This window comes from Candidatus Tisiphia endosymbiont of Nemotelus uliginosus (genome assembly GCF_964264755.1).
Lineage (GTDB): Bacteria > Pseudomonadota > Alphaproteobacteria > Rickettsiales > Rickettsiaceae > Tisiphia.
The window spans coordinates 634,048-1,095,420 of record NZ_OZ183481.1; the positions used below are offsets into that span (position 1 = coordinate 634,048).

Annotated in this window: 434 protein-coding genes, 7 tRNA genes, 1 rRNA gene, 1 other RNA gene, 14 pseudogenes and 1 riboswitch (2 of these 458 cut by a window edge); of the genes and pseudogenes, 196 read left to right on the forward strand and 261 right to left on the reverse strand. The window is 32.7% G+C overall.

Annotation, left to right across the window (positions count from 1 at the left end; genetic code table 11):
* The 5 genes from ACFELW_RS03280 to ACFELW_RS03300 form a co-directional block, all read left to right on the forward strand.
* Positions 1-240, forward strand: partial view of a hypothetical protein gene (locus ACFELW_RS03280; protein WP_375330420.1) — the 3' end only. The gene continues 1,140 nt to the left of window position 1, outside the view; 240 of the gene's 1,380 nt are visible here — the last part of the coding sequence; its start codon lies beyond the left edge, outside the window; it ends in the stop codon at positions 238-240.
* A 52-nt stretch (positions 241-292) separates the two neighbouring features.
* Positions 293-907 (forward strand): hypothetical protein, encoded by a 615-nt coding sequence (locus tag ACFELW_RS03285; RefSeq protein WP_375330421.1) that lies wholly within the window; start codon positions 293-295, stop codon positions 905-907.
* A gap of 55 nt (positions 908-962) precedes the next feature.
* Positions 963-1,607 carry a hypothetical protein gene (locus tag ACFELW_RS03290; RefSeq protein ID WP_375330422.1) on the forward strand — a complete coding sequence of 215 codons (645 nt, stop codon included), beginning with the start codon at positions 963-965 and terminating at the stop codon, positions 1,605-1,607.
* Positions 1,608-1,827: 220 nt separating this feature from the next.
* Complete coding sequence (locus tag ACFELW_RS03295) at positions 1,828-3,219, forward strand: MFS transporter (protein ID WP_375330423.1); 1,392 nt, start codon at positions 1,828-1,830, stop codon at positions 3,217-3,219.
* Positions 3,216-4,553, forward strand: a complete 1,338-nt coding sequence (locus tag ACFELW_RS03300) for an MFS transporter (protein WP_375330424.1) — start codon at positions 3,216-3,218, stop codon at positions 4,551-4,553. The genes ACFELW_RS03295 and ACFELW_RS03300 overlap by 4 nt, the downstream gene beginning before the upstream one ends.
* Before the next feature lie 31 nt (positions 4,554-4,584).
* Here ACFELW_RS03300 and ACFELW_RS03305 read toward each other — a convergent pair whose 3' ends face one another.
* Positions 4,585-5,220 (reverse strand): HD domain-containing protein, encoded by a 636-nt coding sequence (locus tag ACFELW_RS03305; RefSeq protein ID WP_375330425.1) that lies wholly within the window; start codon positions 5,218-5,220, stop codon positions 4,585-4,587.
* Between the two features lie 342 nt (positions 5,221-5,562).
* Between ACFELW_RS03305 and ACFELW_RS03310 the strand changes: the two genes are divergently transcribed.
* Entirely contained in the window at positions 5,563-6,957 is a 1,395-nt protein-coding gene (locus tag ACFELW_RS03310; protein WP_375330426.1) for an MFS transporter, read from the forward strand.
* Positions 6,954-8,342, forward strand: a complete 1,389-nt coding sequence (locus ACFELW_RS03315) for an MFS transporter (RefSeq protein WP_375330427.1) — start codon at positions 6,954-6,956, stop codon at positions 8,340-8,342. Before ACFELW_RS03310 ends, ACFELW_RS03315 begins: the two co-directional genes overlap by 4 nt.
* Here ACFELW_RS03315 and ACFELW_RS03320 read toward each other — a convergent pair.
* The 6 genes from ACFELW_RS03320 to ACFELW_RS03345 form a co-directional block, all read right to left on the reverse strand.
* Positions 8,290-9,021, reverse strand: coding sequence for an HD domain-containing protein (locus ACFELW_RS03320; RefSeq protein ID WP_375330428.1), 732 nt, complete (start codon positions 9,019-9,021; stop codon positions 8,290-8,292). The two genes, ACFELW_RS03315 and ACFELW_RS03320, sit on opposite strands and share 53 nt — an antisense overlap.
* A 561-nt stretch (positions 9,022-9,582) precedes the next feature.
* The gene (locus tag ACFELW_RS03325) at positions 9,583-10,593 is read right to left on the reverse strand and encodes a transposase (RefSeq protein WP_375330429.1); all 1,011 of its coding nucleotides are present in this window, start codon (positions 10,591-10,593) and stop codon (positions 9,583-9,585) included.
* A gap of 273 nt (positions 10,594-10,866) precedes the next feature.
* Positions 10,867-11,658, reverse strand: a complete 792-nt coding sequence (locus ACFELW_RS03330) for a hypothetical protein (RefSeq protein ID WP_375330430.1) — start codon at positions 11,656-11,658, stop codon at positions 10,867-10,869.
* A 3-nt stretch (positions 11,659-11,661) separates the two neighbouring features.
* Entirely contained in the window at positions 11,662-12,621 is a 960-nt protein-coding gene (locus ACFELW_RS03335; protein ID WP_375330431.1) for an Rpn family recombination-promoting nuclease/putative transposase, read from the reverse strand.
* Between the two features lie 23 nt (positions 12,622-12,644).
* Entirely contained in the window at positions 12,645-12,938 is a 294-nt protein-coding gene (locus tag ACFELW_RS03340; protein ID WP_375330401.1) for a hypothetical protein, read from the reverse strand.
* Between the two features lie 4 nt (positions 12,939-12,942).
* A complete protein-coding gene (locus ACFELW_RS03345) occupies positions 12,943-13,263 on the reverse strand; it encodes a portal protein (RefSeq protein ID WP_375330432.1) in 321 nt (106 codons plus the stop codon).
* Positions 13,264-13,368: 105 nt separating this feature from the next.
* Between ACFELW_RS03345 and ACFELW_RS03350 the strand changes: the two genes are divergently transcribed.
* Together ACFELW_RS03350 and ACFELW_RS03355 are read left to right on the forward strand one after the other, a co-directional pair.
* On the forward strand, positions 13,369-13,854 hold the full coding sequence (locus tag ACFELW_RS03350; RefSeq protein ID WP_375329868.1) for a helix-turn-helix domain-containing protein: 486 nt from the start codon (positions 13,369-13,371) through the stop codon (positions 13,852-13,854).
* A gap of 20 nt (positions 13,855-13,874) precedes the next feature.
* Positions 13,875-14,372, forward strand: coding sequence for an IS630 family transposase (locus tag ACFELW_RS03355; RefSeq protein WP_375329867.1), 498 nt, complete (start codon positions 13,875-13,877; stop codon positions 14,370-14,372).
* On the opposite strand, the gene ACFELW_RS03360 is transcribed toward ACFELW_RS03355, so the two are convergent.
* The 5 genes from ACFELW_RS03360 to ACFELW_RS03380 all read right to left on the reverse strand — a co-directional run bounded on the left by ACFELW_RS03360 (position 14,369) and on the right by ACFELW_RS03380 (position 16,540).
* Positions 14,369-14,569, reverse strand: coding sequence for a portal protein (locus tag ACFELW_RS03360; RefSeq protein WP_375330504.1), 201 nt, complete (start codon positions 14,567-14,569; stop codon positions 14,369-14,371). The genes ACFELW_RS03355 and ACFELW_RS03360 overlap by 4 nt on opposite strands.
* The gene (locus tag ACFELW_RS03365; protein WP_375329846.1) at positions 14,565-15,062 is read right to left on the reverse strand and encodes an IS630 family transposase; all 498 of its coding nucleotides are present in this window, start codon (positions 15,060-15,062) and stop codon (positions 14,565-14,567) included. The genes ACFELW_RS03360 and ACFELW_RS03365 overlap by 5 nt, the downstream gene beginning before the upstream one ends.
* Positions 15,063-15,082: 20 nt before the next feature.
* Positions 15,083-15,568: a helix-turn-helix domain-containing protein gene (locus ACFELW_RS03370; RefSeq protein ID WP_375329845.1), complete on the reverse strand. Its 486-nt coding sequence runs from the start codon at positions 15,566-15,568 to the stop codon at positions 15,083-15,085.
* An 80-nt stretch (positions 15,569-15,648) separates the two neighbouring features.
* Positions 15,649-16,326: a hypothetical protein gene (locus ACFELW_RS03375; protein WP_375330433.1), complete on the reverse strand. Its 678-nt coding sequence runs from the start codon at positions 16,324-16,326 to the stop codon at positions 15,649-15,651.
* A 138-nt stretch (positions 16,327-16,464) separates the two neighbouring features.
* Positions 16,465-16,540 (reverse strand) — tRNA-Val (locus ACFELW_RS03380).
* A gap of 307 nt (positions 16,541-16,847) precedes the next feature.
* Here ACFELW_RS03380 and ACFELW_RS03385 point away from each other — a divergent pair.
* Positions 16,848-17,618, forward strand: coding sequence for an IS110 family transposase (locus tag ACFELW_RS03385; RefSeq protein ID WP_375330434.1), 771 nt, complete (start codon positions 16,848-16,850; stop codon positions 17,616-17,618).
* A gap of 76 nt (positions 17,619-17,694) precedes the next feature.
* Here ACFELW_RS03385 and ACFELW_RS03390 read toward each other — a convergent pair whose 3' ends face one another.
* Positions 17,695-18,192: an IS630 family transposase gene (locus ACFELW_RS03390; RefSeq protein WP_375329725.1), complete on the reverse strand. Its 498-nt coding sequence runs from the start codon at positions 18,190-18,192 to the stop codon at positions 17,695-17,697.
* The gene (locus tag ACFELW_RS03395) at positions 18,179-18,697 is read right to left on the reverse strand and encodes a helix-turn-helix domain-containing protein (RefSeq protein ID WP_375330435.1); all 519 of its coding nucleotides are present in this window, start codon (positions 18,695-18,697) and stop codon (positions 18,179-18,181) included. Before ACFELW_RS03395 ends, ACFELW_RS03390 begins: the two co-directional genes overlap by 14 nt.
* 67 nt (positions 18,698-18,764) lie before the next feature.
* Between ACFELW_RS03395 and ACFELW_RS03400 the strand changes: the two genes are divergently transcribed.
* Positions 18,765-18,890 carry a hypothetical protein gene (locus ACFELW_RS03400; protein WP_375330436.1) on the forward strand — a complete coding sequence of 42 codons (126 nt, stop codon included), beginning with the start codon at positions 18,765-18,767 and terminating at the stop codon, positions 18,888-18,890.
* 401 nt (positions 18,891-19,291) lie between these two features.
* Here ACFELW_RS03400 and ACFELW_RS03405 read toward each other — a convergent pair.
* A protein-coding gene (locus ACFELW_RS03405; protein ID WP_375329687.1) for an IS5 family transposase occupies positions 19,292-20,055 on the reverse strand; the annotation gives its coding sequence in 2 pieces (ribosomal slippage) (positions 19,292-19,698 and positions 19,698-20,055; 765 coding nt in all).
* 72 nt (positions 20,056-20,127) lie between these two features.
* On the opposite strand from ACFELW_RS03405, the gene ACFELW_RS03410 reads away from it, so the two are divergent.
* From ACFELW_RS03410 to ACFELW_RS03420, 3 genes are read left to right on the forward strand one after another with little or no spacing between them, the layout of a single operon-like run.
* Positions 20,128-20,337 carry a hypothetical protein gene (locus ACFELW_RS03410; protein WP_375330437.1) on the forward strand — a complete coding sequence of 70 codons (210 nt, stop codon included), beginning with the start codon at positions 20,128-20,130 and terminating at the stop codon, positions 20,335-20,337.
* Entirely contained in the window at positions 20,328-20,852 is a 525-nt protein-coding gene (locus ACFELW_RS03415; protein WP_375330438.1) for a transposase, read from the forward strand. The genes ACFELW_RS03410 and ACFELW_RS03415 overlap by 10 nt, the downstream gene beginning before the upstream one ends.
* Positions 20,853-20,890: 38 nt before the next feature.
* Positions 20,891-21,220: a hypothetical protein gene (locus tag ACFELW_RS03420; protein WP_375330439.1), complete on the forward strand. Its 330-nt coding sequence runs from the start codon at positions 20,891-20,893 to the stop codon at positions 21,218-21,220.
* Positions 21,221-21,649: 429 nt separating this feature from the next.
* Here ACFELW_RS03420 and polA read toward each other — a convergent pair whose 3' ends face one another.
* Positions 21,650-24,286, reverse strand: coding sequence for a DNA polymerase I (gene polA / locus ACFELW_RS03425; RefSeq protein ID WP_375330440.1), 2,637 nt, complete (start codon positions 24,284-24,286; stop codon positions 21,650-21,652).
* Positions 24,287-24,614: 328 nt separating this feature from the next.
* On the opposite strand from polA, the gene ACFELW_RS03430 reads away from it, so the two are divergent.
* The 4 genes from ACFELW_RS03430 (at position 24,615) to ACFELW_RS03445 (ending at position 26,264) form a co-directional block, all read left to right on the forward strand.
* Entirely contained in the window at positions 24,615-24,893 is a 279-nt protein-coding gene (locus tag ACFELW_RS03430; RefSeq protein ID WP_341749151.1) for a CopG family ribbon-helix-helix protein, read from the forward strand.
* Entirely contained in the window at positions 24,893-25,183 is a 291-nt protein-coding gene (locus ACFELW_RS03435) for a type II toxin-antitoxin system RelE/ParE family toxin (protein ID WP_341752935.1), read from the forward strand. The genes ACFELW_RS03430 and ACFELW_RS03435 overlap by 1 nt, the downstream gene beginning before the upstream one ends.
* A gap of 421 nt (positions 25,184-25,604) precedes the next feature.
* Positions 25,605-25,949 (forward strand): type II toxin-antitoxin system RelE/ParE family toxin, encoded by a 345-nt coding sequence (locus ACFELW_RS03440; protein WP_239832796.1) that lies wholly within the window; start codon positions 25,605-25,607, stop codon positions 25,947-25,949.
* Positions 25,950-25,958: 9 nt separating this feature from the next.
* Complete coding sequence (locus ACFELW_RS03445) at positions 25,959-26,264, forward strand: helix-turn-helix domain-containing protein (RefSeq protein ID WP_239832795.1); 306 nt, start codon at positions 25,959-25,961, stop codon at positions 26,262-26,264.
* A 62-nt stretch (positions 26,265-26,326) separates the two neighbouring features.
* On the opposite strand, the gene ACFELW_RS03450 is transcribed toward ACFELW_RS03445, so the two are convergent.
* Entirely contained in the window at positions 26,327-27,604 is a 1,278-nt protein-coding gene (locus ACFELW_RS03450) for an MFS transporter (protein ID WP_375330441.1), read from the reverse strand.
* A 129-nt stretch (positions 27,605-27,733) separates the two neighbouring features.
* Here ACFELW_RS03450 and ACFELW_RS03455 point away from each other — a divergent pair, with 129 nt between their 5' ends.
* The 3 genes from ACFELW_RS03455 to ACFELW_RS03465 all read left to right on the forward strand — a co-directional run bounded on the left by ACFELW_RS03455 (position 27,734) and on the right by ACFELW_RS03465 (position 32,260).
* Entirely contained in the window at positions 27,734-28,702 is a 969-nt protein-coding gene (locus ACFELW_RS03455; protein ID WP_375330442.1) for an Rpn family recombination-promoting nuclease/putative transposase, read from the forward strand.
* 205 nt (positions 28,703-28,907) lie between these two features.
* Positions 28,908-29,333 (forward strand): DedA family protein, encoded by a 426-nt coding sequence (locus ACFELW_RS03460; protein ID WP_341759262.1) that lies wholly within the window; start codon positions 28,908-28,910, stop codon positions 29,331-29,333.
* Between the two features lie 14 nt (positions 29,334-29,347).
* Entirely contained in the window at positions 29,348-32,260 is a 2,913-nt protein-coding gene (locus ACFELW_RS03465) for a PD-(D/E)XK nuclease family protein (RefSeq protein WP_375330443.1), read from the forward strand.
* 78 nt (positions 32,261-32,338) lie between these two features.
* Here the strand turns inward: ACFELW_RS03465 and ACFELW_RS03470 are convergent, their stop codons facing one another.
* From ACFELW_RS03470 to ACFELW_RS03490, 5 genes are read right to left on the reverse strand one after another with little or no spacing between them, the layout of a single operon-like run.
* Complete coding sequence (locus tag ACFELW_RS03470) at positions 32,339-33,808, reverse strand: proton-conducting transporter membrane subunit (RefSeq protein WP_375330444.1); 1,470 nt, start codon at positions 33,806-33,808, stop codon at positions 32,339-32,341.
* Entirely contained in the window at positions 33,808-35,229 is a 1,422-nt protein-coding gene (locus ACFELW_RS03475) for a proton-conducting transporter membrane subunit (RefSeq protein ID WP_375330445.1), read from the reverse strand. Before ACFELW_RS03475 ends, ACFELW_RS03470 begins: the two co-directional genes overlap by 1 nt.
* 5 nt (positions 35,230-35,234) lie before the next feature.
* Positions 35,235-35,594: a Na+/H+ antiporter subunit C gene (locus ACFELW_RS03480; protein WP_094649174.1), complete on the reverse strand. Its 360-nt coding sequence runs from the start codon at positions 35,592-35,594 to the stop codon at positions 35,235-35,237.
* Positions 35,595-35,630: 36 nt separating this feature from the next.
* Positions 35,631-36,377, reverse strand: a complete 747-nt coding sequence (virB9, locus tag ACFELW_RS03485; RefSeq protein WP_341759259.1) for a P-type conjugative transfer protein VirB9 — start codon at positions 36,375-36,377, stop codon at positions 35,631-35,633.
* A 1-nt stretch (position 36,378) separates the two neighbouring features.
* Positions 36,379-37,074 carry a VirB8/TrbF family protein gene (locus ACFELW_RS03490; RefSeq protein ID WP_375330446.1) on the reverse strand — a complete coding sequence of 232 codons (696 nt, stop codon included), beginning with the start codon at positions 37,072-37,074 and terminating at the stop codon, positions 36,379-36,381.
* A gap of 462 nt (positions 37,075-37,536) precedes the next feature.
* Here ACFELW_RS03490 and ACFELW_RS03495 point away from each other — a divergent pair, with 462 nt between their 5' ends.
* Positions 37,537-38,778 carry an MFS transporter gene (locus tag ACFELW_RS03495; protein WP_375330447.1) on the forward strand — a complete coding sequence of 414 codons (1,242 nt, stop codon included), beginning with the start codon at positions 37,537-37,539 and terminating at the stop codon, positions 38,776-38,778.
* On the opposite strand, the gene fdxA is transcribed toward ACFELW_RS03495, so the two are convergent.
* The 14 genes from fdxA to ACFELW_RS03565 form a co-directional block, all read right to left on the reverse strand.
* Positions 38,775-39,095, reverse strand: coding sequence for a ferredoxin FdxA (gene fdxA, locus ACFELW_RS03500; protein WP_375330448.1), 321 nt, complete (start codon positions 39,093-39,095; stop codon positions 38,775-38,777). The genes ACFELW_RS03495 and fdxA overlap by 4 nt on opposite strands.
* Complete coding sequence (locus ACFELW_RS03505) at positions 39,092-39,793, reverse strand: heme ABC transporter permease (RefSeq protein WP_375330449.1); 702 nt, start codon at positions 39,791-39,793, stop codon at positions 39,092-39,094. The genes fdxA and ACFELW_RS03505 overlap by 4 nt, the downstream gene beginning before the upstream one ends.
* Positions 39,778-40,626 (reverse strand): metal ABC transporter substrate-binding protein, encoded by an 849-nt coding sequence (locus ACFELW_RS03510; RefSeq protein ID WP_375330450.1) that lies wholly within the window; start codon positions 40,624-40,626, stop codon positions 39,778-39,780. Before ACFELW_RS03510 ends, ACFELW_RS03505 begins: the two co-directional genes overlap by 16 nt.
* Positions 40,627-40,687: 61 nt before the next feature.
* Complete coding sequence (locus tag ACFELW_RS03515) at positions 40,688-41,128, reverse strand: nucleotidyltransferase domain-containing protein (protein WP_375330451.1); 441 nt, start codon at positions 41,126-41,128, stop codon at positions 40,688-40,690.
* A gap of 2 nt (positions 41,129-41,130) precedes the next feature.
* Positions 41,131-41,283 carry a nucleotidyltransferase substrate binding protein gene (locus tag ACFELW_RS03520; protein ID WP_375330452.1) on the reverse strand — a complete coding sequence of 51 codons (153 nt, stop codon included), beginning with the start codon at positions 41,281-41,283 and terminating at the stop codon, positions 41,131-41,133.
* A gap of 47 nt (positions 41,284-41,330) precedes the next feature.
* A complete protein-coding gene (locus ACFELW_RS03525) occupies positions 41,331-41,570 on the reverse strand; it encodes a nucleotidyltransferase substrate binding protein (protein WP_375330453.1) in 240 nt (79 codons plus the stop codon).
* A 348-nt stretch (positions 41,571-41,918) separates the two neighbouring features.
* Positions 41,919-43,124 (reverse strand): CCA tRNA nucleotidyltransferase, encoded by a 1,206-nt coding sequence (locus tag ACFELW_RS03530; RefSeq protein ID WP_375330454.1) that lies wholly within the window; start codon positions 43,122-43,124, stop codon positions 41,919-41,921.
* Between the two features lie 128 nt (positions 43,125-43,252).
* Positions 43,253-44,164 carry a signal recognition particle-docking protein FtsY gene (gene ftsY / locus ACFELW_RS03535; protein ID WP_375330455.1) on the reverse strand — a complete coding sequence of 304 codons (912 nt, stop codon included), beginning with the start codon at positions 44,162-44,164 and terminating at the stop codon, positions 43,253-43,255.
* On the reverse strand, positions 44,161-45,147 hold the full coding sequence (locus ACFELW_RS03540) for an L-threonylcarbamoyladenylate synthase (protein ID WP_341748782.1): 987 nt from the start codon (positions 45,145-45,147) through the stop codon (positions 44,161-44,163). Before ACFELW_RS03540 ends, ftsY begins: the two co-directional genes overlap by 4 nt.
* A 189-nt stretch (positions 45,148-45,336) precedes the next feature.
* Entirely contained in the window at positions 45,337-47,475 is a 2,139-nt protein-coding gene (gene glyS / locus ACFELW_RS03545; protein ID WP_375330456.1) for a glycine--tRNA ligase subunit beta, read from the reverse strand.
* Positions 47,472-48,353 carry a glycine--tRNA ligase subunit alpha gene (locus tag ACFELW_RS03550; RefSeq protein ID WP_375330457.1) on the reverse strand — a complete coding sequence of 294 codons (882 nt, stop codon included), beginning with the start codon at positions 48,351-48,353 and terminating at the stop codon, positions 47,472-47,474. The genes glyS and ACFELW_RS03550 overlap by 4 nt, the downstream gene beginning before the upstream one ends.
* A 56-nt stretch (positions 48,354-48,409) precedes the next feature.
* On the reverse strand, positions 48,410-48,868 hold the full coding sequence (locus ACFELW_RS03555; RefSeq protein ID WP_341759249.1) for a DNA polymerase III subunit chi: 459 nt from the start codon (positions 48,866-48,868) through the stop codon (positions 48,410-48,412).
* 33 nt (positions 48,869-48,901) lie between these two features.
* Positions 48,902-49,786, reverse strand: a complete 885-nt coding sequence (gene prmC, locus ACFELW_RS03560; RefSeq protein ID WP_375330458.1) for a peptide chain release factor N(5)-glutamine methyltransferase — start codon at positions 49,784-49,786, stop codon at positions 48,902-48,904.
* The gene (locus tag ACFELW_RS03565; RefSeq protein ID WP_375330459.1) at positions 49,783-50,721 is read right to left on the reverse strand and encodes an RluA family pseudouridine synthase; all 939 of its coding nucleotides are present in this window, start codon (positions 50,719-50,721) and stop codon (positions 49,783-49,785) included. The genes prmC and ACFELW_RS03565 overlap by 4 nt, the downstream gene beginning before the upstream one ends.
* A gap of 26 nt (positions 50,722-50,747) precedes the next feature.
* Here ACFELW_RS03565 and ACFELW_RS03570 point away from each other — a divergent pair, with 26 nt between their 5' ends.
* From ACFELW_RS03570 to ACFELW_RS03590, 5 genes are all read left to right on the forward strand, one after another.
* Complete coding sequence (locus ACFELW_RS03570; RefSeq protein ID WP_375330460.1) at positions 50,748-51,641, forward strand: uracil-DNA glycosylase family protein; 894 nt, start codon at positions 50,748-50,750, stop codon at positions 51,639-51,641.
* A gap of 121 nt (positions 51,642-51,762) precedes the next feature.
* Positions 51,763-52,593 carry a YihY/virulence factor BrkB family protein gene (locus tag ACFELW_RS03575; RefSeq protein ID WP_341759245.1) on the forward strand — a complete coding sequence of 277 codons (831 nt, stop codon included), beginning with the start codon at positions 51,763-51,765 and terminating at the stop codon, positions 52,591-52,593.
* Between the two features lie 216 nt (positions 52,594-52,809).
* Positions 52,810-53,043, forward strand: coding sequence for a hypothetical protein (locus tag ACFELW_RS03580; RefSeq protein ID WP_375330461.1), 234 nt, complete (start codon positions 52,810-52,812; stop codon positions 53,041-53,043).
* Positions 53,044-53,102: 59 nt separating this feature from the next.
* Positions 53,103-53,231, forward strand: coding sequence for a hypothetical protein (locus ACFELW_RS03585; protein WP_375330462.1), 129 nt, complete (start codon positions 53,103-53,105; stop codon positions 53,229-53,231).
* Between the two features lie 234 nt (positions 53,232-53,465).
* Positions 53,466-54,122: a queuosine precursor transporter gene (locus ACFELW_RS03590; RefSeq protein ID WP_375330463.1), complete on the forward strand. Its 657-nt coding sequence runs from the start codon at positions 53,466-53,468 to the stop codon at positions 54,120-54,122.
* On the opposite strand, the gene dnaJ is transcribed toward ACFELW_RS03590, so the two are convergent.
* The 8 genes from dnaJ to ACFELW_RS03640 form a co-directional block, all read right to left on the reverse strand.
* A complete protein-coding gene (gene dnaJ / locus ACFELW_RS03595; protein ID WP_375330464.1) occupies positions 54,117-55,253 on the reverse strand; it encodes a molecular chaperone DnaJ in 1,137 nt (378 codons plus the stop codon). The two genes, ACFELW_RS03590 and dnaJ, sit on opposite strands and share 6 nt — an antisense overlap.
* Before the next feature lie 269 nt (positions 55,254-55,522).
* Positions 55,523-57,412 (reverse strand): molecular chaperone DnaK, encoded by a 1,890-nt coding sequence (gene dnaK / locus ACFELW_RS03600; RefSeq protein ID WP_094649212.1) that lies wholly within the window; start codon positions 57,410-57,412, stop codon positions 55,523-55,525.
* A 67-nt stretch (positions 57,413-57,479) separates the two neighbouring features.
* Positions 57,480-58,139: a hypothetical protein gene (locus ACFELW_RS03605; protein WP_375330465.1), complete on the reverse strand. Its 660-nt coding sequence runs from the start codon at positions 58,137-58,139 to the stop codon at positions 57,480-57,482.
* Between the two features lie 608 nt (positions 58,140-58,747).
* Positions 58,748-58,823, reverse strand: a tRNA-Ala gene (locus ACFELW_RS03610).
* A gap of 228 nt (positions 58,824-59,051) precedes the next feature.
* Positions 59,052-59,777: an isopentenyl-diphosphate Delta-isomerase gene (gene idi, locus ACFELW_RS03620; protein WP_375330466.1), complete on the reverse strand. Its 726-nt coding sequence runs from the start codon at positions 59,775-59,777 to the stop codon at positions 59,052-59,054.
* Positions 59,778-59,896: 119 nt separating this feature from the next.
* A complete protein-coding gene (waaA, locus tag ACFELW_RS03630) occupies positions 59,897-61,282 on the reverse strand; it encodes a lipid IV(A) 3-deoxy-D-manno-octulosonic acid transferase (protein WP_375330467.1) in 1,386 nt (461 codons plus the stop codon).
* The gene (locus tag ACFELW_RS03635) at positions 61,279-61,956 is read right to left on the reverse strand and encodes a lysophospholipid acyltransferase family protein (RefSeq protein ID WP_375330468.1); all 678 of its coding nucleotides are present in this window, start codon (positions 61,954-61,956) and stop codon (positions 61,279-61,281) included. The genes waaA and ACFELW_RS03635 overlap by 4 nt, the downstream gene beginning before the upstream one ends.
* Positions 61,917-63,119 carry a pyridoxal phosphate-dependent aminotransferase gene (locus tag ACFELW_RS03640; RefSeq protein WP_094649592.1) on the reverse strand — a complete coding sequence of 401 codons (1,203 nt, stop codon included), beginning with the start codon at positions 63,117-63,119 and terminating at the stop codon, positions 61,917-61,919. The genes ACFELW_RS03635 and ACFELW_RS03640 overlap by 40 nt, the downstream gene beginning before the upstream one ends.
* 480 nt (positions 63,120-63,599) lie before the next feature.
* On the opposite strand from ACFELW_RS03640, the pseudogene ACFELW_RS03645 reads away from it, so the two are divergent.
* From ACFELW_RS03645 to ACFELW_RS03670, 6 genes and pseudogenes are all read left to right on the forward strand, one after another.
* Positions 63,600-64,607 (forward strand): annotated as a pseudogene (locus ACFELW_RS03645) (palindromic element RPE2 domain-containing protein); the annotation flags it as partial.
* 182 nt (positions 64,608-64,789) lie between these two features.
* Positions 64,790-65,551 carry a VacJ family lipoprotein gene (locus ACFELW_RS03650; protein ID WP_375330470.1) on the forward strand — a complete coding sequence of 254 codons (762 nt, stop codon included), beginning with the start codon at positions 64,790-64,792 and terminating at the stop codon, positions 65,549-65,551.
* Between the two features lie 13 nt (positions 65,552-65,564).
* Complete coding sequence (locus ACFELW_RS03655; RefSeq protein ID WP_375330471.1) at positions 65,565-66,146, forward strand: phospholipid-binding protein MlaC; 582 nt, start codon at positions 65,565-65,567, stop codon at positions 66,144-66,146.
* Positions 66,147-66,418: 272 nt separating this feature from the next.
* Positions 66,419-66,598 (forward strand): palindromic element RPE2 domain-containing protein, encoded by a 180-nt coding sequence (locus ACFELW_RS03660; protein ID WP_341759212.1) that lies wholly within the window; start codon positions 66,419-66,421, stop codon positions 66,596-66,598.
* Positions 66,599-66,609: 11 nt separating this feature from the next.
* Positions 66,610-66,714: riboswitch (TPP riboswitch) on the forward strand.
* The gene (locus ACFELW_RS03665; RefSeq protein ID WP_094649175.1) at positions 66,701-66,964 is read left to right on the forward strand and encodes a SemiSWEET family sugar transporter; all 264 of its coding nucleotides are present in this window, start codon (positions 66,701-66,703) and stop codon (positions 66,962-66,964) included. (Overlaps the previous riboswitch by 14 nt.)
* Positions 66,954-67,727 (forward strand): thiamine diphosphokinase, encoded by a 774-nt coding sequence (locus tag ACFELW_RS03670; RefSeq protein ID WP_341759211.1) that lies wholly within the window; start codon positions 66,954-66,956, stop codon positions 67,725-67,727. Before ACFELW_RS03665 ends, ACFELW_RS03670 begins: the two co-directional genes overlap by 11 nt.
* Positions 67,728-67,960: 233 nt before the next feature.
* Here the strand turns inward: ACFELW_RS03670 and bamA are convergent, their stop codons facing one another.
* Both bamA and rseP read right to left on the reverse strand, forming a co-directional pair.
* On the reverse strand, positions 67,961-70,270 hold the full coding sequence (bamA, locus tag ACFELW_RS03675; RefSeq protein WP_375330505.1) for an outer membrane protein assembly factor BamA: 2,310 nt from the start codon (positions 70,268-70,270) through the stop codon (positions 67,961-67,963).
* 63 nt (positions 70,271-70,333) lie between these two features.
* Complete coding sequence (gene rseP, locus ACFELW_RS03680) at positions 70,334-71,428, reverse strand: RIP metalloprotease RseP (RefSeq protein ID WP_375330472.1); 1,095 nt, start codon at positions 71,426-71,428, stop codon at positions 70,334-70,336.
* Between the two features lie 92 nt (positions 71,429-71,520).
* Between rseP and nusB the strand changes: the two genes are divergently transcribed.
* Together nusB and ACFELW_RS03690 are read left to right on the forward strand one after the other, a co-directional pair.
* Entirely contained in the window at positions 71,521-72,006 is a 486-nt protein-coding gene (gene nusB, locus ACFELW_RS03685; protein ID WP_341759209.1) for a transcription antitermination factor NusB, read from the forward strand.
* On the forward strand, positions 71,996-72,688 hold the full coding sequence (locus ACFELW_RS03690) for an RlmE family RNA methyltransferase (protein WP_375330473.1): 693 nt from the start codon (positions 71,996-71,998) through the stop codon (positions 72,686-72,688). The genes nusB and ACFELW_RS03690 overlap by 11 nt, the downstream gene beginning before the upstream one ends.
* Here ACFELW_RS03690 and ACFELW_RS03695 read toward each other — a convergent pair.
* Complete coding sequence (locus ACFELW_RS03695) at positions 72,668-73,825, reverse strand: hypothetical protein (protein ID WP_375330474.1); 1,158 nt, start codon at positions 73,823-73,825, stop codon at positions 72,668-72,670. The two genes, ACFELW_RS03690 and ACFELW_RS03695, sit on opposite strands and share 21 nt — an antisense overlap.
* 330 nt (positions 73,826-74,155) lie before the next feature.
* Here ACFELW_RS03695 and ACFELW_RS03700 point away from each other — a divergent pair, with 330 nt between their 5' ends.
* The 8 genes and pseudogenes from ACFELW_RS03700 to ACFELW_RS03735 all read left to right on the forward strand — a co-directional run.
* On the forward strand, positions 74,156-76,315 hold the full coding sequence (locus ACFELW_RS03700) for a ribonuclease E/G (protein ID WP_375330475.1): 2,160 nt from the start codon (positions 74,156-74,158) through the stop codon (positions 76,313-76,315).
* 11 nt (positions 76,316-76,326) lie between these two features.
* A complete protein-coding gene (locus ACFELW_RS03705; protein WP_375330476.1) occupies positions 76,327-76,827 on the forward strand; it encodes a hypothetical protein in 501 nt (166 codons plus the stop codon).
* An 8-nt stretch (positions 76,828-76,835) separates the two neighbouring features.
* On the forward strand, positions 76,836-77,843 hold the full coding sequence (gene holA / locus ACFELW_RS03710; protein WP_375329670.1) for a DNA polymerase III subunit delta: 1,008 nt from the start codon (positions 76,836-76,838) through the stop codon (positions 77,841-77,843).
* On the forward strand, positions 77,840-78,592 hold the full coding sequence (locus ACFELW_RS03715; protein WP_375329671.1) for a tetratricopeptide repeat protein: 753 nt from the start codon (positions 77,840-77,842) through the stop codon (positions 78,590-78,592). The genes holA and ACFELW_RS03715 overlap by 4 nt, the downstream gene beginning before the upstream one ends.
* Positions 78,593-79,176: 584 nt before the next feature.
* A complete protein-coding gene (hemB, locus tag ACFELW_RS03720) occupies positions 79,177-80,178 on the forward strand; it encodes a porphobilinogen synthase (protein ID WP_375329672.1) in 1,002 nt (333 codons plus the stop codon).
* A 10-nt stretch (positions 80,179-80,188) separates the two neighbouring features.
* Complete coding sequence (locus tag ACFELW_RS03725; protein ID WP_094649564.1) at positions 80,189-80,827, forward strand: SCO family protein; 639 nt, start codon at positions 80,189-80,191, stop codon at positions 80,825-80,827.
* 104 nt (positions 80,828-80,931) lie between these two features.
* Complete coding sequence (gene ccmE, locus ACFELW_RS03730; RefSeq protein ID WP_375329673.1) at positions 80,932-81,351, forward strand: cytochrome c maturation protein CcmE; 420 nt, start codon at positions 80,932-80,934, stop codon at positions 81,349-81,351.
* 25 nt (positions 81,352-81,376) lie between these two features.
* Positions 81,377-81,574, forward strand: a pseudogene (locus ACFELW_RS03735) (IS5/IS1182 family transposase); the annotation flags it as partial.
* Between the two features lie 315 nt (positions 81,575-81,889).
* Here the strand turns inward: ACFELW_RS03735 and ACFELW_RS03740 are convergent.
* The 4 genes from ACFELW_RS03740 to ACFELW_RS03755 all read right to left on the reverse strand — a co-directional run bounded on the left by ACFELW_RS03740 (position 81,890) and on the right by ACFELW_RS03755 (position 85,782).
* Positions 81,890-83,581, reverse strand: coding sequence for an IS1634 family transposase (locus tag ACFELW_RS03740; RefSeq protein WP_375329674.1), 1,692 nt, complete (start codon positions 83,579-83,581; stop codon positions 81,890-81,892).
* Between the two features lie 340 nt (positions 83,582-83,921).
* Positions 83,922-84,350 carry a helix-turn-helix domain-containing protein gene (locus ACFELW_RS03745; RefSeq protein ID WP_341759201.1) on the reverse strand — a complete coding sequence of 143 codons (429 nt, stop codon included), beginning with the start codon at positions 84,348-84,350 and terminating at the stop codon, positions 83,922-83,924.
* Between the two features lie 146 nt (positions 84,351-84,496).
* On the reverse strand, positions 84,497-85,243 hold the full coding sequence (locus tag ACFELW_RS03750; RefSeq protein WP_375329675.1) for a BPL-N domain-containing protein: 747 nt from the start codon (positions 85,241-85,243) through the stop codon (positions 84,497-84,499).
* Positions 85,243-85,782 carry a demethoxyubiquinone hydroxylase family protein gene (locus ACFELW_RS03755; protein ID WP_341759199.1) on the reverse strand — a complete coding sequence of 180 codons (540 nt, stop codon included), beginning with the start codon at positions 85,780-85,782 and terminating at the stop codon, positions 85,243-85,245. The genes ACFELW_RS03750 and ACFELW_RS03755 overlap by 1 nt, the downstream gene beginning before the upstream one ends.
* A gap of 159 nt (positions 85,783-85,941) precedes the next feature.
* On the opposite strand from ACFELW_RS03755, the gene rpmH reads away from it, so the two are divergent.
* Positions 85,942-86,076, forward strand: a complete 135-nt coding sequence (gene rpmH / locus ACFELW_RS03760) for a 50S ribosomal protein L34 (protein ID WP_094648876.1) — start codon at positions 85,942-85,944, stop codon at positions 86,074-86,076.
* 3 nt (positions 86,077-86,079) lie between these two features.
* On the forward strand, positions 86,080-86,466 hold the full coding sequence (rnpA, locus tag ACFELW_RS03765; protein WP_341759198.1) for a ribonuclease P protein component: 387 nt from the start codon (positions 86,080-86,082) through the stop codon (positions 86,464-86,466).
* A 201-nt stretch (positions 86,467-86,667) separates the two neighbouring features.
* On the opposite strand, the gene lpxC is transcribed toward rnpA, so the two are convergent.
* The 3 genes from lpxC to ACFELW_RS03780 form a co-directional block, all read right to left on the reverse strand.
* Positions 86,668-87,528, reverse strand: a complete 861-nt coding sequence (gene lpxC, locus ACFELW_RS03770; RefSeq protein WP_341759197.1) for a UDP-3-O-acyl-N-acetylglucosamine deacetylase — start codon at positions 87,526-87,528, stop codon at positions 86,668-86,670.
* A 243-nt stretch (positions 87,529-87,771) separates the two neighbouring features.
* Entirely contained in the window at positions 87,772-88,404 is a 633-nt protein-coding gene (gmk, locus tag ACFELW_RS03775; RefSeq protein WP_341759196.1) for a guanylate kinase, read from the reverse strand.
* Between the two features lie 150 nt (positions 88,405-88,554).
* Positions 88,555-88,731 (reverse strand): DUF465 domain-containing protein, encoded by a 177-nt coding sequence (locus ACFELW_RS03780; RefSeq protein ID WP_341759195.1) that lies wholly within the window; start codon positions 88,729-88,731, stop codon positions 88,555-88,557.
* A 110-nt stretch (positions 88,732-88,841) separates the two neighbouring features.
* Here ACFELW_RS03780 and ACFELW_RS03785 point away from each other — a divergent pair, with 110 nt between their 5' ends.
* Both ACFELW_RS03785 and ACFELW_RS03790 read left to right on the forward strand, forming a co-directional pair.
* Entirely contained in the window at positions 88,842-89,420 is a 579-nt protein-coding gene (locus ACFELW_RS03785; RefSeq protein WP_094648801.1) for a UbiX family flavin prenyltransferase, read from the forward strand.
* Positions 89,421-89,520: 100 nt separating this feature from the next.
* On the forward strand, positions 89,521-90,126 hold the full coding sequence (locus ACFELW_RS03790) for a carbonic anhydrase (protein ID WP_375329676.1): 606 nt from the start codon (positions 89,521-89,523) through the stop codon (positions 90,124-90,126).
* Positions 90,127-90,212: 86 nt separating this feature from the next.
* Here ACFELW_RS03790 and trpS read toward each other — a convergent pair whose 3' ends face one another.
* Positions 90,213-91,202 (reverse strand): tryptophan--tRNA ligase, encoded by a 990-nt coding sequence (gene trpS, locus ACFELW_RS03795; protein WP_341759193.1) that lies wholly within the window; start codon positions 91,200-91,202, stop codon positions 90,213-90,215.
* 220 nt (positions 91,203-91,422) lie between these two features.
* Here trpS and ACFELW_RS03805 point away from each other — a divergent pair, with 220 nt between their 5' ends.
* On the forward strand, positions 91,423-92,199 hold the full coding sequence (locus ACFELW_RS03805; protein ID WP_410521653.1) for a lysophospholipid acyltransferase family protein: 777 nt from the start codon (positions 91,423-91,425) through the stop codon (positions 92,197-92,199).
* A 108-nt stretch (positions 92,200-92,307) separates the two neighbouring features.
* Here ACFELW_RS03805 and ACFELW_RS03810 read toward each other — a convergent pair whose 3' ends face one another.
* The 4 genes from ACFELW_RS03810 to ACFELW_RS03830 all read right to left on the reverse strand — a co-directional run bounded on the left by ACFELW_RS03810 (position 92,308) and on the right by ACFELW_RS03830 (position 94,856).
* A complete protein-coding gene (locus ACFELW_RS03810; protein WP_375329677.1) occupies positions 92,308-92,934 on the reverse strand; it encodes a superoxide dismutase in 627 nt (208 codons plus the stop codon).
* A gap of 576 nt (positions 92,935-93,510) precedes the next feature.
* Entirely contained in the window at positions 93,511-93,711 is a 201-nt protein-coding gene (locus ACFELW_RS03820) for a hypothetical protein (RefSeq protein WP_341759190.1), read from the reverse strand.
* Between the two features lie 19 nt (positions 93,712-93,730).
* Entirely contained in the window at positions 93,731-94,549 is an 819-nt protein-coding gene (locus tag ACFELW_RS03825) for an IS3 family transposase (protein WP_375329678.1), read from the reverse strand.
* Positions 94,550-94,556: 7 nt separating this feature from the next.
* On the reverse strand, positions 94,557-94,856 hold the full coding sequence (locus ACFELW_RS03830) for a transposase (RefSeq protein ID WP_094649795.1): 300 nt from the start codon (positions 94,854-94,856) through the stop codon (positions 94,557-94,559).
* 74 nt (positions 94,857-94,930) lie between these two features.
* On the opposite strand from ACFELW_RS03830, the gene ACFELW_RS03835 reads away from it, so the two are divergent.
* Entirely contained in the window at positions 94,931-95,344 is a 414-nt protein-coding gene (locus ACFELW_RS03835) for an IS5 family transposase (RefSeq protein WP_375330509.1), read from the forward strand.
* Here ACFELW_RS03835 and ACFELW_RS03840 read toward each other — a convergent pair.
* Positions 95,337-95,639 (reverse strand): hypothetical protein, encoded by a 303-nt coding sequence (locus ACFELW_RS03840; protein ID WP_375329679.1) that lies wholly within the window; start codon positions 95,637-95,639, stop codon positions 95,337-95,339. The two genes, ACFELW_RS03835 and ACFELW_RS03840, sit on opposite strands and share 8 nt — an antisense overlap.
* 379 nt (positions 95,640-96,018) lie before the next feature.
* A tRNA-Ser gene (locus tag ACFELW_RS03845) sits at positions 96,019-96,108 on the reverse strand.
* A gap of 247 nt (positions 96,109-96,355) precedes the next feature.
* Here ACFELW_RS03845 and lpxD point away from each other — a divergent pair.
* From lpxD to ACFELW_RS03880, 7 genes are all read left to right on the forward strand, one after another.
* The gene (lpxD, locus tag ACFELW_RS03850) at positions 96,356-97,372 is read left to right on the forward strand and encodes a UDP-3-O-(3-hydroxymyristoyl)glucosamine N-acyltransferase (protein WP_375329680.1); all 1,017 of its coding nucleotides are present in this window, start codon (positions 96,356-96,358) and stop codon (positions 97,370-97,372) included.
* On the forward strand, positions 97,373-97,810 hold the full coding sequence (gene fabZ, locus ACFELW_RS03855) for a 3-hydroxyacyl-ACP dehydratase FabZ (protein WP_341758977.1): 438 nt from the start codon (positions 97,373-97,375) through the stop codon (positions 97,808-97,810).
* Positions 97,811-97,812: 2 nt separating this feature from the next.
* Positions 97,813-98,631: an acyl-ACP--UDP-N-acetylglucosamine O-acyltransferase gene (gene lpxA / locus ACFELW_RS03860; RefSeq protein WP_341759871.1), complete on the forward strand. Its 819-nt coding sequence runs from the start codon at positions 97,813-97,815 to the stop codon at positions 98,629-98,631.
* Position 98,632: 1 nt separating this feature from the next.
* Positions 98,633-99,628 carry an LpxI family protein gene (locus ACFELW_RS03865; RefSeq protein WP_375329681.1) on the forward strand — a complete coding sequence of 332 codons (996 nt, stop codon included), beginning with the start codon at positions 98,633-98,635 and terminating at the stop codon, positions 99,626-99,628.
* 13 nt (positions 99,629-99,641) lie between these two features.
* Positions 99,642-100,217 carry a dephospho-CoA kinase gene (gene coaE / locus ACFELW_RS03870; RefSeq protein ID WP_341758979.1) on the forward strand — a complete coding sequence of 192 codons (576 nt, stop codon included), beginning with the start codon at positions 99,642-99,644 and terminating at the stop codon, positions 100,215-100,217.
* Positions 100,205-100,900 (forward strand): DNA polymerase III subunit epsilon, encoded by a 696-nt coding sequence (gene dnaQ, locus ACFELW_RS03875; protein WP_375329682.1) that lies wholly within the window; start codon positions 100,205-100,207, stop codon positions 100,898-100,900. The genes coaE and dnaQ overlap by 13 nt, the downstream gene beginning before the upstream one ends.
* Positions 100,901-101,010: 110 nt before the next feature.
* Entirely contained in the window at positions 101,011-102,336 is a 1,326-nt protein-coding gene (locus tag ACFELW_RS03880; protein WP_375329683.1) for an MFS transporter, read from the forward strand.
* 138 nt (positions 102,337-102,474) lie between these two features.
* Here the strand turns inward: ACFELW_RS03880 and ACFELW_RS03885 are convergent, their stop codons facing one another.
* Positions 102,475-103,080: a hypothetical protein gene (locus ACFELW_RS03885; protein WP_375329684.1), complete on the reverse strand. Its 606-nt coding sequence runs from the start codon at positions 103,078-103,080 to the stop codon at positions 102,475-102,477.
* Between the two features lie 145 nt (positions 103,081-103,225).
* On the opposite strand from ACFELW_RS03885, the gene ACFELW_RS03890 reads away from it, so the two are divergent.
* Positions 103,226-103,989 (forward strand): IS5 family transposase gene (locus ACFELW_RS03890; protein WP_375329685.1). Its coding sequence is split into 2 segments (ribosomal slippage): positions 103,226-103,583 and positions 103,583-103,989, totalling 765 coding nucleotides; the frame shifts between segments, so codons are not numbered across the junction.
* Between the two features lie 13 nt (positions 103,990-104,002).
* On the opposite strand, the pseudogene ACFELW_RS03895 reads toward ACFELW_RS03890, so the two are convergent.
* Both ACFELW_RS03895 and ACFELW_RS03900 read right to left on the reverse strand, forming a co-directional pair.
* Positions 104,003-104,683 (reverse strand): annotated as a pseudogene (locus ACFELW_RS03895) (hypothetical protein); the annotation flags it as partial.
* A gap of 788 nt (positions 104,684-105,471) precedes the next feature.
* Positions 105,472-106,194, reverse strand: a complete 723-nt coding sequence (locus tag ACFELW_RS03900) for an alpha/beta hydrolase (RefSeq protein ID WP_341758983.1) — start codon at positions 106,192-106,194, stop codon at positions 105,472-105,474.
* A 188-nt stretch (positions 106,195-106,382) separates the two neighbouring features.
* Here ACFELW_RS03900 and ACFELW_RS03905 point away from each other — a divergent pair, with 188 nt between their 5' ends.
* The 5 genes from ACFELW_RS03905 (at position 106,383) to ACFELW_RS03925 (ending at position 110,795) form a co-directional block, all read left to right on the forward strand.
* Positions 106,383-107,312 (forward strand): hypothetical protein, encoded by a 930-nt coding sequence (locus ACFELW_RS03905; protein ID WP_375329686.1) that lies wholly within the window; start codon positions 106,383-106,385, stop codon positions 107,310-107,312.
* Positions 107,313-107,430: 118 nt separating this feature from the next.
* Positions 107,431-108,194, forward strand: a protein-coding gene (locus ACFELW_RS03910) for an IS5 family transposase (protein ID WP_375329687.1) whose coding sequence is annotated in 2 segments (ribosomal slippage) — positions 107,431-107,788 and positions 107,788-108,194 — 765 coding nt in all. Because the reading frame shifts where the segments join, the coding sequence is not laid out codon by codon here.
* 120 nt (positions 108,195-108,314) lie between these two features.
* Positions 108,315-108,677, forward strand: a complete 363-nt coding sequence (locus ACFELW_RS03915) for a hypothetical protein (RefSeq protein ID WP_375329688.1) — start codon at positions 108,315-108,317, stop codon at positions 108,675-108,677.
* 56 nt (positions 108,678-108,733) lie between these two features.
* Positions 108,734-109,497 (forward strand): IS5 family transposase gene (locus ACFELW_RS03920; RefSeq protein WP_375329689.1). Its coding sequence is split into 2 segments (ribosomal slippage): positions 108,734-109,066 and positions 109,069-109,497, totalling 762 coding nucleotides; the frame shifts between segments, so codons are not numbered across the junction.
* Positions 109,497-110,795 carry a glycosyltransferase family 2 protein gene (locus ACFELW_RS03925; RefSeq protein ID WP_375329690.1) on the forward strand — a complete coding sequence of 433 codons (1,299 nt, stop codon included), beginning with the start codon at positions 109,497-109,499 and terminating at the stop codon, positions 110,793-110,795. Before ACFELW_RS03920 ends, ACFELW_RS03925 begins: the two co-directional genes overlap by 1 nt.
* 223 nt (positions 110,796-111,018) lie before the next feature.
* On the opposite strand, the gene ACFELW_RS03930 is transcribed toward ACFELW_RS03925, so the two are convergent.
* From ACFELW_RS03930 to ACFELW_RS03945, 4 genes are all read right to left on the reverse strand, one after another.
* Complete coding sequence (locus ACFELW_RS03930; RefSeq protein ID WP_341758987.1) at positions 111,019-111,564, reverse strand: hypothetical protein; 546 nt, start codon at positions 111,562-111,564, stop codon at positions 111,019-111,021.
* A 10-nt stretch (positions 111,565-111,574) separates the two neighbouring features.
* Positions 111,575-112,042, reverse strand: a complete 468-nt coding sequence (locus ACFELW_RS03935) for an NfeD family protein (RefSeq protein WP_375329691.1) — start codon at positions 112,040-112,042, stop codon at positions 111,575-111,577.
* A 229-nt stretch (positions 112,043-112,271) separates the two neighbouring features.
* The gene (locus tag ACFELW_RS03940) at positions 112,272-112,799 is read right to left on the reverse strand and encodes a cytochrome c family protein (protein ID WP_341753146.1); all 528 of its coding nucleotides are present in this window, start codon (positions 112,797-112,799) and stop codon (positions 112,272-112,274) included.
* Between the two features lie 56 nt (positions 112,800-112,855).
* Positions 112,856-112,930: transfer RNA gene (locus ACFELW_RS03945), tRNA-Gly, on the reverse strand.
* 281 nt (positions 112,931-113,211) lie between these two features.
* Between ACFELW_RS03945 and ACFELW_RS03950 the strand changes: the two genes are divergently transcribed.
* The 3 genes from ACFELW_RS03950 to murJ are packed head-to-tail and all read left to right on the forward strand — an operon-like array spanning position 113,212 to position 116,950.
* Positions 113,212-114,834 carry a methyltransferase regulatory domain-containing protein gene (locus ACFELW_RS03950; RefSeq protein ID WP_375329692.1) on the forward strand — a complete coding sequence of 541 codons (1,623 nt, stop codon included), beginning with the start codon at positions 113,212-113,214 and terminating at the stop codon, positions 114,832-114,834.
* A 4-nt stretch (positions 114,835-114,838) separates the two neighbouring features.
* On the forward strand, positions 114,839-115,366 hold the full coding sequence (gene ppa / locus ACFELW_RS03955) for an inorganic diphosphatase (protein WP_375329693.1): 528 nt from the start codon (positions 114,839-114,841) through the stop codon (positions 115,364-115,366).
* Between the two features lie 39 nt (positions 115,367-115,405).
* Positions 115,406-116,950 carry a murein biosynthesis integral membrane protein MurJ gene (murJ, locus tag ACFELW_RS03960; RefSeq protein ID WP_375329694.1) on the forward strand — a complete coding sequence of 515 codons (1,545 nt, stop codon included), beginning with the start codon at positions 115,406-115,408 and terminating at the stop codon, positions 116,948-116,950.
* Between the two features lie 234 nt (positions 116,951-117,184).
* On the opposite strand, the gene ACFELW_RS03965 is transcribed toward murJ, so the two are convergent.
* From ACFELW_RS03965 to ACFELW_RS04000, 8 genes and pseudogenes are all read right to left on the reverse strand, one after another.
* Positions 117,185-120,229 (reverse strand): Tn3 family transposase, encoded by a 3,045-nt coding sequence (locus ACFELW_RS03965; protein WP_375329695.1) that lies wholly within the window; start codon positions 120,227-120,229, stop codon positions 117,185-117,187.
* Positions 120,229-121,104: a tyrosine-type recombinase/integrase gene (locus ACFELW_RS03970; RefSeq protein WP_375329696.1), complete on the reverse strand. Its 876-nt coding sequence runs from the start codon at positions 121,102-121,104 to the stop codon at positions 120,229-120,231. Before ACFELW_RS03970 ends, ACFELW_RS03965 begins: the two co-directional genes overlap by 1 nt.
* 185 nt (positions 121,105-121,289) lie before the next feature.
* Positions 121,290-122,786, reverse strand: a complete 1,497-nt coding sequence (locus ACFELW_RS03975; protein WP_375329697.1) for an ankyrin repeat domain-containing protein — start codon at positions 122,784-122,786, stop codon at positions 121,290-121,292.
* A gap of 283 nt (positions 122,787-123,069) precedes the next feature.
* A complete protein-coding gene (rsmD, locus tag ACFELW_RS03980; protein WP_375329698.1) occupies positions 123,070-123,627 on the reverse strand; it encodes a 16S rRNA (guanine(966)-N(2))-methyltransferase RsmD in 558 nt (185 codons plus the stop codon).
* A 4-nt stretch (positions 123,628-123,631) separates the two neighbouring features.
* Positions 123,632-124,342 (reverse strand): annotated as a pseudogene (locus ACFELW_RS03985) (pseudouridine synthase).
* A gap of 18 nt (positions 124,343-124,360) precedes the next feature.
* A complete protein-coding gene (locus ACFELW_RS03990; protein WP_375329699.1) occupies positions 124,361-124,690 on the reverse strand; it encodes a type II toxin-antitoxin system PemK/MazF family toxin in 330 nt (109 codons plus the stop codon).
* Positions 124,684-124,959: an AbrB/MazE/SpoVT family DNA-binding domain-containing protein gene (locus ACFELW_RS03995; protein WP_341759076.1), complete on the reverse strand. Its 276-nt coding sequence runs from the start codon at positions 124,957-124,959 to the stop codon at positions 124,684-124,686. The genes ACFELW_RS03990 and ACFELW_RS03995 overlap by 7 nt, the downstream gene beginning before the upstream one ends.
* Before the next feature lie 142 nt (positions 124,960-125,101).
* Positions 125,102-125,962: a DUF1189 family protein gene (locus ACFELW_RS04000; protein WP_341759075.1), complete on the reverse strand. Its 861-nt coding sequence runs from the start codon at positions 125,960-125,962 to the stop codon at positions 125,102-125,104.
* Positions 125,963-126,193: 231 nt separating this feature from the next.
* Between ACFELW_RS04000 and ACFELW_RS04005 the strand changes: the two genes are divergently transcribed.
* Entirely contained in the window at positions 126,194-128,335 is a 2,142-nt protein-coding gene (locus ACFELW_RS04005) for a transketolase family protein (protein ID WP_375329700.1), read from the forward strand.
* A gap of 67 nt (positions 128,336-128,402) precedes the next feature.
* Positions 128,403-128,576 (forward strand): palindromic element RPE2 domain-containing protein, encoded by a 174-nt coding sequence (locus tag ACFELW_RS04010; protein ID WP_375329701.1) that lies wholly within the window; start codon positions 128,403-128,405, stop codon positions 128,574-128,576.
* Between the two features lie 56 nt (positions 128,577-128,632).
* Here the strand turns inward: ACFELW_RS04010 and ACFELW_RS04015 are convergent, their stop codons facing one another.
* The 3 genes from ACFELW_RS04015 to ACFELW_RS04025 all read right to left on the reverse strand — a co-directional run bounded on the left by ACFELW_RS04015 (position 128,633) and on the right by ACFELW_RS04025 (position 130,918).
* The gene (locus ACFELW_RS04015; protein WP_375329702.1) at positions 128,633-129,121 is read right to left on the reverse strand and encodes a hypothetical protein; all 489 of its coding nucleotides are present in this window, start codon (positions 129,119-129,121) and stop codon (positions 128,633-128,635) included.
* A gap of 213 nt (positions 129,122-129,334) precedes the next feature.
* The gene (locus ACFELW_RS04020) at positions 129,335-130,426 is read right to left on the reverse strand and encodes a hypothetical protein (RefSeq protein WP_375329703.1); all 1,092 of its coding nucleotides are present in this window, start codon (positions 130,424-130,426) and stop codon (positions 129,335-129,337) included.
* Between the two features lie 312 nt (positions 130,427-130,738).
* On the reverse strand, positions 130,739-130,918 hold the full coding sequence (locus ACFELW_RS04025) for a hypothetical protein (protein WP_375329704.1): 180 nt from the start codon (positions 130,916-130,918) through the stop codon (positions 130,739-130,741).
* Between the two features lie 10 nt (positions 130,919-130,928).
* Here ACFELW_RS04025 and ACFELW_RS04030 point away from each other — a divergent pair, with 10 nt between their 5' ends.
* Positions 130,929-131,504: a hypothetical protein gene (locus tag ACFELW_RS04030; protein ID WP_375329705.1), complete on the forward strand. Its 576-nt coding sequence runs from the start codon at positions 130,929-130,931 to the stop codon at positions 131,502-131,504.
* Positions 131,505-131,529: 25 nt separating this feature from the next.
* On the opposite strand, the gene glyA is transcribed toward ACFELW_RS04030, so the two are convergent.
* From glyA to ACFELW_RS04050, 4 genes are read right to left on the reverse strand one after another with little or no spacing between them, the layout of a single operon-like run.
* The gene (glyA, locus tag ACFELW_RS04035; RefSeq protein WP_375329706.1) at positions 131,530-132,801 is read right to left on the reverse strand and encodes a serine hydroxymethyltransferase; all 1,272 of its coding nucleotides are present in this window, start codon (positions 132,799-132,801) and stop codon (positions 131,530-131,532) included.
* 12 nt (positions 132,802-132,813) lie between these two features.
* Complete coding sequence (locus tag ACFELW_RS04040) at positions 132,814-133,464, reverse strand: dienelactone hydrolase family protein (RefSeq protein ID WP_341759069.1); 651 nt, start codon at positions 133,462-133,464, stop codon at positions 132,814-132,816.
* Between the two features lie 3 nt (positions 133,465-133,467).
* Entirely contained in the window at positions 133,468-134,208 is a 741-nt protein-coding gene (locus tag ACFELW_RS04045; protein WP_375329707.1) for a sugar phosphate nucleotidyltransferase, read from the reverse strand.
* Between the two features lies 1 nt (position 134,209).
* Positions 134,210-134,962 (reverse strand): YebC/PmpR family DNA-binding transcriptional regulator, encoded by a 753-nt coding sequence (locus ACFELW_RS04050; protein WP_375329708.1) that lies wholly within the window; start codon positions 134,960-134,962, stop codon positions 134,210-134,212.
* Positions 134,963-135,136: 174 nt separating this feature from the next.
* Between ACFELW_RS04050 and coxB the strand changes: the two genes are divergently transcribed.
* The 4 genes from coxB to ACFELW_RS04075 all read left to right on the forward strand — a co-directional run bounded on the left by coxB (position 135,137) and on the right by ACFELW_RS04075 (position 139,050).
* Positions 135,137-136,084 (forward strand): cytochrome c oxidase subunit II, encoded by a 948-nt coding sequence (gene coxB / locus ACFELW_RS04055; protein WP_375329709.1) that lies wholly within the window; start codon positions 135,137-135,139, stop codon positions 136,082-136,084.
* A 117-nt stretch (positions 136,085-136,201) separates the two neighbouring features.
* Complete coding sequence (locus ACFELW_RS04060) at positions 136,202-136,819, forward strand: CatB-related O-acetyltransferase (protein WP_375329710.1); 618 nt, start codon at positions 136,202-136,204, stop codon at positions 136,817-136,819.
* 188 nt (positions 136,820-137,007) lie between these two features.
* Positions 137,008-138,585 (forward strand): cytochrome c oxidase subunit I, encoded by a 1,578-nt coding sequence (gene ctaD / locus ACFELW_RS04070; protein WP_375329711.1) that lies wholly within the window; start codon positions 137,008-137,010, stop codon positions 138,583-138,585.
* Positions 138,586-138,597: 12 nt separating this feature from the next.
* A complete protein-coding gene (locus ACFELW_RS04075) occupies positions 138,598-139,050 on the forward strand; it encodes an RDD family protein (protein ID WP_375329712.1) in 453 nt (150 codons plus the stop codon).
* Between the two features lie 104 nt (positions 139,051-139,154).
* Here ACFELW_RS04075 and terL read toward each other — a convergent pair whose 3' ends face one another.
* The 3 genes from terL to ACFELW_RS04090 are packed head-to-tail and all read right to left on the reverse strand — an operon-like array spanning position 139,155 to position 141,981.
* On the reverse strand, positions 139,155-140,558 hold the full coding sequence (terL, locus tag ACFELW_RS04080; protein WP_341759064.1) for a phage terminase large subunit: 1,404 nt from the start codon (positions 140,556-140,558) through the stop codon (positions 139,155-139,157).
* Positions 140,555-140,818: a hypothetical protein gene (locus ACFELW_RS04085; RefSeq protein WP_341749493.1), complete on the reverse strand. Its 264-nt coding sequence runs from the start codon at positions 140,816-140,818 to the stop codon at positions 140,555-140,557. The genes terL and ACFELW_RS04085 overlap by 4 nt, the downstream gene beginning before the upstream one ends.
* Positions 140,815-141,981, reverse strand: a complete 1,167-nt coding sequence (locus ACFELW_RS04090; protein WP_341748938.1) for a phage portal protein — start codon at positions 141,979-141,981, stop codon at positions 140,815-140,817. Before ACFELW_RS04090 ends, ACFELW_RS04085 begins: the two co-directional genes overlap by 4 nt.
* 182 nt (positions 141,982-142,163) lie before the next feature.
* Between ACFELW_RS04090 and ACFELW_RS04095 the strand changes: the two genes are divergently transcribed.
* The 3 genes from ACFELW_RS04095 (at position 142,164) to ACFELW_RS04105 (ending at position 145,281) form a co-directional block, all read left to right on the forward strand.
* Entirely contained in the window at positions 142,164-143,063 is a 900-nt protein-coding gene (locus ACFELW_RS04095; RefSeq protein ID WP_375329713.1) for an Rpn family recombination-promoting nuclease/putative transposase, read from the forward strand.
* Between the two features lie 107 nt (positions 143,064-143,170).
* Positions 143,171-144,082, forward strand: coding sequence for an Rpn family recombination-promoting nuclease/putative transposase (locus tag ACFELW_RS04100; RefSeq protein ID WP_341759060.1), 912 nt, complete (start codon positions 143,171-143,173; stop codon positions 144,080-144,082).
* A gap of 512 nt (positions 144,083-144,594) precedes the next feature.
* Positions 144,595-145,281 (forward strand): TIM44-like domain-containing protein, encoded by a 687-nt coding sequence (locus tag ACFELW_RS04105; protein ID WP_341759059.1) that lies wholly within the window; start codon positions 144,595-144,597, stop codon positions 145,279-145,281.
* On the opposite strand, the gene ACFELW_RS04110 is transcribed toward ACFELW_RS04105, so the two are convergent.
* Positions 145,238-145,552 carry a hypothetical protein gene (locus ACFELW_RS04110; RefSeq protein WP_341759058.1) on the reverse strand — a complete coding sequence of 105 codons (315 nt, stop codon included), beginning with the start codon at positions 145,550-145,552 and terminating at the stop codon, positions 145,238-145,240. The genes ACFELW_RS04105 and ACFELW_RS04110 overlap by 44 nt on opposite strands.
* Positions 145,553-145,854: 302 nt before the next feature.
* Between ACFELW_RS04110 and ACFELW_RS04115 the strand changes: the two genes are divergently transcribed.
* A protein-coding gene (locus ACFELW_RS04115; protein WP_375329714.1) for an IS5 family transposase occupies positions 145,855-146,618 on the forward strand; the annotation gives its coding sequence in 2 pieces (ribosomal slippage) (positions 145,855-146,187 and positions 146,190-146,618; 762 coding nt in all).
* Between the two features lie 7 nt (positions 146,619-146,625).
* On the opposite strand, the pseudogene ACFELW_RS04120 reads toward ACFELW_RS04115, so the two are convergent.
* Positions 146,626-147,141, reverse strand: a pseudogene (locus tag ACFELW_RS04120) (MFS transporter); the annotation flags it as partial.
* 647 nt (positions 147,142-147,788) lie between these two features.
* On the reverse strand, positions 147,789-147,944 hold the full coding sequence (locus ACFELW_RS04125; RefSeq protein WP_341759056.1) for a hypothetical protein: 156 nt from the start codon (positions 147,942-147,944) through the stop codon (positions 147,789-147,791).
* Between the two features lie 87 nt (positions 147,945-148,031).
* Between ACFELW_RS04125 and ACFELW_RS04130 the strand changes: the two genes are divergently transcribed.
* Complete coding sequence (locus tag ACFELW_RS04130; RefSeq protein ID WP_341756233.1) at positions 148,032-148,184, forward strand: Sec-independent protein translocase subunit TatA; 153 nt, start codon at positions 148,032-148,034, stop codon at positions 148,182-148,184.
* 44 nt (positions 148,185-148,228) lie between these two features.
* On the opposite strand, the gene clpP is transcribed toward ACFELW_RS04130, so the two are convergent.
* Complete coding sequence (gene clpP, locus ACFELW_RS04135; RefSeq protein ID WP_341759055.1) at positions 148,229-148,831, reverse strand: ATP-dependent Clp endopeptidase proteolytic subunit ClpP; 603 nt, start codon at positions 148,829-148,831, stop codon at positions 148,229-148,231.
* Between the two features lie 38 nt (positions 148,832-148,869).
* Positions 148,870-150,399 (reverse strand): NTP/NDP exchange transporter, encoded by a 1,530-nt coding sequence (locus ACFELW_RS04140; protein WP_341759054.1) that lies wholly within the window; start codon positions 150,397-150,399, stop codon positions 148,870-148,872.
* A 212-nt stretch (positions 150,400-150,611) separates the two neighbouring features.
* On the opposite strand from ACFELW_RS04140, the gene ACFELW_RS04145 reads away from it, so the two are divergent.
* From ACFELW_RS04145 to ACFELW_RS04180, 8 genes are all read left to right on the forward strand, one after another.
* Positions 150,612-151,133: a hypothetical protein gene (locus ACFELW_RS04145; RefSeq protein ID WP_375329715.1), complete on the forward strand. Its 522-nt coding sequence runs from the start codon at positions 150,612-150,614 to the stop codon at positions 151,131-151,133.
* Positions 151,134-151,358: 225 nt separating this feature from the next.
* Entirely contained in the window at positions 151,359-152,330 is a 972-nt protein-coding gene (locus tag ACFELW_RS04150) for an Rpn family recombination-promoting nuclease/putative transposase (RefSeq protein ID WP_375329716.1), read from the forward strand.
* A gap of 55 nt (positions 152,331-152,385) precedes the next feature.
* A complete protein-coding gene (locus ACFELW_RS04155) occupies positions 152,386-152,547 on the forward strand; it encodes a hypothetical protein (protein WP_341759051.1) in 162 nt (53 codons plus the stop codon).
* A 16-nt stretch (positions 152,548-152,563) separates the two neighbouring features.
* A complete protein-coding gene (locus ACFELW_RS04160) occupies positions 152,564-152,935 on the forward strand; it encodes a helix-turn-helix domain-containing protein (protein WP_341759050.1) in 372 nt (123 codons plus the stop codon).
* A gap of 431 nt (positions 152,936-153,366) precedes the next feature.
* Positions 153,367-154,077 (forward strand): hypothetical protein, encoded by a 711-nt coding sequence (locus ACFELW_RS04165; protein WP_375329717.1) that lies wholly within the window; start codon positions 153,367-153,369, stop codon positions 154,075-154,077.
* Positions 154,078-154,096: 19 nt separating this feature from the next.
* Positions 154,097-155,005 (forward strand): IS1634 family transposase, encoded by a 909-nt coding sequence (locus ACFELW_RS04170; protein ID WP_375329718.1) that lies wholly within the window; start codon positions 154,097-154,099, stop codon positions 155,003-155,005.
* A 56-nt stretch (positions 155,006-155,061) separates the two neighbouring features.
* The gene (locus ACFELW_RS04175) at positions 155,062-155,547 is read left to right on the forward strand and encodes a helix-turn-helix domain-containing protein (RefSeq protein ID WP_341758975.1); all 486 of its coding nucleotides are present in this window, start codon (positions 155,062-155,064) and stop codon (positions 155,545-155,547) included.
* Positions 155,548-155,567: 20 nt separating this feature from the next.
* Positions 155,568-156,065 (forward strand): IS630 family transposase, encoded by a 498-nt coding sequence (locus ACFELW_RS04180; RefSeq protein WP_375329719.1) that lies wholly within the window; start codon positions 155,568-155,570, stop codon positions 156,063-156,065.
* A gap of 151 nt (positions 156,066-156,216) precedes the next feature.
* Here the strand turns inward: ACFELW_RS04180 and ACFELW_RS04185 are convergent, their stop codons facing one another.
* The 11 genes and pseudogenes from ACFELW_RS04185 to ACFELW_RS04235 all read right to left on the reverse strand — a co-directional run bounded on the left by ACFELW_RS04185 (position 156,217) and on the right by ACFELW_RS04235 (position 170,666).
* On the reverse strand, positions 156,217-156,429 hold the full coding sequence (locus ACFELW_RS04185) for a hypothetical protein (protein WP_375329720.1): 213 nt from the start codon (positions 156,427-156,429) through the stop codon (positions 156,217-156,219).
* Positions 156,430-156,510: 81 nt separating this feature from the next.
* Positions 156,511-156,735, reverse strand: coding sequence for a hypothetical protein (locus ACFELW_RS04190; protein WP_375329721.1), 225 nt, complete (start codon positions 156,733-156,735; stop codon positions 156,511-156,513).
* Entirely contained in the window at positions 156,726-157,604 is an 879-nt protein-coding gene (locus ACFELW_RS04195) for a hypothetical protein (RefSeq protein WP_375329722.1), read from the reverse strand. Before ACFELW_RS04195 ends, ACFELW_RS04190 begins: the two co-directional genes overlap by 10 nt.
* Positions 157,605-157,619: 15 nt before the next feature.
* Positions 157,620-159,494, reverse strand: a complete 1,875-nt coding sequence (locus ACFELW_RS04200) for a hypothetical protein (protein WP_375329723.1) — start codon at positions 159,492-159,494, stop codon at positions 157,620-157,622.
* A pseudogene (locus tag ACFELW_RS04205) lies at positions 159,491-160,254 on the reverse strand (IS5 family transposase). The gene ACFELW_RS04200 and the pseudogene ACFELW_RS04205 overlap by 4 nt, the downstream one beginning before the upstream one ends.
* A 54-nt stretch (positions 160,255-160,308) precedes the next feature.
* On the reverse strand, positions 160,309-164,115 hold the full coding sequence (locus tag ACFELW_RS04210) for a hemagglutinin repeat-containing protein (protein WP_375329724.1): 3,807 nt from the start codon (positions 164,113-164,115) through the stop codon (positions 160,309-160,311).
* Between the two features lie 34 nt (positions 164,116-164,149).
* The gene (locus tag ACFELW_RS04215) at positions 164,150-164,647 is read right to left on the reverse strand and encodes an IS630 family transposase (RefSeq protein ID WP_375329725.1); all 498 of its coding nucleotides are present in this window, start codon (positions 164,645-164,647) and stop codon (positions 164,150-164,152) included.
* Positions 164,634-165,152 (reverse strand): helix-turn-helix domain-containing protein, encoded by a 519-nt coding sequence (locus ACFELW_RS04220; protein ID WP_375329726.1) that lies wholly within the window; start codon positions 165,150-165,152, stop codon positions 164,634-164,636. Before ACFELW_RS04220 ends, ACFELW_RS04215 begins: the two co-directional genes overlap by 14 nt.
* Before the next feature lie 61 nt (positions 165,153-165,213).
* A complete protein-coding gene (locus ACFELW_RS04225; RefSeq protein WP_375329727.1) occupies positions 165,214-167,925 on the reverse strand; it encodes a hypothetical protein in 2,712 nt (903 codons plus the stop codon).
* A 214-nt stretch (positions 167,926-168,139) separates the two neighbouring features.
* On the reverse strand, positions 168,140-170,182 hold the full coding sequence (locus tag ACFELW_RS04230) for an ankyrin repeat domain-containing protein (RefSeq protein ID WP_375329728.1): 2,043 nt from the start codon (positions 170,180-170,182) through the stop codon (positions 168,140-168,142).
* 4 nt (positions 170,183-170,186) lie between these two features.
* A complete protein-coding gene (locus tag ACFELW_RS04235; protein WP_375329729.1) occupies positions 170,187-170,666 on the reverse strand; it encodes a hypothetical protein in 480 nt (159 codons plus the stop codon).
* A gap of 565 nt (positions 170,667-171,231) precedes the next feature.
* On the opposite strand from ACFELW_RS04235, the pseudogene ACFELW_RS04240 reads away from it, so the two are divergent.
* Positions 171,232-171,441: pseudogene (locus ACFELW_RS04240) on the forward strand (transposase); the annotation flags it as partial.
* Positions 171,442-171,515: 74 nt separating this feature from the next.
* Here the strand turns inward: ACFELW_RS04240 and ACFELW_RS04245 are convergent.
* The 5 genes and pseudogenes from ACFELW_RS04245 to ACFELW_RS04265 all read right to left on the reverse strand — a co-directional run bounded on the left by ACFELW_RS04245 (position 171,516) and on the right by ACFELW_RS04265 (position 175,684).
* The gene (locus ACFELW_RS04245) at positions 171,516-172,241 is read right to left on the reverse strand and encodes an IS3 family transposase (RefSeq protein ID WP_375330511.1); all 726 of its coding nucleotides are present in this window, start codon (positions 172,239-172,241) and stop codon (positions 171,516-171,518) included.
* On the reverse strand, positions 172,208-172,333 hold the full coding sequence (locus ACFELW_RS04250) for a hypothetical protein (RefSeq protein WP_375329730.1): 126 nt from the start codon (positions 172,331-172,333) through the stop codon (positions 172,208-172,210). Before ACFELW_RS04250 ends, ACFELW_RS04245 begins: the two co-directional genes overlap by 34 nt.
* Before the next feature lie 7 nt (positions 172,334-172,340).
* Entirely contained in the window at positions 172,341-172,640 is a 300-nt protein-coding gene (locus tag ACFELW_RS04255) for a transposase (RefSeq protein ID WP_094649795.1), read from the reverse strand.
* A gap of 75 nt (positions 172,641-172,715) precedes the next feature.
* A pseudogene (locus ACFELW_RS04260) lies at positions 172,716-173,141 on the reverse strand (IS110 family transposase); the annotation flags it as partial.
* 197 nt (positions 173,142-173,338) lie between these two features.
* Positions 173,339-175,684, reverse strand: coding sequence for a WH2 domain-containing protein (locus ACFELW_RS04265; protein WP_375329731.1), 2,346 nt, complete (start codon positions 175,682-175,684; stop codon positions 173,339-173,341).
* 137 nt (positions 175,685-175,821) lie between these two features.
* Between ACFELW_RS04265 and ACFELW_RS04270 the strand changes: the two genes are divergently transcribed.
* The 6 genes from ACFELW_RS04270 (at position 175,822) to ACFELW_RS04295 (ending at position 180,512) form a co-directional block, all read left to right on the forward strand.
* A complete protein-coding gene (locus ACFELW_RS04270) occupies positions 175,822-176,433 on the forward strand; it encodes a 50S ribosomal protein L25/general stress protein Ctc (protein ID WP_341759031.1) in 612 nt (203 codons plus the stop codon).
* Between the two features lie 294 nt (positions 176,434-176,727).
* Entirely contained in the window at positions 176,728-177,372 is a 645-nt protein-coding gene (pth, locus tag ACFELW_RS04275) for an aminoacyl-tRNA hydrolase (RefSeq protein WP_375329732.1), read from the forward strand.
* A 3-nt stretch (positions 177,373-177,375) separates the two neighbouring features.
* On the forward strand, positions 177,376-177,810 hold the full coding sequence (locus tag ACFELW_RS04280; protein WP_094648828.1) for a GNAT family N-acetyltransferase: 435 nt from the start codon (positions 177,376-177,378) through the stop codon (positions 177,808-177,810).
* A gap of 258 nt (positions 177,811-178,068) precedes the next feature.
* Positions 178,069-179,166, forward strand: coding sequence for a redox-regulated ATPase YchF (ychF, locus tag ACFELW_RS04285; protein ID WP_341748866.1), 1,098 nt, complete (start codon positions 178,069-178,071; stop codon positions 179,164-179,166).
* Positions 179,167-179,181: 15 nt separating this feature from the next.
* Positions 179,182-179,850, forward strand: a complete 669-nt coding sequence (locus tag ACFELW_RS04290; RefSeq protein WP_341748867.1) for a glutathione S-transferase family protein — start codon at positions 179,182-179,184, stop codon at positions 179,848-179,850.
* An 83-nt stretch (positions 179,851-179,933) separates the two neighbouring features.
* Entirely contained in the window at positions 179,934-180,512 is a 579-nt protein-coding gene (locus ACFELW_RS04295; RefSeq protein ID WP_375329733.1) for a hypothetical protein, read from the forward strand.
* Between the two features lie 201 nt (positions 180,513-180,713).
* Here ACFELW_RS04295 and ACFELW_RS04300 read toward each other — a convergent pair whose 3' ends face one another.
* Positions 180,714-183,167: a glycosyltransferase gene (locus ACFELW_RS04300; RefSeq protein WP_341759026.1), complete on the reverse strand. Its 2,454-nt coding sequence runs from the start codon at positions 183,165-183,167 to the stop codon at positions 180,714-180,716.
* Positions 183,164-184,078, reverse strand: coding sequence for an NAD-dependent epimerase/dehydratase family protein (locus ACFELW_RS04305; protein ID WP_341749134.1), 915 nt, complete (start codon positions 184,076-184,078; stop codon positions 183,164-183,166). Before ACFELW_RS04305 ends, ACFELW_RS04300 begins: the two co-directional genes overlap by 4 nt.
* Positions 184,079-184,239: 161 nt before the next feature.
* Here ACFELW_RS04305 and ACFELW_RS04310 point away from each other — a divergent pair, with 161 nt between their 5' ends.
* Positions 184,240-185,352, forward strand: a complete 1,113-nt coding sequence (locus ACFELW_RS04310; protein ID WP_375329734.1) for a glycosyltransferase family 4 protein — start codon at positions 184,240-184,242, stop codon at positions 185,350-185,352.
* A gap of 374 nt (positions 185,353-185,726) precedes the next feature.
* On the opposite strand, the gene ACFELW_RS04315 is transcribed toward ACFELW_RS04310, so the two are convergent.
* The 14 genes from ACFELW_RS04315 to ACFELW_RS04385 all read right to left on the reverse strand — a co-directional run bounded on the left by ACFELW_RS04315 (position 185,727) and on the right by ACFELW_RS04385 (position 194,907).
* Positions 185,727-186,284, reverse strand: coding sequence for a MepB family protein (locus ACFELW_RS04315; protein ID WP_375329735.1), 558 nt, complete (start codon positions 186,282-186,284; stop codon positions 185,727-185,729).
* A 95-nt stretch (positions 186,285-186,379) separates the two neighbouring features.
* Positions 186,380-188,257, reverse strand: coding sequence for a patatin-like phospholipase family protein (locus ACFELW_RS04320; protein ID WP_375329736.1), 1,878 nt, complete (start codon positions 188,255-188,257; stop codon positions 186,380-186,382).
* A gap of 235 nt (positions 188,258-188,492) precedes the next feature.
* Positions 188,493-188,939 (reverse strand): DUF2335 domain-containing protein, encoded by a 447-nt coding sequence (locus ACFELW_RS04325; protein ID WP_094649503.1) that lies wholly within the window; start codon positions 188,937-188,939, stop codon positions 188,493-188,495.
* Complete coding sequence (locus ACFELW_RS04330; protein ID WP_250310584.1) at positions 188,926-189,099, reverse strand: hypothetical protein; 174 nt, start codon at positions 189,097-189,099, stop codon at positions 188,926-188,928. The genes ACFELW_RS04325 and ACFELW_RS04330 overlap by 14 nt, the downstream gene beginning before the upstream one ends.
* Before the next feature lie 141 nt (positions 189,100-189,240).
* On the reverse strand, positions 189,241-190,014 hold the full coding sequence (locus tag ACFELW_RS04335; protein ID WP_341759022.1) for a DUF2163 domain-containing protein: 774 nt from the start codon (positions 190,012-190,014) through the stop codon (positions 189,241-189,243).
* Positions 190,011-190,601, reverse strand: a complete 591-nt coding sequence (locus tag ACFELW_RS04340) for a TIGR02217 family protein (protein ID WP_341759021.1) — start codon at positions 190,599-190,601, stop codon at positions 190,011-190,013. The genes ACFELW_RS04335 and ACFELW_RS04340 overlap by 4 nt, the downstream gene beginning before the upstream one ends.
* Positions 190,598-190,750 (reverse strand): hypothetical protein, encoded by a 153-nt coding sequence (locus ACFELW_RS04345; RefSeq protein ID WP_375329737.1) that lies wholly within the window; start codon positions 190,748-190,750, stop codon positions 190,598-190,600. The genes ACFELW_RS04340 and ACFELW_RS04345 overlap by 4 nt, the downstream gene beginning before the upstream one ends.
* A 167-nt stretch (positions 190,751-190,917) precedes the next feature.
* Entirely contained in the window at positions 190,918-191,094 is a 177-nt protein-coding gene (locus ACFELW_RS04350; RefSeq protein WP_239832752.1) for a nucleotidyltransferase domain-containing protein, read from the reverse strand.
* Positions 191,095-191,220: 126 nt separating this feature from the next.
* Entirely contained in the window at positions 191,221-191,466 is a 246-nt protein-coding gene (locus ACFELW_RS04355; RefSeq protein WP_341759019.1) for a Txe/YoeB family addiction module toxin, read from the reverse strand.
* A gap of 5 nt (positions 191,467-191,471) precedes the next feature.
* Positions 191,472-191,768: a type II toxin-antitoxin system Phd/YefM family antitoxin gene (locus tag ACFELW_RS04360; RefSeq protein ID WP_341748838.1), complete on the reverse strand. Its 297-nt coding sequence runs from the start codon at positions 191,766-191,768 to the stop codon at positions 191,472-191,474.
* A gap of 152 nt (positions 191,769-191,920) precedes the next feature.
* Positions 191,921-192,355 (reverse strand): hypothetical protein, encoded by a 435-nt coding sequence (locus tag ACFELW_RS04370; RefSeq protein WP_239832760.1) that lies wholly within the window; start codon positions 192,353-192,355, stop codon positions 191,921-191,923.
* The gene (locus ACFELW_RS04375) at positions 192,345-192,683 is read right to left on the reverse strand and encodes a phage head closure protein (protein WP_094649739.1); all 339 of its coding nucleotides are present in this window, start codon (positions 192,681-192,683) and stop codon (positions 192,345-192,347) included. Before ACFELW_RS04375 ends, ACFELW_RS04370 begins: the two co-directional genes overlap by 11 nt.
* Positions 192,684-192,702: 19 nt before the next feature.
* Entirely contained in the window at positions 192,703-193,344 is a 642-nt protein-coding gene (locus ACFELW_RS04380; RefSeq protein ID WP_375329738.1) for a head-tail connector protein, read from the reverse strand.
* 18 nt (positions 193,345-193,362) lie between these two features.
* Positions 193,363-194,907: a phage major capsid protein gene (locus tag ACFELW_RS04385; RefSeq protein ID WP_375329739.1), complete on the reverse strand. Its 1,545-nt coding sequence runs from the start codon at positions 194,905-194,907 to the stop codon at positions 193,363-193,365.
* A 283-nt stretch (positions 194,908-195,190) separates the two neighbouring features.
* Here ACFELW_RS04385 and nuoF point away from each other — a divergent pair, with 283 nt between their 5' ends.
* Together nuoF and ACFELW_RS04395 are read left to right on the forward strand one after the other, a co-directional pair.
* A complete protein-coding gene (gene nuoF, locus ACFELW_RS04390) occupies positions 195,191-196,456 on the forward strand; it encodes an NADH-quinone oxidoreductase subunit NuoF (protein ID WP_375329740.1) in 1,266 nt (421 codons plus the stop codon).
* A gap of 511 nt (positions 196,457-196,967) precedes the next feature.
* Positions 196,968-200,744 carry a coiled-coil domain-containing protein gene (locus ACFELW_RS04395; protein WP_375329741.1) on the forward strand — a complete coding sequence of 1,259 codons (3,777 nt, stop codon included), beginning with the start codon at positions 196,968-196,970 and terminating at the stop codon, positions 200,742-200,744.
* 231 nt (positions 200,745-200,975) lie between these two features.
* Here ACFELW_RS04395 and ACFELW_RS04405 read toward each other — a convergent pair whose 3' ends face one another.
* The 5 genes from ACFELW_RS04405 to ACFELW_RS04425 form a co-directional block, all read right to left on the reverse strand.
* Positions 200,976-202,451 carry a sensor histidine kinase gene (locus ACFELW_RS04405; protein ID WP_375329742.1) on the reverse strand — a complete coding sequence of 492 codons (1,476 nt, stop codon included), beginning with the start codon at positions 202,449-202,451 and terminating at the stop codon, positions 200,976-200,978.
* Between the two features lie 35 nt (positions 202,452-202,486).
* Positions 202,487-203,473, reverse strand: a complete 987-nt coding sequence (locus tag ACFELW_RS04410; RefSeq protein ID WP_375329743.1) for an SPFH domain-containing protein — start codon at positions 203,471-203,473, stop codon at positions 202,487-202,489.
* Positions 203,474-203,965: 492 nt separating this feature from the next.
* On the reverse strand, positions 203,966-204,964 hold the full coding sequence (locus tag ACFELW_RS04415; RefSeq protein WP_375329744.1) for an efflux RND transporter periplasmic adaptor subunit: 999 nt from the start codon (positions 204,962-204,964) through the stop codon (positions 203,966-203,968).
* A 13-nt stretch (positions 204,965-204,977) separates the two neighbouring features.
* Positions 204,978-205,739, reverse strand: coding sequence for a DUF2608 domain-containing protein (locus tag ACFELW_RS04420; protein WP_375329745.1), 762 nt, complete (start codon positions 205,737-205,739; stop codon positions 204,978-204,980).
* Entirely contained in the window at positions 205,739-206,497 is a 759-nt protein-coding gene (locus ACFELW_RS04425) for an alpha/beta hydrolase (RefSeq protein WP_375329746.1), read from the reverse strand. Before ACFELW_RS04425 ends, ACFELW_RS04420 begins: the two co-directional genes overlap by 1 nt.
* Positions 206,498-206,513: 16 nt before the next feature.
* On the opposite strand from ACFELW_RS04425, the gene ACFELW_RS04430 reads away from it, so the two are divergent.
* A complete protein-coding gene (locus tag ACFELW_RS04430; RefSeq protein WP_341759009.1) occupies positions 206,514-207,680 on the forward strand; it encodes a glycosyltransferase family 4 protein in 1,167 nt (388 codons plus the stop codon).
* Here ACFELW_RS04430 and ACFELW_RS04435 read toward each other — a convergent pair.
* Positions 207,651-209,984 carry a tetratricopeptide repeat protein gene (locus ACFELW_RS04435; protein WP_375329747.1) on the reverse strand — a complete coding sequence of 778 codons (2,334 nt, stop codon included), beginning with the start codon at positions 209,982-209,984 and terminating at the stop codon, positions 207,651-207,653. The genes ACFELW_RS04430 and ACFELW_RS04435 overlap by 30 nt on opposite strands.
* Before the next feature lie 197 nt (positions 209,985-210,181).
* On the reverse strand, positions 210,182-211,534 hold the full coding sequence (ffh, locus tag ACFELW_RS04440) for a signal recognition particle protein (RefSeq protein WP_375329748.1): 1,353 nt from the start codon (positions 211,532-211,534) through the stop codon (positions 210,182-210,184).
* A gap of 715 nt (positions 211,535-212,249) precedes the next feature.
* Here ffh and ACFELW_RS04445 point away from each other — a divergent pair.
* On the forward strand, positions 212,250-213,764 hold the full coding sequence (locus tag ACFELW_RS04445; protein WP_375329749.1) for a peptide MFS transporter: 1,515 nt from the start codon (positions 212,250-212,252) through the stop codon (positions 213,762-213,764).
* A gap of 198 nt (positions 213,765-213,962) precedes the next feature.
* Here the strand turns inward: ACFELW_RS04445 and ACFELW_RS04450 are convergent, their stop codons facing one another.
* Complete coding sequence (locus ACFELW_RS04450) at positions 213,963-214,640, reverse strand: hypothetical protein (protein WP_375329750.1); 678 nt, start codon at positions 214,638-214,640, stop codon at positions 213,963-213,965.
* A gap of 180 nt (positions 214,641-214,820) precedes the next feature.
* Here ACFELW_RS04450 and ACFELW_RS04455 point away from each other — a divergent pair, with 180 nt between their 5' ends.
* Positions 214,821-215,654 carry a hypothetical protein gene (locus tag ACFELW_RS04455; RefSeq protein ID WP_375329751.1) on the forward strand — a complete coding sequence of 278 codons (834 nt, stop codon included), beginning with the start codon at positions 214,821-214,823 and terminating at the stop codon, positions 215,652-215,654.
* A 62-nt stretch (positions 215,655-215,716) separates the two neighbouring features.
* On the opposite strand, the gene murG is transcribed toward ACFELW_RS04455, so the two are convergent.
* Genes murG through ACFELW_RS04485 form a run of 6 tightly spaced genes read right to left on the reverse strand, consistent with a single transcriptional unit; the run spans position 215,717 to position 222,654 of the window.
* The gene (murG, locus tag ACFELW_RS04460) at positions 215,717-216,793 is read right to left on the reverse strand and encodes an undecaprenyldiphospho-muramoylpentapeptide beta-N-acetylglucosaminyltransferase (protein WP_375329752.1); all 1,077 of its coding nucleotides are present in this window, start codon (positions 216,791-216,793) and stop codon (positions 215,717-215,719) included.
* Entirely contained in the window at positions 216,790-217,938 is a 1,149-nt protein-coding gene (gene ftsW / locus ACFELW_RS04465) for a putative lipid II flippase FtsW (RefSeq protein WP_094648599.1), read from the reverse strand. Before ftsW ends, murG begins: the two co-directional genes overlap by 4 nt.
* The gene (gene murD, locus ACFELW_RS04470) at positions 217,931-219,322 is read right to left on the reverse strand and encodes a UDP-N-acetylmuramoyl-L-alanine--D-glutamate ligase (RefSeq protein ID WP_375329753.1); all 1,392 of its coding nucleotides are present in this window, start codon (positions 219,320-219,322) and stop codon (positions 217,931-217,933) included. The genes ftsW and murD overlap by 8 nt, the downstream gene beginning before the upstream one ends.
* A gap of 25 nt (positions 219,323-219,347) precedes the next feature.
* Positions 219,348-220,280 (reverse strand): Rpn family recombination-promoting nuclease/putative transposase, encoded by a 933-nt coding sequence (locus ACFELW_RS04475; protein ID WP_375329754.1) that lies wholly within the window; start codon positions 220,278-220,280, stop codon positions 219,348-219,350.
* 41 nt (positions 220,281-220,321) lie between these two features.
* Positions 220,322-221,254: an Rpn family recombination-promoting nuclease/putative transposase gene (locus ACFELW_RS04480; RefSeq protein WP_375329755.1), complete on the reverse strand. Its 933-nt coding sequence runs from the start codon at positions 221,252-221,254 to the stop codon at positions 220,322-220,324.
* A 35-nt stretch (positions 221,255-221,289) separates the two neighbouring features.
* Entirely contained in the window at positions 221,290-222,654 is a 1,365-nt protein-coding gene (locus tag ACFELW_RS04485) for a M23 family metallopeptidase (protein WP_375329756.1), read from the reverse strand.
* A 292-nt stretch (positions 222,655-222,946) separates the two neighbouring features.
* On the opposite strand from ACFELW_RS04485, the gene ACFELW_RS04490 reads away from it, so the two are divergent.
* The 11 genes from ACFELW_RS04490 (at position 222,947) to nuoE (ending at position 230,970) form a co-directional block, all read left to right on the forward strand.
* The gene (locus ACFELW_RS04490; protein ID WP_375329757.1) at positions 222,947-223,486 is read left to right on the forward strand and encodes a DUF2155 domain-containing protein; all 540 of its coding nucleotides are present in this window, start codon (positions 222,947-222,949) and stop codon (positions 223,484-223,486) included.
* Between the two features lie 12 nt (positions 223,487-223,498).
* Positions 223,499-224,791, forward strand: a complete 1,293-nt coding sequence (locus ACFELW_RS04495) for an O-antigen ligase family protein (RefSeq protein ID WP_375329758.1) — start codon at positions 223,499-223,501, stop codon at positions 224,789-224,791.
* Positions 224,792-224,810: 19 nt separating this feature from the next.
* Entirely contained in the window at positions 224,811-225,185 is a 375-nt protein-coding gene (locus ACFELW_RS04500; protein WP_250310787.1) for an NADH-quinone oxidoreductase subunit A, read from the forward strand.
* A 4-nt stretch (positions 225,186-225,189) separates the two neighbouring features.
* Positions 225,190-225,717: a NuoB/complex I 20 kDa subunit family protein gene (locus tag ACFELW_RS04505; RefSeq protein WP_341758998.1), complete on the forward strand. Its 528-nt coding sequence runs from the start codon at positions 225,190-225,192 to the stop codon at positions 225,715-225,717.
* A 1-nt stretch (position 225,718) separates the two neighbouring features.
* On the forward strand, positions 225,719-226,333 hold the full coding sequence (locus tag ACFELW_RS04510; RefSeq protein ID WP_375329759.1) for an NADH-quinone oxidoreductase subunit C: 615 nt from the start codon (positions 225,719-225,721) through the stop codon (positions 226,331-226,333).
* 12 nt (positions 226,334-226,345) lie between these two features.
* Positions 226,346-227,251: an Rpn family recombination-promoting nuclease/putative transposase gene (locus ACFELW_RS04515; RefSeq protein WP_375329760.1), complete on the forward strand. Its 906-nt coding sequence runs from the start codon at positions 226,346-226,348 to the stop codon at positions 227,249-227,251.
* A gap of 203 nt (positions 227,252-227,454) precedes the next feature.
* Complete coding sequence (locus ACFELW_RS04520) at positions 227,455-228,186, forward strand: peptide deformylase (protein ID WP_375329761.1); 732 nt, start codon at positions 227,455-227,457, stop codon at positions 228,184-228,186.
* Between the two features lie 14 nt (positions 228,187-228,200).
* Entirely contained in the window at positions 228,201-228,800 is a 600-nt protein-coding gene (gene lspA / locus ACFELW_RS04525) for a signal peptidase II (protein WP_375330514.1), read from the forward strand.
* A complete protein-coding gene (locus ACFELW_RS04530; protein WP_341758995.1) occupies positions 228,801-229,052 on the forward strand; it encodes a DUF3035 domain-containing protein in 252 nt (83 codons plus the stop codon).
* 224 nt (positions 229,053-229,276) lie between these two features.
* A complete protein-coding gene (gene nuoD / locus ACFELW_RS04535) occupies positions 229,277-230,476 on the forward strand; it encodes an NADH dehydrogenase (quinone) subunit D (protein WP_410521654.1) in 1,200 nt (399 codons plus the stop codon).
* Entirely contained in the window at positions 230,473-230,970 is a 498-nt protein-coding gene (gene nuoE, locus ACFELW_RS04540) for an NADH-quinone oxidoreductase subunit NuoE (RefSeq protein ID WP_375329763.1), read from the forward strand. Before nuoD ends, nuoE begins: the two co-directional genes overlap by 4 nt.
* Before the next feature lie 300 nt (positions 230,971-231,270).
* Here the strand turns inward: nuoE and ACFELW_RS04545 are convergent, their stop codons facing one another.
* Entirely contained in the window at positions 231,271-231,897 is a 627-nt protein-coding gene (locus ACFELW_RS04545) for a hypothetical protein (RefSeq protein WP_375329764.1), read from the reverse strand.
* A gap of 226 nt (positions 231,898-232,123) precedes the next feature.
* Between ACFELW_RS04545 and ACFELW_RS04550 the strand changes: the two genes are divergently transcribed.
* The 5 genes from ACFELW_RS04550 to ACFELW_RS04570 all read left to right on the forward strand — a co-directional run bounded on the left by ACFELW_RS04550 (position 232,124) and on the right by ACFELW_RS04570 (position 238,551).
* Positions 232,124-232,999, forward strand: coding sequence for a tyrosine-type recombinase/integrase (locus tag ACFELW_RS04550; RefSeq protein WP_375329696.1), 876 nt, complete (start codon positions 232,124-232,126; stop codon positions 232,997-232,999).
* Entirely contained in the window at positions 232,999-236,043 is a 3,045-nt protein-coding gene (locus ACFELW_RS04555; protein WP_375329695.1) for a Tn3 family transposase, read from the forward strand. The genes ACFELW_RS04550 and ACFELW_RS04555 overlap by 1 nt, the downstream gene beginning before the upstream one ends.
* 481 nt (positions 236,044-236,524) lie before the next feature.
* Entirely contained in the window at positions 236,525-237,484 is a 960-nt protein-coding gene (locus ACFELW_RS04560) for a hypothetical protein (protein ID WP_375329765.1), read from the forward strand.
* Between the two features lie 120 nt (positions 237,485-237,604).
* The gene (locus ACFELW_RS04565) at positions 237,605-238,249 is read left to right on the forward strand and encodes a hypothetical protein (RefSeq protein ID WP_375329766.1); all 645 of its coding nucleotides are present in this window, start codon (positions 237,605-237,607) and stop codon (positions 238,247-238,249) included.
* Between the two features lie 38 nt (positions 238,250-238,287).
* Entirely contained in the window at positions 238,288-238,551 is a 264-nt protein-coding gene (locus ACFELW_RS04570; RefSeq protein WP_375329767.1) for a hypothetical protein, read from the forward strand.
* A 464-nt stretch (positions 238,552-239,015) separates the two neighbouring features.
* Here ACFELW_RS04570 and queA read toward each other — a convergent pair whose 3' ends face one another.
* Together queA and gyrA are read right to left on the reverse strand one after the other, a co-directional pair.
* Positions 239,016-240,107: a tRNA preQ1(34) S-adenosylmethionine ribosyltransferase-isomerase QueA gene (gene queA / locus ACFELW_RS04575; protein WP_375329768.1), complete on the reverse strand. Its 1,092-nt coding sequence runs from the start codon at positions 240,105-240,107 to the stop codon at positions 239,016-239,018.
* A complete protein-coding gene (gyrA, locus tag ACFELW_RS04580; protein ID WP_375329769.1) occupies positions 240,104-242,821 on the reverse strand; it encodes a DNA topoisomerase (ATP-hydrolyzing) subunit A in 2,718 nt (905 codons plus the stop codon). Before gyrA ends, queA begins: the two co-directional genes overlap by 4 nt.
* Before the next feature lie 183 nt (positions 242,822-243,004).
* Here gyrA and ACFELW_RS04585 point away from each other — a divergent pair, with 183 nt between their 5' ends.
* Positions 243,005-243,181 (forward strand): hypothetical protein, encoded by a 177-nt coding sequence (locus ACFELW_RS04585; protein ID WP_375329770.1) that lies wholly within the window; start codon positions 243,005-243,007, stop codon positions 243,179-243,181.
* 266 nt (positions 243,182-243,447) lie between these two features.
* On the opposite strand, the gene ACFELW_RS04595 is transcribed toward ACFELW_RS04585, so the two are convergent.
* The 9 genes and pseudogenes from ACFELW_RS04595 to gatB form a co-directional block, all read right to left on the reverse strand.
* Entirely contained in the window at positions 243,448-244,791 is a 1,344-nt protein-coding gene (locus ACFELW_RS04595) for a hypothetical protein (RefSeq protein WP_375329771.1), read from the reverse strand.
* 118 nt (positions 244,792-244,909) lie between these two features.
* Positions 244,910-246,352, reverse strand: a complete 1,443-nt coding sequence (locus ACFELW_RS04600; protein WP_375329772.1) for a palindromic element RPE2 domain-containing protein — start codon at positions 246,350-246,352, stop codon at positions 244,910-244,912.
* Between the two features lie 327 nt (positions 246,353-246,679).
* Positions 246,680-247,083: RNase P RNA component class A (rnpB, locus tag ACFELW_RS04605), an RNA gene on the reverse strand.
* Positions 247,084-247,132: 49 nt separating this feature from the next.
* On the reverse strand, positions 247,133-248,113 hold the full coding sequence (locus ACFELW_RS04610) for a pyruvate dehydrogenase complex E1 component subunit beta (RefSeq protein ID WP_341759084.1): 981 nt from the start codon (positions 248,111-248,113) through the stop codon (positions 247,133-247,135).
* A 4-nt stretch (positions 248,114-248,117) separates the two neighbouring features.
* Complete coding sequence (gene pdhA, locus ACFELW_RS04615; RefSeq protein WP_341759085.1) at positions 248,118-249,104, reverse strand: pyruvate dehydrogenase (acetyl-transferring) E1 component subunit alpha; 987 nt, start codon at positions 249,102-249,104, stop codon at positions 248,118-248,120.
* A 505-nt stretch (positions 249,105-249,609) separates the two neighbouring features.
* Positions 249,610-250,230, reverse strand: a pseudogene (locus ACFELW_RS04620) (septal ring lytic transglycosylase RlpA family protein); the annotation flags it as partial.
* Positions 250,231-250,234: 4 nt separating this feature from the next.
* Positions 250,235-250,861, reverse strand: a complete 627-nt coding sequence (locus ACFELW_RS04625) for a BON domain-containing protein (protein WP_375329773.1) — start codon at positions 250,859-250,861, stop codon at positions 250,235-250,237.
* A gap of 323 nt (positions 250,862-251,184) precedes the next feature.
* The gene (gene tsaD / locus ACFELW_RS04630) at positions 251,185-252,225 is read right to left on the reverse strand and encodes a tRNA (adenosine(37)-N6)-threonylcarbamoyltransferase complex transferase subunit TsaD (protein WP_375330516.1); all 1,041 of its coding nucleotides are present in this window, start codon (positions 252,223-252,225) and stop codon (positions 251,185-251,187) included.
* Complete coding sequence (gene gatB / locus ACFELW_RS04635; RefSeq protein ID WP_375329774.1) at positions 252,222-253,670, reverse strand: Asp-tRNA(Asn)/Glu-tRNA(Gln) amidotransferase subunit GatB; 1,449 nt, start codon at positions 253,668-253,670, stop codon at positions 252,222-252,224. Before gatB ends, tsaD begins: the two co-directional genes overlap by 4 nt.
* A gap of 871 nt (positions 253,671-254,541) precedes the next feature.
* Between gatB and ACFELW_RS04645 the strand changes: the two genes are divergently transcribed.
* Together ACFELW_RS04645 and ACFELW_RS04650 are read left to right on the forward strand one after the other, a co-directional pair.
* A complete protein-coding gene (locus tag ACFELW_RS04645) occupies positions 254,542-257,736 on the forward strand; it encodes a hypothetical protein (RefSeq protein ID WP_375329775.1) in 3,195 nt (1,064 codons plus the stop codon).
* A 291-nt stretch (positions 257,737-258,027) separates the two neighbouring features.
* Positions 258,028-260,280 (forward strand): tetratricopeptide repeat protein, encoded by a 2,253-nt coding sequence (locus ACFELW_RS04650; protein WP_375329776.1) that lies wholly within the window; start codon positions 258,028-258,030, stop codon positions 260,278-260,280.
* An 86-nt stretch (positions 260,281-260,366) separates the two neighbouring features.
* On the opposite strand, the gene ACFELW_RS04655 is transcribed toward ACFELW_RS04650, so the two are convergent.
* The 12 genes from ACFELW_RS04655 to ACFELW_RS04710 form a co-directional block, all read right to left on the reverse strand.
* Positions 260,367-261,857: a replicative DNA helicase gene (locus tag ACFELW_RS04655; RefSeq protein ID WP_375329777.1), complete on the reverse strand. Its 1,491-nt coding sequence runs from the start codon at positions 261,855-261,857 to the stop codon at positions 260,367-260,369.
* Between the two features lie 4 nt (positions 261,858-261,861).
* Positions 261,862-262,794, reverse strand: a complete 933-nt coding sequence (trxB, locus tag ACFELW_RS04660; RefSeq protein ID WP_375329778.1) for a thioredoxin-disulfide reductase — start codon at positions 262,792-262,794, stop codon at positions 261,862-261,864.
* 34 nt (positions 262,795-262,828) lie between these two features.
* Positions 262,829-263,707 (reverse strand): alpha/beta fold hydrolase, encoded by an 879-nt coding sequence (locus ACFELW_RS04665; protein ID WP_375329779.1) that lies wholly within the window; start codon positions 263,705-263,707, stop codon positions 262,829-262,831.
* Between the two features lie 9 nt (positions 263,708-263,716).
* Positions 263,717-264,646, reverse strand: a complete 930-nt coding sequence (locus ACFELW_RS04670; RefSeq protein ID WP_341749552.1) for an AEC family transporter — start codon at positions 264,644-264,646, stop codon at positions 263,717-263,719.
* Between the two features lie 91 nt (positions 264,647-264,737).
* On the reverse strand, positions 264,738-265,598 hold the full coding sequence (locus ACFELW_RS04675; protein WP_375329780.1) for a ribonuclease D: 861 nt from the start codon (positions 265,596-265,598) through the stop codon (positions 264,738-264,740).
* 98 nt (positions 265,599-265,696) lie between these two features.
* Positions 265,697-266,206 carry an HI0074 family nucleotidyltransferase substrate-binding subunit gene (locus ACFELW_RS04680; protein ID WP_375329781.1) on the reverse strand — a complete coding sequence of 170 codons (510 nt, stop codon included), beginning with the start codon at positions 266,204-266,206 and terminating at the stop codon, positions 265,697-265,699.
* Entirely contained in the window at positions 266,193-266,480 is a 288-nt protein-coding gene (locus ACFELW_RS04685) for a nucleotidyltransferase domain-containing protein (RefSeq protein ID WP_239832523.1), read from the reverse strand. Before ACFELW_RS04685 ends, ACFELW_RS04680 begins: the two co-directional genes overlap by 14 nt.
* Before the next feature lie 30 nt (positions 266,481-266,510).
* Positions 266,511-266,789 carry a Txe/YoeB family addiction module toxin gene (locus ACFELW_RS04690; RefSeq protein ID WP_341759096.1) on the reverse strand — a complete coding sequence of 93 codons (279 nt, stop codon included), beginning with the start codon at positions 266,787-266,789 and terminating at the stop codon, positions 266,511-266,513.
* Positions 266,783-267,031 carry a type II toxin-antitoxin system Phd/YefM family antitoxin gene (locus ACFELW_RS04695; RefSeq protein WP_341759097.1) on the reverse strand — a complete coding sequence of 83 codons (249 nt, stop codon included), beginning with the start codon at positions 267,029-267,031 and terminating at the stop codon, positions 266,783-266,785. The genes ACFELW_RS04690 and ACFELW_RS04695 overlap by 7 nt, the downstream gene beginning before the upstream one ends.
* A 229-nt stretch (positions 267,032-267,260) precedes the next feature.
* Positions 267,261-269,099, reverse strand: a complete 1,839-nt coding sequence (locus tag ACFELW_RS04700) for a sensor histidine kinase NtrY-like (protein WP_375329782.1) — start codon at positions 269,097-269,099, stop codon at positions 267,261-267,263.
* Positions 269,100-269,106: 7 nt separating this feature from the next.
* Positions 269,107-271,104: an acetyl-CoA carboxylase biotin carboxylase subunit gene (locus ACFELW_RS04705; protein ID WP_375329783.1), complete on the reverse strand. Its 1,998-nt coding sequence runs from the start codon at positions 271,102-271,104 to the stop codon at positions 269,107-269,109.
* A 148-nt stretch (positions 271,105-271,252) separates the two neighbouring features.
* Positions 271,253-272,797, reverse strand: a complete 1,545-nt coding sequence (locus tag ACFELW_RS04710; RefSeq protein ID WP_375329784.1) for an acyl-CoA carboxylase subunit beta — start codon at positions 272,795-272,797, stop codon at positions 271,253-271,255.
* Between the two features lie 136 nt (positions 272,798-272,933).
* Between ACFELW_RS04710 and rpe the strand changes: the two genes are divergently transcribed.
* The gene (rpe, locus tag ACFELW_RS04715; RefSeq protein WP_341759101.1) at positions 272,934-273,584 is read left to right on the forward strand and encodes a ribulose-phosphate 3-epimerase; all 651 of its coding nucleotides are present in this window, start codon (positions 272,934-272,936) and stop codon (positions 273,582-273,584) included.
* Positions 273,585-273,595: 11 nt separating this feature from the next.
* Here rpe and ACFELW_RS04720 read toward each other — a convergent pair whose 3' ends face one another.
* The 5 genes from ACFELW_RS04720 to ACFELW_RS04740 all read right to left on the reverse strand — a co-directional run bounded on the left by ACFELW_RS04720 (position 273,596) and on the right by ACFELW_RS04740 (position 279,339).
* On the reverse strand, positions 273,596-274,303 hold the full coding sequence (locus tag ACFELW_RS04720; RefSeq protein WP_375329785.1) for a M48 family metallopeptidase: 708 nt from the start codon (positions 274,301-274,303) through the stop codon (positions 273,596-273,598).
* Positions 274,304-274,468: 165 nt separating this feature from the next.
* Complete coding sequence (locus ACFELW_RS04725) at positions 274,469-274,882, reverse strand: helix-turn-helix domain-containing protein (protein ID WP_375329786.1); 414 nt, start codon at positions 274,880-274,882, stop codon at positions 274,469-274,471.
* A 133-nt stretch (positions 274,883-275,015) separates the two neighbouring features.
* Positions 275,016-276,932, reverse strand: coding sequence for an RNA polymerase sigma factor RpoD (rpoD, locus tag ACFELW_RS04730; RefSeq protein WP_375329787.1), 1,917 nt, complete (start codon positions 276,930-276,932; stop codon positions 275,016-275,018).
* A gap of 17 nt (positions 276,933-276,949) precedes the next feature.
* Positions 276,950-278,722, reverse strand: a complete 1,773-nt coding sequence (gene dnaG / locus ACFELW_RS04735; RefSeq protein WP_375329788.1) for a DNA primase — start codon at positions 278,720-278,722, stop codon at positions 276,950-276,952.
* A complete protein-coding gene (locus ACFELW_RS04740; protein WP_375329789.1) occupies positions 278,719-279,339 on the reverse strand; it encodes a diacylglycerol/polyprenol kinase family protein in 621 nt (206 codons plus the stop codon). Before ACFELW_RS04740 ends, dnaG begins: the two co-directional genes overlap by 4 nt.
* Positions 279,340-279,415: 76 nt before the next feature.
* On the opposite strand from ACFELW_RS04740, the gene greA reads away from it, so the two are divergent.
* Positions 279,416-279,907, forward strand: a complete 492-nt coding sequence (greA, locus tag ACFELW_RS04745; protein WP_375330518.1) for a transcription elongation factor GreA — start codon at positions 279,416-279,418, stop codon at positions 279,905-279,907.
* A gap of 230 nt (positions 279,908-280,137) precedes the next feature.
* Here the strand turns inward: greA and ACFELW_RS04750 are convergent, their stop codons facing one another.
* The 6 genes from ACFELW_RS04750 to efp all read right to left on the reverse strand — a co-directional run bounded on the left by ACFELW_RS04750 (position 280,138) and on the right by efp (position 284,794).
* Entirely contained in the window at positions 280,138-281,184 is a 1,047-nt protein-coding gene (locus ACFELW_RS04750; RefSeq protein WP_375329790.1) for an HlyD family secretion protein, read from the reverse strand.
* Positions 281,185-281,187: 3 nt separating this feature from the next.
* Complete coding sequence (locus ACFELW_RS04755) at positions 281,188-281,949, reverse strand: CDP-alcohol phosphatidyltransferase family protein (protein WP_341749569.1); 762 nt, start codon at positions 281,947-281,949, stop codon at positions 281,188-281,190.
* A 37-nt stretch (positions 281,950-281,986) separates the two neighbouring features.
* The gene (locus tag ACFELW_RS04760) at positions 281,987-282,682 is read right to left on the reverse strand and encodes a phosphatidylserine decarboxylase (RefSeq protein ID WP_375329791.1); all 696 of its coding nucleotides are present in this window, start codon (positions 282,680-282,682) and stop codon (positions 281,987-281,989) included.
* 265 nt (positions 282,683-282,947) lie between these two features.
* A complete protein-coding gene (locus ACFELW_RS04765; protein WP_341759108.1) occupies positions 282,948-283,259 on the reverse strand; it encodes a DUF2610 domain-containing protein in 312 nt (103 codons plus the stop codon).
* 212 nt (positions 283,260-283,471) lie between these two features.
* Positions 283,472-284,221: an inositol monophosphatase family protein gene (locus ACFELW_RS04770; RefSeq protein ID WP_375329792.1), complete on the reverse strand. Its 750-nt coding sequence runs from the start codon at positions 284,219-284,221 to the stop codon at positions 283,472-283,474.
* A 6-nt stretch (positions 284,222-284,227) separates the two neighbouring features.
* Entirely contained in the window at positions 284,228-284,794 is a 567-nt protein-coding gene (gene efp, locus ACFELW_RS04775) for an elongation factor P (protein WP_250311335.1), read from the reverse strand.
* A gap of 619 nt (positions 284,795-285,413) precedes the next feature.
* Here efp and ACFELW_RS04780 point away from each other — a divergent pair.
* From ACFELW_RS04780 to ACFELW_RS04795, 4 genes are all read left to right on the forward strand, one after another.
* On the forward strand, positions 285,414-286,772 hold the full coding sequence (locus tag ACFELW_RS04780; protein WP_094649165.1) for a PleD family two-component system response regulator: 1,359 nt from the start codon (positions 285,414-285,416) through the stop codon (positions 286,770-286,772).
* A 97-nt stretch (positions 286,773-286,869) separates the two neighbouring features.
* Positions 286,870-287,382, forward strand: coding sequence for an RNA pyrophosphohydrolase (locus tag ACFELW_RS04785; RefSeq protein ID WP_341759111.1), 513 nt, complete (start codon positions 286,870-286,872; stop codon positions 287,380-287,382).
* Positions 287,383-287,407: 25 nt separating this feature from the next.
* The gene (locus tag ACFELW_RS04790) at positions 287,408-287,554 is read left to right on the forward strand and encodes a hypothetical protein (RefSeq protein WP_375329793.1); all 147 of its coding nucleotides are present in this window, start codon (positions 287,408-287,410) and stop codon (positions 287,552-287,554) included.
* 222 nt (positions 287,555-287,776) lie between these two features.
* Complete coding sequence (locus tag ACFELW_RS04795) at positions 287,777-289,219, forward strand: IS4 family transposase (RefSeq protein WP_341761641.1); 1,443 nt, start codon at positions 287,777-287,779, stop codon at positions 289,217-289,219.
* Here ACFELW_RS04795 and ACFELW_RS04800 read toward each other — a convergent pair.
* Together ACFELW_RS04800 and ACFELW_RS04805 are read right to left on the reverse strand one after the other, a co-directional pair.
* A complete protein-coding gene (locus ACFELW_RS04800) occupies positions 289,156-289,566 on the reverse strand; it encodes an IS630 family transposase (protein ID WP_375329794.1) in 411 nt (136 codons plus the stop codon). The genes ACFELW_RS04795 and ACFELW_RS04800 overlap by 64 nt on opposite strands.
* A complete protein-coding gene (locus ACFELW_RS04805; RefSeq protein ID WP_375329726.1) occupies positions 289,553-290,071 on the reverse strand; it encodes a helix-turn-helix domain-containing protein in 519 nt (172 codons plus the stop codon). The genes ACFELW_RS04800 and ACFELW_RS04805 overlap by 14 nt, the downstream gene beginning before the upstream one ends.
* A gap of 67 nt (positions 290,072-290,138) precedes the next feature.
* On the opposite strand from ACFELW_RS04805, the gene ACFELW_RS04810 reads away from it, so the two are divergent.
* Positions 290,139-290,807, forward strand: coding sequence for a class I SAM-dependent methyltransferase (locus ACFELW_RS04810; protein WP_375329795.1), 669 nt, complete (start codon positions 290,139-290,141; stop codon positions 290,805-290,807).
* A gap of 2 nt (positions 290,808-290,809) precedes the next feature.
* Here ACFELW_RS04810 and ACFELW_RS04815 read toward each other — a convergent pair whose 3' ends face one another.
* Both ACFELW_RS04815 and ACFELW_RS04820 read right to left on the reverse strand, forming a co-directional pair.
* On the reverse strand, positions 290,810-291,325 hold the full coding sequence (locus ACFELW_RS04815; RefSeq protein WP_375329796.1) for a nucleoside deaminase: 516 nt from the start codon (positions 291,323-291,325) through the stop codon (positions 290,810-290,812).
* A pseudogene (locus ACFELW_RS04820) lies at positions 291,282-291,509 on the reverse strand (cation transporter dimerization domain-containing protein); the annotation flags it as partial. The pseudogene ACFELW_RS04820 and the gene ACFELW_RS04815, both read right to left, overlap by 44 nt.
* 104 nt (positions 291,510-291,613) lie before the next feature.
* On the opposite strand from ACFELW_RS04820, the gene pdxY reads away from it, so the two are divergent.
* On the forward strand, positions 291,614-292,495 hold the full coding sequence (gene pdxY / locus ACFELW_RS04825; RefSeq protein WP_375329797.1) for a pyridoxal kinase: 882 nt from the start codon (positions 291,614-291,616) through the stop codon (positions 292,493-292,495).
* A gap of 31 nt (positions 292,496-292,526) precedes the next feature.
* On the opposite strand, the gene ACFELW_RS04830 is transcribed toward pdxY, so the two are convergent.
* Together ACFELW_RS04830 and ACFELW_RS04835 are read right to left on the reverse strand one after the other, a co-directional pair.
* On the reverse strand, positions 292,527-293,033 hold the full coding sequence (locus ACFELW_RS04830) for a nucleoside deaminase (RefSeq protein ID WP_341748768.1): 507 nt from the start codon (positions 293,031-293,033) through the stop codon (positions 292,527-292,529).
* The gene (locus ACFELW_RS04835; RefSeq protein ID WP_341748767.1) at positions 292,990-293,898 is read right to left on the reverse strand and encodes a cation diffusion facilitator family transporter; all 909 of its coding nucleotides are present in this window, start codon (positions 293,896-293,898) and stop codon (positions 292,990-292,992) included. Before ACFELW_RS04835 ends, ACFELW_RS04830 begins: the two co-directional genes overlap by 44 nt.
* Before the next feature lie 135 nt (positions 293,899-294,033).
* On the opposite strand from ACFELW_RS04835, the gene ACFELW_RS04840 reads away from it, so the two are divergent.
* Together ACFELW_RS04840 and ACFELW_RS04845 are read left to right on the forward strand one after the other, a co-directional pair.
* Positions 294,034-294,504, forward strand: coding sequence for an RT0821/Lpp0805 family surface protein (locus ACFELW_RS04840; protein ID WP_375329798.1), 471 nt, complete (start codon positions 294,034-294,036; stop codon positions 294,502-294,504).
* Between the two features lie 93 nt (positions 294,505-294,597).
* On the forward strand, positions 294,598-295,317 hold the full coding sequence (locus ACFELW_RS04845) for a metal ABC transporter ATP-binding protein (RefSeq protein ID WP_094649157.1): 720 nt from the start codon (positions 294,598-294,600) through the stop codon (positions 295,315-295,317).
* 106 nt (positions 295,318-295,423) lie between these two features.
* Here the strand turns inward: ACFELW_RS04845 and radA are convergent, their stop codons facing one another.
* Genes radA through ACFELW_RS04860 form a run of 3 tightly spaced genes read right to left on the reverse strand, consistent with a single transcriptional unit; the run spans position 295,424 to position 300,429 of the window.
* Positions 295,424-296,758: a DNA repair protein RadA gene (radA, locus tag ACFELW_RS04850; RefSeq protein WP_094648959.1), complete on the reverse strand. Its 1,335-nt coding sequence runs from the start codon at positions 296,756-296,758 to the stop codon at positions 295,424-295,426.
* Positions 296,755-300,147 carry a transcription-repair coupling factor gene (gene mfd / locus ACFELW_RS04855; RefSeq protein ID WP_375329799.1) on the reverse strand — a complete coding sequence of 1,131 codons (3,393 nt, stop codon included), beginning with the start codon at positions 300,145-300,147 and terminating at the stop codon, positions 296,755-296,757. The genes radA and mfd overlap by 4 nt, the downstream gene beginning before the upstream one ends.
* 6 nt (positions 300,148-300,153) lie before the next feature.
* A complete protein-coding gene (locus tag ACFELW_RS04860) occupies positions 300,154-300,429 on the reverse strand; it encodes a succinate dehydrogenase assembly factor 2 (protein WP_094648961.1) in 276 nt (91 codons plus the stop codon).
* 161 nt (positions 300,430-300,590) lie between these two features.
* On the opposite strand from ACFELW_RS04860, the gene ACFELW_RS04865 reads away from it, so the two are divergent.
* From ACFELW_RS04865 to clpX, 3 genes are all read left to right on the forward strand, one after another.
* Complete coding sequence (locus ACFELW_RS04865) at positions 300,591-300,974, forward strand: rhodanese-like domain-containing protein (protein WP_341759117.1); 384 nt, start codon at positions 300,591-300,593, stop codon at positions 300,972-300,974.
* On the forward strand, positions 300,959-302,368 hold the full coding sequence (gene dnaA / locus ACFELW_RS04870) for a chromosomal replication initiator protein DnaA (RefSeq protein WP_341748734.1): 1,410 nt from the start codon (positions 300,959-300,961) through the stop codon (positions 302,366-302,368). Before ACFELW_RS04865 ends, dnaA begins: the two co-directional genes overlap by 16 nt.
* A 208-nt stretch (positions 302,369-302,576) precedes the next feature.
* Positions 302,577-303,842, forward strand: a complete 1,266-nt coding sequence (gene clpX / locus ACFELW_RS04875) for an ATP-dependent Clp protease ATP-binding subunit ClpX (RefSeq protein ID WP_375329800.1) — start codon at positions 302,577-302,579, stop codon at positions 303,840-303,842.
* A gap of 194 nt (positions 303,843-304,036) precedes the next feature.
* Here the strand turns inward: clpX and ACFELW_RS04880 are convergent, their stop codons facing one another.
* The 12 genes from ACFELW_RS04880 to ACFELW_RS04935 all read right to left on the reverse strand — a co-directional run bounded on the left by ACFELW_RS04880 (position 304,037) and on the right by ACFELW_RS04935 (position 319,264).
* Positions 304,037-305,386: a class I SAM-dependent methyltransferase gene (locus tag ACFELW_RS04880; RefSeq protein WP_375329801.1), complete on the reverse strand. Its 1,350-nt coding sequence runs from the start codon at positions 305,384-305,386 to the stop codon at positions 304,037-304,039.
* A gap of 111 nt (positions 305,387-305,497) precedes the next feature.
* Positions 305,498-307,291 carry a single-stranded-DNA-specific exonuclease RecJ gene (gene recJ / locus ACFELW_RS04885; protein ID WP_375329802.1) on the reverse strand — a complete coding sequence of 598 codons (1,794 nt, stop codon included), beginning with the start codon at positions 307,289-307,291 and terminating at the stop codon, positions 305,498-305,500.
* A gap of 597 nt (positions 307,292-307,888) precedes the next feature.
* Positions 307,889-308,983, reverse strand: a complete 1,095-nt coding sequence (locus tag ACFELW_RS04890) for a hypothetical protein (RefSeq protein ID WP_375329803.1) — start codon at positions 308,981-308,983, stop codon at positions 307,889-307,891.
* A 120-nt stretch (positions 308,984-309,103) separates the two neighbouring features.
* Positions 309,104-309,867, reverse strand: a protein-coding gene (locus ACFELW_RS04895) for an IS5 family transposase (protein ID WP_375329714.1) whose coding sequence is annotated in 2 segments (ribosomal slippage) — positions 309,104-309,532 and positions 309,535-309,867 — 762 coding nt in all. Because the reading frame shifts where the segments join, the coding sequence is not laid out codon by codon here.
* 61 nt (positions 309,868-309,928) lie between these two features.
* Positions 309,929-311,305 (reverse strand): hypothetical protein, encoded by a 1,377-nt coding sequence (locus ACFELW_RS04900; RefSeq protein WP_375329804.1) that lies wholly within the window; start codon positions 311,303-311,305, stop codon positions 309,929-309,931.
* A 367-nt stretch (positions 311,306-311,672) separates the two neighbouring features.
* Positions 311,673-314,339 carry a DNA mismatch repair protein MutS gene (gene mutS, locus ACFELW_RS04905; protein WP_375329805.1) on the reverse strand — a complete coding sequence of 889 codons (2,667 nt, stop codon included), beginning with the start codon at positions 314,337-314,339 and terminating at the stop codon, positions 311,673-311,675.
* Positions 314,340-314,528: 189 nt separating this feature from the next.
* Positions 314,529-315,458, reverse strand: coding sequence for an Rpn family recombination-promoting nuclease/putative transposase (locus tag ACFELW_RS04910; protein ID WP_375329806.1), 930 nt, complete (start codon positions 315,456-315,458; stop codon positions 314,529-314,531).
* Positions 315,459-315,577: 119 nt separating this feature from the next.
* Positions 315,578-315,820: an HU family DNA-binding protein gene (locus ACFELW_RS04915; RefSeq protein WP_094649538.1), complete on the reverse strand. Its 243-nt coding sequence runs from the start codon at positions 315,818-315,820 to the stop codon at positions 315,578-315,580.
* 3 nt (positions 315,821-315,823) lie between these two features.
* A complete protein-coding gene (gene sppA, locus ACFELW_RS04920; RefSeq protein ID WP_375329807.1) occupies positions 315,824-316,738 on the reverse strand; it encodes a signal peptide peptidase SppA in 915 nt (304 codons plus the stop codon).
* 57 nt (positions 316,739-316,795) lie between these two features.
* Entirely contained in the window at positions 316,796-317,257 is a 462-nt protein-coding gene (gene smpB, locus ACFELW_RS04925) for an SsrA-binding protein SmpB (RefSeq protein WP_250311469.1), read from the reverse strand.
* Positions 317,244-318,122 carry a 4-hydroxy-tetrahydrodipicolinate synthase gene (dapA, locus tag ACFELW_RS04930; RefSeq protein WP_375329808.1) on the reverse strand — a complete coding sequence of 293 codons (879 nt, stop codon included), beginning with the start codon at positions 318,120-318,122 and terminating at the stop codon, positions 317,244-317,246. Before dapA ends, smpB begins: the two co-directional genes overlap by 14 nt.
* 239 nt (positions 318,123-318,361) lie before the next feature.
* A complete protein-coding gene (locus tag ACFELW_RS04935) occupies positions 318,362-319,264 on the reverse strand; it encodes a branched-chain amino acid transaminase (protein WP_341748915.1) in 903 nt (300 codons plus the stop codon).
* A gap of 53 nt (positions 319,265-319,317) precedes the next feature.
* Between ACFELW_RS04935 and ACFELW_RS04940 the strand changes: the two genes are divergently transcribed.
* The 7 genes from ACFELW_RS04940 (at position 319,318) to ACFELW_RS04970 (ending at position 326,305) form a co-directional block, all read left to right on the forward strand.
* Positions 319,318-319,998 (forward strand): response regulator transcription factor, encoded by a 681-nt coding sequence (locus ACFELW_RS04940; RefSeq protein WP_094649533.1) that lies wholly within the window; start codon positions 319,318-319,320, stop codon positions 319,996-319,998.
* On the forward strand, positions 319,982-321,292 hold the full coding sequence (locus ACFELW_RS04945) for a sensor histidine kinase (RefSeq protein ID WP_375329809.1): 1,311 nt from the start codon (positions 319,982-319,984) through the stop codon (positions 321,290-321,292). The genes ACFELW_RS04940 and ACFELW_RS04945 overlap by 17 nt, the downstream gene beginning before the upstream one ends.
* A 403-nt stretch (positions 321,293-321,695) precedes the next feature.
* Entirely contained in the window at positions 321,696-322,385 is a 690-nt protein-coding gene (uppS, locus tag ACFELW_RS04950; RefSeq protein ID WP_192866928.1) for a polyprenyl diphosphate synthase, read from the forward strand.
* Positions 322,345-323,070, forward strand: coding sequence for a phosphatidate cytidylyltransferase (locus ACFELW_RS04955; protein ID WP_094649263.1), 726 nt, complete (start codon positions 322,345-322,347; stop codon positions 323,068-323,070). The genes uppS and ACFELW_RS04955 overlap by 41 nt, the downstream gene beginning before the upstream one ends.
* The gene (locus ACFELW_RS04960; RefSeq protein ID WP_094649264.1) at positions 323,048-323,389 is read left to right on the forward strand and encodes an FtsB family cell division protein; all 342 of its coding nucleotides are present in this window, start codon (positions 323,048-323,050) and stop codon (positions 323,387-323,389) included. Before ACFELW_RS04955 ends, ACFELW_RS04960 begins: the two co-directional genes overlap by 23 nt.
* A 9-nt stretch (positions 323,390-323,398) precedes the next feature.
* Positions 323,399-324,010, forward strand: coding sequence for a ribonuclease D (locus ACFELW_RS04965; protein ID WP_341759876.1), 612 nt, complete (start codon positions 323,399-323,401; stop codon positions 324,008-324,010).
* A gap of 81 nt (positions 324,011-324,091) precedes the next feature.
* The gene (locus tag ACFELW_RS04970; protein ID WP_375329810.1) at positions 324,092-326,305 is read left to right on the forward strand and encodes an ATP-dependent DNA helicase RecG; all 2,214 of its coding nucleotides are present in this window, start codon (positions 324,092-324,094) and stop codon (positions 326,303-326,305) included.
* A gap of 17 nt (positions 326,306-326,322) precedes the next feature.
* On the opposite strand, the gene recO is transcribed toward ACFELW_RS04970, so the two are convergent.
* From recO to ACFELW_RS05055, 16 genes are all read right to left on the reverse strand, one after another.
* Positions 326,323-327,033 carry a DNA repair protein RecO gene (gene recO, locus ACFELW_RS04975; RefSeq protein ID WP_375329811.1) on the reverse strand — a complete coding sequence of 237 codons (711 nt, stop codon included), beginning with the start codon at positions 327,031-327,033 and terminating at the stop codon, positions 326,323-326,325.
* A gap of 2 nt (positions 327,034-327,035) precedes the next feature.
* The gene (gene era, locus ACFELW_RS04980) at positions 327,036-327,929 is read right to left on the reverse strand and encodes a GTPase Era (protein ID WP_375329812.1); all 894 of its coding nucleotides are present in this window, start codon (positions 327,927-327,929) and stop codon (positions 327,036-327,038) included.
* A 249-nt stretch (positions 327,930-328,178) separates the two neighbouring features.
* Positions 328,179-328,889 (reverse strand): ribonuclease III, encoded by a 711-nt coding sequence (rnc, locus tag ACFELW_RS04985; RefSeq protein ID WP_375329813.1) that lies wholly within the window; start codon positions 328,887-328,889, stop codon positions 328,179-328,181.
* Positions 328,876-329,679, reverse strand: coding sequence for a signal peptidase I (lepB, locus tag ACFELW_RS04990; protein ID WP_375329814.1), 804 nt, complete (start codon positions 329,677-329,679; stop codon positions 328,876-328,878). Before lepB ends, rnc begins: the two co-directional genes overlap by 14 nt.
* Before the next feature lie 88 nt (positions 329,680-329,767).
* Entirely contained in the window at positions 329,768-331,864 is a 2,097-nt protein-coding gene (gene ligA, locus ACFELW_RS04995; protein WP_375329815.1) for an NAD-dependent DNA ligase LigA, read from the reverse strand.
* 29 nt (positions 331,865-331,893) lie between these two features.
* A complete protein-coding gene (locus tag ACFELW_RS05000; protein WP_375329816.1) occupies positions 331,894-332,877 on the reverse strand; it encodes a polyprenyl synthetase family protein in 984 nt (327 codons plus the stop codon).
* A 197-nt stretch (positions 332,878-333,074) separates the two neighbouring features.
* Positions 333,075-334,103 carry a glycosyltransferase family 4 protein gene (locus tag ACFELW_RS05010; protein WP_375329817.1) on the reverse strand — a complete coding sequence of 343 codons (1,029 nt, stop codon included), beginning with the start codon at positions 334,101-334,103 and terminating at the stop codon, positions 333,075-333,077.
* A gap of 55 nt (positions 334,104-334,158) precedes the next feature.
* The gene (locus tag ACFELW_RS05015; RefSeq protein ID WP_375329818.1) at positions 334,159-335,826 is read right to left on the reverse strand and encodes a hypothetical protein; all 1,668 of its coding nucleotides are present in this window, start codon (positions 335,824-335,826) and stop codon (positions 334,159-334,161) included.
* Between the two features lie 135 nt (positions 335,827-335,961).
* On the reverse strand, positions 335,962-337,464 hold the full coding sequence (locus ACFELW_RS05020) for an Npt1/Npt2 family nucleotide transporter (RefSeq protein ID WP_375329819.1): 1,503 nt from the start codon (positions 337,462-337,464) through the stop codon (positions 335,962-335,964).
* 144 nt (positions 337,465-337,608) lie between these two features.
* A complete protein-coding gene (gene tmk / locus ACFELW_RS05025; protein WP_375329820.1) occupies positions 337,609-338,235 on the reverse strand; it encodes a dTMP kinase in 627 nt (208 codons plus the stop codon).
* On the reverse strand, positions 338,225-339,256 hold the full coding sequence (gene zapE, locus ACFELW_RS05030) for a cell division protein ZapE (RefSeq protein WP_375329821.1): 1,032 nt from the start codon (positions 339,254-339,256) through the stop codon (positions 338,225-338,227). Before zapE ends, tmk begins: the two co-directional genes overlap by 11 nt.
* 231 nt (positions 339,257-339,487) lie before the next feature.
* Positions 339,488-339,898, reverse strand: a complete 411-nt coding sequence (locus tag ACFELW_RS05035; protein ID WP_375329822.1) for a response regulator — start codon at positions 339,896-339,898, stop codon at positions 339,488-339,490.
* Positions 339,882-340,676, reverse strand: a complete 795-nt coding sequence (locus ACFELW_RS05040; RefSeq protein ID WP_341759140.1) for a sensor histidine kinase — start codon at positions 340,674-340,676, stop codon at positions 339,882-339,884. The genes ACFELW_RS05035 and ACFELW_RS05040 overlap by 17 nt, the downstream gene beginning before the upstream one ends.
* Before the next feature lie 408 nt (positions 340,677-341,084).
* Positions 341,085-341,684, reverse strand: a complete 600-nt coding sequence (gene recR / locus ACFELW_RS05045) for a recombination mediator RecR (protein ID WP_375329823.1) — start codon at positions 341,682-341,684, stop codon at positions 341,085-341,087.
* 258 nt (positions 341,685-341,942) lie between these two features.
* Positions 341,943-342,428 (reverse strand): RDD family protein, encoded by a 486-nt coding sequence (locus ACFELW_RS05050; RefSeq protein ID WP_341759142.1) that lies wholly within the window; start codon positions 342,426-342,428, stop codon positions 341,943-341,945.
* 97 nt (positions 342,429-342,525) lie between these two features.
* On the reverse strand, positions 342,526-343,176 hold the full coding sequence (locus tag ACFELW_RS05055) for an MJ0042-type zinc finger domain-containing protein (RefSeq protein ID WP_341759143.1): 651 nt from the start codon (positions 343,174-343,176) through the stop codon (positions 342,526-342,528).
* Positions 343,177-343,276: 100 nt separating this feature from the next.
* Here ACFELW_RS05055 and dapD point away from each other — a divergent pair, with 100 nt between their 5' ends.
* From dapD to ACFELW_RS05070, 3 genes are all read left to right on the forward strand, one after another.
* Complete coding sequence (gene dapD, locus ACFELW_RS05060) at positions 343,277-344,104, forward strand: 2,3,4,5-tetrahydropyridine-2,6-dicarboxylate N-succinyltransferase (RefSeq protein WP_375329824.1); 828 nt, start codon at positions 343,277-343,279, stop codon at positions 344,102-344,104.
* Positions 344,105-344,108: 4 nt separating this feature from the next.
* Positions 344,109-345,272 carry a DNA polymerase III subunit beta gene (dnaN, locus tag ACFELW_RS05065; protein WP_341759145.1) on the forward strand — a complete coding sequence of 388 codons (1,164 nt, stop codon included), beginning with the start codon at positions 344,109-344,111 and terminating at the stop codon, positions 345,270-345,272.
* Between the two features lie 514 nt (positions 345,273-345,786).
* Positions 345,787-346,254 carry a GNAT family N-acetyltransferase gene (locus ACFELW_RS05070; protein WP_341759147.1) on the forward strand — a complete coding sequence of 156 codons (468 nt, stop codon included), beginning with the start codon at positions 345,787-345,789 and terminating at the stop codon, positions 346,252-346,254.
* 221 nt (positions 346,255-346,475) lie between these two features.
* Here the strand turns inward: ACFELW_RS05070 and ACFELW_RS05075 are convergent.
* From ACFELW_RS05075 to ACFELW_RS05095, 5 genes and pseudogenes are all read right to left on the reverse strand, one after another.
* Positions 346,476-346,565 (reverse strand): annotated as a pseudogene (locus ACFELW_RS05075) (IS5/IS1182 family transposase); the annotation flags it as partial.
* Between the two features lie 279 nt (positions 346,566-346,844).
* On the reverse strand, positions 346,845-347,960 hold the full coding sequence (locus ACFELW_RS05080; RefSeq protein ID WP_375329825.1) for a hypothetical protein: 1,116 nt from the start codon (positions 347,958-347,960) through the stop codon (positions 346,845-346,847).
* Positions 347,961-347,975: 15 nt separating this feature from the next.
* Positions 347,976-348,950 carry a DNA cytosine methyltransferase gene (locus ACFELW_RS05085; protein ID WP_375329826.1) on the reverse strand — a complete coding sequence of 325 codons (975 nt, stop codon included), beginning with the start codon at positions 348,948-348,950 and terminating at the stop codon, positions 347,976-347,978.
* 97 nt (positions 348,951-349,047) lie between these two features.
* The gene (locus ACFELW_RS05090) at positions 349,048-350,820 is read right to left on the reverse strand and encodes an ABC transporter ATP-binding protein (protein ID WP_375329827.1); all 1,773 of its coding nucleotides are present in this window, start codon (positions 350,818-350,820) and stop codon (positions 349,048-349,050) included.
* Positions 350,804-352,087, reverse strand: coding sequence for an MFS transporter (locus ACFELW_RS05095; protein ID WP_375330520.1), 1,284 nt, complete (start codon positions 352,085-352,087; stop codon positions 350,804-350,806). The genes ACFELW_RS05090 and ACFELW_RS05095 overlap by 17 nt, the downstream gene beginning before the upstream one ends.
* Positions 352,088-352,176: 89 nt before the next feature.
* Here ACFELW_RS05095 and miaA point away from each other — a divergent pair, with 89 nt between their 5' ends.
* The 4 genes from miaA (at position 352,177) to ACFELW_RS05115 (ending at position 357,596) form a co-directional block, all read left to right on the forward strand.
* Complete coding sequence (gene miaA / locus ACFELW_RS05100) at positions 352,177-353,094, forward strand: tRNA (adenosine(37)-N6)-dimethylallyltransferase MiaA (RefSeq protein WP_375329828.1); 918 nt, start codon at positions 352,177-352,179, stop codon at positions 353,092-353,094.
* Between the two features lie 271 nt (positions 353,095-353,365).
* The gene (locus ACFELW_RS05105) at positions 353,366-353,680 is read left to right on the forward strand and encodes a YciI family protein (protein ID WP_375329829.1); all 315 of its coding nucleotides are present in this window, start codon (positions 353,366-353,368) and stop codon (positions 353,678-353,680) included.
* A gap of 186 nt (positions 353,681-353,866) precedes the next feature.
* Positions 353,867-355,528 (forward strand): proton-conducting transporter membrane subunit, encoded by a 1,662-nt coding sequence (locus ACFELW_RS05110; RefSeq protein WP_375329830.1) that lies wholly within the window; start codon positions 353,867-353,869, stop codon positions 355,526-355,528.
* 7 nt (positions 355,529-355,535) lie between these two features.
* Positions 355,536-357,596, forward strand: coding sequence for a S9 family peptidase (locus ACFELW_RS05115; RefSeq protein WP_375329831.1), 2,061 nt, complete (start codon positions 355,536-355,538; stop codon positions 357,594-357,596).
* A 212-nt stretch (positions 357,597-357,808) separates the two neighbouring features.
* Here ACFELW_RS05115 and kdsA read toward each other — a convergent pair whose 3' ends face one another.
* From kdsA to ACFELW_RS05130, 3 genes are read right to left on the reverse strand one after another with little or no spacing between them, the layout of a single operon-like run.
* On the reverse strand, positions 357,809-358,636 hold the full coding sequence (gene kdsA, locus ACFELW_RS05120; RefSeq protein WP_375329832.1) for a 3-deoxy-8-phosphooctulonate synthase: 828 nt from the start codon (positions 358,634-358,636) through the stop codon (positions 357,809-357,811).
* Positions 358,637-358,658: 22 nt separating this feature from the next.
* Entirely contained in the window at positions 358,659-358,937 is a 279-nt protein-coding gene (secG, locus tag ACFELW_RS05125) for a preprotein translocase subunit SecG (protein ID WP_375329833.1), read from the reverse strand.
* Positions 358,934-359,668 carry a triose-phosphate isomerase gene (locus tag ACFELW_RS05130; RefSeq protein ID WP_375329834.1) on the reverse strand — a complete coding sequence of 245 codons (735 nt, stop codon included), beginning with the start codon at positions 359,666-359,668 and terminating at the stop codon, positions 358,934-358,936. The genes secG and ACFELW_RS05130 overlap by 4 nt, the downstream gene beginning before the upstream one ends.
* A gap of 77 nt (positions 359,669-359,745) precedes the next feature.
* Between ACFELW_RS05130 and ACFELW_RS05135 the strand changes: the two genes are divergently transcribed.
* Complete coding sequence (locus tag ACFELW_RS05135; RefSeq protein WP_375329835.1) at positions 359,746-361,311, forward strand: peptidylprolyl isomerase; 1,566 nt, start codon at positions 359,746-359,748, stop codon at positions 361,309-361,311.
* A gap of 250 nt (positions 361,312-361,561) precedes the next feature.
* On the opposite strand, the gene ACFELW_RS05140 is transcribed toward ACFELW_RS05135, so the two are convergent.
* Genes ACFELW_RS05140 through ACFELW_RS05150 form a run of 3 tightly spaced genes read right to left on the reverse strand, consistent with a single transcriptional unit; the run spans position 361,562 to position 363,224 of the window.
* Entirely contained in the window at positions 361,562-362,281 is a 720-nt protein-coding gene (locus ACFELW_RS05140; RefSeq protein WP_375329836.1) for a phosphoribosylaminoimidazolesuccinocarboxamide synthase, read from the reverse strand.
* Positions 362,282-362,294: 13 nt separating this feature from the next.
* Complete coding sequence (locus tag ACFELW_RS05145; protein ID WP_375329837.1) at positions 362,295-362,936, reverse strand: exopolysaccharide biosynthesis protein; 642 nt, start codon at positions 362,934-362,936, stop codon at positions 362,295-362,297.
* Between the two features lie 54 nt (positions 362,937-362,990).
* Entirely contained in the window at positions 362,991-363,224 is a 234-nt protein-coding gene (locus ACFELW_RS05150) for a hypothetical protein (RefSeq protein ID WP_341759159.1), read from the reverse strand.
* Between the two features lie 58 nt (positions 363,225-363,282).
* Between ACFELW_RS05150 and def the strand changes: the two genes are divergently transcribed.
* Positions 363,283-363,810, forward strand: a complete 528-nt coding sequence (gene def, locus ACFELW_RS05155) for a peptide deformylase (RefSeq protein ID WP_341759160.1) — start codon at positions 363,283-363,285, stop codon at positions 363,808-363,810.
* Positions 363,807-364,733 carry a methionyl-tRNA formyltransferase gene (gene fmt / locus ACFELW_RS05160; protein WP_375329838.1) on the forward strand — a complete coding sequence of 309 codons (927 nt, stop codon included), beginning with the start codon at positions 363,807-363,809 and terminating at the stop codon, positions 364,731-364,733. The genes def and fmt overlap by 4 nt, the downstream gene beginning before the upstream one ends.
* Positions 364,734-364,821: 88 nt before the next feature.
* On the opposite strand, the gene ACFELW_RS05165 is transcribed toward fmt, so the two are convergent.
* The 6 genes from ACFELW_RS05165 to ACFELW_RS05190 form a co-directional block, all read right to left on the reverse strand.
* Positions 364,822-365,958, reverse strand: a complete 1,137-nt coding sequence (locus ACFELW_RS05165) for an autotransporter outer membrane beta-barrel domain-containing protein (RefSeq protein WP_375329839.1) — start codon at positions 365,956-365,958, stop codon at positions 364,822-364,824.
* A gap of 123 nt (positions 365,959-366,081) precedes the next feature.
* Positions 366,082-366,845 (reverse strand): IS5 family transposase gene (locus ACFELW_RS05170; RefSeq protein WP_375329687.1). Its coding sequence is split into 2 segments (ribosomal slippage): positions 366,082-366,488 and positions 366,488-366,845, totalling 765 coding nucleotides; the frame shifts between segments, so codons are not numbered across the junction.
* Between the two features lie 62 nt (positions 366,846-366,907).
* Entirely contained in the window at positions 366,908-367,747 is an 840-nt protein-coding gene (locus tag ACFELW_RS05175) for a hypothetical protein (RefSeq protein WP_375329840.1), read from the reverse strand.
* A gap of 141 nt (positions 367,748-367,888) precedes the next feature.
* Complete coding sequence (locus ACFELW_RS05180) at positions 367,889-370,258, reverse strand: penicillin-binding protein 1A (protein WP_375329841.1); 2,370 nt, start codon at positions 370,256-370,258, stop codon at positions 367,889-367,891.
* A gap of 2 nt (positions 370,259-370,260) precedes the next feature.
* Positions 370,261-370,659, reverse strand: coding sequence for a hypothetical protein (locus ACFELW_RS05185; RefSeq protein ID WP_375329842.1), 399 nt, complete (start codon positions 370,657-370,659; stop codon positions 370,261-370,263).
* 188 nt (positions 370,660-370,847) lie between these two features.
* Positions 370,848-372,455 carry a hypothetical protein gene (locus ACFELW_RS05190; protein ID WP_375329843.1) on the reverse strand — a complete coding sequence of 536 codons (1,608 nt, stop codon included), beginning with the start codon at positions 372,453-372,455 and terminating at the stop codon, positions 370,848-370,850.
* A gap of 186 nt (positions 372,456-372,641) precedes the next feature.
* Here ACFELW_RS05190 and ACFELW_RS05195 point away from each other — a divergent pair, with 186 nt between their 5' ends.
* The 6 genes from ACFELW_RS05195 to ACFELW_RS05220 all read left to right on the forward strand — a co-directional run bounded on the left by ACFELW_RS05195 (position 372,642) and on the right by ACFELW_RS05220 (position 375,535).
* Entirely contained in the window at positions 372,642-373,148 is a 507-nt protein-coding gene (locus ACFELW_RS05195; RefSeq protein ID WP_375329844.1) for a hypothetical protein, read from the forward strand.
* Between the two features lie 51 nt (positions 373,149-373,199).
* Positions 373,200-373,685 (forward strand): helix-turn-helix domain-containing protein, encoded by a 486-nt coding sequence (locus tag ACFELW_RS05200; RefSeq protein WP_375329845.1) that lies wholly within the window; start codon positions 373,200-373,202, stop codon positions 373,683-373,685.
* Positions 373,686-373,705: 20 nt separating this feature from the next.
* Positions 373,706-374,203 (forward strand): IS630 family transposase, encoded by a 498-nt coding sequence (locus tag ACFELW_RS05205; RefSeq protein WP_375329846.1) that lies wholly within the window; start codon positions 373,706-373,708, stop codon positions 374,201-374,203.
* Positions 374,179-374,679 carry a hypothetical protein gene (locus ACFELW_RS05210; protein ID WP_375329847.1) on the forward strand — a complete coding sequence of 167 codons (501 nt, stop codon included), beginning with the start codon at positions 374,179-374,181 and terminating at the stop codon, positions 374,677-374,679. Before ACFELW_RS05205 ends, ACFELW_RS05210 begins: the two co-directional genes overlap by 25 nt.
* 39 nt (positions 374,680-374,718) lie before the next feature.
* On the forward strand, positions 374,719-375,162 hold the full coding sequence (locus tag ACFELW_RS05215; RefSeq protein WP_375329848.1) for a lysozyme: 444 nt from the start codon (positions 374,719-374,721) through the stop codon (positions 375,160-375,162).
* A 169-nt stretch (positions 375,163-375,331) separates the two neighbouring features.
* On the forward strand, positions 375,332-375,535 hold the full coding sequence (locus ACFELW_RS05220; RefSeq protein WP_341759169.1) for a hypothetical protein: 204 nt from the start codon (positions 375,332-375,334) through the stop codon (positions 375,533-375,535).
* Here the strand turns inward: ACFELW_RS05220 and ACFELW_RS05225 are convergent.
* From ACFELW_RS05225 to ACFELW_RS05240, 4 genes are all read right to left on the reverse strand, one after another.
* Positions 375,502-375,963: an HD domain-containing protein gene (locus ACFELW_RS05225; protein WP_375329849.1), complete on the reverse strand. Its 462-nt coding sequence runs from the start codon at positions 375,961-375,963 to the stop codon at positions 375,502-375,504. The two genes, ACFELW_RS05220 and ACFELW_RS05225, sit on opposite strands and share 34 nt — an antisense overlap.
* Before the next feature lie 70 nt (positions 375,964-376,033).
* Positions 376,034-376,630: a bifunctional (p)ppGpp synthetase/guanosine-3',5'-bis(diphosphate) 3'-pyrophosphohydrolase gene (locus tag ACFELW_RS05230; RefSeq protein WP_341759170.1), complete on the reverse strand. Its 597-nt coding sequence runs from the start codon at positions 376,628-376,630 to the stop codon at positions 376,034-376,036.
* Positions 376,631-376,839: 209 nt separating this feature from the next.
* A complete protein-coding gene (locus ACFELW_RS05235) occupies positions 376,840-377,139 on the reverse strand; it encodes a hypothetical protein (RefSeq protein ID WP_375329850.1) in 300 nt (99 codons plus the stop codon).
* Positions 377,140-377,289: 150 nt separating this feature from the next.
* A tRNA-Arg gene (locus ACFELW_RS05240) sits at positions 377,290-377,366 on the reverse strand.
* Positions 377,367-378,488: 1,122 nt separating this feature from the next.
* Here ACFELW_RS05240 and ACFELW_RS05245 point away from each other — a divergent pair.
* A complete protein-coding gene (locus tag ACFELW_RS05245) occupies positions 378,489-379,286 on the forward strand; it encodes a DUF4131 domain-containing protein (protein WP_375329851.1) in 798 nt (265 codons plus the stop codon).
* On the opposite strand, the gene ACFELW_RS05250 is transcribed toward ACFELW_RS05245, so the two are convergent.
* A protein-coding gene (locus tag ACFELW_RS05250) for an IS5 family transposase (protein WP_375329687.1) occupies positions 379,216-379,979 on the reverse strand; the annotation gives its coding sequence in 2 pieces (ribosomal slippage) (positions 379,216-379,622 and positions 379,622-379,979; 765 coding nt in all). The genes ACFELW_RS05245 and ACFELW_RS05250 overlap by 71 nt on opposite strands.
* A gap of 94 nt (positions 379,980-380,073) precedes the next feature.
* On the opposite strand from ACFELW_RS05250, the pseudogene ACFELW_RS07140 reads away from it, so the two are divergent.
* A pseudogene (locus ACFELW_RS07140) lies at positions 380,074-381,498 on the forward strand (ComEC/Rec2 family competence protein); the annotation flags it as partial.
* Between the two features lie 184 nt (positions 381,499-381,682).
* Here the strand turns inward: ACFELW_RS07140 and ACFELW_RS05265 are convergent.
* The gene (locus tag ACFELW_RS05265) at positions 381,683-381,811 is read right to left on the reverse strand and encodes a palindromic element RPE2 domain-containing protein (RefSeq protein ID WP_341749001.1); all 129 of its coding nucleotides are present in this window, start codon (positions 381,809-381,811) and stop codon (positions 381,683-381,685) included.
* A gap of 17 nt (positions 381,812-381,828) precedes the next feature.
* Between ACFELW_RS05265 and ACFELW_RS05270 the strand changes: the two genes are divergently transcribed.
* The 6 genes from ACFELW_RS05270 to ACFELW_RS05295 all read left to right on the forward strand — a co-directional run bounded on the left by ACFELW_RS05270 (position 381,829) and on the right by ACFELW_RS05295 (position 389,715).
* Positions 381,829-382,686: a hypothetical protein gene (locus tag ACFELW_RS05270; protein WP_375329852.1), complete on the forward strand. Its 858-nt coding sequence runs from the start codon at positions 381,829-381,831 to the stop codon at positions 382,684-382,686.
* Positions 382,687-383,027: 341 nt separating this feature from the next.
* On the forward strand, positions 383,028-384,302 hold the full coding sequence (murA, locus tag ACFELW_RS05275; RefSeq protein WP_375329853.1) for a UDP-N-acetylglucosamine 1-carboxyvinyltransferase: 1,275 nt from the start codon (positions 383,028-383,030) through the stop codon (positions 384,300-384,302).
* Positions 384,303-384,578: 276 nt separating this feature from the next.
* A complete protein-coding gene (locus ACFELW_RS05280; protein ID WP_375329854.1) occupies positions 384,579-386,090 on the forward strand; it encodes a leucyl aminopeptidase in 1,512 nt (503 codons plus the stop codon).
* Positions 386,080-386,886: a division plane positioning ATPase MipZ gene (locus ACFELW_RS05285; protein ID WP_341759176.1), complete on the forward strand. Its 807-nt coding sequence runs from the start codon at positions 386,080-386,082 to the stop codon at positions 386,884-386,886. Before ACFELW_RS05280 ends, ACFELW_RS05285 begins: the two co-directional genes overlap by 11 nt.
* Before the next feature lie 256 nt (positions 386,887-387,142).
* A complete protein-coding gene (locus ACFELW_RS05290) occupies positions 387,143-389,410 on the forward strand; it encodes a Sca4 family protein (protein ID WP_375329855.1) in 2,268 nt (755 codons plus the stop codon).
* 167 nt (positions 389,411-389,577) lie between these two features.
* On the forward strand, positions 389,578-389,715 hold the full coding sequence (locus ACFELW_RS05295) for a hypothetical protein (RefSeq protein ID WP_341759178.1): 138 nt from the start codon (positions 389,578-389,580) through the stop codon (positions 389,713-389,715).
* Between the two features lie 125 nt (positions 389,716-389,840).
* Here ACFELW_RS05295 and ACFELW_RS05300 read toward each other — a convergent pair whose 3' ends face one another.
* Entirely contained in the window at positions 389,841-390,533 is a 693-nt protein-coding gene (locus tag ACFELW_RS05300; protein WP_375329856.1) for an SDR family NAD(P)-dependent oxidoreductase, read from the reverse strand.
* Positions 390,534-390,605: 72 nt separating this feature from the next.
* Here ACFELW_RS05300 and ACFELW_RS05305 point away from each other — a divergent pair.
* Both ACFELW_RS05305 and ACFELW_RS05310 read left to right on the forward strand, forming a co-directional pair.
* Positions 390,606-391,369 (forward strand): IS5 family transposase gene (locus ACFELW_RS05305; RefSeq protein ID WP_375329687.1). Its coding sequence is split into 2 segments (ribosomal slippage): positions 390,606-390,963 and positions 390,963-391,369, totalling 765 coding nucleotides; the frame shifts between segments, so codons are not numbered across the junction.
* A 355-nt stretch (positions 391,370-391,724) separates the two neighbouring features.
* Positions 391,725-392,111, forward strand: a complete 387-nt coding sequence (locus ACFELW_RS05310; RefSeq protein ID WP_341759180.1) for a TfoX/Sxy family protein — start codon at positions 391,725-391,727, stop codon at positions 392,109-392,111.
* 365 nt (positions 392,112-392,476) lie between these two features.
* Here the strand turns inward: ACFELW_RS05310 and ACFELW_RS05315 are convergent.
* Positions 392,477-392,566: transfer RNA gene (locus ACFELW_RS05315), tRNA-Ser, on the reverse strand.
* Positions 392,567-392,795: 229 nt separating this feature from the next.
* Between ACFELW_RS05315 and ACFELW_RS05320 the strand changes: the two genes are divergently transcribed.
* From ACFELW_RS05320 to ACFELW_RS05330, 3 genes and pseudogenes are all read left to right on the forward strand, one after another.
* Complete coding sequence (locus tag ACFELW_RS05320; RefSeq protein ID WP_375329857.1) at positions 392,796-394,328, forward strand: N-acetylmuramoyl-L-alanine amidase; 1,533 nt, start codon at positions 392,796-392,798, stop codon at positions 394,326-394,328.
* 96 nt (positions 394,329-394,424) lie between these two features.
* Positions 394,425-395,138 carry an SH3 domain-containing protein gene (locus tag ACFELW_RS05325; RefSeq protein ID WP_375329858.1) on the forward strand — a complete coding sequence of 238 codons (714 nt, stop codon included), beginning with the start codon at positions 394,425-394,427 and terminating at the stop codon, positions 395,136-395,138.
* A gap of 12 nt (positions 395,139-395,150) precedes the next feature.
* Positions 395,151-395,879: pseudogene (locus ACFELW_RS05330) on the forward strand (NlpC-P60 family protein); the annotation flags it as partial.
* 215 nt (positions 395,880-396,094) lie between these two features.
* Here the strand turns inward: ACFELW_RS05330 and ACFELW_RS05335 are convergent.
* Positions 396,095-396,709, reverse strand: a complete 615-nt coding sequence (locus ACFELW_RS05335) for a zinc-binding dehydrogenase (protein ID WP_375329859.1) — start codon at positions 396,707-396,709, stop codon at positions 396,095-396,097.
* Between the two features lie 94 nt (positions 396,710-396,803).
* Here ACFELW_RS05335 and ACFELW_RS05340 point away from each other — a divergent pair, with 94 nt between their 5' ends.
* Both ACFELW_RS05340 and ACFELW_RS05345 read left to right on the forward strand, forming a co-directional pair.
* Positions 396,804-397,289, forward strand: coding sequence for a helix-turn-helix domain-containing protein (locus tag ACFELW_RS05340; RefSeq protein ID WP_375329860.1), 486 nt, complete (start codon positions 396,804-396,806; stop codon positions 397,287-397,289).
* A 20-nt stretch (positions 397,290-397,309) separates the two neighbouring features.
* Entirely contained in the window at positions 397,310-397,807 is a 498-nt protein-coding gene (locus ACFELW_RS05345) for an IS630 family transposase (RefSeq protein WP_375329846.1), read from the forward strand.
* Here ACFELW_RS05345 and ACFELW_RS05350 read toward each other — a convergent pair.
* A complete protein-coding gene (locus ACFELW_RS05350) occupies positions 397,776-398,228 on the reverse strand; it encodes an alcohol dehydrogenase catalytic domain-containing protein (RefSeq protein ID WP_375329861.1) in 453 nt (150 codons plus the stop codon). The genes ACFELW_RS05345 and ACFELW_RS05350 overlap by 32 nt on opposite strands.
* 180 nt (positions 398,229-398,408) lie before the next feature.
* Between ACFELW_RS05350 and ACFELW_RS05355 the strand changes: the two are divergent.
* A pseudogene (locus tag ACFELW_RS05355) lies at positions 398,409-399,171 on the forward strand (IS5 family transposase).
* On the opposite strand, the gene ACFELW_RS05360 reads toward ACFELW_RS05355, so the two are convergent.
* From ACFELW_RS05360 to ACFELW_RS05370, 3 genes are all read right to left on the reverse strand, one after another.
* Entirely contained in the window at positions 399,159-399,389 is a 231-nt protein-coding gene (locus tag ACFELW_RS05360; protein WP_375329862.1) for an AMP-binding enzyme, read from the reverse strand. The pseudogene ACFELW_RS05355 and the gene ACFELW_RS05360 sit on opposite strands and share 13 nt — an antisense overlap.
* A gap of 376 nt (positions 399,390-399,765) precedes the next feature.
* The gene (locus ACFELW_RS05365) at positions 399,766-401,226 is read right to left on the reverse strand and encodes an IS1634 family transposase (protein ID WP_375329863.1); all 1,461 of its coding nucleotides are present in this window, start codon (positions 401,224-401,226) and stop codon (positions 399,766-399,768) included.
* Positions 401,227-401,835: 609 nt separating this feature from the next.
* Positions 401,836-402,801 carry an IS630 family transposase gene (locus ACFELW_RS05370; RefSeq protein ID WP_375330522.1) on the reverse strand — a complete coding sequence of 322 codons (966 nt, stop codon included), beginning with the start codon at positions 402,799-402,801 and terminating at the stop codon, positions 401,836-401,838.
* 451 nt (positions 402,802-403,252) lie between these two features.
* On the opposite strand from ACFELW_RS05370, the gene ACFELW_RS05375 reads away from it, so the two are divergent.
* Positions 403,253-403,329, forward strand: a tRNA-Asp gene (locus ACFELW_RS05375).
* On the opposite strand, the gene ACFELW_RS05380 is transcribed toward ACFELW_RS05375, so the two are convergent.
* Positions 403,318-403,848: a hypothetical protein gene (locus ACFELW_RS05380; RefSeq protein WP_375329864.1), complete on the reverse strand. Its 531-nt coding sequence runs from the start codon at positions 403,846-403,848 to the stop codon at positions 403,318-403,320. The two genes, ACFELW_RS05375 and ACFELW_RS05380, sit on opposite strands and share 12 nt — an antisense overlap.
* A protein-coding gene (locus tag ACFELW_RS05385) for an IS5 family transposase (protein WP_375329865.1) occupies positions 403,845-404,607 on the reverse strand; the annotation gives its coding sequence in 2 pieces (ribosomal slippage) (positions 403,845-404,241 and positions 404,240-404,607; 765 coding nt in all). Before ACFELW_RS05385 ends, ACFELW_RS05380 begins: the two co-directional genes overlap by 4 nt.
* A gap of 72 nt (positions 404,608-404,679) precedes the next feature.
* Here ACFELW_RS05385 and ACFELW_RS05390 point away from each other — a divergent pair.
* Entirely contained in the window at positions 404,680-405,162 is a 483-nt protein-coding gene (locus tag ACFELW_RS05390; protein WP_375329866.1) for a hypothetical protein, read from the forward strand.
* 39 nt (positions 405,163-405,201) lie between these two features.
* Here ACFELW_RS05390 and ACFELW_RS05395 read toward each other — a convergent pair.
* The 3 genes from ACFELW_RS05395 to ACFELW_RS05405 form a co-directional block, all read right to left on the reverse strand.
* Positions 405,202-405,965, reverse strand: a protein-coding gene (locus ACFELW_RS05395) for an IS5 family transposase (RefSeq protein ID WP_375329714.1) whose coding sequence is annotated in 2 segments (ribosomal slippage) — positions 405,202-405,630 and positions 405,633-405,965 — 762 coding nt in all. Because the reading frame shifts where the segments join, the coding sequence is not laid out codon by codon here.
* 127 nt (positions 405,966-406,092) lie between these two features.
* The gene (locus ACFELW_RS05400; protein WP_375329867.1) at positions 406,093-406,590 is read right to left on the reverse strand and encodes an IS630 family transposase; all 498 of its coding nucleotides are present in this window, start codon (positions 406,588-406,590) and stop codon (positions 406,093-406,095) included.
* Positions 406,591-406,610: 20 nt separating this feature from the next.
* The gene (locus ACFELW_RS05405; protein WP_375329868.1) at positions 406,611-407,096 is read right to left on the reverse strand and encodes a helix-turn-helix domain-containing protein; all 486 of its coding nucleotides are present in this window, start codon (positions 407,094-407,096) and stop codon (positions 406,611-406,613) included.
* Between the two features lie 82 nt (positions 407,097-407,178).
* On the opposite strand from ACFELW_RS05405, the gene ACFELW_RS05410 reads away from it, so the two are divergent.
* A protein-coding gene (locus tag ACFELW_RS05410) for an IS5 family transposase (protein WP_375329869.1) occupies positions 407,179-407,942 on the forward strand; the annotation gives its coding sequence in 2 pieces (ribosomal slippage) (positions 407,179-407,511 and positions 407,514-407,942; 762 coding nt in all).
* Here the strand turns inward: ACFELW_RS05410 and ACFELW_RS05415 are convergent.
* Positions 407,935-408,072 carry a hypothetical protein gene (locus ACFELW_RS05415; RefSeq protein ID WP_375329870.1) on the reverse strand — a complete coding sequence of 46 codons (138 nt, stop codon included), beginning with the start codon at positions 408,070-408,072 and terminating at the stop codon, positions 407,935-407,937. The two genes, ACFELW_RS05410 and ACFELW_RS05415, sit on opposite strands and share 8 nt — an antisense overlap.
* A gap of 49 nt (positions 408,073-408,121) precedes the next feature.
* On the opposite strand from ACFELW_RS05415, the gene ACFELW_RS05420 reads away from it, so the two are divergent.
* Entirely contained in the window at positions 408,122-408,766 is a 645-nt protein-coding gene (locus tag ACFELW_RS05420; protein ID WP_375329871.1) for a hypothetical protein, read from the forward strand.
* Here the strand turns inward: ACFELW_RS05420 and ACFELW_RS05425 are convergent.
* Complete coding sequence (locus ACFELW_RS05425; protein WP_375329872.1) at positions 408,763-410,571, reverse strand: AAA family ATPase; 1,809 nt, start codon at positions 410,569-410,571, stop codon at positions 408,763-408,765. The two genes, ACFELW_RS05420 and ACFELW_RS05425, sit on opposite strands and share 4 nt — an antisense overlap.
* A 791-nt stretch (positions 410,572-411,362) precedes the next feature.
* Here ACFELW_RS05425 and ACFELW_RS05430 point away from each other — a divergent pair.
* Together ACFELW_RS05430 and ACFELW_RS05435 are read left to right on the forward strand one after the other, a co-directional pair.
* Positions 411,363-412,190 (forward strand): hypothetical protein, encoded by an 828-nt coding sequence (locus ACFELW_RS05430; RefSeq protein WP_375329873.1) that lies wholly within the window; start codon positions 411,363-411,365, stop codon positions 412,188-412,190.
* Positions 412,187-414,694, forward strand: a complete 2,508-nt coding sequence (locus tag ACFELW_RS05435; protein ID WP_375329874.1) for a LysM peptidoglycan-binding domain-containing protein — start codon at positions 412,187-412,189, stop codon at positions 414,692-414,694. Before ACFELW_RS05430 ends, ACFELW_RS05435 begins: the two co-directional genes overlap by 4 nt.
* A 127-nt stretch (positions 414,695-414,821) precedes the next feature.
* Here the strand turns inward: ACFELW_RS05435 and ACFELW_RS05440 are convergent, their stop codons facing one another.
* Both ACFELW_RS05440 and ACFELW_RS05445 read right to left on the reverse strand, forming a co-directional pair.
* A complete protein-coding gene (locus ACFELW_RS05440) occupies positions 414,822-415,103 on the reverse strand; it encodes a hypothetical protein (protein WP_375329875.1) in 282 nt (93 codons plus the stop codon).
* Positions 415,104-415,123: 20 nt separating this feature from the next.
* Entirely contained in the window at positions 415,124-415,414 is a 291-nt protein-coding gene (locus ACFELW_RS05445; protein WP_375329876.1) for a hypothetical protein, read from the reverse strand.
* A gap of 129 nt (positions 415,415-415,543) precedes the next feature.
* Here ACFELW_RS05445 and ACFELW_RS05450 point away from each other — a divergent pair, with 129 nt between their 5' ends.
* A complete protein-coding gene (locus tag ACFELW_RS05450; RefSeq protein WP_375329877.1) occupies positions 415,544-415,750 on the forward strand; it encodes a hypothetical protein in 207 nt (68 codons plus the stop codon).
* Here the strand turns inward: ACFELW_RS05450 and ACFELW_RS05455 are convergent.
* Together ACFELW_RS05455 and ACFELW_RS05460 are read right to left on the reverse strand one after the other, a co-directional pair.
* Positions 415,719-416,216, reverse strand: a complete 498-nt coding sequence (locus tag ACFELW_RS05455) for an IS630 family transposase (RefSeq protein ID WP_375329846.1) — start codon at positions 416,214-416,216, stop codon at positions 415,719-415,721. The genes ACFELW_RS05450 and ACFELW_RS05455 overlap by 32 nt on opposite strands.
* Positions 416,217-416,236: 20 nt before the next feature.
* A complete protein-coding gene (locus ACFELW_RS05460) occupies positions 416,237-416,722 on the reverse strand; it encodes a helix-turn-helix domain-containing protein (protein ID WP_375329860.1) in 486 nt (161 codons plus the stop codon).
* Positions 416,723-416,851: 129 nt separating this feature from the next.
* On the opposite strand from ACFELW_RS05460, the gene ACFELW_RS05465 reads away from it, so the two are divergent.
* Both ACFELW_RS05465 and ACFELW_RS05470 read left to right on the forward strand, forming a co-directional pair.
* Complete coding sequence (locus ACFELW_RS05465) at positions 416,852-417,220, forward strand: hypothetical protein (protein ID WP_375329878.1); 369 nt, start codon at positions 416,852-416,854, stop codon at positions 417,218-417,220.
* A 524-nt stretch (positions 417,221-417,744) separates the two neighbouring features.
* On the forward strand, positions 417,745-417,966 hold the full coding sequence (locus ACFELW_RS05470) for a hypothetical protein (protein ID WP_341759298.1): 222 nt from the start codon (positions 417,745-417,747) through the stop codon (positions 417,964-417,966).
* 61 nt (positions 417,967-418,027) lie between these two features.
* On the opposite strand, the gene ACFELW_RS05475 is transcribed toward ACFELW_RS05470, so the two are convergent.
* From ACFELW_RS05475 to ACFELW_RS05490, 4 genes are all read right to left on the reverse strand, one after another.
* Entirely contained in the window at positions 418,028-418,735 is a 708-nt protein-coding gene (locus ACFELW_RS05475) for a hemerythrin domain-containing protein (protein ID WP_375329879.1), read from the reverse strand.
* Positions 418,732-419,640: a hypothetical protein gene (locus ACFELW_RS05480; protein WP_375329880.1), complete on the reverse strand. Its 909-nt coding sequence runs from the start codon at positions 419,638-419,640 to the stop codon at positions 418,732-418,734. Before ACFELW_RS05480 ends, ACFELW_RS05475 begins: the two co-directional genes overlap by 4 nt.
* Positions 419,641-420,315: 675 nt before the next feature.
* Positions 420,316-421,818 (reverse strand): 16S ribosomal RNA (locus ACFELW_RS05485).
* Between the two features lie 229 nt (positions 421,819-422,047).
* Positions 422,048-422,503 (reverse strand): hypothetical protein, encoded by a 456-nt coding sequence (locus tag ACFELW_RS05490; RefSeq protein WP_375329881.1) that lies wholly within the window; start codon positions 422,501-422,503, stop codon positions 422,048-422,050.
* Positions 422,504-422,929: 426 nt separating this feature from the next.
* Between ACFELW_RS05490 and ACFELW_RS05495 the strand changes: the two genes are divergently transcribed.
* Genes ACFELW_RS05495 through ACFELW_RS05505 form a run of 3 tightly spaced genes read left to right on the forward strand, consistent with a single transcriptional unit; the run spans position 422,930 to position 424,735 of the window.
* Positions 422,930-423,538, forward strand: coding sequence for an S-adenosyl-l-methionine hydroxide adenosyltransferase family protein (locus tag ACFELW_RS05495; protein ID WP_375329882.1), 609 nt, complete (start codon positions 422,930-422,932; stop codon positions 423,536-423,538).
* A gap of 40 nt (positions 423,539-423,578) precedes the next feature.
* The gene (locus ACFELW_RS05500; RefSeq protein ID WP_375330523.1) at positions 423,579-423,773 is read left to right on the forward strand and encodes an SAM hydroxide adenosyltransferase; all 195 of its coding nucleotides are present in this window, start codon (positions 423,579-423,581) and stop codon (positions 423,771-423,773) included.
* A 56-nt stretch (positions 423,774-423,829) separates the two neighbouring features.
* Positions 423,830-424,735 (forward strand): DMT family transporter, encoded by a 906-nt coding sequence (locus tag ACFELW_RS05505; protein WP_375329883.1) that lies wholly within the window; start codon positions 423,830-423,832, stop codon positions 424,733-424,735.
* Here ACFELW_RS05505 and ACFELW_RS05510 read toward each other — a convergent pair.
* The 3 genes from ACFELW_RS05510 to ACFELW_RS05520 all read right to left on the reverse strand — a co-directional run bounded on the left by ACFELW_RS05510 (position 424,722) and on the right by ACFELW_RS05520 (position 427,301).
* Positions 424,722-425,987 carry an FAD-dependent monooxygenase gene (locus tag ACFELW_RS05510; protein WP_375329884.1) on the reverse strand — a complete coding sequence of 422 codons (1,266 nt, stop codon included), beginning with the start codon at positions 425,985-425,987 and terminating at the stop codon, positions 424,722-424,724. The genes ACFELW_RS05505 and ACFELW_RS05510 overlap by 14 nt on opposite strands.
* The gene (locus ACFELW_RS05515) at positions 425,987-426,247 is read right to left on the reverse strand and encodes a monovalent cation/H+ antiporter complex subunit F (RefSeq protein WP_375329885.1); all 261 of its coding nucleotides are present in this window, start codon (positions 426,245-426,247) and stop codon (positions 425,987-425,989) included. The genes ACFELW_RS05510 and ACFELW_RS05515 overlap by 1 nt, the downstream gene beginning before the upstream one ends.
* Before the next feature lie 307 nt (positions 426,248-426,554).
* Positions 426,555-427,301 (reverse strand): hypothetical protein, encoded by a 747-nt coding sequence (locus ACFELW_RS05520; RefSeq protein ID WP_341759304.1) that lies wholly within the window; start codon positions 427,299-427,301, stop codon positions 426,555-426,557.
* 166 nt (positions 427,302-427,467) lie between these two features.
* On the opposite strand from ACFELW_RS05520, the gene ACFELW_RS05525 reads away from it, so the two are divergent.
* Positions 427,468-428,469 (forward strand): NAD(P)/FAD-dependent oxidoreductase, encoded by a 1,002-nt coding sequence (locus ACFELW_RS05525; RefSeq protein WP_375329886.1) that lies wholly within the window; start codon positions 427,468-427,470, stop codon positions 428,467-428,469.
* On the forward strand, positions 428,469-429,344 hold the full coding sequence (locus tag ACFELW_RS05530; RefSeq protein ID WP_341759306.1) for a bifunctional 5,10-methylenetetrahydrofolate dehydrogenase/5,10-methenyltetrahydrofolate cyclohydrolase: 876 nt from the start codon (positions 428,469-428,471) through the stop codon (positions 429,342-429,344). Before ACFELW_RS05525 ends, ACFELW_RS05530 begins: the two co-directional genes overlap by 1 nt.
* 27 nt (positions 429,345-429,371) lie before the next feature.
* On the opposite strand, the gene ACFELW_RS05535 is transcribed toward ACFELW_RS05530, so the two are convergent.
* On the reverse strand, positions 429,372-429,902 hold the full coding sequence (locus ACFELW_RS05535; protein WP_341759307.1) for an acyloxyacyl hydrolase: 531 nt from the start codon (positions 429,900-429,902) through the stop codon (positions 429,372-429,374).
* A 762-nt stretch (positions 429,903-430,664) separates the two neighbouring features.
* Between ACFELW_RS05535 and ACFELW_RS05540 the strand changes: the two genes are divergently transcribed.
* Complete coding sequence (locus tag ACFELW_RS05540; protein ID WP_375329887.1) at positions 430,665-432,914, forward strand: tetratricopeptide repeat protein; 2,250 nt, start codon at positions 430,665-430,667, stop codon at positions 432,912-432,914.
* Between the two features lie 76 nt (positions 432,915-432,990).
* On the opposite strand, the gene ACFELW_RS05545 is transcribed toward ACFELW_RS05540, so the two are convergent.
* From ACFELW_RS05545 to clpB, 3 genes are read right to left on the reverse strand one after another with little or no spacing between them, the layout of a single operon-like run.
* Entirely contained in the window at positions 432,991-433,761 is a 771-nt protein-coding gene (locus tag ACFELW_RS05545; protein WP_375330524.1) for a TatD family hydrolase, read from the reverse strand.
* 53 nt (positions 433,762-433,814) lie between these two features.
* Positions 433,815-434,822, reverse strand: coding sequence for a mitochondrial fission ELM1 family protein (locus ACFELW_RS05550; RefSeq protein ID WP_375329888.1), 1,008 nt, complete (start codon positions 434,820-434,822; stop codon positions 433,815-433,817).
* Positions 434,823-434,837: 15 nt separating this feature from the next.
* Entirely contained in the window at positions 434,838-437,417 is a 2,580-nt protein-coding gene (gene clpB, locus ACFELW_RS05555) for an ATP-dependent chaperone ClpB (RefSeq protein WP_375329889.1), read from the reverse strand.
* 397 nt (positions 437,418-437,814) lie between these two features.
* Between clpB and yidC the strand changes: the two genes are divergently transcribed.
* The 12 genes from yidC to ACFELW_RS05615 form a co-directional block, all read left to right on the forward strand.
* Entirely contained in the window at positions 437,815-439,506 is a 1,692-nt protein-coding gene (yidC, locus tag ACFELW_RS05560) for a membrane protein insertase YidC (protein WP_375329890.1), read from the forward strand.
* Positions 439,496-440,104, forward strand: coding sequence for a ribosome biogenesis GTP-binding protein YihA/YsxC (yihA, locus tag ACFELW_RS05565; RefSeq protein ID WP_341748854.1), 609 nt, complete (start codon positions 439,496-439,498; stop codon positions 440,102-440,104). Before yidC ends, yihA begins: the two co-directional genes overlap by 11 nt.
* The gene (locus ACFELW_RS05570) at positions 440,058-440,984 is read left to right on the forward strand and encodes an acetylglutamate kinase (protein WP_341759312.1); all 927 of its coding nucleotides are present in this window, start codon (positions 440,058-440,060) and stop codon (positions 440,982-440,984) included. The genes yihA and ACFELW_RS05570 overlap by 47 nt, the downstream gene beginning before the upstream one ends.
* Before the next feature lie 119 nt (positions 440,985-441,103).
* Positions 441,104-441,391, forward strand: coding sequence for a VirB3 family type IV secretion system protein (locus ACFELW_RS05575; protein ID WP_375329891.1), 288 nt, complete (start codon positions 441,104-441,106; stop codon positions 441,389-441,391).
* A gap of 26 nt (positions 441,392-441,417) precedes the next feature.
* Positions 441,418-443,832 carry a VirB4 family type IV secretion/conjugal transfer ATPase gene (locus tag ACFELW_RS05580; RefSeq protein WP_375330525.1) on the forward strand — a complete coding sequence of 805 codons (2,415 nt, stop codon included), beginning with the start codon at positions 441,418-441,420 and terminating at the stop codon, positions 443,830-443,832.
* A 7-nt stretch (positions 443,833-443,839) separates the two neighbouring features.
* Complete coding sequence (locus ACFELW_RS05585) at positions 443,840-446,878, forward strand: type IV secretion system protein (RefSeq protein ID WP_375329892.1); 3,039 nt, start codon at positions 443,840-443,842, stop codon at positions 446,876-446,878.
* On the forward strand, positions 446,865-448,919 hold the full coding sequence (locus ACFELW_RS05590; RefSeq protein ID WP_375329893.1) for a type IV secretion system protein: 2,055 nt from the start codon (positions 446,865-446,867) through the stop codon (positions 448,917-448,919). The genes ACFELW_RS05585 and ACFELW_RS05590 overlap by 14 nt, the downstream gene beginning before the upstream one ends.
* A 22-nt stretch (positions 448,920-448,941) precedes the next feature.
* The gene (locus ACFELW_RS05595; protein WP_375329894.1) at positions 448,942-451,803 is read left to right on the forward strand and encodes a type IV secretion system protein; all 2,862 of its coding nucleotides are present in this window, start codon (positions 448,942-448,944) and stop codon (positions 451,801-451,803) included.
* A gap of 44 nt (positions 451,804-451,847) precedes the next feature.
* The gene (locus ACFELW_RS05600) at positions 451,848-454,553 is read left to right on the forward strand and encodes a type IV secretion system protein (protein ID WP_375329895.1); all 2,706 of its coding nucleotides are present in this window, start codon (positions 451,848-451,850) and stop codon (positions 454,551-454,553) included.
* A 196-nt stretch (positions 454,554-454,749) separates the two neighbouring features.
* Complete coding sequence (locus tag ACFELW_RS05605; RefSeq protein ID WP_375329896.1) at positions 454,750-457,998, forward strand: type IV secretion system protein; 3,249 nt, start codon at positions 454,750-454,752, stop codon at positions 457,996-457,998.
* A gap of 780 nt (positions 457,999-458,778) precedes the next feature.
* Positions 458,779-459,864, forward strand: a complete 1,086-nt coding sequence (locus ACFELW_RS05610; protein WP_375329897.1) for an efflux RND transporter periplasmic adaptor subunit — start codon at positions 458,779-458,781, stop codon at positions 459,862-459,864.
* 129 nt (positions 459,865-459,993) lie between these two features.
* Positions 459,994-461,373: the beginning of a hypothetical protein gene (locus ACFELW_RS05615; protein WP_375329898.1), read on the forward strand. Its footprint extends 3,864 nt past the window's final position; 1,380 of the gene's 5,244 nt are visible here — the first part of the coding sequence; the start codon lies at positions 459,994-459,996; the stop codon falls past the right edge of the window.

The following is a 461,373-nucleotide window of genomic DNA, read 5'->3' on the forward strand; positions in this document are numbered from 1 at the left end:
AAAAATGTTAAAGAACAAGCTTCTGTTGTTCAAATTTCTCCTAATGATACCACAGTTATTTCTCAAAATTTAGAACAAGATAGATTGCAGAAAGAAGCTAAAGATATTGGTGATATAGCAAATAAAAAATTCCTCTCTATAAAAGGAACTCTTGATAAACAGAAAGAAAGAGATACTAATATCACTTATCGAAATAATACGAATAATGTAAAAAAAGATACTAAAAGTCATGGTAGATAACTAATATACGTAACTAGTTGTATATTTAGTACTAATAAAAAATAGGTGATATATGGCAAAACAAATTAAGGATAGTTATAGTTATATAGATTTAGATAAAACTTTACTGAGAACAGCTAATAATTTGTATGAGAATGCTTTAACTCAAATTGCCAGAGCAGAGACTATACAAAAGGAATGCGGATTGCCAAAAGTTAAAAAACTTTACCAGATGGTAAGTAATGATTTACGAAAGGCTTTATTATTTGGCAAGGCAGAATCTGCTGCTGCTCTTGCTTATCTTCATCGTGAAGGGCTAGGAGTGGAAAAGAATGAATATAAAGATAAGTTACTTGTAGCTGTCGGAGCCAAGCTAGGTGATCCTACTTGTTTAAACATATTGCAAAAAGATACTACACGGATATACAAAGATGTTTTTCTAGAGGCAGAACAATGGGTTAAGGCTATTAACGTAATCACCACAAAATATACTAACAAAGATGCAGAAATTGCTGTGTCTGCTGCAGTTTGGGCTGATGGACAATTAGAATCGCATTGTAAACAATTCCAGTCAGAGATAAAAAAATTTGCAAAATTAGCCAAAGAAAACAGGACTAATTCCACTTATCAAAATAATACAACTAATGTAAAGAATATAAAGAAAAGTCCTAAAAGTTATAGTAGGTAACTCCCAATATGCAACCCGTTGTATAATTTAATGATAAATAAAAAATAGGTAAAATATGGCAAAACAAATTAAAGAGAGTCATCGTTATATAGATTCAGAAAAGACTTTATTGAGAACAGCTAATAATTTGTATGAAAATGCTTTAACTCAAATGAGCAGAGCAGAGACTATACAAAAGGAATGCGGATTGCCAAAAGTCGAAAAACTTTACCAGATGGTAAATAATGATTTACGAAATGCTTTATTATTTGGCAAGGCAGAATCTGCTGCTGCTCTTGCTTATCTTCATCGTGAAGGACTAGGAGTGGAAAAGAATGAATATAAAGATAAGTTATTTGTAGCTGTCGGAGCCAAGCTAGGTGATACTACCTGTTTAAACATATTTAAGAAGGATGCTACACGAACTTATAACGATGTTTTGTCAGAGGCAGAACAATGGGTTAATGCTATTAAGGTAATCAGCGAAAAATATCCTAATAAGGATGCAGAAATTTCTGCGGCAAACGCAGTTTGGGCTCAAGGACAATTAGAGTATCATTGTAAAGAATCGCAGTCATTATATCCAACACTTCCTTATGATGAAATAGGCGGAGCATCTACTTCTCGTTTTGATGATTGTCTGAATCCGCTTGAACAAGTAGATGAAACGGCAATGACTGGTAGAGATGCTGAGGGTTCTAGCTGTTGTGTAATTATGTAGGGTTTAGAAAATGTCATTGCGAGGAGGCGTAAGCCGACGCAGCAATCCACTAACACTGTGTGGATTGCCACGCTCACGTGTGTTCGCTCGCAATGACGGAGTAATATTGCTTCGTCGACCTACGGTCTTCCTCGCAATGACAGAATAAAAATTATGTTTAACAAAATAACCATTGGGGAAATATGAACTATAGGAAGTCAACAATAACATTGAGTCAACTATGAGTGAAATTGTTCAAGAAAATACCAGAATTATTCCTAATCGCCAGACCAGCCTTACAAGAGAACAAAAAGAATCTTTAGGGTTACTATCAATTGGTACATTCCTCGAATATTTTGACTTATATTTATATGTTCATATGGCAGGGATGCTTAATGAGTTATTTTTTGAACCGTCTGATCCTAAAACAACCTCTTTAATGATGTCATTTGCTTTTTGTACTTCTTTTGTTTTCAGACCTGTTGGGGCAGTAATATTTGGTTGGTTGGGTGATAATATAGGGCGTAAATCAACAGTAATCATCACAACCTTTATGATGGCTGTGACATGTCTGGTGATGGCTAATCTACCTACTTATGCTCAGATAGGTGTTACCGCTACCTGGGTAATAACCATCTGCCGGGTTGTGCAAGGTATATCTTCTATGGGAGAGATGACGGGGTCACAACTTTATTTAACGGAAACGATAAAACCGCCAGCCCAATATGCAACTGTAGGATTAATGTGGGCTTGTTGTGATCTAGGAGGATTAGGAGCTTTAGGGGTTGCCTCACTTGTTACTTCGCATGGATTTAATTGGCGTTTGGCATTTTGGATTGGTGCAGCAATTGCATTGGTTGGTTCTGTTGCTAGAACAACCTTGCGGGAAACGCCAGAATTTGCTGATGCCAATCGTCAAATCAAAAAAGTTTTTGAAAAAGCCAATATTGATACAACTAGCTTAACAAACCATCCAGTATTGCAAGAAAAAGTTAATAAAAAAACTATCATAGCTTTCTTTTTATTAAAAAATGCTTCACCGGTATGTTTTTATTTTAACTATGTATATTGTGGTAATATTTTAAGCACTAACTTTGGTTATACAATGGCTGAAGTTATTCAACATAATTTTATTGTCTGTATAATGGATTTCTTAATCATATCAACATTATGTTATTTAAGTTTAAAAATATATCCATTACTAACTGTAAAGATTATGCTGAGCATATCTTCTATTGTTATCATATTTTGTCCATATTTATTAAATAATATTAATGCTCCTTATCAATTATTTTTGATTCAATTCGTTATAAGTTTATTAGGGGAATCCTTAGGTCCCGCTAGCCCAATTCTTTATAAAAGCTTTCCGGTCTTTAAACGTTTTACCTATGTTAGTATTATATTCGCTATATCTCGAGCTTTGATGTATGTAATCACTGCTTTTGCTTTTACCTATCTTTATGACAATTTTGGTCATTGGGGATTATGGGTTATTATGATTCCGATAATTATCAGTTTTGCCTACGGGCTATTTTATTTTGAAAAGTTGGCAAAAGAGTATGGCGATTTACCTATTGCTCATAGAGACGTGGCTACTTATTCCGAAAAAAACAATTATTCGAGTCAATTATGAGTGAATTAGTTCAAGAAAACACTAGAATTATCCCTGTTCAAGTTAGTCTTACGAGAGAACAAAAAGAAGCTGTTGGTTTACTATCCATAGGCACCTTTTTGGAGTATTTTGATCTGATGTTATATGTCCATATGGCAGTATTATTGAATGAGTTGTTTTTTGAGCCTTCTAATCCTTTCACCTCCTCTTTATACACAGCATTTGCTTTTTGCTCTACATACGTTTTAAGACCCGTAGGAGCTTTAATTTTTGGTTATATTGGTGATAAGTTTGGACGTAAATCGACTGTTGTTATAACAACTTTTTTGATGGGATTATCTTGTTTTACAATGGCTAATTTACCAACTTATGCTCAAGTTGGTATTGCCGCTTCTGTCTCTATAACAATATGTCGTATTATCCAAGGTATGTCATCTATGGGAGAAATAACTGGAGCACAACTTTATCTAACAGAGACTATAGATATACCTGCACGGTATCCAGCTGTAGCTACTATCAATTTATTTGTGGCTATAGGAACAATGAGTTCCTTAGGTATTGCATCATTAGTTACCACATATGGATTTAATTGGCGAATGGCTTTCTGGTTTGGTGCAGGCGTTGCTATACTTGGTGCAGTTGCAAGAACACGTTTACGAGAAACCCCTGATTTTGCAGATGCAAAACGTCGAATACAGATTGATTTTGAGAAATTCAATCAAGATACTAAAAGCATAGAAAGGCATCCTATTCTACGGGAAAAGGTTAGTATCAAAACCTCAATAGCATTATTAGCATTAGATTGCATGTGGCCGTTATGTTTTTATTTTGCTTATGTACATTGTGCTAACATTCTTAAATACTCTTTTAAATACACACCAGAGCAAATTATTCATAACAATTTAATAGTTTCAATAGTGCAAGTGTTAAGTTATTTTATACTAATACCTTTATTGCACTATGTTTACCCATTAATAATTCTAAGGATTAAATTAATTATATCTTCTATTATTTTAATTACTAGTCCATATTGGATAAACATTGCGGAAAATGCATATGGAATACTTTTAATTCAGATATTGGTAATATTCTTTGCTTGTGACGCATCTCCAGTTAATTCAATTTTTTTAAAACACTTTCCAGTTTTTAAACGCTTTACTTATAGTAGTGTTATATATGCTATATCTAGAGCATTAGTATATGTTATTACTTCTTTTAGTTTCGTATATTTAGTAGAATATTTTGGTAATTGGGGCATATTATTTGTAATAATTCCGATAATAATAGGATTTATTTTTGGCTTATCATGCTTTGAAAAGTTAGAAAAAGAGGAGGGAAATTACCCTAATATATAAAAAGTGTAGTATCCCCGCTCTTTATCAAAGATCACTCCGTATAAATAGCTTTAGAACAATTTTTAACTAAACTTTGCTCAAGCTCTATTCTTCCAGAATATATTGCATAAATTAAAAAATCTTTAATAGTTTCATCAACTATCTTCTTAATTTTTTCAGGAGACTTCACTCCTACAGTTTGTAGGTTATGATAACGGTCAAATAATTTTATTATTAAAATATCATCTTTCTTTTGCATATATAATAAATCTAATGTCTCTGCCGCACTGATCTTCCCATAGGATTTAACCCTAGTCAAGCCTTCTACTTGATTAGCAATTCGCTTGTCAAAGAGCCGAGTAATCATCTCTTCAGTAAGAGTTGTATCTTCAATAGTATCATGCAATAAGCTGGTAATGATCATATCAGTTCTGTAATATTTTGGCATCTTTAGTGCGGTATATTCGGCAACCATGTACGCTACCTCTATTGGATGGGAGTAATATGGATCGCCGGATTGTCGCATCTGCGAACCATGATATTTTTTTGCGTAATATATACCTTTTCTAATCTCATAAATATTGACTGGTATAGTTACTTGTTGGTTCAGCTCGGATAATTTATTGACTAACCTCTCAGAATAGTTACAATTTACATACTTTGCTTCCCAATTATTAATATCTTCCATATAACTCCTGTTACATTATTTTAATAATAAAGTATATTAAACTAAAAATTAAAATACTAGCAAATAATTTATTATATGCTTCTTAAAATAATAAGTATTTTGTTATATTTAAGTTACATCCTCTATTTTTGTCTTCTCAAGTTGCGGTAAAACTCTCATGGTTATATTAAGATTGTGATATTGTTACAACCCAAAATTTATTATTTCAACTTTTCTATATTATTTTTCCTTGCTATCATTAGTCAAATCATCAACTGTTATATAATAAGTATATTAAACAGCAAATAAAAGTAACATGGGAAATATGAACTATACGAAGTCAACAACAACATTGAGTCAATTATGAGTACAATAGTTCAAGAAAATACCAGAATTATCCCTAATCGCCAGACCAACCTTACAAAAGAACAAAAAAAAGCTGTAGGGTTACTCTCAATAGGGACTTTCTTAGAATATTTTGATCTGCTGCTATATGTTCATATGGCAGGGATTCTTAATGCGTTGTTTTTTGAGCCGACTGATCCTCAGACAACCTCTTTAATGATGGCATTTGCTTTTTGTACTACCTTTGTTTTCCGGCCTGTTGGGGCAGTAATATTTGGTTGGTTGGGCGATAATATAGGGCGTAAATTTACAGTGATCATCACAACTTTTATGATGGCTGCCTCATGTCTGGTGATGGCTAATCTGCCTACTTATGCCCAGATAGGGGTTGTTACAGCTACCTGGATAGTGACCATCTGCCGTGCTGCTCAAGGTATATCTTCTATGGGAGAGATGACAGGGGCACAACTTTATTTAACGGAAATGCTTAAGCCACCAGTGCAATATGCTAGTGTCGGATTAATGTCGGTTTGTGGTGTCCTAGGAGGGGTAGGGGCTTTAGGAATTGCCTCACTTGTTACTTCGCATGGTTTTAATTGGCGTCTGGCATTTTGGTTTGGTGCAGCGGTGGCATTGGTTGGTTCTGTTGCCAGAACAACCTTGCGAGAAACCCCAGAATTTGCTGATGCCAAACGTCAAATTAAAAAAGTTTTTGAAAAAGCTAATATCGATACAGCTAACTTAACAAACCACCCTATATTACAAGAAAAAGTTAATAAAAAAACAGTAATAGCACTACTTTTATTAGAATGTGCTTCACCAGTAAGTTTTTATTTTATTTATATATATTGTGCTGGTATTTTAAAAACTAACTTTGGTTATACTATGGCTGAAGTTATTCATCATAATTTTATTGCTTGTATAATACAATTATTAATTGTGCTAATAGTAATTTATTTAAGTTACAAGGTATATCCACTATTAATCATGAAAGTTACACTCATAATATTTTCTATTTTTATGTTATTTTGTCCATATTGGTTTAATAATCTTCATTCACCACTTGAGTTACTTTTGATTCAGTCCTTTATTCTTTTATTTTGGCAATGTGATGCACCTGCTACTCCCATTTTTTATAAAAGCTTTCCAGTATTTAAACGTTTTACCTATGTTAGTATTATATTCGCTATATCTCGAGCTTTGATGTATGTAATCACTGCTTTTGCTTTTACCTATCTTTATGACCATTTTGGTCATTGGGGATTATGGGTTGTTATGATTCCAATAATTATCAGTTTTGCTTACGGACTATTTTATTTTGACAAATTGGCAAAAGAGTGTGGCGATTTACCTATTGCTCATAGAGACGTGGCTATTTATTCCGAAAAAAACAATTATTCGAGTCAACTATGAGTGAAATTGTTCAAGGAAACACTAGAATTATCCCTAATCAGCAAACTAGCCTTACAAAAGAACAAAAGAAAGCTGTAGGGTTACTATCAATAGGGACTTTCTTAGAATATTTTGATCTGCTGCTATATGTTCATATGGCAGGGATTCTTAATGAGTTATTTTTTGAACCATCTGATCCTCAGACAACTTCTTTAATGGTGTCTTTTGCTTTTTGTTCTTCCTTTGTTTTTCGACCTATTGGAGCAGTAATATTTGGTTGGCTGGGCGATACTATAGGACGAAAAGCAACAGTGATCATCACAACTTTTATGATGGCTGCCTCATGTTTGGTGATGGCTAATCTGCCTACTTATGCTCAGATAGGGGTAACAGCTACCTGGATAGTGACCATCTGTCGTGCTGCTCAAGGTATATCTTCTATGGGAGAGATGACAGGGGCAGAGCTTTATTTAATGGAAACTATTAAGCCGCCAGCCCAATATGCAACTGTCGGATCAATGTCAGCTTTTGCTGCCTTAGGGGGTACAGGGGCTTTAGGAGTTGCCTCACTCATTACTTCGTATGATTTTGACTGGCGTCTGGCATTTTGGCTTGGTGCAGCAGTGGCATTGATTGGATCTGTCGCTAGAACAACCTTGCGGGAAACCCCAGAATTTGCTGATGCCAAACGTCAAATTAAGAAAGTTTTTGAAAAAGCTAATATTGATACAGCTAACTTAACAAATCACCCAGTATTGCAAGAAAAAGTTAATAAAAAAACAGTAATATCTTTGTTTTTATTACAATGTATTGGACCGGTAACTTTTTATTTTCTTTATATATATTGTGCTAATATTTTAAAAACCAGCTTTGGTTATACAACTTCTGAGGTTATCCATCATAATTTTATTGTCTGTCTAATGGAGTTTATAACTAGGTCAATATTATGTTATTTAAGTTTAAAAGTGCATCCATTATTAACAATGAAAATTATACTGTTCATATCTTCTATTTTTATCATATTTTGTCCGTATTTATTGAATAATATTAATGCTCCTTATCAGTTATTTTTGATTCAATTCGTTATACTTTTACTTGAATGCTTCTCTCCTATTCTTCCCATTTGTTATAAATGCTTTCCGGTATTTAAACGTTTTACCTGTGTTAGTATTGCATTTGCTGCATCTAGGGCTTTAATATATGTCATTACCTCTTTTGGTTTTATTTACATTACTGACTATTTTGCTCATTGGAGTTTATTGATTATTATGATTCCGATAATTATCGGTTTTACTTACGGACTATGTCATTTTGAAAAGTTGGCAAAAGAGTGTGACGATTTACCTATTGCTTTTAGAGACGTGGATATTTATTCCGAAGAAAACCTTGGAAAATTGGGAAAATAGACGGGAAATTATCGAAAAGACTGTGCAAATCCAATGTCGAACAGTGTGTGGTTGAAAAATGTTGAAAGCACATTTTTATAAAATTCAATTTTATTTCTGGTATCTCTAAATATATAGCGAGGATTACAAACCCTTGTAAAGTTTCCTCTATAATCTTCTTAATTTTCTCAGGGGATTTAGCACCAATAGTTTGCATGTTATGAAGTCGATCAAAGAGTTTTATTATTAAAATATCTTTTTTATTTTGAGAATATAATATATTCAATGTCTCTGCCGCACTAATCTTTCCATAAGATTTAACCCTGGTCAAATCTACCACTTGATTAGCAATTAGCTTGTCAAAGAGACGAGTAATCATCTCTTCAGTAAGGGTTGTATCTTCAATAGTATAATGCAGTAAGCTGGTAATGATCATATCAGTTCTGAAATATTTTGGCATATTTAGTGCGGTATATTCGGCAACCATATACGCTACCTCTATCGGATGGGAGTAATATGGATCGCCGGATTGTCGCATCTGCGAACCATGATATTTTTTTGCGTAATATATACCTTTTCTAATCTCATAAATATTGACTGGTATAGTTACTTGTTGGTTCAGTTCGGATAATTTATTGACTAACCTCTCAGAATAGTTACAATTTACATACTTTGCTTCCCAATTATTAATATCTTCCATATAACTCCTATTACATTATTTTAATAATAAAGTATATTAAACTAAAAATTAAAATACTAGCAAATAATTTATTATATGCTTCTTAAAATAATAAGTATTCTGTTATATTTAAGTTGCATTCTATAATTGTTTCTATTGTTCTAACTTTAATATAAAAATATTATCTGTTTTAATTCAGTATAATCAATACGTCGGTCTAAATGAACAAAATTTTTATGGATACCGATAGTCCAATCTAGTTGCCAAGCAGTGGCAATTAAATCGCCTTTAATGGTTTTATCTAGGGTTAGAACGTCAACGGCACAGCAACCGCCCCCACTATGGTGCGGGTAGTCGTAGATATGAAAGGAGTTTCCTGACTTCGGAAAATAGTTAAAGATAAGTGTATAGAAAAAGCAGGAGAAAAAAGGTTTTGTTAATTAGAGGACGTTTGTTGTGCCTCTATATTTTTTATTATTGACATACAATATTTTAGTAGATATACTAACCAACAATTAGTTTTAAATATGCTACCGATCACACTACTGGACAAAAATGCTAAGTTGATTGCAAATCATATAATTAAAGCAATTTTATAATAACTGAATCAAGAGAATATTTAAAACAACTATAAGATTGTTTAATTAATTTTATTCCTAATTGAAGTACGGAATAAGCCCTGCACCCTAATGTTTTCTTCATTTTAACTGGTTGTTTTAGTTCTTCAATTGACCCTATTTTTATAGCTATCGCATAAGATATAAATATGCATTTAATAAAACTTTCAAATCTCACTTTGTCCTTTATATGGCTATCCTCCATTCGAAACCCATTACTCTTGCATCCTTTAAATGCCGTCTCGATATCCCATCTTCGTCGATATATTTTAGCCCCGTTGCTCATATTTCTACTATATACTACCGATAAATATTCTCCGCTCTCTAATTTGATATGATCTAATTTTATTGGTATAGAATAAAACTGTGTTTCTAGATTTAGTATTTTGCTCTTTTGAAGATTAACAACTTTAATCCATTCTCCTTCCTTATTCATTATTCTATTTGTTTTTCTAATCCTTAAAGCATAATTAATAGATTTACTGTTTAAATAAGTTATTAATTTTTCATTATCAAACTCTCTATCTCCAGTAATTACATCTATTCTAGCTACCCCGAATTTTTCGATAAATTTTTCGACTACTTCAACTTGATCATCAGCCGTACATGTATCTCTGTAAGGAATTATTTTATAGATTAACGACATAGCAATTTTATCATAGGATAATACTAATATATTTCTAATCTCTTTTCCTAACTCCCAAGTAGTCCTATCTAATGATAATATAACTTTACCTTCAGGAAGAAGAGGGGTCATAAATTTGTAATAATCATCAATATTAATAAAATCTTTTTCTAAAAATCTATATACAGATTTTATTTTTGAATCTAACAAAGTATTTCCTTCTATTTCCTCTGCCATATTTTTATATTTACTACCTTGACATAAAATTAACGATTTTATTATGCCTTTAAATGTATTAGATATTGAATTTATCATCTTAAAATGATTAAATAATAACTTGGCTAGCAACATAGAATACCTAAGATTTTTTGTGTATCATATCTAAAATATTCTATTTGCTAGCCTTTTCAACCCTTCCTACATTTTTGTCCAGTAGTGTGGCATTTAGTACGTGAGTACACGAATTCCCCGAAGTTTTACGGAGCCAATTCTTCAAAGCAGAAGAGTATTATGCTATTAGTGGCTCTTTTATAATAGGTTATTGCGAAGTTGCAGCCTTAAAATGAGTTGTCACCTACTTCATGACTTTAATGATTGGTTGGTTACGTTAATTTATGTTATTTTTCATTGTTCTTTATCATAAGCGATTTTATATAATTGTTGCATACGTTTAACAGCTTGCTCATGTCCCGTATGGTCTTTAGTCTTTAATTTTACCACAAACTCGGGGTCAGAATCAAGTTTATCTATCTCTGACAATGCCGCCTCTCGGCTGTTAATGCCAGGTAGCTCTTTACCAGTTACTAACGAGTCAGATTTTAAAGTTTCACCGACTCGTACTAATAAATCTACTAAAGCTGGTGCATAATGCGAATCTTCAATTAATCCAGCCAATTCCTTAGTACCAAACTTAGATAAGGCTGCCTGCATCACTGTCATTTTATTATCAAAGGCATTACCATAAGTATTTTTTAGCCAATCAATGTGAGAGTTACGTGTTTGCTCGATAGCACTTTGTTGCTGTTTCTGCAAATCCTGCGAAAAACCATACAAAGAATTAAGTAGCTTTTCACCTTGCCTTTTAGATAATCCGCTTTGGTAAAACATGTCCTCATAACGAGTTAAATACTCCTCATCTTCCTTGGATCGTTTATCAGTATATTTCTTATCTTCAGGCAATCCAAGCCGACAATAGAATTTATGCCATTCTTCATCAGAGCTGTCATCTTTTGGCACAGCGACTCGCTGATTTAAGCTCTTCTCTGCCTCTAAATAGCTCTGAGCTAAAGATGAGACATCCTTGAATTTACCCAATGACTCAGCTTTACGTATTTCCTCCGGCATATTAGCTAACCAGTCATTACCAGAGGAAGTATTGTTAGCTTCATAGTTATTAGCAATTACTTCTTTGCTCATAGGTTATTCTTCTTTTGACTGTTCTATTTCTTCTTTTAACTTCTCTACTTCTTCAATGGTTAGTTTTGTATATTTAACTATTTTTTCTATTGGTTCATTATCAATTAACATTTCTTTTGCCGTGGCTATTTTTTCTTCAGTTTTCCCTTCAGCCTTGCCTTCAGCCTTGCCCTCAGCCTTGCCTTCAGCTTTACCTCTAGCTTCAGCATCTTCAATTTTTTGCTGCTCTACCGCTAAATTATCAAGACGGGCTTTAGTTATTTCCTCATAAGTGTTAAGTTCTGCTTCTGACCAGCTAGCTTGGTCTACAGCCTCAAAAGCTCTCCTAATAATTTCATCCTTACCTATTAAATGCTCTATATCTGTTAAGGTTAATGTACTATCCCCTGCATGCTTAAAAAAGTACATCCACTTCTCTTCAATAGTTTCCAGCTCATTAATAGTTTTATTAAATTTCTCAAGTTCTAAAAAAACAAAATGAAAATCTTTTAAATCATTGGCATAGGTCTTTGTATCTAAAATACAATGTTTTGATTTCCAATGTTTTTTATCGTCAAACATCACAAAATCTGCTATTGCTAAAAATATTACTCCTTTTAATTTAGCGTATACTGCCAACTTTTTATGGTTTTCATCTTCTTTGAGTATTTGCTTAGAATATGCTTTAGCAGCATAATATTGGGCTCTTTTCTCAAATCCTTTATGTTCACTTACCTGCATCTCTACTATGAATTGATTACCATGTTGATCTTTGCATAGTACGTCAACAATAGACTTTCTGTACTTAATAATATCAGGGTCTTGGATAGTTGGCAAAAATTCCACATTAGTTATTTGCTCATTACCTTCAAACTTTAGGACATCATTTAAAAAATGAACAAGTATATCTTTATTCTTTTCAGTACCAAAAATTTGGCGAAAACAAAAATCATTTTTAGGGTCAAGAAATTTTGATAAAAACATATAATATAACCTCTTAATTATTACTAAATGTTGCCTTTATTTATCTGGTTCATTTTAGCACCATCAATATTATTAACTCCATTATCTTCTGAAGCCTGTGAGCATATATATAGGAACAATGCTCGATGCCCTTCAAGAAAGGCAGTGTAATCACTTTCTTGCCGAACGAAATTGCTACGATATATGCCGCTCATCTGAGCTAAATCCTCTAATATTATTTTACCATCTTCTCCACTAAAAAGCTTCAAATAAATTGATTTTAATTGCTCTTTTGTTAGTAAATTTGGTGGGGATGATGAGTTAATTGATAGTTTCATTTGATCATTGCCCTTGTATCTGTTGTTGCTGTTGTAACTGTTGCATTTGCATCATCTTACGTTGTTGTCTTATTTGTAATACTTCTTGCTCATTCTTGAGGATTGAGTTTGGGGAGCCTCGCAGCTCAAAAAATAGTTTAAAACATTCATCCCAGTTGATATTATCATAAATCTCAGGAAAAAAGTTACTGATTCCACTTCTTTGGAAGAAACCTAATACTTGCTCAACGCTTGATATTGCTGATGTTTTCTGGACCCTGGATAATGGTGAAACATATTCAATCTCTATCTCGGGCGGGCTATTTGCTCCTTCTAAGATCGGCACTCTATTATATTTGATCAGCGTTTGATACCAATTCCCAAATTTAATTTAGTATAAAGATGAGAAAAATAGGTTATAATGTAAAAGATAGATAAAATTAGGAATGTAATGGGTACTCATCAAAAATTAATAACAGAAGATTTATACAAACAGGCTATAGCTCAACTTGCAAGTACGAACAAAGAGAATAGGATCGCTATTAGGTTAAGAGCTATAGTAGCTGCAAAAGAACATGGTATTGGTATGGTGTCTAAAATATTTGATATCACAACTAATACGCTAAGAAACTGGATAAAAAGCTTTGCCCAAGGCGATGATAAAAATCTTGAATATAAAAAAGGTAGGGGAAGGAAAAGCGATTTAACGGAAAGCTGCTATGAAGCAATAAACAAATGGATACAAGAAGATTGTAACATAACAATAAAAAGTATCGTCATAAAACTTAAAGAAAATTTGGGAATTAATGTAAGTAAATCGGCTGTACACAGGGCATTGCACAAGCTTAAGTTTGCGTACATTACTCCAAGAGCAGTGCATTACAAACAGAATAAAGAAACTCATGAACAGTTTAAAAAAAAATTCAAGAAAAAATAACAAGCAATCCAAGAAGTTTTTTGTATTTCTTTGATGAATCGCGTTTTGGAACTCATTCTAAATTAGGTCATGGTTGGTTTCGCAAAGGTATCAGAACTCAAGTTAAAATCAAAATAGGTTTTCAGAATTTTTATGTTTACAGTGCTGTTAACCCAATAACAGGAGATGATTTTAGCTTAATGATGCCAAATGTTAATACTATGTCTTTGAACATGTTTCTTGCGGAAATGTCTAAACATATAGGCGTTCAAAAAGCCATTGTTGTTATGGATTGTGCTGGATGGCATAAGTCTAAGGACTTAGTGGTTCCTGCTAATATAGAAATTCTTTATTTGCCACCATATTCTCCTGAATTAAATCCTGCGGAGCGATTATGGGAGCATTTAAAGTCTGAGACTATAAAGAATAAAGTATACAATACAATTGAACAATTAGAAATAGTAGTATCTTCCTCTATTAAAAATTTAAATACCTTGCTAATTCAATCTATTTGTTGCATGAATCATTTACTAAATTAAATTCGGGAATTGGTATGATATATCGCCATAATTAACGGATTTAACAACTCACTCTCGATTCTACCAACCATTGGAGACATTAAACGATATTGTTCCTCCGTTCTAATTTGTACCTCGGTGGCAGTCATTTCTTTATTTTCCTTTTGCATCCTGAATATATCGATATAGAACGCCTTATACCAATTCCCGAATTTAATTTAGTAAATGATTCATGCAACAAATAGATTGAATTAGCAAGGTATTTAAATTTTTAATAGAGGAAGATACTACTATTTCTAATTGTTCAATTGTATTGTATACTTTATTCTTTATAGTCTCAGACTTTAAATGCTCCCATAATCGCTCCGCAGGATTTAATTCAGGAGAATATGGTGGCAAATAAAGAATTTCTATATTAGCAGGAACCACTAAGTCCTTAGCCTTATGCCATCCAGCACAATCCATAACAACAATGGCTTTTTGAACGCCTATATGTTTAGACATTTCCGCAAGAAACATGTTCAAAGACATAGTATTAACATTTGGCATCATTAAGCTAAAATCATCTCCTGTTATTGGGTTAACAGCACTGTAAACATAAAAATTCTGAAAACCTATTTTGATTTTAACTTGAGTTCTGATACCTTTGCGAAACCAACCATGACCTAATTTAGAATGAGTTCCAAAACGCGATTCATCAAAGAAATACAAAAAACTTCTTGGATTGCTTGTTATTTTTTCTTGAATTTTTTTTTAAACTGTTCATGAGTTTCTTTATTCTGTTTGTAATGCACTAGTCTTGGAGTAATGTACGCAAACTTAAGATTGTGCAATGCCCTGTGTACAGCCGATTTACTTACATTAATTCCCAAATTTTCTTTAAGTTTTATGACGATACTTTTTATTGTTATGTTACAATCTTCTTGTATCCATTTGTTTATTGCTTCATAGCAGCTTTCCGTTAAATCGCTTTTCCTTCCCCTACCTTTTTTATATTCAAGATTTTTATCATCGCCTTGGGCAAAGCTTTTTATCCAGTTTCTTAGCGTATTAGTTGTGATATCAAATATTTTAGACACCATACCAATACCATGTTCTTTTGCAGCTACTATAGCTCTTAACCTAATAGCGATCCTATTCTCTTTGTTCGTACTTGCAAGTTGAGCTATAGCCTGTTTGTATAAATCTTCTGTTATTAATTTTTGATGAGTACCCATTACATTCCTAATTTTATCTATCTTTTACATTATAACCTATTTTTCTCATCTTTATACTAAATTAAATTTGGGAATTGGTATTACTTAAGCTCTGGTAAATTTTGTTCACCTCTTTTTACCTTTACCTCCTGCGGCAAATTAAAGCTTTGCTCCTTAGTTGATTCAAGCTCTGGCAAACTTTGTCCACAATTTTGTCCACAAAAACAATCCTTTTTACCGCATCTAGATATTATAGATATATATATAGATGTATTTTTTTTTGATTTTTTTACAGTTGAGTGGTAATTTTTTTCCGGTTGAAGTGAAATATTTTTATGGCTAGATTGAATATTTATACAATCAGAGTGATAAGAATTATCATTAGCTTTACGAAAACTTATAAATTTTTTAAGAATTCTGATACATAGAATATAGCGGCATTTTAGGTTATGTTTGATCGTAGTAATTAAAGAGTGATCAATGAACCCACTTGTTTGTAATTCTGTTAGACATTGTTTAACCCGTTTTTGACAAACTCCTAGCTCTTTTTCGAAAAAATGATAGCCTTCTTGTAATTCTTCCGATAGTTTATCTTTTTGATAAATCTGTAGGCGAGAAACTATCAAAGACAGAAGTTGACGAGAAGTTTTACTTAATTGCTTACCACAATTATTAGTAAGGTTTCGCCATTCAGGTGGGATGAAATTACCAACGAAATTATAAAAGATAACATCAGGATTTGCAACTGAAGCGTTAGGAGAAATTAATGATTTTGTCATATTTTCTCCCCTTGTAATAGGGTTAAAAATAGATTTTTTTGTAGGTCAAATTTCAGGATTTTTGTCTGAGAAGTGACATATGAGTTACATATGAAATGGTTATTAAGATTATAAAAAAACTGAAAGCCTAGAGGTATATGGTGGGCGATGAGAGACTTGAACTCCCGACATTCTCGGTGTAAACGAGATGCTCTACCAACTGAGCTAATCGCCCGCTTCTTTAGCTTAAGGCAGATATTGCCCCATTTCCTCAGAAAAATCAAGTTATTTCTAAAATTATTTAATTTTTAGATATAAATTGTGTGATTGTATCTTGAAATAAGTCTTTAAAGAACTAGAGTAAAAGCAAGGAGTGATACCGATCGTGTGATAGGTTAAGAGAGACCGAGTGAATCTAAGGTACCTCCTTGTAGGTGAACTTAAGTAAAATACGGACGGTAGCGTGATAGGAAAAGATCGAATTTACAATCAAGTAAAAAATACTTAAGGTAAAGGTAATTATATTAGAAAAGAGAATAAAAATGAATAACAAAGAAATATTTATAGGAATAGACGTCTCTAAGGAAACCCTTGATATCTCAATTGCAGGTAAACACTATAAAATAGCTAACAGTAAGGAAGCCCTATCAACCTTTTATAATAAGTATATCATGGGTTGCAAAGCTGTGCTATGTGTATTGGAATCTACAGGAGGTTATGAAAGTAGCACCATGCGTATTCTACAAGAATATAGCGTACCTGTACACAGAGTTCACCCAAATAAAGTACATGTTCTTGCAAAAGTTAAAGGTCATTTTGCAAAAACTGATAAACTAGATGCTATCTTACTAGAAAATTATGCTAAGTTTGTTGCTGAAGAAGAAAAAGGTGATGAATTCATATCTGAGCAAGAGCAACATTTGAAAGAGCTACGTTCCATGGAACATAATCTAGAAAATTATTTAAATACTAATAAATGCAGACTTGATCATACTAAAGATAAAGCAAAAGCTTATCTTCAAAACCAAATTGATTTTACTAAAAAACAACTTGTTGGAGTTAGAAAAGATATTGAACAAATAATAAATGATGATCCAGTTTTAAAATCCAAGAGTAATTTATTAACCAGCTATAAGGGTGTTGGTCAAAAGATAGCTAGTGTATTGTTGATAGAATTACCAGAGCTTGGAAAATTTAATCACAAGCAAATTGCAAATTTGGTTGGGGTAGCTCCTAGGACTTTTCAAAGTGGTAAAATGACAGGGAAGGCACACATTAATGGGGGCAGATTCTTTGTCAGAAAGGCACTGTAAATGGTGGCTTTAGTTGCAGTTAGATATAACGAAAAAATAAAATTAGTTTATAATCGTCTTATACCAATTCCCGAATTTAATTTAGTAAATGATTCATGCAACAAATAGATTGAATTAGCAAGGTATTTAAATTTTTAATAGAGGAAGATACTACTATTTCTAATTGTTCAATTGTATTGTATACTTTATTCTTTATAGTCTCAGACTTTAAATGTTCCCATAATCGCTCCGCAGGATTTAATTCAGGAGAATATGGTGGCAAATAAAGAATTTCTATATTAGCAGGAACCACTAAGTCCTTAGCCTTATGCCATCCAGCACAATCCATAACAACAATGGCTTTTTGATCGCCTATATGTTTAGACATTTCCGCAAGAAACATGTTCAAAGACATAGTATTAACATTTGGCATCATTAAGCTAAAATCATCTCCTGTTATTGGGTTAACAGCACTGTAAACATAAAAATTCTGAAAACCTATTTTGATTTTAACTTGAGTTCTGATACCTTTGCGAAACCAACCATGACCTAATTTAGAATGAGTTCCAAAACGCGATTCATCAAAGAAATACAAAAAACTTCTTGGATTGCTTGTTATTTTTTCTTGAATTTTTTTTAAACTGTTCATGAGTTTCTTTATTCTGTTTGTAATGCACTGGTCTTGGAGTAATGTACGCAAACTTAAGCTTGTGCAATGCCCTGTGTACAGCCGATTTACTTACATTAATTCCCAAATTTTCTTTAAGTTTTATGACGATACTTTTTATTGTTATGTTACAATCTTCTTGTATCCATTTGTTTATTGCTTCATAGCAGCTTTCCGTTAAATCGCTTTTCCTTCCCCTACCTTTTTTATATTCAAGATTTTTATCATCGCCTTGGGCAAAGCTTTTTATCCAGTTTCTTAGCGTATTAGTTGTGATATCAAATATTTTAGACACCATACCAATACCATGTTCTTTTGCAGCTACTATAGCTCTTAACCTAATAGTGATCCTATTCTCTTTGTTCGTACTTGCAAGTTGAGCTATAGCCTGTTTGTATAAATCTTCTGTTATTAATTTTTGATGAGTACCCATTACATTCCTAATTTTATCTATCTTTTACATTATAACCTATTTTTCTCATCTTTATACTAAATTAAATTTGGGAATTGGTATTATTGCTGCTGGTAAGTCTGCAAAAATTGCTTTAGTGGCGGTAATGAGAAAAATTATTATTTGTTTAAATGCTATGTTAAAAAATAATAAAGAATTTACTCTTGACTTTTAAGACGGTAGATTCATAGACCTTGTTACAAGGTAATTGTCAGATGAAATTACGACTTGTATTTTTGTATACTTCCTGCATAAGTCAATCTAGTTGGTGATTTTGTCGTCGAAATTTGCCTCTGCTCCGTAACAATCGTCTATGTACGCGACTTATCTTCGAGATAGAAAAGTGCTAAGAATGTTAATGTAAAGAGGTTTGTAAGGATTTTGTTATAGGATTTGTAGTCATGTAAATGATATTTTTTGTTTCATATTATCAGGTTCCAGAGATATAATCTCTTTCATGTATATTACAATCGTTCCAAACAGAAATTCTCGCCCTGCAATATTGCTTCGCACTTCCTATCGTGAAGGTGGAAAAATATTAAATAAAACTCTAGCTAATTTGACTAGGATATGTCGTCACGAGATTTGAGCCCACATTAGTAAAGCCCTTAAACAAAGACCCGCCATGTATGATTTTGTATTTTTAGCATATCTTGTTGCTATACCACGCCATTCTTTAAATTTTTGAAATGTATTTTCAATAATGTGCCTTAGCTTATATAGATATTTATCTATCTCTCTTTGAATCTTCCTGTTTCTTTTTGATGGTATTACAGGAATTATGTTTGCATTCACAGCCGATTCTATTATGGCGTTTGTATCGTAAGCTTTATCAGCCATAAGATGTTGTGCCTCCATATTCTGGATTAACTCACAAGCTTGAGTACAATCATTTCTGGAACCTTCTGTAACAATAATTCTGACCGGCATACCATACGCATCCACGGCCATATGTACCTTTGTATTGAGCCCCCTTTTGTGCGACTAACCGTTTGATTCCCGCCTTTCGCTCCAAGTCCTGCTTTGTGAGTTTTTACAAATGTAGAATCTATCATTAACCATTCAAAATCAGGAGCATTTATAAAAATATTTAGCAAATTCTCCCATATCCCATTATCACGCCATCTACAGAATCTTCTGTGTACATTCTTCCAATTGCCATAATCAGGAGGCAAATCTCTCCATGGAGCTCCCGTTCTAAATATCCACATCACTGCATTTATAAAAGTTCTATTGTCTCTTGCAATACCTCCCCAACAACCTTTCTGACCAGGTAAATTACTTTCTATCTTATTCCAAAGCTCATCGCTTATATCATGTCTTCTATGTGCTAAACTCATTGCTTCTTATCGCCTATTTTTATTACTACAATTATAATAACAAATCACATAAAATTATGCAATCACAATCTCGTGACGACATACCCTAGTTGGGATAACTTGCGTATTGAAGCTTTTAAAAAAATGCTTAAAGGTGAATTTGATGGTTTAGAGGGGGTACTGGAAATTGGTGAAAGTTTTGGAACTATTTTTTTGCTAAAAAGAATTGCTGATGAAATTGGTATTACCAAGGCTCTTGGTACTAAAAATAGGCTGGCTCTTCTAAGTTTGTTTTGGTTTTAGCACGTTTTGCTTATCAAGGTTCTAGGCTTTCCAGCGTAAAATGGGCAAAAGGTCATGCTATACCCAATATTTTATCCGTTGATTCATTTGATGAAAACCATCTATATCAGGCTCTGGAATGGCTAGAAGAGAATCAGGAAAAGATAGAAATGAAATTATTTAAAACTTATCAAAAGCAAAATAACACTCCTCCTGTTATGCTTTTATATGATATCACTTCAAGCTATTTCGAAGGAACAGAGAATGAGCTTGAAGAATATGGCTACAACCGAGACAAAAAGAAAGGCAAAAAGCAAATCGTTATTGGTCTGCTGACTGATGATCATGGTGAACCTTTGGCTGTTAGAGTATTTAAGGGTAATAGTGCCGATCCTTCTACTATTTATGTTCAGATTGAACTAGTAAAATCTAATTTCGGCATTAAGAATATCGTCTTTGTTGGTGACAAAGGAATGATTAGGGGGCATGTAAAGAGGCTATTACCAAAGAGGGATGGGATTACATTACCAACTTAAGTAAGGTTGAAATTGAAGGATTAGAGAAAAGAGGGGTTTTGCAGTATGATTTTTTTGAAGATCAACTATGCGAAGTAATCAGTAATGGTAAAAGATATATTTTAAGAAAAAATGGTTCTATAGCCAGAAAACTTGAATTTGATAGGAATAACAGAATTGAAAAACTGATTACAAAGGTAGGAGAGCGTCATATATCTGTATCAACCCATAAGCGAGCAAAACCAGAAATTGGTTTAAATAATATTCAAAAAATTGCTAAAGAATGGCGAATAGATAAATTTATCAACCTAAAATTAGACAGTAACCAAATAGTGGTTGAAATTGACCAGGATAAGAAGAAAGAATTGTTTGTCTTTGACATGAAGTAGAAGCAAATTTTAGCAGTATGAAGACAAGATTACTAGAAGTACAACCGATATTTCTAAGGAAAGGCAGCAGAACGAAAGGGCTTTTTTATATTACAATATAAAAGGTTGCGTCGTTGCAAGATTACCAAAATTAACACAATCTCAGCAAGATTTATTTAATTTATTTGATCTCAAAATGCCCCAAATGACAAAATCTGCAAATGATAACATGTAGTCAGTAAAGAAAATTTAATTTTTTAGACATTGTGCCGTATACTAATCCCGTCTCGTAGCATAATTTTTGCTCCTCTCTATCTGGAAGATAAGTCGCGAGTAGGCGTAGTCGACGAAGCAATTTAAAAAATGCTCAGGAATGGATTGCCGCGTCGTCACTAAAATGGCTCACTCGCAAGGACAACATGATGGGTGCTTATTCGGTACTAATTCAGATTAATTGACTATAGTATGCATATTTATCCAATTATCTCCTACCTTGGTTTCGACAATGAGCGGAACCATTAATTTAGATGAATTTTCCATAGTAGTTTTAATTAGTTGTGTCGCTAATTCTACTTCATCAATGGGCGATTCAAAAAGTAATTCGTCGTGGATTTGTAAGATTAGCTTGGTTTTCAATTTTAGTTGTTGCATTTTACGGTCAAGATCAATCATCGCTATTTTGATTATGTCGGCACTAGTCCCTTGGATTGGAGCGTTGATTGCTGCCCTTTCGGCAAATTGCTGTAAGGAATGTTTTTTATCATAGATTAAGGGAATAAAGCACTTTCGTCCGAAGAGATTCAGGACATAACCATGCTCTCTGGCGTAGTTTTTTGTATATTCCATATATTTTTGAATTTCTGGATATTCTTCAAAATATTTCTTTATATATTCAGCTGCTTGTGTAGAGCTAATATGTAACTGCTTTGCTAGTCCAAAAGCACTAATACCATAGATAATGCCAAAATTTATAGCTTTTGCTTTATGCCGATGTTCGGAAGTTAACTGCTCTTTAGTAATTTTAAATATATTACAAGCGGTTTTACTATGAATATCCTCACCATTAACAAAAGCTTGTTTTAAAGAAGGTATATCTGCCATGCTACTTAATATTCGCAGTTCAATCTGTGAATAGTCCGCTGAAATTAATTTATGCTTATCTTCTGCAATAAAAGCTGCTCTGATTTTATTACCTTCTTTCGAGCGAATTGGTACATTTTGTAAATTGGGTTCTTGAGAACTAAGCCTACCAGTACTAGTTGAAGTTTGTAAAAATGTTGTATGCACCCTATGAGTTATCGGATTTACTTGCATAGGTAAACTATCCGTATAGGTATTTTTTAATTTAGTAAAGTGACGCCATTTTAGCAATAAATCAGCAATAGCAAAGCCACTTTCGCTAATTTTTTCAAGAATTTCTGCACTAGTAGAATAAGATTTTGCTTTTGATGACAATTTACCAAAGGGTAATTGCATTTTTTCAAATAAAATTTCCCCCAGTTGCTTTGGTGAAGCGATGTTAAACTTTGTTCCGGTAATAGCAAAAATATTATGTTCTAATTGAGTAATTTCACTGCCAAATTCATCCGATAATTGTTTAAGATATGGTGAATTGACCTTAACCCCAATTTTTTCCATTTTATCTATTATATAACATAAAGGTAAATCAATATCTCGATATAGTGTTAAGGCATGGTTATCTTTTAGTTCTAGCAACAGTTTTTGGTAATTATCACTAAAGCCGGTAACTACTCTCGCTAAATTGTCTAAACTATCCTGCTGTATTCCATCAAATGGATTCTTCTGAGGCTTGCCAGCAGAAATCAGATATTGCATTAGTTCAAGATCTTCACATGAATATACTTCATTATCGATAAAGAATTTTAATAATGATTTAAGCTTATAGATGATTTTCTTAATAGATTTATTTTTTAGCAATTGAAGAATATCAGCCATAAACCATTGTTCTAGGTAATTTTGACGAAAATCGTAAGCAAGTAAATCAGACATATTGCCAGAAATTTTAGCAATAAACTTAATATTGTAGCATTTACCATCAATTGATAAAATTATAGAAGGAGTTTGCCCAGGGTAATCGGATAAATAAATATTGACAATCCCATATTCTTCTGCCTTAGTTAGCATAGCATCAAGTTGTTGTTGCGAAGCAACTTCTTGAATTATAATTTGCTTAGTAGGTAAAGATTCGTTGGTAATTTGTATTTGGAATAAGTTCTCCACTCTTTTATTTAGAGATTTAAAACCATATTCTACCAGAAAATCAGATATTTGTTTGCTATCAGGTTGGGTATACTGCAATAAACTAAAATCTAAATCGATATCAACATTATAATCTAGACTAAATAATTGCCAGGAAATTAAGGCTAAATCTTTTGAGGAGCTGATGATTGCTCTCTGGCGATCGTTAGTGATTTGATCGAGTGAATTTAATAGCTCTGCTAATGAACCAAATTGTTTAATAAGTGTTGCTGCAGTTTTAGGACCAATGCTTGGCACGCCTGGTATATTATCGGACTTATCGCCGATCAACGCCATTACTTCCCTGATTTTACTTGGTTCTACACCAAATTTCTCTATCACGTCATCTTCGGAAATATATTTTGCTTTTATTGGGTCATACATTTTAGTATGCGAATTAATTAATTGCATTAAATCTTTATCAGAAGAAATAATGATAGTATTTTGTTGTAATGCAGAAGCTTTATGGGCTAAAGTGGCAATTATATCATCTGCTTCATAACCAGCTTTCTCAATCATTGGAAAATTTAGGCTATTTGCTGCAAGGCGAATAAGTGGTAATTGACTCTTTAAATCCTCTGGTATAGGGGGTCTATTTGCTTTATATTGCTGATAAATTTGATGACGAAAATTCTTACCACCAGAATCAAAAACTACAATAGCATGTTCTGGCTTAAAATCATTCAATAGCTTTAACAACATTGAAGTAAAACCATAAAGTGCTCCAACAGCTAAGCCACTCGGAGAAGTTAATGGTGGCTGAACATGGTAGGCTCTAAAGATAAATCCGTAGCCATCAATTATTAATAAAGTATTTTTATTAGTCATTTTGTTATTAGGTCAAATTGTTATATTTATGTATACTCTTCTGCTTTGAAGAATTGGCTCCGTAAAACTTCGGGGTATTCGCGTACTCACGTACTTCATGTACGCTCCGCTCGCTCACCCCTTGTTTTACGTTCCAATTCTCCAAATCATTTGAGTATAGTATACAACAATTATAATCTGCACTAAGCTTTATTAGTAATAATTTTATAAATAATGAGAAGTTGGTAACGTTGTCTCTCATCGATTGACTATAACATGGATTGCAAACACAAAACAAGTAATGTATAGTATTACCTATAAATACTTAATACTATAAAGGAGAATTCGTATGAAAAGAGCTGATGAGAATATTGTAGTAAGCGTTAAAATTGCCCCGCAAATTAAGAAGAGGTTGCAAGTACTTGGTAAAATTAAGCAACGTTCAACACACTGGCTGATGAAGGAGGCAATTACTAATTATCTTAAATTAGAGGAACATGAGGAACAATTAAAACAAGAGACTATACAGCGTTGGCAAGAAATGCAAGAAGGTAAATTTTTAGGAAATGACAAAATAACTGAGTGGCTTGATAGATGGGGAAGCGATAAAGAAGAGGAAAGACCTTAATGGAAAGATTAGTATGGTTGGAATCGGCAATTACAGATTTGGTACGGCTAAGAAAATTCATTGATAAAAATAATCCTAATGCTGCAAAGAGAGTGGCAGAAGTAATAAAGAAAGCAGTTATCAAACTTATAGAATTTCCTTTAATAGGTAAACCTGTGACTAATCTAATAGATTATAGGGATTTATATATTCGATTTGGCTTATCAGGTTACATACTACGATATCGAATATATGATGATACTATTTATGTAGTTCATATCAGACATGCTAAGGAAATAGAATTTAAATAATAAAAAAGAAATACCAATGTTCGACAGTTGTGCCATTCTAGGAAGCTACCTACGATTTATAGTCAATTGATGAGAAGTTGGTGACGTCGTCACTCTAATGCTCGCCTATTACTTATAGGCGTCAGCAAGAAAATAAAGTAGAAAAGTCGTCTATTAGCGAGCCACCGTAGGTGGCGTGGCAATCGATTTCTAATCACTTTTCTTGATTGCTTCGTGACCTTATGGTCTCCTCGCAATGACGGTTTCTCAATTATTGTTTTCTTAATTGCTGACGCTTATGCGTGTTCGTACAGATTACGCCGATGAGGCTATACCCACATAGATATTAAAATACAGCCTTGTGCGAAATCTTTGCAGAAATATTTACAGTTCCCTTACTTAGCTCTTGACATAAGTATGCCAATGGCATATCGTGTATTTTATGGATACAAAACTTATTTCAATTGTTGAACTTCCAGAATTTCAAAAATTTGCTAAGGATTACTTGAGTGAAAAAGAATGTATGGAAATTATTAACTATATAGCAGCGAATCCTAATCAGGGAAATATAATAAGAGGTACTGGTGGTATTAGAAAATTAAGATTTGCTCTAACTAACAATAAAGGTAAAAGTGGAGGAATGAGAATAATTTATTTTTATCATAATGAAAATATGCCGGTCTTTTTAATAACTGGTTTTATAAAAAGCAAAATGGAGAATATTAGTCAGGATACTTGTAACGAATTAAAAAACCTGAGTAAGACTTTAATAAAATTATATAATTAGGAAAAAAATATGAGTACAAAAGAATTTAATCGAACTGAAAAAAGTATTCTAGCTGGAATGCAAGAAGCGATCCTATATTCTAAAGGTCGGCTAAAAGCAAAAAAACACAATATTTCATTACCAAATATTGATGTATATGAGGCAAGAGATCACCTCAAACTAACTCAGAAACAATTTGCTGCAGCATTTGGAATTAGCATTGCAACACTACGTAATTGGGAACAAGGGCGTAGATCACCAACTGGGGCAGCAAAGGTACTTCTTAAGATTATTCAAAAGGAACCTGAAATTGTAAAACAAGTTTTAAGAGGTTAAATTATTTGTACTAATTTCCTGGATCAACTTCGTCGTCTTGTGCCTCTTCGCAATGACGTTTGTTAGGCTGAAACAGGTTTTTCCACAAATCCCTTGATTGATATTTTATTTGACTTTTTAGACAAACAGCAAAAGCCGATAATTCCGATAAGACAACAAATGGGAACTATAGAAATTGCCACAATAAAATCATAGTGACTATAAATAGGAGTGCCAGATTCACTTAGTAAGCCGTCCCAATTATAAGAGATTAAATAACTCATAATTTTGTGAAAGAAATGCCCAAAAGACATGTTGATACAATTGACTATCGCAACGGCAAGTCCAATAGATTTCTCCGTAACAAGGTTACTGACAATGGTAAAGATTAGAACCTGATAACAACAAAAAATTCCTAATAAAAACATTAAAGAACTACTAGTAAAGAAATTTAATGAAGGACAATATAATAGAATGATAAAAATTACTATTGTCAGCAATCCAGTGATAGTTATTATAGCATCAGATGATTTTACTAAATTAGCAATAAGAGCAAGTATTGGACCGCCAAGACACATCCCTATATAAACAAATGAGGTAGCTAAGTTACTATCCATATCATTCATTTGATAAATTTGTTTGAAAAATGGAATAGCCCATACATCAGCAAAACCTTCCAATGCTCCTACCATTAAACCACCAAAAATTCCGATTAACAGAATAGTAGGGTTTAATAAGAGTTTCAATATCGATAATTCGGAATCTAGAGTAGTAGTAGAATTGCTACTTACATCATCATTTTTTATCAATAAAATCATTAGTCCAATAATAAATCCGATGGCAGCTAAACTATTAAAAGTTACGTCATAACCAAAATGGGTGAATAATAGTTTCATTGGAGTAATAGCAAATACTGCTCCAATTAAGCCAAAAGTAAAAGAAAGCCCTAGCATTACGGAGTGGTATTTAGCTGGAAAACAGCTTCTAGTAATTTTAGCTACTGATAAAAACCCAACAGCAGAACCAGCTCCAATCATAAATCTACCAATGAGTAAATAATTGAAATTTTCGCTGGCAACAAAAGTTAAAGTACCAAGAGAAGTAACCAAGATAGATATGAATGTAACAATTCTAAAGTTAAATTTATCGAGCATTATGCCAATTGGTATTTGCATCCCTGCATAACCTAAATAATAATATCCAGCGACTGTACCAAATGCTATGGTATCAATGGCAAATTTTTGCATAATTTCTTCTCTAAGAATTCCAGTCGAAAGTCTTAATATAAATTGAAAGGCAAAAAACATGCTGGCAAGAGACCATAATAAAAATGGTTTTTTCAAGGATAGAGCTTTATTCATAAAAAATTTAAATTATAATAACGTTATATTTTAAGGTTTTAAATTATAGTATTGAATAGTATTTTGTCAAACCTTTATAGACAGGAGGTTGTAGGAAATAACTAAAGTAATTAATAGGGAAATGGTATTATGACTCTAGACAAGCCAAAACATGACGAAATCTTTCGCAAATCTATGGAGAATCCTATAGTTGCTAAAGAGTTTTTGGTAACTCATTTGCCTAAAGACGTGCTGGCTTTAATCGATAGTACATCTTTAAAATTAGAAAAAGATAGTTTTATTGAGTCAGACCTTTCTGAAACTATTTCTGATGTATTATTTTCTGTTAAGTTTAATGATCAGGATGGCTATATTTTTTTGCTATTGGAACATCAAAGTACTGTTGATAAAATGATGGCGTTTAGGTTATTTAAATATATGATTAATATTTGTGATCGATATTTAACTAATCATCCTAAAGCTAAAAGCCTTCCAGTAATTTATCCCCTAATACTTTATAATGGCAAGAAGAAATATAATGCATCGCTCAATATATGGAATTTATTTAGCCATCCAGATTTAGCCAGAGGCTTTTGGACAAATGATTGTCAGCTTATTAACGTACATGATATTCCTGATGAAGAACTCAAGAAAAAAGTATGGTCTGGGATTTTTTTATTTTTCCTCAAACACATCCACGAACGTCAATTACTGAAAAGATGGCAAGAAATCTCTTATCTCTTGCCTAAATTGAGTAAAATAACAATAGGTCATGACCACATAAGAAATCTATTGAGCTATACTTTGACCTTTATTGAGCAAAATGATAAAATAGAGTTAGAAAAAATACTAAAAAATAATTTAACTAAAGAAAAAGGAGAAGAACTTATGCCTAGTATAGCTCAAGTATGGAAAGAAGAAGGGATAGAGATAGGGCTACAGGATGGTATTAAAATCGGAGAGGCTAAAGGTAGAGCCGAGGGGAGAGCCGAGGGTAGAGCCGAGGGTGAAGCTAAATTAATAAAAATGATGATAAATAATGGTAGCTCTATTGAAGAAGTAGCGAGAATGACTAGATTATCTGTTACAAGAATCAATGAACTATTGAAAGTACAGTAAACTGGCACTTATTAGCAAGGTGTTACTTTAGTAGCGACTGAAGCCAAAGGTAGAGTCGAGGGTAAAACTGAAGCAATGAAAGCTATAGCAAAAACTATGCTACTTAAACATAAGGCAGAGCAAATCGAGAGAGTAAAATGACTGACCCTCGAATTGTTAGGCTCTGTCATTTTTGAATTTATAATTGCTGAGACTAGTTTGAATTATGGAGCAGTTTGAAGCATATTCGCTATTATTTACTGATAGTTTAGTAGGTAATTTAGTTATAAGTTTAGATAGTGAACTAATTGTTTATTCTATGAAGATGTTTGGTGTTTATAATAATTTAATAATACTTATTGTAGCAACTATTGCTTCATTAGTTGCTACTAGTATAAATTATTTTTTTGGTATAATGTTATTAAGAGTTTTTTATCTTGCTAAAAATGCACAGATTTATACTAATCAGCAATTATTATCTCAATTTTTTTTTAAATATAACATATTTATATTATGGTTTATGCTAATACCATCGTGGGGAAATTTTATTCCTTTAATTGCCGGTTTTACTAAAACAAATTTTATAAGGGTTTTAGCTATTAGTGGTGTTATTAAATTATGCTATTATACCTATAGCATTTATATAATCTAACTAATAAGGGATTAATGAACCTCTATAGAATTAACCCATCATTATCGTTTTTAGATATATTAGCTGATTTTATTTTAGATAATTTCAGTGAGAAGAATTCTATTAGCAATCTTAAGGTTATATTGCCTAGTGGTTTCGATTGTTGGAATTTACAAAATATTTTGATTAACAAACAGCATATTGCGATTTTGCCAAATATTATTCCTTGGTCTAATATTATGGCTGAAGGTGAAGAAATTTTTGCTATCGCATCAGAAAATTTACAGCCAATAACGTTTTTGCAAGAAAAAATTATCCTGGCAGAAATCATTCATAATTATCATGATTTACAATTCAGTATAACCCAATCTTTACAATTTTGTTCAACAATATCTGAGTTATTTTACCAGCTAGCTGGTAATAATTTATCGATAGATTCGGTAAATGAAATAGAAAAAATCAATCCATCGCAACATTGGAGTGTTATTTATCAATTTCTTAAATACGTCCATTCTGAATGGCAAGATAAGATAAAATTGTTAGGAAAGCAAGATCGGCTAAATTATCAGGTCACTATGATGGATGCAGAGATAGCAAGGCTGAAAAGAGTTGATACTAGTTTGATAATAGCCGGTATAGTAGGGCATAATCCCATATCATGGAATTTTTTAAAGAATGTTGCTAATTCACCGGATGGTTTTATAATTTTACCGCCTATTAGTATGTGTCATTCCCGCGTAGGCGGGAATCTAGATATAGTCAATTTAGGAGAACTTGACTATAGCTATAATCCTGAAGAAGATTGCTTATATAACTTTAAAAAATTACTGACAATTCTCAATAAAAATTTATCAGATTCCCAGCTTTTGGGTAATCAGCAGTCAGATCATTTGCTTTTCGATCGGATAATTTGTAACAATATATACTCGGATGATCTGGAGAATTGGAACGTAAAACAAGGGGTGAGCGAGCGGAGCGTAGATGAACTACGTGAGCACGCGAATGCCCCGAAGTTTTGCGGAGCCAATTCTTCAAAGCATTCGAGTATACCTGATGAGCCTAAACGATTAGCCGTAGATCATATAAAATATTATGAGCTTGAAGATATTTTTCAAGAGGCAAAGCAAATAAGTCTGATTTGTCAACAATTTTGCCAACAATCTAGTGATAAGAAAATAGCTATTATTGTCAATAATCAAACAACCAAGAATTTTTATTGTAATTTTTTGACCAAATATTCCCTAGAATTCCAAGATTTGCTAGGTAATAATTTATCAGAAACGTTAATTAGCTCTCTAATAATTGCCATTAGTGAAATATTATGTAATGATTTTGATATAAAAAAGTTATTTTTACTATTAAAGCATCCTTTGATTAATCATAAATTAGTTCAAAGATTAGAGATTTTAACGAGTGGTAAAAACCGCTTTATCCGGCAATCTAGCCAAATGCTGTTTTTAGTAGAAAAAATCAATGATAATGAATTAATAGAATGGTCTAAGAAGCTAATAAACTTACTTTATAGCAATAGTGGCAATAATTTTGCTAAAATATTAAAATCCTCGATTAGCATTGCTGAAAAACTTTACCGAGATATTTGGCATGAGCAGTCAGCTGCTGAATTATCAAATTTTTTATCGGAGTTAATAAATACTAATTGTAATTTAACCTTAGATAATAAAAAAGATTTTCCAAAGTTACTGAAGGGTTTAATGTCTAATTGTAAGTATTTTGCTCATAATAATTATTCTAAAAATATAATTATTGGTAAAGCAGAAGATTTAATATTACTTAAATTTGATTTAGTAATTTTAACTGACTTTAATCAAGGATGCTGGTCATCATCCTCATCTATCAGCCAATGGATTAATGAGCAAACGTTAAAAAAATTACATATGATTGTTGGAACTTCTATCGATCAATATTATTTTTATTTATTTCTGCATAATGCCCAAGTAATAATTACTAGATCAAAAAGACAGGATGGTAAATCTGGTTTGTTACCATCGAATTTGTTACTAAAATTGCAACTTATTGCACAACAAAGTTTGATTTCAGAAAATTATTTAACATATTTATCAGAAAGTGACTTAGTGGATGTACAAAATAATGTTAATATTAATATGGTTGAGTCAATTAATCGTAGTAATCATGTGTATAGTCCAATTTTTCCTGATACAATATCAGTTACTGATATAGAAATGTTAATACGGAATCCTTATAGTTTTTACGCTAAGAAGATTTTGAATGTCAGGAGTAGAGATAGGGTAGGGCAGGAGCCTAAAATATCTGAATTTGGTAGTTTTGTTCATAAGGTTTTAGAGCAATATTCGAAAAATTATAACAAGTTAGAGAATAACAAAATTGGCTTAATATTGGATATTAGTAATAATCTGTTACAAGATGTTATCTTACCAACCTATACGCAAAAAATTTGGCAAATAAAATTTATGCCTATTGCTGAGTCTTTTGTTGAATTTGATGAACAACGTAGAAATGGTTGTAAATATATTTATTCTGAAACTAGAGGAGCAATTTCATTAAATATTGCTGGGCAAGAATTAACAATAATTGGAGTGGCTGATAGAATTGAGATAGATGAGTTTGGGGCAGCGATCATTATCGATTATAAAACCGGTAGCTTACCGAGTAGAAAAGATATAGAAACTGGGTTATCCCCGCAGTTGATAATTGAGGCGTTAATGTTACAAGAAGGTGGTTTTGGTATGCAAATCCATAACGTTAAACAGGTTGTTTACGTAAAAATTTCTAGCTCAAAGCCAATAATCCAAACTTTAGAGATAGAACTCACTAAAGAAGAGTTGGCTAGGCATAAACAAGGTATGATACGACTACTAGAATATTATATAACGAATAAAAGCTTTTCGTATGATATTGATTTACTAAAACACGATGACTATGCCTACTTGGCTAGGAGAGACGGGTGATAGTATATCAAGTAATGCTAGAACTATTGACTATATAACTTAGTTAATTCATATGTAAACGCTTATGATAAAACATACTTACCATATAAATATAAAAAACTTCTTAATAAAAATCTGTATAAAATAAAATAATACGATGCAACATGTACATATAATTAGGCTAACCATCATGGCAGTAGGCAATTTATTTTCTGAAACCATTTTAGAACTATTAGCTATAGTTGGCTTATAAATAAATATCACAAGCTTTGCTAAATAAAGTGCAGAGAATAAAGTACTTAAAGCTAGCACACCCATAACTAATATTTGATTTTGTTCAGCAGCGGCAAGCATAATATAAAACTTACTAATAAAACCACCAAAGGGGGGAATGCCAATTAACGATAAACTGGCAATACATACCATAAAGCTAGTTTTTGGCATTTCTTTACCAGCGTTGATTAGGTCAGATATCTGGTTAGTCTTCTTTAAGCTATAAATACTTCCCATTCCATAAAATAAACAGATTTTAGTAAATGAATGTGAAGATAAATGTAGGATAGCTGCTCCTATAGATTTTGAGGTAAACATCAAGCTACTAAGTAAAGCTATCCCTAATTGGTTAATCGTAGAGTAGGCTAGAATCTTCTTAATATTATCACTAGTTAATGCCTTAAAGGAACTATAAAATATGGTGATAATAGGTAAGAAAATGATCCAATTAAATTCGGCAAAAATAGAGTGTAAATATTTAAGACCAAAAATATATATCAGAATTTTATAAATACAAAAAAGTCCAGTTTTAACAACTACCACTGCATGTAGCAAAGCACTTACAGGGTAATGTGCTACCATTGCCGCTGGTAACCATTGGTGCAAAGGATATAAGGCTGCCTTCGATGTGCCAAAAATAAACATTAATAACAAAATTATGGTTTGATTTTTGGAAAAATAATGCTCGATAAAACCTTGGGAGGTAAAGTCACCATGCCCTGCTTTAGCATAAATAATTATTATAGCTGGCAAGAATAGTAATATCCCTGAGATCATCAATATTTTTAAATATTTATAGACTCCTGCCATAACTTTATCTCCACCACTATGACCAATTAATGGAGCAGTTGATAATGTTAATATTTCATAAAAAATAAACATCGTAAAGAGATTTGAAGATAATGCTACCATCCCCCCAGATAATACGCTTAGATTAATGAAGAATAGAAAACGACTAGAATTATCAATATTATTAATTGCCAAATATTTAGTGGTGTAAATTAATGCACAAATCCATAAGAAACTTAGTAAGGTTAAGAAAATAAGACTGAGAGCTTCTAAATGCAATCCAATAGCAAAATTACTAAAGATGGTTATTGATAGATTGGCTCTTACGCCCTTCAGAAATAACCAATCAATAATTAAAATATTGACAAAAAAGAAGCTACTAATGGTAATTAATAAAGAGTTATGTGTATTATTATCACTATTACTGATAAAAGGTGTAACTAAATTTAACATAGCTAAAAGTAAAGTTGATATAATCAAAAAACTAGGGGTGACAGAAGGGTACATTAATGCCCTCCTAATAGTTGCAATTGGTTTAAAAATATTGGTAGGAGAAGTTGTATTACACTAACAAAAATTAGCCCATAATATTTATACTTAGTGTTAGACTGTAATAGTGTATAATTAGAGTGATGCCAACATAGTTTTTTGGCAATCTTATAATGATAAAGTAATGACATAGCAGAACTGATAACAACAATCACCAACTCGAGCCACAGATTTTCAACAATCAACAACTCAAAAATAGAAAGCTTAATGAAAAACATACTACTTATTGGCAAACCACAGCTACAAATTAGACTAAATACTACCAAGACACGCCATAACATACTGGTACTGGGTACGCTATGAGTATCAAAATAAGCAATGATTAGAAATAGAGCAATCTTATTAAGGCTATCAGCTAACAAAAATGGAGTTAGGATTAATTCGCCTCTAGGAACAACTAATAGCAAAAATATATAACCAATTTGTACTGCCGAAGAATATATTACAATATTTCTGACTTTTTCTTTGCTTCGGCAAGCAAAATATGTACATAAAATAATAGTTACCAAAGCGATCGGTTTGATAAAAATTGCTAAATCATTAATGATTATACTGTAATCAATGGTAAAATGAATGAACCTCAATATTATATAAAGACCCATTATACTAGAGATACTGGCAAGATACGTCAAAATGACCGGAGCAACCGAAGAATAGCTTCGAATCATCCAAAAATGCATCGGGAAAAAAGCCGTTTTTAATATAGCTCCAATTAGAAAAAAACTAATAGCTAGCTTGACTATTTTGCAGTCATAATTTGTTTGAAGTAACATTGAAACATCTGACATATTGAGACTACCAGTACTACTCAATAAAAATCCAATGGCTATTAATATCAGAGTTGCCCCGACTGTACCGAGCATAAGATAATCGAAAGCACCGATAACAGCCTTGGGGTTATTACCCTGTGCCATTAGGGCATAAGCACTTAATGAAGATATTTCAATAAATACATAAAGGTTAAAAAGGTCATTAGTACTCAATATACCGAGATATCCGCTATGGGCAAATAATAAAAGTGCGTAAAATAACGATTGCCTTTTTTGATCAATAAATTTAAGTACGGTAGTTGCCAGCAATTTGTTACAGAAAATTAGAAAAAATAATAATACGCCATTAATGTAGGTAATTATAGGTTGATTCAGGTAGTCTAGTCTATATTCAATACCTATGGGGGCATGCCAATTACCAAAATCATATGATATGGTACCTTTATTAATTACCGATAATCCATAAATACTTAAAAATAAACTTAGTGCAATCGAAATAACTGCTATAATTCGAGTGACACGCACATAACGAAAAGTTAGTATTGAAAATAACGCCCCAAAAAATGGTAGCAATACTTGTAAAGCTGGAAAATGTTTAATTAATATCATTTATTTCAATCATTCGGAGTCGCTTCGCTAAAATTAATTTCATGCTCCGATATAGTATTAAATTGCTTAGAAATACGATAAATCAAGCTAAGCCCTAATGACAATGTAGCAAAACCAACAACAATAGCCGTGAGCATTAGCACCTGAGGTAATGGGCTTACATAAAGCTGAGAATTCTGCAGTAAACTACGCTCAATTGGCACAATACCCCCATTTACCTTACCAAGCATCAGGTAAAAAATTAGCACAGAGCTTTGCATAACACTAAGCCCTATGATTTTACGAACATAATTATCACTGATTAACATTATAAACAAACCACTAGTTAATACGAGCAGTGTTAAAAAATATAAAATTTTTGAGATATATATAGCTTCTAAAAACATTGTTACTTAACTTAATTAATACGGTTTAAATGCTTCATTAAACACGCATACTATTTTCTTACCATGACGTATTGACAGTTTGCGAAATACCTGTTCGATAATTACCATATTAGCATTATCTTGGGCAAGTCGATAATTTACCATCGATTCTCTAAGAGCTTCATCAACTGCAAAAATAGCTGGTAACTCAGCATTTTTATCTCTAAATTGTAAGTAAGTATACACTCCATCATCAAAAATTTTAATTGGGGCAATCGATTCATTACCACTTATCGAATAATTAAAATTATATTTCTCAGGATGAGATAAATCTAGGTTAGCTGAGGATGTAACATAAGTTTGCAAATAATCCCCTGAATTTTCATCATCAGGATAGATAAATCTTAAATTAAAAACCATTTCTGGATCTCTCATATCCGAAGCTTCTGCAGCATATAGTTCAAAAAAGTAAGTTCGCTTGTTAGTAATAATCGTCATATTAGTTGTAGCATCTTGTTCCATTGGCTTAATGAAAATTCGATGACCAGCTGGTACTATTTGCCAAGAAGTAGTATCCCCCATGGAAATACTAACTATTTCTTCCTCTTTTGCTAGCTCTATACTAGCCTGATAACCGTAGTATCCGGTGAACTTAAATACATCATCGGGACTATACACCATTACCCTAATTCTGCTATCGATCGGCAATGGTCTAGATTCTCTAACAGCTAAAGCAGTATTTACAGAAAATACTACCACAAACAATATTATTAATCGCTTCATCTTATTTCTTACTTTTATCTTCTATTAACTTAAGTCTGTAACCAGTAACCACAAAATTAAAATTTGAGTTAGGAGGTAAATGGATGTTAATGGCATCTATTTCAAAATTTATTGTTGCTTGCCACACCATATTTTCCAAAATATCATTAGCGGAGTTTTTTGCTATCGATGTAAATATGACCTCAGCCTTATTATTTTTATGATAAACCACTGATAATATATTAACAGAACGCCTTAAGGATCTTTGGTAACGCATAACTGGTGACAATGAGTTGTCAATATTCATAAAATTGGCAAATTGTCTAAATATTATACGTGTAGAACTATTCTGAATAAATATAAACTGGGGGCGAAGAAAATCATAATCATAAGATTCTCTGTGTATCACGTAATTTCTAATCATAATATCTGCAATAGAATTGATAGCATCATTTTTTATATGATTAGCATTAGTTATCGTCGCACTTTTAAGAGATTCAGCACTAATTGCGTATCTTACCTGTCGAACTGCTGGTAATAAAGTCTGAAAATTAACCACCACAGCTAGAAATAATACAAAGAAAACTACAGTAAATATCAACAAAAATGATCTTTGTACAAGCGGATATAGGTATTCAAAATTATACCATCTTCTAGCATCAACAAAATATTCACCAGACTTAATATATTCTTGAACAGAACTTAATACCTTATCCATTAGCCTAAAATAATTGATTACCTTAATTAAGCTCTGTGTACAGAACCTAATGTCGGATTCTAGCACATATTAGCAAAGAAGTTATTATTTTTTTATAAAAATTATTCTTTTATACCTAAGTTTTGGATTAGAATTTAAAAATTCTAATCCAAAAACTGTTAAAGCAATAAGGAAAAATGCATTCTTGAAGCGGTTCTACGAATGCATTTTAACTTAATTTTTAGCTAATAATCTTATTTTTCAGATTAAAAATAAGATTATTAGCCATTTTTATATAGCTAACCCGACTAACATATATGCTAAATTCACAGATGTCTATTAGTGAAGGGCTACTTTAATAGCAACGAAGCAATCCAGGGAAATGATTAGACTTTCCTTATCCTAAAATCGCATTTATATTGAAATGAGAAGGGAATTGTGGTATTTAATCTTCCAAGACTAAAAGGTGGATATAACTCCTGAATGTTAACTAATCGCATAAGTTCTTATTTTATTTGTTTCTTCTTGCTAGGTATAGTGGCGGGAGGAAATTTTTCATTGGTCACATTTACTATTCATTACCAATTATCACAAGCAGGATATTCAACTGATATTATTGGCTTAATGTTTCTAACCTCTATGCCATATTGTCTAAAACCAATATTAGCGCCATTTATTGATAAATATTCTGTACCTATTATATGTAAAAAATTTGGTCAACGTCGAGGATGGGCAATAGCTGTACAAGGATGTTTATTAGTTACTACTAGTGGATTTTTAATTATAGCTCCCCCTGTTAACATCGTTATTACTGCCATTTTAAATTTTACTATTTCTTGTTGTGCGGCAACTCAAGATATTATTTTAGATGCCTATCGTATAGAACGCTCTGTAACAAAGGAAGAGCTTTCAGTTGCTACAACTTTCAGTGGCACTGGTTTTCGCATAGGAATGCTGATTAATAGTACAGGAGCATTATATGTCTCTTGCTTCTTTAATTGGTACTGCGTATATCTATGTACCTTTTTTATAACAATGGCTGCCCCACTAATAATCTTATGCATGCAAGAGCCTGCTACAAAAAAAACTGAACATATTTTTACTAATTTAATTTCATTTAGCCAATATTCTAAAATCATTGGTGATAGCTTACTATTATTAAAACGACACCATCCAAATTGGATATTCATTATGCTGTTTGTCTTTCTATATAAAGCAAGCGATTCAATTACTATGGCAATGAGCTCTCCCTTATTTATTGACTTGTCCTTTACCTCTCAAGAAATTGCCTCTATTTCAAAAACCTATGGATTCATGCTAATGACCTTAGGGGGAATTATTAGCGGTATTCTAACTACAAAAGTAGGGATATCTCGAGGTTTACTAATATGCGGTATTCTACAATTACTATCCCCCTTAATGCTAATGTTTTTATCTATAGTAGGTCATGATCTAGTTATATTTACTATAACAATTACTGTACAGAATTTCTGTTGCGGACTTGGTAATACCACTCTTGTTATTTATCTTTCTAGTTTATGTAATGGCGAATTGATCGCCACGCAATACTCAATTATTTCTTCTTTTAGCTCCTTTGTACGTATTATTTTATCCTGTTTATCCGGTATTTGTGCAAACTATATGGATTGGTCCAATCTTTTTTTATTCACTACCTTATTTAGCATGCTATTTGTATTAGCCTTTTTAAAGATACGTAAAAGTTAAGCTCTCTCCATATATTTTTCGAATTTATTTTTCTCGTTTTGATATTTATCTGCATCCGGTAGGGCTGGTTTCTTAACCGTAATATTTGACCATTTACTGGAAAAAAACTTAGCTCTCTCTATCCAGTCAATCAGCTGTTCTGATTCTGGCTTAATAGCTTTAACCGGACACTCACTCTCACATACTCCACAATCAATACATTCGTCGGGATTAATTACCAACATTAACTCCCCTTCATAAAAGCAATCGACAGGGCATACTTCTACGCAATCAGTATATTTACATTTTACGCACTCATCGCTAACAACATAAGTCATAAATTGTCATACTCCTTGAATTTAGCAATTAACATGCAAGATCTCAAACCCAATACTAATAGAAAATATAGTATAGCACTTATAAACATTAGCACTAAGGGTAATAACATAGAATTATCGATAGTCGGACTACCTAGCCTTAAAACGCTTGCTGGCTGATGTAAACTATACCAAATATTTACCGAAAATTTTACTATGGGAACATTGATAAAGCCAATTAAAGCAATCACCGAGGCTGGTTTTTCAGTACGGCTTATCCTATCACCACTATTCACCACCACGATATAGCTTAAATATAGTAAGAATAATACGAACATTGAGGTAAGTCTAGCATCCCAAACCCACCAAGTTCCCCAAATAGGCTTTCCCCATAATGCCCCTGTTACTATACTAATCATACAAAAAACTGCCCCAATAGGAGTACTTGCTACTGCCATTAAGAAGGACATTTTAGTTTTCCACACTAGGTTAGACAAACTACAAATAGCTATAAATGTATAAATACCTAGTGCCATCCAAGAAGCTGGTACATGAACATACATAATCCTAACCATATCACCTTGTTGGTAATCTGGTGGCGATACTATCAAAGCTTGGTATAACCCCAACCCCATTACTACTAACATTGCAACTAGCAATAATGGTAACATGGTTCGTACTAGCTTACTAAAAAAATAAGGATTTAATAATTTAAGCATTTAGACACTTGATTAATTATTTTTAAATATTGATTATAAAATAAATCACTATTGATGTTAGTCGTTTGCCAATTCTCACTTTCAACCTCCACTACTTCTACTTTAAAATTTTTATAAAGAGCAACATCTTGCTCTGTACTTAGTAATAAACATTTACTATTGGACATGCTTAATAAATGCTCAAGATTACTGATATATCTCAGGCTTTTTTGATCAGAGCTATATAATCTTGCAACATTTTTTTGGCTATTATTAAAAAAATATTCTAGACTGTCACTAAGTAAGATAACGTCTGTTAAAGACGTTAATCTTTGATGTTTGATTTTCGTAAGCTCCTCTATTTGTTTTTTTGCTTCTTCAAGATTTTGGTAAATAGCTGAACTAATCTCAGGAAATCGTTGAGATAATACCTGAAATAATTGTTCTAATAATAGTTTTACATTGTCTAAATCAAGCCAAATATGCCAATTATCATAAGAATTATTACTAATAACTCTTAACCCATTAAAATTACTAATTTTAATGACATTTTTACTATGACCATTCATTAATTTGCCAGCAAATCCATCAAATTGCTCATCTATATAAAATACAATATCTGCATTTTTAACTTTTTTAAGATCACTAGGTCTTAAATTATAATGATGCGGACAATCATTGTTATTGGCAATAGCAACAATTTCTGCCTGGTCTTTCACTAACATCGCTATAATGCTTGCTAGTGGGGTGATACTAGTAACAATTTTCACCTTACTTCTACTGGCAAAAGCTCCATAATTAAATAATATGATAATTATAGCAATAAAAATGCTAGCACTAATATTAATTTTCATTTTTTTTTAATTTTTTTATGATGAATAAATAATTTGTTCACTAACAGACGTTAGTTTACTACTATAAACATTGATTTTTATCTGTATAGTCAATTGATGAGAAGTTGGGGACGTTGTCGCTCAATGCTCGCCTATTACTTATAGGCGTCGCTCCATCGTTCCTAGCCCCAAATTCTCCTGAATTGACTATAAAATGATCATGTGTAAATAACAACAACATATTATTATCAATATGATCCTTAAGAGGAGAACAGGTGATCAAATCATAAACTTGTAAGTCTATTTTGATTGGTAAATTACTGTCATTAAGTAGCGTAAATATACGATCCATAGTCTTCTCATCAAGTGAGCCATAAATTACTAAGTCAATATCGGAGTTAGGACGGTAAAGACCAGTAGCACGTGAACCAAATAAACCAACACGATCGATTTTCTCTGAGAAGGGCAACAAAATACTACGCAGTGTATTTAATTGTTTTGCACTTAATCCATGGTTAGACATCTTTACCTTCTATATTCTGCTGCAAGTTCCAACATTTTTAGATTCATGCTCTCTAATTCAGGATAATAATTTTTTTCAATATCTATAATAATCTTCTCAAATTTTTTGAAGTCATAAGTATGTGACATTTTATTACGAGAATCTAGAGCATCCATCCATATTTCACCATTGTTGATTAAGTTAGCAGCTATTGATGCTTTAATTACATCAGCTGGGTAACGGTTTCCAGTACAACACCTTTATATTCCAGATAATCTTTAAGCACTTTCCATGTCAATTCCCATGTATATTCGAAACGTTGAATAATTCCTTCTTGTTCTAACTGGCTTACCTTACGTTCTCGCATTATATATATAGCCTCACGTAATAAAGCAAAAGCACGTTTAAAATTATCAAAACGATATAACCAACGAGGTTTTTCTAAGTTACTAAGTATAGTCATATTAACTCTGTATCTAATATAGTCAATTGAGGAGAAGTTGGAGATGTTGTCGCTCAATGCTCGCCTATTACTTATAAGCGTTGCTCCACATAGGCGTCAGTTTAAAAAATAAAGTAGAAAAGTCGTCTATTAGCGAGCCACCGTAGGTGGCGTGGCAATCCATTTCTAATCACTTTTCTGGATTGCTTCGTGACCTTACGGTCTCCTCGCAATGACGGTTTTTCAATTATTGTTTTCTTAAACTGACACTTATGTGTTGCTCCATCGCTCCTAGCCCCAAATTTTCTTGAATTGACTATAGCATTTTCCTAATTTAGTGCCTTAAGAATTTATTGTATGATAATTATTCTAATTCTTCAAATCATTTGAGTATAATTCAAGTAATTGATGCTTATTAAGCGTAAAATCACTTTCTATCCAGGATTTTTTTAATTTACCTATCACTGTGCCAATATCTTTACCATGAATATTTATTTTCTGTAAATCATGCCCATTTACTGGAAATATTGGTCGTGGTTTGGATTTATATGTATCTAGAAATTTATTTGCTGTAGCTCTGTTTAATTTGCCTAATGATAGCAAGATATTTATACATTGTAGATAATTAGCAGGATAATCTGCAGTTTCCCACCAAATTTCTCGTAATGTAAATTCGTTGATTTCTTGATTTATAAACCTATATATAGTAATGATTTTGCTTGCTTGTTGCCGAGAAAATTTTAAATTTAATAAATCACTTAGTGATAAGTTCTTTATGTGGTAGAATAAAAGTGAATATCTAGCGTAAGGCTCTAAGGAACCGCAATTAATTGCTTCCATCAAAGGTTTTTTATCAAACTTACTAACTGGTAATATTATTTGCAATATGCCATTATCAAACATTTGCTGCAAAATATTAGGACTATTATCTGAGATAATCAATTTGTCCATCTCCCATTTTACCCGTTCTTTTGATAATAATTTGAGATTTTCTTGCAATTTAATACAAGCATCTAACCCATTAAGGTCTAATTGTCTTGCATAATAGCAGGAAAAACGAAAAAAACGTAAGATACGTAAAAAATCTTCCTGAATTCGTGCAAATGCCTCTCCGATAAATATTACTTTTGATTGTTGTAAATCGTCTATTCCACCAAAATAATCATAAATTTTATGCTCAAATGGACAATAACTTAGTGCATTAATAGTAAAATCTCTTCTAGCAGCATCCTCCATAAAATCGTCAGTAAAAACAACTTCCGTGTGCCGACCATCACATTTCATGTCTTTTCTAAGTGTAGTAATCTCAAATGTTTCATTATTTAATAAAGCCGTAACTGTACCGTATTTTATGCCAGTTGGGATAACCTTAATGTTGGCTGCTGATAAAATATCTGTTACTTGCTGCGGTAATAAATTGGTTGCTATATCAATATCATAATTGACAACATTAAGGATAGCATCACGAACAGCTCCCCCGACAACCCTTGCCACTCCACCACCTAGTCTAATTATTGACAAAATTTCTTTGTAATAATTGGATTGAATAGATAATTCTCTTGTTATAATATTCATTATAGTTCCACTATTGTCATTCTCGCTTCGGTGTGGAATCTAGCCCCCTGCCTTCGCAGGGGTGACATCTGGATTTTTGTTATGGATTGCTTCATTGTTCTAAAGTAGCTCCCCGCAATGATGCCAATTTAATTCCCTACTAAACTACTAGCAAATGCAGCCGGATCAAACGGCTTTAAATCATCTACCTTCTCTCCTATCCCTAAAAAACATACTGGTAAGGCGAATTTTTGCACCACACCAACCACTACACCAGCTTTTGCCGTACCATCTAATTTAGTAACTATCAGACTTGTTATATTAGCAATAGCGGTAAATTGCTCGACTTGGTTATAGATATTTTGTCCAGTAGTTGCATCAATTACTAATATACTATGGTGGGGAGCTTTATCATCAATTTTCTTAATAACCCTAACAATTTTGGCAAGTTCTTCCATCAAATTCTTCTTGTTATGTAACCTACCAGCTGTATCAATAAATAATATATCCACATCATTTTTTATGGAAGACTGCATAGCAAGATAAGCAACACTAGCAGGTTCAGCTGATTCTTCGCCGGTGATAAACATTGAACCACTTTTATCAGCCCAGCTAGATAATTGATTAACAGCGGCGGCTCTAAATGTATCACAAGCGGCAATTGCTACTTTCTTACCTTGTTTACGATAAATACTAGCCAGCTTACCTATGGTGGTAGTTTTTCCTGAACCATTAACGCCACAGACTAATATGACATTAAGCTTTTTATCGTGTAATTCAAAATTTTTACTAGCCTTGATCAATAATTGCTCGATAATGTTGGCAAGCTGCTCTTTGATTACCAAGCTACTTACTTCTTTATCAAATTTGATAGTTCTTAGTTTATTGACCAGTTCTATTGCCACAGAAGCAGTTATATCTGCCGATATTAACAACTCCTCTAATTCACTTAAAGTTTGCTCATCTAGTTTTTTTTTATAAAATATTTGGTCAATGCCCGAAGATATTTTATTGGAACTATTGACTAATACCTGTTTTAATTTAGTAAATATAGAGGTCATTTTATTGCCGCTCTTTTAAGTCTGTCATTAATTGCAACACCGATACCAATTTGTGGGATAGAGGCAACGGCAATTGCTAATCCATTTAATTCTGCATAATTATCCAATATTCTAAGACTGGCAAATAAGTTGCTAGCAGCGATAATTAAGTCTCCAGTTAAACTTAAATTAAGCGAGAAATTGCCATCCAGCTTACTATTAGCAAAATTAAGACCTACCTCATTAGCTTCCAAACTCTCTGCATTCAGTCTCATTTTCACTTTTGGTGAGTAATGTTTATTGATCATCCCTGGGGCTTTAATTTGTATCAAGGAAGGAGCTTTGTCTATTTTCTTACCAAGAACCTTCTCTAACGCTTCCAACGTAATAAAACCGTCTCGCAAAATAGTTAAGTTATTAGTAGTACTATCTACTATGGTTGATTCTATACCATATTGACACTTATAATCACTCGAATTATCTTCTAAAATAAAAACATCTTTCTCACCTGAAAAATGCTCTTTTACATGATCTAGAGTAGTAGCACTAATGTAACCTGATGGGTTAGCACTAGGTGCCGCTATCGGTGTGTCAGATTTTCTTATTAGCTCCAAAGCAATATTATGCGATGGTATACGGAGTGCAACCGTTGTTAGTCCGGCTAATACTGATTTAGAGATATTGGCTTCACTTTTTAATGGCACAACAATCGATAAAGGTCCAGGCCAAAATACTTCACTTAATTTAAGAGCATCTGCATTAAATTCCCCGATAGTTTTAGCTTGGCTCATGGTTGCCACGTGAACAATCAGAGGGTTTATGCTTGGACGCTTTTTTACCTTAAAAATTTTCTGACAAGCTTGCTCATTACTAGCATCTGCTCCAAGTCCGTATACTGTTTCTGTGGGAAAGGCCACTATATTACCAGATTTAATAAATTTGGCAGCCTGATCTAATAGACTTGCTACATAACTCAATTTAGTGGGTAATTTTGTCGTCAACATTTATCTCCTTTCCCTAATTGCCTAACTTAAAGGTCATTGCGAGCGAACGTACGTGAGCGTGGCAATCCATGAAGCTTATCATATGGATTGCTTCGTCGCCACCAAAGTGGCTTCTCGCAATGACGATTGAACCAAAAAACGACTCCTCACAATGGCGTTTAAGACACCAATCTAATTCATTTGTACTAATCATAAAACACTAAATTTTGCTAATTTATTAAATAATTGTCTAACCATTTTTAATAACAATAAACGATTATTAGCAATTGTACGATCTTCATCTTTAACCATCAAATTATCAAAAAAATCATTGATAGGTTTCAACATTTCCAGTAGTCCTCTCAATGCTTTAGTAAAATCCTTTTCAGCAATGGATATGTCTATTTGCTTAGAAACGTTTCCCAACGATAAAAATAATTGTTGCTCATATGGTGAAATAAAAGCCTCTTGATTAACATCTCCTGCTATATTATTACCTTCTAATATATTATTTGCTCTTTTGTAAATAGTTAATAAATTCTTACCCTCAGATCCAGCTAGAAACTTTTGTAAAGCACTAAGCTTTATTTCGCTAATCATTAAATCTCCTTCAATATCAAAATCAAGCACGGCATTAATTAACGATAGATCATAATGATTTTTGAAATAATACTTGGCTCGCTCTTCTAAAAACTCTAAAATTATCTGACTACTTTTATTATATGTTATGTTCTCTTCAGAGTATAGCTGAATTACATACGCCACTAATTGCTTAATATTAATAGTTAGTTTATTAGCTAAAATTGTCCTAATAATACCTAATGCTTGTCGTCTAAGTGAGTAAGGATCTCTTGAGCCACTTGGTTCTTCTCCTATTAATATCAAACCTACTAAACTATCCAATTTATCGGCAATAGCCAATATTGCAGTATCCCCCATTGGTAAAATATCCGATGGACCTTGTGGTTTATAATGGTCTCTTATTGCCAAGGCAATCTGATCATTTAACCCTTCAGATTTGGCGTAATAATATCCCATAATACCTTGCAATTCGGGGAATTCTCCCACCATTTCCGTTGTTAGGTCGCTTTTACAAATTCTAGCTGCTATTTGCAAATCCTGACTTCCTGACATTATATAATTACAAATATTAGCGATTCTCTCCGTTTTTTGTCTTATATTACCAATCTTTGCGTGGAAAGTTATCTGCTCAAGTTTTAATAATCTAGATTCTAAGCTGTTAGACAAATCCTGCTGATAAAAGTATAAAGCATCAGATAATCTAGCAGCCAATACCTTTTCGTTACCACTTACTATAATATTTTGATCATGTCGCATATTACTAACAAAAAGAAAATAAGGAGCGAAATTACCAGCCTGGTCAAAAGTACTAAAATATTTCTGATGGGTACGCATTGAGCTAATCAGTACTTCACTAGGTAACGTTAAAAATATCTCAGGTATTTTACCGACCATAACTACTGGCAATTCTACTAGCCCTGTTACTTCTTCTAATAATCTCTCATCATCTTTTATTACTAAATTAAGTGGTTTGGTTATTTCTGATAGCTGATTTTTTATTATCTCCTTGCGTTCTTGTTGATCAATAATGACATTACTTTCCCGTAGCTTGTTCTGGTATTCAGAAAAACTGCCTATAACAATCGGTTCGGAACTAAGAAACCTATGCCCAAAAGTAATATTATTTGCCGTCAAATGCCCATATTTAATTGCTAGTATTTCACCATCAAATATACATAAAATATTCCTAAGCGGTCTAATCCAACTTATATCATAATTCCCCCAATACATAGATTTTGACCAAATATACTTACTAATTGCTTTAGGAATTATCTCTTGCAATAATATTCGTATATCGGTTTCTGCGGTACTCTTTACTATTATATAATATAATTGCCCTTGCACTAATACACTCTTCTGCTTTGAAGAATTTGCTCCGCAAAATTTCGGGGTATTCGCGTGTTCACGTACTAGTTGTACACTCCGCTCGCTCACCCCTTGTTTTACGTTCCAATTCTCCAAATCATTTGAGTATGCCGTAGACAATTTATTTTGCTCAATATTATTTGCTCGACAAAATCCTTCTATAGCTTGTTGTGCTGCCGAAACTTTTGGTCCTCTTATGATAATTTCTTTTGCTGGTATAAATTTCGGTAAATTTGTAATATATATAGCAATACGCCTAGGTCCAATAAATACCTGAACATCAGCAACAATCTCACTTTCCTGTAAGATTGTTGTAAATATAGTTTTATAAGCTTCGGCTGCATTTTTTTGCATCAAAGCTGGCATCTCTTCGCTAAAAAGCTCTAATAATAACTCACTCATATTAATTCTTCTTTATCTTCTAGTTCTAACCATTTATGACAGCATATTTTTGCCAAATTACGTATCCTGAGTATGTAAGAGGCTCTCTCTGTTACGCTAATTACTCCCCGAGCATTTAACAGGTTAAAAAGATGGCTAGCTTGAATACAATAATCATAGGCTGGTAACGGTAAATCTGCGGCAATTAATTCATTACATTGTTTTTCACTATCAATAAAATGCTGAGATAATATTGCTGTGTCAGCTAATTCTAGATTAAACTTAGAAAATTGCTTTTCAGCAGCAAAATCTACTTCATCATAGGTTAAAGCTTTTTCTCCAACCTGACCATTCCAGTCAATATTTTTAACTTCATTGATACCTTGTATATAAAGTGCCAGACGCTCTAAACCATAGGTAATCTCACCAGCCACTGGGCGACAATCAATACCACCAATTTGTTGCATATAAGTAAATTGCGATACTTCCATACCATCACACCATACTTCCCAACCAAGTCCGGCAGCTCCAAGACTAGGAGACTCCCAATCATCTTCAACAAACCTAATATCATGTTTTTGCAAATCTATACCAAGACATTCAAGGCTTTTTAAATATAGTTGTTGTATATCGTCAGGAGATGGTTTTAGTATAACCTGAAATTGATAATAATGCTGCATTCTATTAGGATGCATGGCATATCTACTATCATGAGGACGCCGAGAAGGCTGAACAAAAGCTACAAACCAAGGTTTTTTACCAAGAGTTCGTAATACAGTGGCAGGGTGAAAAGTGCCAGCTCCAACGTGAGCATCATATGGTTGTAAAATTGCACAGCCATAATCCTGCCAATAATTTTGCAAGGTCATGATAATTTGTTGAAATGATAATTTTTGCATATTGGTAAATTTATTTGTTCCTTCAAAAAAATAATATAGCTAACCTGATTAGTATATTAAATCTTACTCCACGTTCCCATTGGACTCTGTTTATAACAATCAATTATCGGTGTTGCAATAGTTAGTTCATTTATTGTTTTAATTATTAAACTTAAATTATCTAAAGCCTCGTATATTATAATTACTCTCTGAAAATGTGCAAAATTTTTGTTATTAAGAATTTCTTGTATATCAAATGGGGCAATAATTATTAGGATGGTAGCCTGATTAGGATTCTCTAACTGATGAGTAATATAGACTGGTTGCTTTTCTGGTAATGGATCAAGTTTACTACCATGCGGAATAAACTGTTTTCTAGAATAAGTCCATATCATCTTATTTAGTGATTCTTGTACTTCAATATCTGGAACTAAAACCACAATTCTCAAATTGCTATGGTAAGATTTTTCTACTAAAAGACAGCTTGTCTTATATACTAATCCTTCAGTAGTGTGATAAAAACTAAATTGTTGCATGATTTTTCTCTTTTCTAAATCTTAAGTAATTTATCAATTATATTGATAGTTGCTATCAACTATCAATAGCCCTCTATCTAGACCTTCTAGATCCTTATACACTTGCAGAACCGTATAGCCATGACTTACAAAAATTTCTGTAACAGATGCCGCTTGATTAAAGCCAATCTCTAAAAATAATTTACCATTTTGTTTTAAAAAACCCTTAGCTTCTTTAGCAATTATGTAATATGACGCTAAACCATTATTTTCAGCAAATAAAGCTAAGTGTGGTTCATATTTTAGGGTCTCAGGAGACATATAAACAGTATCATCAAAGGAAATATAAGGTGGATTACTTACAATAATATCAAATTTTTGCTTTTTTAAATTCTCAAACCAGTTACTATTAACTATTTTAAATCTATCAAAAACCTTATATTTTATAGCATTTTGACGAGCAATAGCAATAGCTTCATTACTTATATCAGTAGCAGTTACATTAACATTGGTATTAGCATTTAGCATTTCTAGTAATAAGCTTATAGCAATACAGCCGCTACCAGTGCCAAGTTCTAATATTGTTAACTCTGTTTTGAATGAACAATTTTTTTTAACATCCTTTAAAATCACATCTACAATAGTCTCGGTATCTTGCCGAGGAATAAGTACTTTATCATTTATAATAAATTGGTAACTATAAAATTCCTTATATCCTACAATATAGGCTATTGGCTCTAGTAACCTACGTCTATTAACCAAATTCTCAAAAATAGTTTGTTGTTGCTGAGGCAATTCTTCTTCTGACCTTGCTAATAGATATTCAATAGACTTATTAGTCGCATGTTGCATCAATATGCGTGATTCTAAGTGGGCTGATTTAATACCTACTGCTTGCAATTTGCTAGTAGCATAAATTAAGGATTCTTTTATATTCATGCGATTATCCCCGTAATATCCGGTGGTAAGGGAGATTCAAATTCTAATAATTTACCACTTACCGGGTGGGAAAAACTTATATACCAAGAATGTAATGCTTGCCTCTTGAAATCCATTAATTTTTGTGGTACTATGCTAAAATTACAGTTAAATTTTTTGCTATTTTTGCCATAAGTTTGGTCTCCTACTACAGAATGCTTTAAATGGCTTAACTGTACTCTAATTTGATGAGTTCGCCCGGTAGCAAGTCTACATTCCACCATGCTTATAATACCATTAAAAAATATTTTCTCCGTTTTATAATGAGTAATTGCCTCTTTACCTCCAAATTTTAAAACAGTCATTTTCTGTCGTATGATACGGTCTCTACCAATATTATTTCTTATGACTCCTTCTTGTGGATTGATAATACCCCAAACTAAAGCTTTATATTTCCGCACCAAATTACGGCTTTCTATCTGACTTGCAAGATGTACATGGGCAAAATTATTTTTTGCTACCACCATAAGTCCTGATGTATCTTTATCCAAACGATGAACAATACCAGGTCTTTCCAGCCCGCCTATGCTAGATAAAGATTTTGCATGGTGTAACAAGGCATTTACCAAGGTATCCTGGTGGTTTCCGCTGCCAGGGTGAACAGTCATACCAGCTGCTTTATTGATAACTATTAAATCTTCATCTTCATAAAAAATATCAAGTTTAATATCAGCTTCTTGCATCTTTAAAGGGTCAGGGTCTTTAAAAAATACTGAAATAATGTCATTCTCCTTGACCTTAAAGTTAGAATCAGAAATAATCATACTGTTAACTTGTACTTGGGAGTCACATATCATCTTCTGAACTTGGCTTCTAGATGTTTTACTAATAAGACTTACCAAAGCCTTATCAAGTCTAAATCCATCTAGATTTTTGGGTATATTATATTCTTCCATTACTTGAAATATTTTAAAATAATAAAATGACTCATTTAACAAAAAAAATCAACCAACTAAAATGGCTGCAAGCAATTGGTATAGATTATTATTTATCAGAATCAACTATTAATCAGCAAAAAATACAGATAAATTCTAATATTAAGAAAAAAAAGCCAATGACAGCTCCTATATATTCAAATGATTTGAAGAATGGCAACAACAAACAAGAGAATAGTGTGGTAAACTTAAGTAAAATGAAGCAGGTGAGCATCCCTACCACTATTTGCGACAACAATTCTTCAAACCATTCGAATATACAACTTGCTAGATATTTGGCTGACTCAGCTAGCAGTTTAGAAGAATTACAAACACTATTAATGGGTTTTAACGGTTGTGATTTAAAGAAATTAGCTAATAAAACAGTATTTGCTGATGGTAATCCACAAAGTTCCATAATGTTTATTGGAGAAGCACCAGGTAGTAACGAAGATGTAGAGGGAATACCATTTTGCGGTGAAAGTGGTAAATTACTCGATAATGTTTTAGCCTCTATCAATATTTCAAGAAAACATAATGCTTATATTACTAATACGGTATTTTGGCGACCACCAGCCAATCGCCAACCAACACAAGAAGAAATAGATATTTGCCGACCTTTTGTGGAAAAACATATCGCTTTAATAAATCCAAAATTAATTATTTTAGTGGGAAACGTTGCAGCAACTAGCTTACTTGGCAAGAATGCTGGTATAAGTAAAATCAGACAAGAATATTATTTATATACCAATCAGTATCTTAGCAAGCCAATTCAAACCACTTCTATCTTCCATCCTGCTTACCTGCTTAGACAGCCAATGCAGAAAAAAACTACCTGGTATGATTTAATAAAAATCCATGATTATATCAATACCAACGTCATTGCGAGCGAACGTATGTGAGCGTGGCAATTCATGAACGTATCATATGGATTGCTTCGACCATTATATGGTCTCGCAATGACGGAGAGGCTATCTAGAGCCTTAAATAGTTAACTAATATAAAACAAAATAAAGTCATTTGATGAAAAGAATTATAAGATGCCTATATCAGGCAATTTTAAAAACAATTGAACATGATGGTGTTGAACATTCAGGGTATATGTCATTTATGATACTCATGGCATTTTTTCCTTTTTTAGTTTTTTTATTAGCACTAACAAGCTTTATTGGTGCCTCAGAACTTGGAAAGAATTTTATAACTATCTTTCTTGAGAGTATGCCAGAATTGGCTACTGACTCAATAAAAACTAGGATGAATGAACTTGGTAAAACTCCACCTCAAAGTCTAATGACCGTAGCGATAGTAGGAAGTATATTGACCGCATCATCTTTTGTTGAATGTTTAAGAACAATTTTAAATAGGGTATATGAAATAAAATCACCACCTCCATACATAAGACGAAGATTACTTAGCATAGTACAGTTCTTAGTAATTAGCATATTCGTTACTTTTGCTATGTTCATTCTAATTATAGTGCCAATAATATTGACAAAACTACCGATGATTTTACAAATAATGGAAGAACATATGCTAACTCTAACTATTTTACGATATGTTATAATTTTTTGTTCATTATTTATTACCTCATCATCATTATATTATATCGTTCCTAATATAACATTAAATTTTACAGAAGTAGTTCCTGGAGCTTTATTAACAGTAATTTTATGGGTGATAAGTGGATATTTATTATCTACTTGGATAAGAAGTTATAACCAATTAAGCATAATATATGGTTCACTTGGTGGTATAATAGTAACTCTAATGTTCTTTTATATTATTAACATGATTTTTATATATGGTGCAGAATTTAATTACCTACTAAAAAAGCACCCCCCAGTTATTAAATGAAAGTAAATCTTTGTTTACTTTTGTGAAATTTTTGTTGCGTCCTAGCTAAAATAGTAGTACAAGCCGTTTTGTTAGGATATGTGAAGGACATGGTTGTAATCCTTATAGCTAACCCGAATAGGTTGTTGATATTGTTATAAATTCCTACCATTATCGTCAGGTCTATTCAAACTTCCTGCACATAGCCTGGTTATTTTAACTAAAAAGATTATTATTATGTCTAAACAACAAGATACTATATCATTTAAAATTGATGAGATACACATACCATTTAAAATTGACGAGAGATACATCGTTGAGATACAAAATTCTAAGATAATACTTGAAGCTGTAGGAAATTTGCATATTCCAAATCCAAATATTCTAGGGATACTTAGTATATTTGATGGACTTAATATACCTGTATATGATGATTTTAAATATAATTGTACTGAGAAAACGCTCTATTAAAATTAGAAACAGCATATGTTCGCCAGAATATACTAGATAAGATAGCTCCCTATTCATCCTTGGTACAACAAAAATTTCAATCTATACTGGGGTCTGTAGATAAACATGTTTTAGAGCTGTATGATTATAGTAGTGGTTATAGTAGTGATGCATCTAATCTTACGGGAGAACTTCCTTCAGGTGACTGATAACAAGATGTTATCTCTGTGAAAGTAGATATCTAAAAAAGTCATGAGATATTATAGATTTCCACCCATGCTGGAATGATATTACTCTTGGTTTCATAACTGGATTGCTTCGTCGTCGTAAAACGACTCCTCGCTAATGGAAGGTTGTAAAGCTTGTAATATCCCTCAAACGTTATTGTGATACCACGCAAGTAGGTCGTGGCAATCCATTGTTAATCACTTTTTAGTATATATATGCAGTTAGAAGAAAAATTTTATGTTTCCTTATGTGCTTTATTTGTTGTGTTAATAGTAGTTAGCAACCTAGTATATCAGAAATTTGTTTATTTACCTATTTTCTCTATTTATACATTTGAGCTATCTGTTGGTGCGATTTTTTATCCGGTCACTTTTCTAATAACTAACTTAATATCAGAGTTTTATGGAAAAGAAAAAGCACAATTTTGCGTTAGATTGGCAACTAGCATAAATATTTTAGTATTATGTATTATCAGTTTTATGGGTTATCTACAAGCTACTGACTGGTCAAGAATTGATAATAATACTTTTAATTTGGTATTTGGGGCATATAGCATTTCACTGTTTGGTTCAATGATAGCTAGCTATACAGCTCAGATGATAGATATAAGACTTTATTTACTGATTCGCAAACTTACTAATAATAAATACCTTTTTCTAAGAAATTTGAGTAGTGCAATATCGTTATTTGTTGATACATCAATCGTAATTATCTTTGTTACGATTATTGGGGTGGTGCCTTACGAACAAATGATATCTTTAATATTTAATAGTTATTTATTTAAACTATTTTTTACCATAGTAACCACCCCGATATTTTACTATGTGGTGTATTATATCAGAACTTTATCTGATCCAAAAAATATGTTATGACCATAAGTTTTTCATTTTATTGAAAAAACTAGCATCATCTTCATCTTTGTCGCTTGTCAATTCTGTATCTAGCATCTCTAGTAATTCTTTTTGTTTTTTAGTAAGATTTTTTGGTATCTCAATATGGATGTGGGCAAACATATCCCCTCTAATGGTTGATCTAACCTTAGACATACCTTTACCTTTTAGTCTTAGTTGTTCGCCACTTTGTGTGCCAGCTGGTATTTTTAACTTTACCTTACCACCTTCTATGTCTGGTACTTCTACTTCTCCACCTAAAATAGCTTTAATGAAACTAATAGGTAGTCGACAATGCAAATTAATTCCATCAACTTTATACAGGTCATGTGGCTTAATAGTAACAAAAATATACAAATCTCCATTACTGCCTCCTCGCATTCCTGCATCTCCTTCACCAGTAAGTCTTATTCTTGTGCCTTCCTCAATACCAGCTGGAATATTTACCAATAAATTCCTATGTTGTGAATGACGCCCTTGACCATGACATTTTTTACATGGATTTTTAATTATTTGCCCTGCACCTTGGCATTTTGCACAAGTTTGTTCTAAGGTAAAGAAACCCTGTTGTATCCTTGTAGCCCCGCGTCCTCCACAAGTATCACATTTGGTCATGCCAGTATCATTATTTTCTGAACCACTACCGTTACATGGTGAACACTTTACTTCACTAGTAAAGCTAATATTTTTCTCGATACCACGAAATGCTTCTGACAAAGTAACTGTGATTTCATATTTTAAATCTGAACCTCTAACGCTAGTGGATTGGTGCGACCTTCTTGCCCCGCCGCCCATAAAATCATTAAAAAACTCACCAAATATATCATTCAAATCATGATTCCCCCCTCTAGAAGCCTGCCTTCCAGCTGACGATGCTGCTCCTGAATTATGAAAAGCCTCATGTCCAAAACGATCATATGCTGCTCTTTTTTGTTCATCTTTTAGTATATCATAAGCACTACTTATTTCCTTAAACTTTTTTTCTGCTTGTTGATCCTGTGAATTACGGTCAGGATGATATTGCATAGCTAATTTATGATAAGCCTTTTTTATTTCTGCTTGGCTAGCAGTTTTATTAACTCCAAGTACTTGGTAATAATCTTTTGTAGACATAATAAGGATATTTTATTTTAAATTTTATTTTTAGCCAAAACGTCATTACGAGCGAACGTATATGAGCGTGGTAATCCATTTTTTCTGGATTGCTTCGGAGGCTTACGCCTCCTCGCAATGACGCTTGAGATGCATACATGTAATTGCACATAGGCTTAAGAAAATAATAATTGAGAAACTGTCATTGCGAGGAGACCGTAAGGTCGACGAAGCAATCCAGAAAAAATGGATTACCACGCCACCTACGATAGCTCGCAATGTCATAATAATTACTTATTACTTACATCCTCGTAATTAGCATCAACTACTTTATCGTCATCACTTGCCTTAGCTTCTGTATTACTATCATCTTCTGATGGAGATTTATACATAGCTTCTCCAATTTTCATGCTTGCTGCCATAAGAGTGTCAGTTTTCGCTTTAATTTCTTCAAGATTATCTGACTCTAAAGCTGCCTTTAACTCTGTTATAGCATTTTCTACTTGTTGTTTATCACTAACTGATATTTTACCATCATATTCTTTTAGAGTCTTTTCAGTTGAATAAATCAAGCTATCAGCATTATTTTTAGCTTCAATTAATTCACGACGCTTTTTATCCTCATCAGCATTTTTTTCTGCATCTTTGACCATTTGTTCAATTTCTGCATCACTAAGCCCTCCGGAAGCCTGGATAGTTACTTTCTGTTCTTTACCACTAGCTTTATCTTTGGCAGAAACGTGAACTATACCATTAACATCGATATCAAAGGTTACTTCAATTTGTGGTGCTCCTCGTGGGGCAGGAGGAATACCATCCAGATTAAATTGCCCAAGTAGCTTATTAGCAGCTGCCATTTCCCGTTCACCTTGGAATACTCTAATCGTTACCGCATGTTGGTTATCATCTGCTGTAGAGAATGTTTGACTTTTCTTGGTAGGAATAGTTGTATTACGATCAATCAGCCTAGTAAATACCCCCCCAAGAGTTTCAATACCTAAAGATAAAGGGGTAACATCTAGTAATAATATATCAGTAACTTCTTTGTTTAATACCCCACCTTGAATAGCAGCCCCTAGAGCTACGACTTCATCAGGATTTACTCCTCTATGTGGTTCGCGACCAAAAAATTCTTTTACCTTGTCAATAACTTTTGGCATTCTAGTCATACCGCCAACTAGCACTACTTCCTGAATATCTGAGGCTTTTAGCCCAGCATCTTTTAAAGCTTTCTTACATGGTTCGATTGTATCATCAATTAGCGTTGCCACTAAGGATTCTAACTTTGCTCTAGTAAATTTTATATTTAAATGTTTAGGACCTGAACTATCAGCTGTAATATATGGTAAATTAACATCGGTTTGCGGTACAGATGATAATTCTTTTTTAGCTTTTTCGGCAGCTTCTTTCAAACGCTGTAAAGCTAAAGGATCTTTGCGTAAATCCATACCACTTTCTTTCTTAAATTCATCGATTAAATAATCTAGAATTCTCGAATCAAAATCTTCCCCTCCAAGGAAAGTATTACCGTTGGTAGATTTAACCTCAAATACTCCGTTACCTATTTCTAAAATTGATACGTCAAACGTACCGCCACCAAGATCATAAACTGCAATTATTTTGCTTTCAGCTTTATCAAAACCATATGCTAAAGCTGCGGCTGTTGGTTCGTTGATTATCCGTAATACGTCCAAACCAGCAATTTTTCCAGCATCTTTGGTTGCTTGACGTTGTGCATCGTTAAAATATGCTGGTACAGTAATAACTGCTTGCGTTACCTTTTCACCAAGATAATTTTCAGCTGTTTCCTTCATTTTTTGCAGAATATAAGCACTAATTTGACTAGGTGAATATTTTTCTCCGTTAACTTCAACCCAAGCATCATTATTAGCAGCTTTTACGATTTGGTACGGTACAAGGTCTTGATCTTTTTTAACCATAGGATCAGAAAAACTTCTACCTATCAATCTTTTAATGCCATATAAAGTATTATTTGGATTGGTCACAGCTTGACGCTTTGCTGGTTCGCCAATTAACTTTTCACCACCGCTAGCAAATCCTACCATTGAGGGAGTCGTTCTAACTCCTTCGGCATTTGCTATAACTTTCGGTTCTTTCCCTTCCATTACTGCAACGCAGGAATTTGTTGTTCCTAAATCTATACCTATAATTTTTGCCATATACACTCCTAATTCCGATTAAACAATTCAACTTAACAAGTTCTGATATAGTAATTTATAATCTATTTTACAAGAGGTGGTGATGAAAAAAATCATGAGAATACCCACTATATGGGAGTAGGGTAGGGCATTTGGACGAATCACCTATTTCACTTTGCACATTTCTACGATTTTGAATTCCCCTAATCTTTTCTTTATTAGAACCTTCTCTTACTTCGATTAATCCTTGCTCTAGATATTTTAACTTAGAGCTTTCAGCATAAAGAACCATATGCTGAAAAAACTTTGTGAACTTACCCACTAACTTATTACCACCATTCCAATAAAGATCCTCAATCATCAGCATCTCGTTAGGTTTTAGCTTATCCCAAGACTTACCATAAATATTTTTTAGTTCGATTCGATTAGTAGCACTCTTATAGTCGTATATCATTCGAGATTGCTCAGTTGTAATAGTTTGCTGACCATTATAAACTTTATCAAATGATATCAACCCCTGAAATATTGCCTGCCAAACAATTCTTGCTTCGGGATTATCCATATTAAAACCTATCCCTATAGTCTTATTTCCTTTAATATCTTTATATATTTGTAATATTTCATTTTCATTGCCTTTAATAAAAGCAAGTGCCATTTCTTGATAAAATTGTAAATGTTCTGGCTTAAAAAGATTTAAACCATGTAATTTATCCCGTAACTCAGCGGCAAATTTTATACTTACTACCATAAATTTATAACCATTATTATCTTGAAAAAATCAATAATAACAGATTTTTAGCTAGCACTAAGAGTGTCAGCACAATTTTTTATTAGAACGATAATTTTAATGATCCCTGATGACTGGAATAGTTATTATTAGAAACTAAATAAATTATATGTTGTCATAGTTTCTGTTGATCCACGTTTTATAGTAATAGTTCCGCCAATAATCATTATTTTTAGTCCATAAAACCAGCTTTTTGTAGCTTTATAATCAAATATTTAAAACTGGCTTGAATTCCATTAAGAAGAAAATAATAATTAGACTTATAAAAGCTGGTCAGCCAAGATAAAACCATAATTTAAATAGTTTATAATACGAATCCGGTAGTTGCTGGTTATTTTTTATGCATTAACCGCCATATCTCGTAATTTAATTTGAATCCAAACTACCAGACACTGTTAACAAATATCTATGAATATAGAAGAAATATGATATATTTAAGATATATTAAGAAAAAAGGAATAGATATATAATGGATTTGCGATTATTTCCTGTAAAACAAGGATTTTTTGAAAAAGAAATAGAAGCAATCATAGAGAAGAATTATAAAATTGCTGAAAAGCTTTTATATCTGGTGGAGCCAGGGGGAATCGAACCCCCGACCTTTTGAATGCCATTCAAACGCTCTACCAACTGAGCTATGACCCCTAAAATATCCCATATATAGTCAACTGATGAGAAGTTGGGAACGTTGTCACTCGTCGCTCGCCTATTACTTATAGGCGTTGCTCCATCGTTCCTAGCCCCAAATTCTCCTAAATTAACTATAGTCATTGATGAGAAGTTGTTAACGGTATGCTACCCGCTCCTCCTGAATTGACATATATACTCACATTATTTGCAGAATATACTTATTAGTCCAGTTTTATACTATAATTATAAAGCTGAATCCATAAATTTTTTGAATATTTCGCTATTTTCTAATATTTTAAGCTCTTCTTTACACCAAGGAGAAAAATCTTCTGAGTATTCCTCTGTGTATAACTTAAAATCTTGCCATTTAAGTAATTTTACTTCTGCTATTTCTTGTTCATTTATTCTGATAACATCATCTGATAAAGCTAAATATATCGGACATATCTCATTTTCTACAATATTATTTATAGCAAATTTATAACGATAATTAGCAATAAAATATACTTTCTGCAAGCTGACCAAGCCTAATTCAAATTTTGCATGCCTATAAACAGCCTGCTCGTAAGTTTCGTTAATTTGTGGATGTCCACAAAAACTATTAGACCAAAATCCACCCCAGGTTTTTTTGAGTAAGCTTCTTCTTTGTATCAAGATGTCCTTTTGACTATTGAAAAGAAACACAGAAATCCCTCTATGCAATGGTGTATTAGAATTATGAACCGTCAATTTATCCTCTGTTCCAAGAATATTATCTTGTTCATCAACTAATACCACATGTATACTCGAATGCTTTGAAGAATTGGTTCTGCAAAACTTCGGGGCATTCGCGTGTTCATGTACTAAATGTACACTCCGCTCGCTCACCCCTTGTTTTACATTCCAATTCTCCAGATTATTCGAGTATATACTCTGTTCGTTTACCCTTTGTTTGTTATTCCCATTCTTCCGCTCATTTGAGTATGACATTAATGATTTACTCCTACTATAGTCAATTGATGAGAAGTTAGGGACGTCGTCCCTCGTCGCTCGCCTATTACTTATAGGCGTCGCTCCATCGCTCCTAGCCCCAAATTCTTCTGAATTGACTATAACAAATATTTTTCTATAATAGCTAAATAATTACCTAAAATCTGTTGGTTTTTATTAACAAATTCTAAGGCATTAGTCTGATAAAATTTAGCTTCCTCGATACCAGTTTCAGATAGCAAATATTCCATTTTATTCAATAAATCACTTTCGTTTTGAATTTGCGTAGCAGCTTTATTTGCAAGCATTTCATTAGCAATATTAGCAAAATTACTCATATCTGGTCCAAATATAATATAATTAGCAAAATATGCTGGTTCAAGTACGTTATGTCCACCTTGTTTAAATGAACCGCCAACAAATGAAATATAAGATATGCTAAAAAATAATCCTAGTTCTCCAAATTTATCAACAATGTAAAGATCATCAGTCAGAATAGGTATATTTTGTTCAGACTTGATACTATAGGTTAAATTTAGTTGGGTACACGCTTTCCCTATATCATTTTTACGTTCAGGATGGCGTGGAATTAGAATAAAATAGCAATTTGGATATCGTTGTTTTATTGGTTTTATAATATTCAGTAATACTGTTTCATCTTCCAGATGAGTGCTGGCAAATACAATAATTCTTTTAGCACTCATATATTGTGCTAAAATTGTTAATTCTTGTTCATTTACCGGTAATTTTTTGTTGGCAAATTTGATATTGCCTAAATTATTTATATTGCTCATACCAAGTTGCATAAATTTTTCATAATCGATGTTACTTTGAACAATAATTTCACTAAAATTAGAGGTGATTGCCCTAAAAAATGAGCTTATTTTTTTCCATGATGCAAATGATTTATCAGAGATACGAGCATTCAGTAATAATAATTTACAATGTTTCTTCCCTTCACTAATCAGACATGGCCATAATTCTGATTCAACAAAGATTCCTAGAGTTGGTTGCCAATTTCTAAAAAATTTCTTAACAAAAATAATATTGTCTATAGGAATTAGTTGATGAACAGCATTTACAGGTAACTTTTGTCGTAATATTTTTGCAGAAGATTTGGTTCCTGAAGTAACCAAAAACTTTAAGGTGGTTTTTGGCATCGTTCTTTTTAGCCAAAGATCATTAATATTTTCGACTAAGGTAAGAGCTATCATAGATTCCCCTACACTGGCGGCATGTATCCAAACTAAAGTTTCATTTCGTTTATAGTCAATTGATGAGAAGTTGGGGACGTCGTCACTCGTCGCTCGCCTATTACTTATAGGCGTCGCTCCATCGTTCCTGCTACCCAATCCTCCTGAATTGATTATAGTATGTGTATGCCCAATAGCAAAACGTTCCCCTATACGCTTTATATCTTCTTTGCCAACAATAACTCTCAATACCAATAAAAGAACATATAGTGGAAGAAATAGGAAACTTAAGATATGATATAAATAGATCATGAATTTATTTCACTGATGTTTAATGCTTGGGCTAAATTAATATCATCTTGATTTTCATTGCCCATAAAAATTAGTGGCAAACCTATAAAAGCCGTTATTTTACCAAAAGGTAGCGGCATAATCAGTTTATCCCAACTTTTAAGTAAAAAATATCTAGAAGCCTTACAAGAAACCGGTATTAATTTTATATTATATTTTTGAGCCACTTTGTTAATATTACTATTTATTTTGTAAATAGGTCCACGCGGACCATCTGGGGTAATTACTATATTACTACCATTATGTAATTTTTTGATAATGGCTTTTAAAGCTACCACAGAATTTTTATTAGTAGAGCCATTTATTACCCCAAAGCCGAATTTATTGACAATATCACTAATTATTTTACCATCAGAATGAGGAGAAACAAGAGCATGGATGTCTTTATGACCGGTAAATATTCCTGGACCCAAAGCGAGCCTGTTATGCCAAAAAGCAAAAATCGCCCCTTTTTGTGCTAAAAATTGCTGTTCATTGTAACCATCTGGAAAAACAAACTGCCAACGACAGGTAAAATAAACCACTCTCAAATAACTATACAATAATTTAGTGACTACACTAAGTGCAAAATTATTCTTTTTAAGAAGTTTCTTGATCATTTTAATTGATGACAAGCATTTTTTATACGCAAGCATGCTTGCTCCAAATTTTTTATCGAAGTTGCGTAAGAAATTCTGAAATAATTTTCTAAACCGAATGCAATACCAGGAACAACTGCCACACTACATTCTTCAAGCAAATATTCTCCAAAATCATTACTATCTTTGATAATTTTATTAGAGGGGGTTTTAAGCCCAAATAATTCATTACATTTAGGAAATAAATAGAATGCTCCTGCCGGCTTATAACAACTAATACCCTTGATATCATTTAGGATTGATAAGGTTAAGTCACGTTTTTCTTGAAAGTTTTTTGCATTAGACTTAATAAAATCTTGAGGGCCAGTTAAAGCTTCAATGGCTGCCATTTGGCTTATAGAGCAAGGATTAGAAGTACTTTGTGACTGAATAATAGCCATTGCCTTAATTAATGATTTAGTACCAGCTCCGTATCCTATACGCCATCCTGTCATAGAATAAGCTTTTGATACACCATTAACCGTAAATATTCGATCTTTTAAATCCGGTGCCACTTGAGCAAAAGTATAAAACTTAAAATCATCAAAAATAATATGCTCATAAATATCATCAGACATAATATTTATGTTGGGATATTTGCGTAATAATTCAGCAATATCAGCTAATTCTTGATAAGAATATGCCCCCCCTGTTGGATTACTCGGCGAATTAATAATTAACCATTTAGTTTTTTTGCTAATTACTCGCTCTAGAACATTAACAGTAAGTTTAAAATTATTTTCCATGTTACAATTAACAAATACCGGAATACCGTCAGCTAATATTACCATATCTGGGTATGAAACCCAGTATGGACTAGGAATAATTACTTCATCACCGGGGTTAAGGGATGCCATAAACAAATTATAGATTACTTGTTTTCCTCCACTGGATACGATTATCTCGTCTAAATCATAATCTAAATTATTTTCATACTTGAATTTGTTCTGTACCGCTTGTTTAAGCTCCAATACACCATCAACATTAGTATATTTTGTTAAACCATCTCGCACAGCCTTAATTGCAGCTTCCTTGATATTATTTGGCGTATCAAAGTCAGGCTCACCAGCCCCAAGGGAGATTATGTCTCTGCCTAGTTTTTTTAGTTCAGATGTTTTTTTGACTAAGGCTAAAGTAGGGGATGGCTTTATTAAATCTAATCGTTTAGCAATAAGTGACATAGTAGAACCTATATAATTTTATCAAGTATACTCAAATCATTAGAGTATATACTATATTTGTTTTCAAAAAACAATTCTTGAGCGAGTTAAATTATTATATTATTATTTTATATATAAATTGATATGAAATAACAATATGACAAGTGTATCTATTACTTTACCATTATAGCTAACCTAATTAGCATTTAGCCATTTGTCTCAACTAAAAGGGTGTCATTCCCGCGTAGGCGGGAATCTATAATATCTCAGGGGTTTTATGCAATATTTTAGATTCCCGCCTACGCGGGAATGACAAACATTATTAAATTCAGAATTACCACAAGAAGAGAAAAAATGGTGGAGCAAAGAGGGATATTAGATTTATTTTATGTATAGTCAATTCAGGAGAATTTGGGGCTAGGAACGACGAGTAACGACGTCCCCAATTTCCCATCAATTGACTATAATTATAGACAAAGTCATTAGTGCTAGTTAATATATATGCTATTATATATATTAACAAAATCAAATTTCATAGACTTTATGTTTGGCAGCAAAATTATTTATAACAGTTACGGTTTAATAAAGGATAAGATGAAATCATGCTATCATTTTTGCAAAAATTTTCCATCTTGGTATATGGAGAAAATTTTTACGTTGATCAATTATTTTACCGATGTAAAATACAAGGTAACACACTTAAAAGAAACTAATTTAAAGCTTGGTATAGAACATTTATATAAGAATAACTTAAATGACGCTATATTAAGGTTTAAATTGGTTGATAAATTTTTTTCTAATTCAGACCAAGCTTTAGTCAATTCAGGAGAATTTGGGGCTAGGAGCGATGGAGCGACGCCTATAAGTAATAGGCGAGCAACGAGGGATGACGTCACCAACTTCTCCTCAATTGACTATAATTCTTGCCAAGTTAATTACTGGCTTGGTTGGACATATTTCTTAAAAAATAATTATCAAAAGGCTTTGTATCATCTACAAAAAGCTTCTGAATCTGATCCAGTCAAGTTAGGAACTTTTTTACAAAATTATAATAATTCGTCAGATATTCCTCAGCAAATTTGGCATCAATATAGAAATCTTACGGCTGAATATTATAACAACAAATTTTGTAGTAATAAGCAACTATACCTACCTCATAATTTTGTCAGTAGGATTATGAGTGGCATAACAGATTTGCCTGATAATTACCGCATTTTAGAGCTAGGTAGTAATACAGGTTTAGTGGGGGCTGAGGTTAAAAAGCGTTTTCCTGATAGTTTTACTTTTACTGGTGTAGAAAGTTCAGAAGCCATGAATGTTTTTGCCCTAAATATGAATATCTATGATAATATACTAGAAGTTTCTATACCAGACTTTATTAAGCAACATTCTAATAAATATGATGTGATATTAAGTTTTAACGCTCTTTCTTTTACTAAGAATCTGTCAACTTACTTTAATGATATTTATTCAATAGTCAATAAATTAGGATATTTTGCATTTTGTTTGCCAATAAATAACGTTACAAATCTTTCATTAAAAAGAAAAGAATTTATTTTTGCTATAACAGATATCAAGGAAGCTTTAAGTCAAACTAAATTCACTGTATTAAGTAGTGAGGAATTAGTTATAGAAAAAAATGATAAATACTATATGGTGGTTTGTAAGAAAAATCATTGATGAAACCTATAATGAAGAGATTTATATTACTAGCATTAGTTATACTTAACTTTTTTAACCTAACCGCAATAGCGGATGTTCAAAATACTCAAGATAATGATGATTTTCAGTATGTTTATAGTGCCAAGAATGGTTGCATGCAAGTCTATGATCCTTATGAGAAACTGAATCGTAAAATCTTTGTCTTTAACTCCATTTTAGATTATCTGTTTTTGCGACCTATTACTATAGGCTATAAACAATTTACTAATGATTATACCAAAGCTAGAGTGAGTAGTTTTCTAGATAACATTACTATACCTTTGACTGCTGTCAATTATGGCTTACAGATGAATTATGATCAAACTATGAAGAGTATATGGAGATTTCTTATCAATAGTACATTTGGTATAGGCGGATTATTTGACGTAGCAAGTAAAATTGGCTTAAAAGTTACCAAACAAACTTTGGGGAATACTTTAGCTCATTATGGAGTAGGGCCTGGACCATACTTAGTCCTACCATTTATTGGTGCTACTAATGCAAGAGACTTCACAGATCCGGTATTTACAAATAGTTATTTAAATCCTATAATGTATAGGGTACATAGGAATTTTGAAATGGTAGTATCTAGTGTACAAATTATAGATACTAGGTTAGGATTATTACCATTTACTGACTATATAACACGTAGTTCTACCGATCCTTACATAGCTGTAAGATCAGCTATGCATCAAAATCGGGAATCTGTAATTGCCTATCCTAAACAATTTAAATGCCCTAAACCTAACTAAATTATAGAAAATTATGAAAAAATTTATTGTTTGCTTAATTTTAAATTTCCTGTCTTTGTCAGCCTATTCAACTGCTAATGATAATAATGCGGGGGTTGATAGCTATGTTAATCAGCTAATAAAAAATGGTCTAGAGGTATTTAATGATCAAAATTTAACTCAAGATGGCAAAATTGCTAAAAGTAAGATGCTAATTTTAGCTAACCTGGATTTAGATTGGATGGCTAAATTTACCCTTGGGGTCTACAGAAGAACTTTAACCCCTGAACAAATTAAACAATTTACAGAATTTTATGGTAATTATGTCAGTACAGTCTATGCTGATTTGGTGAAAAATTATCATGGTCAACAACCTAAAGTTGAACAAGTGCGTATTCTTGATAAAGGTGAGTTTATGGTAGAAATGTTGATAGGAACAGCTAAAGTAAACTACTTGGTACGTCAAAAAGATGCAAGCGATAATTCTAGTTTTAAAGTTTCAGATGTTATTACGGAAGGTGTTAGTATGATCAGTTCCCAACAGTCAGAGTTCATGAATATTCTCAGTAATAGTGGTTTTGATACATTGATCGATGAATTGGTAAAGAAGTCATAAGCTTTTTCGTCATTACCAGTGAACATGAAGATTATTATGTGGATTGCTTCGTCGCTACTAAAGTAGCTCCTCGCAATGACGTTTGGGTAAGTGCTTCCGTCATTGCGAGCGAATGTATGTGAGCGTGGCAATCCATAAAGTTTATTCTGTGGATTGCTTAGTCGCTACTAAAGTAGCTCCTCACAATGACGTTATCTGTCATTGCGAGACCATGTAATGGTCGTGGCAATCCACACTTATTGGATTGCTTCGGAGGCTTACGCCCCCTCGCAATGACATTTTTGAAAGATATAGTCAATTCAGGGAAATTTGGGGCTAGGAACGATGGAGCGACGCCTATAAGTAATAGGCGAGCGACGAGTGACGACTTCCCCAACTTCTCATCAATTGACTATAGCCCTCAAATCTCAAATGATACTGTTGTAAACATCTTGACAACTAATCTACTTTAAATATATAATTTTGCTCACATTAGGGGTGCCATAGGAGACTAAGGCTGAGAGTTAATAAACAACCCTTTGAACCTGATATTGTTAATACAAACGGAGGGAAATGTGTACAGTATTGAAGAATTTTTTGGCTATATTGCCTTAATTACATCTCTGATAGGTCTATTGCCGCAGGTCTATAAAGCATATATAACAAAATCCACACATGATATATCTATGCTAATGCTAGTAAATTACCTTACTTGCTCAGTTGCATGGATTGTTCATGGCTATTGCCAAGGTTCAATATTTGTTGTTCTTAGCAATGTTGCCGGACTCATAATCAGTATAATATCTATTATTCAAAAATGTTACTACGATGCAAGATAGATACAGAGCTTTTTATGAACATATAGATATCGGTCTATACCATTCTATATTGGCTTTAAATGGTGACTTGCCTGATAAGTCATTTTTTGACATTGGCTTGCCTATTATAGCTGCTGATGGAGCAATAAATTCTTTGTACAAGATGGGTATAATACCAAAAGTTGTGATTGGTGATTTAGATTCTGCAAAAGTCGATTTACTGTATACTATAGGCAATTCAGGAGAATTTGGGGCTAGGAACGATGGAGCGACGCCTATAAGTAATAGGCGAGCGACGAGTGACGACGTCCCCAACTTCTCATCAATTGACTATACTGAAGTAATTCGTGTACCAGATCAGAACAGCTGTGATTTTGAAAAATCTCTACAATATCTTGAGAATAAAAATCTGTTACCAGCTATAATTGTAGGAATGAGTGGAGGATATATTGATCATATATTAAATAATATTAGTATTTTTCTTAAAAATGGTAGCATTTTTTATGCACCGTCTATTGTAGGGTACGTAATTAAGGCTGGAGAGACTAGGGTTTTTACATTGTCTGTAGATACCAAAATCTCATTACTTGGATTTTCATCAGCACAAATTTCTACTAAAGGCTTAAAATGGGAATTAGAGCATTATCAGATGTCATTTCCGGGTACTAATTCTTCTTTTAATAGAACTATTTGTGAAACTGTTTCTATAGAGGTACATAGTGGTCTATCATTGGTAATGATTTATTTAGAAAAAATGAAAGATTACGGAAGTGATATTATATAGTCAATTAACCTGAATTAGTGCCGACAAGAAAAACGATTAAAATAGATTGCTTCGGAGGCTTACGCCCTCTCGCAATGACGTTTTTACCCTGTCATTCCCGCTTCGGTGCGGAATCTAGACCCCTGCTTTCGCAGGGGTGACACAAAAATGGATTGCTTCAGAGGCTTACGCCCCCTCGCAATGACGGTAGTTTGCATCGATAAATACTAATCGCGTCTATAGCTTTTTCCATATTAAAAATGCGTAGAAAACTTTATATGGAAAGTTTGCTTATCATCATAAGGTTTCTTCTTAATTGGCCAAGCCCAGTCCATCCTGATAGGGGCAAAGCGAGTGACCCAGATAAAGCCAACTCCAACAGAAGCCCGAAGCGATCTATCATTATAAAAACTATCAGCAGTATAAGCACTTTTAGAATTTAATCCTATCCCCCACAGACTACCAGCATCTATAAAAACAGCACCAGTCAAATTAAAGTCTTCTGGTAAACCAGTCGGAAAGTTAAGTTCTGTTGAAACTGTATAATATTTTTCTCCACCAAGACCTTCATTTGTTGTTTTTTCTCTAGGACCTATTCCACTGGCAGCAAATCCTCTAAGACTATAATCACCCAAATTAAAGCGATCAGAAATTCTGACAGCTTTACCTCCTACACCCATGACATTACCAACACTACTAGCAATTTTCAAAGTAAATTTATTATTGATAAAAGATTTAAAATACTTACCGTCTAGTTCATGTTTTAGATATTTATTATTACCTCCAACACCAGCAAATTCTTGGGTACCGCTGATAATGTAACCATTTTTAGGAACAATCCTACTATCAAGTTGATCATAAGTGATAGTATGCCCAATGGCAGATGTTACGAATTTTCCCATTTGTTCATTTAAGAATATAGAACTCGGGTTGCCTGGAGAGCTTAATGTTTCTCTTTTAATAGTATGGTCAATTTCATGACTTAAATCTTCTGCAATATCATAACCAAGAGAGGTTTTGAGTCCTATAGATTTTAACGTATAATTTTGATCTCCTTGTGAAAGGAATGAAGTACCACGACCGCTATAATTATTGAAAACATTGAAACCTAGCGATAAGTCTTTGTCAAGAAAATGAGGCTCGGTTATGCCACCATAGTAACTAATACTTTTTTTCCCTACTTGCACTCCAGCATTTAACAATTTTCCGGTACCAATTAAATTGCGTTCTAAGAATGATATACGTCCAAATGGTCCGCCTGCTGTATTATAGCCAGCATCAAAACTAATTGATGACGTTGATTTTTCCTCAACATCAATATTAATATCATATTTATCTTTTCTTTCTGTGGGCGTGATGCTAATAAGTACTTTTTCAAAATAATCTAAATTACGTAAATTTCGATCACCTTTCTCAATATAAGAACGATTAAATATATCTCCTTCAGAAATTTTAAATTCTCGCCTAATAACTTTATCTTCAGTTTTTAGATTATTAGTAATATTAATTTGATTAATATATACTTTATCTGCCTTATCTATCACAAATTTAACATCGACAGTATGATCTGGATTTTTACCACTTATATCAGGATAAACACTAATTCCTGGATAACCTTGACTGGCAAAATATGCAGTAAGTTTATCGGTTATTCTATTTAAACGATTAATATTGAATGTCTCACCGGAAGTAACATTAACATATTTGTTAATTTCATTTAGATCAATATTAGGCAATTTATTGTCAATAGTAATGTTGCCAAATTTATATTTTGCTCCTTCCTCAATAGAATAAGTGATGGTAAAATATTCCTTGGTTGGATTTAGCTCTGCTGTAGCAGAAATAACGCGGAAATCGGCAAATCCTACTGATTGATAAAAGCCCTTTAGCAATACTTCATCATACTCCAAACGCTCTGGATCATAGGTATCATTAGTTGCTAAAAAATTAAACCATTTCGATTTTTTGGTTAGGATAACAGATTGCAGTTCATTAGTACGATAATTATTATTTCCTTGGAAATAAATTTGTTTAACTTTTGTTTTAGGTCCTTCTGCAATATCAAAAGTAACTCTTACTCGATCATTCTCAAGCTTTTCGATTTGTGGGGTGACAGTTGTCGAATAACGACCGGCACGTTTGTACATCTCCTTAATCTTCTCGACATCCAGTTGGATTTTAGCCCGACTCATTGATTCACCGGCCATAGTAAGCATTTCCTTCGATAATACAGAGGTTTTGATTTTAGAATTACCTTTGAATATTACCTTAGCAATAAAAGGAGTTTCTGAGACAGTAACTATCAAATTACCACCACTTACTAGTCTAATAGTTATATTCTCAAATAAAGATGTTGCGTAAAGATTTTTGATTGCTTCATCTGCTCTTGACGAACTATACTCTTCTCCAACTTGAAGCTTTAAATAATTTTCAATAGTTGAGGTTTCAATCCTTTTGTTACCTTGAATAGTTATTTCTTTAACATATTCAGCTGATAAAGCGGAGATATTATATAAAATAGTTGTTGCCAAAATAGCTATTTTAATAGTTGATTTGACTTTTATTTTCACAAGAACCTTCTTTTCTTTAATATTTTAATTTTATACTAACGGGTATGGTTAACTTAATTATTTAAAAACTAAGTTTTTTATATCATTTGACAGGGAAATTACAATAAGAAAAATAATTATCCCCATACCTAATCTTAGTATAACATTTTTTATTGCCCCACTAAGTGTTTTACCAAAAATTATTTGATATATTATAAATGCTAAATGTCCGCCATCTAGAACTGGGATCGGTAGCAAATTAAGTAAACCTAGATTAATTGATATCATAGCAATAAATAATGCAAAATTTTCTACCCCTTGTTCTAAAGATTTTCCTGATTCCTTGGCAATGGTAATTGGTCCACCAATTTCATTTAACGATCTTGTCCCCATTAACATTTGTCCAAAATGTCCTAAAATTAAATTTGAGATATAAATAACGTCTACAGATCCTTGATAGATACTTTGAAAAATATTCATTTTAATGTAAATAGGCTCATTTTTAGCAATAATTCCTATATAAGGTCTTTTTAGATTAGGATGATTATCTAGTTTTTTCTCTACCGGAATTATAGAAATGTCTATAACCTCACCATTTCTGTCAACTAAAAGATGGAGAGGCTTGATTCCATTGGTTAATAGGTTGTTTTGTAAATCGACGATACTGTTAATTTTATTATTATTCACTATAATAATTTTATCGTCTTTTGTAAGTCCAGCTAGTTCTGCAGGGGAATTAGCTACCACTTCACCAATTATTGGTGGTATCTCTATTTGACCGTGAGAAAAATAAATAGTTGTGAATATTAGAATGGCTAACAAGTAATTAGCTATAGGTCCAGCAGCTATAATTAAGAATTGGGCATAGAGAGGCTTACTAAGAAAGGCGTAATGTGCCAAACTCGAATGCTCTAAAGAATCAACTTCCCAAGATTTGGGTTTTTCAAATGTTGCAGGGTCAAATCCATAAATTTTAACGTAACCACCGAAGAGTATAGCACAAATTTTCCATTTTACGCCATCTTTGTCTATTTTAGAGAATAGTTCCTTGCCAAAACCTATCGAGAACTCCTCAACCTTTACCCCAAACATTTTAGCTACGTAATAATGACCAAACTCATGAACAAATACTAATAGACTGATGGTCAGAATAAATCCGAATATTGATAACATACAACTCATTATTTTTTTAAGAGGTTTACTAAGTTATACTTTTTTGCTATAGGTAATAGATTAAATATGTTACAATACTGTTGAAAAATTTTATGACCTCACCCAAGATTAACACCAAAACAATAGCACGTATTGCTGCGGTACAAGCAATCTATCAGTATAAACCGGAAAGTTCTGATAAAAACATAGATCGAATCATACAGCAAACTATTCAATTCTATCAAGATGAGCGAGCAGCTAATAATTTAAACAAATCAATAAAAGTAAAATTAAGTATAAGCTATTTTGAGTTGTTAGTAAAGTCTGTAGTTGTAAAATTACCCCAAATTGATAAGATGATATCAAGGTATTTGACAGCTGAATGGCAGATTACCAGCTTACCTGTTCTACTTCTTGCTCTTTTGCGTGTGGCAATTTGTGAATTACAATTTTTTCCAAATGTGCCAAGCAAAGTGGTAATTAATGAGTTCACCGATATTACAAGTGATATGTTGAGTGAGAATGAGGTTGGTTTTGTTAATTCTATATTAGATAGAATTGCTAAAGAACCTAGTGAGGTTATGTCCCATGACATCTAACATATCAGGTTTTAGAGGTAAGTTTGTTGCCGTTAAAACTGCAAAAAGGCAGAAAAATTCATCAAAACAGTGGCTTGCACGCCAATTAAATGATCCTTATGTTGCTAAAGCTAAGCTTGATGGTTATAGATCCAGATCAGCTTATAAGTTACTAGAAATTCATGAAAAATTTAATTTGTTAAAACCAGGGATGAAATTAGTTGATTTAGGGGCTGCCCCAGGGGGGTGGAGCCAGGTTGCTGTCAAAATTATTAAATCTGATGAATCTGCTAGTAATAATAGTATGATAATTGCCGTTGATTTGCTTGAGATTGAGCCAATCATTGGTGTAAATTGTCTGCAAAAAGATTTTTATGCTGAAGGTACAGAAGAGGCTATTATAAAAATGCTAGATGGTAGTGCTGATATTGTAATGAGTGATATGGCTGCGAACACGACTGGTCATGCGAAAACTGATCATATTCGGACTCTTGACTTATGTGAGCATGCGATTGACTTTGCTTTAAAAATCTTAAAGCCGGGAGGGCATTTTATTGCTAAAATTTTTCGGGGTGGTACAGAAAATAGTACACTGAACAAAATTAAGCTTAATTTTCACAAGGTTAAGCATTTTAAGCCATCTTCTAGTCGTAAAGAGTCAGTAGAGATTTATTTAATTGCTTTAAGCAGGAAATCTGTATAATTTTCGTTTTAAAAAATACCAAGAATAATAAAGTACAAAAGTTCCAACAACGGTATATGTAGAAAATAGAAAACCTTGCCCATCATATAGCCCATGAGATATATAAGAAGATAAAGCCCCAGAATACATTCCAATAACAGACATAGTGAAATATATTGCCAGTGCGGTTCTCAAATCCTGTGCTTCAAATTTACCGGATAATATTAATATATTACAAATAAAAATAGCACATAAACATACACCAATTGTAGAGAGGAGATAGATGTTTCCTATTAAAGTGACCCCATAGTGGGGTAAAAGAATAAAGCTGGCTAAGAGGATAATCATCAGTATTAAGTTAGCAAGATATTTATTGATTATTTTTAATGATAAAATAACAGGTGATATCAAGAAAAATATACTCATAAGAGTATAATGGGAAATAGTGTCTATCTTTGATACAGGAAAGTGTTTTTCTAAAGCAAATTCCTCATAATACCACAATATATCGAAAGTAATGTAAGATACCATAAAGCCTGTTAGAACCTGTAATTCTATGTTCTCAATTAAAAATGAAAATCTAGAAACTAAAATTGTATTTTTGTTAATATTATCTCTTTGTAAGCAAGTTATAATAATAAAACTATAAAGTGATACGCATAATAATAACCCATTTGTCGCTGATTCTAGAAATTCGGTTAATAAATCAACGGTAAATTGTCCAGCTATCCATAGCAAAGAAAAGATAATAAGAGCAAAATATTTATAGTATTTATAGTTATTGGTTAACTCCACTATTTTGATGATAGTAGTGGTTATGTAAGTGTAGTAGGCGGATGCCATTATAATAAAATTGATTTTAAGGATGGTGTAATCCTTAATCATAAATAGGTTTAATATACCTATTATCAGTAAGATTAAACTAATAATGGTAGTTTTGTTGTCACTAATTTTGTTAATTAATGGGGTTAAGAATAAACCAGCTATTATATAACCTAACATTTCGATTGATTCGATATGATCTAGCTGCTCTCCAGATAGGCCTTTACTTGTTAAAAAATCTGGTATTACTAGTGTATTGATGTAAGTAATACATGCGAAAAGAAATACACTAATAAACAATAGCAAAGCTGTTTTAAAATGATTATCTTGGGTCATAAATAATTGTTTGCTAAACTAGATTACATCGTATATAAATTTCTTAATAGAGAGGCGTTTAAGAAGTTTGTGTAATCAAAAGTACATTAGCTTATTCATTAAAATTTGTCTAATTAATTTTATTATGACCATGAATAAATTTTAGGTTTATAGAGCAGCGAATTTGCGTAAGATGGTTAAGAAATTTCTAATGGTAGTTATTTATTAGGTTAGTGTACTTAAAAAGATATGAATGTTTTTTAAATTTGTCATAATAAATAGATATTGTTTAATGTTGCTAGGTTTGCAAAATATTAGAGATGTACCTAGAAATTTACGAGTAAAAAATTAATGAGTAAGAAAATTATAGTTGATGCTAACTTTCCTAATGAAACAAGGGTAGTATTACTAAATCATAATAATAATATTGAAGATATTGAATATGAAACTGCGATAAAACAGCAAAACAAGGGCAATATATATCTTGCAAAAGTTATAAGAGTTGAACCAGCCTTGCAGGCTGCCTTTATAGATTATGGTCCTGACAAGAGTGGATTCTTACCTTTTACTGAAATTAGCCCATATTATTATAATATACCAGCATCCGATCTTAAATCTTTGCCTTCTATAAACAAATTACAAGAAATCTCTCTTTCAGATATTACCCAAGATGATCTTGTGGAGTCTGAAACAAAGAGAAATTATAATCTGATAATAGATAGTGAAGAAATTGATTTAAATGCTATAGAAAGATTAGTGGACGAAAAAATTCAGGTAGAATTTAATTTAGATGTTCTAGATAATGACATTGAAACAATAAATGTTGAGAGAAGTGATAAAGATGAAGAGAATAAACAAAAGCAATACAAAATTCAAGAAGTAATAAAAAAGGGGCAGATTCTGCTTGTGCAAGTTACCAAAGAAGAAAGAGGTAATAAAGGAGCGTCGTTTACCACCTTTATGTCTCTTGCTGGGAAATATTGTGTTTTAATGCCTAATACGCCCTCCCAGAATGGTGTATCACGTAAGATATCCAATGCTGATGAACGAAAAAGGCTTAAGAATATTGTTAGTAAAATAACTTCAGGTAATAGTAGTAATGCGTCAAGCATCATAATTCGCACTGCTGGTGCTGGCTGTACTACTTTAGAGGTAAAAAGAGATTATGATTATTTAGTAAGATTATGGAATAAAATTAGAGAGAGTACCCTTAAATCTATAGCCCCGTGTTTTATACATGAAGAAGATGGGCTGATTCAAAAGGTCATTCGGGATATGTGTGATCATACTGTTAAAGAGTTGATAATACAAGGTAGTGATGCCTATCAAAATGCTGTAAAATTCATGAAGGATATATTACCTACCGATATTGGTAAGCTTAAAGAATACAAAAATAAAGTACCAATTTTTACAAAATTTGTTGTTGAAGAGCAGCTATCTAAGTTATATCAACCTGTTTTTGCTTTACCTTCTGGTGGGTATATAGTAATAAATCCAACAGAAGCCCTTATTTCGATTGATGTTAACTCAGGCAGAGCAACTGCTGAGAAAAATATTGAAGAAACGGCGTTAAAGACCAACTTGGAAGCTGCCAGAGAAATTGCTCGGCAAATTAAATTAAGAGATTTATCAGGCTTAGTAGTTATTGATTTTATCGATATGTATGATGCTAGAAATCGTAGAATTATTGAGAGATCTTTTAAGGAATTTCTAAGTCGAGATCGGGCAAGAATTCAAACTGCTAATATTAGCCAATTTGGTTTGCTTGAGATGTCTCGGCAAAGATTAAGACCATCATTTTTGGAATCGAATTCATCGATTTGTTCATATTGTAATGGCAAAGGGCTTGTTAGAGCAGATGAGTCAAATGCTATGTTAATTTTACGTACGATAGAGAATGAAATTTTTAATGAAAATATCGATCTAGTAAATGTTTTTGCTAATATTCATTCAGTCATCTATTTACTGAATAATAAGCGTTCAGAAATATCTCTAATTGAAGAAAAATATAATTTAAAGTTAAGATTCCACGTTGATCCATCTGCCACTTCTGATAATTATTCAATTGAAAAAATAAAATTGCCAAAAAAATCTAGCCATGCTGGGGCTACTAGTAAACCATTAATTCAAAATCAGTCTTCTAATTATCAAGAAGAAAAGATTAATAAAGAGCCACCTACTAGTTCAAATCCTAATAGAAAGAAGCAAAAATGGAAAACTCCTGATAAGTTAGAAGCTAGTAGTGAGTTAAATAAAAATGTAGAAATAGCAATTGATAACGAAAAAACTGATAAAGAGGTTGTTGAGTCTAGTCAAGAAACTGATAAGGCATTAGTGGTAACTGAGTTGGACAATGAAAATGTTGTTGATACCATTAAGTCAAATCGTAAATATCTTGATAAGAAATCAAGTTATACTCGTCCCCCTAGAAGGCGTAACTATAATAAAAACAAAGTGGCTGATAATGGGCAATCTCAGGAATTAGCTAAACAGGAGGGGGCTAATAGTTGATAAAGAGTAGCTTGAGTTTATTAGTAATCGTCACTTACTTGTTTTTATGTACCTCTTGTAGTTTAAGACCTGTATATAGTAATAAATATAGTTTACAAGAATTAAGCCAATTAAGTGCTATTGAAGTTGAGCCAATAGACTCTATTGCTGGGGCAGAATTTTGTTACTATTTGTCTAGTATTCTACCAAAATCTACAACATCAACAACAAAGTATTTATTAAAGGTAAAATTTACCAACAAAATTTTACCGCTTATTATTAAAAAAAATTCTGATGTGTTAAGAGAAACAGTAAGTCAAACTATTCAATATAGGTTAGTTGATGTTGTGACTAATCAACAGGTTACCTCAGGAACATTCCGTCATGTGACCTCTTATAGTACAGCTTCTTCACCTTATCATAGTTATTTAGATAATGATAAGGCATTGGAAGACCTTACAAAACAAGGGGCGAATGAGATACTGGAAAGATTAATTTTATATTTTAAACAAAATATCATTAAAGCAAAATAGCATTAAAGATGAAATTCTATCTATCACAAACTATGCAGCTACTTGATAAGGTAGAAAATGGACAAATTAAGGCTCTGTTACTTTATGGTCCAGATAAAGGGTATATAGATAAAGTTTGTAAAGCCTTAGTAAAGAAATTTGATTTACTAAAAACCTCTATAGAATATTCAGAGATTAAATCTCGGTCGCTTGAAACTTTAGTTAATACCCAAAATTTCTTTATGCAAAAACAATTGATTACTGTAAGATCAGTTGGAGAATCTATAGATAAATCTTTAAAACTTGCTCTTAGTAAAGATTCAGTGCATTTCTTAGTGTTTATTGCTGATGAATTATCAACTGCTTCTAGCATACGTAAATTCTTTGAAACGGAAACTTATTTGGCTTCTTTAGCTTGTTATCATGACGATGAACAAAAAATTGCTAAGATAATTTTACATAAATGTAATAGTGTAGGGAAGGTTATAAAAGAAGATGCTGTTAACTATTTAACAACTCGCCTAAAAGGTGACCATCAAATGCTAGTTAGTGAAATCGATAAATTAACATATTTTACATTTGATAAAGAGCAAATTACTTTAGATGATGCACGGCAGGTAGTTAGTGATGATTTTATGGGAAATGGGGATAATTTATGTGCTTATTTTTCCTCAAAAGATGCTGATAATTTTTTACAAGAATTCAATAAATTAAAACAACAAAATATTAATGAAGTGCTAATTATCAGAGCATTAATCAGATATTATCTAAATTTATACATTGTATTGAGTAAATTAGAAGCTGGTGTTGATATAGATATGGCTATAAAATCATTATCTCCACCAATTTTCTATAAATATGTGGTAAGTTTTAAAAAAGCTGTAAATAAGCTTAAATTAGAGGATTGCATTAAGACACTGAAACATTTGCAGCAAGCAGAAATTGATTACAAGCTAAATCCAGTTGGCTTTGATATATATCAACAAATTTATATTAAAATACATTTTAATATAAGCAAACAAGAGGAAATATTATGAAAATGATTAATATAAAACAACTAATAATTTTTATTGGTTTAGTGTTAATAACACTTAGTGGGTGTGCTAACCGTAATAAAATAGTTACCAATAGTCTTGATGGCTGTGTGCATTCTGAAAAAGGATATAATTTAGCAGAGGAAGGTAAGTTGGAAGAGGCAATTAAGGAGTATGATTTGGCAATTAAATATCAACCTGAGAATCCTGTTAATTATTATAATAAAGCTATCGCTTTGGCAGGCTTAAACAAATGGCAAGAGGCAATTAAAGAGTATGATTTAGCAATTAAATATCAACCTAACAACGCTGATGCTTACAATAACAAAGGTATTGTTTTGGAGAAATTAGGTAAATGGCAGGATGCGATTATAAACTATGATTTAGCAATAAAACATCAACCTGAAATAGTTTCTCACTCTAATAAAGCTCGAGTTTTAATACGTTTAGGTAAATGGCAGGAAGCAATTAAGGAATGTGATTTAGCAATTAAATATAATCCTGATAATGCTAAACTTAATGCTATACTTTACTGTGCTAAAGGTTCAATTTTGTTGCTGTCACATAAATTACTAGAGGCAATTACAGAATTTGATAAGGCAATTAAATATGACCCTAATTATGCTTCATCTTATAAGTTGAAAGATATTGCTTTGACAGAATTAGACAGGCAAAAAGCAAAAATCAAAGAGGCCTTTGACAAATCAGAGCTTTTAAGAGTAGGAGAGTCTTTAAAGACTAAAAATAACTGAATTATCAGTATTAAGTGAAGTATCTAACTCTTTATTAGAAATTTTAAAATTTTTAGGTACTAATTTAGACCAAAGAGTAATATTACTATTTCTTTTGAGCTAATATTCTCTCTTCATGTCATCTGAGATTAGGCACATTAACTTTCATAATTTTCCATAATAATTTTTATTATGGAACATATTTATTGATATTTTATAGTATAAGTCAAGTGGATTTGTATCAAAAAGAATAATTTTTATTAATCTTATGTAAATATTGGATTTTTATGCAATTAAAATATTTTTTTACTTAGTGGCAGAAATTTTTGTGATATATTTCTTAAAAAGAGTATAAACCCTAAGAAACTTTTGTTATTGCAGGAAGTACGTAACCCGGCGAAGTATGTAAGCTGTCATTCCCTCGGGTTCTTGTCATTCTTAGCAACGGCGGGAATCTAGATACCTCCTTACGCAGGTATGACACTAAGTCGAGCAGGGACGGTGATAAAAACAGTATTGCTTTGTCGTGTGCTTTGCTAATAGACTTATAGTAATGCTAATCAGGATAGCTGTATTTGTATTAAACTTAAAATTTTGAGAAATGGATGTATCCAACAGTAAGATTAAGAAGAAATAGAAAAACTCGGTGGTTACGAGAATTAGTAGCGGAGAATAGGCTTAGCGTTAATGATTTAGTGCTAGCATTATTTGTTGTTGAAGGGGAAAACCAGCGTCAGGAGATTAGCACCATGCCTGGTATATATAGGTTGTCTATTGATCAAGTAGTATTGACGGCTAGGCAGGCTTATCAGAATGGCATAAATGCCATAATACTTTTTCCCTGTATAGAGGCAAAGTTAAAAAGTGACAATGCGGATGAAGCGTATAATCTAGATAATTTAATGTGTAGGACTATTCGAAGTATCAAAAAGGCTAACATTGATATTGGTGTAATATGTGATGTTGCACTGGATCCTTATACTACGCATGGTCATGATGGTATTTTACATAATGGTGATGTAGATAATGATAAGACGGTTGAAGCTTTGTGTAAACAAGCTTTAGTTTTAGCAAAGGCTGGGGTAGGCATCGTAGCCCCATCTGATATGATGGATGGTAGGATTATGGAAATACGTCAAATGCTAGATTCAGAAGGTTTTATTAATGTTAATATACTATCTTATGCCGCAAAATATGCTTCAAATTTTTATTCGCCATTCAGAGATGCGGTGAGCAGTAATAAGGCAGTTTATCTAGATAAAGCGACCTATCAGATGGATGTACGCAATAGCAGAGAGGCTATGTTAGAGATAGAACATGATCTGGCTGAAGGGGCGGATATGATTATGATTAAACCTGGTATGATGTTTTTGGATATCATAGCCCAAGCGGCAAATAGCTTTAATACTAATATATTTGCCTATCAGGTCAGCGGCGAATATGCTATGTTGAGACTTGCTGCGGAGGTCAATGCCTTAAATTGGCAGGCGGCTTTGATAGAATCGTTATTATGTTTTAAGCGAGCTGGGGCTAGTAACATTGTTACTTATGCCGCGTTGGAAGTAGCTCAGATATTGAATAAACAAGCAATTAATATTGTAGAATAAATAGGATATAATGCAAGAGAAACGTCAGGCTAATGTAATAATAGGAATTATTATAACATTAGGTTTATTAATAACTATTACGTCATTTTATCTGTGGTTATCCTTTGAGACACCGCAGAAGCCTCTTGCTGGTAGAGGAGGGGGGTATAATGATGATGTGCAAATTGGTGGAAAATTTGAGCTAACTGATCAAGATGACAAGATTTTTAATAGTGATAATTTGAAAGGAAAATTGAGTTTAATTTATTTTGGCTTCACTTATTGCCCTGATATTTGTCCTACTTCTTTGCAAAAGATAATGGAGGTCATTAATACTCTTGATAAATATAAAATTGATGTTGAATTTGTTTTTATTACTATCGATCCCAAACGTGATAGTTCTGATGTTCTTAAGGAATATTTAAAGCATTTTAATTCTAAGTTTATTGGTTTAACAGGTAGCGAACAACAGATTAAAGAAGTGGCTGATAAGTTTAAGGTGTATTATGCTAAAATAGATACTAATAGTGAAGATTATATGTTAGATCACTCTTCTTTCGTTTATTTGATGGATAGACAAGGAAAATATGTAAAGCATTTTTACTTAAATAGTTCAGCTCAAGAGATTATAGAATTTATTAGAGTAATGGAACAGCAGAAAAAATATTAAGATGAATTATTTACTAGTTTCATACCTGTTTGCCTTCTTGGCTCTTGGCTTATTGTTGGCAGCAAGTTGGATAGGTTATAATAAGGTTAAGGTTAGGTTAGTTAATGCAAAAAAGGGTAAAAAATAGATTAAAAATTATATTATTTTACCTATTATGCAGTGCCGGAGGGGTATATATGATATTATATAACCTTGAAGATAATATAGTATTTTTTTATCCTCCATCAAAGGTTAATGAGTTAAAACTTGGCAAAGAATTTAGGGTAGGGGGGTTAGTTAAAGTAGGTTCAATTAAAAAAATTACGGCTGATAAGGTGCATTTTGTCATTACCGATGACATTAAAGACCTAGAAATATCTTACCAAGGGGTTTTGCCCGCTTTATTTCGTGAGAGGCAAGGGGTAATAGCTGTCGGTAAGCTATTAGACAACATATTCATAGCTCGTGAATTGTTGACTAAACATGATGAGAATTATTCCCCAGCCCAGTATAGTGAACGTTCACGGAAAAAAGTTAAAGTATAAAACGTCATTGCGAGAAGGCATAGCCGACGAAGCAATTGTAAGAGTACATGCTTGCTCATCTGGATATATCAAAGGTAATCAAGAGGAAGCAGCTTTAGGTAAAAGCAAAGGTGGTTTTAGTACTAAAATTCATGCCCTCGTTGATGCACTGGGTAACCCACTGAAGTTTATACTAACTGCTGGGCAAAGAAATGATATCACTCAGCTGAAAATCTTACTAAAGATAATGGTATGGACCTACCCTATATACAGAAAGAGAAGCAGATGCTAATCTTCTAGGTCCTGTGAACAAAAAATTTAGCGTAGCCATATAAGAGTCCCAACAAAATTTAGGAACCCCATAAAAACCTTAGCGGAATAGTGTAGTTATTTCAAGAAAATCATGTTTATTCCCCCGACTTCAGTGTTGTTGTGCCAAAAAGTGGCTGACAGCTCAGGAAATGATAAAATTTCCATGCACAACAAATTATTTGTTCGAATATAAAAATTTCAAAATAATCCTATAATAATTATTAGCTTTACTACTTGATTATTTCTTTTACTCTCCTGATGATATTAAATAAGGAATAGTGCTAATCGGTAAATTCATTGCTTTATAAATAATCTTTGCCTCATCTGATACCGGGGATGGAATGCCAAATACTCTTTTATCTTTAATGTGTACTACACTGGTAATTTCCACCCCAATTAGTGCTTTACGTAATCGTTCCGGTGATAGTTTAATTGACTGTAAATTTACCCGATATTCTAAATGCCTGATACATACTAACGCCATAAAACATAAAGCAATATGTGCCTTGATTCTGCTAGGACTCCAATGATAAATTGGTCTAATCTTAATATCGTGTTTACTAACTCTAAATGTTTCTTCAATTTGCCACAATCCTTTATAACGAGACAATATATACGCTACATCAACATTTTCTAGGTTACTAATAACTCCATGCAAACCGTCCCATTTGCTATCTTCCTCTATCTTTTGCTCGTTTACTGCAAACTTATCATTATTATTAATTATTAAATATTTTTTATAACCACTAGCAGAAATTAACGACTTAACTCCTTTACTTCTGTTCATTTTTTTCATTAATTTCTTCAATGCTTGCTCTCTATCTTGAGCATCTTTATAAGCCCTTTTGCTACTATAGCTCATAATCAGTTTGCGACCCTTTTCAGCTAGTTCAATTATTTTTCCCTTATATTCTTCTGCATCAACGGTTAATGGCTGATAATCATCATTATTTAAGATTTTAGCTGTAATATCCTTAGTCATATTCTTAATTTTAGCACCTACTATATATTGATAGCCAGCCTGTTCTAATAGAGCTAAATTTTCATTATTCAACATACCGCTGTCTGCTACAAACACTACTTTATCAATAGCAAACCTGCCTTTCAAGCTATCTAAAGCTTTCAATAAAGTATGACCTTCATAGGTTGCACCAGGAAATATCTCATAACCGATTGGAATACCATTATTAGTAACAAAAATGCTCAGCATTACCTGTACTTCATTGAATTTATGATCTTTACTAAACCCCTTACTCTTCAACTCATCTTCAGTAAATGATTCAAAATAAAGAGTAGTTGCATCATAAAATAGTACATCGATTTTTTCTTTAAACAACTTTTGACTGCTAAGTAAAGCACACTGCTCGATTTTCTCAACCACCTTATCATCTATTTTATCCATAGTTTTGTATACCGAATCAAGCTTTAAATCTACTCCATAATTATTGACCAATAAATTGACTGTTTCACGCTTACTAGTTGGGTTAGCAATACGAGCTAAAACAACATTGCGTATTATGTTTATGCTCGACACTTCCCTGGCAGGGTTGGGTAAGATTTTATTAAAACCAAGTTGGTCATAAATTTTTCCATACACCTCATGAATGCCGATGATAGTGCTTCCTTGACTACGTAAATTGCTGATATCATCAATAGGTTGTGGTTGTATTTGTTCTTTCTCGCACCGCTGTCTAGATGACATCGCCATCGATACTATATCCTTGTCTGGGATAAGATTAGGTTGAGTGCTACTAGCGATTTCAACCTTAATGAATTCAGCAAGCTCTATTAGTTTAGTTATTTCTTCTTGGTCTGATGCACTGCCAATATGTCGAACAACCCGTTGTTTTACTTTATTAGTTATGGGATCGCGTATCCCTTCTACTAGTTGAACAGCGTTAACATTACGGGTAGCAGATTTTTTGACTCTAACGAACATATCAGTAGCATATTTAAAACTAATTGTTGGTTAGTATATCTACTAAAATATTGTATGTCAATAATAAAAATATATGGAGGCACAACAAACGTCCTCTAATTAACAAAACCTTTTTCTCCTGCTTTTTCTATACACTTATCTTTAACTATTTTCCGAAGTCAGTGAAAGCTGTAGAAGTCAAGATTTGATCTTACAGACACCATAAATTAACTTATTAGATTGTCAGATAAATTTTGACTGTCAGATAAGTGTTCAAGATACAAGATATTATTATTTCAGTTGCCTTAAATCAATTTGCCATACTTTGTGGTACTGATGACCAAAAATGGGAGAATGTCGATCAAAGATGGACTAATTCTGATATTATACTTACACAATCTTTCTGATATACCCCATTTAATATCATATGTTCAAATAACATATTATGTAATTCCTTTCCTGTTATATACCCACCTGTCTTACTTTCACTCAACATATTTATTTTATCAGACAGAAAAGATTCTTGTAAGCTATTGAATTTTCTAAACGCACCACTCCTATTTGATTCAAATAATCCATCAAAGCTAGAGTTTCTAAGTCTTCTAAGCCAAGATTGTACCGTTTTCCAGTGCAATCCAACTATCATAGATACAGTTTTCAATGACTTGCCTGATTGCAGGTGATGCATTGCTAATAAGCGTATGCGATTTCTTCCGTGTAACTCGTTTTTCATTAGGCATATGAAATCATGTTCATGAAAACCTTTTGGTAATATTAATGTTCTTGCCATTTTAGTACCGCACAAATTTATACTCCCATATTATAATATACCTCCTTAACTATTTCAATTGGTATAATAGACACTTGGCGATCAGATTTTTTATTTATCATAAGAAAATAGCAAAAAAACTGTGAACGCTGACCATTAGAACGCACTTATTCTGTTTTAATAAACAACATATTTAAAATATGTTTAACTAACATAATTCTTGACTTATTATGTTTAATTAATGAACCTATAATAGGATTGAGTAATTTAGAATGTCGTATTAGATAAGGATCGTACTCAAAATGCACCCCACTTAAAATAGCCCTGCCACTAACGAGTTTACACATTATAATAGCTGCCTTACAATCTTCATAATTAGCAATAATTTTTGTATTAGCTACATTTTGGGCATCTAAAAAATAGCCCCCTCCATTATAAAAAACCATAGAATCTTCAGGAAGATTAGGAGTATTTAAGATTATCCTAGCGGCTCTTGCTCCTTTATTTGAATTATAGTAATACTTACACAAGGCTGGACCTATAACACCCCCCTGGTATATGGCAAGTTCTCGAGTTCCTATTACTTCTATTGGTGAAGATTTAGCAAATTCTAGGTGGGTACCGCTATAATATGCTCCTGCACATATTCCAAGAAAACTACCACCTTGCATTAAATATTTCTGTATTTGCTTATTGCCTTTACCGTTAAGATATTGTGTATAATACCTATCCGCCCCTCCTGGAATAATAAGTAAACTAGTATTATCAATCCAATCGCCTCTTATAATTTCTTCTGCAGAAATATAACTTATATGATATTTTGTTGAAGCATAATGAACAAAACTATTAAAGGTATGATACAAGCTTTCCTTCGATGTACCTAGCCCATTATAGATTCTGATTGATGATATCATTAAATTTTTTTACTCAAACTAATAGCTATATTACACATTAACTTGATAATTTTATTAATTAGGGGGGCAAATACTACTTCATTACTACCTTGCACTAGAGCTATATCTTTATGCTCCGTTTCATCAGACTGAAATTGCTTTATACTATCTAACAATTCTTTTTCTAAATTATATTCTTCGAGATAGTCTATTTGCTTCTGATAATGTTGTTCAATCACTTCTTCTACACTTTGGGTTAGCAGCATGGCAGTTTTTGTTCCTATTAATATTGATCCACTACCAAGTACATAACCAATAATATGCCAAAATGGCATTAAGATCGTTGGTCTAACATTACCTTGTAATAACAAGTTAGTAAAGTAGCTTAAATGCACTTCTTCTTGCTGCATCATATGTTTTATTGTAGGATAGGTTTGATGGTTTCTGCAATAATTTAATTGTCCCTCATAAATTCGTTTTGCACCGTATTCTCCGGCATGATTCACTCTAATAATTTCTTTGATGATATTTCTTGAATTGGTAAAGTTGGGTCTTGCCATACGCCCTAGTTCATTTAAATAATGTTATTAAAATTTATTCTATCAAGAAATATAATACAGCAATCTATCAGTTTCTTAAAAGATAAATTTATATTTTATTGACAGTTTAGTGTCATTATTGTATAAGTAAATCTGTTCCTTTGTATTGGATATGAATTTATGAAACGCACATTTCAACCTAGCAATTTAGTAAGAAAAAGAAGGCATGGGTTTAAGGCAAGAATGGCAACTGTTGGTGGTAGAGAGATTTTAAGGAAGCGTCGAGCAAAAGGCAGAAAAAAGTTATCAGCATAGTCAGTGCTTATTTTATCTCTAAAAAATCAGAAGGAATTTGACCTAGTTAATAAGTTAGGTAAAAAGTTCCATAGCCCTTATTTTATCACAGTAATAGCAAAAGATTTTACTAAGCTTCATCAAATACAGCTATGTAAAAAATCTAGAGAGATTTTAGATGATTCATCGAATATAATACTTTTTGGTATAAAAGCCGGAAGGAAATTAGGAAACGCTGTTATTCGTAATAAAATCAAAAGACGTATTAGGCATCTAGTTAGGCTTGTAAGTAAAGAGTCACAATTAAAATCCAATAGTTGGGCAGTAATAGTCATCCCCAAGAAAGGCTTTGAACAAATTGAGTTTGCAACTTTACTAAGCGAATTATACAGGATATTTTTAAAGACCTAATAGACTCGTGAGCGTTCACGAAAAAAAGTTAAAATACAAGACATCATTGCAAAGAGCTATTTTAGTAGCATTGAAGCAATTCAAAATAATGGATTGCTTCAACCACTATGTGGTCTCGCAATGACTCTTGGTGATCAGATTTTTTATTGATCATAAAAAAATAGTAAAAAACATAGATATGAAGCCTGAGCTACTACGAACCTAAATTTCTCTATTACTAACCCATTGATAGGCAGTAGGATCACTAAATACTTGTCGTAAAAATTGATTGTTCAGAGCATGGCTGGTTTTATAACCAGTGATGTTAGCTATTAGATGCCCTCCTGTAGTATATAAATCTCCGAATAGATCAAGAAGTTTATGCCGCACGAATTCATCAGTATATCTAAGTCCATCATGATTTATTATAATATCTTGATCTATACCTATAGCGTTATCGAGAGATGCCCCACGTGCCAGCCCTTTACTTTTTAAATATTCAAGTTCATGGATAAATCCAAAAGTTCTAGCATCAGCAATATTATTTTTAAAAGATTCATTTTCTGAGAAGAGTAAATTTTGCTTGCCAATAGCTTTACTAGCAAAATCTATTGTCATATCAACTGTCATGCTATGAGCAGGGCTACACACTAACTCGCAATCTTTGTGAATTGCCCTAATTTCTTTTAAGATTTTTAGGTATTTTTTTGGAGCATTTTGTAATTGTCGCCCAGCACATTCTATCATAAAAACAAAAGCTTTACTGCTACCATCCATTATTGGCACTTCAGAACCATCGATTTCAATTATTAAATTATCAATTCCACATCCCCAAAGAGCTGCCATTAAATGCTCTATAGTTGAAATAGAAATATTATGTTCATTTTTTATGGTAGTAGAGAAAGAAGTCTCCGAGACATTCAAACAACTAGCTTGAATAAAATTTATTTCTTGCCGCACATCAGTCCTGACAAAAACAATGCCAGTATTTTCTGCAGCTGGTCTTAAAGTCAACTGAGTAATGTTACCGGAATGAACGCCTACCCCATAACAACTTACAGGGTTTAGTATTGATACTTGCATTGGTCAATTTTACTAATTTTAAAAATTAAATTGATTTTAGTATTTTAACCGCTTATATGCAAGTGACATTATGTTACAAAATATTACATTAATATATACTGATTTGATCTTAGAAATTGGCTATTATAGCAAAATAGCTTATATTAGCGAGAAAACCGCAGGTCGACGAAACAATCCATTTTTAATCACTTTTGTGGATTACTTCGTTAGCTATGCCTCCTCGCAATGACACTTGGGTTGCAATTATAATAACGCATGTTGCCAATTACTATAAAACTTATCTAAATTAAGCCTTATTCTTTTCACGCGTTCAGCGATAATTATCGAATATATTGTTTTAAGAGTGATCTCAAAATCATCATTAATAACCACGTAATCATAATATTTAGCATATTGTACCTCTTTGGTTGCCAATTTCATACGCAACTCTATCGCTTCTTTACTATCTTGCCCTCTATTTTGAATTCGTTGTTGCAAAATACTAGGAGTTGGTGGCAGAACAAAAATTGTAATCACATTTGATAAGATTTTTTTTATGGATTTTGTACCTTGCCAATCTATATCAAATAAAACATCTAGCCCTTGATTTAGTAGCTCTTCTACAACTTTTTTAGGTGTTCCATAATAATTATTATAAATATTTGCATATTCAAGGAATGCATCTTGTTCAATTAATTTATTAAATTCCTCTTTGGTCTTGAAATAGTAACTTACTCCATCAATCTCACCTGTCCTAGGTGTTCTGGTGGTTGCAGAGATGGATAATCTAAGATTACTGTCTATTTTTAAAGCTGCTCTTGCTAAGCTGGATTTACCAGCAGCCGAGGGGGAAGATAAAATAACAGTTAATCCTTTACTTTTCAGAGATAGCACCATATTTATTATTCTTTTATAACAGTGACTCTGAATATACTCGAATAATCTTTTGATTGAAACGAAAAAGTAAACAGATTACCCTTAATAAAAAATTGTTTGTACACAAATCTTTTTAATTACAGCCTTCTGCTTTATAAAGAATCAATAAATTTAATTGCTGGTGATGTTCTTATATAACAACAAAATTTTATCTTTTAACATTAATTTTTGTTTCTTCAACTGTTTGATTTTAGTATCATCATGCAAATGTGAAAATGCAGCATTTATTAGTCTTTGTAAATCATCATGTTTTTTTTGTAAGCTTTGTATATGATTATTGATATTCATTTTTAAACTCCATAATCAGTTAAAAACTAGGATTTCTATAAGGTCAACTTTATAAAACCAAATACTATTTTAATACAATATAATATGCTTTAAAAGGAAAAAATATAACTATGACTGCTAATAATAAAAAAAAATTGCTTGTGGCAATCTCTGGAGCTTCTGGAGCCATATATGGTATAAGGTTACTTGAGATTTTACGGCAGTTAAACATTGAAAGTCATTTAATTATCTCAAAATCTGCCCATTTGACTATACTACATGAAACAGATTACTCTATACAACAAGTACAAGAGCTAGCAGATTATTATTATAATCTTTCTGATATTGGTTGTAGGATTGCTTGTGGTTCTTTTAGGACATTTGGTATGATCATAGCTCCATGTAGCATGAAAACTCTCGCCTCAGTTGCTTGCAGCATTGAGGATAATTTAATTAGTAGAGCAGCAGGTGTTATACTGAAAGAACAAAGAAAATTAGTCTTAATGATTAGAGAAACTCCTTTACATAGGGGGCATTTAGAGAATATGTTGAAAGTAACGAGTTATGGCGGGATAATTGCTCCTCCAGTGCCGGCTTTTTATAACTTACCAGAAACCTTGGATGATATAATAAATCACTCAATTACTCGAGTGCTTGATATTTTTGACATTGATGCTGGTTTAATAAAACGTTGGGATGGGTTAAAATAACCTATTAGTGTTTGAGAAATATATGCTATAATTTAAGGTTCTGTGAAGTTTTCTAAATTAGAAACCTTCACAGAACCTAGTGACGTTTTGAGGGTTAACAATGCAACAAAGTTTTAAAAAACTATTACAAGGCTATCAAGTCTTTAGAAAAAAATATGCTGATGGTAATAAATCTATCATGCATAGTCTATCTCGTGATGGTCAACAACCAAAGATTATGGTAGTTGCTTGTTGTGATTCTCGAGTAGATCCAGCGTTAATATTGCAATGTGATCCAGGAGATTTATTTGTTGTCCGTAATTTAGCAAATATTGTTCCACCTTATGAAAAAGATGCCTCTCATCACGGTACGAGTGCTGCCTTAGAATTTGGAGTTTGTTTTTTGAGAGTTAAACACTTAATTATATTGGGGCATAGCCAATGTGGAGGAATTCAGACATTATTAAATAGTGATGATTCACAGCAAAATGATTTTATAACTAACTGGGTTTCTCTAATAAAAACCCCTAATTTTAGACAATATAATGCTGATGATTATACAAAATTAGCACTTAAACAATCATATCAAAATTGTATGATGTTTCCATGGATCAATGAACAAGTGAACAGAAAAGAACTGGTTATTCATTTATGGTTTTTTGACATAAAAACAGGGCAAATTTTTACTTATGCTGATAAACAAAGCTCATATATACCCCTTGCATAAGGTATAAGGTTCACAGTTTTTCTGCTATTTTCTTATGATGAATAAAAAATCCGCTTGCCAAGCGTCTATTAGCTATAAATCGTAATTTATATAACAAAGCCCATTAATTTCTTGAGTTCAATCAGAGTTTTAGCAGCGGTCATTCTAGCTTTATCCGCTCCGTTATATAATGTAGTTATCAAATAATCTTGGTTTTTCATTAACTCTGTATATTTAGCATGAATGGGAGTTAGAGTCGTGATGATAATATCAGCTAGCTCCTCCTTAAATTTGGCAAAACCGGCATTTTGGTACTGATCAACTATTTTGTCAACATTAGTACCAGATAAACTGCAATAAATGTCAATTAAATTGCTAATTTCTGGTCTATTTTGAGGATCATAACTGATTTCCGCTAAATGATCTGTTTTAGCTTTTTTAATTTTTTGGTAAATTTGATCTGGGCTATCATTTAAATTAATACGAGATAAATCAGATGGATCAGATTTACTCATTTTTTTACGACCGTCTTTTAAGCTCATTATTCTTGATGAGCCTTGAATTAATGGTTCAGGTAATTTTAGGACATCCTGATTGAATTTCCTATTGATAATAGCCGCAATATCTCTGGTAAGTTCCAAATGCTGTTTTTGATCATCGCCAACAGGTACTATGTCAGCATTATATAATAATATATCAGCTGCCATCAATACTGGATAAGACAATAATCCTAAGCCAGCATTTTCCTGGTCTTTTCCAGCTTTGTCTTTAAACTGAGTCATACGTTTAAGCCAACCAAGTGGGGTAACGCAATTTAATATCCAAGCAAGTTCCGTATGTTCCTTCACCATACTTTGTGCAAATATGGTAGTTTTCTCTGGCACAAGCCCTGTTGCTATATATATGGCAACAGTTTGCAATATAGAAGAGTTTAGTTCTATGGGTGAGCGATCTATAGTAATAGCATGTAAATCGGCTAAAAAGAACAAGCAATTATACTCATCCTGAATCTTAGACCAATTAACAATTGCTCCGAGATAGTTCCCTAAATGTAGATCCCCAGTCACTTGACATCCGGATAGAGCTGTTTTTTTCATTGAATTTCTCCGAATAGTTACTAATTATAGCTATATATAGTCAATTCAGGAGAAGTTGGTGCTAGGAGCGATGGAGCGACGCCTATAAGTAATAGGCGAGCGACGAGCGACAACGTCACCAACTCCTCATCAATTGACTATAAAAGTAATCTTATACTATATATTTATTATATACTCTGTTATATAATCTATTCATTATTAACAAATGAGTTAACCAACTATGTTTTGGCGTCTAAGAGTATTAACATTTTATGCACTACTTGCTATATTTACCATTACATTCTTCCTTATATGTTACATACCCGTAACATTTTTCAATGTCAACTATTATATACGATACAGGATAGGGTTTATTTTTTCTCATGTATTTATTTGGCTGGTTAAAATCTTTTGTGGTTTAAAATACCAAGTTGTTGGTCTAGACAAATTACCTTCATCTCCTTCCATAGTATTGTCTAATCACCAATCATGCTGGGAACAAATATTTGTACAATTAATTATACCTGAACATTCTTGGGTATTAAAAAAAGAGTTATTTAATATCCCGTTATTCGGCTGGGGGTTGAAAATGGTTAAGCCAATTGCTGTAGACCGTAACGCTAATATCTCGGTTGGTCAAATTTTAAGAGAAGGACAGGAAAAGATAAAAAGTGGTTTATGGTTGGTTATCTTTCCTGAATCTACCAGATTTAAACCAGAACAAAACGCTAAATTTAAACCTAGTGCAGTAAAATTAGCTTCATTGGCAAAAGTACCGATAGTGATGATGGCACACAATGCAGGGGTATATTGGCCAAGGGGCTTTTGGGTTAAGAAACCAGGGATAATTCAAGTAAAGATAATTGATGTTATCTCGGTAGAGGAAATAGAACAATCTGATGTTAGAGACCTTACTGAAAAGATAGAACAGGTGATTAATACCGAAAAGCAAATATTATTTGAACAAACTCATAAAAATAAACATGACCGTTCACAAATTTTTAAGAAAGTTGATTAATTAATTTCTGGCAAGGTAAACGTTCACGAAAAAGAGTTAAATACAAGACGTTATTGCTAGGCTCTTATATCACATTTTCAAGATATAAGAGCCTAGTTAACGGTAGTTTCAAAGATTATTTTCAGCAAATTGCCAATTAATCATATGCTCTATATAAACTGAAATATAGTCCGGACGCTTATTACGATAATCTATATAGTAGGCATGTTCCCAAACATCACAATTAAGCAAAGGTTTCATAGACTTAGTAATAGGCGTTTCAGCATTACTAGTCTTTACTATCTGTAATTTACCATTATTAGAGACTAACCATGCCCAACCGCTAGCAAACTGGCTTATTGCCGCTTGCTTAAATTCAGTAGCAAAATTCTCATAACTACCAAAATCTTTATTTATCTGCTCTAACATCATACCAGTAGGTTTCCCACCACCTGAAGGCTTAATAGAATGCCAAAAGAAACTATGGTTCCATATTTGTGCAGCATTATTAAATATGGCTGCTTCATCTGGCTTGGTACTTGCGTAAATTATTAACTCCTCCAAACTCTTCTTTTGTAATTCCTGATTATTTTGCAACAAATTATTCAAGTTAGTTACATATGCTTGATGGTGTTTCCCATGATGGTAATCAAACGTTTCAGGGGAAAAATGTGGCACAAAATCACCTTTACCATAAGGCAATTCCGGCAAAACAAAAGGATAGGATTTTTGGTTAGATTGGTTGCAATATATCATAATTTCCTCACGTTTAGTATATAGTCAATTGATGAGAAGTTGGGGACGTTGTCACTCGTCGCTCGCCTATTACTTATAGGCGTCGCTCCATCGCTCCTAGCCCCAAATTCTCTTGAATTGACTATAAAAGGCTTACATTTTCAGTATAGCCTGTTTTAAAATCAATGTTCTTTATAATTTTTAGTATAGCACAAAATTTTCCAGTACTAAGAGATAGATTTAAAAAAATTAAAATTTTTTTCAAATCAATAGATTTAGGTATAGTCAATTAACCTGAATTAGTGCCGAATAAGCACCCATCGTGCTGTCATTGTGAGGAGGCATAGCTAACCAAGCAATTGTAAGTTATAAGTATGGAAATATGTAAATTGTAATGAACTATTGACCCCTTTAAAGGAAAAATTGTAATGAAAATTGCCCCCTAGGTTTGTTGACAAAATTTTTAACGTAACCATATTAAAGCTCCAATGAAATTTAGAAAGGCTAAAAAGGCTCTGTCCAAAAAACTGTGTAAATTTCCAAAAAAATATAATAATTTAGAGAAAATTATTATTAATCATCGAGGAATCAAATCAATCATTCATCTTCTGTATCGGTATGTCTTGCTATTAGCTCTTCTGTTGATTTACGGCAAAAACCACGCTCCTCTGCTTCTTTTTTATACCATTCCAGATATTCCCGGGTATTAATATCCATTTGTTCAATTACCCTTTTAGCTAAAGTAAGGTGGTCCCCTTTGTCTAGACAAAAATTTAGATAAATAGAGATATAATTCACAAAAATTAAATTGTTGTTTTTATACAATATTTTTTTCAAAATATACACATTCTGGAGTTTTATAATCCAAATCTTGATGCATCCTTTGTCTATTATAAAAGTCCATATATTCGTTAATTGCTGTCTTTGCCTCCTTTACTGTTGTTAAAATAATCCGATAAATTTTTTCCTGTTTTAATGATCGCCAAAAACGTTCAATAAAAATATTATCTAAGGCTCGTCCCTTACCATCCATACTAATCAATATATTATGTAGCTTTAGCATACTAATAAAATTCTCCGAGGTAAATTGTACTCCTTGAGCAGTATTAAATATTTTTGGCATACCATATTTTTCTATAGCGTCTTCAAGGGCTGTTACACAAAATTCACTTTCCAAACTAATGGAGATTCGCCAACTTAGAATATAACGACTATACCAGTCAATAATAGCTACTAAATATACGAACCCTTGGCTCAGTCTTATATACGTTATATCTGCACTACAAACCTGGTTTGGCAATACTATTTCTAATCCTTTTAGTAAATAAGGATATATTTTATGTGCCTGATTCCTCTTGCTTAAATTTATTTTAGGATAAACAGCTTCAAGACCCATTATCTTGTAGTAACGTCTAACAGCTTTACGACCTACCGAAAAACCTTGGGCTTGTAAATATTTAGCCATCCGCCGCATACCATAATATGGATGCATAGTATAGGTCTCATCAATTATTGCCATAATCTTGATATCTTGTTCACTAATACCAGTAGGTTGATAGTAATAGGTTGACCTGCTAATATCCAATAACTTACACTGTTGTACAATTGTTAACTTATTATGATTAGGCTCTATCATATTACACCTAACCTTTAATTCCAAACAATGCAGATTTTTTTTTGAGCCAGTCACACTCAACGCTTAACTGACCAATTTGCTCATATAGATTCTTGATTAACCCCTGCTGATTTGGGTCAGCACTCTGTGTTTTATTCTTAAAACCTTGTACTAACAACTCAAGACCTTGTTTTTTCCAGTTACTTATCTGTGTTGCATGAACACCATACTTACTGGTTATCTGGGCTATTGTTAGCTCTCCCTTAATTGCTTCTATGACAATTTTGGCTTTCTCCTCAGCACTATATTGCCTTACTTGTTTTTTCATCTCTAGCTCTCCTTGTTTGCTAAAGAATTCTATCTCATTTTTCTTATTTTTCTGTCCAAAATATTGGAACCATTATAGGTCGTAGTAAAGGTGGTTTATCAACTAAAATTCATGCAACTGTTGATGCTTTAGGAAATCCGACAGCTTTTTATTTAACCCCTGGTCAGTCGCATGATTTACAAGGTTCTGATGCTTTAATGGAAACTTTGACAAAAGCGGATACCGTAATTGCAGATAAGGCTTATGATGCTGAGGCAAGAATGAGGAATAAGATAAAAGATAAGAATTGCACTCCTGTAATTCCATCCAAGAAGAATCGTAAATTTCCTGTAGAATATGATGTAGAGCTTTATAAGTATCGTCATTTAATTGAAAATTTCTTTGCAAAACTTAAACAATCTCGAGGCATTGCTACGCGTTATGATAAACTAGCTCAGAATTTTCTGGGAGCAATTTATTTGGCTTCTTCTGTAATATTACTTAATTGATGACACGCCCTAGTAAATATGGCATATTTCTACCTATTAATTTGGTAAAATGTTGGTAACTAACAAGCTTAAAATCTTCTTGATGGTCATGCATAATTGCCTCTTGGTAATAATGTTTAAAACAGTCGTAGCAAGAATCATAGTAACCAAGTAATATTGTTAGCACTTCACTTGTGGATAAATAATTACTTATACCTGGTTTAGCTATGCTACTATTAATTGCAGGAAAGTTATTTGACAAACTTTTTATAAAATCATCGACAAAACAATAAATTGTAGTAAAATCTTTTTTCATAGGTTATTTTTTATTATTGGAAATCATAAAATAACCTATACTCCTCTTAAAGTCTACCTTCTACACTTACATTAATTGGCAACTCGCGTTAACTAGAGAAGAATTTTTTTCTAAGAAAGCTCAATTAAAGGAAAGACAATATGAATTAATTGAATTAATTAAGAGTTATGACAAAGTAGATGATAAGCTTTCTAAAAAGCTTGCAGACCTTATAAGTATCAGCAAAAACGCCTATGAAACTTTTAAAGGTTCGACAATTGCTGAAAAAAGGGAATTATTAAATTTTATATTTTCGAACCTAACACTCGAGGGTTGTAAGTTGCATTACGTTCTGGCTTTTCCATTCACAGAAATGCAAAAAGTAGCAAGTTGTGCCGATTGGCGGATAGGGTGGGATTCGAACCCACGGTACGGTTGCCCGTACGCTAGTTTTCAAGACTAGATCCTTAAACCACTCGGACACCTATCCAAGGTAATACATATCAGATAAACTGAATAAGTTCAAGTATAAATATTTATATAATATAATTTGAGATAAGTTAAATTAGACTTCCTGCAAAGAAATATCAACATTCTAATTTAATCAGTTAACGATTTTGCTATTAGACAATATAAATTATTGTAAGAAAACTTGAATATTTTTTAACTGACGTTTATACTGTCCCCATCATGCATTTATTAATACTATTCCCATCATTTTATAAAAATAACTAACTATGATAAATTCACGCTTTTATAAGAAATCTGCCTCTTATAAATTATCAGAAATTATAAAGTTAATAGATGCTGAGATATCATGTTTCACTGACTTGTTAATCCATGATGTTAAGTCTTTAGAAGAGGCTGATGTTGGTGATATAACTTTTTTAAGTAATAGCAAATATATTACCCAATTTCAAAACACTAAAGCTTCATGCTGCATAGTTCCAGAGAATTTTTTACAAGAATCTAACAATGGAACAATATTATTAAAAGTAAAGAATCCGTATTTCTTTTATGCAAAATTAGTGGATTTGTTCTATAGTAAAGCAAAGACTTATCCTAACAAAATTATGCAATCTGCCTATATTTCGGATTCTGCCACTATAGGAAATAATTGTTATATAGGACATAATGTTGTTATTGAAGATCATGTTGTAATAGGTGATAATTGCGTTATAGAATCTGGGACGAGTATAGATTATGGAGTAGTAATAGGTAATAGAGCATTAATATACTCAAATGTTTCAATAAGTTACAGCATAATAGGTGATGATGTGGTAATATTACCTGGAGCAAGAATTGGACAAGATGGTTTCGGTTTTGCAACAGATAAAGGGGTTCACAAGAAAATTTTCCATACAGGTATAGTTAAAATAGGTAATAATGTTGAAATAGGTAGTAATACTACTATTGATAGGGGATCAATAAATGATACTGTGATAGGAGATTTATGTAGAATAGATAACTTAGTGCAGATAGGACATAATGCTATAATAGGAAGGGGGTCGATTATTGTCGCACAAGTAGGTATATCAGGTAGTACTACAATAGGGGCATATTGTGCTCTTGGAGGGCAAGCAGGACTAGCCGGACATATAGTACTGGGTGATAAAGTACAAGTAGCAGCAAAAGCCGGTGTTATAAAAGATGTTGAATCAGGAGTAACAGTTGGTGGATACCCTGCCGTATCGATTAGAGATTGGCATAAACAATCAGTAATTATGAAACAGCTTATAAAAAACGGAATATAGATGAAGATTAATATTATAGAAATAATGGAAATGCTACCTCATCGCTATCCATTTTTATTAATAGATAGGGTGCTAGAATTTAAGCTTAATGAATCAATTGTTGGTATTAAAAATGTTACTGTTAATGAACCACAATTTACTGGTCATTTTCCAACAAGACCAGTAATGCCCGGTGTGTTGATTGTTGAGGCTATGGCTCAGCTTTCTGCTATTTTAGTAGCAAAATCAATGGATTTTACAAAAGATAAGGATATATTCTTTATGTCTATTGAAGAGACAAAATTTCGTAAAATTGTTGAGCCAGGTGATACGTTACATATTTATGCTAAAATAGAGCAAAATAGAGGTTCTGTTTGGAAATTCTCAAGTAATGCTAAAGTTGATGAGCAGATAGTTGCAGAAAGCAAATTTACGGCAATGTTTAAAAATAGGAATTAATGATGGGCTTACTAGCTATACACGCAACTGCCATAGTAGATACAAGAGCTTCAATTGGTAAAAATGTCAGTATAGGTCCCTTTTGTACTATTGGATCAGAGGTGGTTTTGGCAGATAATGTTGAGCTAAAATCACATGTAGTTATAGAGGGGAAAACAAAAATTGGTGCTAATACAGTTATATATCCATTTGCTTCTATTGGTCAACCCCCTCAAATAGTTAAGTATGAGGGAGAAAAGTCAGAGGTTATCATAGGTAGTAATAATACTATTAGAGAATATGTAACTATTCAAGCTGGTAGTAAAGGTGGTGGGATGGTTACCACTGTAGGTAATAATGGTTTATTTATGGTTGGAGTACATATAGCCCATGATTGTATTGTAGGAAATAATGTAATTTTTGCAAATTATGCTAGCCTAGGTGGTCACGTTAAAGTTGGTGATTATGCTATTATAGGAGGACTTGCTGCTGTTCTGCAGTTCGTACGTATAGGACAGCATGCGATGGTAGGTGGTGGGTCTGCAGTGGTGAGAGATTTGATTCCATTTGGGTTAGCTACAAGTGAAAGGGCATTTCTTGAAGGTATAAACTTAGTTGGGATGAAAAGACGTGGCTTTGATAGTCAGGAAACGCTTGATACTATAAAAGCTGTAGATGAGCTTTTTATTAGCGAAGGTATTTTTACTGATAGGATTGAGAAAGTTTTAAAACGATATAAAGGCAATTCTATTGTAGAACAAATTATTTCCTTTGTAAAACAGGATAGTACCAGAGTGTTTTGTCAGCCAAGACAAGTCGATCAAGATAGGGCAAACAGCTAAAATGTTGCAAATATATTCTTCTGTTTTCAAGAATTGGCTTCACAAAATTTGGTGGTATTTACGTACTCACATACAAAGAGTACGATGTACTCGTTTTCCCCTTGCTTTTCGTTCTCATCCTACAAATCCTCTAACTATAAAAAATGTACTTGACCAAAATTTGCCCCTAGCTTTACATTCTAATTTTTCTAACCCTTTGAGTATAGTTGGAATTATAGCAGGAAATGGTTCATTGCCAATTTCACTAGCTGAGAGTTTCATTAAACAAGGAGGACAATGTTATATTGCAGCCTTAGAAGGAGAAGCAGATCCGATATTATATAAGAATCTTACCCACCAATTTTTTAAAATCGGTATGGTTAGACCAATAATTGAATATTTTCGTAAGTATGATATAAAAAATATAATTCTTGCTGGTGGTGTGAAGCGTCCTAATTTGAGATCAATTAAAGTAGATTTAATGGGATCAAGGCTACTTGCTCGCATATTGAAACAAAAATTTTTAGGAGATGATAAACTTCTTAGTATAGTAACAGATTTTCTAGAAGAGAAGGGATTTCAAGTAATTTCTAGTTATGAAATATTGAGTGCAAAGAAGGGTATTATGACCATAATTGTTCCATCAGCAACAGATAATACAGATATTGAGTTAGGAATGAAGCTATTGGATAGTATAGGACATCTTGATGTAGGACAATCAGTAATTGTTGATAATGGATATATTATAGGTATTGAAGCAGCGGAGGGTACAGATAATTTAATAAAAAGATGTTCATATTTACGTAAGAATTCTACAGGTGGGGTACTTATTAAAATGATGAAGAAGGGACAAGATACTAGAATTGATATACCTACAATAGGACCAGAAACAATAAAGAATTTAGCTAATTATGGTTATAAAGGGGTAGCAATACAGAAAGAAAAAGTGATTGTTATTGAGCTAGAAAGAGCTATCGAGCTAGCTAATAAATTTAGGCTTTTTATTATAGAAAAATAAAATATTTATTAGAATGATCTGTGTGGGAATTACTGGTAGTTATGCTTCAGGAAAAACTTTTGTCTTAAATTATTTAGATGATTTAGGATTTATGACTTTTTCTGCTGACGAGTATATTAAGGAACTCTACAAAGAGCTGTCAATACAAAATATAATTCTTAACTTACTGCCTGATCTAAAAATTTTTGATAAAAGAAAAATTGCAGAGCTAATCTATGTTAATGATTTATCAAGAAGCAAATTGCAAAATTTTATTCATCCATTTGTAGTGGAAGGTTTATCTCTTTTTAAGTGGCAAAATAATGATTCAGAAATTACATTTGCTGAGATTCCATTACTTTTTGAAGCCGGATTCGATAAATATTTTGATTTTTATGTTACAACATTCTGCTCAGAAGAATCTAGGTTAAAACGTGCAATGTCTAGAGAAGGGTTTAGCTTAACAACTTACAATAAGATTGCACAAATTCAATTGTCACAACAAATTAAAATAGCAAAAGCAGATTTTGTTATTAATACTGATGTTAATATAGTAGATTTAGATAAACAAATAACTCAACTAATACAAAAATTAAAATGCCGCAATTAAGAGAAGTAATTTTAGATACTGAGACAACTGGCTTAGATCCCAAAAGTGGTCATAGGATCGTTGAGATTGGGGCTATTGAAATGGTTAATAAAGTTTTAACCGGTAAACAATTTCATTTTTATATCAATCCACAACGAGATATGCCAACAGAAGCTTATCGAATACATGGTATATCAGGAGAGTTCTTAAAAGATAAACCACTCTTTGCAGAAATTGCCGAGGAGTTTTTAGCATTTATTAGTAACAGCCAGCTTGTTATACATAATGCAACATTTGATATTAAGTTTATTAATTATGAGTTGTCTCTGCTCAAAAGACCTAATACAGATTTTTTAGAACTTGCTAGTACTATTGATACTCTTGCTTTGGCTCGCAAGATGTTCCCTGGAATGAAGGCTAATCTTGACTCATTATGTAAAAGATATAAAATTGACAATTCTTCGCGTAAGTTGCATGGAGCCCTTAAAGATGCGGCATTACTGGCAGAAGTTTATGTTGAGCTTACTGGAGGTAGGCAGATAAGTTTTAACATTAATAGTAAAAAGGTACAAAATACAGATGAGCTGTTGGTTAGAACTACTATGGCAAATAAAAATAATACTATAGTTATCAAACCAACTAAGGAAGAATTACAAAAACATAAAGAATTTTTGTCAAAAATTCTTTCCCCTATGTGGTTGTAGAATTATATAACATCAACTAATTACTTGCAGGGGGTTAACTCCTTAAAAATCCATCTGCAAGTTGTAGCAGAAAATAGTATGAGGTAATTTAAATATAATAAGGTGAATAGGTGATGGGATATCAATATGAACAAAGAAGCCTAACTAAAGAACAGAAAGAAGCAATAGGAATACTCTCAGTTGGTACATTCCTAGAATATTTTGACTTAATGTTATATGTTCATATGGTGGAGTTTTTTAATGAGTTATTTTTTAAACCTACCGATTCTCATACAGCCTCTTTAATAAAGGCTTTTGTCTTTTGTTCTACATATATTCTTCGACCTGTTGGTGCCTTAATATTCGGTTGGTTAGGTGATAATATAGGTCGTAAGTCAACAGTAATCATTACAACTTTTTTAATGTCTACATCATGTTTTGTTATGGCTAATCTGCCTACTTATACTCAGATAGGAAGCATGGCAGCTTGGATAGCGATAATTTGCCGTGCTGTTCAAGCTATCTCTTCTATAGGAGAGGTGACAGGGGCACAACTTTATTTAACTGAGATGATTAATCCACCAGTTCAATATACAGCTATAGGATTAATATGGGTCTCCTGTATCATAGGGTCGTTATGTGCTTTAGGGATTGCATCACTTGTTACTTCTCATGGTTTTAACTGGCGTCTGGCATTTTGGATTGGTGCAGTAATTGCATTGGTTGGTTCTGTTGCAAGAAACAAACTTAGAGAAGTACCAGAATTTGCTGATGCCAAATGTCGAATAAAAAGAGTTTTTGAAAGAATTAATACAGATACAACTGTATTAAAAGACAATCCCCTTTGGCAAGCAAAAGTTAATAAGAAAACATTAATATCTTTCTTTTTATTACAATGTGCTGCACCGGTATGTTTTTATTTTACGTATATACATTGTGGTAATATTTTGAAAACTAGCTTTGGTTATACAACGTCTGAGGTTATTCATCATAATTTTATTGTCTGTATAATAGAGCTGTTAGTCATGTTAATATTAACTTATTTAAGTTTAAAAGTACATCCGTTATTAACTGTGCGAATTATACTTATAATATTTTCTATTTTTATCATCTTTTGTCCATATTTATTGAATAATGTTAATTCTCCTTACCAATTATTCTTGATTCAATTCTTTATGGTCTTACTGCGTGAATGCTTAGGTCCTGCTGTTCCCATTTGTTATAAAAGCTTTCCTATATTTAAACGTTTTACTTGTGCTACTATGACATTCGCTTTATCTCGGGCTTTAATGTTTGTTATTACCTCTTTTAGTTTTGTCTATCTTATTGAATATTTTGGCAATTGGGGATTATGGTTTATTACGATTCCTACAATCATCGGTTTTACCTATGGGCTATTGCATTTTGAACAATTGGCAAAAGAATCTGGGAATTATCAACACAAAGGAGTCGCATAGCTATTGGGTAGCTATATATTAAATAATCCATTCCTGGTCATTTCTGGGATTGCTGCGTTGCCGTAAAGCACTTTTTCACAATGACGCCTGAGACATCTAAAACTTCTTAAGGTTTATAATGCAAAGAACTCCTACTAATTAACTCCTACCCAATTTTGTTTTTTTTGCTTGGGGTATAAGATTTTTTGTTTGGATTACTTCTTTACTTACTCTAGGTTTTAGCAATGTTTCTTTAAATTTGATGCTCTCAGTTAAAACATTTTCTATCTTCTTGATATTAGATAAATTTTCAGGAGTAATCTTATTCATAAGATGGTTAGATAAACTAGAAAGCCCTATTTTTTTACAAAAATTTGCTGCCTTATAACACATCTTATCTATATTAGTTAAATTAGGTGTTGTTATTTCTATTAATTTAGTTGTATTTTGAATATTTATATTATACTCTGTATCTGCCTTTATTTTTTCAACATCCTTATTAGTGAGATATTGTTCTTTGTTAAGATGAGTTAATAATTTGTCATAAAACCGTTCTATTTGTTCTTCAGTGATTTCTTTACTTTTTACTGTCTTTTGTACGAAGTCGTCAATTTTATCTCCAAGAGATTTTAGACGTTTTTCTACATCTGTAACATATTGTGCTGGATCCAAACTTGTTACACTTTTTTGATTTTTAGGTACTGAGACTTTTTGCTCTTGCCATGTTCCATCCTCACTTCTTTTCCATTGTACTTCCTGAACCATTTCTGTAACAGAATGAACAGGAACTTTAATTTGATAATTATTTTCACTAGCCCATTCTAGGGTATGTCGTCACGAGATTGTGATTGCATAATTTTATGTGATTTGTTATTATAATTGTAGTAATAAAAATAGGCGATAAGAAGCAATGAGTTTAGCACATAGAAGACATGATATAAGCGATGAGCTTTGGAATAAGATAGAAAGTAATTTACCTGGTCAGAAAGGTTGTTGGGGAGGTATTGCAAGAGACAATAGAACTTTTATAAATGCAGTGATGTGGATATTTAGAACGGGAGCTCCATGGAGAGATTTGCCTCCTGATTATGGCAATTGGAAGAATGTACACAGAAGATTCTGTAGATGGCGTGATAATGGGATATGGGAGAATTTGCTAAATATTTTTATAAATGCTCCTGATTTTGAATGGTTAATGATAGATTCTACATTTGTAAAAACTCACAAAGCAGGACTTGGAGCGAAAGGCGGGAATCAAACGGTTAGTCGCACAAAAGGGGGCTCAATACAAAGGTACATATGGCCGTGGATGCGTATGGTATGCCGGTCAGAATTATTGTTACAGAAGGTTCCAGAAATGATTGTACTCAAGCTTGTGAGTTAATCCAGAATATGGAGGCACAACATCTTATGGCTGATAAAGCTTACGATACAAACGCCATAATAGAATCGGCTGTGAATGCAAACATAATTCCTGTAATACCATCAAAAAGAAACAGGAAGATTCAAAGAGAGATAGATAAATATCTATATAAGCTAAGGCACATTATTGAAAATACATTTCAAAAATTTAAAGAATGGCGTGGTATAGCAACAAGATATGCTAAAAATACAAAATCATACATGGTGGGTCTTTGTTTAAGGGCTTTACTAATGTGGGCTCAAATCTCGTGACGACACACCCTAGAGCAGTTTTCCCTTCAATTTGAATATTATGGTGAGCTGCGTATGCTATTGGATCTTTAATAGGTGAGCGAGCAAAAGCTTCTAACCACTGACCTTTTTTAAATTCAGGAGAGACGTCACTAAATTTGCTCACTATATCTGCTGATTTTGCAATTTCTTTCATGTTATTAAGATTTTCCTTTATATTTTCTTTATAAAATATTCTTAATTCATCAAAGTTATTAATAGATATGTTTTCAAAGTTATTATCCTGGAGTCTTGCACTAACAGTTAGACCTTTTGGATCAAATCCAACTTTTTTCAATTCATCAACTTTTTGATCAACCATAGCCTCTATTTGCTGCTCATCTAACTGATGTATCATTTGCTCTAATGATTTACTATATTTTTCAATGCTAAATGATAAGTTACCTTGCCTAATAGCTTCAGTATATCCAACTCCATCATGGGAAAACATTTTATATGTTTCTTCGATCATAGAACCAAAATCTTGATGAAAAGTCATAAAAGATTTACCGTGATCTATTTTCACTACAGTTTTGCCGTCTTGTACCATCAAATTACCGGCATGGTAATCCCCTTCTCCTAACATATGACAAGCAGCAATGACTTTTTCAAACCCTTCCAATTTTTGTAAGTTTAAATCATTACCTCTAACTCTGGTCCGACCTAATAAACCAGAGAATTCTGAAAGTTGTACCACATTGTCAAAGAATTTGGAGCGGACGTAAAGTGAGTTTTTGTTGGCTTTATTAGGTACTACTAATTCCTCTTTAGGGGCACGATCATACAATAAAAACTGATACATAGAAGAACCTATTAACTCCTGTACACCGTCAGTTCTGTCTGATAAAGCTTGGTTATCCCACTTTTGTTTATCTGGAGTTAAACAATCCTTATAGCTTTTATAGAAATGTTTTAAAATAAAAGTATTACCTGTCTTATTTTCTTGAGCAATATATCCGGCAGATACACCAGCTTGCTTATTGCCCTTTCGTGAGAAACCACTCTGCTTTATAATTGCTCTATCACGTAACATAGATTCAAGTTTGTTTGTTCTAGGTGCTGGTACTGGTTTATTTTTTTTTATTCTAGGTACTTTACTTTCTTTAACTAATGCATCCATAAGAGGGATATCTATTATCTCCCTTATGTCTTGATTTTGCTCTCCAGGAAACATCTCTTTTATTATCTTTAATGTTTTACCTAAAATGTGTCCAGAATATGGAAAATTCTTCAATTCCTTTTTATACAAATTAATATTAGATTCTGATGGTTCTTGAGAAAGTGCTATTACACTATCGGCAATTTTTTCACATTTTTTAAGTAGTCTTTTATCTGGGTTTTTACCATCTACAATTACCATTTCTTTTAAAGCTTCAAATAGCTGATTGCGTAAGAGTATTTTAACTTCTTCATGATTTGCCATAGAGACCTATTTTTTTTTTATTTGTAACTAATGGTTCATTATTAATCTAAGAAAACTTTTTGAAGAGATTTTTTTGCTAAATTTCCTTCAGTAAGAAAGTCCTTATTTAAATGAGTAATCTCATTATTCAATAATCTCGATTGTAAGTAATCACTAATTGCCTGGGTAAATTCACCAATTTTATTCCGAAAGAAATGATCGGCTCCTTGGATAAGCTTATAGTCAACAGTTATATGTTTCTGCTTAGACAATTTACCTACTAGTTCAAGCACTGATTCTTCTGACACTATACTATCTTTGTCACCTTGTATTACAAAGCCGGAAATAGGGCATTGAGATAAGAAGGAAAAATCATATTTATTTACTGGTGGAGATACCATAATAAAATTATTAATCTCTGGTCTTCTCATGATAAGTTGCATGGTTATCCATGCTCCAAAAGAAAAGCCTGCTATCAAATTTATACTACCACTAGGATTGTTAAGCTGTAACCAATCAAGTGCTGTTGCAGCATCGGTCATTTCACCAACACCATTATCAAACTCTCCTTGGGAACGTCCAACTCCCCGGAAATTAATTCTGAGTACTGTAAATCCATTAGACACTAATGTTTTATACACATAATAAACCACTTTGTTATTCATAGTGCCACCGTAAAGTGGATGTGGATGTAATACTAAAGCAAGTGGAGCTTTAGAATCACTAGATTTAGTATATAGTCCTTCAATCCGACCGGCAGGACCATTAAAAAAAACTTCAGCCATAATTATACACTATCATATATTACTTTATATCGATCACTAAGACAAATTAGTAAAAATTATAGCATGCTACTTGATATATTTCAAGCTAACTAAATACATTAATATGTTAATCGGGTTGGTTATATTTAATTTTACTAAATTTATAATAAGTTGTATTTTAGTAATTTAAACTATTAGTTGCTGTTTAAGTGAAAATAACAATCATTTTTATATTATTATTTATAATTTCTATAGCAAATAAGGTTTATGGATCAGCTTGGTTAATCGACTCAGGTAGGTATAGATATCTGGCTACTACTGCTACTATCGATAAAAATTCTGAAAATATTAAGCAAATAAGAGCCGATTTCTTTTTACAAATTCAGCGTAAACTATCCCATTTAAGAGAACGTATCAAGTTGGTTAACAATTCATCAGCTCTGTATAATAAGTTATTTTGCCAAATTCAATCTTTAGAACGTAGCTCAAGAGAAATATCTTCATACCAAGATCAATTAATGAGAATTTTTACTATCGAATATGGCATTAATAATAACCAAAATTTAGCTATTCAATTGCTTTATAAAGAAAATAAATTTCAGGGAAGTAATGATATGAACTACCTATCTAACAATAAAGAAATTGGTATATTTTATAAAATGAAGCTCTTTCAGAATGTTCATCGAGTAGTCTCAGTTCAGCCAAGAATATACATAACTCAAGATGGGTGTGAGCAGCAATTTTCTTATGAATTATTATTGTTATCAGCAATATCCAAAAAAATGCGGACAATTTTAGGTGAAACTTCAGTATTTGCTCAAGGTATTTTGAGTTTTGGGCAGAACCTAAATAATCCATATGGCAAAAGAAGCCATTATAGTTTTTCCATGTCTAAGGGAGTTGAATTTCAAAATGGCATTATGTTAGTGAGCTTTACCAAATATTATAATAGAAGAAATTATGGTAATATTTATAATAAAACTTTATATAAGCAATTTTCAATTGCAAAAAAGATTAAGTTTGGTAATCTAAAGAAAAATAGTATAACAACACAAATAGGGTATTTTTCGGATAAAAGCCTGATTAAACAGCGTTATAAAATATCGGGAGTAATATTTTCAATATGGATGGATATATAAGGAGCCTGAATATAGAATTTTTAGATATTCTAGGGTATGTCGTCACGAGATTGTGATTGCATAATTTTATGTGATTTGTTATTATAATTGTAGTAATAAAAATAGGCGATAAGAAGCAATGAGTTTAGCACATAGAAGACATGATATAAGCGATGAGCTTTGGAATAAGATAGAAAGTAATTTACCTGGTCAGAAAGGTTGTTGGGGAGGTATTGCAAGAGACAATAGAACTTTTATAAATGCAGTGATGTGGATATTTAGAACGGGAGCTCCATGGAGAGATTTGCCTCCTGATTATGGCAATTGGAAGAATGTACACAGAAGATTCTGTAGATGGCGTGATAATGGGATATGGGAGAATTTGCTAAATATTTTTATAAATGCTCCTGATTTTGAATGGTTAATGATAGATTCTACATTTGTAAAAACTCACAAAGCAGGACTTGGAGCGAAAGGCGGGAATCAAACGGTTAGTCGCACAAAAGGGGGCTCAATACAAAGGTACATATGGCCGTGGATGCGTATGGTATGCCGGTCAGAATTATTGTTACAGAAGGTTCCAGAAATGATTGTACTCAAGCTTGTGAGTTAATCCAGAATATGGAGGCACAACATCTTATGGCTGATAAAGCTTACGATACAAACGCCATAATAGAATCGGCTGTGAATGCAAACATAATTCCTGTAATACCATCAAAAAGAAACAGGAAGATTCAAAGAGAGATAGATAAATATCTATATAAGCTAAGGCACATTATTGAAAATACATTTCAAAAATTTAAAGAATGGCGTGGTATAGCAACAAGATATGCTAAAAATACAAAATCATACATGGCGGGTCTTTGTTTAAGGGCTTTACTAATGTGGGCTCAAATCTCGTGACGACATACCCTAGCAAAAGAACAGCTAGTTACTGATTTACAAATATCTCATATTAAGCTCAAATTAGCTGAGAATGATTTTTTTAACACGATAATCGAAGAAGGGATTATTAATAATGAGATGATTATAGAAATTTTATATAAGTATAAACTATTACCACTATTAAGTGTCCAGGAATCTCAGGTTAAGATTTATGATTACTCAAAAATTGATCAATATGTCAGAAATGGTTATTTCATTTATGAAAATGATGAAAGTAATGAGGTGCTTGCTATAAATGACCTAGCCTATTTAGGAAAGTTATCAGCCATACATTATAACGTGCAAATTAAGTTGGTTAGAAAGAATGATTTTTATCAATTACTTGAACGAAATTTCAGTCATTTAAATATCATAAAATCCAAATATTTTCTTGAATTTCTCTCATTATACATGATAGCAAAAAACATCAATTACACTAGGGCGTGTCATCAATTAAGTTGACATAAATATTAGGATGAGGCAAATTAGATATTGGTAAAAAAATAAGAAGGTGACCAATGCGCAGATATGCTTTAAGAGATGATCAATGGGAAAGGATAAAGGATATTTTACCTGGAAAAGAAGGAGACGTAGGAGCAAGTGCCAAAGATAATAGATTATTCGTAGAAGCTGTATTATATAGATATCGTGCTGGTATACCGTGGAGAGACTTACCAGAAAGATTTGGAGATTTTAGAGTAATTCATACAAGACATACACGTTGGAGCCAAAAAGATGTATGGAAGAAGGTTTTTGAACTACTTGCACAAGATGCAGATAATGAATATAGTATGATTGATTCAACGATTGTTAGAGTACATCAACATAGTGCCGGAGCTAAAAAAAAGTCATAGTAGATGACCAAGCAATAGGTCGTAGTAAAGGTGGTTTATCAACTAAAATTCATGCAACTGTTGATGCTTTAGGAAATCCGACAGCTTTTTATTTAACCCCTGGTCAGTCGCATGATTTACAAGGTTCTGATGCTTTAATGGAAACTTTGACAAAAGCGGATACCGTAATTGCAGATAAGGCTTATGATGCTAAGGCAAGAATGAGGAATAAGATAAAAGATAAGAATTGCACTCCTGTAATTCCATCCAAGAAGAATCGTAAATTTCCTGTAGAATATGATGTAGAGCTTTATAAGTATCGTCATTTAATTGAAAATTTCTTTGCAAAACTTAAACAATCTCGAGGCATTGCTACGCGTTATGATAAACTAGCTCAGAATTTTCTGGGAGCAATTTATTTGGCTTCTTCTGTAATATTACTTAATTGATGACACGCCCTAAGTCAATTATCATATTTTTTTTGATATATTTTGCCATATTACTTAATTTTAAACATCTTTTTCATATAATTAATACTATCTGCTATTTTTCACAAAATATTTTAAAAATTATACTATTTAACCAAGCAGCAATTACGCCAGATACCATATTTAAAATTAGTGATCTATATTCCAATGATTCCCTACCTATTTATACTATCTTACTCCCACTATATCAAGAATCAGGCAAATTAAAGTCAATAATTAGTTGTATTGCTAATATTAATTATCCTAAACATAAATTAGATGTCAAAATCATTGTTGAAGCAGATGATTATTTGATGATCAAGGAAAGCATTCTATATGAATTACCCTCTTATATACATTTGATTAAAGTGCCATTTACTCTACCTAGAACTAAACCGAAAGCTCTTAACTATGCTATGCAATATTGTAAAGGAAAATATGTAGTAATATATGATGCGGAAGATAGACCTGATACTGATCAACTTCTTAAAGCAGTAATAGCCTTTGATAGTTTACCAAAAGAATATGTCTGTTTGCAAGCTAAACTTAATTTTTATAATGAGAATGAAAATTTACTCACTAAGCTTTTTAGTATAGAATATTGTTTATGGTTTAAATATCTTCTGAAAGGCTTAAGTTTAATGAACTTACCGGTGACTCTTGGAGGAACTAGCAATCATTTTAAGGTTGATGCTTTACAAAAAATAGGTTTCTGGGATGCTTATAATGTTACTGAGGATGCTGATTTAGGGATTAGGCTATATTCATTTGGCTATAAAGTTCATATGATCGATTCTTATACTTTAGAGGAATCGCCTATAGATATTATCAATTGGATAAATCAAAGGTCTCGTTGGATAAAAGGATTTATCCAAACATTTTTGGTATTCCTTGCCCAAAAAGACAAATATAAAAGGTTTAAATTCTATCAAATAATTACTATTTTCATTTTTATTGGTTTTTCTTCTTATGGTTTTTGTTGTGTACCATTTCTAATAATAACTATTAAAATTAATAAATTGGCTGTAGTTAATTATTTGTGGATAGTTAATAGTTTTTTTGCTTTTTCGTACCTTTATGGTAGTGCTTTTTTTATTTTACTGAGCAAAAAAGGCAAAATAACTAATTTTCGAGTATTAGATGTTGCTGCCTTGTTAGTATGGCCTTTGTATTTTTTGCTACACACGATAGCAAGTTACAGGGCTATTTGGCAGATTGTTTTTATGCCCTTCAAATGGGATAAAACTCAGCATGGGATTAGCACCCTAGACCTTGAATAGAGCTATATAGCTAACCCGAATAGATTTTTGATATTATTAAGTTCCTAAATGTCATTGCGAGAAGGCGTAGCCTACGAAGCAATCCAGAAAAGTAATTAGAAATGGATTGCCACGCCACCTACGGTGGCTCGCAATGACGCTTGGTGAGTAGATTGCTTCGTTGCCACTAAAGTGGTTATTCACAGAGCCTAATAGACGTTTGTAAACTTTGAGTACTCCTGTTTTAGCTATAGAACTTAACATGCTGTAATATATTCCTTGCAGCCTCACTAGCAGAGAGATTTGTAACATCAAACTCAAATAAATTAGGATGAGAAATTTGAATTAATGGATATTCTGGATAAACATCTTGTACACCGATTGATTTATAACGAAGCAGCCTATCTAGATGTTGAATTCTCTTAATATTTTCTTCTTCTGAAATTAGTAATTTTACTGGAATAAACACAGAACTACGATTTATTGCTAGCTGTTGTACTTGGTTAAAAAGTTTACGATCACCATCAACTTCATACAGACAATTGGTAAGAACATAATTATTACTAATTTCTTGGCTTAAAAAATTAAAAATACCATCTCGTATAAGTCTAATTGCATCCCAAGCAAATTCTGGAATAGGAGTTAATCCATTATAATTTAGTAGTGAAAAAATAGGATTATTGATATGTTGGTTATCACATATACTATAACCAGCCCTTGCTATTTCTTTTGCTATAGTATACTTTCCGGTTCCTGGTTTTCCTATTAGGTAGATAATAATAGTAGCCACTTTGTTGATCTCACTTCTTCAAATTTTCTGCAGTACATATAAGAACATTACCATCAATTTGTATTATGCGAAGCGTGTCTCCTTTATACGCTGATTTTACAGAATCTTTGCTGAGTTTGGCATTCATAATCGTTCCTGACCACAATACCTGTCCCTTTTCTCCTACTAAGAGTTCATTACTATATACTTGTACTTCCTGACCGAACATATCAGAATACTCGTATTTACCATATTTCTTGCCAACATAGAATTTTAATGGATACCATAAAATAATTAACCATATAAAAGAAGCAAAACCAAAAATTATATACTGGTATTTTAAAAGATTCGGATAATTACTCAATATTATTGCATTGGATATTCCACCTAAACCCAAAAATAAAAAACCAACATTTGGAATATTAGCGAATTCTATAATTATACAAATAATGCCAGCGATCAGCCACCATTCTACTATTGAAACTTCAAAGATGCTCATATGATACCTTCAATTAATCTTCGATTCTGAGGTTATTAATTAAGACAATTCCTACTATAACTCCTGGTTAAACAATTGTAAACAACCATATCCTATCTCATCAAAAACAGGAATATTATAATTATTAAAAAATAAAGAAATACACAAAATGACTAGAATAATAACGAATGGAATGATAATAAGCTAAGTTTACTTTGAAATAATTTTAGTTGGTTCAAGCAATTATCATTTAGTCATGAACAAATGTCTTTAAAAACATTATAACATTAGCTATATCTTGAGGCTTATTTAAACCAGCAAAAGACATCTTTGTTCCAGGTATATATTGGCTAGGTTTATGCAAAAAATGAAATAGACTTTCTTCATCCCATATTCCTCCTTTGCTAGATAGAGCAGTTGAATATTTATAATTCTCTGCTTTAGCTTTTTCCGTCCCAACGATATTCCATAGATGTGGTCCAACCTTATTAGCTTTACTATTGTCAAAGGAATGGCACATTAAGCATTTTTTTGCTATTTCCCTTCCCGCCTCAGCATTAGCAGTTTTCATCAATTCCTCTATATTCACTGGTGCTTCCGCAATCGCGTTCGCATCAGATCCATTAGGCGAATCTTCTGTTACTTCTACTTTGTAGCCTCGAGATTCAGGATGTAAAACTGGCTTATACAGAATATCTGTTATAAACCCTACCATCATTGCAATTAAACTTGCTAATAAAATAGAAGCAGCAATTTTATTTAACTCTATTCCAGACATATTTTTAGTGTCGTCTCCGTAGAGAGAATATGTATTACCATAAGATAGTTTTGTACTGGAGCGGGTGAAGGGATTCGAACCCTCGACTTCGACCTTGGCAAGGTAGCGCTCTACCCCTGAGCTACACCCGCTTTTAAAACACTGCAAATGGAAAAATAATTATTTTTATTCCAAATTGAGGTAAAAAGGCTCACTTGTACGAAAACAAATCATAAATATAGGATATACTATAAAAAGATCAAGAAGAAATAACATCAAAAAAAATTTAAATGTTATTCATGATCCTGCACCGAAACAGGGATGACATTAAAACCATAGATATTTATCTTAAAATAATATAAAAATATCTTGCTTAAAAACACTAAATCAACTAAAAATCATTACTTTAATATTAATTAATTTGGAACAAATTATGGGTCAAAAAAACAATCCTAATGATGGTTTGTCAGAGAATCAAACAAATGATATTAACTATGATGATTTTCCTTATGAAAGTTTTCCTTTTGCTTATACAAGACCAGAGCATTTAAGAACTATAGGTCTAGTATTTGGCATGCAACCTCCTATGGTAGAAAATGCTAGGATACTTGATATTGGTTGCGGTGAAGGCGGTAATATGATTGATTTTGCCGAAAGTTATCCAGAATCTTATTCTTTAGGGATTGACTTGTCAAAAGTACAAATTAATAACGGATTGGAAGTAGTAAATAGTTTAGGTCTAAAGAATATTGAGCTAAAATGTTTATCGATATTGGATATTGATGAATCATTTGGTAAATTTGATTATATAATTTGTCATGGGGTAATTTCTTGGGTGCCGGATGTGGTTCGTAACAAGATTTTTGAAATATCTAGTAAATTATTAAGTCCTAATGGTATTGCCTTTATCAGCTATAATACTCTGCCAGGTTGGAATATGCAGAAAACTATTAGAGATATGATGATGTTTCATAGTGCTATCTTTACTGATAACCATGATAAACTACAACAAGCTAAATTATTATTAGATTTTGTTAGTGATTCTCTAGAAAAATCAGAGAGTCCTTATTCTAAGTTCTTACAGCACGAAACTAACTTTCTTAAGAAGTTAGGCAATTCATATTTGTTACACGAATATCTCGGAGAAGAGAATACAGCTTTTTACTTCCAGGAATTTGTAAGTAACGCTAGAAAACATAATCTGAATTATCTTGGAGATTCCTCACTTTCTGCCATGTTTGTCGGTAATTTGCCGGAAAAGACGGCAGAAAAATTACAATCGATAAATGATATTGTAAGAACTGAACAATATATGGACTTTATTACTAATCGTAAATTTAGAACTACTTTGTTATGTCACAATAATGTCATGATCAATAGGACAATTGAACCAAGTAAATTATCTGACTTCTATACTACTTTTAATATCAGACCAGTTAGGCTTGAAAGTGAGGTGGATTTAAACAATGCAGTAGAAAATTTGGAATTTTATTATAATAATTCAGAATCCCCTGGTATTTCAACGTCTTCTTCTATAATGAAAGCTGTCTTCTATGTTTATGCCGATAATACTGGTAATCCTTTGACTTTAGATCAAGTCTCTAAACTGGCTATGAAAAAGTTAGAGAAATTCCAACTTAAAGATTTTAAGGAAGAATTAGATTCTGTAATTATAAAACTGGTGTTACAAGGGTATGTGCAAATATTTGCAACAAAACCTATTTCAATATATAACATTTCGTCAAAACCAAAAGTAAGTGAGTTAGTAAGATATCAGGCTCAAAAGTTAGGACAAACTAATTTGGTTGTGACAAATCGAATTAATGCTTTGGTTCCATTGCAATTGCATGAAAAATATATTATTGAACTATTAGATGGTACAAATTCTATCCAGCAGATTGAAGAAAAAATGTTTGAAAAATTTGCTTCTGGACTATTAGTGGCGTCTAATAAAGATGGTATAGTAAGTGATGAAAAACTTTTAAAACCATATATTACACATTGTGTAGGTGTTTGCTTACAAAAATTCAAAATGAATTATTTATTAATTGGATAAAATAATGTTAGTTGAAAAAATTACTACCCTAGCTAATAATTCTGAAGAGATAAATGTAATTATCGAGATTCCGATGCAAAGTAATCCGGTAAAATACGAGATGGATAAAAAATCAGGGACACTATTTGTTGATAGATTCATGCAAACTGCCATGTTTTACCCTGGTAATTATGGGTTTATCCCACATACTCTGTCAGAAGATGGTGACCCAGTAGATGTATTGGTCATAGCACATTATCCTGTTGTACCTGGTTGCGTAATTAGATCACGCCCCATTGGGGTTTTAATGATGGAAGATGAATCTGGATTGGATGAAAAAATTATTGCTGTGCCTAGCTCTAAGCTAGATATTACTTTTGATTCAATAAAAGATTTAGATGATCTTTGCCCAATGTTAAGACAACGAATAGTACATTTCTTTGAACATTATAAAGATATAGAAAAAGGTAAATGGGTAAAGGTAATTGGCTGGGAAAATGCTCAAAAAGCCAAAGAGTTAATTGATGAAGGTATATCAAGGGCAAAGAGTTAGCTTTGATATAGTGGCATATACTCAAAATTGGAATAATAAATGAAAGGCGAGGGATATACATTATTTCGTTCTGGAATTATAATAGCTTTATTTACCTTAATTTCTCGTATATCTGGTCTTGCTAGAGAATTATTTGTCGCTTCATTATTTGGAGCTGGTAGTGTTGCTGATAGCGTTAATGTTGCTTTTAAATTACCCAATCTATTTAGGCGTATTTTTGGCGAGGGGGCTTTATCAGTCGTTTTTATACCTATTTTTAATACAAAAATCATAGAATCTCGTGAGGCGGCACACCATTTCACCGGCGTTATATTTACTATTTTACTAATTACTTTAGTAATGGTAGTAGTACTAATGCAACTTATGATGCCTTCCTTAATGTTTATTATTGCTCCTGGTTTTCATGAAGATCCAGAGAAATTTAATTTAACAATTGCTCTGTGCCGTATCACTATGCCATATTTGGTTTTTATTTCGATAGCGGCGATGCTTGGGGGTATTCTAAATTCAGTAAAGAGGTTCGCAGCTTTTGCTTTTTCTCCGATTATTTTAAATATTCTTGTGATTATTACAACGGTAGCATTACAAGAACGTATATCTGCTCCTATATCGATTAGTTTATCTCTGGTGATTGCTGGCTTATTACAAATCATTTTTATGTTTTATTGTGTCATTAGAGTTGGTTTATCGTTTCCACTAGTTTTTGATCCATATAATAGAGATGTCAAAAAGTTTTTGTCCAATATGGGACCGGCGGTTGTTAGCTCAGGATTTCAGCAGCTTAGCTTATTTATCTCGCAATCAATAGCTAGCTTCATCGAAGGGGCGATTTCAATATTATCTTATGCAGATAGAATATACCAATTTCCTTTATCAATAATAGGGGTAACTTTTGGTACTATATTATTACCAGAATTATCGAAAACCTATCAAATGAATGATTTAAAGAAAGCGGCAAATATCCAGAATAATGCTATTAAAATTGGGCTTTTATTATCTTTACCAGCTGCCTTTGGTATTATTGTGCTATCAGAACCAATCATTCATATAATATATCAACGGGGAGCTTTTACCTATGTTGATACCATTAAAACTGCTGAGGCTATTTCGGCTTTTGCTCTTGGTTTGCCAGCTTTTATACTTGCCAAAATTTTGACCCCGATTTTTTATGCTAATCATGATACAAAAACTCCTTTAAAAATAACCTTATATTCCCTTACAGTGAATACTATATTAAATATTGTTATGATGAGGCAATTTGGTCATCTTGGTATAGCTCTTGCCTGTTCTATTACCGCTTGGTATAATGTTTGGTTGTTATACGTACACACAAAGAAATATGGTCTTTCTTTTATTGATGCAAAATTATACACATTTTGTGGCAAGATTTTATTAAGCTGCATAATAATGACACTAGTAATTTGGGTAATTAAACATTATTATGCCCAATATTATTATGCTGAATTCTTATTAGTAAAAGCTTTTATGCTAGCAGCAACAATTATAGTTGGAGTAGCAACGTTTTTTCTAATGGTTTTTTGTTTTAAGCTTTATCCAAAGAAATGTATTAATGATGAAAACTGAGTCTAATTATCAAGATTTTTTGAAGACTATAGCCATGATAACTATGGTAATAGATCATTGGGTTAAATTACAGAAACGGGGCAAAAGCGAACTGAAAGCATAAATTTTGCTCAAAACATCTTCTTTCTATAAAAATATCGCATCATAAACCATAACAAGTCATCTGTGCATTCCCTAAGAGATATTATACCTTAGCAGCAAATAAGGCTAAGAAATCTGATCGTATAATAAGCATTATGCCGCTTTAAAATTAACCACCTCATTAAAAGAATAATCTTGATCATTTGTTGCTAATAAATTGCTAAAATCGTAAATTCCATGCAGGTTGACGTGTCTCCAGCTTAATATTGAAGCATTGGGAATATTCTCTAATAAGATTTGTCTAGTGGTGCTATCTGATCGCATAATTATTTTTGTAAGCGCTATATAATTCCATAAAATAATTATATTCTGAATAATAGTTTTACACATAGCCGATATTTCCTGATCTTCTCGATAGGCTGCAGTGATTTCTTCGCCTGCAAATGAAACAGCAGTAGCAAATTTGTTAGCTAACTCGCCTTTGTTTAGTTGTTTCTCAATGGTTTGTCGCCAAGTAATATCATCGATATATTTTAGTACAAAGATAGATTTAATAATTCTACCAAATTCTTTTAGTGCTTCTTGGAGAGGATGTTGGTTAGCATAGTTACTTAATCTTTTTAATATTACTGACGCTCGGTGTTTTCTAAGCATAATGGTTGCAACCAGTCGTAATATATCGTCCCAGTTTCTTATTATTTTATCTTCCTTGACATAATATGCAGGTCTAACAGGATAATTGTCATTAGCCAATTTAGATTTAATCTTATCAAAACTTACTAAATTTAGTGAAGTAACATCTTTTATGCGAGGTGCAAATGTTACACTGATTAGATGTGATACGGCAAAAATCATCTCGGTATAGCCGTGAGTATCTGTCGAGTGTAGGTCACTCTTAATGATTTCATTGTGCAGCAAACCGTCAATCACATAAGCCGCATCTCTTTCAGAACTGCTAAATACATCGGTGTAAAACAGGATTCCCCGTTCATCAATAAATCGATAGACATTAACACCTTTGCTATTACCGTGATATTTATATGAGTAATTGGCATTCAATGATTCTACTGATACGCATTGTTTTTGACCGTCGCTTGATGTATGTAATAGACTTTTCTCACGTTTAAATTTGCTTGGTAACCACAATTTTGTCATTATGTCTATTAAGGTTTGGTTTACCATATATAAATTTTCCAATGAGAAATACCAATTAACGGCATTGGACAAAGTGTTGTAATTAACTCCTATTGCAGTGCTTGCAAGCTTATGTAAGCCTATGTTACTACCTAAAGCAAATATTCCGGCAAAAAATATTTCATTGTTTGGTTTTGCTTTTGCCCCCTTTATTTTATGGTGTTTAAAATTGGCGGTAAAATTAGACAAGTCATTCATTTCAGCCATCATTTGTAAAATGGGTATATATTTTTCTTTACCGATAATCGTTGAAATGGAGTCATAGTCCAGTTTGTCGATAGCCGGTGTGTGTATAGAGTATGTTCCGTCCTTTTTAACAGAGACATGTTTATTTTCTTTATTGATAATTCGTTGATTAACATCGATATATTGTTTATCTAAAGAGCCACGAAGTGTTGTTAGTAAACGATCAATATTCTCGGGTAAATCAAGATTTGGTATAATAGTATGTTTATTTTTTGTCCAATAATTTTCATCAATTAAATATTCATCGATTGATAAATAGCGATAAGAGTACAAAAGACTAATTTGACCTGCCTTGATTGCGTTGGCTACCTTACAAAAAAGAATAGCTTTATATAGCGACACATTAAATTCACCATTTCTGTAAACTGCTTTATACTCATGATCTTCTAGGAATTTATCAGGAGCAGCGGTGGTAATATTCTTCTCCGACTGATAATAAATTAAGGCTGAATAAAGCACATTATTATCCTTACAAACTTCAAACTGCAGATGTTTTATAATATCAGCAACACGATTTTGTAACTTTCTAGAAAGAGTAGACAAAATATCCAATTTATCACTTTGTGCCTTCTCATTATTAAGCTGGTCCTCTAGTTTCTTAGCATCTGATATAGCATGTTTTAAGTCTGTATTAGTATTCTCCAAAGGCACAACTTGACATAGTTTCTCGACTTTTTGATCATTAGTAAGAGCATTATCGTGTAGTATTTTTCTTACCAAATCAACCGTTGATTTGGTATTATCAAAGCCTAACAAAACAGAGTAGGTCAATTTATTTTTATCGGGAATTTTTTCTTTTACTACATTGTTTAGTTTCCTGTCGGCATTATTTAACTGCTGTTGCACATTTCTTAGTAACATATCAACAAGCGTATCTTGCCAAATTTTGTAATAATGGTCAATAAATGCAACAAGATACAAATACCTCTTATTTGGCTCTACAATATCGGTGATTTGTGTTACTTTTGCTTTAACTATCCACCCAGCATAATATTTGGTCGCATCTACTGATAAATCTAGTTTTTTTATCACTGACTGCAATTCCTGAAATAATTTCTTAATTATAAGAAAATTGTGTATCCCATGTCTAATTTGCCCAGGTCTTAATGACTGATTAATGCTTTTGAGTCGAGTAAGTAATGGTCGTTGATAATATTCTCCTGTAGTACAAACAAGTTGAACAAGTGCTTCACGCTGTGTTGGTGTGATTATATCTATTATTGCTTGCAAAACTGATTTTTCAAAAACACCAAATTTTTCTGTGACAATTCTGGTAACCTTATCGTAACTTGGTATTTCAATTCGTTTGTTACGCAATTCTTCTATCAGCAAGTAGAATAATTTGCGTGGATGCATTTGTTGTGCAACTAAATTTTCTACCCTTTGTGAAAATAACGTTTCAGCACCGGTAAATTCTATATAACCACAAGTTTCAAGAATTAATAATCTGTGTTTTTGACGTGTTCTATCGATGTATCGTTTACTAAAATCTTTGGTGACACTAACACCGATAACTTTCTCAACAAATTTAATATCACCGGATTTAAATAGGCTTTGCGTGTAAAATTTACCGCTAGCTTTAAAATATCCATACTGCAATAACAAGCCAACTTTGTTATGATTTTCCTTAATGCCTTTTAACAAGCTCATTACCGTCTCATCTACTTTGAAATAGTATTTCTGATCGTCTATTGATAATATTGGTGGATTATCAAATAATCTAATCTCGTAAGACGGCAGTATCTCTATCAAACGCATCAGTCAAATTCCCCTATTCGTTCCACAGCATCACTAAGATCCGTAAAAGATGGATGACAATATAACTTGGTGCTATCTAATCGTTCGTGTCCTGCAAGTACTGCAACCTTTTCCAAATTAACTCCTGCATCCACCAAATTCTTACAAAAAGTGTGTCTGAGTTGATGCGGTGATATTATCGCAAGTTCACCTGGAAGATTCAAGCTTTTTAACATAAGCTGAATGCCGCGAGGAGACAAAGTTCCACGTTGACCAATAAATATGAAAGAATCATTACCAGCATAATCTTTATATCCCAGATCAAAAAAAGACTGCCTTGCATCTTTATTTAATGGGACTTCACGATATTTAGAACCTTTTCCGGCATTTACCAATAACTTGCCCTTACGATCACTCATTACAACATGTATCCATTTGAGATTACATAATTCACTAACTCGCAATCCTGTGTTCATTAAAACCCTCACGATAGCAATATCCCTAACTTTACCGCAACGCTCTACACAACGTAATAGCTGATTTTGCTCAATTCTACTCAACCACTTGGGTATCGGCTGTGATTGCTTAACAGTCGGTGGTAATGGAAAACGATATTTGATCTTTTTACTATCCCACCCCCATTCTAAAAAATATTTTAATGACAATAATCGACGATTTATCGTTTGCGGTCTAAAATTGGAATCAATCAAATATTGTTTATACTGACGAACATCAGTTGGAGTAATATGAAGCAAATCCATATCCGTATTATTAGCCTTTTCAAACCAAGCAGCAAACTGAATCAGATCGCTATGATAACTTACCAATGTTGCAGGTGATTTATCTGTCGATTTTTGATAAGCAATATATTGCTTAATTTGAGTAATTTTAGTCATAAATAATTATGCGATTAGATTTTGATAGGATAACCTATTACAAATAATGCTATTATACGATTAGATTTCTTAGCCTTATTTGCTGCTAAGGTATAATATCTCTTAAGGAATGTACAGATGACTTGTTATGGTTTATGATACGATATTTTTATAAAAAGAAGTTATTTCGGGCAAATTTCATGCTGCTAGTTCGCTTTTGCCCCGTTTCTGTAATTTAACCCATTATTCTGAAAAAACGTATCTAATAATTCTGCAAGGGAAGTATCTTGCTTAGATGCAAATTGCAGCATTATTGTAGATAAATTTTGCAGTGCTGAATCTGTTAACGTCTTTGCATGGTTTTCTAATGCTGTGAAAATAGAAAAATTTGGTGCAGACGTAACAATATTAAGCATTATTTGATACAACTCTCTAATAGCACTATCTTTAATTTTTGCTATTTGCTTTGCAGCATCGTTAGTATAACCATTATTAATATAATTGTTTAATTGTTCTATTATTGTTTCTTGATCATCTGGCATTAATTTTTCCGCCTGAGCAAAATATTCTAAAGACTTTGCTATATCAAAATGTTTCCACGCTAATCCTAGATTAAATAAGATCTCATATAACGATTTCTTATAGGTTTCATCTGGTAGTTTATTGGAACTCTTAATTAGATAATCACGGGCATGTTCAGCATATTTAATGGCATTATTGTAATCTGCTACTTCTAAGTACTCTACACACATTATATTATATAATACTGTCAGAATAGTAGATAACTCCAAGGGTATAGCTTTATCTATTAGATATTTTTGCAATTCAGCACTACCTTGATATTGATAGTGCTTATATAATCTAATTAACGTTTCTAAGCTGTTAATGACATATGGCATTTCCTCAGAAGGTTTTGCTAATTGATCAAGGAAGCTTTTTATACCATCGATCGCACCTACAAAATATTCTTCGTTATTTTTTTCTGATAAAATAGCTTTATAAAAATCTGCCATTCTTTTGTAAAAGCCTAGGATTTTATCTTCCTCTGGTTGCGGTTCTACAAGTTTAGCTGTTACTTTTCCCTTGTTCTTCAATACCTCTTTGGCGAATGCTACATAATTATAGAATTTACCACTTGGAGCAATTAGCTCTGCTCCGGCTGCTTTTAATTTATTGACTATTGGAGTATATTCAAGTAAACGTGCGAAATAAAGAGACGCAAATTTTTGATTATCTTGAACATTTAAATCTGCTTTAGCTTTAATGAGTGTAATAACAGTTGGCAAACTATTAGCAATTATTGCTCTATGTACTGAAGTTTGTCCTTGAAAATCTTGATTATTAGGATTAAATCCTTTGCTAAGTAGAAAACTGACAATTTTTTCAGATCCATAGATAGCAGCTTGATCAAGTAAAGTTGCTTTAGCTGCTGAATCTTTTTGTTCTCTGAGATCAACCTTGAACTCATTAATTATTAGTTCTATTATATTTACATTGTTATCATCTTTGACTAATGGAACTAATTCATAAAATAATTCCTTGGAGCTTATTTTTAAACAAGATTTTAAGTTAGTTGACTTAAATAATAATTCAAGTGCCGTAAAGTCCCGAGCTCTAATAGAGTTTATAAAAGCTTGCTTTAGAAAGGCTTTATCTGATTTGTAAAAATCTAATTCTTCTTTTGTTACTGTAATTTTTCCCATAAGAACCACTATTTATATTATTCATTTCCACCCACTATTGTCATTTCCGCGAGTTCCTGATAAAAACATCATTGCGATGAGGCATAAGCCGACGAAGCAATCCATGCAGTCAGCTTTTTTACTCACCGAAGCAGGGATGACACTAAAGATAATATACCATAAAATTTAGTGCCACTAATAACAAAGATATTATTTTTTAAAAATTTTTAATAATATTAATCATATATTAACCTTATTTTCCATAATAATTATTATAGAACTATTGTATACAAGTAAGTTTAAGCTAGGAACGTAAAATAAGCAATTTACTATCACCATATATTTTCTCTTTAACCATTTCTAAAGAATCGTCTGTAAGATGCTCATTTTTAGCAAATTCAACGACAATAATTGTTCCATCTTTTAACCATTGACTTTTTTTCAAAGCATTTACTGCCTTTGATACAAGATTTTGATAGTATGGTGGATCAATAAAAATTAGATCAAAGCTGTTTTTACATTTTGGCAAAGCTGTAGCATTGATATTTAGGAAAGTCATTTTATCCATTTCACCTATTTTACTAGCAAATGCTTTTGCTGCCCGCAAATAATCAGCATTTATATCAATTACTGTAATATCCCCTGCCCCTCTAGAACAACTTTCAAAAGCTAGGCTACCAGTGCCGGCAAATAAATCGAGAACCTTAGACTCCTTGGTAAATAACCTACCATCACTAAATTCTCCTGAAGTTAATATACTAAAAATCGCTTCTCGAATTTTGCCGGTGGAAGGACGATAATTAGAGTTTTTTAAGGTGGGTATTATCCGATTTTTATGTTTGCCGGCGATAATTCGTATCATAAAATCATAAAAATTTCTTAAATTTCTCAAGAGGCAGTTCTTTATACTGATTTGGTTGCAAATCACCTAATATAAACCCCCCATAACTAATTCTAATTAATCGGTTAACACTTAGACCAAAATATTCAAATATCTTCCTAATTTCACGATTTTTTCCTTCAGTTAAAATTACTTCAAACCAACAATTAGTTTTTCCTGATTTTATTAATTTAATTAATTTAGGATCATAACGTATTTGATCAATCTCTATATTCTTATAATTTTTAAGCAATGAGCTTGGGTTACCGTGTGCTCTGACTCTATATATACGTTCAAGTTTACTTGATGGTAACTCAAACTTCCTTGCTAAGTCACCATTATTGGTAAGTAATAATAATCCTTCACTATTGAGGTCTAATCGCCCGATTGAAATTACCCTAGGCATATTCTGTAATGCCAAATTTTCAAAGACAGTTTCTCTACCATAATTATCTTTATGCGAGGTAATTAAGCCGACAGGTTTATAATATACCTATAAACGTGGAGTTTGTTGTTCTATTACTTTTCCTGATACTTCAATAAGGCTAGTATTATCAACCAGGGTGGCAGGTGAATCGATAATCACGCCATTTACCTTTACTTCACTATTTTTGATAAGCAGCTCTGCAGCACGCCTTGAACATATCCCTGCATTACTAATCGCCTTTGCCAACCTTTGTGTACTATCCTGTTTCAAAAATCCACTTCCAAATAACTACAACAATAGTCTTAATTTTGATAATATAACATTTATGAGTATTTTGTCTAATGTAAGAATCTTAGTTGCTATACGGATTCTCCAATCCATAGATCGTGCTTGATCGCATAATACCGCTCCCTTTATTTGTTCAAAGTTTATCATTACTTCAAAGGGATAGCCCTTAATTTGACTAGTGATAGGTACAAATAGAGCAAGACCAATCTTAAGGTTATATTTGTAAGGACTAAGAACTACAGCTGGTCGTGTTTTTTGAATCTCTCTACCTTTTTGAGGTTCAAAATTAATCCAAACTACATCACCTCTTTCAGGTATGAATGTTACCACAATTCATTACCTACAACAATGTCATCATTTAATATTTCATGATGACAGTTAAAATCTGTAATATTATCCAATAATATATCTAATTCTGATATTTTTGTAGTGATAATCAAATGGTTATCAGCTATTTCTAAATTAACAAATGCACCTTGTTGGAAATGTAACTTATCAGCTAGATTTTTAGGAATTCTAATCCCCAAGCTATTTCCCCATTTTTGAATTTGAGTTTGCATAATATCATTAACATTTTTATTGTATAAACAAGTATACACAATAAACCTACATCCTGCAAGTTAAAAATTCTTTAATGTCATTGCGAGGAAGCGTAGCCAACGATTCCCAGACGTCATTGCAAGACCATGTAATGGTTTCGAAGCAATCCTTTCTAATCACTTTCCTGGCACCCCCCCTTCCCTATTTGTTTCGTATCCTCAACATTGCTAAAAGCAGTAACAAACTAGTAAACATCTGTATACAAAATATAATACTACTCAGTTCTGGTAAGAATATAACAATCATAGGTTGTAATAAAATTGCTATGCCACTTGAAAACAAGGTTATTCTAATACAGGTTTGCCAAGAGGACTTAGGACCAAAATAGTTAGTTAACAAATATACTAAGATAATAATAAAGCTTTTTTCAAATAAAATTGTTATAAAACGAAAAGCTATTATTATAGGCATTAAAATGTAAATAAATATCTTCGGTGCTTGTGTTAGGGTTTTGGCAAAGTGCTTTTTAATAACTTCTTCAGTGAGAATCTTTTGATCAGGAGTAAATAATTTAGCATATCCAATATTAAACACACTCTTTTTTTTATCGGTTATTTCTACTGTAGTAAGGGTTATATTGTTACTACTAAATAGGACGGGAACTTTAAGTTTTTCCCCATAAGATAATTGATTTTTTGAGTCTATAGCCGCAAGCTTATTGCCATTCTCATCGAGTAAATATATAGGTTCATCCTGATCAACTGAAATTTTACTACCATCATAATAGATTTCCGGTAATTGTTTAAATATATATTCGATAGTTATTGTGCCTTTTGTTAAACGATTCTCAGTAAAGTAATCGGTGAGGACTAACAAGTAATTAAATATAACAATACAATAGATCAATGATGATATAAAAGACACAGCAAATATATACTTAATCCCGTATCCTTTATATGATTTATAAACATCTTGGTAAAAATTTACTGAACTAATTGATAACCACAATTGATTCAATAACGTGCTAAACCATGAAAAAACGGATAATAGTTTTGTTGTCATAATATCTATTTTGATGTAGATTCATAAAAAATTTTTATAATTAACCCCTAACGTCATTGCGAGACCATGTAATAGTCGAAGCAATCCATTTCTAACCATTTTCTTGGATTGCTTCATCGGCTATGCCTCCTCGCAATGACTTTATCTGTCATTGCGAGACCACATAGTGGTCGCGGCAATCCACACTTATTGGATGTTTCGTCGGCTCACGCCTCGTCGCAATGACGCGTAATGTTAATCTGGTTATCTATATCAATATCTTTTAACACAAAATTAATATTTATTATAATGAAGTTTAATAAAATCCCCAAATATTCAGAAAAATATTCTAAATTAAGTAACTGTATTAGAGTTTTAGCAAGTGATAGTATAGAATATGCTCAATCAGGGCATCCAGGTATGGTTCTTGGTATGGCAGATGTCATGACCATGTTAGTATTTAATTTTCTAAAATTCAATCCTAATGATCCAACTTGGTTTGACCGTGATCGCCTGGTTCTATCAGCTGGACACGGTTCTATGTTGCTGTATAGTTTTTATTATTTAACAAATTATAAAAATTTTCATCTAGAAGATTTAAAACAATTTCGAAAATTACATTCAAAAACTCCTGGACATCCAGAATATGGGGCATATGAAGCTATTGAGGCTACTACAGGACCTTTAGGGCAGGGGTTTGGTACTTCAGTTGGGATGGCGATTGCCCAAAAAAAATATCAACAAAAATTGGGCAAAGAGCTTAGTGTACACAAAATTTATTGTATAATTGGAGATGGATGCCTAATGGAAGGTATAAGCTATGAAGCTGCTTCTTTAGCTGGGCATTTATGCCTAAATAACTTAATAGTTTTATTTGATGATAATAAAATTTCCATCGATGGCTCTACCGACCTTACTGTATCTGAAAACCATCTGCTGAAATTTGCCGCCATGGGCTGGAATACCGAATCTATTGATGGGCATGATTTTGAGCAAATTAATGCCAGCCTAATTAAGGCACAAAATTCTGATAAACCATACTTGATTGCCTGCCGTACTTTAATTGGCAAAGGCTCTATTAACAAGGTGAATTCAAATGCCGCCCATGGCTGCCCGCTTGGTAAAGATGAGGTTAAACTTCTTAAAGAAAATTTAGGTTTTAATGATCAGGCGTTTACTATACCAAAGGAATTACAAGAGATATGGGGTACAGCTTGGTTAAGAAATCAAGCGAGTTATACTAATTGGCAAGAGAAGTTTGCTGATATAACTCCAGAGCAAAAAGCCTATTGCAATAAAGCTGATATAGATTGCTCTTTTCTTGATAATATCCCTATTCCAGAAAAAGCTGAAGCAACCCGTTGTTCATCTGGTAGAGTTATAGAATATCTAACCAAACTATCAGATAAAATTATTTTTGGCTCAGCTGATTTATCATTATCCAACAATATCAAAAATACTGCTAGTAACATAATTAATAAAGATGATTTTACTGGCAATTACATCCATTATGGGGTTCGTGAAAATGTTATGGGGGCTATCATGAACGGACTCGCATTATCAGGCTTCTTACCCGTAGGGGCTACTTTTCTAGTATTTTCTGATTATATGAAACCAACTATGCGGCTTTCTTCTATTATGCAGCAGCAAGTGATCTACATCATGACCCATGATTCAATTGGGGTAGGAGAAGATGGCCCTACTCACCAACCAATAGAGCATCTAGCATCCTTTCGAAGCTTACCAAATATGATGGTATTACGCCCGGCAGACTATCTTGAAACAGTTGAATCTTGGCGAATTGCTTTAGCTAATAAAGATGGCCCTTCTGTTCTTGCTTTAACCAGACAGTCAGTATCTCAAATAGTTATAGTTAATTCAGGAGGATTTGGTGCTAGGAGCGATGGAGCTACGCCTATAAGTAATAGGCGAGCGACGAGTGACGACGTCACCAACTTCTCCTCAATTGACTATAGCCGAAATATTTCGCAAAATTTATGTTCTAAAGGTGGGTATATACTGTCAGGGAATAATCAAGAAACATTAGATGTTGCTATCTTCGCCACCGGTTCTGAATTGTCAATAGCATTAGAGGTAAAAGATATACTAAGCAAAAATGGCTTTAGTACCAATGTGATTTCAATGTTATGTTTTGAGTTATTTTTTAAACAGCAGCCTAGCTATATCCAAAATATCCTATCCAATGCCAAATTAAAAGTTGCTATAGAAGCTGCAAGTAGCTTTGGCTGGCATCGAATCATCGGAGAGAACGGGATGTTCTTCGGAATGGAACAATTTGGACTCTCTGCTCCCTCTAATGATTTATACTCATATTTCGGTCTTACTCCATCAAATATTTCCGAAAAGATTATGGCAAGAATCCAAAAAAATTAGAATTGGATTGCTTCGTCGGCTAACGCCTTCTCGCAATGACGTTATCTGTCATTGCGAGCCACCATAGGTGGCGTGGCAATCTATCTCTATAGTCAATTCAGGGGAATTGGGTAGCAGGAACGATGGAGCGACGCCTATAAGTAATAGGCGAGTGACGAGTGACGACGTCACCAACTTCCCATCAATTGACTATAATCACTTCTCTGGATTGCTTCGTGACCTTACGGTCTCCTCGCAATGACGGTTTCTCAATTATTGTTTTCTTAAACTAACGCTTATGAAATACTAATGGGTTAGCTATATCATAGTACTTTCAGCTCCTGTTAAATTAACAGTGTCGCTGACATCAAGATTAACTGTATTGGGGTAAGAATTAACTTCATCATGGTTAGCAGAATAACCATGATTAACAGAAGAATAACCATCATTATGATTAGTTTGGGTAAGAGTATAGAAGAAGTCATGCACTTTTGTGTACCATTTGATTGGTTTTGCTTGTACTACTGGTACTGCTACAATTTCTTCATCCGTTTCTTCTTCATATGTTTCTTCTTCATATGTTTCTTTTACATAGTTAATTGTAGTTACAAGTGGGTTGAAAGATACTGATTTTTTACTTGGAGGGTCTTGCGACTCAATGTAATGTTGGTTCTTATTGAGAGCTTGTATATTAGAGTTAGATTTACTCTTAAATATCTTCCGCTTCATAAACTTTACCTGTTTTAAAACTATTGTAACGGATTGTAAATTGTCATTCCCGCGTAGGCGGGAATCTATATCCCGCATTGAAGCATAAGCGTCAGTTTAAGAAAATAAAGTAGAAAATCGTCATTGCGAGCCACCGTAGGTGGCGTGGCAATCTATTTCTAATAGCTTTTCTGGATTGCTTCGTCGACTTTACGGTCTCCTCGCAATGACGGTTTCCCAATTATTGTTTTCTTAAACTGACGCTTATGAAATACTAACGGGTTTAGCTATACATTACTACTTACTTAAATTTTAGTCGTTATCAATATCATTCACACACCCTAAAGCATCAGTATCTTCTTGGAACATATCATCTTTTGTAACATAGAACTTTGAAGAATCGTAGTCCTTAGTAGTATTATGATTAAATAATGAAGTCAATGTATCCTTCATAGTTGTAAAAGCATTATATATCTTTGCGAAGAACGATGTTGGTTTTATTTTTACACTTTTTATATCATTAGGTAAAATAGTAGCAAGATTTTCTTGGTAACTTGTATTGAAATTTTCTGGTACTACATCTACAGAACCATCTACAGAATCATCTACAGAACCATCTGATAGCACTACCGATTTAGTAGATTCTAGCTCTACTAACTCCTCTTTTGCTTCTTCCGCTTTATCTACTAGCTCTACCACTGGAGCTGCTTTTACTAGCTCTTTTACCACTGGAACTACTTGTACTACATTGTCTTCCATTGGAACTACTTGTACTACATTGTCTTCCATTGGAACTTCTTCTACTACATTGTCTTCCATTGGAGCTGCTTTTACTAGCTTGTCTTCCATTGGAGCTGCTTTTACTAGCTTGTCTTCCATTAGAACTTCTTCTACTACATTGTCTTCCATTGGAGCTGCTTTTACTAGCTTGTCTTCCATTGGAACTTCTTCTACTACATTGTCTTCCATTGGAGCTGCTTTTACTAGCTTGTCTTCTTCTAAAGCTAGTGATGTTGTAGATTTAGATGAATCAGTTAAATCACTTGCTGACTTATCATTTTGCACATTAATAGGTAAGAAATCATCAAGTTTATCGACTTCTTGTCCTAACCTTTTGCTCTCCTCAATATACCTAAATGCTTCATTCCACGGCCCATTATTAGCCTCGACAACAAGCAGCTCTTTTCTAAGAGCAATCTTTTCTGCAAAATACTTAAGCCCCTTATCAGTAATATTACCATTTTTGCGTGGTAATTGAAGGGACCAAACTGTATAGTTATTCTGAATAACTTTTGCTAAAGCTTCAACTTCCTCATCTCCTATATTCTCCTCCCGTAAGTTAATAATACCCTCAGATGTATTAGATTCTATTCTTGCTAGCAAATAATTATTAAAAACTGTCATAAATTCTCCTTTAATTAAATCGTTACGAACGGACAATAGCAACTTCCTATAACCTGTCAAGAAGATTTTAAAAAATTATTAAAAATATAAAAAATTACGTCATTACCTATGGGTGTCAACTTAAGAAAATAGTAGTCGAAAAGGCGTCTATTAGCGAGCCACCGTAGGTGGCGTGGCAATACATTTCTAATTTTGGATTGCCACATCACCACAAAGCCGCTCCTCGCTAATAGATGTTGGGCAAGCAGATTTTTTATTCATCATAAAAAATAGCAAAAAAACCGTGAACGCTCACAATTCAGTTAATTTCACCTACGATTGCACTTCAGCTCCTGCTAAACTAATAGCGTCCTGGTGATCAATATAACCAGGATTAACTACACCAGGGGAAGAAAAAGCTCCATCAAGATTAATAAAAAAATCACTAGAATCAACAAAACAATCATCACTAGGATTGGGAATATCATGAGTAAAAATACGCTTTAAAAACATAAATATTCCTGTGCAGCATCCGATTGCTTCTACTAATGCTGCTGAGCCTTCTTCTAATGCTGCTGAGTCTTCTTCTAATGTTATATCTTTAGGTGTTTTTTCTATAGATTCAGCTAGTTTAGCTATTTTAGTTGAACTTGGTTCTTCAAGAGAGGTTGAACTTGGTTCTTCAAGAGAGGTTGAACTTGGTTCTTCAAGAGAGGTTGAACTTGGTTCTTCAAGAGAGGTTGAACTTGGTTCTTCAAGAGAGGTTGAACTTGGTTCTTCAAGAGAGGTTGAACTTGGTTCTTCAAGAGAGGTTGAACTTGGTTCTTCAAGAGAGGTTGAACTTGGTTCTTCAAGAGAGGTTGAACTTGGTTCTTCAAGAGAGGTTGAACTTGGTTCTTCAAGAGAAAATGCTCTTTTAGTTAGCTTAATTTTAGTTGAACTTGGTTCTTTAAGAGAAAATGCTCTTTTAGTTGGCTCAACTGCATTATTATTTATACTCGAAATGGCTTGCAACTCTATAGAACGTGAGTTATTATTGGGAGCTTGTATATCAGATAACTTCATAAACTTTACCTTTTTAAAACGTTATAACGGATAGCAATAATTTCTTATAGCCTGTTAACTTATGGTTTATAAACGTAAACTAGGAAATTATCTACTAATTTTTTAACTTGTTGGAAAGTTTTTGTCTCACAATCACTATTGTCTTGCATAGTTTTTAAGCCATCTAATACATCGCTAATCATATTACCAACTTCTATAAACTCTTGTTCTTTGAATCCTCTAGTGGTGCATGCTGGAGTGCCGAGCCTAATACCAGAAGTAATAAATGGTGAAGTGGCATCAAACGGTATCGCATTTTTATTGCAAGTTATACCGGCTCTTTCAAGCGAATCTGCTGCCACCTTACCAGTTATACCATATTTTCTTAAGTCCACTAATACTATATGATTATCAGTACCATTAGTTAAAATATCATAGCCTCTTGCCATCAAACTATTAGCAAGAGCCTTGGCGTTGTTGATAACCTGTTTTATATAAAGGTGATATTCTGGCTGTAAACATTCCAAAAATGCTACTGCTTTTGCTGCAACAATATGCATTAATGGACCACCCTGTAACCCAGGGAATAAAGCAAGATTTATCTTCTTACCCAATTCCTCATCATTTGACAGAATAAGACCACCACGTGGACCACGCAGAGTTTTATGAGTAGTAGAAGTCACAACGTGAGCATAAGGCAAAGGACTTGGATGTTCACCTACCGCAACCAGTCCAGCAATATGGGCAATGTCTGCTACTAAATACGCCCCTACTCTATCAGCAATTTCCCTAAATTTAGCAAAATCTAATTGACGCGAATAGGCAGAATAACCAGCTATAATCAATTTTGGCTTATGCTGAACTGCCAATTGCTCTATTTGGGCATAATCAATTAGATAACTCTCCTTATTTACAGAATAGAACACTGAGTTAAACCATTTGCCAGATAAGTTAGGCGGAGCACCATGCGTCAAATGCCCACCTGTATCTAGCGACATACCAAGTATGGTGTCATGTGGTTTTAATAGAGTTAAAAATACTGCCTGATTAGCCTGAGATCCGGAATGAGGCTGAACGTTAGCATATTTACAATTAAATAGTGTTTTTACCCGCTCTATAGCCAAAAGCTCAGCCTTATCAACCTCATTACAACCGTTATAATAACGTTTTCCCGGATATCCTTCAGCATATTTATTGGTCAGAATTGAACCTTGTGCCTCTAATACCGCCGGGCTTACAAAATTCTCAGAAGCAATCAATTCAATAAAATCATGCTGACGTTTTTTTTCACCATCGATAATTTGATATATTGCATTATCTGTTTCAGATAATTTATTGGTAAACATATTCATTGATTGGACCTACTATTTAATGAGGTGTGTTTTTATAAACTTGACAGCAAACTGTATCCCCCTATCATCAATAGAATGTGTAAGATTTGGTATTTTGTATTTACTATAAGGAATATCATATTTCTCTAGATATTCTACTGTTTCATCCATACTACTTACATCAACCACATCGTCTAATTCGCCATGTATCACGCAAACTGGTGTAGTTTTATTGATACATTCTTGTGGGGCAATTAATCTGCCAGAAAACCCTACCATAGAATCAAAAGGTTCTTTTTGTATAAAATTCAAATATAACCCCATCATGGTACCTTGCGAAAAGCCAATTAGGATAGTATCTTTATTAGTTAAATTTAATTCTGCTTGTTTCTTTTGGATTATGTCAGTAACTAAGCCAGTATTTTTAGCAACTAATTCCCTAACATAATCAGGGTTACGGTTATTTAAACTAAACCATTGTCGACCATAAGGTGCACTATCAAATTTTTCAACGCCATGTGGGGCAATAAAGTGACAATCGGGTAATTCTTTAGACATAAAAGGAACTAATCCTATTAAATCATCGCCATCTGAACCAAGCCCATGTAATAATACTACAAGTTTTTTACATTCACTGCTCAAACTTTTTACTTCTGGGTAAGATAATATTTCATTTTTAGTCATTTTTTAAGTTCCTATAGTTAACTTAGCAATAGTTCTATTAGCTTCTTCTAGCTCTTGTTTAGTATTTACTCCGACCACTATGTCGTGGTTGGCGGATAGCAAATACGATACTTTTTCGCCATTATCCTTAACGATTTTTACCAGTTCCGTTAAATACAACTCTTTTGATTTATCAGGATTCTTAAAAAAAATAGTAGGTAAATATTTTTTTAACACACCATTGGCAAAAGCCATAATACCAGAATTACAAGTTGTTATAGCTAGTTCTTCACTCGTCGCTTGTTTAAATTCAACAATTTTCAAAAAATTTCCTAGTTTATCAGTAACTATTCGCCCATATTGCCCAGGATTATCTCGCTCAAAGCACAAGGTTGTTATGGCAGAATTTGTCGAAACTAGATGTTTTAGTAAATCATTAATAATCTCTGGCGTAATTAAAGGATTATCTCCATAAAGTACGGCTACAATTTTATTGTCATCAATTAAGTCCAAAGCACTATATACCGCATGAGCAGTACCAAGGGGTTCTGGTTGTAAAACAAATTTACAACTATCTTTATAACAAGCAATATGTTTTTCTAATTGCCAGGAGTGGACTAAGATAACTTCATTGCTAACTTGTTGGGCATTGGTTATTACCCTATCAAGCATCGATTTACCACCAACTTTATGCATTACTTTTGGTAAGGTAGATTCCATTCTTCTACCATTACCTGCAGCTAGAACAATAACTTGGCAATCCATATTAAACGTCCTTCATAGTTTCATAAATTGCATCAGATAATTCATAATTACCAAAAACTTTTTGCACATCATCACTTTCTTCTAAAATATCCACTAATTTTAACAACTTCTCAGCTTTATCATTCTCTTCTATAATTATGGTATTTTTAGGCACCCAACCTATGTAAGATTCTTCAGGATGTCCATATTTACTGGTCAGAAATTCAAGAGCTTGCACAAAGTTCTCAATATCTGTATAGATTAAATATGTATCTTCTTCAGAAATCATATCTTTTGCTCCAGCCTCTAGGCTACTTTCAAACATAGCTTCTGCTGTGGCTAAATTTGCCGGATATTGTACTACTCCGAGATGATCAAACATATAGCTGACACTGCCCGTTTCACCTAAATTGCCACCAAATTTGCTAAAAGCCGCCCTAATTTCTGCAGCCGTACGATTTTTATTATCAGTTAAAGCCTCTATTATTATTGCAATTCCACCGGGAGCAAAGCCCTCATATCTAATTTCGGTATAATTTTCGTTGTTATTCGAATCACTTGCCGCACTTATTGCCTTATCTATTCGATCTTTTGGTAAATTTTGACTCCGAGCGGCAGCTATGCTACTCCGCAACCGTGGATTATTACTTATATCAGACCCTAATTTAGCAGCAGTAATAATTTCTCTAACTAACTTAGTAAAAATTTTTGCCCTTTTTTTATCTTGTGCACCTTTTCGATGCTGGATATTTTTAAATTTTGAATGACCTGCCATGTTGTAATCTTAAATCATTATTGAGTAAGCCGAATGTATCAGAAGGCAATTTAAAGTCAATAGTAAATTCCTCAAGTTTTTTCACCATACTTTATTTTTTACTTTAATAAAACTGTATATCGTCTTATATTGTCTAACTATAACATATAGAATTGAGTCCACTAAGTACTATTTATGAAAAAATTTATAATAGACTTGCTGCATAAGTCAAAAATAGTTGAAGGATTTTTAGGAGAAACGAAGCCGAGTACCGCAGTGTACATAAACGTACATGAGGAGCGAAGGCGAGTTTCGACGACAAAATCATCAACTAGATTGACTTATGTAGCAAGTCTAATTTTATATCTCTTATTTGCTCACGAATGCCTAGCATCAGAACCTCAGGCATGGCAAATGCTGTTACAGACTCCAGCCACTCATCTTATGGAAGAGCTTCAGGAGTTTCATAATTTCCTACTGCTCATATCAGGAGGAATAGTTGCTTTTATCATTATTTTATTAATTTATGTTTGCATCAGATTTAATGCCAAAGCCAATCCTATTCCAGCAAAATTTTCTGATAATATATTGGTTGAAATTATTTGGACGATAATTCCTATAGTTATTTTAATTATTATTGCTGTACCATCATTTCGTGTTGCACGTATTGCAGAAGATATTCCTGAAATAGACATGACGGTTAAAGTTGTAGGATATCAGTGGTATTGGCACTATATCTACCCTGATCATAATAATCTTGAATTTGATAGTTGTTTAATTACTGATGAAAACTTAAAACCTGGTCAAAAAAGATTATTAGAAGTTGATAATCGTATTATTATACCAGAAAATACTACCGTAAAATTTTTAATTACTGCAGGGGATGTTATACATAGTTTTGCAGTACCAGCATTAGGTATAAAGCTCGATGCTGTGCCTGGCAGAGTTAACGAAACCTGGACTAAAATTAGTAAAAAAGGTGTGTATTATGGTCAGTGTTCAGAGCTTTGTGGTGTTAATCACGGCTTTATGCCTATTGCCATTGAAGTAGTAAGCAAAGAAGAATTTCAAGATTGGTTGATTGCGGCAAAAACAAAATTTTCTATGAAAGTAAAGACAAACGTTATTGCGATGAAACCATGAGGACGACGAAGCAATAAATTGTCATTTTCGTTTCGGTGCGGAATCTAAGACCCCTGCTTACGCAGGGGTGACACTAAGTCGAGCAAGGATAACATTAACTAAATGAACAAGAGCCATATGGTACACTCCAACAATCACTATCCACATATTTACCCAAAACATGTTAAAGAAATTATATTTTTAAAACATTTTATTCATAATCCTAACATAATGGTAGGTGATTATACTTATTATCATGATCACCGATATCCAGAACATTTTGAATGTAATAACGTTGTAGGATATTATCAGTGTAAATTAATTATTGGTAAGTTTTGTACTATTGCTAGAGGAACTACTTTTATTGCGGATGATGTCAATCACCCAATGGATGGTTTTTCTACTTATCCATTTTTTATTTTCGAAGGTTGGAATAATTATACGCCAACTCTTAATAAAGGAAGGAGTACAATAGTTGGTAATGATGTGTGGTTTGGTACTAATGCAGTCATTATGCCGGGAGTCACAATAGGAGACGGAGCAATTATTGGAGCATATGCAGTGGTTACTAAGGATGTACCACCTTACTCTATCGTTGCAGGTAATCCTAGTAGAATTATTAAAAAAAGATTCTCCGATGATATAATTAATGAGTTAGTACAAATAAAATGGTGGAATTGGGATTATGATAAAGTTACTAGAAATATCAAGCTCATAGTAGGAGCAGATATTGAGCAACTTAAAAAGTGTGAATAGGTATAGTCAATTGATGAGAAGTTGGGGACGTTGTCGCTCGTCGCTCGCCTATTACTTATAGGCGTCACTCCATCGCTCCTAGCCCCAAATTCTCCTGAATTGACTATAAAACGTAGACGCCTATGCGAAATATGCTACTCTTTATGACTTTTCTGCTATAATAATCTCAAGATATAAAAGGATAATTTATGAATCAAACAACAGATCATCACCAAACTCCTAAAGGTATAAAAAGATGGATTTTCTCTACCAATCACAAAGATATTGGCATTATGTATATTATATTTGCCATATTTGCTGGGATCATTGGTGGGTTATTTTCTGTTATTTTTAGACTAGAATTAGCAATGCCTGGTGGGCATATATTAGGGGCAAATTACCAACTATATAATGTATTAATTACTGCTCATGCGATAATTATGGTATTTTTCATGATTATGCCAGCTTTATTTGGTGGGTTTGGTAATTATTTTGTACCAATTTTAATAGGTGCACCGGATATGGCTTTTCCAAGGCTAAATAATATAAGTTTTTGGCTGCTTGTTCCTGCTTTTATGTTATTAATGCTTTCGGCTTTTGTTGATGGTGGTGCAGGTACTGGCTGGACGCTTTACCCCCCTCTAAGTACTCTAGTGGGACATCCTGGGGCGGCAGTCGATATGGCTATTTTAAGTTTACATATTACAGGGCTTTCTTCTATTCTTGGTTCAATCAATATGATTGTTACTATCTTTAATATGAGAACCGATGGTATGGGGTTATTTGAAATGCCTCTATTTATTTGGTCAATTTTGGTTACTGCCTTCTTGTTGATACTAGCAATTCCAGTATTAGGTGGTGCAATAACCATGTTATTAACTGATCGAAACTTTGGTACTACTTTCTTTAAACCTGAAGGGGGCGGAGATCCAGTATTATTTCAGCATTTATTTTGGTTTTTTGGTCATCCAGAAGTATATATCGTAATATTGCCAGGGTTTGGGATAGTTAGTCAGGTTCTTTCTACTTTCTCTCGTAAGCCGATATTTGGTTATTTAGGTATGGTGATAGCTATGGTAATTATAGGGTTTGTCGGTTTTATAGTTTGGGCTCATCATATGTTTACTGTTGGTCTTTCATACAATACATTAATCTATTTTACCGCTGGTACAATGATTATCGCGGTGCCTACTGGTATTAAAATATTTAGCTGGATTGCCACAATGTGGGGAGGATCAATTACTTTTGAAACCCCTATGTTGTTTTCCATAGGGTTTATCTTGTTATTTACTATTGGTGGAGTTACCGGCATAATATTATCAAATTCGGCAATCGATAGAATTTTACATGATACATACTATGTGGTAGCACATTTTCACTACACTATGTCGCTTGGGGCTTTATTTACTGCATTTGCTGGATTCTATTATTGGTTTGGTAAAATGTCAGGAAGACAATATCCTGAAATGATGGGCAAAATTCATTTTTGGATTACGTTTATCGGCGTTAATTTGACATTTTTCCCTCAGCATTTTCTGGGATTAGCTGGGATGCCAAGAAGAATACCGGACTATCCGGACGCTTTTGCCGGCTGGAATATGGTATCATCTATCGGAGCAGTTATTTCCTTTATTGCGGCTCTTTACTTTGTATTCATTGTTATTTACACTCTGAAATATGGCAAAAAATGCCCAAATAATCCTTGGGGCGATGGGGCTAATACTCTCGAATGGACAGTATCTTCTCCTCCACCATTCCATACTTTTGACGTACTACCTAAAATTTAATAGAGGAATAATTTGATAGGTGAATATATATATTGTGGTTTTTGGCGAAGAATAGCAGCTGGATTGTTTGATTACATTATTATGACATTAATATGTACAGTTATAGGTCTTGTATGTATAATTGTGGGTGTTGTTTGGCTTTTTTTAACAAATATTTCTTTTTTTTTAGCGGAAATATTTATGGATTGGACTTTTCCAACCACATTACTACTATTCTTATATATTCCAATATTCGAGTCATCTTCAATGCAAGCAACTCCTGGCCGTTATATCTTGGACATGAAAATTATAAACAAAAATGGTACTCGAATAAGCTTTTTTAAATCTTTGTTTAGATTTATTACATTAGTATTGATAAATAGTACTGGGATATTGATAATCCCAAATATTGCTTGCATTATATGTACCAATGAAAAAGTGTTTCTACATGACATATTGTTTGGCACCAGAATGATAAGGCGATAAAGTTTAGTATTAGCTAACCCGATTAGTATTTAGCCATAGTAAACTAACGTCTATTAGTGATGAAGCGTAATGTTAGTCGGGTTAGCAATTCCTCACTTCGCCAATTAAAACCCCCGTATCCTTGCTATTGATTTGTTAGATCGCTCTTTGATAAAATTCAAAAATTGGCTAACTGAATCAACTATGTCATCATTTTTGCAATGTGGGAAATTTAACAATTCATTGAGTAATATAGTATTAAAAGCCGACTGTTTTGGCAAAACTACGGCTGTAGATTGAAATAAAGCTAAAACTGAGGAGAATCTAGTAATTTTATCAAGCCGGGGCTTTATGGCAACTATATTAACAATCCCATCTAATCTTAGGTCTTGTATAACTTGCTGACCACTGGCTTTATCCTCAATTAATATATATCTAGGACAATATTTCTTGGCTAGTTTTTCTACTTGCCCCTTTAACTCTGGATAAGTAACTTTTTGCCTGAACATTGATACAAGATAATATTTCTTATCTAAAATACCCCAAGAGGTACAAACGCTATAATCAGCATTTTCTGAAATTTTAATGGCGGTATCCCAACTTTGCACAAAATAATCAAATTTTTTTGGTATGGTTTCATAAAAACTAATATCCTCAATATTTAACAATATACAATTATTAGATATTGGCTCTTGCAAATATTGAGCAGCATAATTATGCACACCAATTTCTTGTTCTAATTTTATCAGATAATCAGGATTATCGCGAAAACTATGCAAAATATCACCTGTAACATATTGATATTTATACTTATTGATTGAAAATATTTGTTCTCGTTTTGCCATAGCTGGAATTTTTAAATGATGCCAACAATTGGAATTTGCCAATAAATGTCCGCTTAAATCTTCTTCATGTAATCTTTGCATAACTAATACTATTGCTCCGGTATTTTTGTTGTTAAGTCTGGTGACAAAAGTTTGTTCAAACCATTCAATCACCCGTTTACGCATTTTGGGTGAATTGATTTGAGTAGGGTTATGTGGGTCATCAATAATGAGTATATCACCCCCCTCACCTGTTGCCGAACCACCAACTGACGTAGCAAACCTAAAACCATTATTATTTGTCAGAAATTTACTTTTTTGATTATGTTTCTTACTTAAAATAGTCTTCGGAAAAATTTGCTGATACCAATCGGAAGTAAGTACCAAACGACAATCTAAAGAATGTTTTACACTTAATACTTGAGAATAGCTGGCGGACATAATCCTTTTTGTTGGATCATGTCCTAATATCCAGGCTGGCCATGCTACTCCAATACATACAGATTTTAGAGACCTAGGCGGCATATTAATGATTAGCCTCTTAATATCTCCATTCTGTACTGCTTGCAAATATTCAGCAATTAGCTCAATATGCCAATTGGCTTGATATTCTACTCCAGGATTAATGGTATTAAATACTTTATTGATGAAACTATTAAAATCTTGCCTCAATATTGCATATAATAACTTCTTCGGATAAGTCATTGATATTTACTCAAAAATTCAGCTATAATTTCTTTGTCCTCTTCTTTCATTATGGTGTTTTCATTTAAATACTCATCTTTGCTAAGTTTATTTAGCTGAATAATTAAATTGACTAATTTATTCAGCGTTTCAGTAATATTCTTTTTAACTACTATCTCCCCCTTGGATTTTTTTGATTCTAGCTCATCTATTTCATCTTCAAGCAGAGAAACTATCTTAGCAATAAAACCATATAATGTAGTAATTGTATCGTTTGTCATAATCTATCTCCACCATCTATTGGTTTAAGACCGACAAGAGATCTTTTCTCGTTCAAAGTCATAAAACTAGCATTGGAGATTTTAGCCCATAAATTCTCTCGTTTTTCGGTCAATGCTGAAATACTATCCCGATCAAAATCAATAATAATCTCCTCTTGATACCAGTGAGACAACCAGTTACCTAAGGCGTCTGATAATTTATCAAGCAACGGAATTAACGTCTCTTCCCACAGAGCTAATCTAGCTTCTTGCATATTACTATAAGTATTATCACCATTGATACCTAACAATTGAGGGGGAATACCAAAAGCTAAAGCTATTTCCCTAGCTGCAGAGTTTTTTGCCTCGATAAAATCCATATCCTTGGGATTAATACTCATTTCTTGCCAGTCAAGTCCACCTTCTAAAAGAAGAGGCTTACCAGAATTATTGCTACTGGTAAATTTTTCGGTAAGTTGCTCGTGTAACCTATCAAACTGCTCATCACTAAGATAACCATTAGTTTCTTTGACTATCAATGCTCCACTTGGACGAGCTCCATTCCTCAGTAAAGAACTATTCCAGCTAGTAGCTTGCAAATGCAGATCGATTGACAAGGAAGCCGCATCAAGGCAAGATAGTCCATAATAACAGTTGGTAGGATGATAGTTTTTCAAATGTAGCACCTTGCTCATTCGATCAATTGATGAAATAGGATAAATTCTTTCTCCACTGCTATTTATATATCTATATGCTACTGGAGAATTCCTCTCTAATACTAATTCAGTCGAATTGGCAGGTAATAAGTAAATTTCTCGGGGACGATTATTTATTAATGTTACTAAAATATAAGCATTACCATATAACAGCTTACTTGCTATCACTTCACCAAAAAAATCTGCTCCAGCTTTTTCTGGATTAGGTTTTTTCAATAAATTATAAACAGGATGATTTGGCATTTTTTCAAAAGCCCCTCGGTTGTTTTTACTAACTATCCAAGGGACATGACTTGCTGACTGGGCTATTAAATTCACACATCGATAAACTATAACATTTTTACGATATGCCTCTATCCCAATTTTTACATCCCTAAATTCTGAATTCCCTAAACTATTAAAATCAATAAATGTATGAGATTTACAATTTTTGGCTTTAAAGACCTTTCTAAGATATTCTGTTATCATACTTACCTAAAATAAATTTCTTGTAATTACTTATAACATTATTTTATTGCTGCACTAAGTGTTGACGCATAAATATTTGTCAAATATTTAAATTTTTTTATTGCATTACATACCTCCCTTGATTACAAATAAATCAACTAACCAATAAACACGGAAAAATAATATGTCTAAGGATAATTAAGATGACGAAAAGACCAAAACATGACCAGTTATTTAAGAAGATAATGGGCAATGAAATAGCAGCCCAAGAATTCTTAGAATATTATTTACCGAATAATTTTAAAGAAAAGATAGACTTATCCAAGATCAAAATAGAGCAAGAAAGTTATATTGAAGAGAGTTTGAGACGAAAATATAGTGACATAATTTATTCGGTAAGAACTAAAAATGATGAGAGTGCATTCATCTATGTTTTGCTTGATCATCAATCGACATCTGATTATTGGATGGCACTAAGACTTTGGAGGTACACGTTATTATTATGTGAAAGGCATAAAAAGAATGAGGATAAGCTACCATTAATTTGTCCGATTATCATGTATAATGGTGTAGATAAATATCATGCTCCAAGGAATTTATGGAATTTATTTACGGATTCTGAGCAAGCTAAAAAACTGATGACGGAAGATTACCAATTGGTAGATTTACAGAGTATGTCTGATGATGAGATAGTGCAGAAGAAACATTTAGGGATGATGGAATATGTGATGAAGCATATACATCAGCGAGATATGATAAAATTATGGGAGCAGTTTTTAGAAAGGTTTAAGTTAGAAATATTAGTGGATAAAGAGAATGGTTATATTTACTTAAGATCGTTTTTATGGTATACTGATGCCAAGTTGCTTGAAGAAAGGCAATCGGAATTAGAACAACTGCTAGCTAAGTATTTATCTGAAGAAGAAAAAGGGAACATTATGAGAACCGTTGCACAAAAATATATCGATGAAGGAGAAGCCAGAGGGGAAGAGAAAAAAGCTATGGCTGTAGCTAAAAATTTACTTAAAGTTGGTGTGTCAATTGATATCATCTCTACATCTACTGGATTGTCTAAAAAAGCAATAGAAGAGTTGATGGTATAATAGAAAAAGCTTTAGCTAAGAAAATGGTTATAAGTCTGGCATCTGTATACCAAATACCAAAATAACACCAAAAGGCTTAAGCAAAATATGGATATACCAATAATAAGATGACGAAAAGACCAAAACATGACCAGTTATTTAAGAAAATAATGGGAAATGAAATAGCAGCCCAAGAATTCTTAGAATATTATTTACCGAATAATTTTAAAGAAAAGATAGACTTATCCAAGATCAAAATAGAGCAAGAAAGTTATATTGAAGAGAGTTTGAGACGAAAATATAGTGACATAATTTATTCGGTAAGAACTAAAAATGATGAGAGTGCATTCATCTATGTTTTGCTTGATCATCAATCGACATCTGATTATTGGATGGCACTAAGACTTTGGAGGTACACGTTATTATTATGTGAAAGGCATAAAAAGAATGAGGATAAGCTACCATTAATTTGTCCGATTATCATGTATAATGGTGTAGATAAATATCATGCTCCAAGGAATTTATGGAATTTATTTACGGATTCTGAGCAAGCTAAAAAACTAATGACGGAAGATTACCAATTGGTAGATTTACAGAGTATGTCTGATGATGAGATAGTGCAGAAAAAACATTTAGGAATGATGGAATATGTGATGAAGCATATACATCAGCGAGATATGATAAGATTATGGGAGCAGTTTTTAGAAAGGTTTAAGTTAGAAATATTAGTGGATAAAGAGAATGGTTATATTTACTTAAGATCGTTTTTATGGTATACTGATGCCAAGTTGCCTGAAGAAAGGCAATCGGAATTAGAACAGCTATTAGCTAAGTATTTATCTGAAGAAGAAAAAGGAAACATTATGAGAACCGTTGCACAAAAATATATCGATGAAGGAGAAGCTAGAGGGGAAGCTAGAGGAGAAGAGAAAAAAGCTATGGCTGTAGCTAAAAATTTACTTAAAGTTGGCGTGTCAATTGATATCATCTCTACATCTACTGGATTGTCTAAAAAAGCAATAGAAGAGTTGATGGTATAATTATTACAAAAAGAAATCATAATCAACAGGTTTGTTTCAGCAATTATAAATTCAAAAATATTAGTTTTAAAACAAAATAACATTACAATTTTAGAGCTAACTATAACGTTAATTACTAATTATTTAGAGACTTAATTACTCTAAATTTACACCTATAAGCTACAATTATAGCTATATTACGGCAATTTATATTTTGAATTTATAATTGCTAGTAAAATTACTTGTCATTTTGTTTCCATTCTATTAAAGTATTAGTATGTACTAGCCTAATAAGTTATGGACACGGAGGTAGTGGTTGGACATTAGGACCAGGATCAGCCCACTATTTTACGGTATAAAATAATGGTAAAGCTAATCCAATTAGTATTTTAGCCATATAGTAAACTGGCATCATTGCGAGACATAATAGATTGCTTCGTCGCCACTAAAACGGCTTATCGCAATGACAGGTGGTGTAAACTTTAATGCAAGGTACATTGAATGTTAAAGAATTTAAACAATGAGTTATATTAATGTCTGCTCAAATAATAGAGTTATTAATTTTTGCTGGGGTTGCTTTTTTTATTATAAATAGGCTAATTGCTACGCTTGGCTCTACGTCAGATGAGGATCCAGCTAAACGTAAATCTTCCTTTTTCGGTGAAACAGGAATCAGAGACGTTACTTGCACAGCAAAAGCTGATACTAGTGTTTTTTTTAAGAAAAATTTACCTCAAACTATGGTAAAACCAGCCCCTATCAATCCTATGGAGTTTGATGGGTTAATAGTTGACGAAAATTCTGTGGCTATAATAGCTGGGATTGCAGCTATATCTGCTAAACTTCCATCATTTCAAGCAAGGAAATTTTTATATAGTGCAAAAGCAGCCTTTGAGCTGATCATTGAAGCTTCTAATGATGACGATATTGAAGATTTACTGACATTGGTGGATAAAAGATATATACAGGAATTTCATATTTTTTCTGAAACCTATGGAGAATTTGTCCATGGTAGCGTATTAGATACTAAAATTTCTGAAGCTTATACATTTGCTAATAATATTTTTATAAAAGTATTATTCACTGGCGAAAATATAACTAGTAAGATAAAAAACATGCAAGAAGAATGGACTTTCTCGAGAAGCCTTGTTTCTAAAAGTACAGATTGGTTTTTAACTAATGTTGCTCGTCTAGAAAATGAAGAGCAACTAACTTCTTAGCCTCTGATGATTCACCAGTATAAGTTATATTTTGGTAATTAAGTTTGATAGCAGTAAACAAAGCTGGGTGATCGTTCTCTACATTAACAATAATTTTTACGATTTGGGGAAATTCTTTGTTTAGTGTTTTAAAAATATAGTCAAGTACCAGCATACCGTAATATCTTGTACTACCACTTTTATTAGTTAAAATAACAGGATCGTGAAATTCAGATAAAAACTCTCGTGCATCACTTAAGTTTCCTATTGTATAAGTTGTTGGGTTTGGCATTTTATAAACCTATCTAAAATTATGCTATATATTAAATTACCATAAAGAGTCAGTTTAGTATACTCTTCTGCTTTGAAGAATTGGTTCCATAAAACTTCGGGGTATTCGCGTACTCATATACTAGCTGTACACTCCGCTCGCTTACCCCTTGTTTTACGTTTCAATTCTTCAAATCATTTGAGTATATATGCTTTTATGGTATATAGTAAAATGTATTAAATTAGGGTGGGTCATCAATTAAGTTGACATAAATATTAGGATGAGGCAAATTAGATATTGGTAAAAAAATAAGAAGGTGACCAATGCGCAGATATGCTTTAAGAGATGATCAATGGGAAAGGATAAAGGATATTTTACCTGGAAAAGAAGGAGACGTAGGAGCAAGTGCCAAAGATAATAGATTATTCGTAGAAGCTGTATTATATAGATATCGTGCTGGTATACCGTGGAGAGACTTACCAGAAAGATTTGGAGATTTTAGAGTAATTCATACAAGACATACACGTTGGAGCCAAAAAGATGTATGGAAGAAGGTTTTTGAACTACTTGCACAAGATGCAGATAATGAATATAGTATGATTGATTCAACGATTGTTAGAGCACATCAACATAGTGCCGGAGCTAAAAAAAAGTCATAGTAGATGACCAAGCAATAGGTCGTAGTAAAGGTGGTTTATCAACTAAAATTCATGCAACTGTTGATGCTTTAGGAAATCCGACAGCTTTTTATTTAACCCCTGGTCAGTCGCATGATTTACAAGGTTCTGATGCTTTAATGGAAACTTTGACAAAAGCGGATACCGTAATTGCAGATAAGGCTTATGATGCTAAGGCAAGAATGAGGAATAAGATAAAAGATAAGAATTGCACTCCTGTAATTCCATCCAAGAAGAATCGTAAATTTCCTGTAGAATATGATGTAGAGCTTTATAAGTATCGTCATTTAATTGAAAATTTCTTTGCAAAACTTAAACAATCTCGAGGCATTGCTACGCGTTATGATAAACTAGCTCAGAATTTTCTGGGAGCAATTTATTTGGCTTCTTCTGTAATATTACTTAATTGATGACACGCCCTAGATTAGCAGATATAGTAATAAAACCAACAATAGGATATTGTATTGGTGGCTTGGTCATTTCCGTTAAATATAATTCTGCCCCTATGGCTTCTCCTAAGGATGACATACCTTGCATTATTCGACAAATAGTGATTAATACCGAAGCAGTAATACCAATTTGGGCATAAGTCGGCAAAATAAACATCACCACACAAGAACATGCCATCATGAAAGTTGTAACAACTAGTGTAGTTTTACGACCTACTTTATCGCCTATCCAACCAAATAGCAAAGCCCCAATTAGTCGAAAAACAAAAGTAGCACAGAAAGCAAAAGCCGACAACAGAGTAGCAGTGTGCGAATCACTCTGTGGAAAAAATAACTCATTCAACAATACTGCCATATGAACGTAGAGCATTAAGTCAAAATATTCAAGCAATGTTCCTATTGACAGCAACCCAACAGCTTCTTTTTGTTCTCTAGTTAAACTAGTATGGGTAATTCTGGTATTTTCTTGAACAAGTTCACTCATAGTGGACTCAATGTTATTGTTAACTTCGTATAGTTCATATTTCCCCGATGGTTATTTTGTTAAACATAATTTTTATTCTGTCATTGCAAGGAAAATCATAGGTCGACGAAGCAATCCAAGTTTGATCACCTAATTTAGCTCCAATTCTGCTAATATCTTAGGCGGAATATCACTACCCAACAAACTGCTTATGTAAGCATGAAGTCTTACCAACTCAGCTGGGTTGGTGGAGCGAATTTGTGATTTGACAACATTAATAGCATTTTCAAATTGAGCAAAACCTACATTGTCTTTTTTATTCCCTTTGTTATCTTTACCTCATCAGAAATCATCAGCCATATATCGTGTTTTCACCATGTTTAAGTTTTGTTCAAAGTAGCTATAATTATGATTAAATATAACCTACATTAAATAGTCAACTAATTTTTTATTAAAATATATTTATTTTTTGTTAATAAAAACAATATTCAATACTCTACTCACATGGGATATGGTTTTGATGGTTAATACCCCCTTAATTTCGTATGATATTTTAGCAATATCTCTTTTTATTACTTATCTGCCTTCGTAAAACTTCGGGGTATTCGCATGCTCACGTAGGTTTACTACGCTCCGCTCGCTCATCCCTTGTTTTTCGTTCCAATTCTTTAAATCATTTGAGTATAACTCAAATTTTCAACTGGCTTTAAGTCAGACAAGCCATACTTTTCAGCCAATTCATCGACAATTCTTGGTAAGTCATCTAACCAAACTTTACCTTGATCACCATAGATATTAATGATATTAGTTTTGAATGTTTTCATATTTATATATCTGCATTCTTTCATACTAAATAAAATTAACAATATTTGCTATAGTAACTTTAACTTAAAACTTACAAAATTGATATTATGGGAATGAGCTTCAGTCACTTATTAGTGATCTTATTAATTATCTTAGTATTGTTTGGTGCTGGTAAATTGCCTCAAGTAATGTCAGATATTGCTAAAGGTCTTAAAGCTTTTAAGGAAGGAATGAAAGATGATAAGAAAAAAGATGAATAACAAGAACATTCGTACCTTCACCTTCTTCCCGTACCATTACAATTTTATTTTTTTACTAAAATTTTTGCTCTATCGGTGATAATTTCATCAACAAGCCCAAATGATTTGGCTACTTCAGGATCCATGAAATTATCGCGTTCCATGCTTTTTTCAATAGTCTCTAGTTCTTGCCCTGTATGCTTGACATATAAGAGATTAAGCATTCTTTTTAGTTTCATGGTTTCTTTGGCATGAATTTCGATATCTGTAGCCTGCCCTTGGTAACCACCTGACGGCTGATGGATCATTATACGACTATGCGGTAGGGAGTAACGCATACCTTTCTCCCCAGCAGTAAGCAACATAGAACCAGCAGAGCAAGCTTGACCTATACAAAGAGTAGAAATCTTAGGCTTAATATATTGCATAGTATCATAAATTGCCAAACCAGAAGTTACAACGCCACCAGGAGAATTAATATACATAGAAATATCTTTTTCTGGATTTTCTGCCTCAAGGAATAGTAATTGTGCAACCACTACATTTGCCATATAATCTTCAATTTGACCACAAACAAAAACTATACGTTCTTTTAATAACCTAGAATATATATCATAGGCTCTTTCCCCTCTAGGGGTTTGTTCGATTACCATTGGTACGTATGTCATTAAATTTTCTCTAAATTTATTAGACTTCCTATAAAACTTTACTTCTGCTGTGCTAACAAGTTTTTATAATATCGATTTAAGACTTTTACTGCTAAAATCCAAATTATACAAACAATAAAAGAAACAGCCATCAAAAGACCAGCAAGATCACTATGTACAACGTTTGGGAAAATGCTGAAAGATAGAAATTGAATAGCTGATCCCGAAGATTTTCCTATTTTATACCCAAGTACATCTACCGCTGCCTTGCCTTTAGTCTTCATTTCGTTATCAAGAGGCATGTAGGACATTTCTTTAGTACAGTCAAACAATGAATATTTTACCCCTTTTCCTAAAACATGCCACAACCCTCCTATAATAACAATCATCATTAACGGAGAAATACAACTAAACCCAGTCATAATTACTAATAAAGGTTTTTCTAGTAAAACAAAAGTAAAAAACACCATACCTGTTAATAACATCGCAATTGGGGTAAGTATTGCTCCCCAAAACCAACCACAAATCCTAATTAAACTACTACCAAGAAAAGCACAAATTAATGCAGCTATTCCAGTCCAAAAGAATACTGTACCGTGGTAAGAAATAAATTCTTGAGTAGAAGGGTATAATTGTTTGGCTTTTGACATCCATAACCCTTCAGTTAGGTTAATTGTCATAGAATATGAAATCATTAATATGCAAATAATTCCTAAATATTTGGAGGAAAAAATTATCTTAGCACTCTCAACTAATCCTAGTTTCAGTATATCGGTTCTTTTATTTTTATATCTAATATTTTTAGTAGTTTCTATAATTTTCAATTCGACGAATCTATGTAAAATTAAACAAATCACCCCAGAAATTAGAATAATTATCGTAAACAATTTGAGTAAAATTTCTGTTTGGTCGTTAATATGAGAAAATAAAGGTAATAAGAAGTGGTCACCTTTGGCAAAATAGACAATTATACTACCAGATATTAATAAATTAGTTTGACCAAATAAAGAAAAGAATGAATAAAACCTTGGGGCTTCTTCAATAGTGGTAATCTTATTAGCAAGTTGCCAGAATAATAAGGTAAATACAATTACTGGCCATAATTCTCCCATTACATAAAATAACGCTATACTCCATTTTCCCCAAATGAGGATAAACCACTTTAAGTGTGGTAACATGGTAACATAATGGGTTACTGTTTTAGGATCTGGATGAAAATATTCTTGATATGGAAATAAAACAAAGGCAAATAATGTAAAAAACCCTAAAAGAAAGCACATTATTATTCTAAATGCTTGTTCAGTTGTCATAACATTACAAAGTTTGCAGTAAAGAATGACGAATAAAAAGCCTAGAGGCATCTCACCCCAAAGTTTTAGAAAGCTTATAACTTCCGAACTAATTAATGTTATCACCAGACTATCTTTCATACTACGTACTAGATTCTGGTTAAGGAGAATAAAGAATATTAGTAAAGCCATAGGTATAAACTTTACCAACTCGTTAGATCTAATAGGCCAAACAATGTGTCTAAATTTACTATTTCTAGCTCTATTCCACATAGTGAAAGAAGACTCTACTGCATTCATATAATACTCATGCTCATTTTCAAGCAACCTAAACTATTATAAAACCCCTGTCAAGTGGTTTTATAATTTAACAAAATTATAAATTCAAAAATATTAGTTTTAAAATAAGATAGAATTACAATTATCAGGTAGACTAGACTATATTTAAATCTTCTTCATAATATAGACTCCATTGTGAGTTATTATATACAAATACCCTTATTTGTAAAGATTTGCCATATATTAAACGGGAGGTACAAGATATCTTAGCAGTTTTTAATGATTCTACCAAACAATGTAATAATAATATCAATATTCAGTTAGAAGCTTTTAAAAAGAATCTTTGCAAGCTTAGTGAAGAGTATTACATTTTAAACAAAATACCAGAAAAGTTAAATAAAAGCATAATAACTATTGCTCCTGAAGTGGCTGGGGCAATTCAAGATAATAACCAACTGAAAATAGAAGAAATGACTACAGCAATTAATGGCTGCATTCAAACTTTAAAAAATATTAAAGCTGATATTGAATTTTTCAGGATTGATCGTAGTAAAAATTTCTTTTTTATGGTAGCAATTAGTCTTATCTCATCAATTATTACCTCAACCACAGTCCTTTATTTTGTATTACAATGGTTTCCACCACAGCAAAAATATGTGGTTGAAAAAGCTCACGATATTCACACAGAAGGAGTGGTACAAATATTTGATATGCAAGGTAAATTTTGTAATAAAGCACAAATAATCAAGGATTAAATGCAATCATACCTGACATCTATTTCAAAAAAACCATGTTTATTCGCAGTCAAAAAGAACTCAAAATATAATTAATTATTGCAGGCAGCCTCCTAGCATATGGACTTAAGATCATTAAAAATGACAATATATATAATAGATTTTGTAGCAAATCATATATATAATATTGTCTATTAAAAGTTTTTATGTCAAAACATATGGGAGTTCTTAAAATAGCTAGGTAAAATGACAGAACGTTTAAAGCATGACAAAATTTTTCGCAAAGCAATGGAGAATCCGCTAGTAGCCCATGAATTTCTGCATGCTCATTTACCTAAACATATTAAGGATATAGTAAATTTCCCTAGTTTGACAATTGAAAATACCAGTTTTATAGAGCTAGATTTAAGAGATTCTATTTCGGATGTGTTATTTTCGGCAAAATTTGATAATAATAGGGATGGGTATCTGTATTTGATGGTCGAACATCAAAGTTCGCCTGACCACTTCATGGCATTCAGGATGTTCAAATATTTCATTAATATTTGTGATCGATATTTGACTTTAAATCCTGAGACCAAGATGTTACCATTAGTCTATCCGTTAATATTTTTTAATGGTACAGAAAAATATAATGTTCCAAGGAACTTATGGGATTTATTTGAAGACAGTAAGCTAGCAAGAAGTGCTTGGATCAATGACTACCAACTAGTTAATGTTCATGATATTCCTGATGAGCAGTTGAAACAAAGGACGTGGTCAGGGATACTTGAGTTTTTTATGAAGCATATCAAGAAACGCGATCTACTAAAAAAATGGCAGGAAGTAGCTTATATGTTACCTGAAATAACCAAGGTAACTATTGGGTACAATTACTTAGAGCTGCTATTATGTTACACATTGACAAGAATAAACCAATCGGATAGAGTAAAATTAGAAAAGTTATTAATAAGTAAGTTAAATCAGGAAACAGGTACAAAGCTTATGGGTAGTTTGGCACAACATTGGAAAGAAGAAGGCGTCATAGAAGGTTTACAAATTGGTGAGGCTAAAGGAATCCAAATTGGTAAAGAGAAGGGAATCCAGATTGGTAAAGCTGAAGGTAAAGCTGAAGCGATGAAAGCGGTAGCAAAAACTATGTTAATTAAAAATAAACCGTTAGATGAAATTATTGAATTTACTGGCTTAACTAAAATACAAATTAATAAATTGAAATAGTATATCGGAAATAGCAAAAAGCTATGAGTATCTGAAAGAGAAATATTAGGTGCCATTGAACAAATTTAAGAAAGCTGGATTCATGAAAAAAATTTTAAAAAAGAATGTTCCATCCCTTTACAGGTTATCTTATCCTGATGAATCTTTAGACAATGAGTTAGATATAACCTATCAGTCGTTTCTAATAGATGTAATTAATCTACCTAGCACATATTAATCTAGGGAAGTTAATTATGGCAAGAAGCAATGACTATATAAACAAAATCGATAAATTGATAGGACAAAAGATATATTCTCTAAGGCTTGCTAAAGGTTTGTCACGTCACCAACTTGCAACGGCAATAGAGGTAACACTTCAACAATTACAAAAATATGAGACTGGTTTCAATAGAATATCAATAGGTAGGCTGATTCTTATTGCTAAAGCATTAGAAAAAAATATTGGTTATTTTTATGAAGATTTAGAAGACATTAAAAATATTGAGCCTATTCAAACTCAGCATCAGCGTTTGTGTATAGAGGTGTCGAGGAATTTTATGAAAATACGTAACCCAGCGTATCAACAAGCTGTTAATGCATTGATACACTCACTGATTAAAGAGTAGTAGAGTAAAGGGAAAGTGCCGATACAGTTATATTGGTATCTAGGAGGCTGCCTACAATAACTAAAGTAATTCTATATTTGGCTCTTTTTGGCTGTGAATAAACATGATTTTCTTGAAATAATTACACTATTCCGTTAAGGTTTTTATGGGGTTCCTAAATTTTGTTGGGACTCTTATATGGCTACGCTAAATTTTTTGTTCACAGGACCTAGAAGATTAGCATCTGCTTCTCTTTCTGTATATAGGGTAGGTCCATACCATTATCTTCCTGACTTCGAAAAATAGTTAAAGATAAGTGTATAGAAAAAGCAGGAGAAAAAAGGTTTTGTTAATTAGAGGGCGTTTGTTGTGCCTCCATATATTTTTATTATTGACATACAATATTTTAGTAGATATACTAACCAACAATTAGTTTTAAATATGCTACTGATATGTTCGTTAGAGTCAAAAAATCTGCTACCCGTAATGTTAACGCTGTTCAACTAGTAGAAGGGATACGCGATCCCATAACTAATAAAGTAAAACAACGGGTTGTTCGACATATTGGCAGTGCATCAGACCAAGAAGAAATAACTAAACTAATAGAGCTTGCTGAATTCATTAAGGTTGAAATCGCTAGTAGCACTCAACCTAATCTTATCCCAGACAAGGATATAGTATCGATGGCAATGTCATCTAGACAGCGGTGCGAGAAAGAGCAAATACAACCACAACCTATTGATGATATCAGCAATTTACGTAGTCAAGGAAGCACTATCATTGGCATTCATGAGGTGTATGGAAAAATTTATGACCAACTTGGTTTTAATAAAATCTTACCCAACCCTGCCAGGGAAGTGTCGAGCATAAACATAATACGCAATGTTGTTTTAGCTCGTATTGCTAACCCAACTAGTAAGCGTGAAACAGTCAATTTATTGGTCAATAATTATGGAGTAGATTTAAAGCTTGATTCGGTATACAAAACTATGGATAAAATAGATGATAAGGTGGTTGAGAAAATCGAGCAGTGTGCTTTACTTAGCAGTCAAAAGTTGTTTAAAGAAAAAATCGATGTACTATTTTATGATGCAACTACTCTTTATTTTGAATCATTTACTGAAGATGAGTTGAAGAGTAAGGGGTTTAGTAAAGAATCATAAATTCAATGAAGTACAGGTAATGCTGAGCATTTTTGTTACTAATAATGGTATTCCAATCGGTTATGAGATATTTCCTGGAGCGACCTATGAAGGTCATACTTTATTGAAAGCTTTAGATAGCTTGAAAGGCAGGTTTGCTATTGATAAAGTAGTGTTTGTAGCAGACAGCGGTATGTTGAATAATGAAAATTTAGCTCTATTAGAACAGGCTGGCTATCAATATATAGTAGGTGCTAAAATTAAGAATATGACTAAGGATATTACAGCTAAAATCTTAAATAGTGATGATTATCAGCCATTAACCGTTGATGCAGAAGAATATAAGGGAAAAATAATTGAACTAGCTGAAAAGGGTCGCAAACTGATTATGAGCTATAGTAGCAAAAGGGCTTATAAAGATGCTCAAGATAGAGAGCAAGCATTGAAGAAATTAATGAAAAAAATGAACAGAAGTAAAGGAGTTAAGTCGTTAATTTCTGCTAGTGGTTATAAAAAATATTTAATAATTAATAATAATGATAAGTTTGCAGTAAACGAGCAAAAGATAGAGGAAGATAGCAAATGGGACGGTTTGCATGGAGTTATTAGTAACCTAGAAAATGTTGATGTAGCGTATATATTGTCTCGTTATAAAGGATTGTGGCAAATTGAAGAAACATTTAGAGTTAGTAAACACGATATTAAGATTAGACCAATTTATCATTGGAGTCCTAGTAGAATCAAGGCACATATTGCTTTATGTTTTATGGCGTTAGTATGTATCAGGCATTTAGAATATCGGGTAAATTTACAGTCAATTAAACTATCACCGGAACGATTACGTAAAGCACTAATTGGGGTGGAAATTACCAGTGTAGTACACATTAAAGATAAAAGAGTATTTGGCATTCCATCGCCGGTATCATACCAATTCCCAAATTTAATTTAGTATAAAGATGAGAAAAATAGGTTATAATGTAAAAGATAGATAAAATTAGGAATGTAATGGGTACTCATCAAAAATTAATAACAGAAGATTTATACAAACAGGCTATAGCTCAACTTGCAAGTACGAACAAAGAGAATAGGATCGCTATTAGGTTAAGAGCTATAGTAGCTGCAAAAGAACATGGTATTGGTATGGTGTCTAAAATATTTGATATCACAACTAATACGCTAAGAAACTGGATAAAAAGCTTTGCCCAAGGCGATGATAAAAATCTTGAATATAAAAAAGGTAGGGGAAGGAAAAGCGATTTAACGGAAAGCTGCTATGAAGCAATAAACAAATGGATACAAGAAGATTGTAACATAACAATAAAAAGTATCGTCATAAAACTTAAAGAAAATTTGGGAATTAATGTAAGTAAATCGGCTGTACACAGGGCATTGCACAAGCTTAAGTTTGCGTACATTACTCCAAGACCAGTGCATTACAAACAGAATAAAGAAACTCATGAACAGTTTAAAAAAAAATTCAAGAAAAAATAACAAGCAATCCAAGAAGTTTTTTGTATTTCTTTGATGAATCGCGTTTTGGAACTCATTCTAAATTAGGTCATGGTTGGTTTCGCAAAGGTATCAGAACTCAAGTTAAAATCAAAATAGGTTTTCAGAATTTTTATGTTTACAGTGCTGTTAACCCAATAACAGGAGATGATTTTAGCTTAATGATGCCAAATGTTAATACTATGTCTTTGAACATGTTTCTTGCGGAAATGTCTAAACATATAGGCGATCAAAAAGCCATTGTTGTTATGGATTGTGCTGGATGGCATAAGGCTAAGGACTTAGTGGTTCCTGCTAATATAGAAATTCTTTATTTGCCACCATATTCTCCTGAATTAAATCCTGCGGAGCGATTATGGGAGCATTTAAAGTCTGAGGCTATAAAGAATAAAGTATACAATACAATTGAACAATTAGAAATAGTAGTATCTTCATCTATTAAAAATTTAAATACCTTGCTAATTCAATCTATTTGTTGCATGAATCATTTACTAAATTAAATTCGGGAATTGGTATCAGATGAGGCAAAGATTATTTATAAAGCAATGAATTTACCGATTAGTACTATTCCTTATTTAATATCATCAGGAGAGTAAAACTCGATAATCAAGTAGTAAAGCTAATAATTATTATAGGATTATTTTGAAATTTTTATATTCGAACAAATAATTTGTTGTGCCTAGAAATTTTATCATTTCCTGTTCTATCAGCCATTTTTTGGCACAACAACACTGAAGTCGGGATATATAATCCACTAATACTAGGGTAAACATCTCCTTGACTATTCATTAGTGTAGGAATTATTTCTTCTACAGTCTGTATCCTTGTAGATACAATACTTACCTTGTTTAATGATAATACCATAAATCCTCCATATATTATTCGTAATTAATAATTGATCTTGTAACCAATCATCATTTGTTGTAATCTACACTTAGCACCTTGTCAATTCTTACCTGCTACCCCCCTTAGTCTGTTCAATTTTGTCTCCCCACTTATTATAGCATATTTTTGTTCGACCACTAATTGGGTTTTTAGTAAAATTTTAACTATATTATCCTGGACTTTGCCAGCAAAGATTGAATCGTTGTAGATATGTTGGTTTAGATGTCCAACAAATTCTCCAAAATCTTTTATTGTATGGCTTTGTTCTGATACAATTATACACAAATAATTATATTGGAAGGGATGAGAGCTTGGCGGATTGGAGTAATAAGATGTTCTTCAACATACCATGACCAAAAGCCTGGAGAAATTTCAGTAAGCTTGCCATGATTGGGACTAGATTTAATCCATTCTTCTAGATTCTGATTACCACTAATTTGCCATTCTAGATGCTCTTTAGATAAGAAATTTAACCGGTAAACATCCCGAATATTACCTGTACGATAAGAACCATTGTTGTAGTTATACTGTTTATCCCATAAACGGCAAGCATCTTTATCTGCCTTGTTAATATAAGGGTCACAACTGCCGCTTGGATACATATCTGGACTATTTCTTAAATGTCTATAATAATAATAACCATATTTAGCATTAGTAAATTTGTGTAATTTACTGGTCATTTTCTCAAATGATTCTTGATTAAACATTTCTAACTTCTCATCAAAACACATAGTTAATGTGGAGTTTTTTGGTTTTTGCCAATTTGGATATAAAAAAACTTTTATAATAAAATTAGTTGTGTAATCCTCTTTACTAGGCATAGCCATGAATCCTAAACACTCTATACCCTTAAAATCATATTTTTGTAATTTCCTTAATCCCCCCTTAAAAGTTAAACTTTTGGCTGAGTTACCATAATAAGTGCCGTTTACTGCAAGCCTGGTAGGTGCAAGTTGATGTTTGCTAAATATCGACAAGGCAAAATCAAACCATTCCTGCCATTTAACATTATCCCCAGAAAAGTCATGTAGGGCTAGACAGTTACACCACCGATCATCCTTATTACTATCAACCTTATAAAGCATATCATATTCTAGATCAGTAACACTTTCCATAGAAGAGTCCTGCTCTTGCTTTACATATATTTCTGCCATTATTTCCTCTCTTGATTATTTTTCCAAGACTTCTTTTATATCTTTTACTAGTTTTTCACCCTGCACTGCATCCGGTAATCTTTTCATGGTTGAACCTATTCTGTTTTTCAGCACATCCATTGTATCAGTTTTACTCATAATTTCAATAAAGTCAATTGTTCCATCTTTATAGACTATAGTAATATCAGGACGTATATTAGTAGGAAACTTTGAGCTAGCTATTTTATTAATTCCTTGATTCATAAATACTAATTCTACTTCTGGTTTCTTAGCATATTGATTAGCTAATTTTACACAAGCATCAGCATGACCGGGCGTACCAGTATGTTGTGCTTTGCCCACTATGTTTATCATGTGTTTGTTAGTTAAAATATCATCCAAACTTTGATATTTTAGAAATTCTTTTTGTGTCGCTTTGCTAAAGTGTTTAATTTGCTCAGTATCTAATTTTAAAATATCATTCTCTACTAATCTTTCAATATGTGCTTTCACCATAGCATAGTGTTCTGATTTAAGAGCTGATGTAGCTGCTGATACAGAGGCATCTTTTAAAGCTACTTCCGTTGTAGTTTTAGCTATATTCTTACCTGAAATAATACTAGTAATTTTTCCTATAGGCAAGAAAGTTAATGTATCCAAGACTACTTCCCTATAACCTTCTTCTAGGTTCTTATAACTCCAATTTACTACTTTAACTAGTTGTTGTTTTATTCCTTCTTTTACAGCAGTAGAATTATCTTTACCTAATGTGGTATCCATTCCCCAATTAATGAGTTTTTTTACATTATCTGTTGCCACTCCTACGGTACCTAGAATCGCGGATTTTACTCCAGGGAAATGTTTTGTAGTTTCTTCTCCAATTAGCTCTTTCAAATGCTTAATATGCATTCCTAAGCTATCAATAGTTGCATGAAGATTAATAATTGTTCCATCTTCAACGTTGTCTTCTCCTAATAATTGGATATATGTCTGGGTATTTTCCAAATGACGTTTATTCAACTCGTTCATTTTTTCTCCATAACTTCTATGGGGCATTTCTAACGCTTCAATCATTTGATGACAACTAGCAATCCTTGATTTATACCAATGTTTTTCAACACCAGTTGCTTGTTGCTTAACAGTTTCCAACTCTGTAATTAACGTTTTAATTGTTTTTATTGTTTCAACGATTTCAGAATTGAGCTGTTGAGACGATTCTGTAGATAATGGTTGCTCTTTCTTGCTGCTTGTATCTTGCGTATCCTGTAGATTTTCCTTTATCTCTGAGGTTGTTGCAACCTGTTGCCCTTTTCTCCCATGATTATCCTTACCTTCAACCCCCTTAGTCTGTTCAATTTTGTCTCCCCCACCTATTATAGCATATTTTTGATCGACCACTAATTGGGTTTTTAGTAAAATTTTAACTATATTATCGTGGACTTTGCCAGCAAAGATTGAATCGTTGTAGATATGTTGGTTTAGATGTCCAACAAATTCTCCAAAATCTTTTATTGGTCTGCCTTCTTTGATGGCGTCACTTTGTTCTTTTTTGTAAAGTACTTGCGAAATATGTAACATTGCTTGCAAATCAGCTTTACTACCACCATTTGCCTCAGCCTGGGTTACTTCGTCTTCTAAATTTTGGAAGAAAATGAAATATTTCTGTTTATTTTTAGTAACCTGCTCATCTTCTCCATCTTGTGCCAGCTCTTCCAATCCTTCCAGATTTTGGTAGTTTGCTGCAAATTGCTTCTCAAACTCTTGAATCTCAGCTGGACTGAGATTTGAGCCAAAATGCCAGTCATTACCTCTATCAAGGTTTTTTCCTAACTGTTTGGTATTTATTTCAGCACCAAAGATATTTGCCGTTTTCGCCCCTTTGATGATCACATCCTTAGGGTATGTCGTCACGAGATTTGAGCCCACATTAGTAAAGCCCTTAAACAAAGACCCGCCATGTATGATTTTGTATTTTTAGCATATCTTGTTGCTATACCACGCCATTCTTTAAATTTTTGAAATGTATTTTCAATAATGTGCCTTAGCTTATATAGATATTTATCTATCTCTCTTTGAATCTTCCTGTTTCTTTTTGATGGTATTACAGGAATTATGTTTGCATTCACAGCCGATTCTATTATGGCGTTTGTATCGTAAGCTTTATCAGCCATAAGATGTTGTGCCTCCATATTCTGGATTAACTCACAAGCTTGAGTACAATCATTTCTGGAACCTTCTGTAACAATAATTCTGACCGGCATACCATACGCATCCACGGCCATATGTACCTTTGTATTGAGCCCCCTTTTGTGCGACTAACCGTTTGATTCCCGCCTTTCGCTCCAAGTCCTGCTTTGTGAGTTTTTACAAATGTAGAATCTATCATTAACCATTCAAAATCAAGAGCATTTATAAAAATATTTAGCAAATTCTCCCATATCCCATTATCACGCCATCTACAGAATCTTCTGTGTACATTCTTCCAATTGCCATAATCAGGAGGCAAATCTCTCCATGGAACTCCCGTTCTAAATATCCACATCACTGCATTTATAAAAGTTCTATTGTCTCTTGCAATACCTCCCTAACAACCTTTCTGACCAGGTAAATTACTTTCTATCTTATTCCAAAGCTCATCGCTTATATCATGTCTTCTATGTGCTAAACTCATTGCTTCTTATCGCCTATTTTTATTACTACAATTATAATAACAAATCACATAAAATTATGCAATCACAATCTCGTGACGACATACCCTAGCTGCTTGTTTTATATTATCAAATATACCAGAAAAATAATGCCCTATCATTTTCGGCAGAGTCTTGCTTAATTCATCTTTAGGAATTTTTGTAATATCTGGTGGTCTCTTTACTTCTTCCTTGGTACCAAGCACAGTTTTCAACATATCACCATGCACTGTGCTATCGAAACTGGCTTGCTCTTCTTTGGTAATTTGTTTATGTTGAGATATATCCCGGTTTAACTGATCACCGCTGATAGAGCCACTAGTAACTTGTCCCTTACCTATGGTGCTGCTGACAATTTGCTGATGATCTTTAAACTGAACTTTTACCGGTGCATGATGAAAAGAAACATCTCTTTTACCTTTACCAGTTTGTTCCTCAGTGTGCTTTACTTGAAAATTTGCCCCAATGCCCAGGGTCAATCCTTGATCATAATCATGGATAGTTTTAACCACCATCCTGCCACAATTGACACTTAAATTACCTTTATCAGTCAGCTTACCATTTTTATCTTCTTCACCATTAGCAATCAAACCACCAGCAATTTCTAATGTTTCTTTTACTATGATATTTACTAGTTGTGAGCCGATGATACGTGCTACTTGGCTAGTCCAAGCTTTTTCCTTAAACCCGCTTTCTACTCCACCGCCAAATCCTGTAAAGTTATATTCTTTGTTAAAACCGATATTTAGGTTAGCTCCCATTAGTCTCTCAGATACTATATCTTGCACTGATTCAACAACTAGATTATTAGCTTTGATATCAACGTTCATCCCTTCTAAGGTGACACCTTTGAATTTGCCATCACCTGACAGGGTGATTTTTAAATTACCACTGACTTTGATGTAATTAGGGTGGTGGATAGTACTAGTTGATTCGACATTTTGAGTAGATGCCGATAAACTGCTATTTACCCCAGTATCTAAATCAATCTCAATATCGATAGCCCTAAAATCATATTGATAGTTATATTTATCACTACTAGTTTCAAAGGTAAAATTAGTAGCAGCAAAATCGACATCTTTCGCTGTCATCTTCACGCCTTGAAAACGAATATCATCTTTAACATGGGCAATGATCGTTTCACCATTAATAATATTATCTACGGCTACGGTAGAACAGGTCATTTCTTCACTCTGACTGGCAGATAAATATGCATACAACCCAACATTTACTGCATTAGTTGGTAACATGGCTAATGATTTATATGCATCGTAGGCTTTAAAAACTCGATCAAGATTATCAACAACATGGCTACCTTTCTTGGTAACCAACATTTTAACTTTATCTATAACGTTGGTGACATTTTGCTTAACAGCAAGCTTTATTCCTAATTCAGCATGCTGCTCAATATGTTTGGTGATAGTCTCAGTATCATAGGTTTTTGCTTGCCAGTTACGTGCTTCTACTTGAATAATTTTAGCAGATATATCCGAAGAAATTTGCTCAAATGTTCCGTCTTTTGCCATAATAGTTAGGGCATTAGAGGCTACTAATTCAGAAGAATTTAAATGCTGATCCCATAATTTTTGCTGATCACTATCTACAGTTGCCGCTGCTCTAAACCCACCTTCATTCTTACCTTTGTGGTAAAAACCAATCTTAAAACCAGATTCACTACAGAAAATTAGTGATTTATCAGTATATTTTGAGGCTTCTAGCTTTAAACCATTGGGTACTACTAGATGAATATCCTGCCCAATAATCTTGCTGCCTAGAATATGCATTTGCCCACCAACTATTCCATAGAAAGTACCACCAGCACAGATAATAGTTGGTACGCTATCATGCCCTTCATTAAACTCTCTGACATTTTTGGTACTATTAAATGTCATCGAATTACCATCAGATGACCATAGACTATAGGATTTCTTGTGATAGTCATGGATATGCAGATTATAGCCATCTTTGACAGTTAGGTTACCGCCAACTTGCATTAATATATCCTGTTCAGCAAAAATCTGGGCAGTTTCTATAGTAGCATCCTGATCAATAACAATTCTTTGATTACCAGCATTGATCACTGTTGGCAGAACTGTTTCAGTGTGATCGTGACTACTCCAGTGAGTTCTACCTCCAAAAAATTTCTTTTTACCTTTAAATTCCACCTGCTTATCAAATATATCTTTCACATGACCAATTTTTAGATCCTTAGCATGCAGATTAATCTCTTCCGCTTCAATTAAGGTGCTAATAAACTCCACAGCCCTACCTGCGTCTATATTTAATATGCCGGCATTAATTTCCGATACTACATGCTTTATAGCGACCTCACTGGTAGTAGTTTTACCAGCATGATGACAATAGCTGGTCATTAAGGCAATAGGTAGTACCTTGATATTATTCTGACTGACTATTTGCAAATGATCTTTTATAGTGATTAAGCTACCGATAACTTCAATATTATTTGCCATCATATAAGCATTTTCTGCTCTCAGAACTGATTGTTTGATGACTGGTTCTTTAAAGTTAAAGGTGAACTCTTTCCCAAAGAAAGATTTCACCTTGATAGTTTTATTGACCTCTATCTTGTCAGCTGATAGCTTAATATCACCATCACTGCTTTTTAGTCCTAACTCACCACTTGCCTGAATTGTACCATGTACTTCAATGTCACCTGATGCCCCGAAAAATAAATTTTGTCCAGTAACATGCACATGATCAGTAACATGGCGTTCATACATTTTAGTCTTACTGCCAAACCACCAAAGTTTTCTAATAAAATACTGCTCTACCTTAGGAATACCAAAAAATATCTTCCCTGAATCTACATGCACAGCCATTACTTCATAAGGAAAATCTACGTCACGATCTATGGTTACATCACCTTCTCTCTGCCTTAAATCTACTCGCTTGCTGCTATAAGGATAGAATAAATCAATCTTACCCTTACCAAGATCAATTTTAGTGATTTCTGAAAATTCTAACCTAGTAGGAACTATTTGGTCATTTACAATCATATCATATAATTCTGGTACCCTAAGCCATGGTTTTAATGCTTGTAAACTAGCATGTCGAGCAGCTGATTCCTTAATAAACGATTGATCCATTATGTAATCTGCTTTTAAGCTACCTGAATTAGCTCTTAATAATGCCCCTACACTTTTGAGATAACTCCCAGCATCAATATCTATTGCTCCAGCTTCAATTTTGCTAATGACGGATTTGATACCAAGATCATTAAATCCACCACTAAACATCGTAGCATTGTATAATGATAATGGCAGTAATTCTAAACCATCTTTCGTCTTAATAATTACCTGATGATCTTTAGCACTTAATCTGCTACCAATTATTGCCCCAGTATGGGCATCAATAATAATGCTTTGAGGGTTTTGCTCAGCTATTGCCTGAAAAATGCTAAGATCAATTTTACTACTATTAATTAAATGGTACTGAAACTCATTAGAAGAAGGGCTACTGTAACCTCTAGCATCTACTAAACCAAGTGCTTCTATTTCTTTAAATGGGAAGCCACATCTTACTAGCAAGTTGCCATTACTATCTCTAGCACTAGAATTATATAAGAATAAATTAGTCGGAAACTGGCTTAATGATATATCACTATTAATTGCTAAATAATTAGCTATGCTTCTAAAAAATAAATTATTATCAGATAAAATTTTACTACCATCAATAGTAATATTTTTCTGAGCATCGGTAAACATTTGAGAGGCAAAAACTTGAGAGTTGCTGAACGTTACATTACCCTCAGCATAATTGACTAATAATCTACTAATGATAGATGAATCACTAACCGAAATATCTCTACCCGCTACATTTTCCATTTGACGACTGGCAATATTATACCAATTCCCGAATTTAATTTAGTAAATGATTCATGCAACAAATAGATTGAATTAGCAAGGTATTTAAATTTTTAATAGAGGAAGATACTACTATTTCTAATTGTTCAATTGTATTGTATACTTTATTCTTTATAGTCTCAGACTTTAAATGTTCCCATAATCGCTCCGCAGGATTTAATTCAGGAGAATATGGTGGCAAATAAAGAATTTCTATATTAGCAGGAACCACTAAGTCCTTAGCCTTATGCCATCCAGCACAATCCATAACAACAATGGCTTTTTGATCGCCTATATGTTTAGACATTTCCGCAAGAAACATGTTCAAAGACATAGTATTAACATTTGGCATCATTAAGCTAAAATCATCTCCTGTTATTGGGTTAACAGCACTGTAAACATAAAAATTCTGAAAACCTATTTTGATTTTAACTTGAGTTCTGATACCTTTGCGAAACCAACCATGACCTAATTTAGAATGAGTTCCAAAACGCGATTCATCAAAGAAATACAAAAAACTTCTTGGATTGCTTGTTATTTTTTCTTGAATTTTTTTTAAACTGTTCATGAGTTTCTTTATTCTGTTTGTAATGCACTGGTCTTGGAGTAATGTACGCAAACTTAAGCTTGTGCAATGCCCTGTGTACAGCCGATTTACTTACATTAATTCCCAAATTTTCTTTAAGTTTTATGACGATACTTTTTATTGTTATGTTACAATCTTCTTGTATCCATTTGTTTATTGCTTCATAGCAGCTTTCCGTTAAATCGCTTTTCCTTCCCCTACCTTTTTTATATTCAAGATTTTTATCATCGCCTTGGGCAAAGCTTTTTATCCAGTTTCTTAGCGTATTAGTTGTGATATCAAATATTTTAGACACCATACCAATACCATGTTCTTTTGCAGCTACTATAGCTCTTAACCTAATAGCGATCCTATTCTCTTTGTTCGTACTTGCAAGTTGAGCTATAGCCTGTTTGTATAAATCTTCTGTTATTAATTTTTGATGAGTACCCATTACATTCCTAATTTTATCTATCTTTTACATTATAACCTATTTTTCTCATCTTTATACTAAATTAAATTTGGGAATTGGTATTAGACTCCACTATTCTTAAATCTTGACCAGCTTGATTAGTAACTTGCTGTTCAATAATATTAGATCTAACAATACCAATATCTTTCTGAGATTCGAAACTACTAGTATGTCCAGAAATATTACTATCGGTTACATAAATATTATCACTTCTATAGCTTTGGTCAGTTACTTGGATATTAGAGCTATCTACTCCAATATCTCTACCCGCCACATTTGCCATTTGATTACTGGTAACATTAGACTCCACTATTCTTAAATTTTGACCAGCTTGATTAGTAGCTTGCTGCCTACTACTAATATTGGATCTAACAATACCAATATCTTGGTAAGATCGGAAACTACTAGTCTGTCCAGAAATATTACTATCCATTATATAAGTATTATCACTTCTATAGCTTTGGTCAGTTGCTTGGATATTAGATGTATCTACTCTAGTATCTCTATCACTGACAACCTTTAACAGGCGGCTACTTACCTGTGAATCACTAACCGCAATATCTCTACCCGCTACATTTGCCATTTGACGACTGGTAACATTAGACTCCACTACCATTAAGTCTTGACCAGTTTGATTAGTAACTTGTTGAACAATAATATTAGTTCTAATAATACCAATATCTTTCTGAGATTGGATACTACTAGTCTGTCCAGAAATATTACTATCCATTATATAAGTATTATCACTTCTATACCTTTGATCAGTTGCTTGGATATTAGATTTATCTACTCCAATATCCTTACCACTGGTCATTTCTAATAGAGCGGATTGCATCGATGAAGCTCTCAGCATAATATCACCATTCTCACTGACAATCACAGTCTTATTGGTGGTAACATTACTACCAATTTGGATATAATGCCCTACTGTATGAGCTAAAAATTGAATAGCATTGATGATAGTATCTCGTATATAAGAGTCTGTCTTAGAATAAGTAACTAAACTATGGGTATCAAGATGAGCACTAATGTCAAGACTTCCTCCAATAGCTAAAAGTTTGATTTGTTTAGCTGTGAGTGAGCCTCTTGCTGATAATACGCCAAAGAGGCTATATAACTCAATATTACCATCGATAACTTTAATATTGCCATGAAAGCTTAAACCTTGACCAGCCCTGATAGTTAAAAAATCTTGCATTGCACAATTAATACCAGCAATAATTTGGCTAGTAGATAAAGCTCTATCCATTGATTGAACTAAGCTAATTTTTCCAGTAGCTTTTTCAATAACTATATTATGATCAAATCCAGCAAAAAAACCATCAATGCTAATGTGAGATAGATACTGAACATTAATTTGAATTAAATTATATTTACTATCAATAGGCTGGCAAATAATCTGCCCGAGTTTCACACTACCACTAATATTGAAACTATTTAACTTGGCTAAAATTGCATCTATTTCAACTTTCTTATTACCAGCATTCTGGATGTGCAAACCAAAATAACCATCCCTATCAGAACTAATATTATCTCGTCTGGCATCAAGATTAAGATTTAGTTTGATAAATTTTCCTTTATAATCGCTGAAGATAACTATATGACTCCTTCCTTCACTATCTAGATCAAATAGTTCAGTGGGTCCTTGGAAATTAGCTGTGATATTACCTATTAACCACAAACTATCAATTGTTGTGGTTTTAGCAGAATGTTTACCAAAAAATACTTTTCCTTGAGCCGCTTGATATTTTAAATGTCCTATTCTTGATTCGTTGAGATTTAATTGTAGGCAATTAATGATTTCCATCTGCTCAGCTATTAAAATACCTGGAATATCGATGACGCTGGCTCCTTTAATATTGATCTTGTCAAATTTAACGATACCATAGGGCATTTCGATCTTTTTCTCGATTGCTCGACTCACATCAATATTTAGGTCTAGCCCTTGAAACCTACCATCACCATCAGCCCTAAATTCAATGAATGAATAAACATCAATATAGACCTTGCCTATCGGTGAGATAAATGATCCAATATTAGCTATTTCTGACTTAACAATAAACTCAGTACTGAGATTTTGAAAATTAGATAATTCTTCTATTTCTTCAGCTATTAATTTACAAACTCCACTACCAGACTTAACATTCTTAAGCGATAGGATTTTTACATTTTCGCAAGAAAAATTAGTTATAATAGCAACATTTTCTAAACAAACTCTTAGTGGCTTAATATTTTCTGGTATAATTAGAGTGCCGATGACCGCTCTTGTCTCATCATTACCTTTTATTGTTAGCTCACTATTTAAACCATGTAATTCAACAGATAAATTATTTTTTACCCTACCACCTATCCAGGTAAGTTTATTACAGAAAAAATCAGCATTCAAAGCCTGACAATTTCTAAAAGTAACAGAATTGTTATTATGTTCGTCTTGTTGAATTACCAAAAACCTATCACCATCCCGATAAAACTTATTATCACTAACTGTAATACTACGAAACTGCCTGAAATCTGCATCTTCAACAGACAAACTACTACGGTTGAGGTTTTGGGTAAGAATTACTAAATCGGCGGGAGGACCTGTAAGTGTAGTAGTACTATGCCAATATAATGGCTTATTATCTCGTGAGAAAGGTAAGATACAATAAATAGTATCAGTAGGGTCTATTAAATTATTATAAATCCTTATATAATCAATATCTTCATTATGTAACTCTAAAACTGCTTTGTCGCTACTTACATAGAAATCAAACATCTCGCTACTACCCAACTATCTCAAAAGTTATAAAACTACTTATTGAGATATGAATAAATTATAAATTAGACTTCCCTGCATAAGTCAAAGATAGTTGAGGGGTTTTTAGGAGAAACGAAGCCGAGTACCGCAGCGTACATAAACGTACGTGAGGAGCGGAGGCGAGTTTCGACGACAAAATCACCAACTAGATTGACTTATGTAGGAAGTTTATTTAATTAAGGTCTGTATGAGCACTATCCCCCATCAAATTTTGCTGATAGAACATAGCTAGTATCCCTGCATAATGTTCTACAGCTAAATCGATTGGTGTATGACCGCTAGTATCTGATACATGAATATCAGGATGGTGTTTTAAAAGAACCTCCGCTAACTGGGATTTTTCTGCAAAATCTGCTGAATTCTCTAACAATATATGAAAAACTGTTTTACCTTCACTATTCTGTTTATTAACATCAATATGATTTTTTTCTAAAATCTCTGTGGCTAATTGATGGTTATTATTTTTACAAGCAAGATGTAGTAAATTATTACCATTATTGTCTGCTAAAGATTCTACAAGCGATATAAACCCAGAATCCTCAAGCAACTTCTCGATTACCTTACTATTCTCTATTTGAGCTAAATTGGCTAATAAACTAGGTTCCAACTTAATTAGTTTTATGGCAATATTGGCTTGTGCCTTATCTGCTGACAATCTTACCACTGACATTAAATTACTGGTCTTTAACAGCAATTTAGCAATCTCTGTTGTATCTTGTTCTAATGCAAGATACAAAGCAGGTTTATTGTCACTTATTACTAGTTCTGCACTATCGGCATTTAAAGCAACTAAATCCTTAACCATCTGTAAATTATTTTCTGCCAAAGCCTTTTGCATAACTATTTTACTATCAGCTCCCTTATTCAACAAAGACTCTGCTATTGCCAGCTTATTTTGTAACAAAGCATGGTATAAAGGACTATTACCTTGGGCTTCTAATTTATTTAGCAATTCCGGGTTAGTTTCTAATATCTTAGTAACGTTCTTTCCATAATTTTTGCTAATAGCATTTTTTAACTCAAGCTCAAAATTTGCTCCAAACTTTTTCAACAACTCTATCCCTGGCTTATCATCCGTTAGCACAGCTAGTTGCAACGCAGACATTCCCTTGGTTGTTAGTTGATTGATCGCCTGAGGATTAGATCGTAATATTTGTTCTGCTGATTTATAGCAACCATGCTTTAATGCCAATTGTAATAGACTGTAACCTGAATAGCTAACCTGGCTTAATTCTGCTTTATGACTAAATATTTTGTCAAGCATCACCGCATCATCTTTTAGTACCACATCTAACAGCGATTTAGTAAAATCTTGCCCCGTGGCAAACATTTTACTAATGAAATTACTATTACCTGAATCCAACACTAACTTGAAGATAGTTAGATTGGCATTGCTAATATTGAAATCAATTTTATTAGCTATTAACAAATCAAATAAAGCAGTATCGTTCTTACTTAAAGCCAGTTGGGTCAGAGATTGACCATTTTTATGAACATAATGCGGATCAAAACCATATTGTTTGATAGCATTAATTACTGAAACAGAATCTGCATCACCATTGCCCCAAAGTTTCTGTAGAATATGAGCTTTTTGTTTAGCATTTAATGCCTTAATATTATCACCAATTTGGAAACTATTTATCTGACTCTGTAAACTATTCTCCTGTGACTGCAACCCTGCTATTTTTTGCTGTACTTCGGTAATCTCCCGATTCTTCTGAGCGATTTCTTGGTTCTTTTGAGAAACTTCCCACTTCTTTTGAGCAACCTCTTGGCTCTTTTGAGCAACCTCTTGGCTCTTTTGAGAAACTTCCTGATTCTTCTCAGCAAGCTCCTGATTCTTCTGAGCAAGCTCATGACTCTTTTCGGAATTTTGTGTTGCATAACTACTATTATTACTTTGGTATGAAGTAATTTGCGGAATTATGTCGAGTATTGGGGCTATTGAGTTTAAGGAGTCAGTTGGGTCTACCGGTATATTTTGCGTATGATAAAGATGTGTTGGAACCGTAACGGATCTACTTGGATGATTAATTTGTGTGCCAGTCCCATCAAACGATCTCACTATGTGCATATCACTGTTCCCACTATAATCAAAATATACTTTAACCACAGTTTGGTTATCAGAATTTTGTTTGATAACCACACATGACTCATATTTTAAAATATCCTCAGCTTCTTGTATTTTCCCTTTTATAAAATCTCGTATTCTCATAAATTTACTCCAAATTTAATTGTGCTAGTTCACCAACCAACTTGGCAGCTAGTTGATCATTTTCCACTATTCCTGTAGTAGATGCAGGATTATCCTGAAAATCGTTTAAATATTCGTGTATTTTTCTTACTAAAGCCTGTTGTTCGTTAAGTTTGCTTTGTAATGTTGCAAGATTATTTTGCTTACTAGTGAGATTACATTGAATATTACTAAGACTATATTGAGTACTATTAAGAGTACTTTGTTTACTAGCAAGATCGTTTTGAGCATTACGAAGATTACTTTGTTCATTAGCAAGATCGTTTTGAGCTTGTGATAATTGTGACGATAAACTACTATTTTGCGATATATAGCTATTATTATTAGATTTTTCACTACTCAGCTTACTCTGCAAACTACTCAAATTCCCATCAATATCCATCAGTGGATTATTGCTTAAACTATTAAATTTACTTTTTAGTGTTTCTAATCTTTCTTTTGACATAAAACCTCTTTAATTTTTTTACTTCAATAATATCCAAAACTCCTTATATAGCTGCCTGTTAAAGTTCTAGATAGCTTTTCCGTCATTGCGAGCAGTATCGAAGCACAACGAAGCAATCCTCTCTTTTATGGATTGCTTCGTCGGCTCATGTCTCCTCGCAATGACATTTAGGAACTTGTAACAATATCAAGAACCTAATTTGTATTGACAATAAATTCCTTTATTCCTAAAAATCCATATATTTTAATAAGGTATAAAATATATTTTGGTATGTAAAGTATATTTTATAAAAAATTAGTGAAATATTTAGTTTAGTGGCAATTATGCAATGATTATATAATTTTAGTTGTAGGTAGAATTTAATTTATACACATTATTTTCTTACGACTCCTTAGGCAAAAAAATCCCTAAAATACTTTATTACGCGAATTTTGGATAAGAAGTTAAAAAATTTATAATTTTTTACTGATAAATAGTTAGGGTATGTCGTCACGAGATTGTGATTGCATAATTTTATGTGATTTGTTATTATAATTGTAGTAATAAAAATAGGCGATAAGAAGCAATGAGTTTAGCACATAGAAGACATGATATAAGCGATGAGCTTTGGAATAAGATAGAAAGTAATTTACCTGGTCAGAAAGGTTGTTGGGGAGGTATTGCAAGAGACAATAGAACTTTTATAAATGCAGTGATGTGGATATTTAGAACGGGAGCTCCATGGAGAGATTTGCCTCCTGATTATGGCAATTGGAAGAATGTACACAGAAGATTCTAAGGTGGTCCCCTTTGTCTAGACAAAAATTTAGATAAATAGAGATATAATTCACAAAAATTAAATTGTTGTTTTTATACAATATTTTTTTCAAAATATACACATTCTGGAGTTTTATAATCCAAAGTTTGATGCATCCTTTGTCTATTATAAAAGTCCATATATTCGTTAATTGCTGTTTTTGCCTCCTTTACTGTTGTTAAAATAATCCGATAAATTTTTTCCTGTTTTAATGATCGCCAAAAACGTTCAATAAAAATATTATCTAAGGCTCGTCCCTTACCATCCATACTAATCAAGATATTATGTAGCTTTAGCATACTAATAAAATTCTCCGAGGTAAATTGTACTCCTTGATCAGTATTAAATATTTTTGGCATACCATATTTTTCTATAGCGTCTTCAAGGGCTGTTACACAAAATGCACTTTCCAAACTAATGGAGATTCGCCAACTTAGAATATAACGACTATACCAGTCAATAATAGCTACTAAATATACGAACCCTTGGCTCAGTCTTATATACGTTATATCTGCACTACAAACCTGGTTTGGCAATACTATTTCTAATCCTTTTAGTAAATAAGGATATATTTTATGTGCCTGATTCCTCTTGCTTAAATTTATTTTAGGATAAACAGCTTCAAGACCCATTATCTTGTAGTAACGTCTAACAGCTTTACGACCTACCGAAAAACCTTGGGCTTGTAAATATTTAGCCATCCGCCGCATACCATAATATGGATGCATAGTATAGGTCTCATCAATTATTGCCATAATCTTGATATCTTGTTCACTAATACCAGTAGGTTGATAGTAATAGGTTGACCTGCAATATCCAATAACTTACACTGTTGTACAATTGTTAACTTATTATGATTAGGCTCTATCATATTACACCTAACCTTTAATTCCAAACAATGCAGATTTTTTTTTGAGCCAGTCACACTCAACGCTTAACTGACCAATTTGCTCATATAGATTCTTGATTAACCCCTGCTGATTTGGGTCAGCACTCTGTGTTTTATTCTTAAAACCTTGTACTAACAACTCAAGACCTTGTTTTTTCCAGTTACTTATCTGTGTTGCATGAACACCATACTTACTGGTTATCTGGGCTATTGTTAGCTCTCCCTTAATTGCTTCTATGACAATTTTGGCTTTCTCCTCAGCACTATATTGCCTTACTTGTTTTTTCATCTCTAGCTCTCCTTGTTTGCTAAAGAATTCTATCTCATTTTTCTTATTTTTCTGTCCAAAATATTGGAACCATTATAACCCCCTGATCTCATTAGCAAGAGCTGTACGGTTTTTTACCAATCGTTGCCTTACCCTATGAATAAATAAAATATCTTGTTGCTCTGCAGTTTTGATAGGCACAAATCTCATATTAGGTCTCGCTACTGCCTCACATATTGCTTCGCTATCTGCTTGATCATTTTTATTAGTTTTAACATAAGGCTTAACAAATTGCAGGGCTATTAATTTTACAGTATGCCCTAGTTTTGTTAATTCTCTTGCCCAATAGCTAGAACCACCGCAAACTTCTATGCCTACTAAGCATTTTGGTAAGTTAGCCATAAAAGTTAGAACCTGCTCTCTCATTAATTTTTTCTTTAATATTGTCTTACCATTTTTATCTACACCGTGAATTTGAAAAAATTTTTTTGCAATATCTATACCAATTGTGGTAACTTCCATACGGACCTCCTTATTGTTGTTTAGGATTCATTTCCTATCCTAGAAGATTAGCATTTGCTTCTCATTCTGTATATAGGGTAGGTCCATACCATTATTTCTAATTACTTCCCTGGATTGCTTTGTTGCCACTAAGTGGCTTCTTGCAATGACGTCGTTTTGATACACCTACTTAACCCCAACACTAGTGTACACTGCCCTTATACACGACCACCTACAGGTCGAATTTTAGGGGGAAGAGGTGGTGGAGGGGGCTTATTGGCTCCTGTAACATTCCCGGGTTTAGGGATAGTGGCGGCAATAGCTTTTACTTCTGCCTGAAGCTCTTTAGGGAGATTTTCCTTTGTTGCTACCGCTTCAACAACAGGCTTAGCTGATAAGTCAAGAGTATTGTTCTCATATTTCTCTTTAAGTTCCTTTAGTTTTTTAACGATATCTGTTTGTTTCTTTTCCTGATCAACTTCTTCCCATCCCTCAAAATCTTGCTCCCTGAAATCTTTCCCAATAAATTCAATTAGCTCTTCTTTGGTCTCAATATTTTTAGTCTCCGAAAGTTCAGCATGAAGTGTCTTAATAAGAGCAGATTGATCGATATCTTTATTTTCAATAAACTCCACAAGCGCAGCATGTGGGTGTTCATCATCGTCATCATCTTGGAACGCAGGTCTTCTAGCAAGTATTGCGTCTCTCAGAGATGTAACAATAGAAGGTTCCTCTCCTGCTTTAGTTTTATCTACAGCATCTTTGTGTTGTTTATCTATATCATCTACCTTTTTAAGTTTTACTCCAGCTCTAATTGCAGCTAATAGAGTACCTCTTTCATCTTTCTCCTCAGGCACTGCTACTGCCGGCTGTTTCTCCTTAGGCACTACTACTGATTTAAGTTGTATTCCCTTATTAATTTCATCTAATAGCTGTCCATGAGCATTCTCCTGCCCTTCTATTGGGTTTGCTGCTGCCGGGTTGTTAATTTGACCAGGCGGCGGTGGTGGTGGCGGCGGTGGAGGAGGTGGTAGCGGTTGATCAAACCCTCCATCTGGTAGAGGCGGCGGAGCTGGTTGGGCTGCTGTAGGTGGCAATGGTGGTGGCGGTGGTATTATTTGGGGTTCTTGATGAGCCCCTTGTTGTAAGCCTGGTACATGTAGTGGTGGTGATGGCGGCGGTGCTGGAGGTGGAGGTATTTCCGTTGCAATATTTGGTTGTGGGTCAGCTAGATTCTGCAACGACGCAGTACGTACAGGTGGAGGTGGAGCATGCCGTTTTGTTGACGATGGCATAGATGCTCGTCTAGCATGTTCTTCTGGTTGTGGAGCATTTATATCCGGCAACGAAGTAGTATGTGTAGAAGGTGGAGCTGGAGCTGGACGTGTTGGTCGTGGTATAGAGCCGGCTGCTTGCTGAGAACCTATACCAGTAGGAGGTAAAGGCGGTGCTGGCGGTATTGTAACATTTGGTTGCTGAACAACTTGGTTTGGTAATGAAGCGTTAGCTAAAGGAGGTGGTGGCGGGGCTTGACGTAGTGGCACCGTCTGTAGATTAGGCATTGATGAGTGCAAGGTTTGCGACTGAGTCTGCTCTTGACCAATCGTAGTTAGTAATGGTTCTGAAATAGAAACTGTTCTGGAAAAAGCTAAATCAATTTTACTACTTAAAACTTTCACTGCATCGGACTGCTCGTTTGATAACTTTCTTTCTGTCAACTTCTCTAATTCTTTATGCAACTTATCTTTTCTAGCTAGTTTTGAACTCTCTATGTTCTTACCAGTGAATTTTAAAGCATTATCAATATGACGTAACGTTTCATTGTTTTTGATTACGGTGTTTTCCAGAATTTTTTCTGGAGTACTTACAAAAATATGCTTGATTTTTGTTACAACTTGTTTAAGACCATCTAACCAAGTTGAGGGTAAGTCTTGTTGCAATTTTGCTAATTGTTGTTTTATAGCAAGCAGCCCTTGCACTTTATCATTAGCCTCTACCAATTTGGTGATGTCTTTTTGTATTTGTGTTAGCTGTGTTCTTTCGTGCATTAATGCTACAGCCTCTTTAGCATTATAAAACTTTGGTACAATTTCCCTAAATTTTTCTGGGGATACATCCAATTTGATCAGCTGTTCTTGTAATTCTGCTGCTATTTTTTTTTGTTCATCCGATAACTCTTTTTGCAAAATCTTATCCAACCCTTTCTGTAATTCTTTATCGATGATTACTTGTAACGATGAAGATTTTTTTCCTATTTTTTTTAATGTATCGTCAACATCTGTAAGTATCTCTCTGTTGATTTCTCTCCTTTCTGCGGCAATCTGCTCGTCATTTTTTATAAAAAGATATTTCACTTGAGGAATAATTTGTACGAATCTTTTAAACCAAGGTAAAGATGGTGCTTCTTTCTTTAGCTGTTCCACTTCCTGTTTTAGCTCTATGCTACCTTTTAATTGTTGATTAGCATCTAGGAGTTTACCTATAGCATTTTGCATCTTTGTTAATGAATTTGCTTCACTTGATAATACAGCGTCTATGCTTTTTTGTTCTTGAACTTTCGACATATGATAACCTCTTAATAACTTTAGTATGAGCATCTATAGTAAACAATAGTCAAACGTCTTGTCAAATTAATACTTGAATTTTTTAGCATTTAGTACTATCATCACCTCATATTATTAAAATCTCTTGGGAGAAAAAGATGAGTGAACTATTAGAACTTGCAGCGGAAATGCGGGAGAAATTTGGGACAGGAGCTGCAAGAGACCTACGCAGAAGAGGTATGGTTCCTGCTGTGGTTTATGGAGCAAATAAACAGCCACTTGCTGTTTCTATTGAAGAAAAAGAAATAACTAAGCACTATAGAAAGCCTGGTTTTATATCATCCATTGTTCAAATTAAAGTGGGGAACAAAACCCATAAAGTATTACCAAAAGCTGTAGAATTGCATCCGATTACTGACATAGTTAGGCATGTTGATTTTGTCCATTTAGAAGAAAAAACCCAAACAATGGAAGTTCCAGTGGTTTACGAAGGTAAAGAAAGAGCTTTGGGAGTTAAAAGGGGTGGATTCTTTAATATTATAAAAAGAACTATAACTCTTTTATGCGATGTCAATAATATACCTAAAAATATTAATATTGATGTTAGCAATATGCTAATAGGTCAGTCTTTAAAAGCTAAAAACATTAAATTACCTGAAGGAACTCAGCTAGCTAGTAAAAGTGATTTTATTATTGCTACTATCATTGGGCGTAAGGGTAGTAAGGCAGAAACTGAAGAAACTGCAACTGAAGAAGTAAAAGCAAAATAATTATATAATCGTCATTGCGAGAAGTGTGTAAGCTTTAGCCGTCATTGCGAGGAAGACCGTAGGTCGACGAAGCAATCCATATGACAATTTATGGATTGCCACGCTCACATATGTTCGCTCGCAATGACGTGTATGCATCTCAAACGTCATTGCGAGGAGTCGTTTTATGACGACGAAGCAATCCGTTTTTGTGTTATATCTGCCCTTAGTGTCACCCCTGCTTCAGTGCGGGGTCTAGATTCCCGCCTACGCGAGAATGACAATAGTGGGTGGAAATGACAAAAGGTCGTAATAATGACATTATCAAAAACGCATGAATATCCCTCAATTATTGGCAAAGCCAATTCTTCAAAGCCTTCAAATATATATTCAAATCAGAAGAGTGTACTTGTTGTAGGTTTGGGAAATATAGGCAAGGAGTATCAAAATACTCGTCATAACGTTGGCTTCATAGCTGTCGATTATTTATCAGAATACTATAAAATTTCTTGGAATACAAAATCCAAACTTCATGCAGAACTGGCACAAGGGATAGTGGACGGACAGAAATTACTATTGGCAAAACCTGTAACTTATATGAATCTGTCCGGTAAAGCAGTACAAGCCATATGTTCTTACTATAATATCAACCCACCAAATATTTTCGTTTTACATGATGATATAGATTTAGAAATTGGTCGAATAAAATATAAATTAGCTGGTGGTAGTGGTGGGCATAATGGTTTAAAATCATTGGATCAGTGTATAGGGAATGATTATCACCGTATCAGAATTGGGGTAGGAAGACCATCGGCGTATGATGATGTATCGGATTACGTCTTAGCTCCTTTCTCTAAAGAAGAATATAAAATTATTATCAGTTCCATTGATGTAATAACCAATAATTTCCATTTATTGCTTTCAGGCAAAGTGGAAGAATTTAACAGGAGTGTAGTTTAAATTATGGAGAGACAATCACATTTAGAGATAGTCTATGCAGATAATAGCATAGATGCACAATATATGAAGGTAATGGAGAATGGTTTAAATGAGCAGGCTAAAGTCAAGAAGGGGCTTGATGTTATAAAATCATTTTCCTTTGCCTGTTTTGATAATGATAAAAACTTTGTTGCTGGTGTAGATGGCAAGAGTTTCTATGGTTGTTTATATGTTGACACGTTATGGGTTTCAGAAAATTTTCGTGGTCAAAATTATGGTACTTTACTAATGGCAAAGGTGGAAGAGGTAGCACGAGAGCGTAATTGTAAATTTATGACTTTATTCACTACCGATTGGCAAGCCAGACCATTTTATGAAAAATTAGGCTTTAAATTAGAGTTTGTAAGAAGTGGCTATGCTAAAGATTCGGAAGTATATTATTTAAGGAAAGATTTATAGCTTCCTAGCATTACTTAGTCATTGCGAGAAGCCACTTTGGTGGCGACGAAGCAATCCAAGAAAATGGTTAGAAATGGATTGCTTCGTCGGCTTACGCCTTCTCGCAATGACGTTTAAATATAGGAGCATATATATCGCTAATAGACGTATATATACCCCCAGCGTCATTATGAGAAGCCACTTTGGTGGCAACGAAGCAATCCATGGTAAATACCAATTGGGTTAACTATATGAATAGAAATTTATGATATTAGATTTATGACATTAAGATGTGGTATTGTTGGTTTGCCAAATGTAGGAAAATCAACTTTGTTTAATGCTTTAACTTCCAGTGTTGCAGCAGAAGCGGCTAATTATCCTTTCTGCACTATAGAGCCAAATTCGGCTATAGTATCAGTACCGGATATTAGGCTAAATGAGTTGGCAGTTGTTGCTAATTCTACTAAAATTATTCCTACTTATATAGAAGTCGTCGATATTGCTGGCTTGGTACAAGGGGCTAGTAAAGGTGAAGGGCTTGGTAATAAGTTTTTATCTCATATACGAGAGGTCGATGCTATTTTGCACGTATTACGTTGTTTTGAGGATATAGATATTACTCATGTGCATAATAAAATTGATCCAATATATGATGCTGAAATAATAGAAACAGAATTAATTTTAGCCGATCTTGAATCGGTAGAAAAACGTTTAACGAATGCTGAGAAACGTTTAAAAACAGGCGATAAAGCTTTAAAAGATCAAGTAGAGTTATTAAAAGAAATTCAAGCAACTCTAGCGATAGGTAAGCCAGTACGCAGCATCAGCAAGGCTTATAGCAAAGAAATGTTAGATCAATTGCAATTATTGACTTCTAAGCCAGTTTTATATGCTTGTAATGTCTTGGAAAATGAGGCGATTACTGGTAATAAATTTACCGAGCTTGTAGCAAAAAAAGCTGAAGAAGAAGGGGCAAAACATGTCCTCATTTCATCGAAAATTGAAGCGGATATTGCAGTTTTGGAAAGTAAAGAGGAAAAAATTGAGTTCTTAAATAGTATAGGGCTTGCGGAAACAGGTCTGAGTAAAATTATAAGAGAAATGTATAATTTATTAGATCTAAAAAGCTTTTTTACTGTTGGACCGAAAGAAACCCATGCCTGGACTTTTAGTAATGGTACACTGGCTCCTAAAGCAGCTGGTATTATTCATACTGATTTCGAGAAAGGTTTTATTCGGGCTGAAGTCATTAGCTATCAGGATTATATAAAGTTTAATGGGGAAGTAAAAGCCAAAGAAATGGGTAAAATGCGTTTAGAAGGCAAAGAGTATAAAATGCAAGATGGAGATGTAGTGCATTTTAGGTTTAATGTTTAAATCAAGGGTAGTTAATTGAGAAAATTATACCATTATCCTATTTGTCCATTATCACGTCAGGTTCGGGTGTTGCTAAAAGAACTAGATGCTCAATTTACTATGGTTAAAGAGGATTATTGGCAGAGGAATCAGGAATTTTTGTCTTTAAATCAGGCGGGTACTTTACCGGTCTTACAAGAGGCATCCAATTTAATTATAGCAGGAATTTATCCGATCACTGAGTATTTCCATGAAAAATATCCAAATTTTAATTTTATGGACGAAGATTTTGATATTAGATGCGAAATCCGTCGATTACTCAGTTGGTTTAATGAAAAATTTTACCGCGAAGTAACAAAAATTATTATCGATGAAAAAATAGTAAGACCATCCTGCCAATTAGGAGGACCTAGAACCGATTTTCTTAGAGCAGCAAAGACTAATTTGTCACATCACTTAAACTATATGTCCAATTTATTGGAGTTACGTAGCTTTATTGCATCAAATTCCTTAAGCTGTGCAGATATAGCTGCCGCCTGTCATATCTCCGTTCTAGATTATTTCGGTGAAGTTAACTGGGATAAATGGTCATCTATTCGTCATTGGTATGCAATAGTCAAATCCAGACCTAGCTTTCGCTCCCTACTACAAGACAAAATCCCAGGTTTTACTCCACCCACATGCTACGCCGATTTAGATTTTTAATGATTGAGATAAGGGGAATTTTCTGCTACAATTTCTAGTGAAGTCCATGGATAAAAAATTTAATTAAATAATCAGAGGAAATTATGGGTAAAAAAGTAGATGAAGTTCAAGATAGTTTGTCTGCAGAAGAGCTAAAGAGTAATATAGGAGAAATGCCTGGTACTTTTCTAGCCTTGCGACAACTAGAAGAAGTAAAAAAGAATCTGGAGGAAGCACGTAAATGTTTTTCTGGTACTGCTAGTAAGGCTTTTTCTGGGGTAAAGAAATTAGAATTTGAGAAAGCAGGAAAGGTGTTTGAGGAATTTATGAGTTCATTTGAAAAACTCAAGGAATTCGCTGATAGTGTAGATCATAAAAAACCTCTAGATAAATTAAGCTCTTCACTAACTCTTACAGGTCGCTTAAAAGATTTTGCTACAGAACAATTAAAAAAAGTTGAAAAAATATTTGAGGCACCCATTAATGCCGTCAAAGATAATAAGATTTTAAATGCGGTGGTGAATGTAATAAAATGTTCATGTAAGGCAGTTAGTACTATAGTTAAAAGTAGTTTAAACAATGCTATAGCCATGGGAGACGTTGCCAAGAGTGTTGTTAATCTAGGTTCGGCAATAAAAGAGGCTGCTATGGGTAAAGGGACACAAGCATCAATGAGTAAGTAACTACAGCTAACCCAGATTAGCTTAGCATTTAATCAATGTAAACTAACGTCATTGCGAGGAGCCACTTTACGGCGACACGGCAATCCAAAAATGGATTGCTTAGTCGGCTTACGCCTCCTCACAATGACAAGCGAGTTATATGCCTACGTCATTGCGAGCAAACGCACGTGAGCGTGGCAATCCATAAGCCTATCACTCCCCTCACCTATTATGATCATTATTTATGACTGTTAGCAAATAGTTTTTTAAAGCAAGAGCATTTTTATTATATTTTCTAATAAACTCCGGTAGTTTGGAACGTATCATATCAATATTTTGTTGAACCTTTTCTATTGCTTTAAATATGGTCAGCGGACAATCAACGCGATTAACAGTTAACATATCACGTAAAAATTGATCATCATAAATATCTGCTGTAGGACCAACTAAGCAAGGCACTCCTAAACTTAGACTCTCTAAAACTATCATAGGTGAACATTCTGAATTAGTAATGTATAAAGTTAAATTAGTATTGGCAATAAGTTTTATTAGTTCTTGATGTGGTAATTGCTCGGGAAAAACTTTAAGCTCTACATCCTGCATCATCCAACAAGCATGTTTATTGTCATTAAAATGGCAATTAGTGTAACAAGAAACCTTATCTTTCAACATACTTATTGCAGCAAATTGAGGATAGAGATTTTTTATCCATATGCTAGAAGCACTCCATATACCAATTGTAAATTTACTATTCTCTATAGCTATCACCTTTTTTTCAGGCATTGATGGTATGAAGTTTTGTAATAAATAAGATTGAATACCATTAGCTATCAAAAATTGTTCTAGACCTTTCTTCAGGGTGATAATAGCCTTAATCTTATTTTGTTTATATAAATTTAACCATTTATAAAAATCTTGGCAATGATGAGAATCTACCCATTGGGCAGGAGAACCATGCCATAAAAAGTAAATATCTAAATAATTATCAGCCTTAAGCTGATGCAACTTTTCTACTAATTGAGCATGAACATCAAGCCCACCCGATATAACTAATTTTTTAATGCCTGTTTTGATAATTAACTGAGCTATTTTAGTGATAATTTTGTTGGGTAAATATGCATTAATATAATTTAGCAAAATATTTGCTTTGCCTATAGGAAAAGGAATTATTTGGTCAAATAATTCTTTAGTAGAGTTAGCGACTCCAGGAAAAGTACTAGAATATATTACGTAGATATCGTCAATAGACCTCTTGTAAAACTCTACTTCTGCTGGTAATTTGGACAATGATGCGGTACTCGAATCCTCACATACACTAGAGTACGCTGCGGTTCTGCGTTCCGTGTCTCCTACAAATTCCTCAGCATAAGCGAGTTTTGTAAGAGGTCTAATATCCTTTTGCTGTCCTTGGTATTTGATTATAAAATTTTTAAAATTATCATAATCATTTTCTGAAGAACAAGAATAAAGCATTGTAATTATTCGTCTAGCAAGCAATCTAACCCAATAATATCTTAGAAGAGGTTGTGCTATCTTTTTTAACAAACGAATAGAACGGATTTTATCAATTATCGATGGAGCTTCGCCCTTATTAACAAGGTTGATATCTCTTAAAATTTGTTGCTTTATTTGTAAATTTTGTTTTTTGTTATGATTTTTTACTGAAATATCTATAAACGAAAGCCATAAATTTTGCAAATGGGCTTTATCGGCAAAGATTTTTTGATAAGCAAGGAAATTTTGCTGTTTAATTTTTGCTAGTAAATCTCGGTCAACATCTAATTTTTTTATTGCCTCCGTAAGATACGGATGATTTCTATTGATTATAAACTGATGTTGTATATCAGGTAGCACCTCCCGGACAATCCCCACGTCAGTAGTAATAATTGCACAACCAAATGCCATCGCTTCAATAAGCGTCAAAGGTGTTCCTTCTTGCACTGAGGCTATTAGCAAAATGTCTGTTTCTTTTAGAGTATCCCAAACTTCTTGTTTTGAGTGTAGTCGCTTATTTTTATCTATTATACATTTTTTGATATGAATTTTCTCATGCTCAAGCTGTTCTAGGGCTGGCATAATTACTGTTTTTAGACCTTTGTAATCGTCAATAGTACTATACCAACTTTCCCAAGCACTATTACCAATCCATGTGATAACTAGCTGACTAGAGGCTAAACCAATTTTAGGATCAGGAGCAATTTGTGAATCTGGAATTAATACATTATCATAAATTACTTGCCACGGTTTTGGATATTCTGGGATATTTGCATAAATATCATACAATCTTTTAGAGCTAGTGTAGTAGTTGTCAATAAATCGGAAAGTTGGTAGATTTTTTAGTATGTCAGATTCATTTTCAATAAATAAATGATCAGGTATGCTAATGGTAATGGCAATATTTAATAATTTTTCAATATTACTATTAGTGTTAATACCATTATCTGCTATAATTTGCAGTAAGTGCGTTAAATACCCACGATGAAAAAAATGTATTAATTTAATAGAATTATATTGGTTTAAATTAATTAAAAACTCCTCCGATGTTTTATAATCACAACTATAAATTATATGACAATCATATTGATCATTTAACAAAGATTGAACAAACGAAGCAACGTTATCAAAAGCCCACCCCCTAATATCCGCTACTAAAATCAGGGTTTCTTTGGAATTCATAAATTTACGCTAAATAACTCTAATAATCCAGTTGCTAACTCATATGTTGCTTTATAATTTAACATCTGCTGAGCCAATTCTGGGCTGCCAACAGAAGTATTTATACTACCAACTTGAGGTGGTAGATATTTTATTCCTTTGATAACAGCGATTTTATCAATTAATTGAATAAGTTCATTTATAGAATAGGCACGTCCTGTGCAAACATTTAGTACTGGTGCCGATGATGCCGCCATAGATAAGGCTCTAACACACATATTTGTTACATCTGAAACATGTATAAAGTCCCGACTTTGATTTCCATCACCAAAAATCACCAACTCTTTACCATCTTTCACTTGTTCTCTAAATATTGATATTACACCAGAATAATCAGAATTTTTAGGTTGTCCTGTACCATAAACATTAAAAAAGCGTAAACCACAACTTTTAAGAGATTTAACCTCGCCAAAAGCCTTAGCTTGTAGCTCGCAGGCATATTTATCCGCCGCATAAGGAGAAAGTGGACTCACTTTGCCATTTTCTTGTAGAGGAAAATCACTGATCTTGCCGTAAACAGCAGCAGATGACGCATATACCACAGGAATATTTTGTTTACTTGCCTGAAGGAAGATATTAATGGTTCCTGTTAAATTTACTTGATGGCTATAGTGCCAATTATTAATTGATTCCTGCACACTTGCCACTGCTGCAAGATGAAAACAACCCTCGATATTTCTAAATACTTTCTTCACAATATCTTGATCTAAAATATTTCCTTGAATAAACTCAATATTTTTATCAAGTGAACTATTAAAGGTACCAGTTGAAAGATCATCCAATATGACAACTTGGTGTCCTTCTTTGGTTAATAATTTAACAAGGTGCGAACCAATGAAACCAGCTCCACCAGTGACTAAATATCTTGACATATACTATATAATAAGTTTAATTCAATTATACTAAAATGATTTGAAGAGTTTGCTCCGCAAGACTGTAGGTAATTCGCGTACTCACCCTTTGGTTATTGTCCCCATTTCCCAAATCATTTGAGTATGATTTTATGTTATAGAGTTATTATAAAGAAAAATAAATGAAAAAAATCATTATTTTTACAAATACAGATTGGCACTTTTATAACCATCTTCTGCCAATTGCTTTGACTGCTAAAATTAAAGGATATGAAGTTAAAGTACTAACAGATATTAGTGAATTTAAAGATAAAATAGAACAGCATAATTTACCAGTAATTCCAATTTCAATAAAGCGTGGAAGTATTAACCTTTTTACTGATTTACTATTATTAATCAAGCTAATCAGAATATTAAATAAGGAAAAACCTGATATATTACATAATTTCACTATAAAACCAATTTTTTATGGAAGTATCAGTGCTTTTCTGTGCAATACACCACAAATCATTAACACTTTTGTTGGTATGGGTTTATTGTTTATCAGCAATAAATTTTTACTAAAATGCCTTAGGAAGATCATAGTTAAAATATTATCCCTAATAAGCTATTATAAAAGTATGTTATTTGTTGTACAAAATGATGATGATTTAGCTTTAGTGGTGAAATTAGGTATTGCTCCCCCAAATTTAGTCATTAAACAATGTAGTGTCGGTATAGAAACCAAGAAATTCCCTCTCCTACCAGAACCGTTAGGTAATAAAATAGTAGTTGCCTTAGTAGCTAGAATGCTTATTGATAAAGGTGTATATGAATTTATATATGCCGCAAAAATATTAAAACAGAAAAATATCGATGCTGAATTCTGGTTAGTTGGTCAGCCTGAACAAAATAATAAACAATCAATAGCACAATCCATATTGGAAGACTACCAAAATCTAGGATATATCAAATATCTTGGATATCAGAAAGATATAGAAGAAATATGGAAAAAAGCCCACATCGCCGTATTACCCTCCTATCGTGAAGGACTAAGCCGCTCCCTTTTAGAGGCTGGGGCATATGGTAGAGCGATTATTACTACTAACGCTCCAGGTGGCAGAGAATTAATACAAGACAAAATAAATGGGTTATTAGTCAAACCTCAAAATATAGAAGATTTAGCAATAGCTATGGAGCTGCTAATCACTATGCCTTCGTTACGAAAACATCTTGGTGTGCAAGTTCGACAAGATATTTTAGGAAAATATGACAACCAATTAATCTCTGAGAAGATGGTTAATTTTTATGGCTAACCTAGTACTACAGTTGTAGATTGAATGTGAGTGTTCACGGAAAAAAGGTTACAAGTATAAGATGTCATTGCGAGGAGGTTGCCAGACCGACGAAGCAATCCAGGAAAGTGATTAGAAATGGATTGCTTCGTTGACCTTACGGTCTCCTCGCAATGACGCTTGGTGATAAGGTTTTTTATTCATCACAAAAAAATAGCAAAAAAATTGTGAATGCCCACATCTAAACTACAACTGTAGTACTAGGCTCTTATATCTTGAAAATGTGATATAAGAGCCTAGAATGTGAGCGGTCACAGAAAAAAGTTAAAGCACAAAGGCGTCTATTAGCAAGGAGGCACTTTAGTGGTATTGATGCAATCCAAAATTAGTAATAACTATTTAACTTGATTATAAAGCATTTGTACTCTCTCGTAGTTAATTGGTTTATTTCCTGGAATCTCTAAAAAATATTCTAATTGCCATGCTTGAGTTTTTTTAGCCTGCTTGTTTATAACAATATCCCAAGGTGGGTATACCCTTATCGCTCTCTTACCACCTTGGTTATTGTGCGAAACTATATCATATTTATACAAAACAGATTGTGGAAATATAAATTGACCAAAATTATCTCCTTTACGTGTTGTCACAATAAAAAGATCAATTGAATCTGCAGTATCATATGGCTGAATTGGTCCATTCCCCATTCTCTTCCATAGTGTTACAAATTGACCAATTTTTGTAGGAGTAATCTTAGCAACACGAAATCTAACATTCATAGAATTTAGTTTGAATATGTAGGCTCCATATTCAGCACTTTCCTTTTCTATTACTGGTTCAGAGCATCTAAACTGACATGGATTATATATTAAATCTCTCGATACAATAAGTTCCGAGTGAATTAAATCATTAGTACTCCAAGAATTGTTGGTACGGTTACAAATAAGATTATTCACAAATACCCCACAGATTTGTTATAGTCAATTCAGGAGAATTGGGTAGTAGGAGCAATAGAACAGTGCCTATATATAAAGTAATTCTATATTCAGCGTTATCCACCTTTAGTCCGCCCTACTCCTTTCCCTTGACTACTAATACGAAAAGCTTCACTTTTATTTTTGCTTAAAAAACCACTAAAATCTTCTTTCGTAAATTTAAACTCCGCAATATTCTTTGCTGGACTTTTTTCTGTATTCAATCTTTTATCTTGTTTTTTATCAATAGATAGTAATTGTATAAAATCTTCTTTAATTTTACTTGATGTTGTTGGAGAGTTTAAAGTGTTAATCAGCGATTCTAATGCCTTGGTATCATTTCTAACTTCTTTATTGCGGTTAGTTGCTGCAAGTATAACATAATCTTTTAAGGGACTCTTATTATCTTTTCCTTCCCAACGTTCTGAAGTACAAAAAGATAAAAGTGCCTCAGCTTTTGCTTGATGACTTAGAGTAGCATCACGATCTTGCCAACTTTTCTCAGTTGGCTTTGCCGGAATTATATGGTCTAACATTTTATGAGCAAATGTTTTATTCAAATTGTCATTATCATAAACCTCATAGACGCTTAGAAGGAATTTTTGCTGTTCAAAGTTTTTATCTACCCCCTTACCTAACTCGTAATTATCTAAATATTCCAACGTCTGAAAACGTCCTTTAATATGCAAGTAACCTGCATATTTCTGAGCATCATCAAAATCAAGAGTGGATATACCTTGAGTATCTAATGTCACCGTGTTTAATGCATTCTCACGTAAATTAGTAAGAGTAGCTTTATCAGTTTCCGTATATTTAAAATGTCCACCAACTTGAGCCAGAGTTTTATATACTACATCCATTAAAAATTTTATTAGAGCACTTGGACTGTCAAAAGGCTTGGCACTATATATTGCCACATTTGTTGAAGCATCCATACCACTACCAAAAGCAAGAGCCAGTACCCTACCCTGTTTTTTTGCTAGAGCAACATTATCAAAACCATCTAATTCTTCGGCAGAATCCTCTAATTCTTCAGAAGAATCCACTTTACTCTCATTTTCAGGAAAATATCCAATAGGTACATTGTCCCTATATCCCCCATCAACATATTCAACCCCATCAATTGTTGCCGGTTGGAAAACTATAGGAATTGAAGCAGAGGCACGGCAAGCTAAAGCAATTTCAACATCAGGGCTATTTTCCGCACTAAAAATTTGCAACGTACCATTATCTCGCCTTACTGCAGTAATTAATAAATCTTTAAATTGCTCTGAGTCAACAAGTCTTAAAAGAGCTAAATCCTTAAAAAGGATTTTCCCACCAGCTTGGCATTTTTCCATTAATTCACTGAACTCTTTACCATTAGAGTCTATGATAGTTTGAATTTTATCAAATTGCTTATTTAGCTGTTGTTTTTGAAAATCCAATCCTTGAATATTCTCATTTATATCACTAATCTGTTGACTATTATCACCATGTTGTTGTTTTAATTGTTCAATCGAGTTTAAAAGCTCTTGCTTTTTTTGCTCTAACTCTTCTTGCTGTTGTACAATCCTATCACGACCTGACTGACAAAGCTCCCCAAAGTTCTTGCCCTTCAAAAAATTAAATACCCCTGTTCTGATTGTTTTATCTAAAAGACCATATAATGGGGTACCATCCTTGCCAATCTGCACCGGACCAGCTGAAAATCCTTGTGTACCAAGTAAACCTTTAAGATTAGTCTCTTTTGAAATTTTCTCAAATTCTTCATGGGGGATACCACAGGCAACCATCGCCGCACTTATCGCCCCAGCAGATGAGCCTGCAACCGCCTTAACCATTCCAACTGCTCCAGATTCTGCCAAGGCTGAATAAACACCGGAATATATTGCCCCCTTGGCTCCTCCACCACTAAATACCAAATACTCAAAAGGAGTTTTTTGCCTTTCCAGCATTTCTTCTATATTACCCATAAATTTTACTCAATATTTAATTTTACCACCTTACTCATGACATTTACAGATCATGTATATCTCGTCATTGTGCATAAGCATCATTGCGAGGAAGCCCTTAGATCGACGAAACAATCCAAGAAAGTAATTAGCAATGAATTGCCACGCTCACATACGTTCGCTCGCAATGATGAGTTATAGGCTTATACGTCATTGCGAGGAGTACGGAAACCACAATTTTTCAGGGTAGCTATTGTCATCTTCTATGATAATCTTTCTGCCTGGTAAATTTAGTAGAAGATATGAATAATCCAGCTCCTATAACTAAAAATACTGAAACAGTAAAAATACTAGCTATCATAAAATGCCCGAACATTGCTAAAATTAGCGTAGTAATACAGACCATTATCATAAATATAACCGCACTAACTCTCCCTTTTTTTGTTATGTTTTCATAAACCTCAATACTTTTAATATCCATTTGCTGTCTATGCGTTTGTTCTTTTTCTGCCATAACAATTAATTTTGCCAAGGTGCCTGGATGAAGATTTTCATATTCTTCCATTAAATCTATAGGCGGCATAACATGCTCAAACTTCTTACGATAGAAGCTATTATCTTTTTCTCTAGGATTATTGTTAATTTTTGAATATCCTTTATTCAATCTATTATTACTAGCAAAGAAGCTTTTACTCTCTTTCATATTCTTTTTTTATTTCTTGAAATGTTGAATTAATATATTTTTCTATTTTAACAAAATACTCAGACAAATCTGTCTCTGGCTTCTTTCTTATTGTTGTTTTAGATATTTTAAATATACTAAAAAAACCAGTTAGGAAATGCCTTACAAAATCTTTACTCATTTGGTTTTATTCATTTAATTTTCATATTTATTACGTCATTCCCGCCATTGCGAGACCATGTAATGGTCGTGACAATCCACACTCATTAGATTGCCGCGTCGCTACTAAAGTAGCTCCTCGCTAATAGACGATTAAATTCCTCTAAATCACTTTTATAAAATTATCATCAGGAATCAATGGCTCTCCTCTGAAATTTACTGCATTGTTGAATTTATTGCAACAAGTTATAAAGTTTTTATCACAACCTATAGTAAGATCAACAGTTTTATTACACTTCATACTATCAGGAATTAATTGATCCAATATAATTACATTTCCAGAATGACTAATTATCTTACTATAAAATTGACCATTAGCTAAAATAGCATCCCCATAATTAAAATAACCACTTTCTTTATCAATATCTGAAATGACTATAGTTCTGCCAAATATTTCCTGAATATTATATATCTGACTATAAACTGTTTTATCTATTTTGCATTTTAAATCTCCAAAATTAGCACGACATTTTTTACTAAAAGATTGCAGTAACGACTGATTATATCCCATATTTGGCTCTAAACGTAAAGTAAAATCTAAATCCCTTTTAGTATAAAGGCTACAGCAATAAGTAACAAAATGCTTATAAGAATCAGCACAACTAGTATAAATTCTGACCATAGCCTGGGTCAAATCATAATGTTGCTCTACTCCATTATTCTCAAAAACTCCTTCTAAGATAATGTAATTCTGTGCGGAATCATTAAAAACCCCTTCCTTTAAAGTTATTCCAGAATTTGGCATAAATCTTATCCCATCAATTGACAAAGATTTATCAGATTCAGTAAGATACAACTCCAAACCGTCTTGTAGCGTGATATGGAAACAATAAGTAAAATTATGTACCGCTATGGAATTATCAATATATTCTGTCATATAACCTCCATTAACTCTATTTGCGATAATTCTATTGACCCATCAGAAGAATACGAATATTCAAAACTATCATTAGCAAATCGTACAGCTACATCAAAAGTAAAACTACCTGTCAAAATTTGCTCCCTATCTAATGGGTTTGGTAAAGTTATTAATCCAGTATTATAATCAAGCTGAACATCCAAATTTACACCATTAACATAAAATTCTTCGCTACCAGCTACCGGTTTATTAATTGTTCTAGCATAGGGTAAAATTGGGTCATCATATAATTTAATCAGTTGATATTGGGTTAATTTTCCATCGCCTTCAGCAATGAATTGCCTTGATACTTGATGATCAACATTATCTCTGAAGCGAAAAGAAAAACTCCCTCCCCTTCTTGCTCTGAAGAAAGAGCTAAATTGCTCAAATTCAAAACTACTCAGACGACAATTTTTAATCAAATATCTTTGTCTAGCATATTCTCTATCTAAATTTCTTACTTCTCTACCTGATAATGTCATAGCACAAGAAATAGCAAATTCCGGTTTACCAACAGCAAAAGTTTCAATAAATTCCGGCATACGTATATCATGAAAATTCATAATTCAATATCCCTTGCTTTACCCTGAACTCTTTCAAATAATTTCTCCTCATCATTATAGTCAATTAATAAGAAGTTGGTGACGTCGTTGCTCCTGCTAGCCAATTCTTCTGAATTAAATACAGCTTCTTGTAATTGCCATTTTTTCATAATCTACCTTTGATTTTATTAATTAATTAGCGTAGGCAGTCTCCTAACCTATATCATTCTAATAGCATAAGATCATTTTTTATTAGCGACCTAAAATCCTTATCCATATCAACAAGCCATCTTTTTATATCCACTTTAATAGTTAAATCAGATTCCTCCAATTCTTCTTACAACTTACACAATTGTTGATCACTTACTGCTTCCATAATACAAAGGTCAAGATCAGAAAATTTTCTATGACGACCTTTAACACGTGAACCGTATGCCTTAAATGTATAAGGATATTTTTTAAGATAGATTGCAATATAGTCAATTGATGAGCAGTTGGGGACGTTGTTGCTCAATGCTCACCCATTATTTATAGGCGTCACTCCATCGTTCCTGCTACCCAATTCTCCTGAATTGAATTGACTATAGTTTCTATATCCTCATTCTTGGCAATAGAAGTTTTTCAAACTTATAGTTCTTAATTATCTCCATAATGACTCCACATGCGTAGTATCTTTATCTACCTCATAAAATAATCTATGTTGCAAATTAACCCTTCTCGAATAAGCTCCCAAATACATACCCCTTAACTTTTTAAAAGGTGGGGGATTTTGAAATGGATCATTGCTTATAATTTCTAGTAATTTGTATATTTGTTTCTGCAAAGGTGATTTCTTAATCTTTTTAAAATCTTTACAAGCATCGCTAGTAAAATACAAACTATACATTTAAGCTAATCCACCAATTTTGTCTTACAATCTTTAAAATCAGTAGTAAGACCTTTGATTATTGATTGACTTAATTCTTTATTTTTTGCTACCAATAATGTTTCTTGAATATCTTCCCAGTCTTGTTTTGAAATTAAAACTGCTGTATTTCTTTTGCCTTTTATTATTGTTGGCTCATGCTCCTCTGCTACCATATCTATTAATTTATATAAGTTCTTCCTAGCCTCACTAGCTACCAAATATGCCATAATTATTCCTATAAAATGTTGATTAACAGTACTATATATGGCACTGTTAATCAATAGACCTCTTGCCTAACTCTACTTCTGCTGGCAATTTGTACGTGATAGCGGTACTCTGCTCCTCACGTACACTAGAGTACGCTGCGGTTCGAGGTGAAGCGTCTCCTTCAAATTCCTCAGCATAAGCGAGTTTTGCAAGAGGTCTAATATCTTTACCCCCCTTTATTGCAATTTTTGCTAATTCTGTTCTCCTTTAACAAGGCTTTGTAATCTATAGTAAGCTTAGTAGTAATAAGGTCAGAACTACGCTGAAAATTTATATTACAGGCTTTCATACCAGCAACAATGTAATCTTGAAGAATACACGAATTAGCTGTTAATTTATTAGTAATTTTCTCCGCCAGTAAAGTTAAAAGCCCCTGATTTTTATCCCTAGCAAAAGCACTTATCTCAAATTCCACTTGGTAAATATCCTGCCCTAATCTTGAAATATTTTCAACTTTCAAAATATTTACTAGTAAGAACGGATATTTTGCATCTTGGACTACCGATATGTAAATCCGGTCAACACTAAGCCTAATATCCGGCTCCCCAGATAATAAGTTATATATGCTCATGTGAAAATCATGAATAAAATTAACAGACATATATTTCTAACCCTATAATATTCAAGAATTTACTTCTTTCTTCAACATTAATAATCCGCTTAATTTCAAATTGCCTATCTCTAAACGATATACGCATTTTGGTGGTAATGCCGGTGATAAATCTCATTTTAAACACATAAAACCCTTCAGTCATAATATGACCAAAATTCAAATGTTCTATCGAGGTAAATCGATTATCAGAAATAGGTTTTATTTCAGCATAAGTAGAAAGTTTCTCTTGCCATTTTTCTTGCTCTATCTCACTTACAGAAAAATTCTCTAGAATTTTCACCTGATGTTGTAAAGTACGTGCTATTGATTTTTTCATTCTTACCTTTCCAAAAGCCTTATATTCTTAATTGTCTATACGCTAGATATAGATTCTTAATTTCTGTTGATAAAGAAGTAGCATTTTGCCTTTCCCTATCATACATTTCTGCTATATGCATTAATATGCCATGCTTTATTGAAGCTGGAATATTAATTTTATCATAACCCACAATATATTCAATCATTAATTGATAATTTTCTAATTTTTTATTCAAACATAATAATGATCGATCGTGATCTAGGTAATATTGATCAGATTGCAGCTTCATAGATTGACTGTTATTTGTTAGAGTATAGTCAATTGATGAGAAGTTGGGGACGTCGTCACTCGTCGCTCGCCTATTACTTATAGGCGTCACTCCGTCGCTCCTAGCCCCAAATTCTCCTGAACTGACTATAATCTTCACTAATTCCTTTATCGGCTGGTATTTTAACTGAAAATTTTGTTGATTTTTAATATTACAAACAAACTCTACCCGCCTTGTTATTATTGTAAGTTTAGTAAAATTCTCAGCAGCCATAATTGCAGCATCTATCAAGCTGCTAATTAAATCATCATCATAATCGCCTTCTATTCTCATATAGTTCTTAACTTCCACTAGGCTCCAAATAGCCTGAGGAATTAGTTCAATAATCCTAAAAGTATTTTTTTTATACATATAGCTACTTCACATAGGTTAACTAAACATAGCCAGCTTAATAGCACTATGATTCACTACGTCGCCCCCTACCCTTTTAACTGCGTAAAATTTGACAAATGGCTTATCAGTATAAGGATCTCTCATTATACTAATACCACCACGATCTATGATTTTATAGGCTGATTTAAAATCACCTATAGCAATTGCCATATTACCTTCCTTGATAGGCGGCATCTCAGAGCAGCAAAGCACTGATATACCAAATATTGTTTGCTTTAAAGAATCATACAGTGACTGTTGCCAAATAAACCGACCATTATTATCTTGAAGTTTTTGGATTTCTGATAAAGTAGTACGATTCATCAAAAAAGTAGCATTTGCCAAATATTCTTCATCAAGTAAATTAATGAAATCTAATAATTTTTCGGCAGTAACTTGTCCCCCCATCTCAAATAGCTCTATTTTATCACGAGCTCTTGATAAGATACCTCTTGGCTTTTTCTTACCATCACCATTAATAAACGCCTCATTTTCTGCTTTAACAAAACTATCTCTTAAACGCTCTATCAGCCAATTCTCTATCCGAATAGCTGAGTCATCTATCAAAGTTTGACTGGCTTTTGGCTGAGCATAAAGCTCATGCACAAAGATTCTCTGTTGCTTTAGCCGAGAGGCAGTTGTTTCTTCTCTTGCTTGCAAATCACCAACCCAACCACTAGCAAAACTCCCCTCTTCAATTACTATATCAAGGGCATTACTAGAAATTGTTTCGATTGATGATAATTGTCGCATAGGTGATCTAGCGTTAATCTCAGTAATGATACTATTATATAAAGCCGGTACTAACAATACTCCACCTTCCTCAGGTCCGCTATTTAAAGATTTTTCGATTAATTCACTTTGGCTACCTTTGCGAATATAATTATTAAAAGCAGTTTTATACTCAATATCTTGCATCCCCCCTATTTCTGGACGAGATAGAAAATTTTCTAAATTACAAACTTTTTCTTGTAACTCATTGATTTTTATTTCATTATCATTTTGTTTTGTCATTAATTCTGTGTTCATATTATTCTCCATGTTTTTTTGATTTAAAGAAGAGCTATTATAAATTTGTTTGGTGATATGCGAAATCTTGGCATGATAATTGGCTGGGAAAGTTACGATACTAACCTCAATTAATTCAGCCTCAGTGATAATTCTTTGATTTAAATTGTTATATTTTGCTAGTTTTATATTAAAACCAACGGAAAGACTATCCACCGCCCCTTGGCGAACAAGTTCTATAGCCTCTTTACCTTTTTCGATTTTATTATTAATTATAGCTTCAACTTTTAAGCCGTAATCATCCTCTGTCAAAGACTTAATCACCCCTATTGGCTGTTGCCAATCATGTTGCCAAAGAAATTTGATGCACGAATGATCTGCTGAGGCAAAAGCCCCTTTAGCAATCAGGTCATTATGCTGATCAGAAATATTATAAACACTAGCATAACCTGAAATGACTACGCTATTATCTGTAACAGATTTTATGATTAAATTTTGAATCGCTTTATTTTGCTGTAAGTTTTCAATATACATATTACCCCATAATTGCAATAACTATAGGTAATATATACTAAAAATCTCTAGCACTAAGTATTTTAGAAAAAAAATATTGATTTTTATCAAATATTTTTAGGTTCTGTGAATAAAATTTTAATTTCCTAGATTTTGAGTGTTTTTAAGTATACCATATATAGTATATTATCACTTTCTAGATATGACTTTTAAACCATTATGATAAACAAATCTCCTAAATTTATTCTTCACAATTATTTACCTTCATCTATACTCTCATTTGTAGATATTCTAAGAGTAAATTATGTTACAAACTAGCAATAAAATTTTTTCTAATCTTAGTGGACAGAAAAAATATGATATAATAAGTAGCAAGCAACGTGGAGATTGGGATAATACAAAAGATTTTATTATTAGAGGTAGAGAATGGATAATTGATGAAATAAAAAAATCAGGTTTGCGAGGACGGAGCGGCGCTGGATTTCCAACTGGTCTCAAATGGTCGTTTATGCCTAAAGAACACCCGAAACCTAGCTATTTAGTAGTTAATGCTGATGAATCAGAGCCTGGTACATGCAAGGATCGTGATATTTTAAGACATGAGCCGCACAAATTGCTTGAAGGCTGTTTGCTTGCCAGTTTTGCTATTAACGCACATACTTGCTATATATATATTCGTGGTGAATTTTATAACGAAGCATCCAATGTGCAACGGGCTATAGATGAAGCTTATGATGCTGGTTTTATAGGTGATAATGCTTGTGGTACTGGGTATAAACTTGACATTCATTTGCATAGAGGGGCTGGGGCATATATTTGCGGCGAGGAAACAGCTCTACTCGAGAGTTTAGAGGGTAACAAGGGATTTCCTAGACTGAAACCACCATTTCCAGCTAATTTCGGCTTATATGGTTGTCCAACAACTATTAATAATGTTGAGTCAATTGCCGTTGTACCTACTATACTTAGACGTGGGGGGGATTGGTTTGCTTCAATCGGAAAGCCTAACAGTACCGGCACGAAAATTTTCTGTATTTCTGGTCACGTAAATAGACCATGTAATGTTGAAGAAGCTATGGGCATACCTTTAAAGGAATTGATAGAAAAATATGCTGGAGGTGTACGTGGTGGTTGGGATAATCTGAAAGCTATTATTCCAGGTGGTTCGTCAGTACCATTGTTACCAAAGTCACTATGTGAAGATTTGGCAATGGATTTTGATAGTTTGAAATTAGCTGGCTCGGCTCTTGGGACTGGTGGAATTATTGTTATGGATAATTCTACGGATATTATTTATGCTATTGCCAGGCTTAGTAAATTCTACATGCATGAATCTTGTGGTCAGTGTAGCCCATGCAGAGAAGGCACAGGGTGGATGTGGCGAATTATGATGAGATTAGTACGAGGTCAGGCAAAAACAGAAGAAATAGATCAATTGTTAGACGTTACTAAAATGATCGAGGGGCGTACTATTTGCGGTCTTGGAGATGCCTCTGCTTGGCCTATTCAAGGTTTAATTCGTCATTTTCGTCACGAGATTGAAGAGAGGATTTATTCAAAAAAAATGTAAAAGTTTTTTAATTTAGATGGGTTATATTCTAAAAAAATAACTCACCTTACGCATGGCATTAAAAGTCATATAGAAAATAGCTTGGTGTCATTGCGAGAAGCTACTTTAGTAGCGACGAAGCAATCTAAAATGTGGATTGCCACGACCACTACGTGGTCTCGCAATGACGTCTTGTACTTATTCTAGAATTTTTAATATTGTCATGGGGTTTATGCGTAAGGTGAGAAAATAAGCAATACCGCAAAAATAATGAACACAGCTATTAGTGAAACAAAAAAATCTGTTATATTTATAGATATAACTGAATTTGGAGTAACTTGTTATATCGAATTCAAGTTAAATTAAAAAAATATAAATAGAAGATAAAATATTCACAACAAAACGAATAATTACCTTGTTACAAAAAAACGGTCATTTTAAAATGTTATTACACTATTTTAAATTTATAATTGCTGCTAATATAGTATATTAGTAGATAAGCAAAACAATTCGAAAGAAGGGTAAAAAGGTTATGAGTAAGGATAAAGAACAATCTCGGCTTAGCAAATTACGAGCAAAACTTCAAAAGGTAGTAAAGCCGGACGGTCCTACTTTGGAAGAACTGCAAAAAGATATTTATAAGAAAGAGAAAGATATATTAAAATTACAACAAAAAGCAACTACCTTAGAAAACAAAAATCAAATTGCAGAAAAAAGAAAAGAGATAGCACAATATCAAAATCTATTAAATAATAGGTTAGAAAAATTATTGAAAGAAAATCAAGATTATTCTGAGCTTATTAACCAAGGAAATCAGAAAAATAAAGACAAAGCTGCTAAAAAGCAATTAGACTCATGGAACCAAGAGTTACAGAAAATTAAGAATGAATTAAGTAATCATGAAAAGTTGGTTGATAGATATAAGAAAAAAGAACAGAAACAAATTGAGAAATTAACGATTGAAGAGAAGAAAGTTGAAGAAAAAACGGAAAGTTCATATCAAGAAGAAAAGGATAAAGCTTTTAGAATAGCTAAGGATATCTTAAAGGATAGAGATGGTATGGAGAAAATCCTGACTCCTTTACTATCGTCAAAAAAGCAGGAGGACACTATTAGTGCAGGTCAAAAGCTTCAAGCTGCTATGAAAGGTATTGGGTTTGCAGCAAGTCATATATCTCAGGGTATTGCCATTGCTACCTCGGTATCATTTTACGCAGAAGAAGTAGCCAAAATACAGAAAATATTCAATGGTGAAACGCCATATGATCCATCTCATCATCCTTTCTTCATAAGATTATTAAAAGATCCTGACACTTCTCAATTTCTTACTGACAATACTGTAATTCTTAACGATTTAGTTCAGCATCTTGCCCCAATGCTAATTACTGTAATGCTAAAAGAGTTAGGAGAAATAAATAATATAAAAAAAGAATTTGATGAACACAAAAAGGATATAGATAGTCTGCCGACATTGGAAAAAGAATTACAGATTCTAAAAGACAAGAAAGATGTATCTAAAATACCCAAATTAGAAGAGAAGGTTAATTATCTAAAATCTCTACAAAAAAATTATGATCGAGCAATTTTATTCAACAACTTAAAAGAAGCTGGTCTTGATAAAGATTACATCAATAGTAAGTTACTGCCCATTGTCCAGGACATTACTATTTCGATGTTAGAAAAACCAGAAGATTTATTAAAAATAATTAACCTATCTGTAGATATGTTAATTATTAAAGATCCTGAAACCAAAAAAGACTATCAGAGTAAAATATTAGATACAATAGATGTTAGTTCATTATTAAAAAGTGGTAAACTATCTAAATTTCTAATTGAGGAGAAAAAATATGTAGAAGCCGCAGCAGAAGTAATTATTTCATCAAATATGGCATTAGATAAAAGACTAGAAGATTTTGGTGTAGGGAAAGAATTATTGCGTGATGTAGTACCTATAGTTTCAGAATTTGCTGGTATAGCTTTGCAAGACCCTAAAAAGGTGGATGCTTTATATGAAACATTAAAATCTGTTATATTAGATGATACTGATAGTAAAATACGAGAAGCTAACAATTTGCAGGAAGTCGCAGCTTTAGATAAAGCAGGAGGCATTAAAAAACTTGCCGTAGTACAACAACTACCAGAGATTCTACTACAAAATGAAATGCTAGAATTACTACACGATCAATTACCGGCAACTCTGACAAAACATAAAGGGGAAATTGCAAAAATTGCTGCTACAACTATACCAAAATTGCTAGAAATGCTAGATAATAATGCCCGCACTTTAGCAAAAGAATGTAATAAGACTTTCCAAGAAGAAGATGTACACAAAATAGTAGTATCTCCAATTGTACCAATGCTTAACGGAGTGGATCACAAATTTTATGAGTCAATTATACCTATATCTATTGATTTACTAAAAAATACTATGACTGTTTTAAATGTGGAGGATATAAAAGAGATATATAGTGATATGCAAACCTTAGCTAAAACCGAGGATGTAGAACAGAAAGACCAAGCGACAGAGCGATTAAACAAGCATGTTATCACATTACTTAAAAACAAAGATTTACAGCAAAATATTGCTGTAAATCTACCTCAAATCATTAAGGATAATGAAGCGGTAGTAGCAGTAATAGCAAATAATATAGTCAGTAATAACCAGGATTTTAAGAAATATGATTTATCAGCAGAGTTAATAAATGCTACAACATCATTAGCAATTAAAGTAGTTGATACTGGTCTAAGTAAGATGCCAACGCTTATGAAAATTAATGATAATTGGCAAGAATACCAAAGAGCCGATATAGACACTGATGCAAAAGAAAAGGTTTTGACTAAAATAATCGATGATGTTGGAGAAATAGTCCAGAGCCTTTCTCCTATATTAGAACACTCTGTGCCAGAATATCTGCAAACAAATAAGGATAGTCTTTTAGCCTTGACAGAAAATATGATTAAGCAGGAAGAACTTAAGAGGCAATTAGATAGTGCAGGAGTTTCCTCTGATCTAGCTTTCAGAATGGTCGATACTGCTATCAATATCACCCCACATCTCCTACCTATAATTACCAAATTTGCTAATGCATCTTTAACGGATAAAGATGGAGTTGTTGCTATTGCAAGCAAATTTCAGGGACTTCTCAATTCATCCGAGCAAGAAAAAGACTCTAAAGGTAAAGAACTGGCAGATTCTGTTGTACAATTTATAGAAAGAAATGCAGCAGTAAAAGACGTTATCATAAAAGATATTCCAAAACTCCTTAACGAAAATTCTGCAATCCTGGGACCTATAGTAGATGAATTCCTGAATAGCACTTTCATAGGGAGAAATTTGAAAATCAAAGGTCAAGAAATTATTGAAAAAATTAGCGAAAAAGTACCTGCATTAACAGAGATAGCGATGGAATATAATAAGGGTAATTATCTATCCGTAATTACTGGTACATTTAAGTTATTATCATCTGATCCAGTAGCAAGAGGAATGGTAACAAAATTATTAGTTGAGGGAGTTAAATATAAGGTACAAACAAGCTTTACCTCTTACAAGAAACGTAGACAAAGGTGGCATGAATATGCAGGTGAAATTATAGATAAAGTGCGTAAGCACATTCCTACCATCAATGGGCAGAAAGCAGATTTAGGGGAGTTACTACAACAACAAGCCGATAACATGCATGTTGCTAATAGGTCAAAAACATTGGAATATTCTTTAATTAGCAGGGATTTTAGCGGTCTTATCTTTAACAATGAAACGAACATGCCTCTTGAGAATGTCAAAATTAATGGTTTTAATTTCAATGATGCGACGTTTATGCACAATTCTTTTCAAAATAGTGAAATTAGTAATTGTTCATTTAAGGGGACAGATTTCAAAGAGAAAATAAGTTTTACTGGAGCTACTATTGATGCAAAATCCTTAGAAACTCTTTTACCAGCAATTAAGCAATATAATAAAAACCATAAAAAAGATCCTATTACTTTAGATAATGTACAATTCACCGGTGATATAAGTAAATTATCTTTCAAAGGTGTATCAGTGAACAATAGAGCAGATATAACAGTAGCTAAGTTGGCAATGGAAAGTAAGCTAAACCATACGGATCATGCAAAAAAAATAGGTAAAGATATAGCACATCATATGTCAAGAAGTGTGCAAGATGATAAAAATACTCCTCCAAACGTAGCAGCAATAAAAGAGAGTATATCGAAGCATATTAGCACAGACGTAGTTGGACAAACGAAGAATCAGATGAAAAAAACAGACCCACACAACCCGAATTCTGGATTAACAAAGATAAGCAGGTAGGGGTATAAGGACTAATGGAATGTATCTACCCTATATACAAAATGAGGAGCAGATACTAATCTTCTATAGGAAATGAATCCTAAACAACAATAAGGAGATTCATTCTATTACTCCATTATAATACTATAGTCAATTCAGGAGAATTTGGGGCTAGGAACGATGGAGCGACGCCTATAAGTAATAGGCGAGCGATGAGTGACAACGTCCCCAACTTCTCATCAATTGACTATACTAATCAGAAGAAAAAGTTAATGTTACAGTAGTGCCTATGCCTATTTTACTTTGTAAATCAAATTTACCTTTCATTAATTCAACCAACTTGCGAGTAAGTGGTAAACCAAGACCGGTTCCTTGGTATTTTCTGCCAACGGTACTATCAATCTGCCCAAAGGTTGATAGTACTTTGGGAATATCTCTCTCATCAATTCCTATACCAGTATCTATAACCTGTATATAAACTAGCCCTTTAGGCTCATCTTTCTCAGCATAAATTGTTATAGTACCTGATGCTTTGGTAAATTTTATAGAATTAGATAAAAGGTTAAAAAATACTTGTTTAAGTCTTTTGGGATCTGCTTTTATCACGATATGATCTTTTGGTAATTTTTCAATTAATTGCACTGATGCCTGATCAGCTCTTGGGTTCATTATCCTTACAGTAGAAGTAATTAATTTATTGAGATCTAACTCGATAAATTCAACTAATAGCTTGTCAGCCGATGCTTTTGATAAGTCTAATATATCAGTTATTATACTAAGTAAATGCTTACCTGCACTGTTAATATCTTTTATATAATTATCATGCTCTTTATTGTAAGGTGTAGACATCATAATTTCTGAAAAACCTATAATAGCATTTAGAGGGGTACGTAGTTCATGACTAACATTGGCAAAAAATTTAGTATGAGCAGAACTTTCATTTCTAACCTTAATTACCGCTTCCTCTAAAGCTTTATTAGCCTCAAATTGTTGATCTATAATCTTCTGTGCATAATTTGTGTTGCTAATTACGATAATTAAGAATATTAGCATAATGATAAAAAATGTTAGTAATACTTTTTTCTCCAGCTCTATAATACTTGACCATAAACTAGTAATATTAGTATTAATCTCTAACACACCATCAACAGGATACCTAGATAAGTCGCGGTTTATTATTGGAATATAACTTGTTATACAGGATGCTTTCTCTACTTTCCCTGACATATGGAATAGGGCTCTAGGAATTAATATATGACTTGTCATTCCTTTAAAAGCTTTGTTAAAGGCTTGCTCTACAACCAGCTCTTTTAAAAAATATTTGTCAAATTGGCTAATAATTCTTTGATACAAAGTATCTTCAGGAAAATTCACCTGACTTGTTATTTGAATTGGAGAGCTGGTTATAATTTTATGACCTTGTAGATCATATAAAGAAATATAGGCATTGAGATTAACAAAAATATCAACTGAAGTAGTTGCAAATTTAATAAAATCGGCATCTTGCAATAAATTTATATAACCAAATTCATGTAATTTATTTACAGCCGTTTTATTCCTATTCCAGACATTTTTTGTATAAACACCAGCTATTTTAATATTTGCTTCTCCAACTTGCTTTAAAATCATTTCTTCAATAATGAAGTAACGATAGTAAATCATGTTGACAATGATATTTATAAATAACCCAAAGAATGCCAGTCTAACAATATACTTATTTTGAATCATTAGATTTGCACATATTCATTTAGGTTATACCACGGTTATTCACTAGCACTAAGTTTTTTCTTTGTAGATGATTCCTTTATATTTGATTCCTTAGGCAATTTCTTATCACTCGCTGATTTCAGCTGATCAAAAATACTCAAAGCTTGAGTTATAAAGCTTCCTGGCTCAGAAAGATTTGCCGGCAAAATTACTGTATTACTATCCTTAGCTAACTCACCAAAAGCAGATATATATTGTTCAGCAATTTTTAAAGATACTGCATCGTTTCCTCCAGATTTCTGAATAGAGGCTGCTATAAGTTCAATACTTTTAGCAGTAGCCATGGCTACTAATCCTATTGCTTCAGCCTCACCCTTAGCCCTATTTACTTGATCAATATAGGAAGCTTCAGAATTTAATACAACTTGAGCCTTCTCGCCTTCCGCATGGTTTATTTTTGCTTGTCTATTGCCTTCTGAGTCTAAAATTTGGGCTCGTTTTTGACGTTCTGCCGCAACTTGTAACTCCATCGCTTTAAGTATTGTTTGTGGTGGCTGAATGTCTTTAATTTCATAACGCATACATTGTATTCCCCAATTGACTGCCGCTTGGTTAATAGCAGAAACAATAGCGATATTCAAGGTTTCTCGTTCTTCAAAAGTTCTGTCTAATGGTAACTTACCTATTTCTGAACGCATAGTGGTCTGTGCAAGCTGAGTGATAGCATAATATGGACTATTAACCCCATAAGATGCAGCAACTGGATCGACAATTTTTACATATAACACACCATCTATTAGTAACGTAACATTATCATTGGAAATGGCTGTTTGAGCAGTCACATCAATCGCTTCTTCCTTTAAAGTGTGTTTGTAGGCTACTTTCTGAATCACTGGTATCAAAATACTCAAGCCAGGCTGCAAGATTCTATCAAATTTCCCAAATTTTTCAACAATCCATGCTTGTTGTTGTGGCACAACCTTAACCATCTGTATAATAATAAGGATCGCCACGATACTACAAACTAATAATATATATTCCATATTTTCTCCTTTTTAAATCTATAACTAACCCGATTAGTATTTACCCATACAAACCGTCATTGTGAGGAAGCCCGTAGGTCAACGAAGCAATCCAGGAAAGTGAATAGAAATGGATTGCTTCGACTACTACGTAGTCTCGCAATGACGTTTAAGATGCATACACGTCATTGCGAACGAACGTATGTGAGTGTGGCAATCCATTTTTATTCACTTTTGGATTGTTTCGACTACTACGTAGTCTCGCAATGACGTTTGAGATGCATACACGTCATTGCGAACGAACATATGTGAGTGTGGCAATCCATTTTTATTCACTTTTGGATTGTTTCGACTACTACGTAGTCTCGCAATGACGTTTGAGATGCATACACGTCATTGCGAACGAACATATGTGAGTGTGGCAATCCATTTTTATTACTTTTATGGATTGTTTCGTCGCCTTCGGCTCCTCACGTGACGTCAGTTCACATGGCTAAAACCTTTTTTGGGTAGCTATAATAATTTCACTATGCTACCGTCATTAATCTTAGTAATTCCCTCCACTATTACCATATCTCCTTCTTTGATTTCGTCTGAAATAATCTCTGTTAGACCATTTAGACTAGTACCTAGCTTAACATAAAGTTGTTGCACTTTGTTATCATTAAGTTTATATACAAAATACTGACCTTTACTATTACTCTGCACTGATTGACTAGCTACTGCTAAATTCCGATGTTTGTTAATAATTAAATCTATAGGCACATAGCTTCTATGTAGCATATTACTATTAGAATCAACAATAACTTTAGCACTTATAGTACCATTATCTGAAACATATTGTGATATCTCAGCAATTTTTCCATTAATCTTATCACCATTATTATCGGTTATCACTAAATCAGTAGATACTGACACCTGATTATAAAGCTCCTCAGGTAACTCCATTAAAATACTCTTAGTGGTAGAATTTTGAGCAATAATGCTAAAAAGATAATTTTTTTGTTCTACCTTATCCCCTTTTTTTAGCTTTATTATACCAATATTTCCATCAAATGGTGCTACGATAACCATATCGTTGTAACTATTCATTGCTTTGGAAAAAGCAAGCTTAGCTGTTTCTAAATCACTATTTGATTTTTCTAGTACATCACTACTAATATATTTTTTGGCAAATAATGCCTTATCACGTTCATAAGCAGTCATCGCCGTTTTTAAAGAGATTTCTGCTTGTGACTTAGTTGACGTAGCTAAATCTTTGTCAATAATAAGCAAAATATCTCCTTTATTAACCTTACCTTGAGAATCAGATACTACATCAACCGTACCAGAAATATTAGCATAATAATCCCGGCTTGCATCATTTTTACATTGTCCGACAACGCTGAAAACATTATGCAAATCAGCCATTTGCACTTTACTGGCTTTTACCGGAATGCCCTCTTGTTTTTCAGCGATAGCACAGCAAGAAATAATGCATATACTTACAAAAACAATTAATTTATTCAACATTTCAAATACCATATTAAAGTTTTAAATCTGTTAGCCAACGATGTTCATTCTCTAAAATTTCAAAACGAATTTTTTCACTTTTTTTATCAAGCTCTGCTTCCGGTACTAAAGAAGCTCCGCTAAATTCAAAACCATAAAAATTAATCTGTAATTTAGTACATATTTTTTCCACCGACTCAATATTTTCTAAAACATCATCAACGAATATTATGGTTTTAGGGTAATAATTTTTCTTGTGTAAAATATTCTCTAATACTACACCTTTATCAATATCGGCAGTAAGAATCACCCCTTCTTCCATCATCGGCATACCATTCTCACTATGTAATTCATCAATTAATATTTCCTCTTTTATTGGAGTAGATTTCATAAAATCTATATTTATTCCTTTAAGCTCTTTTAAACGCCAATTGGTAAAATCTTCAATAACCCCGAATCTACCTGTATATAGCTTGGTTAAAGCAGCAGTTGGAATTTGCCTCTCCCATAATTTACTCAATATATCATTTATATTGGGGTTCACTAAGCGAATAGTACGATTTTTTAGAATAATACTAAAAAAAAGTTGCCTTTCTTTTCTAGTAAAGCGTTTTTTGCTTTCAACACACCATTCGCGTCTATAAGGATGAGTTAAGCGATATTCATCTTGAGCCATGATCAGTACGTCATCCACATCAAAAAGTACCAAACTATCTTGATCTAGCTTATCTATTACTTCTGCAACTTTTAAAAAATCTGATACTTTAGCTGTTTTAGCAAATTTATGGTTATTCATTAGTTTTTATATTTTATTATTTCTTCCAAAGAATTAGCAATTATAGCCAAATCTGATTCTCTTGAGAGATTGTGATGCCCATCTTTTATTAATTTCATTACTACTATATCACTAGTAATTTTTTCTACTAACTTATTTGAAATATTATAAGGTACATCAATATCTAACATCCCGTGAATTAAATGAACAGGTTTCTTAAGATTAATACTATTTGAGTTTAGTAACAAGTGATTTTTGGCTTCAAGTATTAATTGATAGCTTATTGGGTATGTATTATTGCAATTACGCCCACTAACATCAAGCCATTTTTGCTGTTGCATTTGTTTTTTTTGACTTTCAGTTAAATTTTCCCAAATGTTTTCTGTAAAATCTATTGCTGGAGCAAGACCAATAACGCTACAAATTTTACTAGGAAATTTTATAGCAGCCAACATAGCAAGCCAGGCACCCATACTGGAACCAATTATAATAGTTGGCTGCAGGACAAGTTTATTTAATACCATTTTAACTCCCATAAGCCAAGAGCCAATAGTTTCATCAAGAAAATCACCTGACGATCTTCCATGACCAAAATTATCAAATGTGATAAAATTATAATCTTGTTTTTTACAGTAATTTTCAAGGAATACAGCCTTGGTACCATTCATATGTGACATCAAGCCATGTAAAAACATTACGGAAGGCATATTTTTTTTACTACTTTTATAATGATTATAAGTGATAAATTTTTTATTTTCTGTATTATATATTTTTTCCATTTAAATTAGTTAATTAATGATTTCATCAGATTCACCAAAACGATACCATAAACCAACCATTTTGCAAGTAGTTCCAGCTTTATTCTCTGGTGGAGTAGAGAGAGGGACAATTGAAGTGGCAAAAATGTTAAAAAAAGCTGATTATAATGTTATTGTAGTCTCATCTGGTGGTTCGTTAGTTGAAGAGTTAGCAGTTGCAGATATACCACATATTTCTATGAATAGTGCTACTAAGAATCCCTTTTCAATATGGAAAAATGCAAGGATTTTATCAGAAATAATTAAGGAATATGGTGTAGATATAGTACATGCAAGATCGAGAGCTCCAGCTTGGAGCTGTTATATGGCAGCAAAGGCTACTAATACTAAATTCTTAACAACATTTCATGGCATTTACAACATCTCGAATTTGTTCAAACATTTCTATAATAGTGTGATGATTAAAGGCGAGAGAGTCATAGCTGTATCTAATTTTGTAAAGCAACATATATTAGCTAATTATAAAATTCTAGAAAATCAAATTACTGTAATACGTCGAGGAGTAGATTATCGTTATTTTGATCCCAAAAATGTTACAGAAGAAAAGTTATTAAAATATAAAAAGAAATATAGTATATCTAACAGTACTCCTATAATATTGTTACCATCAAGATTTTCCAGTTGGAAGGGACACCTTACCCTTGTTGAAGCACTTGGCAAATTAAAGCATCTAGATTTCTACTGTCTCATGGTTGGGGATTTATCTAAACACCCAAATTTTACAGATCGAGTAAAATCTCTTATAAACGTATTGAAACTACAAAGTAAAATTCAAATTTTTGGTAATGAGATTGATATGCTCAGTCTTTATGGTGTTTCAGATATAGTATTATCTACTTCGATTGAACCAGAAGCATTTGGTAGGACTATAACTGAAGGACAATCAATGGAAAAGCTAGTAATTGCTACAAATATTGGTGGGGCTATTGAAACAATATCAAATACAAAAACTGGATTTCACGTCAACCCAAACGATCCTATCGATTTGGCAGAAAAAATTGAACATTGCTTATCTATACTTAAAACCAATGAAGGCAAAAAAATACAACAAGCAGCAAGAAAATCAGTAATCGATAATTCCTCCCTTGACTTAATGCTCAGTAAAACCTTAAATTTATATAAGGAAATGCTCAAAAAAACATAATATTTTCACAGAACCTAGATTCTTATATCTTGAAAATCTAATATAAAAGCCTAATCTATTTTTTTCCCATAAATTCATATTATGTTGTTTGCAATACTCAAACATAGATACAGTATTAGTGTGATTTACTCCGAACTCTTTTACTTGCTGTTTACCAAAAAACTTATAACTATATAAGTCTCTTGCTTTACAGGCAGCTTTAGCTCCTTGACTATACAACTCACTAACTTGTGCCACATTTTTACGATTATCTCTATATAAGTAATAATATATGGTATAAGCTTTATTATAGGATTTTATTGCTTCTTTTATTTTATCTTGAGCAAACAAAACATCACCTTGTACTACATAACTCACTGCTAAGTTTATATCTTCGGAATAATCTGCACCTTTAGGATTCCTATGCTCATCGGCTAAAAATATGGTGATAGCCCTATTAACATGCTCTAAGGCATGGTCTAACTTACCAAGCCCTAACTCACTTCTTGCCATTTGGATAAAAATGCGACCAAATATTTCATGTTCTTCTTTTTTAGAGGATTTATGCATATCATATAATTGCTCGACTACAACATGTGCTTCTTGGTATTTTTTAAGATAATTTAATATTTCTGCTTTAAGCATATAAAGGCTTGTAAGAAAAAAATCATCCGGTTTTAATCCCTGTTTTATACTTTCTGTTATGTCTTGATTAATTTGATCCAATGCCTTAGGATATTTTCCTTGTATAAGAAATAACTGTGATTTAACACAATGTAGAAACCCTATATCACTCTTATCTACCAAGTTACTAGTAAACATTTGCTTCATAATTTGTATATTTTTTTTTGCTTCTTGAATTTGACCTAATGCAATATTAGATGTTGCCAACGCATAAAATACGTTACACTTAAAAGTTTCGTAATCTTTTACTTTGTCAAAAACTTCTTTTGCTCTAATGTAATATTCAATTGCCACTTGATTGTTAGAACAGTTCTTATAATACCTTCCTATAAACTTTATATATCTTGCATATATATGTTTTTCATCATTATTCATTAACCATAATTTAAACTTCCCTTCTTGATCATTTTTATTAAACCAATCAACTAATTTCTTTGCATTATAGTTATCCCAAGAATTAAGATATTGTAGTATTAAATATAACTTTAATCCCAGAATTTTATATATATTAACTTTGTATTTTTCCGAATTTTTTAAAATTATTTCAAAATTTTCAGATATAGTCTTAGCAGTTCTAAAAATACGACCTTTTATTCCACTTTTTGGGGTAGCATCAATTAATTTAACAACAATATCCTCTAAGTAAGGTTTATTAATTTTTACTCCATTCATTTCTATTATTTTCTGAACAATAACATCATGCATTTCAAAGACAGGGTTAGTGTCATGTGAGTCAATGTTAGATATTAAAGCAAATTTAGATAATTGATATAGATCATCATCAAGAGTATTTTGATTATCCGTAATAATTTTTAAAAGTTCTTTCGAGAAACCTTGATTATTTATTAAGGCTATTTTATTTAAAAGTTTCTTAGCACTTGGCTTTAACTCATTGATAACTAATGTAATGTTTAATTGAATTTTATCTGTTGATTGCTGGATTTTATCCTTATATTCTTTTCTATCTAAATCTTTTACATTATTTAATAATTGTGCCCCTTGTACTATCAGGATAGGATAACCAGCAAACTTTTCGCTCAAGAATTCTGCTAATTTAGCGTCATTATTTTCTATAATATTATTAGCCAGAGTAATCGCATTACTTTTTTCAAAGGCAGTCATTTTGACTATATTAGGCAATATTTCGCTATCTTGGGAACAAAATATAACGTGTCCATTATGTTCCCAATCAACGAACTCTTGAACTTTTTTATTTTCACTTATCTTCAGATTATCGAATATCAACAACCATTTATCTTGATTCGATAAATGACTCATTAGTTCTTTTCGTACCAATCTCATATCTTCTGATATTAGATTAGATTTAGCGGTGCTATTAATAGCTTTTGCTAGCTTTAGCAACTCTTGATTAATATCTAAATTACAATCAACAAACCAAATAAGTTTATAATTATTTTGATTCTCATAACAATACATTCTAGCAAGCTGTGTTTTCCCCATGCCACTAGTGCCTACTATGCTTGTTTGTCTGTATTTAGTTAAGTTATTCTTGAGTAGATTTAGTTGCTTTACATGATTGACAAAATAAGTAACTGGTGTAACAAAATTAGATATTTGTTGTTGAGCAAATGAATTATGCGGCATTATCAATAATATTATTAATGTTAAATATTTATCCATTTTTTGCTCCTAACAAACGATTTCAGGAAAGTTACATTACTCTTTCTGTTTAATTCTATTTTTATCTACTAATACGAATTTAAGACATTTTTTTAGCAGTTAGTACATTATTCTCTTTTATTAAAATATCAATTTGCTAAGCTATAGATTCTATTTATTCAAATATGACTTTTGATAATTATCTTTAAAGCGAAAATTTATGGTTTGAATAAATTGCCTAGACCGCTACGCATTAGGCTTTTGGGATTCATATTGCTTGCCTTCTTCATGAGATCGCTTATTTGCTTAAATTGTTTCAATAGATTATTGACTTTCTGGACTGATGTTCCTGAGCCTTCAGCAATACGTTTTCGACGTGAGGCATTTAGCAAATCTGGTTTTCTTCGTTCTTTTTTGGTCATTGACAAAATTATTGCTTCTTGGTGGTCTATTAATTTGCTACTTAATTTCGATTGATCGACCTTATCGATAATTTTATTAATGCCAGGTAACATATTTATCATACTGCTCAATCCACCTAGTTTTTTTATACTCCTCATTTGCGTTAGGTAATCTTCCAAGTCAAATTTACCTTTTTTTAGTCTAGCAGCTGCTTTTTCCGCCTCTTCCTGATCTATTAGGCTACTTGCTTTTTCAACAAAGGAAATAATATCTCCCATATCTAATATTCTCGAGGCGATACGTTCTGGATCAAATAACTCTAAATCTGCCAATTTTTCACCAGTACTTAGGAACTTAATAGGCTTATTGGTAACATGCTTAATACTCAAAGCCGCTCCACCTTTAGCATCACCATCAATACGAGATAAAATCACCCCGGTAATTCCTAGTTGTTGGTCAAAATTGCTAGCTATAAGTACTGAATCTTGCCCTGTCATTGCATCAACCACCAGAATTATTTCATTTGGCTTTACTAAATTTTTTATATTTACCGCTTCTTGCATCATTTGATCATCGATTTGCAACCTACCTGCCGTATCATAAATAACGACATCATAGGCGGCTAATTTTGATTCGTGCAAGGCTCTTTTAGTAATATCGATAGGATTATGGTTGGGGATAATAGTTAAACTATCTACCTCTATCGATTTACCAAGGATGGTTAGCTGCTCCTGAGCAGCAGGACGATAAGTATCAAGAGAAACTAACAACACCTTTTTATTCTGATTTTTTAGCCTAAGTGCTAATTTAGCACTGGCAGTAGTCTTCCCACTTCCTTGCAGCCCAACCATCAAAATATTTACCGGAGGGGCAGATTTAAGTTGTAATACACTATCCTCTGGAGAAGAGGATAATATATTAATTAACTCATTATGGATAATTTTTACTATCATCTGCCCTGGAGAGACTGATTTTATCACCTCCTGCCCCATAGCTTTTAACTTTACTTCAGCAATAAAGTCCTTAACTACCGGTAGTGCCACATCTGCTTCAAGAAGGGCAATCCTAATATCACGCATAGTATCGTTTATTTGGGCTTCAGATAAAGTGCCGCTTCTTTTGATACGATCAAAGATTTTTGTTAGATTTTGAGTTAATGTTTGGAACATAAAAATGCAAATTTAATAAGTTACTTTAATTTTATTATTCTAGCATATTTGCTAATAAGCACTAAGCATATTATTAAAAAAAATAACTAATTAATTTACCTTATGATAAATTTATGCTATAATTTAAAGTGCAGTATAATTATTATGCTGTTAACACTCAAAATTATAAAGGAGTTATTATGTTAAAAAACTTAAGATTATCGTTAGAACGACAATTACTAGCAATTTCCAAAAATTTAAATTTTTCTTATCCAACATCCTCATTTTATCATACCACCATGTTTTGGTGTCTTAGCCATTAATCCATATTTTTCTACTTTTTAAAATTTTTATTACTATTTGCTTTTAGCAAGCATTTGTTTGTTTTTTTTAATTGTTTTACCCTCTCGTCATTGCGGAAGTTTAACCATCCAACGTCATTGCGAGGAGTACACAAACCTCAAACGTCATTGCGAGGAGCTACTTAGTGACGAAGCAATCCATATAACAAGCTTCATGGATTGCCACGCTCACGTATGTTCGCTCGCAATGACGCCAGAAGGTATTGTCACAACCTACTTGAGTGGTCTTGCTAATAGACACTTGAGGGGTGTTGTAATCCTCATTTAAAAATAATAAATCTTAAATGTTCTACTAAGAGTGACTTTTTTAAACTTAATATATCAGATTAAATCATTAACAATTGGTTTGATATAAAAATGAATTGAGGTTCACGATGAGTAATTGTGTTGATTTACTAGATATAGATAATCTAGATATCGATAATATTAAAGAAACTAAAATATTTCCTAAACACCTAAAACTTCTATTTTTCGTTGAAATGTGGGAGCGTTTTAGCTATTATGGAATGAGAGCTTTGCTGGTGCTATTTCTTACATCACATTTAGGATTTAGTGATGCTAATGCTTATGCCACCTATTCTTTATTTGCTGCTATTGGCTATGCCGGTCCGGTACTCGGAGGCTTTTTAGCTGATAAATTAATGGGATTTCGTAATATGGTACTAATTGGCGGTATAATTATAACAATTGGTCATATTTGTATGACTTTAGTAGGATCAGACCCAAATTTTGTATATTTAGGCTTATCACTATTAGCATTAGGAACAGGTTTATTTAAGGGTAATATTACAAATTTGTTAAGTTGCTGCTATAAAGAGAGTGATCCGGATAGAGAAAGAGGTTTTACCTTATTCTATGTTGGAGTAAATTTAGGATCATTCTTAGCTTCTATTTCCTGTGGTTATGTGGCAAGTACTATTGGTTGGGACTACGGATTTGGTTTAGCTGGTCTAGGTATGTTAATTGGTCTTATTATATTTGTTAAATTTCAGAATTTACTAGGTAATAATGGTTTATCACCTTATCCACACCTCATGAAAAAAAGATTTTTCTTAAGGTTGAATCCTTTTACTATAATAATAGTAAGCACTCTATTTCTAGCATTTCTTGTTTCTGAAATGTTAATATTTGCTGAATTTTTTGCTAATATGCTTAGCATTATAGGTTTAGGGGTATTTGGGATATTTGGCTATATTATATTTAAGTCTCCAACAATTCAAAGACAAAATCTAATTGCCTTATCGATGATGATTTTTTTATTAATGTGCTTTTTTGCGTTAGAAATGCAACTTGGGTCTCTTATTAACTTATTTACTGAAAGGAATGTGGTCAAAGAAGTATTTGGCATCATGATTCCTGCTTCAGTATCACAAGCAATAAATCCTTTCTCTATAATAATATTTGGTTCTTTGTTAGGCACTTACATGAAGTTTGATAAGAAATATGCAACTTTAATGTTAATTTTAGGTCTTTTGACCTTAGTTGTGTGTTTCTTTATTCTTTATATCGGTTGCGTAAATGCTGATAGTAATGGCAAAGTAGGATATTTATATTTAGTAATTGCTATTTCTTTTATGAGTTTAGGAGAGCTTTGCATAGGACCATTAGTACAGTCCAAAACAACTTTACTTGCTCCAAAACACTTACGTGGATTTATAATGGGTATATTAATGCTATCACTGGCATTTTCAAATTTACTAGGCACTGTAATAGCAAAATTTATGTCGGTACCGTCTATCGGAGGAGAAGTAGATTTTATGGAGTCACTATCTATATATAAAGAAGGTTTTTTATATATATCCTTCTTTAATTTAGGCATAGTTGTTATATTCACCATATTTTGCTCTATTTTCTTACATAGAGTTTTAACTAGACAAAGTTATAGCTAACCCGCCGTCATTGCGGGGAATTACTTTACTAGTAACGCGGCAATCTATAAGAATATGGATTGCCACGACCACACAGTGGTCTCGCAATGACGTGTTTTAAATTTACCTACAGTATCATTGCAAGAAGGCATAGCCGACGAAGCAATGCATTTTTTCTGCAATTTTTAAATTGCCACGAGGCTTATTCATAAAGACGAATTAATTAGTACCAGTTGCCTTTATATCATCATCTTCACTGAGAAATTTTTTCTGCATCTCTGATTTACCGACTGCCTTGTTAGTTTCTACCCTTTTAATTTTTTTATGACTATTTGCTTTAGGTTTACTTGGTAAAACTTTATTTGGTAAAACTTTATCAACAGTTTGTTGGTTAGTAGTTTGTCGTGCAGGACATTTATATTTTTCTAAATCTTTTTTAGTTTCACGTAACATAGCTTTAATTTGCTCTAGCTCTTTGTGCAAATTATTGTTTGCTTGATCATTCTTATCATTATTTTGTTTCTTCAGCTTATCATTTGCCGAATTCAATGAAGGATATTCTTTTTCTTGATTTTGCTTGCGTTTTTCATTACGTTCCGCATCTTGTTTCACCATCTTAAGATACATTTGACGATTTCTTAAAGTTGGATTTATTGTTTCGGTATCATACTCACTAAGCAAATCGCCCTCATCATCATCAAAATTTTCTTCCATAACATTTCTTTTTGCCATCGCTATATATTTCTTATTATAAAGCGGTGGACGTTTGCCACCGGCAAAACCTTTGCTATCTATAATTTTATTATTAGCAGATTTTTTGAAATATCCTCTAAACCCATCAGTACAACCTGAAAGTAGGGATAATCCCAAAACTATAATAATAACTTTTTTTAACATAAATTAGTCCGATAATTTTATAGTAACATAATTAATGACACAAAATCACCCAAGTTGCAAGAATCAATTAACCAGGAAGTAGTTATAGGGAAAAAACAAGCTGATTGACCCAAATTTATCTTGTACTTTTTAATAAATATTATATAAAGCCTATTCATAAGTAAATAAAGGACTTTATATATGCCAAAATCTACTAAAGCTCACTTAGTTATTACCGCAAACAGAACCTTTTTTTGCAATAAAATGCCATATATTAGCAGACCTGAACATTATTACTTCGAAGTACTCAAAGATATAACGCTAACTGTAAAATATCCAATTGATATAGTAGTTGCCTTAAATCCCACAGGTGCAGTTAAGTTACCTTTAGCAGGTGCAGTTAAGTTACCTTTAGAGAAAGATTATTGTACTTTTCAAAATCAAAGCTCCTTAGATTCTCTTTGTGATCATGTCTCTATATTAAATAAAGATTCTATTACCTCACTTCTACTCCCTATAGGTACTAAAGTCAGCTTTACTAAAAACAATATTACCTATCATTTAGAAAACACAACTTCAGAAGAATTAGTCATAGAGAATCTAAATTTAGTTATCAATATTTATGAATACCTAACTGGCGAATTACCAGACACTCTTTTCATTTTTAAAATTAACAAAATAACTAAAATGGCACTTGAGTCTCATGATATAAGGTATCTAACATTTTATAAGATGAATCAAGAATTAATAGCTTTATTTGCTAAACAAAATAATGGGAATTTAGATTGCCAAAAAATAGATGCATTTATACAAAAGCATTTTTCAGAATTACCTGATATTATTCTTAAAATATTACAGGATTATCTTGGTTTAGAAAATCCCTATTACTTAAGTTCTCTCCCTCCAAAAATATTAAATGAAGATTTTTTGCACTTAAAGCCCTCCGATGTAAACTTTAGTAAGCATGTTGATATTGATGATAATCACACCATCACCCCTCTAGGAACCTTAGAGATTCATGAAGAAACACAATAAAATCCCGCTAAAAGGCAACTTCCTAGACGTCTTCTCCTCCCGCTAATAACAACCCAAAGAAATCAGTTTACTATTTCTTCTACTGTATCAGCTAAAATATTACTACCGTCATTTTTCCGCTTTAATAATTCACAAGATGCCCGCTCCAGTATATCACGATTTTTTATTAGCACTAAGAGTTTATCGGCTAATTTTTCTGCAGTAATTTTATTTTGTTCAAAACACCACCCTGCCCCACTATCTTCCAGTGCCTTGGCATTATAGAATTGATGGTTTTCAGTAGCAAAAGGTAGCGGAATAAAAATTGCCGGCAAGCCAATATAGCTAAGCTCAGAAATAGTTGATGCCCCAGCCCTTGATATTACTAGTTCTTGATTGGCATATTGCTGATCCATATCATAAAAGAAATCGGCTACTTTATGTGGGATGTTTAATTCACTATAAATTTTAGCAATATTGTCTAAATCTTCTGGAGGAGCTTGTTGGGTAATATGTAGTTTAATATCAGGATTTGATTGCACTAATATCTTAATCGCTTCCGGTATTAAAGTAGAAAAAACCTTTGCTCCCTGACTTCCACCAAAAATCAATATTCGAAAAATATCATTACTAAAATTATCCTTAACTTTCAGCTTTTTAACATTATCCCGTACTATATTTCCTATAACTAATTTCTTATTATAGTCAACAATATTATAATTTTTAGTTTCCTCATAGGTAAGCGCAACTCTTCTGGCCCATTTTAAGAATAATCTATTGACCTTACCAATAAAGCAGTTTTGTTCATAAATTACGATAGGAATACGTAACAATACAGCTGCTATCAGAGGAGGAGCAGAGGGATAGCCACCAAACCCAATTATAACACAAGGTTTGACCTGCACTAATAGCAATAACATCTTAAAAATCATAAATAATAAACAAATTAATAATTTAAACTTATTAAACAACCCTTTCGGTGGCAATCTAAAATTTATTATATGTGGAATGAGCGGTAAATCTTCAGTTAAATATTTTTGGCATCTAACGTCAGTAATAAGATGTAATTTATACCCGCGTTTCACCAATTCTTCAGCCAAAGCAATAGCGGGAAATAGATGACCTGCCGTACCACCACCAACAACAATTATACTCTTCATATGTCAATATCTTGAATTTTATAGTTAGTAAGGGAAGTTTTATGTTTGGTAAAACCAAGCAGCATCCCTGTAGCAATAGCTATGGCAAAAGTTGAAGAACCACCATAGCTAATAAATGGTAATGTCATCCCTTTGGTTGGTAATAAATTCAAGGTAACACCTATATTAATTAAGGCTTGTAAACCTATCTGTGCAACAATACCACTTGCTGCCAATTGAACAAATTTATCTTCTTCGTTAATGAGTTTCAGTAAACTACGAATCACTATAAAAGCAAATATTCCTATAATTATCAAGCAGATAATCGCCCCAAATTCCTCACCAGCAACAGCAAAAATAAAATCAGCATGAGAATCCGGCAATACTTGTTTTACCGCTCCTTCACCAGGACCACAACCATATAAACCACCATGCTCAAATGCTCTGATTGACTTACTAACTTGATAATTACTAATACTCTCTGGATCAAAAAAACTATTAATCCTTTTCGCTACATGAGGCAGCCAAAAATAAGCTGCTGTAACACCAAATAACAACATAAAAGCAGCAAGCATAATCCAAAATATTGGCATACCAGCAACAAAAAGCTGAATACCAAAAACTGCAGTAACCATCACTAACATACCAAAATCTGGCTGGATAATTAATAATAAAGCAATGATACCATACAGAACTATACAAATAGAAAAACTTGGAAATTCCCCCTCAAATTTCAATGATAATATCCAACCTGCAACTACCGCAAAAAATGGTTTTATAAATTCTGAAGGCTGCATCGAAAAACCTAAAATATTAATCCAGCGAATAGCCCCCTTAACTTCATAACCATAGAATTTAACTAAAATTAATAACAATATGCTGACAATAAATCCTAAAATTGACAATCTCTTTAACCATTTTTTGGAAAAAAGGGAAAAAAGAATGATCAATAGCGATGCACTAGCAAGATAAAATAATTGTCTAGAGGCAAAATAATGCTCATTGAGTCCTATTCTATTTGCTATTACTGGTCCAGCTGTAGTAACCAACATCATACTAAAAACAAACAGGATTACTAAAGCAATAATCATTTGCTGGTCGATACTACGCCACCACCATTTTAGGTAATTGTTAGATAATTCATTATTATGATTATCTTTAATCATGGTTAGCAATAATATTATATAATTCTATAAATAGATTTCCGCGTTCTTCAAAATTTTTAAATTGATCGTAAGAGGCACAAGCTGGAGCTAACAAAATATTTTTTATGCTCCCTATATCTTGCATTGCATCTCTAACTGCAACATTAAAAGCCTCCTGCAAATCTTGACAAATTTGAAAATTTACTCTACCCTTAAGTGACGATGCAAAAAGTTCTTTATCTTGACCAAAAAGATAAGCCTTATGAATTTTATCAAACCATGGAGCTAAATTTGTTATTCCTCCTTCTTTTGCCACTCCTCCAGCTAGCCAATATATATTATCAAGTGCAGCAAGGGATTTAGAAGCAGCAATGCTATTGGTAGCTTTGCTATCGTTATAAAATTTTATCATACTCGAATGATCTGAGTATATTGTACCAACATATTGCATCCTGTGCGGCAACCCCTTAAACAACTCGATAGCAGCAATTATTTGTTCTGGTCTTAGCCCTATAATCCGACAAGCCGTATAACTGGCAACAATATTTTCCTGATTATGGATGCCTTGTAGATAGCTATTATTTGGCAAATTAATAGTAATTGGTTCAAAAATATTGTCATAAACAACATTATTACAAATTGATACTCCTTTATCAAGGATTTTACCAACAGAGATTGGTATTAAATTTGTGGTATTCTCCTTTTGTAACTCTAAGAAAATATTTTTGGTAATTTCATTATCAACACTAATTATGGCAAATGAATCTTTATCCATTCGATCAAAGATTTTCTTTTTAGCAACAATATAGCCTTGCATATTATTATGCCGATCTAAATGATCCTCGGTAATATTAAGTAGCACAGCAATTTTAGCTTTAAAACTGCTTAATAAGTCTAACTGAAAGGAAGATAGCTCTAATACATACCCTTGACAATCTAATCCCATACTTAAGGCAGGAACACCAATATTCCCGCCAACTGGATAATCAAAACCACAAAACTGTAAAATATGACCAGTTAGAGCAGTGGTAGTACTCTTACCATTAGTACCAGTTATACCGATAAAATTAGCTTTCTTCTCCCCTCTAAACTTAACTTCCTCAAATAATAAATCTATATCTGAGGTTATTGATATATTACGGACATTCGCCATGGTAACAATGTCATGCGATAAGGGAACACCTGGACTCAACAATATCTTATCAATATCCTGCCACCGCTGATCAGAAAAGCTAACCAAATTATCGTTTCCATAAATTTTACTGAAAGCATCCCTACTACTACCTAGTTGATCATAACAAATTATCCTAGCTACTTTATTTAGCGATTGATAAGCAGCCATACCAGTCTTACCTAGACCAACTATCCCTATAGTCTTGTTTTTTTGTGAAAGAAATAATGACATAATTTTTAGTTTAATAATCCATTATTTACTGTACTTTCAGTAATTCATTGATTTTAGTAATAGATAGTCCAGTAATTTTCGCTACTTCTTCAATAGAGCTACCATTATTTATCATCATTTTTATTAATTTAGCTTCTCCTTTAGCTTCTCCCCTAGCTTCTCCCCTAGCTTCTCCGATTTGAATCCCTTCTTCTTTCCATACTTGAGCTATACTAGGCATAAGTTTTTCTCCTTTTTCTTTAGTTAAACTATTTTTTAATATTTTTTCTAACTCTATTTTATCATTTTGCTCAATAAAGGTCAAAGTATAGCTCAATAGATTTCTTATGTGGTCATGGCCTATTGTTATTTTACTCAATTTAGGCAAGAGATGAGAAATTTCCTGCCATCTTTTCAGTAATTGACGTTCGTGGATGTGTTTGAGGAAAAATAACAAAATCCCAGACCATATTTTTTTCTTGAGTTCTTCATCGGGGATGTCATGTACGTTAATAAGCTGACAATCATTTGTCCAGAAGCCTCTGGCTAAATCTGGATGGCTAAATAAATTCCATATATTAAGAGGTGCGTTATATTTCTTCTTGCCATTATAAATTATTAGGGGATAAATTACTGGAAGGCATTTAGCTTTAGGATTAGTAGTTAAATATCGATCACAAATATTAATCATATATTTAAATAACCTAAATGCCATCATTTTATCAACAGTACTTTGATGTTCCAATAGCAAAAAAATATAGCCATCCTGATCATTAAACTTAACAGAAAATAATACATCAGAAATAGTTTCAGAAAGGTCTGGCTCAATAAAACTATCTTTTTCTAATTTTAAAGATGTACTATCGATTAAAGCCAACACATCCTTCGGCAAATGAGTTGCCAAAAATTCTTTAGCAACTATTGGATTCTCCATAGATTTGCGAAAGATTTCGTCATGTTTTGGCTTGTCTGAAGTCATAATAAAACTTACTTATATAGCTAATCTAATAATTCATTAACTTACTGTACTTTCAGTAATTCATTGATTTTAGTAATAGATAGTCCAGTAATTCTCGCTACTTCTTCAATAGAGCTACCATTATTTATCATCATTTTTATTAATTTAGCTTCTCCCCTAGCTTCTCCGATTCTAATACCATCCTGTACTCCGATTTGAATCCCTTCTTCTTTCCATACTTGAGCTATACTAGGCATAAGTTCTTCTCCTTTTTCTTTAGTTAAACTATTTTTTAATATTTTTTCTAACTCTATTTTATCATTTTGCTCAATAAAGGTCAAAGTATAGCTCAATAGATTTCTTATGTGGTCATGACCTATTGTTATTTTACTCAATTTAGGCAAGAGATAAGAGATTTCTTGCCATCTTTTCAGTAATTGACGTTCGTGGATGTGTTTGAGGAAAAATAACAAAATCCCAGACCATACTTTTTCCTTAAGTTCTTCATCAGGAATATCATGTACATTAATAAGCTGACAATCATTTGTCCAAAAGCCTCTGGCTAAATCTGGATGGCTAAATAAATTCCATATATTAAGAGGTGCGTTATATTTCTTCTTGCCATTATAAATTATTAGGGGATAAATTAATGGAAGGCTTTTAGCTTTAGGATTAGTAGTTAAATATAGATCACAAATATTAATCATATATTTAAATAACCTAAATGCCATCATTTTATCAACAGTACTTTGATGTTCCAATAGCAAAAAAATATAGCCATCCTGATCATTAAACTTAACAGAAAATAATACATCTGAAATAGTTTTAGAAAGGTCTGGCTCAATAAAACTATCTTTTTCTAATTTTAAAGATGTACTATCGATTAAAGCCAGCACATCTTTAGGCAAATGAGTTGCCAAAAACTCTTTAGCAACTATAGGATTCTCCATAGATTTGCGAAAGATTTCGTCATGTTTTGGCTTGTCTGAAGTCATAATAACTTAAATTATATAGCTTCTTTGATAAAATTTTAAAGAAATTTCGTTGCTGAATTTTCAGTAATTTCTGATTTACTATCAAGTTCACTACTTAAAGACCTTATACTATTTTTAAATTGCTTAAATTGTGCCAATTGCTTGCCGCTAAGTTCTATACCAGGGGTAGATTTAACATGCATAGGGTTTACGTTTTTACCACTTATTTTAACTTCATAATGTAAATGTGCTCCAGTAGTCCTACCAGTACTACCGACATATGCAATTACTTGCCCTTGTTTCACTATACTTCCTGGTTTAAGGTTTTTAGCAAAATTAGAAGCGTGGGCATAAGCAGTTGATAAATTCTGACTATGTTTAATTTGTATGAATTTTCCGTAACCAGATTTCCAGCCTATCTCAGTTATCACCCCATTACCTGCCGCATAAATTGGCGTACCAGTTGGAGCTGCAAAATCAACTCCTTTATGCATTTTGGTATAACCTAAAGTAGGATGATGTCTATTACCATAATGTGAGGAAACTCTAACTAATTTGATAGGGGTTCTAAGCAAACTTCTTTTAACACTTTTACCATCTTCGGAAAAGAAATCATGATTATTTGCTGTATTATTTGGAGAATATCGAAAAATATTATACTCCTTACCGGATAAATTAAGTGATACATATAGAACCTTACCATGATGTGAAAATTTACCATCTTTGGTAACAAATTTCTCAGTGATAACAGTTACCGTGTCACCATTTTTAATTTGACGTTGAAAATCAATTTGATAACTATACGAATTAATCATTTCACTTATACTATTACTTGATAACCCTAAAGATTTTAAAGCTGACATAAAGTTTGAATTAATAACTACCGACGATTTGGTTAGGAGCTTATTGAAAACTTTGGTTACGTCTTTCGCAAGAAGGTCTTCACCTTCTCTAATAATTTCTAGAGATTTGATTTTATCATACGCTATAGTTAGTTTTTTCAATGTACGTGACTCGGAAGCAAGGTCTTGATCATCTTGTTCGATAAGTTTTGTTTCATAATCAAAAACCAGTTGTTGCCCTATCTTTAAAGATGATTCAATATTTTTGTCTCTTGCTATTTTTATAATTTGGGTTATTTCTTTACTTGGAATTTGTTGATGCAAAAGTATTGCTTTTAATGTATCACCTTTTTTGACTGTAACAATTTGGGATATTTCATCCGATAGTTCTTTTAAGGGGTCAACTATTTCTGGTTCCGCTATGGTAATTGACATAGTATCATTAACGAATTTATTGATCGATGAAGATACAAAAGTAGCAAAGCCCATAAAAATAAATATAGACAAGTACGAAAAACCAGTCCTAAATTTAGATTTAATTTGTGGATTGGTTAATATAAGTTGGATAATAGCTTGCATTAAGTCTTACTCAAATGTATTAGGTTCTTAGGTGATTCAGGAAAAATTTATCCATAATCTGGTTTGGGATGGATAGTTTCCTTCAAATTCCTCAACATAAGTGACTTCTAAAAGAAGTCTTGATATAGCCAACTTCTCATCAATTGACTCTAATTATATATTAGTTACTCTACCAATATGGAGTATAGAAAAATAAATTACAATAAAAAAATGTAAATTTTTACATATACAATTTTATTACAAGGTAGTATAACTACCACTCCAATATAACTCAAAGAATTATTATTTCCGAATGCTACAAAAATTGATGAAACGTCTTATATTTACTAGTATAATCGGTTTTTTATGTGTTCTCTCTCCTTATGGACAAGCCGAAGACGTCGTTCAAGATGTAGAATTCTTCGATACTACCGATGAAGATAGTAACGAGTTAGAAATTAAAGCCTTAGAAATTAAAGCCTTAGAAATTAAAGACCGTCAAGTTAACGACAATAATTTATCCAATATACCAAATAATGCTGAAAATTCAGAATTAAAAATTTGCCAGCAGGGCAAAATTATTGCTTTAAATAAAATTACCGCAACATCAAAGGAAATGTTATTAAAGCTTAATGAACCACAATATTTTGGTAACATTCAAATTAAATTGCATAAATGTATAAAAAATCTTGATCCTTACAATGGAGATAATTACATGCTATTAACCATTACAGAACATAAGATTGATGAAGACCCTATGTTAATTTTTCAAGGATGGCTTATCTCATCAAGCATTTCAGTTTCCACCTTTGAGCATCCAATTTATGAAATTTTTGCTAAAGATTGTTTATAAGGATATTTAAGAATGATACAATCCATGATTTACGTGTTAGTAATGTTATTTCCAGCAGTTGGATTAATTTCCGGTTTCTCTGCAGCAGTAATAGTTCCTATTTGGTTATTAACTATATTAACCACTTTAAGAGGTAAAATTTTTGTTAATTTGCAATATGCTGCTGTTAAAAAAACTTTGCTATCCAATTGGAAATTGGAGTTACTATTTTGTCTTTGGTGTCTTGTAACAAATTTTTATTCACATAACTATCCTGCCTCTTTAGTTAATTATCTACAAGTTTCTTTAGTTGTTCTAATAGGGTTTATCGTAAATAGCAATATTGACAAATTACCGATCAATGCAACCAAAATAAAAATATATTTTATTATAGGAATAGTGGCAGCAATTGCTCTATTCTTTATAGAATATCTATCTCATGGTATTATAACAAGAACCTTTCGTACTATTTTTCAGCCAAATTCTTCCGGTCAGTTCTTTTTATTCCTTCTTGATCGGGGCTGTTCTTTATTGTCAGTTCTTTCCTGGTTACTCATTGCTATACTGATACTATATCATAAATATCTATTGGCACTAATATATTATCTGTTAATTTTTTATTTATTATTTATCTCAGATAGTTTGGCAAGCTTTTTAGCATTTACCGTAGGTGGGTTAGTATTTTTAACAAATAGGCTGTTAGCAACCAAAGCATTGCAATCTATTTTTTTGAAATTATTTACCTTGGCTATGCTCACCGGTTCGATAATGATGCCGATAATTAGCTATAAAATACAACCATATTATGCATTAGAGAACTATGCTAAATTTCTACCTGATACTGCTAAGCATCGGGTGTTTATTTGGCACTTTGTTGCCAAGCAAATTATCAAGAAACCAATTTTGGGCTATGGATTTGCTTCGTCAAGAAATTTTAAAGTTGATAAAGAACAAATGGTTAGCTATCATCAATGGACTTGGTCACCATTACCTCTACACCCACATAATAATATAATGCAAATTTTATTTGAAACGGGCTTAATAGGTTTGATACTATTTTTATCTTTAATTTATAAATATATTCAAAAAATTAGTAATATAAGCTTAGTGCAGTCCTCTAAATATGATAAGATGAATCTAGCAAGTAAGGAAATAGATATAGATACGTTAAATTACAAGTCTGTTGCCTATGCTTGCTTTATAAATTATTATATAATAGGTATGATCTCATTTAATATTTGGCAAGTATGGTGGGTTTGCAGTGCCTTTGGGGCGATTATTTTGCTTAAATTACTATTACGTCGATCAGTGACTATTTCTAACTAATTTTTTAAGGTAATTACTAATGTTGGAAACATCGCACATATTACAAGAATATTTGCCTATAGTGGTATTTTTTGCTATAGCATCAGTTTTGTCGTTGATAATAGTCACATTACCGAGGCTTTTGAGTCCTCGGAAATATAATAAGGCTAAGCTGGATAGTTATGAATGCGGATTTGATCCTTTCGGTGATGCTAGGAGCAAATTTGATGTACGTTTTTATCTAGTAGCTATTTTATTTATTATTTTTGATTTAGAAGTAACTTTTTTGATGCCGTGGGCTATTACGCTTGGGAAAATTGGTAAATTTGGTTTTTTTTCAATGATGTTTTTCTTATTTGTACTTACTGTTGGTTTTATATATGAATGGAAAAAAGGAGCATTAGATTGGGAGTAATTACATGAAAGCAGAAATAGATTTATATGATCAAGACAAGATACTTGCAGAAGAAATCTCAAATCGAGGATTCTTGATAACTAAACTTGATGATTTGCTAGGCTGGGCTAGAGCTAATTCACTTTGGCCTATGAGCTTTGGTCTTGCCTGCTGTGCAGTAGAAATGATGCAAGCTGCTTCCAGCCGTTATGATATGGATCGTTTTGGTATGTTGTTTAGACCAAGCCCCCGTCAATCTGATTTAATGATAGTTGCAGGAACCTTAACCAATAAGATGGCTCCGGCTCTTAGAAAAGTTTATGACCAGATGACTGAACCTAAATGGGTTCTATCAATGGGAAGCTGTGCCAATGGTGGTGGCTATTATCATTATTCCTACTCAGTAGTGCGTGGCTGTGATCAAATAGTACCAGTAGACGTATATGTACCAGGTTGTCCCCCGACGGCTGAGGCTTTGATTTATGGCTTAATGCAGTTACAAAAGAAAATTAAAAGAACTACTAGATTTAAGATTAAGAGTGCTAGTGTATAATATGGAAGAGATTATTGATAAATTGATAAAAAATCAAGAGCTTGAAATAGCTGTGTTACCTGTACAGTCAAATGGTTCAAATATACATTTTGCTGCTTATAAATCTACTATAGAAAGCTTGTTGCCATTTTTATCGTCAATTAAGCAATCTGAGAATTTACGTTTTACCGTGTTGACAGATTTATTTGCTGCTGATTTTTTAGACCGTTTGAAACGGTTTGAAGTAGTGTATAATTTACTAAGTCTTAAATTAAATAAACGTATACTAGTCAAAGTTGAGGTTGGAGAAAATGACATAATTCCTTCAATTACCAAAATCTTTAGTGCTGCCTGCTGGTATGAGCGTGAAGTATATGATATGTTTGGGGTAAATTTTGCTGGGAGCCATGATATTCGCCGTATTCTAACAGACTATGATTTTGTTGGTCATCCTCTTAGAAAAGATTTCCCATTAACTGGTTATGTACAAGTTAAATATGATGAAACTCTAGCAAAAGTAGTATACGAGCCAGTTAAGCTCGATCAGCCATATAGAGAATTTGATTTTTCATCAAGTTGGAAAGGAGCTAGTTATATATTACCTGGAGATGAGAAAGCAAATAAACATACTATATAAGTAAATTTTATTATGACTTCAGACAAGCCAAAACATGACGAAATCTTTCGCAAATCTATGGAGAATCCAATAGTTGCCAAAGAATTTTTGTCAACTCATTTGCCTAAAGATGTGTTGGCTTTAATCGATAGCACATCTTTAAAATTAGAAAAAGATAGTTTTATTGAGCCAGACCTTTCTAAAACTATTTCAGATGTATTATTTTCTGTTAAGTTTAATGATCAGAATGGCTATATTTTTTTGCTATTGGAGCATCAAAGTACTGTTGATAAAATGATGGCATTTAGGTTATTTAAATATATGATTAATATTTGTGATCTATATTTAACTACTAATCCTAAAGCTAAAAGCCTTCCAGTAATTTATCCCCTAATAATTTATAATGGCAAGAAGAAATATAACGCATCGCTCAATATATGGAATTTATTTAGCCATCCAGATTTAGCCAGAGGCTTTTGGACAAATGATTGTCAGCTTATTAACGTATATGACATCCCCGATGAAGAACTCAAGAAAAAAATATGGTCTGGAATTTTGTTATTTTTCCTCAAGCACATCCACGAACGTCAATTACTGAAAAGATGGCAAGAAATCTCTTATCTCTTGCCTAAATTGAGTAAAATAACAATAGGCTATGACCATATAAGAAATCTATTGAGCTATACTTTGACCTTTATTGAGCAAAATGATAAAATAGAGTTAGAAAAAATATTAAAAAATAGTTTAACTAAAGAAAAAGGAGAAGAACTTATGCCTAGTATAGCTCAAGTATGGAAAGAAGAAGGGATTCAAATCGGAGAAGCTAGAGGTGAAGCTAAATTAATCAAAATGATGATAAAAAATGGCAACTCTATTGAGGAAGTAGCGAGAATGACTAGATTATCTATTGCAAGAATCAATGAACTACTGAAAGTATAATAAACTGGTGTTTATTAGCGAGGAGCCACTTTGGTGGTGACGAAGCAATCTAATGAATGTGGGTTGCCACGACCACTACGCGGTCTTGCTAATAGGCGTCTTGTACTTTTCTACAATTTTTTAATTGTCACGGTGTTTAATACTAATCAAGTTAGCTATAATTTATAAAAGACTACAAACAAAAAATAGGAGAATCTAACATTATGGTCAAGAAACTGACTAAATTATTAATCATGATAGCCTTATGGGGTAATACAGCAATAATATATGCAGAAAAATCAACTAAAGTTAATAGAAGAGACGATATGCCTAACAAATTTAACGGAACAGTATTACTAGAAGATTCATTGCCAAATTATGTAACTGCAGATATTTCTAATCTAGAAGCATCGTCAAAAACATCAATAAGAATACCTGCAAGTTCTGTTAAATTCCCTTTATCTAAGGAAGACAAAAAGGATATAGAAATACTTATAAGAAAATTTGATAATGAGGAAAATTGTGCTGGTTTAGCAGCTCCACAAATAGGAATTTCTAAAAGAGTAATTGTTTTTGCAGTACCTGATGATCCTTCTTTAAAGAAATGGCGACCAGATTTAACTCAAACTATGCCTAAAACTCTGTGGATTAACCCATCTTATAAACCGATTGGCACTGAAATGCATGAAGATTATGAGGGATGCTTTTCTGTAAAAGATGTAACTGGTTCAGTAAAACGTTATGAGAAAATAAATTACAGAGCATTTGACCAAGAGGGCAAAATAATAGAAGGACAAGCAGAGGGGTTTACAGCTAGGGTCATTCAACATGAAATAGATCATCTTGATGGTAAATTATTTATAGACCTTGTTCCAAAAGACAAGACTATGAGTATAGAAGAATATAGAAAAAAACGAGCAGAGGCACTTAAGGAAAAAGATAAAATCGAGAATTAAATTTTAATATGCATATACTATTAACATTAAAAAGAATATTACTAATTATTCGTCAGAATAGTCGTATAGTTATTAAATTGGTAATTATAGATCAATTAGTAAAATGGTGGTTTATAAATTATCTAAGGGGCAAAATTGGTCTAACCATGAAGGTAACAAGCTTTTTAGATATAGTTTATAGCTGGAATCATGGTATTAGTTTTGGAATGTTCCGAAATTATTATCAGTATAGCAATATGTTGTTTATAGTTATTAACTCTGTTGTTATAATATATTTATGGTATATCTTATTAAAATGTAAGACAATGACAGGCTTTGTTGGTTATAGTTTTGTCATTGGTGGGGCTATCGGTAATTTGATCGATCGTTTTGTTAATGGGGCAGTATTTGATTTTATTTATTTTCATTATCAAGATTTTGGTTTTCCAATATTTAATCTAGCTGATAGCTTTATTTCATTAGGTGTAATGTTCTTATTGCATGATTATTATAAGACCAAGAAAATTGTTGAACAACAACAAGATGTTCAATATAATCACACTGTGATACAGGCTGAAGCAGATAGGATTCGTGAGCTTGATTTTAAGAAAAATATAAATTTAAGAGGAGATTGAGTGCGTATAATTTTTTGGTTATTTGCTACTGTAATAATGCTGTCTGCGTGCAGTAAAAAAGTAAAAGAAACAATAGGGATAGTTACCCCTGGTCCCAATGAGTACAGGGTTGAGCGTAATAAAACTTTAGAAATGCCTCCTCACTATGACTTACCTGCTATTGAAGGAAAGGATAAAGAAAGCCATAAAGCCTCTTCTCCAAAAACTCTTAACGATGGTGAACAAGCCCTCATAGAGGAGATAGAGAGGTAAGACTAATTATATAATTTTTTTACTTTTTCACTTAGTGGACAAAAATTTTGGTATATACTCAAAGGTACAGAGAAACAATAATTGCCGGAGTTTAAAATAAGGTGAGTGATAATAATAAAAATAGACCTCTTGCAAAACTCGCTTATGCTGAGGAATTTGAAGGAGACGCTTCACCTCGAACCGCAGCGTACTCTAGTGTACGTGAGGATTCGAGTACCGCATCATTGTCCAAATTACCAGCAGAAGTAGAGTTAGGCAAGAGGTCTAATGTTGTACTGAATTTTGGACCACAACATCCAGCTACCCATGGAGTTTTAAGATTAATCTTAGAAATGGATGGTGAGGTGATCAATAAAGCAGATCCGCATATTGGCTTATTGCATCGTGGTACTGAAAAATTAATTGAGTATAAAACATATCTACAAGCTATACCATACTTTGATCGATTAGATTACGTATCGCCAATGTGCCAAGAACACGCCTTTGCCTTAACAGTTGAAGAATTGCTTGGCTGCGAAGTTCCAAGACGAGCTCAATTTATTCGAGTGATGTTTTCTGAACTTACCCGTATCCTTAACCACATCCTTAATATCACAACCCAAGCTCTAGATGTTGGGGCTACTACCCCTCTATTATGGTTATTTGAGGAACGTGAAAAAATTATGGAATTTTACGAGCGTGTATCTGGTTCTAGAATGCATGCAAATTATTTTAGACCTGGTGGCGTTGCCCAAGACTTACCAGATGATATATTAGAAGATATTCATATTTTTATTCAACAATTTCCTAAAAAATTACAAGATGTTGAAACCTTGTTAAATGACAATAGGATTTGGAAACAACGCCTAGTAGATATCGGAGTAGTAAGCCAAAAAGAAGCTATGGATTGGGGGTTTTCTGGTCCAATACTACGAGGCTCAGGTATCGCATGGGATCTTAGAAAAACCAATCCGTACGATGTATATGGTGAACTAGATTTTGACATACCAATTGGCAAAAATGGTGATTGTTATGATAGGTATTTAGTTCGCATTGAAGAAATGTACCAATCACTTAAAATTATACAACAATGTCTTGAAAAAATACCGAAAGGTAGTATTAAAACTGATGACCCTAAAATTGCCCCACCATCAAGAAAGCAAATGAAAGAATCGATGGAAGCAATGATTAATCATTTTAAACTTTATACTGAAGGATATAACGTACCACAAGGCGAGATATATCGATTTGTTGAAGCCCCAAAAGGCGAGTTTGGGGTATATTTATACTCTGATGGAAGCAACAAACCCTATAGATGCCGTATTAAAGCCCCTGGATTTGCTCATCTGCAAGGTTTAGACTTTATGTCGAGAGGCCATTTGATGGCAGATGTGGTAACTATTATTGCCAGTCTTGACATTGTTTTTGGAGAAATTGATCGATGAATGATGAACCAGTAAATTTCAGTTTTAATGATGAAAATTTAAAAAAAACTCAAGATATTATTAAGAAATATCCTGAAAATAGACAGAAAAGTGCGATCCTACCGTTACTTGACCTTGCCCAACGGCAAATGAATGGTTGGTTACCTAAAGCATCGATAGAGTATGTGGCAAATTTTCTAAATATACCTTTCATCAGAGCTTATGAAGTTGCAACATTCTATACCATGTTTAATCTACAACCAGTAGGACGATACCACATACAAATTTGTGGTACTACCCCCTGTTGGCTAAGGGGTAGCGATAAAATTGCTACTATCTGTAAGAATAAGCTTGCTATTAATTTCGGTGAGCTAACCAGCGATAAAAAGTTTAGCCTTACAGAAGTTGAATGTTTGGGTGCTTGTGTTAATGCACCAGTTGTCCAAATCAACGATGATTTTTTTGAAGATTTAGATGAAGAAGGCATGGCTAAGTTAATTGATAGCCTTGCTTAATATTTATTTTATATCTAACCCATTCATCATTGGCGAGGAGACCGTAAGGTCGACGAAGCAATCCAAAAAATGAACCAGGAATGGATTGCTTCATCACAGCAAAGCTACTGCTAGAAGGCTGTTGGAAATAACTAGCCTTCCTGCATAAGTCAATCTAGTCGGTGATTTTGTCGTCGAAACTCGCCTCCTCTCCGTAACAATCGTCTATGTACACGAAGGTAGCAGGCTTCGTTTCTCCTAAAAATCCCGAGGGCTTCTTTGACTTATACAGGAAGTCTACTAAAGTAATTATATTTTGAGCTATAAGTAGAGTTTAAAAAATAAAAATTGTAAAATTGCTAGATGTATAGCGTAGATATATAAAGCATTATGACTGATAATCCGTAAATTTACAGCAAGTTTCTGCTCAAAATTTCTTGCAACCATAAATATATATCCTAGAACCCCGAATATAATGACTATAAATACGTAAATATACGAAAACTGAAAAATAGATATAGTATGCATTATGGACAAAATTATAGATATTGCAATGGTAAGCCTGAGATTACCTAGATCATGCTTAGCAATATAGCCAAGTAGCATGATAGCCATAGATAAGGTTCCGTAATCAATAAGGAACCAACTACAGAACCAAAGAGAGCCAAGGAAAACAACATGACAATAGCCTTTATAGAAAAAATTATTTAAGCTATTACGAAAATAATAAAGATAGCATTGTCCTAAAAAAATAGGGATAAGTATATTAGTTACAGTAAATTCCCTAAATAATATGGTAGTAAAAATATATAGCAGAACTCCAACTACCAAAATTCTAATTTTTGGTTTTGTATGAAAATTATAGCCAGCAAAAAAACAAAAAATCGGCATAGTAGTACGACCAATAACTCGCATTATTTCGTACTCAGGAAAAAAATATAACCCCAAATGATGGGTTAAATTACAGAAACGGGGCAAAAGCGAACTAGCAGCATGAAATTTGCCCGAAATAACTTCTTTTTATAAAAATATCGTATCATAAACCATAACAAGTCATCTGTACATTCCTTAAGAGATATTATACCTTAGCAGCAAATAAGGCTAAGAAATCTAATCGTATAATAGCATTATTTGTAATAGGTTATCCTATCAAAATCTAATCGCATAATTATTTATGACTAAAATTACTCAAATTAAGCAATATATTGCTTATCAAAAATCGACAGATAAATCACCTGCAACATTGGTAAGTTATCATAGCGATCTGATTCAGTTTGCTGCTTGGTTTGAAAAGGCTAATAATACGGATATGGATTTGCTTCATATTACTCCAACTGATGTTCGTCAGTATAAACAATATTTGATTGATTCCAATTTTAGACCGCAAACGATAAATCGTCGATTATTGTCATTAAAATATTTTTTAGAATGGGGGTGGGATAGTAAAAAGATCAAATATCGTTTTCCATTACCACCGACTGTTAAGCAATCACAGCCGATACCCAAGTGGTTGAGTAGAATTGAGCAAAATCAGCTATTACGTTGTGTAGAGCGTTGCGGTAAAGTTAGGGATATTGCTATCGTGAGGGTTTTAATGAACACAGGATTGCGAGTTAGTGAATTATGTAATCTCAAATGGATACATGTTGTAATGAGTGATCGTAAGGGCAAGTTATTGGTAAATGCCGGAAAAGGTTCTAAATATCGTGAAGTCCCATTAAATAAAGATGCAAGGCAGTCTTTTTTTGATCTGGGATATAAAGATTATGCTGGTAATGATTCTTTCATATTTATTGGTCAACGTGGAACTTTGTCTCCTCGCGGCATTCAGCTTATGTTAAAAAGCTTGAATCTTCCAGGTGAACTTGCGATAATATCACCGCATCAACTCAGACACACTTTTTGTAAGAATTTGGTGGATGCAGGAGTTAATTTGGAAAAGGTTGCAGTACTTGCAGGACACGAACGATTAGATAGCACCAAGTTATATTGTCATCCATCTTTTACGGATCTTAGTGATGCTGTGGAACGAATAGGGGAATTTGACTGATGCGTTTGATAGAGATACTGCCGTCTTACGAGATTAGATTATTTGATAATCCACCAATATTATCAATAGACGATCAGAAATACTATTTCAAAGTAGATGAGACGGTAATGAGCTTGTTAAAAGGCATTAAGGAAAATCATAACAAAGTTGGCTTGTTATTGCAGTATGGATATTTTAAAGCTAGCGGTAAATTTTACACGCAAAGCCTATTTAAATCCGGTGATATTAAATTTGTTGAGAAAGTTATCGGTGTTAGTGTCACCAAAGATTTTAGTAAACGATACATCGATAGAACACGTCAAAAACACAGATTATTAATTCTTGAAACTTGTGGTTATATAGAATTTACCGGTGCTGAAACGTTATTTTCACAAAGGGTAGAAAATTTAGTTGCACAACAAATGCATCCACGCAAATTATTCTACTTGCTGATAGAAGAATTGCGTAACAAACGAATTGAAATACCAAGTTACGATAAGGTTACCAGAATTGTCACAGAAAAATTTGGTGTTTTTGAAAAATCAGTTTTGCAAGCAATAATAGATATAATCACACCAACACAGCGTGAAGCACTTGTTCAACTTGTTTGTACTACAGGAGAATATTATCAACGACCATTACTTACTCGACTCAAAAGCATTAATCAGTCATTAAGACCTGGGCAAATTAGACATGGGATACACAATTTTCTTATAATTAAGAAATTATTTCAGGAATTGCAGTCAGTGATAAAAAAACTAGATTTATCAGTAGATGCGACCAAATATTATGCTGGGTGGATAGTTAAAGCAAAAGTAACACAAATCACCGATATTGTAGAGCCAAATAAGAGGTATTTGTATCTTGTTGCATTTATTGACCATTATTACAAAATTTGGCAAGATACGCTTGTTGATATGTTACTAAGAAATGTGCAACAGCAGTTAAATAATGCCGACAGGAAACTAAACAATGTAGTAAAAGAAAAAATTCCCGATAAAAATAAATTGACCTACTCTGTTTTGTTAGGCTTTGATAATACCAAATCAACGGTTGATTTGGTAAGAAAAATACTACACGATAATGCTCTTACTAATGATCAAAAAGTCGAGAAACTATGTCAAGTTGTGCCTTTGGAGAATACTAATACAGACTTAAAACATGCTATATCAGATGCTAAGAAACTAGAGGACCAGCTTAATAATGAGAAGGCACAAAGTGATAAATTGGATATTTTGTCTACTCTTTCTAGAAAGTTACAAAATCGTGTTGCTGATATTATAAAACATCTGCAGTTTGAAGTTTGTAAGGATAATAATGTGCTTTATTCAGCCTTAATTTATTATCAGTCGGAGAAGAATATTACCACCGCTGCTCCTGATAAATTCCTAGAAGATCATGAGTATAAAGCAGTTTACAGAAATGGTGAATTTAATGTGTCGCTATATAAAGCTATTCTTTTTTGTAAGGTAGCCAACGCAATCAAGGCAGGTCAAATTAGTCTTTTGTACTCTTATCGCTATTTATCAATCGATGAATATTTAATTGATGAAAATTATTGGACAAAAAATAAACATACTATTATACCAAATCTTGATTTACCCGAGAATATTGATCGTTTACTAACAACACTTCGTGGCTCTTTAGATAAACAATATATCGATGTTAATCAACGAATTATCAATAAAGAAAATAAACATGTCTCTGTTAAAAAGGACGGAACATACTCTATACACACACCGGCTATCGACAAACTGGACTATGACTCCATTTCAACGATTATCGGTAAAGAAAAATATATACCCATTTTACAAATGATGGCTGAAATGAATGACTTGTCTAATTTTACCGCCAATTTTAAACACCATAAAATAAAGGGGGCAAAAGCAAAACCAAACAATGAAATATTTTTTGCCGGAATATTTGCTTTAGGTAGTAACATAGGCTTACATAAGCTTGCAAGCACTGCAATAGGAGTTAATTACAACACTTTGTCCAATGCCGTTAATTGGTATTTCTCATTGGAAAATTTATATATGGTAAACCAAACCTTAATAGACATAATGACAAAATTGTGGTTACCAAGCAAATTTAAACGTGAGAAAAGTCTATTACATACATCAAGCGACGGTCAAAAACAATGCGTATCAGTAGAATCATTGAATGCCAATTACTCATATAAATATCACGGTAATAGCAAAGGTGTTAATGTCTATCGATTTATTGATGAACGGGGAATCCTGTTTTACACCGATGTATTTAGCAGTTCTGAAAGAGATGCGGCTTATGTGATTGACGGTTTGCTGCACAATGAAATCATTAAGAGTGACCTACACTCGACAGATACTCACGGCTATACCGAGATGATTTTTGCCGTATCACATCTAATCAGTGTAACATTTGCACCTCGCATAAAAGATGTTACTTCACTAAATTTAGTAAGTTTTGATAAGATTAAATCTAAATTGGCTAATGACAATTATCCTGTTAGACCTGCATATTATGTCAAGGAAGATAAAATAATAAGAAACTGGGACGATATATTACGACTGGTTGCAACCATTATGCTTAGAAAACACCGAGCGTCAGTAATATTAAAAAGATTAAGTAACTATGCTAACCAACATCCTCTCCAAGAAGCACTAAAAGAATTTGGTAGAATTATTAAATCTATCTTTGTACTAAAATATATCGATGATATTACTTGGCGACAAACCATTGAGAAACAACTAAACAAAGGCGAGTTAGCTAACAAATTTGCTACTGCTGTTTCATTTGCAGGCGAAGAAATCACTGCAGCCTATCGAGAAGATCAGGAAATATCGGCTATGTGTAAAACTATTATTCAGAATATAATTATTTTATGGAATTATATAGCGCTTACAAAAATAATTATGCGATCAGATAGCACCACTAGACAAATCTTATTAGAGAATATTCCCAATGCTTCAATATTAAGCTGGAGACACGTCAACCTGCATGGAATTTACGATTTTAGCAATTTATTAGCAACAAATGATCAAGATTATTCTTTTAATGAGGTGGTTAATTTTAAAGCGGCATAATGCTTATTATACGATCAGATTTCTTAGCCTTATTTGCTGCTAAGGTATAATATCTCTTAGGGAATGCACAGATGACTTGTTATGGTTTATGATGCGATATTTTTATAGAAAGAAGATGTTTTGAGCAAAATTTATGCTTTCAGTTCGCTTTTGCCCCGTTTCTGTAATTTAACCCAATAATACACTTAAAGACCAAAGAGCTTATTTAACGATTTATAAAGAAATATGGGTAAAATTCTTTTTACAACATAAGAAATTTAACAAAGCCATTGAGTGTTGCAATGAAATCACTATTTGTACAAAAGAGTTTACTATACCAATCAAATTATTTAAAATATTAAAAATTTGTAAAGAAGCTGAGTTATGGCAAAAAGGGTTAGAATTTATTAACCAGCAGTACGGACAATATCCTGAAATTTTAGGACATCATACTTTCCCTCTTCTTAAATATCTAGAATTTATATTTTATAAACAGAATGGTTTGGAAGAAAAATCTGAACCCTGCTTACAGTTTCTAAGAGATAATGCTAGTTTAGGCGATAGCTCTGCTCTGTTACTATCCTCTGCTCAAGATTTTGCTTTTTATATAGCTGTAGAAGAAAATGCTTTTGATAAAGCACTTTGTTATTTAAAGAACTCAACTAGTTTAGATTCATCAACTATAGCTAAAATAAAGCTACTTAGTTCATTACTAGCAAAACTTCAAAAAGAGCAGGAACAAGCCCCCCTAGCCCAGCCTGCTATCATAGAGACTGCAGAAGAGAATAATATTGTTTCAATCGACTTGATCAAGGATCCTGGCAAGTTAAATGAGTTTATTAGTAATCTTACTCCGAGGTCAATACATGCTTATTTTCAATACCAGAAAAAAGCTTTACTTCAAAAGTCATTAGACACTGCTACTAAAGAACAGCCAGCTACTTGGAATACTGGTAAAGATATTTACGTTTCTAATCAACAAGATGTTCATCCTGTAGAAGGTAAACCAAATTTCTATGCGATGATTGATCAAAAGTTGGAAGAGAAAATGGATAGTCAACTATTTAAAAAATTTAATGATGCCTTATTAAAAGGATTAATTGATAAAGACCATAAGAGTAATGGGATAAAAATTATACCCAACATACTGATAGAGCTGAAAATTACTGATGATGAGCGATTATATACATATGAGATTTATAAAAATCCTCAAGGCAAATACTTAATTTATTTTAACAAGCAAGGTAATCATAATGATGTAAAGAATGCGGTAAAACTAAGCAAAGGTTTAAAAATTATTGAAACAGATGAAATATCTTATTTCTCTTCTCTTCCAAAAGAGCCTGAGTATAGCACTGATACACAAAAGTTAGATTTGGAGAAGATGCAAGCATTAGCACTGCACTTACAAAAAGAGGAGATGAAAGCATTAGGGGTTTCTGATAATGATGATGCGATTTAAGTTTTGGCAAGCTATAACATAATATTATAATTCTATTCCCAAATTTTGATTGACATGCTACAAAAAATCGCTTATTTTCCGTTCGAAACGATTTTTAATAACAATTAAAAGAGGATATAAATGTCTAAAAAAAATGAACCCGATTCAGCGGTTCAGGTTTTTTTAAAAAACCCTAATTCTTATGAAAAGCTTTATATTGTTCCCCATAACGCAGAGGTGATTGGAAAGGAAGAAATAGAAAAGATGGCTAAAGTGTTAGAAACAAATGAAACAGTTACTATACTATCGTATTACGGTAGATATTCTACGAAAGATGAGGGGTCAGAAGCATTTGGCAAAACGCTAGAAAGTAACAAAGTAATTAGACAGTTTGAGTTCTTCTCTAATATAAATAATGTGAATTTTCAAAAATTAGCAGATGGCATAGGAAAAAATACAAGCATTGAAAGCCTAATTTTATCCTGTCCTAATATAGGAGATGATGGTATGGAAGCTATTGCCATGGCGTTAAACCATAATAAAACTATTAGTAGTGTTTGGTTTGTTTGGTCGGATGCTCCAGAATTTACCGATCGTCAACTTTTAACCATTACGGAGTGTCTAAAGAATCATGAGAAAATTAATAATTTTTCTATATCTTGCAAGATAACAATGGCTGGTCTCCAGCATATTTATAATATGCTGGATAATAATCCTAGGATTATTGGTGGAGAATTGGATTTTGCTTTGATGTTGCATCTAACCCAAAACATCCATCTGCTTTAAAATTTTATCAACAATCTAACAAAGATTTGTTATCTAAGATGTTAAAACTAGTCACCCCAGATGTAAACCCAGAAAAGGTTTTGATGCAACTTAATTCGTATATAAACTATAATTTGTTTTCTTTAACTGGGGTATTTAAAACTCCCCAACCTGAAAATAATTCTTATAGCAAAGGTTTATTCAGTCTAGATAACTACTTAATATCGATAATTGGAGACAATTTAAAGTTAGTGGATATAGGGGGTATGTCCCAAGAAAATACTGATGCTTTAGGGTGTGTGAATGATATTGATAACGACTAAAATTTAAGTAAGTAGTAATGTATAGCTAACCCGTTAGTATTTCATAAGCGTCAGTTTAAGAAAACAATAATTGGGAAACCGTCATTGCGAGGAGACCGTAAGGTCGACGAAGCAATAACGTTATCTGTCATTGCGAGACCACGCAAGTAGGTCGTGGCAATCCACGCTTATTGGATTGCTTCGTCGTGCGGTTTCCGCACTCCTCGCAATGACATCTTTACCATTAATTTGTCATTCCGAGTACTCTTGTCATTCCCGCGTAGGCGGGAATCTAGTATAAACCCCTGCCTACTACAGTTGTAGTTTAGATGTGAGCATTCACGATTTTTTTGTGATGAATAAAAAAACCTGATCACCAAGCGTCATTGCGAGGAGACCGTAAGGTCAACGAAGCAATCCATTTCTAATCACTTTCCTGGATTGCTTCGTCGGTCTGGCAACCTCCTCGCAATGACGGTTGAGGCTCAAGGCTCCTCACAATGACAGTGCTGATAAAGAAGCGTTGCATCACCATAACTAAAAAATCGCAGTTTTTGATCTATAGCATATTTGTAGATATTAGTTATTTCCTGATAGCCAGCAAATGCACAAACTAACATGAATAATGTAGATTTTGGCAAATGAAAATTGGTAACTAACATATCGACAATTTGAAATTTAAATCCTGGTCTAATAAAAATGGCTGTTTCAAATCCACCATTTGTTATTTGCCCATTATTTGCTATGGCGTTACTTTCTAATGCTCGTAAGGTGGTAGTGCCGACGGCTATTATTCGTCTATTTTCTTTTTTTGCCTTATTAATCATATCTTCAGTTTTTTTATCTATATGATAATACTCTGAATGCATTTGATGTTGATCAATATCTTCAGTTTTAACTGGTAGGAACGTCCCTGCCCCAACATGCAAGGTAATAAAGGCAGTTTCAATATTTTTTGCTTTAACTAATGCCAACAATTGTTCGGAGAAATGTAGCCCTGCAGTTGGGGAGGCTACTGCTCCATGGTTCTTGCTATAAACTGTTTGATATCTATTATAGTCAAATTCTTCTGAATTGCCTATATCATCCTCTAAATTAGCGTCCTTTGGTAAACTTTCTCCCCTTTTGATATAAGGAGGTAGCGGGATTTCACCATATTTCTCTAAAAACTCAAAAATTGAGATATTATCTAGAGCAAAAGCCACCTCAACTTGTCCCATTCCAAGCTTTTTACTTATAATAATCTTATTACCAGCAAACTCAAACTGATCTTCAATGGCAAGTCTTTTTGATGGCTTGGCAAAACCATGCCAATAATTATCACTTATTGCCTTGTTTAGGTATAATTCGATCTTTTTACCAGATTTATTCAGTAGCAATTTAGCGTTAATAACTTTTGTGTCATTAAATACCATTAAATCACCAGGGCATAGATAGTCGATTATATCATGAAACTTGGTCTGCACTAAGTGATTATTTGGGGCAGCTACCAATAAATTAGACTCATCTCGTTTTTTTGCTGGGTTCTGGGCTATTAATTCACTCGGTAAAGTAAAATCAAAATCAGATAATTTCATTCAGGCAATACTTCTCCATCATCACTACCATCTTGCATATTTTCTTCTTCTGTTTCAGGGCTTTCAGCAATCAACGCAACAGAAACTACTTTTTCTTCTTGCTCAGTTTTAAATAATATTACCCCGCTAGTATTACGTCCAGTGATACGTACCGATTCAAGTTTACACCTAATTAGTTTGCCGTTATTAGTAATTAGCATCAACTCATCAGATATATTAACCGGCATTACGCCAACAACCAAGCCTGTTTTATTAGACACATCCATATTAACAACACCTCTCCCACCACGATTAGTAATCCTATACTCATATGCCGAACTTCTCTTGCCAAAACCATTTTCCGTAACAGTGAGGATAAATTCCTCAGACAGTGCCATTTCCAAAATTTGTTCTTTAGTTAAATTTACCCCATATTCTTCCGGAGTAAATTCTTTACCATCAGCTATTAACAATCTTTCCTCTAGAGGAATTGATCGGTAAGTTTCTCTTTCATCCATAGTGCAGGAGATGCCTTTTAATATGGTCATAGAGATAACATAATCGCCTGAAGCAAGTCTCATCCCTCTTACTCCATCAGAAGTGCGGCTTTTAAATACCCTAACTGAACTAGCAGGGAATCTTATAGCTTTACCAGATTTTGTTGCCAGTAACACATGATCTTCATCTTTACAAACTTTAACATCTATTAAAAGGTCATTATCATCAAGCCTAATAGCAATTTTACCATTTGATTGAATACGTTTAAAGTCTGATAAATCATTTCTCCTGATATTACCTTGGCTTGTAGCAAAAATAATATTCAAACTATCCCACTCATCCTGATTCTCAGGTAATGGCATAATATTATTGATATGCTCTCCTTCTTTTAAAGGTAAAATATTGACTATTGGTCTGCCCTTACTCTGAGGATTACCGAGCGGTAATTTGTATAATTTTAAGCTATATACTTGACCAATATTTGAGAAAAATAACATTGGTGTGTGAGTACTACCAACAAATATTTGAGTAGTAATATCCTCGTCTCTCATTGACAGCCCTGACCTGCCCTTCCCTCCCCGGTTCTGTGCTCTATAGGTAGCAAGAGGTACGCGTTTAATATAACCGCCTAATGTTACGGTCACAACCATTTCTTCTCTTTGGATAAGATCCTCTATATCCTGATCGAAATCACCAAATTCAATGCTAGTAAGACGTGGTGTAGCGAATTCATCTTTAATTCTAATTAACTCGTTTTTTAAAATCTCTAAAAGCTTTTCACGGGATGATAAAATAGCAGTATAGCCTGTAATTTCCTCAGCAATTTCTCCTAGATCACTTTCTAATTTATTCTTCTCCATAGCAGTTAAACGTTGTAACCGCATTTCAAGAATAGCTTTTGTCTGTGTTTCAGTAAAATAACAGTTACCATCATCGGCTATCACCGCTCTATCATCAACAAGTTTTACTAAATTTATGATAGTTGATGCATCCCAAGTCCTTTGCATTAATTGCTCTTTAGCACTTGCCGGATCGCTTGAAGATTTAATAATTCTAATAACTTCATCAATGTTACTAACGGCAATAATTAGTCCCAATAAAATATGAGCTTTATCCCGAACCTTATTTAATAAATATATCGTTCTCCGAGTGATTACTATTTCTCTAAAATTAACAAAAGCCGCTATTACTTCTTTTAAGTTCATAACTTCTGGTAGCCCGTCTTTTAGAGCTAACATAATCACCCCAAAACTGGTTTGTAACTGAGTATAAGAATATATTTGGTTTAGCACTACTTCGGTTACCACGTCTTTCTTTATTTCAATTACTACTCTAATACCATCTTTATTTGATTCATCTCTAAGATCGCTGATACCCTCTATCCGTTTTTCTTTGACTAATTCAGCAATTTTCTCAACTAATTTAGCTTTATTAACCATATATGGTATTTCTGTAATAATAATAGCCTGTCTATTATTAGCAATCTCTTCAATTTCTGCGCGCCCTCTAGTTAGAATACTCCCCCTGCCCATTAAGTAAGCCGACCTAATGCCGTTTATACCAAGCACAATACCAGCCGTTGGAAAATCAGGACCTTTAACCACTGACATAAGTTCTAATATTTCTATATCATTATTATCAACATATAGGCAGCAAGCATCAATAATCTCTCCAAGATTATGAGGCGGAATATTGGTGGCCATACCAACAGCAATACCATTAGTACCATTTATCAAGAGATTTGGAAACATTGATGGCAATACTGTAGGCTCTTTCTCAGAACCATCATAATTTGGAGCAAAATCAACGGTTTCTTTGTCAATATCTTCAAGTAATGTATGAGTAACTTTAGCCAGTCTTGACTCTGTATACCTCATAGCAGCAGGTGCATCACCATCTCTCGAACCAAAATTACCCTGTCCATTAATTAGTGGTAATCTTAAAGAAAAATCCTGTGCCATTCTTACTAATGAGTCATAAATTGCCGCATCACCATGTGGATGATATTTACCCATTACATCACCAATAATTCTCGCTGACTTACGATGAGGTTTGTTAAAGTAGTTAGAAGCTTCATACATTGCATAAAGGATTCTGCGATGTACTGGCTTTAGACCATCGCGTACATCTGGAATAGCCCTACTGACAATTACACTCATTGCATAATCTAAGTATGAGCCTTTCATCTCATCTTCAATGTTAACAGATATTAAGTTTTGATGATCTATAATAGCCACAGTTAGAACCCACATTTATTAAAGTAATATTCGAATGGTTTAAGTATAGTACATATTCGGAAAGAAATCTATCGTTGAATGAGCATAGGCTAGCTAGGAAAGATATTTTTTTCAAGATGATTGAGATTATATATTTAATGATATATAATAATTATTTGAGGTAAGTATATTTAGGAAATATTTATGGACGATAAAAGCCAAAATAAAAAACTGACATGGATGGAAATTTTTGAGAAATTGTCACTAATACCAACAGGGAATTCTTTTGATAAAGAAGGTAGAGCAGATTCACCAATTGAAGAAAAAGGAGAATCAAACAAAAGATATAGTGATACATATCCCTACTTCAATGATTTTTGATAAGGTACAAGCCTGAAAGACCGCTTGTATAGCTAACTAAAATTCCGATATTGCTAAGCCCTTAAATGTCATTGTGAACGAAAGTATGTGAGCATGACAATCCATTTTTGAGTATTTTTTCGCCGAAAAATACTCAAAATATAATTAATTAGTTATAGTCAATTCAGGAGAATTTAGAGCTAGGAGCGACGCCTATAAGTAATAGGCGAGCGACAAGTAACGACGTCACCAACTTCTCATCAATTGACTATATCGCAGGCAGTCTCCTAGCTAGCTATACATGACATTTCTCTTTTGCAATATCTAAATTTCAGATAAATTGGCAGGCTAAATAATGTTAACACTCTTATGACATAGTAGTAACGGTAATCACATGCCATAGTAGCAAAAAGTAATACTACCGAAAAGACAAGACCTATAGCAACAATATAAGTTAAAATAGCCTTCTCAGGATTATTAGATTGTTTATTTGTTAAAATAGCTGCTAAATACACAAATATTAGTATAAAACTAATAAAGTTCTTAGTTATTAGCCTTGGAAATGCTTTTAAGTAGACTATCACTAGGTCTTTTACATGATTTTTTTTAAGATAAATGCCATATTTTTCAGCTTCATTAGGATCAATAAATAAATCGTCACTATAATACTCTGCACTCTTCATTAATAAGATGAAATTCTTTATACGATGTTTAAGAAAAGCTAGTGGATAATGGGTTACAGCTTTTACATAACTAGATTCCAGCTCTTGTAGCTTTATAGGGTCTGATGTTGAATTATAAATTCGATCATCACCAAAAACTAAAGCATTAACTAAAGTCGGTGTATAGAGGGATTTAAGCTTTTCAAAACTATATAAATTTTTATCTTCTTTGACATAATCTGGTAGTAAATCATCATTATCTATTGCAACAATCACCCCTGCTATGTCAAATAGTTGGCGTAATTGTTTTGCATGACTATCAGTAGAAAAATGCTTAGCAAGATAATTATTCCCCTCTATTATTACTAAAGAAAGAATAATAGTTACTATTATCCTAATAAACCAGTTAGCTTTAAGAGAAACTGATAATACAAACAAAATTAAAATTGGGGCAATAAATTGTGCTTGAAATTTAACACCAACAACATAAAAAATAACTAATAACAATCCAATAGCTGCCAAATAAGATGGTCGTTTTTGATGATAGCTATAAAAAATACAACTAGCTATTACAAAAAAACTACCTAAGCCAAACCCTATATCTTTCCAAATTACCCCGGATTGAGCTAATATATTTGGAAGAAATGGTATTACAAAATAAAGATATCTATATTTATTTTGTCGATCAGCATAAAAAAGCAATAATACCCCACCCCACAACAATACTAAATGCCATAATAGCATTATCTGTGGTCCTTGATAGATATGATTGAGTAACGACCATATCATTGACATTAAAGGTGGATGATGAGAAAAATAATTTCCACTAATACTTTGTTCATATTGAGAAAAGCTATCAACCGTCATTCCACCAGGATAGGCTGATAAAAAATGAAAAAACATTAAAGCAAAACATAAAATTATGGGATAATATTTACGCCAAAATTTTGTATAAAAAATATTTTTCATAATTTAAAAATCCTTGAGATATTATAAATTCCCGCCTACACGCATAGGCATCGGTTTAAGAAAACAATAATTGAAAAACCGTCATTGCGAGGAGACCTTAGGTCGACGAACTACGTGCCTACACGGAAATGAAATTTGTTACTTTGCAATGTCTGAACTTCAGATAAATTGGCAAGCTAAATAATGTTAACACTCTTATTACATAGTAGTAACGGTAATCAGATGCCATAGTAGCAAAAAGTAATACTACCGAAAAAACAAGACCTATCGCAACAATATAAGTTAAAATAACCTTCTCAGGATTATAGTCAATTGATGAGAAGTTGGGGACGTCGTCGCTCAATGCTCGCCTATTACTTATAGGAGTCGCTCCATCGTTCCTAGCCCCAAATTCTCCTGAATTGACTATATCAGATTGTTTATTTGTTAAAATAGCTGTTAAATAAACAAATATTAGTATAAAACTAATAAGGTTGGTTGTTAAAATCCATGGATATTTTTTTAAATATTTTGTTATCGCCTTTTGTAAGTGATTATTCTTAATATCTATATTATGTTTTTGAGCTTCGGTAGAATCAATAAAGCCATAGCGATAGAATCGCGTTTTGGTCATTAAAAAAGCAAAATTGATCATTCGATGTTTTAAAAAAATTAGAGGATGGTACATTATAGCTTTTATATAAGCAGACTGCATCTCTTGCAATTTTATAGGGTCTGATGTTGAATTATAAATCCTAGTATCACCAAAGATTAATGTATCAACCCACCTTGCAGTATATTGTGCCTTGAGCTTTTCAAAACTATATAAATTTTTGTCTTCTTTAACATAGTCTGGTAATAAATCATCATTATTTATGGCAACACTCACTCCAGCAACATCAAAAAATTGAGGTAATTGCTCTGAATGACCCTCTGTAGAAAAATATTTAGCAAGTGTAATATTACCATATATGATTATTACGGAAATAATACTAGTAGCTGTTATTCTTATCAAAATATTAGTTTTAAGATAAACTGACAATATAAACAAAATCAAAATTGGTGCAATAAATTTAGCTTGAAATTTAACCCCAACAATATAAAAGCAAATCAATAATAATCCAACAATCACCCATAAAGGTGCTGTTTTTTGTCGATAAGTAAAAAAAATACAAGTAGCTATGCAGAAGAAAGTACCTAAGGCAAAAACTACATCTTTCCAAATTGTTGCAGATTGAGACAATATATTAGGCGAAAGAGCAATTACCAAATATAAATATCTATATTTATTTTGTTGATCTGCATACAGAAGTAGTAGTATTCCACCCCATAAAAATGCTAAATCTACCAATAGCATCAATTGTGGACCTTGATGGATATGATTAATTAACGACCATACTATTGACATTAAAGATGGGTGATGAGAATTATAATTTCCACTAATACTCTGCTGATATTGATCAAAACTATCAGATGACATACCACCAGGATAGGCTGATAAAAAATGAAAAACCAGTAAGATGAAACATAAAATGACAGGATAATATTTATGCCAAAATTCTGCATAAAAAATATTTTTCACAATCTTAAAAATCCTTGAGATAATCTATTATTATGGAATGGATTGCTTCAACCATTACATAGTTTCGCAATGACGTATATGCATCTCAAGCGTCATTGCGAGAAGGCTTAAGCCTCCGAAGCAATCCATTTAATCGTTTTTTCTGGATTGCTTCGTGACCTTACGGTCTCCTCGCAATGACGACTTTTTTACTTTATTTTCTTAAACTAACGCCTAAGCGTCATTGCGAGACCACGCAAGTAGGTAGTGGCAATCCATAAAGCTTGTCATATTGCTTCGTCATCACTAAAACATTTCCTCGCAATAACCTTTGGGTAAAAGTCTTATAAAAAATGATGGTCTGTAAGCCGGATTTTGTATAGATAATATTTCTATTATCTATTGCAGTTATTTATCTAGGATAAATGTTACCATTTACCTCAAGCGATCTACCCGCACTACTTCTAGTCAGAGATACCTAGGAACACGTAAGTTCTGTAGTGCCTATTTGATCTTGCTCTTGGTGGGGTTTACCATGCGTAGCTTGTTACCAACCTACCGGTGTGCTCTTACCACACCATTTCACCCTTACCAAACTATGTTAAATTATAATTTGGCGGTATATTTTCTGCGGCACTTTCCCTAAAAGATTACTCTCCCGCTGGACGTTAACCAGCACCATACCTCTGTAGAGTCCGGACTTTCCTCGTAAATTCTAGTATAGATTTTTACGCAACTGCACGACCATCTAGTTAATTATGTTTTAATATAGTTGCCTCGTCAATGATTATTTTACAAATATCATTGAACATAACACACTTTCTTCACAGCACTAATAACATCTTCGATAGTTGGTAAGGCTAATTTCTCTAAATTAACAGCATATGGTAGGGGAACATCCTTACCCGAGATAATTTCTATAGGAGCATCTAGATAATCAAATGCTTGACTCATCACCATGCTAGCTATAGTTGCCCCAACCCCGGCAAAAAACCAGCCTTCTTCTATAATAACCAATCGATTAGTCTTTTTGACTGACTGTAATATAGTTTCTATATCCAAAGGCTTGATCGTTCTAAGGTCAATCACCTCACAGTTAATGCCATTATCCTGCAAACTATTTGCCGCATCTAAAGCCAACTTAACTTGTAAGGAAAATGTTACTATGGTAACATCATCACCTTCAATAAGTTTCTTAGCTTGCCCAAAAGGAATAGGCTCGATTATTTCTGGAACTTCAAAACTATGCCCATAGAGAATTTCATTCTCTAGAAAAATTACTGGGTTATCATCACGAATAGCCGTCATTAACAACCCTTTGTGATCTTCTGCACTATAGGGAGCTACTACTTTTAACCCCGGAATATGACTATAACAAGCTGTATAATTTTGACTATGTTGTGCAGCAACTCGACTTGCTGATCCATTTGGTCCACGAAATACTATTGGACATTTAATAATTCCACCAGACATATAATGAGTCTTAGCTGCAGAATTAATTATTTGATCCATTGCTTGCATAGCAAAATTAAATGTCATAAATTCAACAATTGGACGCAACCCCGAAAAAGCTGCACCAATAGCCACCCCAGCAAAGCCATGTTCTGTTATTGGTGTATCAATTACTCTTTTTGCCCCGAATTGCTCTAGCAATCCTTGGGTTACCTTATATGCTCCTTGATACTCGGCAACTTCCTCTCCCATAATAAAGATGCTATCATCCTTCAACATTTCTTCCTGCATTGCCTGACGCAAAGCTTCCCGTACTGTTATTTGTAACATCTTCCTACTCATTCACAACATAAATATTAGTATATAGTTCTTTCTCATCCGGTAAGGCTGAGCTTTCTGAAAACTCAACTGCTTCTGCAATAATATCTTTGACCTCTTTGTCAATTTCTTTCAACTGCTGCTCACTAGCATATTTGTTATCCAGGATTATATCCTTCACTCGCGATAAGGGGTCTTGTTCTTTATAGATATCAACTTCTTCCTTACTACGATATTTAGCTGGATCAGACATTGAGTGTCCTCGATAACGATAACAATCCATTTCTAATATTATTGGTCCGCCACCATTTCTTGTAAACTCTGCAGCTTGCCGAGCATAATCATAAACCGATTCTAATGACATAGCATTTACTTTAAAGCCGGTAATACCACACGACTCCCCTTTCTTGTAAAGGTCAGTCATAAAGGTCGAACGGGCTACTGAGGTACCCATTGCATATTGATTATTTTCAATAATATAAATTATCGGTAAATGCCATAATGCCGCTATATTAAAAGCTTCATATACTTGCCCCTGGTTAACTGCCCCATCTCCTAAAAAGGTAAAACACACATTATCAGTATTTCGATATTTTTCAGCAAAAGCCAGACCAGTACCTATCGGCACCTGGGCTCCTACAATGCCATGTCCACCGTAAAATTTGTTTTGTACGTCAAACATATGCATTGAACCACCCTTGCCTTTCGAGCAACCAGTTTCCTTACCCATTAGCTCTGCTAACACATATTTTGCTTCAGTCCCGGCTGAAATAATATGAGCATGATCCCTATAACTGGTAATAGTATTATCACCAGCCTGTTTTACTAAATCTATACCAGTAATTATCGCTTCTTGTCCAATATATAAGTGACAAAACCCACCTATTAGACCCATACCGTATAATTGTCCACATTTTTCTTCAAATCTTCTAAGCAACAATATCTTTCTATAAGACTCGAGATATTGAGTACTATTTAGTTTATATTTCCCAGGAACAATCATCTATGACTCCTCTATATTCTCAATTATATATAATATAACAGATTTTTTTGATCCACTAATAGCTGTTTTCATTATTTTTGTGATATTGCTTATTTTTTCTAGGAGTTTGTCGGAGATAACTAATTAATTATATTTTGAGCTATTTTTTGGCGAGAATATATATGATTTTTGCAGGAATAGTGTACCTATTTCAAAAAAATCATGTTTATTCGCAGCCAAAAAGAGCCAAATATAGAATTACTTTAGTTATTTCCGACAAACTCCTAGATTGCCACGCTCACATATACTCTTCTGCTTTGAAGAATTGGAACGTAAAACAAGGGGTGAGCGAACGCAGCGTAGATGAGCTACGTGAGTACGCGAATACCCCGAAGTTTTACGGAACCAATTCTTCAAAGCAGAAGAGTATACGTTCGCTCGCAATGACGGAAGTGCTTTACCCAAATGTCATTGCGAGTGAGCCAGTTTACTGGCAACGAAGCAATCCACTACTATCCTAAAATTATCAAGGATTAACTGTCAATTTATGTTTTAGATTTACTAATTTTATATGACAATTAACGCTACATTTAGGATTGGCTACTTTTCTTTGGGCAATACAATTTTCCTTAGGTCTTAAAGCAATATTATTCAAAAATTCTTTAGTATCTTTAGGCATATATTGCACTCTAACCTTTGTTATACCACGTCTTTTAAATCCTAAAATCTCAGCAGATTTTTCTGAAACATCTATAATACGGTTCTTTTTAAAAGGTCCACGATCATTAACCATCACAATCAGGGACTTATTATTACTTAAGTTAGTAACTTTGACTAAACTAGGCAGCGGTAAACTACGATGAGCTGCACTTAGCATATGTTTATTATAGATATCACCATTGGCTGTTTTTTTCCCATGGGTATTATCCTTGAAACCATACCAAGATGCCATACCTACTTCATTGCAATTAACATCTTCCTTAGGCTTATAAGTCTTACCTTTAATAGTATATTTTTTGCCTATCTTATAATGTCCCTTATAATGAATATTTTTAGGATCTTCCTTCGATAATTTGTTATATAGGCTAGTCTTTGGTAAAGTAGAACAAGAGCTAAGTCCTATACAATAAACTAGCAACAAAAGAATAGGTCTAAATTTCACTTTCATTTACATCATGTTTATTATCAATCTTTTCAGCTTCCTTTATTTTAACGTGACAAACGACTCTTTCTACACCATTGATTTGAGAAGCAATAGAAGTGACCATTTCTAACTCCTCCTCAGACCTTGCTAAACCAAATATATATACTATATTGTTAACTGTAACAATAGTGTAATTTACCCATTTTATATCTCGCTTAATAAAAGTCCTAGCTTTAATCTGACTAGTAATTATAGCATCCTTAGTATATTGCACTAAGTCAAAATGATCACTTTTTTTATCTATTATCAGTTCATTAATAACTTCACGAACTCCTGTTATATCCCAAACAAGTTCTACAGCTTTTAATGCCTCTTCTTTTTTGTCTATGATTCCAGTAAGTAGCACCCTCCCCTGTTCTACCTCAACCTTAATCTTAGTGTATAATTCCCTGAAATTATTTTTTATAAAAGAAGCTTTGATCTTCGTTGATATTTTTATGTCATCAATTGTTTCGGAAATTGATTGATCTTTTGCCGCTGCGATAGTAGAACTAGTTGCTGCAGTAAAAATTGTTGGAAAACATCCTGTGAGTATGAAAGATAAGATTATAATAATAAAGTTAATTCTATACATAACCCTCCTTACGTCTACGTAATATCCGCCCTTAAGATAAAGCTAACCCGTTAATGTTCTAGATAACATCTTCGTCATTGCAAGAAAACGTATGTACTTACAATCGTCATTGCGAGACCACGCAAGTAGGTCGTGGCAATCCATTTCTAATCAATGTTTTGATTGTTTCGTCGGCTCACGCCTCCTCGCAATGACGCCTGGGATATCTAAAACTTATTCTGATTAGCTACAAAGCTTTCTAAATGAATTTATTATAGTAAGTTTTATAGTAAGCACAACTAATTTCTGCCAAGAAATTCTAATATAACAACGTATATACTTGGTTAGCTATATAAATCCTCTAAGCTCCATTTTGCTCTAGGGCAGAAATCGAGTGAGTTAGTAAGATTATTTTGCAGCCGTTCTAGCCCAGCATAAGCAATCATAGCCGCATTATCGGTGCATAAATGTGCTGGTGGTACTAAAAGTACATATCCTTGTTTTTCTGCTTGATACTTAAGTATAGTTTTCAAATAACCATTAGCGGCAACTCCACCAGCAAGTACGCAGGTTTTTTGTGGTAATGCCGACTTACTGATAAATTCCTCATACATTTTAAAGCTATTAAGCATTTTTACTGACAAGATTTCTCCAACTACATATTGAAAACTGGCGGCTATATCATTAATTTCTTGTTCACCTATAGGCTGTAATTTAGATATTAATATGCGTACTGCCGTCTTTAAACCTGAAAACGACATGTCACAGCCAGCTTGATGAATAATGGGTTTTGGTAAAACATACTTAGATGGATTGCCAAATTTTGCTCTTTTCTCAATTTCTACGCCTCCGGGAAAAGGCAAATTTAGCATTTTAGCTACTTTATCAAAGCACTCCCCTACCGAATCATCGATAGTCCGTCCTAAAATTTTATATTTACCCAATGCTTGGACTGCAACAAATTGGCAATGCCCACCTGAAACTAATAGAAATAAATATGGGTATTCCGCCTTATTGGTTAATCTAGCAGTAAGTAAATGCCCCTCTAAATGGTTAACTGCAATAAACGGCTTTTTTAAGACGCTAGCAACTATTCTGCCAAACATTGAGCCAACTATTACTCCACCTATTAAGCCAGGACCGGAAGTAGCGGCGATTCCATCTATATTAGATAGTTCAAGATGAGTTTCATCTAAAACATACCTAACTGCTTTTTCTAAATTTTGCAAATGTGACCTAGCAGCGATTTCCGGCACCACCCCTTGAAAAGCCTTATGCTCTTGGTGTTGGGAAATAACAATATTTGATAAAATCTCTTTATCTGAGGTAACTATTGCTACGCCAGTATCATCACAACTTGATTCAATACCTAATATTTTAATTATTGTAATTTCTCCTTTAATAAATCATTCACTAGGTTAGGGTTTGCTTTTCCTTCAGTTTTTTTCATTACCTGTCCAACGAAAAAACCAAATAATTTATCTTTACCACTTCTATAAGAATCAACAGAGTCAGGGTTTTCCAATAATATTCCGTCAATTATAGCAGATAGTATACCACTATCTGACATTTGCACTAAGTCTTTTTCTTCAATAATTTTTTTCGGTTCTTGTCCAGTTTCAAACATAGTTTCAAAAACTACTTTGGCAATTTTGCCGGAAATCACCCCATCTTCTATTAGCTTCACCATTTGAGCAAGCATTTTTGGGGTAATTTTACAGTCACTTAAGCTAATGGAATTTTTATTAAGCTGACCAAATAACTCACTAATAATCCAATTAGCAAGTATCTTTGGATTACATAAGCTAACTGCTGCTTCAAAATAACCTGCCACCTGTTCATCAATTACCAAAACTTCAGCATCATAAGCATTTAAACTATACTCTGTCATATATCTTTGAATTTTTGCATCCGGTAATTCTGGTAGCTCTTGAGCTAATTGTTCTATTAGCTCCTCAGATATAACTATTGGCAATAAATCTGGGTCAGGGAAATATCGATAATCATGAGCTTCTTCTTTTAGACGCATCGTTCTAGTCTCCCCAGTATCTCCATCAAATAATCTAGTTTCCTGTATTATTGTCTGCCCATCTTCAATTAAATTTACTTGCCTATTTGCTTCAAACTCTATTGCTCGCATGATATTACGAATCGAATTGATATTCTTGATCTCACACCTTGTGCCAAGTGGAGCCCCAGGAAGCCTAACCGAAATATTAGCATCACAACGTAATGAGCCTTTTTCCATATCACCATCACAACTTCCTATATATCTCAACAAAGTCCTGAGTTTACGAACAAATTCTGCTGCATCTTCCGGCGAATCAAGGTCTGGCTCAGTAACAATCTCCATTAATCCTACACCAGAACGGTTTAAATCAATGAAGCTATAATGAGCTGATTGATCATGAATGGACTTACCAGCATCTTGTTCTAAATGCAAACGATTAATTCTAATTCTTTTGGTTGTTCTCTGTTCAGTTACTATATCCAAATAGCCATCTTGGACAATTGGATGATAAAATTGGGAAATTTGATAACCCTGCGGTAGATCAGGATAAAAGTAATTTTTACGATCAAATCTTGAATTAAGATTAATTTTCGCATTAAGTCCAAGACCAGTTTTAATTGCTTGATGAACACAATATTCATTTAACATTGGTAACATTCCAGGCATTGCTGCATCAATCAAAGATACTTGTGAATTAGGAGGAGCGGCAAATTCGTTAGAACTACCAGAGAAAAGTTTGGATTTTGAAGAAATTTGGGCATGTATCTCAACGCCTATCACATATTGCCATTTACCTGTATTACCAATAATATAAGCCATTTAAAATCTCTTTAAGTTTACTAAATATATAACTTTTACCTAACATCATTAGCCGTCATTGCGAGCGAACATATGTGAGCGTGGCAATCCATGCAACTTGTCATGTGGATTGCTTTGTCAGCTACGCTTCCTCGCAATGACGTATGTACATGTACACCTATAATTGTCATTGCGAGGAGCTACTTTAACAGCATTGATGCAATCCATATAACAAGCTACATGGATTGCCACGCTCACGTATGTTTGCTCGCAATGGCGTATGTAAATTTGGTACAATGCTAATCGGGTTAGCTACATTTAAGTCTTTATCATATTTTCAATAAAAATTGTAGTTTTTTATAATTTTTTATTTTCTAAAGAACAATTAAGCAATTCACAAAAATATTGAAATTTAATTACTTTTTCGCTTAGTGGAAGAAAATTTTGATATACACTATAGAAATATTAAGAAATTTTATAGTCAATTGATAAGAAGTTGGTGACGTTGTCGCTTAATGCTTGCCTATTACTTATAGGCGTTACTCCATAGCTCCTAACCCCAAATCTTCCTGAATTGACTATAGTTGAAGAATTCTAGAGCTTGTAAAAATATCATAAATTACAGAAAGGTTACTAATTATTGTCTATATCTTAAGAAAAAGTGTTTAATATTACTTGATTATTAAGTATAAATCTGTCTTAATTTAAATTATAGGTTCTTTAGTATAGCTTTATTGAAAGAGAAATTTGGAAAGAAAAATTAAGCAAAGAACTTCCACTAATAAAATATTTAGTACGATTTTTTGCTTAATTTTGACAATTACTTTATAATTAAATAAGTTATGCAAGAGTCTGTTACTAAATTAATTAAATGAACATATAAGAGGATATTATGTCTAAGACGCACAATGAAACCAACCCTCAAAATGATAGCGTAGACTCAGGCTCTATAACACTCAAAATAGGAGGCTTGATTAACAGGCTTAAGCTTTTCAAAGAGGTTGGTGATATAACTATAGTTAACACACCTCTAAACAAATCGGACTATTCAACAGCCTTGAAGGAATATGACAACTTAAATACAACTGCAAAAAAAACCACCCAATTTCCATCCTCTGCTGACAAAGCCGAATTTTTGTTTGATTTAAACAAGTGTCAAGCTGTTATTGCTGTCCGAGCAGGTCAAGACGCAAGTACATATTTAAAGGCATGGCAGAGTGCTAATTCAAATGACTTTATGACAGGGCTACAAACAATCCTTGAAGAACGCATTAAATTTCTTCAAGAAACTGGTGATATAACAAAAATTAATAAGCCTCTTGATTCATCGGAATATAAATCAAGTAAGAGCATATATGATGCTTTAGTTAAGATTATGAAAAAGTATCCGCTTTCAGATGATATCAGAGCAAAATTATCTTTTGACTTAAACAAGTGTCAAGCTATTAGTGCTGTCCGAGCAGGTAAACCAGCAGATCAAGACGCAAGTACATATTTAGAGGCGTGGGAGAAAAGTGCTAATGCAGATGACTTTATGACAGGGCTACAAACAATCCTTGAAGAACGCATTAAATTTCTTCAAGAAACTGGTGATATAACAAAAATTAATAACCCTCTTGATTCATCGGAATATCAATCAAGTAAGAGCATATATGATAGTTTAGTTAAAACTATCAAGGACTATTCGCTTTCAGATGAGATCAAAACAAAACTATCTTTTGACTTAAACAAGTGTCAAGCTATTAGTGCTGTCCGAGCAGGTAAACCAGCAGATCAAGACGCAAGTACATATTTAAAGGCGTGTGGTAGTATTAGTGCTAATAGAAATGACTTTATAATAGAACTATACAAAATAATAAACCTGCAAAAAAAAGTAGCAAACAATGTACAAAATCCAGAACTAAAAATTACTACACAACTATATAAACCATTGTTAGAACAAGCTTTTGAGGTAGTGGGTTCATTCCTTAATTCAAACAATTATGAGGCAGCTCTTGATGAGATAACGCCTTTGATAAAATATGCCAACACTGTTCTAACACTGGAGAAGTATGTTGAGATTTGTATAAAAGAAGCTGCCCCTCAGAAACTTGAGGAATGTTGGAACCAATGTCTTATGACAACAAGCTCTACAATAGAAAAAAGTAAGACTCTTGCTGGAATCTTTCAAAAATTACATGATACTTTTGAATCTCTTGCAAGTGTTGATCCTAAGACTAAGGCTAAGTACGAAGATATTGCTAAGCAAGCTAATGAGCGTGCTATACAATACACCCCTCAAAAGGAAGAGGTACAGGTATCTCAGGAAAAACCAACTGTTTCTGTAAGTAAGAAAGAAGAAAAAGCACTAAAAGAACTTAAAGCATTGGAAAAGGCACAAGTGACACTTGGTACGAAACTTATTAATACTAAAGCTAAGGTTGAAGTAATCAGGGTAGAAACCCTATTTGACGCTGAAGCCGAAGCCGAAAAAGCTAAACTTAGGGATAAACTCAAAGCCGAAGAAGCTGAACTTATGGCTAGACTCGAAGCTAAAAAAAATAAACAAAAACTTGACATTGAAGTTGAAAAAAGCACTCAATTATCGGAAATACGCGGACAAGGTTCATCTACAAAAGATACTTTAGTTACACCCACTGCCCCTCCAAAGGAAGTTGAAGCCAGTGACTCTTCAAATGTAGCTGAAACCAGTGACTCTTCAAATAAGTCTGTTTCCAAGGGCATATATCCGAGTATTAGTGCTTTTAAAGCTGAACTCGCTGATGATAATGTCGCTGCTGCTAAAGCCAGCTCTTCAATTAATGTATATAATAATAGTCCATACTCTTATACAGCTGGAACTCATCAAACTGCCCCTATAAAAGCTGTTATGCCTACTTCTAGAAGTGCTGACCCTACTGATGCTGCTGAGATTGCTGCCGATAAAGAAGCTGCTGAGATTGCCGCCGCTAAAGAAGCTGCTGAGATTGCTGCCGCTAAAGAAGCTGCTGAGATTGCCGCCGCTAAAGAAGCTGCTGAGATTGCTGCCGCTAAAGAAGCTGCTGAGATTGCTGCCGCTAAAGAAGCTGCTGAGATTGCTGCCGCTAAAGAAGCTGCTGAGATTGCTGCCGCTAAAGAAGCTGCTGAGATTGCTGCCGCTAAAGAAGCTGCTGAGGTCCTTAAAACAACTCTACTAAAAAATGTAAAGGAATTTATTACTTCAAGCAAAACAGATACTATGAAGCAAATTATAGTAGATTGTGATAATGCTATTAAGAAAGGCATTAATGTATATGAAACCGTTAATGATGTAAAAACTTTGGAGGTCTTAGCTTCTGGATTTTTATCTTTAAACAACCAAGAAAAAGCTGAAGAAATTTGTGGTAAAATTGCTGGAATATCTCAAGATGCATATAAGTTCATTGGGAATAATAAAATTTTGAGTTTATTAGCTAAGAAATATAGTGAAATAGAGCTTTATAAGAGTTGTATTGAATCTTGTAAAAAATTATACCAAACTTCTGAAGAGAATTATCAGTTATTAAAAGCAATAGTAGAAAAAACAACAGATACAGATATACAGCTTGATGCTCTTACTGTCGCTAAAAGTCAAACGGACAACCGGAAACAGCAAGCTGAACTCTTTCTATCTAAAGGTAAGATTCTCTTGTCTTTAGGAAAGAAGGAGCAAGCTTCACACGAGTTTGGGGAGGCTGGTGTTTATGATCATGATATATATAAAAATATTGATAAGGAAACTTTAAAGTCCCTATATGAATCAGGTAATCCTGAAGTAGGGTATTGGTACTTATCTAAGACACACAATTTTAACCATAAGGATCCAAGCCTTGCTAAAAAATTAGTAGAATTTTCCAGCTATCTGAACTCAGTCCACGGTATTTCAGGAGAGGCAGCATGTCTTATAAAAGCTTACCTTTGTGCACCCAATGCAGATACATTAGTACAAGTTGAAAATGATTTATCTATAATGAAAAGCAAACCTTACGCAGCTGACTATTACAAAAATTGTTGTGCAATTAATAATAACCCAGCCCAGATGGAGACGTATCTCCAAGGTATTGTTCAGGTGATTGATGAGCATATGTAGAAAAACAGCTATGTGTTATCCCACTAGGCGGGAATGATGCTTAGTCGGCTATACCTCCTCGCAATGACGATTTCAGCTTCCAACGTCATTGCGAGACTACATAGTAGTGAAAGCGAGCCATAAAAGCAACCAAAAATGGATTGATTCGTTGGCTCATGTCTCCCCGTAATGACCCGGTTATTTTTCCGTAACTTTTAAACTGCCATGATGCCATCTAAAACCCGTTCTACCTTCTAACTTTTAACAGTTGTGGGTATGCGTAAGGTAAATAAATGCAAAAAAAATAATAAAATGAATAAATATTTAACATTAATAATATTATTAATAATGCCGCATAATTCATTTGCTCAAGAAAAGATATCTAGTTTTGTTATGCCAGTTAGTTATTTTGTTAATCACGTCAAACAACTAAATCTGCTCAAAAATAATTTAATTAAATATCGGCAAGCAAGTGTTATAGGCACTAGTGGCATGGGGAAAACACAGCTTGCTAGAATGTATTGTTATGAGAATCAAGATGATTATACACTTATTTGGTTTATTGACTGTAATTTAGATATTAATGAAGAATTGCTAAAGCTAGCAAAAGCTATTAATAGCACCGCTAAATCTAATATAATATCAGAAGATATGAGATTAGTGAGAAAAGAACTAATGAGCTATTTGTCGAATCAAGATAAATGGTTGCTGGTATTCGATAATCTAAAGGTAGGTAAAAATAAGAAAGTTCAGGAGTTCGTTGATTGGGAAAATAATGGGCATGTTATATTTTGTTCCCAAGATAGTGAAATATTACCGAATATAGTCAAGATGACTGCCTTTAAAAAAAGTGATGCGATTACTCTGGCTAATAATATTCTAGGAAGTGATAACACCAAATTAGCAGAATTTTTAAGTAAAGAATTTGCTGGTTACCCTATCATGATAGTACAAGGTGTACAATTATTAAACAATGTACAAGGTTTAAATAGAGAAGGGTATACAAAAAAAATTCAACAATCAACAGATAAAATTGAATTAAACATTACATTAGTTATCAATGAGTTAAAGCCAAGTACTAAGAAACTTTTAAATAAAATAGCCTTAATAAATAACCAAGGTTTCTCGAAAGAACTTTTAAAAATTATTACGGATAATCAAAATACTCTTGATGATGATCTCTATCAATTATCTAAATTTGCTTTAATATCTAACATTGACTCACATGACACTAACCCTATCTTTGAAATGCACGATGTTATTGCTCAGAAAATAGCTGAGATCAATGGAAATAGTAATAATACAACTGATTTAGATAATATTATTACCAAGTTAACAAATTACATACCAAAGAGCTTAATAAAAGCTCGTCTTTTTAGAACCAGTAAAACTATATCTGAGAATTTTGAAATAATTTTAAAAAATTCAGAAAAATATAGCTTAAATATATATAACATTATGAAACTTAACCTCCAATTAATGGTTCAGTATTATAATACTCATAATTATGGTAAACTAGGAAAAAAAATTCAGTGGTTTAATACAATTGAACAACAAAACAATTTTAAATTATGGTTAATGAATGATGATGAAAAATATATATATGCACGATATATGAATGCAATATGTTTGTATCATCGGAGCTATGCTAACTATAGGATAGCAATAAATTATTGTATAAAAGCACAAGAAATATTAAATAATGTAAAAGGTTATGAAGATTGCAAATGGAGTTTATCTTATAATTTAGTACAGCATAATGTTAAATTAGGACAAGTTAAAGAAGCAGAAAGCAACATTCAAATTATGCAACAAATGTTTAATAAAGGTTTAATGGATAAAAGTGACATAGCTTATATACATAGTGCTAAGTCAATTTTATCATTTGTACAAGGTAAATATAGTGAATCATTAGAGCAAAATAATAAATCTATAGAAGCAGTTATTAAAAAGGGAATAAGTCCTAATGATTTATTTCTTATGTATCCTTATCTAGATAAAACAGAAATATTGCTTTATCTTAAAAAATACCAAAAAGCATATGCTCAACTTAAACAATTATATAATTTGTATAAATCTCATAAAAAAGAGTTCCCTGAGATACTTAGTCGTATTTATCTCCAGATGGCAAGAAGTGAGTTAGGGTTTGGTAAACTAGAGCAAGCCTCAGATCATATTAATAAAGCTATTTTCATATTTTTAACCGATGAGCGTAGAACTCCCAAAGATGCAGATTATTCGGAAGACCCAGATTTAGCTGCTAGTTATGTAGTGCAAGGTAATATTCTATTTGCTGAAGATAAGATAAAAGAGGCTATAAATTCCTATAATAAAGCTTATAACATATATTATTATTTATATAGAGATAATCGTAAAAATGTGGCACAAGTTAGTGATTTGTATAGTCAAGGAGCTAAAGCATCATGTAAAGCAAAAGAGTTATCTAATTATAAATTTTTTGGTAAGCAGCAAGTAAAAGAATTTGGGATAAATCACCCTAATACTGTATCTATGTTCAAGTATTGTAAAAAATATAATATGGATTTATGGGCAGAAGAACAGTAAAAGCGGCTCCTCGCAATGACATTTTATACTTTAAATTTTGTTCACAGAGCCTAGTCCCAGTACTAACATCAAAGATTTTTAGCCCTTTATTTCCCAAGTAGTTTTTTTTGTAAATTACCAAATTTTGAATGCTGGCTATCATAGTGAAGCTGAACATTGCCAACAGGACCATTACGATGTTTTGCTATTATAATATCGGCAACATTATATACCTGATTTAACTTACTTAACCACTCTGCGTGTTTTGCATCACCCGCCGAAGGTTCTTTACGGGTTAAGTAATATTCTTCCCGATAAATAAACATTACTATATCAGAATCTTGTTCAATAGATCCAGATTCCCGTAAGTCCGACAACATCGGCTTTTTATCTTCTCTAAGTTCAACAGCTCTAGATAATTGTGATAAAGCAATTACAGGAATATTTAATTCTTTGGCTATCGCTTTTAACCCTTGAGTAATTTCTGAAATTTCATTTACCCTATTCTCTGATTTGTTTATTCCTCTAATTAACTGCAGATAATCTATAAATAATATACCAAGATTATGCTTACGCTTCATTTTTCTAGCCCTAGTACGAATGGCAGCAATAGATAAAGCCGGTGTATCATCAATAAAAAATGGTAAGTCAGAAAGAGTTGTAACTTCTCTGCGTAATCGATTATAATTCTCTTCCATCACATGACCTGACCGAAGGGCAGATGAATTAATTTCAGTATGCATTGACAGAAGACGAGTAGTAAGCTGCTCAGATGACATTTCAAGAGAGAAGAATCCTACTGATTGACTTTCTGTTTCTTGTTCATTATTTTTTTGCTGTAGAACTTTACAACTATTTACTGCAAGATTTATAGCAAAAGCTGTTTTCCCCATTGATGGACGTCCAGCAATGATAACTAAGTCTGAGTTCTGAAAACCTGATAATTTATGATCCAAATCAATTAAGCCGGTAGAAATACCTATTACATGACTAGAATTCTTCATGGCTCTGTTAATACTAGCTAGAGACTCTGAGAGAGATAGCCCAATTTTAACAAAGCTCTTATCATTCACTCCTTCACTAGCAAGGTTATAAAGCTTACCTTCTGCATGTTCTATTTGCTGACTTGAATCATATTCTAAAGAAGAATCATAAGCATTATTAACTACCTCTTCCCCTATCTGAATTAAATTACGCCTTATTGCCAAATCATAGATTATTTTTCCGTAATCTAGTGGATTAATTACCATCATTGACAGAGTGACTAATTTATTTAAATAGTCGCTACCACCTAATTGCTGAAATAATTCATCTTTTTCTAACATGCTTCTAAGCGTTATTGGATTAGCGATTAAGCCTTTTTCTGTAATAACTTCAATAGAATTATAGATTTTTTGATGTAGTGGCTGAAAAAAATGATTTGGTCTTAGGAATTCTGAAACAATATTGTAGTAATCATGGTTAACTAAAATCGCTCCTATTAACATTTGCTCAGCTTGAACGTTTTCCGGTAAAGTTCGAGCAATAGGCATGACTATACCTGACTCATTCGAGCCGCTTAACTTATCTGCTTTATCAATCGCTTTACTACGAGCCATAAATTTAATGGTTTAAAAACTTTTCTGCTTCTAAAGCTGCCATACATCCAGTACCAGCAGCAGTAACTGCTTGTCTAAAAATTTTATCTTGTACATCTCCAGCGGCAAAAACACCTCTAATACTGGTTTCCGTTGAATTTGGTTTAGTAATAATATAATTATCACTATCTATATCTAGTTGCCCTTTGAACAAACTAGTATTTGGCATATGCCCAATCGCTATGAATATACCAGTACAGTCAATTGAGCTAATCTCACCTGTTTGGGTATTTTCTAGCCTAGCTGAGCTAACTGATTTAGGATTATCAGTACCGATAACTTCAACCAGCTTATGATTCCAAACGACAGATATTTTAGGATTTTTAAATAATCTGTCTTGTAAAATTTTCTCGGCTCTAAAACTATCCCCGCGATGCACAATAGTCACCTGACATGCATGATTGGTTAAATATAATGCCTCTTCAACAGCACTATTACCTCCACCAATAACTAATACGTGCTGATTTTTGAAAAAGAAACCATCGCAAGTGGCACAAGCTGAGACCCCATATCCTTTGAATTGTCCTTCGGAAGGAATATTAAGCCATTTTGCTTCCGCCCCGGTACATATTATAAGACTATCCGCCCAGTAAATTATACCAGATCCAGTGGTCACCACTAAGGGTTTTTTTGATAAATCTACCTTTTCTACATAATCGTAGATAATTTCTGCCCCAACATTTTTTGCCTGCTGAGTCATTTGCTCCATTAACCAAGGACCTTGCACCGGATCAGCAAAACCTGGATAATTTTCAACATCTGTCGTAATGGTTAGCTGCCCGCCTGGCTGCATACCATGTAGTAATATCGGATTTAGTGCTGCCCTAGCTGTATAGATTGCCGCACTTAAGCCAGCAGGACCTGAACCTATAATAAGTACTTTAGTAGAAATAGTCATAATTAATATCCTTGTCAAAAATCATTTAGCCAGGTCATTTAGCCAAGCCATCTAACCAGAATTTTATATAGTTAATTTGATCACTAGTCATTAACGAAGGTACATGACCAGCATAATCAACAACAAAAAGTTCCAGCTCTTTATTTTTTTTCATTTGTTCAATAGTAGATTGTTGTAAAATATCAGACTTAGCTCCATGGATAACCAATAATTTACAAATAATTTTATTCCATATAGCCCACATATCAACATTTTTTTGCTTATTCGCATTAGCACTCATACCATGTACTATGTTAGGATCATAATTCATTTTATATTTTCCATCTTGAGTCTTTATAAAACTATATTTGGTAAGATAATCCCAATCTTCCTCACTACTAATACCAAATTGGCTATATATTAGCTTTAAATGTTGCTTGGCACTAGCTAAATCAACAAATAAGGGTACTTGACCTGCATATAGACCAATTTTAACTAAAGGGGATGACGGAATAAAAGGGCCTATATCATTGATAATCATGGCTTTGATAAGTTTGTTATATCGACTAGCTAGAACCATACCAATTATTCCGCCCATGGAACTACCAAGCCAAATACAGTTCTTAATAGCTAACTTCCTTAGAAAAAGTACTGTATCTTTTATATATACTGGATAGTTATAATGCTCTTTCTTTTTAAAAACATCACTATTTCCACGCCCTGGATAATCTATAACAATTACTCGAAATTTATCACTTAATGCCATAGCAATTTTATCAAAATCATGAGCATTTCTAGTCAAGCCATGGGCACAGACTATGACATTTTTATTATTAGGGTTGCCAAATTCAAGATAAGCCAGCTTATGAGATGGGATATATTGTGAGCCAAACCAATTAATATACGGTCCAACTTGGATGAATTTTTGTATCATCTATTCTAATTAATTCAAATCGCTTAAAAATATACTTACCATAAATGGTATATATATTACACTAAAAATTAGGGAAAGGAATACTGTAGTAGCAACTTTTTCTGGATGAAATTTTTGTAGACTTGCTATAACAATCAGATTGGCTGCCATAGGGGCAGTGGCAAGAAGCCTAAAAGCATTGTAATAATTCTCATCATACCATCCTAAAACAAATTTATCTAAAAGGATAAATAAGTTAATTCCTATTGGATAAAATAGAAATTTTGCCATAAAAGTGGCAACAGTAAACTTTATGTCTATTTCAAATTTTTGCAAAGTTGAAAGAGCTAAACCAACCATAACCATACCAAGTATAGAAAATGACCCTCGCATATTATATATAAAATCATCTAAAAAATCAGGTAAAGTAAAGCCAGCGAAACTAAATAAACAACCAAGTAAAAAACCATTTAAAATTGGTAGCTTTACAACTTTCAAGATACTTTCACTACTATTGGCAAAACTTCTGGCACAAATATAAAATCCCACCGAGCATTCAAAAATATTTACACCTATAACTGCCATCATATAGATACTTAAAACATAATCATCAAAGAGAGCAGCAGCTATTGGTAACATAAAATAACCACCATTAGCGGTACCGGCAGATAATGCTATAATGTTTCGTGTATGATCAAACCAATATCGTCCAAAAAAATAGTAGGAAAATATTGATAAGGAAGTAGCAATAAAAAAAATAACTACAGTAACGCTTAATGATGATAAAGTTAAAGTAGTACTGGCAGGAATAGCAAAAAAAACAATAGGAGATATAAAATAGAATAACAACGAAGCTATACTATCTCTTTCAACTTTAGAATATCTTCCTGCTAGGAAACCAATTACTACACTCAGTAAAACAGAAATGGTTTTAAAAAAAACTATACTAAACATTGCCATGCAATAAAGCCAGAATATATAAGATTCCTGTTTTAGTCAACCTTTGAGAAAATAGCAAATTTATTTTACAATTAATATAAATAAAGTGTCTTTATTCACCTAATTCTTGTATTGCAAGACACATATCTGCTAATTGAGTTCTATATTTTTGCTTACTAAGGTAGCGACCATTTAGTTTAAGATTTTCAAAATCTTTGTTACTGGTAGGTAAATGTTGACAAATCTTTACTAATTCCTCATCACTAATAAAATGTCTCCTTGGTAAATCTATGGTACTTGCTTGTTCTTCCCGATAAGCTGCCATAATTTTCATTTTATTAATAAAAAACTCTGAATGATTATGGAATCTGACTTTTTGCCAAGCCTTTTGTGTATCAACAATATAATTTTCAATATTAAGCAAAGATTTTATTTGCTCGTCATATTCATTTTGCAGATTATTATCTTGGATTATTGATTGTAATATTTTGTAAATTGGTTCTAAATATTCAACATCTTTAATAGCATAATCTAGCAGATTAGCACTAATGGGACGTTTTAACCAATCAGATCTTTGATAAGTTTTATCAATATGAACGAAGCAAATTTTACTGCATATATCCGAATAACTTAAATGTTTACCAAAATCACAAATACCAGCAGCAATTTGTATGTCAAAAACATTTCTTGGCAATTTCTTAAATAAATGATAAAATATCTCAAAATCCTCTCTAGGAGCGTGAAATATTTTAAGAATTTTCTCGTTCAAAAATATTTCGTTAAGAGGCGAAAGATCCAAATCACATAAAGTGTCAATTATCACTTTGTGACTACTAGTCATGATTTGTATTATGCTAAGCTGAGCAAAATAAGTATTCTTACGCAAAAATTCAGTATCAACACTTATAGTCTTACAATCCAATAACTGCCGACAAAATTCGTTTAATATTTTTTGATTATCAATAATCAGCATTTTTGAAGTATTAGTAATTAAATTGCTCTTGATCTAAAGGATTTAGCCATACGCTCATGGTTATAGTAAAAATAGCTTAACAGTTTTACAGCACTTTGTCAAATGATGGAATCCTTAAGAAAGTTCAGACTATCAAATGTACTTCTTAATATGGGAATATAAGATCTAATATTATTATAAATTTTATCTGCTAGCTGCTGATCATAAGTGTGCGAAGTATAGTCAATTGATGAGAAGTTGGGGACGTTGTCACTCGTCGCTCGCCTATTACTTATAGGCGTCGCTCCATCGCTCCTAGCCCCAAATTCTCCTGAATTGACTATGATATTTCTATCTAGAAGCATTTTTAGCCATTCTTGTTCATGATCAATCAGATGTCCTTTAAAAGCCTCTCTTAAAACATCTTTAGAATATTGTACTTCTACTCCTTTGCTCTCAAGAATCGCCCTTAATAATTTCCAAAATAATTCTATTGTAAATTCAAATCTTTGAATGCTAGCGTCTATGTTACTTCGATCTTCTTGCTGAGGTTTAGATGCAATATCCTCTAAAGAGGTTAAAGCTCTACTTAATTTTGAGAACCCTAACTCTATTTTAGGATTTTTCATATAATTTCACTCCTTCTCGTATTATAGATAATTTTAAGTCTGATGAATCATCCAATTCATCAAATCTTACACAATCTATTTTTAAAAGTGTATCAGCATTATCAATAATTTCTTGCAACTTTAACCAATCCTTAATGGTAGCATTAGGGCATATTATAGCTAAATCAATATCTGCTCTATCCTGATTATCGTTCCTTGCTCTAGAACCAAATAGCCAAATTTCTTCAACCACATTCTGTGATATTAAATCATTATAAAATTTATAGTCTTGCACTTTCACTTATTTATCCATTCGAGATACATTTTAATTTTCGTAATGACTCCACATTCTGAGTACTTTTACTATTTGCATATTCTCATCTATCTCATAAACTAACCGATGTTGTAAATTAATTCTTCTCGAATATTTATTTACTAGATCCCCCAACAATTTTTTATAAGGCGGGGATATTTGCAAAGGATTAACACTTAGTATTTCGCATAATTTCCTTGCTTTATCTTCTAAATTAGCCGCTTTTAATTTTGCAATATCTTTTTGGGCAGCTTTAGATAACACTACCTTATATTGTACTAAATCTACCATTCTACTTCAGTATAATCTTTGAATTCTTCTATAGGCTCTCTACTAGCTTGTAAAATAGACTCTCTCATATTAGGAATTGATAACAAATATAAAGTTTCTTGCATAGAAGCATAATCTTCTTCCGATAATATCACAGCATTATTACGTTTTCCTTTTATATATATGGGTTCATGCGTTTTGTGAATTTCATCAATTAGTTTAAATAATTTTGATCTTGCAATAGTTGCTGAATAAATAAACATAGTAGATACCTCATAGAATATAAATACTAGAAAGTACCACTTTACGTACACACTGTAAAGGCAATTTTTTAGTGAGCGTTCACGGAAAAAAGCTGAAGTACAAAACGTCATTGCGAGACCATGTAATGGTCGAAGTAATCCATTATTCTTGGATTGCATCAATGCTACTAAAGTAGCTCCTCGCTAACAGACGTCTTGTACTTTAACTTTTTTCTGTAAACGTTCACTATTATAAAATATTCTGCTTCAAATTATTAGTCTTTAATTTTAATTCATCAAGGTTGAACGTTATATTGATAATGGCACCACCTTCTAACCTATTTGCTAACTCTAGTGTTGCACAATGATCTTGTGCTATTTTTTTGATAATAGCCAATCCCAAACCTGTTCCCTTAGATCTAGTTGTTATATAAGGTTCTGTAGCTCTATCAATTAAATTTTCTTGAAAACCTACCCCATTATCATCTACTGTAATAATAATCTGATGGTCAGATTTAGCTATAGAAACAATAATAACCCCTTGTTGTAACTTAGTAATCCCTATAGATTCTTCGGCATTCTTTAATAAATTAACCATAATTTGATTAATTTGAGTTGTGTCACAAATAAAATCTATATGCTGATCAGTTGTGATAAATTTATATAATATTTTATCATTAATTAATTTTCGGGATTCAACCATATTTTTTATCAGAATTACTAGATCACAATCCGTAAATACTGGAGCTGGTAATCTTGCAAAATTAACAAATTCAGAGACAATCTTCTTAATATCATCAGTATGACGTACAATCATCTGTATGTATTTATTAAACTCTGCTTTATCCTCAACTTGATTGCCGAATTTTCTAAACAATCTTTCGGAGGCAAGGTGAATGGGAGTCAAAGGGTTCTTGATCTCATGAGCTACTTTCCTTGCAACATCAGACCAAGCAAGTGCACGCTGAGCTATAACTAAATCTCTTTGTTGAAGATCAATCTGTTTAACCATCCTATTAAAAACTGAAGATAAAACGCTTATTTCATCTTTATTAATAACATCTTCTGGCACTTGGATAGTTAAGTCACCGTCTTTAACTTTTTCAGCAGCAATTACTAATTTCCGAATAGGAGTTACTATTTTTATAGCAAAGATCATTCCCCAACTTATTGCAGCTAATAGTAATAATAAAGCAATAAAAATAAATACTATAGAGAACTTGATTTGCATACTGGATATATGTTCTTTAAGACGATAATACTCTTCAGCTGCTCCATTAGTTTTATTAATATGATCGGTAATTTTAGCATCAATCAATCTACCTACCAACAAATATACATCATTCTGCTCCTTAAGTTTTATAAGCATGCGAATCTTTGCTGGATCCGATTTTATCTCAACAATTTCTCCTATCTCAGCTCTTTTCATTAAATGAGCTGGAATAGTAGCAAATGAAGTTGCAAAGCTTAAAAAGGTGTTAGCAATAACAGTATTAGTAGGCTTATGTAAAACTATAACTTCGTCAAGAGAACGCATCTCAGCTTCAGAATTTAATGTCTCATTAAATAAAATGGGGTTATGTATTAAGTCATAATACATTTCACTTAAATCATAAGCAACAGATAACGCTGTTTCTCGCAATTGCAGTTTATGCTCATTGATATAAGATTCTGCTACTATTATCGATTGATCAAGTACAGCAGAAATCTTTTTATCGAACCAAGACTGAATACCAAAATTAAAAAAATATGCTGAAAATACTGAAACAATAATCGTTGGAATTGTAGCAACCAAACTAAAAGCAATGATGATACGATTTTGTAACTTTGAAGAGCCATCGCTCTTTCCTTTATCAACAAAATCTCGTAAAAATTTACGAGCTAATAAAATGCCTAAAAGTAAGAATATAGTAAGATCTACCAATATCAGCCCTATAACTCTACTTGGGTCTGGACCAAGAGACTTTGGCTCAATCGAAATCACGTAATAAGTTGAGCAAGCCAATATGACGGCTATAATTATTAGGATAAATACTAATTTACCGCTATCACAATATTTTTTAAGATTTCGGTAAAAGTGATTCAACATTTTTAACCTAAACGAACTCTAGTAATACTTGACCACTAACCACCTGCTCCTTTTCATTAACTAGGATTTTAGCAATTTTTCCACTACGCTCAGCAATAAGTATATTTTCCATTTTCATAGCAGTTAAAACCATAATCTCTTGACCAACAATTACCTCACTACCTTCCTGCACTTTAATTGCAATAATTTGTCCTGCAAGCGGAGCTTGCATCTCTGTTTGCTCTTCTTGGATATTTTTGGTAATCATCAACGCTTCTAGTTCAGACATCCTTGGAGAACGAACATAAGCTTTAACAGTAATGCCTGAATGCGATAACATATAACCTGTTACGATATTTTGAATTTTTATATTGGCTTTTCTACCATTTACAATACAGGAAAAAAGTCTACTACCTAAGTTCCAATTACTACGTATGTATATTCTATCATTTTCTTGTCTTATATTATAACCATAATCTACTGGTGTAATTAAAACTGGAAATAGTTTATCATCAATTGATACAACCCATCTAGTGCCAATTTTATGAGTTTGATCGATTATTTGACCAGAAATTAATGAGGCACGTTTTTGCTCGGTAATATAAACAAAAATGGCTGTAGCAAGGAATATTTTAGTAATTTCAGAAGTTAAACTTGCTCCAGAAAAACCATCTGGATATTCTTCTTCGATAAACGCGGTATTTATATCACCTGCTATAAAGCGAGGATGCGATATTACCGCTTCCAAAAAACTAATATTATGGGAAATGCCTTGTATTATGTAAGAACTTAAAGCAGAACGCATAACTTCAATAGCTTGCTTTCTAGTTTCTCCATAAGTACAAAGTTTGGCAATCATTGGATCATAAAACATACTGACTTCTCCTCCAAGCCCTAAACCAGTATCCACACGAATATTAGCATTTTTTGGCGGTTCTGAATATTCAGTAATTCTACCACTAGATGGCAAAAATCCACGCATTGGGTTTTCTGCACAAATTCTCGATTCAAATGCATGCCCCTTTAATTTTATATCTTCTTGAGAAAATGATAATTTTTCACCAGCCGCTATTTTTATCATCTCTTCTACTATATCAATACCAGTTATCAGCTCAGTTACTGGATGCTCAACTTGTAGTCTAGTATTCATTTCAAGAAAATAAAAATTCTTATCTAAATCAACTATAAATTCAACTGTACCGGCAGAGTAATAACCAACTTTACTAGATAAAGCTATGGTTTCTTTATACATTTTTTGTCGTATTTCCTTAGTAATAAAAGAACTTGGAGCTTCTTCAATCACTTTTTGATGATAACGCTGAATTGAACATTCTCGCTCACCGAGACAAACACTATTACCATATTGATCAGCTAATAATTGAACTTCAATATGCCTTGGAGACTTAATTAATTTCTCAATGAATAATCTACCATCACTAAAATTATTTACTGCTTCAAGCTTAGCTGATTCAAAAGCATTAGCCATTTCTTCAGAGTTTTTTACCACTCTCATGCCACGACCGCCACCGCCAGCTGTTGCCTTAACTATAATAGGGAAACCTATTTCCTCTGCAATTTCTATTGCCTGGTTTACATTGCTGATAGTACCCATATAGCCAGGAACTGTACTCACTCCTGCTTCCAAAGCGATTTTTTTTGCTTCAATTTTATCACCCATTTTCTTAATGGCAGAAGCGTTTGGACCTATTAAGGTAACTCCTTCCCTTTTTAAAATATTTGCAAAATTTGAATTTTCCGATAGAAACCCATATCCTGGATGCACCGCCGAAGCTCCACTTGTTCTAATAGCATTTATAATATTTTTAATCGACAAATAACTTTCAGTAGCAGGGGAATTGCCAATATAATAAGCTTCATCAGCATATTGTACATGCATTGAGTGTGTATCGGCTTCAGAATATACAGCAACTGATGTAATACCCATCTTTTTTAGTGTTCGCATTATTCTCAAAGCTATTTCACCACGATTGGCGATTAAAATTTTATCAAATAATGGTTTAGTCATAAAATCTCGTGCTTAATTAAATATAATATTAGACATTATACCAGATGTCCTGCTCCTCACTAATAGATAATTAGAGATAATTTCACTAATTTTTATATAGCTAACCCGATTAGCATTCTTGGTTAATTTTTTAAAATAGAAGAATATGCTAAAGCGGTAAGTTATCATGTTTCTTCCATGGTAACTGTACTTTCTTGTGTTGAAGAAAGTTTAGGGCTTTACATATACGCCATCTAGTGTTTTGAGGCTTAATAATATCGTCTAGGTACCCTCTAGATGCTGCAACGAAAGGAGAAGTAACTGTATCTTTATACTCCTGAATCTTTTGTTTTTTCGATTCTGGGTCTTTACATTCTGCTTTAAATATTATTTCAGCAGCCCCTTCAGCTCCAAGTACTGAAATTTCCGAGTTGAACCACGCATAATTGACATCACCACGAAGATGTTTTGAGTTCATTACGATATAAGCCCCACCATAAGCTTTTCTAGTAATTATGGTAATTTTCGGTACAGTTGCTTCAGCGTATGCATATAATAATTTCGCACCATGTTTAATAATACCGTTATGCTCCTGAGCAATACCAGGTAAAAAGCCTGGGACATCAACTAAAGTCACTATCGGAATATTAAATGCATCACAAAAACGTACAAATCTTGCTGCCTTTCTTGATGCATTAATATCCAAACAGCCAGCTAAATGTAATGGTTGATTCGCAACAAATCCTATAGACCTTCCTTCCATATAACCAAAGCCGGTTATAATGTTTTTAGCAAAATCTGGTTGTAACTCAAAAAAGTCTCCTTCATCCACAATACGCTCAATTAATTCTTTCATATCGTAAGCTTTGTTTGGAATATTTGGGACTAAGGTGTTTAGAGACATATCAACTCGATCGGCTGGATCTTCAGTACGACGACATGGTAGTGGACTACGATTTGATAGAGGTAAAAAATTAAAGAATCTTCTAGTTTCTAGAAGTAGTTCTATATCATTTTTAAAAGCAAAGTCAGCAACACCACTCTTGGTAGTATGCATCTTTGCACCACCAAGTTGTTCTTGACTTACTTCTTCACCTGTAACAGTCTTAATTACCTCCGGTCCGGTTACAAACATATAAGAAGTATTTTTAACCATGAAGATAAAGTCTGTTAAGGCAGGAGAATAAACAGCTCCTCCAGCACAAGGTCCCATAATTAAGGTGATTTGTGGAATAATACCAGAAGCAATTACATTGCGTTGGAATAATTCACCATAACCACCAAGACCATCAACTCCTTCCTGGATTCTTGCTCCTCCCGAATCATTTATCCCAATAACTGGTGCTCCTACTGCCAAAGCAGAATCGAGTATAGAGCATATTTTTTTAGCATGATACTCACCAAGAGAGCCACCTAATACCGTGAAATCTTGGCTATACACAAAAACTAACCTACCATTTATGGTGCCATGTCCAGTTATTATACCGTCCCCTAGGAATTTTTTTTCTTCCATTCCAAAATTACTACATCTATGTTCAACGAACATTCCTGTTTCTTCAAAACTCTCAGGGTCTAGCAACACTTCTATTCTTTCTCTAGCAGTGAGCTTACCTTTCTTATGTTGTAAGGTAATTCTTTCTTCTCCTCCCCCTTGACGGGCATTATTACGCTTTTCATCAAGTGAATCAGAAGAATTTGCAATATGTTGACTCATATATGGCTATTATAGTTCATTATAATCATAACTCGTAGTATAATAACAAAATGACGAAAAGATAGTAGAAATTTATCTGAATTAGTTTTATAGAATGTAATGTGCTTACTTAAAAATTTTATATTAAAGGATAAAAGTGAAAATAATTAAGATTGCTCCTTCTTTACTATCAGCAGATTTTGCTAATTTACAAAAAGAAATTAGTTCTTTGGAAAAAGCTGGTGCTGATATGATTCATATAGACGTTATGGATGGACATTTTGTACCTAATTTAACATTTGGATATCCTATAATAAAATCCTTGAGAACTCATACTACATTACCATTTGATGTACATTTAATGATTAATAACCCAGAATATTCAATTAAAGATTATGCGAATAGTGGAGCAGATATTATCACTATACACCCTGAAACAACTATTCATCTTGACAGAACTTTAGACATTATTCAAAATTTAGGAGTAAAAGTGGGAGTGGCACTACTTCCTTCCACTAATCCAAATTATATAGATTATATTATTGATAAATTGGATTTGATACTAGTAATGACTGTAAACCCTGGATTTTCTGGTCAAAAATTTATAGAAAATCAGTTAGAAAAAATAAAAATTATTTCAGAAAAGATTAAAAATTCCGGCAAAAATATATTGCTTTCTGTCGATGGAGGAATAAATGATATTACCGGTAAAAATTGTATCAAAGCAGGAGCTGATCTTTTAGTATCAGGTAACTTTATTTTTCAATCAAAAAATTATCAAAAACAAATAGATTTACTAAAATATTAGTTTGGTTAAATCTATTGTAGATATTGATGCAATTTATTGCCATTTTCCTTAAGCCATAATCTAGCCAACTTATAATCCGGATAGAGTCTTGCCACTAAATGCCAGAAATGTTTACTGTGATTCATTTCCATTATATGACATATTTCATGTACCACTAAGTATTTTAATATTTTTTTTGGAGCAAAAATAAGTCGCCAATTAAAAGCAAGTACAGCATTACTGGAACAACTCCCCCATTTGTTCTTATTATTCGTAATTTTTATTTTACTAAAATTTATATTATGTTTTTTGCCTAGAAAAGTCACCAGGTTTACTGCTTCTAGTAACAATTTATCTTGCAAGAACCTTGTTAAAGTACTTTTGTGTTGAGAAGGTAAAGAATATATCTGAATAATATCCTCTCCTATTTGTACTTTATTATAATCTGCATCAATATGTAGTAATGAGTACATTTTATCAAAGACTGTTATAGTATTATTATCTATAGGGTCTTGTTTTGAATAGTCTGGTAAATTCCGTCTTATCCAAGATTCTTTGTCTAATAAAAATTTATATCCTGCATAAAAATTTTTATTAGGCAGAACTAATTCAGCTCCTTTGTGGTTTATTTTAATGGCAATGTGTTTGGCTTTATTACTACACCTTATTGGAATGTCAATACCATAACCAAGCTTATCTAAAGTAATAAAATTTGGTATTAATTGCAGCTGATTATTCATACCTAATATTATCTATGTTATCTAATGTTATTTATAGCAAATGATAGTATCATATGATACTATTAAAGTTGATAAAATAACACATATTAGACCCCTTGCAAAACTCGCTTATGCTGAGGAATTTGAAGGAGAAGTTTCACCTCCGTGAACGCTCACAAAGAAAGATTAAGGTTTATGATATTTATCAATCATCCAATCTATAAATGTATTATCAACAGACTGCTTTTTTAGAGCATATTCATATACTTCTTTTATTAGGGCTGTAAGATTGCCAAATGAAAAGTTTAAATTTTTCTCAGTTAATATATTAATAGTTAAACTAGTGGCTTTGCTAAAGATTTTCATCTGATCAACAGTCATCACCTCAAGGTTTACTGCGTTATCAACAACAAGAGCTTCCAAATTAACATCTAATGCCTTAGCAATTAATTGTAAATTAGTAGCACTAGGGTTTTTTGAACTACCGTACAAAATACTATAAACAGTATTTCTACTTATTCCAGTTTTCTTCTCTATCTCTACCGCATTGATATTTTTTTGAATCATTAATGAGTTAAGTTTGGTTTGTAAGTTTACCATAAATAAAGCTTTGTTTATAAAAATTAATGTTTGTAAATATTAAGGTATCTCTATTAGAAAGTAAACAAATAATAATTAATTGATTTGGATTCAATTATATTTGGACACAAATCATTAAACAATCTTATGTAAATTAGCCACCAAAAGCAGATTCTGAAGAATTGTTGTGCTTTCTAGAACCACTCCGGAAGCTACTAAGTTTTTTAGATCTAGTCGGATGTTTTAATTTACGCAGTGCTTTGGATTCTATTTGCCTAATACGTTCCCTAGTAACATTGAATTGCTGCCCTACTTCTTCCAAAGTGTGATCAGTATTCATCCCTATACCAAATCTCATCCTTAGAACCCTTTCTTCACGAGGAGTAAGAGTTGCTAATACTCTAGTGGTAACCTCTCGTAAGTTCGATTGAATTGCTGCATCAAGTGGTAATATAGCATTTGGGTCTTCAATAAAGTCTCCCAAATAACTACCATCATCATCTCCTACTGGATTTTGCAAGCTAATTGGCTCTTTAGCTATCTTCATCACTTTACGTACTTTATCAACTGGCATAGAAAGGCGAGCAGCAATTTCTGCTGGAGTTGGTTCATAACCTAGTTCGTTCAGCATCTGCCTAGAAGTACGGATAATTTTGTTGATCGTTTCAATCATATGTACAGGAATACGTATGGTTCTAGCTTGATCAGCAATGGCTCTAGTAATAGCTTGCCTAATCCACCAAGTAGCATAAGTAGAAAATTTATACCCCCGACGATACTCAAATTTATCAACTGCCTTCATTAACCCAATATTTCCTTCCTGAATTAAATCTAAAAACTGCAATCCACGATTTGCATATTTTTTAGCAATCGAGATAACTAGACGAAGATTAGCTTCTATCATAGCCTTTTTTGCCCGAAGAACCTGTCTTTCACCTTTTTGTATGGTATGCACTAATTTTTTAAATTCAATAATTGGCAAACCGCTAATCACTTCCATGCTTCTTAATTCGCTAATCATTTGATCCGTGACATCAGATTCTTTAGCAAGGAAGTTCCTCCAATTAGCATTTTTATTTTTTTGCATTTGCCTTTTCCAATTCTCATCAATTACTGCTCCCATATATTCACTTAGGAAAGATTGACGAGTTACGCCATATTTTTCAGCTAATTTAAGAAAATTTCCTTCTTTATGCACTAATTCTTTATTCAGACTATATATTCTATTAAGAATTTCCTCCGTTCTTTTAGAGTGAAAATGGATAGCAGAAATTTCAACAATTATTAATTGTAAATTCTTGGCATATTTTTTGTTATCTTGCAACCCCTTAGGTTGAGGATAACGTGCATAATGTTTTTTTGCTTCAACTAACAACTCTTCAGAAAGTTTAGCAATTTTTTCCATACGCTTGACAACAGCAGGTAATAACTGTAATTCAATAGTAGCTATTGATAAATTACTAGCTTCTTCATGCTCTTCATGGTCTGATTCCAGATCGTTATTATGATTTTCTTCAGAATTACCACAATATTCGTGAACCATATTAGCTTCTAAATCAATCAAATCTCGAAGTAAGATTTTTTCATTAGCTAAATCCTCATGCCATTTAATAAAGAATTTCATCGATATTGGATTTTCACAAAGTGACTTAACCATTATCTCTTTACCTTCCTCAATATCTTGAGCTACTTCTATTTCAGCCTCACGAGAAAAGAGTCCTACTCCGCCCATATCTCGTAAATATAATCTTACTGGATCATCGGTTGAGCCTATATTTTCTTCTTCACTGTCATCTTCAGTCTCACTATCAACATTATTAGATAGTTTAAATTCTTCATCTACATTAATATCAAGTTTAATCTCATCTTCATCACCTTCTATAATATCAACTCCAGCCTCAGAAAACTTTGATATTACCTTTTCTAGATCATTTACTGATATATTATTAGTGATTGGAATAACTTTATTTATATCATAATAAGTAACTGCCTTACCTTTTGCTTTGGCTGATTTAACTAAGTTATCAACTGCTTCGCCTTTTTCATCTATATTCTTTTTCACTTCTGTCATAATTTATAAACCTTAAGTCAATTAGTAAAAGATTCGTTTAGATTATAAAGTTCTTTAGAGACCTTCATAATTTCTTCTCGGTATAGCATAGCTTTTTTCAATTCTTCATCCGTTCCATTTTGAATAATGGAACTATATTCTTGTTTTAATAGTACTAGGTGATGTTTCTTATGCAACCATTGCCAAAGCAACTCAGAATCTATATCATTCTTATTAAATGATATATCTAGGAATAGATTATTAGGTTTTGACAATAGCGAAAAAGTCTCATAAAATCCAGCTTTTTCTGCCAAATCAATAATATTCTCCTGATCTAACATATCATTGCTAATAATCTCTGCAAAATACCAATCACGAAAATCTTCAAGCATTTTATTTTGAAAATGTAACGTTAATAAAAAACCCTTTATTTCTTGCTTTTTAACTATCTCTGGAAATTTTACTAACATCATACAAAAAACTTGTTCTAACATCTCAATTTCTGAATAGTCTGGAGCTGAAAATATTACATTTGAATTTTTTGCAATCCCTTTACTTTGGCGTTTAATTAAATTTTGCCATATTTGCTCTTTAAAATATCTATAGTAATTATGGCTAAGAGTCCTATCTTTTATTTGCTTACAATAATCTTCAAGATTCTTTTCCAAAATAGCTTTATCTTCCGGGGTTGCAAAAATCTTACCTTCATATTCGGAACGCCAAATCATTTCGGATAGATTAATCCTTTTATCAAAAATTTTGGTAAAGCCCCCTGCCCCATCTTTATTGATAATATCATTAGGATCACTGCCGCCAGGTAACATCACAAAGGAAATTTTCTTATTACCATTTATCAATGGCAATACTAGGTTAATTACTCGCTGAGTAGCTTTTATCCCCGCCATATCACCATCTAAACAAAGTGCTATTTCATCTCCGGCACGCCATAATTTCTGCAAATGATTCTCTGTAACCGCAGTACCAAGACTTGCTACTGTCTCTTTAAAACCAGCTTGATGCAAGGCAATAACATCTAAGTACCCCTCAACCAAAATTGAATGGTTTTTCTTATAAGCAACACTAATCGCATTATTCTCTCCATATAATGTTTCATTTTTCTGAAATAATATGGTTTCCGGAGAATTTAAATATTTAGGCAATCCATTACCAATTACTCGTCCCCCGAACCCAATTACCTTGTTATAAATATTCCTAATCGGAAAAATTATCCGGTTATAAAATATCTCATACATTGTACCATCATTTCCCTTGCCCACTAAGCCTGCTTTTTGAAGTTTTTTCAAAGATATTGATTTTTTTTCAAAAAATTTCTGCAATTCCTTAGCCGGAGGAGCAAAACCAATGGAAAATTCTTTAATTGACTCTTTACTAATACCGCGGTCACGTAAATAATTACATACTTCTTGTGACAATTGTGAGGTAAAAAACCTTGCTGCCATCTCTAAGATATCAAGTAGTTCATCCGATTCTTCATGCAATTTTTGTTGCTCTACGGTTAATTTAGGCAATTCAATGCCATAATCATTGGCAAGTTTAATAGCCGCCTCTTTGTAAGATAAACCGCTAAGACTAGCAACAAATTTTATAACATCTCCGTGAACAGTGCAGCCAAAACAATAATAAAATCTCTTGGCATCATTTACAGTGAATGATGGAGATTTTTCAACATGAAAAGGACACAGCCCTAGGTAATTTCCAGATTTTTTAGTTAAAACTACTTTCTGCCGAACAATATCTGATAAATTAATCCGGGTTCTAAGAAGTTCATAAAATTCTAATGGAATTCTCATAAACCTAAAATAAAGGTGAATATAATCGTAGAAAAGCAGTAAGTAAGAGGTATTAATAAATTATCGTTGATCAATAAATCTTTTGCATAAAATTCACCAATAGTAGTAACTACAGAACTAATTATGATAACAGTAAAACTAGTATGATAGCCAATGAAAAAATACACTAACATACTAATAAAAATTGCAGAAGTTAGAAAGGCAATAGAACCTTCCAATGATTTACCATTTTCTAAAGGCTTACCTATTTTGGTACCAACTAACGCAGCAAGACAATCAGCTATTATCAATATCAACCAAGATGAAATCGCTAAACCTTTTGAAAATAAAAGAGCTGTCAAAAAAAATCCAATTGCCATAAAACTGCCACCACTTAGTCTGAATGAACCACTCCGTTCCTCGGGTCTCATAAACTTTCTAAGAAATCTATCTGTAAATTTCTTAACATATAAATTGTAGTTCCTGGCAATATCTATATATAATACACAGGCGGTAAGTAAAAATAATAGTGTAGTAACAACTAATTTAGATGAAAATAAATAAAAAAGCGGTATAATTAAGCTATATAAATGGAAAGTTTTACGTTGTATCTCAAATTTAAATATTTTAGTTTGCATGATAATCTAAAAGGGCTGTTTGACAAAGTTTAACACAACAAATATACTAGAAAACTTAACTTAGACAAGACATATTATTATGACAAAATTTCCTATTACACATAAAGGGTTCGATAGTCTAGAGAAAGAAATCAAGCACCTTAAACATGTAGAAAGACCAAAAATAATTGAGGCTATAGCAACAGCTAGAGATTTTGGAGATTTATCTGAGAATGCAGAATATCATGCAGCAAGGGAAAAACAAAGTTTTATTGAAGGTCGTATTTTAGATCTTGAAGATAAAATGGCAAGGGCGGAAATTATTGATACCTCAAAGCTCTCAGGTGACAGCATAAAATTTGGTGCCACAGTTAAGTTGATCGATGACGAAACAGAAGAAGTAGTTGTGTACCATATTGTTGGAGAATATGAAGCAGATATAACTAAAAAAAGAGTATCGATAGTATCGCCAATTGCTAAGGCTCTCATCGGTAAAGGAGTTGGAGATGTAGTAGAAGTGACAATTCCTAAAGGTTCAAAATCTTATGAGGTTTTGGAAGTAACCTATCAAGAACTAGTAGATATTTGACAGTAATTATAAAGTGAATGTTTACGGAAAAAAGTTAAAGTACAAGACGTCTATTAGCAAGGAGTAAAAAGCCTCAAACGTCATTGCGAGGAGAACGTAGGTCGGTGAAGCAATCCAATCTAATAAATGTGTGGCTTGCCACGCTCAAATACGTTCGCTCGCAATGACGTTAAAAGATATTGCAAGCCTCGCTAATAGACATTTGTATTTTAACTTTTTTTCGTGAATACTTACGTCTCATCAGTCCTAACCGAAACTATCACAGACATTCCTGGCATCAAATTACTAGTACCATTTTTAGGAACCTCAAAATCTATTAATACAGGAACCCGTTGAACAATCTTAGTAAAATTCCCAGTTGCATTATCACTGGGAATTAGACTAAATTTCGAGCCGGTAGCTGGTGATACGTTACGTATTATACCATATATAACTTTTTTGGGTAAAGAATCAAACTGTAATTTAACTTTTTGCCCTGACTGAAATTTAGCAATTTGTGTTTCTTTAAAATTAGCTTTTACATATATTCGTTCATCCTGTACAACAAAAAATAATACCCTACCCGGGCTAATGAAATTTCCTACCTGCAAACTACTATTTGCTATTATTCCATTAACCGGAGCTGTAATTTTGGTATTTACTACACTCCTGGCTATTATATTTTTATCTTGCAATAACCCTTTCAATTTTTCTTCTTCAGCAGTTTTTTGCAAAGCTAAAAGTAGTAATTTTTGCTGGGCTATTTGCAAGTTTAACTTTGCTTGATTATAATCAGTTTTTGCTTTAGTAAAAGACATTCTAGATTCATCTAATGTCTTCTTACTAGAAAAATTCCCTTTGTTAAGTTCTTGAACTCTTGTATACTCAGTTGAATTAATTTCCAAATTAGTATTAGCAAAATCAACAGCCTCTTTACTTTGTTGTAAATTAAATTGTGTGATTAAAGTTTTTTGTTCTATGATTTCTATATTTTTAATAGATGCATTAATAGAAGATTCAAGCGACGCAAGGCGTGACTTATAATCCTGATCATCGATTTCAGCAATAAGGTCACCTTTTTTTACTCTCATATTATCTGAAATCAATACATTCTTAATCACTCCACTAATCTCAGAACTAACGCTAGATATGTCTGCCTCAATATATGCATTATCAGTCGACTCTGTATGACTCCAAATATAAATATTATAAGCTAGATATACAACTATTACACTGAACAAAACTAGAAAATATTTAAAAAATGGATGAGACTTATATTTTTCAAAAGCTTCTAACATAATTTAAATTTTCTTACTAATAAAACAGCAAATTGGTATAGACAAAATATATATAGAGGCAATGAATGGTAATAAATACCATGGATATATAATAAGACTTATGATGATAACAGCAAACACCATCATGGCTAATGATAAATATTCGTGTTTTATCTTAATATTTTTTGTTGAAAATGTTGGCAACCTACTAGCCAGTAAAAAAGCAATTACCACAATATATAGACCTATTATAATGGTATGGGTACGAATATTGATACCTAAAATGCCACTCACTTCAAAATCTAGAATCATGGGAATTAGAGCAAGTAAAGCTCCACAAGGAGCAGGTACACCAGTAAAAAAATATTCTAGTTTCTTATTATTTGCCTCATGAAAAATAGCAGTATTAAATCTTGCAAGCCTTAATGCCATACATACGATAAATAGCAATATAGTTCCCCATGAAAATACTTTATATTCATATTGTTGAAAAGACCATAAATATACAAGACAAGCCGGCACTACTCCAAAATTAGCAAAATCACATAATGAGTCCAGTTCAGCACCAAAAGGACTAGTAGCATTTAGCATCCGTGCTATCCTACCATCAATTCCATCTATTATAGCAGCAACTAAGGTACAATATACAGCCCTTTCCCATATACCATCCAATCCAAATTTAATGGCACTAATACCAATCACAAGCCCCAATAGAGTGATAAAATTAGGAAGCAATTTTATAAACGGAATTGGTTTTGTTATTCTAACTTTGCGTATTCTAATCAATTTATACCTATATACTTACATTAAAGTAGCAATAGCCTCACCTTCTTTCAAATTTAAGTTCAGATGTTTTTTTGTTCTTAAAATCAGCAATAATAGTTTCTCCACCAACTGCAGTTTGCCCTTCAGTAACACAAAGGGCAGTTTTAAGTGGCAAATAAACGTCCGCTCTACTACCAAAACGGATAATACCATATCTATCACCAATTCTAACCTCAGTATCTTCTTCTAAGTCACATAATATCCTTCTGGCTATTAATCCTGCTATTTGGACAAAAGCAATTTTATGCCCACTTTTTGTTTCCATTAAAACAGATTGACGTTCATTATAGATACTGGCTTTATCAAGAGAAGCATTAAAAAACTTTCCTGGATTATAATGTAGAGATAAAATCTTACCGTTAGCTGGAATACGATTTACATGAATATTAAAAATATTCAAAAAAATACTAACTCTAATCATCTCCTGATCACCAAGACCAAGTTCTATCGGCGGAACTGCTTCAGTTATTTTTTGTACTATTCCGTCTGCTGGGCTAACCACCAAATCGTCACTAATCGGGGTAAATCGATCCGGATTTCTAAAAAAATATACACACCAAATTGTCATAACCAATACTATATACCCACAGGTATTATTGACAGTAAAGAGTAAAAAAGTTATCACAGCAAAGCTTACAATAAATATGTAGCCTTCTCGATGAATAATCTTCGACAAATCATTATATTGCTTCATTCTCACTCTCTAATTTGTATTATTTACTTTTGGCAATATTGTTATTATACATTATATTATTAATGACACTAATAGGTAATTGCATTTTATTTTTATTTTTTTTTATTACTATAGCTAATCCGATTACATGATGTAATTCTTGCTTTCTCGAGAATCTAGACCCCTGCTTACGCAGGGGTGACATCCGTCTTCTTTGTCATTCTCGCGTAGGCGAGAATCTAAGATCCCTGATTTCGCAGGGGTGACATCTAACTTTTTCGTCCTGTCACTTTATATCATCGCTAATATCATTATTACTTTCTGATTCTTCATTTTTTTCAGCTCTATCGTCCTCTTCTTGGGCTGAACCAAGAGCATACACACATAATTCTTCAAGTAATACATTATTCTTATTAGCCAGTTCTTGTAGTTTAGTGATTGCATCCATTACCTCTGTGGGTATTTTTCCACCACGTTGCTTTGATAACCAGTCATCCTGAAAATGTAAGGGATGATGTCCCGGCTCAGGTTGCCCTACATATATGGTAAACGGTGCCATTTGCCCACCGAAATCACAATTAACAGTAAATTTTTTCATAACATAATATCAAACTATTAAAAATCCCACTATGTGGTCTCGCAATGACGTATACGTCTATAACTCGTCATTGAGAGGAGGCGTGAGCCGACGAAGCAATCCAAGAAAATGGTTAGAAATGGATTGCTTTGACCTACTTGCGTGGTCTCGCAATGACTTTGGGGTTACCTTAATGTACATGATATAACAAAAAAATAAAAATAAAATATTTTTTAAATAGATGTTTTTTCTGCTAATAAATGTTCAAATTTTTTAGAAAGTTCACAATTAGTAGCAACAAACATTTCATCCTTATTTATTATTGCTCCACCTGCTTCTCGGATGATTAGATCAAAAGCGGCTTTTAAAGTATAATTTAATGACGAAAAATAAACAGCATCGATCTTACCAGCGGCTAGTAGTAACATTCCATAGCAGTGACAACCAAAAACCCTAGCATTTTTCAAAAAAACTGGGTTGATATTAAGATCATCGGTAGCGATTAGAAAATTATCAACACTACTACAACCAGAAACCCTTAATCTACTATTGTTACTAGTATTATTTTCTGACCATACCCCTCTTCCTTTTTCAACATAATAAATCTCATCAAAAGCTGGAAAATTTATCACCGTACATATCGTAGTTAAAATTTGATTAATCTTCTTTAAACACGTTATAGATACAGCAAAAAATGGTAGGCTCTTTTCTAAATTACTAAAACCATCCAGCGGATTTATTAGTAAAACCATCTCTTCACTATTATCTAGTTTAAACTTATCCTCTGGAAAGAATAACGCACTTGTATATTTTTGCAACTCATTACGTAATAAATCTTGTGCTTTAACATAAGCTTTATTACAAAAATCATAATTTCCTTTACTAGACCTTTGAAGCATTCCTAGCTCCAAAAAATCTCTATGAAAAAATTTAACAGCTTTACGTGAAGCAGCAATAAGTAAACTGGTTATCGGTTGTTGCATAAAACGTTACTTAGCTCTTTCAACAAAGCTAATATCTTCAATTTTTACCACTATTTTTTCACCTACCACTAAGTAAGGTGGTACCATTACCTTTACTCCATTAGTTAAAATTGCTGGTTTGTAAGAAGATGTGACCATAGCCCCTTTAATTACGGGATCAGTTTGCATAATTTCAGCAATAACGGTTTGTGGTAATTCAGCACTTAAAGCTTTTTCCTCATAAAACTGTACCTTTAATACCATATTATCTTCAAGGAATGGCAAACTTTCACCAAGAATTGACTTATTAATTAAAATTTGCTCAAAGGTCTCATTATCCATTAACACTAGATTATCTTCCTCAAAATAGAGGAATTGTAAATCTTTGGTATCAAGTTGTGCTTTTTCAACATAATCAGATGAATTAAACCGCTCGTTAAGCTTTGTACCAGTTTTAAAATTTTTCATCTCTACTTGTACATAAGCCCCACCTTTACCGGGTTTAGTATGTTCAGGCGTTTTATGCACAACCCATAGCTCATTATTATATACTATAATGTTGCCAGCTCTAATAGCATTTGCTGAAATTTTCATATTATTATTACTTTATTATTATCACTTATCTAAAATCTAGTCCCAAATTAACTATTAAGGACATGAATTTATTAGGAAGAATATACAATAACTGCTATAAAAACAAGTATATTTAAGTAATATAATTTCAGAGTAGTTTAGAAATCGTAGGAAAAAACAACCGACGTCATTGCGACGAAGCAATCCATTTTTGTGTCACCCCTGCTTTGGGGCAGGGTCTAGATTCCCGCCTACGCGGGAATGACAGGGTAAAAACGTCATTGCGAGGAGGCGTAAGCCAACGAAGCAATCCATTTTTGGTTACTTCTTATGGATTACTTCAATGCTACTTAAGCTCCTTGCAATGACGTTTTGTACTTTCCTGCAAATTTTAAATTATCCTGATAATAATTTAGTAAAATTACTTAGTGCTATAAAAAATTATGATACAATCACAATAGACCTATTGCATAACCTAATCTAATTGGTAATTTTGTTGTCAAAACTCGTCTCCGTTCCTCACGTACATCTTAGTACGCTGCGGTACTCGACTTCGTTTTTCCTAAAAATTCCTCAATTATCTTTAGGTTATGCAAGAGGTCTAATATTATAAAAAACATAAAGAGAATATATTTATTTTATGACTGCCAATGTACTAGTAGTTGATGATATAGAAGCAAATATTAAATTACTGGAAGCTAAACTTTTAGGGGAATATTACACTGTCTTTACTGCCAATAACGCCAAAGACGCTCTAAATGTTCTTGCCATTAATAGAATTGATATTGTATTGCTTGATGCCATGATGCCTGATATGGACGGATTTGAAACCTGTAGAAGAATTAAGTCTAATATTTCTACCATGCATATACCAGTTATTATGGTTACAGCCCTTTCTGATACTGAAGATCGCATCAAAGGTCTGGAAGCTGGAGCTGATGAGTTCTTAACAAAACCTATTGATGATACTGCTCTTTTTGCCAGGGTACGATCTCTTGCTAGAATGAAGGCGGTTATTGATGAACTCAAACTAAGAAACACTACTAATGCTGAATTAGGTGGCTCTGTCATAGAAATACAAGATAATTTTTCAGATAGTAAAATACTGTTAATTAACGATGATATAGTACAGGCAAGAAATATCAATAAAATGCTTCTAACTCTTACCCCCAATATCAAAATAATATCTGATATCAATGAATTGGAGAAAGATAGTGAAGATACTCTAGATTTAGTAATTATTAGCTGCCAATTAGAACAAGGAGACCCTTTGAGAATAAGCGTGATGTTACGCTCTAATACTAAATTTCATGATATAGTGCTGATATTACAAGCTGAAGAAGAAAATAGAGCAACAGTTATCAAAGGTTTAGAACTGGGTATTAATGATTATTTTATGTATCCAGTAGATAAGAATGAGCTGTTAGCTAGAATTAGAACTCAACTGAGAAGAAAACACTATCAAGATAAATTACGCAATGATTTAGAATTAAGCGTAAACTTATCTATTAAAGATGGTTTGACTGGTATATTTAACCGTCATTATTTTGATACGCATATAAAGCAAATGGTAAAAAAAGCTGATGATAGCAAAAGACCTTTATGCTTACTAATGTGTGATATTGATTATTTTAAACAAGTTAATGATAATTATGGTCATCAAGCGGGAGACGTAGTGCTAAAAACCGTTGCTAATGTTCTGAAGAATATTTTTAGGGTTACAGACTTAATTGCTAGATATGGAGGTGAGGAATTTGCTGTCCTGTTAAACGATATAACAATTGACGAGGCTATGTATGTAGCGGAGCGGGTAAGAACAAGAGTGGAATCTATTGAGTTTAAAGTTAAAACTCAAGAAAATCCTATTAAAAAAACTATCTCAATAGGAGTAACTGAATATAAAACTGGAGAAACTATTAGTGATTTTATAGAGCGTGCCGACAAAGCTCTTTATCAAGGAAAGGAACAAGGGAGAAATAGAGTGATTAAAATAACTTAAGATTAATAATTTAGGTACACAAATGAAGAGCAATCAGGTATAATAGGTTGAGAGATGGGCGTTTTGCAAATCTGCCTTTCATACAAAACTTAAGAATATGAAAAATAAAACTCTTCGTAAATGTTACCATGAATTACCATACAGACCAAGTGTAGGTATGATGATAATTGATGGTACTAATAGAGTGTTTGTTGGTAAAAGAATCGACACTAAAATATCGGCTTGGCAAATGCCCCAAGGCGGTATAGATTTGGGAGAAACACCCAGTGTTGCAGCTCTTAGGGAAATGCTAGAAGAAATAGGTTGTAATAAAGGTGATATTCTTGCAGAAAGCAAATATTGGTATAGTTATGACGTACCTAAAATTTTAATACCTAAATTATGGAATGGTAATTTCCGAGGGCAAAAACAAAAGTGGTTTTTAATTAGGTTTACAGGCACTAATGAAGATATTAATATTAACACTAGTAACCCAGAATTTGAGGAATGGCGTTGGGTTAAATTTGACGAATTATTGTCAATTATAATTCCCTTTAAACGAAAACTTTATAAAGCTGTAGTTAAAGAATTTTCTCCGATCATTAATGATACACTATGTTCTGTAAAGTAAGAAATTAGAAATTACATTTGGTATTATGACTAATAAAAAACAGTTGGCTTTTGGTGTAGATTCTCGTAGATGCGAGAAATATAGTTTGCGTCAAAGTAGATATTACGTTATTTCAAAAGATGTTATACCAATTCCCGAATTTAATTTAGTAAATGATTCATGCAACAAATAGATTGAATTAGCAAGGTATTTAAATTTTTAATAGAGGAAGATACTACTATTTCTAATTGTTCAATTGTATTGTATACTTTATTCTTTATAGTCTCAGACTTTAAATGTTCCCATAATCGCTCCGCAGGATTTAATTCTTACTTTTACCCACAAATATAAAATTAAGTATAAACTAATATTGAATTATATACTTAAAATATAAGAAGGGGAAAGAATGAGGAATATGCAAGCGTTATCTAATGCTTACAACTTAGGTAATAAGTGGTTAGAAAGGGAATTTAGGCATGTTAACTTTGGAGATCAAAGGCTTATAAAAAGACTTATTAAAACTAGCTCACTTATAGAAAGCAAAGCTTCTGGTTCAATAAATCAAAGTTGCAGAAGTTGGAAAGAGGCTAAAGGAGCGTATAGATTATTTAGCAATAAAAAATTTGATCCAGCGGGAATTTATTATTCACATTATAAAGAAACACAAGAAAGGATTAAAGGTAATGAGTTTGTATTTTCAGTTCAGGATACAACATACCTAGATTTTGATTCTCATATTAAAACTAAAGGGCTCGGTAGCGTCTCAAAGTCTTATACAAAACATAAAATGGGGCTGATTGTGCATAGTGCCTTGATGTTTACAATGGAAGGATTACCTTTAGGATTATCTTCTCAACAATGTTGGGCTCGTGTTATACGTGAAGAAACTGCACAAGAAAAATCAAGAAGAAAATATATCTCTTCTACTGAAGATAAAGAAAGTTATAAGTGGATAGCAGCACTTAAGGACACTATGCATATTATACCTAAAGACACTAAAGTTATAACTATTGGTGACAGAGAAGCAGATATCTTTGAACTATTATGGTCGTGTCAAGAAATGGGTAGTTTGTTTATTGTTCGTAATAGACAAAATAGAAAATTTATTTCTACAGAGGGAGGAAAAACAAATTTGCAAACCCATATAAATCAGATATCAGCAAAGAAAGAAATAGTAATTCAAGTTCCAAAAAAGAACAATGAAGCAGCAAGAATGGCAAATATTGAAATAAAATATATGTCTGGTTTAATACCAATTAGAACCCCTTCATTATATGGTTCAAAAAATACTGAACACAAAATCAGTGATAAAGTAGTGCTCTATGTTGTAAGAGCTAAAGAACAAGTCCCCCCTAAAGGAGTGGAAGCAATTGATTGGCTCTTGCTAACTAATGTTCCTGTCAGTAATTTTGAAGATGCGATTGAAAGGATAAATTGGTATAAGTTAAGATGGAGAATTGAAGAATATTTTAGAGTTCTAAAATCTGGATGTAAAATAGAAAATTCTCGTTTAGCTACAAAAGAAAGGCTAGAAAAATTAATTGCCATAAAAAGCATCATTGCATTTAAAATTTTATATTTATCAAAAGTAGCAATATCTCATCCGCAAGAAGTGTGTACTAAGATTTTAACTTCACAAGAATGGCAAACTCTTTATATTCGAGAGCATAAAACTATTTCCATACCTGAAGAACCTCCAACTATGAAACAAGCTATTATCTGGCTTGGTAAATTAGGAGGATTTATGAATAGAAAAAATGATAAATTACCAGGAACTATGACACTATGGAGGGGCTACGAAAATCTTACAGAAAGTATCGAAATATTATCTATATTTCTCTCCCAAAATTGTGGGTAAAAGTAAGTATTTAATTCAGGAGAATATGGTGGCAAATAAAGAATTTCTATATTAGCAGGAACCACTAAGTCCTTAGCCTTATGCCATCCAGCACAATCCATAACAACAATGGCTTTTTGATCGCCTATATGTTTAGACATTTCCGCAAGAAACATGTTCAAAGACATAGTATTAACATTTGGCATCATTAAGCTAAAATCATCTCCTGTTATTGGGTTAACAGCACTGTAAACATAAAAATTCTGAAAACCTATTTTGATTTTAACTTGAGTTCTGATACCTTTGCGAAACCAACCATGACCTAATTTAGAATGAGTTCCAAAACGCGATTCATCAAAGAAATACAAAAAACTTCTTGGATTGCTTGTTATTTTTTCTTGAATTTTTTTTAAACTGTTCATGAGTTTCTTTATTCTGTTTGTAATGCACTGGTCTTGGAGTAATGTACGCAAACTTAAGCTTGTGCAATGCCCTGTGTACAGCCGATTTACTTACATTAATTCCCAAATTTTCTTTAAGTTTTATGACGATACTTTTTATTGTTATGTTACAATCTTCTTGTATCCATTTGTTTATTGCTTCATAGCAGCTTTCCGTTAAATCGCTTTTCCTTCCCCTACCTTTTTTATATTCAAGATTTTTATCATCGCCTTGGGCAAAGCTTTTTATCCAGTTTCTTAGCGTATTAGTTGTGATATCAAATATTTTAGACACCATACCAATACCATGTTCTTTTGCAGCTACTATAGCTCTTAACCTAATAGCGATCCTATTCTCTTTGTTCGTACTTGCAAGTTGAGCTATAGCCTGTTTGTATAAATCTTCTGTTATTAATTTTTGATGAGTACCCATTACATTCCTAATTTTATCTATCTTTTACATTATAACCTATTTTTCTCATCTTTATACTAAATTAAATTTGGGAATTGGTATTAGTCGTATTGTAAGTGAAATTAAATCTAAAAACCAAAGAGTAAAGTTATTAGATATTGGTGTTGCTTCTGGTGTGTCTCGGTGTTATATCGAAAATCAACCAAATAATGAAGTAATAGATTATTATGGAGCAGATATTGAAATAAGAGATGATATATATAAGAAGGAATCTTATAGTTGTTTATACCAAGCTGATTTAATGCAAGGAATGTTAAATGTTCCGAGCAACAGTTTTGACATTGTAATTTGTGAACAAGTTTTAGAGCATTTAGATGAATTAGAACTTGCTTTTAAATCGATAGAAAGAGTATTAAAGCCTGGCGGGACGTTATTTCTGGGGGTTCCAATTTTCCCTCATGGAATACATTTAGTACGTCGATATTTAGTGCCTTTAATTGATAAAATATGTCGAATAAAAAAAGTTAGAGGTCATGTTCAAGCATTTTCATTAATTACATTTACAAAATTACTTCATAAATATACTGAATTGGAAATTTTAGAACATAGAGGATTTCGAGTTATTTCAGGAGGTATTCTTCGACCACTTGAAAATCATAAATGGTGGTTAGATTTTAACCTTAAATTAGGTAAACTAATTCCTAGCCTATGCATCGAAATTCAGATTGTTGCTAAGAAGTCAGATAAGGCAATATAGATTTATAGTAAACGGGGATTACATTTTTGATATCTTACCTTGTAAAAAAACTCCTTGATTAGATTTTCAGAAATTTTTGCCGAAAAGCCACTATATATTTCAGGGCGGTAAAAACAAGATTTGCTATTAAAAAAACGTCCACCATTTTCAATCGCCCCTTGTTTTGGATCATTTGCCGCATAAAATAATCTAGCTATTCTAGCGAAAGATATTGTTCCAGAACACATAACGCATGGCTCTAAAGTAACATACATATCACAATCTGATAAATTTTTACTAGATAGAATCTGACAAGATTGATTTATCGCTACAATCTCAGCATGCAATACCGGGTTTTTGGTTTGCTCAACAATATTATGAGCCTTTGCAATAACTTTGTTAGTTATTCTATTGACTATAATAGCCCCTACTGGAATTTCATTTTTATCTAAAGCAAATTGTGCTTGCTTTAGAGCTTCCTCCATAAAAAAATTGTTAAATTCTGTTGATCTTTTCACGGTAATTAACTTTTTCTTCATAACCATATGGATCTAGATGAATAATTATTTCTGCCCCTGGAAACTCTAATAGCAATGCACTACAAATTTGATCACTATGATAATGAGAATTATATAATGACATATCTGCATCCATTTCTATGTGACATTGTATAAACGGCTTACTTGCAGCATATCTAGTTTTCATTTCATGGATGCCTTTTACTTCTTTAAAGCTAATAATTCTTCAAATAATTTGCATATATCTATTAGTGTAGTTGATTTTTATGATATATTGTCATACAGGAAGGATGAATTTTTAGAGGTATTATGCCAATAATTAATAATTATAATCTCAAACAACAATCTGGTATTGTATCTATACAATCACATGTTGCTTATGGGTATGTGGGTAACAAGGCTGCAGTATATCCATTGCAATCTATGGGATATGACGTATGGCCTGTAAATACAGTACAATTTTCTAATCATACCGGGTATGGACAATGGCAAGGAGAAATATTTAGCAGGGAGCATATTAGAAATATATTACAAGGAATAGAACATCTAGGGGTTTTAAATCAATGTTGTGCTATATTGTCAGGTTATATGGGAAGTGCTGATATATGCTATGAAGTATTTGATATTGTTAATAGATTAAAACATCAAAACAGTCAATTGCTATATCTTTGTGATCCAGTCATAGGTAATACACATTGTTACGTAAAACCTGAAGTTTTAAATTTTTTTAAAACCAAGCTTATAGCTGATATTATTACTCCTAATCAATTTGAAGCTGAGATATTATCAGGTATTAAGATTACTAATACAAAAAACCTTAAATTAACTTTAAGGTTTTTTCATGATTTAGGAATACAAATTGTAGTAATTACTGGAGTAAAATTATTTGATATATCATCTACAGATATACACCTTGTTGCTTCTGAGGGAAAAGATACTTATATAATCAAGACAAAAGAATATAATTTTCCTAAAGTAATAAGTGGAGCTGGAGATTTATTATCTGCTATATATCTGGGTAGCTATATAGCCACCAAAAGTATAATTCAAAGTTTACAAATCTCAGCCTATTATATGGATAAAGTAATGGGTTATACTTTACAATCAGGAGCAAAAGAATTACAAGTAACAAAAATAAGCTATGATACAGTATTATATACTAATGATTTGCCAAGAGTTATAACAATTTAGGATTCTATCACATCTGTTTACTGGGAGAAACCTAGGAATGGCATTTTTGATATCTTACCTTGTAAAAAAACTCCTTGATTAGATTTTCAGAAATTTTTGCCGAAAAGCCACTATATATTTCAGGACGGTAAAAACAAGATTTGCTATTAAAAAAACGTCCACCATTTTCAATCGCCCCCTGTTTTGGATCATTTGCTGCATAAAATAATCTACCTATTCTAGCGAAAGATATTGCACCAGAACACATAACGCATGGCTCTAAAGTAACATACATATCACAATCTGATAAATTTTTACTAGATAGAATCTGACAAGATTGATTTATCGCTACAATTTCAGCATGCAATACCGGATTTTTGGTTTGCTCAACAATATTATGAGCCTTTGCAATAACTTTGTTAGTTATTCTATTGACTATAATAGCCCCTACTGGAATTTCATTTTTATCTAAAGCAAATTGTGCTTGCTTTAGAGCTTCCTCCATAAAAAAATTGTTAAATTCTGTTGATCTTTTCACGGTAATTAACTTTTTCTTCATAACCATATGGATCTAGATGAATAATTATTTCTGCCCCTGGAAACTCTAATAGCAATGCACTACAAATTTGATCACTATGATAATGAGAATTATATAATGACATATCTGCATCCATTTCTATGTGACATTGTATAAACGGCTTACTTGCAGCGTATCTAGTTTTCATTTCATGGATGCCTTTTACTTCTTTAAAGCTACTAATTATTGATATAATTTTTCTTCTATCTTTTTCTGGTAACTCTTCATCAATAAGATTTTTTAAAGCTTTTCTGAACAAAGCATAAGAAGCATATATTATGTACAATGAAATAGCTATACCAAATAATGAATCTATAAACCAAAAACGAGTAGTTAAGTTTATAGAAAAGATTACCGCAATATTTGTTAATAAGTCTGTAAAATAATGTAATTTATCTACTTTTATTATTTCTGAACTAGTCTTTTTTATCACATAAGTTTGATAAGCTACCAAAATAAAAGTTAGTATAATACACAAATACATTACATTGATACCAGACTCTATATTGCTTGGAACAGATTTATCAATAAGAGATTTTATCGAAGAGAAACAAATAAATAAACCAGAAACACAAAAGAATACTGATTGTGAAAAAATTGCTAAATCTTGGATTTTTTCATGCCCAAATCTATGGTGATAATCAGGGGGTTGCAGTGCAAAACGAATAGCAATCAAATTAATAAAAGACGATGAAATATCAAGTATAGCATCAATTAAAGATGCTAAAATAGACTGAGAATCAGTCACAATCCATCCATAAGATTTAATAAATAAGATGAATGCAGCTAAAATAAAAGATACATAAGATGCCGATTTAATTAAATTTTGATGCTCTGAAGTCGTCATATAAAATTTCAATTGTTTTATAATATAAAATACATTATTATCCAGATAGTGTACTATAGTCAAGAGGTGTATCAAATTTAACGATACTTAATAAGATTTTTTGTATATCTTTAATTTAAAATTATATGGTTTTTTATGAATTTAAAATTCAAAATTACGGCAATCATTTTGGCAACAACAATGTTGCACGGCTGTTCTGGCATGAATAAACAAGGTGGTGGAACATTAATTGGCGGTGTAGCTGGTGGGCTTTTAGGATCTCAATTTGGCAAAGGCACAGGACAACTTGTAGCAACTGGTGCAGGTGTTCTAATTGGGGCACTTGTTGGCGGTCATATTGGTCAAACTATGGATGAGAATGACAGAAAATTGGCACAATTAAGCTCTCAAAAAGCATTGGAGACTGGCTCTAGTGGTCAAAGTGTAGAGTGGCGTAATCCGGATAGTGGTAATTACGGATATGTAACACCAGAAAGAGCTTTTAAAAACGATCAAGGGCAATATTGTCGTGAGTATACTCAAACCGTCGTTGTCGGTGGTAAGCAGGAGAAAGCTTATGGCCAAGCTTGTCGTAAACCAGATGGGCAGTGGGAAATTGTTAAATAGACTATCATAAATTTAGCAACACATCGTCATTGCTTCGTCGATCTACGATCTTCCTTGCAATGACGCCATTTGTAAAGTTTCGCAAGGATTCTAATGCCTATTTCTAAATCAGAAGATACTATATTAATAAAGTTCAGTAATGTATCTAAGCAATTTGGCAAAAAAATTCCCCTTACCAATATTAATTTTACTATCAAAAAAGGCGAAGTAACGACTTTAATTGGTCCAAATGGTGCTGGCAAAACAACAATAGCTAGGTTAATCTTAGGTTTAGATCGCCCTTCCTCTGGTAACATAATAATTCACCCTAATCTAAAAATTGGCTATGTCCCTCAAAGATTAGATTTTGCTTCAGATTTACCAATTACAGCTGAAAATTTTTTGTATTTATTAGCTTCAAATAGTACTAACAAGGATTGGCAAGAATTGAGCAATTTTATTGATTTTGATAATTATAAGCATCACGATATTTCTGAGCTTTCTGGTGGTCAATTTCAGAAGTTAATGCTAACTGCTAGCTTACTGAACAATCCTGATCTAATTATTTTAGATGAACCAACTCAATCATTAGATGTTACTAGCCAACAAGAATTTTACCGAATCATTAATCAAATAAAAAAACGTCTAAATATTACAATTTTTATGATCTCACATGATTTATTTACGGTAATGAAAAATTCCGACCAAGTAATATGTTTAAATGGTCATATCTGCTGTAGTGGCAAACCAAATGATTTAGCAGAAAACCAAGAATTCCTAAACACCTTGTCAGCAATTGGTTTTTATGTCCATCATCATGACCATAAACATTAGGAGTTGTAAGAAAATAGGGTTCACTTCTTTATAAATAAAATATGCCAATCATTTATAAGTTGATTTACACTTGTAAATTATAACATAATGCTATCATATACAATTATTATATTAACTCTTTTAATTCCTTTAGATTACCAATTGGACAAATTAGGTTACTACTCAGTTTTTCAAGTTTGGAGCAAATTAATTTATTGAATCCTAATTTTGTCGCTTCTTTTATTCTGACTTCTGCCGCAGTTACTTTCCTTATTTCACCAGATAAACCAATTTCTCCAAAGAAAATACTATGTTCTGGCACAGCTTTATTTTTTGCAGCAGAAATTAAAGCAGCTGCAACAGCTAAGTCTGAAGCTGGGTCTGAAATTTTAAGCCCACCAGCAACGCTCAAATATACCTCATGAGAAGATAAATTAAGACCAAATCGTACATTTAATACAGCTATTATCATTGCTAGCCTATTCAAATCCCAGCCTACAACTGAGCGTCTTGGCATTGGTATATTTGACGGAGCAATTAATGCTTGAATTTCGATTAATAAAGGTCTTGATCCTTCGATTCCAGCAAATACTGTTGTACCGCTAACGTTTTTGTCTCTTTTCATCAGAAATAGTTCAGAAGGGCTAGAGACTTCAATAAGACCGCTAGCAGTCATTTCAAAAACACCAATTTCTCCTACTCCACCAAACCTATTTTTAATAGACCGTAAAATCCGAAAATGACTATTATGATCACCCTCAAAATATAGTACGGTATCAACGAGATGCTCAAGTAACTTAGGACCAGCTAATTGCCCATCTTTTGTCACATGACAACTAAGCAAAATAATAATATTATTATGTTTAGCATAGTTAACTAATTCATTAGCACAGGCACGAATCTGGGAAATAGTACCAGGGGGCGATGATAATGTACGAGTTACCATCGTTTGAATTGAATCAATCACTACCAAATCAATATTGTTCTTATCGGCATCAATAGTTGAGATAATATCTTCAATGCTAGTGGCGGCTAAGATGGAGGTTGTTTTATTAGTAAGTCCTAGTCTTAAAGCTCGGAGTTTTATTTGGTCAATAGATTCCTCTCCAGTTACATACAGACAGCACTTCATTGTAACACAAGAGGAGGTTGCCACTAAGTGTAATAATAAAGTTGATTTCCCAATTCCAGGGTCACCGCCAATTAAAATTGCAGAAGAGCATACCAACCCGCCTCCCAACACCCTATTTAATTCCTTTATAGGCGTAGGGATACGTAACGAATCCACTACCACCCCATCCAGCTTTTGTATTTCTTGTTTATTACCTAACTTAACTTGCGTTTGACTAATTATCTCTTCTTCAATCCCTCCCCATAAGCCACAATCAAAACATTGCCCTGTCCATTTTGACGTACTATTACCACAATTTGTACATATATATTGCTTTTTAATTTTGCTCACGCTGCTAATAATTGTTCTAACAAACTATTTGTTTCTTCTATAATATCCTTTCCTACCAATATTTTGCTAAATATTAATTTAGTATCCGGTTTTATTTTGGTTTGCTGAGGATGTTTTATAACAAAATTCATAACCTTACCAGCTATATCCGCTTCTTTGTAAAATTTTAAAACAAATCCTCGTTCACCAGAGTCTAAATTTTCAATATTAAGTTTACTGCATTTATGTTTTATTTTCACTATATCAAGTAGATTATTAAACTCTAATGGAATAGGGCCAAAACGATCAACCATTTCATCCTTAAAATTTTCAATATCTGTATCGTCAGTTAAATTGCCAATTCGTCTATACAAACTTAGTTTAAGAGAAGAATCTGCAATATAATTATCGGGAATGAAAACAGGTAACCCCAAATTAATTGTCGGAACAAAAGATTTTGGATTTTCAGTAACTTCACCCTTAAAAATTGCTATTTGTTCATCTAACATTTCCTGATAAAGCTCTACCCCTACTTCTTTAATCTGGCCTGATTGTTCCTCCCCTACTAAATTACCAAAACCACGTAAATCCATATCATGGCTAGCAATAGTAAACCCGGAACCAAGAGTGCAGCTACTCTGCATTATTTCTAGACGTTTTATTGAATGGGCAGTCATCTTTTTATAATTTGCTAAGGTTAGATAGGCATAACCTCTGAATTTACTTCGCCCTATCCTCCCCCTGAGCTGATATAACTGACTTAGACCAAGAGTATCAGATTTATGAATAATCATCGTATTAGCTTCGGCAATATCTATACCGGATTCAATTATTGTAGTAGAAACTAGTATATCAAACTTACCATCACAAAATTCACCCATAATCTCATCTATTTTGCCAGCTGGCATCTGACCATGAGCAACTTTATACTTTAATTCTGGCACAATTATTTGTAAATATCTTTCTATATCTGGAATATCCTTAATTCTAGGTACCACATAGAAGCTTCTACCACCACGGAAACGTTCTCTAAGTAAAGCATCTCTGATAATTACTTGGTCAAATGGCATCACTGTTGTTCGAACTTCTAACCTATCCATTGGCGGGGTGGCAATGATGCTAAGATCTTTAAGACCAACCATTGACATTTGCATTGTACGAGGAATTGGTGTTGCTGAAAGAGATAGAACATGCATTGTAGCTCTGAGACTCTTTAAATATTCTTTTTGAGCAACACCAAAATGTTGTTCTTCATCAATTATTAATAATCGGAGATTATTAAATTCTATATTTTTACTTAATAAAGCATGCGTGCCAATTATTATATTAGCTGTACCATTTTTGATTTGTTCTTTAATAATTTTAGCATCTTTATTGCTAACCAGACTGGATAATTGTACTATATTTAAACCAAAATCTTTAAATCTTTTAACAAACCTTAAATAATGCTGCTTACCTAGAATAGTAGTTGGTACGATGATCGCTACTTGAGAAGTCATCGTAATTGATTTTGCTACCATAAAGGTTGCTCGTATAGCTACTTCGGTTTTCCCAAAACCAACATCTCCGCAAATTAATCTATCCATTAAAATACCAGAGTCAAAATCTTTTTTAATGTCGTTTATGGCATTTAATTGATCTTCAGTTTCAGTATATTTAAATCTATGACAAAATTGCTCATACTCTGTATGATCAAATTCTATTGGATTTGCTACAGTTAACTTTCTCTTCGCAGCTATTTTTAATAATTGTTCAGCAATTTCTGTAATACGGTTTTTAAGCTTGGCTTTACTTCTTTGCCATGCACTACTACCCAATTTGGCAAGCTGTGCTTCACCACTGCCATATTTTTTAATTAGTTCTATATTTTCAACAGGAATATATAATTTATCATTATTCTCATATAGAATTTTTAGGAAATCATGAGCTTTGCCTTTAACATCTAGTGTTTCAACGTTAAGAAACTGACCAATACCATGATCCTTATGAACAATTAGCTCTCCTTCAGTTAAATTATCTAATTCCATTAAAATGTTTTTGAGCTTACGTTTAGCACCTTGCTGACGAAAATTCACCGCACTTTTTCCTAGAATATCATGAGCGGCAATAAACAAATATTTATCACTATAAAACCCTTGGCTAAGTTGAACATAGGCAAGATTTATAACTGCAATTTTTGCTTGTTGTAAATTGTCTATCTCGATATATTTTCGTGAGTAACTATCTATTAGGCTTTTAAATCTTTCTAAATTACTTTTAGAATGACAAAAAATAATCGGTATTTTATTTTTATTATTTTCTATAATTTCGAATAGCTTATTAAAAACTGTCTTATCCTCCATAAAACTAGTTACCGTAATTTTTTCTAATGAATGGGCATAAGACGAATCTTCTGGTGTAATTAAAATATTATTATCCTGTTCCAAGAACTTTTGTATTTCCTGGCTGGTAAAATAAACTTGTTCGGGAGGCAATGCAGGATAAAAGGTATTTAATTTTATTTTGTTAGACTCAATCCGCGATCTATAAAGATCCGTATAATTATTTTCCTGCTCAATAATTGATTGCAACGATAAATTATCGTAAATAATAACAGGATCATCCAAGTAATTAATTAGGCTACTGAAAGAATTATAAAATAAAGGAGATAAATGTTCATATCCTTGGAATTTTTTCCCCTCAATCACTGATTCATATAAAGGGGTATTGACATAATTAACTCCAAAAACTTTTAAATAATTATCTCTAAAATTCTTTATTGTTTCTGGATTTAATATCACCTCACTAGCAGAATTAAGTATTAGCTCTGTGCAATTATTAGTAGAAATCTGACTATCAATATCAAATTCTTTTATTGACTCTATGTGATCCCAACTAAAATTAATACGATAAGCTTTAGAACCAGGCAAGACTATATCTACTATCTCTCCTCTTACCGAAAATTCACCACTATCAATACTACTGCTACTCCTAGTAAAACTATTATGTACCAAGAATTCCGCTAATTTATCGGCTGAGAGCTGCATTTTATTATGTAATCTCAAAAAAGACTTAACCAATAACTCTGGAGGAGGTAATTTTGTCAGTAAATTTATAGCACTAGTCACTACCAATTTTGTATCGTTATTACTTGCCAAGTAACTCAATATATTCGCTCTTTCTGATAAAATATTTTGATTTGGCGAAATACGATCATATGGTATAGTATCAAGACTAGGAAAATATAATATGTTGCTAGTTTTAATATTTTGTGCCATAAATAATAATTGTTTATGGCTATTGATTGCATCATCTTCATTGGCAAAGATAAGTAAAATATTCTTGGTACGTTTATTTGATAAATGTTTATTTGATAAATACTCACTAGCAAAAAAACTTTTTGCACTGAGCGGAAGTGGTTGTTGTATCATTATTTACTAAGCTTCTATGTTGTTAATATCAAAACTAAGTATTTGTAACATTACTTTTGAGTTTAAGTGAGAAGGAGGAGCAGTTTTACTGGTAATCCAATCATAAATATCTATGTCATTTTGGTTAAGTATTAAAGCAAAATCTGCTAAATTAGCTGCATCCATGTTAGCAAGAAATTTTTCAGCAAATTTACCCAATATTAAGCCAATTTCTTTGCAACCACGATTTTTGCTTTGATATAACAATTTTTTGGTTAAAGATGTTTTGTTAAAATAATCCATATTTACAATATTACAAAAAAACATCATAATATAATTCAGATAGTTTGACAATTACCAAATATAAAATAAAATGTAAACTGTATAAAATGGTGCTAGAACTTAATTGCTCCAAATCTTCTTTATCCAATAATATTTAATATATCAAAGAAACGCTAAACTTTATGAGCATTAAAAATATATCTTCCTTAAAAGCTTATAAGTTGCTAGAAATAGATAATAACAACATGATAATTGATGTTAGGACTGGTGAAGAATGGCAACAAGTAGGCATTCCAAAGCTTGATAAAGATAAAATAATTTTTATTAGTTGGCGTTTATTGCCTAATATGTCACTAAATAACGAATTTAAGAACCAGTTGATGTCGAAAATCAGTAATAAACATACACTATTATTCCTTTGTCGCTCCGGGGGTAGATCCCATGAAGCTGCACAATTTGCTAGTACTCTAGGTTATAAAGAGTGCTATAATATAATTGATGGTTTTGAAGGAGGAACTAATGGAGCTGGTTGGAAACAAAATAATTTACCATGGCAAATTCTGTGAATACTAACCATAATCAATTGACTATAGCAAAGGAAGTGACTTATCATAGAGATATTTGGCAACAAGTTTGCTCTGACCTTAATAAACATTACGGCGATGCCTTATATAAAAGCTGGTTCAGTAAGATTAACTTTTTAGAAGCTGCTACTAATACTGTTATACTTTCTACACCAACAAATTTTATTCGAGATTGGGTGGAATCTAGGTATGCACGGGCTATATTGCAATCTTGGCAGTCCTATGATAAAGATATCAAATCAATTGAGATCATTACTAAAGAATTATCAGAACAAAACCAAAATATACCTGAATATTTAGCAAAAGTTCCATCAATAAAAGAAGGAATGGATACCAATTCCGAAGGCATTTTTTCAGCCTTAGACTTACGATTTACTTTTGAAAATTTTGTGGTGGGTGGACCAAATGAATTAGCCTATGCAGCATCTAGAGCAGTTGCTGAGTCGGAAGGAGCCGTAGCTGAATCTAACCCTTTATTTTTATATGGAGGAGTCGGTCTTGGCAAAACACACTTAATGCATGCCATTGCTTGGTATATAAAACATAATAATCCGACTCGTAAGGTAATTTACATGTCGGCAGAAAAGTTTATGTATCAATTCATCAAGGCACTACGTAATAAAGATGTTATGTCTTTTAAAGAAGAATTTCGTTCAGTTGACGTACTAATGATCGATGATATTCAATTTATATCAGGTAAAGATAGCACCCAAGAAGAGTTTTTTCATACTTTCAATGCTTTGATTGATAATAATCGTCAAATGGTTATATCGTGTGACCGTTCCCCGTCAGATTTAGATAATATCGAAGATCGAATTAAATCCAGACTTGGCTGGGGATTGGTTGCCGATGTCCACAGTACTACTTATGAACTAAGATTAGGAATCTTAGAATCTAAACTTGAACAAATGAATATCCATATACCTAAAAATGTTGTGGAATTTTTAGCAGCTAAAATAACATCAAATGTCAGAGAGTTAGAGGGAGCTCTTAATAAAGTTATCGCTCATTCTACCTTAGTTGGTAGGGAAATAACTTTAGAAAACACCCAAAATATCTTGCGTGATTTGCTACGTTCCAATGAGAAAATTATCACCATTGAGGATATTCAAAGAAAAGTAGCTGATCGTTATAATATTAAATTTTCTGATATGTCTTCTCCTAGGCGTATTCGCTCAATAGCTAGACCAAGACAAGTAGCTATGTATTTGAGTAAAACATTAACGCCAAAAAGCCTGACTGATATCGGTAAGAAATTTGGCAAAAAAGATCATACTACAATAATGCATGCTATCAAAAAGGTAGAAGAATTATGTGAGATTGATATAGAATTCCGAGAAGAACTTAGTCTATTAATGAAGATATTGCAAAATTAAACTTTTTACAACAATGTCATTGAGGTGCTTATAGGCGTTGCTTATCGCTCCTGCTACCCAATTCTCCTGAGTTGACTATAACCTAAAGAAAATCCTTTTTTATAATATATAGGTAATTTTGAAAATATATTAGACTTAGCTAAATAACTTATCTATATTTATACTTACATAAGATAATATTAAAATCACAAATTAAAGAAGCAGAATTATGACAAGTGGTGAAGTCGAAAGAAAAGAATTAAACTGTTCTTTTTGTGGTAAAAATCAATATGAAGTAATAAAATTAATTGCTGGACCAACAGTATTCATTTGTAATGAATGTATTGAACTTTGTCTTGATATTATAAAAGAAGAAACTAAAGTAGCACTTAAGAAAATTTCATCTTCAATCCCAACACCACAAAAGATTTTTTCTACTCTTAATGATTACGTAATTGGTCAGGATCAAGCAAAAAAAGTCTTATCAGTCGCGGTATATAATCACTATAAACGATTAGAATATATCGAATCAGGTAATAATGATGTCGAATTAAATAAATCAAATATCCTGGTTATTGGCTCTACTGGCTCAGGAAAAACTCTTTTGGCACAAACCTTAGCAAAAATTCTTGATGTACCTTTTACTATGGCAGACGCCACTTCTTTAACCGAAGCTGGTTATGTTGGTGAAGACGTTGAAAATATCTTGCTAAGATTATTACAAGCAGCTGATTTTAATATAGCTAAAGCCCAACGAGGCATTGTTTATATAGATGAAGTAGATAAAATCGCTAGAAAATCCGAAAACCCTTCTATAACAAGAGACGTCTCAGGAGAAGGAGTTCAACAAGCGTTACTTAAAATCATGGAAGGAACTGTTGCATCTGTACCACCACAAGGCGGTAGAAAACACCCACAACAAGATTTTGTGCAAGTAGATACTTCCAATATTTTATTTATATGTGGCGGGGCTTTCATGGGAATAGATACTATCATTAATGCTCGTACCGCTCAAAGTTCAATTGGTTTTGCAGCAAATGTCCAGTCAAAACAAGAAAGAAACCACAGTGAAACACTAAAATCATTAGAAATTGAAGATTTAGTAAAATTTGGATTAATTCCCGAATTTATTGGTAGGCTTCCAGTAGTAGCAACTTTAGATGACTTAGATAAAGCATCCTTAGTGGCAATTCTAACCCAACCAAAGAATGCTGTTATCAAACAATATCATAAATTATTTGAGTTAGACGATGTCGAACTATCAATTGATAATGATGCTTTAGAAGCAATAGCCGAAAAAGCACTAACACGAAAAACCGGTGCTAGGGGACTCCGTTCTATAATCGAAACACTTCTACTTGACAGTATGTATAATGTTACCAATTTGAAAAAAATGCACGTACATATTTCAAAAGATGTGATAGATGGCAAAGCTCAGCCGATAGTCACTCCAAAAAATTATGTAAAAGCTACTAAAAAACGTATGGCGGTTTAGAGTAATTTCTATAGATTTATTGCTAATTTCTGATATTAACGAAAAGTTGTATAATATTTTTTGATAAATATTATATAATCTCTCTTTCCAATTAATAGGATATCTATATACGAGAGCTAATACTAATATACAACCCCACCACTTCAAAAGCTGTTTTCCAGCTTTTGAAGTTAGTTACAAATGTTAAGTATATTTTAAAAAAGTTTTACTGATTTGTCATGAAGCAACATAATCCCTGTAGTAAAAAATGGAGCGAATATAGTCTTTACTTCAGACAACAATGCTTCGTTACTAATTTCTTGTTGCAATTCTTCTCTAATTAAATCAAATATCTCCTGCAAGCTTTTACCACCATCTATCATTTGTTTAAAAACATATTTAGTATAGTTAGAAACTGGTATAGCAATATTGATATTTTTTAACCACGAAGTATTTAACGTAAAATTAATGACATTGCCAGCTATCAAAGTACTAGATTCCATATGATCATAAATTTGTTTAGCAATACCCGCAATACCATAAAAATATGGTACATTATCCAAATTATCAAGAGTAGCAATGGTATCTTTTGCATTAGAAGCAAAAAAACTATGTTTAATGATATTGCCAACAATTAATTCACAAATTGCTTGTTGAGTTATTATATCCATCCTTTTAATTTTCTGCAGAAGAGAGAAATCACTAATATAATTCTCAATTCTTAGAGCTAATTTTTCGCTAACATCAGAAAATTCGACAAAATTTAAACCTGCATTATGGATAAATTCGTATAACTCAGGAATGGAATAAGCCCTATCTTGTTTATGCAAGAACAGATCATATAAACCTATATCGCCAAAAAAAATATGGTCTCTTAATAGTTCTTGCCCACGTATATACCAATTAGTTGCAGGGAAGCCAGCCATAACAGCTTTGGCATTCATTACTTCCTCTACCCTATTACTAACCCCCTGATTTACCATTTTCATAATATCTTGTACTTGATATAGTCCAGTACGACCATATTTAGCATAGACCATTACTCCAACTGCTCCGTTGGCAGTTAAAGATTCCTGTAAAATCTTTAAACCATCGGGAGGGCTTTTTAAATGGTGCAATACTCCTGTACAATTAATATAATCAAACTTGCCTAAATTAAGCTTTGGGATATTTAAGATAGAATCATATACCCATTTAATATTGGTAAGACCGCGTTTCTCGGCACGTTTTTGTGCGATCTCCATGCTTGGCTTACTAAAATCTAAATATACTACTTCGGCATTTTTATTTTTTAGCTGCTCTGCCATATATATAGTAGAATCACCAGTACCACCGCCAGCAATTAATACTCGAAAACCTGAGTTAAAATCTTTTTTACCTCGATATAAATAATGATTTAATTCCCCCAAAAATTCACCACTAACTGCCAGTAACCTTTTTGTTTCCTCTTCAGGATCTCTATAAGGATAAGGATAATCTTGATAATGCTCTTGAACTGTAGCAAGATCGTTTGTTGTTTCAACAGAAACAGTGGTCTGTGATTTTACTTGTTTAGATTTTGACATAAAAAACTTACATATATATTGATTGTTCTAATCGCTTTCTTGGATTGCTTCGACCATTACATGGTCTCGCAATGACGCCTGGGTTGCATATTTTGAATATAATTAAAAAAATCATATTATCAAGTCCTTTATTTGTAATTGTATAGTATGACGTTCTTGCCAGCTATTGACTTTTAATGACCCAATCACGGAAATATTATAAGACTTAACATTAAGCAATATATTCTCTATTGGACTAGACACGGCATTAAAAGCGATAGCAGCAAGGGCTTTAGAGCCAAACGCTTCCTTAGAAGGGGCTAGCAAACATTTTATATGTTTACCACCAACTATGTCAGCTTTCAAAACAAAAAGGTTAGAGAATTTAAATATTGGTTCAGGATTTCCCTGACCAAATGGCTCAAGTTTATTTAGCTCATCCATTAATAGCAAATTTACACTACTAGTAGTGAGCTCAGCATCATATTCTTCGCCTGTAAGGTCATTCTGATTATTCATATCACTCTTAAAGGCGTGATTTAAGAATTCTTGCAACTCTAGTAATTTTTCTTCTAATACTGTAAATCCAGCAGCCATTGAATGCCCCCCGCCAACCACAATTAACTCTTTAGTCTTGGCGTTGATAATTTTACTACCAAAATCAACATTTTTGATAGAACGGCAAGAAGCCTTACCTATTCCATCATTTAAAGCTATAACTGACACCGGTTTATTAAATTTTTCCTTTAATCTTCCAGCGACAATACCGATTACACCTGGATGCCATCCTTTACCAATTATAAATAATGAGCTATCATTTTCCTGAGTTAAAGCTATTTGAGTAGCTTCTTCTATCATTATCAGTTCTATTACTTTCCGCTCATTATTATGTTTCTCCAACTCCTGTGCTAATCTATTTGCTTCTATTGGACATTCGGTAGATAAAAGATTAGCCCCTAATGATGATTTACCAACTCTTCCACCAGCATTAATCCTAGGTCCCAAGACAAATCCCAAATGATAACAGTTTGGTTTTTCATTTAAGCCAGCAATATCGCATAAGGTTGTCATACCTAAATTTTTTCTTTGCTGAAGGATTTTTAATCCTTGAGTAACAAAAGCACGATTTAAGTGAACAAGCTTCATTACATCGCATACCGTACCAAGAGCAACTAAATCTAAATACTGCATTAAGTTAGGTATAGTAATATCATCCCTACCACTAATGTCATGGTGATTGGCAAAGAAATTTTGTTTTTTTAAATCAGATAATAAGGCAGTAGCAAATAAAAATGATACTCCTACAGCAGCCAGATACTTATAATCGCTGGTTTCATCAATACGATTCGGATTAACAACGGCAACAGCCTCAGGTAATATATCACTACTAATGTGATGATCGATCACTATCACATCAAGCCCTACTAGTGCTGCATGTTTCAGAGCCTCATGTGCCATTGCTCCGCAATCTACAGTAATAAGCAGCTTAGTTCCATTATCCTTAATTTTTTGCATAGCAGCTGGGGTTGGTCCATATCCTTCAGCAATTCGGTCTGGAACATAAATATCAACATTTTGCCCCAAATCTCTAAATAGATTCTTAAGCAATGATGAAGAAGTAGCCCCATCAACATCATAATCAGCAAATATGCAGATTTTTTGTTTATTTATAATGGCTTCTATAGCTCTATCTACTGCCTTTTGCATATCAAGTAAATGAAAAGGATTGGGCAGTAAATTCTTAATCCTAGGTGATAAAAAGTCAGCCGCTTGTGCTAAGTTCTCCAGGCGAGGAGATAGAACCCTAGCTAGAAAATCACTAATTCCTACAGAACGACAAAGCTCTAGAACAGCATCCTCGTTGACTAATCGCTGCTGCCAAATTTTGCCATTTACTGAACATTTAGATTCTAGTGCTATTGACATGTAGGGTAACCTTATTAAAAAGTGTAAAATCTAGTTATATAGTCAATTAACCTGAATTAGTGCCGAATAAGCACCGCTGTCATTGCGAGAAGGCGTAAGCCGACGAAGCAATCCATTTTAATCGTTTTTTGGATTACTTCGTCACCACTAAAGTGGCTCTGAGCCATGACGCTAAGGCTAAATACTAATCGGATTTATAACATTGCCAATTCAAGTTAATTGACTATATCTATAATATAACAGATTTTTATGCTCCACTAATAGCTGTTTTCATTATTTTTATATTTTCTACCATGTATACTCAAATGATTTGAGTATACACCTCATCCCTTATCGCTATTCTTAAAACAAGCACTATTAACAGCTCTTCTTCTATGCTATAGTCAATTCAGGAGAATTTGGTATTAGGGTGAGTGTTCACGGAAAAAAGTTAAAGTACAAAACGTCATTGCAAGAAGGCGTAGCTCGACGAAGCAATCCTTTCTAATGAATATGGATTGCTACACCTCATAGCAATGACATCTTTACCCTTAATTTGTCATTCTTAGCAATGGCGGGAATCTAAGATACCTGCTTTCGCAGGGGTGACAATTATTATTAGTATCCTTCATCCCCAATTATTTTAACAACATCTTGGTCATCCAATGGTTGTGAAGGCTCCTCGACTAATGAATGGGCAGATATATAATCTTCTAGTTGTAATGCGGATTCTTGCAATTTATAGTGGTCTGTTGCAAACTTTTCTATAAGAGGATGTTTTGCTAACATTTTGATTATAAGATCATATTCATCAGATGTTGGTATTTTTCTATTATAATTAGGTAAGTATTTTTTGATTTCTGCAAATGCTGTATTAATCTGTGCTAAAAACTCTTGCTGTTCTATGCTAATATATTGTGGTTTTGTCATATCTATCGTGGCAAACTCAAGGTCTGCAAGGCGTTCTTGTAGTGCTGGTTTGTCTTCATCAACAAAATTTATTAACTTCTTAGCTAATACGCCAATAAATTCCTGAATATTGTTTTCTGTGATAGAAGTTCTTGCTCTCTCTTCTTCTAAATTTTGTTCTTGCAATTTAATAAATTCATTATAAAAATCTTTATTTATTTCAGTTACACTATTAACAATATCTTCCAATACTCCTTGGAGACAAGCAGTTTTATCTTTACCATATGCGGTTGCGGCAATGTAGATGTTTTCTGCTACAGTAAATGCTTTTTGCTCTCTCCAGGTTTGGTCTATATCTAAATCACTAATACTATTAAACAAATCACCTATTATCTGAGGAGTCTTTTTTATAACAGGATTGCTTGCTAAGAATTTATGACATGTTGTAGAATCTACTAATATTTTTGATGGAACATTTATGTTTAATTTATCTTGTATTATTTTTAGTTTACTTTCAACTAATTCTGGATTTTGTCTCATTAATGTTACCAACAGCTCCAGTTTTTCAGCAACTGGAATCTCCATAGTATCTATTAATGATTTAACAAGTCCCAAAGATTGGGGAATAGTTATTTTATGACCATCACCATATTCCATTTCATGGGTAGGATATCCTGGATTATATTGACCATTTGTTTTGCCTAGGTATATTGTTGTTAGTGCTATCTTAGCTTTCTCGATTACGGTAGCAACATAGTCTTGATCACTTGGTGTAGGTTGATTTGCCACTAACGTCTTTTTCATGGTGTCACGCTTAGCACCATCAGACAAGCTAAGTAATTTTAATTTTATTGAATTTTGATAAACTTGATCCAATTTAGTTAATCCTGCCTGATATTCTTCTGCTTTTACTAGGGCGTGTCATCAATTAAGTAATATTACAGAAGAAGCCAAATAAATTGCTCCCAGAAAATTCTGAGCTAGTTTATCATAACGCGTAGCAATGCCTCGAGATTGTTTAAGTTTTGCAAAGAAATTTTCAATTAAATGACGATACTTATAAAGCTCTACATCATATTCTACAGGAAATTTACGATTCTTCTTGGATGGAATTACAGGAGTGCAATTCTTATCTTTTATCTTATTCCTCATTCTTGCCTTAGCATCATAAGCCTTATCTGCAATTACGGTATCCGCTTTTGTCAAAGTTTCCATTAAAGCATCAGAACCTTGTAAATCATGCGACTGACCAGGGGTTAAATAAAAAGCTGTCGGATTTCCTAAAGCATCAACAGTTGCATGAATTTTAGTTGATAAACCACCTTTACTACGACCTATTGCTTGGTCATCTACTATGACTTTTTTTTAGCTCCGGCACTATGTTGATGTGCTCTAACAATCGTTGAATCAATCATACTATATTCATTATCTGCATCTTGTGCAAGTAGTTCAAAAACCTTCTTCCATACATCTTTTTGGCTCCAACGTGTATGTCTTGTATGAATTACTCTAAAATCTCCAAATCTTTCTGGTAAGTCTCTCCACGGTATACCAGCACGATATCTATATAATACAGCTTCTACGAATAATCTATTATCTTTGGCACTTGCTCCTACGTCTCCTTCTTTTCCAGGTAAAATATCCTTTATCCTTTCCCATTGATCATCTCTTAAAGCATATCTGCGCATTGGTCACCTTCTTATTTTTTTACCAATATCTAATTTGCCTCATCCTAATATTTATGTCAACTTAATTGATGACACGCCCTAGCAACTGTTGTTTATTTTCTATATTCCCATAAGCTTTAAATAAATTATCAGTAATAAAATTCACTAATTTTACTGCTTCTGTTGTATGAACGGACTGTGTATCTCGTGCTAATGTATTAAGCCTATTATCTTGCTCTTGCTCTTGCTCTTGCTCTTGCTCTTGCTCTTGCTCTTGCTCTTGCTCTTGCTCTTGCTCTTGCTCTTGCTCTTGATCTGGTACTGCACCGTGCTGAAAAAGAAACTGTTGCATCTTATGGCTGTGATTATAAAAATCTAATAGTGAGTGTACGACATTGTCTCGTGAGTTTATAGCAAAGGGGTATTTTTCTGGAGAATTTATTATATGTTGTATGCTCTTACCTGCGCGATCTTGTGTAGCTAGTTTGAACACTATATCTTTAACATTTTCAGGCGTGAGATTGCCATCTGGAGTGGTTCTCTTTATCGCTTGAATTACATTAGTATATGTTTTTATTGCTATATCCCCACCAAAGTTTATAGCACAATTTTTCAAATTAGATAGTAGTACGTCCGCATCTACAAAATCTGCATTATTACATCCTATATTAAGCGTAGTAAGGTTAGCTAGCTTAGCTATTTCCCCTAAGCCTATCCTTCCCATACCATTAAAAATCGTCTTAAGACTAGTAAAATCAGTGAGTTTACTAAGCCCATCAACTATTGCACCCACCCCTTCATCACCTATTCCATTATAGGATACATTAAACTCAGTGAGTTTAGTAAGATTGGGAAGGGAAGCAGCTATTGCCTTTGCCCCTTTATCACCTATTTTATTCGAGGATATATTAAAATTAGTAAGGTTAGTAAGCTTTGAGAGGAAAGCGGCTATTGTCTGAGCCCCTTCCTTACCTAGTTTATTATAGAACATATTTAAATAGGTGAGATCAGTAAGCTTGGAAAGAGAATCAGCTATAGCCTTCACCCCTTCATCCCCTAGTTCATTACCAGCTATATCGAGCTTACTAAGCTTAGGATCAGTAAGGTTAGAGAGTTTATTAGCTATTTCAGCTGCACCCACAGCACCTAATTTGTTGCATGATATATTAAGGATAGTAAGGTTAGAGAGTTCATTAGCTATTTCAGCTGCACCCACAGCACCTAATTTGTTGCATGATATATCAAGATTACTAATATTGCTCTCCTTTATCGGGGCTATCAACCGTTTAATATTAGAACTATCAATATCACAATTCTCTAGGCTAAGTTTCGTGATACCAGGGTTATTTCGTAAAAATGAACCTAATTCTTCTAAATTATCATGCTCTAATATTTCTTTATTGCTTCTAAGATTTAAAAAATTATCCTCTTTTACATAGTCTTTAAAATCTATTTCCATTGCTATTACTTAATTAAAGTTAATTGTTCTAATGACATACAAATTCATATGCCGTATTGAACGGATTTTTATTTTATGATTTGCATTATATAGAATATAATTAATAGGGCAAGTATTATTTTTATAATCTTAAAGTGAATTAGCTTGAATTGGCAACGTTTTAAGAAAATAAAGTAGAAAAGTTGTCATTGCGAGACCACGAAAGTAGGTCGTATCAATCCATTTTTAATCATTTCTGGATTGCTTCGACCATTACATGGTCTCGCAATGACGTATATGCCCCCCAAACGTCATTGCGAGGAGTGCGGAAACCGCACAACGAAGCAATCCATATAGTCTTGGTGTATCTATACGTCATTATAGGCGTTTACTCAACAATCAATCCTTTTAACTTATAAACTAACTCTAAGGCTTGCTTAGGGGAGAGTTGATCAGGATCGATTTCATTAATTTCTTTTTCTAACTTATTGAATTTCATTTCTTTTTTACTTTCTACTGGCAAATTAAATAGACTTAAATTGTTTGATTCGGTATTTAATATATGCTTATTTTTGTACGTTGCACTTTTTTCTAATTTTGCTAAAATGTCATTCGCCCTAATTATAACAGATTTTGGTAGCCCCGCTAAGTAGGCTACATGAATTCCATAAGATTTATCAGCCGCCCCTTCGATAATATTATGCAAAAATAATATTTCTTTTCCTAATTCCTCAATAGCAACTGTATAATTTTTTAGGCTTGGCAAAAAATTACTCATACTGGTTAATTCATGATAATGCGTAGCAAATAAACATCGGCATTTGAGATTATCATGAATATATTCAAGCACTGACCAAGCAATTGATACGCCATCATATGTCGAAGTTCCACGCCCAACCTCATCTAGTATTACTAAGGAATTTTTAGTAGATTGTGCTAAAATAGCTGATGTCTCTAGCATTTCTACCATAAAAGTCGACTGTCCTGCCTGTAAATCGTCCCCTGCCCCTATTCTACTGAATATCTTGTCTACCACTCCTATCTTGGCACTTGTCGCTGGTACAAAACTACCAATTTGTGCTAATATGGCTATTAGGGCATTCTGCCGCAAAAAAGTACTTTTACCAGCCATATTAGGTCCAGTAATTAACCAAATTCTATTAGCTTCGGATAAAGTGCAATTATTGTCAATAAAGCTCTTTTTATCGGTTAATAGGCTTTGTTCAACAACTGGATGACGTCCCTTGATAACTTCAAAAGTTAAATCGTTCGTTAAAACTGGTCTAACATAATTATATTCATCGGCAATATAAGCAAAATTACAGAATACATCAAGCTGACTCAAAGAACAGCTAAGTAATCGCAGAAATACGGTATTATCAATAACTTGCTGGCATATTTTATTATATAATTCCAGTTCAAGACTAATTGCTAAACTTTTGCTATTAACCATATCGCTTTCTAATTTTTGTAATTCAATAGTAGTATATCGACTAGCATTAGAAGTTGTTTGACGATGAATAAATTTTGTGTCTACCATCTTATCACTATGTCTTAGGGTAATTTCAATAAACAACCCAAGCACATTATTATGTGATATTTTGAGAGTTTCAATGCCAGTATCAAGACGATATAGATTCTTTAGCTTCTCTATATGTGATTTGCCATTATTAATTAGATCATATAATTCTTGTAGTTTAGGGTGATAATGATGATTTATTATACCGCCTTCATTGATATTATTTGGTGCATCCTCTCTAATTGCCTGGTCTATTAAGGAATATAATTGTTCATTGCCAGATAATGGTTTGATTAAGTTCTCTATATAATCTGGCAGATTTAGCCCGTAATGAGCAATAAATTCACCCTTTATTTCCAGTGCAGCATTTAACGTATATTTAATATTTAGCAAATCTCGTCCTGAGCCGCGATTCATCATAATTCTAGATAAACAACGTTCTAAATCTCCAGTTTTCTTGAGTAATTTTTTAATATTTCCTACTATGGCAATATTTTTATAAAAAAACTCTGTTATATTTTGTCGAGAATTTATTTGATCAATATCTATTAGTGGTGTAGATAAAAAGTGATATAATAGACGGCTGGCAGCTTTAGTAACGGTATGATCAATAGTAGCAAGGACACTGCCTTTGGTTTTTCCTAATAAATTACTGGTAATTTCCAAATTCCGCCGAGTTGCCGAATCAATTATCATAAAATTATGATAATTAACCAACCGAGGTAAAGGTAGAGAAGGTATATTTTGCTTTTGGGTCAAAGATAAATATTCTAAAACACTACCAATACTACTTATTTGACATTCAGATACTTCACCTATAGCTTTTAGATCATTAATTTTATAAAAATCTAAGATAATTTTATGACATTTCTTACTAGCAAAAAAACTATCAACTTGATATGAGATACGAAAATGCAATTGGTTATTAATATTACTAGCTAATTGATGCCCCCTCAAATTTTCACTAAGTAAAATCTCTTTTGGCTTAAGACGCGATAGTTCATTGATAATCTCATTTTGCGGAATCTCAATAACTGAAATTTCCACAGTAGAAATATCTACGTAACAAATTGACGCTTTGTTTTTTAACAAAACTAAACTTGCCAAATAATTAGGCTCACAAACATCAATTAAAGATTCCTCAGTAATAGTACCTGGGGTGATGATACGCGTTACATCCCTATGTACTACAGCCTTATAACCATCACGTTTTTTTGCCTCTTCGGGTGTCTCTAATTGATCGCAAATAGCAACTTTGTAATTCTCTTCAATTAATTTATTCAAATAGGTCTCAAGAGCATGATGAGGGACACCACACATAGCAATCTCACAATCACCATTAGAACCTCTTTTAGTCAAAGCAATACCTAAAACTTGACTGGCAAGAATTGCATCCTCAAAAAACATTTCATAAAAATCACCCATCCTAAACAATAGAAGACAATCAAGATTAGCAAATTTGATGTCTAAATATTGTTGCATCATCTTGGTTGATTGAGCATAATTATATTTTTGGTGAAATTCTTCTAAAGTCATAACTACACATAATTATAAAAAATAAACAATAAAGACGATAGGATGTCTTGCAAATAGAACGAGAGGAGAAGTTGGGGACATATCACTCATCGCTCCTAGCTCCAAATTCTCCTGAATTGACTATAGTTATCACAGGAAGATTCCTAACTAATAGAGACAAAGAAACTATCGAAAACATTAACGGGTTAGCTATAACTTCTCTATTTCTTCAATGGTTAGTTCGGTTAATTTACTTATAACTTCTATGGGATAGCTTTCTTTCAGCATTTTTTTTGCCATTGCTATAGTACTTTCTTTAATACCTTCAGCTTTTCCTCTAGCTTCCCCTCTAGCTTCCCCTCTAGCTTCCCCTTTAGCTTCAGCATCTTCAATTTGTTGCTGTTCTACCGCTAAATTATCAAAATAGGCTTTTGTTCTTTCCTCATAGGTGTTAAGCTCTGCTTCTGACCAGCTTGCTTGATCTACTGCCTCAAAGGCTCTTCTAATAATTTTATCCTTACCTATTAACTGCTCTATTTCGGCTAATGTTAATGTACTATCTCCTGCATGTTTGAAAAAATACATCCACTTTTCCTCTGTAGTCTCTATATTAGAGATAATTTTATTAAATTTCTTGAGTTCTAAAAAAACAAAGTAAAAATCTTTTAAATCATTGGCGTAGCTTTCTGTATCTAAAAGACGATGCTCTGATTTCCAATGTTTTTTATCGTCAAACATCACAAAATCTGCTATTGCTAAAAATATCACTCCTTTTAATTTAGCGTATACTGCCAACTTTTTATGGTTTTCATCCTCTTTGAGTATTTGCCTAGAATATGCTTTAGCTGCATAATACTGGGCTCTTTTCTCAAATCCTGGATGCTTACTTATCTGCATCTCTACGATGAATTGATTACCATGTTGATCTTTACATAACACATCAACTATAGACTTTCTGTAAATAGCAATATCAGGGTCTTGGATAGTTGGTAAAAACGTCACCTCAATTATTTTTTCATTTCCTTTACATTTGAGAATATCATTTAAAAAATGAACAAGTATATCCTTGTTCTTTTCAGTGCCAAAAATTTGGCGAAAACAAAAATCATTTTTAGGGTCAAGAAATTTTGATAAAAACATATAATACAACCTCTTAATTCTATATTGATAACTAATGCTATTTTATCATCTTCTCCACTAAAAATCTTGCAATAAATTGATTTTAATAAAAGATGGGGATGAAGAGTAAATTTAAGACCCTATATGTTACCATAATTTTTAGGCATACGATAATAGACGGTTTTATATGATTGCTCACTATTTGAAAATTTCCGCTGCCTAACTGAGAAACTGCCAAAACCTCTAATTTCAATACGGTTTTGCTCAGCTAAGCTAGATTGTAAATAATCCAAAACCAAATCTACCGAATCTTTTATATCCTCCTTAGCAAGATAATTAAGTTCCTCCGATATTTTATTTACTAAGTCAGATTTTTTTGCCATAAATCAAAAGATTGCCCCCAATCCTTGAAATTTATTTTTGAAAAAACTTGGTAAAATACTATCAAAATCTTCCATTATAATCTCAAGGAATTTTGGTTTAGGTTTTATTTTAAATTCTTTTACTTTCAAATCCTTATCGATTTTTTTAACTTCCTGTAACCATTTAATCGCATCATCCTGTGACCCCACAGCATCAACAAGCTTTAGCTTTAAAGCTTGGCGACCAGAATATATCCGCCCATCAGCTAGTTCTCTAACTTGATCAATTGGTATATTCCTTCTTAAAGCCACTAGTTCAATGAAATAATCATAAGTATCTAGTACATTCGACATTATTGCCTGACGAACAGCTTCTGTGACTTTTTCAGTAGGATTAGGAACCGCCTTTAATTCTCCGGATTTAAAATTATTAAAGGTAATACCTAAAGTTTTTGCTAAATCTGTGACTTCTAGAGTTTGAAGAATTACACCAATTGAGCCGGTAATTGTCCCATTATGACTAATTATGTAATCACCTCCTAAGGATATCAAATATCCGCCGCTGGCTGCCAATGTACCCATAACAACCACTACCGGCTTTTCTGCAGATATTTTCCTGAGTATATTATAAATTTTCTCTGAACCAACAACAGTTCCACCAGGAGAATTGACATTAACCACTAAAGCACTAATCTGATCATCATCAATGATTTTTTCCAATCTTGTATCACGTTTTGCATCTTCAAAAATGATATCTTCTATTGAAATAGCAGCTATATATTTACTATTAGTAGTTATATATTCAGATTTTGTCAAATCAAATTGCTTAATCATCACCACAATTAAAACTATAAACATAAAAATTGTTGCTAGCTTCCAAAGCATTAATTTCATCTTATTTTGCTTTCTTTCAATTAGGTATTCAGCAGTTATTGTCATTAATTTACCATTCGTTAATTTTTTCTTAGACGAAGCAATCTAATCCATTTATGATGGTTAGCACTTCACCCGCATAATTCGCCCTTGATCCCTTTTCCAATCTTGTTCTTTAATTGTCTGTCTTTTATCATGTAACTTTTTACCTTTTGCAATCCCTAACTCAACTTTTACTTTATTTTTCTTATTGAAATATAAAGAAAGAGCTACGAGAGTATAACCCTTTAAACGAATCTTACCAATTATTTTTTTTATCTCACTCGAATTAAGGAGCAACTTACGTGTCCTTCTAGTCGAGTGATTAAACCTATTAGCTTTTTCATATTCCGCAATATGACAATTATACAAAAACACTTCATTTGCTGAATTTTCTGCATGACTATCTTCTATACTGGCTTTTCCTTGACGCAATGATTTAACTTCACTACCAGTCAATATTATGCCAGCTTCAATTTTTTCTTCAATAAAGTAATTGAAATATGCCTTCTTATTTTGCGCTATTACTTTTTTATATTCCGACATATTCCATAGCTTTATTTATTTTTTCCTCGGTGGCTACACTAGCTGAAGTTAAAGGAAGCCTTAATTCATTGGCACATAACCCCAATCTTGCCGCAGCATATTTTACCGGTATCGGATTGGATTCTGCAAATAATGCTTTATATATAGGTAATAATTGTTGCTGAATTTGCAGAGCTTCCTGATAATTACCATCACGACAATTATCCTGTAATTTCTTGCACAAACTAGGCGTGATATTAGATGCAACAGAAACACACCCTACCCCCGAATGAGCATTGTAAGATAAAGCTAATTCATCATTACCACATAATAAGCTAAAATCTTTAACCATAGACCTAATTCGTAATGGGCGTTCTAAATCGTTACCAGCATCTTTAAGGGCTACAATACGCGGTAGTTTACTGAGCTTAATTATCGTATCATCTGAAAAGTCTGCCAAAGTTCTACTAGGTACTGAATATAGCATTATTGGTAAATTACTGGCATTATGGATAGCCTCAAAATGCCAATATATTCCCTCTTGAGTTGGCTTTACATAAGAAGGAATACTACACATAAATCCATCAACGGCAATTTTTGTACATATTTGTACCATATCTACGGCGGTGCTAGTAGTCATGGCTGAACAACCAGCTATTACTGGTATACGTTTGTTAGTAATTTCGATAACCGCTTGTAATAAAGACTGATATTCCTGCAAAGTTAAACTAGGTCCCTCACCAGTAGAACCAGCAACCACTATCCCATCAACTTTATTAGCAATTTGATAATTCACTATCTTTTCCACAGAAGCAAAATCTAATTTATTTTCCTTAAAAGGAGTTATAATAGCTGTAATGACTCCTTTGAATATATTATTTTCCATAAACACCTGTTAAATTCATATTATTTTTATTCGCCCCTAATCGTCTATTAGCGAGGAGCTACCTTACAACATTCCGTCATTGCAAGGAGCTACTTTAGTAACGACGAAGCAATCCATTTAATCTTTAATCATTTTTGTGGATTGCTTTACTCACATACGTTCGCTCGCAATGACGGTATTGCCAAGCTACTCTTCGCTAATAGACGAAAGTACTTTACATAACCTCAGTATATCACTATTTATTTGTACACTAAGTCATTATATTCTTTTTTTAGCAAATTAGTAATTTTACTATCTTCAAAGATGACATTTCGCTCACCAAGGTTAATCGATTTAATCCCCTTAACTTCTACAGCTGTACCAGTCATAAAACATTCATTAAACTCCCCTACCCTATCTGGAGTTATATACTCTTCTATAACCTTGATATTTAAATCATTAGCAAGTTTTATAATTGTTTGACGCGTTATACCATTTAAAAAACTATCAGCTATCGGAGTGAATAATTGATCATCTTTAACAAAGAAGATATTTGCCGTACTACATTCAGCAACATATCCCCGCCAATCTAATAAAATTGCATCATCGTACCCCAGAGACTTAGCTTCTTTCTGGCATACTATCATCATATTATAATGTCCTGATGATTTACATTGTGGGGGCAATGAGTTTGGATGACATTTTCGCCAACGAGCAATATGCAGACTTAAGGCCCCAGAAGGTCTAAGAGTTGATGGAACAGCAGCGATTAATAGATTAACCGATAAGTTTACATTAGTCAGATTAAGAGATTCACTACCAAACCAAATTAATGGGCGAATATACGCATCTTTAATATTATTTTTTGTTATAAGTAGCTGGTGAGCTTCTATAATCTTTTCAAAACTATATGGCACCTCTATGCTTAGACTTTTTGCTGACTCTATCAAACGTTGTGTATGTTCTTCTAATTTAAAAATTTTACCATTATAGGCTTTTTCTCCTTCAAAAACTCCACCAGAATAATGCAAACTATGAGTAAGAGCATGTATCTTGGCTTCCTGCCAAGCAATAAATCTACCATTAATCCAAATATAACCTGATAATTGATTAAGATTTTTAAACGGCTTTTCAGTTAGTATATTTTCTTGTATTATTGTCATTGTTAATATTCTACTATTAAACTATAGTAATTTTTATTACCTAAAATTTATTTATGCAAAGCTCAAAACCCCACATTCTTGTAGTTGATGATGATACTAGAATACAGAAACTTTTAAAACAGTTTTTGTATAAAAACGGCTTTTTAGTATCAACAACACATTCTGTCGAAGGAGCTGAGGAATTATTAAAATCTTCTATTTATGACTTAATTATTTTGGACGTCATGTTACCAAATGTTACAGGACTTGATTTTGCTAAAACTATAAGAGCTACCAAAGACCTTGTACCAATTGTTATGCTAACTGCATTGTCAGAACCAAATGATCGTATCAAGGGCTTAGAAGCCGGGGCATCAGATTATTTAACTAAACCTTTTGAACCGAAAGAATTATTATTAAGAATCAACAATCTATTAAATAGCTATAATAATTATAAAAAACAAGATAAAATCAAACGGTTAGGCAATAATTATTATAATTTCGAATCAAAGGAATTTATAAAAAATAATCAACTGGTACCATTAAGCTCTACAGAGACAAAACTACTAGAAGTACTATTAACCCACATCGGACAAGAAATGAAACGTGATGAGTTATCAAAAATAATGGGAGGACTCAGCCCTCGTTCTATCGACGTACAAATTGTCAGAATAAGGAGTAAGATAGAAGACGATCCTAAAGAACCAAAATATTTAAAAACCATTCGGAATAGTGGATATGCTATCTATACATAAAATTATTCCACAAACATTACTGGCTAGATTTGTACTCATTATCATTGTTCCGACATTAATAGGACAAATTCTAGCAGTGTTTTTGTTCTATGATCGTCACTGGTATAATGTTTCTTACTATACTAGTAATATTATTGCTAATGAGATTATTTCCTTGCTTGAAAAAGACGATAATAATTTATTAGAAAAAAATACCATAGCGACAAATTATTTAAATTTGTCATATCAGTTTTATCCAAAATTAACCTTGCCATCCACGCAACCTAGAATTAGTGAAGAATTAGAGATTTTTAAAAATATTATTAACGTAAAAATTAATAAAAATAATATAGTAAAGCTTAATGATTCAGGAAGAATTGAAGTACTACTTCAATTAACCGATGGTTTAATACAAATAACTTTCCCAGCAAAATTGTTGATGAATCCAACTGCCTATATTTTTGTCTTGTGGTTAATCTTCTTAACCATTTTACTACTTTCTGTTTCCTTAATCTTCTCTAAAAACCAAATTAAATCCATTTTAATTCTGGCAGATGCGGCTGATCAATTTGGGCAAGGAATCACCAAATTACAAACATTTAAACCTTCTGGGGCAAAAGAGATAAGAAAGGCTGGTATTGCTTTTCTTAAAATGAAAGAACGCATTGAAAAGCAAATTAGCAAAAGAACTAGAATGCTTGCTATGATTTCACATGATTTATGTACTCCGTTAACTAGAATGAAGTTACAATTAGAGCTAATGAACAAATCTGAGGAAACAGAAGGTCTTAGGGAAGATATAGTTGCTATGGAGCAAATGATAAAATCATATCTTGATTTTGCTAGAGGAGAAAATGGAGAAGAAACTCAAATAATCGAATTATCTTCTTGGATGTTAAATGTTACAAATAAATGGTCTGCCAATATTGAGTTAATTACGATAGGGCAACCAGTATACACACAAATTAAGCCTAGCAACTTTGAACGTGCAATATCTAATGTAATAAATAATGCGATAAAATATTCTACAAAAATAAAAATTACTATATGCTCTACCTCTACTAATGTAATAATAAAGATTGAAGATAATGGAATTGGCATAAAGGACGAAGAGAAATTATTAGTATTTAAAGCATTTTACCGTTCAGATAAGTCCCGTTCACTTAATAATTCAGGGAATGTTGGACTTGGTCTTGCTATTACTAAAGAAATAATTATTGATCATAGTGGGACAATATCATTACAGGATAGTAAAGCTTTAGGCGGGTTATTGGTTGAAATTTCACTACCTATAGCTAACCCGAGAAAGTTTTAGCCATCAATTGACTATATGTCGTCCCTGTTTCGGTGCGATATCTATAGATTCCGCACCGAAGCGGGAATGAAACAAGGGCAGCTGTCACCCCTGCAAAGGTAGGGGTCTAGAGCATAACTATTGAAAGTTAGAAGAAGCAGCGGTTTTAGACCTGGTAGTTTAAAAGTCGTATATGGGGTAACGTCATTGCGAGGAAGACCGCAGGTCGACGAAGCAATCCATAAAAGTAACCAAAGATGGATTGCCACGACCTACTTGCGTGGTCTCGCAATGACAGAAAAGATATCTAAAACCCACATCTTCTTCTAACTTTCGGCAATTGCGAGATATAGAGATTCCTGCACCAAAATAGGGATAACATTTAAAAACTTACCAAGATTAGCTATATAATACAAAAGTAAATATGAGTACAATCAACAAAGTAAATCATTTAGCTATCATCATGGATGGTAATGCTAGGTGGACATTAGGGAAAGACCTACCTAAATTTGAAGGACATAGAGTAGGTGCTGATAAAGTAAAAAAATTATTAGCAAATTTTATAGAACTTAATATACCTTACGTTACACTTTATACTTTTTCATTAGAGAATTGGCGTAGATCAAAGACTGAGGTCACATTTTTATTGAAATTATTACGTTATTATCTAAAAAATGAGACTGAGGCACTGCACAAGAATGGGGTTAAAATAAAAATTATCGGTAAATTGGATTTGTTGGATTCTGTGTTACAAAAACAAATTCATGATGCTATGGAATTAACAAAACATAATAATAAAATAACTCTTTGTCTTGCTTTTAGCTATGGCGGGCGAGCAGAAATTGTTGATGCCTGTCAGAAAATTATCGATTCTGGTAAAACAAATATTGGTGAACATGAGTTTATTAATTATCTGTATGATCCAGAAATGCCAGATGTAGATTTATTAATTCGCACTGGTGGGGTATATAGAATCAGCAATTTATTATTATGGCAAATCGCATATGCTGAACTATATTTTTCACCTAAATACTGGCCTGACTTTGACAAACAAGATTTATTAGAAGCGTTAGATGATTACTCAAAAAGGAAGAGGACTTTTGGTGGCAGGTAAGAAAAAGTCTAATATATTCATGAGAGTATTATCAGCCTTAGTAATAGGACCGGTATTTATTATATCGATAATATCTATCAAGTCGTTATTTTATATATTGATGTTATTAATTGCCGTAGGTATGTTATATGAATGGTATCAGATGACCAAACCATCAATAACCAAATCGTCCTTTCTTTATGGATTATTTGGGTTGATTATTATTCCCATTCCTATTATATCTTTAGTAATAATTGCTACTGAAGATAAAAATCGGTGGCTATTATTACTCTATTTTACTATAATATGGTCAGTTGATATATTTGCTATGATTGGCGGGAAAAATATAGGCGGTATTAAACTTGCTCCCAAGATTAGTCCTAACAAAACTTGGAGTGGATTAATCACAGGAGTATTAGCTAGCGGGGTTGCGGCATTTTTATTGAGTTTGCTGCCAGGGTTTGATTTGCCAACTTACTATTTGTTAAACAAACGGCACTTAATTATAGCAGCTTTTTGTTTAGCACTAATAGCACAAATGAGCGATTTATTTATTTCATATTTCAAACGCAAATTTGCTATTAAAGATAGTGGCACTATAATACCAGGTCATGGAGGCGTTTTAGACCGATTCGACAGCATAATTCTCACCGCCCCAATATTATTTTTATTATTAAAATATTATGAATTATCAATATCTTATTGATTTAGTTAAAAGATCCAAAATTATAATATTTAATGTTTTGCTTTCTTTACTATTAGCTTATTTTATTTTCCATTCTATTTATGGTAATAGGGGAATTATTGCTTATTTTACATTAAATCAACGACTGGAAAAAGCCTATAGTGAGCTAGAAACTTTAAGGGCAGAACGTGTTGAACTTGAACATAAAGTAAAACTACTTAGACCAGAATCTCTAGACAAGGATATGCTTGACCAAGAAGCTAGAAGAGTTTTAGGAGTGGCGTCTCCAACAGAACAGGTATTTACCGTAAAATATGTGGTAAGCAATATAAAAGATTAGGAGGTTATTATTAGCACTATAGTTTTTTACAATGATATTCCAGAAAATTTTAATATTGCTGGAGACTTAGCAATCGATACAGAAACGATGGGATTAAAAGTGCATAGGGATAGATTATGTCTTTTGCAAATGAGTAATGGTGATGGTGATGCTTATCTAGTAAACTTTATTGACAAGAACTATGCAGCACCTAATTTAAAAAAATTATTACTTGATAAAAATCGGTGTAAAATATTTCACTATGCTCGATTTGATTTAGCCGCAATAAAGAAATATCTTGAAATTGATTTAGAGAATATCTTCTGTACCAAAATATCTTCTAAATTGGTTAGAACCTACACTGATTCCCATGGCTTAAAAGATTTATGTCGCGAATTGCTTTCAGTGCAAATTTCTAAACAACAACAATCTTCCTATTGGGGAAGAAATGAGCTTACGGAAGAACAAAAAGAATATGCTGCCAAAGATGTCCTTTATTTACATCAGCTACGTTCTATCTTACAAGATAGATTATTAGCCGAAAATAGGCTAGACCTTGCAAAACAAATTTTTAAATTCTTACCTATTAGAGCTAATTTGGATCTGATAGGCTGGAACGATATCGATATTTTTATGCACTAAGATTCCGCACCGAAGCGGGAATCTGGATACCTGCTTTCCCAGGTATGACATTAAAAAGACAAAACTATATAGTAATAAAACATGTTAACTATCAGTAAGTTTTTTTTCCTACCAATTAAATCACATATTAACGTTAGTGATAATATAATTGATGGACTTAAAAGATTGGGGATCATCAATTTAAGAGATTTGCTATTTTACCGCCCTACTTCTTATCAACTTAAAACAATTTCGCCCAATTTATCTTTACTGAAAAATGGACAGTTAATTCAAGCGGAAGTAACAATTGAAGAAATTCTTGTTCCTAAAAGCAGAAAGCAGCCTTTAAAAATCTTAGTATCTAATGAGACTGGTTCTATTCTACTGATATTTTTTAATAGACCACCTTATTTTTTGCTAAATAAACTTACGATAGGTAGTAAGCAAATAATTGAAGGCAAGGTACAAATATTCTCTAGCTTAGCTCAAATATCTCACCCAATATTTATTTTTGATAAAAAACTTACCAACTCTATACAATCAATTTATCCTTTAACTTATGGAATAATTAATAAGCAACTTTATTCCTATATAATAAAGGCTATTGATTTGCTTGAAAAAGAGTGTAACAGTATCCCTGAAAATTTTCAAGAAATAAAGGATTATATTGAATCTTTATTAAATGATTTAAAAATCATGCATTTATACCAAGTTCATGATACTAAATTACAAACTCAATCCTTAAGACGATTAGCAGCAAGAGAACTATTTGCTAACCAGCTATCATTACAACATCTCCGTCAACAAACAAAATTAAAACAAGGTAATTCATTTACTAAATCCGTTCAGCTACAACAATCAATACTTAAAATATTAGGATTTGAACTAACATATGACCAAAAAAAAGTCATTGAAGAAATTGAAAAAGATCAATTATCTCCTACAGAAATGATGCGTTTACTGCAAGGTGATGTAGGGTCTGGCAAGACCCTGGTAGCTTTATTAACAATAGTCAATGTAGTATATCATAAATTTCAAGCTGCACTAATGGCTCCTACTGATTTATTAGCAAATCAACATCACCAATTCTTTGTTAAAGCCTTAAGTGAAAGCGGAATAAAGATTGGTTTACTTACTGGGAAAATATCTAGCAAAGAACGCAATAAGCTATTATCAGAGCTAGAAAACGGAGATATTGATATATTAATTGGCACTCATGCATTATTTCAAGAAAAAGTAATTTTTAAAAATCTAGGTTATATTGTCATTGATGAGCAACATAAATTTGGTGTACAACAACGGCTCGATTTAATTAATAAAGCTTCATATCCCGATGTTTTAGTAATGACAGCCACCCCTATTCCTAGAAGCCTTACTTTGACTATGTTTGGAGATATGGATATTTCTAAATTAACCAGTAAGCCAAAAAATCGACTACCAATTATTACTAGCATCTTACCCAAAACAAAACTAAATAATGTAATTTCCGTTTTGGATAAAAAACTAACATCTGGAGAAAAAATTTACTGGATATGCCCCCTTATCGATCAAACTGATGAAGAGTTAGTAACCCAGGAAAAAAACACTAGACCTCTTGCAAAACTCGCTTATGCTGAGGAATTTGAAGGAGACGCGGAACGCAGAACCGCAGCGTACTCTAATGTACGTGAGGATTCGAGTACCGCATCATTGTCCAAATTACCAGCAGAAGTAGAGTTTTGCAAGAGGTCTACTGGGCTGACTGACGTTAATACCAGATTCATTACCATTGAAACCGCCTACCCTAACATTACAACTACTATACACGGCAAAATGAAAAATGAACAAAAAGATGCGATTATGCAACAATTTAAGAATGGTAATATTAAAATTCTTATTGCAACAACTGTAATTGAAGTGGGTATTGATGTCCCAGATGCCACCTTAATCGTCATAGAGAATGCCGAGCAGTTTGGTTTAGCTCAATTACATCAGATAAGAGGTAGAGTTGGACGTGGAATGTTACAATCTCATTGTATTCTTCTATATGATCCTCAAAAATTAACTATACTTGCAAAATCTAGATTTGAAGTGATGAGAAATAGTAATGATGGCTTTTATATAGCTGAGCAGGATTTACTGTTAAGAGGTAGCGGAGAAATATTAGGAACAAAGCAAAGTGGTGAGATAAGATTCTTTTTTGCTGATCTAGCTAGAGACTTAGACCTTTTAACTAAAGCTAATAAATTGGCAGAAGAAAGTTCAAATAATCATTCAGAATTATTGACACTTCAAACAAAATTATTTGCTAAAGTAGAATTTAATGAATTAAACTAGGTTGTGAACACTCACAATTAATCATATAGTACACATTGTATAAAATTATCTCGAGCATGTAGTTTTTGGTTGTTGTGAAAGAAATATCGGTTAAAAAAATATGTAGTTAAATTAAAAGCTTGTTTTTTATCATTATTAGTAATTTCATACTTAGTGGAGGTTAAGAATTGTGGTAAGATTAAAAGCCTGTCTTGATACGCTAGCCCTTCTGATAAACAGACAGCTTTTCCAGATTTTGGTGAGACATATTTCAGATTCTCCTGGCTACCTGTTACTGTACATTTATCCAACTCAAGACCATATCCCGATTCTTGGAGTATGGCTAATTCAAACCTAATATACTCTTCAAAAATAAAATTATTTGCTAGGTTGTTTAAATATTTTACAAAGATTGGGAAAAAATTATTGTGATTTTCTCTTTCATGAAATGCTATTTTAATCAAGCTAATAATTGAATTAAAGGCATATAGCTTAATTTTATTAGTTATTAAAAGACCAGTATAAGATTTTATTAATTCACATTTAGCCATTCCTATATGTTCATGTAATCTAGCTTGCCAAAAAAAATCAACAATATTACCTTGCTGATTTATAGTGCCAGACTTTCTAGATGTTTCTCGTATTACCCCAGAATATAAGCCATGATTTTTAGTAAAAACTGTAATAATAGCCGAATTTTCTTTTAATGGTTTTTTGCCAATTATTATTCCTATATCTTTAAAATTCATATTCAAGTCTGTTGTAATCGCATATGGCTATATGAGTTTGGGTCATCTTGCCAAAGTTCACGTACTTTTACAAAAAGAAAAAGATGAATTTTACAATCAAAAGATATCTGCATTTCCATTCTTGCCTTAGAACCTATTTCTTTAATTTTACAACCATTTTTTCCTAAAATAATAGTCTTATAAGAGTCTCTTGAAACAACTATTACTTGATGAATTTTGATAGATTTATCGTTATTTTCCTGCCACATTTCAGTTTGGACGGTTAAATTGTAAGGTAATTCTTGGTGGAGATTCAAAAATAATTGTTCCCTAGTTATCTCAGCTGCTAAAAATCGCATAGGCAGATTAGTAACATCATCCTCTTCATATAGCCAAGGCGATTCTTTAGCTTGGCTTTGGATATAATTGAGTAATTTATTGACATTTTTGCCGGATAAAACGGATAGCTTTAATATATAACTATCTACGAACTGAGAATTTAGAGTATTTTCTATTTCTTCTAGATATTCAGAAGGAATATCAATTTTGTTTAATAAGAATATTAAATTTATTTTAAGAGTTTGCAATTTTTTGAGTATTTGCAAAGTAAATTGATCAATAGGTTTCGTACTATCTATGATCAATAATACTAAATCTACACCATGTAAACTTGACCATGCACACCGTACCATTGCTTTTTCCAGCTGTTTCTTTGGTTCAAATATACCCGGTGTATCTAGTATTATCAGCTGTGTATCTTTTATGGTAACTATTCCGGTTATAATAGAGCGGGTAGTTTGAACTTTAGGAGTAACTATCGATATTTTTTGTCCAATGAGCTTGTTTAATAATGATGACTTACCAGCATTTGGTTTACCGATTATAGATAGAGATATTGTCTTTTGAAATATTTCCACAGATTAAACCTTACAGTGAGCGTTCACGAAAAAAAGTTAAAGTATAAGACGTCTATTAGCGAGAAAACGTAAGACGACTAAGCAATCTAACCTCACAACCGTTATTGCGAGGAGCTACTTTAGTAGCATTGATGCAATCCAAAAATAATGGATTGCCACGACCTACTTGCGTGGTCTCGCAATGACATTTGGCGAGCGGATTTTTTATTCATCATAAGAAAATAGTAAAAAACCGTAAACGCTCACAACTTACAAATTGTTAAGGTAGTTCATTAATTTACGAGCAGCAACTTTTTCTGCCTCCTTAACTGAGTGACCAGTACCAGTTTGTTGATATTCATCCATCTGTACTAATACAGTGAAGATGGATGAATGTGGAGAACCTTCTCTTTTAATCACTTGATATACAGGCTTTTTAGTCCCTTTTTTCTGAGCTAATTCCTGAAGAGTACTTTTAGGGTCATAATCAGCTAAATCAATAATATCTATAAACTCATACCACAAATCATTTACTATTTTTTTTACTGCGTCAATATTGCTATCAAGATAAATGGCAGCAATTAATGCCTCCATAGTATTTTCGATATTATTAGGATTTTGCCTTCCCCCTAATAGTTCTTCGCCGTAAGTCATAATAATATAGTCTGACAAATTGATCTTGGCAGCTACCTTACAAAGTAATTCTTTACAGACTAGATAAGCTCTAATTTTTGCTAATTTCCCCTCATCATAAGTAGAGAAATTTTTAAATAGAATTTCAGTAATAACAAAATTAATTATTGTATCACCAAGTAATTCTAAACGTTCGTAATTCTTTTGGACTCCATGCTTTACGGTATGCTGTTTTAGAGAAGGGTGGCTTAATGCTTCCAGTAAGAAATCTTTATTATTAAAATTATATCCTATATCTTGCTCAAGTTTTTCCGGAGTAGAGAGTGCTGATTCTTTATTTGTGATCATTTTGTATTTTATCTGTATAAAGAGAAGTAAATAGTCTGTTAAATCTAATAGACGCCAACCAAGTACCAACACGGAATATTTGATTAATTATCCCAATATCACTTTGCCATAATTTTTCTTTTGTCGAAAAATAAATAAATTGTCCTTTGGCAATAAAGTTTTTGAATGGAACAAATCCTAGTTCTATCCTACTATCATTTGATTCATCTCTGTTATCACCAAGAAAGAAATATTTTCCTTCTGGTACATAAAAGATTTCTGTATTACCATATTGATTTGCTAACAAACGATCATTTTGTTTTAATTTATAAGAAAAATAATTTACGCCGTTAGGTAATATTTCCTTATATTTTATGTAACTTCTTCCTTCTTCACTTGTATATGTCCCAACTTCAGTACGATCTATAGCTTTATCATTTATATATACTACATCATTGATTAATTGTATTTTATCTCCAGGTAGCCCAATTAATCTTTTTATATATCGAATATCCATATTATTTGGTGGACGAAAAACTACTATATCCCCTCTTTGTGGTTGTGATGCTAATATTCTATCGTTAAAAATATTAGGGCTGAAAGGAAGAGAATAATTACTATATCCGTAAGAATATTTTGTTGAGAAAATATAATCATTTTCCAGCACTGTCGCTTTCATTGAACCTGTTGGCACAAAGAAATTTTCCATCACAAAAAATCTTATCATCAGTGCCAAAAATATTACAAAGATAAAAGAGGCAAATTCTTGAATTGGTGTTTTTTTGTTAGTAGCCTTACCTGTTATTTGCATATGTAATAATTATTTAATAATAAGTTAAATATGAACAATGATAATCCATTAATATGTTTAAATCCAGCAATATTTTGAATTGTTTTCTTCAAAATATTTGAGTGTGACTTAAGAGTACTAACTCTTGCCACTCATCTTCATCAATAATTTTAATCCCCAGCTCTTTAGCTTTCTTGAGTTTACTACCAGCATCGCTACCTGCCACTACTAAATCAGTGGTAGACGAAACGCTACTGGCTACTTTAGCTCCTAATTTTTCTGCCTGAGATTTGGCTTCTGCTCTTGAGAGAGTTAGTAAGGAACCAGTAAATACCACAATTTTGCCAGATAATGCAGTTTTAGTTGTTTGTTGATTATGGTCTTGAATATTTAGAATTTTACTCAGTTGCTGAATAGTTTGTAAATTTTCTTTAATATCAAAAAAGTCGATAATATCTAGCAAAATCTTATCGCCTATTCCTTCCAGATCATTTAACCTTTGGTAAATTGGCTGTTCACCTTTTAACAAAGATTCCATAGCTGTTATGAAATTATTATAATTCTGAAATTCTCGAGCAAGTAATTTGGCGGTTTGTTCACCAATATGTCTGATTCCTAGGGAATAAATGAATCTATTTAGGGAAACGGTTTTGGCTTTGTCAATATTGGCAAATAGGTTTTCTACAGATTTTCGCCCCCATCCTACCATATTTTCAAGCTTGACTAAGTTTTTTTCATTATTATTTTGTAAATAAAAAATATCCACAGGATTTTCTATTAAAGATTTTTCCAGCAAAAATTCTATTTGCTTTTTCCCCAAACCATCTATATCTAAAGCATTTTTAGATGTAAAATGGCAAATTCGTTCATAATTCTGAGCCGGACAATTTAAACCATTATCGCAACGAATAATTATAGTTTCTTGATTATAATGTAACTGAGAGCCACAAGATGGGCAAAGCTTCGGCATATCGATTTTTAGCGATTCACTAGAGCGTTTGGTAAAATCTACAGCAGTAATTTGTGGTATGACATCACCAGCTCTCTGCAAAAATACATAATCATTGATCCGTATGTCTTTTCTGATAATTTCTTGATAATTATGTAAGGTAGCTCGTGATACCCTAACTCCACCAATAGAAAGCGGCTCTAACTCAGCAACTGGAGTTAATACACCGGTTCTACCTACTTGTAGAGTAATGTTAATTAGTTTAGTTTGACCAATAATCGCCGGAAATTTATGAGCAATAGCAAATCTTGGACTCCTTGCAATAAAGCCCATTCTTTGCTGCAAAGCAAAATCATTTAGCTTATATACAACACCATCAATTTCATAAGGTAATTCTTCTCTAGATGAATTCAAATATTCATAGAAAGATTTCATCTCATCTTCAGAACAAGCTAATTTCCCTATATTATTGACGATGAATCCTAACTCTTTTAACTTATCTAATAAAATATCTTGAGAATCAGCTATTTTGCTACTAACGTTACCCACAGCATAAACAAAATATCCTAGAGGTCTAATAGCTGTAACGTTTGGGTCTAACTGTCTTAATGACCCAGCAGCCGCGTTACGCGGGTTAGCAAATTTATCTTTTTTGGATAATTCTTGAGCTTGATTTAATAATAGAAAATCCTGCTTATTAATATAAACTTCGCCTCTTACTTCCAAAATTCCTGATGTTGCAACTATTGCATGAGGAAAATTCTTGATAGTCTTGATATTTTCCGTTATATCTTCTCCAATAAAACCATCACCTCTTGTCGCAGCTTTGGTAAGTATTCCATCCTCATAGGTAGCAGAAAAAGACAAACCATCTATTTTAGGTTCGCAAAAAATAGCCGGAAAATTATCAAGTCGTAGAAAATTCTTTATTCTATTGATAAATTCTGATACATCTTCACTATCAAAAGCATTACTAAGCGAAAACATCGGATGGATATGTGTTACTTTCGAAAATTTCTCTGCTACAGAACTACCAATTTGTTTAGTCGGACTATTTGCCAGTACCAGATGAGGAAATTTTTTTTCAAGTTCAAGATTTAAATTAAATAATTGATCATACTCAGCATCAGAAATTAGAGGAGCATCTTCTTGGTAATAGGCGTTATTATATTCTCTTATCTTATTTGCCAGGTGTTTTAGTAAATTTTTTACCTCTAATTCAGAAAGATGTTCAATATCAGTTGGAATATTTTGCATATATATGACGCTTGGGGCTGTATTTATTATTAATAAGACCTATTTAAAGTAAATTCTAGTAAGGAAGCTAAGTGATCTTTATAAATATTTTGTATGGGGATTTGCTTTAATAAATTACTAGCTTCATTGTTAATAGCTGCTAAATAGTCGATAATTTGCTGCTTAATACAATGTTCTATCATCAAATCTCGTATTAGTTTAAACTCACTTTCAGTTCTATTATCTGCCTTAATCATTTCTTGAATTTTTAACTGCCACTTATCATCAAGCTTCTTATATAGGAAAATTAGTGGTAGAGTTATTTTCCCTTCTAAAAAATCATCACCTATATTCTTGCCAATATCACGACTATCCCCCAAATAGTCAAATAAATCATCAATGATTTGAAAAATATTGCCTAAATATCTACCAAATTTTTGTAAGATTTCACAAGTTTCATTAGATTGATTAGAAATAATTGCTCCTGCTTCACAAGATACACCAAATAATTCTGCAGTTTTAGCCATAATTATTTCATTATATTCTGTTTCGTCAATAATTCTCCGCTGATTCAATTTTACCAGTTGCGAAACCTCTCCTTCTGATATAATTGCTGAAGCTCTTGATAAAGATTTCATTGCTTTAATAGATTTTGTATCAACCATTAGATGAAATGATTGGCTAAATAAGAAGTCTCCTACTAAAATACTAGCCTTGCTATTCCAGATAACGTTAGCAGTAGGTTTGGATCTTCTCATGGTACTTTCATCTACTACATCGTCATGCAGTAAAGTTGCTGCATGAATAAACTCTACAGCCGCAGCAAGCTTTATGTTATCCTCTCCTACATAACCAAACATTTTACTAGTTAAAATTGTTAGTAACGGTCTGATTCTCTTTCCACCAAATTCCAGCAAATATTTACCTATTACACTAACTAGCTCCTCTTTAGTAGCTAGGTGGGTTAAAATAAGCTTATTTAACGCAGAAAGTTCTTTGCTTAAGTCTTTATGTATTATTTTTATAGTGTCCAATTTATACTCACTTATTAATTAAGTTTTCGTTACTATAACACCGTTAAGGTTCTAGGTAACTCCTTTGTCTAGTTAGCTATACTATAGTCAATTGATGGGAAGTTGGTGACGTCGTCACTCGTCTCTCGCCTATTACTTATAGGCGTCGCTCCATCGTTCCTAGCACCAAATTCCCCTGAATTGACTATAACAAAATTTTAGCTAACGGGAAATGTTGTAATATCGGTAAGAATTTTATATAGTTTTTTTCCTACTATTGCTGGTGTATACAAATTTTGAACTTTTTTATATGCACCTTCTATATATTTTTTAACAATCTCAGGATTATTAATAAGAAAAATTATAGATTCCGCTAATTTTTCTGCATCGTTAATTGGTACAATTACACTATCGTTTTCATGTGACAAAATTTCCCTAGCTCCGCAACTATCAGTAGATACTATAGGTTTCAAATTAGCCATTGCTTCCAAAAGTACAATACCAAAAGATTCTTTTATACTAGGAAGACAAAAAATATCAATCTCAGAAAAAAATTTAGTTTTATCGTTAATCCACCCTAACCATTTAATTTGTTTTTCAATTGATAACTGGTAAGCTAGTTTTTGTAAATTTTCTTTCTCTTCACCATCTCCACCGATAAGCAACTGAACCATTATACCTTGTGATTTGAGTATTTTAACAGCTTGTAGTAAAGTATTTATTCCTTTATCAAGGTGCAAACGTCCTAAGATACCTATAACAGGAATCTTATTCATAGAATACTGAAAATCAATAGTAAGATTATTTGCAATATAAGTAATATTGGGTAATACAAATATTGGCTTCAATATTTTTTTTTGTAATTCATTTTTCATATGTTCGGTAACGCAAATTATCGAATCTGTATATTTAATACCTTTGATACTATAACCATGTGATACGCCGATACTAGGAACTAGTTTTTTTGCAGCCCAACCAGCAATAAATCCGGCATGGTTTGAGTGGGCTATAATAATATCAGCCTTAAAACTTTGTATTAATTTACGTATCTTTAGTATGGCAATAGGGTCTCGTGATCCTATGCGAGAAATTTTATGAAATTCTATATCTTTAATATAAGGTAAAAGATTTGCTTCACTCTCTGCCTTATTAGCAAAAATACACATTACCTCACATTGATGTTCCAATAACATGGAAACATAATCAATTGCAGCTTGCTCAACCCCGCCAAGCCCTTTATTTAACATTACATTAACTACTCGCATATAATTTTACAGAATTAGAAATCTTTCACATACAAGTCTATTGTATAATTTCCTTCTTATGATCATTATCAATCTCCAAAAAAGGTTGAATCATTAATTGTTTTAATAATTTTTGATGTTCATTAAAATCAGGCACTAGCTCTTGTATCCTTTTTGTTATACTATCACCAACCCGTATTTTTTCCGAGGCTTTTTTGTATAATGCTAGATAATATAATGGTAAAAACTTATCAAAATCAACTGTGCCTATTTTTCCTTTTTTTATATTATTGGAATCTAATTTATACTCAAAACTTATGTCCCCTGAGTTAGAGTCAGGATGATCTGATACGGTTTTTAGAAAATAATTAATCCCCTCTTTGTATACAATACGACTATCTTCAGAAAATGTTTTGAACCTACCTAAATTTAACAAGTAATTAGTTATAATATCAGTTACCTTTAAATAATTATTGACGACAACAAGTCCATTAATATCAAATTTCCCAAATGAATTTAGCTTGCACTCACTTGACAAGCGAAATCCAGTATTATTAGAAAATAAACTAAGGTTATGTATTTGAGCTCTCATTACATCGTTTGTTCTAGCAAAAAAATTTACATCTAAATCAAAAATATATTGATGATTTTCTAATTCAGTTAAATTGAATTTATCTTTATTATTGTTAACATACTCTAACTCTTCCATTAACGATAAATTGTTAGGCAATGCTGATATATACGGCAATAAATACTGGATAGAATTTAATATATTATCGGAAAATCCTGATTTCAAATCAATTGTTGATTCAACCTTAAGGTGGCTAGCACGATTACCTTCTTCCTCTTTATTTTGATATAAGAAGCTAGTCAAAGAGTCTTGGACATTGCTTGAAAATTTGCTGGATATCATTTTTATTTCTAAATCGTTAGCAAATTCACTATATATAGATTTATTTGTTTTTATATAAAACTTACCTTCAAAATTAAAAGGCATTGGCCAAGCAAATCTATATAATAAAAGACCGGCTGGTATCCTTCTGTTGATAAGATTACTTTCTAAGATATTGGTTGAATAACTAATATTTAATTTTTGCGGTATATTATTTTTAAAATCTTCTAGATCAGTATAATATTTTTTCTTGTCTAGTGAAAATGAAATAGCTGTATGATCTTCATCATATAGTTTCTGTTGGTCAACCAAATCAAAGATTTTGCTTTTGTCAGATCTTAATTCCAACTTCTCAACAAAATTTATAATTTCAAACGGATCTTTTTTTTGTGTAAAAATCTTAAATAACTTCAAACTTAAAGGAACTTTTGCTATAAAAGAATAATTATCACTTTCGAATTTTGCCCCAAATCCTGATTGAATAGGTTTATAACGACCCGTTGCGTTACCAGAATAGGTGATAAAGCAAGATTGTTTTAGTAAGTCATACCCTATATAAATCGGGGTATGAAATTCAAGTACACTAGTCTCTCCCTCTTCATGCCAGCCAATTATTTGAAAGGCAATTTTAAATGGAAAGCCATAGCTGGCAATTTTATTAAATTTAACAAAATATTTTTGTTCACTATCTACCGTATTAGCAGCAATGTAACGGTTACTATATTGTTGATTAATCTTACTAGCGATAGAACTAATAATTACGAACCATGAGATAGTATAAATCAAAAGAGTTACAGCAATTATCACTGATATAGATATTAATATTTTTCGCATGCTAATTAATCTGAATTCGATATGACAAGTTATTCCAAAATCTGTTATATCTACAAATATAACAGATTTTTATGCTCCACTAATAGCTATTTTCATTATTTTTATGGTATACTCAAATGATTTAAAGAATTGAGGCTAATTACATAATTTTACATATTCACGGTTTAACTGCACTATATCCCAAAACCATAAAATAACTATCATAATAAACATTATTAGTAAATAAACTACTATTGAATCACATGTGGCAGTAGGCACTATTATGAATATAAAAGACTGAATAAAAGCTCCTAGAGACTTACCAAATTTGGTACTAATAACCTCAGCAGCAGCTTTACCTTTTGTTCGAAGTTCTAATGACAAAGGAATATATGCCATTTCCTTTGTTGAATCAAATAACGAATATTTAGTTGATTTACTTAAAATATTTTGTATCCCTCCAATAATTACAGCAGCATAAATTGGATTAAAGTCTTTAATACCACAACCTATATCTTCTGAGAAAATAACAAAAATGAAAAACATTAAACCAGTTATCGAAAACATCAAAGGTGTTAATAATGCTGAAACTAACCAAGTAAATTTCCTAATCACATTACTGCCAACTACCATAAAAGTCACGCAGGAAATTCCCATCCAAATATTAAACCTGCCCATAAAGTTTATATAATCTAACGTATTGGGATTAAGCTCTCTTACTTTAGCTTTCCACGGACCTTCCACTATATTAGTTAGTACTCCATAACAAATTATCAATAAAGCAATGCGTCCAACATATTTTGAGCTAATAATTAGCCTGATACTATCCAGAAGTGGTAAAGAGGTTTTTGCCTGTATTTGAGTTACTTTAAAATCAGCCATTAATCCCTTATCATGCAAAATCAGATAATTAATTAACCTAAATAACAACATTGAAATTATACCGGCAAATACTATTATAGACATAATTGGTTGTAACATTAGTTCTGAATTATATTGTAAATCTTCATCTATTATCATTTGGGTATCGGATATCTCTTGTACATTTGAGAAAGCTACTAATACATTACCAGCTACAATTAAACCAACATTACCTACCATTCCTAAAATTGGATAAAAACGTTTTGCATTATTTGTATCAAAAATATTATTAGCAAATTGCCAGAACATTAGGTTAATAATTACGGCACTCCATAATTCTGCACAAACATACATTATAGCGTAACTCCACTTACCCATTATCTTGATAAACCACCGAAAATTAGGATACAAAGATACTAGATGTTCTATCTGCTCAGTATTTGGATGATAAAACTCCTGATTAGGATAAATGACATAGGCAAATATCAGAAAAAACAACAAAAAGCTTGAAATTATTATATAAAAAATATATTCAAAACGGATGTGATTACTGAGCTTTACATATAATATAGCGAATAATATAGAAGATGGCAAAACAAGCCAGAGTTTTAGAAAACTGATAACCTCCGCTCCCATTGATGGCACAACTAATCCGTCTTTAACAGACCTCAGAGCCCCAAAATTAAAAAGAACACAGAGCATCATTAATGCCATAGGTAGAAAAAGTTTCAACTCCTCCCTCTCTATTGGCCAAATGATTTCCTGTATTTTAGAAAAAATATTTTTGAATGGTAACATTATTATTACACAAAGAATTACCTAAAGATAGAGGCTATATTTCATATATGGTCAAGCTGCACTAGCACTTTTAAAGCTCTATGATAATAAAGTCAATGAAAATTAGCATATTTCTCTATTAACAAAATTAGTTACGTGACAAAATTATATAGTTTTTTCAAGCTTTCGTGTGAGCATCACTACAATTATATCATGAATTTCGTTTGCACTAAGATCTGCAGCGTTTATTTTTACTATTCTATCTGGAAATTTATCTGATATATATTGAAATTTATCATAGACTTTTTGATGAAATTCAATATTCTTACTTTCAAATTTATTATTATTACCCCTTGCCCACGCCCTTGCTAAAGCAATATTTGGCTCTATATCAATAAAAAAGGTAATATCAGGCATTACAGGTGATATTAGAGATTTATGAAGTTCATACACTAAATCAGTACCTACCTCTTGCCCTTGATAACAAGCCGTAGAATCCACAAACCTATCACAAATAACTGAGACCCCAGAATTGAGTTTAGGAATAATCCTTTTATGAACATGTTCGTAACGTGCCGCCATAACTTGCAGCAATTCTGACATAGGTAATAAATCTTGATAAACTAAAATGTCACGCATTTTCTCAGCCGCAATAGTTCCGCCCACTTCATGTGTTAAATCTGCCCGGATATTTTGTGATAATAAATACTGGTGTAGCATATCACTCTGGGTAGATTTACCACACCCTTCCCCACCTTCAAACGTAATAAAATTGCCGTTTTTAATTGACATAACTACCACTATTCATTTCATGTAACCTTGAAATAGTTCTCTTAAATTCATTACTACGCAAACCATTCTGATATATTTTTATGGGTTCATCTTGTAAAGTCATAAATAGTACCACCTTATAAAAATAAGCATTATCAACAAAATTTATAAACCTAACAGCTAAATCTGTATTATCAGAACTTATTATACGAATATTTTCTACTATTATAATAGAAAATTTTTGACAAATATCTACATAATCAACATAACCTAATTCTCTTACAAATAGCTCTTCAAAATCTGTTACTAATATTTTTTCGCTAGCCATTTTAAAAGATATTTTCCGTCCGAAAACAGCAATATCCTTAGGAACTAGCTGGTTATTATTATTTAACTTGCCAATAAGTTGCTGTATCTCGAATTTATTATGTTCATTAATTGGATATATTATGCGTCTGCTAGCCGTTTGCATAATTTTATCTAATCGATAATCATGATCACTATCTAAGTACATGACTTCAAACCTTTGACAAATCTCTTTAATTATTGGCAGAAAAGAATTTCTTTGTAAACCATCTTTATACAAATCTTCTGGTTTAGTATTACTGGTAATGAAGATAAATACCTTACATTTTATCAGTTCAAGGAGTAGCGGTCCTATTATCATAGCATCAGCTATATCTTTAATTTCAAACTCGTCGATACATATTACTGCTGCTTGTTTTGCATAATTTGTCGCAATGCTTTTTATAATATTATTTTTAGACTTTGATTTGTCTTGTAACTGATAAATATCTTTATGTACCGATTGCATCAAGTTCTGGTAATGGATCATTAATTTCTTAATTTGCAATATTTGAAAAAAATGTTGCATTAATGCAGTCTTGCCATTACCTACATTACCATATAAATAGATACCTTGTTTTGCTAATAAACTGCTATTAAAGAACCTCAAAAATGACTTATCTTCAATTTGTTTAGCAAAATTATTGATTCTACTAAGCAGAAATAGCTGCTTTTCATCAAATTTTAATTCAGACAATCGATTATATTCTCGTTAAGGTTATTATTATGAGCCATCCTGAACTTGTTTTAGGATCAATAGCTAATCAAACTTGAGCATTCACGGTTTTTCAATTTCACCATAAATTCTTAATTTTTAAATGTAATTTTTATTATAGCCCCTATATTTTTTATTCTGTCGTGAAAATGTAGGGTGCTATAATTATCAACCCTAAAAACACCTAGGATTATTAAACCCTATTTCATTAACTTAAGCGTATGCTTTATGGAACTTCCTTATAGTTTCAAGCAGTTCTTCGTTTTTATAAGGTTTATGGATTATATATGTCGCTTGTTCTTGTAAGAACCCTTGTATTTCCTTATGATTGCTAGACAAACCACTTTGAAAAATTATAGGAATATGGGCAAGATTTTTGTTACTTCTGATCTGTTTATGTACTTCATAACCTGTCATATCAGGAAGAGAAATATCAAGAAATATTATATCTATTTTATTAGCATATATTTTAAATAAATCAACTGCTTCTTGTCCAGTACAAGCATTGATAATTTTATATTTTTGTTCATGACGTAGCACTAAATTTATTGCGTCATGGCAAATTGGTTCATCATCAACAAAAAGTATAGTAAATATTTTTATAATATTATACTTTGTCATCATTTTGCACCTCTTTTTCATCGTATACAGGAATCATAAATTCTACCTTTGTTCCTTTTCTGCGGTTATTTTCAACAGAAATATGCCCCTTATGAGCTAGTATAATTTCCTGGCAAATAGATAAACCAATGCCAGTACCAATAAAATTATCATTAGTTCGTGAGCTACAAGTAAATATTTCAAAAACAGTTTCAAGCTCTGAGTCTGGAATTCCTATACCTGTATCGATTAAGCTAAAACACCAATAAGGATTATTTTCATAATTCTTTAAATTAATTATTGCCACAATTAATCCTTCTTTAGTGTATTTAAGGGCATTATTAAATAAATTATTTAATAATTGGTTAATTCTAATTGCATCTCCATTAATCATTGCTTTCGTAATACTATGGTTAATAAGAATAATATTTACTTGATCATTAAATACATTTAATTCTGTAAGTTGTTGCACAATATTTTTTATAGAATCTAATAGATCCATAGCAGCAAAATTAAACTTCATCCTCCCGGTACTAAACTTAGATAGGTCTAGTAAGTCATTAATTAACTTTATAATATGCTGACTATTCTTAGCTATTATACCAACATACTTTACATGCTCTTGCTCATCCATTTTATCCCAATTCTCATATAAAAATTGTGCTATACTACTTCCTCCATGTATTGAAGTCCTAATTTCGTGAGTCACGTGATTTAAAATATTATCTTGTTCTGATAATTTTTGTTCTAATTCTAATATTTTAGTTTTTGAATTACTCTTTAAACTGAACCATGAAAACATCCTATACCTACAAATATAAAAAAATACAGGAATCAAAAATATAACTAAAATAGCCCAAATAAGTTGGAACATATGCTTATTTTATTTAAAATAATTATATATTACTTTGTTTTCAAGAATTACTTTTTCATTTTATCATGAATTTGCATACTCACATATCTTATAGTGGTTAGTATGGACTCACCATCTCAAACGAAATTCAATTCTTAAGACCAAAGCAGTATATGTAAGGTGAAATATAAAATAACTAAGAAAAGATTAAACTGCTTAAATAAGCACTTTACAGCATATATAAACAATTTAATGTAGTAACCTTTGACAATTCATTAATAGAAATTATCAAACTATACAACTAATACTTTATGTATAATATCAAGTATTTTGATAAAATAAATAACTTTTAGTAAATTAGTCAAAAGGCTGTCTTAATGTTATTGCAGCAGATAGAGTTCCTTCATCCAAATAGTCCAGTTCTCCGCCTATTGGAATGCCACTAGCTAGTCTTGATATTTTGATGGTGGAATTTTTGAAATATTCAGTAATGAAACAAGCGGTAGTTTGACCTTCTAAAGTAGAATTAGTTGCAATAATTATTTCATTAATGTTCTTATCCTGGCATCTAGCTAATAATTCCGGTAGTCTTAGTGCTTTGGGGTTGTGACCATTAGAAGTTGATAAATTATGCCCTAGTACATGATAATGCCCTTTAAAAATACCACTACGCTCTATTGCCCATAATTCTGTCACTGTCTCAACAATTGCTATGATAGATTCGTTGCGATCATCAGATGAACATACTCTGCAAATATGATGAGAATCTATGTTACCACAAATATTACATTTGACAACATTACTATCTACACAACAAAGAACTGAAATTAGACTTTTTAGCCTAACATCTTTTTCTTGTAAAAGATGTAAGACTATACGCCTTGCTGATCTTTGACCAAGACCAGGTAGTTTAGAGAGAAGATAAACCAACTGATCTATTTCATTTAATTTATTCATAAACATACCTTCACTACTTTAAAAGTTGTTAAAACAACTTATTAACTTACCTTACACATAAACCCCATGACAATTTAAAAATTCCGGAAAAGTACAAAACGTCATTGCGAGACCATGTAATGGGCGAAGCAATCCATTTTTGATCACTTTCTGGATTACTTCGTTGACCTTTACGATCTCCTCGTAATGACGCCAGACTATTTTCCCTATGGCTTTTAAATGCCATGCGTAAGGTGAGTAATTAATTATAGTATTTTTTTAATTCTTAATAACTACAGTTCCAGCAATTTTGTCATGTAAAGCTTGGCGTTGTTTAGAAAATAGTATAAACCAAATACCAACTAGCACTAATACATATCCACAAAATCTTTTAACTAATTGGCATTTACTAGGTTTTTCAAGAGTTATTGCATCTACTATTTTCATATGCATAATAAGTTTTCCAGGTGTGGCTCCGCAATAAATCCAAAAACCAATAAAATATGTTGATACTAGAGCAAAGTTAATGATAAGCATTAAAATAAATAATGTAAAAATACCACTAGCAGTTATGTTTTGGAGTAATTCCGGTTTTCTGCTACCCATTATTAGTATGTCAGCCATATTAGCTTTAAAAAATAATAAAGATAGTCTAGATAAAATAAAGGAAGTGATTGGCGTTGTAAAAATTGACAACAAAAATGAATCTAGACAAGAAGCAAAAAGCCTAGGAACTAGTTTGGGGTATATAATTTGTTTATTCATTTTTTTTCTAGCTTATATTGTATAATTATTTCCGACAGACTCCTAGCCCTAAATTCTCCTGAATTGACTATATTATAAATTTTCTTTCGAAAGAAGTCTAATGTAATATAAGATCCAAACCATTACCAAGCATAATATTTAATAACTCACTGGAACGAGGCACTACATCAAGATTCGTAGCGATATCAATATGTTGTTTAGGTAGGAGTTTGATATTTTTGTGATGCATTATATAAGATTTTACCGTTACATATTTTTTATCTAACAGTCTAACTCTAATTAATGGTATGGTCACATCATGGTCGGAGTTATTGGTTATCTGGTAGGAAACTTTAATTTGTCCTATTTCTTTATTTTGTTCAACATGGATGTTTCCTATAGTTAGGATATTATCATTTTCTTTATACAGAGCTGGTATGTTAAGTTTTTCTTGAAATAACAATAATAATAAAAGAATAATTACGCTAAACAATAAGATAGGTAAAATATTTGAATGTTGGGGAATTTTTGGTGGTAATAAAGCTGGCAAATTAGTACCTTGGGTTAAAAATATTTTATTATTTTCATTAGTGCTAGCACTTTTTGCTGTATGATGATCTGATATAATTGGTGGTTGTTGCTTTTCATGCTCTGATTTTTGATACCAGATATGGTTGCATTGTGAACATTTGACCTTCCTACCGGTCATACCTATTTGTTCTTTTGACACTATAAAGTTAGTGTTACAACTTGGGCAGGAAATACTCATTTACGTACTCTAATTTATGTACTCAAACTATTTAAGTATATTAGGTTGACTTAAAAATAAAGTAAATTATGATTTTTTTTTACCTTTTAGCAAGAACCTTATGCAAAAACATATTAATACTATAGAAGAATTTTGGCAAATACGCGATAAATTAACCAAAGATTCAGAAAAAACTAATTACGCCAAACAAATATTGCAGGATATTATTAATGGTTTGAATCAAGGGGTAATCAGGGTTTGTAAGAAAGAAGGAGCTGATTGGCAAGTTAATCATTGGGTAAAAAAAGCTATTTTATTACATATGATGGTAACTGATCCACAAATTTACTCTGGAGATTGCATGAGGTGGTATGATAAAATTGCCCCCAAATTTTCTACAGATTATAGTACAGAATTATTTCAAACAAATGGCTGTCGTATAGTTCCCGGAGCAATTATCCGAACGGGGGTATATTTAGCTAAAAACGTTGTTGTTATGCCTTCTTTTATTAATATAGGGGCATATATAGGAGAGGGAACAATGGTTGATACCTGGGCTACTATAGGCTCATGTGCCCAAATAGGTAAGAATTGTCATATTTCCGGTGGAACAGGTATTGGTGGTGTGTTAGAACCAATCCAAAATAATCCGGTAATAATCGAAGATAATTGTTTTATAGGTGCAAGATCAGAAATAGCAGAAGGAGTTTTAGTAGAAGAGGGAAGCGTAATTAGTATGGGAGTATTTATTGGTGCTTCTACGAAGATAGTAGATAGAGAAAGTGGCAAAATAATTTATGGTAAAGTTCCAGCCTATTCAGTTGTAGTACCTGGCAGCTTGCCTGCTGATTCAGGAAAACCAAGTTTATATTGTGCCGTAATCGTTAAGCAGGTAGATGCCGGAACTAGGAGTAAGGTATCGATAAATGATCTGTTAAGAGGAAATTAAATATATGAATAATAACAAATTAAAGATTATAGTTGAGACAAAAACCCTAACTCATGCTTTGAGCTTTGCTAATTCAGTAGTAGAAAAACGTAATGTAGTTGCCGAACTTAGTCATATTAAATTATCATCGAAGGATGGGAAACTAGAGTTAATAACTACTAATATGGAAATATATTTAAGCCAGAAAATAGCAGCTCAAGTAATAAGAGAGGGAGAAATAACGGTATCTACTAAAACATTAAATGACATAGTAAAAAAGATAGCTGATAATGATATAGTACTCAGTGTATCCAATGAAACCGATCAGCTTGAAATTTTAGGAAAGAATTGTGCTTTTAATCTGCTAACTTTACCTGCGGATCAATTCCCTGCATTAGATGATATTAATGTTGAAGCTATTTTTAAAATAGCTTGTCGTGATTTTGTTAAGATGATCGATGGCACCCTGTTTTCGGTGTCCCTTGATGAAACTCGCTATAATCTTAATGGCGTTTATTTTTACGTAAAAGATGAAGAATGTTGTATGGCTAGCACCGATGGACATAGATTATCAGTGTCAGTAGTAGAAATAGTCGATAAGGTTAGCAAGTTTGGTGTTATTTTATCTAAAAAAACTCTCGAGGAAATCGTCAAAATATTAAAAGACCCCAAAAATATTCAGTTAGAGGTAGAAATTTTTCTAAGTGTGAATAGAATTAAATTTGTTTGCAATGATATTATGATGGTATCAAAACTGATTGATGGAACTTTCCCGGATTACCAAGGATTTATCCCAGTAGATAATAACTATAAACTTACTATTAATACCAAATTGCTAGCTGATGTTATAGATAGAGTAGCAACAATAACTATAGATAAATTTCAAGCAATAAAATTAACTTTATCAAGAGATATGCTTGAAATCACAGCTTCAGGAGAAGCAAGGGGAGCAGCTAAAGAAACTATACCACATTCACTAGATGAAAATAATTTATACGTTTTTGATCATGAAGATACTTTGTCTATAGGTTTTAACCCTAAATATCTTACTGACGCACTCAATGCTGTGTTAAATGCTACTAAAGCAAACCAAGTTGACCTATATTTTTTGGATGCATCATCGCCAATGTTATTGAAAACGCTTCAGAATCCTAAAGACGTTTTTGTGATTATGCCAGTTAAGGTTTGATCATAACAAGAGTATCACTTATAGCTAACCCGAATTAGTTTTAGGAGGCTGCCTACAATAACTAAAGTAAGCGTCATTACGAGAAGGCGTAGCTGACGAAGCAAATGCATTTACTCTGTAGGTTCTTCTCCTAGCAGTGGTGTAGTCTGATCATCAGCACACTATGTTCAACATTAGAGAGTTTTAAGTACGAAAAAATTTTGTTTAACACTTCATTAGGAAGAGAGATTAAGCTAATGCTGTCTTCTCCGAGATAAGTTAGTTTGACTAAAACTATCAGACAAAATATATTCTCGAACATCTTTACTTAATGGTTTATCGAGTATGATACTTCTTAGGCAAGCAACTATTTCTTCTCGTCTTTTGAAATTGGTTAGCTCATTAATTTTGTTGTCATTATGTATTTGTTGTAATTTTTCGATTAATTGATTGGTAATAGTTGATAATTTATTATCTATTTGTTGCTTGCTACTATGCTGATCTAATTCTATACTAAATATTTAAGGAAGGAGTTATGAATTTAACACATAGAAAAGCAAAAATAGAGGATTTACCTCGTATTATAGAACTATTGCTTGAGGATGACTTAGGACAAACGCGTGAATCTAAAAGTACAGAGTTGGATAAATGTTACATAAAAGCGTTTCATAAGATTGATAGCGATCCAAACCAATATTTGATGGTTGTAGAAAAGATAAGCGAGATAATCGGTACATGTCATCTCACTATTATACCCTCGCTAACGTTTATCGGTAGTACTCGCATGCAGATAGAAGCCGTAAGGGTTGCTGAAAAACATAGAGGTCAGAAAATAGGTCAGTGGATGTTTGCTCAAACTATCTTATATGCTAAAGATAATGATGTTTCTCTTATTCAACTTACAACAAATAAAAAGCGTTCAAAAGCAAAGTATTTCTATGAAAAATTAGGCTTTATCGCTAGTCACGAAGGTATGAAATTATATTTGCGGGAGAGATTATGAGCAAAATAATAATTTTGAGAAAGAATCTATAATGAACTGATGTGCTAAGTAATACTAAAAACATTGAGTTGAATGAGCAATTTGTCAAATCTCTTAATTTCATGGAATTAAATAGCAGGAATATTTTTATTACTGGTAAAGCAGGAACAGGAAAATCCACGTTATTAACTTACTTTAGAAGAAATACTCAAAAGAAAATTGCAGTATTAGCTCCTACAGGTACCCAGTGCATCAACGAGGGCATGAATTTTAGTACTAAAACCACCTTTGCTTCTACCTAAAGCTGTTTCCTCTTGATTATCTTTGATATACTACTAATAAATGAAGGGTTGCAAAGATAGAAGAGATATTTAATAATCTAAAATTTTATTTATTTACAGGAGTTAGCAAGAGAAAATATTGAACTACAATTAGAGGTGGTAAGATATTGAGTGATTATATATTAGACCTCTTGCATAACCTAAAGATAATTGAGGCATTTTTAGGAAAAACGAAGTCGAGTACCGCAGCGTACTAAGATGTACGTGAGGAACGGATACGAGTTTTGACAACAAAATTACCAATTAGGTTAGGTTATGCAAGAGGTCTATTTATTCACCTAAAATTATCCCACCTACCATAACCTCATTAAAAATTTCATTCCAACGTATTTTATGCTCATATTTAATAGCTCTATCAACCTCTACTAACGAAACATATTTGTCTACAAAATTTGACGTATCCTGTAATAAACGTAAATAGTATTTTATTGTATCAATAACCCCATTAACGATAACCTGACAGCCATGTAAGATTTTAATTTTTTGAATTATATCATTAATAGCATCAGATTCTGATGCGGTTAACCTTAAATTTGATAAAATGTAATATCTTTGAATTTTAGTAATCCGAAATTTGTCAAATGCAATTTGTACGGTTTCTTTAGTGATTAACCTATTCCACTTAACCTCTATACCTTCAAAAACTTGGTTGTTTTTATCAAATACTTCAATATCCCCTACAGCACCACTTTGTAGATCAGACGATGTATGACTTTCAAGGTGAGCCAATTTACATGAATTAAATCTTTTAACCTCATCAATAAAACATTTATATATTGCATAAATTGCTAATACTGGCAACCTACTTGCTCCAAAACCATCTTTATATTTATACGAAAAATGCTTTTCAAGAATATAAATTGCATTAGCAATTGTTATCTCCGTTGGACGAACTAGATTAACCCGCTTCTTTTCCCGTTGAATTAAAAGTTGCTTAAAAATATACTTAAGAGTTACCTCTGCTGAATATCTATTAACTTCTAATTCATTAAGAATTAATAAAAAAGCTTCGGCGACTTCTTTTGGTGATATTTTTCCCTTGTAGTCTAATATATATGGATAAGGTTGTTCAAGAGAACGAGTTAGCCAACCACTTTCAGACATTGATGGAAATTCATATTTTCTTAAAAATGGAGTAACATATTTTGTATCAAAGCTTCTACCAGAATATCCATTTTGCATATTTGATTGATGGTACCTAACATCTTGAGAAGGATGGAAATACTTGTATACTACACTTGTAATGAGAACTGTTAGCACCCCCTTACTACGCTCTGAATTATCTAATATAATATCCAATCTACTTTTAATACTATCTTCTATAAAGAAGTCAGACTCAACTGAAACTTTTTCCAAGAAAGTAGCTAATTCTTTTCCATATTCCATAATAAACTCAATAAATCACAGTAATTGTTCAACTATGGCTTCTCCTATAATTCTTACCTTTGGAATACATACAGAATTTCCAACTTGTTTATATAACTCAGATATTGAAGATTTTAGTTTATAGTCTTCAGGAAATCCCATAATTTTAAAACACTCATTTATTGTTAGTTTTCTTACACGTCCATTATTAAGTAATATCCAATAACGCCCCGAAGTTTCTTGCGATGATAATGTTGGGTGCGTACCTTCAATTGAATATATTCTGTTTGGTTGTTTGTGAACTCTAGATAAATGCTCAGTTCCCTCCCTAACCCCTTTATTTCTTATCTTTTTATTCCTATATCCACAAAATATTAAACCACTTTGTTGTCTAGTTGGATTCTCTATAATTTTATATTCATCTGATTCTAGAAATTCAAAATCCCCTTCTTGATCCAAAATATCATGAATTTTTATAGTTTTTTGTTTTTTAAGCTTAGAAAAATCAAACTTACCATTTAAACTTGCAATAATAATTAATCTTTCTCTATTTTGTGGAACTCCAAAATTTTTTGCATTTAGTATATTGTAAGAAATATTATAGCCTATCTTATTAAGGTTTGATACGATGTGTTGCAACGTTTCACCATTGTTATGATGTAATAAATGCTTCACATTTTCTAGCATCACAACTTTAGGCTTTGAATGATTTACAATATTAAATATCGATTCAATTACACTTGCACGTTCATCTTTTAATCCCATTTTTTTACCTGAAATACTAAAGGGTTGGCAAGGAAATCCCGCACATAAAACATCACACTCCGGTATATCATTTGGATCTATTGTTTTGATATCTCCATCTGGAATTTCACCAAAATTTTCTTGATACATTTTTTGGCAATGTTCATTTATTTCGCATGAAAAAAGACACTTTCCACCTATTGACTGCAACGCAATCCTAAATCCTCCGATCCCAGCAAATAAATCAATGAAAGAAAATTTGTACATTTGTAAATCAATTTTTATACACTTTATACTAAACAACTTAACCACAATCTCAATCTTAAAATCATAGTAGTATATTTGTTTTTCTATATTAACCTTATCACTTCTCCCCCTCTTCTAATTCTTTATGATATAATTTATAATATTCGGCTTTATTTTCTATAAGCTGTGAGTGAGTTCCTTGCTCAAATATCATACCAGATTTCATAACAACTATATGATCAACATCCTTAATACTCGATAAACGATGGGTGACAATTAAGGTAGTCTTACCTTTACGAAGATTTACTAAAGAATTTAAAATTAATCGCTCAGAATTTTGGTCTAACGAACTTGTTGCCTCATCCCAAACTAAAATTGCTGCTGGCTTCAAAAATGCTCTAGCTATCGCTAAACGTTGACGCTGCCCACCTGAAAGCGTTGAACCTTGATTACCAATCATCGTATCATAACCGAATGGGAGTTGTGAAATAAATTCATCAGCATCAGCATATTTTGCCGCAGTAATAATTTCACTGCGGGTGGCATCTGGGTTACCATAAGCAATATTTTCTGCAACGCTAGTGTCAAATAATGTAGTATCTTGCGTTACTAAAGAGATTTGCCGTCTTAAAGAGTCAATTTTTATATCTTTAATATCGTAATCATCAATTAAAATTTGCCCGCTAGTTGGGTTATAAAATCTTACTAATAAATTAGCTAATGAAGTTTTGCCGCTACCAGAACGTCCTATAACAGCTGTAGTCTTCCCTTGCATTAATTGTAAATTCAGATGCTTTAAAGCTACTTTATTATTAAATTTTAGCTCTACATTGTTAAAAACTACTGATGGATTAACTAACGGAACAGTTTGAGCATTTACACTATCTTTAATAACAGGCTCAGTATCTAGAATATTAAATACTCTTTTTGTTGCAGAGATACCTTCTTGTAGGTTGACATTTAAAGATACCAAACTTTTAAAAGGTCTATAAGCTGCAATAAAAGCTGAGATAAAAGCAAAAAATGCTCCTGGAGTAGTTTCTCCTTCTATAACTAATAGTCCACCATACCAGATAAGTCCTCCAACTGTGATACCACTTAATATTTCCATAATTGGTGAGATCAGTGCATCCAATTTGGCAGTTTTTTTTAGAAAACGTAAAATATTGCTGGAAATCAATAAAGCTCGATTGCTTTCAATTTTCTCTCCTAAGAAAGACTTAACAATTTTAATTGACCCAAAAGTCTCATCTAACCTTGAAGTATAATTAGCTAATTCCTCTTGAGCTTGACCTGATATTCTGCGAATTCTCTGTCCTAATTTTTGTATTGGATAAATTGCTATTGGAAATGCCATAAATACAATACAAGATAGCTTAGGTTCTAGCTTAAACATCACTAATATAAGACCTAGTACTGTTAAAGAATGTTTGGCAAAACCTACCAGTATATTCGATACTGCACCACGCATCATCGAAATATCGTTAGTAAAGCGTGATATTAAACGCCCCGATGATTGAGACTGAATAAATAGAATATCGGCAAATAATAAATGTTCATACATTTTAATTTGCAAATCAGTTAAAATTCTCTGACCAACAAATTTAATTAAATAACTTGAATAATATTCAGCAAGACCTTTAATAGTATGGATTATTATTACCATAAACGGTAGAAATAATAACATTTGACGATTGCGTATTAAAAATATTTGGTCAATGGTTGGTTGGACTAATTCAATAATATAAGCAGTACACACAGCCGAAACCACCATAAAAAATACTGCTACCCCGATCTGTTTTAGATATGGTCTTATATGGTCAACTATTAGCCTTCTTAAAGTGCTATAGGCATTATAGTCATAATTTATTAGATTATGTTTTTTTAGCAAAATTCTCTCCTTCCATTTGGTAATTTGTTACAACTCTTGCACTATACAGATAAATTACTGTACTGAACAATATTAGTAATAATAACATAAAAAATCCTAGCACTAAGTATATTGAATTAAAATATTGCCATAATAACATACAAAAAAATGGCGTTGTCGATGAAAGTATCATTCCACCAAGTGAATGAGATAGGCTACACATTCTAGCCCTAATATTAGTTACAAACATAGATTGGACAATAATTTGTAATGGCACTACGTAAAATGGAGCAAGTCCGATAAGTATTACCGGAAAGTAAATTATCGAGATTTTTATATATAATAGCAATTGTACAATAATTATCACTAACAAACTTAATGATAGTGAGATGATAATTTGTTTTTTAGGATAAAACCTATCGGCTAAAAAACCAGACAACACCGACATACTAGCATAAATGCTTATTAAAACTATATTGATAATTTGAGATTGATGGCTATTCATAACCAATGCACTTTTTACAGCAAAGACTCCCCAAAAATAAATGAGAAAATGGTAAATACCCCCTATACAACCACTGATTAATATTGCTAAAATAAATTTGCTAGGCAAACTTTTGATAATCTTTGCCAAATAAAAAAAGTTATAATCAGCAGATTTGTGATCTTTTCTAGATTTTAAAAATTCTTCGCTTTCATGAAAATAATGCCTCAAGAATATAATAATTAAGCCAAAAATTCCACCAATAATAAAATTCGCTCGCCATAAATAAGCAATTGACTCAAACTCTGTAGAAAAATGGTAAATTGCTGCCGCAAGCAATGCTCCAACCTGACTACAAAATGATACAATACCACTAGCACAATTTTTACTTGCCTTACCCACTTTTTCTACAACATAAATTTTTATTGCATCACTTTCTCCTGCTAAACTCATTAAAAATGTCATACGACAAAATATTAAAATTATTGTCGCTACTATACCAATTTTATCAAAATTAGGAGTTAACCCTATAAGAATTGTCGAGATAGTGGCTAAAAATACCGAAATTCTCACTGAGACAATTCTACCATATTTATCACTAATAAAACCAAAAATGATCGAGCCGATAGGACGAGCTATTACAGCTATACTAAATATAGCAAAAAATAATAATATTTGTTGATCATTTGATCCTAATGGTAAAAAGTTTTTGGATAAAATAGTTGCTGATAGCCCAAAAAGAGCATAATCATAATAACGAACAGTTGTTGTAAAAAAAGCAATTAGGAACGCCGGTCTTGTAATACATCTAGACCTATTATTTTTTTCATGGTATAATTTTTTTATCTTAATTTGTGCATTGTTGATTTTTTATTGTTGAGTATATACATTTAATGCAAAAAAAGAAAATGTTAGTTATATGTGGACCTACTGCTAGTGGTAAGTCTTATTTGGCACATTATTTAGCCAAAATATATGATGGCGAGATAGTTAACAGCGACTCTATGCAGATATATAAGCATATCCCTATTATTACTGCTTCACCATCACCAATATACCGAGACGAGATACCCTATCATCTTTATAACTTTTTATCCGTAGATCAAGAATTTTCAGTAATACAATATGTAAATCATGCTCTTGAGAAAATTACAGACATCCGTAATAGAGGTAAGCTACCAATAATTGTTGGTGGTACGGGGTTATATATTAATTCACTGCTTTTTGGTTATAATGAAATACCGACAATATCTCCAGAGATTAGGCAATATGTTAGAGAGTTGCACTCTAAGATTGGCTCATGTCAATTCTTTAATCAACTAAAAGAGCTTGATGTATTGGCTAGCCAGAAATTAAATAAGCATGATAGTCAGAGGGTTATAAGAGCCTATGAAGTATTTATGCAAACCAAGCAATCTATATTTACTTTCCAAGCTACACAGAATATACCCATTCTTCCAGAATTTGACTTTAAAGTAATTTTTCTACATCCGGAGCGAGAATTTCTTTATCAAACATGTAATACTAGGTTAGAAAAAATATTTAATGAAGGAGCAATTGAAGAAATAGCTCTAATTAAAGAAAACTTTCCCGATATAATATCTTCTGCAATAAAAACCATTGGTCTGCGAGAAATATTATCTTATCTAAATAATGAAATTACTTTACAAACTGCCTTAAATCTAGCACAAATTAAAACCAGGCAATATGCAAAAAGACAAATTACCTGGTTTAAAAACCAAATAAAAGACAAGATTACTCTAGAATATTCCAATAATCAACAATTTGAAGAGTTATTAATAGACTTATAGTGAATTAACTTGAATTTGCAACGTTATAAATCCGATTAGTATTTAGATCAGTGTAATTGCGAGGAGCCACTTTAGTGGCGACGAAGCAATCAAAAAAACGATTAAAATGGATCAACTATGTTAGCAATAAAAATTTAAATAAATTTGGTTTAAATTTTTATTGCTTCTGCAGAGCTAGAATGGAGAGAAGAAAAATTGAGGTAATTGATATGCCCATATTTTATTGTGGTCACTTTGTAACCTGAGGAATTAAGTGAGGAGAGGATATTAAATGTTTATTATAAATATTACTTACAAAACAAATCTTGCTGTTGTTGAAAAGTTTATTGCAAGTCACATAAAATTTCTAGATAATTATTATTCTAAAGGTTGCTTTATTGTATCAGGTCGTAAAAATCCTAGAACAGGAGGTATTATTCTTGCAAATATTAAGGACAAGAAGCAAGTTGATAGTATAATAAAAGAAGATCCATTTTACATTAATAATATCGCTAATTATGAAATAATTGATTTTACCCCTACAAAATACCATGAAAAATTCGCATATTTTACTAAAAATATTTATAACGATACTAAGAATATATAATATTGTATAAAGAATTCCATAACAAACTAGTAATTTATAATCATATAGCTAAAACGTATACGTCATTGACCACGCAAGTAGGTCGGCAATCCACATTTATTGGACAACAACTACGCGGAAATGACAATTTACAATAAATATTTATCCTGGTTAGCTATAATCCTTATAAAACAATAATTAGAATTAATGATGATTTACCCTACCTTACTTATTCTTTTGTTTATCCTGTTTCTCTATTTTAAATTTAGAAAGACATTTTATATTACCTCAATAATCTATCCAATAGTTGCTGGTATATTATTAATTAACAGCCAAAATGAGGCGGTAATTAATCTGTATAATAATAGTTTTATTATTAATTTTAGTAATGAAAATAAATTAATAGCACTTGCTTTTATGGTGATAACGTTGGGGACTAACCTATATGCCATTAGCCAAAACAGAAAATTTGAGGTATTGATAGGTAGTTTATACTCAGCCTCTTCCTTGATCTGTTTATTTGCTGGGGATTTTATCTCGATGTTTGTTGCTCTAGAAATGATGATGATATGTGCCACTTTGTTAATTTTTTACGGTAATTGTAAAAATAGTATTAGGGCGGCAAGACAGTATTTCCTTACGCATCTTATAAGTGGTAGTCTTATCTTAATAGGGATTAGTTATATAATCACCAATAGTTCTAACATACAAATTATTTCTCTTAGCCAATTGATAGAGAACAGAGATGCTTCTTTTATCTTTTATGTTCTAATACTTAGTGGTTGCTTAATTAATGTAGCGAGCATACCTTTTTCCGGATGGATTGTTAATTGTTATCCATTTGCCTCAACTTCAGGGATGATATATTTAACCAGCTTTACTAGTAAAATATCGATCATTATACTTCTTAAATTATTTAGTGGTTTAGAGATACTTAAATTCTTTGGATTATTAATGATTATATATGGTGGGGTTTATGCTTGTATAGAAGATAACATCAAGAGATTAGTCTGTTATCTTACTGTTTCTCAGCTTGGATTTATGGTGATTGCCATTGGCACAAAATCTCAACAAGCAAATTTAGGAATCATAGTTTTTCTTTTTGTCCATATATTGTATAAAGCTTTATTTGGTCTATATGTTGCTATATTAATAGATAAAGGTAATGTAGAAAATTGCTCTGAGATAAAAGGGCTTTACTCATGGAGAAGCCCTTTATTGCTTGGTAGTTTAATAGTTAGTGTATTATTCATTATAGCCTTACCTCCTCTTGCTAGTTTTGTTAGCAAAATTATTGTGACCAATGTTTTGGATCAGGATATTAATTATTATGCTATTTTCCTATTAAAAATTATAACATGTGCGGCTTTATTTTCTACGGTTAAATACAAATCTCTGACTAAGGACTTTTACCCTATAGTGAATATTTTGAGCAAAGTCAGCTTATTGGTCATGCTATCGTTTGTATTGGCAACTAATTTCTTTTTAGAGCAAGGCTTAAAATTAGTATGGTCATCTTATCCTGTTGAAACACTTGATATAAATTGGTTGGATATAGTAAAGCAAATAGTAATAATAATAATAGGTATATTGCTTAGTGTGGTTTTTAATAAAAAGATTTCTAGACGTTCAACTGCTAACATAAATTTAGATTTATTTCAGTTTGTTGAAAATAATTTTCGTCGTATTTATTACAAATATCACTTAGTGGGACACGATTTTAATGATAGACTAGGGGCGGAATACCCTGTTTTGAAAAGAGTAGAAAAAAATGCTTTACGTAAGATAAAATCTTTGCATAATCAATCAACAAGTCTATTAGTCGTAATTATATCGTTAATTACTTTTATAATAATAAGCACTAAATGAGGGCAAAATGCAGCCACCTATAGCCAATAAGATCGATTACAGTTTTACATTGCACGGTAAAAAATTTACAGATCAATATAACTGGCTTAGAGATATCGAATGGCCTAATGTTAGCGATAAAAAAATCATAGAATATTTACAGGCAGAAAATAAATATTCCGAGCAATTTTTTGAGCCATTACAAAAAGAAAAAGATAAAATATTTGAGGAGTTAAAGGGCAGAATTAAACTTGCTGATCAGTCAACTTACGTAAAAAAAGATAATTACTATTATTATACCAGAACTGAAGAAAATGCTGAATATCCTATATATTGCCGAAAAATTGGGTCAATAGATGCTCCGGAAGAAATTATATTAGATATCAATGTTATTGCTAAAGATAATAAATTTACTGATCTAGGTCTAGTATCAATCTCTCCCGATCATATGCTACTAGCTTATAGTGTTGATTTTACCGGGGATGAAAAATATACAATTAAAGTCTATAATTTAAAGACCAAAGAATATTTACCAGATGAAATACATAATGTGAGTCGCACTATAATTTGGCATGAATATCTGAAAGGGTTCTTTTATATGCCGATTAATGAGAATTTTCGTCATGATAAATTAATGATTCACTTCATAGATCATGCAATTTCCGATGATAAGTTAGTACATCATATAACAGATCCATTATATCAGTTGAACGTTAGTAAGTCATCCAGTCGACAATATATTTTCGTTGATGTATCTGGTCATGATGCAAATGAAACATATGTTCTAGCAATGTGGGATCATAGCTTTGAACCTAAGCTTCTTAGACCTCTAAAGGGAGGAGTTTTTTATGATGTTGAGCATAATGGTGATAATTTTTATATTAATACCAATGAAGGGGCAAAAAACTTTCGCATAGTGTTAGTAAATGTGCGTAATTTTCAAAATGATTTATGGGAAAATAATTATATACCAGAAGACCCAACTAAATATTTAGCTAGTTTTAATATTACTAACAATTATTTAATAGTTAATTATCGTGATCAAGGATTACCAGTTATTAAAATAAAGCATCTTAAAGAGCAGAATGAAAAAATTATTCATTTCCCGGATGCTGCTTTTACTGCTTCAGCCTTCTCTACTAATTTTGATGAAGATGATATTCGAGTAAATTATTCTTCGCTTGCTAGACCGAACACCACTTATAGTTATGATTTTAACAGTGAGCAACTATCAATATTGAAAGTACAGGAAATACCAAGTGGCTTTAATCCTGAAGAATATATGGTGGAAAGAATATTTGCTGATAATGATGGGGTTAAAGTACCAATTACCTTATTATATAAAAAATCATTATTTAACAAGGATGGGAAGAATCCTTTATATTTATATGGTTATGGTTCATATGGTATCAGCATACCAGTATCCTTTAGGAATACCGCTATTTCTCTTGTAGATCGTGGGTTTGTTTATGCTCTTGCTCATATTAGAGGTGGAGACGATCTTGGGCATGATTGGTATCAAGCTGCTAAATTCCTCAATAAAAAAAGAACTTTTGATGACTTTATTGTTTCTGCTAAACAGTTAATTAAAGAAAAATATACTAGCCAGGGTAATATAGTAATTTGTGGAGGAAGTGCAGGAGGGATGTTAATTGGAGCGGTCATTAATGAACAACCAGAATTATTTAAAGCAGCCCTTGCCCATGTGCCTTTTGTTGACGTATTAAATACTATGCTCGATGAAGAACTGCCATTAACCCCTAGTGAATTTAAGGAGTGGGGCAATCCTAAAGAGCTAGATTATTTTAACTATATTAAGTCTTATTCTCCGTATGATAATATAAAAGCTCAAAACTACCCGAGTCTATTTATCACGGCTGGAATTTCTGACCCTAGAGTTGGGTATTGGGAAGCAGCTAAATGGGCAGCAAAGATTCGGGCAACAAAAACAGATAATAACATATTATTGCTAAAAACTAATATGGATTCAGGGCATAAAGGTTCTTCTGGTCGTTTCGATTATCTAAAAGAAGCAGCCGATGAGATAATATTTATATTTAGGGTTTTTGGTATAAGTCAGATAGTATAGTTAACCGGATTGTGAGCGTTCACGGTTTTTTTGCTTTCTTATGATGAATAAAAAATATGCTCACCAAGCGTCATTACGAGGAACCGAATTGCGGCGACGCGGCAATCCAAAAAGTGACCAGGAATAGATTGCTTCGTTGGCTACGCCTTCTCGCAATGACGTCTTGTACTTTAACCTTTTTTCCGTGAACACTCACGATTCTATAGTTAGTATTATGTAGACGTTTTAGTTATATCATCATATCTCTTCAATCTAGATAATATAGGTTCTAAATCAGACAGCTTAATCATACAAGGTCCATCACTTGGAGCATTATCTGGCTCTTGATGAACTTCCATAAAAATACCAGCGACTCCAACACTAACAGCTGCTCTTGCCAGTATTTCAACATATTTCCTCTCGCCACCACTACTATTGCCTATACCACCTGGCTGCTGAACCGAATGGGTTGCATCGAAAATTACTGGAGCCCCAGTTTCTGCCATAATTGGCAAACTACGCATATCTGATACTAATGTGTTGTAACCAAAACATACTCCCCGCTCGGTAAGCATGATATTCTTAGCCCCAAAGCTTTCCAGCTTAGCATGGACATTCTTCATATCCCAAGGAGCAAGAAATTGTCCTTTTTTCACATTAACCACCTTATTGGTCAGTGCTGCAGCCCGCAATAAATCTGTTTGTCTACATAAAAAAGCGGGAATTTGGATTATATCAACAATTTCAGCAACCCTAGCACATTGACCCTCTGTATGAACATCGGTAAGAATGTGACAATTAAAGGTTGATTTTACCTTATACAAAATTTCTAGCCCTTTGTCAAGCCCACTACCACGAAGACCATTAATTGAAGTTCTATTTGCTTTGTCAAATGATGATTTGTAAATAAATGGTATGTTAAGTTTAGCCGTAAGAGTCACAAGCTTGTCTGCCATAAATAGTGCATGATCTAGAGTTTCTATTTGGCATGGACCAGCAATCAAAATAAATGGTAGAGCATTGCCAATTTTGATATTATGTAAGTCAATTATTTTTTGCATAAGTACAGTTGCTCCTTAAATTCTATTTCGCAATAGGCAAGCTAGATTCTTGTTGCTTATCATCAACTTGCTCTATTTTCTTAATTATTCCCGAATTCTTCTTAGAAGACAGATTAGCCAGAATAACAGCGTTAATCATAAATAACGTGGCAAGTACTACCGTAGTTCTAGTCAAGAAATTAACCACCGTCCGACCTGCAACAACACCCATAGTCCCATTACCACCAGTCTTTTGCATCAAAATTACAATAATTAGCAATATTGCTATCACAATATGAACAAAAAGTAATATATTTATCATTTTTTAAAAACCCTATAATTTAACATTTGAACTAGCATTTGATAATCAAGTGAGGATTTGCCAACCATAACCCCATCAATATTCTGTATACTTAATATCTTTTCTATATTATCTAAATTTACAGATCCACCATATACTAAGCTGATATTATTTGCAACTTGCCTTTGCTTGAGATAATAATTAAGAGCATCAAATATTTCTGTTAATTTTTCTTGTCCAGGAGTAATTCCTGTTCCTATAGCCCAAATTGGTTCATATGCTACTATTAAATTTTGTTCACCTACTATATTTGGTAAAGATTCCTCTAACTGCTTTAATAAAAAATCTTTATAATTATTGTTTTGTCGTATAGCTAAATCCTCTCCAATACAAATAATAGGGGTGACTTGAGACTCCAAACAATTTTCTGCTTTTTGTCTTATTAATGCATTAGATTCTTGTAAGAAATTTCTTCGTTCACTATGACCAACAATAGAGTAATTAATTTTACTCAGTTTTAATAGTAAGCTAGAATATTCTCCAGTGTAACTCCCCTGCCCTACAAATCGACTGACATTTTGTCCACAAAACTCTAAAAATTTGAATTTGTCAGATAGATAAGCAAGATAAGGAACAGGAGGAGCTATAATAAGCTGATTATTATACTGTTGTTCTGTAAGCTTAGTACAAAATTTAAATGCCTCATCTAAGCTCATATGCATTTTCCAATTAATAATAATAAGTTTTTTCATAAAAATTACTTGCAGATATTAGTGGACGAACTATTTTAGTGTATTATAAACACTTAAAGAAGAAAAATTTTATATTTATGTTAAATAATATTAGAAACGCTGCTGATAGTTTTGTAATGCGTATTCTACTTGGCGTAATTGCCTTCGCCTTTGTTGGATGGGGAATTAAAGATGTATTACATACTAGCAATAATTTTGATTTGATTACCTTTTCTGATGCAAATAATATTAGCCAAGAAGATTTTCTAAAAGAAAAAGCCGAACAAATTCGGGCTATTCAAAGACAAAGTGGCACAAATCTTAGTGAAGAAGATATAAAACAGTTAAATATTGATAATTTTATTATTAAAAAACTTATCAATAACCGTATTATCAACTATTTAGTTAGCTATTATAATTTAGATTTAACTGATGATAATGTGATCGAGTTAATTAAGGAAAATCCTAATTTTAAAAATGAACAAGGTCTATTTGACATAGAGCGATTTAAAGGTTTTTTAAAAAATTATTACATTAATGAAGAAGATTATTTTTCTGACATTAAAGAACATACTTTAAAGAATCTTCTAATTCGTATTTTTATAGAATCATTTCCTACACCAAAGATAATGGTCAAAAATATTGTAGATTACATAGCTGAAACAAGAGATGTAGAACTTGTACAAATTGATCTACAACGTCAATCTAAAGACTTAGTAATAACTCCTCCAACCACATCGCAATTAGAAGATTTATACCAAAATAATCTAACATTGTTTGAAGTACCGGAAAAACGTAATTTGTCTTATGTAAAAATATCAAGTGAAATGTTATGCCAAAAAATTCATAATAATGATGAGGAGCTATTAAATTTTTATCAGGACAACAAAGAAGAATTTGCTAATAAAAAGTTTAGCGAGGTCAAAAAACAAGTTAATGAATTACTGCAACAACAAAAAGCAGAACAATTGAAACTATTAATGATTAAAAATCTAGAAGATGACGTTGCATCTGGCTCAAGTTTAATAGAAATTGCTGGGAAATATGAATTGCCTATACAAAATTTAGAGTCTATAAGTTATCAGGGTTTAGCAGTTAATAAAATTGATATTGCCCAAAATGCAGACAGTATTTTCGATCTTGCAGAAGGGGAATTATCATATCCAATAGAATTAACTGAAAAAGGAGCTTTTATATTGGTTGAGATTAAGTCTATTCAACCAAGCAAAGTGCAAGAATTCTCGGTAGTTAAAGAGCAAGTGCAAAAACTATGGAACGAACAATATTTAAAAGGTCTAAATTTAAAAACCATAGAAACTATTGCTAAAGAGTACACCCCAACTAAGAATAAAGAATTTTTGAAAGTTATTACTAGCCAATCTACAGCTTTTTCTAGGTCTGAAATTCATAATAATCATCAGCTACCAGCAGAATTATTATCAGCAATTTTCCGGACTAATATTGGCTCCAATACTCCAGTTTTTCAGTCAAAAGATAAGGCGTATTTTGCTTATATAAAATCAAAGAAAATTGATAAGAAAAAAAACCAGGAAATTCAGAAAAAAAATGAGAAGGATATTGCAAGTGGCATACAAAACAATATTATTGATGAGCTGATTAGCTATGCTATCAAGAAAAATAACATGAAACAGGTGGGATCGTAAACATTTTTAATTAATTTTCCGCCTAAAGAAATTTGCACTATCATATTAGAACCTAATATAAATCAAAGAGGTTATAGTGGACTCAAAAAGATAAATTCATAAGGAGTTAAACCTTTAAAAGCTTTAAGTCTTTTTGCAAGATTGTAGGCATTGATAAAATCACATAAATGTTGTTTAAGTTGCTAAAGAAGTCTATTGATAATTTACATTTAGTAGAGGGAACTAATACTAATTATCTTTGAATATAGGATTAGCTATAAGTTTTATCTTTTAATAATTCAGCTATTGCCTGATAAGATTTAATAGCTTTTTCTGGATCAGTGGCAATCATTTCTGCTCCAAGCTTCTCATTATTACTCATATTCCATAAACGACAATTATCAGGGCTGATTTCATCTGCCAACATTACCATAAATTCTTCACCATTGAACACTCTACCAAATTCTAGTCTGCATTCAACAAGTCTTATTCCAATACCTGCAAATAATCCACTTAAAAAATCATGTATTCTGATGGTCTGATGTTTCACTGCATCAATTTCTTGCTTATTTAACCAACCAAAATTCAGTATTTGATGTTCATTAATTATAGGATGCTTTAATTCTCTACTTCTAACTCTGAAATCGATAATTGGGTGATCGAATACATATCCTTCTTCCATAGAGAACTCTTTTACAAACCTGCCACATGCTACTGTAGAAATCAATATTTGAATGGGGAAAATATCCACAGACTGTATTAATTGTTCACGCATATTCATTTTTTCAATTAAATGGTTCTCTATCCCCACCATATCGAGCTTACTCATTATAAAGGATGAAATATTATTATTCAGTACCCCTTTACCTGAAATATCAAAAATCTCACCATTTTCTAAAGTAATTTTGTCAGTAAAGGACATAATAAAAGCAAAATCTTCTTGTGACTGATAAAGAACTTTACTTGATCCTTGATATAATTTTTGTTTCATTAGAAGAATAACGTTAGAAAAATAGATTAAATAAATATTTTAGGCTAATCCAGCTAGCAGTAATTGCTATAACAGCTATAATAAGACCAACTATAGAAACCATAAACCCAAGAAATATAGTTAATCCATCTCGATTTAACAGACCTAATGCCATTATAGTAATACCAAGTGCAGGCACAGCATTAGTTAAAGGTAAAGGTATTGATATGGTAATAGCACAAATCAACGATATTAAACCAATAAATTGTTCGCAATATATAGAAGATGCAAAACTATATCTTGGTCGTATATATCTTTCTACCAATTTAATTTTTGGCACAATCTTGTTACTTATATTGATAAGTATATCATTGCTAATTTGATAATTGTTAATTTTAGATGGTAAAAAAACCTGTCTAAAACCAAGCAACATCTGCATAGATAAAATGATTAATGGTATCCCTACTATAGTAGTAAAACCCGGAGGATACGGTAAAGGAATTGCAATTGGTATGGCAAAGAAAAGCATCATTAATAGAAGACCATTTTCATGAAAGTCAATTAATAATTCACTGATTTTAGTCTTTTTTTTCTTTTCTTTTTGTCCTAGTTTACAAAAAATACTAGATACCTTAGCTCTATCTAGTTGTTTATTTTTTGCAGTAATATTAAACATATTCACTTAAATTTTTTGTAAGTTATACTATAATTTTAGATTATTAGGAAACAATTAATAATCAAAAAATAATCCCATCAATGGTTTTCCTAAATTCTGAAAAGCTATAGCTGAAATGTAACACAATTGGAATAGATTTAGCAAAGAATATTTTTTATAATTGTCAAGCTTTGCAGAGATGCAAAAAATGATAAAATATGCTATTCTGAAGAAAGAGGTCGTGATATAGTCGATTGATGAGAAATTGGTGACGTCGTTACTCGTCGCTCGCCTATTACTTATAGGCATCACTCCTAGCCCCAAATTTTTCTGAATTGACTATAACTAATTATGTGGTTTAAAAATTATGTCTGTGTTACCTATTGTGACTGCTCCGGATTCAAGATTAAAACAAAAATCTTTGCCCGTAGGTACAGTCAATGATACTATAAGAAAGTTGATGGATGATATGGTTGAAACCATGTATCATGATCATGGGGTAGGACTTGCAGCAATTCAGATCGGAATAGTTAAGCGTATATTAGTTGTTGACTTACAGAATAGTGATGATACAGAAAGAGTGGAGGGTTTTTATCCGTTATTTATTGTAGACCCAGAAATAATAGATAAATCTAAAGAGTTAGTTGTAGCATTAGAAGGGTGTTTATCTTTACCGGAACAGCAAATTGAGATAGCAAGGTCTGAATCTATAAGTATAAGATTCTTAGATTATAATAATAGACAGCAAGAATTAAAAGCTGATGGTTGGCTTGCTAGGGTTATTCAACATGAGATGGATCATTTAGACGGTAAGTTGTTAGTTGATTATTTGAGTAATATAAAAAAGGATATAGCATTACGTAAATTAAAAAAGCTAAAAAATAATAATTTATGAAAGTAATTTTTATGGGTACGCCAGAATTTGCCGTGCCTGCTCTTAGGGAGTTAATTAACAACAACGACCACCAGGTGGTTGGCGTATTTACTCAAGCTGCAAAATCTAAAGGGAGAGGGCTAAATGAGGTAGCATCGCCTGTACATCTCTTGGCATCAGAATATAATATTGCAACTTATACTCCTAAGACCTTGAGAACCGAAGAGATAACCCATTTAATTAATTCAATTGAGGCGGATATAATAGTGGTAGTTGCTTATGGGTTTTTAATACCAACAGTTATCCTACAAGCTAAAAAATATGGATGTCTTAATATTCATCCGTCAAGTTTGCCGCGTCATAGGGGGGCAGCTCCATTACAGCGTACTATTATAGAAGGTGATTTAGAAACTTCTGTATGTATAATGCAGATGGATGAAGGGCTGGATACTGGTGATATTATATTGCAGCATTCATTGTCACTTTCTCCTAGAATAACTTTACCAATTTTGCATGACCAATGTGCAAAAATAGGAGCAGATTTATTGATTAAAACCTTAGATAATATTGATAATTTACCAAAAATTATCCAGGATAAGAATGGGGTAACTTATGCTCATAAACTTAAGAAAGAAGAAGGGAAGATAGATTGGTGTGAGACTGCCTACAAAATAGATTGTAAAATTCGAGGTATGAATCCTTGGCCTGGTGTATATTTTGAATATAGAGGTAAAGTTATAAAGATTCTAGAAGCGTATTATAACGATTTGGATATTAATTTGCCACCTGGTACCGTAGTTAATAATAATAGTGTTTTGGGGGTAGCTTGTGGTAAAGGTACTTTGATCATCCAGAAATTACAGCAAGAAGGAAGAAAAATCTTAAACGCAGAAGAATTTATGCGTGGATTACAAAGCCCTATAATTAGACTACCTTGCTATTAAATATCTGAGGTGCAACCTTCATATAATCAAAAGTGAATTCTTTTAAAAAACGGTAAATTCTTATATGTACCCCCTTCTGTTACTAATCTTAGAACAATAATTTTAATTTTAGCGAACCTTGATGTTGGGAATATTTATTATTAAAAACTAAATATTCATATGCTGCCATAATTTCTGCTAGTTGACATTTTATAGTAATAGTTCCGCCAATTTTATACTGGTATTTAGCCGCTTCTTCAAGTAATAATACTTCCTCCCTATTGTTAGATCGATCTAACTCTATCCGCATATGCAGATTTTTTTGTTTGTTATGCAAAAACTTTTCGACTTCCATATATAGCCCAGGAACCATCTGGCTAGTATTATTAACATTCATTGGCATAATTACTCCAAACCCTATAAGCCCAGAAGTTCTTCTGCCATTACTAGCTGCAACTAATAGGCTTTGTGTTTTAAAACTTGCATTATATCTAGCAATATTATATCTTCCATATTTAAACCCAATATATGGGACAATTAATACTCTGCTAATCCTTGAATTATAAGCAATTATTGCTTTGCTACTATATGAAGTATCAGCAAATTTAGCTTTAACTAGCTGATTATACGCTGATAATTTTGTAGAAACATTACCCAAAGCAAGAGAAAGAAAACCCTGTAATATTACTTTTTTCGACAAATTAGTTTGACCATATATCGACATTACATGGGTATGTACAACAATTTTGTTAATACGATTCTTATATTTAAAATTCGAGAGAACATAGTTATAAGCTCCCCCAATAATGCTACCACTTGGCAACTCTATATCCTCACCAATAGTTACCGCACTAATTTTGCCCGTATACCCATTTAACATGCTTTTACCATTATACTTAGCTTTACCAATCGTGCCACTAATCCACAAATTTTTAGGAACAATATTAACGTCATCGCCAGAGCTAAGGACGGTAAGATTGTTTAAGTACCTTAAATTAGCCAATCTTAAATCAATAGTTGAATTTGCAAATTCATAAGACAATATAACTATTTCATTTACCGCTAAGGCAATATTTCTTATTATTTCTTTTTGTAATAGCACTATGTCATCGGTGTTAGTTGTTGTAATCACAGCTACTTCTGGTTGTGGAGTAGCTTCTCCTTCTGGAGTAGCTTTTACTTCTGGAGAAGCTTCTCCTTCTGGAGTAGCTTTTACTTCTGAAACAACTGTTTCTGGTGGTGGCACTCCTCCTATTCCTCCTGTTCTTGCATCTCCATCTACATCCGCTTCTCCTGTTTTTCCTGTTTCTCCTACTATTCCTGCTCTTACATCTCCATCTGCCCTTCCTGCTGCTACTAGGGTGTGTCGTCACGAGATTTGAGCCCACATTAGTAAAGCCCTTAAACAAAGACCCGCCATGTATGATTTTGTATTTTTAGCATATCTTGTTGCTATACCACGCCATTCTTTAAATTTTTGAAATGTATTTTCAATAATGTGCCTTAGCTTATATAGATATTTATCTATCTCTCTTTGAATCTTCCTGTTTCTTTTTGATGGTATTACAGGAATTATGTTTGCATTCACAGCCGATTCTATTATGGCGTTTGTATCGTAAGCTTTATCAGCCATAAGATGTTGTGCCTCCATATTCTGGATTAACTCACAAGCTTGAGTACAATCATTTCTGGAACCTTCTGTAACAATAATTCTGACCGGCATACCATACGCATCCACGGCCATATGTACCTTTGTATTGAGCCCCCTTTTGTGCGACTAACCGTTTGATTCCCGCCTTTCGCTCCAAGTCCTGCTTTGTGAGTTTTTACAAATGTAGAATCTATCATTAACCATTCAAAATCAGGAGCATTTATAAAAATATTTAGCAAATTCTCCCATATCCCATTATCACGCCATCTACAGAATCTTCTGTGTACATTCTTCCAATTGCCATAATCAGGAGGCAAATCTCTCCATGGAGCTCCCGTTCTAAATATCCACATCACTGCATTTATAAAAGTTCTATTGTCTCTTGCAATACCTCCCCAACAACCTTTCTGACCAGGTAAATTACTTTCTATCTTATTCCAAAGCTCATCGCTTATATCATGTCTTCTATGTGCTAAACTCATTGCTTCTTATCGCCTATTTTTATTACTACAATTATAATAACAAATCACATAAAATTATGCAATCACAATCTCGTGACGACATACCCTAGAACAGAAGCTCTTTTTTGAACGATTGGCTCTTCTTGAACTGCTCCTTCCACTGGAGGTGACATCGTATTAACATTCGAATGGCTATCAATTGGTATTACATATTCAGTATCTTGGCTAATCACTGAATCGCTTGGGGTATTGGTAGAATCTAATGATGTGAACAAATTATCAGAATTATCACTAATCTCAACAAAAGAATCTGTGTCATGATCACTAAAGCCCATTAACGAACTATTATCAGAATTATCATTAATTTCAACAAGAGAACTTGTGTCATGACCACTAGAGCCTATTAACGAACTATTATCAGAATTATCATTAATCTCAACAAGAGAATCTGTGTTATAATCTAAGTCTATTACCTTATAATTGTCATGAATAGTTAAGTTTACTTCCTTATAAATATGGGGGACATCATTCCTTTCAACAAGAGAATCTGTGTTTTGATCACTTAAGTCTGTTCCGCAATTATCACAGGAGTCTCTTAATAAATTATTTGGAGATACATTTACGGTTGCTGATGCAGGTGGCGTATTAACAAATGGCTGTGGTATTTGCTCTATAGGTTCGGTATCTTGACTAATCGACTTGCTTTTATCGTAATTTATTAATAGCATAGAACCGCCAGGAATGAGCATTCTAGGGTTTTCCTCAAAATTTTTAAGCACGCTTTTAAAAGCATTTGATAAATATTCGTGTGGAGGTTTACCTAATACTACAGAAACATAGAGTATATTAACATAAAAACAACTCAATATAAGACATTTAATTACCTTCTTTATTCCTGTAAAAGTTTTATCTAATATTGACATATTGATATTACTTCCAATTCATTACGTTCAGTTAGTGAATACCTCCATTTAATAAATGAGTACTCAAATGTTACTGTCAGGCAATAATTGAAATAGTATCATAGTATTATCCGTTGTCTAGACAAATCTTGTTCACAGAGCCTAATATACCTCCTGAGAATTATCTTTTTCAGGTGAGCTATTATGGAAATCATCATTATCTTGGGTCTCTTGTTGATAATCTAATATCTGTATATCATGAGTTTTGAATGCTTCCATAATACTACCAGAAGAGGTAATTTTACCAGTTTGTGGATTTACTGGTAATAATTTAATCGATTCTGGTATTTTAAACGCCAGTGAAGGGACATCAGAATATGCCTTTTCCATAAAGTCGATAAATATTGGTAAGGCAACACTTGACCCTGTGGAAGTTTTTCCAAGTGTTTTTGGTGTATCATAGCCAATATATGTTCCAACAATTATTTTGGGAGTAAAACCAATAAACCAAGTATCCATACTCTCATTGGTGGTACCGCTTTTACCAGCTATAATCTTACCAAGTTTTTTTGCAGCTATTGCGGTGCCTCTTTCAACTGCTCCAGTAAGAAATGAGACAATCTGATAATCACTTGCCTCATCGGTAATCATTCGACAATCTGGTTGAGACAAGATAGGCTGTGATACGTTATCAGTAAGCTGGGAATCAGATACACTACAATTTTCACATTCTCTATTGTCTCTACGATAAATTATTTTACCGTTACGATCTTTAATGAGTTCGACAAAATGTGGGGTGACTTTTTTCCCTGAATTGGCAATTATTGCATAAGCAGTTATCATTTTTTTTAACGTGGTTTCGAGCGAACCAAGCACCATAGAATAAAATCTCTTTGGCTCATTATTAATGCCGAATCGCTTGATTATTTCAGCAACTTTGTTTAGTCCTATAGATTGTGCTACCCTGACAGTAATAAGGTTTCGCGATTTCTCAAGACCTGTACGCATAGTAATTAAACCCAAAAAATCCCCTTTATAATTTTTTGGTCGCCAAACTGGCATACCAGGACCTTGTGGAACCTCTACTGGACCATCTTCAAAAATTCTATTTGGCTGGATGGCATTTTCTAAAGCAGCCAGATAAACAAAAGTTTTACTGAGTGACCCTGGTTGTCGTAAAGCCTGGGTAACACGATCAAATTTACTAACCGCAAAATCATACCCACCAACACTTGCAAGCACTTGCCCTGTTGTAGGATTCATCACCATAATAGCCCCATTAACAGTAGGAATTTGCCTTAAAGAGTAATTAGCATTTACTTTTTCGACTACTATAACATCACCTTTCTGCAAAAGAGTTTTTGCAGATTTAAGATTATTTTTCGCCCATTTCATTTCTGATAAAGCTATTTTGGACTTACTCAAGTCGCAAAGACCAATTTCCGCTTGATTATCTGAAACATTTAATACTACTGCCAATTGGTATTCTAGAATGGCTGGTGGCTTTGTTAGTTTATTTAAATTATCTTGCCAGTTATTTATATCTATATTAGTGATAACTCCTCTAAAACCATGTTTTCTGTCATATTCTCTTATACCTTTTCTAAGAGCATTCTCTGCAGCTTGCTGCATATTAGCATCAAGTGAGGTAATGACTGTTAAGCCTCCAGTATAAAAATATTCTTTACTGCCAATTCGGCGAATAACTTCTTCCCGTACTTGCTCAGCATAATAACCAGCGGTAACGGTTTCGCTACGATCCCGCTTTTGTAAAGTAATTGCCGTATCTATTGCCTCTTTTGCTATTTCTTGCGTTATATAACCATCTTCCAACATTCTCATAATGACATAATCTCTACGCTCTTTTACCCTGGCATAATTTTTTTCCGGGTTAAAATTTGATGGAGCTTTTGGTAACCCAGCAATAAAAGCTGATTCAGCAAGAGTTAAATCGTCAATAGATTTATTAAAATAATTTTGAGCAGCCATGGCAACTCCGTAGGCTCCCCTACCAAAAAATGTTTGATTAAGATATAGCTCCAAAATTTGATCTTTAGTAAAGGTTTTTGAGACCATATAGGATAAAATTGCCTCTTTAATCTTACGTTCTATCGATACCTCGGAGGTTAATAAAAAATTCTTGACTACTTGCTGGGTAATAGTTGACCCTCCTTCCACTCTACGGTGGTGTACAATATTAGAAATATTTAGTATTGCTGCTCTGATTATGCTTATAATATCAACTCCTGAATGTTCAAAGAAATTCTTATCTTCAGCTGAAATAAAAGCCTCTATAAGAGAGCGTGGCACACTACTAATAGGTACAAAAACTCTACGTTCTAAAGCATATTCCTCCATTAATTTTCCATTTTGGGCATACACTCTTGTTACCGATGGTGGATGATAATCGGCAAGTTGTGAGTAGTCCGGTAAATCCTTAGAGTAATTATACAACAAATATATACAAGCACTAATAGCTATTAGCCCTAATATTAAAAATAATTTAAAAAATACGTAAAAAAGTTTGAACATCGTTATATCAATTTATTATAGAGGTTTAGCTTTATTTCACTAGAATCCACTATTAATATATCCTTAAATTTAGTAGATATGGTATTTGCTAAATTTCCTATTAACAATTCGCATAATTTGTCAAAAACTGCTTTCATAAATCCTACAGCGGGTTGATTTATTTTAGCATGAAGAGATTGTTTGGTGATATCTATATCATCCTGCTCAAATAAAGATGCCATCAGTTCCAATAAGGTTCCTTCATCTTTAACAGATGCAAGAAGAGTAGCTTTCGTTACTGACTTTGCTGTAATTTTACTTTCTCTTATTATCATTTTTTGTTCTTTAGCAAGTTTTTTTAATTTAGATGATGTTAAAAAACCTTTTATTTTATTTTTTTTTGCATTGTTGGGTAGACCCATACATGAGTTACTAATTAAGCTTTATTGTTTCAATTTAACAAACATTGATTAAAAAACCAAGATTTATTGTTGATGGCTTTTGGTATTCCCGGTTATTTCAATCCATTGCTTATCCAATGGTTGGTGTACCCCAACCATTGGATAAGCATATATTTGCCATGCTGGCTGTTGTTACGATATACAACCAGTTAATCTGTAATATGATGCGAACTATCTCCTAAAACCGGTGTTATTGGGTCATCTGTAGCTAAGTCGATTGACGTATGTTCGCTAATATTTGGTAGATGACTATCAGAATGCTGTGCTAAAGGAGCCTCAAGACTTACTTTTTGTTTAGGTGCTAATGAGCTTTCTTGCAATTCTATCGCAGAAATATTATTCAACTCTATAAAATCATTTAATAATTCTTGTATTAGAGAGTTATGTTTAAAAATTTGTTCATACTGTTTTTCTTTTAATAGTATTTCAATATCTCCAATAGGTGAGCCATTAATGGCATCTTCAAGGGTCTTTTGTAAGATAATTCCTGGTGTCTTGAGATCAGGAAATTGCTTATACAAACTAGCTAACTGTTGGTTATTTTTCAATTCAACTTTTTGTGACTCATCAGCCTTTTGTAGAACATCTAGTAATTCAACATTCATGTTAGGAAAAGGTAGCCATGTATCTCCCACAGTAAATTCATGATAGAACAAAAATGGCAGTGAGGAAGTTGAATCAAATTCTTCAGTTTTAGTATTAATCTTCCATGTCCTCGCCATATTATTATTTGATATATCCAACTCTAGTAAAAACATTTCTTTTACTTCTTCAATAATTCCTACTATCTTAGAGTTAAATTCATCAATCTTGTCTTCCTTGAGTCCTAAACATTCCAATATTATTTGCGTTACTTTTGTTAGAGCATCTGATCTGGCAGCAAACGATAATTGCTCTGTTCCATTTTTATAAACATGCACGGTGTTTTGATATAGAGATTGGGCAATAATATCTTCTAATATAGGGAAAGAAAATGCCCCATGTTTCTCACTGTAGTTCTTGAGTGTATTCAAGAAACTATTTTGCTCACCGCCTTCTGCGTCCGAAGACAGTAACGGAGTACCATCAGTGTCTAGAGTTATTTTAGATATGATTGCCTTAAATGATTTAATAAGATATACTCTACTATCGTTTTTTTCTTTATTAAGTTGCATTTTTTTTACTTCAACATCTATATTGATTCCTAGATCAATACTAGCAGAAGTAAGGTTATAAGCCTTAGCTATTACTATTGGTTTTATTCCTTCAGTACTTATTTCATTACATGCCATATTAAGATTAGCAAGGGTCTTATTGAGCTTCAAAGCGTTAGCTATTGCTTCTACACCAGCATCCCCTATCATATTGCCCTCTAAATTAAGGCTAATAAGAGTCTTATTGAGCTTCAAAGATTTAGCTATTGCTTCTACACCAGCATCACTTAGTCTATTGCTTCGTAAATCAAGATTAGCAATGGTAATATTGACCAACAAAGCTCCAACTATTACTTTTGCACCAGCATCACCTATATTATTGTAACCTAAATTAAGAGTAGCAATGGTAGTATTGACAGTAATATAACTTATTAATAACTTAATGTCTTTATACACCAAATTACAGCTCTCTAGGTTAAGTGCTGTAATATGGGAGTTATTTTGTATAAATGAACTAAATTCATTTAAGTTTTTCTCATTACTTAATATCTTAAACAATATCGCTTTTTTGCCCTTAAAATTCAAGCAATTGCCTTCTACATATGCATTAAAATCTATTGTCATTGTTATTACCTAATTAAAGTTAATTGTTTTAGTGGGATAGACTAATTTGTTTGTAATTTTTCACCGTATTAAACGGGTTACTGAATGCAAATTATCAGATATAATTAATATTGCAAGCATTATTTTTATAAAAAAAATTATTTCATAATCTTAACCTATAATCTTAAAATATACTAATTTATATTAGTGAAAACACGATGTAAAAATATCACGAAATATGATGCAAATTGTGATTTTTTATGGTATAATAATTCCCTTGAAATGCAGATACTACAGGGGATTTATATAAGAAAAATTACTGTCAAATTTAACAAGTTACAAGATATTGAAAATATTAAAAAAGTCATGAAAAATGTTTATGCAAGTAGTAGCGATCATTTACCAGATATTGCTAAATTTCATTTGGGCGGAAAGATTTTTATACCGAACCAGGTAGATAAAGCGGAGTTACACATAACAACTACCAACGGCACTGAAATTATAACATTTTCTAACACTGCACTAAGCTTTTATTTAGGTCCCCAACATCCTTTTACTAAAATAGCTATGACTTCTGAAGATGAAGGTAATTATATCGTCCTACCTTGGAACTTAGATAGTCGAGTTGGTAGAGATAATCTGAAAAACCTAATAAACCGGATTCCTAGCAATATTAGAGAACTAATACCAATTCCCAAATTTAATTTAGTATAAAGATGAGAAAAATAGGTTATAATGTAAAAGATAGATAAAATTAGGAATGTAATGGGTACTCATCAAAAATTAATAACAGAAGATTTATACAAACAGGCTATAGCTCAACTTGCAAGTACGAACAAAGAGAATAGGATCGCTATTAGGTTAAGAGCTATAGTAGCTGCAAAAGAACATGGTATTGGTATGGTGTCTAAAATATTTGATATCACAACTAATACGCTAAGAAACTGGATAAAAAGCTTTGCCCAAGGCGATGATAAAAATCTTGAATATAAAAAAGGTAGGGGAAGGAAAAGCGATTTAACGGAAAGCTGCTATGAAGCAATAAACAAATGGATACAAGAAGATTGTAACATAACAATAAAAAGTATCGTCATAAAACTTAAAGAAAATTTGGGAATTAATGTAAGTAAATCGGCTGTACACAGGGCATTGCACAATCTTAAGTTTGCGTACATTACTCCAAGACTAGTGCATTACAAACAGAATAAAGAAACTCATGAACAGTTTAAAAAAAAATTCAAGAAAAAATAACAAGCAATCCAAGAAGTTTTTTGTATTTCTTTGATGAATCGCGTTTTGGAACTCATTCTAAATTAGGTCATGGTTGGTTTCGCAAAGGTATCAGAACTCAAGTTAAAATCAAAATAGGTTTTCAGAATTTTTATGTTTACAGTGCTGTTAACCCAATAACAGGAGATGATTTTAGCTTAATGATGCCAAATGTTAATACTATGTCTTTGAACATGTTTCTTGCGGAAATGTCTAAACATATAGGCGTTCAAAAAGCCATTGTTGTTATGGATTGTGCTGGATGGCATAAGGCTAAGGACTTAGTGGTTCCTGCTAATATAGAAATTCTTTATTTGCCACCATATTCTCCTGAATTAAATCCTGCGGAGCGATTATGGGAGCATTTAAAGTCTGAGACTATAAAGAATAAAGTATACAATACAATTGAACAATTAGAAATAGTAGTATCTTCCTCTATTAAAAATTTAAATACCTTGCTAATTCAATCTATTTGTTGCATGAATCATTTACTAAATTAAATTCGGGAATTGGTATAAAATACATCCTCTATGTTAATAGCCAGGACAATCTAAGTAGCCTTAGCCTTGAAAATAGTAAGGATTTAAGCCAAAGCCTAACCTCGCTAGCTAGTTTGCACCTATCAGATATTGCGGCAGAAGATGAAACCGAGAACTTGCTTAATAAAATAGCTGATTTAGAACAACGTCTAAGAGAAAGAGATAATGTTGTTAATAGCTTAACTACGCAAGTCGCTAATCTACAAACTCAGGCACGCTCTGTCGCTGCAACCCAGTCTTGGACAATCGCATTACCAAATGAGTTAGGTACTCTCAATACACCAACCTCAAGTTTGTATTTTGACGGTACTAAAGCAAATCTATCGGGCTGGAAATCTTATGCAAACATTAGCGATGTTGTCGGTGATGTTCGTATTGACCTTGTTAATAAGAAACTAATTATTGATGGTAGTTTTGACAGTATTAATGCTTCTTAAGCCCAATAGGTCTAATATTTAATAATTTTTGAGATTAATATGATAGCGATATTAAGTGCCTTTATGGGGTTCTTCAGTAGTTTTTTACCAAAAATTTTGCATTTTCTTAAGGATAAGAAGAACAAAGAACATGAACTTAAATTAATTGAGATGCAAATAAAAGCTTTAAAGACTGGTAATAGTGCTAGGCTTGAGGAAATCCAAATTAAGGCTGATAATGATGAAAGTAAGTATTTGTATCAATATGCGAGTACGCAAACAGCCAATAACAGCAATTACTCTCAAGAGGGAGCCTTGATATCATTTGTTTTCAACTGCGGGGCTGGTGCTTTCCAAGCTTCCAGTTTAAGACAAAAGCTATTACGAGGTGAATATTTATCAGCTGCCGATGAATTTCCCAAATGGGTTTATGCTCGTGGTGTTAAGCTTAAGGGCTTGGTAAGAAGGCGATTAGTAGAGAGAGAAATATTTTTACAGAACTAGATATGACAGGTAATTTTGTCGTCAAAATTAAGCTCAAAATCCTCACATAAGCTTTAGTATGCTGCGGTTTTTCGCTTAATTTTTCCTAAAACTTCCTCTGTCATATCTAGCCCTGCTATTTATGTAAGAATTTTATAAACAAACAGCATCATGCAACGAGGATGAAGAAATGAAAGCAGCAAGGATAAAAATAGAGAGAAATCAAGAACAATATCAAAATATTGTCAATTTAAGCAAGAAGAAAAATAAGCCTCAAGAAGTTGTAGTAAATGATACTGTAAAACAGACTTCTCCTACCACTGAAACTATGCCCCAAACTGTTGAGCAGGCAAGGAAACATTATGCTATTTCTAGGTCAAACCTATTTTGTTGAGATAATAAATTCAAAGTTTCTTTGGAGCTAATCTTGCCGTAAGGCTTAACTCTTGTTAGAGCTTCCACTTGGCTAGCAAATTGACTACCAAAAATTCGAGCTATCATCTCTTCAGTAAGTATTGTATCTTCGATCGTGTCATGCAGTAAACTGGTAACGATCATGTCAGTCTTAAACAATATGGGAATTTCTTGGGCTGTGAATTCGGCAAACATATACGCTACTTCTATTGGATGAGAATAATAGGGGTCGCCGGATTGTCGCATTTGACTACCATGATATTTCTTAGCATAATAGATAGCTTTGGTAATTTCTTTGATATTTAATGGATGAGGTACCTTGTTGTTTAGTAAAATCAATTTATTAAGTAACTTATCAGAATAGTCACAACACTCAAACTTTGCCTGCCAATTGGCAATATCTTCCATAAATACCTCTCTATATAGTTTAATTGTACATTAAATTAAACTAATATTATCAATAATTTTGTGATATCTTTTAAAAATTCTTTTGGAATTTATGCCAAAGATTTTCAATTGCCTGCTCATAAGCAACGAGGTTGAGTATAGTCCAATTAAATTGGTTAAAAATATCATAAGCATTATTTATCTCAGTATTAATAGCAACTGTATTAAGTTTTTCCTCAGAGAATAACTTTTTTAGTTTTTCTTCCTGCGTCTTTTTATATTCCTCATGGTTGGCGGTACCAAATTCTGCTATATCATGCATCCTTCTAGTCCGTATTTGTATTTCTATGTTACGGTTATAGATATCAGCTGTAAGTACGATATGCAAAGAACGGTAACCATTATCCTTAGGATTAACAATATAGTCTTTAGTCTTCTTTATATTAACAGGATAGATATTATAAAGAGTAAGCAATAATTTATAACAATAATATTGTTTATTAACTATAATCCTAAAGGCAATTAGGTCAGTTAATTCTTTCACAGATATATTCTTTCTTAGCATCTTTTTTAAAGCAGAATAAGGGTCTTTTAATCTGTACTGTATTTCAGCTTCTACGCCATTTCTACGCAGGTTAGTACTAATATTATCTATAATGTTACGTAAATCGTTAGTAGTGTCCTGCATAATTAATATTACACTAAAAAGAATATTTGATATTAACAAGTAGTAATTAATTTGTCAATTACCAGAAATCAATTAGTTAATAAATCAATAGAAAATTGTTATAAAGGACTCATAAACTATCATTCTGCCCTTCCATTAGATAATTTGGGGAACAGAGATACTTTAAATATAAAGCGTACTACACTAAAAGTAGAAACGCCAATACCTTTTTATATTATTTTTAGAAAAAAATAAGTGGTTAAGGTAACACTACCTTGTTCAGTGAATTTAATGGCATTCGTAATTAATTGAGTTAATATTGCTTCAAGTCGATAACTATCACCAATGATTATATCTGCAATACCATTGGTGAAATTATTTGCAAACCCTATGCCTTTACACTTAGAGCTTGGTATTAGTTTATTAATAACGTTGTTTACTAACGTTTTAGGGTTAAATTTTCCATAGATTGTGGGTACTGGTACTACGCTTGTGGTGGCAAAATTTACTATATTTCTAGAGTAATACATTATTCCCTCATACTTCCTCCCCGTGAAAAACGGTTGAAAATAGACCTTTTTGTAGGTCAATTTTGGGAAGTTTTAATAAAAAACAGCCATAAAATAGCCATAGAAATTCTTTTGAGAAATTATAAAAACCCTGAAACCCTAATATGTATCTGGTACACCCGGAGGGAGTCGAACCCCCAGCCTTATGATCCGTAGTCATATGCTCTATCCAATTGAGCTACGGGTGCCTTATATTATGTCTTGGAGTGGATATTGGATGACATTGTTGCTTATTTTTATAAAGTATCCTAAAAAAGTAGTGAAATTTTTAAGAATTAAGAAAGAGTGCATTATATCCTTAAACTTCTATTATGTCAATATGTCACTGTCAATGAAAATTCCTCCATTATGGAATCGTTGAAAGATAAAAAATTGTTCTAATTTCAAAGAAAATCTTTTGTCTAAAAAATTACAAAGAAACCATCAACTATGAGGTTTTTAAAAGATTGCAATTTTTTTCATAAATTTTCGCTTTTTGCTCTGCCAAACACTTAATTTTATATAGCCAGAACGGTTAAGCGTTTCAAATTAAAACATATTCCATTCATAAATTCAGTAAATTAATTTTTTGTAAATTATAATCAACTATTGACCCCTTTAAAGGAAAAATTGTAATGAAAATTGCCCCCTAAATAAGTAACAATATCTTCGAAAAATTAATATTGTTAATATTTTTTACTCTGACAAACTTTGTTCACCTGAACTTACTGTTACCTCAAGCGGCAAATTAAAGCTTTGCTCCTTAGCTGGCTTAAGCTCTGGCAAATTTTGTCCACAAGAACATTTTTTTGCCACATCTAGATATTATAGATATATATGTATTTTTTTCTAATTTTTTCTTAGTTAAGTTAGAATTTTCTCCAGGTTGAGTTAAAATTTTTTGATGCCTAGATTGGATATTTGTACAATTAGAATAAGAAGGATTATAATTAGCTTTTGAAAATTTAATGTTTACGATTGTAAGCGGGCGTGCAAAAGCATCCCAATAAACTATTCAAACGTCTCGGGGGTTTGGGTTAGAGTACCAGTATCCATTCGGTATTAAAACTAATTGCTACACGGTCACTCACACCCACACAACAATAGTCATTATTATGGCTATTGCTGCCCCCTTAAAGTCAATATAAACCATTATTTACATTGACTTCAATATCTATTATACCATACTTTTAACTTACAATTGCTTATTGGCTTAAGCCTTCTTGCTAATAGACGTCTTGTACTTTAACTTTTTTCCGTGAACGCTCACAGATTTCTTGCGTCGCATCTAATAGCAGACTATCTTAAAAAGAACTCTATTATTAGATGCAATGATCTTAGGAAATTATAAATTAACTCTTAATTTTTTCACAAGCATTTTAGAACAAGAATATCACCATCTCAATCTTTGGTATTTTGTTAGTTTCATTTGTGGTATTGGTACTTATTTTACCTTAAGTAAGGAACCTTCTTTTATATCTATTCTAACTATTTTCACAATTTCCTTATCGCTACTAATTTTAAGAAACAATATATTTGGGCGATTTATTTCGGGAATAATTATCGCCTTTTTTTGTGGTATGCTAGTTGGCAAATATCGCGTATCAAATTTACATGTTAGTACTATTAACAATCCAATAATCTCAAGAGTAAGCGGTATCGTAGAATCAATGAAACCAACTACTCATGGTATGCAGGTTATATTATATCAAGTAAAAATTCAGAAACTTAAACAAGTTTTACAAAAAGTCAGAATAAGTATGCCGGCAAAATATGCCCAAAAAATTAATATTAACGATAATATTAGCCTAGTGGCAAGGCTTTATAAACCACAAAGCAGTATTCTGCCGGGTGGTTATGATTTTGGCTTTTATGCATATTTAGCGGATATTAATGCTACTGGCTATGCACTGTCCCCCCTTAAAATTATAGCACATAGTGATCTTTACACTAATAGTTTTGTCTATAAAATTAAAAAAAATATTTACAACCGCCTGATTCAAATACTTGGTTCTATAAAAGGTAATTTCGCTGCTGCAATATTACTAGGGTATGTCGTCACGAGATTTGAGCCCACATTAGTAAAGCCCTTAAACAAAGACCCGCCATGTATGATTTTGTATTTTTAGCATATCTTGTTGCTATACCACGCCATTCTTTAAATTTTTGAAATGTATTTTCAATAATGTGCCTTAGCTTATATAGATATTTATCTATCTCTCTTTGAATCTTCCTGTTTCTTTTTGATGGTATTACAGGAATTATGTTTGCATTCACAGCCGATTCTATTATGGCGTTTGTATCGTAAGCTTTATCAGCCATAAGATGTTGTGCCTCCATATTCTGGATTAACTCACAAGCTTGAGTACAATCATTTCTGGAACCTTCTGTAACAATAATTCTGACCGGCATACCATACGCATCCACGGCCATATGTACCTTTGTATTGAGCCCCCTTTTGTGCGACTAACCGTTTGATTCCCGCCTTTCGCTCCAAGTCCTGCTTTGTGAGTTTTTACAAATGTAGAATCTATCATTAACCATTCAAAATCAGGAGCATTTATAAAAATATTTAGCAAATTCTCCCATATCCCATTATCACGCCATCTACAGAATCTTCTGTGTACATTCTTCCAATTGCCATAATCAGGAGGCAAATCTCTCCATGGAGCTCCCGTTCTAAATATCCACATCACTGCATTTATAAAAGTTCTATTGTCTCTTGCAATACCTCCCCAACAACCTTTCTGACCAGGTAAATTACTTTCTATCTTATTCCAAAGCTCATCGCTTATATCATGTCTTCTATGTGCTAAACTCATTGCTTCTTATCGCCTATTTTTATTACTACAATTATAATAACAAATCACATAAAATTATGCAATCACAATCTCGTGACGACATACCCTAGGTGAAAGCAAAGCCATCGATCGAAAATTAATGAAAGAAATGAGACAAAGCGGTATATCCCATATACTTTGCGTTTCCGGCTTACATTTATCATTGGTAGCGATGCTGTTTTTTATATCCACCAGATTCTTGTTAAATTTATCAAACTATATTGCTTATAATTATGATATAAAGTTAATTGCAGCAATTTGTTCTTTAATAGGAAGCTATGGTTATTTGCAACTAAGTGGCATGCAAATTGCTGCTACCAGAGCCTTCATTATGACAGCAATCTTTATTTATGCGGTTATGATAGGACGCAAGCCATACCCTCTAAGGTCATTAGCAATTGCGGCGTTCATCATATTATCAATGAATCCAGAATATATATTTCACCCAAGCTTCCAATTATCTTTTGTCGCAGTATTATCACTAACTGCTGGTTATGAATTTTACATAAGGAATCAATGGATCTTAGGTGAAAGCAAGGGCATATTTTCTTCAATCAAATTTTATATTGCCTCTAATATTTATTCAAGCTTCCTTGCCGGTATAGTTACTGCTCCCGTTGTAATAAACCAATTTTATACATTTCCTACTTATTCTATTCCGATGAACCTTATTGCTATACCAATAATGTCTTTCTTTTTGATGCCATTATCTATTATCTCGGTATTTTTAATGATCTTCGGTATAGACCAGTACTGTCTAAAATTAATAGGTTTTTTCATTAATATAATTATTGAAGCGGTGAAATTTACTAACACGTTACCATTATCAGTATGGTATTTTGGCTATATAAGCCAAGTTAGCTTAATTACTTTCTTATTTGGCTTTTTATGGCTTTGTTTGTGGAGAACTAAATGGCATTTTCTTGGGCTAATTATAATTATTATATCAGTAATTTTAATGCTGAACTCTCCTAAACCTAATGTCATATTTGATATAAATTTAAACGCTATTGGTATAAAAAATAGCAATGGTGAACTTGACATTTATGCTATAGTCAATTCAGGAGAATTTGGGGCTAGGAGCGATGGAGCGACGCCTATAAGTAATAGGCGAGCGACGAGTGACACCGTCCCCAATTTCTCATCAATTGACTATAATGAAATGCCAGAATTTAAACGTATATATTGGGCTAACTGGTTTGGTCAAAAGGATGCTAAAATATTTCCCTTAAAATTTCCCTTAGAAAAAAATATTTTTACTTCCCATGGGTACACAATTTTGATAGATTCTAGTTTGATAGATTTGAAACAAGTTACTCCGAATGAAATATGTAAAAATGTCGATATATATATTAATCTGCTAGGTAACAACCAATGTAAAGGCAATAAGATTACTGTTAGTAGAGAATTTTTAAAAGAATTTGAAGTAATAATGATATTTTGTAATCAGCATCAATGTACCATTAAAACCAATAGTAACAAAAGATTTAGTTTTAGGTAAAAATATATAGTACCCTACATAAGAGTCATTGCGGTATCATGTAAGTAGGTCGTGCAATCTATTGTTTTTGGATTGCTTAGGAGGCTTACGCCTTCTCGCAATGACGCTTGAATTGCATTCCTGTCATTGCGAGGATTACACAAACCTCAGGCGTCATTGCGAGACCATGTAATGGTCGAAGCAATCAATTACTCAAACTGTAGTCAATTGATGAGAAGTTGGGGGCGTTGTCACTCGTCGCTTGCCTATTACTTATAGGCGTCGCTCCATCGCTCCTAGCCCCAAATTCTCCTGAATTGACTATAAATAACATTAATTAAAGATATTTTTATGCCATTAGAAAAATTTAAATCAGATATAGCTGATATTGTTGGTGAATCAAAGGAAGGATTTGTAGAGGAAGTAAATCGCTTAAAAAGTCTGCTCAATTTTAGCTTTGATTCGCGATATGGTTCTGAACTTGCCAAAGCTGTAAAAAAGATGGGCATAGAACAAGAAACAGTAATACAGGTATCTTTGGATGATAATACCACAAATGTACTGTCACCAACTGAAAAAGATATTGGACAAAATTTTGGTGAGTTTAAAGGCAATATTGGTACCACTCTCAATGCTCATGGAGAACTTGCTAAAGGATATGCTGCTGAATATGATCAAGGACAACCTCACTTAGATAAATTCGGTCAGCAAGCTAAAAAAATGAATGTGTTAATAGATGAATTACCACATAATTCTTTGCAGGAAGCAACTGAACAAATTGAAACCATTGCCACTATAGAGGCTGGTACAAACAAAATATATTCGAAATTACAATCTTCTCCAAATGATCTAAAGCATACTATCCATCCAGAACATATTGTAACTATCAATAAGTTAGGGGCAGGACTTAGGAAATATATTGAATCATTTGTTAAATCGCCTGAAGAACAAAAAGAAGCTTTTATGCAAAATGGGGTTGAGACGATTCAAGCTATTGATAAAGCTAATAAAACTGATGGATTGCAAAATAGTAAGACTGCATTAGAGAAAATATTAAGCAAGTTTCATAGCACAGAAACAGTGGGTTCTAAACTATATCACCGTCTAATAAAAGTTCTAAAGAAAGACGATATATCTGTAAGCAACACTATTAAACCCGATACCACCCCTTCTAACAAACAACACTCTAATAGGAATAAGGGGCGGTAGGATTGTAAGAGTTCACTAGACCTCTTGCAAAACTCTACTTCGCTGGTAATTTGTGCGTGATACCGGTACTCTACTCCTCACGTACATTTGAGTACGCCGCGGTTCGAGGTGAAGTGCCTCCTACAAATCCTTGCACATAAGCTAGTTTCGAAAGAAGTCTATTTTTTGGATTGCATCAATGCTACTAAAGTAGTTCCTCACAATGACGGTGTGCGGATAAGTTCTATAACTTTTTTATTTAAATGCAGATTGCTATACCGTTTTAAACCTAATTGACTTCTACCCCTGAATTCGATATAACTTGTTATATTGAATTTTAGGCTACTATATAAGGAATTCCTATGGACAGTTTAATAATTAAAGGTGGTATCCCCCTTGAAGGTAATATTAGCATTAGTGGAGCTAAAAATGCGGCATTACCGATTATGACAGCTGCACTTCTTACAGATAAGCTTAGTATTAATAATATTCCAAAGCTTACCGATATTCTCACAATGAAGAAATTACTTGAGAATTTAGGCAGTGTTGTTACAGTAACTGATCATCAAGATTACTTGAGCATGGATATTGATAGTAGCAATATTAATAATTTTACTGCCCCATATGATATAGTACGTAAAATGCGTGCTTCTATTTGGGTTCTTGGACCATTACTCTCCAGATTCTCTAAAGCTAAAGTTTCTTTACCTGGGGGATGTGCTATAGGGGCTCGGCAAGTAGATCTACATATAGCAGTTCTGCAAGCTATGGGAGCAAATATTGATGTTGATCATGGTTATATTAATGCTACAATCAAAGGTAGATTAAAAGCTACACATTTTGTTTTTAAAAAAATATCTGTTGGAGCAACAATTAACGCCATAATGGCAGCTACTTTGGCTGAAGGAGAAACTATATTATTTAACTGTGCTAGAGAACCAGAAATTGTTGATCTATGCCATTGCCTTAACAAAATGGGGGCAGAAATAAATGGAATTGGTACAAGTGAAATAACAATTATTGGTAAATCTTATTTAAAACATACCAACTATTCGATCATGCCGGATCGTATTGAAGCTGGTACCTACATGATGGCTGCTGCCATTACTAAAGGCAGTTTAAATATTTATGGAATTAACGGCAATATTGTTGAAAATATAGTATTAAAACTTGTTGAAGCTGGTATAAAAGTTGAGCCTATTGATAATGGTTTACGAGTTTCTTACGTAGATAGATTAAATCCTGTGGATATTCATACAAGTCCATATCCAGGTTTTGCAACAGATTCTCAAGCTCAGTTTATGAGTCTTATGACCCTTTGCAGCGGTTCTTCTACCATCACCGAAAATATTTTTGAAAACCGTTTTATGCATGTTCCTGAATTATGCCGAATGGGGGCAAATATAATAATTAAAGGAAATAGTGCTATAATACACGGAGTACCTTTTCTGACGGGAGCTGAAGTTATGGCAAGCGACCTCAGAGCATCTGTATCTCTAGTATTAGCTGGACTTGCCGCCAATGATACAACAAAAATACGTCGAATCTACCACTTAGACCGTGGATATCAAACATTGGAAAAAAAATTAAGTAACTGTGGGGCAAATATAGTGCGAGTTACAGGAGATAATGTTTAAAAAATAAGTAACTTAATAGACGTCTTGTACTTTAACTTTTTTCCGTGAACGCTTAACATAATACTTTATTCACTTCATCATAACCTTGATTTTATTTTGTGGACAAACTCTTATACAAGATTAACAATTAGATTTTATCATTTTTTCACTTAGTGAAAAAGAATTTTGTAGTATACTACAAAAACTTGAGTAATCTCTTTTTAGCTGTAGGATTTTTATAGTTGCAAAGTAAATATACATCAATAGAATTAGACCATTAAATTATAAGAGGAATTTATGCTCAATAACATTAACTTTATCAGTAAGGAATTATCAAATAATCAAGCAACTATAGTGTTTATTAGTGAACAACTGAAATTAGACAGTAATTTATTACTACTTGATCAACAACATCATGGTTTAATTTCTAAAACTATTCAAAATAAATTACTATTTACTGGAAAATTTGGACAAATTAAAATTGTTAACTCTATAGGTAAGGATGGGGAGATAAGATATTTAATCATAGTTGGCATTGGTGATGAAACAAAATTAACAACCTCTTGCATTGAAGAGCTTGGGGCAAAAATCTTATCCTGTAGCACTTGCCGTAAAATTAGCACTATTGGTATAAAAATTTCTCATAATATCGGACAACATCAACCAGCTATTGTTGCTTCTCTTATAGCTAGCGGCTGTTTGCTTGCTTCATATAGATTTGATAAATACAAAACTACTCAAAGTGAAGGAGAAAAATTTGTTGTAGACTCTCTTGAGATTTCTATAGATGATCAGTCTAAAGCAGAGGAATTGTTTAATGATAAAAGATCATTAGCTGAGGCAGTATTTTTTGCCAGAGATATGATAAATGAACCAGCCAATATAAAAACTCCTCAATCTTACTCTGAAAAAATATTAGAACGTCTTGAACCGCTAGGAGTTGAAATTATCATTATCGGTGAAAGAGAAATGAAAAATCTTGGTATGGGAGCTTTACTTGGTGTTGGACAAGGTTCACAAAATGAATCCAAACTTGTAGTAATGCAATATAATGGCTTGGATGATGATACCCCACCTGTCGCTTTTGTTGGTAAAGGGGTTACTTTTGATAGTGGTGGGATTTCTATTAAACCAGCAGCCAATATGGGAGATATGAAATATGATATGGCCGGTTCAGCTGCAGTAGTTGGAGCAATCATGGCTTTGGCTAGTCGTAATGCACAAGTTAATGTGGTCGGGGTTGTTGGTCTTGTAGAAAATATGCCTTCAGGCAATGCTCAACGACCAGGAGATGTAGTAACCACTATGTCCAAAAAAACAGTGGTGGTGGATAATACTGATGCAGAAGGTCGGTTAGTTTTGGCTGATGCAATTTGGTATACTCAAGAAAAGTTTAAGCCTCAATGTGTAATCGATCTGGCTACCCTTACTGGAGCTATTGTTGTCTCTCTTGGTAAAACTTATGCTGGGTGCTTTAGCAATAATGATGAATTAGCTGGTAAGCTAATAGATGTTGGCAATAAAGTTAATGAAAAATTATGGCGTATGCCTCTACATAAAGATTTTGATGAGATGATAAAGTCAGACATTGCTGATCTTGCTAATATTGGTAACGTTCCTGGAGCCGCTGGTAGTTGTACAGCAGCTCAGTTTATAGGGAATTTTATTAAAGAAGGTATGGTTTGGGCACATCTTGATATTGCCGGTGTTGCCTATAATAAAAAAGGTAATCCCCTTGGTCCTAGAGGAGCAGTAGGTTATGGTGTAAGACTTCTTAATCAATTTATTCAAGATCACTATGAAAAATAATCAAACAAATCGTGTTTTTGTACTTGGGGCTGAAAAAGGTGGAGCTGGTAAAAGTACCTGCTCCATGCATCTAATTACCGGTTTATTGTATAATGGTTATACGGTAGCTAGTATTGATACTGATTCACGTCAGGGGTCTTTAACAAATTATTTAAAGAACAGGGATGATTACAATTTAAAAAACCCGGACCATACGGTTAAGACTTCTCAGCATTTTCATTTGACTGAAAGTCAAGAACAAGTCGTTGCACTTAAAGAAGAGGACGAAAGAACTAGGTTTGAACAGATAATTGAACAGACAAAAAATGCTGATTATTTAGTAATCGATACGCCAGGAAGCTACTCTTTCTTATCTAGATTAGCTCATTCTTATGCTGATACGGTAATTACCCCCATTAACGACAGTTTTCTTGATTTTGATGTATTAGCCAAAGTTAACGCTGACAATTTGTCAATTATTGCCCCATCAATCTATAGTCAAATGATTTGGGAGCAAAAGATGCAGAAAGCTAATCGTAATGGCGAGACAATTAACTGGATTGTTATGCGTAATCGATTAAGCAACTTGGATGCATTAAATAAAAGAAAAGTGGGAGCTGCTCTTGAACAATTAGCAAAAAGAATTAGCTTTAAGATTGCTCCAGGTTTTAGTGAAAGAGTAATTTTTCGGGAATTATTTTTACAAGGGCTAACATTACTTGACTTAACAACAGCTAATCATGGTAAAACACTTAGTATATCACATGTAGCTGCTCGTCAAGAATTGCGAGATTTTTTTAACTTTCTTGGTATATGAGAGTGAGCGTTCACGGAAAAAAGTTAAGTATAAAACGTCATTGTGAGGAGACCGTAGGTCTCGCAATGACGCTTGGCGAGCAGATTTTTATTATCATAAGAAAATTTGCAAGAGTTTAATGAAAAAAATAAGCAATACCGCAAAAATAATGAAAATAGCTATTAGTGGAGCATAAAAATCTGTTATATTTATAGATATAACAGAATTTGCAATAGCTGGTTATATCAAATTCAGGTTAACTAAATAGGGTAAAAAAATGTCAGAATTTACCAATTTGCAATATTATAAAAGAAAGGAATTTGGGGCTAATGAAGCTGGAGAATTAGGGGGAATATATAGAAGTCAAGATAATATTCTGTCTATGGTTAAAAAGGAGAATAAGCCTGAAAAAAATATATCAGAGTTTTTGGGTTCCCAAATTTTTCAAGCAACAAATCCAGAGCATGGAGCCAAAGTTTCGCTCATTGTACCTACTCATCTTACCACGAAAGTAGATCAAGCAGGAGGTCTGCAAAATGATGGTTCTGAAGTATATGTGCAATCTGAATTTTTTAAGAATTACAGTGGAGACATGTATGTTGACATGGATAACCACATGTCTAAAAAAACTAAGCCTGGCGGTTGGTTGCGAAAAGACGGAGGAAGACCGCTTTTTATGGGAACAAGAGAATTACTATCTAGTACTTTAACTAAAGCTTTTGAAGAACTGCATTATAGCGATTTTGATAAAATAGCTCCAACTAGCTTATTAATAGGCGATTTTGATATTCATACAGGTAATATAGGAGTTGTAAGAGATACTAACAATTCTACTATTCCTCCTAGACTAGTTAGGTTAGATTTTGCTGGAAGTTTTGACCAATTAGATGATGAGATACTTCCACATTCTTGGTCTAGACATCTACCCTTACTAGGACCAACTAATCATTTTAGAGAATTTCCAAGTACCCAAAAGTATAATGATTTATTTATAAAAGGTTTACTTGATACTGCACAAGTTGATTTAAACAATACTATTGACCATAGCTTCGTTGAATTATCAAAATATTATAGTGATAAAGCACTAGCAAATTGGGCAAAAATGGCAATGAGCCAGAAATTTAAAAATATAGCACCAGAAAACATAAAGATTGTTGATGTTAAAGATGCTCTTAAAGAAACTATGCAAAAGAGACAACAATCATTAAAAGAATATGGGTTACAAATTAAACTCGGTCTTTTAGTAAAAAAAGGAAAAATTAACAAGCCAGAATTAAAAAAATTAGTTCAAGAACACTTCGATTATTTTAGCAATATAATCGACCAAAGGAAAAGACTAGAATTAAAGAAAAAAACAGAAGGAAACTATATTGAATATATTTTAGGTAATAAAACTCGAGAAGTACTGTTAATTAAAGAAATAGCTCAAATAGTAAAAGAGCAAAAAAAAGCACTAACAAACCCTACTTTAGAAAGAACTGATCTATCTGTAACAATATCTAAAAAAGCACTAGATGTTATGCATATTAGTGATGCGATAACAACAACTACTGAAGCTCAAGCTACTGAACAGACCTCACCCTACAAAGTAGCTCCATCTGAAACAGTCCCAGCCATAGTAGCCCCGATTAAAGTAGATTTGGTAACATTAGCTTTTAGGCAAGAAATTATTGCTAAGCAACAAACAACATTAAAAAACATCCTTACTGAAGCAAATATTACAGCAATCTCAGGGGCTAATCTTGCTATTAATTCTCAGCAATTTAAAGAATTTGTAGAAAATAATAACGAATTAATACAAAAAACCTGGGCTAACTCTATTACAAAGAGTACTGTGACTCAAGCAATGAATGATGAAGTGCAAAGCTATGCAAAAATCCATCAGGCTAATAATTTCAAACCGTTAACTTGGAGCAATCAGCCACCAATAGACAATACCACTGACACCAGGTCAAGGGTTATTAAAGTCAAAGATGAAGAATTATTTAAATTAACAGAAACTAAGGTTAAAACTTCTACTAAAGTAGTTTTAGAAGATGGAGTAACGGAAACAGAGATTAGCAATTATCGCAATATTAATTTGCCATTAGCCATCAAACCATCTGGTACAGCCGTGCATCTTTCATTTCCAGTGCAAAACGAGAAAGGTGAGAATATTGAGGTCTCGAAGGCACTGTATTTTACTACTCACTATAACGAGCAAGGAAAACTAGTAGAAATAACCAACCCATTATCATTAAAGTTTACCGGTGATGATAAAGATGCTATAGGCTATATACAAAGGGGAAAAAATATTTACACTATTCCTGTAACAAAAGGTCAATATGAATCAATGATGCAGGAAGTAGCAAAAAATAAAGGATGTAATATTAATATGTCACAAACCATTATGCCCCCTGAGGCAAGTGACGTTATAATGCATGATGAATTAAAGCAAATTCAAAATAAGTTAAAACGTCATGTGAACATAAACAATGAAGTACCTAAGATAGCACCCAAAATGCTAAAGACATCATCCCAACAGCAATATTATGATAGAACTTGAAAGTAGTGCGGTTAAAATTCTCCCAAAAATGATTTCAAGAATTGGATTTGAAAATGAATGTTGAACACGTGCAGCTATACTATCAATGCGAGTATAGGAATGATAAGGGTTGTAAGTAAGGAAGTGTTGAGGTATATAAGAATTATTCAAAAAAATATACTCTCAACATGAATAAATGTATCACAACTGTTTATTATTTAGTAGATAATTTTTATAAAATTTATCAAGAATGGGAACAAAATAAGTTATTGCCAAGTGATAAGAAACGTTTTAGGCAAGAAAACTTAAAGCTCTTAAAGGTTTAATTCCTTATGAATTTATCATGAAAACATGGACATCTGATCCAAATAAATTTATTATTAACCCTAACCACCACCCCCTGGAACTATACACCTAGACTTTCTGCATAAGTCAAAGATAGTTGTTAGTGTTACTTGCCTCCCCAGGAAACGCCACCATCAACGGTAATACATGAGCCTGTAACATATCGAGATGCTTTGTTTGAGGCAAGGTATAAAATTGCACCGTCAAGGTCACTAGGTTCCGCTATAAAATTTAGAGGTGTAAGTTCTGCTATTGCTTTACGTTTTTCTTCTGTATTTAATTTGTAATCTGTAAGCGGTGTATGAAATATACCAGGTATAATACAATTAATCCGGATATAGGCTTTTGCCAACTCTCCGACTAATGACTTTGTCATTTGGATAACAGATGCTTTAGATGCACAATAACCAGCGATATTTTCGCTTAAACGGTTGGCTCCATTGACACTACTAATATTGATAATACTCCCATGGATTCCATGGTTTCTCATGTGATTAGCAACTTTCTTGGTAACGTACCAAATTCCCAGTACATTGGTTTGCATAATAGACTCGAAATCATCTAGTTCACATGATGTAAAGATTGGTGTAGGTTTTGCAATTCCGGCATTATTAATGCAGATATCTATGAGTTCTCCTTGTTGTTTTAATATATTAAAGGCTCTTTGGACAGAGTTCTTATCTGCCACATCCATTTCTAGGGCAATAGCATTGCTAAGCTCAGAGGCTAAAATTTGCAGTTTATCTAGTCTTCTACTAGCCAATATGATTCGTACTCCTACGCTAGGGTATGTCGTCACGAGATTGTGATTGCATAATTTTATGTGATTTGTTATTATAATTGTAGTAATAAAAATAGGCGATAAGAAGCAATGAGTTTAGCACATAGAAGACATGATATAAGCGATGAGCTTTGGAATAAGATAGAAAGTAATTTACCTGGTCAGAAAGGTTGTTGGGGAGGTATTGCAAGAGACAATAGAACTTTTATAAATGCAGTGATGTGGATATTTAGAACGGGAGCTCCATGGAGAGATTTGCCTCCTGATTATGGCAATTGGAAGAATGTACACAGAAGATTCTGTAGATGGCGTGATAATGGGATATGGGAGAATTTGCTAAATATTTTTATAAATGCTCCTGATTTTGAATGGTTAATGATAGATTCTACATTTGTAAAAACTCACAAAGCAGGACTTGGAGCGAAAGGCGGGAATCAAACGGTTAGTCGCACAAAAGGGGGCTCAATACAAAGGTACATATGGCCGTGGATGCGTATGGTATGCCGGTCAGAATTATTGTTACAGAAGGTTCCAGAAATGATTGTACTCAAGCTTGTGAGTTAATCCAGAATATGGAGGCACAACATCTTATGGCTGATAAAGCTTACGATACAAACGCCATAATAGAATCGGCTGTGAATGCAAACATAATTCCTGTAATACCATCAAAAAGAAACAGGAAGATTCAAAGAGAGATAGATAAATATCTATATAAGCTAAGGCACATTATTGAAAATACATTTCAAAAATTTAAAGAATGGCGTGGTATAGCAACAAGATATGCTAAAAATACAAAATCATACATGGCGGGTCTTTGTTTAAGGGCTTTACTAATGTGGGCTCAAATCTCGTGACGACATACCCTAGAAAGAAGGCGAGAGAATTGCTCTCCAAGACCACTACTTGCTCCTGTAATGAGGGCTGTTTTGCCTGTTAAATTGAAAAGTTGCATTGTTTTAATCTCAATTACCAATTATACTCAAATGATACTATGCATTGGAATATAGCTAACTCGTTAAGATTCTAGATAACTCCTTTGTCTATTAGTGGAGATAGTTTAGTAGCGATGAAGCAATCTAAACTTATAACAACAATATCAGAACTTATTCGACTTAGCTATATAAAATAAGGGATAATCGATTGCAGTGTAGTAAAGTTCGTATAATATCTTGTGGTAATTTCTCGTACAGAACAACCGATAGGTTAATTATGAAAAGTAATGAATTTATTGAATATATTAAAGATATACTAGCCCCTTTTGGTCAAATCACTACTCGTGCAATGTTTGGTAGTTATGGTATATATAAAGATGGAGTAATAATAGGAATAGTTGCAAGAAATGAGTTGTACTTTAAAATAGATAGCAAAGTAGTTGAGTATTTAAAATCTTTTGTTTCTGAACCATTTACATATAATAGTTCAAATAAGTTGATAACTATATCATATTGGAAAGTGTTACCTGAGATTTTAGAACAAGAAGAAAAGTTAGCGAATTTAGTCTCTATGGCATTTGATGCATCTATTAACTCTAATAATAAAAAGTTACCTTATACCAAATCACCAGAAAATAAACGTACCTTTACCTCTTGTTACTGAAGAAACTCTGATTGTAGATGAAGATAATTCAGTATGTCAGCCTGACTCTGACGGTATCCTTAATAAAAATAGTCTATTTAAAAGTATATTCTATCATTATAAGTATGATTATTTCTTAAATATTCATCATAAGAGTGCTGATGCTTATTCGTATTATATGAAGCAGACGATAAATTTACTGATACAGCTACAATGCTAATAACTCTAGGTTCTTATCCTCACGAAACTTTTAGAGGTTCGACAATTGCTGAAAAAAGGGAATTATTAAATTTTATATTTTCAAACCTAACACTCGAGACTGTAAGCTGCATTACGTTCTGGCTTTTCCATTCACAGAAATGCAAAAAGTAGCAAGTTGTGCCGAATGGCGGAGAGAGAGGGATTCGAACCCTCGATACGGTTACCCGTATAACGGTTTAGCAAACCGTCGCCTTCAGCCTCTCGGCCACCTCTCCAAATCATATGACCATAGCACCGCTTACTTATAGCATTAAATTGTTTGCATTTCTATAATTATTTTATATTAGATGCAACCATAGTAGTTTAAAAGTTATAGTGTAACTTTTAAATCGCCCTGAATTACGGTGATACTAATTAATCCCTTGAATTTACCATTGAATAATCTAAAATGAAAGATAAGTACTTAATTTTTTAATATATTTTATTTAGTGATTTTATATTTGTATGACCAATAAAGCTTTTAAGATTTTTTCAAGATACTATCTTGTTATAATAGTTGCATTGTTAAATGTTGGGTGTTCCCATAAAAAAGTTGGTGCTTTATCTAAGTCATATCCTGATATTGTAAGCTTTCAAAATGATTTTGCTCATTTACAAAGAGAACTTCCTGTATTGCAAAAGAAAAACTTACTTTTCCTAGCCCCTGTGCCAGTTGCAAATTATGGTGACAGAGAAGGTAAAAAAGTATCAATGGTTATAGTTCACCATACTGGTATATCAACATTAAAAGATACAAAAGAATTGCTAAACAAAATAGGTCTGTCTGCTCATTTTATTGTAGATAAGGATGGCAGTATTACGTTAACGGTTCCTTTAGAAAAGCGAGCATACCATGCTGGTATTAGTTATGCTAAAATTAAAATGGGTGAGCAATTTGAAGAATTAACTGCTTTAAATAATTATTCTATCGGCATAGAAATAGTGAATACTGGGCGTGAATTGTTTTCACAACAGCAAATGGAATCTGTAAAAGAATTACTCCTATATCTTATGAAACGTTTTAAAATAAGAAAAGATATGATATTTAGTCATTCTGAAATAGGAACAATATTGTACAGTAAAGCATTTGACAGTTATGTGCTACGTAAAGTTGATCCGCATAGATTATTTGATTGGGAGTTATTGGAAAGAAATAATATAGGTCTTCATATAAATAATAGAATAGAATCCAACGAGGCTAAACGTTTAATGGATAAAGTATTATATAAAATGGGAGATAAAAACACAGATATTCTAAAATTAAAAGAAAGACTGAATAGATTTTTTTATAAGATACGACCTTGGAATGATAAAGAGGGTAAGATAGTTTTGCCTGATGATCGTATCAATTATTCAAATGAATTTGATGAGAGTTTTATGTGGGTAGTATATCAGTTTTCGATACATAATCTCCCAATAGAAATTAGGAAGGATTTACCTTTAAAACTTGAACAACAAGATGTATTTCCTAAGCTTATAGATAAGTATCGAGATAGTATTTATAGTGAATTTAACAATTTATACTCCAAAATTCATATGCTTGTTAAACCACATGATTTAAATGAAAAAGACTATAAATATTTATTAACATCCCTTACAAATTATGAACAAGAGGTATCACGCAAAGCGTTCAATAGTCTAATATATAAAATGGAAATATATTATAATTCCGATTTAAGGTATGACATGAGCTTGCTATATGGTACATTTAAGAGCAATATATTAAATAAAATAGATATTTTACAACAAGACATTTTATCTTTGGAATCTTTAGAAGCTCATAAAATTACTGAGGTTTCAAATTTAATAGCTATGTTTAAAGAAAATATTTCTTCTGAATTCCAAAAATTCGAACAAGAATATTCTCAGCAATACATAACAGTATGGAAGAAAGAATTTATGCCTTTTATGAAAAAACAAATCAAATGGACTAAGTTACATGAAGAAATATTAAAATACTTAGAGAAATCTAAATTACAAGTTAATGAGATGAACTAATATTATACCCGATATTGGTATTGATCCATAGCAAACTTGTTAGCTATACAATTTTTCAAATAATTTTGCATATATCTATTAGTGGAGTTGATTTTTATGATAAGATATATTTTTTACTTAATTGTATTATGTTCTATGACCAGTTGCACTTTAAAGACTACTAAAAATAACTATCCTAAAATAAACCAAAATGTTATCCAGATATTTCCTATAGAGAATTATTCTCAAAATATTAATGATTGGATAAATGAGAAAAGTCCTGATTACGATACTCCTTTATTAAGTCCAGATGTACAAAAAAAACATCTAGAAAAACTTTATAAACATAATTATGGTGATTTATCTCCATGGGATAAGCAATATGTAAAGCAACTATTACATATTGCTACACCGAATGATATAGCAACTATTATACAAAACAGATTAATTGAATTTAGCAACAAAGATAAAACCGTTAATGGAATCGGGTATGGAGGAAATTTCCGCCCTTATAAGGAAGGCTGGATTAATGCTATTAGTGCTAATATTGATATAACGCAATTTTGTAATTTAACTTATCAAGCTAGTAATAGGGCTATTGCCATTGATAATTTGCATGGACGATTGTTACCAACCAATGATGTGTATTTTTATATTTATAAGATAGCGAGATATCCTTCTGATAATTTACAATGGGCATCTATTTGGGCAGGAACACCTCTTTATATTATAGGGACAACAAAGGATAGAGCTTGGTCGTTGGTTATAACTCCTGATCCTGATGTTATGGTATGGGTAAAAAGTAGTGGAATTGCACGAACAAGCACATAGTTTGTTAATAAATGGCAGGTTGCAGCAAAATCGCATCTTGTGGCAATTACTCGTACTCAAACAACTATAACTGATACAACAGGTCAATTTCTGTTTTCTGCCTACATAGGTTCCATATTTCCAAGGGTTGATAATAGTTCTACTTTAAGCAAAAAGTTAATGATACCTTCGATAAAAAATGGACATGCTGTGATTAAATATGCTGAGATACCTAACCAAAATACTGCAGACATGCCTTTAATGGTCACGCAACGTAATATAGCTAATATTCTTAGTAGTTTAACTGGTCGCCCGTATGGTTGGAATGGTTCGTATTTTTATAATGATTGTTCATCAGAATTAAAAAATTTCTTTGCCTCTTTTGGTATATGGTTACCAAAAGAATCAGCATCCCAACCGCGATATGGTAGAATGGTGGATATGAGTTATGCGTCCCCAGAGCAGAGGATATCGTATCTAATGGAGAATGGTAAACCGTTCTTGACAATTATATATATTGGCGGACGTGTAGTTATGTATATTGGTAATTACCCTAATTCTTATAATAAAGAAAGCCCATTAATGGCTATGAGTTATCAAGATGTATGGGGATTGCATCCTGCTGGAGTAAATACCCGTATTGTTATTGGAGGAAGCGTATTCTTGCCATTATTATTACAATATCCTGAAATACCTAATATACAGTCGTTAGCGGCTAAACAATATTTTCAAGTAATTTATTTAGATCAGGTTGTTGAATGAATTGATGAATAAAAAACCAGCTCACCAAGAGTCATTGCAAGAAGTCGCTTTGTGTAGAAGTCAAGATTTGATCTTACAGACAGTATAAATTAACTTATTAGATTGTCAGATAAATTTTGACTGTCAGATAATTTATTGCAGGATATTTTTCTATAACAGAAAAGAAATTAACAGCAATTCCGACTCCTAGTTCGCCTTTGCCCCGTTTCTGTAATTTAACCCCTACTTGCATTAATATCAAAATTAAGTAAGATTTTACCATTTCTTCCTTCAGATTCTGCCATAGTAACAGCTTCTGCAATTTGATCTATATTGTACTCAGTATCTATAGGTAGTTTTATATCTGCTCTAACAAAATGTTCTATCATTTGTTTAAATATTTGCTGTCTATAGCTTATCGGTTTGCCATACACCCAATCTCGCAAATGATAAAATTCAAATTGTACATTTTTCTCCGTTGCCTCAGTAAAGAAAGAAGCTGGAAGCTGTTGCCCAGACATTAAACCATATTGCAAAAATTTACCACCAGGATTAACTGTTTTTAGCAGTGCTGCTCCTGCATTACCACCAATTGCATCTATAGCATAATCAACCCCTCTGTTATTTGTAAATTTTAAAATAGCAGTAGAGAGGTCTTCTTCATTTGAGTTAATAACTTTCTTTAGACCAAGTTGTTCCAATTTGTCCTTATTTTCAGCACTCCTTACAATTGAAATCAAATCAAAGCCTAAGATTTTAGAAAAACCAGCAATGACATGTCCACAAATTGAATTGCCAGCATTTATTAAAAGAATATCACTTTTATTAATTTTTAATTTGTCAATTAACATTAGCCAACAAGTAATACCAATTCCCAAATTTAATTTAGTATAAAGATGAGAAAAATAGGTTATAATGTAAAAGATAGATAAAATTAGGAATGTAATGGGTACTCATCAAAAATTAATAACAGAAGATTTATACAAACAGGCTATAGCTCAACTTGCAAGTACGAACAAAGAGAATAGGATCGCTATTAGGTTAAGAGCTATAGTAGCTGCAAAAGAACATGGTATTGGTATGGTGTCTAAAATATTTGATATCACAACTAATACGCTAAGAAACTGGATAAAAAGCTTTGCCCAAGGCGATGATAAAAATCTTGAATATAAAAAAGGTAGGGGAAGGAAAAGCGATTTAACGGAAAGCTGCTATGAAGCAATAAACAAATGGATACAAGAAGATTGTAACATAACAATAAAAAGTATCGTCATAAAACTTAAAGAAAATTTGGGAATTAATGTAAGTAAATCGGCTGTACACAGGGCATTGCACAATCTTAAGTTTGCGTACATTACTCCAAGACCAGTGCATTACAAACAGAATAAAGAAACTCATGAACAGTTTAAAAAAAAATTCAAGAAAAAATAACAAGCAATCCAAGAAGTTTTTTGTATTTCTTTGATGAATCGCGTTTTGGAACTCATTCTAAATTAGGTCATGGTTGGTTTCGCAAAGGTATCAGAACTCAAGTTAAAATCAAAATAGGTTTTCAGAATTTTTATGTTTACAGTGCTGTTAACCCAATAACAGGAGATGATTTTAGCTTAATGATGCCAAATGTTAATACTATGTCTTTGAACATGTTTCTTGCGGAAATGTCTAAACATATAGGCGTTCAAAAAGCCATTGTTGTTATGGATTGTGCTGGATGGCATAAGGCTAAGGACTTAGTGGTTCCTGCTAATATAGAAATTCTTTATTTGCCACCATATTCTCCTGAATTAAATCCTGCGGAGCGATTATGGGAGCATTTAAAGTCTGAGACTATAAAGAATAAAGTATACAATACAATTGAACAATTAGAAATAGTAGTATCTTCCTCTATTAAAAATTTAAATACCTTGCTAATTCAATCTATTTGTTGCATGAATCATTTACTAAATTAAATTCGGGAATTGGTATAAGAGGGTTAATATATAATTGTGCAGCTGTTCGATTATCAATTTCATTAGGTATTAAAACAGCTTCTTGAACTGGAATAATGTTATATTCTTGCCAAGTACCTTTTCCTTTTAATGCTAGTACCCTTTTACCAACTAGGTGATCATTATTAGAGTTACCAGCAGCACAAACAGTTCCAACTCCTTCAAAGCCAGCTATTTTAGGAAACTCTACTCTGTCGGGATACCTTCCTCTAATCGTTAGTAAATCCGAAGGATTGATAGCACATGCATGCATTTGAACTAGTAGTTCCTTCTCCAAAGGTATTGGCATTTCTAATCTAACAACTTTTAATACCTCAGACGGATTGCCAAACAAATTATACACAACTGCTTTATAGGTTTGTAGTGAGTTAAAATTTTTCATGATCAATCTCTCCTCAACTTTCTATTTAATCTCTAAATAAGAATTGTTTAGTACATTTTCTGTTATTTTGCCAAGCTTAATTTTACCACTACTAGGGTATGTCGTCACGAGATTGTGATTGCATAATTTTATGTGATTTGTTATTATAATTGTAGTAATAAAAATAGGCGATAAGAAGCAATGAGTTTAGCACATAGAAGACATGATATAAGCGATGAGCTTTGGAATAAGATAGAAAGTAATTTACCTGGTCAGAAAGGTTGTTGGGGAGGTATTGCAAGAGACAATAGAACTTTTATAAATGCAGTGATGTGGATATTTAGAACGGGAGCTCCATGGAGAGATTTGCCTCCTGATTATGGCAATTGGAAGAATGTACACAGAAGATTCTGTAGATGGCGTGATAATGGGATATGGGAGAATTTGCTAAATATTTTTATAAATGCTCCTGATTTTGAATGGTTAATGATAGATTCTACATTTGTAAAAACTCACAAAGCAGGGCTTGGAGCGAAAGGCGGGAATCAAACGGTTAGTCGCACAAAAGGGGCTCAATACAAAGGTACATATGGCCGTGGATGCGTATGGTATGCCGGTCAGAATTATTGTTACAGAAGGTTCCAGAAATGATTGTACTCAAGCTTGCGAGTTAATCCAGAATATGGAGGCACAACATCTTATGGCTGATAAAGCTTACGATACAAACGCCATAATAGAATCGGCTGTGAATGCAAACATAATTCCTGTAATACCATCAAAAAGAAACAGGAAGATTCAAAGAGAGATAGATAAATATCTATATAAGCTAAGGCACATTATTGAAAATACATTTCAAAAATTTAAAGAATGGCGTGGTATAGCAACAAGATATGCTAAAAATACAAAATCATACATGGCGGGTCTTTGTTTAAGGGCTTTACTAATGTGGGCTCAAATCTCGTGACGACATACCCTAGTCAAAGGAAATTCTTCAATCTCAAATATTTTTTTAGGAAATTTATACTTTTCCATAAAGTTATTACAGTATTCTCTTAATTCCATTTTAGATAGTTTATAATTTCCTTGCCATTGTATAACTGCACAAACTATAGTTCCCCAATAATTATCAGGAATTCCTAAAACACAAACATTCTTTTTCTTTATAAAGGGAATTAGCAACATTTATGTAAAAATGTGGCATAATGCTGTGTAGCAATATACATAAGGCTTACAGAGAATATTTTTGTTGATTTCTTCTAAAATCTTTCCCTAAAAAAATAAAATCCAATTTTAAAAAATGCCTCTAAAATAATGCTATTATCAGGTATACAATAGCTAACTTTCTGTAAAATAAACTTTTTATTGTAAGTTAGTATTATAAATCTAAAAATGTACCAATTTTAAATTTTTGCTCCCGACTTCAGTGTTGTTGTGCCAAAAAGTGGCTGACAGCTCAGGAAATGATAAAATTTCCATGCACAACAAATTATTTGTTTGAATATAAAAATTTCAAAATAATCCTATAATAATTATTAGCTTTACTACTTGATTATTTCTTTTACTCTCCTGATGATATTAAATAAGGAATAGTGCTAATCGGTAAATTCATTGCTTTATAAATAATCTTTGCCTCATCTGATACCGGGGATGGAATGCCAAATACTCTTTTATCTTTAATGTGTACTACACTGGTAATCTCCACCCCAATTAGTGCCTTACGTAATCGTTCCGGTGATAGTTTAATTGACTGTAAATTTACCCGATATTCTAAATGCCTTATACATACTAACGCCATAAAACATAAAGCAATATGTGCCTTGATTCTACTAGGGCTCCAATGATAAATTGGTCTAATCTTAATATCGTGTTTACTAACTCTAAATGTTTCTTCAATTTGCCACAATCCTTTATAACGAGACAATATATACGCTACATCAACATTTTCTAGGTTACTAATAACTCCATGCAAACCGTCCCATTTGCTATCTTCCTCTATCTTTTGCTCGTTTACTGCAAACTTATCATTATTATTAATTATTAAATATTTTTTATAACCACTAGCAGAAATTAACGACTTAACTCCTTTACTTCTGTTCATTTTTTTCATTAATTTCTTCAATGCTTGCTCTCTATCTTGAGCATCTTTATAAGCCCTTTTGCTACTATAGCTCATAATCAGTTTGTGACCCTTTTCAGCTAGTTCAATTATTTTTCCCTTATATTCTTCTGCATCAACGGTTAATGGCTGATAATCATCACTATTTAAGATTTTAGCTGTAATATCCTTAGTCATATTCTTAATTTTAGCACCTACTATATATTGATAGCCAGCCTGTTCTAATAGAGCTAAATTTTCATTATTCAACATACCGCTGTCTGCTACAAACACTACTTTATCAATAGCAAACCTGCCTTTCAAGCTATCTAAAGCTTTCAATAAAGTATGACCTTCATAAGTTGCACCAGGAAATATCTCATAACCGATTGGAATACCATTATTAGTAACAAAAATGCTCAGCATTACCTGTACTTCATTGAATTTATGATCTTTACTAAACCCCTTACTCTTCAACTCATCTTCAGTAAATGATTCAAAATAAAGAGTAGTTGCATCATAAAATAGTACATCGATTTTTTCTTTAAACAACTTTTGACTGCTAAGTAAAGCACACTGCTCGATTTTCTCAACCACCTTATCATCTATTTTATCCATAGTTTTGTATACCGAATCAAGCTTTAAATCTACTCCATAATTATTGACCAATAAATTGACTGTTTCACGCTTACTAGTTGGGTTAGCAATACAAGCTAAAACAACATTGCGTATTATGTTTATGCTCGACATTTCCCTGGCAGGGTTGGGTAAGATTTTATTAAAACCAAGTTGGTCATAAATTTTTCCATACACCTCATGAATGCCAATGATAGTGCTTCCTTGACTACGTAAATTGCTGATATCATCAATAGGTTGTGGTTGTATTTGTTCTTTCTCGCACCGCTGTCTAGATGACATCGCCATCGATACTATATCCTTGTCTGGGAATATATTTAAGATATATTAAGAAAAAAGGAATAGATATATAATGGATTCGCGGTTATTTCCTGTAAAACAAGGATTGTTTGAAAACGAAATAGAAGCAATCATAGAGAAGAAAATTACATCTTGCTATGACTACGTCATGGTACATAAGAAGGATTTTTAACTGCTAGTAATAGGAACGATATTGCTGTAGCAGAAGAGTTAACTGTAGGCGTCGTTGGATGTTATGTTATCCAAGATCGTGGATATGATAGTAATAAAAATAGACCAAACCTTGAGTCTCAGAATAATATTACCGTTATCCCTGGAAGAAAAAATAGAGAACAGAAATTGTTTATGATAGAGAAAAATACAAACTTAGAGGAGCTATTGAAAGATTCTTTGGAAAAATAAAAGAAAATTGGATGCTTGCTGTCCGATATGGAAAAGATGATCTTTCTTTCCTCTCTTTTATCGCTTTTGCTGCTATTAAATTACACCTTTGTTAACAGCGTCTAGCTGGAATGCAAGAAGCGATCCTATATTCTAAAGGTCGACTAAAAGCAAAGAAACACAATATTTCATTACCAAATATTGATATATACTCAATTAACCGGAAGAGTTGCAGAAATGGTTAACGGAAATAGTTTGGAAATTATCATTCATTAAGGTACGTAACCTATCTTTATAATCGCCGATGTTGCTGAAGAATTTGTTTATTGCTTCCGCAAATTGTTCGAAATTATGATAAAATTTATTATTAGTTGTAATACTGTGCATAAACTTCCATAATCTCTCAATTGGATTAAGATTTGGGCTGTATGGTGGCAAAAATACCATCTCTATCTTACTATTTGCTAGATACTCTTTCACTTTCTTGGATTTGTGGTAACTAGCATTATCACAGATTAAATATATTTTTTCCTTGTCACTATTCTCCTCTTCCAATCTCTGTAGGAAATCAACTATCTGCTCCCCATTTATTTTGGGACTCTCTGTGCTTACTAACTGTAAATTAACTAGGTTAATAGCACCAATCATGTGCTTTCTTCTCCAGCCACTGAATGTTGGTAAGGTCTTATCTTGGTTCTTTCTTATCCAACCGCACCTTGCCCTTGCTTGATACTGAGGATGAACACCGTCCATAAAATATATGGCTTCCTTATCTCTGAGAGTCCCTTTTAGTAAACTGTAGTTTAACTTAAATAATTCTTGCTTGTCAAAATCCAGCTTAGCTGGTACTACTTTCGGCTTCTTGTAAACAAACCCCAGTTTGTATAGTAATTTTGTTACTCCAGTTATCTTATATGTCACACCATATTTGTTCTCAATGTGATGCATTATATCTTTAGCATAAACATAATTATTTGCTTCTAGGTGATTCACTAATTCTGCCTGCTCAACATCATTTAATTTGCTTGTGCTACCTCCGTTGTTGGTATAAAGCTTATTGGCTTTTTGATAATCAACAATATGTTTTCTTATCGCTTCGTGGCTCAGGAGTAGTACCTTAGCAATCTCTACATTATTATACCCATCGTCATACATCAAAACTGTCTTAATACGATCACGTATCCTTCCGTCTCATTCTGTCTTATAACGTTCCTTCAACTTTTCTCTTTGGTCTTCTGTCAATACATTCTTGCTCATAATCTCATATACTCTATAATATCTCTCCTATCTTTGCAACCCTTCTTTTATGAGTAGTATACATGAGGCAAGATATCACCTCAAACTAACTCAGAAACAATTTGATACAGCATTTGGAGTTAGCATTGCAACACTACGTAATTGAGAACAAGGGCATAGATCACCAACTGGTGCAGCAAAGGTACTTCTTAAGATTATTCAAAAGGAACCTGAAATTGTAAAACAAGTTTTAAGAGGTTAAATTGTTTGTACTAATTATTATTTTTAAAAACCTTCAGATATCTTGTCAACTGTTTTTAGGCAATGCCTGATGAGTTCTTGACAGAAGAGTTGACTTTATATATATTGCTGTCTATATGCCATAGATATTAATAAAGGGGGTGTAGCTCAGTTGGTTAGAGCGTCTGCCTGTCACGCAGAAGGTCGCGGGTTCGAGTCCCGTCACTCCCGCCATTCGGCACAACTTGCTACTTTTTGCATTTCTATGAATGGAAAAGCCAGAACGTAATGCAGCTTACAGCCCTCAAGTGTTAGGTTCGAAAATATAAAATTTAATAATTCCCTTTTTTCAACAATTGTCGAACCTTTAAAAGTTTCATAGGCGTTTTTGCTGATACTTATAAGGTCTGCAAGCTTTTTAGAAAGCTTATCATCTACTTTGTCATAACTCTTAATTAATTCAGTTAATTCATATTGTCTTTCCTTTAATTGAGTTTTCTTACGAAAAAATTCTTCTCTAGTTAAGGTGCCATCTGCTAAGAAATCCATCAATCTATCGAGTTTATTTTGAATAACGGTATGCTCTTGTTTTAATTCACCAACTTCACGGTTAAATTCATGAGCCTTGCCTTTATTGACATCTATTAAATAATCGATTGTTTGTTTTAATATCTCAGGATTTTTTATTTGCAAGGTTTTTAATACTTCCTCAATTTGCCTTAATATTTCATCTTCCCTAGGGTATGTCGTCACGAGATTTGAGCCCACATTAGTAAAGCCCTTAAACAAAGACCCGCCATGTATGATTTTGTATTTTTAGCATATCTTGTTGCTATACCACGCCATTCTTTAAATTTTTGAAATGTATTTTCAATAATGTGCCTTAGCTTATATAGATATTTATCTATCTCTCTTTGAATCTTCCTGTTTCTTTTTGATGGTATTACAGGAATTATGTTTGCATTCACAGCCGATTCTATTATGGCGTTTGTATCGTAAGCTTTATCAGCCATAAGATGTTGTGCCTCCATATTCTGGATTAACTCGCAAGCTTGAGTACAATCATTTCTGGAACCTTCTGTAACAATAATTCTGACCGGCATACCATACGCATCCACGGCCATATGTACCTTTGTATTGAGCCCCTTTTGTGCGACTAACCGTTTGATTCCCGCCTTTCGCTCCAAGCCCTGCTTTGTGAGTTTTTACAAATGTAGAATCTATCATTAACCATTCAAAATCAGGAGCATTTATAAAAATATTTAGCAAATTCTCCCATATCCCATTATCACGCCATCTACAGAATCTTCTGTGTACATTCTTCCAATTGCCATAATCAGGAGGCAAATCTCTCCATGGAGCTCCCGTTCTAAATATCCACATCACTGCATTTATAAAAGTTCTATTGTCTCTTGCAATACCTCCCCAACAACCTTTCTGACCAGGTAAATTACTTTCTATCTTATTCCAAAGCTCATCGCTTATATCATGTCTTCTATGTGCTAAACTCATTGCTTCTTATCGCCTATTTTTATTACTACAATTATAATAACAAATCACATAAAATTATGCAATCACAATCTCGTGACGACATATCCTAGAAAAGCAGAGTTAGGGAAGAGGATGCACGCTAGAACAATTATAAGGCAGACTTTCGTGGAACTGCTAAAAGGTCGGACAATGGCAGCAAATAGAGTTTATGATAGCCGTTTATATAACCTTGAATCAGTTGGATTACCCAGCATTATCGTCTTTGCCACTAATGAAACAATAGCAAACAACACAATCAGCAAACCTCGTTCACAACAAGATAGAAGCCTAAGAATTACTGTTGAGTGTTATGCTAAAGCAACTGCAACGGTGAATGTTATAGTTGATAATCTAGCTGTTCAAATAGAGCAGTTGGTAGCGAGCAACCAAATTCTTAGAGGATTATGTAAAGATTGCCAGTTAGAATCAACTGATATTAACCTTAATAGTGAAGGTGATCAGCCCGTTGCCGTTGTCAGCATTGTATTTTTGGTGAGTTATAGAACTCATGAAGATCGACCTGAAATAATCATATAAGACTTTAAAATAATGGGTAATAATAACTAGGGCGTGTCATCAATTAAGCAATATTACAGAAGAAGCCAAATAAATTGCTCCCAGAAAATTCTGAGCTAGTTTATCATAACGCGTAGCAATGCCTCGAGATTGTTTAAGTTTTGCAAAGAAATTTTCAATTAAATGACGATACTTATAAAGCTCTACATCATATTCTACAGGAAATTTACGATTCTTCTTGGATGGAATTACAGGAGTGCAATTCTTATCTTTTATCTTATTCCTCATTCTTGCCTTAGCATCATAAGCCTTATCTGCAATTACGGTATCCGCTTTTGTCAAAGTTTCCATTAAAGCATCAGAACCTTGTAAATCATGCGACTGACCAGGGGTTAAATAAAAAGCTGTCGGATTTCCTAAAGCATCAACAGTTGCATGAATTTTAGTTGATAAACCACCTTTACTACGACCTATTGCTTGGTCATCTACTATGACTTTTTTTTAGCTCCGGCACTATGTTGATGTGCTCTAACAATCGTTGAATCAATCATACTATATTCATTATCTGCATCTTGTGCAAGTAGTTCAAAAACCTTCTTCCATACATCTTTTTGGCTCCAACGTGTATGTCTTGTATGAATTACTCTAAAATCTCCAAATCTTTCTGGTAAGTCTCTCCACGGTATACCAGCACGATATCTATATAATACAGCTTCTACGAATAATCTATTATCTTTGGCACTTGCTCCTACGTCTCCTTCTTTTCCAGGTAAAATATCCTTTATCCTTTCCCATTGATCATCTCTTAAAGCATATCTGCGCATTGGTCACCTTCTTATTTTTTTACCAATATCTAATTTGCCTCATCCTAATATTTATGTCAACTTAATTGATGACACGCCCTAGATATTGGTAAAAAAATAAGAAGGTGACTAATACCAATTCCCGAATTTAATTTAGTAAATGATTCATGCAACAAATAGATTGAATTAGCAAGGTATTTAAATTTTTAATAGAGGAAGATACTACTATTTCTAATTGTTCAATTGTATTGTATACTTTATTCTTTATAGTCTCAGACTTTAAATGCTCCCATAATCGCTCCGCAGGATTTAATTCAGGAGAATATGGTGGCAAATAAAGAATTTCTATATTAGCAGGAACCACTAAGTCCTTAGACTTATGCCATCCAGCACAATCCATAACAACAATGGCTTTTTGAACGCCTATATGTTTAGACATTTCCGCAAGAAACATGTTCAAAGACATAGTATTAACATTTGGCATCATTAAGCTAAAATCATCTCCTGTTATTGGGTTAACAGCACTGTAAACATAAAAATTCTGAAAACCTATTTTGATTTTAACTTGAGTTCTGATACCTTTGCGAAACCAACCATGACCTAATTTAGAATGAGTTCCAAAACGCGATTCATCAAAGAAATACAAAAAACTTCTTGGATTGCTTGTTATTTTTTCTTGAATTTTTTTTTAAACTGTTCATGAGTTTCTTTATTCTGTTTGTAATGCACTGCTCTTGGAGTAATGTACGCAAACTTAAGCTTGTGCAATGCCCTGTGTACAGCCGATTTACTTACATTAATTCCCAAATTTTCTTTAAGTTTTATGACGATACTTTTTATTGTTATGTTACAATCTTCTTGTATCCATTTGTTTATTGCTTCATAGCAGCTTTCCGTTAAATCGCTTTTCCTTCCCCTACCTTTTTTATATTCAAGATTTTTATCATCGCCTTGGGCAAAGCTTTTTATCCAGTTTCTTAGCGTATTAGTTGTGATATCAAATATTTTAGACACCATACCAATACCATGTTCTTTTGCAGCTACTATAGCTCTTAACCTAATAGCGATCCTATTCTCTTTGTTCGTACTTGCAAGTTGAGCTATAGCCTGTTTGTATAAATCTTCTGTTATTAATTTTTGATGAGTACCCATTACATTCCTAATTTTATCTATCTTTTACATTATAACCTATTTTTCTCATCTTTATACTAAATTAAATTTGGGAATTGGTATAATGTGCAGATATGCTTTAAGAGATGATCAATGGGAAAGGATAAAGGATATTTTACCTGGAAAAGAAGGAGACGTAGGAGCAAGTGCCAAAGATAATAGATTATTCGTAGAAGCTGTATTATATAGATATCGTGCTGGTATACCGTGGAGAGACTTACCAGAAAGATTTGGAGATTTTAGAGTAATTCATACAAGACATACACGTTGGAGCCAAAAAGATGTATGGAAGAAGGTTTTTGAACTACTTGCACAAGATGCAGATAATGAATATAGTATGATTGATTCAACGATTGTTAGAGCACATCAACATAGTGCCGGAGCTAAAAAAAAGTCATAGTAGATGACCAAGCAATAGGTCGTAGTAAAGGTGGTTTATCAACTAAAATTCATGCAACTGTTGATGCTTTAGGAAATCCGACAGCTTTTTATTTAACCCCTGGTCAGTCGCATGATTTACAAGGTTCTGATGCTTTAATGGAAACTTTGACAAAAGCGGATACCGTAATTGCAGATAAGGCTTATGATGCTAAGGCAAGAATGAGGAATAAGATAAAAGATAAGAATTGCACTCCTGTAATTCCATCCAAGAAGAATCGTAAATTTCCTGTAGAATATGATGTAGAGCTTTATAAGTATCGTCATTTAATTGAAAATTTCTTTGCAAAACTTAAACAATCTCGAGGCATTGCTACGCGTTATGATAAACTAGCTCAGAATTTTCTGGGAGCAATTTATTTGGCTTCTTCTGTAATATTACTTAATTGATGACACGCCCTAGATAGATTGATTGATAACGTCTAAATTCTTCTTTAGTCTTTGCTTCATTCATTAATTGTTTCACTTCTTCTACATTAACTTCTAATACCTGATACCCTCTAGACATCTTAATTAACACTATACTATCTTAAATAACACACTATAGCATCTATATTATTAAATAGATAGTGATTTGGTATTACTTAAGAGCTTGGAGTCCAAAAGATCCCAAAAAAGCTATTTGGGTCAGGGAAGATGAAATATTAAGGCAAATTGAGGAAGTATTAAAAACCTTACAAATAAAAAATCCTGAGATATTAAAACAAATAATGGATTATTTAACAAGTGTCAATAAAGACAAGGCTCATGAATTTAACCGTGAAGTTGGAGAATTAAAACAAGAGCATACCGTTATTCAAAATAAACTCGATAGATTGATGGATTTCTTAGCAGATGACACCTTAACTAGAGAAGAATTTTTTCGTAAGAAAACTCAATTAAAGGAAAGACAATATGAATTAACTGAATTAATTAAGAGTTATGACAAAGTAGATGATAAGCTTTCTAAAAAGCTTGCAGACCTTATAAGTATCAGCAAAAACGCCTATGAAACTTTTAAAGGTTCGACAATTGCTGAAAAAAGGGAATTATTAAATTTTATATTTTCGAACCTAACACTCGAGGGCTGTAAGCTGCATTACGTTCTGGCTTTTCCATTCACAGAAATGCAAAAAGTAGCAAGTTGTGCCGAATGGCGGGGCGTAGTGAACAATTTCCGAACCCAACCAAACACTAAATTGCTCGTAATTCAAACGCTTACGCTCTATTATTAGAGCTTCGTTACCTCATATTGTAACTCCATATTTTTTCCACAAAATGCCAGTGAAATTTTTAATATTTGTTTCACATGTGAATGCTCTTTTATTTTACTATCATATTTTCTATTAATAATTTGTTGTAAGCCTGCTTTGGCTATATCAGCTAAATCTTCTAAGGATTTAGCAATTTTATACTCGATAATCATCGCTTTATCACCTTTGCCAATTTTTGGAATCATCACAACGTCAGCTCTGCCATCCCCTGATTCTTGTTCGCTCGATATTATATAACTAGAACCTAGCATATTAATAAAGCCGAGCATAAAGCCACTATAAAATAATTCAGCTTTTTTCTCTCCTGTTTGATGAAAACTAGTAGAATTAAGTAACAATTCCTGCAGACGCTCCTTAAACTCCTCTATTCTACCATCTGGTAATAAAGTAACGAAAGAATAATAGCCAGAATTATCAATATCTAATTGTTTACTAACCCATTGCACCATTCTTTTTTGGTAGATATATTTTACCTCATAATTAGGGATAGATAGTTCGTAAATATCTTGTTCTGACATCTTGGCTGCAGGATTTAGATAACCACTAAATAATAATAAGCTAAATAACCCTTCTGGTTTGTTAATATCAGCAAAATTTATATGTTTAGTAATAGAAGAAGTAATCGTTTTACCTGCAACTAAAGCCTGGATATTTTGTTGCATCTCGTCTGAGAGCAGTACATGATCAATCCAATCAGTCCCACCACTATCAATCCAATAGTGATCAAGCTTGCCTTTACTTGCCAAACATTGCATAATTGACCATGGATTATAAATGACTTCTCCACCAAAATTATAGCCATTATACCAATTTTTAATCTCTTCTGGCTTTGTAGTGGTTGGTACTTTAGTTAATAATTCATCAACTTCTGCTTGAGTAAACCCGTAACTGTTAGAAAATCTTTCATCTAGTAAACTACATTCAGTTAAATTATTCAAATCTGAAAACAAATTAGCCTTAGCAACACGCAATATACCGGTAATAACACCTTTTTGTAATGAATCATTGGTTTTAAGACTATTACCAAATATTGCACGAAATAGAGCTAATACTTCCTCAAACTCTTCTAGATTATTGCCAAATTTCATATAGGCACTATTAATTGGCGTATCATATTCATCAATTAATATGTAAACTTTTTGATTAAAATGTTTATAAAGTAAATCGCTTAGAAATTTCAAACTATTTTTAATGTCATCTTCTATTAACTTGCCTGTAAAATATCTTTGTAATATTTCCTTTTGTGCATCAATCAATAATTTTTCATCTTGTTTTATATAACGCTCTAAATAACGATGCTTGGCAAATAAATTAATTATTTGACTTTTAATTCCCACCTCAATTTCTTGATAACTACTTCCCCTAACGCCCTTAAAACTTATAATAATAACTGGAAACTGACCTTGGCGTTTCATAGAGTTTGCTACATTAGCAATTTTTAATGGCTTTAGTATCTTAGTCTCATCAAAACCCAAATCCACCTCTCCTCCGCTAAACAGCTTATGATTCACTCTTTGTTCTTGTGGCAGAGGATTGCCATACTCACCTATTTCTATTTCAAAAAATCTCCTAACCATATCCATATTCAGACTCTTACCCCAACGTCTTGGGCGGGTAATGAGTGTGACTGCTCCACTATCTTCTAATAACTCCTTAATCATTAGGCTTTTGTCAACAAATATATCGCTATTTAGTAATAATGCCTTGAAGTCATCGGTACCAACAAACATTCTTGGCTGATAATTATTGTGGGTTTTTTCTTTCATATTTTATTCAATTAACTAAAAATTACTCTTAATGTCTAATAATTTATAACAACTCATGAACATGGTATTTACTCATAACTTGCTTATATGCTTCATTATAACATAATAATAACTTGCACTAACTATTTATCAGTAAAAAATTATAAATTTTTTAACTTCTTATCCAAAATTCGCGTAATAAAGTATTTTAGGGATTTTTTTGTCTAAGGAGTCGTAAGAAAATAATGTGTATAAATTCTACATATATTCATAAAGTCCAACAAATTCCTAGGTTGCTGTGTACCTAAATAAAAGAATGCATAAAAATTAGTAAACAAAAAGGTTAAAAAATGATAACGTTTTGATGGCTCAACAAAAGAAATATTACCATAGACAAGTATTACGTATATTTGTGATAATATTGAGGTCATCCTCCTCATCCTTAAGTCTAATAACGTAGATAAATAAAGTAAAAGTAATAACAGGAAAGAATAGAAGAAAAATGAAGGGTAAGTAGACCTGCCATTAGTTTATTATCGTAAAAGATAATTGATTTTACAATAGTTTGATCATTATAGTACATTACTGACAGTTATTTATTATAGTATCCTACATTTTTTATTCCATTGTAAAAATAACAAAAATTTATAAGGCATTATGATACATAACCTCAATTCGGGATAAGAATAAGCCTTTTAAAGAATGATAACAGTAATGTACTGAGTTAGAGAATAAAAAATAAGCAATATCACAAAAATAATGAAAACAGCTATTAGTGGATTAAAAAAATATGTTATAGTAAAGATTATTAAATGAAGATAAGTAATAAAATGTTACAAATATTAATGTTTTCTATAGCACTCTTAATAAATAGTAATGTTTTTGCTATAGATTTTAAAACAGAAAAGGAAAAAGGTGTGTGGATTAAGAATTTCTTTAAAGATAAAGAAATGGCTCCAATAGAATACCCGATGAAAGCTACTGAAGAGGAGAAAAAGTTTGAGCGACAACTAATAAAAGACTTTATTAGTCAAAATGGCATTGAACATATTGAGCCAATCGCAAGAGGCAAAACACTTACAGACCCAGAAATAGCTCAATATAACAAAGCTTGCCCAGGTAAGAAACCTATTGATATGCATAAATGGTGGCCTACCGTGGTTCTTGAAGGAACAGCTGAAGAAATCGAAGAGACCCTGGAAGATGCAGGTGATGAGTTTGCAAGTGCTATTGATATAAAGCGATGTAATGGCAAAATGAAGATTTATCGATTTAATTTATTCAATACTAGTGATAACAAGCAAGAATATATTCTGTATTGTGATGATTATAGGGAAGTTAGAATGAATGGTAAATTATATGATATAAACAGGCAAATGGAAGATTTTAGTATATTAGGATCTTACCTACATTTTGACCCTAATAAATGTTTATATAGTCAAGAAATATTTGTTACCCATCCTTTATGGGGAGAGGCGGCAAGCGGTATTTTTAAGTATCAAGGTAAAAATTATTTGTATGAAATAAGGACAACCAATTTTAGACCAAAAGGTGAAGTAACTAATATTTTCTTGAAGCGTAAAGAAGGTGTATTAAATGCTAAATTTTTTAGTGCAAAAACCAAAGGGAGGTTAAAATGATTACAGAAGAATTTAATAAGAAATTTGCTGAGTTTGTAACAGAACCTGAGGGGGGCGAAAAGCTCAAAATCTATGATGATGGTTATGGAGTACCAACCATTGGTATTGGTTTTGCTCTAATTAATAAAGTACCAAATGGATGGCAAGCATATTCAGAAAATGAATTAAAGGAAAGAGGAATTAATTTAACTTCTGAGCAATATGATATTATTGTAAATTATGCAGATGCGAAATCTCGAGGTCGTGATACATCGCATCTGAAGAAGCAGTTAGATGATCTAGATTTCACCATTGACACTACAATTTCTCAAAGTTTATTAGAACACTCCATTGAACAAAAATATAAGGAGATTAAAAAACAAATAGGAGAGGAATGTTGGGATCGGCTTAATCTAGCACGTCAAGTTGGAGTAATGGATCATGCTTTCCAAAAAGGCAATATTGTAGCATTAAAAGAATCTTTGATTGCTGGGGATTACGTTCAAACAGCGAAAATAATGAGAAATGCTGAGCCTGCTTGGAAAGATAGGGCAGAGCTAAGAGCTGATTTCGTAGAATGTGGAAAAATGGAGTTTGAAGGAATTTATATAGTAAAAAGAAAAGATACCTTTGGTACTATTGCTAAAGCTCATAATATGTCAGCAGAAGAGTTAAGGACGTTAAATCCAAATGTTAAAGATCCAAATAAAATCTCTGTATTACAGAAAATAAATGTACCTTTACCTCTTGTTACTGAAGAAACTCTGATTGTAGATGAAGATAATTCAGTATGTCAGCCTGACTCTGACAGTATCCTTAATAAAAATAGTCTATTTAAAAGTATATTCTATCATTATAAGTATGATTATTTCTTAAATATTCATCATAAGAGTGCTGATGCTTATTCGTATTATACATACTCGGATCATGCAACAAATTTTTCTCTCCCAGCATCTTCTGGATATTTTTATATTAGTTTACAGTCACCTGGTAATCCAGTGTCTTATTTTAGTGGATATCCTTATAACCCAGAATTATATAATTCTGGGTTACCTCAATCTATGATAATTTCATCAGAACAGAAGAAAGCACATTTTGATCTGCAACAATCAGCAAAAGATAGTGGTATACAACTTCTTCATACAAAGCGTATAGGGATAACTTCAGAACAATATTTTCTAGCTTGGAAATATGCAATGAAACAAACAAATGGTGCATTTGTGGATAGAGTATATTCTCTTAAAGTACAAGATTGGACGGATTTTGTTCAATCCGTCTATCATGTTGCTGGTCTACCACTCTTTTTTTCTGTTGTTTATAGCTCATCAGAGTTAAGAAGCTTAAATACTCCTGCTGCTTATAGTGTTTTAACAAAATATGGTAGTAAAGATACAGTTGAAGAATATTTTAGTAATGTACAGGCTAATACATCAAAGGAGTTAACTGAAAGATTGAATGTAAGAATTGATCAAGTAGTACAATTATCGAATGGAACAACGCCTTATTTTAAGGTATCAGTAAAAGATTTGTTGTTACCAGAAGATCTTAGTAATATACCACCTATTACACCAAGTGAATGGGCATCTATGTTAAATGATGCCTTCTATAAGCATTTTACTCCTAATCCATCATTACCAAGAATACTATTAACAGGAGCTATGTTATCACAAAATTCCGGATCTTTTATAGAACTATTATATGAACCTATAGAAAAACATATAGAAATTGCACAATTTTTAAAAATGGTAAAAGAATATGAACAATTATTAGCCCAACGGGATGAAATGCTAGCTTATATAAATTTTATAAAATTTAATGATATCATGCAACCTATGAAGTTAAATATTGCTCTATTTAAAATGCAGTGCAAGAATTTATTAGAGAATTCCCAAAATAAATCTTCTGTAGAATGTCAAAAAAAACTTCTAACAATTAATATTAATAACGCAATCGAAGATTTTGGTAATAAAATCAAGCAGTTTAGTGATAATAAAGCCAGGAGTTTTGATTATTTAACAGAAATCTTAAATCAAGATTGGCAAGATGATGTATTAACATTTTGTAAAAATATTACACATCAGGAGAAATTATTCTTAAAAAGAATGGAATTGTTACTAGCAGTGAACACATCTGATCTAGACTTAGATAATCAGAAACATCCTCATCATCATGGAGAGAATAGTTCACATCACATAGTACGTAGAGATAATGTATTAGGCGACAAACATTCTCCAGAAAGTTTTCCTAGATTATTATCCGATGATTTAAGTACAAATTCTGTATCTAAAAATTATGATGTTAATAGTACATTGATATTAGTAGATGCAGTAATTCGTATGATAACTGGAAAAAAATATCAGAATACTAATAATAAGATACTTAATAAGAATGTAGATCAGGAATATGCTAGCAATCTTGCATATAGTGCATATGTCCCTAAAGATCAAGTAGTGAGTAGTAATGAGAGTAATCTGAATGTATTAGAAGATCACACACAAGATATAGAGTTATTAGGGGGAGTGTAATAGGACAATGTCATTCGGTTAAGAAAATACGAGAGTCTATCAGAAAGATTGTGTGAAGTAGTTGAGATTTAATCTTACATTTAGTAAAATAAACAAATTATTAAATGGAGATTAAAATGAATTTAAATCAGAAAATAATTAAGACCAAAAATAGGATTAGTTGAACTAGCAAAAAGCTTAGGAATGATATTATATAATTATGAGCTAACATATTAATAAAGCCTAGCATAAAGCCACTATAAAACAGTTCTGCTTTCTTTGCTCCTGTTTGATGAAAACTAGTAGAATTAAGTAATAATTCTTGCAGACGCTTTTTAAACGCCTCTATTTTACCATCTGGTAATAGAGTAACAAAAGAATAATAGCCCGAATTATCAATTTTTATTTGTTTAGTAACCCATTGTAGCATTCTCTTTTCATAAATATATTTCACCTCGTAGTTAAGTTAGGAGCAGATAAATCATAAATATCTCTTTCTGGCATCTTGGTAGTTGTATTTAGGTAACCACTAAATAATAATAAGCTAAATAACCCTTCTGGTTGGTTAATATCAGCAAAATTTATATGTTTAGTAATAGAAGAAGTAACAGTTTTACCTGCAACTAAAGCCTGAATATCTGTTTGCATCTCATCTGAGAGCAATACATGATCAATCCAACCAGTTCCACCGCTATCAATCCAATAGTGATCAAGCTTGCCTTTACTTGCCAAACATTGCATAATTGACCATGGATTATAAATGACTTCTCCACCAAAATTATAGCCATTATACCAATTCCCAAATTTAATTTAGTATAAAGATGAGAAAAATAGGTTATAATGTAAAAGATAGATAAAATTAGGAATGTAATGGGTACTCATCAAAAATTAATAACAGAAGATTTATACAAACAGGCTATAGCTCAACTTGCAAGTACGAACAAAGAGAATAGGATCGCTATTAGGTTAAGAGCTATAGTAGCTGCAAAAGAACATGGTATTGGTATGGTGTCTAAAATATTTGATATCATACCAATTCCCGAATTTAATTTAGTAAATGATTCATGCAACAAATAGATTGAATTAGCAAGGTATTTAAATTTTTAATAGAGGAAGATACTACTATTTCTAATTGTTCAATTGTATTGTATACTTTATTCTTTATAGTCTCAGACTTTAAATGCTCCCATAATCGCTCCGCAGGATTTAATTCAGGAGAATATGGTGGCAAATAAAGAATTTCTATATTAGCAGGAACCACTAAGTCCTTAGCCTTATGCCATCCAGCACAATCCATAACAACAATGGCTTTTTGAACGCCTATATGTTTAGACATTTCCGCAAGAAACATGTTCAAAGACATAGTATTAACATTTGGCATCATTAAGCTAAAATCATCTCCTGTTATTGGGTTAACAGCACTGTAAACATAAAAATTCTGAAAACCTATTTTGATTTTAACTTGAGTTCTGATACCTTTGCGAAACCAACCATGACCTAATTTAGAATGAGTTCCAAAACGCGATTCATCAAAGAAATACAAAAAACTTCTTGGATTGCTTGTTATTTTTTCTTGAATTTTTTTTTAAACTGTTCATGAGTTTCTTTATTCTGTTTGTAATGCACTGGTCTTGGAGTAATGTACGCAAACTTAAGATTGTGCAATGCCCTGTGTACAGCCGATTTACTTACATTAATTCCCAAATTTTCTTTAAGTTTTATGACGATACTTTTTATTGTTATGTTACAATCTTCTTGTATCCATTTGTTTATTGCTTCATAGCAGCTTTCCGTTAAATCGCTTTTCCTTCCCCTACCTTTTTTATATTCAAGATTTTTATCATCGCCTTGGGCAAAGCTTTTTATCCAGTTTCTTAGCGTATTAGTTGTGATATCAAATATTTTAGACACCATACCAATACCATGTTCTTTTGCAGCTACTATAGCTCTTAACCTAATAGCGATCCTATTCTCTTTGTTCGTACTTGCAAGTTGAGCTATAGCCTGTTTGTATAAATCTTCTGTTATTAATTTTTGATGAGTACCCATTACATTCCTAATTTTATCTATCTTTTACATTATAACCTATTTTTCTCATCTTTATACTAAATTAAATTTGGGAATTGGTATGAAAAGGGAAAAGATTGTTTAAATAAAGCCTTAGAGCAAATTAACACTGTGCCGGAAATACATTTGATACACAGCTATATAGGTGATGAGGAAATAAAGACACTAGTGGAATCCTTAAATAACAATAGCACTGTGAAAGAACTAAAATTGAGCGGCAATCAGATAGGTGATGAGGGAGCGGCGGCACTAGTAAAAGCCTTACAGAGCAATAACACTTTGCAAAAACTAGAATTGAAGCACAATCAGATAAGCAATAAATTATTACAGGATATAAATGAACTATTAAAGAAACACGAATTACAAGCCATAGAAGAATTACAAGCAGAAAAATATAATTTAGAATTAAAGGTTGCCGATGATCATACTGAGGTACCGTTTCTTGGTGATGAAGATTCTTCAGCAACATTAAACATGTAAGGATTTTTTAAGTAAAATTTCTATATATTACAAAAACCTGAAGAAATATTATGGTAATTTTTATTCTTCAGGTTTTTGTATTTGTTATATAGTCAATTGATGAAAAATTTGTGACGTCGTCACTCATCGCTTGCCTATTACTTATAGGCATCGCTCCTACTACCCAATTCTCCTGAATTGACTATATAAAGGCGAAAGAGCTATACCAGAAAGTACATGGTAATAAATCCTAATTTACCAGTGTTCCGTTGTTTAGTAGAATAAGGGTCAGCTCTTTAACGCTTACAGAAATAGCAGAAGAACTAAATGTTCCTAAAATAACTAGGCTTTAAAACAATCTGTAAAAGCTTCAGTCTAAACTGGTTTAAGGTTCGCAATATGTACCATGCTCCCCGCCAATACTTACCACCCTTCCAGGGTTTTATTACTCTTTTTAAGAATTTCATATGTGTACCATATGTGCTAATCTTAAATTTTGACCTACAAAAAAATATATTTTTCACCCTATTACAAGGGGAAAAAATATGACAGAATCATTAACTTTTCCCAACACCTTAGTTGAAAATCTTGATATTATATTTTATAATTTTGTTGATAATTTTATCCCACCTGAATGGAGGAATCTTACTAATAATTACGATAAACGATTAAGTACAACCTCTCGTCAACTTCTATCTTTGATAGTTTCTCGCCTACAGATTTATCAAAAAAATAAACTATCAGAAGAATTACAATGTAAATTGTAATGATCCTTTGCCCCCCTGTTGTAATCAACTATTAACCCCTCTGAACCCATAAAAAAATTAGTTAATTTTTTAAATCGCCCTGGTCTACAATTAAGGGTAAATCAAACTCAATGGCAAAAGTAGATTTATCATCAGCAGTGAAACAACCTTCTGAGATTAATGCACGCTTCCAAATTTCAAAAAACAGTTCAGGTGAGCAAGCTTCTTTAAGATCTTGTAAATAAGTGTGTTTTTCAAGAAAATTTAAAACCGGGAAGAAGCTCGAGCTATCTAATAAAACATGTTCAGGCAGACCTTTATAACTATCTACGGTAACCTGCTGCAGCTCTTTATCAGAATAAAGTTTCCATAATTCAGGCATTAATATGTTTTCTTCTTGATAAAAATGCAGAAGATTGTGAGACAACAACTGATCATATGAGGAACAGATATGGCGACCCTGTACAACCCGTTCTTCATCATCCACTGTTTTTATTGCAGTTTCAAAAAGGCACTGAAAGGTCATCAGCTCATCTTGCTGGTTGAAATGTTCTTGTTTAACGTGCTTATGTACGGTTGATCCTTTCTTATCAAACAGTGGGGTAAAATATTTTTCTTCTTTTTGTGCATGCATTTTTAGATCAAATACAATATTGTCAAAAGAATCTTTAATACTAGTTACAGCTACTATTTTTCGAAAATCTATTTTACCTAGCTTTTCTCCAAACTGGCACAGCTCCTTACGAAGAAACTTATGTACACTTCTATACAAATCATATCTTATTTTCATTTTATTATACTTCTTGTTACTTTTGGTTGTGTATTAGGTTTGGATGTAGAGTCTGAATCATTTGTTTTTTCTTTTTCCTTGTTCGATGCTTCGAATTTTTGTTTGATTTCTTCTAGAGAAGCAATTGAACTTGAAGGGATTCTAGCCCAAATACTTGTCTTTGCCGTGATAATAGCCTTGCATTTAGTAATATCAGTAACGTTCTTATCAAATGTTATTATACTTCCATCCCCTTCTCTCTTATAAAATGCACCCTTATTCTTTGGGCTATCAGTTAGGTTGAGTCTTGTTAAAGGTACTTGTGCTATTGCATGTGCTGCTGTACCTCTATTGTTATCGACAACTAAGGTTCTATTTTTGTCACCTTTAGTTGGTTTTATATTTTTATCATCGACTTTAGATTCAGTCGGATAGTTAAATACTTGTATTCTAAAATCTTCCGTTGGAAATGGTTTTATTTCTCCAACTTCTTGTATTTTGCGTCCTTTATGTTCAAACGATTTACCTTTTTCTTCTGTATTAGAAAAACGTGCATTTGCCTTATCTTGAGAAAATTCGATTTCATAAGCATTGGAACAAAAATAGTCATTGAATGCTTTTGCTCGATTGTTCAAATTATATAAATCCTTTATTCGGTTTTCTGCTTTTTGTTTTATTTCTTCCTGTTCTTTTATTAGGTTTGTTTCGTTTTGTTTTATTTCTTCCTGTTCTTTTTTACTAAACACCATGTATTCCTTGACAAATGCAATCCGTAATATTTTTTTGTTACCCTTTTTTGAAACAGCTTCAAGTTGGTCAAATATATCTAGCATATTCTTAATATAATCGTTACTGCTGTTTTCATAGTATTTATTTTTATAGTCAGATAACTCCTTTTTAAAAATTTTTTCTATAGGATTAGTCATAATACATACTATAATTAGTTAAAAAGTTGGTAGATGAAGATTAAAATCAAGAAATGCTAGGAGTATTCAAGTCAAGGAATGGAACGTACATTTAGTATGTAAGCATTTCGTATCTTAAATAATGACAATGCAATTCTTGATTTTCTATCTGAGTGTACTAAAATGCTTTGAAGAATTATTTTTTGAAAATATCAGGAACTCGCATACTCACGTACGTTGCATGTGTTCATCCATAGTATCCTACATTTTTTATTCTATAACTATTACAATAGCACAAAAACATCATTGCGAGGAGACCATAAAGTCGACGAAGCAATACTTTTCTGGTTACTTTTTTGTGGATTGCTTCGTCGCTAATAGACAATTGGCAATCAGATTTTTTATTCATCATAAAAAAATAGTAAGAAAAAATGTAGGATACTATGGTGTTCACCTCTCATTTTCAAATCCAATTCTTTAAATAATTTGAGTATATACACTCAAATTATATTATGATACTTTACAAATTAATATCACTTTATTAGAGATTAGCAGGTTAATTATAACATGTACAGGGAAAAACTTAAAGAAAGAGCTGTTTTTAAAAATTTGATAAACAATCAGTTAAAGGTAGTGACAGCGAAAGTCGAACTTAGGCAAATATTACAAAAGTAATACTTGCTATATTAAGTCTTTAAAGGAGGTAATCCAGCCGCAGGTTCCCCTACGGCTACCTTGTTACGACTTCACCCCAGTCGCTAATTTTACCGTGGTTGGCTGCCTCTTACGTTAGCTCACCACCTTCAGGTAAAACCAACTCCCATGGCGTGACGGGCAGTGTGTACAAGGCCCGAGAACGTATTCACCGCGGCATGCTGATCCGCGATTACTAGCGATTCCAACTTCATGTTCTCGAGTTGCAGAGAACAATCCGAACTGAGATATCTTTTAGGGATTTGCTCCACGTTACCGTATTGCTTCCCTCTGTGGATACCATTGTAGCACGCGTGTAGCCCAACCCATAAGGGCCATGATGACTTGACATCGTCCCCACCTTCCTCCGGCTTATCACCGGCAGTTTCCTTATAGTTCCCGGCATTACCCGCTGGCAAATAAGAATGAGGGTTGCGCTCGTTGCGGGACTTAACCCAACATCTCACGACACGAGCTGACGACAGCCATGCAACACCTGTGTGTGGTCCAGCCGAACTGAAGGGATGCATCTCTGCTTCCCGCGACCACCATGTCAAGGGTTGGTAAGGTTTTTCGCGTAACATCGAATTAAACCGCATGCTCCACCGCTTGTGCGAGCCCCCGTCAATTCCTTTGAGTTTTAATCTTGCGACCGTACTCCCCAGGCGGAGTGCTTAATGCGTTAGCTACGAAACCGAAAGAATTTCTCCCGATATCTAGCACTCATCGTTTACGGCGTGGACTACCAGGGTATCTAATCCTGTTTGCTCCCCACGCTTTCGTGCATCAGCGTCAGTTGTAGCCTAGATGACCGCCTTCGCCACCGGTGTTCCTCCTAATATCTAAGAATTTCACCTCTACACTAGGAATTCCATCATCCCCTACTACACTCTAGATTAGTAGTTTTGAAAGCAGTTCCGAGGTTAAGCCTCGGGCTTTCACTTCCAACTTACTAAACCGCCTACGCACTCTTTACGCCCAGTAATTCCGAACAACGCTAGCCCCCTCCGTCTTACCGCGGCTGCTGGCACGGAGTTAGCCGGGGCTTTCTTGGTCAGGTACCGTCATTATCTTCCCTGCTGAAAAGGGCTTTACAACCCTAAGGCCTTCGTCACCCACTCGGTATTGCTGGATCAGGCTTTCGCCCATTGTCCAATATTCCCCACTGCTGCCTCCCGTAGGAGTCTGGGCCGTGTCTCAGTCCCAATGTGGCTGATCATCCTCTCAGACCAGCTACAGATCGTTGGCTTGGTAGGCCATTACCCTACCAACTACCTAATCTGACGCGGGCTCATCCATCAGCGATAAATCTTTCCTCCGAAGAGAATATACGGTATTAGCATCTATTTCTAAATGTTATTCCGTACTGATGGGCAGATTCCCACGTGTTACTCACCCGTCTGCTACTAACTAATTTAGAGCAAGCCCTAAATTAATCCGTTCAACTTGCATGTGTTAAGCATACCGAAAGCGTTCGTTCTGAGCCAGGATCAAACTCTCAAGTTTGATTCTGTCTACTTTTTATTCAAAAAATTGACAGGTTTAATTTATCACTTTAAGTGATAAGTACATTTTGCTGTCACTACCTATATCTGATTATTTACTTTTAAAAACAGCTTACGAGTTGATGAATAACTCATCTTTTCGTGGAGTAATCATATGCAAAATCTACTATGCTGTCAACTGCTATTTTGACTTTTTTTATTATTTATTACAAACCACTATTATCCTCAATCTAATTTGCTGCTATCCTAATGGACGAATTTAGTCTCCAGTAAAAATAAAAAGAACCAATAGCATTGGAAATTATCCCTAGATTATTTACTATCTCTTTAAAAATATATCCTTTTATTAATGTCCCAAAGAAAAATAATGCAAACGTCAAAACTTTCGTCCTTATCAATACTGGTGTTCCAATGCAAACATATCTTTCTATAAATTCTTTGTCATCACCAGCTTTATTGGTATTATAACATATAATTGCTCCAATAATTATAGGTAATCCTATTACACTAGCCAAATACATATTTTTTACAAATAAAAACGATTCTAATGACGATACTAATGACGATTCTAATAACGATACTATATATAATATATTACCTATCATTACATACCAAAATCGTTCTTTAGAACTAACAGCATTATTTTTAAATCGCAATGCTAGTTCTCTGTCATTAAAAAAGTTCACTTTAAACTCTCTAGAGTATTTATTTGGCAAAATAATAAAATATTTTTGCTACTATTACTAGAAAAATTTTTAACATTAATTTCTTTACTCATAACTTCCTAATTTTAAAGAGTAAACCTTTTACCCATGGCATATTGTTTTAACAAATTCTTAATCGGCTCTATATTATCAATAGCTTTAAGCCCTAGACGTCTTAGGTACCATAAGGGTTTTGAATGATTTGAGAAAATACTGTTAATTATAAAAACAAATACTTTACATATTAAAGATATACTGTACACTACTGACTGCATATTAACTCTATATAGTTAACCCTATTAACATTGCCCCAATTCACAGGACAATTTAAAAATCGTAAAAAAAAGGCATAAGTTTACTATGGATAAATACTAATCGAATTAGCTATACATATCACAGAGAGAATTTATGAGTAATTCTAACTTTTCAGGAGTTATAGTCCTTCAAACCGATTTCGGAACTACTGATGGAACGGTAAATGAGACAAAAGGAGTTATACATTCCATAGAAAAATCCTTGATAATTTCAGACTTAACCCATGAAATCGTACCATTTAATATATTTGAAGCAGCATATCGTCTATATCAAACTGCAACTTATTGGCCAGAAGGTACCATATTTGTTAGTGTCGTTGATCCTGGTGTTGGAACACAACGCAAGTCTATTATATTAAAGTCTAAGACGGGACACTATTTTATCTCACCAGATAACGGTACCTTAACATTGATCAATCAATTTTTGGGTACAGAAGAAATCATAGAGATTAATGAAAAAGCTAACATAATGCCAAGGGCTAACAGCTCTACTTCTCATGGTAGAGATTTATACTGTTATGTTGCTGCAAGACTTGCATCAGGAAAAATTAGTCTTGAGGAAGTAGGAACAAAACTGTCCACGGAATTAATACAATTCCATTATGAACAAGCGAACATTAATACTACTAATCAATTAATCGGTACCATAGCAATTCACGACAGATATGGTAATATCTGGATGAATATTGATTTAGAATATTAATAAATTTAATTTTAGAGAAGGTACAGATTATAAGATAGAAATTTCCTATAAATCAAAAAAATATTATAAAACAACTGCAAATTATAGCAAAACATTTGCCAATGTAGAACAAGGAAAGAAAGTATTATATATTAATAGCACCTCTTGTTTAGCTTTAGGTATCAATCTATTTAATTTTGCAAAAAAATATAGAATTGGTTATGGAATAGATTGGAAAATAAAAATATACTCTTGAGTAGCTTAATATTTTAATTAAGTTTGTACTTTACAATTATAGATAGTGTTGAAATAATGATAAAAAATATAAATTCTAATAATATGTTGCATGGAGTTGCGTGGTTTATTCTAAGCCTACTAATTGATAATATTAATGATGTTATCATGAAGTATTTAGGATTCAATATTCAAGCGTATGAAGTAGTATTTTTCCGCTTCCTATTTAGCACATTAACACTTATACCATTTATTTTTTATAAAAAAGTAGCAGGCTCAAAACCTAAAATGTATGTACATCTTATCAGAGGATTACTATTATTTAGTGGAATAGTAACATGGTGTATGGGTTTAGGATTTGTAAATATCACTGTTGCTACCGCAATAAATTTTACTATACCAATTTATATTTTGGTAATGGCAACTGTATTTTTGAAAGAAAAATATAGTTTGATAAAATTAGCTGCAACAGTATTGGGATTTATAGGAACAGCAATAGTGATAAATCCTAGCGATGCTGATTTTAACTTTTTCTCACTAGTGTTAATTGCCAGCGCCTTCTTATTTGCCGCACTTGATGTTATTAATAAAAAAATGGTACAGGAAGAATCTACATTAAATATGTTATTCTATTCTGGATTTTTTGTTATGTTGTTTAGTGCAATACCCACCATATATGTTTGGTCTTCTCCAACCATCAAAGACCTAGCTCTGCTATTCATTCTAGGGATCACTGGGAATTTAATACTTTACTGCTTACTTAAATCCTTCAAATTAGTTGAAATATCATCGGTAGCACCGTATAGATACATTGAACTCATATTTTCTGCAGCATTTGGTTATATTATTTTTGGAGAAGTTCCCCATATTACTACAATAGTAGGAGCAATAATTATAATATTCTCAACGTTACTTTTAATCTATGAAACTTTTTTACCAAAGCTAGCTGTCAACAAAATTATCATTTTCTTTAATAAAGATTAAACCTTTTACCCATAGCATATTGTTTTAATAAATTCTTAATCGGCTCTATATTATCAATAGCTTTAAGTCCTAAACGTCTTAGGTACCATAAGGGTTTTGAATGATTTGAGAAAATACTATTTAGGCTCTCAGTAATCATATACATATTACAATTATCATTTTGTCTTAATTTTTGATATCGTTCTAGTACTACTGCATTTGTACCGCTACTTGCAACTAACCCAGTTAAAGTTTCAATATCTTTGATGCCCTGATTTAAGCCTTGACCAGCTAGCGGATGAATTACGTGTGCACTATCTGCCACTACTACTATCTTATTATGAAAATATTTACTAGTTACACGAGCTTTTAAAGGAAAAGAACTAATATCACTATCCACAGCAATAGCTCCTAGAGAATTGCCACAATTTCTACTTACCAAATACTCAAATTCTTCACTCGGCAAACTGGTCAATAACGCCGCCTGCTCTTGGCTGGTAGTCCATACTATCGATGAGGTTTTTTGATCCTTGAGAGGCAAAATGGCAAAAGGACCAGATGGCATAAAATGTTCAATAGCACAATTTTCATGATTTTTCTCATGCCTAATATTAAATGTCAAGGCAGTTTGATTATATGATTTTTCTATTTTATTGAAGAAATAATATTGACGGGCTTTAGAATTATGCCCATCACAAACAATCAATAAGTCACTATTTATAGTTTTCTGATTATCTAAATAGATGATCGAATGATCAGCTTTACTATCGATCTTTTGATAACCACACTGATCAATTATGTTGATTAATGAGTTTTTTTTAACATTTTCTAGTAATATTTGCTTAAATTCACTGTTTTTTACTATATAACCTAATGCATCATTACCTTTGATATTTGGCAAACACAACATTTCTGGTGCCTTATTATCCACAACATAAATTTCCAGCATTTTGCCAGCTATTGGCTCAATCTCAGACCACAAACTAATAGCTTCTAGGAATCGTGAAGAAGCAGGAGTTAAGGCAGTAGTCCTGATATCAGCACAAAAGCTATAGTCAATTGATGAGAAGTTGGTGACGTCGTCACTCGTCGCTCGCCTATTACTTATAGGCGTCGCTCCATCGTTCCTAGCACCAAATTCTCCTGAATTAACTATACTAGAGTTTATTGATTGACACTCAAGGATCGTAGTTTTAATATTCTTCCCGGCAAATGATAATGCCGTAAGCATACCACTTAAACCACAACCTAATATTACTATTTCTTTTTTCATTACATTACATTATTAGACTGACCAATAAAATACTTTAAATATGCTCCGCTTGCTATAAAGCTTAACAGAAAATAAATCAGAGCAATATCTAAATAACAATTATTCATTTTAAATGACCCAAGAAAACAAATGAATAAAGTCATTATACTAGTTAAACTATTCAGCACTAAGAGTTTTACAAAAATATTTCTATTTTTAAGCAATAAATAAATCATTAAAGCAACAAATAAAATATTAATGATTAAATAAAGATTTATCATAGACCTAATTTAAATTAATTAAAAATGGATTGCCACGCTCACATATGTTAGCTCACAATGACGTGTACGACCTCAAAAGTCATGGCTCAGAGCTACTTTAGTGGCATTGATGCAATCCAGAAAAATGATTAAAATAGATTGCTATGCTCACATACATTCGCTCGCAATGACGTTTATACGCCTCAAATGTCATTGCGAGGAGTGCGGAAACCGCACGACGAAGCAATCCAGATTTATTATAATTTTTGGATTGCTTCGTCGGCTACGCCTTCTCGCAATGACGGTGATAATAACTATAGGGTTGTAATCACTCAAAATGTTCTTCTTTTGTTCCTACTAGTGGGACGACTTGATCACCTTCCATACTAGGATTAACATCAGACAATTCCCAAGAAGAAGACGAGCAGTCAAAAGCATCCTCAGACTTATTTGACCAGAGTTTTGATAAACTTTCAGTAGAATAAAACGAGTAGTCAGAACCATCTTCAGACTCACTTGAGTAGGAATCTAATAAATTTTTAGCTAAATCAGATAATTCTGAAGAACTTTTTATTATAGATGCATATTCTATTAAGGAAGCAAATTGCTTATCATTTTGTTGGGCAAATAAATTTATTAAATCTTTATCAAGATTTTTATACGCCAATGAATGATATTCTTTAATTTCAAATACTTCATGCTCTTCATTCTCTGCAAGGGAAGTTTCTAAAAATTTACAAGTATCTATTAATAGAAACATATTTTGTACGCCTAGCTCTTGTGATCCTGTGTTTGCCAAATTGTAAGCAGTACCATTGTAGGAAAATTTAATTGTAGATTTAGGCTGTAAAACGAATGTTTCAAATGGAAGCTCTCCCATTATAGTTACGGTCGTATTGGGAATCACTTTTATCCAACTACTGGGTTCCATAAGCTTATCGGTGTTATCAATAATCACGTCTTTTTTATTTGTCAGACAAATATCTTTAGTACCATTTTGAATAGATTCAATATTCCACATATTAATAACCCTCGACTTAACCAACATAAATTCAGTATCTTCTAAACGGAACATATATAAACTCCTTTATTAATTTTTTAAAAAAATAATATTGTAAAATTTTTATCAAAAGAACGCAATCTTGAATTTTAGCGTTATTAGTTGATTATTTATCCATTATAACATAATATCCTGGTACCACTAAGAGTTTTACGATTTTTTATTTATAAAATTTTATTTTATGCACAATACTGATATTATAATAATTGGAGCAGGGCCAGTTGGGTTATTTGCTATTTTCCAAGCTGGGATGCTTGGTATGCGTTGTCATGTTGTTGACTCACAGGAAATAATAGGCGGACAATGTAGCATACTATATCCAGAAAAGCCGATATATGACATACCAGCCTACCCTAAAATTATGGCAGAAGAGTTGATAGAACAATTGGCATTACAAGCTAAGCCGTTTAATCCGGCTTATCATCTCAATCAGCAAGTTATACAATTAAAAAAAGAAGATGACTATTTCCAAATCACCACTTCTAAAAATGTCACAATAGCTGCTAAAGTTATTATTATTGCTGCTGGCTGTGGTTCTTTTGGACCTAACAGACCTCCACTAGCTGGTATAGAAGCATTTGAAGGAAAATCAGTATTTTATTTTATCAATAACCGCAATAGTTTAGCTAACCAAGAAATCATCATAGCTGGTGGTGGAGATTCGGCTGTAGATTGGGCAATATCACTCTGCGAAATTGCTAAAAAAATATATTTAGTACATCGGCGTGAGAAATTTCGAGCAGCTCCTGAAACTATAAGGCAACTCAAAGAATTAGCCGATAATGGTAAAATTGAATTGGTAATTAATTATCAACTAGAGCATTTAGTAGGAAAAGATGGTATATTAGAAGCTGTTGGAGTAAAGGATTTCGAAGGAAATATTCGCACCTTACCAGCAAATATATTATTGCCATTTTTTGGACTTACCCAAGAACTTGGTCCAATAAAAAATTGGGGATTACATGTTAAAACAAATCATATAATTGTCGAGCCTGGTTATTTTGAAACAAATATTCCAGGTATCTATGCAATTGGTGATATTGCTAGTTATCCAGCAAAATTAAAATTAATTCTTAGTGGTTTTGCAGAAGCAGCCAGTAGTTTACATCATGCCTATAGTAGGGTATTTGAAGGTAAAGCCTTACATTTTGAATATTCAACTACCAAAGGAGTGCATAAATAGTGAAAGAACAAGGTAATATAATCAATGGTAGATATTTTGCAGACCAGATATTATATGAGTTAAAGCTAGAGGTTAATTCACTCAAGGAGCAGTTTAAACTGGTACCAACTCTTGCTATTATACTAGTGGGTGATAATCCAGCTAGTAGCATATATGTAAGAAATAAACTAAAAGCAGCGACAAAAATTGGTATGAATGCTTTGCCAATAAATTTACCTAATGAAATTCAAATTGATCATATACTAAATGAAATCAATATACTCAATAATGACGCAAATATCTCGGGGATTATTGTACAACTCCCCTTACCTAAGCATATCAATAAAAATTTAATCTTATCTGCTATTGATCCTAGCAAAGATGTTGATGGTTTTCACCCTCTAAATGTTGGTTATCTACATAGTAACTCAGGTAACGGCTTTATACCTTGCACGGCTCTTGGCTGCATTGAATTACTTAAACAAGTTGAGAAAGATTTAGCTGGCAAGAATGTTGTAGTTATAGGACGTTCTAATATTGTCGGAAAACCATTATCAGCTTTATTACTTAGAGAAGATTGCACTGTTACTTTATGTCACTCAAAAACTCAAAACTTACATTCTATAACTTCCCGTGCCGACATAGTAATATCAGCTATCGGCTCACCTTTAACATTAACAGAAGAATATTTTAACCGACAATCTATAGTGATTGACGTTGGTATTAGTAAACTTGCCCATAGTGACAAAATGGTCGGAGACGTTGATTTTGCCAATGTTGTCGATAAAGTACGATATATATCACCAGTTCCAGGCGGTGTTGGACCAATGACGGTTGCTTTTTTGCTCAAGAACACACTTAAAGCAGCAAAACAACCTCATATAGCTAACTTGTAAAACAAAACAGATGCAACAGAGAACCACTTAAAATTTAAAACCATACCGTATGCCTAAATTAGTTAGACCGGCATTAGGTTTTACGATATCAGCATTAGAGATATGGTCAAGAATTAATGTAATTGCATGTATTTCATTAAGTTTTACACCAAAACTAACACTCTCTCTAAATAAAAGCCTTGATCCTAAGGGACGCTTTCTTAAGGCTCGTTGTTTCTCTGATTTTTTCAATTCACCATTATGAATCGCCCCTCCAAAGCTTAACTCACAAAACACAGATTCCATCATATCAAAATGCCAAGTAAGCCCAGTATAAGCACTACTTGCATATTTACTATTGTTAATATCTACGCCTATATGAGGATAGCCACGCAAAAATTCGTATTCTTCACCAAAAAGATATTCTAAATTAACGTCGTATCCTTTCTCATAACGGTGTTTTAACCTAACATTTATGTCGTGTTTGAGTATTCCTATTCTTATTTCATCAGCTAAAACTCTTTGCCCAGTTAAACAAAAAGAAATACTAAAAAAAATTACTAATATTAAACGATTCATAGTACACCACAAATTTGAAAAAAGATTAGAGATAGAATTTAAATGAATGCACCTTTATTCATAAATATCCAGCTATTCAACAAGAGTATATTATATACTTCCTGCATAAGTCAAAGATAGCCCAGAAATCCTTAGGAGAAACGCCGGCTACCTCCACGTACATAAACGATTGTTACGGAGCGGAGGCAAGTTTCGACGCCAGAATTCCAGCTAGATTGACTTATGCTAGGTAAGCCTTATGAACAAAGGGTCACTACAACGAGTAGTATACATATTTTTAGATTTGTATCCAGCACTAATTTGTATGATTTAAATAATCCATCAAAGCTAGAGTTTCTAAATCTTCTAAGCCAAGATTGTACTGTTTTCCAGTGCGATCCAACTATCATAGATACAGTTTTCAATGACTTGCCTGATTGCTAAGTGATGCATTGCTAATAAGCATATGCGATTTCTTCCGTGCGACTCGTTTTTCATTAGGCATATGAAATCATGCTCATAAAAACCTTTTGGTAATATTAATGTTCTTACCATTTTAGTACCTGCACAAATTTCTATTTCCATATTAATATATACCTCCTTAACTATTTCAATTGGTATTATAATTTAATAGTGTATATAATTTATAGAATATGTCACTTAATAGTATAAAAATATAATTTTGATTGTAAAATAGGTTGCAGTCATGTTAATCTATATAAAAACCCCACTAAGTAAAAATAATAATGTAATTTTTCTGAAACCATTCACTAGGAGCAAAAAATGAATAAATATTTTATAATATTATTATTAATATTGCCGCATAATTCATTTGCTCAACAACAAATATCTAATTTTGTTACACCAGTTACTTATTTTGTCAATCATGTCAAACAACTAAATTTGCTCAAAAATAATTTAATTAAACATAGACAAGTAAGTATTATAGGCACTAGTGTCATGGGAAAAACCCAACTTGCTAGAATGTATTCTTATGAGAATCAAAATAATTATAAACTTATTTGGTTTGTTGATTGTAATTTAGATATTAATCAAGAGTTGCTAAAGCTAGTAAAAGCTATTAATAGCACCGCTAAATCTAATCTAATATCAGAAGATATAAAATTAATACGAAAAGAATTAATGAGCTATTTATCGAATCAAGATAAATGGTTACTGATATTTGATAATCTAAAAGTAAGTGAAAATAAAAAAGTTCAAGAGTTCGTTGATTGGGAGCATAACGGACACGTTATATTTGTCTCTCAAGATAGCGAAATATTACCTAACGTAATCAAAATGACTGTCTTTGAAAAAGATGATGTCATTGCTCTTGCTAATAATATTCTAGAAAATAATGATCCCCTATTAGCAGAATTCTTGAGCGAAAAGTTTGCTGGTTATCCTATCCTGATAGTACAAGGAGCACAATTATTAAATAATGTAAAAGATTTAGATAGAAAAGAATATAAGGATAAAATCCAGCAATCAACAGATAAAATTCAATTAAACATTACATTAGTTATCAATGAGTTAAAGCCAAGTGCTAAGAAACTTTTAAATAAAATAGCCTTAATAAATAATCAAGGTTTCTCGAAAGAACTTTTAAAAATTATTACGGATAATCAAAATACTATTGATGATGATCTCTATCAATTATCTAAATTTGCTTTAATATCTAACATTGACTCACATGACACTAACCCTATCTTTGAAATGCATGATGTTATTGCTCAGAAAATAGCCGAGATTAATTGTGGTGAGAATAATAAAGCTTATTTAAATGATATCATTACTAAATTAATGAATTATATACCAAAGAATGCATTACAGGCTCGTATTTTTAGAAGTGCTAAAACTATACAAGAAAATCTTGAAATAATTTTAAAAAATTCAGAGAAATATAACTCAGATATATATAAACTTATGGAACTTAATTATCAACTAATGCTTCAATATCATAATTCTCTCAATTATTATGACGCAGAAAAAAAGGTTACTTGGTTTAATAAAGCTGACCAGGAAGGAAAATTTAAATTATGGTTAATGAATAATGATGAAAAATGTGCATATGCAAGGTATGTGCAAGCAATAGGTGGGTATTATAGAGGTTATTCTAATTATAAGATGGCAATAAACTATTTTATAAGAGCGAAAGAAATATTTGAGAATTTAAAAGGTTACGAATCTAGAAAATGGAATTTATTGTATCATTTAACAATATCTAATATAGCACTAGGACAGGTTCAAGAAGCAGAAAAAAATATTCAAATTATGGAACAAATATTTAATGAAGATTCAATGGATAAAAATAACATAGGCTATATGCATAATATAAAAGCAAAATTATTATTCATACAAGGAAAATATATTGAATCATTAGAAAACGTTAATAAAGTTATAGAAATATCAATTAAAAACGGACTAGCTCTTGATGACAAGCTACTTATAAATCCTTATTTATCTAAAGTAGAAATATTGAATTATCTTAAAAAATACCCAGAAGCATATGCCACAGCTGAGCATTTATATAACATGTGTAAATCCTCCGAAAAAGAGGCTCTTGAAATATTAGGTCGCATTTACACCCAAATGGCAAGTAGTGAATTAGGACTAGGTAAACTAGACCAGGCCTCAGAACATGTTAACCAGGCTATCTCCATATTCTTAGCCAATGAGCATAAAAATCCAAAATATGCAGATTATTCGGAAGATCCAGATTTAGCAGCAAGCTATGTAGTCCAAGGTAATATTTTATTTGCTCAAAATAAGATAAAAGAAGCTATAAAATCCTATAATAAAGCTTATAGCATATATTATTACTTATATAGAGATAACCGGAAAAATGTGGCTCAAGTTAGTTACTTATATACTCAAGGAACTAAAGCTGCATGTAAAGCAAGAGATTTGCATAGTTATAAGTTTTTTGGTAAACAGCAAGTAAAGGAGTTTGGGATAGCTCACTCTAATACTGTATCTATGTTTGAGTATTGTAAACAATATAATATGGATTTATGGACAAAAGAAAACTAGGTTAGGTGTATACTTAAATGATAAGGTATCAACAAGAACGATTAATTCTTAATTTTTAGCATTTTTGACGGAGGGGTTATATAAGAAGATGGGTTTTGCTGAATAAAGATATAAAATTTGTGGTAGTAGCATTTGCTACTGTTTCTAGGTTTGTTTCTTTTATTTCAGCTATTTTTTCTGCTACATATTTGACAAAAGCTGGTTCGTTTTGTTTGCCACGCATCGGAACAGGGGCAAGATAAGGAGAATCTGTTTCAATTAATAACCGGTCTAGTGGAATATAACGTACTATATCCTGTAAATCGGTGGCGTTTTTAAAGGTTACAATTCCAGCAATCGATATATACATACCAAGGTCAAGCATTTTTTTTGCTAAATGCTTTGAAGCGGTAAAGCAATGAATAAGACCGTGAAACGCGGTATTTTGCATTTCGCTACTTAAAATATCCATAGTATCTTGTTCTGCTTCTCTTGTATGGACTATAATTGGCAACCCGGTACTTTGAGATGCCTGTATATGTTGCCCAAAAGAACTAATCTGTTGATGTTTGTCTGATGTCTGGTAATAATAATCGAGACCAGTTTCACCAATTCCAATAATTTTCGGATGATTACAATATTCCATAATAGTTTCGCACGAGACAATTTCCTTCACTTCATTGGGGTGAACTCCACACGAAGCAAAAACATTACCGTATCTTACGGCTATTTCTAAAATATCCGGCAATTCCTCAATGGTAGTACATATAGTCTGCATGTACTTAACATTATTGTTCTCAGCTCTGCTTATTATGGCTGATAAATCTTCTTTTAACATGTTGAGGTGACAATGAGAATCAATTAATATACTTTCTGCATAAGCCAGGCTAGTTGGTGATTTTGTTGTCGAATTATGGATCATCATTTTATCCAATTTTTTGTAATTATGATATTAGCAATTTTTTCTACTTCATTAAGAGGGGAATAATTATAGTTTTCAAGCTGCATTACAGATTTGTCTAGTATTTTAGCTATTCCTAATTCTAGCAAATTTTGTGTAAATGCTAGATGTTTAGGTGATTTAAAATTACTAGGACAGAATATATAAAGAGGTTTACCAGTGGAAGCTGCCTCACTACACATAGAAATCGAATCAGCCGTAGAAATTATGTAATCTGCCTGTGCCAACATCCCAAAATAAGGATTAGGTTTAGCTTCTTCCTCTGTTGGATCGTAAATAATAGCCGATGAAGGTACCTTATTTTTGATAATTTGTTTTGCTGAATTAGGAGTACGTCGACTAAAGCTAATGAATAGGGTATGTTTTTCATCTTGGGTCTTAGTAAGATTAGATAATATTGCAGCAAATTCGCGAGCATTTTCGTCGGTAAATTGATAATTTTTGCTATTACCACCAATAATTACCGATATAAACTGCTTAAGATCTGGATAATTTTTGCGTAACTCAATACCGCCAGCCTGTATTTTTGCTTGAACATTATTAAGAGCTCCAGTAATTCTCAATATATTCTTGTCATTCGTGCATAGTTCTTCCCTGCTAACCTTATCATGATGCGGTAAAATAATTAGGTCAAATTGCTTAAATGGTAGGTTGGGGTGCATAATTTGAATAATTTTTACTTTCCCAGCAGATTTATGTTTTAAATAACTCGCTAAAGAAGCGGTTCTTCTCCCAGCAGAAATTATTAAGTCAGGGAAGCCTTCCATCTCCCACGATTGTAACAGCTGCTTTTTCACATGGATAGGGCTAAGGGCTAGTAAAAAATTTGGTAATTTACCCCAAAAATTATATTCAATAGGTTTTAATTGATAACCAAGACCAAGCTTTTCTGCTAGAGCTATAGCTTGATTGACATTACCCACCCTGCTGTCAGCTAATACCCAAATTTTGGGTTTAATATTGTGCATTTTTCATAATTATTGTTAAGTTATCATTTTATCAATAGCTAATTCATTATTTATTGCTTTTATATTTACAATATCACCGCTACCGATTCTACTAGAAAGAATCATTTTGGCGAAATTATTCTGTAATTCTCGTTGAATAACTCTTTTCAATGGTCTAGCACCAAACATTGAATCATAACCTTTATCAGCCAGGTAATTTATTGCCGATTGATCAAATTGCAATGTAATATTTTGTTGTGAAAGAATTTCTTTCAAATTATCTAGTTGTATTTTGACAATATCATGTATGTCAGCACGAGTTAGTTTATGGAATAGAATAATCTCATCTAGCCTATTTAAGAATTCAGGTTTAAATGTTGCTCGTACATGTTGCATTACTTGTTCTTTAATTGCATCTTGGTCATCATCTTGCTGTTGATTAATAAGTATTTCAGCCCCAAGGTTGGAAGTAAGAACAATGATGGTATTTTTAAAATCAACAGTTATTCCTTGACTATCAGTTAGACGCCCTTCATCCAAAATTTGTAACATGATATTGAAAATATCCGTATGGGCTTTTTCTACCTCATCAAATAAAATAACTTGATAAGGTCTCCTACGTACCGCTTCTGTTAAAACTCCTCCCTGCTCATAACCAACATAGCCTGGAGGAGCCCCAATCAAACGTGATATAGAGTGTTTTTCCATATATTCAGACATATCAATTCTGAGGATGGCATTACGATCGTCAAATAAAAAAAGTGCCAAAGCTTTGGTTAGTTCCGTTTTACCAACACCAGTTGGACCTAAGAATAAAAACGATCCAAGTGGTCTATTATGATCCTGTATTCCAGCACGAGAACGACGCACAGCATCGCTGACTCCTTTTATAGCTTCATCTTGACCGATTACCGATTGACGTAGTTTATCTTCCATCGCTAATAACTTTTCACGTTCGCTTGATAGCATTGTGTCAATCGGTATACCAGTAATTTTGGAAATAATTATAGCTATATCGTTTTCTGATACAACTTCTTTTGATAATTTGTTATTTCCCCCTTCTACTGCTTGTTGTAGTTTCTTAGTCAAATCAGGAATAATACCATATTTCAACTCACTAGCTCGGGCAAGATCACTACTTCTTTCTGCTCTTTCAAGTTCTAAACGAGCTTTTTCTAGCTCTTCTTTTAATTTCTGTTCAATATGTATTTGGGATTTTTCAGCTTGCCAGCTAGCATTCATATCGTAAGAACGAGATTCAAGTTTAGTTAATTCGTCTGTTAATTGGATAATTTTCTTTTTTGAATATTCATCATCTTCTTTTTTTAGAGCTGCTAGCTCAATTTTTATTTGAATGATACGACGATCAAGCTCATCTAATTCTTCCGGTTTGCTAGATAATTCTATTTTTAGCCGACTACATGCTTCATCGATTAAATCAATAGCTTTATCTGGTAAATAACGATCGGTAATATATCTGTTAGATAGAGTGCTAGCGGCAACTATAGCACTATCAACAATTTTTACGCCATGATGTAATTCGTATTTGTCCTTAATACCACGCAGAATCGAAATAGTATCTTCTACTGTTGGTTCATTAACGTAAACTGCTTGAAATCTTCTGGCAAGAGCGGTATCTTTCTCGATATATTTGCGATATTCATCTAAAGTCGTAGCACCGATACAATGGAGTTCTCCTCTAGCAAGCATTGGCTTTAGTAAATTTGATGCATCCATGGCTCCGTCTGTCTTACCAGTTCCTACTAAAAGATGTAGCTCATCAATAAATAAAATAATCTCCCCACTAGAGTGCTTAATCTCATTTAATACAGCTTTTAGTCGTTCTTCGAATTCACCACGATATTTAGCCCCAGCAATTAAAGCCCCCATATCAAGTTCAATGATTCGACAATTTGCTAGAGTTTCTGGAATATCTTGGCTAAATATTCTTTGGGCTAACCCTTCTATTATCGCCGTTTTACCAACTCCTGGCTCTCCTATTAGCACAGGGTTATTTTTCATTCTTCTCGACAAAACTTGCACGGTTCTTCTAATTTCCTCATCTCTACCGATGATTGGATCAAGTTTACCAAGTTCTGCTAGCTCGGTTACATCTCTACCATATTTTTTTAGGGCGTCATAACTACTTTCAGAAGAGTTATTATCTGCTGTCTTACCTTTTCTTAACTGTAAAATTGCTGAGTTTATTTTTTTATTAGTTATTGCATTCTCTGATAAAATCTTACCAGCAGAGGTTTTATCATATGATAATGCCTCAAAAATTCTCTCAATAGTTATAAAACTATCGGCATTATTCTTTGCAAGCTCTAATGCTTTATCAAGTAATTTTAGTGCTTCTGATGATAGATAAAGTTGTCCTCCTCCCTCTATTTGTACTTTTGGGATTTTGTTTAATTCTACGGTTATAGCTCTATTCAAATCATCGAAGCTAGTACCTAAAGTATTAATAAGATTATCAATAACTCCACTATCATCGTTTAATAAACTCGCCAATATGTGTAATGGCAATATTTGCTGATGATCATTTTTTGCTGCTATGCTTTGGGCATTAGATAATACAGATTTTGCCTGGGTAGTAAATTTATCTATGTTCATTGCCATAACCTCATAAATTTTAAATTAACTCAAAGTTTATTATAGCCAACCCGATTAGTATTACTCCGTCATTGCGAGCGAACATATGTGAGCGTGGTAATCCTTTCTAATTACTTTTTTGGATTACTTCGTCGACCTGCGGTCTTCTCGCAATGACGTTAGTTTGTTATGAGCTATACTATAAATATATCATAATATTTTCTTCCACTAAGTACTTTAATATATAATTAATGGTGAATAATAATACAAGAGATGCTGGTATATTAAATCAATAAATCAAATTTCTTGATTAATTTACTTAAATCTTATAGAACTCATAGGAGTAGTATAATGAATACCCTAAATTTAGGGTTTCCCATTTTATTTTATATAATATAAATTATTTTTTAGACCGGTAATGAATCATAACATAGTTAACTTGGTAGCTGCAATTGTCTTGTCCCTTGGGATTATTTTTGGATGGCAATATTTTTATGATAAACCAAGATTACAAAAATTAGAACAGCAAAATAAAATATATAACAAGCAAGTTCAAGAGTTAAAGAAAAAGAATAATCAAGTAGCAACCCCTAAAGAAGCTGAATCACCTATTTCTACTAAGAGAATTCGGATAGACTCAGAACTACTTTCTGGCTCGATTGCTTTAAAAGGACTCCGGTTTGATGATTTAATTTTGTTGAAATATAAGCAAGATTTATCACCAGACAGTAAACCTGTTGTGTTATTTGCCCATTCTCAGTCAGAAGAAGCTTATTTTGCTGAAATAGGCTGGTTTAACAAGGATAATAGTATTATTCTTCCTGATAGTGAAACTATTTGGCAGGCTGATAATGATCAGTTAACGCCTACAAACCCTGTGAATTTGTCATGGATCAACAAAGATGGGGTTAAATTCTTGGTTACGATAAGTATGGATAGTAATTATTTATTTACCATAGATCAAACTACGGTGAATGATAGCAAAGAACCAATTTCAGTGCAATATTATGGACTAATTAACCGTAAATATATTGGTAAAGAAAAATCAGTTAATATACTACATCAAGGACCAATCGGTGTTATTGATGGTAGGCTTAAAGAACATTCTTTTGACGATTTAAAAGATAAGAAAACTGAGAAATTTCCACAAACTGTTGTTGATTGGGTTGGTATAACCGATAAATATTGGTTATCTTCCTTAATTCCAGATAAAGCTAGTATATATAATTCCAACTTCAATTATGCAATGAAAAACGGTGTTGAAAAATACCAGGTCGACTTCATTTCTTCAACTCAGACTATAGAAGTAGGACAAAAACTCACTATATCGCAAAGATTATTTGCCGGAGCAAAGAAAGTTGACTTATTAGACAAATACGAAAAGCAATATAATATTAAATTATTTGACCGGGCAATTGATTTTGGTTGGTTTTATATAATCACTAAACCACTCTTTAATGTTATGAACTTTTTCTATCATTACGTTGGTAACTTCGGTGTTAGTATCTTGATCGTAACTGTTATTATAAAACTGCTAATGTTTACTTTTGCTAATAAACAATATCGTTCTATGAAAAAAATGAAGAATCTTCAACCTGAAGCAGAGAGAATTAGGGCGTTATATGCTGATGATAAAATGAGACTTAACCAAGAAGTTATGGCGTTGTATAAAAGAGAAAAGGTTAATCCCCTTGCTGGTTGTCTGCCGATTATTGTACAAAGCCCAGTATTGTTCTCAATTTATAAAGTGTTATATGTAACTATCGAGATGCGTCAGGCACCATTTTTTGGTTGGATAAAAGATTTATCTGCTCCTGATCCAACATCAATTTTTAATTTGTTCGGACTATTGCCATTTGCTTGCCCAAGCTTCCTAATGATTGGTGCATGGCCTATTCTCATGGCTCTTACTATGTTCTTATTGCAAAGGATGACTCCACAACAGTCAGCCGATCCAATTCAAGCTCAAGTAATGAAATTTATGCCGCTAGTTTTTTTAGTAATGTTTAGTAGTTTTCCAGTGGGAGTAGTGATTTATTGGTCTTGGAGTAATATTTTATCAATAGCTCAGCAATATTACATTAATAAGCTAGATAAGAATGTCGGTTGATAAGGTTACAAAACTATTTCGGCAAGAGGTAAAATTTATAGCTGGTGTGGCAAAAATAAATCAGTTCCCTAATACATCTGTACCAGAGATTGCCTTTGTTGGTAAATCAAATGTTGGTAAGTCAAGTTTGATTAATAGTATCTGTAATAATTCAAGTATTGCTAAGGTTTCTAATACTCCTGGTCGCACTAGGCAAATAAATTTTTTCTCCCTTATCGATAGACTTATTTTAGTTGATCTTCCTGGATATGGCTTTGCTGAAGTGCCAATATATATCAAACAACAGTGGGAAGTATTAATAACATACTATCTCAGAATGAGTGTAAATCTCAAATTAGTAAATTTGTTGATTGATGCTAGAAGAGGAGTAAAGCAAAATGATATGGAAATTGCTAAATTGTTACTTTCTTGCAATAAAGATTTCCAAATTGTTTTTACCAAGTCAGATAAGGTAACAGATAGAGAAAACCTAACGGCAACAGCACAGAATTTTCTTGCAACTTTGGGCTACTCCTGTAATGTAATTTATACAAGTAGTAGGAGTAAAGAAGGTGCAAAAGAATTGCAGTTTAGTTTGGCAAAATGCATTAAATTATAAAGATAAGGAAGGTAAAGGCTTTGCAGATATCAAAGATACTGCTTTAATTAAAGATATAATAAGACGTAGTAGTGAAGTTAGAGATCAAGTTATGGTATTTAAGCTACCGTCATTAATTATTGATGATGACAAATTATTGACGAGTTTTGCAGAAGTAATACAGTTGCTTGATAGTTGTGACATTAAAATCTTTATAGTGCATGATCATACTAATTTGGTGGATAATACGCTGAAATTATTTGGCTGTGATCAAAAATTTATCGATAATATTAAGGTAGCGGATTATAAAAGCTCACAAATTATAGAAATGGTTTTGTCCGGGTATGTTAATAAGCGTATAGTTTCCAAGCTCTGTAGTTTAGGTTGTTATGCTATTGGTATTTCTTGCAAAGATGCTAATCTTATACAAGCTAAGAAATCAAAATTATTGCATAGAAGAGACCCTAATAAAGATGTAATAGATATTGGGTTTATTAGTGAACCAATTATAGTAAATCCTGAGATTTTAATAAATTTTGAAGATAGTAATATTATTCCGGTTATAGCACCAGTAGCTAGTGATGAAAAAGGTAATACACATCTGCTGGATGTAAATCTGACTGCCTCGACAATTGCTTCCTCATTAGATGCAGATCATTTAGTATTATTATGTGATGGGGTAGAATTTACCGGGGGGAAATATATGCGTGTACAGGATGTTGATGTATTGAAAGAAATGCTGAATGAAGCTGTTGAGCCTAAAAAAATTGATTTAATTGGAGCAGCTTTAAGTGCCATTCAAAACAATACCGATTACGTGCATTTTCTCGATGCAGCTTTCCCTGATTCTATATTATTAAGCATGTTTACAAGTAAAGAACGTGAGTTGCCAATTATATAAAAATATGTGGGCAAAAAAATAAGTAATATTACAAAAATAATGAAAACATCTATTAGTGGAGCATAAAAATCTGCTATATTTATAGATATAACCGAATTGGAGTTAAAAGGGATTAATTTATGTCAGGTAGTTTAGTATCAGATCCGTTATTTGTTGGTTTAACAAGACCGGCAATGATCTTTGGGGTAAGTATAAAGTTTGCAGCACTTAATATGATCATATCTATGTCGTTATTTATTCAAAGTAATAGTATTATGAATTTGCTTGTTGCTTTTGTAATTCATATGATAGGGTATGTAATATGTTTTAAAGAACCAAGATTTATAGAATTGTTGTTAAATAAATCTTCTAAATGTAGCCAGTGTCCTAATAAATCATTCTATGGAGCGAACTCATACGGTATTTAAAAGAACAGTTATAAAATGACAAAATGATAAAATTATCTGTAACAAAAACAGCCAAAGAGTCGAGAGCTAGGAAAGAAAAACCTACTTCTCATTTTATTCCTTATAAGTGCCATTGGGATAGTAATACTATCCTAACCAAAAATAATGAATTATTACAAGTAGTAAAGATAGGGGGATTTTCCTTTGAAACAGCTGATGATGAAGATTTAGATATTAAAAAAAATATCAGGAATTCGTTGCTTAAAAATATGTCATCAGGCAATATTGTGATGTATTTCCATACGATCAGAAGGCGTAGACCAGTAATTTTTGATGAGATTGAATATACCTATGACCCTACCATAAAAGTACCTAATGATTTCACAACTTATTTATCAAATGAATGGCGTAAGAAACATGAGGGTTCTAGGTCGTTTTTTAATGAGTTGTATGTTAGTATCCTTTATAGACCAGATAAAGCTGGAGCGGCTGTAATCGAATACTTCATTAAGAAGCTAATGCAAAAGTCTAATAAATCTACCTGGGAAAATGACATGCGAGAGATGCAGGAAAGTTTGCGAGAGATGTCCTCAAGAGTAGTTAATACATTCCATAGTTACGGTGCCAGACTACTTGGTGTACGCAAATCTAGTAGTGGTTATTGCTGTGATATTATGGAGTTTCTCGGTACTCTGGTGAATTGTGGCTCTTCAATGCAAATGGTCGTTCCCAGAAATTCAATAGACCAATATCTTCCAACCCATAGATTATTTTTTGGTTCTAGATCCATAGAAGCACGTGGTCCAGCGGGTAGAAGATATGCTGGGATACTAAGTATTTTAGAATATGGACCATCTACATCAGCTGGGATATTTGATGGCTTTTTACAAATGCCTTTTGAATTTGTTATGACTCAGAGTTTTATTTTTGCTAATAGAACAGTGGCGATTAATAAAATGCAACTACAACAAAATAGGATGATTCAAGCAGATGATAAGGCGGTATCACAAGTTGCCGAAATCTCTCGAGCACTTGATATGGCTACCAGTGGTGATATTGGTTTTGGAGAACACCATTTTTCACTTCTATGCTCTGATAGTAATTTAAAATCCCTTGAAGATACCTTATCTATGGCTTCTGTTGAACTCTCCAACTCTGGAATTCAACCTGTTAGGGAAAAAATTAATATGGAGCCAAGTTATTGGGGACAGCTTCCTGGAAATATGGATTATATAGTAAGGGGGTCGACTATCAATACTTTAAACATGGCTAGTTTTGCATCTATGCATAATTATCCATTAGGTAAGGTTTTTAATAATCACTGGGGAGAATATGTAACTGTACTCGATACTACTTCAGGTACTCCTTTTTATTTCAGTTTTCATGTTCGGGATGTTGGGCATAGTTTGATTATTGGTCCAACTGGAGCTGGTAAAACAGTGCTAATGAATTTTTTATGTGCCCAAGCACAAAAATTTAAACCTAGAATGTTCTTTTTTGATAAAGATCACGGTGCTGAAATATTTATTAGATCACTTAACGGGGTTTATACCACCATTGATCCGGGGGGAGAATGTAACTTTAATCCTTTGCAACTTGATGATACTGGAGAGAATAGAACATTTATATTAGAGTGGCTTAAAGTACTGGTTACTTCTAATGGAGAGTCGCTATCATCAGAAGATAATAAGACTTTATCACAAGCAGTAATCGGTAATTTTAAGCTGGAAAAGAAAGATAGAAGGTTAAAAAATGTTGTAGCATTTTTAGGCATTGATGGTCCTAATAGTTTGGCAGGTAGAATTGCTATGTGGGTTGGGAGAGGTTCGCATGCCAGAATATTTGATAATGAGACAGATAATATTGATTTACAGAAAGCTCGAGTATTTGGTTTTGATATGACAGAGTTGTTAAAAGATCCAGTTAGTCTTGCTCCTGTATTATTATACATCTTCCATAGAATTAGTATTTCTTTAGATGGTCAAAGAACTATGATAGTTCTTGATGAGGCATGGGCTTTGATTGATAATCCGGTATTTGCTCCGAAAATTAAGGACTGGCTAAAAGTTTTGCGTAAGTTAAATACTTTTGTAATTTTTGCTACCCAAAGCGTTGAAGATGCAGCTAAAAGCAGAATCAGCGATACTCTGATTCAACAAACCGCAACCCAAATATTTTTACCCAATCTTAAGGCAACTGATATTTATCGTAGTGCCTTTATGCTTAGTCAACGTGAATATATTTTAATAAAAACTACAGATCCAACATCACGTTATTTTTTAATAAAACAGGGAGTAGATGCGGTTGTTGCTAAAATAAACCTAGATGGTATGAATGATATTATTAATGTTCTTTCTGGTCGGGTTGAAACGGTGTTATTGTTGGATCGGATTAGAGGGCAATATGGTGATGATCCTGAAAAATGGTTGCCTATATTTTATGAGGAAGTAAAGTCACTTTAGTTAATTTATGCATTACAAACATAGAAAATCACCAACTAGATTGACTTATGCAGGAAGTCTATTTTATGGTGCTAAAACATTTGTTAGGATATTAATTTTATGTAGTACATTAAATTTTACTATTATCCATAATAGTTATGCAGAAGAAAAAGATGCTTTAGGTACTATAATTGGTACTCTTTCAAGTTTGACCTGTGAAACTGGGGGTGTGGGTGACTTATTACGTACAGAATTTTCTCACACTTGTATACCAGGGTCGTTTTTTTCCTTTGCTACTGCGAATATAATCTCGCCAGGGGTTTATGCTAATACGATGCTGCGTCTTAAAATAAATGATCATGAATTATTTGATGGAGATTACCCTGGGGGGCAGTGTGCAAGAAATAATAAAATTGATCCAAACGATCCCAAATTAACCTTTGCATTCTGCAATAATATTAAGCTACAAACTTCTAGGGTAAAGGCAATAGGTAATTCTGCCATTGCTATTGCTAAAGCCGTATTAACCGGTTCTGATCCATGGCATGATATTATGGATGCTTGGAAAGATAATAAGGGCGAATTTCATGTTATTTATAAGGATCAAAAAGATGGTGATACCGGTGTAATGTTAGACGTGCTTTTGCCAGTTGTTTTTAAAGTAGTAAGGCAAAAGGATACTATGTGTGTAGCTGCTCCTACTATATTGGCAGATTGGGTGCCGGTTGGTTGTAAGTATATTAGAGAACCCCAACCTGAATCTATATATGCGTCTTTTATGAATCTTAGTGATAATTCTCAAAATGGTTCTAACAAAACTGCTACTGATCCAATGGCAATAGTTGATTGTGGTTTATCAGCCTCTAGTTGTTACCAAAGGGCTTATAATAATTCTAAGACAGCTATAGTTATCTATGCTCCATTAATCGAATGTATTAAAGAAATGACCGCAAGATTACTGATTAGTAAAGATGTTTGTACATTTGATGATGTTAATAAAGTGGTTAATTCTAGTAAAAGGGAGAGTAGTGTATTATTTCAATTCCAGCGTAATATGCACAGAACTGTCACTGCTTTATTAACTATATATGTAATTTTCTTTGGTTTTAAAATCATACTTTCTAGTGAAATTCCACCTAAAAATGAAATAATTAATTTTATATTAAAAATGTTATTTGTAACCTATTTCTCTGTAGGTATAAATATTACTCCCAATAGTGGTTCTGACTATAATCGACTAGATGGTATGGTGCAATGGGCTTTTCCTTTGTTATTAGGAGGAATAGATACGCTTGGTGGTTGGGTTATGAATTCTGCCCCATCAGATTTGTGTAAATTTAACCCTGAAGATTATAGCGATAAAAGTCTTTCTTATCTGCCATTATGGGATGCATTAGATTGTCGAGTAAGTCATTATTTGGGATTAGATATACTATCAACGATGATGGTAGAAAATCAATATAGAAATCATGATTTCAAGAGTTTTGACTTCTTTAGTTTCTCAGCCCCACCTTATGTATATTTACTGATTCCTGCTATTATTTCAGGTAACATGACTCTTGTATCTTTAGCACTTTCTTATCCTTTATTAGTGATTTCTGTTGGAGCATTTATGGTGAATGCTACAGTGATGTGCATGATATCTATAGTAATATTGGGTGTTTTAGCACCTCTTTTCGTACCAATGTTTTTATTTGAATATACACGAGGTTACTTTGAATCGTGGGTAAAATTGCTAATATCATTTTTGTTACAGCCTATGGTGGTGGTGACCTTTATGATTATAATGTTTTCGGTTTACGATGTTGGTTTTTATGGTCACTGTAAATATACAAGTAAAACCATAAACAATAGTATAGAAAGTGGTGGCGACGGAAAAAGAGCTGTGAAAATATTTTTTGTTAATAATGATTGGAGTAATTATAAAGAAGAAGATGTTAAAAGCTGTAAGAATAGCCTAGGTTATATGCTTAATAATCCACTTGCAACAGTTGTTGATTTTGCTAAAGATAACCTAAATGAGATGCTTAAAGAAAAGCCAGGAAGTGGTAGTACAGATAGTTATTTATCTAAATTTCAGTTTCTGCAGGGTATTGTTATGGGACCCGGTATGTTCTTTGTATCACCAAAATTAATTTTTGAAAAAATTAAAGATATTGTGTTAGCGTTAATTACTGCCTGCTTTACTTTGTATTTAATGTATCATCTTAGTGCTCAATTGGCAGAATTTGCAGCTGATATGACCGAGGGTGTGGCACTTAGTAGTGTTGCCATTCATCCGCAAGCAATATTTAAAGCTGGTATGGCTGCTATTGGAGCAGCTGGAAACATGGCAGGAGATAAAGCAGCTGGAGCTGGTGGGGGTGCTGGAGCTAAGGATATGATGGGAGGAAAAGGAGGAGGAAGTGATGGATTGACCGGAGATAGTGCAGCTACTGGCGGTGAATCAGCAGGAGATACTGTAAGCACCGGTGGTTCTGCTGAAGCGACTGGAGCAGCGGGAGGAGATACCGTAAGCACTGGCGGTTCCTCTGGAGCTGCTGGAACAGTAGGAGGAACGATTAAGTCTTTAGGTAGTAGTGGTGCTTCTCTACCAATTCGTCATATCACAGAAGCTACTACAGATGGTGTAACTGAAGGAGGGTCTTCAAGTACAGCAGGATCTTCAAAGGAATCAAGAGTTAGTTTGGAGAATAATAGTGAACTTATTATACCTCCAACTACTAAAATGGTAGAAACAGACGATACTATTAATAAATCATCACAGGTAGCTACAAATAAACAAGAATTAGGAAAAACGCCAAACAAAGCAAAAGAAAAAAAATCATATGGATTAGTTCCTAAAACTTCGAAAGAAATGGAGAATCACACCTTAAAACCTGGAGATACTGGTTACGTTAAACAAGAAATAAGAAATCGTGAAATAAAAGATAGAAATGCTAAATTAGAGGAACAGGCATTTAAAGATTTCAAAGCAAAATCTATTAAAAATAGAGCAGCTAGACAAGTTACAGCTGATAGTGCTAATGCAAAAGTAAAAAAAGATGGCTCTGATGAAAATTCATAAAGCCATACAAATTTTTATACAATTTTGCTTAATATTTTTTGCAGTTGAGGTTTTTGCTGGTTATGGAGAGCTTTGTCCATCAGCCTCATTTGGAACCAATGATTATTTAAAGAGAAGTACTGCTTACGGTCATATTATGTTTAGTATTGATATGACCAACCCTCTTGCTCCTGATGCTTGCGATCCAAGTGATGCAAGATTTAAATTTTGTCTAAAAAATAAAGAAGGAAGTCCTAAAGAATGTACAGTTATTACTCTTAATCTAAATGACTCTAAGACTCTCGGTGAGTTAAGTGATGATAATCCTGATTTAGGTGGAAACAGTTTGTTGAAGGATATTATTCTGACAGTAAAAATTGTTGATAAACGCTTATTGTGCCTGGTCATGTCTACTTCAAAAGGACCATTGCCATTGGCTTGTAAGAATACTACCACACCAGCTCCGCCATTGCCGCCAGATGAACAATGTCGGAATATAGGCAAAACTTGTTATATGGGTACTACCAGAAGTCAGTCATTATTTAATTTTTCTGGGTTAGCTGTAGATTGCATGAAGGAAACTCTGGATAAAGTTTTTTTCCGTTATAGTAACTGTAACCCAAAAAATGATAAAGTTAGTTTGATTGCCCTTAATCCATTCTCGACCTTTCAAGAATCTTTGAAAGTATCTATTAGGGCAGCGTTAATATTATATATTATGTTTTTTGCTGTTAATATGATTCTAAGCAAGGAATATGGTAATTTAGATAAAATAGCAACTTTTGTTATGAAACTAATAATGGTGACTTATTTTGCTACAGGTATTGGACCAGCTTATTTTAAGGGTGGTAAAGAAACTACTGACAATGGGATGTTGCAGTATGGTTTACCGTTACTTACTGAACTTACTCCACAATTTGCCCAAATAGTTTTTAATTCTGGTGGTTCTAGAGGGTTATGTGAATTTGATGCTAAGGAATATAAAAATGGTTATAGTTTTTATGCCCTTTGGGATGCTGTTGATTGTCGGATAGCTTATTATTTGGGTATGGGGTTAATCTATAATACAGAAGCTATTTTAAATGAAGCTATTTTAAATAAAGTTCCTAATACTGTGTCGGGCGATACTAAAGGTACTGCTTTGAATAAGGAAGATTTTAAAAAACCTGGTAGTGAAGCTCCGGATGATTTGGGTAAGGTAGGGGCATTCAGATTTTTTACTGTATTATTTGGCTTTTTATTAGCTGGTAATATCATAATAGTAGTATCTGGGTTAATATTTTCTGTAATATTTATCTCAATAATTTTATATTTTTTAACCCATTACCTAGTATGTTTAGTTACCATATATGTCATGACCTATATTTCTCCTATATTTATTCCTATGGCTTTATTTACCAGAACCAAAGCATATTTTGACGCATGGCTAAAAATTTGTATATCTTGTGCATTGCAGCCTGCGGTAATAGCTGGTTTTATTGCCTTGCTGCTTACTATGTACGATTCGGCAATATACAAGAATTGTCAGTTTATGAGGCATGACTATGTACATAATGAGGTTCAGTTTAGTACTTTTGAGCTTAGATTGCCAATAGATAAGCCTGAAGATTGTAGAAATAGTGCTGGGTATAAATTATTACAATATTATTCAGGAGTAGGTTGGGAAAAGCATCTTTTAAGTTTTTTCCCAATTAAATCAATTGTGACGGATATTTTCTCATTGATGATAGATTTACTATATGTACTAGTTTTCTCAATTATTTTTTATTATTTCTCAAAATCAATTAGTCAGTTTGCAGCTGAGCTTACTGGAGGTCCGATCATGGATTCTGTAACAGCCAGTCCTACTAAGATAGTTGACATGGTTAAAAAAGGGATAGACTTTATTGCAGATGCTTCAGAAAAATCAAGCGGAAAAGTACCCGAAAAAAATCCTGAAGAAAAACCAAGGAAAGGAGGGGAAGAAGCAAAAGATTCTAGTAGTGGTGGTATGGGTGGAGGTGGTAGCGATATGGGTGCAGGTGGTGGCGGTGGTGGTATGAGTCCTGGTGGTGCTGGGTAATGGTTAACTTGGATATTATCATATGAAAGGAAATTTATCAAAACTTATAATGTTACTAGGTCTAATTGCTTTATTGGTTAGCCTTGTTATGGTAGTGCTTGCGATGATAGGATCAGTAAAAATTACTAATGGTTGTCTTATGAGATATGATGACACACAGGGTGGTAATACCGATTATATTACTAATACAGTAATGCTTAACGCAACAGGAAACTATACTGTTATTACTGAAACAAACCCAGATGGTTCGCTCAATACTAAGTATGATCCTAAGCATTACGGAGAATGGTTAAATACTAACCTAGCTGTTACAAATGGGCAGGAGATTCAGTTTTCAATAAAAGGGAATATAAGTCTCTGCAGGGCTTATATTCCCCCAAATAATATCCAACAACTTTCAGATTTGGATAGTAATGGTAACAGAATTGCCATTCCTAGGGTTGAAGAAACTAATGTGGAACCGTTATCTTTAATTTTTGATGCTAAAACTGATGAATGGCGAAATATAGCTGAATTATTTGTTAATGATGAGGTTGTAATATCAATTTTGCCGGATCAAAAAAAATTGCCAGATATGGTTAATGTTAGTGTAAAAAATATCTTTAAGTTTGTTAAGCAAGATGGTGAATCTAAAAATTTTATAGAAACAGCAGATTGCTCAGAAAGAAAGAGAAAATACAGTCCATTATGTGGTAGATATTCAATATATTATGGGGAGTATGTTAGTGGTTGTAAATGGGTTGATGGTTTATATAATGGACCCAGTACAAGACACTGTCCTTCCGCTTGTTTTTTGGGTTGTATGGAACTAATTGGTGATTTTTGTACTGTAGCGTTTGGTTGTTGTGCAACCTATAGCTGCCCTAAAAACGGGGCTTGGGTTAATGATATGAAGGAAGCACCAGAACCTTATCGAGATGATGATTTTTTTACATCTCCTTGGTCTAATAATGTTGGAAAATTATTTACGGATTTTCATCCGGAATGTTCTCATAATTTAAATATTCCATCTTCTACATGCCCAGATGTTGATCATAGTATTAAAGATAAAGAGTATATAGAAGGAGATTATCAGAAAAAAAGACATTTTTGGTATGCTGCTCCAACAGGTCTATTATACAGAATCGATAATAGTGGGACTCCATCTAAATCTCCAGGAACAGGCTATGCATTTGCTAAAATAAATGATAAAGACAAGGAGAATGATTCAGGAAATGATAGTAAGGTGGTTAATAGTAAATATCAAATTATTTTTAACGATATTATAACCGCTACAGCAAAAAGCTATTTACAATATCGTTTTTGGTCAAAATATTCTGACTATAGCCAAAATACTGGTGGTTATGTGTTAAATATTAAGCAAACTAAATGTCGAAGAAGTAATGGTAATAGTTTTGATGATGTTATAGAGAATCGAGGTAGAGTACAGTATTTAATAATGCCATATGGTGAAAATCCTAATAAAACTAGTACAATTTATAGCACTACTAATATTCAAGTGAAAGATGCCGATGGTAATGCAAAAATTACGGCGAATGATACTGGATATTTATGGATGAGAATTTACAATGCACAAGAGGATTATAAAGAAAGTTATGGTAGGTACAAAGTAGAATTTCGTACATCACAAAAGGTGGGTAGCTTTACTTTTAATGTTCTAAATCCTTTATTTGAGTTGTTAAAAGGAAAAATCAAGGATGCTGCGGTAACAATTTTTAAGAATATGACTTGCTATGGTGGTGGAACTACTACTTGTAGTAACTTTTTTAACTATATAAAAGCAGTGTTAATTCTTTACGTTATGTTATATGGGGCAATGTTTTTACTAGGTATGGTTAAAATCAATCAACAGGATTTGGTAATTAGGATAGCAAAAATTGCCATAGTTAGTGGATTAATGAATGAGAGTACTTTTAGATTTTTTAATGAATATATATTTGATTTTATCACTAATTTTTCAGATGGGATAATCTCTAATATGAGTGGTTATAGTATGTTTTCATCTACGGATAAGATATCAAATCCTTTTATGTTCTTAGATGCATTAATGAGTAAAATATTATTTAGTAAAACTTTTGCTGGTCAAGTGCTATCTTTATTATCAATGGGCCTTAGTGGACTGATTTATTTTGTTATACTATTTATTAGTGTAATTATAGTAATCATTACCGTTCTTCGGGCGGTAGCAGTTTATATTATGGCATTTATGGCAACAGCTTTATTAATCGGCATAGCTCCACTATTTCTTACATTTATGCTATTTGATTTTACTAGATATTTATTTGATAATTGGGTGCGATTTACTTTTAGATATATGATAGAACCGGTAATCTTAATGGCAGGAATTATTATACTTACTCAGTTGTTTACAATTTACTTGGATTTTACAACTGGTTATAGTGTATGTTGGAAATGTGCTTTACCTATAAAAATTCCATTTCCTGCTATTCCAGGTCTTCCTGCGATTTTCTCTAATTTAGAGATTTTTTGTATCAATTGGTTTGCACCTTGGGGGATGGATCCTCGTTCTGGGATGATGGGCTTGAATATGCAACATTATATTGCCTTAATCATCATTTCCTATGGAATGTATGGTTATGTTGAATTTTCTGGGCAAATGGTGGCAAAATTGACTAGTACTGCTGGACCTTCTGCTACATCTATGGGGCAAAATATGTCATCGGCAATGGAGCAAGGAGCTTTGAAAAAAGTTGGTTTAGACAAACAAGGAAGAGAGGCAATCAAGCAAGATGCTAGTAAAAGATTAAAAGATAGGAATAAAGCTCTTGATAAGGGTAATAAAGCTAGATCAAAAATTGATACCAAGGATGGAAAAGATAAGGATCAAAATCCAAGTAGTAGTGGTGGTAAGAAGGGGGAATAGTGAAAGTATTTCTAATACGAATCCCAATTAATTAAGTGAATAGGATGAGAAATTTTAAGTATCTAATTTTATTGGTAGATTTACTACTTAAGGGGCAAATATTTATTGCCTTAGTAGTTCTCTTAGCCTTCCATCCTGCCAAAGCCGATGATAGTAAATATGATTGGATGAATGCGACTTTAGGAGGGCTTAGTGCTTTATTTTCATCATGCCTAGAAGTACCAAAATTTCATAGTTTCCAAGAAGGTAGGATTTCTTTAGACCTTGCAAAACCAAATATATGGAATTCTACCGGTAATTATGTCAAAAAAGATAAAACAATTAAGTTTGAATGGAGTACTAGTGGGGCTGTAAGCAGTCCAAGAAAATATCTGGTGATTTATCGTATAGATCCAAGGTTCGATAGACCTCAAATATTTATTAAAACTTTTAATTATTCAACTAATAAGTATGAAGCTACTAATTTTCCCAAATTTAATACAACTGATCCAACTAAAGATTGGACTAGTTTGGCATTTTACAAAATGCAAAGTTATGTAGACTATTTTGCTAAAAATAGACAAAAAATTCGTGTGGAAAAAGGTGATGTAATAAACATAACTCTTGCAGCAGCAGGAGAGTTTTTTAGTGCAGCTACTGATAAGGATTTGGTAAATAAAGAACTTGATAATAATATATTGGCAGTCCCGTCACTTTATACCAATAGTAACCTTGATAATAAAATACTATATTCAACTGCAGAAAGATTGTGTGATTCTATTGATCCCTCAAGAAAGAGCATAGAGTGTAGTGGTACTGAGACAAATACCAAGTATAAGATATTAGATAAGCTAATATTAGTTGGTAAGCCATTAACTCAAGCCTCTATACAAAATATGAGTAACTTAGGTATTACAGCTTGTCCTGATTCTGCCAATGATAAGAACAACACCCCCATGTGCTTCTATGATCAAGGGCGAGGGATGAGGATATTAGTAAGTAATCAGATCGTAAAGAGAGAAGCAGAAAGTTTTGTATATTCTAAATTTTTAAAAAAGAATTTCTTATATTATAAATCTGATATTGCCGGGGATTTAAATTTTTCAACTAGCTGGTTAATTCAAGGTATGTTTACTGCTTTAGACAAACCCCTAATGAGCGATTGGAATAGTTTTACTAATCTTAATGAGCTTAATTCTTATATTAATAGCTCCAATGTAGATTTGAGTGCTAGTTTCTTACATTTTGGACGCTACATTATGGTTGTGGAAATAGGTAACGGTGATAAGGTTATTAGTGATGCACAACAAAAAAACATAGAAATTGAATATATTATAACGAACGATGGTGGAACGCCAACCGAATCAACCGTGGGTACACAAATTGCCCAAGATTTTTCAATTGATGCTGAAAAAGATGGCTATTTATGGGTTAGAGTCAAGAACCCTAATAAAGAGGTAATGGGAGAAATTAGTGTAAATTATGCTAATTACACTGGGGGTACTTGGTTTTCAGATATCGTATATAAAGGAGCCGTTAAACCTATTACTGATAGTTTTCATAATTGTACTTGGCATTTCTATACTAAACTAACTAAAAACGTAACATTACAACGAATCATCAAATCGGCATTAATTCTCTACGTAATGATATATGCGTTAACCTTTTTAGCGGGTGCTACCCAAATAACTGCTAAGGACTTATTAACGAGAATTATCAAAATAACTTTAATAGTAATCCTAATAGGAGAGAATAGTTGGAGCTTTTTTAATGATTATTTATTTAGTGCCTTTATTGAGGGTACTGACTATATAATGAGCAATGTATCAGGACTCACTAGTTCTAAGTCTAATATTTTCGGTTTTATTGATCCAATATTTGACAAATATACCAATGGTCGATTTTGGTTATTACTATTTATACAGCTATTACAAATCCATAATGGTCTTACTATTGTTGCTATCATAACTATTTATTCTCTTATACTTTACTTCAGAGCTATTTTGGAAGTCATCATAGGTTACGTTATAGCGTATATTGGTCTTTCAGTGATGATATCTTTAGCACAATTCTTTATAATCTTGGTACTATTTGAAAAAACGAAAAGTATCTTTGATAACTGGCTATCTACTTTATTTAGTTATATGATGCAACCAAGCATATTATTAATATTTTTTCTATTAATAGATCAGGTAATGTCTGAGCAACTTTTAAAAATTGTGGTTAGAGCATGTTGGAATCCAGAATTCTTACCAATAGCTATAGGTTTAGATTTAACACATATAGATATACCAATTAATTTTTCTTTTAGTTTGCCATTTTTACCTGGGATACCTTTTTTTAGTCCATCAGTTGCAGAAATTAATGATTTAGACACTTTATTAAATTCTACAGGTACATTTTTGGTAATATTTACCAGTTGTTTGTTATTCTATGCTTATTGCCTAATGGCTCATGGGCTTGTGGATTATGTTACTAAAGTGGTTGTCCTATTGACTAATGTACAACCTGCAAGGCGGGAGGGGAATTTCCAAGAGCCTGATAATCCTACAAAATCTATTATGCAGGATATGGGAACTGTAGCAAAACCTATTAAGGATGTAGCTCTTGCCCCAGCGAGAATATTTAAAGACAAGGTAATCGATCAAAATTATAGAGCAAAGGGTAGAGAGGACTCTGAAAATAAAAAAGAATATACAGGCAAAATATTTGCCTCAAGACATGATTCAGATGGTGGTGGAGCAGGTGGTGTATCTAATAAAACAGAATAATTACTATAGTCTGGCATCATTGCAAGGAGCTACTTTAGTAGCATTGAAGCAATCCATAAAAATTAATATAATATGGATTGCCGCGTCGCCGCAAAGCGGCTCCTCGCTAATGACGGCTTGTACTTTTCTACAACTTTTAAATTGTCACGGGGTTTATGCGTAAGGTGAGTTACTATTTAAGTCTAGGTTTTTCTAAATGAAGAATATTTTTGTTATTTTATTAATTTCTATATTTTGCCTTTCAGGGTGTACTGGGGATAGGTGCATTGATGCAGATGATTTTGGCTTTATAAAATTTGTAATTTCTTCAAGATATAAAAAAGAAGAGTTAAGTGGGCAACAACAAGATAATCAATCTGCTCCTTGGGTTGATACTGGATATAATGTAAATGGTCAACCACTGACTATCTTGGTAAAAACTTGGGATTTTGCTAAAGGAGATAAAAATAGCCCTTCAGAGTTATCAGCTTGGTGTGCATGGTATGGTCAAGAAAATAATACCAATACTTTATCTGAATTTTGTAAAAGATTACAAGAATGCCAATTTAGAGATGGTAAGATGTGTACTAATAGTAAAGATGCTAAAGTTAGTAATGCACCATGCTTATTTAAAAATGGAGTGGGGCTATATTTATTGATTGCTGAAAGTAATACAAATCCTAATCTTTCATTGGATACCCAACGTACACCAAAAGGAATTACCGCCCATCTTGGTGAGCCTATGGTTGGTCATACATTTTATGATCTTAATAAAAGAGGTGAATTAGTAAAAGCTGGAGGGATAAGTTATAAATATGATGAAGATCAAGGTAAAAAAAAGCAATACGATAAATCTCCATTATATTTCAAGATTTTAGATAAGTTTTACGATGATAATAATGGTCAGTATCGTGTAGTTATTAAATCTGGGGTTAATGATACTAGACCAGATCCTATTGACTTTTTAGTAAATTTAATAAAAGTTGAGTTATTTGGTAAAGGAGAGGAACATGGGTTAGTTAGGAAAATTTACGAAAATATTATTAAAAAACCAGGATATCGTTTATCTGTTTCGGCTTTGTTGACTTTGTATGTTATATTTACAGGCTTTTCTTTTCTGATTGGCAATGTTAATCTTACACATACCGAATTAATAATCAGAATATTAAAAGTTAGTATAGTATCTACTTTACTTAGCTCCACTAGTAGTTGGCAATTTTTTCATGATTATTTGTTTGTGTTTTTTGTAGAAGGGGTAGAGCAAATATTACAAATAATTAAACAGACTGCTGCGATCGGGCCAGGTTCTTGGAGTATAATAGGCTTGATGATTGCTCCACAAACTATGGCAAAATTATTTTCATTACTGTTCGTCGATCCATTAGGGTTTATATATATAATTCTATTCTTGATAGCTCTTTATTATATCTTCATGATGGTATTTAAGGCTACTGTTATATATCTTACGGCATTGATAATTATTGGGATGATTATCATAATGGCACCAATATTCATCTGCTTTATGTTATTTGGTATTACCCGTTCATTGTTTGAGAACTGGTTAAGGCAGCTAATATCATATGCTATACAACCGATTATATTATTTACTGGTTTAGCGTTTATTTCAATGATTATTAGAACAGAGATATATTCTTCACTTGGTTTTGGTGTATGTAAGTATGACTTCCCAAATTTAGGTCCAATAAATGAACTATTTGGTAGTATTAATGAAGACCTAGATACTAGTCTTGGAGACTCGATATTTTATTGGTGGTTTCCATCTCCAATGAAAGGTAACCAATTTAGTAAAGCAAGAGCTGATATATTAGTACCTGTTGATCATCGTGTAAGGGATAATTCGCCAGAAGGTAGTTCTCCGGAGGGTAGAATATGTTCAGCTTATGAATGTCAGGAGAATAGATATATTGAGTTACCATTTTTAGATCCAGTCAAAGATTTAGCAAGAATTAACAACTTTTTTAATGGTAAATTTGTTCAGCTGGATGGATTATTGTTAATTTTTGTATGTGTTTATTTACTAAGTAAATTTAATGATATAGCTGTTTCAAGTGCTAAATTCTTATCTAGCACATCAGGTAATTTGACAAATTTACAAGGAGTTGGACAAAGTGCCTTTACCCCTATTCAGCAACAAATAGAGAGACCCACAAACTATGCTTTCGGTGCTGTCAAGAAAAGGGTAGATCAAGGACTTGAAATGATAACAATGCCTGTTGCTATATGGTATGAGGAAAAAATGATGGGGGGTGTAGCACGAGAGGCACTTGACCCCAAATCAGTAAATTCGAGTGTTTTAAGTGAAGTAAAAAGAAATTACGGTATAGACTATAAAGACGTTAATGTTAAAGCTGAAAGTGATTATCACAGAGCTATTAACGAGGTTATGAAAACCATTAAACCTGATGAACCAGTTAAAGAATTTACTGGCAGTAGTTATTCAGAACTTCGAGATCATTTAGCAGCTCTTAAATTTGGTGAAGGTAAAAAATATGATTCTCTTAATGAAGATCAAAAGAAACAACTTAATGAGTTAATGAAAACTAAAGATGGTAAGAGTTTACGAGAATTAGCCAGTGATGTAAAGTTTACCAAAGATTTCCAGCAGGCTTATATGAACTCGCATAAAGAAATGTCAAAAAGAGGAGTAGGATTATTTGGTAAAAATATAGCCCCTCTCAGAAGTTGGCAAGAGATGAACAAGCGCGTTGATGAAAAGAGAGCGTTACGGGATAGAAAACGTAGGAATATAGGGGAGAAAATATATGCTGGTTATGAAGGGTTAAAGCGGGAAGCTCTGACTGCTATTGTTGGTAAAGATTTACGGGATGCTTTTGAGGGTAACTTGACTGGGGCTGAGTGGGAAGATTTTAATTATAATGATCCAAGACTTAGAACCCATAATGAATCACTTGAGGATGAACAACGATCTTTGGAATATCAAAAACTTAAGACCAAAATCAATAAAGAGACTATTGCTGTTCAGGAAGATATTTCATCTCCTGAATATCTAGCTAGACTTGAATTACAGGGTAGAACAACAGATATTGATTATTATGAACAATTAACCAACAAAGAGCTTTCCTTTCAGGTATATAATGCTCTTGCTCAAGGTGAAAATGATGGAGAAAGTCCAGTATTAATGGGGGAAAGATTTATGCGAGAGAAAGCAACAGATACTCAAACTCGTGAAATGATTGACAATGCCCATAAGATTGAGCAAAGAATGATTGATGAGGATAGATATATACGCAGACAAGAACATTATGATATTATGCGTGAGAGAGCCCAAGCCAATGGTGATAACCAATCTTTAGAGTATAGCGAAGCAGTATTGAAAAAAATAGAAGAAAGAAAAGAGCATATTAAAAAGGAAATTAAATCTCATATTGATGGAATTAATCAATACCGCTTAGCTGCTAAAATGTCTAAATATGAAAAAGATTAGATGAATTTATAGGATCATTTGAGTATATATCGATAGTACCCTACATTTTTTTTTCTATTTTCTTATGATAAAAAATCTGATCGCTAAGAGTCATTGCGAGGAGCCGCTTTGCGGCGACGCGGCAATCCCCAAAATGCCCAGGAATGGATCGCTTCTAGGCTCATGCTTTCTCGCAATGACATCTTGTACTTTAACTTTTTCTTTGTGAATACTCACCGTAAATTTCTGTGAAATCCTTGACATTTATTAATTATTTCGTGATAATATATTAAAATTATGTAAGAATAATAAAGATATAAAGTTTATACAGACTATCAGGTTACGAGTAAAGAGTTATATAGCTAACCCGTTAATGTTTTAGATAGCTTCTCCGTCTTTAGCTACGAAGCAATCCAAAAAAGTAACCATAAAGGATTGCTTTATCGGCTTACGCTTTCTTGCAATGACGTTTGGGATATCTAAAACTTATTCGGGTTTATAAGAAACTATTTGTAAGTGTTATTTTCTTATGATTCCCAAATATATTAAAGTAATCATCAAATTTATATTTTTTCAATAACATAATAATTTAACTTGACAATAAATTTTTAATGTATATATTTCATCGTATAAACCGGATAAAACGGATGAAAAGTAGTCGGTTTAGCTATTCTTTTAGGAGTTGTAAAATAATAACTCTTATAAATCATAGTGTGTTTAATTAAATAACATAGAGTTATAAGAAACTAATTTGTAAGTGTTGTTTTCTTACGACTCATAAGGCAGGTAGATATGGCGTTAATGAGTCGAAGAAAAGTTATATATGGGATATTATTTGTTATAACAGCGATTGTTGTGGTGATAGTTTTTATCAAAAAAGCAAATGATAAACAAATCCCCGCTCAGCAAGTTGATAATCAAGCGACCATGGTTCCTGTTGAGGTGGTTAAGGCTCAATATTCAGAAGAAACAAATGATATATTGGTTACAACGGGCAAAACCTTGCCATATGAAACACATGCAGTTAAAGTCAATGTAACAGGGAGAATTAAAGAGCTTGATTTGCCGATAGGTAGTTATGTCAATAAAGGTGATATTTTAGCAGTATTAGATACCACGCAAATTGACTACCTGATTGCACTGGCAAATGAAGAGTATCGTCTTAAAGAGAAAAAAGCTAATGCGATGAAACAGCTATCAGATAAGAATCTCATTAGCTATACAGAATATGTAAACCATCGCATAGAATATCTTGATGCTAAACATAAATATTATACATTACTTGATGACAAGACCAATCATTATATTGTTGCTCCGTTAAGTGGCGTTGTTGAACGAAAACTTGTTGCTGACGGAGAGCTTGTTACACAAAAGGATAAAATTGCCGTTCTTTACGATATTCATATTATCAAGGTTGCATTTGAGCTCGATGAGAGCGACTATCAGAAATTTAAAAGTTCTCCGGATAGCTATGTTAACATCTATATTCCTGCTTTAGATTTAGCCCTTAAACTAAGCGATTTTAAAACTTCAGAAATTGCTCAAGAGAAGAATCACTCAGTCTATATTGAGGCGTTTATTCCAAATGATGACAATTCAATCACGCCTGGCTTATTTGTTAATGTAAATGTTGTTTTCAATAGCAATAAGCAACGGATAAAATTACCAAACTCAGCTATCTTTTTTGAATCCTATTATTTTGTCTACGTTATTGAAAATAATATAGCTAAAAAAGTAAAGGTTGAAATAGGTGATAGTGATAGTCAAAGTGTAGAGGTAGTTAGTGGCATCAAACCAAATGACCAAGTGGTTATTTCAGGAAAAAAGGGATTGGGTGATGGGGCTAAGGTTCTGATTGAAGATGAGACAACTAGGTCAGAATTATAATATAAGAATAATGAAAATAGCTATTAGTGGATCATAAAAATCTGCTATATTATAGAATAGTTAGTAATAGGGTAATGTTAACCTTCCCCTTATTTATATTGAAAACTAAAACAAATATTAATTAGATAAATGAAAAAACTATACTTTCTTATAATACTATTATTCTGTAGTTCTGTTCATGCTGGTGAGGTTGATAATCCAGCTCAACTTAGGAGAATGAATGTAATACAAGCTGGGGAAATACAGACACTAATCAAGAAAAAACAGGCTCTTGAGCAAGAACTGAATGAGAAAAAGGTAGAGCTAGAAGATTCCAAAAATAATAATAACGATAAGAATAATAACGATAAGAATAGTAACGATAATAATAGCTCGAGTAATTCAAATTCTTCATCAAGTACTGGGCAAAGAGCTGCTCCTAGTAATAATCCTACCCCAGAACAATATATTGGTAGTAATAAGCGTATTACTCAAGAGGATACAAACTCTCAAAGGGATTCTAAAAAACATGTAAATGAAGATGAAAATCTTAATATTACTACAAAAGATCAAAATACTAAAACTAATCAATCACCAAGTCAGGTAACTGGGAATTCTAGTCAACAAGCAATAATTTTAGATGATAATAAGCAACCAGACAGCCAAATTGTTCAAAGGGAAGAAGTGAATTTAGAACGGCAAGCACCTTCAGAAAATACTGTGAAATTGCATGAGGATATCAAAGCAGCTGAAGAAAAATTAGCAAAGTTACTAAGCAACATAAATGATTTGGATGATAAATACACGAAGAAAACACTAGAACTTGAGAAACTAGAAAAATTAGAATCCCAATTATCTAAGCAACCTGAGATAAAAACTAATTCATTTAGTCAGCAGGCTCAACAAAATAGAGGTGGTTCACAACAACAGATGGCAGGTTTTGTTCAAAAAGAACCAGAATTAAAGAATGCACAGGCTGAGATAACAAAGAATCAAAAAGAATTAGACGCTGCTAAACTACTTACCAAAACTGAACAAGATAATTTGCAAAAAGCTCAGGATGAAACCCATGCTAAGCTGGTTGCAGCGGAGCGAGAGAAAGCTGAAGCGGTTAAAAAAGAACAGCAACAAGCAGCAGCTTTGGCTGCAATGGTTGAGAAAGAACAACAACAGAAAGCAGCTTTGGCTGCAATGGTTGAGAAAGAACAACAACAGAAAGCAGCTTTGGCTGCAAAAGACGCTGCTTTACAGGCGGCTAATGATAAAGCTGAACAACAGAAAGCAGAGTTGGCTGCGGCGGCTAAGAAAGAACAACAACGGAAAGAAGAGTTGGATAAACAAGCAGCAGCTTTGGCTAAAGCGGAGCAAGAGAAAGATGCAGCGGTTAAAGCTGCAGCAGATGCAAAGGCTGCGATGGCAAAGAAAGATAAGGAATTAGAAGCTGCTAAACAACTTGCCAAAACTGAACAAGATAAGTTGGTTGCAGAGCTTAAAAATGCACAGGCTACGATGGCAGAGAAAGATAAGAAA

Bases quoted from the DNA above. Each gene is read 5' to 3' on its own strand.
- ACFELW_RS05505 (WP_375329883.1), top strand. From the start codon at position 423,830: ATGATAAAAAATATAAATTCTAATAATATGTTGCATGGAGTTGCGTGG.
- nuoE (WP_375329763.1), top strand. From the start codon at position 230,473: ATGAATGATGAACCAGTAAATTTCAGTTTTAATGATGAAAATTTAAAA.
- ACFELW_RS05525 (WP_375329886.1), top strand. From the start codon at position 427,468: ATGCACAATACTGATATTATAATAATTGGAGCAGGGCCAGTTGGGTTA.
- ACFELW_RS04805 (WP_375329726.1), bottom strand. From the start codon at position 290,071: ATGGGTACTCATCAAAAATTAATAACAGAAGATTTATACAAACAGGCT.
- ACFELW_RS03915 (WP_375329688.1), top strand. From the start codon at position 108,315: ATGATTATAGAAATTTTATATAAGTATAAACTATTACCACTATTAAGT.
- ACFELW_RS04170 (WP_375329718.1), top strand. From the start codon at position 154,097: ATGCTGAGCATTTTTGTTACTAATAATGGTATTCCAATCGGTTATGAG.
- ACFELW_RS03375 (WP_375330433.1), bottom strand. From the start codon at position 16,326: ATGACAAAATCATTAATTTCTCCTAACGCTTCAGTTGCAAATCCTGAT.
- dnaA (WP_341748734.1), top strand. From the start codon at position 300,959: ATGGCAAATTCTGTGAATACTAACCATAATCAATTGACTATAGCAAAG.
- ACFELW_RS04515 (WP_375329760.1), top strand. From the start codon at position 226,346: ATGACTTCAGACAAGCCAAAACATGACGAAATCTTTCGCAAATCTATG.
- ACFELW_RS04340 (WP_341759021.1), bottom strand. From the start codon at position 190,601: ATGAATTTTCATGATATACGTATGCCGGAATTTATTGAAACTTTTGCT.
- ACFELW_RS04105 (WP_341759059.1), top strand. From the start codon at position 144,595: ATGTCTGCTCAAATAATAGAGTTATTAATTTTTGCTGGGGTTGCTTTT.
- ACFELW_RS04415 (WP_375329744.1), bottom strand. From the start codon at position 204,964: ATGTTGAATAAATTAATTGTTTTTGTAAGTATATGCATTATTTCTTGC.
- ACFELW_RS03640 (WP_094649592.1), bottom strand. From the start codon at position 63,119: ATGTCACTTATTGCTAAACGATTAGATTTAATAAAGCCATCCCCTACT.
- ACFELW_RS04100 (WP_341759060.1), top strand. From the start codon at position 143,171: ATGACGAAAAGACCAAAACATGACCAGTTATTTAAGAAAATAATGGGA.
- ACFELW_RS04300 (WP_341759026.1), bottom strand. From the start codon at position 183,167: ATGAATTCCAAAGAAACCCTGATTTTAGTAGCGGATATTAGGGGGTGG.
- ACFELW_RS03450 (WP_375330441.1), bottom strand. From the start codon at position 27,604: ATGAATAAAGCTCTATCCTTGAAAAAACCATTTTTATTATGGTCTCTT.
- pdhA (WP_341759085.1), bottom strand. From the start codon at position 249,104: ATGATTGTTCCTGGGAAATATAAACTAAATAGTACTCAATATCTCGAG.
- clpP (WP_341759055.1), bottom strand. From the start codon at position 148,831: ATGACATACGTACCAATGGTAATCGAACAAACCCCTAGAGGGGAAAGA.
- ACFELW_RS04795 (WP_341761641.1), top strand. From the start codon at position 287,777: ATGCAAGCGTTATCTAATGCTTACAACTTAGGTAATAAGTGGTTAGAA.
- ACFELW_RS03295 (WP_375330423.1), top strand. From the start codon at position 1,828: ATGAGTGAAATTGTTCAAGAAAATACCAGAATTATTCCTAATCGCCAG.
- ACFELW_RS03525 (WP_375330453.1), bottom strand. From the start codon at position 41,570: ATGACTATACTTAGTAACTTAGAAAAACCTCGTTGGTTATATCGTTTT.
- fmt (WP_375329838.1), top strand. From the start codon at position 363,807: ATGAAAGTAATTTTTATGGGTACGCCAGAATTTGCCGTGCCTGCTCTT.
- ACFELW_RS04140 (WP_341759054.1), bottom strand. From the start codon at position 150,399: ATGAATGCAGTAGAGTCTTCTTTCACTATGTGGAATAGAGCTAGAAAT.
- ACFELW_RS04395 (WP_375329741.1), top strand. From the start codon at position 196,968: ATGAGTAAGGATAAAGAACAATCTCGGCTTAGCAAATTACGAGCAAAA.
- ACFELW_RS03305 (WP_375330425.1), bottom strand. From the start codon at position 5,220: ATGGAAGATATTAATAATTGGGAAGCAAAGTATGTAAATTGTAACTAT.
- recJ (WP_375329802.1), bottom strand. From the start codon at position 307,291: ATGTCAATAGCACTAGAATCTAAATGTTCAGTAAATGGCAAAATTTGG.
- ACFELW_RS04585 (WP_375329770.1), top strand. From the start codon at position 243,005: ATGGACGATAAAAGCCAAAATAAAAAACTGACATGGATGGAAATTTTT.
- ACFELW_RS04455 (WP_375329751.1), top strand. From the start codon at position 214,821: ATGCCAAAATCTACTAAAGCTCACTTAGTTATTACCGCAAACAGAACC.
- ACFELW_RS03635 (WP_375330468.1), bottom strand. From the start codon at position 61,956: ATGCTTGCGTATAAAAAATGCTTGTCATCAATTAAAATGATCAAGAAA.
- ACFELW_RS05325 (WP_375329858.1), top strand. From the start codon at position 394,425: ATGATAAGATATATTTTTTACTTAATTGTATTATGTTCTATGACCAGT.
- ACFELW_RS03290 (WP_375330422.1), top strand. From the start codon at position 963: ATGGCAAAACAAATTAAAGAGAGTCATCGTTATATAGATTCAGAAAAG.
- ACFELW_RS03695 (WP_375330474.1), bottom strand. From the start codon at position 73,825: ATGACCCAAGATAATCATTTTAAAACAGCTTTGCTATTGTTTATTAGT.
- fdxA (WP_375330448.1), bottom strand. From the start codon at position 39,095: ATGACTTATGTTGTTAGCGATGAGTGCGTAAAATGTAAATATACTGAT.
- ACFELW_RS05440 (WP_375329875.1), bottom strand. From the start codon at position 415,103: ATGCTACAATGGGTTACTAAACAAATAAAAATTGATAATTCGGGCTAT.
- ACFELW_RS04940 (WP_094649533.1), top strand. From the start codon at position 319,318: ATGCAAAGCTCAAAACCCCACATTCTTGTAGTTGATGATGATACTAGA.
- ccmE (WP_375329673.1), top strand. From the start codon at position 80,932: ATGCAAAAAAGGGTAAAAAATAGATTAAAAATTATATTATTTTACCTA.
- ACFELW_RS04160 (WP_341759050.1), top strand. From the start codon at position 152,564: ATGGCAAGAAGCAATGACTATATAAACAAAATCGATAAATTGATAGGA.
- ACFELW_RS03340 (WP_375330401.1), bottom strand. From the start codon at position 12,938: ATGAAACTATCAATTAACTCATCATCCCCACCAAATTTACTAACAAAA.
- def (WP_341759160.1), top strand. From the start codon at position 363,283: ATGTCTGTGTTACCTATTGTGACTGCTCCGGATTCAAGATTAAAACAA.
- tmk (WP_375329820.1), bottom strand. From the start codon at position 338,235: ATGTCAATTAAAAACGGCAATTTTATTACGTTTGAAGGTGGGGAAGGG.
- ACFELW_RS04710 (WP_375329784.1), bottom strand. From the start codon at position 272,797: ATGAGTCAACATATTGCAAATTCTTCTGATTCACTTGATGAAAAGCGT.
- ACFELW_RS04425 (WP_375329746.1), bottom strand. From the start codon at position 206,497: ATGGAAAAAATATATAATACAGAAAATAAAAAATTTATCACTTATAAT.
- ACFELW_RS05185 (WP_375329842.1), bottom strand. From the start codon at position 370,659: ATGGGTCTACCCAACAATGCAAAAAAAAATAAAATAAAAGGTTTTTTA.
- ACFELW_RS04370 (WP_239832760.1), bottom strand. From the start codon at position 192,355: ATGTCTGTTAATTTTATTCATGATTTTCACATGAGCATATATAACTTA.
- ACFELW_RS05515 (WP_375329885.1), bottom strand. From the start codon at position 426,247: ATGATAAATCTTTATTTAATCATTAATATTTTATTTGTTGCTTTAATG.
- ACFELW_RS05020 (WP_375329819.1), bottom strand. From the start codon at position 337,464: ATGTTACCATTCAAAAATATTTTTTCTAAAATACAGGAAATCATTTGG.
- fabZ (WP_341758977.1), top strand. From the start codon at position 97,373: ATGAAGATTAATATTATAGAAATAATGGAAATGCTACCTCATCGCTAT.
- ACFELW_RS05145 (WP_375329837.1), bottom strand. From the start codon at position 362,936: ATGTTTAATATTACTGCAAAAAATAAACAACTAGATAGAGCTAAGGTA.
- ffh (WP_375329748.1), bottom strand. From the start codon at position 211,534: ATGTTCCAAACATTAACTCAAAATCTAACAAAAATCTTTGATCGTATC.
- ACFELW_RS03865 (WP_375329681.1), top strand. From the start codon at position 98,633: ATGTTGCAAATATATTCTTCTGTTTTCAAGAATTGGCTTCACAAAATT.
- ACFELW_RS03940 (WP_341753146.1), bottom strand. From the start codon at position 112,799: ATGTCTGGAATAGAGTTAAATAAAATTGCTGCTTCTATTTTATTAGCA.
- ACFELW_RS05220 (WP_341759169.1), top strand. From the start codon at position 375,332: ATGAAAGCAGCAAGGATAAAAATAGAGAGAAATCAAGAACAATATCAA.
- ACFELW_RS05495 (WP_375329882.1), top strand. From the start codon at position 422,930: ATGAGTAATTCTAACTTTTCAGGAGTTATAGTCCTTCAAACCGATTTC.
- ACFELW_RS05350 (WP_375329861.1), bottom strand. From the start codon at position 398,228: ATGAAAAATTTTAACTCACTACAAACCTATAAAGCAGTTGTGTATAAT.
- ACFELW_RS04040 (WP_341759069.1), bottom strand. From the start codon at position 133,464: ATGACTAAAAATGAAATATTATCTTACCCAGAAGTAAAAAGTTTGAGC.
- ACFELW_RS03465 (WP_375330443.1), top strand. From the start codon at position 29,348: ATGAACCTCTATAGAATTAACCCATCATTATCGTTTTTAGATATATTA.
- ACFELW_RS04005 (WP_375329700.1), top strand. From the start codon at position 126,194: ATGTTAATCTGGTTATCTATATCAATATCTTTTAACACAAAATTAATA.
- ACFELW_RS03830 (WP_094649795.1), bottom strand. From the start codon at position 94,856: ATGAAAAAACAAGTAAGGCAATATAGTGCTGAGGAGAAAGCCAAAATT.
- ACFELW_RS04270 (WP_341759031.1), top strand. From the start codon at position 175,822: ATGAGTGAACTATTAGAACTTGCAGCGGAAATGCGGGAGAAATTTGGG.
- ACFELW_RS03505 (WP_375330449.1), bottom strand. From the start codon at position 39,793: ATGCTTAAATTATTAAATCCTTATTTTTTTAGTAAGCTAGTACGAACC.
- ACFELW_RS05270 (WP_375329852.1), top strand. From the start codon at position 381,829: ATGCCATTAGAAAAATTTAAATCAGATATAGCTGATATTGTTGGTGAA.
- ACFELW_RS04485 (WP_375329756.1), bottom strand. From the start codon at position 222,654: ATGCAAGCTATTATCCAACTTATATTAACCAATCCACAAATTAAATCT.
- ACFELW_RS03460 (WP_341759262.1), top strand. From the start codon at position 28,908: ATGGAGCAGTTTGAAGCATATTCGCTATTATTTACTGATAGTTTAGTA.
- ACFELW_RS04500 (WP_250310787.1), top strand. From the start codon at position 224,811: ATGTTGGAAACATCGCACATATTACAAGAATATTTGCCTATAGTGGTA.
- recO (WP_375329811.1), bottom strand. From the start codon at position 327,033: ATGAATTTTAAAGATATAGGAATAATAATTGGCAAAAAACCATTAAAA.
- ACFELW_RS04890 (WP_375329803.1), bottom strand. From the start codon at position 308,983: ATGAAAAAGACGTTAGTGGCAAATCAACCTACACCAAGTGATCAAGAC.
- ACFELW_RS04510 (WP_375329759.1), top strand. From the start codon at position 225,719: ATGGAAGAGATTATTGATAAATTGATAAAAAATCAAGAGCTTGAAATA.
- ACFELW_RS05010 (WP_375329817.1), bottom strand. From the start codon at position 334,103: ATGTTAAATAAAGGGCTTGGCGGGGTTGAGCAAGCTGCAATTGATTAT.
- ACFELW_RS04760 (WP_375329791.1), bottom strand. From the start codon at position 282,682: ATGAAGCAATATAATGATTTGTCGAAGATTATTCATCGAGAAGGCTAC.
- ACFELW_RS03370 (WP_375329845.1), bottom strand. From the start codon at position 15,568: ATGGGTACTCATCAAAAATTAATAACAGAAGATTTATACAAACAGGCT.
- ACFELW_RS04650 (WP_375329776.1), top strand. From the start codon at position 258,028: ATGAATAAATATTTAACATTAATAATATTATTAATAATGCCGCATAAT.
- ACFELW_RS04020 (WP_375329703.1), bottom strand. From the start codon at position 130,426: ATGACAGTTTTTAATAATTATTTGCTAGCAAGAATAGAATCTAATACA.
- ACFELW_RS03335 (WP_375330431.1), bottom strand. From the start codon at position 12,621: ATGTTTTTATCAAAATTTCTTGACCCTAAAAATGATTTTTGTTTTCGC.
- ACFELW_RS04325 (WP_094649503.1), bottom strand. From the start codon at position 188,939: ATGAAAGAGAGTAAAAGCTTCTTTGCTAGTAATAATAGATTGAATAAA.
- ACFELW_RS04790 (WP_375329793.1), top strand. From the start codon at position 287,408: ATGACTAATAAAAAACAGTTGGCTTTTGGTGTAGATTCTCGTAGATGC.
- ftsW (WP_094648599.1), bottom strand. From the start codon at position 217,938: ATGATTAAAGATAATCATAATAATGAATTATCTAACAATTACCTAAAA.
- ACFELW_RS05265 (WP_341749001.1), bottom strand. From the start codon at position 381,811: ATGTTATTTATAGTCAATTCAGGAGAATTTGGGGCTAGGAGCGATGGA.
- ACFELW_RS03285 (WP_375330421.1), top strand. From the start codon at position 293: ATGGCAAAACAAATTAAGGATAGTTATAGTTATATAGATTTAGATAAA.
- ACFELW_RS04665 (WP_375329779.1), bottom strand. From the start codon at position 263,707: ATGATACAAAAATTCATCCAAGTTGGACCGTATATTAATTGGTTTGGC.
- ACFELW_RS04750 (WP_375329790.1), bottom strand. From the start codon at position 281,184: ATGTTAGAAGCTTTTGAAAAATATAAGTCTCATCCATTTTTTAAATAT.
- ACFELW_RS04770 (WP_375329792.1), bottom strand. From the start codon at position 284,221: ATGCAACAACCGATAACCAGTTTACTTATTGCTGCTTCACGTAAAGCT.
- lepB (WP_375329814.1), bottom strand. From the start codon at position 329,679: ATGCAAATAACAGGTAAGGCTACTAACAAAAAAACACCAATTCAAGAA.
- ACFELW_RS04385 (WP_375329739.1), bottom strand. From the start codon at position 194,907: ATGTATATTGAAAACTTACAGCAAAATAAAGCGATTCAAAATTTAATC.
- ACFELW_RS04645 (WP_375329775.1), top strand. From the start codon at position 254,542: ATGTCTAAGACGCACAATGAAACCAACCCTCAAAATGATAGCGTAGAC.
- ACFELW_RS03650 (WP_375330470.1), top strand. From the start codon at position 64,790: ATGAAGAGATTTATATTACTAGCATTAGTTATACTTAACTTTTTTAAC.
- ACFELW_RS04295 (WP_375329733.1), top strand. From the start codon at position 179,934: ATGGGTAAAAAAGTAGATGAAGTTCAAGATAGTTTGTCTGCAGAAGAG.
- recR (WP_375329823.1), bottom strand. From the start codon at position 341,684: ATGAATAAATTAAATGAAATAGATCAGTTGGTTTATCTTCTCTCTAAA.
- ACFELW_RS04230 (WP_375329728.1), bottom strand. From the start codon at position 170,182: ATGAGAATACGAGATTTTATAAAAGGGAAAATACAAGAAGCTGAGGAT.
- ACFELW_RS04090 (WP_341748938.1), bottom strand. From the start codon at position 141,981: ATGATAACAGAATATCTTAGAAAGGTCTTTAAAGCCAAAAATTGTAAA.
- ACFELW_RS04865 (WP_341759117.1), top strand. From the start codon at position 300,591: ATGAGCATTAAAAATATATCTTCCTTAAAAGCTTATAAGTTGCTAGAA.
- prmC (WP_375330458.1), bottom strand. From the start codon at position 49,786: ATGAATATAAAAGAATCCTTAATTTATGCTACTAGCAAATTGCAAGCA.
- ACFELW_RS03715 (WP_375329671.1), top strand. From the start codon at position 77,840: ATGAAAATGATTAATATAAAACAACTAATAATTTTTATTGGTTTAGTG.
- ACFELW_RS05215 (WP_375329848.1), top strand. From the start codon at position 374,719: ATGATAGCGATATTAAGTGCCTTTATGGGGTTCTTCAGTAGTTTTTTA.
- ACFELW_RS05070 (WP_341759147.1), top strand. From the start codon at position 345,787: ATGAATTTAACACATAGAAAAGCAAAAATAGAGGATTTACCTCGTATT.
- ACFELW_RS05605 (WP_375329896.1), top strand. From the start codon at position 454,750: ATGAAGAATATTTTTGTTATTTTATTAATTTCTATATTTTGCCTTTCA.
- ACFELW_RS05230 (WP_341759170.1), bottom strand. From the start codon at position 376,630: ATGCAGGACACTACTAACGATTTACGTAACATTATAGATAATATTAGT.
- ACFELW_RS05590 (WP_375329893.1), top strand. From the start codon at position 446,865: ATGAAAATTCATAAAGCCATACAAATTTTTATACAATTTTGCTTAATA.
- ACFELW_RS04610 (WP_341759084.1), bottom strand. From the start codon at position 248,113: ATGTTACAAATAACAGTACGGGAAGCTTTGCGTCAGGCAATGCAGGAA.
- ACFELW_RS04250 (WP_375329730.1), bottom strand. From the start codon at position 172,333: ATGATAGAGCCTAATCATAATAAGTTAACAATTGTACAACAGTGTAAG.
- ACFELW_RS03430 (WP_341749151.1), top strand. From the start codon at position 24,615: ATGAAAAGAGCTGATGAGAATATTGTAGTAAGCGTTAAAATTGCCCCG.
- ACFELW_RS04175 (WP_341758975.1), top strand. From the start codon at position 155,062: ATGGGTACTCATCAAAAATTAATAACAGAAGATTTATACAAACAGGCT.
- ACFELW_RS04345 (WP_375329737.1), bottom strand. From the start codon at position 190,750: ATGAAAAAATGGCAATTACAAGAAGCTGTATTTAATTCAGAAGAATTG.
- ACFELW_RS04840 (WP_375329798.1), top strand. From the start codon at position 294,034: ATGAATTTAAAATTCAAAATTACGGCAATCATTTTGGCAACAACAATG.
- ACFELW_RS05550 (WP_375329888.1), bottom strand. From the start codon at position 434,822: ATGCACAATATTAAACCCAAAATTTGGGTATTAGCTGACAGCAGGGTG.
- ACFELW_RS05080 (WP_375329825.1), bottom strand. From the start codon at position 347,960: ATGGAATATGGAAAAGAATTAGCTACTTTCTTGGAAAAAGTTTCAGTT.
- ACFELW_RS05175 (WP_375329840.1), bottom strand. From the start codon at position 367,747: ATGTCAATATTAGATAAAACTTTTACAGGAATAAAGAAGGTAATTAAA.
- ACFELW_RS04355 (WP_341759019.1), bottom strand. From the start codon at position 191,466: ATGTATAGTTTGTATTTTACTAGCGATGCTTGTAAAGATTTTAAAAAG.
- ACFELW_RS05015 (WP_375329818.1), bottom strand. From the start codon at position 335,826: ATGCGAAAAATATTAATATCTATATCAGTGATAATTGCTGTAACTCTT.
- ACFELW_RS05540 (WP_375329887.1), top strand. From the start codon at position 430,665: ATGAATAAATATTTTATAATATTATTATTAATATTGCCGCATAATTCA.
- ACFELW_RS03745 (WP_341759201.1), bottom strand. From the start codon at position 84,350: ATGGCAAGAACATTAATATTACCAAAAGGTTTTCATGAACATGATTTC.
- ACFELW_RS03350 (WP_375329868.1), top strand. From the start codon at position 13,369: ATGGGTACTCATCAAAAATTAATAACAGAAGATTTATACAAACAGGCT.
- ACFELW_RS04765 (WP_341759108.1), bottom strand. From the start codon at position 283,259: ATGAAAAAATTTACTGTTAATTGTGATTTCGGTGGGCAAATGGCACCG.
- ACFELW_RS03755 (WP_341759199.1), bottom strand. From the start codon at position 85,782: ATGGCAAGACCCAACTTTACCAATTCAAGAAATATCATCAAAGAAATT.
- ACFELW_RS03810 (WP_375329677.1), bottom strand. From the start codon at position 92,934: ATGATATATTGCAACCAATCTAACCAAAAATCCTATCCTTTTGTTTTG.
- ACFELW_RS04570 (WP_375329767.1), top strand. From the start codon at position 238,288: ATGTTAAAACTAGTCACCCCAGATGTAAACCCAGAAAAGGTTTTGATG.
- ACFELW_RS04835 (WP_341748767.1), bottom strand. From the start codon at position 293,898: ATGACGACTTCAGAGCATCAAAATTTAATTAAATCGGCATCTTATGTA.
- ACFELW_RS04220 (WP_375329726.1), bottom strand. From the start codon at position 165,152: ATGGGTACTCATCAAAAATTAATAACAGAAGATTTATACAAACAGGCT.
- ACFELW_RS05475 (WP_375329879.1), bottom strand. From the start codon at position 418,735: ATGAAAATAAGATATGATTTGTATAGAAGTGTACATAAGTTTCTTCGT.
- ACFELW_RS05110 (WP_375329830.1), top strand. From the start codon at position 353,867: ATGATGATTTACCCTACCTTACTTATTCTTTTGTTTATCCTGTTTCTC.
- ACFELW_RS04740 (WP_375329789.1), bottom strand. From the start codon at position 279,339: ATGCAAACTAAAATATTTAAATTTGAGATACAACGTAAAACTTTCCAT.
- ACFELW_RS03490 (WP_375330446.1), bottom strand. From the start codon at position 37,074: ATGGATAAGGTATTAAGTTCTGTTCAAGAATATATTAAGTCTGGTGAA.
- ACFELW_RS04335 (WP_341759022.1), bottom strand. From the start codon at position 190,014: ATGACAGAATATATTGATAATTCCATAGCGGTACATAATTTTACTTAT.
- dapD (WP_375329824.1), top strand. From the start codon at position 343,277: ATGCAAAAACATATTAATACTATAGAAGAATTTTGGCAAATACGCGAT.
- clpX (WP_375329800.1), top strand. From the start codon at position 302,577: ATGACAAGTGGTGAAGTCGAAAGAAAAGAATTAAACTGTTCTTTTTGT.
- ACFELW_RS04125 (WP_341759056.1), bottom strand. From the start codon at position 147,944: ATGAAAACATTCAAAACTAATATCATTAATATCTATGGTGATCAAGGT.
- ACFELW_RS03445 (WP_239832795.1), top strand. From the start codon at position 25,959: ATGAGTACAAAAGAATTTAATCGAACTGAAAAAAGTATTCTAGCTGGA.
- ACFELW_RS04210 (WP_375329724.1), bottom strand. From the start codon at position 164,115: ATGGAAAATGTAGCGGGTAGAGATATTTCGGTTAGTGATTCATCTATC.
- ACFELW_RS05535 (WP_341759307.1), bottom strand. From the start codon at position 429,902: ATGAATCGTTTAATATTAGTAATTTTTTTTAGTATTTCTTTTTGTTTA.
- ACFELW_RS04015 (WP_375329702.1), bottom strand. From the start codon at position 129,121: ATGCGGGATATAGATTCCCGCCTACGCGGGAATGACAATTTACAATCC.
- ACFELW_RS03470 (WP_375330444.1), bottom strand. From the start codon at position 33,808: ATGTACCCTTCTGTCACCCCTAGTTTTTTGATTATATCAACTTTACTT.
- ACFELW_RS03455 (WP_375330442.1), top strand. From the start codon at position 27,734: ATGACTCTAGACAAGCCAAAACATGACGAAATCTTTCGCAAATCTATG.
- ACFELW_RS03935 (WP_375329691.1), bottom strand. From the start codon at position 112,042: ATGAGCATCTTTGAAGTTTCAATAGTAGAATGGTGGCTGATCGCTGGC.
- yihA (WP_341748854.1), top strand. From the start codon at position 439,496: ATGTCGGTTGATAAGGTTACAAAACTATTTCGGCAAGAGGTAAAATTT.
- lpxC (WP_341759197.1), bottom strand. From the start codon at position 87,528: ATGCAAGTATCAATACTAAACCCTGTAAGTTGTTATGGGGTAGGCGTT.
- ACFELW_RS04495 (WP_375329758.1), top strand. From the start codon at position 223,499: ATGATACAATCCATGATTTACGTGTTAGTAATGTTATTTCCAGCAGTT.
- rnc (WP_375329813.1), bottom strand. From the start codon at position 328,889: ATGATCACAAATAAAGAATCAGCACTCTCTACTCCGGAAAAACTTGAG.
- ACFELW_RS05040 (WP_341759140.1), bottom strand. From the start codon at position 340,676: ATGTTTTCATGGTTCAGTTTAAAGAGTAATTCAAAAACTAAAATATTA.
- glyS (WP_375330456.1), bottom strand. From the start codon at position 47,475: ATGAGTGAGTTATTATTAGAGCTTTTTAGCGAAGAGATGCCAGCTTTG.
- waaA (WP_375330467.1), bottom strand. From the start codon at position 61,282: ATGATCTATTTATATCATATCTTAAGTTTCCTATTTCTTCCACTATAT.
- rseP (WP_375330472.1), bottom strand. From the start codon at position 71,428: ATGTTATCAATATTCGGATTTATTCTGACCATCAGTCTATTAGTATTT.
- ACFELW_RS03320 (WP_375330428.1), bottom strand. From the start codon at position 9,021: ATGGAAGATATTAATAATTGGGAAGCAAAGTATGTAAATTGTAACTAT.
- ACFELW_RS04405 (WP_375329742.1), bottom strand. From the start codon at position 202,451: ATGATTCAAAATAAGTATATTGTTAGACTGGCATTCTTTGGGTTATTT.
- ACFELW_RS04265 (WP_375329731.1), bottom strand. From the start codon at position 175,684: ATGTCGAAAGTTCAAGAACAAAAAAGCATAGACGCTGTATTATCAAGT.
- ppa (WP_375329693.1), top strand. From the start codon at position 114,839: ATGTTAGTTGAAAAAATTACTACCCTAGCTAATAATTCTGAAGAGATA.
- ACFELW_RS04320 (WP_375329736.1), bottom strand. From the start codon at position 188,257: ATGGGTAATATAGAAGAAATGCTGGAAAGGCAAAAAACTCCTTTTGAG.
- sppA (WP_375329807.1), bottom strand. From the start codon at position 316,738: ATGACAATAACTGCTGAATACCTAATTGAAAGAAAGCAAAATAAGATG.
- ACFELW_RS04110 (WP_341759058.1), bottom strand. From the start codon at position 145,552: ATGCCAAACCCAACAACTTATACAATAGGAAACTTAAGTGATGCACGA.
- queA (WP_375329768.1), bottom strand. From the start codon at position 240,107: ATGAAATTATCTGATTTTGATTTTACTTTACCGAGTGAATTAATAGCC.
- yidC (WP_375329890.1), top strand. From the start codon at position 437,815: ATGAATCATAACATAGTTAACTTGGTAGCTGCAATTGTCTTGTCCCTT.
- ACFELW_RS04675 (WP_375329780.1), bottom strand. From the start codon at position 265,598: ATGCTGATTATTGATAATCAAAAAATATTAAACGAATTTTGTCGGCAG.
- ACFELW_RS05135 (WP_375329835.1), top strand. From the start codon at position 359,746: ATGTTAAATAATATTAGAAACGCTGCTGATAGTTTTGTAATGCGTATT.
- ACFELW_RS04520 (WP_375329761.1), top strand. From the start codon at position 227,455: ATGGTCAAGAAACTGACTAAATTATTAATCATGATAGCCTTATGGGGT.
- lpxD (WP_375329680.1), top strand. From the start codon at position 96,356: ATGATAAATTCACGCTTTTATAAGAAATCTGCCTCTTATAAATTATCA.
- ACFELW_RS05520 (WP_341759304.1), bottom strand. From the start codon at position 427,301: ATGTTCCGTTTAGAAGATACTGAATTTATGTTGGTTAAGTCGAGGGTT.
- ACFELW_RS05365 (WP_375329863.1), bottom strand. From the start codon at position 401,226: ATGGCGATGTCATCTAGACAGCGGTGCGAGAAAGAACAAATACAACCA.
- ACFELW_RS05575 (WP_375329891.1), top strand. From the start codon at position 441,104: ATGTCAGGTAGTTTAGTATCAGATCCGTTATTTGTTGGTTTAACAAGA.
- ACFELW_RS04880 (WP_375329801.1), bottom strand. From the start codon at position 305,386: ATGTCAAAATCTAAACAAGTAAAATCACAGACCACTGTTTCTGTTGAA.
- ACFELW_RS04380 (WP_375329738.1), bottom strand. From the start codon at position 193,344: ATGTATAAAAAAAATACTTTTAGGATTATTGAACTAATTCCTCAGGCT.
- ACFELW_RS05510 (WP_375329884.1), bottom strand. From the start codon at position 425,987: ATGAAAAAAGAAATAGTAATATTAGGTTGTGGTTTAAGTGGTATGCTT.
- ACFELW_RS03670 (WP_341759211.1), top strand. From the start codon at position 66,954: ATGCAAGATAGATACAGAGCTTTTTATGAACATATAGATATCGGTCTA.
- ACFELW_RS03975 (WP_375329697.1), bottom strand. From the start codon at position 122,786: ATGGGAAAAATTACAGTAACAAAAGAAGAATTAGATTTTTACAAATCA.
- ACFELW_RS05290 (WP_375329855.1), top strand. From the start codon at position 387,143: ATGTCAGAATTTACCAATTTGCAATATTATAAAAGAAAGGAATTTGGG.
- ACFELW_RS03570 (WP_375330460.1), top strand. From the start codon at position 50,748: ATGACTCATTTAACAAAAAAAATCAACCAACTAAAATGGCTGCAAGCA.
- ACFELW_RS05150 (WP_341759159.1), bottom strand. From the start codon at position 363,224: ATGCCTATAAGTAATAGGCGAGCGACGAGTAACGACGTCACCAATTTC.
- ACFELW_RS04045 (WP_375329707.1), bottom strand. From the start codon at position 134,208: ATGGATTGCCAAGTTATTGTTCTAGCTGCAGGTAATGGTAGAAGAATG.
- uppS (WP_192866928.1), top strand. From the start codon at position 321,696: ATGAGTACAATCAACAAAGTAAATCATTTAGCTATCATCATGGATGGT.
- ACFELW_RS03660 (WP_341759212.1), top strand. From the start codon at position 66,419: ATGACATTTTTGAAAGATATAGTCAATTCAGGGAAATTTGGGGCTAGG.
- miaA (WP_375329828.1), top strand. From the start codon at position 352,177: ATGCAAAAAAAGAAAATGTTAGTTATATGTGGACCTACTGCTAGTGGT.
- ACFELW_RS04420 (WP_375329745.1), bottom strand. From the start codon at position 205,739: ATGAATAACCATAAATTTGCTAAAACAGCTAAAGTATCAGATTTTTTA.
- ACFELW_RS03495 (WP_375330447.1), top strand. From the start codon at position 37,537: ATGTTAACTAATCGCATAAGTTCTTATTTTATTTGTTTCTTCTTGCTA.
- ACFELW_RS04185 (WP_375329720.1), bottom strand. From the start codon at position 156,429: ATGGTATTATCATTAAACAAGGTAAGTATTGTATCTACAAGGATACAG.
- ACFELW_RS04955 (WP_094649263.1), top strand. From the start codon at position 322,345: ATGATTACTCAAAAAGGAAGAGGACTTTTGGTGGCAGGTAAGAAAAAG.
- dapA (WP_375329808.1), bottom strand. From the start codon at position 318,122: ATGGAAAATAATATATTCAAAGGAGTCATTACAGCTATTATAACTCCT.
- ACFELW_RS04050 (WP_375329708.1), bottom strand. From the start codon at position 134,962: ATGGCAGGTCATTCAAAATTTAAAAATATCCAGCATCGAAAAGGTGCA.
- mfd (WP_375329799.1), bottom strand. From the start codon at position 300,147: ATGATACAACAACCACTTCCGCTCAGTGCAAAAAGTTTTTTTGCTAGT.
- ACFELW_RS03325 (WP_375330429.1), bottom strand. From the start codon at position 10,593: ATGTTGCTAGCCAAGTTATTATTTAATCATTTTAAGATGATAAATTCA.
- kdsA (WP_375329832.1), bottom strand. From the start codon at position 358,636: ATGCAAAAAATAATTGACTTACATAATATCAAAATTGGCAATGCTCTA.
- dnaK (WP_094649212.1), bottom strand. From the start codon at position 57,412: ATGGCAAAAATTATAGGTATAGATTTAGGAACAACAAATTCCTGCGTT.
- ACFELW_RS05245 (WP_375329851.1), top strand. From the start codon at position 378,489: ATGATCTTAGGAAATTATAAATTAACTCTTAATTTTTTCACAAGCATT.
- ACFELW_RS03395 (WP_375330435.1), bottom strand. From the start codon at position 18,697: ATGGGTACTCATCAAAAATTAATAACAGAAGATTTATACAAACAGGCT.
- ACFELW_RS03965 (WP_375329695.1), bottom strand. From the start codon at position 120,229: ATGCGTTTGATAGAGATACTGCCGTCTTACGAGATTAGATTATTTGAT.
- virB9 (WP_341759259.1), bottom strand. From the start codon at position 36,377: ATGAAGCGATTAATAATATTGTTTGTGGTAGTATTTTCTGTAAATACT.
- ACFELW_RS05445 (WP_375329876.1), bottom strand. From the start codon at position 415,414: ATGCAATGTTTGGCAAGTAAAGGCAAGCTTGATCACTATTGGATTGAT.
- ACFELW_RS04505 (WP_341758998.1), top strand. From the start codon at position 225,190: ATGAAAGCAGAAATAGATTTATATGATCAAGACAAGATACTTGCAGAA.
- ACFELW_RS04490 (WP_375329757.1), top strand. From the start codon at position 222,947: ATGCTACAAAAATTGATGAAACGTCTTATATTTACTAGTATAATCGGT.
- ACFELW_RS04000 (WP_341759075.1), bottom strand. From the start codon at position 125,962: ATGACAACAAAACTATTATCCGTTTTTTCATGGTTTAGCACGTTATTG.
- ACFELW_RS04720 (WP_375329785.1), bottom strand. From the start codon at position 274,303: ATGAATAATCAGCTGCAATTAATACCAAATTTTATTACTTTAGATAAG.
- dnaJ (WP_375330464.1), bottom strand. From the start codon at position 55,253: ATGTCTACAAAAGATTATTACCAAGTACTTGGAGTTAATAAAACTGCT.
- trpS (WP_341759193.1), bottom strand. From the start codon at position 91,202: ATGAAAAAAACAGCTCTATCCGGATGTCAAGTGACTGGGGATCTACAT.
- ACFELW_RS05595 (WP_375329894.1), top strand. From the start codon at position 448,942: ATGAAAGGAAATTTATCAAAACTTATAATGTTACTAGGTCTAATTGCT.
- ACFELW_RS04255 (WP_094649795.1), bottom strand. From the start codon at position 172,640: ATGAAAAAACAAGTAAGGCAATATAGTGCTGAGGAGAAAGCCAAAATT.
- nuoF (WP_375329740.1), top strand. From the start codon at position 195,191: ATGTTACAAACTAGCAATAAAATTTTTTCTAATCTTAGTGGACAGAAA.
- ACFELW_RS04085 (WP_341749493.1), bottom strand. From the start codon at position 140,818: ATGACAAACGATACAATTACTACATTATATGGTTTTATTGCTAAGATA.
- murJ (WP_375329694.1), top strand. From the start codon at position 115,406: ATGAAAGGCGAGGGATATACATTATTTCGTTCTGGAATTATAATAGCT.
- ACFELW_RS05295 (WP_341759178.1), top strand. From the start codon at position 389,578: ATGAATAAATGTATCACAACTGTTTATTATTTAGTAGATAATTTTTAT.
- ACFELW_RS05050 (WP_341759142.1), bottom strand. From the start codon at position 342,428: ATGAATAAACAAATTATATACCCCAAACTAGTTCCTAGGCTTTTTGCT.
- ACFELW_RS04830 (WP_341748768.1), bottom strand. From the start codon at position 293,033: ATGAAGAAAAAGTTAATTACCGTGAAAAGATCAACAGAATTTAACAAT.
- ACFELW_RS04060 (WP_375329710.1), top strand. From the start codon at position 136,202: ATGGTACACTCCAACAATCACTATCCACATATTTACCCAAAACATGTT.
- ACFELW_RS05335 (WP_375329859.1), bottom strand. From the start codon at position 396,709: ATGTTAATTGACAAATTAAAAATTAATAAAAGTGATATTCTTTTAATA.
- ACFELW_RS03950 (WP_375329692.1), top strand. From the start codon at position 113,212: ATGGGTCAAAAAAACAATCCTAATGATGGTTTGTCAGAGAATCAAACA.
- secG (WP_375329833.1), bottom strand. From the start codon at position 358,937: ATGATAAATATATTACTTTTTGTTCATATTGTGATAGCAATATTGCTA.
- ACFELW_RS04705 (WP_375329783.1), bottom strand. From the start codon at position 271,104: ATGACTAAACCATTATTTGATAAAATTTTAATCGCCAATCGTGGTGAA.
- ACFELW_RS05280 (WP_375329854.1), top strand. From the start codon at position 384,579: ATGCTCAATAACATTAACTTTATCAGTAAGGAATTATCAAATAATCAA.
- ACFELW_RS03605 (WP_375330465.1), bottom strand. From the start codon at position 58,139: ATGGTAGTAAGTATAAAATTTGCCGCTGAGTTACGGGATAAATTACAT.
- coaE (WP_341758979.1), top strand. From the start codon at position 99,642: ATGATCTGTGTGGGAATTACTGGTAGTTATGCTTCAGGAAAAACTTTT.
- dnaQ (WP_375329682.1), top strand. From the start codon at position 100,205: ATGCCGCAATTAAGAGAAGTAATTTTAGATACTGAGACAACTGGCTTA.
- ACFELW_RS03740 (WP_375329674.1), bottom strand. From the start codon at position 83,581: ATGTTCGTTAGAGTCAAAAAATCTGCTACCCGTAATGTTAACGCTGTT.
- ACFELW_RS05480 (WP_375329880.1), bottom strand. From the start codon at position 419,640: ATGACTAATCCTATAGAAAAAATTTTTAAAAAGGAGTTATCTGACTAT.
- ACFELW_RS05235 (WP_375329850.1), bottom strand. From the start codon at position 377,139: ATGTATTACTCTAGAAATATAGTAAATTTTGCCACCACAAGCGTAGTA.
- ACFELW_RS03785 (WP_094648801.1), top strand. From the start codon at position 88,842: ATGACTGCTAATAATAAAAAAAAATTGCTTGTGGCAATCTCTGGAGCT.
- ACFELW_RS03825 (WP_375329678.1), bottom strand. From the start codon at position 94,549: ATGATAGAGCCTAATCATAATAAGTTAACAATTGTACAACAGTGTAAG.
- ACFELW_RS03780 (WP_341759195.1), bottom strand. From the start codon at position 88,731: ATGAATATCAATAATCATATACAAAGCTTACAAAAAAAACATGATGAT.
- ACFELW_RS04670 (WP_341749552.1), bottom strand. From the start codon at position 264,646: ATGGCAATGTTTAGTATAGTTTTTTTTAAAACCATTTCTGTTTTACTG.
- ACFELW_RS05320 (WP_375329857.1), top strand. From the start codon at position 392,796: ATGACCAATAAAGCTTTTAAGATTTTTTCAAGATACTATCTTGTTATA.
- mutS (WP_375329805.1), bottom strand. From the start codon at position 314,339: ATGACTTTAGAAGAATTTCACCAAAAATATAATTATGCTCAATCAACC.
- polA (WP_375330440.1), bottom strand. From the start codon at position 24,286: ATGACTAATAAAAATACTTTATTAATAATTGATGGCTACGGATTTATC.
- ACFELW_RS04475 (WP_375329754.1), bottom strand. From the start codon at position 220,280: ATGACTTCAGACAAGCCAAAACATGACGAAATCTTTCGCAAATCTATG.
- ACFELW_RS03540 (WP_341748782.1), bottom strand. From the start codon at position 45,147: ATGTTGACGACAAAATTACCCACTAAATTGAGTTATGTAGCAAGTCTA.
- ACFELW_RS05055 (WP_341759143.1), bottom strand. From the start codon at position 343,176: ATGAGTATTTCCTGCCCAAGTTGTAACACTAACTTTATAGTGTCAAAA.
- ACFELW_RS03840 (WP_375329679.1), bottom strand. From the start codon at position 95,639: ATGAAAAAAGATTTTACTACAATTTATTGTTTTGTCGATGATTTTATA.
- ACFELW_RS05190 (WP_375329843.1), bottom strand. From the start codon at position 372,455: ATGACAATAGATTTTAATGCATATGTAGAAGGCAATTGCTTGAATTTT.
- rpmH (WP_094648876.1), top strand. From the start codon at position 85,942: ATGAAACGCACATTTCAACCTAGCAATTTAGTAAGAAAAAGAAGGCAT.
- nusB (WP_341759209.1), top strand. From the start codon at position 71,521: ATGACCTCACCCAAGATTAACACCAAAACAATAGCACGTATTGCTGCG.
- ACFELW_RS04945 (WP_375329809.1), top strand. From the start codon at position 319,982: ATGCTATCTATACATAAAATTATTCCACAAACATTACTGGCTAGATTT.
- glyA (WP_375329706.1), bottom strand. From the start codon at position 132,801: ATGAATATGTTTACCAATAAATTATCTGAAACAGATAATGCAATATAT.
- ACFELW_RS03970 (WP_375329696.1), bottom strand. From the start codon at position 121,104: ATGACTAAAATTACTCAAATTAAGCAATATATTGCTTATCAAAAATCG.
- rpoD (WP_375329787.1), bottom strand. From the start codon at position 276,932: ATGACAGAAGTGAAAAAGAATATAGATGAAAAAGGCGAAGCAGTTGAT.
- ACFELW_RS04430 (WP_341759009.1), top strand. From the start codon at position 206,514: ATGATTTCATCAGATTCACCAAAACGATACCATAAACCAACCATTTTG.
- ACFELW_RS04025 (WP_375329704.1), bottom strand. From the start codon at position 130,918: ATGTTTTTAAAGCGTATTTTTACTCATGATATTCCCAATCCTAGTGAT.
- ACFELW_RS04225 (WP_375329727.1), bottom strand. From the start codon at position 167,925: ATGTTTGATTTCTATGTAAGTAGCGACAAAGCAGTTTTAGAGTTACAT.
- ctaD (WP_375329711.1), top strand. From the start codon at position 137,008: ATGAATCAAACAACAGATCATCACCAAACTCCTAAAGGTATAAAAAGA.
- ACFELW_RS05600 (WP_375329895.1), top strand. From the start codon at position 451,848: ATGAGAAATTTTAAGTATCTAATTTTATTGGTAGATTTACTACTTAAG.
- ACFELW_RS05585 (WP_375329892.1), top strand. From the start codon at position 443,840: ATGCATTACAAACATAGAAAATCACCAACTAGATTGACTTATGCAGGA.
- ACFELW_RS04960 (WP_094649264.1), top strand. From the start codon at position 323,048: ATGAATTATCAATATCTTATTGATTTAGTTAAAAGATCCAAAATTATA.
- ACFELW_RS03565 (WP_375330459.1), bottom strand. From the start codon at position 50,721: ATGGAAGAATATAATATACCCAAAAATCTAGATGGATTTAGACTTGAT.
- ACFELW_RS05460 (WP_375329860.1), bottom strand. From the start codon at position 416,722: ATGGGTACTCATCAAAAATTAATAACAGAAGATTTATACAAACAGGCT.
- ACFELW_RS04480 (WP_375329755.1), bottom strand. From the start codon at position 221,254: ATGACTTCAGACAAGCCAAAACATGACGAAATCTTTCGCAAATCTATG.
- ACFELW_RS05085 (WP_375329826.1), bottom strand. From the start codon at position 348,950: ATGTACAAATTTTCTTTCATTGATTTATTTGCTGGGATCGGAGGATTT.
- ACFELW_RS04195 (WP_375329722.1), bottom strand. From the start codon at position 157,604: ATGGCAGAAATATATGTAAAGCAAGAGCAGGACTCTTCTATGGAAAGT.
- ACFELW_RS04130 (WP_341756233.1), top strand. From the start codon at position 148,032: ATGGGAATGAGCTTCAGTCACTTATTAGTGATCTTATTAATTATCTTA.
- ACFELW_RS04780 (WP_094649165.1), top strand. From the start codon at position 285,414: ATGACTGCCAATGTACTAGTAGTTGATGATATAGAAGCAAATATTAAA.
- ACFELW_RS04375 (WP_094649739.1), bottom strand. From the start codon at position 192,683: ATGAAAAAATCAATAGCACGTACTTTACAACATCAGGTGAAAATTCTA.
- ACFELW_RS05310 (WP_341759180.1), top strand. From the start codon at position 391,725: ATGAAAAGTAATGAATTTATTGAATATATTAAAGATATACTAGCCCCT.
- ACFELW_RS05435 (WP_375329874.1), top strand. From the start codon at position 412,187: ATGATTACAGAAGAATTTAATAAGAAATTTGCTGAGTTTGTAACAGAA.
- efp (WP_250311335.1), bottom strand. From the start codon at position 284,794: ATGAAAATTTCAGCAAATGCTATTAGAGCTGGCAACATTATAGTATAT.
- ACFELW_RS03515 (WP_375330451.1), bottom strand. From the start codon at position 41,128: ATGTCTAACCATGGATTAAGTGCAAAACAATTAAATACACTGCGTAGT.
- ACFELW_RS03655 (WP_375330471.1), top strand. From the start codon at position 65,565: ATGAAAAAATTTATTGTTTGCTTAATTTTAAATTTCCTGTCTTTGTCA.
- ACFELW_RS03790 (WP_375329676.1), top strand. From the start codon at position 89,521: ATGCAACAAAGTTTTAAAAAACTATTACAAGGCTATCAAGTCTTTAGA.
- clpB (WP_375329889.1), bottom strand. From the start codon at position 437,417: ATGAACATAGATAAATTTACTACCCAGGCAAAATCTGTATTATCTAAT.
- ACFELW_RS03805 (WP_410521653.1), top strand. From the start codon at position 91,423: ATGTTTTGGCGTCTAAGAGTATTAACATTTTATGCACTACTTGCTATA.
- ACFELW_RS05450 (WP_375329877.1), top strand. From the start codon at position 415,544: ATGGGTACTCATCAAAAATTAATAACAGAAGATTTATACAAACAGGCT.
- ACFELW_RS03925 (WP_375329690.1), top strand. From the start codon at position 109,497: ATGACACGCCCTAAGTCAATTATCATATTTTTTTTGATATATTTTGCC.
- coxB (WP_375329709.1), top strand. From the start codon at position 135,137: ATGAAAAAATTTATAATAGACTTGCTGCATAAGTCAAAAATAGTTGAA.
- ACFELW_RS04330 (WP_250310584.1), bottom strand. From the start codon at position 189,099: ATGAGTAAAGATTTTGTAAGGCATTTCCTAACTGGTTTTTTTAGTATA.
- ACFELW_RS03575 (WP_341759245.1), top strand. From the start codon at position 51,763: ATGAAAAGAATTATAAGATGCCTATATCAGGCAATTTTAAAAACAATT.
- ACFELW_RS04725 (WP_375329786.1), bottom strand. From the start codon at position 274,882: ATGGTAAACTTACAAACCAAACTTAACTCATTAATGATTCAAAAAAAT.
- ACFELW_RS04445 (WP_375329749.1), top strand. From the start codon at position 212,250: ATGAGTAATTGTGTTGATTTACTAGATATAGATAATCTAGATATCGAT.
- ACFELW_RS05180 (WP_375329841.1), bottom strand. From the start codon at position 370,258: ATGTTCAAACTTTTTTACGTATTTTTTAAATTATTTTTAATATTAGGG.
- ACFELW_RS04695 (WP_341759097.1), bottom strand. From the start codon at position 267,031: ATGTTTATTTATTCAGCAACTATTGCAAGATCAAAATTATTTAAACTA.
- ACFELW_RS03300 (WP_375330424.1), top strand. From the start codon at position 3,216: ATGAGTGAATTAGTTCAAGAAAACACTAGAATTATCCCTGTTCAAGTT.
- ACFELW_RS04450 (WP_375329750.1), bottom strand. From the start codon at position 214,640: ATGTTAAAAAAAGTTATTATTATAGTTTTGGGATTATCCCTACTTTCA.
- ACFELW_RS04655 (WP_375329777.1), bottom strand. From the start codon at position 261,857: ATGGCTCGTAGTAAAGCGATTGATAAAGCAGATAAGTTAAGCGGCTCG.
- ACFELW_RS04555 (WP_375329695.1), top strand. From the start codon at position 232,999: ATGCGTTTGATAGAGATACTGCCGTCTTACGAGATTAGATTATTTGAT.
- ACFELW_RS05130 (WP_375329834.1), bottom strand. From the start codon at position 359,668: ATGAAAAAACTTATTATTATTAATTGGAAAATGCATATGAGCTTAGAT.
- ACFELW_RS04435 (WP_375329747.1), bottom strand. From the start codon at position 209,984: ATGGATAAATATTTAACATTAATAATATTATTGATAATGCCGCATAAT.
- ACFELW_RS05285 (WP_341759176.1), top strand. From the start codon at position 386,080: ATGAAAAATAATCAAACAAATCGTGTTTTTGTACTTGGGGCTGAAAAA.
- ACFELW_RS03435 (WP_341752935.1), top strand. From the start codon at position 24,893: ATGGAAAGATTAGTATGGTTGGAATCGGCAATTACAGATTTGGTACGG.
- ACFELW_RS05610 (WP_375329897.1), top strand. From the start codon at position 458,779: ATGAGTCGAAGAAAAGTTATATATGGGATATTATTTGTTATAACAGCG.
- ACFELW_RS04165 (WP_375329717.1), top strand. From the start codon at position 153,367: ATGTTCGTTAGAGTCAAAAAATCTGCTACCCGTAATGTTAACGCTGTT.
- smpB (WP_250311469.1), bottom strand. From the start codon at position 317,257: ATGTCGGAATATAAAAAAGTAATAGCGCAAAATAAGAAGGCATATTTC.
- ACFELW_RS04235 (WP_375329729.1), bottom strand. From the start codon at position 170,666: ATGTCAAAAGAAAGATTAGAAACACTAAAAAGTAAATTTAATAGTTTA.
- ACFELW_RS03885 (WP_375329684.1), bottom strand. From the start codon at position 103,080: ATGGTTCAGGAAGTACAATGGAAAAGAAGTGAGGATGGAACATGGCAA.
- ACFELW_RS04785 (WP_341759111.1), top strand. From the start codon at position 286,870: ATGAAAAATAAAACTCTTCGTAAATGTTACCATGAATTACCATACAGA.
- ACFELW_RS04900 (WP_375329804.1), bottom strand. From the start codon at position 311,305: ATGGAAATAGATTTTAAAGACTATGTAAAAGAGGATAATTTTTTAAAT.
- ACFELW_RS04625 (WP_375329773.1), bottom strand. From the start codon at position 250,861: ATGTATAGAATTAACTTTATTATTATAATCTTATCTTTCATACTCACA.
- ACFELW_RS03690 (WP_375330473.1), top strand. From the start codon at position 71,996: ATGACATCTAACATATCAGGTTTTAGAGGTAAGTTTGTTGCCGTTAAA.
- ACFELW_RS03510 (WP_375330450.1), bottom strand. From the start codon at position 40,626: ATGAAAATTAATATTAGTGCTAGCATTTTTATTGCTATAATTATCATA.
- ACFELW_RS03590 (WP_375330463.1), top strand. From the start codon at position 53,466: ATGCAGTTAGAAGAAAAATTTTATGTTTCCTTATGTGCTTTATTTGTT.
- ACFELW_RS04700 (WP_375329782.1), bottom strand. From the start codon at position 269,099: ATGTTGAATCACTTTTACCGAAATCTTAAAAAATATTGTGATAGCGGT.
- ACFELW_RS04305 (WP_341749134.1), bottom strand. From the start codon at position 184,078: ATGTCAAGATATTTAGTCACTGGTGGAGCTGGTTTCATTGGTTCGCAC.
- ACFELW_RS03550 (WP_375330457.1), bottom strand. From the start codon at position 48,353: ATGCAAAAATTATCATTTCAACAAATTATCATGACCTTGCAAAATTAT.
- ACFELW_RS04915 (WP_094649538.1), bottom strand. From the start codon at position 315,820: ATGGCAAAAAAATCTGACTTAGTAAATAAAATATCGGAGGAACTTAAT.
- ACFELW_RS04690 (WP_341759096.1), bottom strand. From the start codon at position 266,789: ATGGTAGATTTAGTACAATATAAGGTAGTGTTATCTAAAGCTGCCCAA.
- ACFELW_RS05035 (WP_375329822.1), bottom strand. From the start codon at position 339,898: ATGATGACAAAGTATAATATTATAAAAATATTTACTATACTTTTTGTT.
- ACFELW_RS04565 (WP_375329766.1), top strand. From the start codon at position 237,605: ATGTCTAAAAAAAATGAACCCGATTCAGCGGTTCAGGTTTTTTTAAAA.
- ACFELW_RS05115 (WP_375329831.1), top strand. From the start codon at position 355,536: ATGCAGCCACCTATAGCCAATAAGATCGATTACAGTTTTACATTGCAC.
- ACFELW_RS03580 (WP_375330461.1), top strand. From the start codon at position 52,810: ATGTCTAAACAACAAGATACTATATCATTTAAAATTGATGAGATACAC.
- ACFELW_RS04095 (WP_375329713.1), top strand. From the start codon at position 142,164: ATGACGAAAAGACCAAAACATGACCAGTTATTTAAGAAGATAATGGGC.
- murD (WP_375329753.1), bottom strand. From the start codon at position 219,322: ATGTCATTATTTCTTTCACAAAAAAACAAGACTATAGGGATAGTTGGT.
- lpxA (WP_341759871.1), top strand. From the start codon at position 97,813: ATGGGCTTACTAGCTATACACGCAACTGCCATAGTAGATACAAGAGCT.
- ACFELW_RS03475 (WP_375330445.1), bottom strand. From the start codon at position 35,229: ATGATATTAATTAAACATTTTCCAGCTTTACAAGTATTGCTACCATTT.
- ACFELW_RS03330 (WP_375330430.1), bottom strand. From the start codon at position 11,658: ATGAGCAAAGAAGTAATTGCTAATAACTATGAAGCTAACAATACTTCC.
- ACFELW_RS03520 (WP_375330452.1), bottom strand. From the start codon at position 41,283: ATGGATGCTCTAGATTCTCGTAATAAAATGTCACATACTTATGACTTC.
- ACFELW_RS05105 (WP_375329829.1), top strand. From the start codon at position 353,366: ATGTTTATTATAAATATTACTTACAAAACAAATCTTGCTGTTGTTGAA.
- ligA (WP_375329815.1), bottom strand. From the start codon at position 331,864: ATGCAAAATATTCCAACTGATATTGAACATCTTTCTGAATTAGAGGTA.
- ACFELW_RS05405 (WP_375329868.1), bottom strand. From the start codon at position 407,096: ATGGGTACTCATCAAAAATTAATAACAGAAGATTTATACAAACAGGCT.
- ACFELW_RS03900 (WP_341758983.1), bottom strand. From the start codon at position 106,194: ATGGCTGAAGTTTTTTTTAATGGTCCTGCCGGTCGGATTGAAGGACTA.
- ACFELW_RS03315 (WP_375330427.1), top strand. From the start codon at position 6,954: ATGAGTGAAATTGTTCAAGGAAACACTAGAATTATCCCTAATCAGCAA.
- ACFELW_RS05360 (WP_375329862.1), bottom strand. From the start codon at position 399,389: ATGTTGCTAATTCCCTTTATAAAGAAAAAGAATGTTTGTGTTTTAGGA.
- ACFELW_RS03555 (WP_341759249.1), bottom strand. From the start codon at position 48,868: ATGCAACAATTTAGTTTTTATCACACTACTGAAGGATTAGTATATAAG.
- ACFELW_RS04410 (WP_375329743.1), bottom strand. From the start codon at position 203,473: ATGGAATATATATTATTAGTTTGTAGTATCGTGGCGATCCTTATTATT.
- ACFELW_RS03440 (WP_239832796.1), top strand. From the start codon at position 25,605: ATGGATACAAAACTTATTTCAATTGTTGAACTTCCAGAATTTCAAAAA.
- ftsY (WP_375330455.1), bottom strand. From the start codon at position 44,164: ATGACCTCTATATTTACTAAATTAAAACAGGTATTAGTCAATAGTTCC.
- ACFELW_RS03700 (WP_375330475.1), top strand. From the start codon at position 74,156: ATGAGTAAGAAAATTATAGTTGATGCTAACTTTCCTAATGAAACAAGG.
- ACFELW_RS04680 (WP_375329781.1), bottom strand. From the start codon at position 266,206: ATGAAAAATCCTAAAATAGAGTTAGGGTTCTCAAAATTAAGTAGAGCT.
- ACFELW_RS03725 (WP_094649564.1), top strand. From the start codon at position 80,189: ATGCAAGAGAAACGTCAGGCTAATGTAATAATAGGAATTATTATAACA.
- ACFELW_RS03530 (WP_375330454.1), bottom strand. From the start codon at position 43,124: ATGAATATTATAACAAGAGAATTATCTATTCAATCCAATTATTACAAA.
- ACFELW_RS03385 (WP_375330434.1), top strand. From the start codon at position 16,848: ATGAATAACAAAGAAATATTTATAGGAATAGACGTCTCTAAGGAAACC.
- idi (WP_375330466.1), bottom strand. From the start codon at position 59,777: ATGTCATACTCAAATGAGCGGAAGAATGGGAATAACAAACAAAGGGTA.
- ACFELW_RS05340 (WP_375329860.1), top strand. From the start codon at position 396,804: ATGGGTACTCATCAAAAATTAATAACAGAAGATTTATACAAACAGGCT.
- pth (WP_375329732.1), top strand. From the start codon at position 176,728: ATGACATTATCAAAAACGCATGAATATCCCTCAATTATTGGCAAAGCC.
- murA (WP_375329853.1), top strand. From the start codon at position 383,028: ATGGACAGTTTAATAATTAAAGGTGGTATCCCCCTTGAAGGTAATATT.
- gatB (WP_375329774.1), bottom strand. From the start codon at position 253,670: ATGGCTTATATTATTGGTAATACAGGTAAATGGCAATATGTGATAGGC.
- trxB (WP_375329778.1), bottom strand. From the start codon at position 262,794: ATGACTATTTCTACTAAAGTACTTATTATAGGTTCAGGTCCTGCTGGC.
- holA (WP_375329670.1), top strand. From the start codon at position 76,836: ATGAAATTCTATCTATCACAAACTATGCAGCTACTTGATAAGGTAGAA.
- gmk (WP_341759196.1), bottom strand. From the start codon at position 88,404: ATGGTGCTATCTCTGAAAAGTAAAGGATTAACTGTTATTTTATCTTCC.
- ACFELW_RS04280 (WP_094648828.1), top strand. From the start codon at position 177,376: ATGGAGAGACAATCACATTTAGAGATAGTCTATGCAGATAATAGCATA.
- ACFELW_RS04845 (WP_094649157.1), top strand. From the start codon at position 294,598: ATGCCTATTTCTAAATCAGAAGATACTATATTAATAAAGTTCAGTAAT.
- ACFELW_RS04910 (WP_375329806.1), bottom strand. From the start codon at position 315,458: ATGTTTTTATCAAAATTTCTTGACCCTAAAAATGATTTTTGTTTTCGC.
- ACFELW_RS03750 (WP_375329675.1), bottom strand. From the start codon at position 85,243: ATGATATCATCAATCAGAATCTATAATGGGCTAGGTACATCGAAGGAA.
- ychF (WP_341748866.1), top strand. From the start codon at position 178,069: ATGACATTAAGATGTGGTATTGTTGGTTTGCCAAATGTAGGAAAATCA.
- hemB (WP_375329672.1), top strand. From the start codon at position 79,177: ATGTATCCAACAGTAAGATTAAGAAGAAATAGAAAAACTCGGTGGTTA.
- rsmD (WP_375329698.1), bottom strand. From the start codon at position 123,627: ATGATACGAATTATCGCCGGCAAACATAAAAATCGGATAATACCCACC.
- ACFELW_RS05225 (WP_375329849.1), bottom strand. From the start codon at position 375,963: ATGGAAGATATTGCCAATTGGCAGGCAAAGTTTGAGTGTTGTGACTAT.
- ACFELW_RS04595 (WP_375329771.1), bottom strand. From the start codon at position 244,791: ATGAAAAATATTTTTTATACAAAATTTTGGCGTAAATATTATCCCATA.
- dnaN (WP_341759145.1), top strand. From the start codon at position 344,109: ATGAATAATAACAAATTAAAGATTATAGTTGAGACAAAAACCCTAACT.
- ACFELW_RS05140 (WP_375329836.1), bottom strand. From the start codon at position 362,281: ATGAAACAAAAATTATATCAAGGATCAAGTAAAGTTCTTTATCAGTCA.
- ACFELW_RS03310 (WP_375330426.1), top strand. From the start codon at position 5,563: ATGAGTACAATAGTTCAAGAAAATACCAGAATTATCCCTAATCGCCAG.
- ACFELW_RS04310 (WP_375329734.1), top strand. From the start codon at position 184,240: ATGAAAAAAATCATTATTTTTACAAATACAGATTGGCACTTTTATAAC.
- ACFELW_RS05430 (WP_375329873.1), top strand. From the start codon at position 411,363: ATGAAGATAAGTAATAAAATGTTACAAATATTAATGTTTTCTATAGCA.
- ACFELW_RS05470 (WP_341759298.1), top strand. From the start codon at position 417,745: ATGACAGAATCATTAACTTTTCCCAACACCTTAGTTGAAAATCTTGAT.
- ACFELW_RS05425 (WP_375329872.1), bottom strand. From the start codon at position 410,571: ATGAAAGAAAAAACCCACAATAATTATCAGCCAAGAATGTTTGTTGGT.
- ACFELW_RS04935 (WP_341748915.1), bottom strand. From the start codon at position 319,264: ATGACAATAATACAAGAAAATATACTAACTGAAAAGCCGTTTAAAAAT.
- ACFELW_RS04150 (WP_375329716.1), top strand. From the start codon at position 151,359: ATGACAGAACGTTTAAAGCATGACAAAATTTTTCGCAAAGCAATGGAG.
- ACFELW_RS04815 (WP_375329796.1), bottom strand. From the start codon at position 291,325: ATGAAGAAAAAGTTAATTACCGTGAAAAGATCAACAGAATTTAACAAT.
- ACFELW_RS05200 (WP_375329845.1), top strand. From the start codon at position 373,200: ATGGGTACTCATCAAAAATTAATAACAGAAGATTTATACAAACAGGCT.
- murG (WP_375329752.1), bottom strand. From the start codon at position 216,793: ATGAAGAGTATAATTGTTGTTGGTGGTGGTACGGCAGGTCATCTATTT.
- ACFELW_RS04550 (WP_375329696.1), top strand. From the start codon at position 232,124: ATGACTAAAATTACTCAAATTAAGCAATATATTGCTTATCAAAAATCG.
- dnaG (WP_375329788.1), bottom strand. From the start codon at position 278,722: ATGAGAATTCCATTAGAATTTTATGAACTTCTTAGAACCCGGATTAAT.
- terL (WP_341759064.1), bottom strand. From the start codon at position 140,558: ATGACTTATCCGAAGAAGTTATTATATGCAATATTGAGGCAAGATTTT.
- ACFELW_RS04860 (WP_094648961.1), bottom strand. From the start codon at position 300,429: ATGGATTATTTTAACAAAACATCTTTAACCAAAAAATTGTTATATCAA.
- ACFELW_RS04970 (WP_375329810.1), top strand. From the start codon at position 324,092: ATGTTAACTATCAGTAAGTTTTTTTTCCTACCAATTAAATCACATATT.
- pdxY (WP_375329797.1), top strand. From the start codon at position 291,614: ATGCCAATAATTAATAATTATAATCTCAAACAACAATCTGGTATTGTA.